General features: G+C 58.2%; 281 protein-coding genes, 9 tRNA genes and 3 rRNA genes. 138 read left to right on the top strand and 155 right to left on the bottom strand.

Translation table 11 applies throughout. The features are described 5' to 3' along the window. Positions 1 to 706: 706 nt before the first annotated feature. Complete coding sequence (locus RBT76_04800; GenBank protein MDX9857084.1) at positions 707 to 1,915, bottom strand: acetate kinase; 1,209 nt, start codon at positions 1,913 to 1,915, stop codon at positions 707 to 709. Further along, a complete protein-coding gene (locus tag RBT76_04795; protein MDX9857083.1) occupies positions 1,912 to 2,817 on the bottom strand; it encodes a 3-hydroxyacyl-CoA dehydrogenase NAD-binding domain-containing protein in 906 nt (301 codons plus the stop codon). The genes RBT76_04800 and RBT76_04795 overlap by 4 nt, the downstream gene beginning before the upstream one ends. A 244-nt stretch (positions 2,818 to 3,061) precedes the next feature. On the opposite strand from RBT76_04795, the gene RBT76_04790 reads away from it, so the two are divergent. From RBT76_04790 to RBT76_04730, 13 genes are all read left to right on the top strand, one after another. Continuing rightward, positions 3,062 to 3,763 carry a hypothetical protein gene (locus tag RBT76_04790; GenBank protein ID MDX9857082.1) on the top strand — a complete coding sequence of 234 codons (702 nt, stop codon included), beginning with the start codon at positions 3,062 to 3,064 and terminating at the stop codon, positions 3,761 to 3,763. Between the two features lie 101 nt (positions 3,764 to 3,864). Next, positions 3,865 to 4,842, top strand: a complete 978-nt coding sequence (locus RBT76_04785; GenBank protein ID MDX9857081.1) for a hypothetical protein — start codon at positions 3,865 to 3,867, stop codon at positions 4,840 to 4,842. 120 nt (positions 4,843 to 4,962) lie between these two features. Beyond that, positions 4,963 to 5,550 carry a peptidylprolyl isomerase gene (locus RBT76_04780; protein ID MDX9857080.1) on the top strand — a complete coding sequence of 196 codons (588 nt, stop codon included), beginning with the start codon at positions 4,963 to 4,965 and terminating at the stop codon, positions 5,548 to 5,550. Between the two features lie 47 nt (positions 5,551 to 5,597). Next, on the top strand, positions 5,598 to 6,764 hold the full coding sequence (dxr, locus tag RBT76_04775) for a 1-deoxy-D-xylulose-5-phosphate reductoisomerase (GenBank protein ID MDX9857079.1): 1,167 nt from the start codon (positions 5,598 to 5,600) through the stop codon (positions 6,762 to 6,764). Further along, entirely contained in the window at positions 6,761 to 7,816 is a 1,056-nt protein-coding gene (gene rseP, locus RBT76_04770) for an RIP metalloprotease RseP (GenBank protein ID MDX9857078.1), read from the top strand. Before dxr ends, rseP begins: the two co-directional genes overlap by 4 nt. A 91-nt stretch (positions 7,817 to 7,907) precedes the next feature. Then, complete coding sequence (lepB, locus tag RBT76_04765) at positions 7,908 to 8,639, top strand: signal peptidase I (GenBank protein ID MDX9857077.1); 732 nt, start codon at positions 7,908 to 7,910, stop codon at positions 8,637 to 8,639. 100 nt (positions 8,640 to 8,739) lie between these two features. Then, complete coding sequence (locus RBT76_04760) at positions 8,740 to 9,468, top strand: DUF1573 domain-containing protein (protein MDX9857076.1); 729 nt, start codon at positions 8,740 to 8,742, stop codon at positions 9,466 to 9,468. Positions 9,469 to 9,517: 49 nt separating this feature from the next. Beyond that, entirely contained in the window at positions 9,518 to 10,177 is a 660-nt protein-coding gene (locus RBT76_04755) for an ABC transporter ATP-binding protein (protein MDX9857075.1), read from the top strand. After that, complete coding sequence (locus RBT76_04750) at positions 10,146 to 10,829, top strand: heme exporter protein CcmB (protein ID MDX9857074.1); 684 nt, start codon at positions 10,146 to 10,148, stop codon at positions 10,827 to 10,829. Before RBT76_04755 ends, RBT76_04750 begins: the two co-directional genes overlap by 32 nt. 79 nt (positions 10,830 to 10,908) lie before the next feature. Further along, on the top strand, positions 10,909 to 11,562 hold the full coding sequence (gene ccsA, locus RBT76_04745; GenBank protein MDX9857073.1) for a cytochrome c biogenesis protein CcsA: 654 nt from the start codon (positions 10,909 to 10,911) through the stop codon (positions 11,560 to 11,562). Between the two features lie 111 nt (positions 11,563 to 11,673). Then, the gene (locus RBT76_04740) at positions 11,674 to 12,120 is read left to right on the top strand and encodes a cytochrome c maturation protein CcmE (GenBank protein ID MDX9857072.1); all 447 of its coding nucleotides are present in this window, start codon (positions 11,674 to 11,676) and stop codon (positions 12,118 to 12,120) included. 197 nt (positions 12,121 to 12,317) lie between these two features. Further along, positions 12,318 to 12,719, top strand: coding sequence for a hypothetical protein (locus RBT76_04735; protein MDX9857071.1), 402 nt, complete (start codon positions 12,318 to 12,320; stop codon positions 12,717 to 12,719). A gap of 141 nt (positions 12,720 to 12,860) precedes the next feature. Beyond that, a complete protein-coding gene (locus RBT76_04730) occupies positions 12,861 to 13,280 on the top strand; it encodes a hypothetical protein (protein MDX9857070.1) in 420 nt (139 codons plus the stop codon). Between the two features lie 51 nt (positions 13,281 to 13,331). Here the strand turns inward: RBT76_04730 and RBT76_04725 are convergent, their stop codons facing one another. Beyond that, entirely contained in the window at positions 13,332 to 15,359 is a 2,028-nt protein-coding gene (locus RBT76_04725) for a S9 family peptidase (GenBank protein ID MDX9857069.1), read from the bottom strand. 293 nt (positions 15,360 to 15,652) lie between these two features. Between RBT76_04725 and RBT76_04720 the strand changes: the two genes are divergently transcribed. Together RBT76_04720 and RBT76_04715 are read left to right on the top strand one after the other, a co-directional pair. Then, a complete protein-coding gene (locus RBT76_04720) occupies positions 15,653 to 17,947 on the top strand; it encodes a thiamine pyrophosphate-dependent enzyme (GenBank protein ID MDX9857068.1) in 2,295 nt (764 codons plus the stop codon). A 393-nt stretch (positions 17,948 to 18,340) separates the two neighbouring features. Continuing rightward, positions 18,341 to 20,632 (top strand): thiamine pyrophosphate-dependent enzyme, encoded by a 2,292-nt coding sequence (locus RBT76_04715; GenBank protein MDX9857067.1) that lies wholly within the window; start codon positions 18,341 to 18,343, stop codon positions 20,630 to 20,632. 53 nt (positions 20,633 to 20,685) lie between these two features. Here the strand turns inward: RBT76_04715 and RBT76_04710 are convergent, their stop codons facing one another. Beyond that, positions 20,686 to 22,251 (bottom strand): oligosaccharide flippase family protein, encoded by a 1,566-nt coding sequence (locus RBT76_04710; protein ID MDX9857066.1) that lies wholly within the window; start codon positions 22,249 to 22,251, stop codon positions 20,686 to 20,688. A 50-nt stretch (positions 22,252 to 22,301) separates the two neighbouring features. On the opposite strand from RBT76_04710, the gene RBT76_04705 reads away from it, so the two are divergent. The 17 genes from RBT76_04705 (at position 22,302) to RBT76_04625 (ending at position 47,053) form a co-directional block, all read left to right on the top strand. Continuing rightward, entirely contained in the window at positions 22,302 to 23,501 is a 1,200-nt protein-coding gene (locus RBT76_04705; protein ID MDX9857065.1) for a hypothetical protein, read from the top strand. A 261-nt stretch (positions 23,502 to 23,762) separates the two neighbouring features. Next, positions 23,763 to 23,960: a hypothetical protein gene (locus RBT76_04700; GenBank protein ID MDX9857064.1), complete on the top strand. Its 198-nt coding sequence runs from the start codon at positions 23,763 to 23,765 to the stop codon at positions 23,958 to 23,960. Positions 23,961 to 24,034: 74 nt separating this feature from the next. After that, entirely contained in the window at positions 24,035 to 25,921 is a 1,887-nt protein-coding gene (locus tag RBT76_04695; protein ID MDX9857063.1) for a tetratricopeptide repeat protein, read from the top strand. A 41-nt stretch (positions 25,922 to 25,962) separates the two neighbouring features. After that, complete coding sequence (locus tag RBT76_04690) at positions 25,963 to 26,943, top strand: hypothetical protein (GenBank protein ID MDX9857062.1); 981 nt, start codon at positions 25,963 to 25,965, stop codon at positions 26,941 to 26,943. Between the two features lie 32 nt (positions 26,944 to 26,975). Next, a complete protein-coding gene (locus tag RBT76_04685; protein ID MDX9857061.1) occupies positions 26,976 to 27,734 on the top strand; it encodes a MotA/TolQ/ExbB proton channel family protein in 759 nt (252 codons plus the stop codon). Between the two features lie 3 nt (positions 27,735 to 27,737). Next, entirely contained in the window at positions 27,738 to 28,208 is a 471-nt protein-coding gene (locus RBT76_04680; GenBank protein ID MDX9857060.1) for a biopolymer transporter ExbD, read from the top strand. A 41-nt stretch (positions 28,209 to 28,249) separates the two neighbouring features. Then, positions 28,250 to 28,906: a biopolymer transporter ExbD gene (locus RBT76_04675; protein ID MDX9857059.1), complete on the top strand. Its 657-nt coding sequence runs from the start codon at positions 28,250 to 28,252 to the stop codon at positions 28,904 to 28,906. Positions 28,907 to 29,027: 121 nt separating this feature from the next. After that, on the top strand, positions 29,028 to 29,771 hold the full coding sequence (locus RBT76_04670) for an energy transducer TonB (GenBank protein ID MDX9857058.1): 744 nt from the start codon (positions 29,028 to 29,030) through the stop codon (positions 29,769 to 29,771). A 221-nt stretch (positions 29,772 to 29,992) separates the two neighbouring features. Then, positions 29,993 to 30,226: a hypothetical protein gene (locus tag RBT76_04665; GenBank protein ID MDX9857057.1), complete on the top strand. Its 234-nt coding sequence runs from the start codon at positions 29,993 to 29,995 to the stop codon at positions 30,224 to 30,226. Positions 30,227 to 30,273: 47 nt separating this feature from the next. Further along, the gene (locus RBT76_04660) at positions 30,274 to 32,979 is read left to right on the top strand and encodes a DEAD/DEAH box helicase (GenBank protein MDX9857056.1); all 2,706 of its coding nucleotides are present in this window, start codon (positions 30,274 to 30,276) and stop codon (positions 32,977 to 32,979) included. 204 nt (positions 32,980 to 33,183) lie between these two features. Continuing rightward, on the top strand, positions 33,184 to 35,667 hold the full coding sequence (gene lon / locus RBT76_04655; protein MDX9857055.1) for an endopeptidase La: 2,484 nt from the start codon (positions 33,184 to 33,186) through the stop codon (positions 35,665 to 35,667). 309 nt (positions 35,668 to 35,976) lie between these two features. Further along, positions 35,977 to 38,328 carry a hypothetical protein gene (locus tag RBT76_04650; GenBank protein ID MDX9857054.1) on the top strand — a complete coding sequence of 784 codons (2,352 nt, stop codon included), beginning with the start codon at positions 35,977 to 35,979 and terminating at the stop codon, positions 38,326 to 38,328. 193 nt (positions 38,329 to 38,521) lie between these two features. Continuing rightward, the gene (gene miaB / locus RBT76_04645) at positions 38,522 to 39,841 is read left to right on the top strand and encodes a tRNA (N6-isopentenyl adenosine(37)-C2)-methylthiotransferase MiaB (GenBank protein MDX9857053.1); all 1,320 of its coding nucleotides are present in this window, start codon (positions 38,522 to 38,524) and stop codon (positions 39,839 to 39,841) included. Then, positions 39,841 to 42,783, top strand: coding sequence for a response regulator (locus RBT76_04640; GenBank protein MDX9857052.1), 2,943 nt, complete (start codon positions 39,841 to 39,843; stop codon positions 42,781 to 42,783). The genes miaB and RBT76_04640 overlap by 1 nt, the downstream gene beginning before the upstream one ends. A gap of 86 nt (positions 42,784 to 42,869) precedes the next feature. Next, positions 42,870 to 44,201, top strand: a complete 1,332-nt coding sequence (locus RBT76_04635; protein MDX9857051.1) for an HDOD domain-containing protein — start codon at positions 42,870 to 42,872, stop codon at positions 44,199 to 44,201. Between the two features lie 44 nt (positions 44,202 to 44,245). Further along, positions 44,246 to 45,448 carry a chorismate synthase gene (gene aroC, locus RBT76_04630; GenBank protein ID MDX9857050.1) on the top strand — a complete coding sequence of 401 codons (1,203 nt, stop codon included), beginning with the start codon at positions 44,246 to 44,248 and terminating at the stop codon, positions 45,446 to 45,448. Positions 45,449 to 45,556: 108 nt separating this feature from the next. Next, a complete protein-coding gene (locus RBT76_04625) occupies positions 45,557 to 47,053 on the top strand; it encodes a leucyl aminopeptidase (GenBank protein MDX9857049.1) in 1,497 nt (498 codons plus the stop codon). 93 nt (positions 47,054 to 47,146) lie between these two features. Here RBT76_04625 and RBT76_04620 read toward each other — a convergent pair whose 3' ends face one another. The 5 genes from RBT76_04620 to RBT76_04600 all read right to left on the bottom strand — a co-directional run bounded on the left by RBT76_04620 (position 47,147) and on the right by RBT76_04600 (position 54,041). Then, positions 47,147 to 48,175, bottom strand: coding sequence for a hypothetical protein (locus RBT76_04620; protein MDX9857048.1), 1,029 nt, complete (start codon positions 48,173 to 48,175; stop codon positions 47,147 to 47,149). Positions 48,176 to 48,269: 94 nt separating this feature from the next. Further along, positions 48,270 to 49,121, bottom strand: coding sequence for a hypothetical protein (locus RBT76_04615; GenBank protein MDX9857047.1), 852 nt, complete (start codon positions 49,119 to 49,121; stop codon positions 48,270 to 48,272). 147 nt (positions 49,122 to 49,268) lie between these two features. Beyond that, the gene (gene nifJ / locus RBT76_04610; protein MDX9857046.1) at positions 49,269 to 52,892 is read right to left on the bottom strand and encodes a pyruvate:ferredoxin (flavodoxin) oxidoreductase; all 3,624 of its coding nucleotides are present in this window, start codon (positions 52,890 to 52,892) and stop codon (positions 49,269 to 49,271) included. Positions 52,893 to 52,946: 54 nt separating this feature from the next. Beyond that, the gene (gene dcd / locus RBT76_04605; protein MDX9857045.1) at positions 52,947 to 53,501 is read right to left on the bottom strand and encodes a dCTP deaminase; all 555 of its coding nucleotides are present in this window, start codon (positions 53,499 to 53,501) and stop codon (positions 52,947 to 52,949) included. 99 nt (positions 53,502 to 53,600) lie between these two features. Beyond that, complete coding sequence (locus RBT76_04600; GenBank protein MDX9857044.1) at positions 53,601 to 54,041, bottom strand: Rrf2 family transcriptional regulator; 441 nt, start codon at positions 54,039 to 54,041, stop codon at positions 53,601 to 53,603. Between the two features lie 267 nt (positions 54,042 to 54,308). Between RBT76_04600 and cobO the strand changes: the two genes are divergently transcribed. The 11 genes from cobO to RBT76_04545 all read left to right on the top strand — a co-directional run bounded on the left by cobO (position 54,309) and on the right by RBT76_04545 (position 67,749). Beyond that, the gene (gene cobO, locus RBT76_04595) at positions 54,309 to 54,848 is read left to right on the top strand and encodes a cob(I)yrinic acid a,c-diamide adenosyltransferase (GenBank protein ID MDX9857043.1); all 540 of its coding nucleotides are present in this window, start codon (positions 54,309 to 54,311) and stop codon (positions 54,846 to 54,848) included. Positions 54,849 to 54,952: 104 nt separating this feature from the next. Beyond that, entirely contained in the window at positions 54,953 to 55,909 is a 957-nt protein-coding gene (gene trxB / locus RBT76_04590) for a thioredoxin-disulfide reductase (protein ID MDX9857042.1), read from the top strand. Between the two features lie 193 nt (positions 55,910 to 56,102). Continuing rightward, entirely contained in the window at positions 56,103 to 58,118 is a 2,016-nt protein-coding gene (locus tag RBT76_04585) for a sodium-translocating pyrophosphatase (protein MDX9857041.1), read from the top strand. A gap of 168 nt (positions 58,119 to 58,286) precedes the next feature. Further along, a complete protein-coding gene (locus tag RBT76_04580) occupies positions 58,287 to 58,997 on the top strand; it encodes a YIP1 family protein (GenBank protein MDX9857040.1) in 711 nt (236 codons plus the stop codon). 25 nt (positions 58,998 to 59,022) lie between these two features. Then, positions 59,023 to 60,342 carry a TolC family protein gene (locus RBT76_04575; protein ID MDX9857039.1) on the top strand — a complete coding sequence of 440 codons (1,320 nt, stop codon included), beginning with the start codon at positions 59,023 to 59,025 and terminating at the stop codon, positions 60,340 to 60,342. Positions 60,343 to 60,366: 24 nt separating this feature from the next. Beyond that, positions 60,367 to 61,668 (top strand): efflux RND transporter periplasmic adaptor subunit, encoded by a 1,302-nt coding sequence (locus tag RBT76_04570; GenBank protein MDX9857038.1) that lies wholly within the window; start codon positions 60,367 to 60,369, stop codon positions 61,666 to 61,668. Positions 61,669 to 61,670: 2 nt separating this feature from the next. Further along, positions 61,671 to 62,378: an ABC transporter ATP-binding protein gene (locus RBT76_04565; protein MDX9857037.1), complete on the top strand. Its 708-nt coding sequence runs from the start codon at positions 61,671 to 61,673 to the stop codon at positions 62,376 to 62,378. Between the two features lie 12 nt (positions 62,379 to 62,390). Further along, the gene (locus tag RBT76_04560) at positions 62,391 to 63,602 is read left to right on the top strand and encodes an ABC transporter permease (GenBank protein ID MDX9857036.1); all 1,212 of its coding nucleotides are present in this window, start codon (positions 62,391 to 62,393) and stop codon (positions 63,600 to 63,602) included. A 5-nt stretch (positions 63,603 to 63,607) separates the two neighbouring features. Then, complete coding sequence (locus RBT76_04555) at positions 63,608 to 64,858, top strand: ABC transporter permease (protein MDX9857035.1); 1,251 nt, start codon at positions 63,608 to 63,610, stop codon at positions 64,856 to 64,858. A gap of 97 nt (positions 64,859 to 64,955) precedes the next feature. Further along, entirely contained in the window at positions 64,956 to 66,302 is a 1,347-nt protein-coding gene (locus RBT76_04550) for a GWxTD domain-containing protein (protein MDX9857034.1), read from the top strand. Between the two features lie 7 nt (positions 66,303 to 66,309). After that, positions 66,310 to 67,749: a GWxTD domain-containing protein gene (locus tag RBT76_04545; protein MDX9857033.1), complete on the top strand. Its 1,440-nt coding sequence runs from the start codon at positions 66,310 to 66,312 to the stop codon at positions 67,747 to 67,749. Between the two features lie 67 nt (positions 67,750 to 67,816). On the opposite strand, the gene RBT76_04540 is transcribed toward RBT76_04545, so the two are convergent. The 3 genes from RBT76_04540 to RBT76_04530 all read right to left on the bottom strand — a co-directional run bounded on the left by RBT76_04540 (position 67,817) and on the right by RBT76_04530 (position 69,358). Then, entirely contained in the window at positions 67,817 to 68,272 is a 456-nt protein-coding gene (locus tag RBT76_04540; protein ID MDX9857032.1) for a hypothetical protein, read from the bottom strand. Positions 68,273 to 68,368: 96 nt separating this feature from the next. Then, positions 68,369 to 68,569: a hypothetical protein gene (locus RBT76_04535; protein MDX9857031.1), complete on the bottom strand. Its 201-nt coding sequence runs from the start codon at positions 68,567 to 68,569 to the stop codon at positions 68,369 to 68,371. A gap of 66 nt (positions 68,570 to 68,635) precedes the next feature. Then, entirely contained in the window at positions 68,636 to 69,358 is a 723-nt protein-coding gene (locus RBT76_04530) for a DUF1573 domain-containing protein (protein MDX9857030.1), read from the bottom strand. A 178-nt stretch (positions 69,359 to 69,536) separates the two neighbouring features. Here RBT76_04530 and RBT76_04525 point away from each other — a divergent pair, with 178 nt between their 5' ends. The 6 genes from RBT76_04525 (at position 69,537) to RBT76_04500 (ending at position 75,037) form a co-directional block, all read left to right on the top strand. After that, entirely contained in the window at positions 69,537 to 70,493 is a 957-nt protein-coding gene (locus RBT76_04525) for an ABC transporter ATP-binding protein (GenBank protein MDX9857029.1), read from the top strand. Next, entirely contained in the window at positions 70,490 to 71,287 is a 798-nt protein-coding gene (locus RBT76_04520; GenBank protein MDX9857028.1) for an ABC transporter permease subunit, read from the top strand. The genes RBT76_04525 and RBT76_04520 overlap by 4 nt, the downstream gene beginning before the upstream one ends. A 39-nt stretch (positions 71,288 to 71,326) precedes the next feature. Continuing rightward, the gene (locus RBT76_04515) at positions 71,327 to 71,845 is read left to right on the top strand and encodes a ferritin family protein (protein MDX9857027.1); all 519 of its coding nucleotides are present in this window, start codon (positions 71,327 to 71,329) and stop codon (positions 71,843 to 71,845) included. 142 nt (positions 71,846 to 71,987) lie between these two features. Next, on the top strand, positions 71,988 to 73,355 hold the full coding sequence (locus RBT76_04510) for a dipeptidase (protein MDX9857026.1): 1,368 nt from the start codon (positions 71,988 to 71,990) through the stop codon (positions 73,353 to 73,355). Next, on the top strand, positions 73,355 to 74,140 hold the full coding sequence (locus RBT76_04505) for an SDR family oxidoreductase (GenBank protein MDX9857025.1): 786 nt from the start codon (positions 73,355 to 73,357) through the stop codon (positions 74,138 to 74,140). Before RBT76_04510 ends, RBT76_04505 begins: the two co-directional genes overlap by 1 nt. Positions 74,141 to 74,146: 6 nt before the next feature. After that, the gene (locus tag RBT76_04500; protein MDX9857024.1) at positions 74,147 to 75,037 is read left to right on the top strand and encodes an EamA family transporter; all 891 of its coding nucleotides are present in this window, start codon (positions 74,147 to 74,149) and stop codon (positions 75,035 to 75,037) included. 7 nt (positions 75,038 to 75,044) lie between these two features. On the opposite strand, the gene RBT76_04495 is transcribed toward RBT76_04500, so the two are convergent. The 3 genes from RBT76_04495 to RBT76_04485 all read right to left on the bottom strand — a co-directional run bounded on the left by RBT76_04495 (position 75,045) and on the right by RBT76_04485 (position 77,406). Next, positions 75,045 to 75,584: a hypothetical protein gene (locus RBT76_04495; protein ID MDX9857023.1), complete on the bottom strand. Its 540-nt coding sequence runs from the start codon at positions 75,582 to 75,584 to the stop codon at positions 75,045 to 75,047. A gap of 117 nt (positions 75,585 to 75,701) precedes the next feature. Then, positions 75,702 to 76,229: a ferritin family protein gene (locus tag RBT76_04490; GenBank protein ID MDX9857022.1), complete on the bottom strand. Its 528-nt coding sequence runs from the start codon at positions 76,227 to 76,229 to the stop codon at positions 75,702 to 75,704. 37 nt (positions 76,230 to 76,266) lie between these two features. Then, positions 76,267 to 77,406, bottom strand: a complete 1,140-nt coding sequence (locus RBT76_04485) for an aminopeptidase (GenBank protein MDX9857021.1) — start codon at positions 77,404 to 77,406, stop codon at positions 76,267 to 76,269. Positions 77,407 to 77,551: 145 nt separating this feature from the next. Between RBT76_04485 and RBT76_04480 the strand changes: the two genes are divergently transcribed. Then, positions 77,552 to 78,307: a DUF72 domain-containing protein gene (locus RBT76_04480; protein ID MDX9857020.1), complete on the top strand. Its 756-nt coding sequence runs from the start codon at positions 77,552 to 77,554 to the stop codon at positions 78,305 to 78,307. 254 nt (positions 78,308 to 78,561) lie between these two features. After that, the gene (locus RBT76_04475; GenBank protein MDX9857019.1) at positions 78,562 to 79,053 is read left to right on the top strand and encodes a chemotaxis protein CheW; all 492 of its coding nucleotides are present in this window, start codon (positions 78,562 to 78,564) and stop codon (positions 79,051 to 79,053) included. An 81-nt stretch (positions 79,054 to 79,134) separates the two neighbouring features. Here the strand turns inward: RBT76_04475 and RBT76_04470 are convergent, their stop codons facing one another. Further along, complete coding sequence (locus RBT76_04470) at positions 79,135 to 79,575, bottom strand: hypothetical protein (GenBank protein ID MDX9857018.1); 441 nt, start codon at positions 79,573 to 79,575, stop codon at positions 79,135 to 79,137. 655 nt (positions 79,576 to 80,230) lie between these two features. Between RBT76_04470 and RBT76_04465 the strand changes: the two genes are divergently transcribed. Genes RBT76_04465 through RBT76_04455 form a run of 3 tightly spaced genes read left to right on the top strand, consistent with a single transcriptional unit; the run spans position 80,231 to position 83,153 of the window. Then, positions 80,231 to 80,590 (top strand): VOC family protein, encoded by a 360-nt coding sequence (locus RBT76_04465; GenBank protein ID MDX9857017.1) that lies wholly within the window; start codon positions 80,231 to 80,233, stop codon positions 80,588 to 80,590. Between the two features lie 51 nt (positions 80,591 to 80,641). Then, positions 80,642 to 81,856, top strand: coding sequence for a hypothetical protein (locus RBT76_04460; GenBank protein MDX9857016.1), 1,215 nt, complete (start codon positions 80,642 to 80,644; stop codon positions 81,854 to 81,856). Positions 81,857 to 81,908: 52 nt separating this feature from the next. Then, positions 81,909 to 83,153, top strand: coding sequence for an MFS transporter (locus tag RBT76_04455; protein ID MDX9857015.1), 1,245 nt, complete (start codon positions 81,909 to 81,911; stop codon positions 83,151 to 83,153). On the opposite strand, the gene RBT76_04450 is transcribed toward RBT76_04455, so the two are convergent. The 7 genes from RBT76_04450 to RBT76_04420 form a co-directional block, all read right to left on the bottom strand. Further along, a complete protein-coding gene (locus RBT76_04450) occupies positions 83,136 to 85,775 on the bottom strand; it encodes a hypothetical protein (protein ID MDX9857014.1) in 2,640 nt (879 codons plus the stop codon). The genes RBT76_04455 and RBT76_04450 overlap by 18 nt on opposite strands. Positions 85,776 to 85,848: 73 nt before the next feature. Continuing rightward, entirely contained in the window at positions 85,849 to 88,521 is a 2,673-nt protein-coding gene (locus RBT76_04445; protein ID MDX9857013.1) for a hypothetical protein, read from the bottom strand. A 392-nt stretch (positions 88,522 to 88,913) separates the two neighbouring features. Beyond that, complete coding sequence (locus tag RBT76_04440; protein MDX9857012.1) at positions 88,914 to 91,586, bottom strand: hypothetical protein; 2,673 nt, start codon at positions 91,584 to 91,586, stop codon at positions 88,914 to 88,916. 188 nt (positions 91,587 to 91,774) lie between these two features. Further along, positions 91,775 to 94,435, bottom strand: a complete 2,661-nt coding sequence (locus tag RBT76_04435; GenBank protein MDX9857011.1) for a hypothetical protein — start codon at positions 94,433 to 94,435, stop codon at positions 91,775 to 91,777. A gap of 111 nt (positions 94,436 to 94,546) precedes the next feature. Beyond that, the gene (locus RBT76_04430) at positions 94,547 to 95,467 is read right to left on the bottom strand and encodes a hypothetical protein (GenBank protein ID MDX9857010.1); all 921 of its coding nucleotides are present in this window, start codon (positions 95,465 to 95,467) and stop codon (positions 94,547 to 94,549) included. Positions 95,468 to 95,681: 214 nt separating this feature from the next. Next, the gene (locus RBT76_04425) at positions 95,682 to 97,826 is read right to left on the bottom strand and encodes a pitrilysin family protein (GenBank protein MDX9857009.1); all 2,145 of its coding nucleotides are present in this window, start codon (positions 97,824 to 97,826) and stop codon (positions 95,682 to 95,684) included. 14 nt (positions 97,827 to 97,840) lie between these two features. Continuing rightward, positions 97,841 to 99,346, bottom strand: coding sequence for a pitrilysin family protein (locus RBT76_04420; protein MDX9857008.1), 1,506 nt, complete (start codon positions 99,344 to 99,346; stop codon positions 97,841 to 97,843). 294 nt (positions 99,347 to 99,640) lie between these two features. Here RBT76_04420 and RBT76_04415 point away from each other — a divergent pair, with 294 nt between their 5' ends. Further along, positions 99,641 to 101,596, top strand: a complete 1,956-nt coding sequence (locus tag RBT76_04415; protein MDX9857007.1) for a von Willebrand factor type A domain-containing protein — start codon at positions 99,641 to 99,643, stop codon at positions 101,594 to 101,596. Between the two features lie 81 nt (positions 101,597 to 101,677). On the opposite strand, the gene glgP is transcribed toward RBT76_04415, so the two are convergent. After that, a complete protein-coding gene (gene glgP, locus RBT76_04410) occupies positions 101,678 to 104,239 on the bottom strand; it encodes an alpha-glucan family phosphorylase (GenBank protein MDX9857006.1) in 2,562 nt (853 codons plus the stop codon). A gap of 231 nt (positions 104,240 to 104,470) precedes the next feature. Between glgP and RBT76_04405 the strand changes: the two genes are divergently transcribed. Further along, positions 104,471 to 105,649, top strand: coding sequence for an ATP-dependent 6-phosphofructokinase (locus RBT76_04405; protein ID MDX9857005.1), 1,179 nt, complete (start codon positions 104,471 to 104,473; stop codon positions 105,647 to 105,649). 38 nt (positions 105,650 to 105,687) lie between these two features. Next, on the top strand, positions 105,688 to 106,572 hold the full coding sequence (locus RBT76_04400) for a TIGR00730 family Rossman fold protein (protein ID MDX9857004.1): 885 nt from the start codon (positions 105,688 to 105,690) through the stop codon (positions 106,570 to 106,572). Between the two features lie 108 nt (positions 106,573 to 106,680). Here RBT76_04400 and RBT76_04395 read toward each other — a convergent pair whose 3' ends face one another. Together RBT76_04395 and RBT76_04390 are read right to left on the bottom strand one after the other, a co-directional pair. After that, positions 106,681 to 109,392: a zinc-dependent metalloprotease gene (locus RBT76_04395; protein MDX9857003.1), complete on the bottom strand. Its 2,712-nt coding sequence runs from the start codon at positions 109,390 to 109,392 to the stop codon at positions 106,681 to 106,683. Between the two features lie 95 nt (positions 109,393 to 109,487). Further along, positions 109,488 to 109,979, bottom strand: coding sequence for a DUF2250 domain-containing protein (locus RBT76_04390; protein ID MDX9857002.1), 492 nt, complete (start codon positions 109,977 to 109,979; stop codon positions 109,488 to 109,490). A 130-nt stretch (positions 109,980 to 110,109) separates the two neighbouring features. Here RBT76_04390 and RBT76_04385 point away from each other — a divergent pair, with 130 nt between their 5' ends. Beyond that, on the top strand, positions 110,110 to 111,285 hold the full coding sequence (locus RBT76_04385) for a DUF819 family protein (GenBank protein ID MDX9857001.1): 1,176 nt from the start codon (positions 110,110 to 110,112) through the stop codon (positions 111,283 to 111,285). On the opposite strand, the gene RBT76_04380 is transcribed toward RBT76_04385, so the two are convergent. Both RBT76_04380 and RBT76_04375 read right to left on the bottom strand, forming a co-directional pair. Then, on the bottom strand, positions 111,282 to 111,950 hold the full coding sequence (locus tag RBT76_04380) for a protein-L-isoaspartate(D-aspartate) O-methyltransferase (GenBank protein ID MDX9857000.1): 669 nt from the start codon (positions 111,948 to 111,950) through the stop codon (positions 111,282 to 111,284). The genes RBT76_04385 and RBT76_04380 overlap by 4 nt on opposite strands. A 103-nt stretch (positions 111,951 to 112,053) precedes the next feature. Then, entirely contained in the window at positions 112,054 to 115,779 is a 3,726-nt protein-coding gene (locus RBT76_04375) for a S8 family serine peptidase (protein ID MDX9856999.1), read from the bottom strand. Positions 115,780 to 115,872: 93 nt separating this feature from the next. On the opposite strand from RBT76_04375, the gene RBT76_04370 reads away from it, so the two are divergent. Continuing rightward, complete coding sequence (locus tag RBT76_04370) at positions 115,873 to 116,472, top strand: EVE domain-containing protein (protein ID MDX9856998.1); 600 nt, start codon at positions 115,873 to 115,875, stop codon at positions 116,470 to 116,472. A gap of 20 nt (positions 116,473 to 116,492) precedes the next feature. Here the strand turns inward: RBT76_04370 and RBT76_04365 are convergent, their stop codons facing one another. From RBT76_04365 to RBT76_04330, 8 genes are all read right to left on the bottom strand, one after another. Next, a complete protein-coding gene (locus RBT76_04365) occupies positions 116,493 to 119,063 on the bottom strand; it encodes a FlgD immunoglobulin-like domain containing protein (protein MDX9856997.1) in 2,571 nt (856 codons plus the stop codon). Positions 119,064 to 119,074: 11 nt separating this feature from the next. Then, entirely contained in the window at positions 119,075 to 121,228 is a 2,154-nt protein-coding gene (locus tag RBT76_04360; GenBank protein ID MDX9856996.1) for a T9SS type A sorting domain-containing protein, read from the bottom strand. Then, positions 121,225 to 124,911 (bottom strand): S8 family serine peptidase, encoded by a 3,687-nt coding sequence (locus tag RBT76_04355; protein MDX9856995.1) that lies wholly within the window; start codon positions 124,909 to 124,911, stop codon positions 121,225 to 121,227. Before RBT76_04355 ends, RBT76_04360 begins: the two co-directional genes overlap by 4 nt. 75 nt (positions 124,912 to 124,986) lie before the next feature. Continuing rightward, entirely contained in the window at positions 124,987 to 125,895 is a 909-nt protein-coding gene (locus RBT76_04350; GenBank protein MDX9856994.1) for a homocysteine S-methyltransferase family protein, read from the bottom strand. An 82-nt stretch (positions 125,896 to 125,977) separates the two neighbouring features. Continuing rightward, entirely contained in the window at positions 125,978 to 127,855 is a 1,878-nt protein-coding gene (locus tag RBT76_04345; GenBank protein ID MDX9856993.1) for a PKD domain-containing protein, read from the bottom strand. Positions 127,856 to 128,227: 372 nt separating this feature from the next. Then, positions 128,228 to 129,742: a NapC/NirT family cytochrome c gene (locus RBT76_04340; protein MDX9856992.1), complete on the bottom strand. Its 1,515-nt coding sequence runs from the start codon at positions 129,740 to 129,742 to the stop codon at positions 128,228 to 128,230. Between the two features lie 124 nt (positions 129,743 to 129,866). Then, positions 129,867 to 132,587 carry a hypothetical protein gene (locus tag RBT76_04335; protein MDX9856991.1) on the bottom strand — a complete coding sequence of 907 codons (2,721 nt, stop codon included), beginning with the start codon at positions 132,585 to 132,587 and terminating at the stop codon, positions 129,867 to 129,869. A gap of 139 nt (positions 132,588 to 132,726) precedes the next feature. Then, the gene (locus tag RBT76_04330; protein ID MDX9856990.1) at positions 132,727 to 134,784 is read right to left on the bottom strand and encodes a cytochrome b/b6 domain-containing protein; all 2,058 of its coding nucleotides are present in this window, start codon (positions 134,782 to 134,784) and stop codon (positions 132,727 to 132,729) included. Between the two features lie 387 nt (positions 134,785 to 135,171). Between RBT76_04330 and RBT76_04325 the strand changes: the two genes are divergently transcribed. Together RBT76_04325 and RBT76_04320 are read left to right on the top strand one after the other, a co-directional pair. Beyond that, entirely contained in the window at positions 135,172 to 136,287 is a 1,116-nt protein-coding gene (locus RBT76_04325; GenBank protein MDX9856989.1) for a dipeptidase, read from the top strand. Between the two features lie 7 nt (positions 136,288 to 136,294). Further along, the gene (locus tag RBT76_04320) at positions 136,295 to 136,693 is read left to right on the top strand and encodes a VOC family protein (GenBank protein MDX9856988.1); all 399 of its coding nucleotides are present in this window, start codon (positions 136,295 to 136,297) and stop codon (positions 136,691 to 136,693) included. A gap of 361 nt (positions 136,694 to 137,054) precedes the next feature. Here the strand turns inward: RBT76_04320 and RBT76_04315 are convergent, their stop codons facing one another. Both RBT76_04315 and RBT76_04310 read right to left on the bottom strand, forming a co-directional pair. Next, complete coding sequence (locus tag RBT76_04315) at positions 137,055 to 137,480, bottom strand: hypothetical protein (protein MDX9856987.1); 426 nt, start codon at positions 137,478 to 137,480, stop codon at positions 137,055 to 137,057. A 318-nt stretch (positions 137,481 to 137,798) separates the two neighbouring features. Then, complete coding sequence (locus RBT76_04310) at positions 137,799 to 139,457, bottom strand: methyl-accepting chemotaxis protein (protein MDX9856986.1); 1,659 nt, start codon at positions 139,455 to 139,457, stop codon at positions 137,799 to 137,801. A 312-nt stretch (positions 139,458 to 139,769) separates the two neighbouring features. On the opposite strand from RBT76_04310, the gene RBT76_04305 reads away from it, so the two are divergent. From RBT76_04305 to RBT76_04285, 5 genes are all read left to right on the top strand, one after another. Then, positions 139,770 to 140,312 (top strand): YfiR family protein, encoded by a 543-nt coding sequence (locus tag RBT76_04305; GenBank protein MDX9856985.1) that lies wholly within the window; start codon positions 139,770 to 139,772, stop codon positions 140,310 to 140,312. A 200-nt stretch (positions 140,313 to 140,512) separates the two neighbouring features. After that, entirely contained in the window at positions 140,513 to 141,034 is a 522-nt protein-coding gene (locus tag RBT76_04300; protein MDX9856984.1) for a GNAT family N-acetyltransferase, read from the top strand. A 120-nt stretch (positions 141,035 to 141,154) separates the two neighbouring features. Then, entirely contained in the window at positions 141,155 to 141,520 is a 366-nt protein-coding gene (locus tag RBT76_04295) for a PilZ domain-containing protein (GenBank protein MDX9856983.1), read from the top strand. A gap of 164 nt (positions 141,521 to 141,684) precedes the next feature. Then, positions 141,685 to 143,799, top strand: a complete 2,115-nt coding sequence (locus tag RBT76_04290) for a DUF4388 domain-containing protein (GenBank protein ID MDX9856982.1) — start codon at positions 141,685 to 141,687, stop codon at positions 143,797 to 143,799. 134 nt (positions 143,800 to 143,933) lie between these two features. After that, entirely contained in the window at positions 143,934 to 144,311 is a 378-nt protein-coding gene (locus RBT76_04285; protein MDX9856981.1) for a hypothetical protein, read from the top strand. A 117-nt stretch (positions 144,312 to 144,428) separates the two neighbouring features. On the opposite strand, the gene RBT76_04280 is transcribed toward RBT76_04285, so the two are convergent. The 7 genes from RBT76_04280 to RBT76_04250 form a co-directional block, all read right to left on the bottom strand. Continuing rightward, positions 144,429 to 145,037, bottom strand: coding sequence for a PEP-CTERM sorting domain-containing protein (locus RBT76_04280; protein ID MDX9856980.1), 609 nt, complete (start codon positions 145,035 to 145,037; stop codon positions 144,429 to 144,431). A gap of 285 nt (positions 145,038 to 145,322) precedes the next feature. Beyond that, positions 145,323 to 145,396 (bottom strand) — tRNA-His (locus tag RBT76_04275). Between the two features lie 123 nt (positions 145,397 to 145,519). Beyond that, the gene (locus RBT76_04270) at positions 145,520 to 145,708 is read right to left on the bottom strand and encodes a hypothetical protein (GenBank protein MDX9856979.1); all 189 of its coding nucleotides are present in this window, start codon (positions 145,706 to 145,708) and stop codon (positions 145,520 to 145,522) included. A 307-nt stretch (positions 145,709 to 146,015) separates the two neighbouring features. After that, positions 146,016 to 147,689, bottom strand: a complete 1,674-nt coding sequence (locus tag RBT76_04265) for a C25 family cysteine peptidase (GenBank protein ID MDX9856978.1) — start codon at positions 147,687 to 147,689, stop codon at positions 146,016 to 146,018. A 20-nt stretch (positions 147,690 to 147,709) separates the two neighbouring features. Continuing rightward, positions 147,710 to 148,780: a hypothetical protein gene (locus tag RBT76_04260; GenBank protein ID MDX9856977.1), complete on the bottom strand. Its 1,071-nt coding sequence runs from the start codon at positions 148,778 to 148,780 to the stop codon at positions 147,710 to 147,712. Then, complete coding sequence (locus tag RBT76_04255) at positions 148,777 to 150,966, bottom strand: hypothetical protein (protein ID MDX9856976.1); 2,190 nt, start codon at positions 150,964 to 150,966, stop codon at positions 148,777 to 148,779. The genes RBT76_04260 and RBT76_04255 overlap by 4 nt, the downstream gene beginning before the upstream one ends. A 188-nt stretch (positions 150,967 to 151,154) precedes the next feature. Continuing rightward, positions 151,155 to 151,490 carry a hypothetical protein gene (locus RBT76_04250; protein ID MDX9856975.1) on the bottom strand — a complete coding sequence of 112 codons (336 nt, stop codon included), beginning with the start codon at positions 151,488 to 151,490 and terminating at the stop codon, positions 151,155 to 151,157. Between the two features lie 782 nt (positions 151,491 to 152,272). On the opposite strand from RBT76_04250, the gene RBT76_04245 reads away from it, so the two are divergent. The 5 genes from RBT76_04245 to rrf all read left to right on the top strand — a co-directional run bounded on the left by RBT76_04245 (position 152,273) and on the right by rrf (position 157,547). Beyond that, positions 152,273 to 153,824, top strand: a 16S ribosomal RNA gene (locus RBT76_04245). 157 nt (positions 153,825 to 153,981) lie between these two features. After that, a tRNA-Ile gene (locus RBT76_04240) sits at positions 153,982 to 154,058 on the top strand. Between the two features lie 14 nt (positions 154,059 to 154,072). Next, positions 154,073 to 154,145, top strand: a tRNA-Ala gene (locus RBT76_04235). Between the two features lie 162 nt (positions 154,146 to 154,307). Beyond that, a 23S ribosomal RNA gene (locus tag RBT76_04230) occupies positions 154,308 to 157,320 on the top strand. A 110-nt stretch (positions 157,321 to 157,430) separates the two neighbouring features. Continuing rightward, a 5S ribosomal RNA gene (rrf, locus tag RBT76_04225) occupies positions 157,431 to 157,547 on the top strand. The 16S, 23S and 5S rRNA genes sit together here with 2 tRNA genes alongside, the layout of an rRNA operon. Positions 157,548 to 157,607: 60 nt before the next feature. On the opposite strand, the gene RBT76_04220 is transcribed toward rrf, so the two are convergent. After that, positions 157,608 to 158,804 (bottom strand): IPT/TIG domain-containing protein, encoded by a 1,197-nt coding sequence (locus RBT76_04220; protein MDX9856974.1) that lies wholly within the window; start codon positions 158,802 to 158,804, stop codon positions 157,608 to 157,610. Between the two features lie 144 nt (positions 158,805 to 158,948). On the opposite strand from RBT76_04220, the gene RBT76_04215 reads away from it, so the two are divergent. Further along, positions 158,949 to 160,751 carry a cation:proton antiporter gene (locus tag RBT76_04215; protein ID MDX9856973.1) on the top strand — a complete coding sequence of 601 codons (1,803 nt, stop codon included), beginning with the start codon at positions 158,949 to 158,951 and terminating at the stop codon, positions 160,749 to 160,751. A 6-nt stretch (positions 160,752 to 160,757) separates the two neighbouring features. On the opposite strand, the gene RBT76_04210 is transcribed toward RBT76_04215, so the two are convergent. Further along, positions 160,758 to 161,372: a YiiX family permuted papain-like enzyme gene (locus tag RBT76_04210; GenBank protein MDX9856972.1), complete on the bottom strand. Its 615-nt coding sequence runs from the start codon at positions 161,370 to 161,372 to the stop codon at positions 160,758 to 160,760. Positions 161,373 to 161,513: 141 nt separating this feature from the next. On the opposite strand from RBT76_04210, the gene rlmB reads away from it, so the two are divergent. The 5 genes from rlmB (at position 161,514) to lexA (ending at position 166,744) form a co-directional block, all read left to right on the top strand. Beyond that, positions 161,514 to 162,098 carry a 23S rRNA (guanosine(2251)-2'-O)-methyltransferase RlmB gene (gene rlmB, locus RBT76_04205; GenBank protein ID MDX9856971.1) on the top strand — a complete coding sequence of 195 codons (585 nt, stop codon included), beginning with the start codon at positions 161,514 to 161,516 and terminating at the stop codon, positions 162,096 to 162,098. Positions 162,099 to 162,183: 85 nt separating this feature from the next. Further along, a complete protein-coding gene (locus tag RBT76_04200; protein ID MDX9856970.1) occupies positions 162,184 to 162,780 on the top strand; it encodes a YceI family protein in 597 nt (198 codons plus the stop codon). 375 nt (positions 162,781 to 163,155) lie between these two features. Beyond that, positions 163,156 to 163,653: a metal-dependent transcriptional regulator gene (locus tag RBT76_04195; protein ID MDX9856969.1), complete on the top strand. Its 498-nt coding sequence runs from the start codon at positions 163,156 to 163,158 to the stop codon at positions 163,651 to 163,653. Positions 163,654 to 163,874: 221 nt separating this feature from the next. Beyond that, a complete protein-coding gene (gene fusA / locus RBT76_04190; GenBank protein ID MDX9856968.1) occupies positions 163,875 to 165,956 on the top strand; it encodes an elongation factor G in 2,082 nt (693 codons plus the stop codon). Between the two features lie 170 nt (positions 165,957 to 166,126). Beyond that, the gene (lexA, locus tag RBT76_04185; protein ID MDX9856967.1) at positions 166,127 to 166,744 is read left to right on the top strand and encodes a transcriptional repressor LexA; all 618 of its coding nucleotides are present in this window, start codon (positions 166,127 to 166,129) and stop codon (positions 166,742 to 166,744) included. Positions 166,745 to 166,772: 28 nt separating this feature from the next. On the opposite strand, the gene RBT76_04180 is transcribed toward lexA, so the two are convergent. Beyond that, positions 166,773 to 167,060: a hypothetical protein gene (locus tag RBT76_04180; protein MDX9856966.1), complete on the bottom strand. Its 288-nt coding sequence runs from the start codon at positions 167,058 to 167,060 to the stop codon at positions 166,773 to 166,775. Positions 167,061 to 167,514: 454 nt separating this feature from the next. On the opposite strand from RBT76_04180, the gene RBT76_04175 reads away from it, so the two are divergent. Further along, positions 167,515 to 167,587: transfer RNA gene (locus RBT76_04175), tRNA-Thr, on the top strand. 81 nt (positions 167,588 to 167,668) lie between these two features. Here RBT76_04175 and RBT76_04170 read toward each other — a convergent pair. After that, on the bottom strand, positions 167,669 to 168,469 hold the full coding sequence (locus RBT76_04170) for a hypothetical protein (GenBank protein MDX9856965.1): 801 nt from the start codon (positions 168,467 to 168,469) through the stop codon (positions 167,669 to 167,671). Positions 168,470 to 168,672: 203 nt separating this feature from the next. Continuing rightward, the gene (locus RBT76_04165; GenBank protein MDX9856964.1) at positions 168,673 to 169,878 is read right to left on the bottom strand and encodes a 6-phosphofructokinase; all 1,206 of its coding nucleotides are present in this window, start codon (positions 169,876 to 169,878) and stop codon (positions 168,673 to 168,675) included. Between the two features lie 366 nt (positions 169,879 to 170,244). Between RBT76_04165 and ccsA (RBT76_04160) the strand changes: the two genes are divergently transcribed. From ccsA (RBT76_04160) to RBT76_04145, 4 genes are all read left to right on the top strand, one after another. Next, entirely contained in the window at positions 170,245 to 172,632 is a 2,388-nt protein-coding gene (ccsA, locus tag RBT76_04160; protein ID MDX9856963.1) for a cytochrome c biogenesis protein CcsA, read from the top strand. A 183-nt stretch (positions 172,633 to 172,815) separates the two neighbouring features. Beyond that, positions 172,816 to 173,562, top strand: a complete 747-nt coding sequence (locus RBT76_04155) for an ATP-binding cassette domain-containing protein (protein MDX9856962.1) — start codon at positions 172,816 to 172,818, stop codon at positions 173,560 to 173,562. Continuing rightward, positions 173,559 to 176,228, top strand: coding sequence for a Gldg family protein (locus RBT76_04150; GenBank protein ID MDX9856961.1), 2,670 nt, complete (start codon positions 173,559 to 173,561; stop codon positions 176,226 to 176,228). Before RBT76_04155 ends, RBT76_04150 begins: the two co-directional genes overlap by 4 nt. A gap of 3 nt (positions 176,229 to 176,231) precedes the next feature. Continuing rightward, entirely contained in the window at positions 176,232 to 177,590 is a 1,359-nt protein-coding gene (locus RBT76_04145) for a DUF4340 domain-containing protein (GenBank protein MDX9856960.1), read from the top strand. Between the two features lie 219 nt (positions 177,591 to 177,809). On the opposite strand, the gene RBT76_04140 is transcribed toward RBT76_04145, so the two are convergent. After that, positions 177,810 to 180,356 (bottom strand): glycosyl hydrolase, encoded by a 2,547-nt coding sequence (locus RBT76_04140; GenBank protein ID MDX9856959.1) that lies wholly within the window; start codon positions 180,354 to 180,356, stop codon positions 177,810 to 177,812. 245 nt (positions 180,357 to 180,601) lie between these two features. On the opposite strand from RBT76_04140, the gene RBT76_04135 reads away from it, so the two are divergent. Continuing rightward, entirely contained in the window at positions 180,602 to 181,852 is a 1,251-nt protein-coding gene (locus RBT76_04135; protein ID MDX9856958.1) for a dicarboxylate/amino acid:cation symporter, read from the top strand. A gap of 11 nt (positions 181,853 to 181,863) precedes the next feature. Here the strand turns inward: RBT76_04135 and RBT76_04130 are convergent, their stop codons facing one another. Further along, on the bottom strand, positions 181,864 to 182,334 hold the full coding sequence (locus RBT76_04130; protein ID MDX9856957.1) for a hypothetical protein: 471 nt from the start codon (positions 182,332 to 182,334) through the stop codon (positions 181,864 to 181,866). A gap of 241 nt (positions 182,335 to 182,575) precedes the next feature. On the opposite strand from RBT76_04130, the gene RBT76_04125 reads away from it, so the two are divergent. The 4 genes from RBT76_04125 to RBT76_04110 all read left to right on the top strand — a co-directional run bounded on the left by RBT76_04125 (position 182,576) and on the right by RBT76_04110 (position 187,486). Next, the gene (locus tag RBT76_04125; protein MDX9856956.1) at positions 182,576 to 183,034 is read left to right on the top strand and encodes a CoA-binding protein; all 459 of its coding nucleotides are present in this window, start codon (positions 182,576 to 182,578) and stop codon (positions 183,032 to 183,034) included. Next, positions 183,034 to 184,287 carry a GNAT family N-acetyltransferase gene (locus RBT76_04120; protein MDX9856955.1) on the top strand — a complete coding sequence of 418 codons (1,254 nt, stop codon included), beginning with the start codon at positions 183,034 to 183,036 and terminating at the stop codon, positions 184,285 to 184,287. Before RBT76_04125 ends, RBT76_04120 begins: the two co-directional genes overlap by 1 nt. A 19-nt stretch (positions 184,288 to 184,306) precedes the next feature. After that, entirely contained in the window at positions 184,307 to 185,545 is a 1,239-nt protein-coding gene (locus tag RBT76_04115) for an NAD(P)/FAD-dependent oxidoreductase (protein ID MDX9856954.1), read from the top strand. A gap of 204 nt (positions 185,546 to 185,749) precedes the next feature. Then, complete coding sequence (locus RBT76_04110; GenBank protein ID MDX9856953.1) at positions 185,750 to 187,486, top strand: hypothetical protein; 1,737 nt, start codon at positions 185,750 to 185,752, stop codon at positions 187,484 to 187,486. A gap of 124 nt (positions 187,487 to 187,610) precedes the next feature. Here the strand turns inward: RBT76_04110 and RBT76_04105 are convergent. Further along, positions 187,611 to 187,682, bottom strand: a tRNA-Arg gene (locus tag RBT76_04105). Positions 187,683 to 187,910: 228 nt separating this feature from the next. Here RBT76_04105 and RBT76_04100 point away from each other — a divergent pair. The 13 genes from RBT76_04100 (at position 187,911) to leuS (ending at position 204,233) form a co-directional block, all read left to right on the top strand. Further along, the gene (locus tag RBT76_04100; protein MDX9856952.1) at positions 187,911 to 189,629 is read left to right on the top strand and encodes a proline--tRNA ligase; all 1,719 of its coding nucleotides are present in this window, start codon (positions 187,911 to 187,913) and stop codon (positions 189,627 to 189,629) included. Between the two features lie 86 nt (positions 189,630 to 189,715). Further along, on the top strand, positions 189,716 to 190,168 hold the full coding sequence (locus RBT76_04095; protein MDX9856951.1) for a hypothetical protein: 453 nt from the start codon (positions 189,716 to 189,718) through the stop codon (positions 190,166 to 190,168). A gap of 15 nt (positions 190,169 to 190,183) precedes the next feature. Beyond that, positions 190,184 to 191,644 carry a transcription termination factor NusA gene (gene nusA / locus RBT76_04090; GenBank protein MDX9856950.1) on the top strand — a complete coding sequence of 487 codons (1,461 nt, stop codon included), beginning with the start codon at positions 190,184 to 190,186 and terminating at the stop codon, positions 191,642 to 191,644. A gap of 61 nt (positions 191,645 to 191,705) precedes the next feature. Further along, entirely contained in the window at positions 191,706 to 193,958 is a 2,253-nt protein-coding gene (gene infB / locus RBT76_04085; GenBank protein MDX9856949.1) for a translation initiation factor IF-2, read from the top strand. Positions 193,959 to 193,975: 17 nt separating this feature from the next. After that, positions 193,976 to 194,344: a 30S ribosome-binding factor RbfA gene (rbfA, locus tag RBT76_04080; protein MDX9856948.1), complete on the top strand. Its 369-nt coding sequence runs from the start codon at positions 193,976 to 193,978 to the stop codon at positions 194,342 to 194,344. Then, on the top strand, positions 194,316 to 195,326 hold the full coding sequence (locus RBT76_04075) for a bifunctional oligoribonuclease/PAP phosphatase NrnA (protein MDX9856947.1): 1,011 nt from the start codon (positions 194,316 to 194,318) through the stop codon (positions 195,324 to 195,326). The genes rbfA and RBT76_04075 overlap by 29 nt, the downstream gene beginning before the upstream one ends. After that, on the top strand, positions 195,316 to 196,263 hold the full coding sequence (gene truB, locus RBT76_04070) for a tRNA pseudouridine(55) synthase TruB (protein MDX9856946.1): 948 nt from the start codon (positions 195,316 to 195,318) through the stop codon (positions 196,261 to 196,263). Before RBT76_04075 ends, truB begins: the two co-directional genes overlap by 11 nt. Continuing rightward, positions 196,260 to 197,213: a bifunctional riboflavin kinase/FAD synthetase gene (locus RBT76_04065; GenBank protein MDX9856945.1), complete on the top strand. Its 954-nt coding sequence runs from the start codon at positions 196,260 to 196,262 to the stop codon at positions 197,211 to 197,213. Before truB ends, RBT76_04065 begins: the two co-directional genes overlap by 4 nt. Next, the gene (gene rpsO / locus RBT76_04060; protein MDX9856944.1) at positions 197,204 to 197,473 is read left to right on the top strand and encodes a 30S ribosomal protein S15; all 270 of its coding nucleotides are present in this window, start codon (positions 197,204 to 197,206) and stop codon (positions 197,471 to 197,473) included. The genes RBT76_04065 and rpsO overlap by 10 nt, the downstream gene beginning before the upstream one ends. A 12-nt stretch (positions 197,474 to 197,485) precedes the next feature. Beyond that, positions 197,486 to 199,594: a polyribonucleotide nucleotidyltransferase gene (gene pnp / locus RBT76_04055; protein ID MDX9856943.1), complete on the top strand. Its 2,109-nt coding sequence runs from the start codon at positions 197,486 to 197,488 to the stop codon at positions 199,592 to 199,594. A gap of 26 nt (positions 199,595 to 199,620) precedes the next feature. Then, entirely contained in the window at positions 199,621 to 200,895 is a 1,275-nt protein-coding gene (locus tag RBT76_04050; protein MDX9856942.1) for a pitrilysin family protein, read from the top strand. Next, positions 200,885 to 201,634: a polysaccharide deacetylase family protein gene (locus RBT76_04045; GenBank protein ID MDX9856941.1), complete on the top strand. Its 750-nt coding sequence runs from the start codon at positions 200,885 to 200,887 to the stop codon at positions 201,632 to 201,634. Before RBT76_04050 ends, RBT76_04045 begins: the two co-directional genes overlap by 11 nt. A gap of 103 nt (positions 201,635 to 201,737) precedes the next feature. Continuing rightward, positions 201,738 to 204,233 (top strand): leucine--tRNA ligase, encoded by a 2,496-nt coding sequence (leuS, locus tag RBT76_04040; protein MDX9856940.1) that lies wholly within the window; start codon positions 201,738 to 201,740, stop codon positions 204,231 to 204,233. 349 nt (positions 204,234 to 204,582) lie between these two features. On the opposite strand, the gene RBT76_04035 is transcribed toward leuS, so the two are convergent. The 8 genes from RBT76_04035 to RBT76_04000 all read right to left on the bottom strand — a co-directional run bounded on the left by RBT76_04035 (position 204,583) and on the right by RBT76_04000 (position 211,745). Continuing rightward, a complete protein-coding gene (locus tag RBT76_04035; GenBank protein ID MDX9856939.1) occupies positions 204,583 to 205,503 on the bottom strand; it encodes a serine hydrolase in 921 nt (306 codons plus the stop codon). 51 nt (positions 205,504 to 205,554) lie between these two features. Next, positions 205,555 to 206,874: an ABC transporter permease gene (locus RBT76_04030; protein ID MDX9856938.1), complete on the bottom strand. Its 1,320-nt coding sequence runs from the start codon at positions 206,872 to 206,874 to the stop codon at positions 205,555 to 205,557. Next, positions 206,867 to 207,802 (bottom strand): ATP-binding cassette domain-containing protein, encoded by a 936-nt coding sequence (locus tag RBT76_04025; protein ID MDX9856937.1) that lies wholly within the window; start codon positions 207,800 to 207,802, stop codon positions 206,867 to 206,869. The genes RBT76_04030 and RBT76_04025 overlap by 8 nt, the downstream gene beginning before the upstream one ends. Before the next feature lie 67 nt (positions 207,803 to 207,869). Beyond that, the gene (locus tag RBT76_04020) at positions 207,870 to 208,643 is read right to left on the bottom strand and encodes a DUF72 domain-containing protein (GenBank protein MDX9856936.1); all 774 of its coding nucleotides are present in this window, start codon (positions 208,641 to 208,643) and stop codon (positions 207,870 to 207,872) included. A gap of 243 nt (positions 208,644 to 208,886) precedes the next feature. Then, positions 208,887 to 209,501 carry a hypothetical protein gene (locus RBT76_04015; protein MDX9856935.1) on the bottom strand — a complete coding sequence of 205 codons (615 nt, stop codon included), beginning with the start codon at positions 209,499 to 209,501 and terminating at the stop codon, positions 208,887 to 208,889. Next, positions 209,501 to 210,313, bottom strand: coding sequence for a hypothetical protein (locus RBT76_04010; protein ID MDX9856934.1), 813 nt, complete (start codon positions 210,311 to 210,313; stop codon positions 209,501 to 209,503). Before RBT76_04010 ends, RBT76_04015 begins: the two co-directional genes overlap by 1 nt. After that, complete coding sequence (locus tag RBT76_04005; GenBank protein MDX9856933.1) at positions 210,310 to 210,975, bottom strand: hypothetical protein; 666 nt, start codon at positions 210,973 to 210,975, stop codon at positions 210,310 to 210,312. The genes RBT76_04010 and RBT76_04005 overlap by 4 nt, the downstream gene beginning before the upstream one ends. Then, positions 210,933 to 211,745 (bottom strand): hypothetical protein, encoded by an 813-nt coding sequence (locus tag RBT76_04000; GenBank protein ID MDX9856932.1) that lies wholly within the window; start codon positions 211,743 to 211,745, stop codon positions 210,933 to 210,935. The genes RBT76_04005 and RBT76_04000 overlap by 43 nt, the downstream gene beginning before the upstream one ends. 123 nt (positions 211,746 to 211,868) lie before the next feature. Here RBT76_04000 and RBT76_03995 point away from each other — a divergent pair, with 123 nt between their 5' ends. From RBT76_03995 to RBT76_03980, 4 genes are all read left to right on the top strand, one after another. Beyond that, positions 211,869 to 213,098: an extracellular solute-binding protein gene (locus tag RBT76_03995; GenBank protein ID MDX9856931.1), complete on the top strand. Its 1,230-nt coding sequence runs from the start codon at positions 211,869 to 211,871 to the stop codon at positions 213,096 to 213,098. Beyond that, on the top strand, positions 213,095 to 213,967 hold the full coding sequence (locus RBT76_03990) for a sugar ABC transporter permease (GenBank protein MDX9856930.1): 873 nt from the start codon (positions 213,095 to 213,097) through the stop codon (positions 213,965 to 213,967). The genes RBT76_03995 and RBT76_03990 overlap by 4 nt, the downstream gene beginning before the upstream one ends. Then, positions 213,961 to 214,788, top strand: coding sequence for a carbohydrate ABC transporter permease (locus tag RBT76_03985; protein ID MDX9856929.1), 828 nt, complete (start codon positions 213,961 to 213,963; stop codon positions 214,786 to 214,788). Before RBT76_03990 ends, RBT76_03985 begins: the two co-directional genes overlap by 7 nt. A 136-nt stretch (positions 214,789 to 214,924) precedes the next feature. Further along, positions 214,925 to 215,524 (top strand): OmpA family protein, encoded by a 600-nt coding sequence (locus tag RBT76_03980; protein ID MDX9856928.1) that lies wholly within the window; start codon positions 214,925 to 214,927, stop codon positions 215,522 to 215,524. 110 nt (positions 215,525 to 215,634) lie between these two features. Here RBT76_03980 and RBT76_03975 read toward each other — a convergent pair whose 3' ends face one another. The 3 genes from RBT76_03975 to tyrS all read right to left on the bottom strand — a co-directional run bounded on the left by RBT76_03975 (position 215,635) and on the right by tyrS (position 220,318). Then, positions 215,635 to 217,338 carry an Ig-like domain-containing protein gene (locus tag RBT76_03975; protein MDX9856927.1) on the bottom strand — a complete coding sequence of 568 codons (1,704 nt, stop codon included), beginning with the start codon at positions 217,336 to 217,338 and terminating at the stop codon, positions 215,635 to 215,637. After that, a complete protein-coding gene (locus RBT76_03970; GenBank protein ID MDX9856926.1) occupies positions 217,335 to 218,987 on the bottom strand; it encodes a tetratricopeptide repeat protein in 1,653 nt (550 codons plus the stop codon). The genes RBT76_03975 and RBT76_03970 overlap by 4 nt, the downstream gene beginning before the upstream one ends. Positions 218,988 to 219,058: 71 nt before the next feature. Beyond that, complete coding sequence (gene tyrS, locus RBT76_03965) at positions 219,059 to 220,318, bottom strand: tyrosine--tRNA ligase (protein ID MDX9856925.1); 1,260 nt, start codon at positions 220,316 to 220,318, stop codon at positions 219,059 to 219,061. Between the two features lie 178 nt (positions 220,319 to 220,496). Here tyrS and RBT76_03960 point away from each other — a divergent pair, with 178 nt between their 5' ends. From RBT76_03960 to RBT76_03930, 7 genes are all read left to right on the top strand, one after another. Beyond that, positions 220,497 to 222,659: a PBP1A family penicillin-binding protein gene (locus tag RBT76_03960; protein ID MDX9856924.1), complete on the top strand. Its 2,163-nt coding sequence runs from the start codon at positions 220,497 to 220,499 to the stop codon at positions 222,657 to 222,659. Between the two features lie 122 nt (positions 222,660 to 222,781). Next, positions 222,782 to 222,865 (top strand) — tRNA-Leu (locus RBT76_03955). Between the two features lie 166 nt (positions 222,866 to 223,031). Next, the gene (locus RBT76_03950; protein ID MDX9856923.1) at positions 223,032 to 223,451 is read left to right on the top strand and encodes a hypothetical protein; all 420 of its coding nucleotides are present in this window, start codon (positions 223,032 to 223,034) and stop codon (positions 223,449 to 223,451) included. Continuing rightward, the gene (locus RBT76_03945) at positions 223,451 to 224,626 is read left to right on the top strand and encodes a hypothetical protein (GenBank protein MDX9856922.1); all 1,176 of its coding nucleotides are present in this window, start codon (positions 223,451 to 223,453) and stop codon (positions 224,624 to 224,626) included. Before RBT76_03950 ends, RBT76_03945 begins: the two co-directional genes overlap by 1 nt. A 96-nt stretch (positions 224,627 to 224,722) precedes the next feature. Continuing rightward, a complete protein-coding gene (locus RBT76_03940) occupies positions 224,723 to 225,274 on the top strand; it encodes a hypothetical protein (GenBank protein ID MDX9856921.1) in 552 nt (183 codons plus the stop codon). A gap of 60 nt (positions 225,275 to 225,334) precedes the next feature. After that, complete coding sequence (locus RBT76_03935; protein ID MDX9856920.1) at positions 225,335 to 226,132, top strand: PKD domain-containing protein; 798 nt, start codon at positions 225,335 to 225,337, stop codon at positions 226,130 to 226,132. A 278-nt stretch (positions 226,133 to 226,410) separates the two neighbouring features. Next, positions 226,411 to 229,104 (top strand): MopE-related protein, encoded by a 2,694-nt coding sequence (locus RBT76_03930; GenBank protein ID MDX9856919.1) that lies wholly within the window; start codon positions 226,411 to 226,413, stop codon positions 229,102 to 229,104. Positions 229,105 to 229,272: 168 nt separating this feature from the next. On the opposite strand, the gene pepF is transcribed toward RBT76_03930, so the two are convergent. Next, positions 229,273 to 231,177, bottom strand: coding sequence for an oligoendopeptidase F (pepF, locus tag RBT76_03925; GenBank protein MDX9856918.1), 1,905 nt, complete (start codon positions 231,175 to 231,177; stop codon positions 229,273 to 229,275). A gap of 264 nt (positions 231,178 to 231,441) precedes the next feature. Between pepF and ettA the strand changes: the two genes are divergently transcribed. The 4 genes from ettA (at position 231,442) to RBT76_03905 (ending at position 239,783) form a co-directional block, all read left to right on the top strand. Next, on the top strand, positions 231,442 to 233,118 hold the full coding sequence (gene ettA, locus RBT76_03920) for an energy-dependent translational throttle protein EttA (protein ID MDX9856917.1): 1,677 nt from the start codon (positions 231,442 to 231,444) through the stop codon (positions 233,116 to 233,118). 248 nt (positions 233,119 to 233,366) lie between these two features. Further along, positions 233,367 to 235,556, top strand: a complete 2,190-nt coding sequence (locus tag RBT76_03915) for a M20/M25/M40 family metallo-hydrolase (protein ID MDX9856916.1) — start codon at positions 233,367 to 233,369, stop codon at positions 235,554 to 235,556. A gap of 174 nt (positions 235,557 to 235,730) precedes the next feature. Beyond that, positions 235,731 to 237,962: a lectin like domain-containing protein gene (locus RBT76_03910; GenBank protein ID MDX9856915.1), complete on the top strand. Its 2,232-nt coding sequence runs from the start codon at positions 235,731 to 235,733 to the stop codon at positions 237,960 to 237,962. Positions 237,963 to 238,295: 333 nt separating this feature from the next. Then, on the top strand, positions 238,296 to 239,783 hold the full coding sequence (locus tag RBT76_03905) for a hypothetical protein (GenBank protein ID MDX9856914.1): 1,488 nt from the start codon (positions 238,296 to 238,298) through the stop codon (positions 239,781 to 239,783). Positions 239,784 to 239,884: 101 nt separating this feature from the next. Here RBT76_03905 and RBT76_03900 read toward each other — a convergent pair whose 3' ends face one another. Continuing rightward, positions 239,885 to 241,354, bottom strand: a complete 1,470-nt coding sequence (locus tag RBT76_03900; GenBank protein MDX9856913.1) for a DEAD/DEAH box helicase — start codon at positions 241,352 to 241,354, stop codon at positions 239,885 to 239,887. Positions 241,355 to 241,597: 243 nt separating this feature from the next. On the opposite strand from RBT76_03900, the gene RBT76_03895 reads away from it, so the two are divergent. From RBT76_03895 to RBT76_03885, 3 genes are all read left to right on the top strand, one after another. Beyond that, entirely contained in the window at positions 241,598 to 243,745 is a 2,148-nt protein-coding gene (locus RBT76_03895; GenBank protein ID MDX9856912.1) for a Tex family protein, read from the top strand. A gap of 369 nt (positions 243,746 to 244,114) precedes the next feature. Continuing rightward, positions 244,115 to 248,161 carry a right-handed parallel beta-helix repeat-containing protein gene (locus RBT76_03890; GenBank protein MDX9856911.1) on the top strand — a complete coding sequence of 1,349 codons (4,047 nt, stop codon included), beginning with the start codon at positions 244,115 to 244,117 and terminating at the stop codon, positions 248,159 to 248,161. Between the two features lie 555 nt (positions 248,162 to 248,716). Next, complete coding sequence (locus RBT76_03885; protein ID MDX9856910.1) at positions 248,717 to 256,516, top strand: LamG-like jellyroll fold domain-containing protein; 7,800 nt, start codon at positions 248,717 to 248,719, stop codon at positions 256,514 to 256,516. A gap of 98 nt (positions 256,517 to 256,614) precedes the next feature. Here RBT76_03885 and RBT76_03880 read toward each other — a convergent pair whose 3' ends face one another. From RBT76_03880 to RBT76_03845, 8 genes are all read right to left on the bottom strand, one after another. Next, positions 256,615 to 257,103, bottom strand: a complete 489-nt coding sequence (locus tag RBT76_03880) for a response regulator (GenBank protein MDX9856909.1) — start codon at positions 257,101 to 257,103, stop codon at positions 256,615 to 256,617. A gap of 16 nt (positions 257,104 to 257,119) precedes the next feature. Next, positions 257,120 to 259,153 (bottom strand): SLC13 family permease, encoded by a 2,034-nt coding sequence (locus tag RBT76_03875; protein ID MDX9856908.1) that lies wholly within the window; start codon positions 259,151 to 259,153, stop codon positions 257,120 to 257,122. Between the two features lie 24 nt (positions 259,154 to 259,177). Beyond that, positions 259,178 to 259,729, bottom strand: a complete 552-nt coding sequence (locus RBT76_03870) for a CBS domain-containing protein (protein ID MDX9856907.1) — start codon at positions 259,727 to 259,729, stop codon at positions 259,178 to 259,180. Between the two features lie 85 nt (positions 259,730 to 259,814). Then, the gene (locus tag RBT76_03865; protein MDX9856906.1) at positions 259,815 to 261,560 is read right to left on the bottom strand and encodes an ATP-binding protein; all 1,746 of its coding nucleotides are present in this window, start codon (positions 261,558 to 261,560) and stop codon (positions 259,815 to 259,817) included. Between the two features lie 463 nt (positions 261,561 to 262,023). Next, positions 262,024 to 266,355: a PAS domain S-box protein gene (locus RBT76_03860; protein ID MDX9856905.1), complete on the bottom strand. Its 4,332-nt coding sequence runs from the start codon at positions 266,353 to 266,355 to the stop codon at positions 262,024 to 262,026. 285 nt (positions 266,356 to 266,640) lie between these two features. After that, positions 266,641 to 269,136: a prolyl oligopeptidase family serine peptidase gene (locus RBT76_03855; protein MDX9856904.1), complete on the bottom strand. Its 2,496-nt coding sequence runs from the start codon at positions 269,134 to 269,136 to the stop codon at positions 266,641 to 266,643. A gap of 145 nt (positions 269,137 to 269,281) precedes the next feature. Continuing rightward, complete coding sequence (locus RBT76_03850) at positions 269,282 to 271,138, bottom strand: agmatine deiminase family protein (GenBank protein MDX9856903.1); 1,857 nt, start codon at positions 271,136 to 271,138, stop codon at positions 269,282 to 269,284. 136 nt (positions 271,139 to 271,274) lie between these two features. Further along, positions 271,275 to 275,267 carry a PAS domain S-box protein gene (locus tag RBT76_03845; protein ID MDX9856902.1) on the bottom strand — a complete coding sequence of 1,331 codons (3,993 nt, stop codon included), beginning with the start codon at positions 275,265 to 275,267 and terminating at the stop codon, positions 271,275 to 271,277. A gap of 562 nt (positions 275,268 to 275,829) precedes the next feature. Between RBT76_03845 and RBT76_03840 the strand changes: the two genes are divergently transcribed. From RBT76_03840 to RBT76_03830, 3 genes are all read left to right on the top strand, one after another. Next, positions 275,830 to 279,684, top strand: coding sequence for a C25 family cysteine peptidase (locus RBT76_03840; protein ID MDX9856901.1), 3,855 nt, complete (start codon positions 275,830 to 275,832; stop codon positions 279,682 to 279,684). A gap of 298 nt (positions 279,685 to 279,982) precedes the next feature. Continuing rightward, positions 279,983 to 284,026 carry a dockerin type I repeat-containing protein gene (locus RBT76_03835; GenBank protein MDX9856900.1) on the top strand — a complete coding sequence of 1,348 codons (4,044 nt, stop codon included), beginning with the start codon at positions 279,983 to 279,985 and terminating at the stop codon, positions 284,024 to 284,026. Between the two features lie 385 nt (positions 284,027 to 284,411). After that, entirely contained in the window at positions 284,412 to 288,149 is a 3,738-nt protein-coding gene (locus RBT76_03830; protein ID MDX9856899.1) for a C25 family cysteine peptidase, read from the top strand. Positions 288,150 to 288,230: 81 nt separating this feature from the next. Here RBT76_03830 and RBT76_03825 read toward each other — a convergent pair whose 3' ends face one another. Both RBT76_03825 and RBT76_03820 read right to left on the bottom strand, forming a co-directional pair. Continuing rightward, positions 288,231 to 289,334, bottom strand: a complete 1,104-nt coding sequence (locus tag RBT76_03825; GenBank protein MDX9856898.1) for a tRNA-dihydrouridine synthase — start codon at positions 289,332 to 289,334, stop codon at positions 288,231 to 288,233. A 99-nt stretch (positions 289,335 to 289,433) separates the two neighbouring features. Continuing rightward, positions 289,434 to 291,326 carry an aspartyl protease family protein gene (locus tag RBT76_03820; GenBank protein MDX9856897.1) on the bottom strand — a complete coding sequence of 631 codons (1,893 nt, stop codon included), beginning with the start codon at positions 291,324 to 291,326 and terminating at the stop codon, positions 289,434 to 289,436. Positions 291,327 to 291,549: 223 nt separating this feature from the next. Here RBT76_03820 and RBT76_03815 point away from each other — a divergent pair, with 223 nt between their 5' ends. From RBT76_03815 to RBT76_03785, 7 genes are all read left to right on the top strand, one after another. Continuing rightward, entirely contained in the window at positions 291,550 to 292,128 is a 579-nt protein-coding gene (locus RBT76_03815; protein MDX9856896.1) for a hypothetical protein, read from the top strand. 160 nt (positions 292,129 to 292,288) lie between these two features. Continuing rightward, the gene (locus RBT76_03810) at positions 292,289 to 293,737 is read left to right on the top strand and encodes a hypothetical protein (protein ID MDX9856895.1); all 1,449 of its coding nucleotides are present in this window, start codon (positions 292,289 to 292,291) and stop codon (positions 293,735 to 293,737) included. 166 nt (positions 293,738 to 293,903) lie between these two features. Further along, the gene (locus tag RBT76_03805; GenBank protein MDX9856894.1) at positions 293,904 to 297,245 is read left to right on the top strand and encodes a FlgD immunoglobulin-like domain containing protein; all 3,342 of its coding nucleotides are present in this window, start codon (positions 293,904 to 293,906) and stop codon (positions 297,243 to 297,245) included. Between the two features lie 206 nt (positions 297,246 to 297,451). Then, positions 297,452 to 297,799, top strand: a complete 348-nt coding sequence (gene yedF / locus RBT76_03800; protein MDX9856893.1) for a sulfurtransferase-like selenium metabolism protein YedF — start codon at positions 297,452 to 297,454, stop codon at positions 297,797 to 297,799. Positions 297,800 to 297,812: 13 nt separating this feature from the next. Beyond that, entirely contained in the window at positions 297,813 to 298,703 is an 891-nt protein-coding gene (locus RBT76_03795) for an ABC transporter ATP-binding protein (protein MDX9856892.1), read from the top strand. Further along, a complete protein-coding gene (locus RBT76_03790) occupies positions 298,703 to 300,028 on the top strand; it encodes an ABC transporter permease (GenBank protein MDX9856891.1) in 1,326 nt (441 codons plus the stop codon). The genes RBT76_03795 and RBT76_03790 overlap by 1 nt, the downstream gene beginning before the upstream one ends. 158 nt (positions 300,029 to 300,186) lie before the next feature. Next, entirely contained in the window at positions 300,187 to 300,705 is a 519-nt protein-coding gene (locus tag RBT76_03785; GenBank protein ID MDX9856890.1) for a hypothetical protein, read from the top strand. 18 nt (positions 300,706 to 300,723) lie between these two features. On the opposite strand, the gene RBT76_03780 is transcribed toward RBT76_03785, so the two are convergent. The 4 genes from RBT76_03780 to RBT76_03765 all read right to left on the bottom strand — a co-directional run bounded on the left by RBT76_03780 (position 300,724) and on the right by RBT76_03765 (position 306,669). Beyond that, complete coding sequence (locus RBT76_03780) at positions 300,724 to 301,110, bottom strand: acyl-CoA thioesterase (protein MDX9856889.1); 387 nt, start codon at positions 301,108 to 301,110, stop codon at positions 300,724 to 300,726. 80 nt (positions 301,111 to 301,190) lie between these two features. Continuing rightward, entirely contained in the window at positions 301,191 to 304,301 is a 3,111-nt protein-coding gene (locus RBT76_03775; GenBank protein MDX9856888.1) for an error-prone DNA polymerase, read from the bottom strand. A gap of 123 nt (positions 304,302 to 304,424) precedes the next feature. After that, entirely contained in the window at positions 304,425 to 305,966 is a 1,542-nt protein-coding gene (locus RBT76_03770; protein ID MDX9856887.1) for a hypothetical protein, read from the bottom strand. Next, positions 305,953 to 306,669, bottom strand: a complete 717-nt coding sequence (locus RBT76_03765; GenBank protein ID MDX9856886.1) for a hypothetical protein — start codon at positions 306,667 to 306,669, stop codon at positions 305,953 to 305,955. Before RBT76_03765 ends, RBT76_03770 begins: the two co-directional genes overlap by 14 nt. Positions 306,670 to 307,652: 983 nt before the next feature. Here RBT76_03765 and RBT76_03760 point away from each other — a divergent pair. After that, the gene (locus RBT76_03760; GenBank protein MDX9856885.1) at positions 307,653 to 308,429 is read left to right on the top strand and encodes a hypothetical protein; all 777 of its coding nucleotides are present in this window, start codon (positions 307,653 to 307,655) and stop codon (positions 308,427 to 308,429) included. A gap of 400 nt (positions 308,430 to 308,829) precedes the next feature. Here RBT76_03760 and RBT76_03755 read toward each other — a convergent pair whose 3' ends face one another. From RBT76_03755 to RBT76_03565, 39 genes are all read right to left on the bottom strand, one after another. Further along, positions 308,830 to 309,294: a prepilin-type N-terminal cleavage/methylation domain-containing protein gene (locus RBT76_03755; protein ID MDX9856884.1), complete on the bottom strand. Its 465-nt coding sequence runs from the start codon at positions 309,292 to 309,294 to the stop codon at positions 308,830 to 308,832. Between the two features lie 4 nt (positions 309,295 to 309,298). After that, the gene (locus tag RBT76_03750) at positions 309,299 to 310,735 is read right to left on the bottom strand and encodes a hypothetical protein (GenBank protein MDX9856883.1); all 1,437 of its coding nucleotides are present in this window, start codon (positions 310,733 to 310,735) and stop codon (positions 309,299 to 309,301) included. After that, positions 310,707 to 311,870, bottom strand: a complete 1,164-nt coding sequence (locus tag RBT76_03745) for an SPFH domain-containing protein (protein MDX9856882.1) — start codon at positions 311,868 to 311,870, stop codon at positions 310,707 to 310,709. Before RBT76_03745 ends, RBT76_03750 begins: the two co-directional genes overlap by 29 nt. A gap of 247 nt (positions 311,871 to 312,117) precedes the next feature. Further along, positions 312,118 to 313,494 carry a dockerin type I domain-containing protein gene (locus RBT76_03740; GenBank protein ID MDX9856881.1) on the bottom strand — a complete coding sequence of 459 codons (1,377 nt, stop codon included), beginning with the start codon at positions 313,492 to 313,494 and terminating at the stop codon, positions 312,118 to 312,120. 112 nt (positions 313,495 to 313,606) lie between these two features. Further along, positions 313,607 to 313,870 carry a hypothetical protein gene (locus RBT76_03735; protein ID MDX9856880.1) on the bottom strand — a complete coding sequence of 88 codons (264 nt, stop codon included), beginning with the start codon at positions 313,868 to 313,870 and terminating at the stop codon, positions 313,607 to 313,609. After that, the gene (locus RBT76_03730) at positions 313,860 to 315,806 is read right to left on the bottom strand and encodes an N-acetylmuramoyl-L-alanine amidase (protein ID MDX9856879.1); all 1,947 of its coding nucleotides are present in this window, start codon (positions 315,804 to 315,806) and stop codon (positions 313,860 to 313,862) included. The genes RBT76_03735 and RBT76_03730 overlap by 11 nt, the downstream gene beginning before the upstream one ends. Next, positions 315,784 to 316,815: an enolase C-terminal domain-like protein gene (locus RBT76_03725; protein ID MDX9856878.1), complete on the bottom strand. Its 1,032-nt coding sequence runs from the start codon at positions 316,813 to 316,815 to the stop codon at positions 315,784 to 315,786. Before RBT76_03725 ends, RBT76_03730 begins: the two co-directional genes overlap by 23 nt. Further along, on the bottom strand, positions 316,812 to 317,555 hold the full coding sequence (locus tag RBT76_03720) for a C40 family peptidase (protein ID MDX9856877.1): 744 nt from the start codon (positions 317,553 to 317,555) through the stop codon (positions 316,812 to 316,814). Before RBT76_03720 ends, RBT76_03725 begins: the two co-directional genes overlap by 4 nt. A gap of 142 nt (positions 317,556 to 317,697) precedes the next feature. After that, positions 317,698 to 318,867, bottom strand: coding sequence for a pyridoxal phosphate-dependent aminotransferase (locus tag RBT76_03715; protein ID MDX9856876.1), 1,170 nt, complete (start codon positions 318,865 to 318,867; stop codon positions 317,698 to 317,700). A 16-nt stretch (positions 318,868 to 318,883) separates the two neighbouring features. Continuing rightward, complete coding sequence (locus RBT76_03710; protein MDX9856875.1) at positions 318,884 to 320,896, bottom strand: transketolase; 2,013 nt, start codon at positions 320,894 to 320,896, stop codon at positions 318,884 to 318,886. A gap of 66 nt (positions 320,897 to 320,962) precedes the next feature. Beyond that, the gene (coaE, locus tag RBT76_03705) at positions 320,963 to 321,553 is read right to left on the bottom strand and encodes a dephospho-CoA kinase (protein ID MDX9856874.1); all 591 of its coding nucleotides are present in this window, start codon (positions 321,551 to 321,553) and stop codon (positions 320,963 to 320,965) included. 96 nt (positions 321,554 to 321,649) lie between these two features. Next, positions 321,650 to 322,291 (bottom strand): hypothetical protein, encoded by a 642-nt coding sequence (locus tag RBT76_03700; GenBank protein MDX9856873.1) that lies wholly within the window; start codon positions 322,289 to 322,291, stop codon positions 321,650 to 321,652. A 78-nt stretch (positions 322,292 to 322,369) separates the two neighbouring features. Further along, positions 322,370 to 323,053 carry a hypothetical protein gene (locus RBT76_03695; GenBank protein MDX9856872.1) on the bottom strand — a complete coding sequence of 228 codons (684 nt, stop codon included), beginning with the start codon at positions 323,051 to 323,053 and terminating at the stop codon, positions 322,370 to 322,372. Positions 323,054 to 323,081: 28 nt separating this feature from the next. Further along, entirely contained in the window at positions 323,082 to 325,799 is a 2,718-nt protein-coding gene (gene polA, locus RBT76_03690) for a DNA polymerase I (GenBank protein MDX9856871.1), read from the bottom strand. Next, on the bottom strand, positions 325,796 to 326,407 hold the full coding sequence (gene nadD / locus RBT76_03685) for a nicotinate (nicotinamide) nucleotide adenylyltransferase (protein ID MDX9856870.1): 612 nt from the start codon (positions 326,405 to 326,407) through the stop codon (positions 325,796 to 325,798). The genes polA and nadD overlap by 4 nt, the downstream gene beginning before the upstream one ends. After that, positions 326,394 to 327,323, bottom strand: coding sequence for an outer membrane protein assembly factor BamD (bamD, locus tag RBT76_03680; GenBank protein ID MDX9856869.1), 930 nt, complete (start codon positions 327,321 to 327,323; stop codon positions 326,394 to 326,396). Before bamD ends, nadD begins: the two co-directional genes overlap by 14 nt. After that, positions 327,320 to 327,964 (bottom strand): lytic transglycosylase domain-containing protein, encoded by a 645-nt coding sequence (locus RBT76_03675; GenBank protein MDX9856868.1) that lies wholly within the window; start codon positions 327,962 to 327,964, stop codon positions 327,320 to 327,322. Before RBT76_03675 ends, bamD begins: the two co-directional genes overlap by 4 nt. Continuing rightward, positions 327,951 to 329,297 (bottom strand): 30S ribosomal protein S12 methylthiotransferase RimO, encoded by a 1,347-nt coding sequence (rimO, locus tag RBT76_03670; GenBank protein MDX9856867.1) that lies wholly within the window; start codon positions 329,295 to 329,297, stop codon positions 327,951 to 327,953. The genes RBT76_03675 and rimO overlap by 14 nt, the downstream gene beginning before the upstream one ends. Before the next feature lies 1 nt (position 329,298). Beyond that, complete coding sequence (locus RBT76_03665; protein MDX9856866.1) at positions 329,299 to 329,922, bottom strand: outer membrane lipoprotein carrier protein LolA; 624 nt, start codon at positions 329,920 to 329,922, stop codon at positions 329,299 to 329,301. Positions 329,923 to 329,945: 23 nt separating this feature from the next. Next, on the bottom strand, positions 329,946 to 332,261 hold the full coding sequence (locus tag RBT76_03660; protein MDX9856865.1) for a DNA translocase FtsK 4TM domain-containing protein: 2,316 nt from the start codon (positions 332,259 to 332,261) through the stop codon (positions 329,946 to 329,948). Positions 332,262 to 332,365: 104 nt separating this feature from the next. Beyond that, complete coding sequence (locus tag RBT76_03655) at positions 332,366 to 332,641, bottom strand: HU family DNA-binding protein (protein ID MDX9856864.1); 276 nt, start codon at positions 332,639 to 332,641, stop codon at positions 332,366 to 332,368. 166 nt (positions 332,642 to 332,807) lie between these two features. After that, on the bottom strand, positions 332,808 to 336,302 hold the full coding sequence (locus tag RBT76_03650; protein MDX9856863.1) for a putative LPS assembly protein LptD: 3,495 nt from the start codon (positions 336,300 to 336,302) through the stop codon (positions 332,808 to 332,810). Next, positions 336,295 to 337,485, bottom strand: a complete 1,191-nt coding sequence (locus RBT76_03645; protein MDX9856862.1) for an alanine--tRNA ligase-related protein — start codon at positions 337,483 to 337,485, stop codon at positions 336,295 to 336,297. Before RBT76_03645 ends, RBT76_03650 begins: the two co-directional genes overlap by 8 nt. Beyond that, positions 337,478 to 338,374 (bottom strand): hypothetical protein, encoded by an 897-nt coding sequence (locus tag RBT76_03640; protein MDX9856861.1) that lies wholly within the window; start codon positions 338,372 to 338,374, stop codon positions 337,478 to 337,480. The genes RBT76_03645 and RBT76_03640 overlap by 8 nt, the downstream gene beginning before the upstream one ends. Positions 338,375 to 338,376: 2 nt before the next feature. After that, positions 338,377 to 340,161, bottom strand: a complete 1,785-nt coding sequence (locus tag RBT76_03635) for a M1 family aminopeptidase (GenBank protein ID MDX9856860.1) — start codon at positions 340,159 to 340,161, stop codon at positions 338,377 to 338,379. Beyond that, entirely contained in the window at positions 340,142 to 340,909 is a 768-nt protein-coding gene (locus tag RBT76_03630; GenBank protein MDX9856859.1) for a fumarylacetoacetate hydrolase family protein, read from the bottom strand. Before RBT76_03630 ends, RBT76_03635 begins: the two co-directional genes overlap by 20 nt. Beyond that, positions 340,906 to 341,838: a histone deacetylase gene (locus tag RBT76_03625; protein MDX9856858.1), complete on the bottom strand. Its 933-nt coding sequence runs from the start codon at positions 341,836 to 341,838 to the stop codon at positions 340,906 to 340,908. The genes RBT76_03630 and RBT76_03625 overlap by 4 nt, the downstream gene beginning before the upstream one ends. Before the next feature lie 43 nt (positions 341,839 to 341,881). Then, positions 341,882 to 343,249, bottom strand: a complete 1,368-nt coding sequence (locus RBT76_03620; protein ID MDX9856857.1) for an MATE family efflux transporter — start codon at positions 343,247 to 343,249, stop codon at positions 341,882 to 341,884. A 99-nt stretch (positions 343,250 to 343,348) separates the two neighbouring features. After that, complete coding sequence (locus tag RBT76_03615; GenBank protein MDX9856856.1) at positions 343,349 to 344,929, bottom strand: M3 family metallopeptidase; 1,581 nt, start codon at positions 344,927 to 344,929, stop codon at positions 343,349 to 343,351. Then, positions 344,929 to 345,372: a type II 3-dehydroquinate dehydratase gene (gene aroQ, locus RBT76_03610; GenBank protein MDX9856855.1), complete on the bottom strand. Its 444-nt coding sequence runs from the start codon at positions 345,370 to 345,372 to the stop codon at positions 344,929 to 344,931. The genes RBT76_03615 and aroQ overlap by 1 nt, the downstream gene beginning before the upstream one ends. Beyond that, complete coding sequence (gene aroB / locus RBT76_03605; GenBank protein ID MDX9856854.1) at positions 345,308 to 346,483, bottom strand: 3-dehydroquinate synthase; 1,176 nt, start codon at positions 346,481 to 346,483, stop codon at positions 345,308 to 345,310. Before aroB ends, aroQ begins: the two co-directional genes overlap by 65 nt. Beyond that, the gene (locus tag RBT76_03600; protein MDX9856853.1) at positions 346,464 to 347,021 is read right to left on the bottom strand and encodes a shikimate kinase; all 558 of its coding nucleotides are present in this window, start codon (positions 347,019 to 347,021) and stop codon (positions 346,464 to 346,466) included. The genes aroB and RBT76_03600 overlap by 20 nt, the downstream gene beginning before the upstream one ends. 39 nt (positions 347,022 to 347,060) lie before the next feature. Then, positions 347,061 to 347,900, bottom strand: a complete 840-nt coding sequence (locus RBT76_03595; GenBank protein MDX9856852.1) for a shikimate dehydrogenase — start codon at positions 347,898 to 347,900, stop codon at positions 347,061 to 347,063. After that, complete coding sequence (gene aroA, locus RBT76_03590) at positions 347,897 to 349,240, bottom strand: 3-phosphoshikimate 1-carboxyvinyltransferase (protein MDX9856851.1); 1,344 nt, start codon at positions 349,238 to 349,240, stop codon at positions 347,897 to 347,899. Before aroA ends, RBT76_03595 begins: the two co-directional genes overlap by 4 nt. Further along, positions 349,237 to 350,253, bottom strand: a complete 1,017-nt coding sequence (aroF, locus tag RBT76_03585) for a 3-deoxy-7-phosphoheptulonate synthase (protein MDX9856850.1) — start codon at positions 350,251 to 350,253, stop codon at positions 349,237 to 349,239. Before aroF ends, aroA begins: the two co-directional genes overlap by 4 nt. Before the next feature lie 3 nt (positions 350,254 to 350,256). Next, positions 350,257 to 352,071, bottom strand: coding sequence for an arginine--tRNA ligase (argS, locus tag RBT76_03580; GenBank protein ID MDX9856849.1), 1,815 nt, complete (start codon positions 352,069 to 352,071; stop codon positions 350,257 to 350,259). Between the two features lie 162 nt (positions 352,072 to 352,233). Continuing rightward, entirely contained in the window at positions 352,234 to 353,565 is a 1,332-nt protein-coding gene (locus tag RBT76_03575; GenBank protein ID MDX9856848.1) for an MFS transporter, read from the bottom strand. Positions 353,566 to 353,569: 4 nt separating this feature from the next. Then, positions 353,570 to 354,412, bottom strand: coding sequence for a diaminopimelate epimerase (gene dapF, locus RBT76_03570; protein ID MDX9856847.1), 843 nt, complete (start codon positions 354,410 to 354,412; stop codon positions 353,570 to 353,572). An 86-nt stretch (positions 354,413 to 354,498) separates the two neighbouring features. Next, positions 354,499 to 355,710 (bottom strand): PLP-dependent aminotransferase family protein, encoded by a 1,212-nt coding sequence (locus RBT76_03565; GenBank protein ID MDX9856846.1) that lies wholly within the window; start codon positions 355,708 to 355,710, stop codon positions 354,499 to 354,501. A 266-nt stretch (positions 355,711 to 355,976) separates the two neighbouring features. On the opposite strand from RBT76_03565, the gene RBT76_03560 reads away from it, so the two are divergent. Both RBT76_03560 and RBT76_03555 read left to right on the top strand, forming a co-directional pair. Continuing rightward, the gene (locus RBT76_03560) at positions 355,977 to 356,375 is read left to right on the top strand and encodes a hypothetical protein (protein ID MDX9856845.1); all 399 of its coding nucleotides are present in this window, start codon (positions 355,977 to 355,979) and stop codon (positions 356,373 to 356,375) included. A 963-nt stretch (positions 356,376 to 357,338) separates the two neighbouring features. Further along, positions 357,339 to 359,996, top strand: a complete 2,658-nt coding sequence (locus RBT76_03555; GenBank protein ID MDX9856844.1) for a hypothetical protein — start codon at positions 357,339 to 357,341, stop codon at positions 359,994 to 359,996. Between the two features lie 507 nt (positions 359,997 to 360,503). Here the strand turns inward: RBT76_03555 and RBT76_03550 are convergent. The 14 genes from RBT76_03550 to RBT76_03485 form a co-directional block, all read right to left on the bottom strand. Continuing rightward, positions 360,504 to 360,938: an FAD-binding protein gene (locus RBT76_03550; GenBank protein ID MDX9856843.1), complete on the bottom strand. Its 435-nt coding sequence runs from the start codon at positions 360,936 to 360,938 to the stop codon at positions 360,504 to 360,506. A 174-nt stretch (positions 360,939 to 361,112) separates the two neighbouring features. Further along, entirely contained in the window at positions 361,113 to 362,303 is a 1,191-nt protein-coding gene (locus tag RBT76_03545) for a cohesin domain-containing protein (GenBank protein MDX9856842.1), read from the bottom strand. Between the two features lie 236 nt (positions 362,304 to 362,539). Continuing rightward, positions 362,540 to 362,956, bottom strand: coding sequence for a bacteriohemerythrin (locus RBT76_03540; protein MDX9856841.1), 417 nt, complete (start codon positions 362,954 to 362,956; stop codon positions 362,540 to 362,542). A 130-nt stretch (positions 362,957 to 363,086) separates the two neighbouring features. Beyond that, positions 363,087 to 365,363, bottom strand: a complete 2,277-nt coding sequence (locus tag RBT76_03535) for an ATP-binding protein (GenBank protein MDX9856840.1) — start codon at positions 365,361 to 365,363, stop codon at positions 363,087 to 363,089. A gap of 59 nt (positions 365,364 to 365,422) precedes the next feature. Next, positions 365,423 to 365,495, bottom strand: a tRNA-Phe gene (locus tag RBT76_03530). Between the two features lie 66 nt (positions 365,496 to 365,561). Beyond that, positions 365,562 to 365,936, bottom strand: coding sequence for a hypothetical protein (locus RBT76_03525; GenBank protein ID MDX9856839.1), 375 nt, complete (start codon positions 365,934 to 365,936; stop codon positions 365,562 to 365,564). 18 nt (positions 365,937 to 365,954) lie between these two features. Continuing rightward, positions 365,955 to 366,926 (bottom strand): ROK family protein, encoded by a 972-nt coding sequence (locus RBT76_03520; protein ID MDX9856838.1) that lies wholly within the window; start codon positions 366,924 to 366,926, stop codon positions 365,955 to 365,957. Positions 366,927 to 367,055: 129 nt separating this feature from the next. Then, positions 367,056 to 368,588: a hypothetical protein gene (locus RBT76_03515; GenBank protein ID MDX9856837.1), complete on the bottom strand. Its 1,533-nt coding sequence runs from the start codon at positions 368,586 to 368,588 to the stop codon at positions 367,056 to 367,058. Between the two features lie 5 nt (positions 368,589 to 368,593). After that, positions 368,594 to 369,355: a class I SAM-dependent methyltransferase gene (locus RBT76_03510; protein MDX9856836.1), complete on the bottom strand. Its 762-nt coding sequence runs from the start codon at positions 369,353 to 369,355 to the stop codon at positions 368,594 to 368,596. A gap of 8 nt (positions 369,356 to 369,363) precedes the next feature. Beyond that, the gene (gene hisS, locus RBT76_03505) at positions 369,364 to 370,806 is read right to left on the bottom strand and encodes a histidine--tRNA ligase (GenBank protein MDX9856835.1); all 1,443 of its coding nucleotides are present in this window, start codon (positions 370,804 to 370,806) and stop codon (positions 369,364 to 369,366) included. A 19-nt stretch (positions 370,807 to 370,825) separates the two neighbouring features. Further along, complete coding sequence (locus RBT76_03500; protein ID MDX9856834.1) at positions 370,826 to 372,193, bottom strand: MmgE/PrpD family protein; 1,368 nt, start codon at positions 372,191 to 372,193, stop codon at positions 370,826 to 370,828. An 89-nt stretch (positions 372,194 to 372,282) separates the two neighbouring features. Next, complete coding sequence (locus RBT76_03495) at positions 372,283 to 373,443, bottom strand: transglutaminase-like domain-containing protein (protein MDX9856833.1); 1,161 nt, start codon at positions 373,441 to 373,443, stop codon at positions 372,283 to 372,285. 22 nt (positions 373,444 to 373,465) lie between these two features. Next, entirely contained in the window at positions 373,466 to 375,436 is a 1,971-nt protein-coding gene (gene lysF / locus RBT76_03490) for a homoaconitase (protein MDX9856832.1), read from the bottom strand. A 54-nt stretch (positions 375,437 to 375,490) separates the two neighbouring features. After that, positions 375,491 to 376,024 (bottom strand): HD domain-containing protein, encoded by a 534-nt coding sequence (locus tag RBT76_03485; GenBank protein MDX9856831.1) that lies wholly within the window; start codon positions 376,022 to 376,024, stop codon positions 375,491 to 375,493. Positions 376,025 to 376,229: 205 nt separating this feature from the next. Between RBT76_03485 and RBT76_03480 the strand changes: the two genes are divergently transcribed. Next, complete coding sequence (locus RBT76_03480) at positions 376,230 to 377,180, top strand: Gfo/Idh/MocA family oxidoreductase (protein MDX9856830.1); 951 nt, start codon at positions 376,230 to 376,232, stop codon at positions 377,178 to 377,180. 75 nt (positions 377,181 to 377,255) lie between these two features. Here the strand turns inward: RBT76_03480 and RBT76_03475 are convergent, their stop codons facing one another. Continuing rightward, the gene (locus RBT76_03475) at positions 377,256 to 378,674 is read right to left on the bottom strand and encodes a Glu/Leu/Phe/Val dehydrogenase (GenBank protein ID MDX9856829.1); all 1,419 of its coding nucleotides are present in this window, start codon (positions 378,672 to 378,674) and stop codon (positions 377,256 to 377,258) included. A gap of 303 nt (positions 378,675 to 378,977) precedes the next feature. On the opposite strand from RBT76_03475, the gene RBT76_03470 reads away from it, so the two are divergent. Both RBT76_03470 and RBT76_03465 read left to right on the top strand, forming a co-directional pair. Next, a complete protein-coding gene (locus RBT76_03470; GenBank protein ID MDX9856828.1) occupies positions 378,978 to 380,243 on the top strand; it encodes a Glu/Leu/Phe/Val dehydrogenase in 1,266 nt (421 codons plus the stop codon). A 135-nt stretch (positions 380,244 to 380,378) separates the two neighbouring features. Next, positions 380,379 to 381,743 carry an FAD-binding oxidoreductase gene (locus tag RBT76_03465; protein ID MDX9856827.1) on the top strand — a complete coding sequence of 455 codons (1,365 nt, stop codon included), beginning with the start codon at positions 380,379 to 380,381 and terminating at the stop codon, positions 381,741 to 381,743. A gap of 63 nt (positions 381,744 to 381,806) precedes the next feature. On the opposite strand, the gene RBT76_03460 is transcribed toward RBT76_03465, so the two are convergent. Beyond that, positions 381,807 to 383,669: a C1 family peptidase gene (locus RBT76_03460; protein ID MDX9856826.1), complete on the bottom strand. Its 1,863-nt coding sequence runs from the start codon at positions 383,667 to 383,669 to the stop codon at positions 381,807 to 381,809. 261 nt (positions 383,670 to 383,930) lie between these two features. Here RBT76_03460 and RBT76_03455 point away from each other — a divergent pair, with 261 nt between their 5' ends. Next, positions 383,931 to 384,464, top strand: a complete 534-nt coding sequence (locus RBT76_03455; GenBank protein ID MDX9856825.1) for a hypothetical protein — start codon at positions 383,931 to 383,933, stop codon at positions 384,462 to 384,464. Positions 384,465 to 384,512: 48 nt separating this feature from the next. Here the strand turns inward: RBT76_03455 and RBT76_03450 are convergent. Further along, a tRNA-Leu gene (locus tag RBT76_03450) sits at positions 384,513 to 384,597 on the bottom strand. A gap of 552 nt (positions 384,598 to 385,149) precedes the next feature. On the opposite strand from RBT76_03450, the gene RBT76_03445 reads away from it, so the two are divergent. Then, on the top strand, positions 385,150 to 385,965 hold the full coding sequence (locus RBT76_03445; protein ID MDX9856824.1) for a phospholipase A: 816 nt from the start codon (positions 385,150 to 385,152) through the stop codon (positions 385,963 to 385,965). A 134-nt stretch (positions 385,966 to 386,099) separates the two neighbouring features. Here RBT76_03445 and RBT76_03440 read toward each other — a convergent pair whose 3' ends face one another. The 10 genes from RBT76_03440 to RBT76_03395 form a co-directional block, all read right to left on the bottom strand. Further along, on the bottom strand, positions 386,100 to 386,585 hold the full coding sequence (locus tag RBT76_03440; GenBank protein MDX9856823.1) for a DUF1579 domain-containing protein: 486 nt from the start codon (positions 386,583 to 386,585) through the stop codon (positions 386,100 to 386,102). 113 nt (positions 386,586 to 386,698) lie between these two features. Next, complete coding sequence (locus RBT76_03435) at positions 386,699 to 387,115, bottom strand: DoxX family protein (protein MDX9856822.1); 417 nt, start codon at positions 387,113 to 387,115, stop codon at positions 386,699 to 386,701. Positions 387,116 to 387,223: 108 nt separating this feature from the next. Beyond that, positions 387,224 to 388,144, bottom strand: coding sequence for an SRPBCC domain-containing protein (locus RBT76_03430; GenBank protein MDX9856821.1), 921 nt, complete (start codon positions 388,142 to 388,144; stop codon positions 387,224 to 387,226). 37 nt (positions 388,145 to 388,181) lie between these two features. Then, positions 388,182 to 388,712 (bottom strand): SRPBCC domain-containing protein, encoded by a 531-nt coding sequence (locus RBT76_03425; protein ID MDX9856820.1) that lies wholly within the window; start codon positions 388,710 to 388,712, stop codon positions 388,182 to 388,184. Further along, complete coding sequence (locus RBT76_03420; protein ID MDX9856819.1) at positions 388,684 to 389,106, bottom strand: metalloregulator ArsR/SmtB family transcription factor; 423 nt, start codon at positions 389,104 to 389,106, stop codon at positions 388,684 to 388,686. Before RBT76_03420 ends, RBT76_03425 begins: the two co-directional genes overlap by 29 nt. A 141-nt stretch (positions 389,107 to 389,247) precedes the next feature. Further along, positions 389,248 to 390,009 (bottom strand): fibrobacter succinogenes major paralogous domain-containing protein, encoded by a 762-nt coding sequence (locus tag RBT76_03415; protein ID MDX9856818.1) that lies wholly within the window; start codon positions 390,007 to 390,009, stop codon positions 389,248 to 389,250. 243 nt (positions 390,010 to 390,252) lie between these two features. Continuing rightward, positions 390,253 to 391,653 carry an amidohydrolase family protein gene (locus tag RBT76_03410; protein ID MDX9856817.1) on the bottom strand — a complete coding sequence of 467 codons (1,401 nt, stop codon included), beginning with the start codon at positions 391,651 to 391,653 and terminating at the stop codon, positions 390,253 to 390,255. A 37-nt stretch (positions 391,654 to 391,690) separates the two neighbouring features. Beyond that, entirely contained in the window at positions 391,691 to 392,440 is a 750-nt protein-coding gene (locus tag RBT76_03405; protein ID MDX9856816.1) for a hypothetical protein, read from the bottom strand. Between the two features lie 142 nt (positions 392,441 to 392,582). Then, on the bottom strand, positions 392,583 to 393,779 hold the full coding sequence (locus RBT76_03400; protein MDX9856815.1) for a sodium:proton antiporter: 1,197 nt from the start codon (positions 393,777 to 393,779) through the stop codon (positions 392,583 to 392,585). A gap of 201 nt (positions 393,780 to 393,980) precedes the next feature. After that, a complete protein-coding gene (locus tag RBT76_03395; protein ID MDX9856814.1) occupies positions 393,981 to 395,129 on the bottom strand; it encodes a 3-oxoacyl-[acyl-carrier-protein] synthase III C-terminal domain-containing protein in 1,149 nt (382 codons plus the stop codon). A 196-nt stretch (positions 395,130 to 395,325) separates the two neighbouring features. Here RBT76_03395 and RBT76_03390 point away from each other — a divergent pair, with 196 nt between their 5' ends. Next, the gene (locus RBT76_03390; GenBank protein ID MDX9856813.1) at positions 395,326 to 395,637 is read left to right on the top strand and encodes an MGMT family protein; all 312 of its coding nucleotides are present in this window, start codon (positions 395,326 to 395,328) and stop codon (positions 395,635 to 395,637) included. A gap of 12 nt (positions 395,638 to 395,649) precedes the next feature. Here RBT76_03390 and RBT76_03385 read toward each other — a convergent pair whose 3' ends face one another. Beyond that, on the bottom strand, positions 395,650 to 396,024 hold the full coding sequence (locus tag RBT76_03385; GenBank protein MDX9856812.1) for a hypothetical protein: 375 nt from the start codon (positions 396,022 to 396,024) through the stop codon (positions 395,650 to 395,652). Positions 396,025 to 396,584: 560 nt separating this feature from the next. On the opposite strand from RBT76_03385, the gene RBT76_03380 reads away from it, so the two are divergent. Further along, entirely contained in the window at positions 396,585 to 397,502 is a 918-nt protein-coding gene (locus tag RBT76_03380) for a YihY/virulence factor BrkB family protein (GenBank protein MDX9856811.1), read from the top strand. Positions 397,503 to 397,631: 129 nt separating this feature from the next. On the opposite strand, the gene RBT76_03375 is transcribed toward RBT76_03380, so the two are convergent. From RBT76_03375 to RBT76_03340, 8 genes are all read right to left on the bottom strand, one after another. Then, entirely contained in the window at positions 397,632 to 398,168 is a 537-nt protein-coding gene (locus tag RBT76_03375) for a MarR family winged helix-turn-helix transcriptional regulator (GenBank protein MDX9856810.1), read from the bottom strand. A 234-nt stretch (positions 398,169 to 398,402) separates the two neighbouring features. Then, positions 398,403 to 399,830: a dihydrolipoyl dehydrogenase gene (gene lpdA / locus RBT76_03370; GenBank protein MDX9856809.1), complete on the bottom strand. Its 1,428-nt coding sequence runs from the start codon at positions 399,828 to 399,830 to the stop codon at positions 398,403 to 398,405. Between the two features lie 24 nt (positions 399,831 to 399,854). After that, a complete protein-coding gene (locus RBT76_03365; protein ID MDX9856808.1) occupies positions 399,855 to 401,264 on the bottom strand; it encodes a 2-oxo acid dehydrogenase subunit E2 in 1,410 nt (469 codons plus the stop codon). Positions 401,265 to 401,280: 16 nt separating this feature from the next. Next, positions 401,281 to 403,962 carry a pyruvate dehydrogenase (acetyl-transferring), homodimeric type gene (aceE, locus tag RBT76_03360; protein ID MDX9856807.1) on the bottom strand — a complete coding sequence of 894 codons (2,682 nt, stop codon included), beginning with the start codon at positions 403,960 to 403,962 and terminating at the stop codon, positions 401,281 to 401,283. 196 nt (positions 403,963 to 404,158) lie between these two features. Next, positions 404,159 to 405,532 (bottom strand): MATE family efflux transporter, encoded by a 1,374-nt coding sequence (locus RBT76_03355; protein ID MDX9856806.1) that lies wholly within the window; start codon positions 405,530 to 405,532, stop codon positions 404,159 to 404,161. Between the two features lie 108 nt (positions 405,533 to 405,640). After that, positions 405,641 to 406,882: a glycosyltransferase family 4 protein gene (locus tag RBT76_03350; protein MDX9856805.1), complete on the bottom strand. Its 1,242-nt coding sequence runs from the start codon at positions 406,880 to 406,882 to the stop codon at positions 405,641 to 405,643. Then, complete coding sequence (locus tag RBT76_03345) at positions 406,879 to 407,982, bottom strand: NAD(P)-dependent oxidoreductase (protein MDX9856804.1); 1,104 nt, start codon at positions 407,980 to 407,982, stop codon at positions 406,879 to 406,881. Before RBT76_03345 ends, RBT76_03350 begins: the two co-directional genes overlap by 4 nt. 421 nt (positions 407,983 to 408,403) lie before the next feature. After that, positions 408,404 to 408,488: transfer RNA gene (locus tag RBT76_03340), tRNA-Tyr, on the bottom strand. Between the last annotated feature and the right edge of the window lie 206 nt (positions 408,489 to 408,694).

Raw genomic sequence — 408,694 nt, 5'->3', positions numbered from 1 at the left:
TACACGCACACGGTGCTGACATCGGATAGGCGGCGACAATGTCAGCACCGGTCGCTCGGCAGTCCAGTGCAGTTTGACCGGTGCGTCAATCGCGACCGGAGCTGACCTACAAGCCCGGCACTCGACGGAACAGCCGATGTCGTTGCGTCGCATGCTAGATCGACGGAGAAGATCGACATGTGACGCGGCATCACCAACTCACCATCAAAAACGCAAAAAGTCATTGTAGGTCAGCTCCGTGTGCAGATGCAGAAACAGAAACGATTCAATGCCGAATATACACGCACACGGTGCTGACATCGGATAGGCTGTTCCCAACGGGGGTATCGCGTTGATTGGGCGGATCTTGCGGTGTAACGGCCGGAAGAACATCGGTAGATTTTCGGTCGATTCGTTGGCATGGCTGTTGGCTCCTTTGTCCGGTATAGGGGCCGGCGCCATTTTTACCGGCGAAAGTGTAGGGAAAATGGGTGGGCGGGAGAGGCGGTGAGCGGCGTGGTGCAGGGGACGTACACCACGCGCGCTGGTCGGGCGGCACCTGTCGTCCGCCGTCGGCGGACTAGCACGTCACGCAACAACAAAGTGGCGTCAGGCGGGTCGCCTGACGCCACTGAATGTCCTGGTCGTTGGTGCACGGGGATGTACACCATGCACGCTGATAGTGGGAGCAGATCGGCGGGTTCGAAGACGAGCCCGCCGTGTAAGTCTACTTTTTCGCTGCCTTGACGATCCGTTCGGAGTCGCGGGCGATCACCAGTTCCTCATTCGTCGGGATCACCAACGTGTGCACGCGCGCATCGGGGGCCGAGATATCAACTTCCTTGCGAATGGCCGTGTTGTTCTTCTTGGCGTCGATTTTAACGCCGAGGAACTCGAGTCCGTCGGTCGTGAGCTTGCGTACAACCGGGGCGTTTTCGCCGATACCGGCCGTAAACACCAGCGCGTCGAGTCCGCCCATCGCGGCGGCATAGGCCCCGATGTATTTCTTGAGCCGGTAGCAGTAGACGTTCAGCGCCAGCGACGCGCCTTCGTGCCCTTCGCGTGCCCGCTCGATAATGTCGGCCATATCGGACGAGACACCGGAGATGCCGGCCAGGCCGGAGTGTTTGTTGAGCAGAGTGTTGCCTTCGTTAAGCGTCAGCTCTTCGCGGGCCATGATATGCATGATAATGGCCGGGTCGAGATCGCCCGACCGCGTACCCATCAGCAACCCCTCGAGCGGTGTAAAGCCCATCGTGGTGTCGACGGACCTGCCCATGTCGATCGCCGCGGCGGAATTGCCGCTGCCCAGATGGCAGGTAACCACTTTCAATTCGGTGAGCGGTTTGCCGAGCATCTTGGTCGTGCGCTCGCTGACGTACTTGTGGGACGTTCCGTGGAAGCCGTAGCGACGGATCCCATAGCGTTTATAGAACACGTACGGTATCCCGTAGATGTAGGCATGCGGCGGCATGGTGGAGTGGAAAGCCGTGTCAAACACCGCCACCTGCGGTATGCCCGGCAGCGTCTGTTCGCAGGCCTTAATGCCACGGATATTGTGCGGGTTGTGCAGCGGCGCAAGCTCGATCAAGTGCCGGAGGGTTGTCATCAGTTCTTCGGTGATGAGCGCCGAGTCCTGGAACTCTTCACCGCCGTGCACGACGCGATGCCCGACACCGTCGATTTCGCTCTTTTCCTTGATGACGCCGTGGTTTTTCGACAACAGGAGCGAGACGACGTACTGAATGGCGGCGATGTGATCGAGGATTTCCGCCGACACGGTGATTTCCGGCTTGTCATGCGGTTTGTGCGTGATGACCGAGGCAGTCATTCCGATTCGCGAGACCATGCCCTTGGCGAGGGCGACTTCGGTCTTCGTATCGATAAACTGGTATTTGACCGATGACGATCCGCAGTTGATAACGAGGATATTCATTTGACTATGCCTCCTGCGACCGCGGTTGCGCTTTCGACACGGTTGCCGTCCTCGTCGTAGCGGAAGAACCCGCGACCGGTCTTGACGCCCAGGTGCCCGGCGCGGACGAGTTTGCGCAGCATGGGGCAAGCGTTGTATTTGTGTTCCGAGAGTTCCCTGAGCAGGTTGTCCATCCAGGTCATGACGACATCGAGGCCCATCTGGTCGGCGAGTGCGAGCGGCCCGACGTTAAAGCCAAAGCCGAGTTTCATGGCCTCGTCGATGTCTTCCGCCGACGCGACGCCCTCCATCAGCACGTGCATCGCTTCGTTCATGAACGGCACGATGATGCGGGTGGTGACGTAGCCGGGGTACTCATTGACGGTGATCCATTTCTTATCCAGCGACTCGGCAAATTCCACGGCGCGACGAAACGTCTCCTCGTCGGTGCGCAGACCCTTGATGATCTCGACGAGCGGAATGCGCGATACCGGATTGAGGAAGTGCATGCCGATAACCTTGCGAGGCCGCTTGGTGAAACTGGCGATTTCTGAAATCGAGAGAGTGCTGGTGTTGGTGACGAGGATGGTATCCTCGGGGCAGATGTCGTCGAGTTCCTGCAGCAGCTCGCGTTTCAGTTTGAGGTCTTCGGGGATCGCCTCGAAGACGATCTCGGCGTCCTCGGCCTCGGACAGATCCGCCGAGGGGTGGATGCGCGCGAGGATGGCTTTCTTGTCGGACTCGGTGAGTCCCCAGCGACCGATCTCGCGGTCGATCGACTCGGCAATTCCCTTAACACCGCGGTGGGCGAGCTTGGTGGTTTTGTCCACCAGGATGACCTCGCTTCCCTTGCTGGCTATGGCTTCAGCCAGGCCCTGGCCCATGAGGCCTGCGCCGACTATAACTATTTCTCTACCAGGCATATCGCTCCTCTCGTAGTCTCGTTTTGCCGCGCGAATTGTCGGCAAACTTGCCGACATTATAGTCATTCTATCGGGATCGGCAAGCGAATTTGCACTGACAAAGATCGAATTGTTGGGTGCAGTGTAGGCGCGAGACCCGATTCGCTGTATAATGGAACAGAGCAGGCCAAGGCGTTGCCGTCGTTGACTTTGACCTGCATGCGCGATATATAGGTGTACGAGAAGCTAACTGCGTGGAGACAGTATGAAAAGGATTACACGAACCGTCGCGCTGATCGCAGCGGCGGTAACCGGTCTGGCCGCGACGGCCGACGCGATTGTCCGGGTCAGTCCGCGGTGGACGTTTTCGGAATTTCATTTCAGTATGGGGTCGCCCCACGGGGACTACGAGGGGCTGCCCGTGATCGGCGATTTCGGCGTCTACCAGGATGATTTCGATCGAACTCGGGCGTTCGAGTTTCCCTCGGACGATCTGTACAAGACGGCGTGGTCGATCGGACTTAACCTGGGACAGGTCCGCGACGGCCACATTGCGTATTCGTTCGGATTTCGTTACACCAAGCACGAATTGAAACCGTCACCGTGGTACATGCCCGACGGTTATGGGATCGTTCTTAATGATGATCCGGAGCTGCACCAGTTCGATCTCGAACTCAACCTGAACTTCTTCCTTGCCGACGTCAACAGCGCGGCGCTGGCGCCGTATGTCGGCATGGGATTCAAGGGGGGGATTACCAATGCGGACTTCACGCTGTCCGAGGACGATCAGGACGCGAATCTCGCGCTGGCGGTCAATTTCGGCGTCGATGTGCGTTTGAGTGAACCGACCAACAAAGGGTATTGGGCGATCAGTTCGGTCAACTCCTACGATTTCGTGTCGAACAACGACCGGCCGAAATACCTGAATATCGGCGGGGCGCTGAAATACTACTTCAAAGGCTGGTAACGATCCGCTATCTTCACGATCGGCAGGCCGGGTGAACCGTCACCGCCTGCCGATCGTTATGGATACAAACCAGCAATCTTCACACGCGAGAGATGCTCTGCATGAACATGTTTTCGTTCCGGTCGTACCTCCGCATGCTGGCAGGTATGGCCGCACTGCCGCTGCTGATGGCCGGCTGTGGCGGCGATGATGACGACGATAACGGCGGGGGGGACACCCGGCCGATTATCGAGCTCCATATGAGCGAGGAGGTCAGGACGTCGAGGGCGCTGCCCGCGCCGGTGTCTGCGGACGCCAAGACGGTCGGGCTGGTTGCCCCCAACGGCCTTTACTTCACGACCGTGATGGGGACCGACTCGCTCAACAAGGAAATCGCCGTCGTGTACAGCGACTCCACCGACACGCACGTGAACGGCGGGTACGTACGGTTTGAGATCGTCGAAGGTGACGGGCACTTGTCGGCGGACTCGAATATCACCGACGCCGACGGTCGGACGACGATTTCATATACGATGGACGGGGCAATGCCGTATGCGGTCATTCGTGCGATATCCGATGCCGATGACACGCTGAAGCCGAATATCATCATCCGCGGCAACGTGCTGCGCTACGGCGCCGACGGTCAGGGACAACATATACGGTTTACCGACACGTTGAGTTCGGTCCTGAGTCTCAACGGACTTTCGGAAAGCATCGATGTCGATCCCTTCCAATATCTGCACTATGTCGTCTATGAGGATGCTCAGCAGGTGGTCGTCATAATGGGGGATACCAACCAGAATAATATCGCGGACCAGTACGAGGGGGTGGTCGGGGTGATACTGACCGACGGGTACGGCGAGAAGTTTCCGGAGGGGGTCGGAGTGCGCTCGACGTACGACCAGATGGTGGCGGCGTACGGATTGCCGGACTCGACGGGTTTTGATTCGACCCCACCGGCGGCGGATATCTATTTCTACTGGAGTCGCGGTCTGACGTTCTACGTGCTGGCAGCGTCGGGTTCGTCATCGAACTCGCTGACGGGGCCCTCGCGGGCGCAGCCGGAGGCTGTCGGGTACCGCCCGTTTATTCGTCGATAGCCCATCAGGACCTCAACGGAGCCTGCGTTGTTGAATGATTGACAGCGCGTGCGTTTGTGTCTATATAATTGTCCTGACAGGTATTGCGATAACCCACGGTGCCATTGGCGAAGGACAGATATGAAAAAGCTTTTACTCACCCTCACATTGGGAGCGGCTATGATGGCGCATTCCGGATGCGGACCGGAGACCGAGACCCCGATACGCAACAAAGAGAATCATTTCGTTACGCTGGAGACCAGCATGGGTAATCTCACGCTGGAGTTGTACCGCGATGTGGCTCCGGCGCATGCCGATTCGTTTCTTGCTCGCACGAACGAGGGTTTCTACGACGGTACGGTGTTCCATCGTATTATCAAAGGCTTCATGATTCAGGGCGGCGACCCCACCGGGACCGGCGCCGGCGATGCGGGGTATCGGCTGAATGCGGAGTTTTCGGACCTGAAGCATGAGCGGGGGATTCTGTCGATGGCGCGGGGGCCGCACCCCAACTCCGCCTCATGTCAGTTTTTCATATGTTTTGCGAATGCGCCGCATCTTGACGGCCAGTATACCGTGTTCGGTCGCGTGGTGAACGGGAGCGAAGCGCTGAACAAGCTGGAGCAGACGCCGGTGGGGCCATCACGCGGGGGCGAAAACTCGGCGCCGGTGGAAGAGGTGACGCTGATCAAGGCCTATGAATCCACGGCGGACGGGAAGGCGCTCTGAGCGGGTCGCTGGCTCGCTCTTGCTGCCTCGGTCCGGTAGGATAGTCGATGCCGCCGCGTATTCTCGTCATACTTGGCTCGACCGGTTCGATCGGGCGATCGACGCTGGAAGTCGTCGAGGCACATCCCGGGGCGTTTGAAATCCGGGCGCTGGCGACCTACGGTAACGTGGAGTTGCTGGCGGAGCAATACCGGCGGTTTCGGCCGAGATACCTGTGCGTGGTTGACGGTACGCGGCGGTCGGCGCTCGAGACGCTGCTGAAAGACGAGCCGGTGGAGATTCTGGCCGGCGAATCGGACCTGGTGGAGCTGGCGGGACTTCGGGGGCCGGAAATGGTGGTCAACGCGGTGGTGGGAGCCGCGGGACTTCGGGCGTCGCTTCGCGCCGTCGAAGAGGGCCGGGACCTTGCCCTGGCGAACAAAGAATCGCTGGTGGCCGGGGGGCCGCTTTTCGCGCCGATCGTAAAAAAGACCGGCGCGCGGATCCTTCCGATAGATTCGGAACATTCGGCGATCTGGCAGGTTCTTCAGTGCGGGCGCAAGGAGGAGATCAGGAGGATTTTGCTGACAGCCTCCGGCGGCCCGTTTCGAACGCTTGCAGCCGACCGATTTGAGGCGGTTACGGTGGAGCAGGCGCTGAATCATCCGACCTGGCGGATGGGCGCGAAGATCACGGTCGACTCGGCCACGCTGGCCAATAAGGGGTTGGAGGTTATCGAAGCCGTTCAACTTTTCGAGGTTCCGGCGGATAAAATCAAAGTTGTGGTTCATCCCCAGTCGATAATACACTCAATGGTGGAGTTTGTGGATTCTTCGGTTATCGCGCAACTATCCGAGCCGGACATGCGTTTGCCTATTACGTATGCATTATTCTGGCCCGAGCGGGCCGAGTCGGCGTACGGCAGGATAGACTGGAGCAGGATGCAATCACTGACGTTCGAAGAGCCGGATCTGGAGAGGTTTCCGGCCCTGGGTTTGGCTTTTGATGCTGCCGAGCGGGGAGGAACAGCCCCCGCGGCTTTTAATGCGGCGAACGAGGCCGCCGTAGCGGCATTCCTGGAACACCGCATCCGGTTTACGGACATACCGCTGACGATCGCCCGGGTAATCGAACGTGCCGAGTCGGTCGCCGCACCGACGTTGCCCGACATTCTCGCGGCGGACCATGAGGCACGCACGCTGGCACTGCAGACCATGGAGAGCCTTACAGTATGATTACGACCATCCTCGCATTCGTCTTCACGCTCGGCGTGCTGATTTTCATTCACGAACTTGGCCACTTTCTGGTCGCCAAGTGGGTGGGAATCGGCGTGGAACGGTTTTCGGTGGGATTCCCACCTTATATTGTCAACTGGCGGCGGGGGGGCACCGCATACAGTATCGGACTGATCCCACTCGGCGGATTCGTGAAGATGAGAGGGGAGAACCCCGACGACGAGTCATCGGGGGCCGACGACGAGTTTATGTCCAAGTCGGTTGGGCAGCGGGCGGCCGTGATATTTGCGGGTCCGTTCATGAACTATGCCCTCGCCGTGTTTTTGATGATCGGTATTCTGTATTTCGGGGGGCGTCCGGTCTACGACGATGAGCGAAGCGTGGTGGGGACGCTGGCGGAGGGCGGTCCGGCCGAACAGGCCGGCCTGCAGGTGGGCGATCAGATCGTGGCGGTCGACGGCCAGGCGGTCACCTCGTTCGAATCCATGCGCCAGTTGATCAATGCACGAGTCCAGGCGCCGGTTGATGTAACCTGGGTGCGCGGCGTCGACACCATGACGGCATCGGTGACGACCACCGTGGGCGAACAGCCCCGGGCCGATGGCGGCATCGATACGGTCGGCATGATCGGCATCTCGCAGCAGGTGCTCGCCTACGAGAATTACGGGATCGTTGAGTCAGTGGAGCGGGGATTTGTAGCCGCCCACACGATGGTGTACAAGACGGTCGAGTTCGTCTACCTGCTCATTTCGGGGCAGGTGTCCAGCAAGATGATCGGCGGGCCGCTGTTTATCGCCAAGCAGGCGGGCCGGGAAGCCGAACAGGGAGCCTCGCGCCTGTTTCTGTTCATGGCCCTGTTGTCGGTGAATCTGGCGGTGTTAAACGTGCTGCCGATCCCGGTGCTCGACGGCGGTCATCTTGTCTTCCTCGCGATCGAGGCCGTCAAGGGCAAGCCGCTGTCCGTGCGGGCGCGCGGATTGGCGCAACAAATCGGATTGATTGTGCTGTTGTCTTTGATCATCTTTGTCACGTACAACGATATCATGCGGTGATATCAGGACCTGAAACAAGACCGGTCGAATGGCGTACAAACAGACAGGGAAGACTGTTTCGCCCGGGAGCGGGCGAGAAAACGAGGAATCGATGACGGCAAAAAAGCAGGATACGGTCGGCAGCATCTGGGATAACATAAAGCAGATATTCATTGCCGTTGTCCTGGCCTTGATAATTAAAACGTCGATTGTCGAAGCCTACAAGATCCCGACGGCGTCGATGGAAGACACGCTGTTGATCGGGGATTTTCTGCTCGCGAACAAGTTCGTATACGGCGCGCAGCTGCCGCTGGTTGGCTGGCGTCTGCCGGCGTTCTCCCAGCCGGAGCGGGGCGACGTGGTTATTTTCCTTTTCCCCGGTGACGGCGTCACCAAGTATATCAAGCGTTGTGTCGGCGTGCCGGGCGACACCATCCTGGTTCGCGACAAGGTGCTGTACGTCAACGGCGAGCCGTACCCGAATCCGCCGGAGGCGAAGTTTATCGATACCACCGTTGCCGGTGAGCAGATCATCCATCCGCGCCGGATGGGCGGGCAGAACAGCCGCGATAATTTCGGACCATACGTGGTTCCCCGGGACAGCTACTTCATGATGGGGGACAACCGCGACAATTCGTACGACTCACGGTACTGGCGAGCCGTGCCCAAAGAGCTCATTTTGGGGCAGGCAATGGTGATCCACTGGTCCTGGGACGAGAGCAGGCACCCGTCGCCGGAGGTGACGGTTACCGATCCTCTGTCGGTGCCGCGACTGTTCGTATTCAACGCCATCCATTTCTTCGAGAAAGTTCGCTGGAACAAGCTCTTTACCGTGGTGAGATAATACAACTGGAGAGGCCAACCGATTCAGCCGATTGGTGTATAAGCGATACCAATGCGGCTCAGCAGACGTGCCGCGTGGAGAACATTCCGGAGGATTCAGCATGCGTATCAGATTCTTTCTTTCGACAGTGTTACTGGTAGTCGCAGGGTCGACGGTGATTGCCGGCCCGAAGGTGGCGGTTCCCGAGTCGGAATTCGATTTCGGCAAAGTAGTGCAGAACGCGACCGTATCACACACCTTCTGGATCAAATCGGCAGGCGACGACACGCTCCGCATCACCCGGATCGTACCCGGGTGCGGCTGTACGAAAGCGCCGGTGACGGACTCGGTTCTCGCCCCCGGCGACAGCACGAGGCTCGAGATCGTTTTTTCCACGAAGAGCTTCCGCGGACTGGTGGCCAAGCAGCCGTTTTTTGAGACTAACGCGGGGACGGAGCGGAACTATCTGAAGATTATCGCCGACTTGAGTGTCGACGCCGAGAAGATGCGGCCGCTGGTCCTCAGTCCGGCCGTGGTCGACGTCTCTCAGTTTACCGAGGCGCCGCGCCGCAGAGCCAAATTCCAGATCACCAATCATGACGACAAGGATTACGATCTGAGGCTGGTCGATCACGCCTTCAATAACTTCGATATCGAGCTGCCCAAGCGGATCAAGGCCGGTGAAACGGTCGACGCCACCGTGGTGGTCAAGGAAGCGTTGGTCGGCGAGGCGTTCGAGCAGTCGATTACGTTTGAGCTGAATGACGCCAACAGCACGCGTTACACGGTGCCGATCAAGCGTCTTGTCCGCATCAAGCCGGAGCTGTCGCAGTCGACATCGGGTCGCTGACAGCGCAGACAACAGACTTATGGACCTCTCCAGTCGGGGAGGTCTTTTTTTGGCTTTTGTTTGGGTTGCCGATAGGTTATACATTGCCACCATGTATCGTTTGACCGCAACCGACCTGACCAAACGATTCGGCTCCCGCAAGGTATTTTCCGGCGTCTCGTTCGAGGTGACGACCGGCCAGGCGCTTGCGATCGTGGGTCCGAACGGATCCGGTAAATCCACGCTTGTCATGACGCTGTTGGGCGAAGTGCGCCCCACCCGGGGAAGCGCCGTATTCGCCGACGATGCCGGGATCCTGACGGAAACGGCCATCCAGCGGACGACCTCGCTGGTCTCTCCGTATCTCAACCTGTACGACAGCCTGAGCGGCGAGGAGAATCTGGTGTTTTTCTCGCAGGTGGAGGGGGCGCATACCACCGGTAAACAAATCAACGCGCTTCTGGAGCGAGTGGGGCTGGCGGGCCGAGGGTCGGATCTCGTGCACACGTACTCATCGGGGATGAAGCAGCGACTGAAATACGCGCTGGCGCTCATGAACGAACCGGCATTTTTGTTTCTGGACGAGCCGACGTCGAACCTCGACGACGACGGCAAGCGGATCGTATACGACATAATCGAGGAATACACGTCCAGGGCGATTGTCGTCATCGCAACCAACGAGACGGAGGACCAGCGGTTTGCCAGTCAGTTCTGCCGGCTTGACGGCTAAGACGGTTGCGGTGTACGCGAAGGATCTGCGAGTCGAACTTCGCAATCGATACGCGACCAGTATCGTGCTGATGTTTGCGATCACGACGCTGGCGATGATCTCGTTTTCGGTCGGTCAGGCGAGCCTGGGGCCGCGGCTGCTGGCCGCGCTGTTCTGGATTGTCGTCTTTTTTTCGGCGATGGCGGGGTTGTCGGCGGTGTTCGTCCGTGAGGAGGAGTCCGGCACCGCCCTCGCGCTTCGCCTGAAAACCGATCCGACCGCCGTGTATCTCGGCAAGCTATTGTTCAATCTCACGCTGCTTTCGCTGGTCACCGCGGTCGTAACGCCGCTGTTTTTCGTTTTGACCGATGCGACCGCCGACCATATCGGGGCCTTCGTGGTCATTCTCGTGCTGGGCGTGATCGGCCTGTGCGCGGCCACGACGCTGATCGGCGCGATCATCGCGAAGGCGGCCGTCAAGGGAGCGCTGTTTTCGGTCCTGTCGTTTCCGATCTTGATCACGCTGCTGTTGATGCTGGTGGCGGCCAGCGCCCGGGTGCTCGACGGCCAGTCGTTCGGGGCGATATTCGTGGAACTTCAGGGGCTGTTCGCCTATTCTGTGGTGATGATTACTGCGTCGCTTCTGCTCTTTCGATTTGTCTGGCGGGAGTGACCGGCGTATAATGGAACATTGATCCAATTTGTCGGCGTGAAAAGTATCGACCGGTATCACGAAGGACAGCAGGCGCACTATGATATGGCAGTGGGTGTTTTTTCTGGCAATGGCCGCGATGATCGTGGTGTCGTTTTTGACCGTGGCCCCGCAACAGCAGATCGGTGAATCCAGCAGGATATTCTATTATCACATTCCGCAGGCGTGGCTGGCGATCGTGGCGTTTGCCACCTCGATGGTTTATTCGATCTGTTACCTGCGTCGGCGCGACGCCGGGCTCGATGACCGGGCGGCGATCGCTAACGCGCTGGGGCTGCTGTTCGCAATACTGGCGACGGTGACGGGGGCGATATTCGCAAAAGTCACCTGGGGGACCTACTGGAACTGGGATCCCCGGCAGACATCGATATTCGTGCTCCTGCTGATTTACGGGGCGTATTTTTCGCTGCGGGGGGCGGTCAACGGCGAGGAGCGCCGGGCGGCGATGTCGGCGGTCTACTCGATTTTCGCGTTTCCCCCGGCTGTTTTTTTGATGTTTGTTTTTCCCCGCCTGACACCATCGCTGCACCCGTCGGACACGGTGCTGGACAAGAATCTAAAGTTCTCAATGACGACCGATGTTGCCTCGATTTTGTTTGGATCTTTAATTCTGTTTACCGTATTATATATATGGATGTTTAAACTCGCGGCCCGGGTTTATGCGTTAGAACGGGCGCGACGGGAGGTCGACTGACATGGACGGAAATTATGTGGCCCTGATCGTCACGCTGGTCGTGTGGCTGGGCCTGTTTTTGTTTCTTCGGGCGCTGCACAAGCGGGTCCGGAGACTGGAGGAGACAAGCAAGTGAAAGCCAAATACATCATCGGGGCCCTGATTATTGTCGTTTTCGTGGTCTGGGGAACCTCGGCGTTTCTGACAACCACGGTGCAGTACGTGCCGATCGAGCAGGCGGCGGTCGCCAGCCGGACGGTGCAGGTGATGGGTAAGATCGACTTTGACAAGGTCAAATACGACACCGATAAGTCCTGCCTGGAATTCGCCATTTATGATGCCGAGGCCGCGACACCGCAGGCGGCGCAATCGCACCTCCAGGTTGTGTACTACGGCGTGGTGCCGGGGAATTTCGACCAGGCCACCTCGGTGGTGCTCAAGGGAAAAAGCGGGGCTGACGGCACGTTTATAGCCGAGCAGATGCTGGTGAAGTGTCCGTCGAAGTACCAGGGCGAGGGGGGAGAATATCAGGACATGAAAAAGCACGATGAGGCGGTAGGCGCCTCTACCGGCGCTTGACGCTCATAGTTCTTCTATCTGTACGACGCGATTTCGACACGGTCGGCGGGTGTTTCGCCGGCCGTTTCGTTTGGGGTTCCTCCGGGTCCGGCGGGGCTAGTTTTGAGTTGCCTCCATAAAGAGGATAATGTAGATTATCTTTCGTTCGGCATTTGACTGTCTTGCCCCTGAAAAATTGAAACCACGAGAGCGGATCGATGTGCGGCTGGAGTCTGGAATTTTCTATCGATGTTGAGCACGACCGGCGGCTGGTGCGGGCACGGATATATGGGATATGGAAAGGGGCCCATGCCGACAGTTACCACCACGAGTTCGAGGAGAAGGCGCAGGGGTTGTTCGACAAGCCGTGGGCCAAGCTGGTGGACCTTACGGCTTGGAAGACGTCGTATCCGGATACGGTTCAGCGGATCGCCGCGCACATGCAATGGTGTCACGAACACAACAACGTGTTGTCGATTTATGTCGTAAACAATCCCAGCACGTTTCGTATGCTGAAGGAGATGATTACGCGGGGAGGAACCAGTCAGGCGGCTCAGGTGGTGAAGACCATCGCGGAGGCGGATGAGTACCTGGCGAAACACTGGCAGCCCGAACCGTGAGGGCTTCCCCTGTTGGGGGGCAGTTTATTGAGCTTGTCCGGGGCGTTGAAAACACCTATGTTGCTACGGCACCCGAAGTGTCGGATCCCCGGAGCACCATAACATACGAAATCACATTATCAGTACGAGGCGGTTTCGCACATGGCTGGATGGAGCCTTCACTACTCGTTTGTGGTCGATGAGTCAAACGCAGTCATATATGAGAAGATTCACGGCGTATGGCAGGCGAAGACTGCGCGGTCGTACCACGACGATTTCATGAAGGAAGTCGAGCCGCTGACCGCGAATCCGTGGGCAAAGCTTGTTGATCTGACCAACTGGAAGACGTCGTACCCGGAGGTGATCGATATCATCGGCAACCATCTGGCATGGTGCATGAGCAACAACCTCGGGTTGTCGATCAACGTGCTGAACAACCCCAGCACGTTTCGGCAGCTGCTGAAGATGTTCACGACGGGGGCCACGCGCGACATTTCGCACACGTTCCGCACCTCGGTGGAAGCCGAGCAGTTCCTGCGCGAGAACTGGATACAGCCCCGACTCGACCGGGCGCAGAAATGACAAAGTCCGCCGGGGGCGGACTTTGCGATGTCGTGCTGATTCCGGTACGCGCTATTTCCGTTTCATATACCGATCAAACCATCGGGCGATCCATTCAAGCCGCGCGACACGCCGGTCGGGCCGCCCGTGACGCGACAGGCCGTGGGGTTCTTCGGGGAAGCGCACCATCTCCACGGTTTTGCCCATCACTTTCAGCGTGACAAACATCTGTTCAGCCTGCTCGATCGGGCAGCGCAGGTCTTGTTCGCTGTGTATGATCAGCACCGGCGTCTTCACGTTTTTGGAATAGACGAGCGGCGAGCAGCGTTCGTAATTCTCGAAATTGGTCCACGGATGTCCGTTGAACTCACGTTCCAGTTCCCACCCGATATCCGACGATCCGTACATCGAGCGAAGGTTGACGACCGACCGCTGGGTGACGGCGGCACGGAAGCGGTGCGTGTGCCCGATCATCCAGTTCGTCATGTAGCCGCCGTACGATCCTCCGGTGACGCCGATTCGTTTGGGGTCGACAAAGGACTGCCGTTCGAGCCAGTCGGCGGCGGCCATGCAGTCTTTGTAGTCGAGATCGCCCCAGCCGCCGGCGATGGCGTCGGCCCATGTTTCGCCTCGTCCGGATCCGCCGCGCGGATTGGTGTAGAAGACGACGTATCCTCTAGCGGCGAGGTACTGCATTTCGTGGAAGAACGTAAATGCGTACTGGGCCCGGGGACCGCCGTGGATCTGAAGGATCGCCGGGTACTTCCGTCCGCGTTTGAAATCCGGCGGGGTTACCAGAAAGCCCTGCACCTCAATACCGTCGAACGACTTGAACATCAACTCGCGAACCCTGCCGAGGCGGCGGTTGGTGCGGATAATGCGGTTGAGATCGGTGAGACGGCGGGCCTTCTTCTCGCCGCCGTACTCGGTCGGGCACACGATGATCTCGCCGGGGGTGGTCAGGTCCGAGAAGACGCACGCGGCTGTTCGGCATGAGCCGTCGATCGAGAACCCCTTGATATGACATTGGCCGCGATAAACGCGAGTTGGTTTACCGCCGCTGCGGGGGACATAAAACAGGTTGGTTACACCCGTATCGGAGGCGGTGAAGTAGATTCGCCTGCCGTCGCGGGACCACGCGGGCGCGCTCCCCTCGCCGAATTCTCCCATGTCCGATATGGACTGATCGATGGTCATGCGATCCCATGTCGGCATGAGATCGCGCGCTTTCGGCGTGCCGGAACCCCCCACAATCCAGACGTGGATGTTTGTGACGCCCCAGGCGTCATGGGGATTGTCGTGCCCCATGTAGGCGATCAGTTTGCCGTCGGGCGAAAAGCGCGGTGAGAAGACCGGGCCGGGCGGAGTGGGGACTCGCCGTTCCTTACCGCCTCCGAACGGAATGACAAACAGGTCCTGTCGGAGACTGTCGATATCCGGGTTCTTGGAGCGGTTGGAGACGAACGCGATCAGCCGTCCATCGGGGGAGACGCACGGGTCGACGTTTTCGCGCTTTCCGCGGGTCACCTGGCGCAGCGCGGCATCCTCCAGCCGGAGCGAGTAGACCTGAAACCGATCCTTCGGCAGGAACCCCTGACCGTCCGCCTTGTAATTAAGCCGGGTGATATGCCGGAACACGGGCGGTTTCTTTTTCTCATCGTCCTCCGCGACAAAGTGAGAGTCGTTGTACCGGAGGGCGAACACCAGGTGTGTGCTGTCCGGAGTGAACTGCATCGACATGATTGCGCCGTCGATTTCGAGCACCAGTCGTTCCGCGCCGCCGGCCGCCGGCATAATGTAGATCCCGGTCTTTTTGTCGCGAGTCGAGACAAACGCGATCGACTCGCCGTCGGGCGACCAGACAACCGAGCGGTCATTGTGGTCGCCGAAGGTGTACTGCCGCGATTCGCCGGCCGCGATGTCGTGGACATGAATATTGGAGTAGTAGGCCTTTTTCTTCTGATCCATGCGCTCTACCGGATAGGCGATCTTACGCTCGTCGGGCGAAATGCGGACGGCGGTCGGCAGGCGCAATGCGAAGAGGTCGTCGGCCGAGATGACGGGTTTTCGTGAACCGGCGCGGCGGGTCTGCTTTTTCATGAGCGTGTCCTTCCACGTGACTCGATCTGCTTGTCTACCGGGCAAGGTACACCGGCCCCAGAACACTCTCAAGCCCTTTGTGGCGGCGTCAAAATCGCCCCACGATGTCTCCGATTTGGCTTGCCTTCGGGTCCGGAATCGCCCTTATTGTGCGGCGGGCCGCAGGCTCTCGCGCGCGGCAAAAAACGCGCAACACCGGGAGCTTTTGGCCGTTCCGGCTGTTGTAGGCAGCAGACCGCAGGCAGGCAGAAAGATAAGTTTAGTGTTCAGATAGATCTCAAGGAGGTTTCCCGTTGGAGGTCGTTGCCCTCATCGACAAGGTTCGCAAGTACGACGGCAAGCGCCCGTCGAAACTCAAAGACAACCAGGCGCTGGAGGCATACTCCGGCAAGACCCCGGCCCAGCTCCGGGCCATGATGAAAACCATGCTGACGGCCCGCCGTGTCGAGCGCGAGGAGAAGCTGCTCCTGCGCAAGGGCTACAATCGATTTTTCATCGGGTGCGGCGGGAAGGAACTGGCCGACGTCTGTTTTGCAGAGGAGCTTCGTCCGACCGATCCATTTGTCGGTTACTATCGCAACAAGGCGTTCGACATACATCGGGGTTCGACGCTGTGGGACAAGATGCTGGAAGCGATCGGTGATCCCCGTGCGATCAACAAAGGGCAGCAGATTCCGGCGCACCCGGGCTATCCGCACCTGTCGATAATCACGCAATCATCGCCGACCGGCGGCCACGCGCTTGAAGCGGCGGGCATCGCCGAGGCGACCGTACACCCGGTGCCTGTCTCCCAGCAGTCGTGGATCCCCGGCGGACGATACCCGGCCGATTCGGTGACCCTCTGTTGCATCGGCGAGGGCTCGTCGTCGGAGTCGGAATTCGCCCGCGCCGTGTTTAACACGGTGTTTTTCAAGGCGCCGTGCATTTTTGGCATCTACAACTGCGGCTGGGCCATTTCCGTCTCGGTCGCCGAGCAGTTCCCCGGCGGTGACCCGACCAGTCCCTTTCGCGGGTACGAGCAGTTCGGCCTGAAGATCATGCAGGTCGACGGGACGGACGTCAAGGAAATGCTCAAGGCCGCCCGCGACGCGGTCACCTACGCGCGCGAACACAAGCGCCCGGTGCTCATGAATATCCGGGTTACGCGCGAAGGGTCGCACTCGGGGTCCGACGACCAGTCATTTTACATGGATCCGGTCGAACAGGACTGGCACACCTATAACGACTGCATTCTCAAGACCGCTAATGCGTTCATCGAAGACGGTATCATGACCCCCGAAGAGATCGGCCAGATGTGGGACGACCTCGATACGGCGGTTTCTACCGAATCGGCGAAGGCAGTGGAGACGTTCCAGCCCAAGACAACCGAGATGATCAAGGATCTCGTGTACACGTATGACTTCGAGCAGGTCAAAAAGACCTGGAAGCGGTACCGGGACGCCTATCAGGGCGACCGCAAGGCCCGCTACAAAGAGTGGCACGAGAAGGGGTATTTTACATCGCCCGATCTTCCCGAAGATGTCGGACCGATGACGATGCGGTTCGCGATCAACTACACGCTGTTCGATCTGTTTGAGTTGTCGAGCGACGTGCTGCTGTTCGGCGAAGACGTCGCCGACTTCTCGGGGCATATGGTGGAAGAGAAGGAAAAGCAGCTCTCCCTGAAGGGTAAGGGCGGCGTGTTCCTGGTCAGCAAGAATCTCCAGCGGGAGTTCGGCAACAGCCGGTGTTTCAACACGCCGCTGGATGAAGCCGGAATCCTCGGGCGAGCCGCCGGGCATGTCTATCAGGGCAGACGCATCGTCCCTGAGATTCAGTTCCTCGATTATATGTCGCCTGCGTACCAGATACTCAAAGACCGAATCTGCACGACCTATCAGCGTTCCGGCGGCGTATACACGATGCCGATGACCATCCGTACGACCTACGGCGGATACAAGCAGGGGGCGGGAGCGTTCTGGCACTCGGAAGGGAATCTGGGGACGTGGATGAACATCCCGGGGCTGCTGATCGCGGTACCCTCGAACGCGTACGACGCGGCGGGATTATTGAAGACGGCCTGGGCCTCGGATGATCCGGTGCTGTTCTGCGAGTCGGTAGCGCTGTACAATCGTCGGGACTGGGAGGGCGTTCCGATGGAGACGCCGATTCCGGGGATCGACGAGCTGATCCCGTTTGGGGTGGCGAAGACGTACTACGAGGAGCACCGAGACGTGGGGATCATCACGTACGGGGCGACCTTCCAGATGGCTCGTCGCGCGGCGGAGGTTCTGCGGGAGAACGGAATCCATGTCCGGGTGGTAGACCTTCGGACGCTGAAGCCGATGGATGAGGAAGCGATCCTGCGGACGGCCGCGGAGTGCGGGAAGGTGCTGGTGGTGACGGAGGACCGTTTTCCGGGTGGGGCGGCGGCGACGATCGCGTCGGTGATCACGTCGGGTTCGGGTCTGTTCCATCTGGAGGCGCCGGTGAAGCTGGTGACGGCGATCGATGCGCGGGTGGCGTACGGGATGGACGGCGATGCGGCCTGTCTGCCGACCGTGGAGAAGATTGTCGCGGCGGTCCAGGAGCTTCACGAGAACTATTAGCCGGTTGAACACCGGATTGACGGAGAATGGGAAATGTGGCGGCGCCGGCTGAAGGGCCGGTGCCGTCTTGTTAGCGGCCTGGGGTAGTTTTCGGGGCAGGCGACACGGTGTGACGTCCGGGCAGCGAATTTGCAGCTACTCCCCATCGGACAATGCAGTAGACGGCGGAACTTGCGCTTAGCACGCACTAAACGCGCACGGACCCGGCACGAGCCGTCAGCTTTTGTGCACGGATATGCATTATAGCTCCACGTTGTCCAATTTGGTCGGCGGGTGCCGCCGCCGAACGACGTCACTCACGGAAAAATAACGGTTCGGGCTGAACGGGCGTGCGGGCAGCCGTGCATGACCGACCGGGGACGGAAGTCCGCCGGGGCACAAGGGAGTATTCGGTTGGAAGTCTCCACCATCATCAACGAACTTCGAAACGCGACTCCGCGGGCCGGGGCGGCGGTCTCGGCCGACGGCATCCGGGCTGAGTATTCCAACAGGACTATAGACCAGATTCGGGCAATAGTCCGTGACATGCTCAGGTCACGGCGTGTGGAGCAGGAAGAGAAGCTGCTTCTGCGCAAGGGGCACAACCGGTTTTTCATCGGCGCTAACGGTAAGGAACTTGTGGATGTCGTCCTCGCCCACGCGCTGAGACCGACCGATCCGTTTGTCGGATACTATCGGAACAAGGCCTTCGAGCTCGCTCGCGGCGTGTCATCGCTGGAGAAGCTCTATCAGGCGCTTGGGGACGCTCGGTCATTGAACAAGGGGCAGTTGCAGGGACATGTCGGCTATCCGGATTTGCACATACTGCCGCAGGTCTCATGCACCGGCGCGCACGCGCTGGAGGCGGCGGGTGTTGCCGAGGCGCTGCGCCACCCGGTAGCGGTGTCCCGTCAGTCGCACAAGCCCGGCGGAGCGTGGCCGGCCGATGCGGTCGTGGTCTGTTCGATGGGCGAAGGAGCGACCTCGGAAGCCGAGTTCGGACGGTCCGTGTTCAACGCCGTCTTTTTCAAATCTCCGGTCATCTTCGCCATTTACAATTGTGGGTGGGCGATTTCCGTTTCGGCCTCCGAGCAGTTCGTCAATGGCGACATGACTGTGCCCTATCGCGGGTACGAGGCGCACGGGCTCAAGATCATACGGTTCGACGGCACTGATATCAAAAGCACGCTGGCCGGCGTGGATGAGGCGATTGCCTACGCGCGGTCCGGCGCGGGGCCGGTACTCTGCGATATCCGGGTGACCCGCGAGGGCTCTCATTCCGGCTCGGATGACCAGGGATGGTACATGGACCCCGTGCAGCGCGACTGGCATGCGTACAACGACCCGATGCTCAAGACGCTCCGGACCCTTATCGACGACGGTATACTCTCGCCGACCGAGCTGACGTCGATGTGGGACGAGCTTGATACTGAGGTTACGCACGCTTCGGAAGAGGCCACCCGGTCTTTCAACTTCAAGAACCGCGAGATGGTCGAGAGCCTCGTGTACACGTATGACTTCGAGCAGGTCAAAAAGACCTGGAAGCGGTACCGGGACGCCTATCAGGGCGACCGCAAGGCCCGCTACAAAGAGTGGCACGAGAAGGGCTATTTTACGTCGCCCGATCTTCCCGAAGATGTCGGCCCGATGACGATGCGGTTCGCGATCAACTACACGCTGTTCGATCTGTTTGAGTTGTCGAGCGACGTGCTGCTGTTCGGCGAGGATGTCGCCGACTTCTCAGGACACATGATCGAAGAAAAAGAAAAACAGCTTTCTTTGAAGGGGAAGGGCGGCGTGTTCCTGGTCAGCAAAAATCTCCAGCGGGAGTTCGGCAACAGCCGGTGTTTCAACACGCCGCTGGATGAAGCCGGAATCCTCGGGCGAGCCGCCGGGCATTGCCAGCAGGGGCGCCGGGTCATACCTGAGATACAGTTTCTCGATTACATGTCACCGGCGTACCAGGTGTTGAAGGATCGGATTGCCACGATCAATCAGCGGTCGGGCGGACTTTTCAAACTGCCCATGGTTATCCGCACGACCTACGGCGGATACAAGCAGGGGGCGGGAGCGTTCTGGCACTCGGAAGGGAATCTGGGGACGTGGATGAATATCCCGGGGCTGCTGATCGCGGTACCCTCGAACGCGTACGACGCGGCGGGATTGTTGAAGACGGCCTGGGCCTCGGATGATCCGGTGCTGTTCTGCGAGTCGGTAGCGCTGTATAATCGTCGGGACTGGGAGGGCGTTCCGATGGAGACGCCGATTCCGGGGATCGACGAGCTGATCCCGTTTGGGGTGGCGAAGACGTACTACGAGGAGCACCGAGACGTGGGGATCATCACGTATGGGGCGACCTTCCAGATGGCTCGTCGCGCGGCGGAGGTTCTGCGGGAGAACGGAATCCATGTCCGGGTGGTAGACCTTCGGACGCTGAAGCCGATGGACGAGGAAGCGATCCTGCGGACGGCCGCGGAGTGCGGGAAGGTGCTGGTGGTGACGGAGGACCGTTTTCCGGGTGGGGCGGCGGCGACGATCGCGTCGGTGATCACGTCGGGTTCAGGTCTGTTCCATCTGGAGGCGCCGGTGAAGCTGGTGACGGCGATCGATGCGCGGGTGGCGTACGGGATGGACGGGGATGCGGCCTGTCTGCCGACCGTGGAGAAGATTGTTGCAGCGGTCAAAGAACTGCACGAAGAGTATTAGATGTTCGACAACGTACGACAGTCCGCCGCCGGGGAACGCCCCCGGCGGTTTTTTTATGATCGCTTGCGGAAGGTCAGCCACGAACGCAGACGCAGGCGGTCTTCCGGCTCGAGGACAATCAGGAAAAAGCCGGCGCACGCAAGCACAGTGCAGACGAGGATATTAGCCGACAGCGAGAGCCAGTCGGTCTCGGGCCACACTTTCAAGCACACGTGAGCGGTCGGCCCGGTGATGGCGGCGGCCAGTCCTCCGGGTACCAGCGTTGAGTGCCAGATTGTCCTGATCCGGAGCTTCAAAGCCCGCGCCATAAGAACGGGGTAGAGCGTGAGCGACAGCAGCGCCTGGGGAAAGGCCGAGGCGCTGGCCATGAGAATAACCGAGCGTTTGACGGTGTCGACGGCCGCGCCACCGTCGCCGACGACTTCCGCGCCGAAAAACAGGGCGAGTGCCGTGCCGAGTTTGAGAACGATTTCAAGCACGAGTATCCACAGCAGATAGCCGTGTTTTTCGATACCAAACAGAACGGCGTTGCCGACGATCTGCGGCAGGAACACGGTGCCGCTGATGGCCAGGATGAACATCACGAAAAACGAGTCGTGAAACTCCGGGGCCAGCCAGAGCGTGACGAAGCGACCGGCATATGCAAGAATGCCCACGCAGAGGAAAACGCCGAGATAAGCGACATAGGTCAGGGAGCGGAGGTAGACCTGCCGGACCTTTTCGAGTGAATCGGTTGCTTCGACATGGGCGATGAGCGGGGTCAACGGTCCGCCGAGGGCGTTGACGAGGTGCCGCACGTACAGCATCAGCTGGGCCCCGGGAGCATAAACGCCGACGGCGGCGGTCGACGCCAGCAGGCCGAGCAGGATCGAGTCGGAGTTAAACAGGATCATCCAGGCGACGGCCACGCCGAAGGAGACGCGGGAGTAGCGGAAGAGCGCCCGGACCGTTTCGCCGGTCACGAACCGCCGCCCTATTTGCACCTCGGGATGCAGTCGTTTCAGCCAGAACACACCGACCAGGTTGCGCGCGAGGCTGAAGGCGATCATGGTGACCGCGAGCGCAACCAATCCGTAGCCGTATGTCAGCAGGAGAACATAAACCAGGGTTTTGCCGATCTCCTCGGCGACTTCTAGGGTCTTCGCGATGTCGAAGCGATGAATCGCGCCGAGGGAGCCGCCGAACGGAAAAAGGACAAATCGAAGAGCGACAAAGACTCCGATAAGAAACAGGGCGGTCTGTCCCTCGTTGAGCAGGGACGGATCGGTCAATTCAAAGAGAGGAAAGACGTACCGGGCGGTCACGGCCGATGCCATGAGCGTGACAAGGGCGATGGCAGCGTAGACGACAGTGGCACTGTTCAGGACGCGATTGAACGATTCATAGTCGTCCAGTCCGAGATAGCGGGGTAAAAAGCGGGAGAGGGCGCGCTCGAGCCCGACGTCAAACAGAAAGAAGTAGTTGACGATCTGGAATACGAGAATCCACACTCCGTAGCGCGCGTCTCCGAGCACGACCGTGATATAGGGCACGAAGAAGAAGGCGATGACGATGCGTATGACAAAGCCGGCCCACGAGGAGAAGACGTTGGTCAGCAGTCGTCCGGTCGGACCAGCCATCGAAAAAACCCTTTGTCAGAGATTTCCGGTCAGTATACTTTTGAACGAGTATGTCAGCAACCCTTAACTTCATGACTCTTCATAGCGCGCGTATCGTCCGACTCCTGACAGTGATCGCGTTTGTCCCGTTATTGGCGGCGACCCCGTCGGTTGTTTCCGCACGGCCGTCGTATCTGGGATTTGAGCCGGCCTATCCCCGACAGGCGCCGCGCGTAGAGGGCCGGTTTGCGTGGTATCGTCTCGATACGGATTCGGTCCGGATTATGACGCTCGGGGTTTCCGCCGACGGCCGCCATGTCGCGGTCCAGATGCCGTCAGGCGGCAACCCGCGTGATATCGAACTGGTGACCGCCCTGTTTCAGTATATGAAGGGCATGGTGTTCGAACCGGCGCGTCACGACGGCGTCCCGGTGGAGTCCCGCCTTCCGGTGCTCGTCCGCTTCCGCGCCGGAGGCGTGGTGCCGGATGTTCAGTTCACCATCGATTGGGAGCGACGTGTCACCGACTACGACCTGTACCGGCTGGCGCTGGAGATCAACGGCATCGAGCCGCCGCGACTTCGTCGGTTCCCTCCGCTTCTGTCCGCCGTGCGGCGGGCGGACTCACTGGCGCAGTACCCCTACTCGCTGGTGCGGCTCGATATTGACACGACGGGTCGCGCGACTCTTGTCGAAATCGTCCGCACGACGCATCAGGGTTACGAACATCAAACCGTCACCGCATGCAACTGGGCCGACTTCGAGCCGGCACGGGTCGACGGCGCGCCGACACCGGCGCCGGTCTATCTGCTGCTCTCGTACTTCCCGGAGCAGTCTTATCCGACGCCTGCCTGGACAGCGCCCCCATCCGACTCGGTCATCATTCAAACGCGCCTCTCAGTCAGCGTGCGTGCCGACACGCTCGGTTTGCTTGCGAAACCGGTTCCACGAAACGTGTTCTCCGAGAAATTCACGCTGACGGAAGTGCCCGGCGCGTCGTTCTCCAGTGCCGGCATCTGGGCAGAGGTGGACACGCTGGGCAACGCCCGGGGACTTCGCGTGGGCAGTACGTATGAGGCAACTATCAGTCGCTTCCGAACGCTGCTGGAACAGCTTCGTTTTTATCCGGCGATCGCGATGGACGGGCGACCGATCCGCTATGTGGGGCCGCTGGAGGCGCGGTTCGTAGGTAGTGGGGATGTACGAATTCGGTTTCTGTGGCAGTATTGGGAAAACCCGGAGTTGTTCGATTATCTTGTTTATTATCAATAGGTTACAGGATGTGCTATCGGGCTGTTCCGGGCTGTCGGCGCATTAACTGCGTCACTTAAAGGCGGGGATTGGACCCTGCCTGACCAAGCGGGCTGTAAGTACTTTGTATGCAATAACTTGGATGGGTAGTGTGCGAACACCAGGAGACAGGCACGGGCATTGATTTGATCAACGGGTAGAACGGTGAAGCCCCACTGAGAGCGGTCTCCCGCAACGGGAAGATGTTCTCGCTCACGGTGTATAAGGAGAGGTAAAGACACTATGCTACCCAAGGTGACTCGGATGCTGAATGTGTTTGCAGTGATCATGCTGATGATAACGGTGGGATACCTTGCCGTGACCTTTTCTCACCTGCTGTCATCGACCGTAAAACTGGCGATGGTCGCGGCTGCCGCCGGTTACGGGCTGGGTTACTGCCGGATAGCCGCAACTGTAAGTGCCCAAAAGCCTAGCGAGTGAGACAGATATTTGCTTGACATCAGGTCTCTATCTCGTATTTTCGTTTGTCTTTTGGGAGAAGTATGAGGGATAAAGTGTTAAAACGTAGAATCTACAGCCTTCTTTTGTGCGCCGCGCTGGTGCTGAGCGGCACCGGGCTTCAGGCCGACTCGGTGGGAAGTGAGTTCAAGGTAAGCGCGGCGGTGCAAAATGCGCTGAATGCCGGCGACACTACCCTGGCGATCGATTTGCTCAACAAAGACATCGCCGCCGATCCAAACTACCACACGAATTACTTCTCCCTTGGATATCTGTTGTATCAGCGCGGGGATTATGACCGGGCTGCGATTCAGTTCCAGCGTGCCCTTGAGAAAAAGGACAAACACTGGGAGTCGCTGCTTCTGCTGACGTACTGTCAGATCCAGCAGGAAAAGTATGACGAGGCCCTCACCAACGCCGAAAACGGCCTCAAGCGCGATCGCAATAACAAGGGCCGGTGGGAAAACGTGATGGGGATGGCGCTGATGGGTCTCGAACGGTACGCGGATGCGGATGCGGCGTTTCGTCGTGCGCTGGTCGTCGATGACAACAACGCCGAGTACCACATCAATCTCGGCGACGCCAACTTCCGCCAGGGGATTCCATCGCTTGCGGTGGTCGAGTACGAGCGGGCGCTGCAGCTCGATACGGCCGGCAAGGAAGTCTACTTCCATTGGGCCGAAGCCTGCCTGGACATGAAAGACTACAATTGTGCGATCGAGAAGCTTCGGATCGTCCTGACGAAGGACTCGACGTATGCGCCGGCGTGGAACCGCGCTGGGCACATCTACTTCCGCGCCGCCCGGTCGAGCCGGACGCGCCAGGAACGCACGGACCGGTTCCGTGATGCGATCGGGTCCTACAAGAAATATTTCGAACTGGCGAACGTGGCCCCTGACTCGTCGACCGTCCGTCCGTATTTCGAAACGGCCATGGCGTATTCCGAGATTTACGGGTTTGAGGACGCGGTGGAGTATTTCGACAAGGTGCTGGCTATCCCGTACGAGCCGAGAGACATTTACTTCTACTACGGCAAGGCCCTGTGGGGCGTAAAGGAGTACGATCGGGCCGCGGAGATGCTGCAGAAGCAGCTCGACTGGCAGGCCCAGCAAACAGGGGACTACCGGCCGACGTTTGCCGAGGCGGAGCTGAACCAGTTGATGGGCGACAGCTACTACTATCGGAGGCCCAATGATTTCTCGACCGCGCTGACCTGGTACAAAAAGTCGCTTTCGGAGCTCTCCGATCAGAAGAGAATCATATATAACGTAGCGGTGGCAAACCACCAGCTCAAGCGGTACCGTGAGGCGCTTCAGTTTTACGACCAGCGGATAGCGCTCGGCATGGATTCAGCCAGTTCCGGCGTCTACAAAAATGCCGGGTCGTGCGCGCTGAATGTCGCCAACGAGGAGGCTACGGGCGAAGACGACCTGATGGAGGAAGAGATGGGGGTGGCCGCCGAGCCGGACACCATCAATTACTACGAGAAGGCGGCTGGATATTTCGTCGCCTATCTCGAGTACGAGCCCAATGACGAGCGGATTCTCGAATTGGCGGGAACCACGGTCCTGTACCAGCTGGCCGACTGCAACCGCGGTGTCGCCCTGTTTGAGCGGCTTTTGTCCGTGAATCCGAAAAACTGCGTGGCGAAGCGATCGCTGGGCTTCGCGTACTTCGGCGGGTTATGCACCAAGAACTACAACAAGGCGATCGCGTATCTGACGGATGCGTATGAATGTCAGATCGCCACGGGCGGCAGCGCCTGTTCCGACGTTACACTGGCGCTGTATATCGCGCAGGCGTATCACCTGCGTGCGGCCGAAGTGACCAGGGAAAAAGCAGACTACAAAAACGCGTTTGAATGGTACGGCAAGGTGCTCAAATGTGAGCCGGGTAATGCGGACGCCCAGAAGGGCCAAAACGACACCCAGTTCGAGTTCTAGCCGGCCGCATACACTGACGGTCTATCTGTCCAGGAGTCTCAATGGCGGACAAAGAGAAGAAGTCGGATTCTCAGCAACCCTCACAGTCGAAAGGCGAATCGTCGGGAGCGTTCAAGCGAATCGACGAATCGCAGCGGTTCCGGTATATCGGGTTTGAAGTCTTCCCGGGCAAGCCCAAGGATCTCTTCAAATCGGATGCCGAGCGTCAGAAGTGGGTCGAACGCCTGCAGGCGCGCCGCCAGAAAGGCGAGTCGTCCCGCGAACACAACACGCTGCTCGAGGAGCGCGTGTCGTTCGGTGAACGGATCGTCTTGGCGCTCGCCTGTCTGGTCGTGATCGGGTCGCTGTTCCTTCCCTGGTACTCGGCGTACACGGAGACCACAGTCGAGACGAAGCCGACTGCCGAAGCTGCGCCGACATCGGCGCCGCCGCCTGCGGCGAGTGAACTCGTTGACAGCCTTGAAGGCGTTATCGATTCGGTTGCGCTGGCGCAAACCGGGGCGGGTGATTCGGCGGCGGCTGCGACCCAGTCGGACGCCACGCAGAGCCCGATCGGCGGCGAGGAGGTCATTCACAGCGCCGTCGCCCGCAAGAAAGTGGTGAAGGAAGTCTCGTCCCTGAACTGGTTCGGATCCCTGGCCGCGCTCGGATCGATCGGCGGGTACGTGTTCTCATCGGGCCTGCTGGCCATATCGGGCGTGCTGATGCTGTTGTATCAACTGATGGCGATAGCGCTGCCGCTGTTCACCCTGTACCTGCTGTTTGGTTCGAAGGAACGCGGCGACCAGTTGGCGCTCAAGTTGAAACGCACGCTGAAACTCAACTGGGTGCCGGTGATTCTCTTCGTGCTGGTGTTCGTGTTGTCATTCTTCGGCGCCCAATACTCGTTCGACGCGCCATCGATGTTCGACAGTCTCGGCACTTCGTACGGGATAGGCGCTCTGGCAAACGCTCTTTCGTGGGGCGTATTCGTCTCACTGGCGATGTTCGTCATGGTTGCGGCAAAAAGTATCGAGATATAGTGATTGCTCAGGTAACTGGAGGTTAATCTCAGGTGGTTAAACAGACACTCTTTGTAACTCTGAACGCCATCATAGCGTTCGGTATTGGATTCGGTCTCTGGTACGGCGTCTTCCGGACCTCGGAAAACCCGATTGTTCATTCCATTTATCAGGGCGGTCCGCTGGTCGTGCTGCTCATCATGATTCTGGTTATGTTGTTGGTGTTCGTGATCGAGCGGTACATATCGCTGTACGGCAACGCCAAGGGCAAGAGCTCCGTGCAGGTGTTTTTCAAAAAGCTGATCACGCTGCTGCAGCAGGATGATTTCGACGGCGCGCTGGCGGCCTGCGACAAGCAGCGCGGGACCACGGCGAACGTGCTGCGGGCCGGTATCGAGCGGTACCGCCAGGTCAAGGGCGATCACTCGATCGACGCTGAGAAGCGCATCCAGTTGACCCAGTCGGCTATCGAAGAAGCCAACGCGCTGGAGGGACCGCTTCTCGAGCGCAACCTGATCGCCCTGTCGACGATTGCATCGATCGCCACCATGGTCGGCCTGCTCGGGACGACGATCGGCATGATTCGCGCGTTTGCCGCGACAGGTAATGTCGAGGGCGGCGTGATCGACGCACAGCAGCTTGCGGTCGGTATTTCTGAAGCATTGGTGAATACGGCGGGCGGTCTGCTGTCCGGTATCCTGGGCATTTTCTTCTACAACTTCTTCGTGAATAAGGTCGACGCGTTCAACTATACCACCGATGAGGCGACCTTCGAAGTGATGCAGCTGCTGAAAGAGAAAGAAGGAAAGTAAGCGATGTCGATCAAAAAGAAACGGCGCGTAGCCATCCGTATCGACATGACGCCGATGGTGGATATCGCCTTTCTGCTGCTGATCTTCTATATGGCGACCACGCAGTTCAAACCACCGGAGGCGCGGGCGGTCGATCTGCCGCAATCGCACTCGCAGATCGAACTGCCGGACAAGGACGTTATTTACGTGACTGTAACCAAACTCGACTCGATCTACGTCGATTATGTGGAGAAGGTCGAGATAGATATCGACGGTCAGAAGGTGCAGACGAGCGCGCGAATCGTGCGCACGGCCAACCCGGAGACGGTGGCGTCGGAAATCATCCGCGTCCGTACACGCAACCCGCGGGCGCTGGTGGTGATCAAGGCCGACGAGAGCGCCAGTTTCGGCGTGATGCAGGATGTGATGAAACAGATGCAGGAAAACTACATGGAGCGTTTCCTGATCATCACCGATCACGAGGCCGAGGTGTAGTGCATGCAGACAGTCCTGTTTGAAAGGAGAGTGATGACGGTATGGCCGGCGAAGTAGTAGAACGGGCTGCAAAAGGCGGTAAAAAGGGCCTTCGGCGGCCGAAACGCCGTATCTCCATCCGTATCGACATGACGCCGATGGTGGATATCGCTTTTCTGCTGTTGATTTTCTATATGGTGTCGACCGTGTTTTCCATGCCCCAGGCAATGGAGATTAACCTGCCGCGCGCCGAGGACGTGGAGCAGGAGGTCGAGGTCAAGGAATCCAACCTGCTGACTGTCCGTGTCGATCCCGAGGGCCGCTACTGGTGGCACCTGAAGACGGCGACGCCTGAGAACCTCCCGATGCTGATCCCGTCGAATCCGGAAGCTCCGGATACGCTGGGTTATGTGTTCTGGCCGGACAGCCTTCGGAATATCCTTGTTAGCGAGAACAGGGCGAACCCCCGGCTGAATACGTTGCTTCTGATTCATCGCGAAGCCGACTATGCGGATATGGTGAACCTGCTGGACGAGATCGACTTGATCGAACGTTCGTTCAACAAGTTTACGGCAGACCAGCTGGGCGTAAAGGTTGAGGACCTGACCGCCGAGCAGGGCAAGTTTTCGTACCGCTATGCCATCGGCGAGTGGGAGGACCGCGACGACAGAATTCTGGAATTTGCCGTGCGCGGCGCGCAGGAACGGGGAGAGCTGTAACCACCGGCTGGAACCGGCCCGCGCCAGGCGTCAGCAGATTCTTCAAGTCGGGAAGAAACGACCGAGCCTGTTGGTATGTTATAATAGTAGAAGCGGCACAGTTGAGACGAGGTAAACGGTAATGGCCAACCATACATACAATGCCCTGTATTCGCCGTACGGAGCGTACGAGCTGAAAGCAAAGTACCAGCGCAATTTTGGGCTGGGAACGCTGGCGACGCTCGCGTTTGTGCTGGCGATCCTGGGGACGGCGTGGCTGATCGCCAATATCGGCAAAGACGAAGAGGTCATTTTCGCCGCGCCGACCGTGATCAAAACGGTGGCTGATCTCGGTCCGCCGCCGGCGATCGCCAAAAAGCCGCCGCAGATTCAGGTAAGCCAGCCCAACGTTGCGGCCCCCCGTGTCGGTATTCCGACCCCGGTGGCGGACGAAGAAGTGATCGATGAGGACGTGGTGCTGGCGACCCGCGAGGAGATGGCGGAGATTATCGCCCCCGACGTGATTTCCGGGGCGGTCGGCGACGGTGATATCGTGGTCGACATTCAGGAAGAAGACTATCTGCCGGCCCCATCGGAGTTCGTCCCCGTGGAGATTATCCCGGACATGATCTACCAGGAGAAGCCCGAGTACCCGAGGCTTGCGAAGCAGGCCGGCATCGAAGGTAGGGTCTGGGTGAAGGTGCTGGTCGACAAGAACGGCAACGCGCGTGATGCTCTGGTGGCGAAGTCATCCGGGACGGCGTCGCTGGACGAGGCTGCTGTTGCCGCAGCCAAGAAATGCCGGTTTAAACCCGGTATTCAAAACGGGCAGCCGGTGGCCTGTTGGGTGACATTTGACTACGATTTCAAGCTGACCGGCGGATGATCCTCGATACTGTGCCGCTTTAGAGTTTGGCGGTGGCGCGGAAGGGCACTCTTCCGCGCCACTTTTTTTGTGTCGGATCTTCATTGTGGGACAGGCACTTGGGGCGTCAGGCGCGACAGGCGGTGCTTGCCGCTCTTTTTTTGCTTGACAGGGGCACAAATGTGCAGTATTCTTGACTCGCCACCGATAAAATCACCAGTACACCCAGAGGAGAAGCGGATATGGCACACCTAGACGGGGAAAGTTATCTGTCGTTTGATACGCGCGGCTACCAGGGCCCGGGGGCGGAGCTGGCCGCGTTTGATGAGGCGGCCTTTATCCAGGTCGGCCGACGTCGGTTCGATGAATGCTGTTATCCCAACGCCGGTACGTGTCCGGACTGCACGGGGGCCATGATTCGGCTGGGCACCTGCTTTAGTTGCCCGTCGTGCGGCTATCAGTCATGTGGCGGCTGAGCGGGATGTGAAAGTGAAACAGGTTTACAGGTGACGAGGACGGTTTCATGCAGATACGTGATCTCGAAAGAGAGGGGATACCCCGCCGGGTCATTGACCTGTGGCGGACGGATCAGGGGGAGTCACTGCTGCCGGTGCAGAGCAGGGCGGTACGGGCCGGGCTGCTGGCGGGACGGACGGGGAGTTCGGTCGGGCAGGTTGACGGCGTTCCCGGCAATCTGATTATCACCGCCCCGACATCGTCGGGGAAATCCTTCTGTGCCGAAATGGCTGTCGTGACGTGTTTGACCGAGCGCCGCCGCGCGGTCTGGCTGGTTCCGCTCAAGTCGCTCGCCGAGCAAATCGGGCGGCATCTGGATCGTCGCTACGCTCCGTTGGGCATTCGTTCACTTCTGGTTACCGGCGATCATCCGGAGCACGACAAACCCTTTGCCGAGGGTGATTACCAGATCGCCGTAGCCATTTACGAAAAGCTGGATCTGCTCGCGACCGTGGAGATGGACCGTCTGGCGGGGATAGGGCTGTGTGTGGTCGATGAACTGCAGATGTTGGCTGAGCCGGGCCGGGGCGCGGTCCTGGAGCGTCTTTTGACCAAGCTCCGGGCCGGAGCCTATCGGCCGAGGCTCCTGGGGCTGTCGGCATCGATCAGCGATCATGCCGCCCGGCAGCTGGCCGACTGGCTGGGCGCTTCTCTCGTTCAGGAGAATGCACGGCCGGTTGATTTGTATCGCGGTGTGGCTGCCGACGGTTCGTTCCGATACCGCAGTTTCAATTCGGGGGCTGACGGAACCGAGCCCTTTCTGGAAAGGGAGCCGGGACAGGACCAGATCGAGTCGTTTGTGGACCAGTTGCGCCGGGAGCCCGGGTCAACCCTCGTGTTTCTGAAGTCCCGGCAGGACACGATGACGCTGGCATTCCGGCTTGCGGCGGCGGTTAACTGGCCGCCGGCCACCTCGGCAGTGGCGGAACTCGAGCGTGATGAACCTTCGTTTCTGAGCCGGTCCCTGATTCAGTCGCTTCGGCGCGGGGTCGCGTTTCACAATGCCGATCTCACCCCACGGCAACGGGAGGTGGTTGAGAATGCCTTTTTGCAGAAAAAGGTTAGGGTAGTATTCTCAACCACTACGTTAGCCATGGGGGTCAATCTTCCGGCGGACACGGTATACCTGGAGACAGTGAAGTACGCATCGGGCGTCTACGACGGTCGGCCGGCGCTGGTGCCGATTTCACGGGCGGAGTTCGACAACATGACCGGGCGGGCCGGGCGGCTCGGATACGCGGCCGCGGAGGTGGGCCGGGCGATCGTGCTGGCCGATTCGGAGTTCGACCGGGAGATTCTCTGGGAGAACTATATCGTACCGCCGCAGGCGGACTGCCTGTGTTCGCAGTTGGGCGGGATGGCGCCGACCGACTGGGCGCTCAACCTGATCGTCTCCCGTCTTGCGACCACCGAAAGCGAACTCGGCGCAGTCTATCGTCACACGCTTCGGGGCTACCTCGATCCGGAGTGCATGCCGAACTGGGGTGGAGCCGTGACTGCTCTGGCGGATGCAGGGCTGATCGGGCCCGACGGCGCGCCCGGCCGGTATATCCCGACCGCCGTGGGCAGGGCGTTGGCCGGAACGGGATTGAGCGTCTCCGATGGTCTGGGGTATCTCCGGCGCCTTGAGGCGGGTTATCCGGACACGGTGTTTGGGTGGACCGCTCTGGCGTTGTCCGGTCGCGACTGGCGCCGCCCGCCGGGGATGCTGTCACGGGCCGAACTGGCGAGTCAGGCGCCGCTGAAGGCGCTGTACCAGCGTTTCGACTATGCCGCTTCCGAAGCCGCCTGTTTGCTTCCGGAGAGGCATCAGCATGAACCTCTCTCGTACCAGCAGGCGGCGGCCCTGAAAGCGTTGCTGGTGCTTGATGAGTGGAGCCGGCTCGTGCCCGCGCGGCGGCTCGAAGAGCGTTACCAGATCCATCTCGGGCAGATTATGAATCTGGGCGAGACCACGGCTCATCTGGTAATGGCGCTGGCCTCGCTGGTGGCCGCGAGTGATCGAAGCGCCGCCGTAATCGAGAAACTCCGCGCGCATGCGTTTAGTCTTCGGTACGGTCTGCCTTCGTCGATGGAGAGTCTCCATTCGCGGCTGGGGCATCTGCTGAGCCGGGCGGAACTCGCCGCCCTGAGAAATCTCGGGGTCGAAACAATCGGCGATCTCGCCGGCCTCGGTGAGACTGATCTTCGGGAGGCAATCAAGGATATGGGTAACCTTAAGGTAATCAAGTCACAAGCGCAGAAATATAAAGAGGAGGTTGATATGAAACCGATCGTGTTTGAATCCAGTCCGGTGGTTATGGGTGAGCCTGAGGTCATTGAGGTTGACGGCAGCCAGGATCGGGAACGCTTTGTCATTCGAATCAACGGTCGGCCGGTGCGGTTGACCGGGAAGTCATTCAAGTATTTTGCGAAGTTGGCCTGGTCCCGGCAGAATGCGGAGTCCGGCTGGATGTACAAGGAAGACATCGAGGCGGGCTTCAATCAGGCGCGGTATCTGTACCGGATGAAAAACGAGGTCAGCGCCGGGCTGGGATCCGACTGGCCGGTGGTCGAGAACAATCGACTGGGGTACTATCGTCTCGATGTTGATCCGTCGAAAATCCGATTCAATCGGAACGCCCTGCGCCAGCACCCGGACTGGGAGGTTCGCTCTCTGTTCGAGGTGTCGTCGGACAGCTCCGATAGTACGTCCGCCGGCTTGACGCATTAACGAAGCGCACCCGGGGGAGGCCGCCGGATCGAAATCGGACAATCACGGCAACCGGGCAACTGATCCGGCGGTCGAAACCGCCTTTTCAGCAGTCTGCGGCTGTCGTCGACAGGATATCGGGAAGCGGACGGCACTATCGGTTGTTTTAATGTATGGACAGAACGTCCAAACAGCCGATATAGTAGTAGATACGTCGACGACACTATGCTGATACCGAGCCACAACCGAACATCGGGCCTTAAAACCGGCCCGGAAAGCAGCTGCCCGGTCCTTCCGCTGATGACCGGTGTGTTGTTTCCCGGAACCGTTCTGACCATCCAGATCGGGCGGTCCGACAATCTGACTCTCGTCAAAGATCTCCTCGAATCAAAACGCGAGTTCGCGGCTGCCTATGCGCGCTCCGAGGTCGAGACGGCGACCGATATGCCGATGCACGAGATCGGCGTGTTTGCCCTCATCCGGGACTGCAGCGACGGGCCGGGGGGGAGCAAGATCGTCACGCTGGAGGGGCGGCAGCGGGCGTTTCTCAAGGACGTGGAGCGGACCACGCCGTACCTGACGGCGGTCGTACAGATGATCGAACCGCCTGCGTTTCTGGAGAAAGAGATCAGGCAGCGGGTGGAAGAGGTGATCGCGGTTGTCAGCAAGATCACCCATCTTGACCCGACCTATTCGCCGGAGTTGTCGAATGTCGTCCGGATGAACGTCGAAGAACCTTCGATGCTGGCTGACCGGGTGGCCTCGGCGTTCCACTTCTCGCTGGCCGCAAAACAGGAAATTCTTGAATCGGTGGCGCTCGATCTGCGGTACGAACGGCTGTTGTACCATTTGAACACGGAACTGGCGCGGGTCACGACCCTTCTCAATATCAACGAAAATGTCAAGCAGCGGATCAAGGAGGAGCAGCAGCGCTATTTCCTCCGGCAGCAGCTGCATGAGATCAAGCGGCAGCTCGGGGAGGATTTCGCCGAAGAGCGCGAGGCGGCGAGGTTCCGCCAGGTCGTCAAGGATTCGCCGAACCTTCCTCCGGAAGTGATTTCGCGTGCGACGATCGAGATAGACCGGCTGGGGCAGTTGTCGCCGGCGTCGGCGGAGTACGGCGTTACCCGCAACTACCTCGACTGGCTGCTCAACCTGCCGTGGAACATCACTCGCCCGAGTAAGATCGACATGACCGATGTCGAGCGCGTGCTGACCTCGGATTATTACGGCCCGGTCAGCCTCAAAGAGCAGATTATGCAGCGGCTGTCGGTGCGGAAACTGCTCGGGGGCAACGACGAGGGACCGACCCTGTGCCTCGTGGGCGCGCCCGGGACCGGGAAAGCTTCGCTTGCGAAAGCGATCGCAAAGGCGCTCGGCAAAGAGTTCATCCGCATTTCGGTCGGCGGGATCGACGACGTGGCGGAGCTTCGGGGTCACCCCCGGACCTTCCTCGGCGCGTATCCGGGTCGCATCGTCCGGACGCTTCGCGAGGCAAGCACGTGCGATCCACTGGTGCTGATCGAAGATATCGACTATTTCAATCTCGAGAACGACGCCACGGTGAACATGGCGCTGCTCGAGGTGATCGACTCGCGGCGCAATGCGCGGTTCCTCGATCATTACATCGGCGTGCCGATGGATCTCAGCCGTGTGTTCTTCATCTGCTCGGTTCGCTCGTACGAGGAGATCCCGGAGCAGTTTGTCCCGCGCTTGGAGATTCTCGACCTGCCCGGCTACATCGAGCGCGAGAAGATCGTAATCGCCAAGCGCTACATAATCCCCAAAGTGCTCAAGCGCCACGGCCTGTTGAAGTCCGAAGTCAAAGTCGCGGACAAGACGTTGTCGCGGATCATCACGGCGTACACGCAGGAGGCGGGACTGTTGGGGTTCTCGCAGCAGATCGAGAAAATCTGCCGCAAGGTGGCGCTGGAGAAGGCGGACGCCAAGCGTTCGTCATGGATGATCAACGAGAAAAATCTCGAATCATATCTGGGTACGCCGCAGTTTATCCCCGAGAAGGCGGAGAACATGCCGGAGATCGGGATCGCCACCGGACTGGCGTGGACGGGGTCGGGCGGTGAGTTGATGTTTATCGAGGCGCTGAAGATGAAGGGGGAGGGGCAGATCATTACGACCGGGTCGCTCGGGGAGGTAATGCGCGAGTCAATTATCGCCGCGCATTCCTATGTTCGGTCGAAAGCTGACACGCTCGGGATCGATTTCAGCGATTTCAGCGAGTTTGACATCCACGTGCACTTTCCGTCGGGGGCCATACCCAAGGACGGGCCCTCGGCCGGCGTCACGGTTTCACTGGTAATCGCTTCGGTGATGTCGGAGCGGCCGATCCGCAACGACATGGCCATGACCGGCGAGGTGACCCTTCGCGGGCGGGTTCTGCCGGTGGGGGGGATCAAGGAGAAAGTCTCGGCGGCCTACCGTGCGGGGATATTGCATGTCGCCATGCCCAAGGAGAATGCGAAAGATATCAAGGACTTACCCCGCGAGATTCTCCGCAAGACCCGTTTCTATTATATCGAACGAGTCGACGAGTTGTTCGAATTGTGCCTTCTCGATTTTACGCCATCGAGTTTCACGCTCGAGAAGATATTCGCCGAGGAAATAGAGCGGGCAAAACGCCGCAAAAAGAAGACGTCGGCGCGCCGGACGCCGGCGGCGGCAGCCAAGTCCAAACGTCGATCAAAATAGTCCGTTTCCGACCGTCACACTCCACTGCCTTCGACCGCCTTTCGCTCCAGCCATTAACAGCTTGACACATCCCGACACACGCGATATTATACGCGTGGGTACTGTTCCAGCGGTTCCAGCGACTTACACCACATTGTCCGATTAGTAACGACGATTCTAACTCGTGACCATCGCTCGGTGAGTGTTCGATACGAAACACGTCAATAAAACAGAGACGAATACACCGTGTGACCGTGGGTACGGAGCGGTCGCATGCGTTTCCCGCGAAGAAACAATCGGTAAGGTCAGTCATACGGCATGGAGGCAAGGATGAGAATGAGGTTATCCACAATTGCCGTCTGCGTGATGCTGCTGGCGGGGGCATCGGTGCAGGCGCAGTTTCAGCAGAGTCCGTTGGATCTCGGCGCCGCCGACACGCTGGATATGGTGGTGTCGGTATCGCCCGATGCGACGACCAACAAGTTGAAAGCGCAGTTTGATCTGTGGGCGTTTAACGACAGCAACACGGTGGCGGGAGCCACGGTCGGATTCGGGTGGGAGAACGACAATATGCTGATGGACAGCGCGAAGGCGTCGGACCTGGTGCGAAACGCCTTTACGCTCGTGTTGACGGTGTACAAAAACAACAGTCTCGCTACCACCAATGCGGACCATCAGTTCAACCTCGCCGGTACGCGTTCGTTTGACAGCCCGGGTATTCTCCCTGCGGACACGCGCCGGTTATGGGCGTCGTATTATTTCACTCTTTCGAGTTGGAGTCTGTCCGACTCGATTGTAGTCGACACCAACACGTACGCGCAGGCGGTGACGTATCAGTTCGGCAATCCCGATGCCAGCAACTACAAGCCGTACTGGACGGGTCCGGAAGTGGTCCGAGACACCGCCGTACCGTCGAATTTGCTGCTGTCCGAGGATACGCTGTTTTTCACGGCCGAGGAGGGCGGGACATTTCCGCCGAACCAGACGTTTGATGTGACTTCGGACAACGCCCCGCTGGCTTTTACGCTGGTGGAGAATGCGGCCTGGATCATCAAGTCGCCGTCATCGGGGACGACGCCTCGGACAATCACCGTCTCGATCAATACGACCGCGCTTCCCGCAGGAGTGTATTTTGACTCGATTGCCGTGGAGTCGCCGTCGGCAGGCAACTCGCCTCAGTTTGTGTACGTGCAGCTTGATTTGCAGCAGCCGCCGCCGGTGCTTTTGGTCAGCCCGAATTCGTTCATCTTCAACGCGGTGGCGGGCGGGAACAATCCACCGACCCAGAACCTGACGATCACCAATACCGGTGGTTCGACGCTGGACTGGACAGCCACCAACAGCCAGCCGTGGCTGCAGGTGATACCGGGGGCGGGTACCGGCGACGCGGTGGCGCTTGTCTCGGTGGATATCACCGGGCTGACGTTTAATGACTATTTCGATACGATCGTGGTGAGTGATCCGGCGGCGACCAACAGCCCCCAGCTCATTCCGGTGCGTCTGACCGTGGGTTCCGATTTGCCGATTCTCGCGGCCGACTCGGCCTTCAACTACATTGTGGTTGATCTCCCCGAGGCGACACCCCCGCCGAGAGACTTCACGATCGTCAATGCCGGTGCGGGTTTGATGACGTTTGAGATCAGCAATACGTCCTCGCGTATTACCCTGTCGGACAGCGCCGGGACCGCCCCGTTTACGATTACGGCGAGCTTTGATGTGGTAGGCGAGGGAACCAACGGTCAAAACCTGTACGACACTATCTGGGTGACGTCGCCGGAGGCGATCAATTCGCCGTTCCCGATTGTGTTCCAGTTCCACTTCGTAGACATCCCGGCGCGGGTCGTGGCCAGCCCCGGTACGCTGACCTTCAATATCTACGAGTGCTTCACGGAGCTGTCGACCGATCCGTACGCTCAGAACATTTCAGTCATCAACGGCGGCGGCGATAACCCGCTTCGCGCGTTCCTCGTGTACGAGTCGGATCTGTTTACCGTTGATCGCGACACCCTGGTGGCGCCCGGAGTGTTCAAAGTTACGCCGAATATCCTGACGCTGCCGGTCGGCACGTATTACGACACGATTCTGGTCGGCGCGCAGAACGCTATCAACAGTCCGGACACCGTATTTATCGTGTACAATCACCTCGAAGGTACTGATACGCCGATTATCAGGGTGAGTCGCACGCTGGTTATCGAGCCGATCAAAATCGACGCCGGACCGGTGTCGATTACCGGGTTCGATGTGACCAACCAGATGCCGGGCTGTATGGACTGGACGCTTGAGGAAGACTGTCCCTGGGCATTTCCAAGCGACACGGCGGGCAGTGCGGGTGACAACGTGTCGCTCGTGATCGATCCGACCGGTTTCCCCCGGGGCGAATATCTGGATACCATCTACGTCTACTCGGACGAGGCGGCCAATTCGCCTCAGCTCGTTCGCCTGATCCTTCGGGTGTGGGACCGAAACGGCGATGTCAACTGGGACGGGGAACTCGATCTGTCGGATCTGGTCTATCTGGTGACTTATCTGTTCCTCAGCGGTCCCGGACCGATGCCGGAGTTTATTGTCGGCGACGTCAACTGCGATAATCTCGTCGACTTGTCGGATCTGATTTACCTGTCTTCGTATCTGTTCCTGAACGGCCCGGAACCGTGCGGGAACCCGTTCAAGGCACAGTCCTGACGTATCGGGACATAGTCGAACATTGCGACGCCGCTCCGACCGCTGGTCGGGGCGGCGTTTTCACATGCCGGTCAGCGAGAGGGCGCGGTCCGGCGGTGGGTCAGGCGTCCAGTTTTTGGTTGCATTTGGGTCGGAATCCGGTATCATATCGCCGTTGGTTGAGTCAGGCTGTACCTCTCGCCGAGATCATGTAATGCATAAAGAAAACAAGGTACGTACTTTTCATATATCGACTTACGGCTGTCAGATGAATCTGGCGGATTCCTCAACGTTGGCGTCGGCGCTGACCACACGCGGGTACCGCCGGGTGGCTGACGAGGCCGAGGCCGATCTGATCATTCTGAATACCTGTTCGGTTCGGGAGAAGGCCGAGGACCGCGTCTACGGACGGCTGGGCGAGATTTACAAGTTCAAGAAGCGTCGCCCGCATCTAAAAGTCGCCGTGGTCGGGTGCATGGCGCAGCGGCTCGGCCCCGATCTCCGAGAGCGCGTTCCCCACGTGGATTTTGTGCTTGGTACCGATCGGGTTTTTGAACTGCCCGATGTGCTGGAAGGCAAAGAGGGGACATCGGCCATCATGACCGCCTTCGGTCATGAGAACATGGACGCGATCGAGCCGATCAAGGAAACCCCCTGGTCGGGCTTCGTCACGATTTCACGCGGGTGCGACAACTACTGCACGTACTGTATTGTCCCGTTTGTCCGGGGCCGGGAGCGCGAACACTCCGCCGACTACATCGTGGACGCCGCCCGAAAGATGGCCGACGAGGGCGTCGTGGAACTGACGTTGCTCGGCCAGAACGTCAACAGCTACCGGTATGAGGACACGGACTTCCCGGATCTTCTCCGGCGGGTGGCGCGTGAGTCCGGCATTCCCCGCCTGCGCTATATGACGTCGCATCCCAAGGACCTCTCGAAGAAGCTTGTCGGGGTCATGGCCGAGGAGCCCGGGATCATGCCGCACATTCACCTTCCGCTGCAGTCCGGGAGCAACCGTATCCTGAATCGGATGGGCCGCATATACACGATCGAGCACTACTTGAAGATTATCGACTATATCCGGGCCACGTTGCCGTACGTGTCCATTACGACTGATCTCATCGTCGGGTTCCCGTCGGAAACGGAGCAGGAGTTCGAGCAGACGCTGGCGGCCGTTCGGCACGTTGGTTACGATTCGGCGTTTATGTTTCGCTATTCAATCAGACCCGGCACGACCGCCGCGCGGTACGCCGACGATGTTCCGGAGGAAGACAAAATCCGACGGCTGAACACGCTCATACAAATACAGCAGGAGATCTCGTACGAGCGGAATCAACGCGAGGTGGGTCAGGTACGGATGAGTCTGGTCGAAGGACACTCCCGTCGCAGCAGCGAGCATTTTCGGGCACGGACAGACGGCAACAAGACGGTGCTGTTTCGTGCCGGGCAGACCGCGCCGGGTTCGGTGGTCCCGATCCGCATTACGGCGGCGGACGCCTTCACGCTTCACGGTGAGATCGCCGAGGTGCATTAATGTCTGAGACGTTGTCCGCGCTGCTTGCGCCGGCTATCGCTCTTGTCGCAGTCGTGTTCGTCATGATACGACTGCGTTTCTTTGCTCCGGAGCATCCCGACGGGCGATATCTGTTCGTTATCGGCGGGTTGCTCGTGGTGATCGCCGCGGGCTGGCAGATGGTGAAGCTCAATTCGGAGTATCTCTCCTGGTTCGTGCCGCAGGCGTATGGTTATATCGACATCAGTCAGCTACTCGCCCTGGCGCTGGGCGTGCTGCTGATTGCCGCGGCGCTCGCGTTGTATCATGATTCATGGCAGTCTGAGCACGAAAGTGTGGCGACCCGCCAGGGCAAGCTGAGTGTGCTCGAACAACTCCAACAGGATGCCCGGCAGCCGTACCAGGTGGTCGATCTGCTGTCGATGGGGCTTCGTGAGATACTGCTTCACTGGCCGGAATGCGCCGGCGTTGTTTTTCTGGTGCATCGTGACCGCCGTCAGTTTGTCCTGATAGATTCGGCGCGTCTCGACAAGCAGGAGACGGCGCTCATGGAGCATCTCCCGCTTCGCCGGAATTCCGTCGCCGAATCGCTGCAGGACGGCCAGCCCGTTATCGGTGGATCGTTTTCCTTCACCGACCGCGGCGGCAAGGATGTCCCGTCCCGCTTCAATTCGTCGCTGGCGCTCCCGCTGGTATCGGGAATGGAAACGATGGGGGGGATATTGCTTCTGTCCGAAGAGAGCCGGTCTTTCACGAGAGAAGATATCAAGGTACTCGCCCCGGTCGCCGGATGGCTGGCTGAACGCGCCAAGTCGGCGCGGTTGGGCCGGGAGGTATCCACGATTCGCAGGCAGCTTGAAGAAGAAGGGAACACCGCGACCGACTTTGCAGGTCGAGTGGCGGCGACTGTCGCCGCGTTCGACAGTGATGACGCCATCGCCGTCTATTGCCGGGGGTTGGTCGGGTTCGGCGCAAGTGTGGCCGTGCACCTGTGCGGCATCCGCAACGGCGGCCTCGTGATTCATGGCGGTAGTGAAGCTATGCTCGATCTGTCCGAAAACTTCCGAACCGCGCTGGTCGGAGCCCTGGACAGGCGAAAGCCGCTGATTCTGAATCAGGAGGCGAGCGATGATACAGGGCAGGCGGTGATCGTGTCGTCGACACTCGTTTTTCCGCTGCCTGATGGAGATTCTCCCGACGCGCTCATGTTACGCAAGGACGCCCCTCCGTTTGTTGTCGATGACGCCGCGCTCAAGAGACTGGAGTTGTTTGCACGCATGGCCCGCACTGTTCTGGCACGAGCCGACGGGCGGCGACTCGATCTGACCCGTCGTATCGGATTCGACAAGGTGCTGCACCTGCTGACGACCGAAGAGCTGGAGTACGGGCCATCCGAAGCATTGATGTGGTTCGCTCGACAGGTAACCGATATAAGCCCGCAAAAGACACTCGCCCTGACATTCCGAAGAGACACTCGGGGGAGCATGCGGGCCGAGCAGGCAATCGGTTGCGAGCTCAGCCGATTCAAACTCGAGATAGCACCCGGCGAGGGCACGATCGGCCAATCGGTGGCCGAGGGCCGTCCGTCGTACGTCGTGGGCAAAAAGAGAGTCGGCGCCGAGTTTTCCGCGTATCGCTCCGAGGCGCAGGCGGCGCTGGCCGGGATTGCCGGCGAGCGGGGCCTGCCCGATCTGCTGGCCGTGTGCCCGATCCGCCGCTTTGGAGAAGCGCTTGGAGCTGTCGTCTTCTACTTCCACGGAGTACCGTCCGACCAGGTCAGCGAACTGCAGCGATTGCTCACCCTGGCGGCCGGGCTGTATTCGCTCCGTCTGAGCGTATCGGCGGTGCGGCAGCGTTCGCTCGAAAGCGAGGCTGAGCGAATCGGCCGTGGGGCGCCCGGAGATCTGGTCAATCGCATCAACAACGCCCTCTCCGCGATACTCGGCTCGGCGGAGCTCGCGGCCGCGCGGGACGACATTCCCGGCGAAGCGCGACGGCATATGAAAAGTGTAATCGGCGAGGTCGAGCAACTTGCCGCGCTGGTGCGGCGATCGCTGGGTTCGGTGGTCGAATCCACCCGGCAGCACGAGAGCGCGCATGCAGAGCAGGCCGGGTTGGCCGGCCAGATTACCCGCGTGCTCGATGAGGCCCGTATCTCCGGAAATGTATTTATGGCGGGCGGCAGGCCACGGGAGATTGATGTCCGTCTCGATGTTGCTGCATCATCGGTGGTAGCCGAGGGTGAGATTCGGGGTCTCTTCGAGGGCGCTATCAACCGATTTGCGGCGCTGACAAAAGACGAGGAGATCATCACGGTCGCGGCCTACCAGGCAGGCGAGTTCGTATACCTCGATCTATCGCGCCATCCCCGGAATTTCCCGCCCGTCCGTCAGGTTGCCGGATTCGGCGATTACCGTCCGGCCTCGGAGGCTCTGCGGGAACGGCCGGGGGATGTGTTTCTGGATCGCGTGAAGGACGAGCCGTGCTACTACGCCCATGACCGACACAGCGATACGCCTACGTTTCTGTCGTTCAAGTTTCCGGTGCACGGAAGCGGAAAAAACGCCCAGACACCGTCGCGACTGCCCGGCAAGGGCACCCTCGCGGTTCTGGCGATAGACGACGAAGCCATTATTCTTGATCTTGTCTCGGCCATGTGTCATTCGCTGGGTTACGAGGCGGTCACCGCAGGATCCGGCGAGGAAGGCCTGCGGCTGGCCCGATCCCGGCGGTTTGATGTCGTTTTGACCGATCTCGCCATGCCGGGGCTGTCCGGACTGGACGTAGCCCGTGAAATACACCGGCTCCATCCCGGCCTGCCGATTGTCCTGGTAACCGGCTGGCAAGCCTCTGTGGATCGACAGGAACTGACTGCAGCCGGGATATCTCATGTCCTCTCCAAGCCGTTTCGTATCGAGCAGCTGACCGAAATACTGCAAGCAGTTGCCACCCAAAAACGTTGATTTTCAACGAATTTGCCCTGCCTCGCCCGTAAGGCATTTCCGCCCGGTCGCCGATATAGGCGATAAGCGACAAGGACGGGGTGCATATGGACAAACTGACGATTCTTAACCAGATCCAGAGAAGCCAGGATCTGTTATCCATGCCGCAGGCTATTTCTGAGATCCTGGGAGAGATGGACAAACCGGAATTCTCGAACGAGGCACTTTCTCGAATCATTCTTAAGGACGCATCGCTGACGGCGCGAATTCTGCGGTTGGCGAACTCGCCGTTTTACCACCGGCTCAAAGACATCAAAAACGTCAGTCAGGCTATTCAGGTACTCGGCTCAACCACCGTCAAGTGCCTGGCCCTGTCGTCGTCCGTGCTCAATCCCGGTCATCTCGAGAAGACCTCGGGGGTAAACGTCAGATCTCTGTTCTCCTCGATACTGACGGTTGCGGCGGCGGCCGAGAAGATTGCCAAGGGCGTTGCCTACCGATCGCCCGACGTGGCCTTTGTCTCGGGGCTCTTGCACCACGTGGGCGTCCTGTTTTTCCTGCACCACTATCCGAAGGACTACCGGCGTATTATCGCCCGCGACGTCAAGGCGGTCACGCTGCTCGACGCGGAGAGAGAAGTGTTCGGGATCGATCATGCCGAGGTCGGCTGGCAGCTTTGCCGCCGCTGGCGCCTTCCCAACGAGATATCGGAAGCGGTCCGTGACCATCACGCGTACACCGGCGCGGCGAGCAGCGGCGTCTTGCAGAACAGCATTCGTCTGGCTGCGCTGCTGGCCGATGATACGGTCACGACGTTCGAGGCGGACCTGGAGCAACGGATCGCGCGAGTCAATGCGCTCTCCGAGGCGTTGCATCTGCCCAAGGAATCGATCGATACGATCTCATCATCGTTGATCGCCGAAACCGTTCGAATCGCCCAGTATCTCGATATCGACATCGGGTCGATCGAGGAAACCATCACGCGGGCCAACAAAGAGATCTGGCGCATGTATCTCATGGTGGAGAATCTGTTCAAGGAACGGCAGGAACTCTCGGCGAAACTGCTGAACGAAGAGCGCGCCAAAGGCGCCATCCTCTCCGAGAACATCGCGATCGCGACCATGTCGCACTACCTGAACAACGCCACGATGGCTGTCTATGGGCGTGCCCAGATCATGCGCAAGTGGCTCGAAACGGGAGCCAACGACAAGCTGATCGATAGAATGCCGGCGACACTCGACGTGATCGAGAAGTCGGTGCGCAAGATCAAGGCGGTTCTGCTCGAGATCAAGGAGATTTCGCCGATTGACGAGGTCAAGTTCTACGACATGTCGCAGGCGCTGAACCTCGACGAGCGGATTGCCGCGCGAATGGCAACCATCGACGATGAGTCGGGGCTGGTTCTGCCGGAAGAGGCCGCCGACGTCCACATGGGTTAACAGTCCGGCTTGCGTCCACGCCACCAATTCCGTACCATCGCATCATGATTACGTATTTGACGTCGGGCGAGTCCCACGGTCCCCAGCTGACGGCGATCATCGACGGCCTTCCGGCCGGACTGCGTATCGATCGCGACCGGCTCGCGTTTCAGATGGCGCGCCGCCAGAAAGGCTACGGGCGCGGCGGCCGGGTGAAAATCGAGTCGGACGAAGTTGATATCGTCTCCGGTCTGCGGCACGGGCTGACCCTGGGCAGCCCCGTCACAATCGTTATCCGCAATCGCGACTGGGAGAACTGGTCCGCGATCATGGACCCGTTCGAGCCGTTGCCCGAGACACTGCATCTTCGCGACGAGAAGCTGGCCCGTGAAACGACACGCCCGCGCCCCGGACACGCCGATTTGGCCGGTGGCGTCAAATACAATCACCATGACCTGCGTAACGTGCTGGAGAGGGCGTCCGCGCGAGAAACAGCCGCGCGTGTGGCCGTGGGTTCGCTGTGTCGCCAGTTGCTGGAGCACTTCGGCGTCGTCTTTGCCTCGCACGTGGTCCGGATCGGTTCGGTCAAACTCGATCGCGATGCGTATTCACTCGACGATCTCGCGAAGGTCGTTGAGCTCGCCGAGCAATCCGAAGTCCGGTGTCTCGTCCCGGCGATCGAGCAGCAGATGATTGAAGCTATCCGGGCGGCAAAGAAGAATCGTGATTCCCTCGGAGGCGTGGCGGAGATTATAGTCTCCGGTCTTCCGGTCGGACTCGGCGGATTCTCACAGGGGCGAGATCGGCTCGATTCACGGCTGCTGGGGGCGCTGGTTTCTATTCCGTCGGCCAAGGGGGCGGAAATCGGTCTGGGGTTCGATGCCGCCGCGCTGCCCGGTTCGGAAGTGCATGACGAGTTGTTCTACGATCACAAGGCTGACCCTCGCACAAAAAGATTCGTGCGCGTCACCAATCGCTCCGGTGGAATCGAAGGCGGTGTAACTACCGGCGAGCCGGTAATCCTGCGCGTTGCCGTAAAACCAATCTCGACTCTCAACAAGCCGCTGCGAACAGTCGACGTCGTGACCAAGGAGGCCGCCGAGGCGATGGTGGAACGGACCGACCACTGCGTCGTGCCGGCCGTCGCCGTCATCGGAGAAGCGGTGGTCGCGCTGGAACTTGCCGACGTTTTCCTGTCCAAGTTTGGGTCTGACAATCTCGAGGAAATCGAGCGCAACTACCGCGCTTTCCTCGATGCGCCGTACTAGACGGCATTCTCTCCTCCCGCCGGTTCACTCGTAAAACTGTTGCCCCTCCCGGCGCCATCCCGTACGTTACCCTGAGAGAAGTACTTCAGTTTCAGTAAAGGAGCGGCTGTGAAAATACAAGTGACGGCTGGAATACCCAAAGACGCGGCAGTCGATACGTTAGTCGTGTTCACTCCGGCATTTGATAAGGTCTCCCACAAATTGCTGCAGGCGATCGATGCCGGTACCGGCGATTCGATCAGTGCGCTGGTGAAGAATGAGGAATTTACGGGGAAGGCAGGGGAGACCATTACCCTGTACCGACCGTCGGGATTCGCCTGCGGCCGCGTGATTCTGGCCGGACTTGGCGCCGCGAAAGACATCACCGCGGACAGTTTCCGCCGCGCGATGGGCACGGTATCGCGGATGAAGGGTATGCGGTCGGTGAGCACGGCCGCCGCGTATCTCGAGAAGCACTATGCGGAACCCGCCATGACGGGCGCGTTGATCGAAGGGTATCTGCTGGGTGCGTTCAAGATGCTCGACTACAAAACCGGGAATACGAACAACAGCGAATCCAAACTCGCGTCGTTGACCGTGCTGGTCGACCAGGGTCCGGCGGTGAGAAAACTGCAGGCGGCTGCCGATCGAGGTCAGGTGATCGCCGAAGGACAGATCCTCGCGAGACGGCTCTCGGCTACGCCATCGAATGATCTGACGCCGAAAAAGTACACGGCCGAGGTCCAACGCGTGGCCAAAGAGTACGGATTTGGATGCCGGGTTCTGGACGAGAAAGCCATTGCCCGCGAGAAGATGGGCGGATTGCTGGCGGTCGCGAAGGGGTCGGCGGAACCTCCCCGGTTCCTCATCCTCGAATACAAAGGACGTACCGACCGTCAGAAACCGATCGTGCTGGTCGGCAAGGGAGTTACGTTTGATACCGGAGGGATCTCGCTCAAGCCGGCGGCGGACATGCACGAAATGAAGCAGGACATGACCGGCTCAGCCGTGGTGCTGGCTACGATTGCCACGGCTGCCCGGCTGGGTATTTCCCGCAACCTGGTCGGCTTGATTCCCATGACCGAGAACATGCCGTCGGGGACCGCCACAAAGCCGGGCGACATCATCACCATGCGAAAAGGCAAAACAGTCGAGATCATCAACACCGACGCCGAAGGGCGCCTCATTCTGGCGGATGCCCTCGACTATGCGAATCTCTTCAAACCGCAGGCCGTGATTGATATCGCCACACTCACCGGCGCCTCTTTGTTCATTCTCGGATATGCGGGCGCCCCGGTCGTCTGTAATACGTCCCGGTTGATGGAGATGATCCGGGGAGCCTCCGACGCAACCGCCGAACGAGTCTGGGAACTGCCGTTGTGGGACGACTACCGCGAGGCGATGAAATCCGAGATTGCAGATCTGGTCAATTCGGGCGGACGACCGGCGGGGACTTTGACTGCTTCGGCGTTTCTCGAAAACTTTATCGGTGACTGGCCCTGGGCGCATATCGATATCGCGTACATGGACCTCGAACCCAAAGGGACACCCTACACTCCCAAAGGCGCATCGGGCTTCGGGGTGCGTCTGCTGGTGGAACTGGTCGCCAATTGGAAGAAGCTGTGAGCCATCGCCGTGCGAGCGGCGGATGACCTTCCGAAATGAGAAAGGGCCGATCGCTGCACGCGGTCGGCCCTTTGATGTGATGATCTCGTTGTCCTACTTTTTCGGAGCCTTCGACCATGCCGGGGCGCTGTCGGAGCCGGGTACGGTGATGCGCCTGGCCTGATTTCCGGTAATGTCGCAAATCCAGATGGAACCATCGGTGGTGGCAAAGGTCAGCCATTTGGAATCAGGCGAGAAGCTCGGCGCCAGCGACCGGGGATAGACATTCACCGGCGGCGACCAGACGAGATAGTGCTCCTTCAGGTCGGGCGTGGTGATATAGATGCCGGCCTTGTTCATGTCGTTATAGACATACGCCAGCCACTTACCGTCGGGAGAAAACGACGGGGCAACTCGCTTGTTGTTCGCGGTCGATACCTTCCGGATGCTGTCGAGCGGCGCCATGAACCGCTCCTCGTTGAGCACCGCGATCCCCTGCGGTTTCAACTCGAAGAAGTGCACGAACGCGATATCGCCCGTCTTCGGATTCACCGTAGGGTTCATCAGGAACTCAGACATGTTCTGCCAGTCTTTGCGAAGCAGTTCCTGACTGCCTCCCTCGTCGTTCGAGACAACGATCTGGTAGTTCGGCATGGCGGCATTGACAAGGTTGGCGTTCATGTCCTTCGTAAAGATGATCCGTCCGTCGGGGAGCCACTCGGGGTCGCGGCTGCCGAGGTCGTCGGTAATCCGCATCCACCACATGGAATTGCCCGCGTCCAGTGAGTCGAGGTAGGCCATGAACAGATCGTAGACCTTGTGTTTGCCGCCGAGCATGTCGGGGCCCCTCAGGTCGACTTCACCGCTTCGCGTGAAAACGATTCGCCGGTTGTCCGGCGAGAAACTCAGCCGACCGTCGGCGTTGGAAACGTCGGTCACTTTCTGCTGGGCGGAGCCGTCGACTTTCATTACCCAGATGCTGCCGCTGCGGACAAACGCGATTCTGCCCGTCGGGTCGCCGATCGGTCCGACCTGCTCGGCACTCAGTCTCTGCTGCGCCGGCGCGGTTTGAGTCGATGCAATCAGCAGAAACAGAACAAGGGCAAAAAATCCCCGGAGCCGAGTGCTTCTCGTGATGCGCAATGTACCTCTCCGTTGCTTGGCGTAATGTGGATACGCCAAGATATCTGATTGATCTCGTCCGGTCAAGACCGGCCGGCGGACGTGCCGCCCGACGTTACCAGTTGAAGTACCGCTTCAACTCGACCTTGCCGCGGAATCCCGAAAGAGCAAGATCAACCCGACCGTCCTCGGTATTGTCGTAGGTCGCGATGATCTCCTCATCCTGAGCATTATACCATGAAACGTTGTTGAAGTTCAGGTAGAGGTAGCTCAGGTCGGCTCCGAGCGCCATGTTCCAGAAGTTGACCGGATAGTCGATACCCATGCCGAGCGAGAAACCCGGGGCGGTCCCCGTATAGGACTCGTTGCCCTGTACCGACGTCGAGGTCGAGAGATTCAGGTTCTGGTACTCCGGGAACAGATCCCATGAGACTCCATACAGGCCGCCGGAGACGTTGGCGCGGACCGCGACACCGGTCAGCAGGTTCTCTTTCGACGGCGGGTTCAAAAGGAAGTACTGGAATCCGGTATAAACGCCGTAGACCTTTACTTCGCTGACGAGCGTATTAACCGGGGTGGCGACGCCTCCCGGCGGGGTATAGGTGAAGTCGCCGGAGAGATTAGTGCCCTGTTTGAGCCAGTACTCGCCGCCGAGGTACCAGGCGAATTTCTTCTTGAAGACGACGCCGAAATCGGCGCCGAACGCAAAGGCCTGATCCAGCCAGGCGATCTCGCCGCCGTCAATCGAGGCCGACACGTTGATGGCGAAATCGTTGTAGTCGTTGTGGCGGTTGATCCGGTTGCCGCTGAAATGGATCGATGCCCAGCCGAGTTTCGTGATTTGGGCCTTTTCGGTCTTCTGGAGATACCGGTTGATGATATCCTGTTCGGTCTCCTGTGACAGAACGACCGGCGCTGCCAGCGCGAACGTCAGCACGGCGATCAAGACAGACTTACAGAAGCGCATATGTCCTCCTGGGAGATGTTTCTTGCCCTTGTTCTATAGGATTATCGGAACGAAAGGGGGGATGCTTGACGGGATTTTACGGGCAGCCGGAGCAAAAAAAACGGGGCGGGAAACCCGCCCCGTGTAAGGGTCGACAGAAGCCGAGCGTTACTCTTTCGAACTGAGTGTCGAGTAGTCCATCGTGGCCAATTGGCGATAGAGATTCCACCGCCGCTTGACGTCCTGCTGCCCGAGCTCCAGAAGCATTTTGGCCCGTTCCGGGTCTTTTGCTTTGAGGGTCCGGAAGCGGTTCTCGGAGTATACGTATTCGGCCAGCGGAATCGAGGGCTCCTTGCTGTCAAGAACAAGCGGGTTTTTGCCCTGTTCGATCAGGGCCGGGTTGTAACGATACAACAACCAGTGGCCGCTCTTGACCGCGAGGTCCTCGTGGTCCATGCCGTGGGCCATGTCAATTCCGTGGGCGATACAGTGGCCGTAGCAGATCAACAGCGAGGGACCGGGGTGGGCCTCCGCTTCGACCATGGCCTTGACCGCCTGGTTATGACTGGAGCCGATCGCGATCTGGGCGACGTAGACGTTGCCGTACGACATCATCATCAGACCGAGATCCTTCTTGCCGAGCGGCTTTCCGGCCGCGGCAAACTGCGCGGTGGATCCGCGCGGCGTTGCCTTGGACATCTGCCCGCCGGTGTTGGAATAGACCTCGGTGTCCAGTACCAGGATGTTGACGTCCATGCCGGACGCCAGGACGTGGTCGAGACCGCCGAACCCGATATCGTACGCCCAGCCGTCGCCGCCGATCACCCATACCGATTTGCGAACGAGGAAATCGGCGATGCTCTTGAGGGCCGCCACTTTCTCGCCGCCGTTCATGGTGTCGAGCTTCTGCTTCAGGACGTAGACGCGCTCGCGCTGCTTCTCGATTCCGGCCTGGTCGGTCTGGTCGGCATTCACGAGGTCATCGTACATCTCCGGGACCAGTTCTTTGACCAGTTCCCGCGCGTACTCCATGAGCTTGTCGGCGGTGAGGCGCATGCCGAACCCGAACTCGGCGTTATCCTCGAACAAAGAGTTGGACCAGGCCGGCCCGCGGCCGTCGGAACGCTGGCAATACGGAGTCGTGGGGAGGTTGCCGCCGTAGATCGAACTGCAGCCGGTGGCGTTGGCGCACAGGGCGCGATCCCCGAACAACTGCGTCATGAGCTTGATATACGGCGTCTCGCCGCAGCCCGCGCATGCGCCGGAGAATTCGAACAGCGGACGGACGAACTGCGAGCCCTTCGGCGTCGTCGGCTTGTAGATCGACGGATCGGTTTCCGGCAGATCTTCGACGAAGAAACGGAAGTTTTCGCGTTCCTGTTCGCGAATCGGAGCCTGCAGCGCCATGTTGATGGCCTTGAAGTCGGTCTTGTTGCCGTCGGCGTCCTTCTTGACCGCCGGGCAGGCGTTGACGCACACCTCGCAGCCGGTGCAATCCTCAGGGGCGACCTGCAGCGCGTAGTACATGCCTTCGTACTGCTTGGTCATCGCCTTGACGTACTTGAACGACGGCGGCAGTTTGGATATCCACTCTTCGGTGAAAATCTTCGGTCTGATAGCGGCATGCGGGCACACCAGAGAACAGATGTTGCACTGGATGCAGATGTCCGTCTCCCAGACCGGGATTTCGACCGCAATATTGCGCTTTTCCCACTTGGTCGTCGCCGTGGGATACGTGCCGTCATCCGGGAAGCTCGAAACCGGCAGGCCTTCACCCCGGCCGGCGATGATTTCCGCCGTGACCGACTTGACGAAGTCCGGAGCAAACTCCGGCACTATCGACGGCATCGTGGTCTTGCTGGTGATTTTCCTCGGGTAGTCGACACGGTGCAGCGCCGCCTGCGCGCCGTCGACCGCCGCGAAGTTCATGTTGACGACCTTGTCGCCCTTGGCGCCATACGTCTTGACGATGGCGTCCTTGATCGCCTTGATCGCGTCCTCTTTGGGCAGAATATCCGAGATGAGGAAGAAGGCGGTCTGCATGATCATGTTGATGCGGGCGCCGAGGCCGAGCTCCTTGCCCAGTGAAATCGCATCGATCACGTAGAACTTCGCTTCCCTGTCGAGGATCTGCTGTTGGACTTCCTTCGGCAGGCTGTCCCAGACCTTGTCCGGCGGCTCCATCGTATTGAGCAGGAAGGTGCCGCCTTTCACGAGCTTGCCGACCATGTCGTAGCGCTCGAGGAACGAGGCGTTGTGGCAGGCGACGAAGTTGGCGTTGCGAATCAGGTAGGGCTTCTGTATCGGGTTCTTGCCGAACCGAACATGCGATACCGTGACGGCGCCCGCCTTTTTCGAGTCGTAGACGAAATAGCCCTGGGCGAAAAAGTCCGTGTTTTCGCCGAGGATTTTGATCGAGTTCTTGTTGGCGCCCACGGTGCCGTCGGATCCGAGTCCGAAAAACAGCCCGCGGAAATTCTTGCCTTCGAGATCGAACGAGTAGTCGACCGACAGCGACGTATTCGTGACGTCGTCGGTGATGCCCACCGTAAAATGGTTTTTGGGGCGATCCGCGTTCAGGTTTTTGTAAATCGCAAGGACCATCGGCGGATTGAACTCGGCGGAGCCGAGGCCATACCGGCCGCCGACAATCACCGGGTGCTTGGTGAACGGAGCGGTGCCGTTCTCGAGCGCCTCGTTGATGGCCGACTGAACGTCGGTATACATCGGCTCACCGACCGCGCCGGCTTCTTTGGTGCGATCCATGACCGCAATCTTCTTTACGGTTGACGGCAGCGCTTTGACGAGCGCATTAACGTCAAACGGGCGGAACAGCCGGACTTTGATCAGACCGACCTTTTCGCCCTGAGCGACCAGGTGATCGACAGTCTCGTGGACCACCTCGGCGCCCGTGCCCAGCACGATCACCACGCGTTCAGCCTGCGGATGGCCGTAGTAGTCGAACAGATGGTACCGGCGACCGACCTGCTTGTAGAACTTGTCCATGGCCGCCTGGACGATTTTCGGCGCCGCGAGGTAATACTTGTTAACGGTCTCACGACCCTGGAAGAAGACGTCCGGGTTCTGCGACGTGCCTTTTATGGTCGGTCGATCCGGGGAGAGCGCCCGCTGCCGGTGACGCGCGATCAGCTCGTGCGGCAGCAACGCCCGCATATCGTCGAACGTTATTTCTTCGATTTTGGAGATCTCGTGCGACGTCCGGAAACCGTCGAAGAAGTGCACGAACGGCACCCGGCTCTCGAGAGCGGCGGCCTGGGCGATCAGGGCCATGTCCATGACCTCCTGAACGGAACCGGATGCGATCAGACCGAACCCGGTAGACCGGGTCGCCATGACGTCCGAATGATCGCCGAAAATGGACAGGGCGTGCGTGGCGACAGCGCGGGCCGAGACATGGAAGACGGTCGGCGTCACTTCGCCGGCAATCTTGAACATGTTCGGGATCATGAGCAAAAGTCCCTGAGACGCCGTGAACGTCGTCGTGAGCGCACCGGTGGTCAACGCGCCATGGACGGCGCCGGCGGCGCCACCCTCTGACTGCATTTCGACCACTTTGGGTATCGTGCCCCAGATATTACGCTTGCCCGCAGCCGACTTGGCGTCGGCAATCTCACCCATGTTCGACGAGGGCGTAATGGGATATATCGCTATGACTTCATTTGTCGCGTGCGCCACATGTGCCGCGGCGGTATTCCCGTCTATTGTGACCATACGACGGGAATTCTTTCGATCCGTAGTGGTGGCCGCGGGGTGCAGGGCTTCTTGCGGCATACTCCACCTCCCAACGAGTTGAGTCCTTCTGTTTCTCTGCCTGTATCGGCAATATTAGCCGGATTTGGACAGGGTAATCCTCTTCTGCCCCTGATACTTTCCTTTCTTGTCTCTATACGAGACTCGACACATTTCGTCAGCTTCGAGAAATATGATCTGCCCGATCCCCTCGTTGGCGTACACGCGAATGGGCCGCGGAGCGGTGTTGCCCAGCGATACGGTGGCGTACCCCTCCCATTCGGGTTCAAACGGGGTGACGTTGACGATCAAACCGCAGCGGGCGTACGTCGATTTCCCCTGACAGAGTACGAGGATGTTCCGGGGAATCTTGAAATACTCCCGGGATCGGGCGAGGATGAAGGAGTTCGCCGGTACCAGGACCGAGTCGGCGGTGACGTCCTCGAAAAGCTTCGAGGAGTCCTGCTTGGGGTCGATTTCCGCAGCCGCCTCCGGGCGGAAGATCTTGAACTCGTTGGAGAGGCTGAAGTCATAACCATACGACGACACGCCGAAACTGATGCCCGCCCGGACCTGGTCGCGGGAGAACGGGTCGATCAGCGCGTGTTTTTCGGCGGTGTCGATGATCCACCGATCCGATTTGACGGACATGTCGTTTGCTCCTCCAACGGTGCAATGCCAGACCACGAAGATAGTCTTTTGAGACGAGAACGCAAACGAAATATCCGTGCTACCGGACAGCGCTTCGCCTTACACTTCCTGAGGTACGGCCTTGGCTCTCTGCCATGCAACGAGGTCTGCCAGCGTATGCTGTTCGAAGACCTCGACCAGACGTCGCTCCGCCTCCAGAATCAGTTCCCGCAGCGCACAGAATTCGTCCCCCTTATTGTCGCCGCAATTGCGCTGATCTTCGGTGCACTTCATCAGGTGGTAGGGGCCCTGAATGGTCTCAAGAACGTCCTTCACCGAAATGTCACGGGGATCACGAGCGAGCGTGAAACCGCCGCGCACGCCCCGGTGGGACCGAATGATACCCGACTTGGACAGAGACTGGAAGATCTTGGCCAGGAACTTCTCCGGAATGTTCTGGGCCTCTGATATCTCGGAGAGCGGGACTACCTTGTTGGTGTCCTGTTCGGCAAGATACAGCACGCCAAACATGCCGTACTCTTCGGCTTTCGTGAACTGCATAACACCCTCCTGCGCCTCGCAGATGTGACACTCTTACAGGCACGAGGTAGAGAATGCGCCCGGAATCGGAACAACATCTACCTTTAAGTCTTTGCTTCGGCAGAATACTACTAAACATAGACCGAAAAGTCAATAAAAATGATGTTTCTTATACTCTAATTTCTTGTAAATTCTTGTTTTCCGTTGCGGCGTCATGTGAACTTTTGCGCCGCCCGTGCATTTAGTACTATTGTGATACGCTGATACAACAAAATGAGGACACCGCTCATGAAACAGGATTCAAAAGGCCTGCTGGTCGTTTACACCGGGGACGGCAAGGGGAAGACGACAGCGGCGCTCGGTATGTGCGTTCGGGCTGTCGGGTACGACTGGAGGATATGTGTCATACAGTTCATCAAGGGATCCTGGAAATACGGCGAACTGAAAGGCATTAAGCGACTTGAGCCAAATGTCGAACTGCACGTGATTGGAACCGGTTTTGTCGGTATCGTCGATGATGACAAGCCGATCGAGGAGCACCAGGACGCTGCCGGCAAAGGCGTTGCCCTGGCCCTGGAGAAGCTGCGCGCCGGATCATATCAGCTGATTGTCCTCGATGAACTCAATGTCGCCCTTGATCTCGGGCTGGTGACCGACGAAGACGTCCGGGCGATTCTGGAAGCCCGGTCCGATAAGCAGCACCTCGTCATTACCGGACGGAACGCGGCCGATTGGCTTATCGAGAAGGCCGATCTGGTCACCGAAATGACCGAAATCAAACACCCCTATCAGCAGGGTATCCTGGCGCAAAAGGGGATCGACTGGTAGGTAGTTGGTGATTATCGCTTGCCTTGGCCCATCAGGGAGCGATCTTTGGAACGACCGTACATAACGTGACAACATCGGTGAGAGAGACAGAAGGAAGCACGGAGATGGCTGACGAGAAGCATTATGACATCGTGATTGTGGGGGCCGGCCCCGGCGGACTGTGCGCCGGCCTGTACGCGGCCCGGGCCCGTCGAAAAGTAATCTGCCTCGAAAAATACCTCCCCGGGGGACAGATCGCCGTCACCGGCGAAGTCGAAGACTACCTCGGATTCGAGCATATTCAGGGAGCCGAGCTGGGCCAGAAATTCCGCGACCATGCGGTCAAATTCGGGCTGGAGATTGCCATGGAGGAGGTCGAAGAGGTGTATGTCGAGGGCGAGGACCGGGTGGCGCGTTGCGCCTCCGGAACGATCTACCGTGCCAGGGCCGTCATCCTTGCGACCGGCGGCGCTCCGGTCTATCTCGGCGTCCCCGGCGAAAGGGAGTACGCGGGACGGGGAGTCTCATATTGCGCCATCTGCGACGGCGCTTTCTTCAAAAACCAGGTGATTGCGGTCGTCGGAGGCGGCGATGCTGCTGTGGAAGAGGGCGCGTTTCTTACGAAATTCGCGTCCAGGGTAATCGTCATCCATCGTCGCGACCAGCTACGCGCCCAGAAGATCATCCAGCAACGGGCGTTCGATAATCCCAAAATGGAGTTCATGTGGGACACCGTGGTCGAGTCCATTCATGGCAGCGACAGGCAGGTGACACACCTGACAGTGAAAAACGTCAAAACCGGTGCGCATTCTGAAGTCAAATGCGGAGCTGTCTTCCCGTATATCGGGTTCCATCCCAACACCGGCTACGTTCGGGAAAAGCTCACGGTCGACAAGGACGGGTATATCATCACAGACTACAAAATGCAGACAAATGTCCCGGGGATATTTGCCGTGGGGGATGTCCGGCAGCAGTTTGTCCGCCAGGTGACGAATGCGGTCGGTGATGGTACAGTTGCTGCAGTGGCAGCTGAGAAATACATCGAGGAGCTGGAAGACAAGCACGCTCAGCGCGTGAAGTAAGCTCTTGCTTGGCAAGTACTAAACATCCGGCCCCGGTTTGTCCGGGGCCTTTTTGATTGTGGTGAAGCATGTCCATAATAGTGACAAATTTCACTTGCCTATTAAAGTTGGGAGGCGTATATTGGCACCCATTGTTTGGGAGCGGAGAATTGTAATTGCTTAACGCTTATAACTTTAACAGGAGTCGCGGTCAATGAACTGGGGCCTATTGTCAGCTGGAATAGGTGTGGTCGGGATCATTGTGACGCTCGGTTTGTTCGCGTGGATTAAGGGACGTCCAGCGGGCACCGACCAGATGCGTGAAATCGCTGACCAGATTCACCATGGCGCAATGGTGTTCCTCAAGAGGGAATACAGCATCCTGGTGGTATTCATCGTTGTCGTCTTTGCCCTCATGGCATGGAAGATTGGATGGCAGGACGGACTGGCGTTCCTCGGCGGAGCGGCGTGCTCCATGCTGGCCGGGTTCATCGGTATGCAGGCCGCTACTCGGGCCAACGTCCGGACAACCGCCGCGGCTAAGGACAAAGGCCAGCCGGCGGCACTTTCGGTCGCCTTTTCGGGCGGCGCTGTGATGGGAATGACGGTTGCCTCGCTCGGACTGATCGGTGTCGGTATCGTCTACTACTTCTTCGGGGATAACCCCGCCCACTCTGCGGTGATCAACGGCTTTGCCATGGGCGCGTCGTCGATCGCGCTCTTTGCGCGTGTCGGCGGCGGCATTTACACCAAGGCTGCCGATGTCGGCGCTGACCTTGTCGGCAAGGTCGAGGCCGGGATTCCGGAGGACGACCCGCGCAATCCGGCGGTGATTGCGGATAACGTCGGTGACAATGTCGGTGATACGGCCGGCATGGGCGCGGACCTGTTCGAGTCGTACGTGGGTTCAGTCATCGCGACCATCGCTATCGGCGCGACCGCGACAGCTGCCAATCTGGGACTGGATCCCACCGAAATGGTCACCGATGAAAAGCGCGGCCTGTTTATGGCCCTGCCGCTGCTGATCGTGACGTTTGGCGCGATTGCATCGATGCTGGGCGTGTTCTCGGTTCACCTGTTTGCGAAGATGAATCCGGCCGCGACGCTCCGTCTGGTAACCTATGTCGGCGCGGTCATCATGCTGATCGCATCGTACTTCATCATCACGAACTTTGATCTGTCGAACAACATTTTCTGGGCGATTCTCGCCGGCAACCTGGCGGGGATCGTGCTTGGACTGTTGACGGAATACTATACGTCGGCGAAACCGATTCGCAATATCGCCAAAGCCTCGGAGACAGGCGCCGCGACCAATATCATCGGCGGTCTGGCCGTCGGTATGGAGTCGGTGCTCCTGCCGGTGATCGTGATTGCAATTGCCATTTACACCGGCTTCCACTTCGCCGGACTGTACGGGATCGGTATCGCCGGTGTCGGCATGCTGGCGACTATCGGCGTGACTATGTCGGTTGACGCCTACGGTCCGATTGCGGACAATGCCGGTGGTATCTCGGAAATGGCCGGACTCGGCAAGGAAGTACGCGCGATCACCGACCGGTTGGATTCCCTCGGAAACACGACCGCCGCGATTGGAAAAGGCTTCGCGATCGGTTCAGCCGCGCTGACCGCTCTGGCTCTGTTCTCAGCGTATGCGTCGGCGGTGCAACTTGAGACGATCAATATCCTCGAACCCAACGTCGTCATCGGTTTCTTCATCGGCGGCGTGCTTCCCTTCCTGGTTGCGGCCCTGACCATGACCGCAGTCGGCAAGGCCGCCGGCGCCATGGTCGAAGAGGTGCGCCGGCAGTTCCGGGAAATCAAGGGATTGATGGAAGGCAAAGCCAAGCCGGATACGGGTCGTTGTGTTGATATCGCGACACGCGGCGCATTGCGCCAGATGATAGCTCCCGGTCTTTCGGCGGTGCTGGCCCCGATTATTGTCGGCTATGTGCTGGGCAAGACGGGCCTGGGCGGCATGCTGGCCGGGGCCACGATGTCGGGCGTTATGATGGCTCTCATGATGGCGAATGCCGGCGGAGCCTGGGACAACGCCAAGAAGTATATCGAGGCCGGGGCGCACGGCGGCAAGGGTTCCGACGCCCACAAGGCGGCGGTGGTCGGCGATACGGTCGGCGATCCGTTCAAGGACACCTCCGGACCGGCCATGAACATCCTGATCAAGCTAATGGCTATCGTTTCGCTCGTGGTTGGTGCGGCTCTGTTCGCATAAACGGCGAATCGGACACACAGACAAAAGCGGGACGGTGCATCCGCCGGCCCGCTTTTTCATTTGAATATACCGGTCGCACGATAGTACCTTAGAAGACTCTTTCAACAGCTCGCCGTGAAACTTTTGCTCGCAACTTACGTTTAGTCAACCCATAAGGGAGAGAGAACGATGGAACAATCGATGATGGCAGAGCCGGCGGCCCCGGCGGCGGCCCCGTCCGGTTTGTCGCTTCGCGGCCTCTGGGAAGTCTTCTACAAACCATCCGAGTTTTTCGCACACATCAAAAACCATCCGCGCGTGCTGATCCCGTGGATACTGGCCATTCTGGCGACCACCCTCACCGTGTATCTCGTGGCCGATTTCATGGTTGAGCTGCAGCGAGAAGCGCTCCTGAATCGCCCCAATGTCCGTCCGGAGATGGTACCGCCTGCCGAGCAAATGAAACCGTGGATGTATGTCGGCGTGGCCTTTTTCGCGCTATTGCCGCTGGTCACGGCGGCGATCGCCATGTTCTGGGGGAATTTCGTGTTTGGTGGGAGCGCGAAGTTTTCTCAGATTCTGTCCGTCATGCTCTACGGGTTCTGGGTATATATGGTGGGCGGCGTCATTCAGTCCTTAATGGCGGTGGCGAAAGGCAGCATCAAAGCGTCCCTGTCGCTGGCCGCACTGGTGCCCAATCGGCCGGTCGACGACATCGTGTACGTGGCGCTGTCCAAAATCAGTGTTTTTCAGATATGGGAATTAATCGTTGTCGGGATCGGATTGTCAGTAATATATGGGTTTTCCCGCAACAAAGGATACCTCGTGGCGGTCCTATCAGTCGGGCTGATGCCGCTGCTCAATATCGTGTCGGTGGCAATTCAGAAAGCGCTCAGCTGAGCATACCTCATTAGGAGTATCGTGAATGTCAACAAAAGCCCTCATCTCTATTGTTTCATTGGCCCTGCTGGTACTGACAGGAAGTGGTTCGGCATGGGCGCAGCAGGCAGCTTTGACGCTGGACGACTGCATCACCCTCGCGCTTGCCAACCGGGCCGCCATCATTCGGGCCCGTGGCGCCGAGCAGGTGGCGGCGGCCGGCAAGTTAAATGCGCTCGGGGCGTTCTTGCCCTCGGTCAGCGCGTCCTACAACTACTCCAAGGGCAAAGAGACGAATATCGAACCGGCCGATACCATCGGCGGTGAAGTGATCGACGAGCAGGACATCGGCCCGAGCAAGCGCTGGTCTATCTCCGGCGATATGGCGTTGTTCGATGTTTCCAGCTGGTTCAACTACGCTGCGGCGCGGGCGGACCATCAGCGCTCGAAGCTCGACGTCATGGCGTCCGAACAGGACATGATTCTCGCGGTCAAGATCGCGTATTACGCGTACCTCGCCTCCGAGGAAAACCTCGACGTGCAAAAGGAAGCGGTGAAGCGCGCGGAAGAACAACTGAAGCTGATCCAATCGCGGTTTGATCTCGGCTCGGCGTCGCTGTCCGACGTGCTCAAGCAAAAGGTGCAGTACGGCAATGACCGCCTGGGCCTCCTTCGCGCCGAGAACGGCGTCACCAACGCGCGGGCGGATCTGTCCTATACGATCGGGCTCGACCCCCTCAAGGACCACGCTTTTTCGTCGGACTATTCGGTGCGCGAGTATTCCGGCAGCCTCGATGAGGCAATTGCTTTCGGACTGGAGAATAATCCGACGCTCCGCTCCACTGAGAAGTCACTTGCGGCCGCGAGTGCAGACGTCAAATCCGCCTGGGCCGCGTACCTGCCGACGGTCGGCCTGTTTGCCGACTACCAGAAGTTCAACGGAACGCAGGCGTTTCCCGTCGCCTTCGACTACTCGTCGAATTCACTCACCTACGGCTTCGGGGTCCGGCTCAACATCTTCGACGGCTTCCTTCGCGAGCGGACATTGACGACGGCGAAGGTCTCGCGCAACAACGCTCGCGCCGACCTGGCGGACACCCGCAACGCGACCGTGACCAACATCAAGACCGCCTACCTCGATATCGAGCAGCTCAAGCAGCAGCAGTCGGTGTCGCAGGAAAATGTGGCGGCGGCCGAAGAAGATCTGAAAATCACGCAGGAGAAATACAACCTGGGAGCGGCCACGATCCTGGATCTGCTCGATGCGCAGGTGTCGTTGAAAACCGCGCAGGTGGGGCTCATTCAGGCGGAATTCGACCTCAACCTCGCGGTATCGCGGCTCGAAGCCGCTCTCGGCAAACGGTAAGCTGGGGCAAAAGGGACGGATAGAATGAAGAAGAAGACAATCCTCATCATCGTCGCGGTGGTTGTCGTCCTGGTGCTGGTAATACTCAATTTCACCAACTCCGGTGAGAGCGGTACCAGGGTGCGGGCCGCCGAGGTGACGAACCGCGACCTTGTTGAGATCGTGTCGGCGTCGGGGCGCATTCAGCCGCAGACCAAAGTCGACATCACCGCGCAGATAACCAATGAGATTATTGCGCTGAAAGTTCGCGAGGGCGACCGGGTGGAACGCGGCCAGCTGCTGGTCGTGCTCGATACGGTGCAGGTGAAGTCGGACGTCAACCAGGCGCGGTATTCGGTCAACGAAATCAATGCCCGCCTCGATGGCGCCAAGGCGTCGCTGGCGCAGGCCGACGAGGAATACCGGCGACAGCAGCGTCTGTTCGAGGCCGGTCTGACGTCGGAAACCGCCTACAAAAACGCGATGTACGCGTACCAGAACGCAAAAGCGTCGCATGAGGCCTTCCTTGCAAGCGCCATGCAGGCCGAATCCATGTACGAAAAGCAGCTCGACAATCTGAGCAAGTGTAAGATCACCGCGCCGATGTCGGGCGTGATTACGTTTCTGGACGTGGAAGTCGGCGAGATCGCTGCGGCGCAGACCGCCTTCACCGCCGGCAAGACGCTCATGACGATCTCGAACCTCGATGTATTCGAGGTCGAGGTGGAAGTCGACGAAACCGAGATCGCGAAAGTCGATCTCAGCCAGAGTGCGAAAATCGAAGTGGACGCCTTTCCGGATACGAGCTTCATCGGCCAGGTCGTGGAAATCGGCAACACCGCGATCACCGCGATGACCGGCAGCTCCGACCAGTCGACCAACTTCCGGGTAAAGGTCATTTTCGAGGAGTCGCAGGCCAAAGTGCGTCCGGGTATGTCAGCTACCGTCGACATCACGACGGCCGAGCGCAAAGAGGTCGCAAGCGTACCATTCTCGTCGATTGTCATGCGTTCGCTCAGCCTGGACTCTCTTGAAGCCGCGAGACGGCAGGCGTCCGAGGGCGACGAATCAACCCACGCCGTCCACGCCGCAGAGAGTATCGACAGCGCCGCCGATACGAGCCGGGCCGAGGAACGCAAGGACCTTAAAGGAGTATTCGTCATCCGTGAGGGCAGGGCGCGGTTCGTTCCGGTCGAGACCGGGATTGCCGACCAGCGTCATATCGAAGTGACCGATGGCCTGACCCCGGGCGATTCCGTTGTCGCCGGTCCCTACAGCGTGCTCAGGACGGTGAAAGACGGTGATCTCGTTATCGCGGAAAAAGACATGCCCGGCGGAGAAATGTAAACATGAGTCTCATCAGAACACATGACTTGTGGAAGACCTACCAGATGGGCTCGGAGAAAGTGCACGCGCTCCGTGGCGTCTCCATCGAGATAGACAAGGGCGAGTACGTGGCAATCATGGGACCGTCGGGATCGGGCAAATCGACCTTGATGAACCTGATTGGTTGCCTCGATACACCGACGAGCGGCGAATACGTCCTCAACGGCAAAAAGGTCTCCGAGATGGACGATAACGAGCTGGCGGCGATACGAAACCGCGAGATCGGATTCGTATTCCAGACCTTCAATCTGCTGCCGCGCGCGACCGCCCTGCACAATGTCGAACTGCCGCTCATCTACAACGGCACCGGGTCCGCGGGCAGAATCGAGAGGGCAAAACAGGCATTGACGCGGGTGGACCTTGCCGACCGCATGATGCACAAGCCCAGTGAATTGTCGGGCGGTCAGCGCCAGCGTGTTGCCATCGCCCGGGCGCTCGTCAACGATCCGTCCTTGATCCTCGCCGACGAGCCCACCGGCAACCTCGACAGCAAGACCTCCGAGGAGATCATGCGCGTATTCGATCACCTGCATTCGCAGGGGAACACCATCATCCTCGTCACGCACGAGGCGGAGATCGCTCGCCATGCTCACCGGGTCCTGTCTATCCGCGACGGGGTGATTGCCAGCGACGAGCGCATTGCTCAGTCTGAACGCAGTGGAGTTCATTAACCGATGGTCGGTTTGTCCATTTTACGGATCGCGTACGAGGCCCTGATCTCGAACAAGCTGCGGTCGGGGCTGACGCTGCTCGGCATCATTTTCGGCGTAACGTCGGTTATGACTATCATGTCGGCGCTCGAGGGAATGACCGGTGCGATCGAAGAGGAGCTCAATTCTCTCGGACCTTCGACATTCATGGTCGGGACGCTCATGATTGCGACGTCGCACGAAGAATTCATGGACAAGATCAAGCGCAAGCCGATCGAAATGGACGATTACGAGGCGATCGTCGCGCAGTGCGCGACGTGCGACAAGGTTTCACCCCGAACATATTCGAGCAGCGAGCTGAAATACGGCTCGGCCCGCATGCGCGATGTCGGGATTATGGGCGGAACTCACAACTTCATCGATATCGTTGACTTCAGCGTCGCGCAGGGCAGGTTCCATTCGTCGGAAGACGACTTCTACCGTCGACGGGTCGCATTTATCGGCGACGACGTACGCGAGGAGTTCTTTTCGGGTGTTGACCCGCTCGGGAAGGATATCAAGATCGACGGCATAAAGTACACCGTTATCGGTGTGGCCAAGGCCCAGGGGTCGGCATTCGGTGAAAGCCAGGACAAGTGGGTTATCATCCCACTCTCGACGTTTTATGGGCAGTACGGCCCGCGCCAGCGAGGGCTGAATCTCGTGGTCAAAGCCAATTCGGTGGAGAACCTCGAATACACGATGGACGAGGTTCGCATGGTGCTGCGTACGCGACGCAACGTACCGTACGATCAGCCCGATGATTTCGATATGCTGACGGCCGAGAGCGCGCTGGACATCTTCAACCAGCTGACGGCGATTTTCCGAATGTCGCTGATCGGCATTTCATCTATTTCGCTTGTTGTTGGCGGGATCGTCGTGATGAACATCATGATGGTCTCGGTTACCGAGCGACGACGGGAGATCGGCATTCGACGCTCTCTGGGAGCGCGCCGAAGCCATATCCTGCTGCAGTTTCTGTACGAGGCCCTGCTTCTAACGATGACGGGAGGCGTGATTGGGATCATTCTCGGGTTCATTATCGCCAAATCGCTGGTGGCGATGATCGACATGCAGATTTCTCCCTCGACGCTTGCTATTTGCGCCGGGCTGTTCATTTCCACCGGCACGGGGCTGATTTTCGGCATCTACCCGGCAATGAAAGCGTCGCGGCTCGATCCCGTGAAAGCGCTGAGCTACGAGTAATCCGTATGCTGATTACCTGGGTTGAAATCCGCGACGCGATACTGATGGCGCTTGATTCGCTTCGCTCAAATCTCTTCCGATCGATCATGACCATTGTCGGTGTGATGGTGGGCGTGGCCGCTGTTATCGGGATGGCGTCGGTCATTAATGGACTCGACGGAGCCGCAAAAGCAGAGGTTGACCGACGCGGCTCGAATATCATACGCGTCTCGAAATGGGCGCCGGATACGGACTTCGAAGATCTCACCGATGAAGAACGCAATCGCAAGCCCATGACGGTCGGCGAAGCCCGGATCATCATGGAGAGCTGTCCGTCGGTCGACGGTGTGGCGCCGCAGAATTACTACTTCAAACCCGGCGGCAATATCGCCAAATTCGGCAACAAGCAGGCGCAGAATCCCAATCTCATGGGCACGTGGCCGGATTACGTACAGGTGCGCGACCGAAACGTGGCCCATGGCCGGTTTCTCAGCGATGTGGACGAGCAGTTTCGCCTGATGGTCGCAGTGCTGGGACACGATGTCGCCCGCACGCTGTTTGAGGATTCACCGGCAGTCGGTAACGAAATCCGCGTTAACGGCAACCGGTTCGAAGTCATCGGCGTCCTCGAACGGCAGGAATCGAATTTCGGCGGCGGCTTCGAGAACCAGGTTATCATTATCCCCTTGTCGACGTTTGCCAAACTGCACCCGTGGGAAGAGGAACTCGGTCTCGACGTTCGCGCATCGACGTATGAATTGATCGACCAGGCGATGGAGGAAATCACCTCGGTCCTTCGGCAGTACCGAAAGGTGCCGTTCGGCGAAGAGAATAACTTCCATCTGTCGACACAAGAGCAGTTTAAAGAGCAGATCGAAAACATCACGAAGTACATCTATCTTGCCGGTTTGATCATCACCTCTGTCGGGTTGATGGTCGGCGGTATCGGGGTGATGAATATCATGCTCGTTTCGGTCACGGAGCGCACCCGCGAGATTGGCGTTCGCAAGGCAATTGGCGCCAAACGATCGAACATTATCCTGCAGTTTCTCACGGAGGCGATGACGCTCTCCGGCGCGGGGGGACTGGTGGGAATCGTGCTTGGGGTCCTGCTGGGTGTATTGATCAACGCACTCTTCGGCTTTCCACTCGCCGTATCGGTTTTCTGGATCGTGGTAGGATTTGTCGTGGCGGTTTCGGTCGGACTGGCATCCGGCGTATACCCGGCCGTCAAGGCGGCCTGGCTCGATCCAATCGAGGCGCTTCGCTACGAATAACGCCCTCACGAACCGCCATTTTCTTTTATATTGTCCCCGGCTATACGTCGTCTATTATTGGAACCGGCTCTGCGGTCGGGCCGTTACAAAGAATGCGATGAAACACGTTGTCATTACAGTACTTGCGCTGTTCGCGGCGGGATTGTCCGGCGGCTGCAAGATGCCGGCGCAGGAATCAATCGCGCCGCAGGTGAGCCAGAAAAAGGGCAATCTGGTGATGGAGGTTGACCACTCCACCTTCCGATCCCCGTCAAGCGACAGCATCCGTCTCGAAGTCTATTATAAAATCTACAATTTCGGGTTCAGCTACAAAGAAACGGAAGGACGGTACGTTGCGGACTACCGCCTGCTGATCACCGTAGAGAACGAAAACCGGGTGCAGGTCGGCCGGTGGCAGCGGGAGCGGACTATTTCCGTTCCGAATGAACAGAAAACGCGTTCGTTGATTGACTTCCGGACCAGCCTCACCAGTTTCGATCTTCTTCCGGGCACCTACCGGGTGAGTTGCTACCTCTCGGATCCAAACGGCGACGGCGAGAGCCGGGCGCAGTTCGAGGTGAAACTCCGTCAATACGACTATGCGGCGCCCCGACTTTCCAACGTGCTGTTCGCGCACTCGGTAACGGCGCAGAATGATGATGAGAATCTGTTCGATCGCGGTACCAACCTTCGCGTCGTGCCGTCCGTCTCCCGTGATTACGGCAGTGACACCGATGACAAGCTGCTCTATTACCTGGAGATCTACAAGGGGACCGACGAGTGGGACAAAGTCGTCGTGGAGACGAGAATCCGTCACGATCGGCTGGACGACATGGTGTACCGCGACACCTTGACCGCAGAACTCGATGCGCCGGTGAAGCGGCAGTTGCGCGAAATCTCTCTTGCCCAGTTCAAGCCCGGTCCCTATGCGCTGGAGATAAAACTCCTCGGGCGGAGGGACAAGTACCTCGATGACACGCGGGCCGAGTTCTACGTCCACTGGGATGAAGGGACCCTGATACAACACGACGCCAAGACGGCCATTCAGCAGCTTGAACTGATCACCTCCGGCGGCGAGCTTGACGCCATAAAATCGGCAACGACTCCCGACGAGCGGCAAAAGGCATATGACGAATTCTGGGCCAAAAACGACCCCACGCCGGGCACGCTGGAGAATGAGTGGCAGCGCGAGTTCAATCGCCGGGTCGCCTATGCCAACCGACATTTCGAGGCGATGCGTCGGGAGGGATGGCGGACAGACCGCGGCCGGATCTATATTCAGCGCGGCGAACCGGACCAGATCGACGACGTGCCGATGTCGCCCAATTACCCGCCGTACCAGATCTGGCACTATTATCGCGTAGAAGCGCTCTACCGGCGTTTCACGTTTATCGATGAAAACTTCGACGGAGATTACCGTCTGGTCTTTCCGTATGATGGTCTGGGCTTCCGCCCGGAGTTCTGAGGTGCGTATGCGCAGTCGTTACAGCACGTGGAATCTGATAATGGCTCTTGGAGTGCTTTACTGCGGGGCCGTTTCGTCCGCGGCGGGGCGGGGGGAGTTGTCTATCCAGGCCGGGCTGGCCGTGAGTAACAATCCCGCCTTCGACACCGTGGCTCTTGTCGAGTTTCCCTTCACCTTGAATCGGAGCGAGTTTCAGTTTTACCGACCGGACAGCACATCCCCCGACTGGTATGCGCGGATATTCGCGCAGGTGAACCTGATCAACCTCGACGGATTCGACATCGATTCCACCAACACATACTTCTCTGTCAGGGTTGCCAATCCCGACGATACCGTGAACGGCGACATCAAGCTGATGAACGAACTAAGCCTCCCGGTTAAACCGGGTGTCTATACGGCCCGCCTCACGGTGATAGATGCCGTCAGTAAACGGTCGAATTCCGTCTTTTACGATCGCGTGGTTGTGGAACCGGCCCCCGCCGCACTGGCGCTCGGAGGCGGCAGGCTGGCGTACCGCATTCGGCCCGCCGATACGACCCTGCCCGGCGTCAATCGACGGATGTTGAAAAACGGCCTTGAAGTGTTGACCAACCCGGTCGGGTTGGTCGATGCGCGAGATACCGCCCTGTTTGTTTACGCGGAGTTATACAACCTGACGATGGCCGACGCGCCGCAGGACCGCTATCGGGTGCAATTTCGCGTACTGGACAGCTCCGGCGTCGCCGTCCGCGAACTGGGCACTATTTCCCGATCAAAGCCCGGGCCGACCGCGGTCGTGGCCCAATCATTCGATATCACTGGCTGGCGGACAGGGTTCTATTCACTTGAGCTGGCCGCGACCGATCCGGCCTCACAGCGAGCCGATACACTCACGCTGCCGTTCCGAATCATGTCGACCTCCGAAGTTGCCACAATAATCGCGTCGAGAGCGTCGTCACCCGATCCGTACGACAGCCTCTCCCTGTCGCAAAAGCTCAACCTAGTGAAATACGAGCTGACGCCGGACCAGCGCCTGACGCTCGAGTCTCTCAGCGACAGCGGCAAAGAGAACTATCTTCGCCAGTATTGGCGCGACCGCGACGAAACACCGGCCACGACCGCAAACGAGGCTCGACTGGAGTTGATCCGGCGCTTCCACTACGCCAATGATCGGTTCTCCACCAATGAGATGCGTGACAACGGATGGTTGTCCGACCGCGGCCGTATCTACATCCGCTACGGCGAGCCCAGCGAGACTGTCTCCCGCTTTGCGCCGGTGGTCGGCTACCCCTACCTGGTCTGGTTCTACCGCAATATCCGGGAAGGGCTCGCGTTTGTGTTCGAAGACCAGCACGGTTACAGTGATTTCGAGCTCGTCCATTCCAACGCCGACGGTGAGATCTTCAACCAGATCTGGGACAGCCGCCTGAAAGAAGGCGCGTTTATCGAGATCAACCACGACATCTGATCTCGAATCAGAATAAAAAAGGCCGCCCGTGCTGCACAGGCGGCCCGAAATCAATCCATCTCGACGGTCAGTGTCCCTGCCCCTGATCTCCGTAGCCTTTTGCCGGCGTGGCCTGCAGACCGGGGGTCCGCATGGTGCGTTTCACCGGGACCGTAAAGCGCGAACCGGCCATATCCGAGACCTGGAACGTCAACGACTTCTCGAACGAGATCTTCGCTCCCTGCTCCGTCAGCCGGAGCGTTCCTTCGGCCGTCTGCCCGGCCTTGACGACCTTGGGCAGGTTGACCGTGAAATAGTCCTTCTTCGCAGCGATCAGCGAAACCTGCAGATCTTCTTCCGAGACATTGCTGATCGTAAACTTCACTTCGTCCCGCACGGTCTCACCGAACTGCGACAGATCGAGCTTATACGGCTTCACGATGACCGGGTAGGTGGAATCCGGACGGTCGATGATCGTGGAAATAATCCGCACGGTCTTGTCCGGCGGCCCTTCATTCGTCTGAATGCGAGGGGCCTTTTCCATCCGGCTGCGATACCGCTTCGTGTCGAAAATAATCTCTAACCGAGTGCTGTCACCGACAGCAAGTGCCTCTCTTTCAAGTGGCGCCTTGGTGCACCCTCAGCCGGGGACTATTCTGAGAATCCGCAGCGTATCATCGCCGGTCGAATACAACCAGAAGTCGTGGCTGATCGTGGCGTTCTGCGGCACATACCCGAAATTGAACGTGTTTTCGGGTATCTCGAGACGAGGCGCTGCCGTCAGCGACCCGGCTGCAAAAAGCAGCAGTAACGCTCCTGTGATCGCGAGAAGTATCCGCATAGGGCTCGCAGTCTCCCTTGTATTGGGTGCTGTTTCGTTTACCTGTTTTATATCGTCACTTCGTTGCTACCGTGAACTTGATGCTCCCGCAGAGCCCAGCAGGCGCTGACGGACCGGGATCGAAAAGCGCGCGGGATCAACGCCCCTGCTGTCGAACTGGAACGTGAGCGTCTCCTCGAAATTCTGATCGACCGACGCCGGCGAAACCCGAACATGGCCCGTCACCGACGCATTCGGTGCGAGCGTATCGGGGAAGGTCACTTCGAGGTGTTCGGTCGCCGGGCTCACCAGGTGGATAGCATACCCGAGGTCGCTTTTGTTCGTTATGGTGAAAGTGAGGGAGTCTCGCTTCACTCCGGCGATTTGTGCGAATTCGAATCGATACGGCTTAATCGATACAGGGGTCGCCGAGTCGGGCTCGGTCACGCACATCGCATAATAACGCAGACGGTAGGGATCGGGGGAGACGTTGGTGAAAATCCGTGGAAAGCGCCGGTCGAGCCCCTGCGCCCGTTCGGTTGTCCACGTGAACCGCATCGCCATGCTGTCCCCCGGGGCCAGCTTGCTTGTGGACAGGGGCAGCATGGCGCAATCACATCCCATCTTGATGTCGTCAATTCGCACCGTATCGGTTCCTACCGATTTGAACCAGAAATCGTGGTACACGGTCGCCCGGCCGATAACCGTTCCGAAATCGTACTCCTCGAAACTCACTTCCAGTGCAGGCTCAGCCATTACGGCGGAGACTGCGGCGACCAGACTCACCAGCAGATAGAACAGGGGTTTCATCTTTTCTAATATAACCGATAGTTCGGATTATGTTCCAGGAATTTATAACTTATTATCTCCGCAGCGATTAGTCAACCGGGCCGACGGTCTTTTTGCTTGTGTCCATACGCCGGCGGCTCTTAATTAAGCAATCTGGTTCGGGACGCCGAAAAGGGACTACAGGGGTACACGAAACCACATGAATATTGTCAGCCTTGACAACGTTGTCAAGATCTACCATACCGGTCTTCGCCGAGGCAATATCACCGCCTTGAACGAGGTGAGTCTGTCGATTGACCAGGGCGAGATTTTCGGATTGCTGGGTCCAAACGGCGCCGGAAAAACCACCCTCATGAAAGTGCTGCTCGGCATTACCCGGCAGACCTCGGGAGAGGTTCTGATTATGGGGTTGCCGCCGTCGAACGCCGAATCCCGAGAGAAGATCGGTTACCTGCCGGAAAACCACCGTTTCCCGAGCCATTTGACGGGCATGGGACTGATGCAGCTCGCCGGACGGATGTGCGGTATGGCGCAATCGGACATTGCCAGACGTGCCGACGAGTTGCTCAAGCTGGTCGGCATGGACAAGTGGGCCGACACGAAAATCCGAAAGTACTCGAAAGGGATGGCTCAACGGATCGGCCTGGCGCAAGCCCTGATCAACGACCCCGATCTGGTGTGTCTGGATGAACCTACCGACGGTGTTGACCCGGTCGGCAAGATAGAAATCCGCCAGGTGCTCCAGCGGGTGCGCGAACAGGGTAAATCGGTGCTGCTGAATTCCCATATGCTCTCGGAAGTGGAATCGGTTGCCGATCGCGTCGCCATCCTCTCCCGGGGCCGGGTCCGACGGATCGATTCGGTCAGCAGCCTGACCAGTCGTCAGCTCGAGTATGAAATCGAAGCGGATATCGGTGACCGGTTCCTGGACATCCCCGAGGAGATCGGCAAGCAGATCGCGGTAACGGCCACCGGCATGCGGGTAGAAGTGAAAAGTCGCGAGGGAATCACGCACATCATCGACATGCTTCGACAGCGCCGTATCAATATCTACGCGATCAAGCCCGTGCGGCTGTCGCTGGAACAGTCGTTTATCGAGCTGGTGCAGGATCAGGCCACGCCCGGCGGCGTGCAGTCGGGAGGAGGGGCGCAATGAACGGTATGATCCGCGATACGATTGTCGAGATGAAGGAACGAAAGCTCTTCTGGCTGTTCATCATCGTGACCGGCCTGGCCGTCCTGGCGATCGTCGGCCTGAAAGGCTGGGTCGAGCAGATGCGAATGCAGGAGGCGCCGCCCGAGGTGCAGCAGGCGTTTGGCACCATGGCAAACCAGATTCTGGTCGGGTGGACGTCGGGATTCCTGAGCATTCTCGTGTTTTTCTCCGTGCTCGGCACCGCCGGCCTGATCCCGAGCATGTTAAGCCGGGGCAGGGCGGAGTTCTACATGTCCAAGCCGATCTCTCGAAGCCGCCTGTTGCTCGGAAAGCTGTTTAGTGTCTGGTCGGTGTACGGCGGACTCGTCGCGGTCGCCGGCGTGCTGGTCATGGGGCTCATTGCCGCGCTGTACGGCATTTTTCAGGCGCGAGTCTTTTTCATCGTTTTGGAGGCGCTGATAGCCCTGTTCGTATGGCTGTCCATTACGGGATTCGTGGGAACTGTTTCGGGCTCCTTTGCGCTGGCAGTCACGACCACCTTTGCGCTCTGGCTCGCGCAGTACGGTCTGCACCTGAGGGAATACCTCGTTCGCCTGGTGGACAACAAGTTCGTCGAGATAGCGCTCGACATCTGCTATTACATACTGCCCAAACACTCCGAGAACGGCGATCTCTTTGTGGCCCTGGCGGTAGGCAGGCCGGTCCCGGACTGGCTGCCGTTGTGGAGTTCGCTGTTGTTTGCCGTTGCGATGTACGGGCTGTCGGTATGGGCATTCCGCCGCAAGGATTATTAGTCGAAGGAAAAACGACATTCGGGAAGGGTACTCAATTCGATGAGCAAAGAGCCATCTGACAGCGGAATTCTGGAGCCGCTGCGCATCGCGCTGCGGCTCGAACACGAAGGGAAGCAGTTCTTCTCCGAGGCTGCCATGCGATGTGAGGGGCAGCTCCCTCGCCGGACCTTTCAGTTTCTGGCGTCTGAGGAAGACAAGCACATCGAGCATATCGAGCAGTTTTATCAGTCCCTCGTTGACTCCGCCGACGCCGTACCGCCGGTAGTTGATGATGCAGCCACCGACGAACGATTTGAATCGCTCCGGCAGCAGCTTGACCGCCTGAGAGCGTCACTGTCACCGGACGCATCGGATCTCGAAGCATACCAGACGGCTTTGCAGTTCGAAAACGGGGCCGAGGCGTTTTACGCCGAGCAGGCGGAGAACGCGGACAAACCGGCGATACGGGAGTTCTACCGCTGGCTCATTCGCGAAGAAGAACGTCACGCCGAACTGCTCGAGTCCTGTATTCGGTTCGTCAAAGACCCGGCCGGCTGGTTTCGCAAGCAGGACGGTTAGATCGTTCCCTCAGCCGATCCATCCACTCCGGCCCACTACTGCAACAAATCCCTGTGCTCTTGACTTTACACGGGCGATCTCCACGTCTATATTCCACCAGTAGTAACGATGGTGTTTTTGATTCTGATAAGGAGATCGCGCCATGACGCCCGTTGAGTATCTCAAGAAAACAGAGAAAAAGAGGATGGCTGAGCTGTTTGAATTTCTCTCGTTTCCGTCGGTTTCCGCCAAATCTGAACACAAGAAGGACCTGGTCGACTGTGCACAGTGGCTGACCGGGCATCTGAAAGGTATCGGGTTCACCACCCGGCTGGTAAAGACCAAGGGACATCCGTTGGTGTACGCCGAGTACAAAGCGGGCAAAGACCTGCCGACCGTGATGTACTACGGCCACTACGACGTCCAGCCGCCCGAGCCGCTCGAGCTATGGAAAACCTCTGCCTTCAAACCGCAAATTCGCGGCGGCGCGATTTGCGCCCGGGGCGCATCCGATGACAAAGGGCAAACCTTTACGCACATCAAGGGACTCGAAGCCATTCTCAAGACCACCGGGACTTTGCCGGTGAATGTGAAAATGCTGATCGAGGGTGAAGAAGAGAGTCATTCGGTCAACCTCCCGGCGTTTATTCGAAAAGAGAAAAGCAAGCTCGGGGCGGACATCGTCGTCGTTTCCGACACCTCGCAGTTCTCGAAAGACCTCCCCGCGGTGACGTTTGGCCTTCGGGGGATCGCGGCGGCCGAGCTCTACGTGTATGGACCGAATCGCGACGTGCATTCCGGAACGTACGGCGGCACCATTGCCAATCCGATCAACATCCTCTGTCAGATAGTCGCGCAGTTGCACGACAAAAACGGGCGCGTGACGGTCCCGGGCTTCTATGCCGGCGTCAAGCCCGTGTCGAAATGGCTCAAGGCGCAGTACAAAAAACTCCCGAATCGGGAGAGGACCTTCATGAAGGAACTGGATATCACGGCCCTGCACGGCGAGAAGGGCTTTACGACCTACGAGCGGGCATGGGATAGACCGACCCTCGACGTAAACGGGATTAAAGGCGGCTACCAGGGCGAAGGCGCAAAGACGATTATCGCGTCGCACGCCTCGTGCAAAATAACCATGCGCCTGGTGCCGGGGCAGGATCCGGCGGATGTCTGCAACAAGCTCGAGAAACACCTGAAAAAACTGGCGCCGAAGTCGGTGCGGATCAAGGTCCACAAGGGCGGTGGTGCTCGGGCTGTCGTGGTGCCGACCGATGGACCGTGGCTCGATGCCGCTGCGCGGGCGATCGAAAAAGGATTCGGCAAGAAACCTGTCTTTATGAAAGAAGGCGGCTCCATCCCGATCGTCGTCGATTTCAAGCAGGTACTCGGCCTCGATACGCTGCTGATCGGATTCGGTCAAAACGACGACAATATCCATTCGCCGAACGAGCGGTTCCGCGTCGTCGACTTCGAACGTGGCTGCCGCACGGCGACCTATCTTCCGTATGAGCTCGCCGCGGTGAAGCGCTGATGGACCTTGCGCTGAACGGCAAGCTGGCGCTGGTGACGGGCGCGTCATCGGGCCTGGGGGCCGCCTGTGCGACCGCCCTGGCCGCCGAGGGTGTCCGTGTCATCGTCAACGCGCGCGACAAAAAACGGCTGAGTGCCGCCGCCGACACGATTGAGGCGGCGTGCGGCACTCGTCCCCAGATGGTCGTGGGAGACATCGCCACCGACAAAGGACTGGCCGCAATTGAGAAGGCCGTCGCCCGGCTGCCTGTCGACATACTTGTCTCCAACGGGGGAGGCCCCCCGGCCGGCCAGTTCCTCGATCACGACGCGGAAACGTGGGAAGGCGCCGGGAAACTCGTGCTGGAATCGGCAGCCGCCCTGACGCGAATGGTCCTGCCGGGAATGATAAAACGCGCCTGGGGCAGGTTGATCTATATCTCGTCGGTTGGTGTCCTTCAGCCGGTGGACGATCTCGTGCTGTCGAACGCCTATCGGGCCGCGGTGACCGGGATGTGCAAGACGATCTCGAACAACTACGCGCATCATCGGATCACCGCCAACTGTGTCTGTCCCGGATACACGGCGACCGAACGGCTCGTGAGTCTGGCGACAACCCGCGCCCACAGCAGCGGCAAGACCCGGGAAGACGTCATGGATGAGTTCGCCCGCATGATTCCCGCCGCGCGGGTCGGCCGTCCCGAGGAACTCGGCGCCCTCGTGGCCTTCCTCGCCAGTGACCGGGCGGCCTATATCACGGGCGCTTCGATCCCGGTCGACGGCGGTTTGCACCGTTCATTGTTATAGGCACCGATCGAGGAGCGTATCAACCCGCCGCCCACGCGAAACCACCTGCTGTCGGCCATCCTGATACAGCAGCTCATCGCCTCGCTCGTCTACCCGGTCGCGAAGGTCGGGCTGGCCGAGATGGAGGCGTTCACCCTTGCGTTCTTCCGCTTCACCATCGCCTCGGTGGTGTTGCTGGCAATCGTAAAGTCCAGACGCCACGATCTCGCTATCGAGCGCAAGGACTACCCACGAATCGTCCTGCTCGGCATCCTCATTATCCCGCTCAACCAGACGTTATTCCTGGTTGGGCAGGCGATGACCGCCGCCGGCCACGGCGCGTTTCTTTTCGCGACTACGCCGCTGTTCGTTTTCCTGCTGGCGCGCATTCACTTGAAAGAGCGCACCACCGTCCGGCGGCTGACCGGTATCGTGATGGGTCTGTTGGGAGTCGGGCTGATCATGTGGAGCGGGCTCCGGACCGCCGGTACGGAATATCTGCTCGGCGATTCGATCATCTTCGTCGCCGTCATCGCATGGGCGTATTATTCGATTCTGGGCAAAGACCTGGTGCGGAAATACGGCGCCCTGCGGATCACCGCCTATGCGCTCTCCAGCGGCGCGGCGCTGTACTTCCCGTTCGGTTTGTACCGTGCGATCGCCTTCGACTACAGCGGCGTCACCTACGCCGCCTGGCTGTCGGTCGGCTATCTGGCTGTCGGGCTATCGGTGATCGTCTATCTCATCTGGTATTGGCTGCTGAAGTACATGGATGCCTCCCGGGCGGCGGTGTTTCAGAACATCCAGCCGGTCGTAGCATCGATCACCGCATATTTCTTCCTGGGCGAACAGATCGGGGCCGCCTTTGTGATCGGCGGCCTCGTCGTGATGGCGGGAGTGGTGCTGTCGGAAACCTGAGCGGCGATCAGTCCGGACTCGTCTTATCCTTTCTCTGGAATGGCGGCTTAAACCTGCCCTCGCGGACGACATTCTTCCCATACGCTTCCAGCAGGTTGTCGAGAACCGCTTCCGGGTATTCTTCGTAGTGCTCGTCATTCACGGCTATCCGCGCTTCCCAGATAACCGGGTCCTCCTGCGATACCGCCCGCGCGATGTCCAGCATCTCAACGGAGACGATCGTCTTTGCGGTATCGATCGCCGTATTGCTCGCGACTTCGCGCCATTTCAGTTTGTCATCCCCGATATCGAGTCCTGAGCGGCTGGCCTCAGCACGCATCAGCGAGACAGACGTCTCTATTTCGACATGCCTCGTCACATTGAATGTGAGAATGCGCTTCGCCTCTGAAACGTCCTCCACTATCGACATCCCGCGAAAGGCCAGTCTCTCTCGCGCCATTTCCATCAGGGCTTCGTCATCGGGATCGGAGCCATTCGGAAGCGCCAGGATCACGGGCTCCTTGCCTGAAAATGAGTATTCGCCCCGGACGTGCGACGCGGTATGCATGTTCGGAGTAGATGCGCACGAGATCACACTGATAGTTACTAACCAAATGGACCCACGAACCAGCCGGCTGATCATAGAACCTCCCCAGTGTTGAGTGAAAAATCTGCAGTGGTCGCCTTACCACCCGCTCTTATCATGCCCTTCCCACGACATAAAATTGCGGTAGTCCTGGCTCTCCTGAAATCCCGACGGATCAGTCAGAAACGTCAGAATATTATCAATCAAATACACGTGCGTGCGCTCTTCGTCGGCGAGCAGATGCAACAGCGCCTTGCGCTTCGCATCCGTCTGGCGCTCCGCCTCGTCGCTGTACAACTGAACCGACTTTTCCTCGATCTCCCGCGCCTCGGTCCAGACCGCGCGCTCCGTGTCGCCCGGCAAGGTCGATTTCCCCTGCTCGGCCATCTCGCGAAAAAGCGACTTGGTCAGCGTCAACCCGCCCCGCGCCGTCTTCATCTCCGCGGCCGCATCGCTGACTTCACCTTCGCTCAGACGCTTGAATACGTGATAGTGCCGATGCTCCTCGTCGGCGAGCTGCTTGAAAATCTTCTGCAAACCGAGGTTTTTCGTCTTCTCTGCGCCGTCGAGATAAAACTGGCGCCCGTCGAGCTCCATCTGCATCGCAAACTCGAATATGTTGTCCATGACCATTCATCCTTCCGGTATCGTTGAGTGTGCCCGATCAATCCATGTCGCTCCGGCGAAGGTTCTCGCGCGAGAACTCGCGCTCGAGCTGGGGATCCGTGAACACACCGTCTTTGCGAATCAGTTTGTCGTCGAACCAGATCTCGCCGCCGCCGTAATCGGACCGCTGAATGAGGACAAGGTCCCAGTGGATGGCCGACTGATTGCCGTTGGGCGCTTCGTCGTAACACTGGCCGGGCGTGAAATGAAACGATCCCGCGATCTTCTCGTCGAACAGCGTGTCGCGCATGGGATGCAGGATAAACGGGTTGACGCCGATCGCGAACTCGCCGACATAGCGCGAGCCGCCATCGGTATCCAGAATCTTGTTCAACTTCGCGCTGTCGCCGGTACAGGTCGCCCTGACGATTTTGCCCTTCTCAAACGTAAACGAAATGTTGTTGTACAGGCTACCCTGGTACAGCGACGGGCAGTTGTAGGTGATGACGCCGTTGACCGAGTCGCGCACCGGAGCCGTGTACACCTCGCCGTCGGGGATATTACGAAGTCCGTCGCATTTGACACAGGGGATTCCCTTGATCGAGAATGTCAGGTCGGTCCCGGGCGCCTTGATATGAACTTTGTCCGTGGCCTCCATCAACGCGAACAGCTTGTCCTGAGCCTTTGACATCTTGGCGTAGTCGGCGCAGCACACATCGAAATAGAAATCCTCGAACGCTTCCTGCGACGTCTCCGCAAGCTGGGCCATCGCGTTGTTGGGGTAGCGAAGCACGACCCACCGGGTGCGCTTGACCCGCTCCTCGAGATGGACCGGCTTGTAAAATAGGGAGTTCTGCTTGTCGATCTGGCCCTGGTCGATATCCGCCATGTCAAACGGATTGTCGGAGCCGCGCAGGCCGATATAGGCGTCCGCCCGCTGCATAAGGGGCAGATGGAGGCCTGCCAGAGTCTTGAACTGGTCGTCACCGGCGGCCCGGACAAACTGGCGCAGCAGCGATTCATCGTTATAGTAGTAAAACGTCGTGGCGCCGCGCTCGGTGGCCAGTCGGATGACCTGCTTGCCCAGTTCCAGCGTTTCCTTACCCTTTATCTCGAGATACAACACGTCGCCCTTCTTGAGCCTGACCGAATAATCGAGTAACTGGCGGGCGAGTACTTCGTTGCGCTTGTCTTTCATGCCGACTCCAATCGCTTGATATTATCGTGCACTGCCGGCAAGATACACACAACACCCCGTAACCGCAACCGGGGGAGCCCGGAAAGGATACCGATTTAGCGAGATCGGGCGGAGAACATTCGTCCCCGCCCGGTGTTCTACGGGCGTGGAACACGGAAAAATCAGAATCGGAACCTCGGGCTTTTCCTACAAAGACTGGCTCGGGAACTTCTATCCGAACTTTTGCCCGGACCGGGATTTCCTGCGCTACTACTCGTCGCAGTTCAATACCGTGGAGATCGACTCCACGTTTTACCGGATTCCCGCCGCAGGCACCGTGCGCAAGTGGGCCGACACCACGCCGGAGGACTTCGTGTTTGCGGCAAAATTCCCGCGCACCGTCACCCACGAAGGTGAACCGGGTCAGCGGGTCGACGAGGCCGGACGGTTTATCGACGCGATTCGGGAACTGGGCTCAAAACTGGGACCGCTGCTGCTGCAGTTTCCCTATGGATTCAAGCCGGAGGAATTCGGCGTTCTTGAGTCGATTGTCTCCGCCATGCCGGAGGGTCTGGCCGTCAGTGTCGAACTTCGCAACAAAAAGTGGCTGACCGATCAACTGTACACCCTGCTGAAAGATCGCAATATCTCGCTTTGCCTTATCGATCATCCGTGGATGCCGCGCCTGACCGTCCGGACGGGCCCGTTTCAATACATCCGGTTGCTGGGGGACCGCAAAAAGATCGAGTCGGACTTCAGCTTCGTCCGGGATGAACGGGAGGATGATTTGCGTTCGTGGCGCGATGTCATACGCGGGGCGGCTCAGCAGGGAACCGACGTCTTCATCTACATCAACAACCATTACACGGGCCATTCCCCGACTACCGCCCGGCAGCTTGCCGGCCTCGTCAACGGGTCATAGACCCCGGTGTCCCCGTAACCTCCTTCAACCTGCTGCGGGACTTGGTCCTTGCGGCTCCCAACCGCGTCTAAAGAGTCCCGGCCGAATTCCGATAGAGTAAGAAGATACAGGGTGCGCACGTCTGCCCGCCTCGCCGGCGGTTTTGACGCGCAGTTGCCCGTGGGTGGCGATGGGCCTGCTATGCTTGGGCCACGCCCGGGAGAGGGACGGTGTCTGAATATGGAGAAACTTCACGCGGAGAGGTGGTTAAGAACATGAAAACCGATGTCCACAAGCAGGGCGAGAAGAAAAGTGACGGCTCCTCGGAGCTGCTCCAGCTGGTGTCATTCAATATCGGCTCCGAGGAGTTCGGCGTCGATATCCTCAAAGTTCAGGAAATCAACCGGATGGTTGATATCACCAAAGTGCCCCAGGCGCCGCACTATGTCGAGGGTGTGATAAACCTGCGCGGGAAAGTCATTCCGATCATCGACCTTCGCAAGCGTTTCTCTCTCGAAGTAAAGGCTCACGATAAGAACACCCGGATCGTGGTTGTCGATATCGGCGGGAACATCATGGGGATGATTGTGGACGCCGTTTCCGAAGTGCTGCGTCTGCCCAGCGACACGATCGAGCCGCCGCCCGAACTCGTGACCGGAATCAACTCGGAGTATATCAAGGGCGTCGCCAAGCTGGAAGACCGCCTGTTGATTTTCCTCGATTTGTCCAAAGTAATCGATGTCGGCGAGGTAGCCTCGCTTGTATAACAGTAGACGACCTCAGTGAGCGTCCATACGCTGTTAGTATGACAAAGGCCGGTCGCTTGACCGGCCTTTTTATATCTGCCCTCAGAATTTTGTCGTGATACGTGCCTGCACGGCGCCGGTCAGGCCCACCGGATCATCGGTCCCGATCCAATACCGGGGGTACTTCTTCATCTGAAGCTCAACCGCATCGAGCCCCCAGATATTGTAGAGCCATCCGCCGGGGAAATACCTGATTCCCCAGCCATACCACCAGCGGTTGCGCACCGGGCGGGCGGCAACTATGTCGTCCACCATTATGCGTTTTTTGATCAACCCGATACCGAATTTGATCTCAACCTCGTCTGCCCGCACAGTGACCACCATGCGATAGAACAGGGTGCAGAGAAACAGAAAAAACGCCCCCAGCACGATCAACTCCGGTCGCCCGCCCAGCGCGCCGATTACAATCAGCGGTCCGGCCACAAGGAGGGTCGGAGTCAGAAGCGCAATCCCGTACTGCGTGCGCCGGTAGTACTCCATCATGGCTTTCTGTTCGGGGCGGATACTCCGCCCTGCCTTCCTATCTGCCGCCCGTTATACAATTCCGGATCGTTGCCGCACCCCGCGACAAGCCCGCAGGAGCGGCGATCGCTTCATGCTCTCCAATCTACCGCTTGAACGGTGAGGTATTCAAGGTCTTTTCACCGACTTGATCGAACCACACCGCGCCATAAGCAAAATGTGATGGACCATCCGACTCCATGATTGTACCATGCGATACACCCTGTCGGCTCGGAAACGCTACCACATCGAAGGTGATAATTGAAGGATCTGCTTTAGAAAGGGCGGGACTGGAAGCAAGATCACTCACGGAGGGATGGTTTCTGATGACGGATGGTTACCTGCACCGCGATGTACTGGATGTTACAATCGCTCGGCCGGGGAGTCGGCGACAATCGCAACGTACTCGTTGCCGGTTTGCCGTCTTGCCGGGGAAAGGGAACAGATTGGAGCCTCTAAAAATGACAAAACAAAGCCATTTCCCCGTAACACGCTCAAACACACATTTGTACAACGACTTTTTTGATCTGGCGGTATATCGTGTCGCTTCATTTATGCCCGATAAACGCATTGCAGTACAATGCATTACGATTTCGTGTCGGTCGGTGTGACTCCATGGGTGAGGAAAGGAGCAACTATGAAACCCTGCCCTGTTTGCTGGATTGATTTTGGGGCGCCCGACCCGGTCGCGGCCGCCGGTTTCTTTGAAGAGCTGTTTGGCTGGAACTTCATCAAGGAATCGTCGCCGGAATACTACCAGTTTATGATCACGGATACCATTGGTGGAGGAATCTCACGCTCGGACAATGTGCCGGAGCGCTCTGCGGTCGTCGTTTACATCTGGGTCGACAGCATCGATGACACCGAGGCCGAACTTCAGAAACGCGGAGGCAAAGTCACCCTTCCGAAGACCGTCATCCACGAAGGCGCATGGTACGCGCAATTCAAGGACCCGTCGGGAAATCTCTTTGGGTTGTTTGAATCGGCTCCAAAATAGGGGAGACTGCCGCCCTCGCGGCTGCATTTGACATGTCCGGTGGCCTCACCTATGTTGCTGGACATGGAGAGATCACCGCAGATTCTCCCGGCCCGGCTGGAGTTCCTGTACACGAATATCGGGCGCGGGCACCCGTTTTATCTGGATGGCATCGCGGAGGCGTTGATTCGACGGGGGCAGATCAATCTGGTACGCCGCGAACGCGATGTTTTCGAGATTTCGCGCGGTGTGTCTCAGATCGCCTGGCGAACCGCCCGCCGCCTGTACCGCGCAGGCTCGTCCGGAGGGTTCGCCGGGTTCTTGTACCGTCGTCTGCGAAAGGATGCGGATTACAGTCGCAAGGGCCTGCTGTCATATATAATGGCCCGTGATCTTCGGCGGGAATATCTATCTCTCGCCGGCCCCGTGATCGTCGCTCACCCAAGCCTTGTGGGGTTTCTGGCGGGGCATCCGATGCTTTGCTATCAGCACGGTGAACTGGTCGCCCCTGCCGAGTCTCAGGTCGTGGGAGCGCAGATCGTGTTTGTTCCGACCGAAGAGGTGGCGCTCTCGTTTCTCGCCGCCGGGTACGACCGACAGTCAATCGTCGTCACCGGTCTGTGTATCGAGCCCGGTCTCGCGCGGCAGGCGGTCGATGCATTCGCTGCGCGCGTGATTCGATACGGCGGTTTGCAGCCGCTCACCGGAGCGTTCTTCTCGTCGGGGGCAGAGCCCTCTCAGCATGTGGATACGATCGCCGATGCCGCCCTGTCGGGGCTTCGTAACGGCCATCGTGTTATCGTATTTGCAAAGCGTGGGGGAAAGCTCGCGCGAGCGGCGCTTCACGCCATGCAGCAGTCCCGGCGTAACTTCGCCGTCGTCGACAAAAGCAACGTGTTTCAGATGGAGTTACCCTCCGCGACCATAATCGAGCACTCGAACCGGCGGGAGGAAAATGCACTGACCGCCCGGCTGTTTCCCACGCTGGACTATTTCGTCGCGCCGGCTCACGAACGCTCGAACTGGGCGGTGGGACTCGGGCTTCCAATGTTCATCGTGGAACCGTGTATCGGGCCGTACGCTCCGTTGAATCGCGACGAACTTCTGCGGCTGGGGGTCGCTGCCGTGATCGGAGGATCCGAAGCCGCTAAGACATTCGGTTCCCGGGTCAATGATCTGCGAGCATCAGGGCAACTGGAGACGATGGCGGCAGCCTGTTGGCGAGCTTTCCCGATTGACGGCTTCGACCGGATCGCGACTTTTCTGATCGATCGGTTTTCCGCCTGATAACCAAAAAATCGCTGGCGGCAGGTCGGGGCGTACTTTATTGTGGCAGATTATGTCGCACGTAGCGAGGCTGCGGACGTACCTGGCTCAGTTTGACCGTGGGCTGTGGATTCTCTCTTTGGGCTGGCTGATCGCCTCGCTCGGCTTCGCGGCGTCGATTCCATTCATCTCCATCTACTTCCACAACCGCCTCGGGATGTCGACCACCCAGATTGGTACTTTCTTCGCCGTCATGGCCATCGTCCGCGCGAGCTTCCAGGCCGCGGGCGGCGAGATCTCGGACCGCATCGGCCGCCGCCCGTTGCTGATCCAGATGCCGTTCTATCGGATCATCACCTTTGTCGCGCTGGCGCTGGCCGTGCAGTTCGAATGGGGCTTCTGGCCGATCGCCGTGATCTTGCTCTGTAATTTCATGACCGGGTCGATGTTCCTCACGGCGGTTATGGCGAGCGTTTCGGACATCGTCCCGTCCGACAAGCGGCTCGACGGGTACGCCATCAGCCGGTCGGCCGGCAACGCGGGCTGGGCAATCGGCCCGGCGATCGGCGGCTATCTCGCGGCGTCGTCCTATGCCGAGTTGTTCTACTTCTCGGCGGCAGTCACGCTTGTCGGTGGGCTTGTCTTTCTGAAGTACCTTCGCATTCCCGAGTCCGTCGCTCCGCGCGATCGCTTCCGGTTCGCCGATCTGGTGGCGCTGCGCAAAGATCCGTCGTTTGCCTGGCATGCCGCGCTGACGCTCTGCCTCTATCTTGTCGTGGCTCAGCTGGTGATGCCGTTGTCGGTGTACGCGGTCAGCATGGTCGGCCTTCACGAGTCAGACCTCGGACACCTGCTTGCGCTGAACGGGACGATGGTGGTGCTTTTGCAGTTGCCGGTGACGCGCCTGACGGACCGGTACCGACTCACGACCCTCCTGTCGATCGGGGCCGCATTGTATTTCGCGGGTTATGCCCTGATGGGCACGCTGGTCGGATTCTGGTGGTTTATGGGCCTGATTTTCGTCGTTACGATCGGCGAGCTGCTGATCTCACCGCCCACGATGACACTGACGTCGCGTCTCGCCCCCGAAGGTCGGACCGGTCGGTACATGGGCGTCTACGGATTCTTCGTTACGCTGGGGTGGTCGCTGGGACCGCTGTACGGTGGTGCGATCCTCGATGGATTCCAGCACGACTGGATACACGCGTGGTGGGTGATATCGTCACTGGCACTGGTGGCGGCGTTCGGATTCTGGTGGCTGGGCCGGCGGTTGCCGGCTCATGTCAACGAAGCCCAGGCGTCACTTAACAATCACTAGCTTACCCATCTGCGTACGATCCGCGGACTCCACCACCCAATAGTATATCGCTGAGACCACCGCCTGGGTATTGCGTGTGATCAAATCCCAGGTCGCATGCATCGACTCCGGACCTCCACCGGGGTAATTATGCGCAATCTCCCGAACCAGGTCTCCGTCCAGAGAGAAAATCGAAATGTTGCACACGCGCGGCAGATTCGCGAAATGGATCAACCGTGCCCGTTCCGGAGCCCGGCTGCGGTCACGGTTTTCGAACCCCAACCGCGAATACTCGCCGTCACCGACATACGGGTTGGGGTAGACGTATACGTCGAGACCGTACCTCTCAACGGTGTCGGCGGGCGTCTGTGGGTATTCACGGATCATGTTGTTGGTGGGATTGGTTTCGAGAGCCGGCAGGCCCGAAGCGGGGGAACCGTAATCGAACGCCGTTACCGCCACGTGATAAGGGATGGTCGGAAGGAGGTTCTCTATCACGTATTCGTATTCGTAGTACTTTGGAAGCGGATCACCGTAATCGAGTGTGACGTCGTCGTCGGTCCATGACGAGGTGTCGGTGTCCGGGGGAGGGGCATCGGGATAGACCTTTCGAATGCCGTCGGGGCGGGTGAGGTCGGACTGGTTGTAGTCCTGCCGGGTGAAGGAGTAGTACTCGCCTTCCCAGGCAAAGGGCCGTGCCTGCGTGTATGCCAGCGGGTCGAACGAGGGGTCATCGAACATCAGTCTTAGCGAGTCGATCGTAAACGGCACTTCATCGAGCACCCAGCCGGGTCTGCCGTCGGGCAGTTCACCGTACCGGTAGCGATTGTAGTCCTCGCGGTCGTAAGACTGGAGCAGCGTGAAACTGGTGAGCCGATCATCGAGGCCGACATAGACGCGATAACCTTCGAAGTCGATTTCACCGAGGAATACGTCCTTTGTCGTTTCGGATCGGTAGCCATTCCATCGGATCGTGAGTCTACCGCTTTCCGGGACCACACGCAGGCGCGGCGCGGGGGGTGGACCGGCCCCCGCGAAGTCCGGTACACCATCACCCTCATAGTAACTGGTGTCAGCCCGGGTGTATCGGTAAATCGTGTCAACGACCGGGTTGCCGCCCACGAACGTGGTATCGATATGATCGATCAGTGAGTCGAACGCACAGACCCGGAATTTACCTGCGTACCCGTCGCCGTCGGTATCACGGCCAGGGTTGTCGTACACCCACGACGCCCAGCGCGAGTTCAAGGCGAGGCTCGAAAAGTCCAGTGCCTCATAGAAGAACTGAGGGAAATCGGGATCAAACAGCCGTTCAAAGTCCTGGGGCTGGCGATGCAGGTTTTCACCCGCAACCCAGGCGAGAGAAATGGGCAGAGTCTGCCCGGGGTCTATAGTGAAGGGCCCGAAAGACAGCAGGTATCGCGTGTCGTATCCCCGTGCGTAGTCTTCGGCTTCCGGAGGAGGGGGGCGATACCCCTCGCCCTCGTGGTTCGTGGCCGTGGTGATCAGGTCGTAATCGAACTCCCGGTGGCTGAGCACGTAATACTTGTTGACGTCTCCCTCGGGTGTGCCAAGTCGGGAGGTGCCAAAATCGAAGTACGGATCACCCGGCGCGCTCAGCATCCGCGGGCCGAAGTCACGGCTGGGATCCGAGTAGTTGATGATCCACCAGTTGTAGGAATAGTCGAGCGAGTCCGACGGCGTTCTTACGACCCGCGCTCCGACAACGCCTCGCGGCGAGCGGTAGTCCCAGCTGGCGCCGTCGGGGTCGCCGTCGTTGTCAGCGGTGTATGCGACATTCACCGTATCGAGGAAACCGCAGCCTTCCGGAGCGGGGTGATCGCGCAGAAACCCGACGATATCGTCGTTCCACCCCTCGGGGCCGTTGCGCGAGACATGCCACACGTCACCGTCTATCCAGATCCCCATATAAACGCGATTGAGCCGTTGCTGACCGATATTGCGAATCTGGTAGTCGAACAGGATGAAGTCGTCAGCGTACTCATAGCTCCACGCCATGGACCGCTGCGTGACTTCAATCCCGAGCGGCCGGTGCGCGATGTTGGTAAGGGGATCGGCGGAAACCAGCGATGGGTCAGTTACCGTATCGGTATACCGGCACAAGATGTCTTCTTCGGAGTACGCGTTGGGATCGTAAAACTGGCTGTTGACGTCTATGGATTTGTAGTCGAACTCTCCGAAGGGGGGAGGATCGGGCCAGAATTCCTGCGTGACATAGAAGTCTTCAGTTCCCACCGAAACGAGCGTGTCCCGCCCCACGACGGCTCCGATCCAGAACGCACCCACCCAAAGATAGACATGATCGCTGTTTTTTGGATACACGCAGGAGGGGATCCGTTGACCTGTGAAGGGATCAGGGATATCCTGTCCGTAGGTACCGAAGGTGCCGTTGTTGGCAATCGCCAGCTGGATATTGCCCCTGTTGTGCGCCGTGTAGAGCACGACGGGTCGGGCAGTCGCGGCGTGTTCGAGATGTCGACTGATGGCTTCCTCACGCGAGAGTGGCGTATTCGACCGGGCCACAAGGTCGAGAGGAAGGCCGCACAGCAGGACTGATACGGCCAGAAAACTCGCGATCGTACATGGAGTACGACGTGACGGATATGATATAGTGCGCGCCATAGTGACCTTACCGAAAAGGCCGCCGATCAGATCGAGCTGTCGGCGGCCTTTCGATATTAGACACTCAGTGTGCTTACATGATGATGACGAGTTTGCCGATCTGAGTTTCGCCGTTGGGAACTTCGACCGTCCAGTAGTAGATGCCGGAAACCACCATCTGGGTGTTTCGGGTGATCATGTCCCACTCCTCATGCACGGCATTGGGATCACCCGGATCCATGTCGTGATCGATCTGGCGCACCAGATCGCCGTCCAGGGTGAAAATCTTGATCGTACATTTGGGCGGCAAGTTGGCGAAGTGTATCCGCCGCTCACGGTCCGGGATCGGCGTCGAGAAGCGACTGAACCGCCCCTCAAATCCTTCCGTCAGGTATTCGCCGTCAGCCCGGTAGGGGTTCGGCCACACATACACTTTCGCCCCCGCCTCCTGCACCCGCTGCACCGACTCCAGCGCATAGGTGTTTCTGGCGTTCACCGTCTTCGACGTCTCCAGCGCCGGCAGACCCGAGGCCGGGGACCCGTAGTCCGACGAGGTCACGTTCACATACCACGGCACCGTGGGCAGCAGATTGTCGATCGTAATCTCGTACTCGTAGTACTTGAAATACCCGTCCTCCGTCAGCAGAAACGCCAGACTGTCCGGCACCGAGTCCGGGCTGCTGATCCCGTAGTCGCCCGGGAACAGCTCTTCCCAGTTGTCGTATGCCTTCCGGATCGGTGTGTCCACCCCGAAGCGCGACCGGTTGAACCCCTGAGCCTCAAAGGCAAAGGCCGAATCGGCCGCTCCCCGGTACGGATTGGTCCGGGTGTAAACGGCCGGATCCCAGTCGGGATCGCCACCGCCGTAGATCGTCTGCAGCGAGTCCAGGGTATAGGGCACGTCGATCAGCTTGAACTCACGGGAAGTGTAATCGTAGACCAGCTTGTTGTAGTTCTCCCGGTCGTAGGAAGCCACCAGGGTGTAACTGGGCTCCCGGTCGTCGCGGGCGATGTAAACCTTGTAGCCCTCGAAATCCAGATCACGTGAGAAGACGTCGCGGGTGGTTTCGGATCGGCGGCCGTTGAACCGGACCGTGATGCTGCCGACCTGCGGGATCAGCCAGAGATCGGGTGCGGGAGGCGGAGAAGCGCCCCGGAAATCAGGCACGCCGTCGCCGGCATAGTAGGCCGTATCGCAGCCGTTCTGGTAAACGACGTTGGTGTCGATGTCGATGATCACGCCGTTGGTATCCCGGATGGTGTCGATATCGATGCCGATCGAGTCACCGCACACTTCGAGGAACTTGCCCGCATAGCCGTCGGTGTCGGTATCGACGCCGGGGTTGTCGTATACCCAGGAGGCCCAGCGGGAGTTGGTCGCGAGGTTATCGAAGTTGAGGTTCTCGTAATAGATCTCGGGATTATAGGCGTCACCCAGGTTGCGGATAGCATTCTGTGCATCCTGGTGGAAGGCGTCGCCTGCAACGTACGCGAAGGACACGGGTAACGTTTGACCGGGATCGATCGTAAACGGTCCGAACGACAGCAGGTAGCGGGTATCGTAACCGTTGGCGAACTCCTGTGCGAGGGCGACCGGTGGAGTGAGCCAGACCGGATCATTCGGAGGTATCCGGCCGGTGAAGATCTGATCGTAATCAAACTCACGGTTGCGAAGCACGTGGTATTTGTTGATGTCGCCTTCCGGCGTACCCGTTCCGCCGGTCGTGTAATTGCGGTACGTTTGGATCGCCTGAGGGCCGAAGTCCTGAGTCGGATCGCCGTTGCCGATCCACCAGTTGAATGACACGTCGAGCTCCTCGGCAGGCGTACGAACAATGCGGGTAGCTGTCACTGCCGGCACTGCCACCTGACCGAGATCATTGAGGTCGCCTGTGACGTCCGCGATCCATGCGATGTTGACCGTATCGATATACTCGACGTCGACGTTGCCGACACGAAGCGTCTCAAGACTGGTCTCGCGGAAACCGCAGATGTCGTCGGCAAACTCACCGCCGGCGCCAAAGTCACCGGGGGTGGTGCTGAGCTGATCGCCGCCCGGACCAACGTCAGCGTCAACGTACATTCCCATGTAGACTTTCGTCAGTCGTTGTACGCCGATGTTCCTGATCGAGTAATCAAACAGCACGAAATCATCGGCGTAGGGGTACGACCATGCGTAGGACCGCTGCGTAACTTCAATATTCAGCGGAATGTGGGGGCGACCGAAAAAATCGTTGTCAAGTCCGGATACGCCGGAGGTATAGGTGTCAGTGTACACGGCGATGAAGTCCTGTTCGGAGATAGCGCCCTCGTAATCCGGGGACTCAGGATCAATAATAGAACGCCGAATCATGTTACCGAACGGGGATTCATCGGGAAACATTTCGTTTGTCGTCTGCCAGCCGTCGGCGCCGACCGACACGAGCGTATCACGGCCGACGACAGCACCGATCCAGAACGCCCCCGAGAAGGAGTAGACGGTACCGGAGCGTTTTGGATACTCGCAGGCTGAAACGCGCGCTCCGGTGAAGCAGTCGGATTCCGTAATCAACGCGTCGCCTTCCGCAGCGAATATGCCATAGTTTGTCACGGAGAGAACGAGGCGGCCGACATTGTGATTGGTAGCGCAATAAGCGGGTGCGGCAAGTGAAATGTAAGGGTCATCGTTGGAGGGACCGTTCTCAACCAGCTTGGTCCGAGCCATTAGCGAGGCCGGCAATAGAACGACCAACACAAGAAGCCAGAACGTCGTTACCCGATTTCTCACTGTATCTTCCTTCTATCTCTATGGACTAGTAACTTTTCCCAAACCTAAAGCACGAAATATGCGGGTTACCGTTGTCCCTGTCAAGGCACAAATGCCTCAACGGATTAGCTCCACCGACGGGGGCCAATCTGTTGGCGCGCACATGGTTCTGTCACCCGAAAACCAGCGTCTACCATCGCGCCCGTCGGGCATACCTGTACTGTCTCATTCGATAGATTATAGACTGTGCTGCGGGGCGAATTGTCTAATGCGAAATGGTCTCCTTCTTGTGTCTCAGGATTCCCGCGGGGGAACTTGTTCAACCAGACAAGACGCCGTAGCACAGGGAGATAGGGAGGAAGGCGGGTGCGGCTGACGGCATTAAGCCGGCAGCCGCACGCACTGCGCAGACTTTACATGATGATGACGAGTTTGCCGATCTGAGTTTCGCCGTTGGGAACTTCGACCGTCCAGTAGTAGATGCCGGAAACCACCATCTGGGTGTTTCGGGTGATCATGTCCCACTCCTCATGCACGGCATTGGGATCACCCGGATCCATGTCGTGATCGATCTGGCGCACCAGATCGCCGTCCAGGGTGAAAATCTTGATCGTACATTTGGGCGGCAAGTTGGCGAAGTGTATCCGCCGCTCACGGTCCGGGATCGGCGTCGAGAAGCGACTGAACCGCCCCTCAAATCCTTCCGTCAGGTATTCGCCGTCAGCCCGGTAGGGGTTCGGCCACACATACACTTTCGCCCCCGCCTCCTGCACCCGCTGCACCGACTCCAGCGCATAGGTGTTTCTGGCGTTCACCGTCTTCGACGTCTCCAGCGCCGGCAGACCCGAGGCCGGGGACCCGTAGTCCGACGAGGTCACGTTCACATACCACGGCACCGTGGGCAGCAGATTGTCGATCGTAATCTCGTACTCGTAGTACTTGAAATACCCGTCCTCCGTCAGCAGAAACGCCAGACTGTCCGGCACCGAGTCCGGGCTGCTGATCCCGTAGTCGCCCGGGAACAGCTCTTCCCAGTTGTCGTATGCCTTCCGGATCGGTGTGTCCACCCCGAAGCGCGACCGGTTGAACCCCTGAGCCTCAAAGGCAAAGGCCGAATCGGCCGCTCCCCGGTACGGATTGGTCCGGGTGTAAACGGCCGGATCCCAGTCGGGATCGCCACCGCCGTAGATCGTCTGCAGCGAGTCCAGGGTATAGGGCACGTCGATCAGCTTGAACTCACGGGAAGTGTAATCGTAGACCAGCTTGTTGTAGTTCTCCCGGTCGTAGGAAGCCACCAGGGTGTAACTGGGCTCCCGGTCGTCGCGGGCGATGTAAACCTTGTAGCCCTCGAAATCCAGATCACGTGAGAAGACGTCGCGGGTGGTTTCGGATCGGCGGCCGTTGAACCGGACCGTGATGCTGCCGACCTGCGGGATCAGCCAGAGATCGGGTGCGGGAGGCGGAGAAGCGCCCCGGAAATCAGGCACGCCGTCGCCGGCATAGTAGGCCGTATCGCAGCCGTTCTGGTAAACGACGTTGGTGTCGATGTCGATGATCACGCCGTTGGTATCCCGGATGGTGTCGATATCGATGCCGATCGAGTCACCGCACACTTCGAGGAACTTGCCCGCATAGCCGTCGGTGTCGGTATCGACGCCGGGGTTGTCGTATACCCAGGAGGCCCAGCGGGAGTTGGTCGCGAGGTTATCGAAGTTGAGGTTCTCGTAATAGATCTCGGGATTATAGGCGTCACCCAGGTTGCGGATAGCATTCTGTGCATCCTGGTGGAAGGCGTCGCCTGCAACGTACGCGAAGGACACGGGTAACGTTTGACCGGGATCGATCGTAAACGGTCCGAACGACAGCAGGTAGCGGGTATCGTAACCGTTGGCGAACTCCTGTGCGAGGGCGACCGGTGGAGTGAGCCAGACCGGATCATTCGGAGGTATCCGGCCGGTGAAGATCTGATCGTAATCAAACTCACGGTTGCGAAGCACGTGGTATTTGTTGATGTCGCCTTCCGGCGTACCCGTTCCGCCGGTCGTGTAGTTGCGGTACGTATGGATCGCCTGAGGGCCGAAGTCCTGGGTGGCATCGCCGCTTCCGATCCACCAGTTGAATGACACGTCAAGTTCCTCGGCAGGCGTTCTGACGATTCGCGTCGCAGTCACGCCGGGTACCGGAACCTGACCGAGGTCGTCAAGATCGCCGCTGACGTCGGCAATCCACGCGATATTGACGGTGTCCACGTATTCAACGGGGACACTTCCAACCAGAAGGGTTTCGACATTGGTTTCGCGGAAGCCGCAGATGTCGTCCTGAAATTCGAGTGCGCCCGGCGACAGGTCTCCTTCGACGTCATCGACCTGTCCTGCCGGTCCGACGTCCGCATCGACATAAACGCCCATGTACACCTTCGTAAGCCGTTCACTGCCGATATTCCTGATCGAGTAGTCGAACAAGACGAAGTCATCGGCGTAGGGATACGACCATGCATAGGACCGCTGCGTGACCTCGATAAACAGGGGGATATGGGGCCTGCCAAAGAAGTCATTCGCGAGTCCGGAGACACCGGAGGTATAGGTGTCCGTATATACGGCGATGAAGTCCTGTTCGGAGATAGCGCCCTCGTACTCCGTTGCGAGCGGGTCGAGGATCGAACGACGGATCATGTCGCCGAACGGGGATTCATCGGGGAACATTTCTCGCGTGCGCTGCCAGCCGTCGGCACCGACCGACACAAGTGTGTCACGGCCGACGACAGCGCCGATCCAGAACGCCCCGGAATAAGAATACTGCGAGCCCGACCGTTTGGGATATTCACACGCGAGTACAGCGGACCCGGTGAAGCAGTCAGCGGTGGTGATGAGGGCGTCTTCTTCCGCAGCGAACACGCCGTAGTTCGTTACCGACAGAACGAGGCGACCGACACTGTGGTTGGTGGCGCAGTATGCGGGCGCCGCCATAACAATGTACGGATCATCGTGCGGGTAACCTCCTTCAATCAACTTCGTGCGCCCCAGTGAATTGCTCGATGCGAATGCCACCAGAGCGACAACACTGATAAATCCTAACCATTTTGACACGCTGCCCTCCCGGACAGAATTGCATGACCATACTGCAATCCGACCGAGCGAGAGCGTGCCCGCCGACATCCGCCGCTGGTCGGATACCTTACTTTCAACTTCCAAGCGATCGGGGCGCTGGGCGCCCCGAGTATCACCCACTTACCACATAGACCAGTTGCAGTCACGACCCGTGCAACGTTAAATCATCACATAATGATGACGATTTTGCCGATCTGAGTGCGGCCGTTCGGTTCTTCCACCGTGAAATAATATATGCCCGACACTACCATCTGGGTATTTCGGGTAATCAGGTCCCACTCATCGTGCATGGCGTTAGGATCGGACGGATCCATATCGTGTTCGAACTGCCGGACGAGGTCGCCGTCGAGTGTGAAGATACTGATCGTGCATTTCGGCGGCAGATTGGCGAAGTGAATCCGGCGTTCGCGATCAGGAATCGGCTGTGCGTACGGACTGAAGCGACCTTCGAAGCCCGTTTCGAGATATCCGGCATCCGCCCGATATGGATTCGGCCACACGTATACATCAAGCTCACCCGCCGTGCCGTTAGCCGAAGTCTCCAGCGCGTAGGCGTTTCTGGAATTGACGGTCTTTGACGTCTCGAGGGAAGGGAGACCTGACGCGGGTGATCCGTAATCCGCTGCGGTTACGTTTACGTAGTACGGCACGGTCGGTAGCAAATCATCGACAATAAACTCATACTCGTAGTACTTGAAGTAGCCGTCGTCGGTCAGCAGGAAACTCAGACTGTCGGGTACGGAATCGGGGACACTTATGCCATACGCGGCAGGGTCGAGATCCTCCCAGTCGTCATAAACCTTTCTGATGGGCGTGGTCACGCCGAACACCGACTGGTTGTATCCCTGCGCCTCAAAGGCGAAGGCGGAGTCGATGCCGAGGAAGTATGGCCGGGTGCGGGTGAAGGCGAGCGGATCCCAGTTTGGGTCACCCGCAGCGTACAACGTGCGCAGCGAGTCAAGCGTGAACGGTGAGTCAAACAGCTTGTATTCGTTGGCGGACGACTGATAAACGAATTTGTTGTAATTCTCGCGATCATAGGCGGCGAGCAGCATGTAGCTGGGTTCACGATCATCGCGGGCGAGGTACACCCGGTACCCTTCGAAATCGAGTTCACGGGAGAAGACGTCACGTGTCGTTTCCGACCGGCGACCGTTAAACCGGACGCGAATCCGGCCCAACTCCGGGATGAGCCAAACGTCAGGCGCGGGAGGCGGGGAGGCGCCCCTGAAGTCGGGCACCCCGTCGCCCTCGTAGTAGGCCGTGTCACACTGCGTGCCGACCACGCCGACCGTGTCGATCAGGGTGTCGCCACCGACCACTGATGTGTCGATGCTGTACCCGGTGGTGTCATCGCAGACGACCAGGAACTTGCCCAGATACCCATCCGTGTCCGTGTCGACTCCGGGATTATCGTACACCCAGGACGCCCAGCGGGAATTGGTCGACAATTCATCGAAATTGAGGTTGGCGTAATATATCTCGGGGTTGTAGGAGTCACCGAGGTTGACGTTGGCGTTGTTCGGCAAGACGTGAAAATTGTCTCCGGCCACATAAGCGAACGAAATCGGCAGAGTCTGCCCGGGGTCGATCGTGAATGGTCCGAACGAGAGGAGAAATCTCGTGTCATAGCCGTTTGCAAATTCCTGCGCCAGATCGACGGGGGGGACCAGCCAGGTCGGGTCGTTTGGACCGACGCGCCCGGTGAAAACCTGGTCGTAATCGAATTCGCGGTTCCTGAGGACATAGTACTTGTTTACGTCGCCCTCAGGCGTTCCCGTGCCGCCGGTCGTAAAGTTGCGATAGGTGGCGATGGCCTGGGGGCCGAAGTCCTGAGTCGCATCGCCCTGGCTGATCCACCAGTTGAAGGAAACATCGAGTTCTTCGGCCGGGGTGCGGACTATACGGCAGGACGTGACAGCGGGCAGCGGGGTTTGCCCGATGTCGTTAAGGTCGCCGCTGACATCGGCGATCCATGCGGTGTTGACCGTGTCGATATAGGGAACGTCGGTATTGCCGACGCGAAGGGTCTCAACGCTAGTTTCAAGGAATCCGCAGATGTCATCCTGGAATTCTGCTCCTGCGCCGAGATCGCCCGGCGTGGCATCGGCCAATCCGCCGCCGGGCGCGCAGTCCGCATCCACATAAATCCCCATGTACACTCGGGACAGCCGCTCGAAGCCGATATTGCGGAGCGAGTAGTCAAACAGCACGAAATCATCGGCGTACGGGTACGACCACGCGTAGGAGCGCTGGGTGACTTCGACATGGAGCGGGATGTGGGGACGTCCGAAAAAATCGTTGGACAGGCCAGCGACGCCCGAAGTGTACGTATCGGTGTATACGGCGATGAAATCCTGCTCGGAAACGGCACCCTCAAACTCGGCCGCTTCCGGGTCGATGATGGATCTCTTGCGCATATCGCCGAACGGAGACTGATCGGGAAACATCTCATGCGCGTTTTGCCACCCGTCGGCACCGACCGACACAAGAGTATCTCGTCCGACCACCGCTCCGATCCAGAAGGCGCCGGAGAATGCGTACTGGGTTCCGGACCGTTTGGGATACTCGCAGGCGAGAACCCGGTTGCCGGTAAAACAGTCGGCCGTCGTTATGAGAGCGTCATCTTCGGCCGCAAATACACCGTAGTTGGTGACAGAGAGGACCAGCTTACCTACCGTATGATTTGTCGCGCAATACGCCGGCGCGGCGGTTGCAGCGTAGGGATTGTCGTGGTTGTTGTCGGCGGGTCGCATGGTGCGCGCCGTCGCTTCCGCGGACAGGCCTATAACGAGCGCTGCCAGCAAGCCGAAAGACAATCGCGGCATGAGGTTGATTTCCTTCCGAGACTTAAGCCGAACCGGCATTCCACATCTGCCGACAGCTTCAAGATTCAGTATTCCGGGAGTTCTGTCAAGCGGCAATCGGGACGGAGCAGATCAATGGGTAAGCTGATTCCCGCCGAGGAACAGGTAATTCACGAGCTGGATCAGATCGGACAGATCGGTACCGCCGCTGGAGTCGGGATCACAGTAACCAAAATACACGCAACCCCCGCTTGTCTGGCCGAGGAACAGGAAATTGACAAGGCAGATCAGGTCGGACAGGTCAACAGAATTGTCGGCCGTGATATCACACTGCAGGGTTGGAATGAGGCTCACAGAACCGCCGATTGATACGACCACCGTGGTGTCAATCTGGCCGACCAGGCTGCTGTCATAGGCGATTGAATCGTACGGACTGATGGAGGGATCGACCTCGAACCACAGCGTGCAGCTGTCACCGAGCCAGTTTTGGCATGCCAGGTAGCTGGTGTCTACGATTGTGTCGGTTACCACGCCAATCAGTTGACCGCCAGTTGTAGAGAACTCCTGACGGCCGAACATCGTAATCGGGGCAATCAGTGGCAGGGAGGTATCGGGATTCGGGGGTGTATTCAGGGGAACGCGAACGACAATTCCTCCCGATTGCGGAGGTATAGCCGGAGGTCGGTTCTGGTCGGGGAAGAAATCGGCCGCTGCGGCCAGTCGCCAGAACACGCCGTTACTCAGCGAGTCTACCACCACGCAGTATTCCCATCCGGAGACGAGGGTGCCGACGGTGTCAAATGCGACACCACTGAAGTTGAACGTAACGAGGTCAGGTCGCTCTGATTTCAACTGCAGTCCGACGCCGGCTATGCTGTCTTCGAAATTGTACAGGCGTAAGGACAGGTAGTTATTCCGGCTTCCGGCGACGAAGCTCGTGTCGCCGACCGAAACGACCACTCGCGGAACCTGGGAGAATACGGTGGCAGTACTGCAGAGAAGCAGGACCGCGGAGTAAATCGCGGTGGGGACAAACCTGAACGCAGGCCGCATACGGCACCTTCCCGTGGTCAGTAATAGACGAACCCGTGCTTGAATACGCACGTGTCGTCAACACCTGGATCTGTTACCGTTAGCGAAGTCTCGATAAGTACCCTTTGCGGCTGCATTTCAAGATACTACATTTCCCGCCGGGGTCAATATCAATAAATAACCGGCCCCGCCGTCAGGCGGAGCCGGTTTGGATTCTTCGGACTGAGACTATCGCTTACATGGTCGGCTTAGTGAAGAGATCCGGGGAGACATCGGCATTCACCGTCATCTCCTGAATCTCCACGACGGCCATTTTCTGACCATCCATCATCCTGACGACCCTGCCGGGCAGTTTGATGCCGCCGGCCTCGGTCATCGTTTCAAATGTCTCGGTGATCGTTCCTTCCCCGCCCATCATTCCGGAGCCCCAATAGCTGCGACCGGCGACAGCTGTTGTCTGGGGGTCTATCGCCAGACGGCAGATGGGCTCACCCTGCATGTCGACCAGGGTAATCCATTCGACCGCTTTCTGGTCGAGCTGACCGGGACCTTCGTACACGGCCTGGAAGTATGGATCGGCTTTCAGATGAGAGAAGATCATGACGAGATCCCTCAGCTGATCCTCTTTCTCTTTGAGGATGTCCTCTTCGGTTTTGTCGCCGAGTTGGCCAGGGGCGATCGTCTTCCAACCCTTGGATCCGTCCCGAACGTCATACATCTTCTGGCCCATCATCGTGGCGACCGTGTATGATTTGTCGGGGAGAATGTCCGTGGACTCGATCGGAAAGGGGAAGTCACCCTGCGGCGTCGATATCACGACCTGAGCTTTGACGGACATCGTCTTCACCGCTGCAAACGCACTGGTGCCGCCGTGCGCAGCAGCGGCTTTCTCCAGGAGTTCGGCGCCTCTGGCCAGGTTTTCGGGGGTGATCGCGAGTTCCTTCTTTTCCTCGCCGGATGGGATCGTTATGTCGATTTCGGTAACCGGTCCCATGTTGAGGTCCTCGAGCGGGACTTCAAAATCGGCCTGATTTCCGACCACGAGCACCCGGAGTTTTTCGGGGTGCAGATTGCGCTTGGCGGCTTCAACCACCGCTTCGGCGGTCACCTGTTCGACCTTTTCTTTCTCCTGAACGAGGAAGTCTTCGGGGAGATTGTAGAAGTCATAATTCATGAGGCGGTTGACTACCTCGGCGCGATTATCGAAGTTGAAAACAAACGAATTGAGGTAGCCGTCCTTGCCCATGCGCATCTCGTCAGGAGTCGGCGGGTTCGTCTGCATTCCCTCGACCTGCTTGACGATTTCTCGGACCGCCTTGCCGGTGGTCTCGGACTTGGTCGACGCAAAGGCGACGAAAACGCCCGGGTACGAGATGTTTGCCGTATACGAGCCAAAGGTGGCGTAGGCGAGACCTTCTTTCGAGCGCACGTTGTTGAACATGCGACTGCCGAAGCTGCCGCCGAAGATGGCATTCATCACGATACGGTCGGCGTAGTCGGGGTCGGTGACCTTACCGCCGAGGTGTCCGACGAGGACGTTGCTCTGGTTGACGTCGGACTTTTCAGCGTAATAGACGTGCTGGTCGTATTCGTATGTGACTTCGGGCGGCGGCGGGACGGTGACATTGCCCTTTTCCCAGTCACCGAACCAGGTTTTTATTTTCTCTACGATCTCGGCTTTGTCGAAATCACCCCAGACGGCAATCTGGATATTCTCCGGGTGGAACCACTGCTGGTGGAAGGCCACCATATCCTCGCGATTCACGGCGTTGACAGTCATATATTCCGGGTGTCGGGCGTACACGGACTCCGGACCGTAAACCACTTTGCGGAATTCCCGCATTGCGATGGTCATGGGGTCATCGTTACGGCGGGAGATATTGGACCGCTGTCCGACTTTCGCCAGTTCTACTCTGTCTGCGTCAAAGGTCGGATTGCGCAGAATCTGGGCGAGGACTTCGAGCCCCAGATCAGTGTACTCGGAGAGGACATTGACGGAGGCGTTGCCGGAAAGGTTGTCGATCGACGTTTCCACGGATCCGCCGATGCCTTCGAGCATTTCGTCGATTTCATCGCCGGTCCACTTCGCCGTACCGCCGGTGCGGAGCACCTCACCGACCATCGATGCCATGCCGACCTTGTCGGCAGGTTCGAGATAGCCGCCGACATTGATCCGCACAGAGGCGCGGAAGACCGGCAGCATATGATCTTCAAGGACGTAGAGGCGCATGCCGTTGGGCAGGGTCACCTTGTCGACTTCCGGTACCACCAGCGGGTTGAGCTTGGGATACTTCAGCTTGTCGACGTCCTGAGCCTGCAGTGCGGCCCCGAGCAGAAGCGCCGCGACCGCAATGATCAATACAGAAGCTATTCGTTTCATTATCACGGCTCCCATCAGCTCTTGGCCGTGTTCATCATGACCACGACCCGGTTCTCTTCAGTCAAGTACTGGTTTGCGACGCGCTGAATGTCCTCAGCCGTCACGGCATTGATCTTGTCGAGTTGCCGGAACATCTCACGCCAGTCGCCGTAATACTGCTGCGCCTGGCACAACTGCATTGCGAAGCCGTTGTTGGAGGCGATGCTGTTGATGAAGGACGATTTGGCGCGGGCGCGCATCTTCTCGAGATCTGCCGGGGTCACCAGTTCTGACTTGGTCTTTTCGACAGCCGCGAAAATTTCCTGTTCGCATTCGAAATTGTCATGTCCCTGCGAGGGCATGGCGAACATGAGGCACATGGTTGCGTATTTGTCGCCCGGAAATCCGGAGAACGCCCCGATCTGAATGGCGATTTTCTTCTCCTTGACCATGGTTTCATACAGCACGGAAGTGCGACCCTGACCAAGATATTCCATGAGCATGTCAACCGCTGTGCGGTCCGGGTGCGTGATCTCCGGGATGTGCCATCCGGCCAAATAGACCGGCTGCGCCGGGTCTTCCATCACCATTCGGCGCTCGCCGATCTGCTCGGGTTCTACGGTGGCGATGCGTTCGGGGGCCGGGCGATAAGCGATACGGCCCCAGTACTTCTCGGCAAGTTTGATGACATCGTTGGGAACCACGTCGCCCACGACAGCGACTGTCAGGTTGGACGGCCCGTAGTACTTTTCGAAGAAGGCCTTTGCTTCCACGCGAGAGTAATTCATGATGTCGCTCATATGGCCGACACCCGGCACACCGTAGGGGTGAGCCTTGAAGGCCAGGCACAGGAATTCCTCGATCGCCTTGCCGATGGGGTTGGACTCGGTGCGCATCCGGCGTTCTTCGGCGACCACGTCGCGTTCCTTGTACATTTCGCGAAGGACCGGGTTGAGGAAGCGTTCTGATTCGAGCGCCATCCACAGTTCCACTTTGTTCGAAGGCAGGCTGAAGAAATAGGCGGTTTGGTCGTTGGATGTAAAGGCATTCAGCCCGACCCCGCCTTCGCGGTCAATCACGTTTCCGAATTCGTTGGGAATTACGAGTTCATAGGACGCCTCGCGGGCAGCGTTATACGCCTCCTCCAGCTCGGCCAGCCGGGTGGAATCGGCCAGACGACCTTTGTTGCGCTCGGCGCGTAACAGCATGAAAAGAGAATCCTCGACCGCAATAGCTTTCATTTCGGCCTTGATATCCCTGGTCCCCAGGGTTGTGGTTCCCTTGAAGGCCATATGCTCGAACATGTGGGCGAGGCCCGTGTAGCCCTTGGGGTCGTCAGCCGACCCGACATTTGCCCATGTGACAAAAGACGCGACCGGCGCCTCGTGGCGGGGCACGATCAGGATTTTCAACCCGTTGTCAAGCGTGTGTTCGACCACCTGGTTTTCAACCTCGGTGAACTCAAACGCGGTCGCCGACGGCGCTGCCGTCAGAGCAAGGGCAAACGCGGCTACCAACAGCCCGATTGCTTTCCGTTTCATTAGTTCCTCCATGCCTTTACTTGGTGTAGTGGTGGTATGTAGTTTCTGCGAATAAACCAGTCATTGGCGTAAGCGTCAAGCAGATAATCGGATAGGAGATTATGGACCAACCCGGGATCGCCCCCGCCACAGCCGTCAGCTTTTTACGATCGCACGATAAACCAATGATAGATCGGCCATTATGTATACGACGAAAGATGGCAGCGGTTGTGAAAAAATCCGGGAAGAGGCGGAACCCCGATTTGGTACTACAGGCAAGCAAGCCTGGCCCATTGAATCTTAAAGGAGGTCGCCATGAACCGCCCACGCTACAAAATCGCCGCCGGTTGCCTGTTGGCAATTCTGCTGGCCGTCGCCATGTCGTCGGCCGTGCGCGCCGGAACCGTTACCGGCCACGTCATCGACCGGAGCACCGGAAGTCCGGTGTCCGGCGCGGTAGTCTATTTATTCCCTCCCGGTGATTCCGTCGTTTCGAACGACCGGGGCGAGTTTACCTTTTCGAAGGTACCGGCGGGTCAATACATGGTTGAAGTATCACATTCAGAGTTCGAGCCCATGATGCTAAGCGGTCAGGAAGTAACGGGCGATCGGATATTGAGCTGCACGATACAATTGACCCGACGAATCGCCCCGCCGGCCGGGGAGGTCGTGGCCCGTCAGGAAATCAAGAAATCAATCGGTCTGCTCGACAGCATGGCGGATGCGATTTCCGGCCGAGAGGCCCCGGCAGTCAGCCAGGGGCTGACGGAGGAGTGGTCAAATGAACCCGGATCGGGCAAGAGCGTCGATCGGCGATCAAAGCCGGTGACGCCTGTGCCGACTCCGCCGAAGTACATTCCGCCTCACGAGTACGAATACGACGAGTATTACGGGCTGCCGCCGTTCGACATGAATTTCCAGAACTACGGCACGAACCGGTTTGTTGAAACCCGCCGTGACCCGTTGTCAACCTTCGCCGCCGACGTCGATGACGCCTCGTACGGCGTGGCCAGGCAGTACCTGCACGATGGGAATCAGCCGCCGCGTGACGCTATCCGTGTGGAGGAGTTCGTAAATCACTTCGACTACGACTACCCGGCCCCTTCGTACAGCAAGTTTCAGGTGATCTCGTCGACCATGATATCGCCCTTCGATGATTCCACGACCATTCTCGCGATCGGCATCAAGGGCCGCGAGATCGACCGCCGGGAGCGTAAGCCGCTCAACCTGACGTTTGTCATCGACGTCTCCGGCTCAATGGGATACGACAACAGGCTGGAGCTGGTGAAGTATGCGCTGCGTGAGCTTGTCGATCAGCTTGGTCGAAACGACCGGATCGGTATCGTCACGTACGGTAGCGGCGCGCGACGAGTACTCGAGCCGGTGAACGCATCGAACAAGCGGGAGATCCTGAGTCGCATTGAAAGCCTCCGCCCCGGAGGTTCGACCAACGCCGAGGCGGGTCTGCGCATGGGGTATGCGATGGCAGAACGCCAGTTCGTTTCCGGGCATAACAACCAGATCATTCTGTGCAGCGACGGTGTCGCCAATGTCGGACTTACCCACGCCGAGGATTTGATGGAGACCATCCAGGACCGGGCCCGGGAGGGCGTATCTTTGCATTCGTTCGGAGTGGGAATGGGCAACTACAATGACGTTCTTCTCGAGAAGCTGGCCAAGCAGGGGAACGGGAAGTACTCGTACATCAACAACCGGGAAGAGGCCTATCGGCTGATGGCTGTGGATTTTGTCAGCACGGTTGAAATACTGGCGCGCGACGTCAAAATCCAGATGCAGTTCGATCATCGGGCCGTTCGATCTTACAGGCTGCTCGGTTATGAAAACCGGGCCGTGGAGGACAATCGCTTCCGCGACAACGAACGTGACGGCGGTGAGATCGGGGCGGGTCACGAAGTCACCGCGGTGTACGAATTGGTCCTGAACGGACGCGGCCGCAAGGGCGCTGTCGGCACGCTCGCGCTGCGCTGGAAGGATGCGGACGGTCGGGAGATTTCCGAGTTGAACCAGCCGATTACCCTGGACAATCGCGCTGGTCGTGAGGAGTGCGCCCCGACTCTTCGTCTGGCGCTGACCGCCGCCAAATTCGCGGAGAAACTCAAAGAGACGCGGTATGTTCGCGATCTCAGTTATGCTGAACTGTACGAGTACGCGTCAGTATTGGCCGAGGAAAACCCGTCCGAACAGACTTTCGAACTGCTCGACCTTATCCAGACTGCCGGGGGCCTGAACTACTACCATACAAAGCGGTAACCCGGTGACGCGAGCGATCTCCAACGGAAAACGGCAGGAGAGAATCTCCTGCCGTTTCCTGTTTCTCCTCTGTCCGTACGCTTACCACCAGCTTATCAGTTTGGGCTTCCTGGTGTGCACGAGATGTTCATTTTTCGGGATGACGCGAGCAGTGAGCCCGAATCTGCCCGACTCGAGACACTCGACTTCGCCCTTATACACGTACGTTCCGGCCCCGGACGGCGAGGCGCCATCCAGACCTGCGCCTGTCGGCGCGTAGTTCTGCAGCTCATCCTGAGAGTTTATTCGTCCGGAGACGATTTCGACTCGGACGTCATCGGGTGTGATGGCGCCAAGATGCACGTGCATTTTGACAGGAATGCGTTGGCCGACGTACACGGTGGGGCCGAGTTCGGGCAGTTCGATATCGGAAATGTGTATGTCGTTCCAGCTCTGGCTGATTCGGCTTTCCCAGGCCGTTACTTCACGGCACAGGGCATACTTGTTGTCGCTCAACCGTCGTGCCGCGTCGATCGCGGGCACATAGAAGTGATTCGTATAGTCCATCAGCATGCGATGCGCGGAGAATCGCTGCCCGGCCATGTGAATCGAGCCCTTCATCTTGGCAACCCATTCTCGCGGCACCCCGTTGTCGTCACGGTCGTAGAACAGCGGAATCACCTCGCGCTCGAAAACGTTGTACATTGACTCAGCGTCCATACGATCCTGAGTCTCGACCGACTCATAGTCCTCCCCGTTTCCGATTTTGAACCCGACATCGTCGCTGAATCCTTCGTCCCACCAGCCGTCGAGCACCGAGACATTCAGCACGCCGTTGAGTGCGGCCTTCATTCCGGACGTTCCCGAGGCCTCCTGCGGGCGGCGGGGGTTATTCAGCCACACGTCGGCGCCTTGCACAAGGTACCGGCCGACGTTTATATCGTAGTCCTCAAGGAAGACGATTTTGTTACGGAAACGCTCGTCGGTAGCGTGCTGGATGATGTCCTTGATGATTTCTTTGCCGGGTGTGTCCAGAGGATGGGCCTTGCCGGACATAACGATTTGAACCGGGAAGTCATGATTATTGAGCATGGCGGCGAGACGCTCGATATCATAGAAGAGCAGATTGCCGCGCTTATAGGTACTGAAGCGCCGCGCGAACCCGATCGTGAGCGTCGCCGGGTTCAACAGCTGCTCCGCTTTTTGAATCTCGAGGTGGCTGGCGCCGCGCCGAATGAGTTGTTGATTGAGACGTTTGCGTGCGAAAAACACGAGCCGTTCGCGCCGACGATTGTGTATGCGCCACAGCTCGACATCGGGGATCGTATGTACCTTCTCCCATATCTCCGGCGAACCGGGCCGTTCGGTGAACTGCGGTCCGAAGTACGACTCGTATAGATCGCTCATGTCGTGGGAAATCCACGACGGATAGTGCACGCCGTTGGTAATCGACTTGATCGGGATCTCTTCCCTGGGGAGGTTCGGCCAGATGTTGTGCCACATGTCGCGCGAGACCGTGCCGTGCAGTTCGGAGACGCCGTTGCAAAACGCCGAAAACTTGAGGGCGGCAACCGTCATCCCGAACGCTTCACGTTCGTCTTCGGGGTTAACTCGGCCCATCGCCAGGAAGTCCTGCCAGCTGATACCGAGCTGTTCGACAATGCGGCCCAGGTATCGATGGACGAGGATGGGGTCAAATTGCTCGTTGCCGGCCGGCACTGGAGTGTGCGTGGTGAATACCGTGGTCGACCAGACGTACTCGGCGGCTTCCCGGAAAGACAGGCCTTCCTGCTGCATCAGATTGTGAAGTCTCTCGAGCGTCAGAAACCACGAGTGTCCTTCGTTCGAGTGATAGATCATGGGTTTGATGCCGAGCGCATTCAGGGCCTTGACGCCGCCAATGCCGAGGACGATTTCCTGGCGAATGCGCATGTTTTTGTCGCCACCGTAGAGCACCGACGTGATCTCGCGCGCCTTGGAAGAATTCTCGGGGATGTTGGTATCGAGCAGGTACAGCGGAATCTCACCGACCATGACTTTCCATATCTGGATCTGTACCGGGACGTCTTCCAGCTGAATCAGCACCCGCAGCGGTCGGTCCTGATCGTCCTTGACCAGGGCGACGGGCATGTGGTACCAGTCGTTTTCTTCGTAGCGTTCCTGCTGCCAGCCGTCCTTTGACAGCGTTTGACGGAAGTAGCCGTACCGGTACAGCAGGCCCGTGGCTACCATCGGCAGCCCCAAATCCGACGCCGTTTTCAGCGTGTCTCCCGACAGCACTCCCAGGCCGCCGGAATAGACGGGTAGACCGGTATCGAGACCGTATTCCAGCGAAAAGTAGGCGATGGGGCAGTTCTTATAACCGCCGTACTTGTAGCCGAACCACTTTTTGAGTCGGAGATAATTCTGGTATTTTTCGTAGACACGGTCGAGCGTGACTACAAACGCCTCATCGTCTGCGGCGCGCTGCAGCACGTGCTGCGGCAAGCGCGTCAACATTTCGACCGGGTTCTGATACGTTCGTTCCCACATATCGGAATCCAGCCGGATAAAGAGCTTGACCAGATCCCAGTTCCAGGAATACCACAGGTTGTTGGCCAGTTCCTGGAGCTTGGTGATACGCTCGGGGAGGCGGGGGAGCACGAGCAGTTGTTTAACGCGCATGGAGCATCCTGTTTCGTAATGTAGAGCAATCCGTCGTCTACACGGGCATACCCTGGATATATCGGCAGGATCGTGCGTAAGTTTATACGCGACAGCCTTTCAGGACCCGTTGTCGATGCGGCGCCGATCAACCTTTGGGGCACTTTGCCGATATGGATGTAACGGTACGCAGGGGCGTGCCCAACCGATTTATCCTTTTGCTGCCACTTTGAATGTAGTAAGTTCGGGACTATGGGAAAACAAAAAAAGCGTATCGGTGTATTGACCGGCGGCGGCGACTGCCCCGGATTAAATGCCGTCATTCGGGCGGTAGCGAAGACTGCCAACAACGAATGCGGGATGGAAGTGGTGGGGTTCTTCGACGGGTACGAGGGGCTCGTGCAGAACCGCTATGATAATCTCGATGACGAAGATGTGTCCGGTATTCTGACGCGTGGGGGGACGATCCTCGGCACGTCAAACCGGGCAGACCCGTTCAGATACCCCGTGCTGCAGGGCGAGGAATACGTGTATCTCGACCGCAGCAGTCAATGCGTGAGAAACTTCGACGCACTCGGGCTGAGCGCCCTGATCGCCATCGGAGGCGACGGCACGATGGCGGCCTCCGCAGGATTGATGGATCTGGGCATTCCCATCGTCGGTGTTCCGAAGACCATCGACAACGACCTGGAAGGAACCGAGGTCACGTTCGGTTTTGATACGGCGCTTCAGACGGCCACCGATGCCATTGACCGCATCCACACGACGGCGCAGTCGCACCACCGGGTGATGATAATCGAGGTGATGGGCCGGTACGCGGGCTGGTTGGCGTTAGGTTCAGGACTGGCCGGCGGCGGCGACATCATTTTGATTCCGGAATTTCCGTATGACATCGCAGCCGTGTGTGATCATATCAGGCTCCGGAATTCGCGCGGAAAGAAGTTCTCGATTGTCGTTGTCGGCGAGGGGGCCAAACCGGTCGGAGGCTCGATGACCGTCAGCAGGACGGTCGAGAACTCGCCGGACGCGATTCGTCTCGGCGGCGTATCGAATCGAATCGCGTCCCAGATCGAAGGTCTGATCGAAGTAGAGTCCCGCGTCACGATTCTGGGCCACCTGCTGCGAGGGGGATCACCGACCGCCCGCGACCGCATGCTTGCGACGGGTTTCGGGGTCGAAGCGGTTCGTATGGTCGATCGAGGCGAAGTCGGGCGGATGGTTGCGCTGCGCGACGGCAAAATGTCATCGGTGGCGATCTCCGAGGTTGCCGGCAAGACTCGAATCGTCACTCCCGACCACGACTGGGTCAGGGCGGCCCGTTCGATCGGCCTGAGTCTGGGCGTGCCGGACGGCGTCGACCTGAACGAATATGTCGCCTCGTATGGCGGCAAAAACACTAAAAAGGAGCATCGGACCACCGGGGCCGGCTGAACGGCCCGGGCGTCTGTTATCGCGATATCGCGGAATATATGAACAAGAAAGAACTCGCCAAAATGACCGCACGCCTGAAGCGGTCACAAGCGTACCGAATTGCCTATCGAGACCCTGACTTTCTCGATCATAGTTACGCCCGACCGATTCGGCTCCAGACCGAGTTGATGAAACCGGAGTATACCTTTCGACATCACAAGATTTATTCGACCATTGTGGTGTTCGGCGGTACACGCATCCAGGAGGAACGGAAGGCCGCTCGCCGGGTGGCGGCGATCGCCGGGAAACTGCAGAAGACGCCCGGCGACCGAGAGTTGAAAAAGCAATTGCGGATCGCGAAATCGATACTCGCGAAGTCGCCCTATTATGATGAAGCACGGCGGTTCGGCCAGATCGTGTCGACCGAGGGACAAAATCACAACGGCCGTGAGTTCGTTATCGTGACGGGGGGCGGACCGGGCATCATGGAGGCGGCCAACCGGGGCGCGCATGATGTCAGCGCGAAATCGATCGGGCTCAATATCACGCTGCCGCTGGAACAGGAACCGAACGCGTACATTACTCCTGAGTTGTGTCTTCAATTCCATTACTTTGCGATTCGCAAGATGCACTTCATGCTCCGGGCAAAGGCGCTGGTGGCGTTTCCGGGAGGGTTTGGTACCCTCGATGAGTTGTTTGAGGCTCTGACGCTGGTCCAGACGAAAAAGGTGCGTCCGTTGCCGATCGTGCTGTTCAGCGAGAAGTACTGGCGCGGCCTGATCAATATGAATTATCTCGTGGAGCAGGGGACAATCGACGAGGAAGATCTCAAGTTGTTCGTTTATTGTGATAAGGCCGAAGAGGCCTGGAAGTACATCAAGTACTTCTGGGAAGAGCAGGAGTCCAACGATCGTCAGAACGGGATATCCACGGCTACGTTTTGATTGCGCGTGAAGCGCGCTTACTCAGCCCAAGCTGACATCACCGGCATTCAACAAAGAAGGCCGGACCTGCGGGTCCGGCCTTTTGATTTTCGGAGACTATCTCAAGTCTCACGGGCGGGATATCATGCCGGTATAGTCGCGGCGCGCGTCTTTTGTCGAGGTAATCTGACGGAGCACCTCTTTGAAGTGTGCGCGCGACATATCATCGATTCGCGATGACTGGACTGCCGACCGTGCCGCCTGTTCGAGAATGTCGAGATCGTTGGCGGCAAGGGTGCGCGCGTCCATCGGGTACATGACCGTCGGGCCAAGGTAGATGTTCATGATATGGTTCAGATGCGCCATCTGCAGTTGGCGCCGGTAGCTATTGACGTTGGACGGTCCGGTCACTTCGCTCCAGATGGCCCTGCGAACGTCTGTGAACATGTCGTACATCGTATACACGTCGTCACCGGGATTCACGCGTTCGAGGTTGTTCAGCAAGCGACCGATCACCTCCGGGCTGTACAGCCGGCTGAGAGCGGTCTGCTGCACGTAGAGCACCCGTTGGTGGATTGGGAAGTCGGTCTGTGAGACGGAATACATGGACCAGGCGAAATCGGGCATCTGTTCGTACTGCAGCATGTTCAGCAGATCAGGCGGGAAGTCAAAGGCGTCCGCCGCGAAAATGTGGTCACGCAGGAAAGACATGGCACGACGCTGGTGGTCGGCCGACACCGGCACGAACGGCGGAAGCGCATTGTCATCACCGACCCGACTGCGGAAGCGATAGAGGCCGCCGATATACTTGGACGAAATGCGGGCCGCCTGGCTGTATGCGGACCACCCACGGTTAAACACGTTGTAGATGGTCGGGTAGCGGGCGCCCGTGACGGCGAACTTTGCGGTCGCATCGGCCCAGAGTTTCTTCGTCAACGACACCTGGTGCTCGCAGAACCGAAGGGGGTCGTTGCCGAGATCGAACAGGTTGCACATCGGGTCGGGCGACTTGATGCTGTATCCGAAGCCATCCTCATCGGTGCCGTACGCCAGCAACGGATCGCCGCTGCGGGCGGCGATTGCCTCCAGCTTCGGCAGTTCGGACTCGGGGGAGAGGTCGCCGAAGTCCGAATACGCATACTCCACGACCCATTCATCCCAGGGGCCCGGCACCGTGCTGTAGAAGTCCCCCTGATCGGTCATGTCGGCTCCTGCGACGTGGACCGACGGATAGTCCATGATGGTACCGAGGTTGCCGTGCCGGCTGGTGAACTCCCGGTTGTTGATCTGGTCGAAATTGTATACGCTTGACGCTTTGAAGTTATGGCGGAATCCAAGGGTGTGACCGACTTCGTGCGCCACCAGCTGAATGATGTACTGGCGGATATACTCTTTCTGCAGCGAGTCCTTGCCGACAAAGTCGCTCGGCAGGCTGGAGATGAGCGAATAGCCGAGGGCCGCATTCTCGAAGGATTCTCTTACGTAGTTACAGACGGGGCCGTTGTGCGAACCATCGCCGTGTGCCCAGTTTTCCAGCGCATCAAGGGGGTTTTCGCTGTCCACCTCACGACCGTCGAATGCCAGTGGCCGGATATACTGGCCGGCCGTATTGAACATGTGGCGGATGAAGTCGGCCGGGATACGGATGTCGGCGTCAAATATCTCGCCCGTAAACGGGTTTGCGCGGCTTGGACCGACCGCCGGGCCACTGCCGGGGACGATCCACCGCACGGTGCTGTACCGAATATCGGCCGGATCCCACGACGCCGTGTCCGGCATCTGCTTTGCGACGACAGCGTTCTTGTAGCCTATCTTTTCGAACGCGGGATTCCAGAATTCGATTCCTTCGGCCACCCACTGGCGGTAGTCCTCCGGCACCGTGTTTTCAACCCAGTAGACGATCGGCTGGACCGGTTCGGATAATTCGGCAGCCCTGTCTTTCTTCTTCAGGTTCCAGCGCTCGACATAGCGTACATACGGGGTCTCGGTCGCAGGGCTGGTGTAGTCCTGATACACGGTCATGAAGTGACCCATACGCTCGTCGCCGAAGCGGGGCTGGTAGTCGCTCTCCGGCAACGCGGAGAAAGAATAGCGGATCACCTGAAAAGCCGAATACGGATTCTGCATGGTATTGGCGTTCAGCGGTTGGCTGGAATTGTAGTGCAGCCGCACGTCAATCTCGCTGTTCAGCGGGAAACCCTGAATGGTCTCCACATAGCTGTTCTTCTTGTCGAAGGAGAAGCCGGTTTTGGCGATTTTGCCGGCGAAATACGAGAGGTTGGTAACGTCGGTCACGAAAAACTCAGACGGATCGATGAGAATGGCGCCCGTGGAGTCGTGCGGCTTCGACTTGATTGCGGCGGTTGCCAACAGGTGGTCTGAAATGCCGGCCTCGACCGCCCGAAACAGGGTCGATGTACTGTCGGCGCGAAGTCGGACGTTTTTTTCCAGAAACCGCACACTCTCGCCGACCTTAGTCAGATAGAAAGGGTAAGTCCGGTACATGCGCCCGTTGTCCGAGAACACACCTTCGGATTTCGACACCGTCTCGCCGCACAGGAATATCGCCCCGAACTGCTCAGGCGTTACCGACATCAAGACACTGTTATTGGTCGTGTCGCGGTAAAACGTAAACAGACCGTCGATTCTGACCATGTCCTTGATCACGGTTGCGTACGGTTTTGGTTCGTCGGGTTTCTTGGCGGCGGGTTGCGTTTTGGTCGGAGAGGACTTCTGCAGCCCGGTCAGTGTTCGCTTGAGGCTCCCCGCAGTGGCCGGAGACGGCGCCACGAGAAGGAGCACAAACACAGAGATCAAAATGCTGAACAGTCTGGTGCGCATGGGTTCCCTTTCTTCAGGCTATTCGTGTGATCGTGTCTTCATGTGTGAAACGTATGAGAGCTTCATTTGTTGCAATGCCGGGGAGGGAGCGTTTGTCATTGTTCGGAATGCTCGCGGTAGAATGAAAGGTAGGCCCGACCCCGGTCCGTAATTGCATAGTACGTGTGATTTCGGTGTTTGATCCACTTGTTGTTCACAAATCCCTTTTTGTACTGCACCATCGTCGGTTCCACTCGTTCGAGCAAACCGCGATCGCGAAGAGAACGATGTCGCGCGAACGCCGTGTCGCGATCGACCGATAGATGACGGGCCACCGCGAGCGAATAGTCGATACCGTACCGATCATGGTGCGCCAGAATCCGGAAGTCCACATCATCGAGGCCCGGGTAATCATCACCGGGTCGAAACGGTTCCGGCGCGAGGATGTCGGTCCACGACAGCGAAACGAGTCGTGCCTGATCGGCGTTCGCCAGGGCAGAGCACCCGGCTCGATGTACCTTGAGTACGTTTTCGCGGCTGTAGTAGCCGATCAATCGGTCCGGGGACGATGGTGAGCAGCACCGGGCCAAAACGTACTGTTCTTTCAATCTGGGTGGCGGGGTCACGCGAGAATATACACAGCGACGACGCCGAAGGAAAGCGGGCCGGGCCTTTCACGTTGATTTTTTATCCGATGGCAACTATACTGGCTCCACCGTTCGAACCCTAAGGAGCCCCATGGACGCTTTGATCTCATCACAAGCCGGGGTAATTGCTGCCCTGGCGGCCGTGACCTCGTTCTTCTTCCTGGTGGAGAAGAAAACCAAATGGAAGTTGTTCAACTATCTGCCGCCGCTGATTTTCATTTATGTCGTGCCGGTTATTCTCTCGAACACGGGAGTGATTCCGCAGCAGTCCCCGGTCTATGACTTTATGGGGGATCACGTCCTGCCGGTATTCCTCGTCATCATGTTACTTGAAGTCAATCTGCTGGCGACAGTCCGGGTGATGGGCAAGGGGCTGTTTGTCATGTTGCTGGGCACGCTGGGCGTCATAATCGGCGCCCCGATCGCGTATTTTGTCGTCCAGGGCGGCCTCGAACCGGAGATGTGGAAAGGCTTCGGGGCACTGGCGGGCAGCTGGATCGGAGGCACCGCGAACATGGCCGCGGTGGCGCGAAGTATCGATCTGAGCGACTCATCGCTGGCGTTTGGATACGGCGTGATTGCGGACAACATGGTGTATCTCATCTGGCTGCCGATTATGCTGGGATCGAAAAATCTGGCCGAAAGATTTCACCGTTTTACCCGAGTCGATCCGAGACGGCTCGAGGTGATGGAGGCGGCCGCAAAAGAACTGATACAGGATAAGGGCCCCATGGAAATGCGCCACATCCTGTACCTGTTGTTTCTCGGTTTCGCCGGAGCGGCAACTGCGGGATGGATCGCCGCACGGCTTCCCGTTATCGAGCCGTACTTCTCCACGAGCACCTACACGATATTTCTCGTCACCCTGATCGGCATCGGCCTTTCCTTCACACGGGCAAGCCGTATTCCCGGGTCACACGCGTTTGCGATGGCGCTCATCTATCTATTCGTGGCGCGCATGGGAGCGCGGGCCGACCTGTCAAATCTGTCGATGTCGGTGTTCTGGTTTCTGCTCGGCGCCTATATATGGATTTTCATTCACGGAGCGTTTCTGGTTTTTGCCGCGCGGATTTTCCGAGTCGATGTCCACACGGCCGCCATCTCTTCGGCTGCCAATATCGGCGGGGCCGCCTCCGCCCCGATTGTGGCCGGCTATCACAATCCCACTCTTGTTCCGGTATCGATCCTGATGGCTATGGTGGGTTATGCCGTAGGCAACTACGGCGCCTGGGTGGCAGCACAGCTATGCCGGTTGGTCGCGGGTTAGCATGAGTCGGGGCCGTCTTCGATCAGCGGGACAAATCGAACGGCGTACAAATACTGCTCTTCGACGCCGTGTTCCGTTTTTGTCAGCTTAACGAGTTGTTGGCCGTAGGTTGTTGCCAGGGGGGTCACCATTCGCCCGCCGATCCGCAGTTGACGGAGAAGGCTTTGGGGCAGCCGGGTGGCCGCTGCCGTGACAATTATGGCGTCAAACGGCGCCTCCTCGGGCCATCCACGCGAGCCGTCACCCCCCTTTATCCGAACATTCTGATAACCAAGGTCGGCGAGCCTTGCTATAGCCGGTTGAACGAAGTCGTCAATGCGCTCGATCGAGTAGACGAAACGTGCCAGCTCCGCAAGAACGGCTGTCTGGTAGCCGCACCCGGTTCCGATTTCCAGAACCCGATCCGACTGATCGAGGCACAAGTGCTCCGTCATGGACGCGACAATGTATGGTTGTGAAATTGTCTGCTGATGTCCGATCAACACCGGCGAATCCGCGTACGCTTCGTGTCGATATCGCTCCGGCAGGAACAGGTGTCTCGGTATTGATCGCATGGCTCTGAGAACACGGGCATCAGCGACGCCCCGGTCGACGATTTGACGGTCGACCATCTCCGCTCGCTCGGCCGCCAACCGAGCCTCGTCTTCCGCTTGTGATCGAATCACCTCAGGTTCCTTTCCTCCCTACGATACATGTGCCGTTTCAAGACGCAAAGAAAAAAGGCCGGTCAGGTGACCGGCCCTTATTATTGCGCCATTGGACTGGCGATCACAAACAACAGAGACCACCGCCTCCAAGGAACAGGAAGTTGGCCAGTGCGACAACGTCCGACAAGTCGGTATCACCCGAGCAGTTGACGTCGGCGGCACTAAAGTTGGTCGGGGGCGGTCCGCCCATGAACAGGAAATTGACCAGATAGATCAAATCGCTCAAATCCGGATCTCCGTCGCTCGCATTGACGTCGCCGCACACATACGTTTGGTAGGTGAACGTTTTTGCCGCGGAGTAGTCGGAATACCATCCCGCCGAATCAAACGCTTTCACCCGCCAGTAGTAGGTCTGTCCAAGTACCAGCTCGGATGACGGCAGCAGGAGACTGTCGGAGTACACGTATCCGGTGAATGTATTGAAGTCAGAGAAGTTCGAGGTCGTGGAGATATGTACATAGAAGTGGTCGGGCGAGCTCTCGACGCCGAGATCGGGCGCCAGCGTCCACGCAAACGAAACGGTGTCTCCCGACACGTACCCGCCGTTCGCGGGGCGCAGCGGAGTCGGTACGGGCGGGGCCTGGGTGTCAACGATGAACGTATTGTCCAGCGACGTATCTGACATATTGCCGGCCGAGTCGATCGCAAAGGCACGCCAGTACCATCTTCCATCCGCGAGCGGTGCGGATACCGGGTAATTCTGTCCTGCGACCGGGCCAAACGTCTCGAGAGCCTGCGTGAAGTTCGAATCCGCCGCGAGCTGGATCAGATTTACGACCGGCGAGGTATCCTCAGGGCCCTTAGTGGGAGATATTGAGTACCCAAACGAGAAAGTCGAGTTTTTGATGTATGAGTTGTTGGCCGGATACTGCGGAATCAGGTCGTTGGGCGGAATATTATCTACGACCAGAAGCCGTGAATGCCGCTGTAAAGACGAGGAGTCCGAACCGACAAACAGACGGACTGCCCAATAGTAGCCTCCGTCGGCTAACGAGTCACCCGCCGGAATAGAGAACGAGGTTGCTGTCAAGCCCGGATACTGCCGAACGATCGTCGTTATCAGGGAGTCCTCGGCGACATACAGCGTGTAGCTGTCGGCCGTGGCAGCCCACTCGAACGAGACTTTGCCATCCCGTAGATACGTCCTGTCATTCGGGGCCACGAGTGCGGGTGGGAAATAGGGGTTACACGTATATAGCGTGAAGCTGCTCTGCTCATTAACGCCACCCTCGGATGTAACGGCGACGTTGACCGGTGTCTGCGCCGCATCGGGTACCTCTGCCGGCACGGCAATGGCAAATGAAAGGTTGGCGCCTTCTCCCGGATCAAGAGGAGTCTGCCTGAACTCGGGTATGATGGTCCATCCGGAGTCGTTGGTCGGGGTCACGATCACAACATCGGTATCGTTGCCGGTGTTGGTAACCGTCATCAGAAACGTGACGGTATCTGGAGAGGCCGTGGTATCGGTCGGCGGTGGAACGAAATCGACCTCGTAGTATGCGCCTGCCTGCACCCGGGTCTCGCGCTCAGCCGTCACCTGTGCGCTGGTGAGGCTGACGGCGGTGCAGGTGATCAGGTCGTACTCTCCTGCGAGCGCCGCGGGCGGAACATTCGCGGTCAGGCTGAACTGGGCGGAGTCCCACGGTCCGAGAAGGACGACGGAGTCGGCGATACCGCCGGTCAACCATCCGTTAACTCCTCCGACCGATACCGATACGGAGTCGATATTGGCGCCGATGTTGGTCACATAGAAGTCGACCGGGGCGGCCTGCCCGGGCTGTTGTTCGACCAGCCCCAGATCGAATACTGCCAGAGCCGCAAGATTGCCGGGGGTATTGATGTCATCAGGGGTGAAGATGATGGAATACGACTGCGGGCCGTTCGGAATGTTGTATCCCGAAACACGCGCTTTCCACAAACCCGGAGTCGGGCTATTGATCTCGACCGTCTCGACATTATTGCGGCGGTCGATTCCCTGTGTGGCTGCCTGCGAAGGGTTCGCCGGATTCAGAACCCAGGGCAGTTCCTCGCCGCTGAACGGATCGATCAGGGCAAGGTCCAGATCGTTGATCAGGTGCTGCGTGGAATTCACGGTGCCGCCCGGATCGTCCCACACCAGCGTCACTTTGAGTTTGGTCGTGCCGCCCGGTACGGTGAGATCGTACAAGTGCGAGGCCCCGGTCGATATTTCGTTCTGCACATACGAACCTTCACCGAACCCGATCTTCTCGACCGCTGCCACACCATCGACCTTGCCGTGACCGAAGACAAAATCCGGGCCTACCGCACCCAGATCCTGCGCACTGTTGATGAGAATGCCTTTAACGGTGGACGAGAGCAAAGTGCCGGTACCAATCGTCTGGTCCCAGCGCTCGAGTATGAGCGCCATGGTCCCGGCAACGGCCGGACAGGACATCGAGGTACCACACATCGTGGTGTAGCCGTTTCCCGGGCGAGTGGAGGTGATGCCGCCGCCGGATTCACATCCGGGGCCGACAATATCGGGCTTCAGGCGACCGTCGTCGGTCGGTCCCCATGACGAAAACGACGTCATGCTGTTGTTGTTGGAGTTGATAGCGCCGACGGCGATTACGTTTTTGCTGGTCGGAAGCGGGGTTACGGTGTTATACGTCCATCCCAGCGAACCGCAGTATTGGCTCGATGATGAGCGCTGATTTCCGGCCGACCACGCGATCGCTATTGGTGCGCCTGATGCGCCGCGAACGATGTTATCGATCGTCCCGCACACGGAGAAGTAATTGCCCATCGTCGACTCGCAGGCACCCTGACTGGCCGGGTCTCCGACCCCGTAACCCCAGGAATTGGTGCCGATGCGGGCGTTGTAATTGGATATCACGTAGCTGTATTCATTTTGGGCCTCGGATGCGCTGTTCCACCAAAGGTGTGCCTTCAACGATGCGCTGGGCGCCATACCCCGGTACGTGCCGCCGCTCATGGTGCCGTTGCCCATCACCGTGCCGGCGACGTGCGTGGCGTGATCCGAGTCACCCGAGAAGTCCATCTTCTGGACGCGCCCGAGGAGGTCCGGATGCAGGTCATCCACCGAGCCGCCATCCCACTCACTCACGACAACGCCCGCTCCGGTGAGATTCCATGGTGGCGCCTGCAGTATCGAAGCGCCGATATTCGCCCGGGCTCCGTCATTGTGTTCCTCCGGATAGGGGTATGCCTGCTCGATCCACAACACCGCGTCGAGCTCTGACAAGCGGAAGTATGCCTGTTCGGGAAGAATCAGGTCGATCGAATTCATGGTCGGCTCGTGGCCGATAATCCGGGCGCCGTAGTCGGTGGTGAATCGCTGCATCCAGAGCCCGGCGTCCTCGTCCCGGTGAAGGACAACCACAAACTGCACCTGATCTCCGCCGCGACGTGCCCACTCGAAAATGCCGTATTCGGTTATCAGCGGGGAGACCTTCTGGCTGGGCTGAATCTGTCCGATCCACCGAATGCCGAACTCATCAACGAGTGACTGGTCGAGGGCCGTCTCAACTCGTGCCGTAAATGTCAGGTTGGGAACGTAGTCCAGCAGAATCACTCCACGACTCTGGAGCCGGTCTTTGTCGGAGTCGGTAAGCGGCTGCTCGAACTGCACGAAGACATGCTTGTTCTCAAACGATGTCGATGCAGTCGCCTGCCAGCGAAGCGGCGCGGGCGTGAATTCTCCGGACTGAAGCTTCACGGTGTAATCGAAGTCGGCAAATACCGAGCCGGCAACGAGCGCTACGGCTATTCCGACCAGACAAGCGGCACGAAGAGGTCTGAGCATCTGAGTCCCTTCCTAACTTGACACAGGCGGGTTACGGGTACGGCGGTATAATCGATCTAACTGGTCTCACACAATATATGCGAAAGCTGTACGTTGTCAACCGCCATCTCGTTGGAGCATTTGGCATTATATGAATTCTTGACTAACTTTGGCGGCGCGGGTATCATCCGCGGTGAGGCGTTGGGTCCTCGTCCACCGAAGGAGGCGATAAAAGGAATGGCGAAGAGATACTGGCTGTTGAAGTCAGAGCCCGACTGTTTCTCGATAGATCATCTTCGGGCTGCTCCAAACCAGACGGAGCACTGGGACGGCGTTCGTAATTATCAGGCTCGTAACACATTGCGAGACGACGTGAAAATGGGGGATGAGGCATTTTTCTATCATAGCAGCGCCGACCCCACCGGGATTGCGGGCATTTGTGTCGTCAGCCGAGCGGGCTATCCGGACCATACGGCGTGGGATCCGGAGTCTGAACACTTTGATCCGAAAGCGTCACCGGACAATCCTATCTGGTACATGGTCGATGTGACGTTGAAGAAAAGACTTTGCCGGGTTCTCCCCCTGTCCGTTGAGAAGCAGACCCCCGGCCTGGAAGACATGATGGTTGTTCAGCGGGGAAGTCGGCTATCGGTCCAGCCGGTGAAACCGGAGGAATGGAAGATTATTCTGAAGCTGATGAACGACTACGAGTAATCTCAGAATAAACATAGTTGCTACTTGAGAAGCAGCATCTTGCGAGTCACGGTGTTTTGATCGGACGATAGCCGGTAAAGATACACGCCCCCGGCTACTTGCGCGCCGTCGTCGTTACTCCCATCCCATTCGATCGAGTATTCACCAGCGGGCTGGTATGTCCGAACCAGCGTTTTCACCCGTTGCCCGAGTACATTGACAATCTCCAGTTCCACCGATGAAGCGAGCGGCAGGGTGTACCGGATGGTCGTCGAGGGATTGAACGGGTTTGGGAAGTTCTGGAACAACGCAAATGAGGCCGGCGCGAGTGTTTCCACATCGGCAAAGTCGGTTACCTCAGCAACTGCAACCGGGACCGCGAGGGCCGATGAGTTGCCCCGGACATCGGTCGCAATGGCCGTGAGTGAGTCACCCGGGTGAACATCGATTACGGAAGCCGAGAAGTTGCCCAGGTGGTCAGCGACGGCGCCGGCGACGTATCGTACGGCGGAAGTGCCGGCCTTGAGTACGCCCGAGGACGTTGCGTAGAAATCCACCGTTCCGCCTGGCGGTGCTGAATGGCCGCTGACCGATGCTATGGTGGCAGCAATCAACTGCGGTGGTGCGATTGACTCCTGAGCGCTGTCCGCTATGACGATTGAGGTTGAGTCGTTTGGTCCTATGACATTAAATCGTATCGTAGTAAATCGGGTGGTTCGATCCGCGATGTAGATTCCATGGTAGCTGTTTCGGGCGATCCGATTTTCAGACGTCACATCCGTGCCGCCGATAACGGTACCTTCCGCCCCGGCAAGGACAGCGATTCCGTGTCCATAATTGCGCAGTGCAGCGGTTCCGTCCGCCGTGGTTCCGATCCGGTTGCCGGCAATCCGATTGCCGACCGTTCCCGTTCCAAAGACATGTATGCCCCGTCCGAGCGTGGGCAGAAGCGTACCGAACCCGTTCCCCGAGATGACGTTTCCTTCGCCGGGGAAAGATCCACCGATGTTGTTGTAAGAAGCGCCTTGTCCAATTAGAACCCCGGCTTCCCGGTTGGGTACAGACCGCGCCCCGCTGGTATCGGTTCCGATGAAGTTCCCGAGGACGGCGTTTCCCGTTGTGCCCGGGTCAAGCAGCATGAGCCCGCTTCCGTAGGGGAAAATATCGCCCCAGTTGCCGGAGACAAGGTTGCGTTCGCCGATCGTACTACCGCCGATCGTGTTGCCTGTGGCGCTGCTACAGACGACGATGCCCGCGCCGTTCGGTACCGAGAACGTTCCTTCGGAATTGCACCCCACGAAGTTGCCGGCGACGGTATTGTCATGTGCCCCGGATAACATGATGCCGAACAACAACTGGCCAGAGACTACATTTCGCATGAGGGGACCGTTACCGCCGATCGTGTTCCGGGATGCACCGTCGGTGACCGTTATTCCGTGCCCTGAATCGAGACCGTTTCCTCGCGTTCTCCGTCCATCGATGTCAACCCCGACGTAATTCCCTGCGATCAGGTTCTGTCGCGCTTCCAATCCGGCAATGAGTACACCGTCACCACGATTAGATGAGATGAGATTGCGGTCTCCCGGTGACGAACCGCCCACGGTATTGTCCGATGCACCGAGAATCGCCACGCCGTCTCCTCGATTGCCGACCGAGACCAGACCGTTGATGTCGAGTCCGATATGGCATCCGTGTATTCTGTTCTGAGCGGTCGTGGGACCGGCAATAGTAACGCCGTTGCCGGAATTGCCGCCGACGAGGCAGCGTCTCGATTCGGAAGAACCACCGACGTGATTTCTTCGGGCGCCGCCGTCGATCCGGATACCGCCCCAGCCGTTGCCAGATGGCGACACGCCGTCGGCAAGTATTCCCACATGGCAGTTACTGACGACGGTGCCGTACGCGCCACCGGTGATCCACACACCGTACCGCGCGTTGTCGACAACTATCGTGCTGACGGTTCCGGTCGTATCGCCTATGTAGTTATTGCGGGCGCTGTCAGTGACGGTAATACCGATTTCATTTCCGTCCACCATCATCCCGTTGCCGTAGGATCCAATCAGGCACCCGATGATCTGGTTATCGGATGCGGTGGTGCCGGTGATTTTGACGGCAGCGGCGTCGTTTTTGTCCAGACCGTTCGCGGTGAACAGGACACGGTCGGAGGCGGAGAATCCTCCGATTCGGTTCCATGCACCCTCGATTCTCAATGCGTCGCCACGGGATCGACGGAACCAGAGACCGGTGACGACACAACTGTCCGCTCGGATCAACAGCGATGGCGCCTCGAAGATGTTATCGATTCCGTCTATGACGGGCAGGCCGCCGTCCCCGGCGATCACGGTGTAGTTGTCGGTGAGCGTGACTGGGCCGAGCAAAATGCGGATGGGCGAGGCGCCAATCGATACCTGAATCGTGTCAACGCCGGGCAGTGCGTTGGCTTCCTGGACGGCCGCCCTCAGGGTGCAGCCCGCCCCGCTTTCACAGATACCGTCACCGGGATGCTGATCCGGCTGGTCGACACCGGTCGTGACCGAGAAATCGGCCGAAGAGACCGAGCCCACAGGAAGCACCAGCAGCGAGAGAACTATGATACAATGAAAGGGGCGCATCGCTCACACGCTCATTTAACCAGGATCATCTTGCGGGATTCGCTGACATCGCGGGTGACCAGGCGGTAGAAGTACACTCCGCTCGCGACCGGAACCCCGCGCTCGTCCCGTCCGTCCCAGACAATCTGATAGTCTCCCGCCGGCCGGACATCATCGATCAGGACAGCCACCTGTTGCCCGAGGATATTGTATATCGATAGAGAGACATCAGTACGCGCGCCGAGAGAGAAACCGATAGTTGTGGACGGATTAAACGGGTTTGGGTAGTTCTGGTACAACTGCGCGATGCGAGGCAGCACCAAATCGTCGTCAATGACATCCGTAGGCGTGCCAAGGACTCTGAAGATATTCAGCGCGTGCCCGTCGCTGACAGCTGCCAGCCCGTGGTGAACGGAAATCAGGTTTCCGGGAAGTCCTCCCTCGTCGAGCAAGACGGGTTCCGAGCCACCAAGGTCGAATACGGACATACCGGACGGTCCGACTGTGTACATAAGCGAGCCGTCGATCGACGACTGCGTTACCGGCCGTGGGAGAAATATGGTCGTGTCGAGTTCAATCTGGCGCGGGTCGGATACGGCGTACACGAGCAAATCTCGTCCGGCGAAAGCAAACAGGCGGTTACCGAAAACGGTGATATGGGACGGCTGAACGCCAAACGAGATGCTGGAGCGATACTCGACCGTGAAATTGTTGAAGAGGCGGTAGACGCGAACACCGGTTTTGTTCGAGGCAACGAACAGGAGAGAGTCGAGGAAGGCAGCGCCAGTGATGCCATCCAGCGAATTCAGAATACCCCGTGAGGCCACGCCGGCGGAGTCGGAAATCGAGAAGAGTTCGATCCCATTGGATCCTACCGCGAATAATGCACCGAGCGTATCGATCGGTCGATTCGCCATGAAAATCTTACGAATGCCAGTCACCTGAGGAGAGACCGATCCCAGAAACGGCAGCGTATCGTTGGTGAGGTCGATCATGAAGATGCGGGTCAGATCGGCATACATCACAAACATCGTATCGCCGTTGAATTCCAGGCCCCCGATTCCCCGGAGGCCGGCGTAGAAGGTCGTGTCATAGACGGGTTCACCGTCGCCCGCCAATGTGTAAGATTCCAACGGGTTTTTCGCCCCGCCGGTGAAGAGTCTGCCGTCTCGTACAGAGAGAGCTGTAACCGGTCCCGGTCGTTCCAGTACGCTCTGGCCAACTGGATCGGCGATTCCTGCAGCGATCCGATACGTCGCGAGTCCGCCATCGCTTCCCGGAAGGATCAGCAGCGTTGAGTCGGAACGGCTGAACATCTCGCCATTCAGCGACGTGTCAGGCAGCTGCGCGAGCTGGGTCACGACGGGGATACGATCGTTGAGATCGAAAATCTCTATAGTCGGCGCGTTTCGATTGAATACGGCCACGAGGTCGTCGCTCGCGAAAACCCTCGACGCCGGGAAAAGCAGCGGCACGGTGTCGATCAGCGCCGGGGGCGAAAGTGAGACATCGGCAATCAACAACCGAGATCCTGTGACGGGTACAACGAGCAGCGAATCCGAGCGAACGAAGGATGTCGCCTGAAACGGGAGAAATAGATAGTCACGATACACCGGAACTCCGTCAGTCCGAATGTCGTGGCGGAGGATTCCGTTGTAATCATCGAGCGCATACAATTCGCTGCCGTAGGATTCGACCCGTGTATAGTGAATTCCCAGCATGCTTGAGTCCGCGAACTGAGGATTGTCGAACCCGGATAAGCGATACCGCCAAAGCCCGTCGAATCCTTTCGCGACGTACAGGTCCTGGTCAATCACAGCGAAGTCTTCGAACGGACCGGCCAGATCGGCCTCTCCCATGATTTCCAGCGACGGCAGTGCGTTCAGGTTAACGAAGTAGAGGATGTCGGCATCGGTTCGCACGACCAGTACCGAGTCGTACCGTTTGTGAGAAATCGGATATACCGGAAGGAAAAGCTGATTCACCTGTCGGTAGTAGCCGGTGCTGTCATTTCGCGTGAATACGGCGAGGCCGGACGGCGAAGAAGTAACGGCGAAGTTGTCGACCACCGAAACGGCGCTGAAGTTGTTCCACAAGAGCGTATGGTCCGGAGTTCCGGGAATTACCGCTGCAACCGGCGACCACAGCAACCCGAGTATCACTGTCAGGCACAGGCGGCGCATCATTTGACCAACACCATCTTTCTGGTCATTTCGAGTTCTCCCGCTTTCAGCCGATAGAGGTACACCCCCGATGCATACCCGGAACCGTCAAACAGTACGGCGTGGCGCCCGGCCGACAACGTTTCATCGACCAACGTAAGAAGCCGTTGCCCCAGAATATTGAAGACCTCGACTTTCGTTTCCGCTCGTGCGGGGAGTTCAAACTCGATTATGGTGGACGGATTGAACGGATTCGGGTAGTTCTGAGAAAGTTCAAACGTCAAAGGAACCGACGGCGGATTGTCTGAAGCATCGGTAGGGATATCGTTGATGCCCAGGACTCCGGAATTCACGGCATCAACATACAGTCGCCCTCGGTTTGCACCGTTCCGAGACGACGACGTGAAGTCCCAGACATACACCTGATTGTCGTCGCCGAACATCACCAGTTCCACCAACCCATCGCCATCGAGGTCCTCGACATACGGTGCATACGCCGTGGAGAACACCGTGCTCGGGCGATTAGGAGTGTCAATGGGCCAGCCGGGCACGAGCTCACCACGATTATCCACGATTATGAGCTTCTCATTGCCGGTGCCCGGAAGGATGTAGCCCCCTCTCATGACGACCTCAGGGGCTTCGTCGCCAAGCAGATCGGCGACGATCGGCGGACCCAGTGTCGATGGGAAGTAGAACGCTTCGCCGTACGGTCGTCCGCTCAACTGCGAATATGGCGTGCCGTCAGCACTGAAGATATAAAGACCCGCAATGTCAAACTCGAAAAACGTGCACAGGACCTCGGGGGTACCGTCCATGTCGAGATCGGCGACAGTCGGGATGTTCCCCAGCCACCCGCCGAGTTCAGGTATGGTGATCGGCCACCCGGGAAGATCCACGACACCGAGCGTTTTGGCCCAGATCGTACGGGATGAATTATCGCGATAGCCGGTGGTGATGATTTCCGGAAGGTCGTCGCCGTTCAGGTCGGCCATGATCGAGCCGTAGACGACGTTGGCGTCCATCGTCAATGGGCTCACCAAATCCCATGCGGTCTGGCCGGTCCGGGCATCAAACACGGCGTTTCCGGCATGGGGGAGGGAATTGGAGTAGGTCGCCACCACCTCCGGCAAATTATCGCCGTTGAGGTCGTGAGACACCACCGAATTGCCACCATAGAAAAACGAGACGCTCGGGCTTGGACCGAAGTCTGCGAACCACCCGTTCATCGAGTAGAAATGGGAATTACCCTCGAAATCGTATGCGAGTATTCGTCCTTGATTGTTGATAAAAGCGATTGCGCTGTCAGGCACGGCCCCGCCCAGTCGTACGACCGACGGCGTTGGGAACCCGAACGTGAGCTGTCCCGTCACGCAGTCTCGCGGCCAGCCGTCTACGTAGGCCCCGGTCCTGTCAAACACATGCAGGCCGTCGCCGCTGGTGCAGATGATATCGTCGTATCCATCGTGATTGACGTCATAGATTGCGGGAACACATCGGAGATCAACGCCGGGCAGGACGGGGAAGCCGTCCATCACCGTGCCATCGCTGTGGTAAACCAGCAAGCCGTACGAGGATGCCACGACGATTTCCAGCAGGCCGTCGCGATCGAGGTCGGCGCATACCGGACTTTGAGCGGCCCGGCCCGGCAGCTGCTGTGGCCAGCCGGAAGCGAAGGAGTTCAGGATAGTTATTCCGACGCTGTCGGACGATTCTTCCGGCCCGAAGAATCCTCGAACAATCACCGTGTAGTCGCCGGCCTCAATTCCGGAAAGGTTCCACGTGAACAATAGGCTGTCAAAGAATTCAGCGGAGGTTGAAAAGAGCGCGGTCGGTGGCTGGGACAGAGTCTCGTATTCCACGCGGAGCGAGTCATAGTCCGGGCCGAATGCGGAACCAATGATCGGGACGGCATACTGAAGCTCGGCTCCATTGACGGGGCTGTCGATAGCAAGGTTGTTGAAGCCGCTGTAAATGAAGGTAGCAATCGATTGTCTGCCGTTGTCGTCGGTGAGTCGCATGTTTATGAACCCGGAGACCTGCGCGCTTTCAAAGACGTGTGCAACGGAGTCGGGGGGAAGGAATGATCCGGAATCCAGTGGTTGCCAATCGATTGATCCGATACCGACCGAATAATCGAGGCGCCAGCCTCCAAGATAACCGGCCACCGATGCGATCCGGATGGCGACCGGACCGACATGACGAGTCCTGGGCCCCGGGTCGACGATCGCGATGCCGCCCTCATCGAGGAGATTATATGACCCCGCTATGTTGAGATATCCCCACCCCGACAGCGAATCAAATCCGATCAAGGTGTCGCCGGCGTCGAAGGGATCAACGAGATCGGTGGCGCCGAGTCGCAGAATGTCTTCGAGTTCGGACAGCGACAGGTCGGGTCGGTACGACCAGAGCAGGGCCGCGGCCCCGACCACGACCGGAGCGGCCATCGATGTACCGTCGGACAGGTAGTACCGTGAGTCCGACCCGATGATGCGAACACCGGGTTCGCCCTGTTCGGCGTACATGTCTGTTCCTGCCGCCCTGAGCGAGAGAATGTCTTCGCCCGGCGCGATTAGATCAAGGTGCTCACCGTAGGTAGAAAAGTAAGTTACCAGGCCGCGGGAGTTACCTGCGCCCACGGTGAACGAGCCCGGTGTGTTCGCAGGGTAGTAGAATTCCCGCCTGCCGGAATTGCCCGCTGCCGCTACGACCATGACACCATTCAGGCGGGCGTACGTAATGGCTTCCTCCAACAGCAGCGACTCGTATGGGGAACCCCAACTGAGATTGAGAACTTTAGCGCCGGCATTGACGGCATAGATTATGGCTGCCGCCCCGACGGCACTGGTCGCGTTAGGGAGGATTTTGACGGGGAGAATTTTGACCCACGGTGCGATACCCACTACGCCGCGACCGTCGTTATTCGCGGCGATGATCCCCGCGATGTGTGTGCCGTGACCGTGTTCGTCCGTTGGGTCGTTATCCGGGACTATATCCACGATCGTTGCTTCATCGCCGGACATGTCATATCCGAGCGTGTCATCCACCAAGCCGTTGTGATCGTCATCAAGTCCGTTTCCCGGAATCTCGCCGGGATTGCGCCACAATCGGCCACTCAACTCAGGATGGAGCAGGTCGGTCCCGGAATCGATCACACCCACGATAATGCTGCTCGAATCACCGGGCGGTGAAAGATAAAACGGAGCCAGGTGAATGTCCTTGCCGACAAGCCCCGATTTCACGGCGAGGGTGTCATCGCCAATCCCCGGAAGTCGGTCAATACCGAGATACGGCTGACCATAGTTGTACAGCCCCCACTGATTGGAGAAGAGACTGTCGGCGGGGAATTCAAATAATTCAAGATAATAGTCGGGCTCGACATGGGCGACCCGGTCGGCGCCGACGGCGGCGATGACATCGATAGCGCGCAGGGTGCTGTCCGGGCTTGCATAAATATAGTACCGGTCAACTTCAGGGGCGGCCGGCACGGCCGCGAGCGGCATCTCTGCGACTACTCGTTGAAAAAGCGTCTGGTTGTCAAGCGATGCCGCAACCGTGGCGGCGTTGACGCGGGGCTGGAGTTTCACGATGAATCTGCCCGGTACGGGGCCGGTGCGGGCCGTCGGTTGGCCGGCTGAATCGGCAGCGAATGCCAGCGCCGCCAAAACGGCCAGCACGGAGTGAATCACTGTTGTTGTTCGCCAGGTCATGTCAAATCGCCAACCGGAGGCATGGGAGGTTTCCTTTTATCACTATAGAACGATTCGGCCACACAAAATGTCCAGTCAAGGTCGTAGTTTTCCGATCGCGCCGCTCTGCAACGTCTGCATTTCGGCAATATACTCAGGAGTGGTGCCACAGCAACCACCTGCGACCAATATACGATATGATTGCAGGAGCGCCGCAAACTCGGTAACGAATTTCCCTGCATTGATCGGATAGCGGGCCGCCGCACCGGTCGAATCGGGAATGCCGGCCGACGGCGAGCAATACAGGGGACCGTCATAGTATTGTGTCAATGAGGCGAGGTCGGATCCAAACGACTCTGGTCCTGAACCGCAGTTGACCCCTAAAAGCGAGACTTGATAGGTACGGCACACCTCGACCACCTGGTCAAATGCAAGCGATGCCATTCCAGCACTGATAGAGACCCATGCGGGAACCCCCTTTCCATCGGGCAGACTTCGCAGGGCACTCAGAGCGTTTCTAACCTGGTCCATCGAGACAGCTGTCTCAATCAGAATGAGATCAACGCCCCCTGAGAGCAGGCTGCGAACTTGTTCTCCGTACGAAGCTTCTACGTCTTGTTGGACGGCGCCGTCGACAATGACAGGTCCGACCACGCCGGCCACCCAAACCTCGCCGTGCGACGCGTAACGGTCTCGAGCGTCGCATGCAATTCGGGCCGCTCGATGGTTAAGGTCGGGTGATGATCCGGCGAGCCCGAATCGGTCCAGCATCGGTGGGGAGCCGCAAAAGCTGTTGGAACGAATCAGTCGGGCACCCGCGCGAATATAGTCGGCATGAATACTCGTAACTGTCTCTGGCGCCGTGAGGTTCAGGATCTCGCAGCAGGGGTAACACCCTCGCCATCGCTCGTCATCGCGTTTTATGCGGTTAAGCAGCAAAGAACCCATCGCGCCGTCGGCAAGGACGGGTAACGGACCATTTGCTATACTCGAGTAGATGTCCATCGGCGCCCGGGAGGCTGCTGTGACTCGAAAAAAGAGGGCGGGCGCAATGAACGCCCCGCCCTCAGGCTTCCACGAAGGGAGACTACGGACAGATCGGGTCCGGGCCCCCGCTAAACAGATAATTCACAAGGTAAATGAGGTCCGACAGGTCAACGTCGCCCAGGCCGTTCACATTCGCCTGTCTGGTGTCGGTCGGGGCCGGTCCGCCCTGGAAAAGAAAATTCACCAGATATATGAGATCGGTTAGATCGGGTCCGATGGTGTCGTTGGTCACATCACCGGCCAAACAGGCATCCAGCGTCACAAATCCGTTATACAGCACCGGTTGGTACGATCCCTGTACGGTCGTGAACTGATAGACGTACGAGGTATAGGGCGCTATCGTTATCGGATTTGGGTTGCCGGTCGCACCGACGGGTATCCTGAAAAACAGACTGAGTATTGGACCGGCGCCCGGATCAAGCACTTCCTGATTGGCGGCCATGTCAAACAAGTAGGTGGCCCGTTTGGCAGCCGGGGCGTAGTTCACAAAGGTCTTCTGCGTCACGGAAGCCGTGCGGAGTCCGACCGTGCTCACCGAGTCAAACAGAAGGCTGTAATCTCCCGCCCACGAAAACGGAATCTGGATTGTCTGCAGCGGAACGTAGTTCACAGCTTCGATATCAATTCGGACCTGCTGCCCGGCGTTTCCAACCGCATCGACCACGCGAGTCGTGTCTGCGTAGGCGAAAATGATGTTTTTCTGCTGTGATGCATACACACCGTCGGTAGCGTTGATGGTTACCTCGACGGTGTAATTGCCGGGTGTGGTGTAGGTGTGATCGGGTGACTGCACGCCGGCAGAGCCGCCGTCACCGAAGTCCCAGTCCCACTCGTTGACGCTTTTGCCGGTAATGCCCTGGAAACTGGAGGTGAGGGGAACGGGGCCGAACGTGTTGGTTGCGGCGAACTTGACTCCTTCAACCCAGCTTGACAGTTCTGCATTTATCCAGCAGTGAATGCGCCCCGACTGTTGAGGCGAGAACTCCGTGATGCAGTAGTCCGGTCCGTATCCCATGAAGTTCTGCGGATCGGTCGGTCCCCACGACTGACCGGAGCAGACATCGGTTCCACCCGGGCCGTTGCATGCGTAGTTGGTGGGGGTCGGATCGGTATCGGAACAGAAATCGCCGGTGAAATCGCGGTCGCCCGCACCGACACGCTCGTAGCACTGGCCGCACTGGCTGACTTCGGAAACCCCGTGGTGCGTGTGCCAGAGACCGAGACAGTGGCCGATTTCGTGTGCAAGCACGGACTGTACGGACGAGAAATGACCCTGAGTCATGACGATCCCGCCCCGCACCGTGAGCGCGTCATTGTCCCAGGGAAATGTCCCGAATGAATACGACTCATTTACGTATGAAACGAAGATGTTCAGCTGCGAGTCCGGCTGGACCGCATACGCGGTCTTCATCGGGTCCATCTCGTTGTCATCGAGGAAGCGGTACGCGGAATTGTTCACGAACTGCCAGTCGTACTCAAACTGGATGCGATAGGGCAGATAGTCCTGATTGAGATGCGCCACCTGCGCCGCCACCATTTCCGGAGTTGTGGCGGCGTTCGTGCCGTCTGTATTCCTCACGATATGGAAGAAGAGCTTGATATAGGTAATCGGAACGCTCCCATCCGGAATCCACGAGTCGCGGAGACCGGGATCGTCACACGGGCCCTGCGGAGTGCAGGCCTGCGCGTCTTTGGTGGCATACTTTTGGTTGTAAATGATCTGCGTCCAGCAATGTTCAACCCCGCCGGGGGTGCCAAAGTAGCTGCCGGACTCGCTTAGGAGGTTCTGTTCGCTCGGCGGATTCTCATCGCCCCGCACGGCGCCGGCCGCAAGCAGAAGCCCGGCGGCCAGAATGAGAATCGAAGCAAGGCGAACGGGCGACATCTCAGGCGCGACGCGTGATACGATACGTCCCATCACTTCTTCCTTCCTGTTCCTATCAGATGTGTCTTACTCAGGCGGTAAGGTATCGCAAGTTCCCACTGCAGAATATACAATATTAGTCCATTTTTCAAAGAAGATTCGTTAATTGAAACACGTCGGCCGCCTCGCGGTTCTCGCTTCAACTTAGACAAATTGGACCACGCGGGTTAAAAGTCAAATTGTCGATTGGAATGAATTCGGATGAGGCCGGCCGCGCTACGCGTAACGCATTGTTTAAGTGTGTGTTACGAGCGTAAAGCGACGCGCTGCTCGAGGCGGGAACCCCTTGGCGCCATCGAATCAGTCGGACTAATGACACCCGGCAACACCGTCTCTATTGCCGGGTGCAAGAAAGACGAGTCAATATCAGTACCCCTGTTCGGGCGTGTGACAATCCGTACACTTCATGTCCTGCCACATGCCGTCGATATCCTCGGGGTGTTCGAAAAACAGCCCTGCGATATCGGTTTGCAGGCTGTCCGGTGACTCGGACGGGCCCTGCGCGATGATGAGATGGCAGGAATTGCAGTCACTGCTGATCGCATTGCCTTCAGCATCCTGCATTTCGGGATTGTGACAGCGGAAGCAACCGTCATTGACGAAGTGACTGAGGTGATTCTCGCGCTCCCGATAGTCTGTTTTCATTTCCGGGAAGAAATTGCTGTTGTATATATGCAGGATTCGCTCGGTTGCCTGTTCGACGACATCGGCATTGGCGGTCAGATAATCGGGATAGTTCTCCTCGTAATAGGACTGCAGATCGTCACGAATACGCCGCTGTGCCTCCTCGCGGGTGCCGTACTCGGCGTTGAGCACCTCCAGCCCGACCTGTCTGATGTACGGGATGTCCTTGGAAATCTGGTGCGTCGACAGGGCCAGGTTGAGTGACGTTGCGGGAGCGAGGAACTTGTGAGACGGGCGATTGTGGCAATCCATGCAGTCAAACGTCCGAACATCCGTTTCCGAGCTCGTGAAGTCCGGCAGGTCTGATCCCTGTTTGGTATAGATTACTGTGTCGCCTTCCTGACTTACCATTCGAACCCATCTGATATCCTGCCTCTTGGGGTCCGCCGCCACGTACTGGATTTCATTAGCCGTCACCATGTGCCAGTGGATGCCCTCCTTCACCCCGGTTCGTGGATTGCCGCCGCCGATCTTGAGCAGGAGGCTGATCGTCCACGGTGAATTGGTCTCATCAGTCTTGTAATAGGTACGGGTGACGAGCTTCTCACCGTAGAATTGCTGCGGCCAGTGGCAGTTCTCACAGGTCTCGCGGGAGGGTCGCAGATTGGCGACGGGCGTTTCGATCGGACGCGAGTAGGTGTTGAGCGCGGTGGCGAAGAGCTGCCGAATGCCGTCGACCTTCGATCGTACATAAAAAGACGCCCCCGGACCGATGTGGCACTCAACGCAGGGGACACGGGCGTGAGCGGAGTTATGATAGGTGACCGCCTGCGGTTCCATCACGGTGTGACAGGTCTCGCCGCAAAATGCCACGGAGTCGGTCGCTTCGTAAGCCTGCGTGCCGCTGTACACGACCAACAACAGCAATCCGGCACAGAGCGCGAGGAAGAGCCAGAGGTTGCGCATGTACACGGGATCGCTCGGGTCGATGGAGAGATTGAACCTGACTTTGCGCCCCTCACGGCGCGCCTGCCGCACCTGCTGGCGAATCGCCAGCATGAACATCAAAAAGCCGACAGTGATGACAAACGGCACACCGACCCACGTCACGAGGGCCCGATAGGGGTTTTCGTTACCGGCGGTAAAATCGAAAAAAAGCAAAATCAGAAACAGGAACCCGCCCGCGAGAAACAACGCGCCGCCAACGGCGGCCAGCGGGTGGCGAAATACGGTGCGCGTCTGTATCGGTTTTTCCACGCTGCCTCCTAATCAAGTGCTGCTTCTCGGACCGTCGGGGCTCCCGGGTGGACCGCCAAAGAGAACCGGGAGTCGATCAGTCGTCTCCCGGTCGTAATCCCGTCTGAGCCGTCGGGCACGCCAACTACCGATATCCGAACACCTCAGCATAGATAATCAGGAGAATGAGCGCAAGTCCAATAAAGAGCGCGATGGTCCCGAAAATCTTTAATCCCCTCACCACGTACGGCGGCAAGGGCTCCACGAGGTGTTTGCGGATTTGGCGTGAACGGATGAGTTCCCGGTATTCGCGAGGCCGATCATGCTTCAGCTCTTCGACCGGCATCCGTCCAGTGAAAATCACGGTATCCATGGGGAATTTGTCCGGACGGAAGTGTGTGTTGAAGAAGTGGACGGTGAAAATGAACGCCACCGCCAACAAAGCCTCGTCGGAGTGCACGATGGTCGCCACATTGATGATCCAGCCGGGCAGGAAGATAGTGAAAAACTCCGGGAACCACAGCAACAATCCGGTGGATCCGATAATGGTGACGCCCCAGAACACGGCGAAATAGTCGAATTTCTCCCAGTATGTCCAGCGTCCGTACTCCGGTCGTGGCCCCATCCCGATGAACCACTTGAGCGTGCCCTTCAAGTCGCGCCAGTCGTTGCGATTGGGCATCATCGATTCTTCACCCGTCAGGTAGGACAACCACGTTCGTCCCGACTTCTGCTTCTCGCGAATCAGATCGAACAGGTGAATGCCGAAATAGGCGAACGTGATTACCGCGCAGACGCGGTGGATGAAGCCTGCGGATTCGGCGCCGCCGAGCAACTCGGCTATCCATTGTGCCCACCCCAGATAGGAGAACTTAAGCGTCATTCCGGTGATCGCGAGGCCGAGGAAACTGATGACAACCATGATATGCAGCCGGCGATGGAGCGGCTTGAACCGCTGGTACTCCAGCTGTCCCCGCGTGGCCAGACGCAGCGCTTTGGCGACCTTCATCGCCTGGAATGACCGCGGCAACCACAGCAGCGTATGCGTCCCCGCAATGATCAGCGTACCCACCAGCAGGCTCGTCATGAACCAGAAGGTGTAGAACAGTATCGGATACTTGGTTCTGTCATGATGGGTGGCATGCGACAGGTACCCGGCGAACTGCAGGTGAGAGCCTTCGTGGCACTTCCCGCAGGTCTGGACCACATTCTGCCGAGACAGATGCGATGCCGGTTCTTCGGGGGGAAGGATATCATGCGCACCGTGGCAATCGTAGCACATGGCGGCCGCCGAGTAGCCGAGCTGCGATACTTTGCCATGAAAGGTCTGGAAGTAGCTTTCCGTAACGTCGGTATGGCAATCGCCGCATTGCTGCATGATCTCCAGGCGGAACCCCGACAGGTTTGACTCCGTGATATTGTGCGATTGATGACAGTCGGAGCAGATCGGCAACTTCTCGTCGGTGTCATTCACCAGCTTGGAGTGGATGCTCTTGCTGAACTGCTCGTAAATCCCATTGTGGCACTTGGCGCACGTTTGCGGGATGTTGTCGCGGTGAACAGTGGATTGCGGGTCACCCGGCGGCAATTCATGGTGCGCCGTGTGGCAGTCCGTGCACATGGCCGTAACCACGAGCCCGCTGGCCAGCAGACCGACACCGTGGGTCCCGTGCTTGTATTCTTCCACCACATTGCGGTTACCATCGGCATACCTCGCCGTTGCACGACCACCTTCACCGTGGCATTTCGAGCAGAGGTCCGGGACGTTGGTCGGGAACGTGGGGGACGAAGAAGCCTGCCGGTTCTGGATGCCGTGGGTTCCGTGGCACGTCTCACAGACGGGGGCGTCCGGATCGCCGCGCTCGGCCAGCTTGCCGTGAGTGCTTGTATTGTACGTTGCCACGACCTCGGAATGGCATATCGAGCAGTCTACCTTCGGGATCACTGTTGTACAGGGTCGGCTGCCGTGGCCGGGCGTTGCACCCGTATGACACTGGGCGCACTGGACCGACCGATGAATAGAGTGCTGAACCTCGCTGGTATCGACATACATCGAAACCCGTTCGCCATCGCGCGTCGCGAACAAATCCGTTTTGCCGTGGCAGGTCATGCACTCCCTGTCTGCGATGCCCTCATCGTAGTAAAGGCGCCGAATTTCGTGCGGTCGATGGCAGTCGACACACGCCGGCACTTTGTGCGGCTCTTTCTCCCACAACTCACCCCGTATGACTTTCGTGTGCACCTGCTCGATTCGTCCGTGACAGGCCTGACAGGTGGCGGCGACGTTGTTTCGATGTATGCTGGATGAAGCGTCGGTGTGCGGCAACACGTTGTGAGCGGTATGGCAGTCGCTGCACACCGCCGTCACGGTCAGGCCTTGCTGGTACAACCCCTCTCCGTGGATCGATTCAGAGTAATAGTGGAAGACCGAGTCGACTGGAATGTCGTACTTCCGCGTTACCTCGGTGCCCTCCTGGTGGCACGTCGCACACATGACGGGGATATTGAACTTCGTGACCTGTGAGGCGGGATGCTCCTTCGGCAAGACACTGTGCTTTCCGTGACAATCCCAGCACTGCGGGGCGAGGTCTTCTCCGGCCAGCGCCAGCCTGCCGTGCAGGCTCTTGTTGTACACGTCCGACACGTCGTCGTGGCACATCCCGCAATCGACATCGCCCACTTCCGGTTCATGCGGCAGTTCCACACCGGCCAGCTCCTGATGGCAGTCGACACACTCAAGCTCGCGGTGGACGGACTCTCCGAGCGCGTCGGGGTCGGTGTAGAGAGAGATCGTTACGCCGGCGCGCCGAGCCGTTAACCCCGGATCATCGTGGCACATCAGGCAGTCATCGTTACTCTGTCCCACCGACAAACATGGCAGAATAGAGATCAAAGTAACGGCCACAACGGCCCATAAGGTAATTGGCTTGTCAATTACCTGTTGTGCGCAGGTAGAAGGCGCTTTGCTGGCGTCGTGTCGTATCAATGCTGTCATACCCACCGCATTACTTGACGTTATCCGTACCTGGGTCGTCGCCGGCGGCTCCGGAGCCTGAAGGGCTTTCCATCACCGGATGTCGGGTCTCACCGTGAGATCGCCCGTCCAATGCCAGCAAAGAGGGGTCTTCCGGGTGTTCGCTTCGAAGCATATCGATCGGCATCTTGCCCGTGTACCAGGACGGATTCATCGGATACACCTTCGGATTGAAGACGGTCGAGTACATGTGCCACACGAGAATGGCTAACGTGGCCAGCCATGCCTCATAATAATGAATGACAAGCATGACGTCGAGCGCCCCTTTGGGGAACAGCATGACAACGAGATTATCGAACCACAGAGCGATGCCGGTTAACGCCATAACGATCGTACCCCAGACAAGAGCCCAGTATTCGGCCTTCTCGACATAGCTGAATCGGCCGAAATCAGGATGGTCTTTCCGGAAGCCGAGGTTGTACGTAACCATGTGCACGAACTGGGTAATGTCTTTCCAGGTGGGTAGCATGTCGCGGACGAACTGACGGCCCCGGTGCCCTGTGAGGTAAATCACGTGCCAGATAGTCGTCAACATGAACAGCACTGCAGCGACGCGATGAATGATACCACGGAGATCGGCGCCGCCCTCCCAGCCAAAAAGCCACTGGCTCCACCAGGCCTCGTAAAATCGGAGCGAAAATCCTGAAATGACCAGGACGATGAACGTCACCATGAGGAATGTGTGTTGCCAGACCTCGTTCGGTGTCATGCGGCGTATCTGAGGCAGCTTGTTCAGACCCCGGATCTGCTTAAGCAGGTCAATGAGCCAGTGTACGATCATCACGCCGATCACGACGACGATGATCACAATGTAGATGCTCTTGATGATATTGGCCAGATTGGTCTGCGAGACGCCCGGCTGTCCGTGAATCTGGGTTGCAGCCGCCATCTGTTCGGTGATACCGGCGTGACATTGCCCGCAGGTTTCCTTCAGATTCGACGGGTGGATTGACGATGTCGAGTCGGTATGGGGGAGAATCCGATGGGCTCCGTGACAGGAAGCGCAGTTCGCCACCGTCAGGTCACCGGCGCGGCTCTTCAACCCGTGATAGCTGTCCACCCAACTCTGGACCCGGCCTACCGGGGTGCCGTACTTTTCATTTAAACGGGCCGATTCGTGGCACGGCGCACAGGTTGCCTCCGCGACTCGTGTCGGACTGACACGGGACTCCGGGTTGTCCGGCGATATAATGCCATGCTCGCCGTGGCAGTCGGTGCACACGGGGGCGTCCGTCTCGCCGCGCTTCACGAGTTTGCCGTGGATCCCCTCCCAGAAGTCCATCTCGACATTATGATGACACCGGCCACAGGTCGACGGAATATTGAAGTGATTGATTGATGACTCCGGATGATCCGGTGAATAAATTCTGTGGGCCGTGCCGCCGGTCGAATGGCAGTCGTTGCAGGTCGCAGCGAAGTAGACCCCGCCCAATGAAGCCGTTCCGTGAACCGAGGATTTGTACAAATCCACCGCCCGCCCGAACAGAATCTCGTGCTTCTCGGTCAGGTCGATGTCTTCGTGGCAGGATCCACAGGTGGCCGGAAGGTTCATCGGGTTGACACGCGACTGCTTGTTCGAAGAGGGGAGAATGTCGTGTTTGCCGTGGCAATCAGCGCAGTCGGGAATATCCTCGCCGCCGGGGAATGTCAGTCGGCCGTGACGATGGTATTCACCGGCCGCGTCATCATGACAGTCGCCACAGGCAACTCTGGGCAATTCCTCGGCGTGGGGGAGTTCCGTGATGCCGGAGTGACAGTCTATGCACGCCATGCCCTCGTGAGTGGAGCCGTTGTGGGCTTCCATGACCGAAGGCTCGCTTTCAATGACGGCCCCCTCGTGACACATGAGGCAGTTTTCGGAATTGCCGGGATCTTCCTCCTGGGCCAATACGGGTCCGCCAAAGGCAAGGAGGATGGCTGCCAGAAGCAGGACAGCGGTCAGTCCCGCTGACTGGCATCGAAGAAGAACTCCCGTTGAGCGGCCGTCGAACGACGATCCACGGAATTGAAGCAAGGTGGGTTCGTGCACGCTTTGTCTCCCAACAAAAGTGTCCGTCTTCCGGTCCTTGATGCCCGGGACGACGACGCGTTATCTGTCAATCTGGACACGAAGATACACGTGGCACTATCTTCGCGCAAGTGAATTTTTTCACTTTATGGGCCAATTAGAGCTATTTCCTCATCTTTGGAATAGGTCGGTACATGCCCGCCGGGACTTAAGTGAAATCAATGCATACAAGCGTCATACAGCCGGCACCCGACGGCCGTAAGAGGACTCCCCCCAATCCTGTAGACTCTGGGTTTTTTCTTGAATTGGCCGGTAAAATACGTTAGGAATAACTAACTTACGGACTCGCCCGCGGCCGGACACAGGACTCCGCCGGAGGTCCCGTTCGAGCGAACAGGAGATCGATAAATGCAGGGGAATCCGATTCCCGTTTTTGACGGCCACAGCGACTCGCTGCTCGAGTGGTTCTTTGAGGGCGAAAGGGATATGTCGGCCTTCCTGGAGGGCCAGGGTTCAAAGCACATGGACATCGTCCGCGCCCGGGCGGCAGGAATGGTCGGCGGCTTATGCGCTATTTGCACGCCGCCGAGCTGGGGAGGACACGAGTCCTCGCGTGACAGGGCGATTCGGCGAGCGGGCGGATACGAGGTACCGCTGCCGGCGCCTCTGGATCCGGAGTACGCCGCAGAATTCGGCCTGGTTGCGGTGGAGGCGATGCACGCTCTCGAGCGGAAAGCTCACGGCAGACTGAGAGTTGTCCGCACTTCCGCAGATTTGGATCGCCTCGCGACTGACGAGACGTTTTGGATCATCATCCATCTTGAGGGGGCCGAGCCGGTCTGCGAGGACCTCTCTAACCTGCAGCGATTGTATGACTTGGGGGTGAGATCGATCGGTCCGGTGTGGAGCCGGCCCAACGTTTTCGGCCACGGAGTTCCATTCAAGTTCCCGTCCTCTCCGGACACGGGCCCAGGTCTGACAAAGGCAGGGCGGAGGCTGGTGGAAGCGTGTCAGCGACTCGGGATTCTCGTCGACCTAAGCCACATCACGAAAAGGGGCTTTGATGATGTGGCGGCGCAGAGCGTTCAGTCGCTGGTCGTATCTCATGCCGGGGCTCATGCTTTGTGCCGGTCTGCGAGGAATCTGACTGATCAGCAGTTGGACACGATCGGCCGAACCGGCGGGCTGGTCGGCGTGACCTTTCATGTCGCCGACCTCCGGGAAGACGGGGCGCTGAACCCGGACACGCCGATTGACCGCATCGTAGATCACATTGCCCACATAGCCTCCCGGATCGGGATCGAACACGTTGCGCTCGGCTCGGATTTCGATGGCGCCACGATTCCATCGCAGTTGTGCGACGCAAGCGGATTGCCGATATTATTAGGGAGACTGAAGGAGCGCGGTTTTGACGACGACAGCTGCCGCAAGATCGCAATCGAGAACTGGATTCGCGTATTGAAGGCGGTTCTGGGTGGGACTGGAGCACGAAGGGAAGAGGGCGGGGAGGCTGATCGGCGGTAAGCAGTCGATTGCCGGGCGTATCCATCATATAGAGCTGTACGTAAGCGACCTCGATCGCAGTCAGGAATTCTGGCGGTGGCTTCTGTTGCGACTTGGATATACGCTATACCAACAATGGGAGCACGGGTTCAGCTACCGGCTCGGAGATTCCTACCTCGTTTTTGTTCAGGCCGAAGAAGAGCATCTCCAGCCGGCGTATCATCGATGTCGCGTTGGGCTCAACCACATCGCCCTGTATGTTGACTCCCGGAAGGCAGTGGACGAACTGACCAATCAGCTTCGAGGGCGGGGTGCCACGATTCTCTACGAAGACCTGCACCCTTACGCCGGCGGACCCGAACATTACGCCGTCTATTTCGAAGATCCTGATCGAATCAAAGTGGAGCTGGTGGCGCCCGATAGGTAGGGTTCCCCGGCAGGCGGACCGCCCGTTTACTCCACATCCTCTGATACAACGTGATTCCCGGCGCAGAAACGATTGACCGCAGCCTTCTGTTCATGGCTGGAAAATCGCTTCGTGACGTTAGGAAGTAATGCAAATAGCCATGGTATCCAATCTGAACAAACACAGCAGGTGTGTTTTCGTCGGCGTCGGAACCCACTGTCTGTTTGCCCGGACCCACTCCGATCGCGTTTGCCGGCGATGCGTTCGGGGGGCAGGATATCGAAGGCGCCTTTCTCTCGGGGATGGCCGCCGCGGATCGTATCGCTGACATAGTGGGCGCATGATGCGACTGACCAGTATCGGACAACTCAGGCTCGGATATCTAATGCACGGGTTGGCGCTGGACCTGAAATTCCAATAGAAGGGTGTCCGTCCATGCCGCGATTAGACGCCGTGTGTACTCGTTGAGTGAATCAACCGGACATGATCCCAAGCCAAATTTCTTCCACGTCGCCGCAGGGCTGAGTCTCTCATCTTCGGCCTTGGGCGGTCGTGCAGTACGAATCTGTACATAGCGTTCCAGTTGCATCAGGGCACCGAAGAAGTTGTGTGGAAGGATACTGTCCGGCTGGGTATCTGCCGAGTAGCCGTCTATCCAAACGCTTACATACCCTGCATTCAACAGGAATGCGGAACGAGTGATCGCCAGTCCAGCCGGGTCAAAGCGCGAGGTCAAATGGGCGGTTACGTCGGACGTCGAGGCATCGGCCGTCCGTCCCTCTATATGGCTGGACACATAAATGTGCATCGAGTCCAACCCGACTAGCGAGCGCCTGTCACGATTGACGCGTCCATCACGCACATCGGACCTGATTCTACTATCCGAACACCCCGTTGCCGTGATCAACAACGCAAGGCCGGCTGGCATTGCGATCCTTCTCATTGATTTCTCTCCGCGTAACATCAGTTAAGTTCGCGTAGGTGGAAGATAACAGGTACGGAGAGTGATGGTTGCTAGAAGTTGGTTGGTTCAGCAGATGAGAAGAATGCTGATAGGGATCCGAAAAATCAGAGGGCGACGGCTTTCTGAAGAGCCATCGCCCGAAAACATTATCGCAAAAAGATCTCAGGAGTTGGCGACTTTAAATCGTGCTACCATTTGTTGCAGACTCTCGGCCTGACGGTGGAGTTGTTCTGCTGCCGCTGCGGACTGGTCCGCGCCGGAACTGGTATCGCGGGCGATATTGGCCACACTCTGAACGTTTTTGGAGATCTCTTCGGCCGTGCTGGACTGTTCCTGGGCGGCCTCAGCGATGTGTCTGATCATATCCATGACCCGCTGGGAAATTGCCACGATTTCGGTCAGGCTGTCACCGGCCTGATCCACGAGTTCGCGCCCTTTGCCGACTTCAGAGATGCCGACCTCCATCGATGATACCGCATCGGCGGTTTCGGCCTGTATCGTCTTGATCATCGAGGCGATTTCGCCGGTGGCGCGGCCGGTGCGCTCGGCAAGTTTTCGAACTTCGTCGGCCACGACCGCGAACCCCCGTCCTTGTTCTCCTGCGCGGGCCGCTTCGATAGCAGCATTCAGTGCCAGCAGATTTGTCTGGTCGGATATCTCATCGATGACGGAGACGATTTTTCCGATTTCGTCGGCCGACGTCGCCAGCTTGCGGATGGCGTCGGCCGAAGCGCTGACGACTGCGTTCACCTGTTGCATCTCCCGGATCGTCCGGCTGACGATCTCACCGCCCTGACGCGCGACCTCCGAGGCGTTTTCCGAGGCGCTGCTCGCTTCACCGGCGTTCTGTGACGATTCCATAATGGTCTGACTCATCTCCTCTATGGCGGCGGTGACCTGCGACATCTGATCTGTCTGTGTCTGTGCCCCCCGCGACATCTCTTCCGACGACGACGAGATCTGGTTTGCGGCGGTGACCAGCTGAGAGGCATTGTCCGCCAGCTGGCGTACCATTCCGGAGAGATTCATCGCCATGACCGAGAACGATGTCCCCAGCGCGTCCTGTTCCGACTTTGGCTTGACGCGCACGGTGAGATCGTTGTCAGCGATCCGTCGCGCCGCATCCGCCAACTCCCTCAGGTACTCCTGGGATGCTCGAAACGCCTCGGCCAGACCACCGATCTCATCTCGTCCGGTGTAAGTCACGTTGAAAGAGATGTCGCCCTGGGCGAGCGCCGAGCCGGCGCCCTGCAGCATCTTGATCGGCCGGGTGATCGTGCGCTGGAAGATGTACGCCATGAGCAGCCCTATGAGCGAGCCGACTATCGATACCACGATCATGAGTTTCAGTGTGAAACCGCTGCGCCGATGCAGATCATTCAAATCCGTCTGAATCCAGAGCCGGGCAATTTCCTTGCCGTTGCTTTCTATTCCCCTGGACACCGTGAGCGCGTGATCGGTCATCAAGGGTTTCTTACGCGCTTCGGCCGGCAACGAGGGCAGCGCCGCAAGGTCCTGGCCGAGATACGATGCAAAGGTTGTGTTGTCGGACAGGGTGAGGGCAGCCCACATGACATTCTGGTCACGTGAGAGTGCACCGAGTATCTCGTTGGCGCTTTCGGTATCGTCAAATTCTACCGCAGGGCGGCTATTCTCGGATACGATGTCAGCCAGCAGCCGGAATTCCTCCTTCAGACTGTCGGCAATGCTTTCCTTCTGGAAGTTGTAGTAAACCATCGATGTCAGGACGAGCAGTGCGGTAGTGGTTGTCACGATCCCCACCGCCAGGCGAAATCCGATAGACAGGTCTCTCAGGCGCATCAATGGTCCTCCCTCGCAGATAGAAGTAGCGAATCGGTTTTTACGCACGAGCTTGTATGTCTGTTATCGAACATTGCCGCTAACCCTTTAATAACCCCTCCCGTGATCATCCCGGCGGGTCCGTTCACGGGCCGGTGCCAGGAATGAACTGCGCAATTTACGGACAAACGGGCGCGCGATTTATGTCCGGGCGTTAATCACTGCCCGTCTCTTGTCGATGCCGTTGAAGTGGAACGGGACCGGACAAGGCGCCTGCCCGTAGAATTGACTGGTCTGCGCCCGTGGTCGCGGGCGCTGGAAGGGGAGTAAGCAATGCGACGTATGGTATCGATCGTGGGATTCGTGCTGTGCCTGATCTCAGTCAGTCAGGCGCAACCGGACGAACAGGCGGTCGCCGCGTATAAGGCTGCCCTGATGATCAAACTCGTGGAGTATGTGAGCTGGCCCGAAGGACAGGGACCGGCGGCCGGAGAGTCCATGGTCATCTCTGTGGTCGGTGACTCGAAGATCTTCGAGGAATTGCAGAAAATCGCCAACTTCTCGGCTCTGGAACCGAAGCCGAAAGTCCAACACCTCGCCGAAGACGGCGACTTTTCCGGAACTCACGTCATGTTTATCACTACGTCTGACGAGTCGACGCTTGCGACCATCCTCGGAAAGATCGAAAGCGAGTCGATTCTGACGGTCGGTGACGCAGAAGGATTCGGTCAGGCCGGTGTCATGGTGAACTTCATCCGCAACGTCGACGCGAAGGCGAAGGAGAAGTTCGAAGTCAACCTGCCCAAGGTCAAAGACGCGGATCTGAAGATCAGTTCGAAGTTTCTGAAACTGGCGCGCATTATCGAGGAGGGCTGACCGGCGGTCAAAGCCTATCCGGCTTTTAGAGCAGACGGAATTCGTCAGGCGGACCGGAGCGCCCGGAGGGGGCGCTTCGGTTTTTTTTCGAATTGTACTCGCGGGTTGCCAATACTTATCTTATAGCACATAGTGGCCTGTCGAACCCGCAGGCCGGTTGTCGGGTACAAGAGTCAACCCAATCAAGTACGAGGCAAACGGTGTCCGGAGATCTTCACAAGACCTCGGTGGTGGAGATAGTCGATTTCCGCCCAAAGCTGGCCCGATACTTTCGCGACCTGAACTACTCCTGGCTGGAACGATATTTCGAGATCGAGCCGTATGACCGGATCGTGTTGAACGATCCGTTGGGGCAGGTTATTCGGCTCGGTGGGTGTGTCCTGTTTGCCAGGTTCGAGGGTCAGATCGTCGGCACCTGTGCCCTGCTCAAGCACACGGAAAAGAAGTACGAGCTGACCAAGATGGCTGTGGACGAATCCTGTCAGGGGAGAGGGGTCGGCCGGAAGCTGGTCGAAGCGGCCTGCCAACGGGCGCGAGAACTCGGAGCGGAGAGCCTTGTGTTGGGAACCAGCAGGATCCTCGAGACCGCGAACCACCTGTATCTGTCGTGTGGCTTCGAGTACGTAGACTCTTCGGTTATTGGTCCTATCCCATACAAGCGCGAGACGGTCGTGATGGCTCGATCGCTGACCGGTCCTCTGCCCGGCGACCTCGTTCGATAAACCTCTCCCGGCTGGCGGCTTTATGCCCAATCATGGAGGCGCCGCTCAATTACGTGGTCTCAATGGCCGATAATCAGTATATGCAGATCAACTGCTGCAAAACGGGGTGGCCGCACTCACATGAAAGACCTCAGACGGAATGACCGACGCTGGACAAGCGACTATTACGTGCTTTTCGATCGGGAATCGGGGGAGGCCATAGGCCGTGTCCTGAACTTCTCTGAAAACGGGCTGCTCATCATGAGCGCGGAGCAGATACCGATCCCTCATCTCCTGCGCTGTCGGATGACCCTGCCGCGTCCCGTAGACGGGAGGTCTGAGGTACTGCTCGACGCCGAGAGTCGCTGGGGTCGTCACAATGAAAAAAGCGACTGGTTTGAAACAGGGCTGTTTATCGTTGCCATGCCCGCCGGCGACCGCGCGGTATATGAACGCCTGGTTCGCGAATCCCCCGAGACGAGGCCGGCGCCGCATCCACCACGGTGAAAGTCTTTCTCCGATGCTATTGTGCAAATCATGCGCAGTATCCGGGGGTAACCGCGGTTATGACCGTACCGGATCGACCGATACTAGTGTAGACGGGGCTCGCGCGGTTTGACCCTGTGAGGGTCCAGCGCCCCGCCGAACGCCAAAGAAGTGATGAAAGCGCTATGACTTCAGCCAACCATCGTCCTCGCCTCGATGAAATCCTGGCCGATAAGCAGCAGCTGTCGGACGAGCAAATTCGAATTGCCCTCAAGCACCAGAAGACATTCGGCGGGAAATTCGGCTCTCATCTGCTCCATCACGGTTTTGTCAGCGAGGGCGAGCTGGTGGCGGCACTCGAAAAACAACTCGAGTGCAAAGGCGTTCAACTCTCCGGACTGGATATCCCTCAACCTATAATCGCAATGCTGCCGGCGAGCGTGGCGTTTACCCGCAAGATCATTCCCTGTGCGTTCGACGAAAAAACCAACACACTGACGGTGGCCTGCGAGAATCCACGCGATGGGGCGCTGCTCGATGAACTGCACGCGCTCGTGCCCGGTCGCACGATCAGGCTCTGCGTGGCTGTCGAACTGTCTTTGAACCTTGCCATAAGCCGGTACTATGGCGGCGACCACGCCTCAGAATCGGGCTTCATCGGCGAGCACCGGGGCGCCTCACTGGCCGGCGGATACACCTACGAGCTGGCACGGCGAAATCCGGAGGAAGGAACCGTTTTGCTCGTCACCGGCGACACCAGCTACGCGTCGGTAATAAAGCTCCTGCTCGAACGGAGCACCTACAAGGTCCAGCACGCCGAGTCGGTGGAGAAAGCCCGCAAGCTCCTGGCCGGGGGTGACTACGCGATCGTTCTCGTGCACGACACGGGGAAGGGGGAGGGCGCCGATCTGCTCCAGCACCTCGGAGACCTGCAGCGCGCCCCGCGCCTGCGCTGCTTCGATACGATCGCCGACCTGATCCTCGAGAACGACACGGCCTTGTACCCCAATGATCCGCTCCATCATGATCTCGAACTGTTTACCTCACTTCTCACGATCAAGGACCGCCAGCCGACTTCGTACAGCGCGAAAACAACCCACTATGCCGACCGCCTTGCCGTCCGCCTGAATCTCAACGAGAGCCAGCGCCGAAGCCTCATCGAGGCGTGCCATCTGCTCGACCGCGCCAAGCTGTACAACATGGCGACCGGTCCGCGCAGCCTGCGAAGACTGCTCAGTCTCGCAACGAAGATCCTGCAGTCGGTCTACTACAAACCCGACGCCCTGGACATGCTCCGTTGCATGTACCTCGACCTGTCGGCATGGCAGCAAAGCGACCTGCCGGTGCAGGCGATCGGCGGAAACATTCTGACTATCGTTGACATGTTCCACGAGCAGGTCGTACCGAACCAGAGACTCACGCTGGAGCGGTTCGAGGCCATTCGCACCGCGCTTGAGGCTCACGTCGGCCGGCTGGTATTACCCGACGTGCTTGTCGCATTCGTTGCCCTGATCCGGGAAGAGGTGCTGAACTCGCCGATGTTTTCCCGGCTCGGGCAGATCATGATTTTCACCGATGATGCGACGGCAACCGAGCCGCTCGAACTGCGCCTCAGGGCGGAGTCATTTCGCACGATCAGCTGCGACCTGCGGGAGCTGTTCTTGCAGTTGTACCGGCGCAGCGTACCCGATGTTCTTGTTTTGTATCTTCAGGCGCACCCGCGCGAAATCATTTCACAAGTCAACGACCTGGTCCGCTTGGGGATTGACTTCAAGTCCGTACCCACGTTTTTGATCGCGCGGGGAAGTGTCATGCCGCACCTTACGTCGCTACTCGAGGAAGGCATAGAAGACATCATCGACAATGACTCCAGTCTGGATATGGTCGCCCTCAAGATCAAGAAGGCATGGAATCAGAAAGAAAGACTTCCCGAGCAGGACCGTGACGGCGAGAACGGTCATCTACAGTCCCGCGGCAGCCTCAATGACATGAACCTGATCGATCTGCTGCAGGCACTCGGGCCAAGCCGCAAGACCACCCGCATCACCGTCACTCCGGAATCGCCGAGCAGGGAGCGCCTGGAAATCTGTCTGGATCACGGCAATATCGTCTGGGCCAAGTTGGGTGCGCTCGAGGGCGCAGACGCCATTTATATCGGCATGACCTGGGAGCGCGGCAGCTGGTCGGTGGAGCCGATTCTCGACGGTAACGTGAGCCAGCCCAATAACTTCCTGTCCAACGAAGCGATCCTGATCGAGGGTTGCCGCCGCAAAGACGAAATCGCCCGGCACCTGTTCTGACCGTCCCGTGCCGGCGTTCCGCCGGAAAGTCATCACTTCTCCGATCAAAAATCCGGAACTTAGCGGCTCGGGCCTGCGTTCTCTAATGAGTAAAATGGATAATAAGGACACACAATGCCCATACTGGACGGGCCGTGTCCGGTCTCCAAGTCATCGAGTCGGCAATGAACTACGACGTGGACGAAGCACTGTACCACTATGACAACATCCAACTGATGCTGGACGGTCTGCCTCGCGAGCTGTGGTCGATATTCCTGCCGGAGGACGAGGACGACCTCCCGGACCTGGAATTCAACATCATTCATTTCCGCCGCCGGGAAGGCGAGCGCGAGCAGGTAATGGCGCTGCAGGGATTGTGCGACCTTCCCCTGCGCCCCAATCAGCCGATTCAGGAGGCCCGTCAGAAAGCCCGCTTGCAGGGACTTCGCAAAGGCCGCCTGTTCGACCAGTGGCAGGAACGGCGCCGGGAGGCGGGCCCCGATGATGTCTACCCCGGGGCCACCGGACGTTGAGCACGTGACCGCCAGTCATTCGCCACACCAGTACCGACAGCTGATTCCTCAAAAAAGCAGGCGGAACCATCCGTCTGGTTCCGCCGGTCACACTGCGGATCAGGAGCGACTCGGCCACTATCGCCGATGCTGCCGTCGTACTACGGCGAGCGACAACAACCCCAGGCCGACCAGTCCAAATGTGGCGGGCTCCGGTATGACGGCAGAGTTTCCGAATGAGATGTTGTCGTTGTACACGGCGTTTACTCCGTCGTCGCCGAATCCATAGAATCGGGCGAAGGCTACGTCCTGGGCGGCAGATCGCGCCGTCAGCGTGTACCACTGATCATCGAGCCCGAAAACCGTCCGGCTGACTACGATTTCCCCGGCCGCATTGTACAGTTCGAGTGTCAACGGATCATCGCCCTCGAAGAGCTGGAAGTCGACTGACACGAAGTCGACCGGTCCGGTAAACGTGGCCTGGATATACCCCCCGCCGTTACAATACGAATCGAGCACGATTGTGCCCGACGGTCCTCCGAAATAGCCCGATCGTATATCGCGTGAGCCGAATATGTCATATCCGGCAAACGTGATACCGAGCGCGGCATACTGGTCACTGACCAACGTTCCGTCGGAAAGATCATCAAAGTCGATAGTTGTCAGTGGAAATGCGACGATGTCCGAACCCGGGCCAACGAGGAGGATGATCATTCCGGCGATGAGTGCGCGCAGCGCGTGTTTCATCTTCGGTACCTCCCTGCGTCGAAGGCTGTCACATGATGTGCCCCCGTTCCGCGTGTGAACCGGGAAGAATGCAAGTTCGGTGCCGAAGTGCGAAGTGCTTGCAATGCAACACGCGTCGTATGGGGCCGAAGAAGCTGATTTCACGAAAGGATCATGCGGACGCACAGAATCGGCACCGTAATGCGATGCGGACGATTGCAGCCGGCTTAGTCAGGTGTGACACAACCGGACCGCTTCCGGTCGGATCCTGACGCGTCTGGTTGTTACGGAGACATTAAGAGAAAATACCGGGGGAGCGGCTCGAACGCTCGACCCCCAGATCCACAATCTGGTGCTCTAACCAACTGAGCTACCCCGGCATGGCGAGACCAAAAGTAACACAAAGATCGGGCAAGTCAAGATTGATTTGCCCCTGACACAAAACAGGCGGGTACGACCGCGGTCGACCCGCCTGGGTGTTTGTTCACGTTATCAGTTTAATATCAGCCGCAGGTTCCGGACGAGCAACTGCCGCTGTCGCAACCCGCGCCGACTCGTACGACGAATCCCGTACGACCCCCGATCGTAACATGATCGATCGAGATTTCGTCGAACTGCTTCAGGAACTCCTTCAGCCCGGCCTCAATATACGTCTCGATACCGTTGTGTTCGAGCTTTTCTAATCCATCCACTGACTCATCCAGAGCCAACCCCAAACTGGGGCCCCCTCAGCCCATGCCCTGGAAGTAAATGACAAGGTGGTTGCCCTTGCCTTTATCGGACGCCAGGAATGTCTTGAGCTCCTGGCTGGCCTTGTCGGAAACGTTTAGCATAGTAGTCCTCAAATTGCCGTCTTCGTCGATATCGGTCAATCTTTAGATGAAAATATACCCCTTTTGATTCAGAATAGCGATCAAAGAGTCTCAAATTCACCATAAATGGAATAGACGCCACCGGGACGGCGACGTCTATCGCTGTAAGATATTTGCAATTAAGGGGTTACTGGCAATCGTAAGGTACCTGACCACCCAGGAACAAATAATTCGTGAGGTAAATCTCGTCACTCAAATCAATGGAACCGTCGGCGTTGAGATCTGCTTCGTCAAAGCATTCAGGTGCGGCCCCGCCTTGCAAGAGGTAGTTGACAAGGAACATAAGGTCTGCTAGATCGCAGATATCCTGTTGGTCGCCGTTTACATTGCCCCGGACACCAAGACAGCAGGCGCCTACGAACACGGAATCGAGATGCATCAGGTAGCCGCTCTTCATCATGCCGATTGTCGCAAGTCCTTCATGTTCAAAGAGAACATCGCTGAAGGTAGCGATCCCGAGTCCATCGGTCTGCCTGGTTACATATACCGTGCTGTCCTGGGTCAGGCATACGGTTGCGCCAGCCACCGATTCGCCCGAGTCCGATATCACGGCCACGACAAAGGTCATCTGGCCGGGCGTAAGTGGAATCGAGAGCGAGCTGCGCAGTGTTTTTGGGACATCAGAGAACACGCTGAGCTGGGGATCTCCAAGCAGCATATAGGCGTGGTAGGCGAACCGACGGTAGTTGTCAAGCCAGGCATCTGAGGGTGTCAGCGCAGCTTTTGCCAGTGCGAACGCTTTGCCGATTTCGTACCCGTCCTCGAACATCAAGTCCATCATGTCGTAACAGAAATCCGGGTAGCTGGCGGCCAACCAGTCCAGATTGCTTGACCCGATGTAAGCAACGCCGCCGCCATTCGGGTTCAGCATAAAATGCCGGCCGATGGCAGCGGTTGAGGAGAGGCAGTTGTTGAGGCAGGTCGAGTTGAAAAACACGCTGTATTTCCCAGTGTTCATCATGGAGTCTGCCATAAACGGGAACTCAATGGCGTCTCGATGCCACGGGGTGGTAGTCCAGTGCGTGAGGAAGTTGCCCGCCCATTGAGCCTGGCTGTTGTTGACGATCAAGCCATACCCGGCGCTCAACTCCGTCTTCACGGTCTGTGACGCCTCTTCGAAGAGTCTTGTTCTGTTGAGATTCGCTGGGAGATGGGGGATGAGGGTGTCCAGAAAATATTCTGTTTCGACCGGGTGATAGAAGTCTTCGGACTTGTCTATCGACACGATCACGCGAGTTCCCATCAGAAGCACCTCATTCTGGTAGTTGGTGTCGGCCGGGCAGGACTGGTATTCGACCAGCTTCCGAATAACGGTCGCTGCCTGGGTGCTGTCCACACACGGGATGCGCGCGACGAAAATATCCGGCTCATAGTCCGTCTGGTCGCCGTATCCCGGGGGTTCTCCGAAAAGATCGTTGCCGTTAGCGTTCCAGTCGCCGTCCAGATTGGTATAGTACGTGTCACCGGCGGGATGCGCCCTGAGAGAATTAACGATCATGTGAGGGATAATGTCGATATCTCCGCCGAGGATAGCCCAGTCCGACTGGTGGTTGTTGTGGTAGTCACGCAGGCACTCTCTGATCTTCACTTGAAGGCTGTCCCCGGCGTACGATGTCTGGATGTATTCGACCGTGACGATATCGGCAGGGATGCCGAACAGCGACTTCCATTCTGAATAGTGCTCGAACGCAGGCTTCATCTCTTCGTTCGTGATGATTAGTAGTCGCCCGAGGGCGAGTACCTGAGCGTTCGACAGGCACACGGCTGCAAACAGCGCTACTATCACAAGTTTCGTTTTCATCTTGTCCTCCCTCTATTCCGTTAGAACCGCTTGGCGCCGGCGTTCTTGATAGAGTCAACTTTTCGCTTCTCTTCCTTGCGGGCCGCTTCATAGACCTCCATACTCTGGAAGGCAGTCGGGAGATATGAATCGGGGGGATGATCGCCGTAGTTGAAGAGATTCCCGATGAATCGCAGAGTGCTGTCGTTGTTGAAGACGAAGTCGAGCGGTATAACTTGCTGCTGCTCGGTCTCGACTGTCCTGAAAGTGAATGACAAGTACTGAGGTCCGTTCACGGCCAAAGGGACGAACCCAGTGCGAAATTCTTCCTCCTCACCTCTTGTGAGCGACTTCACCGCCGTTGTAGGTTCACCAAGTACGCTAATGCCTCGCCTCCGAAGTTCAATCCTGACCGAATCAGCGATGCTCTTGATTGCGTTGACACGGCAGGAGATGTACGAGGTGTCTCCAATTCGGGGGACAGGTGTAATAACGCACGCGAAACGCAATGCATCATAGGGCGGAGCATTTGATGCGGGGTATGGTTCAAAAGCGATACTGTCACCCTCAAAGAAGATGGCAGGGTAGTTGATGCCTTTGTAAGCTCGGGTTCCTTTTTGAGTGGTATCGGCTGGATTACCCAGGTAGAGAAGGTTGCCGTCAACGTCAAAGGTCCAGCTAACCCCAAGCGCCCCGAACCGTTGATCGATCAGGTGAATGGCGAAGGAGCTGTTTCCTGCCATTAGCGGTGTTATTTCGAACTCACCTTTAAATGGTTCGTTGGTGTAAATTGGTGCCGGCCAGACAAAGAGCGTATCTGAGACTTCCACCCGGTATTCTTCGAAGGCAATGTGCACCAGGGTGTCACGTTCGAGGGGGTTATCGCCAATGTAGTTGGCCACGGAGTTGAAGTAGATTTCGAATCGAACTCTCGTCTTCTTCAGCGGTTCCGGCAGACTCTCAAAATAGACCGTGCCGGAGATTATCCGAGGGGCGTATCTCAAACCAATCTGGTCGAAGGTGTGGAATTCTATGGTCTGGTTGATCTGCGCCTGCGATGCTGAGAATGTCAGTAGCGCCAGGCCGGTTATGGTAATAAGGAAGTATTTCATAGGTCACCATCGTTCTTCATGGTTTCAGTCGGCTCGCTCGGCTGTGACGAGAATTCGGTTGTCCGGTCCGCGCGACTGTTGTATGTGGCGCTGGTATCGATGTCGTATACTATACTTGATGCCTGGCAGAAATCGGAGTCTGTCGTCAGGTGATTGTCTCGAAAGATATTGCATATCTCAGTGCGCATTGGATCGAACACCAGCGAATCGGTGAACCACGGATTGGCCGGGTCGTGAAGCATTCTGTCCAGGAACGTGCGCAGCGCCCGCGTCTGTTGACCGCCAGTGCGGTAGTTGAAGATGCTCTTCATGATGACTTCGAGCATATACTGCGGACTGCGCACAAGGTCATCTTCGGCGATTGTTCGCGAAGCAGGCGTGGTCCGGTTGTCATATAAGTCGTACAGTATACTTGCCACGCAACCTTCGACGCTATCCGCCTCGTACGTCGTCGCAACATTTGAGTCCGTCCCCTGCCAGTACTGGTTCGTTTCCAGATGATGAGGGCCGGTCAGCCCCGTAGTTGATCGGAGCAATTCGTCCTTGGTGGATATCCCATGGACGAACTCCGAGAACCCCTCATCGAATGCGAAAACCGTATCGGTGACCGAATTCCGCCAGTGCGGCGAAGAACTGGGCGCCGGAGGCCGCACCACGTTGTTTTGTAGCATATACATGGCTTGATGCCCAAGCTCATGGCAGGCGATCTGATTAACATACTCCGACGCAGGCATTACGATCACTGGATTGAGGCCAGCCAACCCCCAACCACTGAGGGTGGCGGTCCCGGATGTATCCATGTAAACATCAACGAGACTTCGGAAATCCCAGCCCGCCAAACTGAACGGTTCAACCTGAGACAACAGGGAGTCGGTAGTGAAGAGGTCGCGAGTGATACGCAAGGCAGGATAGAGTGCGTCAGGGCTGACGAAAGTTGAGCTATCAATAAGGAGGGTGATTGTATGTTGTGCTGCGGTTGCAGTGGTGTTGGTGTTGAACGATCTGCGGAAGTACCCGCTCGTGCCATAGTTCTTGACAGGCAAGTACGGCGGTGGTTGTTCTGAAGAGATTCGAGCATATATATCGAAGTTTCCTGAGGCTATTTCAGCCGTGTAGTGTCCATTGGCATCTGTGGTGACCTGGGCGAGGACCGTGGTTGTCCAGCCGGGGCGCACGAACTCAAACTGAAACCCAGCGAGGTTCTGGTAGGTGGCAGTCAGTGGATCAAGTAATGATAACTGACCTTCTAGATGCACTGACCAAAGCAGCTGCAAAGGGGAAGAGCAGTTGTTCCACGGACCGCCCGAGGGAGAATGTGGTAGTTCCTGCGAGTCGTCAATGACGGCGAACACGTTCATAGCCCCTGATTGAGGACCATTGATTGTGAACGTTTCCGAGACTGTTTCGTATGGAGCAATATCATCCCAGACACGATTAGATCTATCGACTGACGAATAGCACGTGTGTGGCGTCCACTTGAGGTCAACGTCGAACCCATACTCGAACTTGGATCTTGCATACAAGCTATCCGGATTATTGTTTCGCCAGTTCACAGTAATGGTTGCTGAGTTCTGGGGGTATACTGTGCTGGTCGTCACGTTTGTAAGCTGGAGATCCCACTCGTAGGGCGTGTACGTGAGCGTAATGGTCACTCCCTGCACCCAACCGAATCCCTCGCATTGGTCAATAGCCGAAGGTCCCATTATCAGAACGAACTTGTCTTTGGAATCGTTGTGGAAGTACCCTTCCTCTGCTTCTCCGTAGGAGTGAGCATCTCCTCGGAGCACTATTGAGCCGGATTCGGGGTAAAGCCCGTTGGTTCTCACGTAGAAATCCCAATTGACGCTGTAATCCATTGGCTCGACCTTGACATCTATGTAACCATAATCTGCATAGAAGTAGTACACCAAAGTCGGCATTTGGGAAGGGCTGCAATCGACCCACTGGTTGATTATGTGCTGTCTGCTAAAGAGTGTCTGTCGTGGGCCGAGATACGTGGTAGAATCGCCTGGGATGTACAGCGGGTATTTCTGGGTCGAATCCGCATTGAATCCGTACGTGGCCAAATACTCCAGCCGGCTCATAGTTGTGTCTTCTGCCGCCGCAGTAAGGCTGGCTGAGGACAGGCAAGAGATCAGGCCGCAAAGCAAGAAAGCAAGCCGCCACTGAACGGGTTTTTCCAACATCAGGTACCTCCCCTGAACTGATTATTGTTTGTCTGATGGGGAAGATGGACAATGATGCTGAGGCTGGATGCCTCCCCCGCATTTCAATCATCGTGCGGTGAATCACCGCTCGCTCTTGTAAGCTAATGCCTTCTACCGCCGAGTGTCACGCGGAAAGTCTGTTGTTATTGCGTGCGATGCGGAAATACCTACCCGCAGTGCTCGCTTTTGTCGCCGCAGCTGGCGCAGCCGCCGGCGCCCTCAACTTTGATCGTAAACCCCGACCGGTCGTCCATCGTGATGTAGTCGATTCGGATCCCCTTGAACTGCGACAGAAACTCGCGAAGTTTCGGGTCGATATACGCTTCGATTCCGTTCGCTTCGATCCGCTCCAGTTCGTCGACTTTGGTGTCGACTGTCAGGCCCAGCGATGGTCCGGAACAGGCCATGCCCTGGAAGAAGATGATCAGGTGGTTGTCTTTGCCACGGTCGGATTCGAAGAACTTGTGAAGCTCTTCACAGGCCTTGTCAGATACTGCCAGCATACTCAATACACCCTCAGAGGTTGAAACTACTACCGCCCAATATATGGAGGATTCTGCGGGAACGACTTGACAAAAATCAAAAAACTCCGATCGCTCGACCCCGCTGACCGGGGCGACCCATATCGGTTCGGGGCGGGAGCCCATAATCGTGTCAATTATTGTCGGACGGCGGTGCCGGCAATCCGGGGCCGCGAACGGACACCAATGAGTCGCGGTCGATCACGAGGTTCCGGGCGGGGCGCGAAAAGCCAGTTTTTTTGAGGATATGAGACGGCTTGGCGTTGCCCGAAATGGGCTGCGGGTTGCGGTTTTTCAGGGGGCGGGGTATCGGGACTAATGAACTTGCAGACCGCGGTTTACAAAAATTTAACGAAAGGGCTTGACAAGGTTCGGCTAAAGTATTAGTCTTGTCGGCCGATTCAAAAGACGGCCATCGAATACGGGAACAACGCCATATCGACGGTTGTTTTAGTTGAGCCGGCAGGCGGCCCGGAAGGGTCGCACCGGATCACACCGGATTAAAAAGTCGAAAAAAAGGTCTTGACAGACCGACCGAGCCCCGGTATACTGGGCATCTGCCGACAGAAATGTCGCGCAGGTTTTTTTTCGACCGAACAAGTTCTTTGACAACTAAATAGCCATGCTAAAGACGGGCACATGCGACCGCTCGCATGTGGCGAGGTCTTTCGCAAAATCCTTTGATTTTGTGTATTCCGAGTGAATGTGTTCAACAAAAACGACACGTTCGTATTGATAGAGTCGACTTCAAACGATTCGAAATATTTACGGAGAGTTTGATCCTGGCTCAGAACGAACGCTGGCGGCGTGCTTAATACATGCAAGTCGAACGAGAAATTCCGGCTTCGGTTGGAAGAGTACAGTGGCGAACGGGTGAGTAACACGTGGATAACTTGCCCTTGGATCTGGGATAATCCCTCGAAAGGGGGTCTAATACCGGATAACATCTCCTGGCGGCATCGCCGGGAAATCAAAGGCGGAGCAATCTGCCGTCCAGGGATAGGTCCGCGGTCCATTAGCTTGTTGGCGGGGTAACGGCCCACCAAGGCGACGATGGATAGCCGGCCTGAGAGGGTGATCGGCCACACTGGGACTGAGATACGGCCCAGACTCCTACGGGAGGCAGCAGTAGGGAATATTGCGCAATGGACGAAAGTCTGACGCAGCAACGCCGCGTGGGTGATGAAGCTTCTTGGAGTGTAAAACCCTGTCAGAGGGGAAGAAACGTGTGAGGAGTAACTGCCTTGCGCCTGACGGTACCCTCAGAGGAAGTCCCGGCTAACTCCGTGCCAGCAGCCGCGGTAATACGGGGGGGACTAGCGTTGTTCGGATTCACTGGGCGTAAAGGGCGCGTAGGCGGACCCTCAAGTCGGGTGTGAAAACTGACGGCTCAACCGGCAGCTTGCATCCGATACTGTAGGTCTTGAGTACGGGAGAGGAAAGTGGAATTCCAGGTGTAGCGGTGGAATGCGTAGATATCTGGAAGAACACCAGTAGCGAAGGCGGCTTTCTGGACCGATACTGACGCTAAAGCGCGAAGGCTTGGGGAGCAAACAGGATTAGATACCCTGGTAGTCCAAGCGGTAAACGATGGGTACTAGGTGTCGGGGGTCTCGACCCCCCCGGTGCCGCAGCTAACGCACTAAGTACCCCGCCTGGGGAGTACGATCGCAAGATTGAAACTCAAAGGAATTGACGGGGGCCCGCACAAGCGGTGGAGTATGTGGTTCAATTCGAAGCAACGCGCAGAACCTTACCTGGGTTTGACATGCTTAGGACCGCCGGTGAAAGCCGGTTTTCCCTTCGGGGACCTTTGCACAGGTGCTGCATGGCTGTCGTCAGCTCGTGCCGTGAGGTGTTGGGTTAAGTCCCGCAACGAGCGCAACCCTCGTCCATAGTTGCCATCAGGTTATGCTGGGGACTCTATGGAGACTGCCGGTGACAAGCCGGAGGAAGGTGGGGATGACGTCAAGTCCTCATGGCCCTTACACCCAGGGCTACACACGTACTACAATGGCCGGTACAGAAGGTTGCAAGACCGCGAGGTGGAGCCAATCCTCAAAGCCGGCCTCAGTTCAGATTGGAGTCTGCAACTCGACTCCATGAAGTCGGAATCGCTAGTAATCGCTGATCAGCAGGCAGCGGTGAATACGTTCCCGGGCCTTGTACACACCGCCCGTCAAGCCACGGAAGTTGGGAGCACCCGAAGTCGCTTGCCTAACCGCAAGGACGGCGGCGCCGAAGGTGATACTGACGACTGGGGCTAAGTCGTAACAAGGTAGCCGTAGCGGAAGCTGTGGCTGGATCACCTCCTTTCTAAGGAGTACGGTGTGCACGCCGGTCTCACGGACCGGTATCGCATCCAGGTCGAGCCTCGAGACATGCATCTTGGGCGATTTCGTGTCGCCCGCTCTTTAGCTGGCTGTTTAGATATAAATGACGTTACTGCCGTAAGGCGGTGGCCTACGTGGAAGGGCCTATAGCTCAGTTGGTTAGAGCGCGCGCCTGATAAGCGCGAGGTCAATGGTTCAACTCCATTTAGGCCCACCATATCTGAGAATTTCGGGGATGTAGCTCAGTTGGGAGAGCGGTGGCTTTGCAAGCCACAGGTCACCGGTTCGATCCCGGTCATCTCCATGACAGCTATCGAACGCAAGTTCGCGTGTGATAGAGCCCGCCGGTGGCGGGCAACGGTTCTTTGACAACTACATAGTTTCTGCTGTAATAAACGGTTTGCGCATCTTCCAACAGGCTGCGCAGATTCGTTGCATCTATAGGTATGCTCTTAGGTGAGTTATCGATTAAGCTACTAAGGGCACGCGGTGGATGCCTTGGCACAGAGAGGCGATGAAGGACGTGGTAAGCTGCGATAAGCTCCGTGTAGCTGCAAACAAGCGTTGAAGCGGAGATGTCCGAATGGGGTAACCCGACCGGGGTCATGCCCGGCCATCATGCACTGAATACATAGGTGTATGAAGCGAACGCAGGGAACTGAAACATCTAAGTACCTGCAGGACCAGACAACAATAGTGATTCCCCCAGTAGCGGCGAGCGAACGGGGAAAAGCCTAAACCGGATTGCACGTCAAAGCCAGGCGGCGTTGTGCTTCCGGGGTCGTGGGAGTCGACCGGGTGGGCGCCTGATCACCCAGAGAGTTACAAACCGTATGTATAGGCGAAGGTTCTGGAAAGTTCCGCCAGAGCGGGTGATAGCCCCGTAACCGAAATGCATACGGCTCTCGTCGAATTTCCCAAGTAGGGCGGGACACGTGGAATCCTGTTCGAATCCGCCAGGACCATCTGGCAAGGCTAAATACTACTCTGTGACCGATAGTGAACTAGTACCGTGAGGGAAAGGTGAAAAGTACCCCTAGCGGGGAGTGAAATAGTACCTGAAACTGCGTGCTTACAAGCGGTCGGAGGAAAGTCGTATCTCCGGATACGTCTGACTGACGGCGTGCCTATTGAATAATGACCCGGCGAGTTACTCTTCTGTCGCAAGGTTAAGCGAAACACTCGCGCAACCGCAGCGAAAGCAAGTCTGAACAGGGCGATTGAGTGGCAGGAGGTAGACCCGAAACCAGGTGATCTATGCATGGCCAGGATGAAAGTCCGGTAACACGGACTGGAGGTCCGAACACACCAGTGTTGAAAAGCTGGGTGATGAGCTGTGCATAGGGGTGAAAGGCCAATCAAACTTGGAAATAGCTGGTTCTCCCCGAAATGCTTTTAGGAACAGCCTCGGGCATGAGTGTGGCGGAGGTAGAGCACTGAATGGGCTAGGGGCCCCACAAGGTTACCAACCCCAATCAAACTCCGAATGCCGTCACATGCTTCCCGGGAGTAAGGCAGTGTGGGATAAGCTTCATTGCCAAAAGGGAAACAACCCAGACCATCGGCTAAGGTCCCCAAGTCATGCTAAGTGGTAAAGGATGTGGATTTACTTAAACAGCTAGGATGTTGGCTTAGAAGCAGCCATCATTTAAAGAGTTCGTAACAGATCACTAGTCTAGTGAATCCGCGCCGATAATTCTTGGGACTATGCATGGCACCGAAGCCATGGGTTTGCACTTTGTGCAAGCGGTAGGGGAGCATTGTCTGGCGGTTGAAGGCGAGTCGTCAGGCTCGCTGGACACCAGACAAGAGATTATGTCGGGACGAGTAGCGATAAAGCAAGACTAGAAACTTGCTCACCGAAAGCCTAAGGTTTCCTGGGCAAGGTTAAACCTCCCAGGGTTAGTCGGATCCTAAGACGAGGTCGAAAGGCGTAGTCGATGGAAAACAGGCTAAAATTCCTGTACCTGTGGAGTCGCGTTTTAAGCTATGGGGTGACGCAGAAGTGAAAGGTCAGTCGGCGAATGGTTGTGCCGGTCTAAGCCCGTAGGCGGGAAGCGCAGGAAAATCCACGCTTCTAACGCCGAGAGGTGATGGCAGGGGACCTAGTCCCCAAGTGACCCTAATCAGGCTGCCAAGAAAAACCTCTATGCTAGTTACTCCGCAGTCCGTACCGCAATCCGCCACAGGTAGGCGAGGAGAGTATCCTCAGGTGCTCGGGTGAACTCATGTTAAGGAACTCGGCAAATTGACCCCGTAACTTCGGGACAAGGGGTGCCACTAGTAGGTGATGTACTTCTCGTATTGAGCCGAACGTGGCCGCAGAGAATCGATCGCGGTGACTGTTTACTAAAAACACATGTCTCTGCTAAGTCTCACAAGACGACGTATAGGGACTGATACCTGCCCGGTGCTGGAAGGTTAAAAGGAGATGTCAGCTCGCTTCGGCGGGCGAAGCGTTGAATTGAAGCCCCAGTAAACGGCGGCCGTAACTATAACGGTCCTAAGGTAGCGAAATTCCTTGTCGGGTAAGTTCCGACCTGCACGAATGGTATAACAACTGCGGTACTGTCTCAACATGAGGCCCGGTGAAACTGTAGCAGCGGTGAAGATGCCGTTTACCCGTATCGGGACGGAAAGACCCCGTGAACCTTTACTACAGCCTGACATTGGCGTTGGGTATTGTGTGTGTAGCATAGGTGGGAGGCTTTGAAGCTGGTCCGCTAGGATCGGTGGAGCCGCCGGTGAAATACCACCCTCATGCTATCGAACGTCTAACCTTGAGCCTTGAACCAGGCTCAGGAACAGTGTCAGGTGGGTAGTTTAACTGGGGCGGTTGCCTCCCAAACTGTAACGGAGGCGCGCAATGGTTCCCTCAAGCCGGGTGGTAATCGGCTGTAGAGTGTAAAGGCACAAGGGAGCTTAACTGCGAGACTGACGAGTCGAGCAGATGGGAAACCAGGTCTTAGTGATCCGGCGGTTGTGCATGGAAATGCCGTCGCTCAACGGATAAAAGGTACTCCGGGGATAACAGGCTGATCTCCTCTGAGAGTTCATATCGACGAGGGGGTTTGGCACCTCGATGTCGGCTCATCACATCCTGGGGCTGGAGAAGGTCCCAAGGGTTTGGCTGTTCGCCAATTAAAGTGGTACGTGAGCTGGGTTTAGAACGTCGCAAGACAGTTCGGTCCCTATCTGATACGGGCGCAGGAAACTTGAGAGGAGCTGACTCTAGTACGAGAGGACCGAGTTGGACCGACCGCTAGTGCACCTGTTGTGACGCCAGTTGCATCGCAGGGTAGCTACGTCGGGAAGGGATAAGTGCTGAAAGCATCTAAGTACCAAGCCCACCTCGAGATTAGGTTTCCCAGACGCAAGTCTCTGAAGGCTCCTGGAAGATGACCAGGTTGATAGGTCGCAGATGTACGCACAGTAATGTGTTCAGTCGAGCGATACTAATTGCCGTGCGGCTTAATCGTATAAATTACGATCAACGCTCTTCTAAGAGTAAGCCGTAGAACCGCGCGATCTGCGCGCCTGTTGGGCGATGCATGCCAAACCGCATCGCAGCAGAAACTATGATAGATATTCCGGTAGCGATAGTGACGGGGAAACACCTGTTCCCATTCCGAACACAGCAGTTAAGCCCGTTTACGTCGATGGTACTGCATGGGAGACTGTGTGGGAGAGTAGAACGCTGCCGGGTTTAAATAGAAAGCCCCGATCTCTCACGAGTCGGGGCTTTTTCATCGAATCCACTCCGGGCCTACGGCTGGGGCTGGCCGGTGGTCAGCCACCAGATCATGTAGCCGTTACCGAACCCGCCCGCCGCAATACACACCCGGTCGTCGCACGCAATTTTCGGCACCGTCGTCGGCACCGCGGGGAACTCGGCATGCCGGGCCCACTGCGGACCGCCGGTCGACCAGATCAGGCCGTCGTCGGTATGGACGAGAAAGATGTCGCCGGTCCAGCTCACGCCCAGGAAGTCGGCATTCGGGAAATCGCGCGGAGTAGCTTCGGAGAAATTCTGCGAGTCATACGAATACATCACCGCGCTCGGCTTGACGATCATCAACAGCTGGCCGGTCCAACAGGCCGCGCGAAGAGCCGGCGCGGTCAGATTGCAGAATTCGCCGGACCAATTGAGACCGTCGGTCGAGACCCAGATCTCCGGGCCGCCGGAATAAATGACGAAACGATCGGTGTGAACAAACACGGCCGGAGCGACCGTGTCGGGGAGGTCAACCTTCTGCCACGCGAGACCGTCGGCCGACGTAAGGACAAACCCGCCCTGCCGGGGCACTGCGACAGCGGCGTCGGCCGACGCTGCCAGCAGATAACCGCCGATCGACGATGTCGAGAAGTCTATGACCGTATCGACAAGACCCTCCGGTTGAAACGTCCGCACCTGCGAAACACCGTATGACGCGACAACCCGGTCACCGAAGGCGACTGCCGCATAGTGCGTCGTAGTACCGCGGCTCCTGTCGGCCCAGGCCCCGGCCGAACCGGCCATGGCCAGCCCGTCATCGCCGACAATTACGAAGTAATCCGCGAAGCGGACGATATCGTTGATGTGTCTCGTCGACGGTCCGGGGGAGACGTGCTGCCACCGGACCGTGAATACTTCACGCGCCGCGCTATTGGCTGACCCGTGTGTCAACACCGGCCGCGCCGTGGTAGCGCCGCCCGGAACCCGGAACCTGAGCAGAGAATCGCTGCTGAAGATCGGTGCGATAGAGCCGTAGCCGATGCGAAGCGACAGGGGGCCGGCCGTGGTCTCGAAGTCACGCCCGTATATTGTTACGGTATCGCCTACCTTACCCGATGTTGGGGTGATCGAGTCGAAAAGGCTGGCGCCGGTGTCGGGCCCGGTCGGCTCGTCATCATCGCCACACGCCAGCGATAACAGCACTGTCATCAAGCCGGCTATGAGAAGTGTGCGTAAGCGGATAAACATACGACCTCTCCGTGCATCGTGCGTGTTACAGGCAGTATACGAAAGCGGGCGGTATCTTCAAAGGGTATCTCGTTTTTATTGCTTCAGTGCGCTCACGCTGTACCTTGAGGGTAGAAGCGTACCGCAAGTGGGAATCAGGCATCCATGTCCGAACACATAATCATCGGTCTTGGCAGCATAATCGTGCTGGGCATTCTGGCCCAGTGGCTGGCCTGGCGTCTGCACCTGCCTGCCATTCTCTTGCTCCTGCTGACCGGGTTTTTCGCCGGACCTGTGTTTGGCCTGTTGCATCCCGACGAGTTGTTCGGCGACATACTTTTCCCGATTGTTTCCATGTCGGTAGCGGTCATTCTGTTCGAAGGTGGGCTCAGTCTTCATTTTCAGGAGGTTCGCAAGGTCGGCGCGGTGGTGACGAGCCTTATTACGATCGGCGCCCTGGTGACGTGGGTACTGTCCAGCTTTGCAGCGCACTTGATCGTGGGCTTGCCGCTGGGCCCGTCGCTGCTTATCGGTGCCGTCCTGGTGGTGACTGGGCCAACCGTCATCATTCCGCTTCTTCGTCAGGTGCGCCCGCTCGGGCGGATCGGATCGGTCGTCAAATGGGAAGGTATTGTCAACGACCCGATCGGAGCCATTATCGCCGTTATCGTGTTCGAGGTCATACTTGAAGGCGGTCTTCGCGAAGGTATCGGCATTGTCATCCCGGCGGTTTTGAAGGCCGTCTTTTTCGGGGGCGGACTCGGACTGTTCGGCGCCGCCATCATGGTACTGCTCCTGCGGCGTTATTGGGTTCCGGATTTCCTTCAAAACCCGATTTCCCTGGTACTGGTCCTGCTGGTTTTTATAGCTGCCAACGCCATCCAGACCGAATCCGGGCTGCTGGCCGTGACCGTTATGGGCATCGCACTGGCAAACCAGCGGTTCGTCTCTGTCAAGCACATCCTTGAGTTCAAAGAAAACCTCCGCGTGCTGCTGATAGCGGGACTGTTTGTTATCCTGTCGGCCCGGCTGCCGATTGCGGAACTGGCTCCCGGAAGTCTCGCCAACTGGGTATTTGTCGTGGTGCTGATTGTTCTCGTGCGACCGGTTTCCGTGGCGGCGGCGACCTTTCGTTCGAAGCTGTCGCGTGCTGAGAAACTGTTTGTAGGCTGGATGGCTCCGCGCGGGATCGTGGCAGCCGCCGTGACGTCAGTGTTCGTGCTGCGCCTCAGCGATGCCGGTCATCCGCAATTCGAGCCGCTGGTGCCGTTGATCTTTCAAGTCATCGTCGGCACGGTCGCCGTCTATGGTATCACGGCCGGCCCGGTTGCCCGGCGGCTGAAGATATCGCAGCCCGATCCTCAGGGAGTCCTGATCGCGGGGGCGCACGCCTGGGCACGCGAACTGGGCAAATTGCTCAATGACCTCGGTATTCAGGCGGCCCTGGTCGACTCAAACTGGAACAACGTGACCGCGGCGCGCAATCTGGGCCTGCGTGCGCATTACGGCAGTATTCTGGCTGAAGATGTCCTCAACGAACTCCAGCTTGATGGTATAGGTCGGCTCATTGCCGTGACGTCCAACGACGAAGTCAATTCGCTTGCCGCCCTGCATTTCGTGGAGTTGTTCGGACGATCCGAAGTCTATCAACTGCCGCCGAGCAGTACTGCCAGAAAAGACAGGCGCAACGAGCTGCCTCGCCACCTGCGCGGTCGTCTTCTCTTTACCAGCGAGGCGACCTATGCGGTTCTGTCGGGACGATTCCAGCGCGGAGCCGTGGTCAAACGAACATCCATCACCGACGAGTTTAATATGGATCGTCTGCGTTCGATATACGGCTCCACTGTGATTCCGTTGTTCATAGTTACATCTTCGGGCGTCCTGCAGATGTATACGCTTGACGGCAAACTGGCGCCGCGCCCGGGCGATACGCTCGTCAGCATAGTGGACCCCCGGCCCGAAGAGTAAGCGCCGTTACTTCCTGTACACGAGTTCTACCAAAGGTGAGTTGTAAAGGTCGGACGGCGCTACGACCATACGGTCCAGCGGTACTAAGTCGCCGTAGCGTTCGGCGAGTTTCTCTCGCACGACCGGATTGTCCAGCGAGTAATCACCGATCGGTCGGCGGGGACAGAGCTCAATGGCCGCCCCCTCGGAGTAGATCTTCCAAACCAGTTCCGAGCAGTAGAAGCGATCATCGCTCCACTCGAACAGCGCATCGTAGTCGCGTCCCATCACCGCTCGGCCATACGATTTCATGGCATCGATTGCCGCAGGGGAGAGCTGTTTGTCGCCATCCCGAAGCCGCATGACCACATAGTGGCTGTCAATGTCTCGACCGATCCACTCCGTCAGCGGCGTGATTGTGACCGGTTGCACCGCTTCCCAGACCATCGGCCGATCACCGTCGAAAAACACGACACCGCAGTGGCTGTACTCCGAGCCGGTGGCGATTTTAATCGCTTCGCTTTGCGAGGAGGCGAAGTCCTGGAAGAGAATGTCGCCGTCGCGCAGCGTGTGCCTGTCGACCGACGCGCAGGCCGACAGCACAAGTGCCGGCAGGACAAAGATCAGTATTTTGGCAGACATGGTTCATCCTCGACGAAGGTTTCCATCAATATACGGTTGTCGGAATCTTATTGTCATATGCAATTGCCTCCCGAAACTCCAGAAAGACGTTGCACCGGGGTTGCCGTCGGCATTCATTGGAGTAACACTAGAGGAGTCAAGATGCCAAAGAGATATGGAAATAGTCGTACCGGGCCGCGAGTCAATCCGCATGCCAACCTCTCCGCCGAGGTGGGAGCGCGATCCGAAGATGAACTGTTTGTCCTGCTCGAGAAGGTTGACCGGCCCCTGTTGCTGGTCCTTGACGGCATCACTGACCCCCACAACCTTGGCGCTTGCCTGAGGTCGGCCGATGGCGCGGGAGCGCATGCGGTCGTCATACCGAAAGATCGATCCGTATCGATGACCGCGACCGTCCGCACCGTGGCGTGTGGAGCTGCCGAGCACGTGCCCCTTATTCAGGTTACCAATCTGGCTCGATCGCTCCGTGAGTTGCGGCAGGCCGGCGTATGGCTGGTCGGCACCGTGATGGACGCAGAGCGCACAATCTATGAATGCGATCTTACCGGGCCGACTGCTCTGGTGATGGGATCGGAGGGGACCGGCATCCGGCGATTGACCCGTGAGTCCTGTGATTTTCTCGCCAGCCTGCCGATGCACGGCCGGGTTGAAAGCCTGAATGTCTCGGTGGCTGCCGGCATCTGCCTGTACGAGGCCGTCCGACAGAGAACGCACGTCGGACGATAGTCATCCCCTTGGGAACAAACGCTGGCGGGTGGCCGTTATCGAAGGATAATCCAATTGAAACCGCTGTTGAAACAGGAGAAGAAGTATGTTGAAACACGTTTTGCCTGCGATTGTCGGAACGGGCGTGATTGCCGCCTCAGCCGTCGCGGCCGACTGGAAGCTCGATGTGACACACTCGGAAGTCGGATTCACCGTGCGTCATATGGTGGTGTCGAAGGTCAACGGGCAGTTCACCGAATTTGATGGCGTGATAACCGGGTTTGACGGCACAACGCTCGAGGGCGGCGCGGTTACCTTTACCGCAAAGTCCGCTTCGATTAACACCGATAACGTCGACCGCGACAAACATCTGAAATCTCCGGACTTCTTTGCTGTCGAGGAACACCCGGAACTGAAGTTTGTGTCGACCAAAGTCGTGCCTGGCGAAGGAAATCGCTTCCAGCTCATGGGTGATCTTACCATCCGTGGCGTGACCAAGCCGGTGACCTTTGACTGTGAATTCAACGGCGTGGTTACCGACCCATGGGGCAACACGCGCGCGGGATTTTCGGCGACCGCTGATATCAACCGGCAGGACTTCGGTGTGTCGTGGAGCAAGAGCCTCGATGCCGGCGGGCTCGTCGTCAGCGATAACGTGCAGATCAATATCGAGATTGAGGCCGTTCAGGCCAAAGAAGGCTGAGGACAACCGGTCACTTTAGTCGAAGACCCGCCGCCGGCGGGTCTTTTTTTGTGATGCTTTGTGACAACCGTAACTTGTCTTCACGGTAACCCGAAGCATGAAATAGTTCTTACAAGCCCGTACCCCGACCAAATTCTCGATCTTGGATCATCCTAGCTTTGTGCTAGCCCTTGAAGGGATGAGGCAAGCCAATTGTAGTGCATTATGGCATAAGCAGATGAGAGCCGTCGTGGGGGACACCTGCGTGGTGCGAGATTCGAGCGTGGGCTCAAAGAAACACTTGACGCAACTTGGAGCTTGTTATATAATTCACAAGACAGTTAGTGACTATACATTGGTTTGAGCATTAAAGCATCCTGACGGTAGGTTACGACTATGGACGAAGTCTGGAAAAAATTCGACGAGGCCGAGTTAAGTCACAGCGGTGTTCATCACCTGATGGCCGTCCATGAGCTTCACAAGCAGCACGGTTACGCACGGGGTATCGACATCGCGCGCTATCTCGACATCACCCGGGGTTCGGTGTCTGTCACTCTCGGCAAGCTGAAAGCCAAAGGATACTTGACAGAGGATAACAACAAATTCTATCGGTTGACGGTCAAGGGGGTCGATGCTGTCAATTCTGTGTTGGACCGCCGCCGCACTATCGAACGCTTCTTTCGAACAGTGCTTTTGGTCGAGGGAGACCGGGCGCAGGAGGATGCGTGTAAGGTGGAACATCTGTTGAGTCCGCAAACGACCGGGAAGCTTCTCTCGTTCATGGAGTTTCTGCTTTCACCGCAGCCCGAGGCCAGCCGCTTTTTGTCTACTTATATGGAACGGAATGGACTGCCGACTGATCAGAGCGTTGCCGCGGCCAAATCCGCCAGCTGATTGTCGCTGCTTTTCCGCCGCATAGGCCACCGGGCACGGCGAGCATGGGCGATCACCGGTTTGACGCTGCCGTCGAATCCGTCAAGACCGTTGTGCTGCATATCTATCCGCCCAAAACCGATTGACAAGGCTACGTTGATAGTATATTCTTGAATTCTTGTCTTTTTGACCGATCCCGTCGGGATTCCCGATCGGGCTAACTACGCTATGGAGGTTCGCTGGTGAAGCAGTATACTACCGATAAGATTCGAAACGTCTGTCTGGCCGGTCAGCGCGGCTCCGGGAAAACGTCGGTCGCCGATTCAATCGCCTTTCACACCGGCATCAACAACCGAGTCGGACGGGTGGACGACGGCAGTTCTCTGCTGGATTACACTGAGGCCGAAATCGGCCGGAAAACGTCGGTGACCTCCAAGCTTCTCGCGTGCGAGTGGAATAACGCAAAGATCAACCTGCTCGATTGCCCGGGACACGCGGATTTTGTCGGTGAGCTGCTCTCTTCGGCCAAAGTTGCCGACGCTGTTGGATTTGTGCTTGATGCCACGGCCGGCGTTGAAGTGGGCACGGGTCTGCAGTGGAAGATGCTTGAGAAATACCATCTGGCCAGGTTCTTCTTCGTGAATAAGATAGAGAAGGAGAATGCTCACTGGAAACAGAACGTAGAGTCGGTCAACGCCGCGTTCGGTAAACAGGCCGTCGCAGTACAGATCCCTATCGGTGAAGCCGAGAAGTTCATTGGCCTGGTTGACCTGCTCCACATGAAGGCGTATACCTTCGAGGGCAACGAGCGCAAGGAGATTGATGTTCCGGCCGATCTGAAGGACGATGTTGCTGCCGCCCGCGAGGCGTTGGTCGAAGTGGCGGCGGAGTCGGATGACGCCCTCCTCGAGAAATTCTTTGAAAACGGCAACCTCTCCGAGGAAGAGGCGCTGATTGGTCTTCGCAAGGGCATACGCTCCGGCAAGCTCTATCCAATTCTTTTTGGCTCGGCTGCGGCCAACATTGGAATACGCGTTCTGCTTGACTTTATGGGCGAGTATCTTCCGTCTCCGGATCAGATGCCCGCGGCCAATGCTGTCAAGACGGGCAAAGATGACAGCGTCCAGGTTTCACCTGACCCGTCCGGCAAACATCTCGCGTTCGTATTTAAGGTCTTTTCCGAGGGCCACTTGGGGGACATGACGTTCATCAAGGCCGTCTCCGGGACCGTGTCGCAGGGACTGGAGCTGTACAATCAGCAGACATCCACAGCCGAACGAATCGGTCAGCTTTATACTTTTCAGGGGAAGAACCGGATTGAAGTCCCTGCGGTACCTGCCGGGGACATCGGCGTGCTCGTAAAGCTGAAAAATACTCACATTGGCAATTCTCTGACTGATAAGGACTTTGGCGTATCGGTAAAACCGCTGGTTTATCCTAATCCGATTATGGATGTAGCCGTCAAGTCCAAGAACAAAGGTGATGAAGAAAAAATTGCGACTGGTCTTTCCAAGTTGCACGAGGAAGACCCGACATTCAGACTCGTCCCTGATGCCGCCCTGCGCCAGCAGGTTCTCTGGGGACAGGGCTCGACCCATATCGAACTGTTGGTGGAGAAGCTCAAGAAGCGTTTTGGTGTCGACGTCGAGCTGATAAAGCCCAAAGTGCCGTATCGAGAAACGATCAAAGGCAAAACCGAACAGCAGTACAAGCACAAGAAACAGAGCGGCGGCCGCGGTCAGTACGGTGATGTCTATATCCGAATTGAACCGAATGAACGGGGCGCAGGATTCGAGTTCGCCGATGAAATCACCGGTGGTGTGATTCCGGGCAAATACATACCGGCCGTCGAGAAGGGTATTGTGGAGTCACTGGATCGGGGCGGACTGTGCGGTGCACCGGTCGTTGACGTCAAAGTGGCACTGTATTTCGGCTCCTATCACGATGTTGATTCATCGGATATGGCTTTCAAGATTGCCGGCTCGATGGCGTTCAAAGAGGGCTACCTGAAATGCAAACCGGTAATCCTTGAGCCGATCTACAACATTGAGATTCTGGTTCCCGAGGACTTCACCGGCGACGTCATGGGCGACCTTTCGTCGCGTCGGGGTAAAATCGCCGGTATGGATCCGGAGGGAAGATCTCAGCGGATTCGCGCCACGGTACCTCAGGCAGAGCTCTATCAGTATTCTGTGGACCTGCGTTCCATGACCCAGGGTCAGGGGTTCTATTCGATGGACTTCTCACATTACGAAGAGGTCCCGCACGAGGCTGCACAGAAGATAATCGCCGAGGCCCAGGCCGAAAAAGAGGCTGAGGGCTGACCATCGGCAGAATGATCTATGCGTCGCGGCGATCCGGCATCCGGATCGCCGCTTCTCTTTTGGATAAACGTGAACTCAGCAAGCGGACTTTTCCACAGATTTGTTATTGACAGGTGAACAGGTGGGCAGTAACCTGTAAGCAGGAAGGACGAAAACGCAAGGGAAGCCCAATGGTAAAAGCCAGGCTGACAGACAAGCAGCGCGCGATTTTCCAGTTCATTCAGGACCGCATCGTGTCCCGAGGACACGCGCCCACCATACGGGAAATCGGCGAGGCGTTTGGTATTCGATCCACGAACGGTGTCCGCACGCACATAAGCGCCCTCCTGAAAAAGGGATTACTGAAAAAGCAGGAGTTTATCTCGCGCGGGCTGGAACTGACCAGGCCATTGGCAGGGCAGGTGGGCCGGGTTCCGCTGGTAGGCTCGGTTCCCGCGGGATCGCCGATTGACGCGATCGAGAATATCGAAGGGGAAATCGCGGTAGACTTCACGTTCCTGCCGTCGGGCGATTCTTTCTCGCTGAAAGTCAAAGGCGACTCGATGAAAGACGCGGGTATTCTCGACGGCGACGTTGTCGTTGTCAAAAAGCAAGACACGGCGCAGAAAGGTGAAATCGTCGTGGCGCTGATAAACGGCGAAGCGACCGTCAAGCGCTACGTGCCGCAAAAGACCCGGGTAGTCCTCGAGCCGGCGAACGATTCCTTCGCCCCGATCATCGTGGAGAGGAGTTCGGGAGAGTTCCGAATCGCCGGCAAAGTGGTCGGGCTCCTGCGTCGATTGGGGTAGTGGACCCGCGTCACTGTGATCAGGTTAGTCAACGAAGCCGGCCGATACCGACGGCTTTGTCTATTAGTGCATCCATACTCGCAGCGAACTCCCAGTCGTAGTTGGGCGTCTTTCGGTACGCATCGAGTAGTTGCCAGAAGGCCAACAGGAGTTCCGGAGCCGATCGGATCAGGTGGCAATCGCCGCAGCCTCGAAAATCTTCCAGGTCTCTGTTCCACAGTACGCCGTCGCCATCGGCGACCTGGCACACAAGACGGTCGTCGGCTGCGAATATGCGGTCTTTGTCAATACGCCAAGGGGCTGGTGAGTGCTGCAAATTCTCCCTCCTATTTTTGAAGGCGCTGCCGGGTCGACTGGCGGTGCTGTTTCTTTACACCAAGTCAGGTCCGTGCGCGCCGTTGTTTGGGCCTCGGCGGTCAAGCCGTCTCGTTAACCGCATCGACCGCCATCGAAGCTGCGCGATCGTAAGGAACCGAAGCGTTTCTCAGCTGTAAAGATGCGAAACTGAAGCGTCAGTTCATGTCCTTTTGGAACTGGAATCCGAATAACCGGTTGTTGCTCTGGCCTGAAAGAAGAGCTGCTCGTTCTGCGCGTCAGCCGAATCGGCGGGGCAGAGGTTGAGGGCAATTCACGATTGGTTGCCGTACCCGTGTTCCTGCAAGTGACCACAGCGCAATCGCCCTAACTCCCCAAACAAAGGCCGATTGAATGTATATTTCCTTGACAGAGTGGAAGGCCGGCCGTACGTTTGCGCGGTACAATCACGAATAGCCACCGTAGCTCAGTTGGTAGAGCAGCTGATTCGTAATCAGCAGGTCCGCAGTTCGAGCCTGCGCGGTGGCTCTTTTTGCTTCCGGTAAGAATCCCCGGTCACCACGCCGCCCGCAAAATCACCGATCAGTCTACTTGTTTCGGAATCCAGACTCAGCCGCAGGACGGCAGGCAGGCAGCAGGGTTCGGCCCCCCCAGGAAGAGGAAATTGACCAGATAAATCAGGTCGGACAGGTCAATACTACACCCCTCATCGCCGTTGATGTTGGACGCGGCACCGCAAATTGGTTCGACTCCCCCGAGGAAGAGAAAGTTCACCAGGTAGATCAGGTCGGAGAGATCCACCGATCCTGCGCTGTCACCGTTGATGTTTCCGGTGAAGCCCGTGCAGCAACTCTGGCCCACGATACGTAGGATCCCGGACCGGAATTGGGGCGTAAACACCGTTCCCAAACTGTCCCGAAGTGCCGTTGTCCGGTAAATCAGGTCGAACTCGACGGTAACTGAGTCGATCGTAATGTCGTATGGGAAAAACGGGAGTATTTCATGAGAGAAGTGAATAGTCGCCAGAAGTCCGGTGCCGGGCTGCAGGAGCGGTTCATCCGAAGGGTAGCAGTAAAACGTTACGGCGCCGCTGGAGTCATCGATCGCCCAGCCTTTTACGAAATAGCCGGCCAGTCGGCCGTTTAGAAAGGAGGCGGAGTCAATCGCGACCAGCGTGTCTGACGCCTTGATGGTAACTTCCACTGCCGACAGCGCCTCATCGTTTGCGAGATGGATGCCCACCACCGACGAGATTCCGAACCCCACCGTGAGACTGTCCACGGAAACCGTGTCTGCAACGCCAGGGTCTTCGGCCTGCGCTTGAACTTCCTGCCCGGGCAGCAGACAGAGCAGGCCCAGAGTCAGGCACATTCCGAGGGCGTACCGTTGGTAACGGTGCAGACGCGACATCCGGCTTTTTACCTCATACGATCTTCCGTGCAGCACAAAGCAGTACTTTGAAGCAGAGCAGTAACTTTAAGGCTGCAAAAGCATTGGTGCCCCGCCGACGCGGCGTACCGACTTAATATACTGATCGGCGGCAAATTGACAAGCGCAAGAATTGGACAGCGCGCGGACAGTCAGTACGGCTGCCCGCGCACTCCGACCTCGAATCAATAAATGCGGTCTATCAACCCGGTGACTTCGACTCGACCCGGGGCGAACTCCTGGCGTACCCGTCCAAACGTAAACCCAAGCTGTTCGTACAGATTCACCATATCGAGATCGACATTGCGCTGCTTGATTGCGTCGGACACCTTCATATAGTGAATTTTGCCGTTCCTGAAGCCGGTTACCGTGACGCCGGAGAGGCCGTCCAAAAGAAGGAGTACGGCGCTTGCCCCTGCCTCCATGCCGAAGTTGGCATCATAAGCCGACGTAAATCCTGAGCGCACAATATGGCCGGGCGTCACCGACCGGACTTCGGGAATCTCGTAGTGCCCCTTGACGTACATCCCCTGACGGTGCATGAAGGACTTTATCTCATCGTCGGCCTTCAGCATCTTCTTGAGTTCCTGTACGACATATTTGCCGGCACCCGCGAGTTTCCGGTGTCCAAACGCGTCCGGTGGCACCGAGTCGTCGTAGATTTCCTTCCCCGAGGCGTTCTTCAGCCCCTCGGCAACGACGATTGTATACGTCCCCGCGTTGACGTCGCTCTCGATGACGCGCTTCATATAGACCTTCTTGAGGTGGCGGTAGAGCTCCTCGAAGTCCACCGGGAGTTCGGGAATCAGGATCGCATCGGCCTCGCCTGCGACTCCGCCACGGAATGCCGTATGACCGGCATATCGTCCGAATACTTCAAGCACCATGATCCGGTTATGACTCCGGCCGGTGGTCTTGAGGTCGCGGCAGATTTCCGCAATCCTGTTGATGGTTGAGTCGCCCCCTACTGAATACGGCTGCAGATCGAGATCCATGGTCTTCGGAGCGTGGACGCACTGAATGCCGTTTTTGTCCAGGTCAATGATCACGGATCCGGTATCGTCGCCACCGGAAATTACCAGTCCTCCGATGTCGAATTTCGCAAGACCCGTACGAATGCGGTTGTACTTGTCGGGGTCTTCGATCTTCGAGATCTTGACACGTGAGTGACCCGCCTCTGAGCCCGCGAGTCCGATGCTGAACGTATCGACCCGGGATGGGGTCAGGTCCACCAGCGTGTCCATGTCGACCAGGTTGTATAACCCGGCGTAACCGTTCGGGATAGCGAGTGTCTGGACGTCTTTGCGCGTTGCCATTTGCGCCGCGCCTTTCACCACGCCGTTTAAGCCACCACAGTCACCACCGCTGGTGATTATGCCGATGCGCTTTATCATAACGCTGCCTTTCCTCGTATGCTCGGGATATGCGGTCATTTGAACATGCCGCACATAATACTGCCTACGGTCGGTTTCGTCAACTGAGCCCGCAGCTTGCTTTTTTCTTTATCTCCCCGATCGGACTCACCGCCCGGCAGCGGTGCCAACTCGCATCGAGTGTGCATGTCGCGAAGTCAAATGGTTGACGCGCCCCGATGCGTGTCGATCGTGCGACGTCATGCCTGAACGATCGCCATTCCGATGCGCAGGGGGGACATACAACATCTATTTACTTGCCTTTCATTTCGGACCGTTACATACTGTTACCTCTGCCGGCTTGTTACGATGATCACAAGGGCCGCAGCAGTGAAGGAGTTGGAAATGTCGCTACAGGCCATCGGTGATTTGCTGATTTTGGTCGGTGTGGCCATGAATATAGTGTGCGGTATCAGCTTCTGGCTGCTCGGCCGGGGGCGACAGTCCTGGGAATCCCTGGCGATTCGATCCTATCACGTGTTCACTGCATCGGCCGTCCTTGCAAGCGCCCTCTTGTACTACCTGTTTTTCTCTCACAATTACGCATTCAAATATGTCTTCGAGTACTCGGAACGAGCGCAGCCGTTTTTATATGTCCTGTCCGCATTCTGGGGGGGCCAGGAAGGCACGTATCTGCTCTGGTTGTTGTTGCTCGCGTTGTTCGGTTACGTCATCATCCGGCGGGGTGGTCGCTACGCTGGACCGGCGATGGCTGTCTATTGCCTGATCAATCTTTTCTTTCTATTGATCATGACAAAGCTCTCGCCGTTTGCCTATTTGTCGTTTTATGCGCCGGATGGGGCCGGTCTCAACCCCCTGCTCCGTGACCCGTGGATGGTCGTGCATCCACCGATTATGTTTGTGGGATACGCGCTCGCGGCCATACCGTTTACTCTGGCGATCGCGGCGCTCGTGCGAAACGACTTTTCCGATTGGTTGCGGCTGGCTTTCCCATGGGTTGCGCTGACGGCCGTGATGCTCGGCGCGGGCAATATCCTGGGCGGGTTCTGGGCTTATAAGACGCTCGGGTGGGGAGGATACTGGGGCTGGGACCCGGTGGAAAACTCCTCGTTCGTGCCCTGGATGATCTCGCTGGCTCTCCTGCACGGTCTCATTATTGAACGGCGAACGGGTGCGCTGCGGCGGGTCAACCTGCTAATGGCGGCGCTGCTGTTTCTGCTGGTTGTCTACGGAACCTTTCTCACCCGCAGCGGCGTGTTGTCGGACTTCTCCGTCCACAGTTTTGTCGACCTGGGAGTTAATGTCTACCTGGTCGGATTCATGGCCCTCTTTTTTGTGCTGACCGTGACCGTGTTTCTCTGGCGTGTGGGCGGCATTCCCAGTCACCCACTGAACTACAACCCGCACGGCCGGGAGTTTTCGCTGTTTGCGGCCATGTCGTTGCTGTTCGCGACCGGTGCGGTGGTACTCTTCTGGAGCTCCCTGCCGGTACTCACCTCGCTTGTGGGCATGGAGCCACGGGCGGCGGAAATCGCTACGTACAACAATTTCGCTCTTCCGTTTGCCATCCTGTTCTCGCTTATCCTGATGTATTCGCCGTTTTCGACTTTCGTTGCCGAGACAATACCGGCTCGGCCACGATCGATCGGTATCGGTTTCGCGGTCGGCGCCGTGGTGGGTTTCGGCCTTTTCTACGCGGTACTCGGTGCGGGGTTGACCGTGGCCGTGCTTGTCACGATTGTGCTTGGCGGCATCGCCACCTACCTTGCCGCGCCGGTCGGCGCGGGCAAGTTGATCCCGGCGCTCACGGCGCTGGCTGTCGCCGTCCTTGCAATGGCCCTGACCGGCGTGACGGAGCCCCTTTACATCCTCTTTATCGCGACGGCCGCGATGGGGGTTGCCTCGAACCTTGTTATCGTGGCGCCAAGAATCATTCGAAACTGGCGGAGTACGGGTGGACATATTGCGCACACCGGCTTCACGATAATGCTGATCGGGATCCTTGCGTCATCGGCGTTCAGCACCAGTGAGAAAGTCATTATCCCGCTCAACGAGGCGCGCCAGGCGTTCGATGTCTCCATCACCTACGGCGGGATGGAGGGCGACGTCATGGAACCCCACAATCGTCTGATCCTGACGATGACCGATCAACAGCGTACGCAGCAGCTCAGCCCGGAGCTCTACTATTCTCGTCGTATGGACGGGCTGTTCAAGAAGCCCGCGATCGTGCGTACGACGCTCGAGGATCTCTACATGGCGCCGGAGCAGATTCTCGAAGCTAGTCGCGCCGCCGGTCTGACACTCACCAGAGACGAACCGAAGACCGTGGCCGAGTTCACATTCACATTTTTGGGGTTCTCCGTTTCCGATCACTCGGCGCAGGCCTCCATGGGGCTACGCGCCACCACGCTGGTTGAAGTAAGGCAGGGTGAGCGAATCGATACCATCGCCCCGGCCGTCATCCAGCGAATCGACGATGCCGGTCACAACCATCTCGTCGATGAGCCGGGACTGCTGCAGACCGCCGGCGGTGATACGATTCTGGTGACGATCGCCGGGTTGCAGGTCGATCGCGGCGAAATCGTACTCGATGTCCCGGGGCTGCTGGAGTCCGGCGAGCCGGAACGGCTGGTTCTTGATGTGTCCCGCAAGCCGCTCATCAACCTCGTATGGGCGGGCGCGATTCTGATACTGGTCGGCTGCTCGATTGTATTCGTCCGGCGGCTCACGGATTCTGCCGCGCCGGCCTCGGGAACTCCTCGCGCCCATTAGCACTATAATCTGCTGTACGTGAGTTCGGGCAACCCGCTTGACAAGCGAGTCCTGCGGGCATATGTTCGACCCGTTCCACATTTACCGTAATATCATGGCAGAAACAGAGGCCGCCGAGGCCGGAAGGTTGCGGGGGCGAACAAACATTCGAGGTACGCTGTGAGCCACGAAGATTACGAGGTGATGATTGAGGCACAATCGCTGTGCAAGTACTACGGCTCTTTTGTCGCGATTGAGGATATTTCGTTCTCGATTCCGCGCGGGCAGGTAGTCGCCTTTCTCGGCCCCAATGGCGCCGGCAAAACCACAACCATGAAAATCCTGACCGGCTATCTTGCCCCCAGCAGCGGGGCAGTGCGGATAGCCGGGCGGGATGTGCGGACGGACCGTCTTGCCGCGGCCCGCACTATCGGCTATTTGCCCGAGAACGGTCCGTTGTACGACGACATGACGCCGCGCGAGTTGCTCGCCTTCTTCGGAGAGGCGCGTGGGCTGACCGGGGCGCCGCTCGAGGACCGGATCCAAAAAGTCGCTGGACAGTGCGCGCTTGATCTGGTCTTCGACAAACCGATTGGCAAGCTCTCCCGCGGATACCGACAGCGGGCGGGGCTTGCCCAGGCCCTGCTGCACGACCCGGCCGTGCTGATTATGGATGAGCCGACCGCGGGGCTTGACCCCAACCAGATCCGCGATTTCCGGCGCGATATTCGCGAGCTCGGACGGGACAAAACGATTCTGATCTCGACGCACATCCTGCAGGAGGTCGATGCGGTCGCGGACAGAGTGCTGCTGGTACACAACGGACGACTGAAGTTCGACGGCAGCCCGGACCAGTTGAGATCATCCGGCTCGCTCGAAGAGACCTTCTATCGCATGACCGATTACGGCCGGGCCCCGGGAAGCGTCGCGGAAGAGGGGGGTGCGGCATGAGTATCAATCGCCAGTTCGTTCTCGCCGTCGCCAGGCGCGATTTCCGCAGTTGGTTCAGCAGCCCGACCGGGTATGTCTTTCTCACCCTGTTTATCTTCCTCAGCGCCGCAGCGGCATTCTGGCAGGAACGATTCTTTGCCAACAACCTGGCCAACCTCGACCAGCTCAACAGCTACTTCCCGTATATTCTCCTGTTTTTCATACCCGCGCTCACCATGGGCGTCTGGGCCGAAGAACGCAAACGGGGCACCGACGAACTGCTCTTGACTCTTCCGGGAACCGATCTTGAAGTCGTTCTCGGAAAGTATCTCGCGGTGGTCGGCGTGTATACCGGATCGTTATTGCTGTCGGCAAGCCATGTGTTTGTTCTGGGATGGCTGGGGTCGCCGGATCTCGGTTTGATGGTGGGCAACTACGTCGGATACTGGCTGCTGGGCTGCGCTTTGATCGCGGTCGGTATGGTGGCGTCGTTGCTGACGCGAAACTCGACCGTCGCCTTCGTGCTCGGCGCGGCGCTGTGTTCATTTCTCATTTTCGTCACCTCCCGCCAGTGGGTCGTCAACGAGTGGTTGCAGCAGCGGCTGGCGCCAATGGGCATCTTCGACTACTTCGGCGACTTCGCACGGGGCGTGATCTCCCTGTCGAGCGTCCTGTACTTCGTATCGCTTGCCGGCGTGATGCTCTACTTCAACGTATTGCTGTTGGGTCGCCGCCACTGGCCCCAGCAGAACGGCGGTGCCGGTTACTGGCGACACCAGTTGATTCGAGCGATTGCTGTCGTCGTGGCGGTCGTGAGCATCAACGTGATCCTCGACCGGATCAGTCCTCGCCTGGATGTAACAGCGGAGGGACTGCACTCGCTGTCCGATCAGACGGAGGAGTTGCTCGACGAGATACCCGGTGACCGGCCGGTCCTGATCCAGGCATTCATTTCGCCCGACGTGCCCCAGGCGTACGTCGAAACGCGGGCAAACCTGCTTGCAATGCTGCAGGAGATCGGCGCGATCGGCGCGGGCAGGGTGCAGGTCCTTATACATGATACGGAGCCGTATTCCGATGCCGCTCGCGACGCCCGGGAAAAGTTCGGTATCGTGCCGAGAGACATGGTTGTCGACGTCGGCAGCCGCACAAGCACACAGATGGTGTTTGCCGGGATAGCTTTCACCAGCGGCGCAGGCGAGGAGGTAATCCCGTTCTTCGACCGTGGTCTGCCGGTAGAATACGAACTCACTCGCTCCATTCGCACCGTCGCGCAGACCGCACGGAAGAAAGTCGGCGTCCTTCGCACCGGTGTCGATGTCTTCGGCGGCTTCGACTTCCAGACCATGCAGAACAAACCGGCATGGTCGATCGTCGAAGAACTTCGCAAGCAATACGAGGTCGTGCAGATTTCAGCCGATGCGCCGATTACCGAACAGCTCGATGGACTCCTGGTGATCCTGCCGTCCTCGCTGTCTCAAAAGCAAATGGACAACCTGCTGGCGTACACTCTGGAAGGTCACCCGGTGCTGTTGTTGGTGGACCCGATGCCGATGTCCGATATCGCGATGTCACCTGTCCTGCCTGCGGATGCCCAGAGAAACCCGTTCCAGCAAAATCAAGGACCGCCGCCGGAGCCGAAAGGCGATGTGGACAGCCTCCTCACGACGATTGGCGTCAAGTGGAACCCGGCGGAAATCGTCTGGGACAATTACAATCCGCACCCGGAACTGTCCCAGGCCCAGCCGGAGATTGTATTCGTCGGCGAGGGCAATCAGAGCGGCGAAGCGTTCAGTACGCAAACCGCCGCGACGTCAGGACTTCAGGAGGTAGTGCTGATATTTCCTGGGTATTTGTTCAATGCCATCGACTCGCCGCTCGAGTTTACGCCGCTGCTCCGTTCGGGGAGGATTTCCGGCAAATCACACTTCACTCAGCTCGTGCAGCGGGGCTTTTTCGGGATGCAGCTCAATCGAAACGTCCGGCGCACGGCAGCCGGAGAATCGTACATCCTGGCTGCGCAGATCCGTGGGACACTCCCGTCGTCCGACACAACTGGGGCATCATCACCCAAAAAAGTCAATGCGATCGTGATCGCCGATACCGACCTGATCGGCGAGCAGTTTTTCATGTTGCGTCAACAGGGCATTGCGGCGCTCAATTTCGACAACATCCCCTTTGTGCTGAACTGCATGGACGTACTCGTCGGGGATTCATCCTATATCGAATTGCGCAAGAAACGAGTGGTGCATCGTACTTTGACCGCGGTCGAAGACCAAACGCGTGGGTTTGTCCAGCGCCGTCTGGATGAAGAACAACAGGCCGAACGAGAGGCCCAGCAGGCCCTTAATGAGGCGCAGCAGCGACTCAACGAGCGGGTTGCTGAAGTTCAGACGCGTTCGGATCTCGATGACCAGACCAAGCAAATCATGATGCGAAACCTGCAGGAAGTGGAAAACCGCAGATTCGAGACGGTCAAAGCCGGCATCGAAGCGACTAAAGAGGCGCAAGTATTAGCCAGCAAAGAGCAGATGGAAGCATCGATTCGCGCCATCCAAAGCAGGATAAAGACACTCGCGGTCCTGCTGCCGCCGATTCCCGCGCTGGTACTCGGAACGGTGATCTTCATTCGCCGTCGCCGCCGGGAGATTGAAGGAGCGCGGACGGCGCGAAGGATGAGGAGTTAGGCAATGGACCAGACCCGGAAAACCGTCATCTACGCTGCGGTAGCGGTCGTGTTGGCTGTTATAGCCTGGATCGCATCGCCGTCACGCATTACTCCCGAGGCCTTCATGGATCAGGGCGAGCCATTCTTCGCCGACTTCACGGATCCGAACGCGGCCCAGAGCCTTGAGATTGTGAGCTTCGACAAGGAAACCGGCACGGCGCGGCCTTTCAAAGTGCATTTCAAGGATGGACGATGGACCATTCCATCCCACCACGACTATCCGGCCGACGCGCGCGACCGGCTTGCCAGGACCGCGGCGGGGATAATCGAACTCAAGAAAGACGACTTCCGCACCGACTCGCCGGCCGATTTTGATACGCTGGGGGTGATAGATCCGCTCGATGAGAGCAGCCCGTCGATCAACGGCCGGGGAACCCGCGTCACGGTGCGCGGGCAGAACGACGTGGTCCTCGCCGATCTCATTTTCGGTCGCGATGTTCCCGGACGGGCCGGAATGAAGTTCGTGCGGCAGCCGGACCAGAAACGGGTGTATGCCGTTCGTGCCGATGTCGACTTGAGCGGCCGCTTCAGCGATTGGATTAAGACCGATCTACTGGAAGTCACGCGGGGCAAAGTCAACCGCGTTGAGATCAATGACTATTCGATTAATGAGCGGACCCGGCGAGTGGAGGAACGAGATCGTATCACGCTGGAGCGGACCGATATCGGCGCCTGGAAAATCAATAACCTCGCAAGCGGCCGCGCGCTCGATACGATCGCCGTCGATCGACTGCTCGGTGCGCTCGACAGCCTCGCAATTGTCGGGGTGCGCCCCAAACCGGTAGGGCTGTCTCGTTCGTTGACGGCCTCTTCGTCTGAGCCGATCTCACAAGCCGACGTGCTGTCTTTGCAGAGCAAGGGGTTTTATCTCGGACAGGATGGCCAGTTACTTTCAAACGAGGGAGAGCTCAAGGTGCTCACCGACGACGGTGTAGCGTACACGCTCCGGTTCGGGGAAGTCCTGTTCGGCGCCGGTGACGCGCTTTCGGCCGGTGTGGACGGCGCAGAGGAGTCGTCCGGGAACGGGCAGGAGAGCCGCTATCTTTTTGTAACGACCACTTTCGATACAAAGGCGTTCGACGAGCCGCCCCGGCCGGCCAACGAAGAGTTCCGCACCAAACCCGACTCGCTGCTGAGTGACGATGATCGTCGCAACAAAGAGCTATCGACCGAACATGACCGGTGGAAAAGCCGGGTGGAGCGAGGGCGCAGGCTCTCCGAAGACCTGAACAACCGGTTCGCTGACTGGTACTATGTCATCTCCGCCGACAGCTTCGAGAAACTCAAGCTCGACCGGCAGGACCTGACCATGGCGAAATAGTAGATTCAAAGAGCCGCCGGGCCGTCAGGTTCGGCGGCAGCTCAGTGCAACCTGAGGCAGTATGGAATCTCAGTTGGGTGATCGGCGACTTGCCGAACTGACGCCGTTCACCGACGGAGAGCCCCGAGCGACCATCCTGCAATAACAAGAAAGAGTGGCCGACTGCGACCGCCGACCACTCGCGTACAATGACTCCTGCCAATCTCTCTGCAAATCGGCTTAGCAGCCCGCAATGCACGGCATCGGAGCCGGGCCTCCCATAAACAGGTAGTTTACGAGGAAGACCAGGTCGGACAAATCGATATCACAGTTCGAGTCCCCGTTGACATTGGCTGCTGCACTGCACGGTGGCAGTGGTCCGCCCTGGAAAAGCGCGTTGACCAGGTAGATGAGGTCGGAGAGATCTACTGTACCGGCGATATTATCGTTGACGTTACCCGATTGTCCCGTGCAGCATCCGCCCAGATCGATGGTGAACATCGACCTGCCATGGGTACCTGCCGCCAGCAGCCGAGTACCGGGGTCAAAGGCCAGATCGTGAACCGGAATTACCGGAAGCCCGGTACCGAGCGGCGCCCAGCTCGCACCTAGGTTGATTGTCGTAAACACTCCGTAGTCGGTACCGATGAAGAGCGTCAATGAGTCTTCCGGATCAGGGATAACGTCATTGATAGGAGAGTCAGGAAGCCCCGTACCGATGTCGGTCCAATTCGCACCATAGTTCTCGGTCCGGAATATGTGCGGCTGCGGTTCCCCGTCCCAGAAACCGGAAAAGGTGACGTAGGCGATGTTCGCGTGGTGCGGATCAACATTCACCCGTGTCACCCAGCGGTCTGGCAGACTGGCATCGAGTCTGGTCCACGTATTGCCTGCGCCGACATTCTGACTCACCCAGACGTTGCCGTCATCCGTTCCCACGTACACGACACTGCTGTTGGACGGCGCGACGGCAATCGTTGTAATGGTTCCGAAGTTGCCGCGCGGATGCGGACCGTTTGTCAGATCGCCGCTGATCTCGACAAACGTGCCGGCGCCGTCAATGCTGCGCAACAAATGGTTGGTGCCGTAGTAGATCACGAGGTTGTCATTCGGATCCATGGCGATCGGCGTACTCCAGTTGTGCCGGTAATTGTTGTAATTGATGGACGAAAGCGCCCAGCCCCAGTTGAAACCACCATCGGTGGACTTATACAGGTATCCGTTCTGGGCTTCGGCGTAAATCACGTCCGGGTCGGTCGGATCGACGATGACGTAGAATCCGTCGCCGCCCAGAATCCCGGTCCAATCATCTATGTTGCCGGTAAGCGTGCGCAGCGTACCGTTGTCCTGCGTTCCGCCGTAGAGACGGTTGGGATCACTTGGGTCGATCTCGATGGCGTAAAACTGCGTGCTCGGCTGATTGAGTCGAACCGCCCAGCTGTTACCGGCCGAGGTCGAATAATTGACGCCGCCATCACCGCCGGAGTATACGCGGTTTGGATTGTTCGGATCGATCCACACGGCGTGCTGATCCACGTGAATGTTGCCGGAGGTCCAGAACCACGTGGCCCCTCCGTCGTTGCTGCGCCAGATGTCAAGTCCGGTGGCAAATACAAGATCTGGATCCGACGGCGCCACCCGTACCTGCCCGAAATACCAGCCACCTGCCCACGAAGCGTTCAACGGTGCGGCAAGCAGGTCGCCGTCATTCACTCGCGTCCAGGTGGCCCCGTTGTTGACGCTTTTCCACAGGCTGACAAACTCGCCGCTTCGATTCGAAAACATGGCGTACACGACGTTTGAAGCCTGAGCCATCGTCAGTCCGATACGTCCAAGCGTATCCGAGGGCCCCGGGATGCCGCCTCCCGCCGGCGCCCAAGTGTCTCCGAAATTGGAGGATCGATAGACACCCGTATTCGGCCCGCCGAGAATCGTAGGCTGATCGATATACCGCACTTTGTCCCACATGGCGGCCAGCACCGTGCCGTCGTTGTGATTATAGACGATGTCTATACACGACGTGATATCGGAAATATAGAGTTTCTGTAGCCAGGTGGCGCCACCATCGTCGGAGCGATACACGCCACGAACGGGGTTCCCGTCGCCGAAATGTCGCCCGCCAGCGGCCACGAAGATGCGCTGCGAATTGGATGGATCCACGATGATCCTGCCGATGTGGCGTGATTCGGTCAGGCCGAGGTGGCTCCACGTCAACCCCGCATCGATTGACTTGTATATTCCCGTCCCCGGATAGTTGTCGGCCCCCTGGTTGGCCTCACCGGTCCCGACGTAGACAGTCGCCGGATCACTGGGATCGATAGCGATGGCGCCGATCGCCGGGCTGCCGACATCGTCGAAGATGGGCGACCAGGTCACACCTGAATCAGTTGATTTGAAAACGCCGCCCGCGGCTGAACCTGCGTATACGGTCGCGAGATCCGATGGATGGACGTCAATCGCCGTAATGCGCCCCGGAATATTGGTCGGTCCTGCCTGCTGCCAGGCGGATGACTCACTGGCCTTGAGCGCGAAAGCGGCGAGCGCCTGGCGGCTGAACTCGGTTGCGACCAATTGCTTCTCGACTGATAGGGTATCATGGGGCCAGGCTCGCTGGACGTGAAACCAGTCGCCGGGCCGTTTACCCGGTGGCTTCGGGGGGCGCTCGCCCTGGCTGAGATGATCCTTGATTGGATAGTCATCGGTGATATAACGCGGCCGGTCGTACTGAAGCCAGTAAATCCCCGCTGCCAGCACTATGACGCCCGAGAGCGCGACCAGTTTCTTCATGTGTGTCTCCCTGATCGTTATCAACAATAATCGACCGCGACCGTGGGTATGTTGAGTGTTTATCGACCGTCCGTGAGGGGAACAGGAAATGCTCACATCAATCTATGCGCGCTTTCCGGGCCTGTCAATGCAATAGTCCTGATCCGCGAGCCCAATCGCACCCGCGCGCAGTTTTATCGTTGTGAGCGCACCGTCCCATAGATATACTGCATCGTGAGATTCAGCTACAAAGGGCAGCTCTCCCTATGATGACTCGAAAATCAGGCAACATCGTTCTGGCCGGTATGATTGCCGCCGCCGTCCTTGGAGCGCTGGGTGGTTACTACCTGCCGGAATTCTTCAGCTCTATCGGTTTTCTCGGAACGATCTTCCTGAACGCCCTCAAGATGATAGTTGTACCGCTGATCGTTGCGTCCATGATCGTCGGCGTCACGTCGCTCGGCGACGTGCGCAAGCTCGGCAGAACCGCCGGATACACTTTCCTGTACTACTTGTCTACGACCGCACTGGCGGTGATCACCGGCCTGATTTTGGTGAATCTCCTCCAGCCGGGAGTAGGCGTCGAGCAATTGGGAACGGACGTGTCGGAGATCGTGGCCAAAGGACAGGGAAAAACGCTGCTTGATGTGCTTGTCAGTCTTATTCCCTCCAATATCGTGAAAGCGGCTGCCGACGGCGACATCCTTCCACTGATATTCTTCTCCCTCCTGTTTGGAGCGGTCCTGAGTTCGCTGGGGGAGAAGGGCAAGCCGGTTATCGAGTTCTTCGAGTCACTCAACCTGGCCATCATGAAGATGGTCACCCTTATCATATGGTTTGCCCCGATTGGCGTTCTGGCTATCATAGGGGAGATTGTCGCGCGCGAGCGCGGTTCGGTCGCAGACCTTCTCTCGCGGCTGGGGATGTACGTACTCACTGTGCTGCTCGGATTGATGATTCATGGTGCAATCACACTGCCGCTGCTGCTCCGGGTATTCGCAAAACGAAACGCCTTATCGTACGGCGCCAATATCGGCCAGGCGCTTGCCACCGCCTTCACGACGGCGTCTTCATCGGCAACTCTCCCGCTGACGATGGAACAGGTGGTCGACCGTAACAAGGTAGACAGCCGCGCCGCGTCTTTTGTCCTGCCGCTCGGGGCGACCATCAACATGGATGGGACGGCGATGTATGAAGCGGTGGCGGCGTTGTTTATCGCTCAAGTGTACGGAGTCGATCTCACGATCGGACAGCAAGTCGTGATCTTCTTCACAGCGACCCTCGCGTCAATCGGCGCGGCGGGGATACCCCATGCAGGTACCGTGATGATGGTGTTCGTGCTCTCGGCGGTGGACCTTCCGCTGGAGGGAATCGGCTTCATCTGGGCCATCGACTGGTTTCTCGACCGGTGTCGGACCACTGTCAATGTGTGGGGAGATGCTGTAGGCGCCGCGATAGTCGCAAATACGAGGGAGTTTTCCGGACGCGCGGACGAGCCGCTCGATCCTCATGTATAGGCATTCCGGCTTTACACCGCCGTACGTAAGCCCATGTCGAACCAGGCGCCCGTGTAGACGAGTGCGATGATGCCCTTGACGTCGGCCGGCCAGTGTAGACCCACCATATACATGTAGCATAACAGGGTCAATCCGAAAAAGACCTTCACAAGTCCGGTCGGGGTCGAATCGGCGATCATCCGGTAGACGCCGAAAAGCAGGAACAAAACAATCAGAGAGGGGGCGAAGTAGAGATTGACCCAGCGCCACAGATCGTCAGGCGTAGTGGTGACCTTCAGTGGACTCTGGCTCGGCAAGGTGTTCAGGTATACGACGTGCGCTATAGCGAAGAACACTGCCAGAGCGAGGAATAGCACACCATCGACGTTGTGCGACTGGAGCTCGCGAACGGCCGTCATCGCAAAGAACATCGCCGCGGCGGTGGTGCCGATCAGAACCAGGTACGCCGTCTGCCCGAATATGTCGACCAGTTGTTGCTCCATCGGTTTTCCCTTTCAACCGTACCTCCTGTAAATGGCATGCCGAAAATCAGGATGACGGGAGACGCCTGCAAGTCATTGTTATAAAGTTATATAGCTACGAGGCCCGGATTCCGGTCAAGTTTCCCCGTGCAAACCTATGCAAACGCTGTGACAGCTCACCACGATCCCGCGGAGCAACCAAAAGCGGTTGCACATGGAGTCCGTTCGTCTCTATTATGATGTCCAGAGGAAATCTTAGCCTGTGAAACCCGACCCCGCCATTGTCGCTTTTTCGACGCCGCAACGTGTCGCTGTCGTAGGAGTATCCCGGACCCGATGGAAGTTCGGTAATACGGTTTTTCGGGAATTGCTTCGGAGGGGGTACGACGCTGTCCCCGTCTCCATGAGTGACGTTCCGATTGAGGGGAAACGTGCCTTTCTGTCCCTATCTGTAATCCCGGATCCTCCTGAATCGGTCATTGTCGTGGTGAAACCGGAGCGGGTCGGCGGTTTAGTCGACGAAGCTGTTCGGACCGGGGTGCGCCGGATCTGGTTTCAGCAGGGTGCAGATTTCACCGAGGCCGCCGCGCTGGCAAAGGCCGCGGGGCTCGATGTTGTCACCGGCAAGTGCATCCTCATGTACGCGGAGCCGGTTGGCGGTATACACGCCGTTCACCGGTATCTCTCCAGGTTGTTTTCACGTCTACGGGGTGTCAGTTGATGTACTCGATCAGACCACTGGACGAGGCATCGTTTGACGATGCCGTCACATTGATGACTAACGCTTACCCAGGTATCGCCCGGGATGGCAGTGCGGGCCTCGAACGCGTGCGGCAGTATATGCGGGACGAACTGCTGGATCCGCGTGTGTCGTACTGCGGCTGTTATGATGACCGGCGACTGGTCGGGTTTATGCGATTGCACGATTTTCGCATCAACGTGAGGGGCACTTTGATAAGCGGGGGAGGAGTCGGCGGCGTGGCGGTTGACCTGACCCACAAGAAACGCGGTGTCGCCAAAGCAATGATGGAATACTATCTGCGACAGTACCGCTCGCGAGAAGCCTCGCTGGCCCTGTTATGGCCCTTTCGACCGGACTTCTATCACCAGATGGGATTTGGCTACGGAGCCAAAATGTACCGGTATCGCGTGACAGCGCAACAGCTACCTCCATCTGAAGAGCGATTCCGATGTCGATTCCTGAACGCCAACGATATCCCGCAGTTGCTGGGCTGCCACAATGCGATCGCCGCCGAACGGCACGGCATGGCCGAGGAAAACGAACATACGTTTTTCAAGACCTTTCGGCCGGAGCGCATGCACAAAGTCCTGGGCTATGAATTCGACGGTGTCCTCGAAGGCTACGCCGTGCTGGCCTTTACGAACTTTGACCCCGGCAACTTCATTAAGTATGACCTGAGAGTACACCACCTGTTGTACCTGACTCCCCGCGCCTTGAGCGGAATGTTGGGATTTCTTCACAGCCAATTCGATCAGGTGCGCCACGTGCTGATCGCATCACCGGATGACGCCTTTCATTATCTCTGTCAGGACCCCCGTGACAACAGCGATGTTTTGGAGCAGCCGGTGTTTCACCAGACCAACACCGCAGGTGTCGGTATCATGTTTCGCGTGATTGACTTCGATCGACTGTGCGGACAACTCCAACCCGTGGCATTTCCCGGGTCCGAGATCTCAGTCGGTATTATGCTGCGAGACACCTTCCTTCCGGAGAATGACGGTCGACGGGTTGTAGCGTTTCGGGGTGGACGTGCTGAATTGGTAGCCGTCGATTCACCGACGGTTGAGATAAACCTCCCGATAGCGGAATTCTCGTCCATGGTAATGGGCGCGGTGACTTTTGATAAGCTGTGTGAATACGGTATCGCGACGATCGACAAACCTGCACGAGTTGCCGATGTCACGCGCCTGTTTGCGACTGAGACTCCGCCGTTGTGCCTGACGTCTTTTTAGTGCTCGAAATCCAGGGCTTATGCACAAAGAAACGGATACACAGGCCGCCGCCGAAACGCTGCAACGTCCCCTCGATCGACTGCCCGATCGAGTGTTCGATGTTGTCGTGGTTGGCGCCGGCCCGGCAGGATCCATTACCTCCATCCACCTCGCTGCCGCCGGGCTCGAAGTGCTTCTCGTCGACCGCGATCGCTTTCCCCGAGAAAAAGTCTGCGGGGATTGTCTTCTCTTTGATGCCATTGATGCCCTCCGCCGCGCCGATCTGTTGGACGAAATAACTCGCCGGGGTCACCAGCCGCCGGTCGCGACAATTTACAGCCCGAGGCGATATCACTTCGATGTTCCCGGGACGTACTGGACTATTAAGAGAAGGACATTCGACGCTGTACTGGCCTTCGCCGCGGCACGGCGCGGAGTGCTGTTCGGTCATGCGGAAATCAACGAAGCCTCCGTAGATCGCGAGGGAATAGTCTGCCTGCACGTCACCGGGTGCGATCGCGTCATCCGTTCGAGACTTGCGGTCGTCGCCACCGGCGCACAAGTCCGACTGGCCGGCCGCACAGGCCTGGTTGCCCGTGAGGAACCCAGCGCAGTCGCCGTCCGCCGCTACGTACGGTCCCGATATCCCATCGACAGGATGATCCTCTCCTACGACCGCTCGCTGATCCCCGGGTATGCCTGGATCATACCGCTCGGCGACGGAGAATACAATGTCGGATGCGGATGCCAATTCGAGAAGGGAGAGTCGTACGGCAGCCTCAAGCGCGTGCTGGAGACGTTTCTGAAAGAGTTTCCCGAGAGCCGGCGGTTGATGGAGCAATCCGAGGAGGTATCCAGACTCGGTGGGGCCGCACTTCGCTGCGGACTTCAAGGTGCACGCCTGATCGACGCCACGAGTCGATTTGTGGCGGTCGGTGAAACCGCCGGGGCGACCTTTCCGTTCACCGGCGAGGGTATCGGGAAGGCCATGGAGACCGGCGAATTGGCGGCTGACGCCATCACACGGGCGCTCAGCTCCAGGGACTTTTCTCAACTTGAAGCCTATCCGAGGCGTGTCGCCGAAGAACTCCGCCCCAGATACCGAGGATACTTCTTCGCGGAGAAGTGGCTGTCACGCCCGTGGCTCAACGATTTCGTGTCCTGGCGCATTCAAAGCAGCCCGCTTTTGCAGCGGCGCTTCAAAGACTTTGTTTCGGATACGGGGGATCCCCGAAAGGTCTTCGCAGTCGCCACACTTGTTCGTTCATTCTTCCAGTAGTTTATCATCGAATTGATGTTTCACTTGCGGGTTGTGGCGTAACCGATTGGTAACCAACGCAAACAGATCGCGGCCCCTTGGGAGGCTCCGGGACGTCGCCGTAAGACACAGCGCCGGCGAAACTTATGCCGGCTCCGTACGTATTGACAGGGAATGAAAGTCTGAATTCCATCTGGGAGCATGGACCAAAGAAGGAGACCCTGAGTGCGCAACATAAACAGACTCGGGCTGATCATATTCGTCATTGCGGTGTGTGCCGCGGTATCGTCTGAGGCGGTCGAAATCGCCCGTCTCGACAAGCTCCAACCCGGAGACCTGGGAGCCACCGGGTTTGAGTTGACCAAAGACGCTTCGGTGACCATCGACGCCGTTGGAATGCGCCCGCGCGATGCTGATCAGTTGAGCGTGTACGCGTGGATTTTGAACACTGATACGCGGGAGCTCGTGTGGATTATGCAGCCCGGCGCTACTGACCGGGTGCGCGGCAGCCGGCAGCTTCGTCAGGTTAACGAAACTGAATCACTGCAGGCGGGCAAGTACGAGCTATACATGTACGCAGGTCGACACTGGAACTGGGGCGACAACTCGATAAACCTCAAAAACCTGTTTACGGAGATTTTCTCAGGCGAGTGGGACGAAGAGGACATCGAGGAACTGCGCGAATGTCACGTCACGATCTCTGCCGACGGTCTGTCGGCCGGTCAGGTCAAGTCGTTTACGCCCGATGGCGGCTTCCCCGACGCCTTAATCCGGCACACAAAACTGAGGGACTCCGAATACCTTCAAACCGCTTTCCGTCTCAATCGGGACATGAACATCCGCATCTATGCCCTCATTGAGTTCCCGAGCGGATACCGCGAGCCGGTTGATCAGGCCTGGATTATCAACAATAGCACCCGGGAACGGGTATGGGAAATCTCCCGATGGGATGCCGACTACGCCGGAGGCGGCAGGAAAAACCAGGTTTACGACGATGAGATCTCACTACCCAAAGGCGAATACACGCTGTATGCCGTGACCGACGATTCCCATTCATACGAAGAGTTCAATACTGCGCCCCCGTACGATCCTATCAACTGGGGCGTGACTCTGCTGCCGGGCCGCAATTCCGATCGGGCATCATTCGCGGTAATCGACCTCCCGGAGTCGCAGAAACCCATTATCGACTTCACCCGGGCACGCGATAACGACTTCATGGAGCAGCCGTTCCGCGTCAGCAAAACCACCGATGTCCACGTGTATGCCATCGGTGAGTGCGGCAGCGACAAACAGTTCGTGGATTATGGTGCGATCCAGGAGGCGGGAACCGGGCGCGTCGTCTGGGAAATGGACTATCGGAACACCACGCATGCCGGGGGTGCGGAGAAAAACCGGATGTTCGACGGCACCATTACCCTCGAGCCCGGTCTATATTACGCGTTCTATTCGACCGATGACTCGCATGCATTTGACGACTGGAACGCCTCAGCGCCGTATGACGCCCGCAGCTACGGGTTGGCGTTGTATCCGTCTCGCGAGGGAACCGCGTCGGCCATTACGCTGGTGACTGCCGACGAAGTGAGCGAGCAAAGTAATGTGCTGGCCCGCCTGACCCGTGTCCGTGACGGGGAACGGCTCCGGCAGCGCTTCACGCTAAAGAAAGATTCCTGGGTGCATATCTATGCTGTCGGTGAAGGGACGGGCGGTCGCATGTATGACTACGCGTATATCATCGACAGCAGTACCGGCCGGGACGTATGGGAAATGACCTGGCGAAAGACCGACCACGCCGGCGGCGCCAGCAAAAACCGCAGAGTGGACGACACGGTTCTATTGCCGAAAGGCGAATACGAAGTTATCTACGTCACTGATGACTCGCACTCGTTCAACAATTGGAATTCGGCGCCGCCCCGGGACCCCATGAACTGGGGTGTGACGATTACGCTGTCCGACAAACGATAAGAAATCCTCACTGTATCTTAGTATCCCTTCATTGACCAGGGGCCGACGGCAGCAATGCCGCCGGCCCTTTTGATCTCCGGGCCTGATTGACATCGATGTCGGGGTGATAACTGGCAATAGAAAATACCCCCGTCAGGAATCGAACCTGAATTTCCGGCTCCGGAGGCCGACGCGTTATCCGTTACACCACGGGGGCATTCAGAAGTGCCGAGCTGTAACGCTCAGGCGCTACAGTTTATACGGCGTGGGTGTGATCCGCAACTACAAAATGCAGCGGGTATCGGCGAGCATGCTCAGTTCCAGCGTAAACTTTTCCGTTGCTTTGAGATAATGATTAGGTATTTTAAAAATTCTCCGCGACATGGCAATTTCGGGCGCCGACTCGCGGATAGAAGTAACATATTGTCAGACAAGGATAAACAGCATGCGCTGGACCAGGACATACATCCCGACGCTGCGCGAAGCGCAATCCGATGCCGAGCTGGTATCTCATCAGCTGTTGCTGCGCGGTGGCTACATCCGAAAACTCGGCGCCGGTATCTATCTGTATCTGCCGTTGATGCAGCGTGTCATCGAGAAGTTCTCCACCATCGTCCGTGAAGAGATGAACCGCGCCGGCGGGCTGGAAATCACGATGTCCGTGCTGTGCCCGGCGTCGCTGTGGCAAAAATCCGGCCGGTATGACACCGTCGGTAAGGAGCAGATGCGGCTCAAGGACCGCCACGATCAGGACATGGTGCTGTGTGGAACGCACGAGGAAACGGTCACAAACCTGATCGCCGGCGAAGTGCGCTCGTACCGCCAGCTTCCGCTCAACCTGTACCAGATACAGGTAAAATTCCGTGATGAAATCCGCCCCCGCTTCGGTCTCATGCGCGGGCGTGAGTTCATTATGAAGGATGCCTACACGTTCGATGCCGACGAGGACTCGTTTGCCGTCACGTATCAGAAGATGGTGGACGCCTACTTCGCGGTATTCCGGCGGGCAGGCCTGGATGTCATCAAAGTCGAATCGGATACGGGCGTAATGGGCGGCAAAGCGGCCCATGAATTTATGCTGCTCGTAGATACGGACGCCGGCGAGGAAACGATTATCGTCAGCGAAGACGGCAAGTATGCAGCCAATGTCGAAAAAGCCGAGTTCCGAGATACCGCCATTATCGAGGTCGAGCCGGACTTGAAGACGGTGGAGGCGGTCGATACGCCGGGAGCCGCCACCATCGAGGAAGTGAGCGCCTTCCTCCGGATACGACCGACCAGACTCGTCAAAACGCTCATTTACATGGCCGATGGTAAGCCTGTCGCCGCCCTGGTAAGGGGAGACCGGGAGCTGAGCGAGGTCAAACTCAAGAACGCGATAAAGGCGAACGAGCTTGTTATGGCGTCGCCGGCAGAAATCGAATCAGCCACCGGCGCTCCGGTGGGGTTTGCCGGGCCGGTCGGACTTAAAAACGTCCCGATAATCGTCGATCGGCTGGTTGCCAACCTCCGCAATTTCGTCGTGGGTGCCAATCAAAACGAACGACACCTCATCAACGTCAATCTCGACCGGGACTTCGCGGCATCGACCCTCGCCGACATAACCGAAGCCCGCGAAGGGGATCTGGCCCCCTACCACGACTCGAAACTCATCGCCAAAAGCGGTATCGAAGTCGGCAACACGTTTATGCTCGGTACCAAGTACTCAGAGACGCTGGGCGCGACCTTCCTCGATGCGGAGGGCAAAGAACGTCCCTGCATCATGGGTTCCTACGGCATCGGGATAACCCGTACGCCGCAGGCCGCACTCGAGAAATATTACGACGAACGAGGTATTATCTGGCCCAAGAGCATCGCGCCGTACCTGGTTGAGGTCATTCCTATCAGCATGGACAACGAAAACCACGTCGCCGCCGCCCAAAAAGTCTATGATCAGTTGAACGATGCGGGAATTGACGTGTTATGGGATGATCGGGATGAACGACCGGGAGTGAAGTTCAACGATGCGGATCTGATCGGTATCCCGATTAGAATCACGATCGGCGATAAGTCTCTGAAGGATAACAAGGTAGAGATGAAAGCGCGCAGCGGCTCGGACGTGGCTCTGGTTCCGCTTTCGGACATCGTGCAGGCTGTCAGAGACCTGGCCGGGAAGCTGAACTGAAACATAAATAGGTTGCGCCCGAATAAGATAGCGTTTATAATTGCAGGTTACGCCGGGCATGGACCCGGCGTGGCGTATTGAGGTCGATGAATCGCGATCAGGAATTGAAAGACCGGATAGCGGATCTGGTCACGGCGCCGCTCGCCGCGGAACGCTGTGAACTGGCTGACATCGTGCTGTCGCGGTACAAAAGCAGCGTGACGCTGAAGCTGTTCGTGTACGGCAGCGATGGTGTGGATCTGGACCGGTGCGCCCGCCTCTCGCGGGCGGTCGGTGACCTGATCGACAATACCGACTGGTTTGAAAACGGGTACACGCTCGAGGTATCCTCGCCGGGGCTCGATCGCCCCCTGACGACGGAGCGGGACTTCCGCTTCCGGGTCGGGGAGACCGTTAGAGTGCTGTTCGCTGACCCGGCGCGCAAAAAAGTAACGGCCGAGATTGTCTCCGCCGGTGACGGCACGGTCACGTTTTCGGATGGAACCGAAACGCTGTCGGTTCCGCTTGCGGAGATCAAGAAGGCGACCATTGTCTTTTGACGAGGGAGTGCTTGGATGGCATTCGACATTTTGGATGCGATGACGCTGATCGCGCGGGAAAAGAACATCGATTTTGACGCCGTCGTGGAAACGCTGGAAGCGAGTCTGCTGGCCGCCGCCAAAAAGAAATACGAGTACACCGACAACATCTCGTTTAAGTACGAAAAGAAGTCGAACGAGTTGTTCATGATCGCCACGAAGAAAGTGGTGGACTCGGTATCCGATCCGACGATCGAAATTAAACTCGATGACGCCCGCGAAATAGACTCGACCGCGGAAATCGGCGACGAAATCGACATCTACCTCGACTACGAGTTCGAGTTCGGCCGCAACGCGATCGCTTCGGCCAAGCAGATCCTGATTCAGAAGATCCGCGATGTCGAGCATGAACGCATTTACGGCGAATTCATCTCCAAGGTCGGTACCCTCGTGTCGGGCATCGTGCAGCAGATCGACAAGGGAAATGTCATCGTGAATCTCGGCAGGGGCGAGGGCATTCTGCCGGTCAGGGAGCAAATCCCCCGTGAGAAATTCCGCCAGGGAGACCGGGTCAGAGCGTACATTCTGGATGTCCAGCAGTCGCCCCGAGGTCCGGTGATTCTGCTCTCGCGCGTCAATGACGAGTTCCTTCGCGCGCTATTCGCGCTGGAGGTTCCTGAAATCTATGAGCGCGTGATCGAGATAAAGGCGATCGCCCGCGAACCCGGCGAACGGGCCAAGGTGGCGGTGTATTCGTCCGACGAGCGCATCGACCCGGTGGGCGCCTGTGTGGGCATCAAGGGCGTCCGCGTGCAGAGTATCGTGCGCGAATTGAATAACGAACGAATCGACATCGTACCGTGGGCCTCCAATCCGGAGCTATTCGTAACGCGCGCGCTGGCCCCCGCCAAGGTCACCAATATCGACATGTTCGAGTTGGAGCAGAAAATGACCGTGGCGGTCGAAGACGAAAAACTCTCTCTTGCGATCGGCCGCAACGGTCAAAATGCGCGTCTGGCCTCGAAGCTCACCGGATGGAAAGTCAATATCATGTCCGAAACGGAGTACAGCGAGGCCAAGCGCCGCGAGGCCGAGATGCTGGTGCCGGTCGGTCAATTGGAGGGCGTGGGCGAGAAGATCCGCAATCGCCTTGTTGAGGCGGATATCAGTTCCGTACAGCGGCTGGCTGAAGCCTCGGCTGAGACGCTTACCAAGATCGAAGGGCTTGGCCAGAAGACCGCTGAGACGCTGATTGAGCGGGCCAAGGAGTACGTCCGCAAACTCGAGGCTGAGTATGATGCGGCACGGGCGGCCGAAAAAGCCACCGAGGAACCGTCCGACGATGAACAGCCGCTGAAGGTAGACGATGTGTTTACGTCGGATGACGAATATGTCACGGAAGAAGATGATGTTCCGGAAGCCGCCGCCGGTAATGAGGATGACGAGGATGACGAAGAGTCAACGGATGAACCAGAGGACGACAAGGAGTCTGCCTGAGTGAACCGCAGTCACGAACCGGCGTATACACCACACAGGCGACCATTCGAGGAGGTTACACGTGCCAGGCAAATCTAAACGCATCTACGAGCTGGCAAAGGAATACAAGATTTCCTCGAACGCTATGCTCACGATTCTCGAAGAGTTGAAGTTTGAGCCCAAGTCGCACATGTCCGTGGCGACCCCTGAGATGGTCGAGGCGGTGGAGAAAAAGTTCGCCGTCGAAAAACAGGAAGCCAAAAAGGACATGAAGCAGAAGATCCAGGCCAAGGCGAAAGTGCCTGCCGTCCAGGGCCAGGGCCCGGTTTCCGATGCGTCCGTGGTGACCAGCAGCGGCGGTATCAAGGTCAAGGACTCGACCGACAAGCTGTCAAGTGTGCTCCGGCGGATTGAGAAAAAGAAAAAGAAAAAAGAACGTCGCCGCAAAAAGGGGCGTCGAGAAGTCGACAAGGCCGAGGTCGCGCGTGCGTTTAAAGCTACAATGGCCGGCATCAGCGGCGGCAAGGCCCGCCGGAAATACCGTCGCGGCGGATCGGAATTCGACGAGGCCGACAACCACGACAGCAACGTCATCGAGATCAACGAGTACATGTCGGTTGCCGAGTTGGCAAAACTGATGGACGTAAAGCCGGTAGACGTTATCGGCAAACTCATGGGCATGGGCGCCATGGCCACAATCAATCAGCGCCTCGACATGGACACGATACAGATGGTGGCCAGCGAGTTCGGTTTCGAGACACGCGAGGTCGGCGACATCGGCGACGAGGCCCGCGAAGACGAACATGAAGATCAACTCGAATTGCGCGCCCCGGTCGTCACCGTCATGGGGCATGTCGACCACGGCAAGACATCGCTGCTCGACTACATCAGGCACACCAACGTAGTCGCCGGTGAAGCCGGCGCGATCACGCAGCATATCGGGGCGTACGAAGTGCACCACAATGACCAGCGCATCGTTTTCCTTGATACGCCCGGTCACGAGGCGTTCACCGCCATGCGGGCGCGCGGGACGCAGATTACGGATATCGTCATCCTGGTTGTCGCGGCCGACGAATCGGTGATGCCGCAGACGCTGGAAGCGATCGATCACGCGCGTGCTGCCAACGTCCCGATAATCGTCGCCATCAACAAAATCGACAAGCCTAACGCCAATCCGGACAACGTGCGCACCCAGTTGTCACAGCATAATCTGCTGGACGAGTCCTGGGGTGGCAAAACGATAATGGTCGAAGTCTCCGCCAAATCGGGGCAGGGCATCGACAGACTGCTCGATATGGTGTTGCTGCAGGCGGAGCTGTTGGAGCTGAAGGCCGATCCCGGCATTCGCGGGCAGGGCGTCATAGTCGACTCTCGACTCGAGCGTGGCCGCGGTCCGGTCGCCACCGTGCTCATCCAGCGCGGAACGTGCGCTATCGGAGATCCTATCGTCGCGGGCATGTACTCCGGCCGCATCCGGACGATGGTCAATGACCGCGAGGAGAAGATGGAGATAATCGGACCGTCGACTCCCGCACAGATTACGGGTCTCTCCGGCGTCCCTCAGGCAGGGGACAGCTTCCTCGTCGTGCATGACGATCAGGAGGCGCGCGAAATCACCCTGCGACGCAGCCAGATCAAGCGCGAATACGAACACCGCAGGCCGCAGGGTGCCGTTACCCTCGAGAAAGTCTTCGACCAGATTCGCGAAGGACAGATCAGGGAACTCCGGCTTATCATCAAGGGCGATGTCGACGGCTCGGTGGAAGTGTTGTCGGACACGCTTGGGAAGATCGCCACCGACGAAGTGAAGACTCATATCATACGAAGCGGGGTAGGGGCCGTTACGGAGTCCGATGTTCTTCTGGCGGCAGCGTCGGACGCCGTCATTATCGGATTCCAGGTCGCTCCGGATACGCGCGCACGCGAACTTGCAAGGACCGAGAAAGTTGATATCCGGCAATACTCGATCATCTATGAAGCGGAAAGCGATATTCGCAAGGCGCTGGAAGGCCTGTTGTCGCCGACAGTATCCGAGAATCTGGTCGGATCTGCCGAGGTGCGTAACACGTTTCGTGTCCCCAAGGTGGGGCTGATCGCGGGCTGCTACGTGAAGGAAGGCCGCATCAACCGCAAAGACAGAATCAAGCTGGTGCGCGACGGCAAGATCGTGTACAGCGGATCGATCGGTTCGCTCCGGCGCTTCAAGGATGACGCTCGCGAGGTCAAGGAAGGCTACGAGTGCGGTATCGGTATCGAGAACTTCCAGGATGTCAAACTCGGCGACGTGATCGAGGCGTATGAGCTGGTCGAAACGGCGCGCACGCTTCAGAGCTGACCCGGTACGGTACGGCGATGCGTCAGTATAAACGTTCCGACCGTCTCAGCGGCCAGATGTTGCGGGATATATCTCACCTGTTCGAGACGGACATGCAGCCCCCCATTTCCGGTATGCTGACCTTCACCCGCGTGGAACTGACCGACGACCTCCGCTATGCCAAGGTGTTCTACTCCTGCTTCGGCAGCGAGGCCGAACGCGAACAGCTGGCGGCGTATCTCCAGCAGGAAAGTCCGCACATCCGTGCAAGAATAGGACGACAACTGCGTATCCGCCACGTCCCGGAACTCCGGTTTGTGTTCGACAAGTCCATCGAGGGCAGCATCCGCATCGAACAGCTTCTTAATGAAATCAAGCGTGAACGAAAAGACGACGAATCTGACTGAGCGGCGATCAGAGACAATCGGGCGCATCAAAGCGCAGCTCGACTCCGCAAAGATCGTAATGGTCGTTTCTCACCTCGATCCGGACGGCGACGCGCTCGGCTCCCAGCTCGCGTTTGGCGAGTACCTCCGGACCATCGGCAAACAGGTCGTTTTGCTGCGGGATTCGGACATTCCGGAGAAATACCAGTTCCTTCCGTCGGTGGAGACCATCGTACCCACCGATTCCCTGTCGGTCGATCCGCCGATCGACACCGCCGTTATACTTGAGTGCCCGACACTCGAACGGGTCGGTAAGCCGCGGCGGCTGCTGAACTCGTCAGTGACCATAGTGAATATCGATCACCACCCGGACGCCCTGCCGTTAGGTGTTGTCAATTGGATCGAAACAGACATGTCGTCGGTTGGCGAGATGGTCTACGAGTATCTTCACGCCGTTGACGCGAGTATCTCGCCCAGCATGGCGACGTCGCTGTATACGGCCATTCTTACGGACACGGGGCGTTTTCGGTATCCGGCGACGACACGGCGCACGATGGAAATCGGCGGCGCGCTTATCGCGCTTGGCGCCGATCCAAGACGCATCACGGATCGCGTCTACTTCGACATGAAGCCCTCGACCATGATTCTCACGGGACGTGTCTTGAACAGTATCGAATTTCACTTCGACCAGCGTGTCTGTCTTCTGTATCTCACACAGGAGATGCTGAAAGAGTCCGGCGCGGACGTCTCACAGACGGAAGGGCTGGTCGACTACACGCTGTACAGTCACGGCGTGCTCGCCGGGGCGCTGCTAAAAGAAGTAGACGGGGGCGTGACAAAAGTATCGCTGCGGTCCAAGGACGGGATCAACGTCGCTGAAATTGCCTCGCAGTTCGGCGGCGGCGGACACTTCGCCGCGGCGGGATGTACCATAAACCAGCCCGTTTCCCGCGCCAGAGAGATGCTGCTGCAGTTGCTGAAGAAGGCGATCCATGGCCGGTGAGCGGTACCACGGGATTCTGCTGTTGCACAAACCGGTCGGCATGAGCAGCCACGACGCGATCTACGCCGTGCGGCGGGCAATCGATCAGAAGGGCGGCGGACATACCGGGACACTGGATCCGCTGGCCGAAGGGCTGCTCGTGATTTGTCTGGGCCGTGCAACAAAAGTTTCCCGCTACCTGAACGATATGGACAAAACGTATGAAGCCGTCATCCGCCTCGGCCTCTCTTCGCGAACCTATGATGCGGAAGGCGTCGATGACGCGGCCGTACCCGCCGATGTGTCGGGGATCGATACTGGTCTTCTCAGGGCGACACTTGATACGTTTGTCGGGACGGTACAGCAGACCGTTCCTCCCTTTTCTGCGGTCAAAATCGACGGTCGGCCGCTCTATAAAGAGGCCCGGAAGGGCAGGGCCGTCGCCGAACTGCCCGTACGAACGGTGATTATCGACGGGCTGGATCTGCTCGCCTGGGAACCGCCCGATTTGAGCATTGTAATGCGTTGCAGCAAGGGGACATACGTCAGGAGCCTGGCCGACGAACTGGGGCAACGGCTGGGGTGTGGAGCGTACCTGTCGGCACTGAAAAGAACCCGGGTTGGTGTATTCTCTCTTGACGAGTCTTTGACTTTGAATGATATTAATCAATTGCACTCTAACCGCGAGTTAGAAAAGCACTTACTGCCGCTGGAACGGGTGTTGCCGTTTGCGGCGATCGAGATTTCGGACGAACTTGCCGGACGCGTGGTCCAGGGTCCGCCCGTGCGGTATGGCGACGTGGTTCGGTTCGACGGCCGGTTTGCGGCCGGAGAAACGGTCGTCCTGAAAGATCGGGCCGGGACATGTCTCGCGGTTGGTCGCGCGCAGGTCGATTCGGACGCGTGCGACGGCCCGGCGGATGCAGAACTTTTTAGGTACGACAGAGTATTGAATTGACCACCAGCTTCATTCGCGGATTACACAATTACTCCCGCACGAACGAAAACGGGGCGGTGGCCACATTGGGAACCTTCGATGGCATTCATCGGGGCCACCAGGAGATACTCTGCCGGGTGCGTGATTGCGCTATGCGGCGCGCACTCGAGCCGGTGCTCGTCACCTTTCATCCGCATCCGAGAGTCGTTGTGACACCGCACGACCCGCCGATGCTTCTGACGACCATAGAGGAGAAGATCAAGTTCATACCGGATTTTCTCGATGGTCGAGTGCTGGTGCTGGAATTCAACGACGAGCTGAGGAGTTGGTCGGCAGAGGAATTTGTCAAACGCGTGCTGGTGGATACGGTCGGCGTCAGGCAGGTGATCGTCGGCTACGATCACCAGTTCGGACGGAATCGCACCGGGACGATTGACCTGCTGCGCACGCTGGGCGGGCAATACGGCTTTGAGGTCGATGTCGTACAGCCGGTTATCGTCGGCGGCGAAGCGGTTTCTTCCTCGCGCATACGTCGCGCGCTGGCCGAAGGTCAGTTCAGCGAAGCGGTGCGCCTGCTGGGACATGAATACGCGATCTACGGTACTGTCGAACGCGGGATCGGGCTGGGGCGCAAGCTCGGCTTCCCGACCGCCAACGTTCGCTATTCCAATCGCAAACTGCTGCCGACCGACGGAGTCTATGCATGTTGGGTGGAAGTGGGAAACGAGTCGTATTGCGGGATGATGTTTATCGGGCAGAACCACTTCAATCCCACGGCGCGCGTGACGGTCGAAGCGAATATTTTCGACTTCGACCGGGACATCTACGACGAAGAGATTATCGTGTACCCGTCTCGCTACGTCCGCGAGAATCGGAAGTACGATTCGACCGAGGCGCTGGTGCGCCAGATTGAGAACGACAAACAACGCGTACTGAACATACTATCTGAAGGAGAGAGAAAATGCCTTTGACAAAGGAGCAAAAGGCAGACATCGTCGACAAGCACAAGCTGCACGACAAAGACACCGGCTCGCCGGAGGTGCAGATCGCGCTGTTGACGGAGCGGATCGCGTATTTGACCGAACATCTTAAAGATCACTCGAAGGACTTTCACTCCCGGCACGGCTTGCTGAAGCTGGTCGGGCAGCGTCGACGCCTTCTCGACTACCTGGCCGATCGCGACATCGAGAGCTATCGCGACGTCATATCGAGACTCGGTTTGCGGCGGTAAGGAAACAATTGCATGGCGTATACAGTAGAGTTAGAAATCGGTGGCCGTACCCTGACCATCGAGAGCGGCAGAATGGCGAAGCAGGCGAACGGAGCCGTTACGGTTCGGCTCGCCGACTCGATGGTGATCTCCACCGTCTGTGCCGACACCGAACCGAAATCGGGATTCGACTTCTTCCCGTTGACGGTCGAGTATCGCGAGAAATCGTACGCTGCCGGTAAAATCCCGGGCGGATTTTTCAAGCGCGAAGGCCGCCCGTCGGAAAAGGAAATCCTGTCGGCTCGCATTATCGACCGACCCATTCGACCCCTGTTCCCGGATGACTTCCGGGGGGAAACACAGTGCATCAGCTTCGTCATCTCACACGATCAGCAGAATGATACCGACGTCCTCGCGCTGATCGGGACGGCGGCCGCCATTGCGATTTCGGACGTCCCGATTTCCAAGACGGTCGCGGGGCTGCGGGTCGGCCGCGTCGACGGGCAGTATGTCGTTTTCCCCACTGTCGACCAGCTCGAAGAGAGCGACCTGACTATCGTCATGGCCGGTTCGGCCGATGCGATCACGATGGTCGAGGGCGGCGGCCGGGAGGTCAGCGAGGAAGACCTGATCGGCGCGCTGATGTTCGGTCACGATCACATCAAGCTGATTGTTGAAAAAATCGAAGAACTCAAGCGCATGTGCGGCAAGGAGCAGTTCGAGTACACGCCGGTGGCCATCGAGAAACCGCTGGTCGACCGCGTGACTGAACTCGTGGGCACAAAATTCGACGATGCCAACCGAATCGTCGCCAAGGAAGATCGCCGCAAGCGCAAGAAAGAAATCGAAGCCGAAGTTCTGGAAGCCCTCGCCGAGGAATTCGAAGAGTGCGAGAGCGATATCAAAACCGTGCTGCACGATCTTGACAGCGCCTCCGCGCGAAACATGATCCTGACTGAAGAGCGCCGTATCGACGGCCGCGGTCCTGACGACATCCGCGAGATTACCTGTGAAGTCGGCGTGCTTCCGCGCGCCCATGGCTCTGCGCTTTTCACCCGTGGTCAGACGCAGGCGCTGGTGGCGGCGACGCTCGGTACCAAGTATGATGAACAGCGCCTGGACGAACTCGAAGGCGAGTCTACCAAGAGCTACATGCTCCACTACAACTTCCCGCCCTTCTCGACCGGCGAGACCAAGCCAATTCGCGGCACCTCGCGTCGTGAAATCGGCCACGGCAACCTCGCCGAGCGGGCGCTTGTCCCGGTGATCCCCAACGAGGAAGCCTTCCCGTATACGGTGCGGGTCGTCTCGGACATCATGGAGTCTAACGGGTCTTCGTCGATGGCCTCCGTGTGCGGAGGTTCGCTCGCGCTCATGGACGCGGGCGTGCCGATCAAGACTGCGGTCGCCGGTATCGCCATGGGATTGATCAAGTCCGACTCCAAAACGGTCGTGCTGACCGACATCCTCGGCGATGAAGATCACTTCGGTGACATGGACTTCAAGGTGGCCGGCACCAGCGAAGGAGTCAACGCCATCCAGATGGATATCAAGATCACCGGTCTGGATATCGACACCATGCGCATGGCGCTGGACAAAGCCCGCAGGGCCCGGCTGTTCATCCTCGACCGGATGAACGCAACGATTTCCAAGCATCGCGAGCAGCTGTCGCAGTTCGCGCCGCGTATCATCACCATAAAGATCAACCCCGCCAAGATCGGCGACGTGATCGGCCCCGGCGGCAAAGTCATCCGGGCGATTGTCGAGGAAACCGGCGCGAAGATCGATATTAACGATGATGGAACGGTGCTGATCGCGAGCGTCGACGGCGAAGCCGGACAGGCGGCCGTTGCGCGAATCAAGGCGCTCACCGAGGAAGCGGAAATCGACAAGGTGTATAACGGGATTGTACGCCGTATCACCGATTTCGGCGCTTTTGTTGAAATCCTTCCCGGAACCGATGGCCTGGTGCATATCTCCGAACTCGACACCCAACGCGTGAACAAGGTCGAAGACATCTGCCGGGTCGGTGACCGCATGGAAGTCAAGGTTATCAATATCGACCGTGACGGCAAAATCCGCCTGTCGCGCAAGGCGCTGCTGCAGGGCAATAGTCAGCCCAGCACCAGCCGGCGCGGCTGAGGGCTGCCGTCAGTATCGAGAGGGTAATGACGACCCGACGAACAACGCAGAGCGCATTCCATAAGACGACCCTTGCGAACGGCCTGCGGGTGATCACCGAGACCCTGCCGGCCGTTCGGTCTGTCTCACTTGGTGTGTGGATCGACGTCGGATCCCGAAATGAATCCGACATCGAAAACGGCGTCTCGCACCTGATTGAACATATGGTGTTCAAGGGGACGCGACGCCGCTCCGCGCGTCAGATTGCCTCGTCGCTCGAATCGCTCGGCGGAAGTTTGAACGGATGGACGTCGCGCGAGCAAACGTGCTATACCGCCCGCGTGCTTGACGAATACCTGCCGGAAGCCGTCGATGTCCTTGCCGACATAGCCTGCAATCCCAGCATGACCGCGCACAATCTGTCGCGCGAGAAGACGGTTATCATCGAGGAAATCAAGGAGTCGCTCGACAACCCGGTCGACAAGCTCTTCGACGAGTTTGCCCGCACCTACTGGGGCGCGCACCCGCTGGGCAACCCGATCATGGGAAGTGAAACAACCATCGGAAGCATGTCCCGCCGTCGAATGCTGGATTACTACCGACGCAATTACCAGGCTGGCTCCGTCGTACTCGCCGCCAGCGGCGCCGTGTCGCACCGAAAACTCGTCAACCTCGCCCGGGAGAAGTTCTCGTTCGTCCCCGGTGAGTCTCCGAAGGCACCCGACGCCAGGCGGGCCGCGCAGCGACAGGTCGATGTGATCCGTGACAAGGGCTCGCAGACGCACGTCTGCATCGGCTATACCGGCGTGCCGTACGGTTCTCTGGATCGCATGCCGATAACGGCGCTGGCCACTCACCTCGGTGGCGGAATGTCGTCAGTGTTGTTTCAGAAAATCCGGGAAGAACGCGGACTCGCGTACTCCGTCTACACATTCCACGACTTCTATCGAGACTCCGGCATACTGGGGACGTACCTCGCTACCGACGGACGGTACCTGAGCAAAGCCATGGAGATTATTCGTCGCGAGGTCGCCAAAGTGCGTCGGAACCGCCTCTCCAAAATGAGGCTCGATCAGGTCAAGGCGCAACTGAAGGGACAGATCATCCTCGGCATGGAGTCGACCTATAACCGGATGAGCCGGATCGCGCGACTTGAACTGATGTGCGGTCGATACGTTTCAATAAGGGATACGCTGAAAGCGATCGACGAAGTAACATCATCGGACATCCTCCGCGTTGCTGACAGGGTCTTCGACAATGGTAACATGGCCGTTACCGTGCTCGGTCCGGTCAAAAAAGACGTTTTGAAGGATGTTGTCTGAAAACGGGCCGATCGTCCTCGCATTCCACAAGGTGATGCCTCGATTCAGCTACGGCGTCACCAACTATGACCCCAGGCGAATGCACAAGCTCCTGAGCCGCCTCGCGGACCAGGAGTTTTCTCTTGCAAACGAATCCGTACAATGCTCCCGATCCGTTCGAGTGACCTTTGACGACGGGTATGCGCATCTCGCCGACATCGTGCCTTCGTTAATGGAGCGGTTCGGCTTCCGACCGGTTGTATTTGTGCCGACCGGATGGATCGGACGCCCAAATCGATGGGATTATAGTCATGTGGTCCACTCGGTACCGCACCTCACCGAGCATCAAATCACGGCATTACATAAATGTGGCGTCATGTTTGGCTCACACGGCCACAGCCACAGGGAATTGATCGGTCTCCCGGACGGCTGTCTGCGCGAGGAGTTGAGGTCTTCACGGAGGCGACTCGAGGACTTAACAGGGGAGAGGGTGACCCTCCTTTCATACCCATTCGGCCGGCACGACGAGCGCGTAAGAGATGCTGCCCGAACCGAAGGATACACGGCCGCGTACACAATGAAGCATCCGAGCGCTGTTGACCCGCCCCTTGCCCTCGGACGGGTTGCCGTGTACGGATTTGACACCATCAACGCCGTTGTGCGCCGCATGAGAGATTGCCGCATGGAACGGATTGAGGCGGCAGCGGCACATGCCCTCTCGGGCGGCACGGTCCTGCTCAACCGTCTGCGCGGCATCTGAATGCGATCCGGATGCCGGGGTAAACCCTTGCCTCGACTTTCCGATTTTGTTATTATGTGCGCCAATTGTTGGTATATACACGAGCGGGCACTGGGAGTCCCATATGGCCTCGGCCGAGAAAAAGCAACGCTACGACTTCAAACAGATTGAAAACAAATGGCAGCAGATATGGGCCGAATCCGATCTGTATCGCACCGCTGACATCCCGGACAAAAACAATAAGTTCTACATGCTTGTGATGTTCGCCTACCCGTCGGGCGATATCCACATGGGACACTTCCGCAATTACATCATCGGCGATGCCGTCGCGCGACAACAAATGATGCTCGGCAAGGACGTGCTGCATCCGTTCGGATGGGATGCGTTTGGTCTGCCCGCCGAACGGGCTGCCATCCAGCGCGGTATCCATCCGGAGAAGTGGACCCTGTCGAATATCGAGGTCTCTAAACGCACGCTCCAGAAGGTGGGGATCTCTTTCGATTGGAGCCGCGAAGTCGCCTCCTGCCTTCCCGACTACTACAAGTGGACTCAGTGGATGTTTATCCAGATGTTCAAGCGCGGACTTGCCGTGCGCAAGAGAAGCTGGGTCAACTGGGATCCCGTGGACAAGACCGTGCTCGCCAACGAGCAGGTGAAAAACGGCTATGCGGAGCGCTCGGGCGCGAAAGTCGAGAAAAAGGAGCTGGTCGGATGGTACTTCAAGATCACCGACTACGCGGACCAGCTGATCGATGACCTGGACAAACTGCCCGAATGGCCGGAAAACGTCAAAACGATGCAGCGCGAGTGGATCGGAAGGTCCCATGGCCTCGAGGTGGACTTCGTTATCGAGGAAACAGGGGAGAAGCTCCCGATCTTCACCACCCGCCCCGACACTATCTACGGCGTAACGTACATGGCCATCGCACCGGAGTCCGAACTGATCGATCGGCTCAATCTCGATAACAAACATGCCGCCATCGTTTCCGAGTATCGCCAGACGGCGCTCGCACGTTCGGAAATCGATCGGGCGTCGACAACCGGCGACAAGGACGGCGTGTTCACCGGGAAGTACGCGGTCAATCCCTTCACCAAAGACCGCGTCCAACTCTGGGTAGCTGATTACGTGCTGGCAGGATACGGTACGGGTGCGGTTATGGCCGTCCCTGCGCATGATACACGCGACTTTGCGTTCGCCCGAAAATACGACTTGCCGATTAAAGTTGTGATTCATCCGGACAAAGACACTGCATTGCATAGCAATGAGATGGCTGACGCCTTCACGGACTTCGGCATTATGGTGAATTCGGATCGGTTCGACGGTCTGGTCGGCGCAGAGGCTATTGCGGCCGTCTCGGATTACGCCGAGCAACATGGCCTGGGCCGCAAGGTTACGAACTACAAGTTGAAGGATTGGTCCATCTCCCGCCAGCGCTACTGGGGATGCCCGATTCCGATCATACACTGCCCGGCATGCGGACCCGTTGCCGTACCGGACGAGCAGTTACCGGTTACACTGCCGAAAGTAGATAACTACATGCCCAAGGGACGATCGCCCCTGGCTGATGTCCCGGAGTTTATGAATGTGACCTGCCCGGCGTGCGGCGGAAAAGCCGAGCGCGACCCGGACACCATGGATACGTTTGTCTGTTCATCCTGGTATTTCCTGCGGTACATAGACCCGCACAACGATACTGAGCCGTTCAGTCCAACCAAGGCCGAGGCCTGGATGCCTATTGACCTGTACGTAGGCGGCGTCACGCATGCAACCGGCCATCTGATTTATTTCCGATTCTTTACCAAGTTCCTGCGCGACATCGGCTGGCTCACGTTCGACGAACCCGCTACCCGGCTGTTCAACCACGGGATGGTAATGGACGCCCGGGGTGAAGTGATGTCCAAATCCAAAGGCAACGTGGTCTCGCCCATCACCGTAATGGAAGAGCGCGGAATTGATGTGACCCGTCTCGCGATGTTTTTCACCGCACCATCCGAGAAAGAAGTCATGTGGTCGGACGAGGGCATCACCGGCGTGGAGAAGTTCCTGTTAAATCGTCTTGTTCCGCTGGCGGATATGTATCGGGGGACCAACCCTGACTTAAAGCAACACTTTAAGATTGGCGACATGGTGGCAAATGACCGGGCCGTCTACGTCAAGCTCAACCAGACCGTCAAAAAGTGCTCGGAGTCATTCGAACGTCTCCAGTTTAATACCGCGATCGCGGCCCTCATGGAGCTGACACGGGATTTCGATTGTGCTCGAATTTCCGACGATCACCTAAACGACACGATCATCCTCAAATGTATCCAGTTGATCGCGCCACTTGCGCCGCACACCGCCGAGGAGCTCTGGTCCCGAACCGGAATGAACGAATCCGTATTCAAATCGGGCTGGCCTGGCTGGGATCCCGAGGCCATAATCGGAGACCTGATCGAAATCGCTGTTCAGGTGAATGGCAAGCTTCGCGACTCTATAAGTGTATCCGCCGACGTGAACCAGGAAGAAGTCGAGCGCGTGGCGTTGGCCAGCGATCGGGTCAAGGCACACCTTGAAGGCAAGCACATCATCAAGAAGATCTATGTCCCGGGCCGGCTGCTGAATGTGGTCGTAAAGGGATAAAGGCGGATTAATCGGAAATTGTCAGGTATCGGTCGTATCAGGCGGTATATAACGGACGGGATATTAACATAATATATATTATAGGACATTCTCAGGGGGCCGCATATCCCACACTCCGACGAACCACACTCTTCTGTATACCCTGTCGTAACAAACGGCTCTGTCTCAACCAGCCGAGGAATCTATTGGCGGCCACTAGACAAGCCAAATACTACACAAGAACTGCCGACCATGTCGACACTGGAGTTCTCTAAAGTCCGGGAAGTCTGCGGTCGGGCGGCCATGGAGCTTCTTCCCCACCGGACTGCGCGATTGTACGGAAATCGGCTGGGGGTGACTGCGCCGAGGATCAGCGGTCGGCGATTGGCGCCGACTCAGATCGTTCGATTTCGGCAAACGCCCAATCGGCAAGTTTTCGAGCCTGCTTGAACCGGAGCCGGTCGCCGGGTACGCCCAGGACCACTAACGTGAGTACGTCACCGTCGCCATCTTTCAGCATGGTGGTCAGGCAGTAGTCGGCGGCACGAATATAACCGGTTTTTCCCGACAGTACTTTATAAGGCGAGTGAATCATGAGGTTCGTGTTGGCCATCTGAAGAGCACGGCCGGATTTATTGACAACCCGTACCGTCTGGCTCCGTCGCTGGGACGTAATCTTCGCGATCATCTCATAATCACGGGCATAGTGCAGTATCTTGGCGACCTCGTGGGCGGTGGAAACATTCTCATCGCTCAGGCCGGTCGGTTCCACAAATGACGTGTGTTTGAGGCCGAGGCTCAAGGCTTTACGATTCATCTCCTGAGCAAACGCTTCAATTGAGCCGCAGCATGCGCGGGCCAGCGCTCTGGTGGCGCGATTATCGGAGTTCAGAAGCGCTGCGTACAGAAGATCCCTCAGCGTCAGCGTATACCCCACCCGGAGCCGCGATTTGGATGAACGGTACGCGTCCTCTTTGGTAATCGTCTCCGTAGTGTCCCAATTGACGCCCTTATCGATGAGCACCATGGCTGCAACCAGCTTCGAAATCGACGCTATCGGCCGCGGCTCATCAGCGCTTCTCGCACACAAAACTTCGCCGTTGGCATAATTGACCGCGATTGCGGCTTTGGCATTCAGGTACGGGGCATTGGTCCGAATATGATCGAAGTCAAACTGGTAAACCGGCCGCTGGTCCTGAAAGTGCGCCCGAAGCCCTGGCTTGTCCCCGCCTTCCACGAAGTACACCGTGTTGGCCGAGAAAAACACGAACGCAGCCAGCAACAGCAACACTTTGGGCAAACTCGCTCGTCGAATCATCGCTTCGGTAACTTCCCTGTCCGCCTATTTGTGACCGACCCACCGTACCAATTCCGGCAGAGTTGGACGCTTGCCGTACATCAGAATTCCAATCCTGAAAATCCGACCCGTCAGCCAGATCATACCGACTGTAGCGGCGACCACCAACAAAAATGATATCGTTGATTCCGCCACGATTCCCGAGAACAACGAATAGTCCGTCTGCGTCGGCGCTATGAACATGATCCTCATTATCATCATTGTCGGCGCAAAAAGCGGGATGTATGACAGCACCTGCGCCCAGGTGACATACGGGTCACGCACCACGCCGATACCCAGGATGACCGGCAGAATCAAAAACATGACGATCGGAAATATATAATTCTGTGATTCCTTTTCGGAATTGAGGATCGACCCGATCAAAGCGAAGATCGTGGAATACAACAGGTAACCGGAAATCATGAATAGCACGAAAAACACCACGATCACGGGATTAAAGACCATCCTCCCGATCGCGTCACTGATCGAAAGTGTCGCCGAGCCGCTCGCGGCCATCACCGCCGCCCCCAGGGCCACCCACACCAGCACCGTTGTCAACGCTGCAGCGCCGAGCCCCAGCACTTTTCCGAGCATCAACTGGAAGGGACTGACCGATGAAACCAGCACCTCCATGATTCGGCTGCTCTTTTCCTCGATAACGGATCGCATGAGGATACTGCCGTACGAAACGATCATCGCATAGATCAGCATGACGAAGATCAGAGCCGAGAAGTACTTCACCTCGAACGGAATAGACTCTCCCTGCGTATCTCGGATGGGAAGGTTAATCCGGTGGGTTAGCTTGAGAACGGAATCGACCGGCAGATTGACGTCGGAATCCTGCAGTCGGATCGACGACACAATATCCGTCAGCGTTCGCTCAAACCGGTTGATGGCCTGGAAGTCGTCCGAGTTCGTGATAAGCGTAAGATTGCTGTCGGAGATCTGTGGATCGGGACGAACCGCCAGGACATACTTGACGTCTTTGTCCTGAATCGCGGTCGACAAAGAGTCGATCAACTGCCGGTAGCGATCCTGCTCCGCGGCCGGCACCTCGAAGATGTGGACGAACCGGTAGGCCGGCAGGCTGTCTTTGCCGATTCGGTAATGATCCAGCGACTCCGCAAAACGCCGTCCGATCCCCTGGCCGCTCTGATCGACTACGACCATCGGCTCGGCTTCGGACTGCTCGGAACTCGCCAGCAGCCCGGGAAGCAGCATGAATGCCGCCATGATGGCCGGCGTTAGAAATATGCCGACGATGAAAGACTTCTTTTTGACGACCTGCGTATACTCGCGCTTGAAAATGACCCAGAACTTAGACATTTGCCGCCCCCTTCTCCTCCCCCAGCAGTCTCGTGCGGGTGACTTTCGCCGTATCGATGAAAATGTCGTACAATGACGGCTCCATGACCTCGAAACGACGAACGGCGACCTTGTCGACTATCTGCTTCAGGATCAGGCTGGGATCGGTTCCCTGGTTCAGCCGGAGCTCAATGTAGTTACTGAACTCGGTCATCGACGCTACCCCCGGAAGCGTACGTGCGAATGACCCGTCTCCGTCAATCTCCACCTGAATGGAGTTTTTGCCGAACCGCGATTTGACGTCAGCCATCTTGCCGTCGAGGACCTTCCTACCCGACGAAATCATACAGATATAATCGCACAGCTTTTCGGCCTGCTCCATGACATGCGTTGAAAAGAGGATCGTCTTGCCCGATCGTTTCAACTCAAGCAGTACGTCCTTCATCAGTTCCATGTTGATCGGATCGAGGCCGGAAAACAACTCGTCGAGAATAACAACGTCCGGATCATGGAGGATCGTCGTCAGAAACTGGAGTTTCTGCGCCATGCCCTTGGAGAGGTCTTCGACCTTACGTACCTTGTAATCGAGCAATTCCATGCGTGAAAGCCAGCGGTCGATGTGCGGCGTGACATCTGATGCCTTCTTGCCCTTCAGTTCCGCCATGTAAATCATGACGTCCTTGACGAGCATTTTCTTGTACAGCCCCCGTTCCTCCGGGAGATAGCCGACTCTATCCGTAAAACGGCTGTCGGCCTCTTTGTTCTCAAACAGAACCCGACCTGAGTCCGGGGCTATGATGTTCATGATCATGCGGATTGTCGTGGTCTTCCCGGCGCCGTTTGGGCCGATAATCCCATAGATAGCGCCCCGAGGCACCTCCAGCGACAAATCGTCGACCGCAACCTTGTCTCCGAACTCCTTGCGGACTTTGTCCAGTACCAGGTACATTCGATATTATCCTCCAACGAATGGCTAATCTTCACGTTCGACCCGCCACGGTCAACAAAAAAGCGGCCTAACCCTGCGCGATCATCTGCATGAACTCCGCCGCATTTGTAACCGCCTGACCGTCGTGGCAGTTGTTGAAATACACATACACGCGCTTCACTTTCCCGAGCAGCTTCTGGACCTTCATTTTCCACTCCCCGAGTTGCTCAGGCGTGTACAAATAGTCGTATCGCAGCGGCCCTCCCTTCCACCAGTGCTCGGCGTTTCGGCCGTGCAGCCTGATGTACCCCGTATCGGTCGTCGCAAAACAGTCCGGAGCCAGAAGCCCCGCGAGATCCGGTTCATCGACACATACGTAGCCGATCTGCTCGGCCCGTAGCCGGTCGTACATACCGCGATTCACCCAGCTCCGGTGGCGAAACTCGACAAACAGCGGATTCGGCGCGACCGCGTCGCGACAGCGCACAAGATGATCGAGCGCCGGTTGACTGTATCGAAATGCGAAAGGAAACTGCGCCAGCACGCCCGACAGCTTGCCCGATTCGACCATCGGCCTCAGGCAATCTTGGTACGCTGTTATGTCGTTCTCGAAATCTGTCCGTTTGTGCGTGAACGACTGCGGAGCCTTAACCATAAAATCAAAACCCTCGGGCGTCTTCTGGACGATCTTCCCCATCACCGCCGGATGCGGGATGCGGTAGTAAGTCGAGTTGATCTCAACCGTCGGAAAATGTTTGACATAATGGTCAAGCATCTTCCCTTTTTCGATCTCCTGAGGATAAAAGGGTCCCCGCCAGTCCTCGAAGCTGTAACCCGACGTTCCTACGCGTATTTGATCCATGTGTCAGGATGCCCTGAGATTAATACCCGTCGCACAGAGATATTACTCGGCATACGAAGCAGAATTCAATCAGTTGCAGTATAGCTGGAAAGACGGGCCGGTTTCAATCACTTTCTGACCTTCTGGAACCGGACATAACCGCACTTCGGACAGATCCACTTGCGCTGCTTGTGGTAGGTGCGCTTCAGCACCTCCATTGCCGATTTGCACCGTGGGCATGTCATTGCCGCCGTACCCGCGACCTCAGTTTATCACGCGAAGGAAGTCAGACAGCACAAATTCCATGCGGCCGATGAAGGTCGACATCCGCGACATGACCGTGTACCCGAACGTGGTCCCGAAGAATACCATCAGAAACCACGTGCCGAGCCGGGCCGTGCGACCCCACCAGCCCACATGCTCCCGGCTGAAGTAGAAGTATATGAGGGTACTGATGACCCCGATCAGGACCACGAGCATCGAGACATCGGGCACGCCGCCGGTTGTGATGACCGGGCCCACCGTTGCGGACAGCTGACGTAGTGTCCGGGCGTCCAGCATGGCAGGAATGGCCACGCCGGCGCCCGAGCCGATAAGCACGCCGATCGGGATCCTCGACAGCAGGGCGGTGCGTCGGTGCAGGCGACCGAACATCATAAGTCCTAATGCGAGCGGGATCAGCAGCCAGACCGCTCCCTCATTCAACAGGGGACGGAACAACAGCGACATCAGCGAATTTGTCCAGGTGATAACGAGGATGTAACCGATGGCGATTCCGATCAACAGGGACTCTGCCATCTTGTAAATCGGGTTGTCCCGATACAAAAAGGTCAGGATCGCCAGAGTCAGAAGTCCGGCAACGATAGTCCCGATATCCATCACCCGGCCCTCCGTTTGCGCATTCCGAGGAAAAACGCCACGTTGCCGATCAGGATCATCACGATGACGTACACGTGAGACGTCGTCTGCGCAAGCATTCCTCGCAGGCCGCTGCCCCCGCGATGAATGAGCTGTTCGTATTCCGCGGCGCCCCGGAGGCCGCCGATCATGGCATGAAGCTGTCCCGATGCCAGGTACGGGTCGTATGTGGTCACCATCGCCGCGGCGACTGCGGCCGACACGCGAACCCCATACTGATTGCCCGCGTATTCGATCCAGTGCGTGGTCAACGACCCGTCCGCGAGCGAAATCACCCCGTCGATCTGCGCGTAGTTCGTAATCCTGCGAAGAACCGGAAGTGAATCATAGGGCCTCCCCAGATAGTCCTCGGGGAACGTCTGTTTGATAGACTCACCCATTGACAGCATCGCCGCTATGTACTGCGGTTTGAAACCGAGGAAGACGTAATCCTCGCCGTATACTTTGCCGTACTCGCGTCCAACCTGTTCGAGCAGGCGATACCCGATACCGGTGCCTTCGGCAAGAAGCGCAACACCGACTATTCGGTGGCCGCGCGAAACGGCGTGGCGGATGATTGCCAGGGCCAGCGGACGCATCTCCGGCAGCGACGAGGCTTCCAGGTCGAACGACATCAAGAGCGTCGAACCCGGCGGAAGCGATTCGAGATAATCGTGCATGCGCCTGGAGTCGTCGGACACCGTCACGCCGAGATCCACCTGCAGCACCATGGAAACAAGCACCACCAGAAACAATCCGAGAAATACCCAATGGCGCGCTTCCAGCCTGCTCACTTGTCACCTCCCAGCCAGGTGCGTTCAATGCCGACCAGCACCCGAACGGACGTCGTCAGCGAACCCAGCCCGATGCCAATCAATATCGCCCGGCGGGCCGACATCGCCGGGGTGTTTCTCACCCACTCCGCCGCCTCGGGTATTTGGCTCCACAGAAGATCGCCGATCGCCGACCTGCTGACCAGCATCAATAACGCCGCGCCGAGCAGGATTGCCGCCTGCAGCGATCGCGCGCGGAATCCGCGGTAGGACGCCGAAGCAACGAAAAACGCCAAAAGTGAAAACACCGTGGCCTGCATCGGCACCTGCACGTTCTCGAACACCCACATAAAGGGACTCCCGCCCTTTATGCCCCAGACGGCGGCAAGCACCGGCATGAGGAATACGCCCGCGAGCGACACGATGCGGTACGGACGGTCTACCCCGCGCTCCACGCCGCGAAGATTGACCCGGACATAGGATATCGCCCCCACTATCAGACTGAACGCAAAAATGATCTGCCAGTAATCAAGCGTAACGGTCAGGTAGATGTCCCGTGCGACCGGGTGGTCGGAGAAGTAACACAAAAACGTCACCAGGCCGAATAAGCCGCACACGATCTGCGGAATGCGCCGGCGCATCAGAACCGCCACCACGTTGACGCCGGATCCAGAGTCGCCCACGCGACCGCCAGGACCAGTAGCACGATAATCAGAAGCTTCATCATGTCCTGCGCCCGAACCGAGGCCAAAATCGATTGATCCCCCGACAGATACCCGGACGCCGCAAAGAGCTCCTCCCCGATCAGCGTATAATCGCAGGCAACAATAAAGAAGGACAACTGAATGGTCGAATCGGTGCCGGCGATCTGGATCGCACCGACAGAGTTCCCTGTCTCCGCCATGATGAGCGACTCCGCCTCAAACGTGCCCAGCAGAAACACCGATGCCGGTTTCAGCCTTGCAACCATGCCCTCGACCGCCGCCGCGTAGCCGAATTGTGAAGACGAGACATAGGTTATGTCGTCTTCTACAAAGCGATCCGGGTAACCCTCGCGCACGTAGCTCTCCCGCGCGACCTCCTGGGCCACACTCATCAAGACTGGATCGTGGGTGGGATACACGAGCCGACAATCGTACCGGGCGGTTTTGGCCGCTACGTGACTGAGTATGTTCATGGAGGCAATCGTGGTCGGTCGCTGAATATCACCCCCCCAGCCCGGCGTAAACAGAACCGGCCGTGCCATCTCGGTCGCCCGGCCAATCGCCTCGTCGACCGCATCGAGACCGGCAATTTTACGTATCGCGAACGTATCACGGCTTCGACGGTGCAGGGTCGTGAACAGGACGATCCCGATCGCGACCACGGCGGCAATAAACACCGGCAGAGTGGTTTTGTCGAACCACGTGGCGCCGCCGCTGAGTATAATGATCTGTGAATAGAGTGCCGGCATTGTCAAAAGACAATGAGGGGCTGCATACGGACGCAACAAAAAGATTTTTGTTTGACGCACTCCACACGCCGGACTTTATTGGAGAATAACGCTATAAACGCACCCTGGACTATACGGATGACTATGAAATCTCGACTCTTCTGCTGCTTGACGATGGCGCTCGCACTGTCCTGTCTGGGCGCCCCTGCCTCGGCCGATACGACAATCGAGTGGTGGCAATTCTGGACCGACCCGGCTATCAAGCCGACTATCGATTCGATGGTACAGGAATTTGAACGACAGAATCCCGGAATAGATATCAAAGTGACCGATTTGACCTGGGCGAACGGTCATGAAAAAATCGTCATAGGCTTTGCCTCAGGACGGGGACCCGACATTGTCGAATTGGGCTCTGACTGGATCGCTCAGTTCGCGGCAAACGGCCAGATTGCGGACATTTCCGCAGATATCGCGACAGACTCATCCGGGTTCCAGGGGTGGGGAATGTCCACATATGATGGCAAAGTCTACGCCGTGCCGTGGATTCTGGGAACGCGAGTCCTGTTCGCGAATCGGGACCTGCTTACCATGGCCGGGTACGATTCCACATGGGTGCCCGTGTCGCTCCCTCACTTTTACGGCGCGGTTGCGAAAATCGATACCGTTGGCCGGCCGAATGGGATCTACGGATGGGGTTCGAATACGGCCGAAAAACATCGTCTCTACAAGAAGTTTCTGCCCTTTTTCTGGACCTATGGTGGCCAGGTCTTCACCGACGACGGCAGGTACTGCGTGGTCTCCTCCACGAAAGCGGTCGATGCCCTCAAAGACTACAAATGGATCAATGACGCCTACGGCTACGTGGCGGACCAGCGCGGAATCGAAGACGCATTTCTCGACGGCAAAATCGGATTCATCCTCTCCGGCGACTGGTTGCTCAAACGGATTGAACTGGAGAAGCGCAAAATCAATTTTGTCACCACTCTCTTCCCCGGGCCGGGATATCCCGGTCGCTCATTTATGGGCGGAGAATTTCTTGCCATCAACGCAAAATCCGAACACCGTGACCACGCATTGGCATTTGTTCGATTTGTAACCAGCCCCGCCAACCAGGTGCGATTCTGCAAGGCTAACAGATCGACCAACCCGTCAAGCGTACAGGCTCAGGCCGATCCGTACTTCCAGAATGACATCAACAAGCTGACCTTCATCAAGCAGATCCAGCTCGCCAAAAATCCCCCGGTCGATCCGAACTGGGTCTATATCGAAGACGAGATCGAGAGAGCCGTGGAAGACGCCTTGTTCGGTCGCGGCCTGCCGGCGACTGCGCTGTTGGAAGCTCAGAAGCGCATAACCGAACTAATCGAGCAATGAGATCACGTTCGCTCACCGCCGCGCTTTTTGCGTCTCCCTGGACGGTGAGTTTTGCTGTCTTCTGGGCTTTTCCCCTGCTCTATTCACTGTGGATGGGCTTCACCGACTACCAGTTGTTGAGTCCTCATCCGCCGCGATTTATCGGACTGGACAACTACCGAGCGTTGTTCTCCGACGCTGATTTCATTTCTTCGCTCAAGAACACGTTCATATTTGTCCTGGGGACTATCCCCGTCTCGACCATCGTCTCGCTCTGTCTGGCGTTGCTCGTCAACAGAGAATTCAAGGGACGTGGTTTCTTCCGTTCTGCGTACTTCATGCCCTGGGTGACCTCAATGGTCGTTGTGGCGCTCATCTTCACGAATCTGTTCGAGCGGGGCGGATATATCGCAATGCTGGCACGGATGGCCGGGCTCGAACCGCCGGTCAACGGTTTTCTCTATGATCGGTCGACAGCGCTGTATTCCATCATGGCCATGGATGTATGGATGGCGGCCGGTTACTATATGCTCATCTTTCTGGCCGGGCTCAAAGCTATTCCTGATGAGTTATATGAGGCTGCGGAGATTGCCGGCGCCTCGGCCTGGCGGCAGTTTGTCTCCATTACGCTGCCCATGCTGCGTCCGGTTGCCCTGTTCATCGTCGTCATCAATTCGATCAAATCATTTCAGGTCTTCGTGGAAATTTTTGTCATGACCAAGGGGAGATTCGACACGTCTACCGTGGTGTACTTCGTATACGAAACGGGGCTGCAAACACAATTCAAGTTTGGTTATGCCTCCGCGGCAGCGTATGTGTTGTTTCTTATCATCGGGGTCTTCTCCATACTCCAGTTCGTGTTGATGAGGAGAAAAGAGCCGGTATGGTGATTCGCCGTCCGCCGCTCATCGCCGCGCTGCATTACGCGGTTCTCGTCACGCTGCTGGTCGTCATGGTCGGGCCGCTCGTGTGGATGATCCGGGTCGCATTGCTCGATAAGGCGCTCTCAATTTCCGGCGAAGTCCTGTTCAGCGGCGCCGTGACGCTCCAAAACTTCGCCGATCTCTTTGCGGAAGGCAGCCTTGCCCGCTACCTGTTCAATTCGCTCTTCGTGGCTGCAGTCGTCACCGCCGGCAATGTATTGTTCTGCGTGATGGTTGGCTATGCGCTCGCACGGTTTCGGTTTTTGAGCTCGCGACTCACCTTTATGAGCATCGTCATCGTCATGATGATCCCCGTACACATTGTCATAATCCCACTGTACCTTATTTGCCTCAAGGGCGGTATATACGACACCTACTGGGCGTTGATCCTGCCGTTCCTCGTCAATCCCGTCGGGATATTCCTCGCCAGGCAGTACATCGAATCGATTCCGCCCTCCATGGAGGAAGCTGCGCGGGTGGACGGTGCCTCGGAGATGCGCATCCTGCTCTCCGTCGTGATGCCCCTCTGCAAACCAGTTATCGCCGTGCTGGCGGTGCTCGCCTTCATCACCAATTGGAACTCGTTTCTATTCCCCTTCATTCTCACGTCCGGTGACGAGCTGCGCACGCTCCCCGTCGCCCTCGCACTCATGCAGGGCCACCAGGCGGTTGACTGGCAGCACCTGATGGCCGGTTCGACCGTCGCTGTTTTACCGGTCATGGCGCTGTTTTTTGTGATGCAACGTCAGGTGGTTTCGGGTATAACAGCCGGAGGAATCAAACAGTAGTCGCGCGCGAATCGGGTGTAAGCGCAAGTGCGACAATAGAACAGTCGTTTTTAGCTTGCGTTGCTCGCAGCCGGTTGATAACATAACATATTAATCGGAAGGTTCAATACGGAAACTGGAGGAAGGACTGAACCACATGAAAACACTGATTGCCCTTTCGCTCGCCCTCATGTTGCTGGCGGTCGGTTGCGGTGTGAACAAGGACTATGTCAGCGAGCAGATCGCTCAGTCTGAAGCGCGCACCGGCTCCCGAATTAGCGAAGTCGCTCAGAAGGCCGATGCCAACGCTGCCGAAGTCGATCGCCTGAAGAGCCTCGCGGCGCAGCTCGAAGAAAAAGCCGACATGGCCATCAACAAGGCATCGGGTTTCGAAAACTATCAAATCATCTGGGAAGGCACCATCCACTTCGATTTTGACCAGTACGCCATCAACGATGTGGCTGCGGGCATTCTCGATGAAGCCGGCGCCAAGATGGAAGCCTATCCGGGCTCGGTGATCGAAATAGCCGGATTCACGGACAGAACCGGTTCCGCCCGCTATAACCTCGTGCTTGGTGAAATGCGGGCGATGGCCGCCAAAAAGCACCTCGCCGAGCGTTTTGGCATCTCGCTGTACCGCATGTTCACGGTGTCGTACGGCCAGGACAAGCCGGCCGCCATGCCCGACGAGAGAGATGCGCACTCCAAAAACCGTCGCGTCACCCTCACCGTCTGGGGCAATCTCGGCGCAAATTAGTTTGCAGCGATTTGATCGACTGTGAAGAAGGCGGGAATCGTTCCCGCCTTTCTTATGTCTTCCCGGTCTCCGTTCCGGCCAAACCGGCCCGGCGGTTCAGATTGCTCTGATCACTCGAATGTGAGTTCCACGCCCGCCGTCTCGAACCGTGCGCGAACCGCAATAGTGTCGGCCATCGACATCCGCGTCTCTGACATCCGATACGGCGCCAGCTCGCCGTTGGTCAGTTCCCCGTCAAGATTGGAGTCGAGAAATGCCGTAATCAGGTATTTCCCCGCCGGAAGGTCGATACGGAAGCTGCCGGTTCGGCTCGTCATCGAGTAAAATTCGGAACGGCCGACGAGGTTGAACCGAAGCACCGCGGGATCGGACTTCCGGTGCTCGGGAAGGATTTGAATCGTCCCGGCGATCGATCCCAGCGAGTCATCATCGAATATCCCGAATCGGTGAACCAGCAGGGAGTCCCCCAGCGGGTTGCCCGCAAGATCAACCAGGTCAAATTCCGTTGCGTTGAGCCGATAGGTCCGCCCGGCCGCGAGCTGCGCTGTAAACTGCAGTCGAAAGGGATCCCGCCACACGTAGCCCACCGGTACCGGGATGGAGTCGTCCTGCCACAGCGTAAATGTCTCGTCGGTGATCCTGTTACGATCGAGCGGCTCCGTGAACGTCATGCTCACGGCGGCATCACGAAGAAACACGGTCGGGTCTTCCGGGGTCGTTGTTTCGACCCGCGGCGGAATACGATCCTCGCGTGTTTCCACCAGCACACTGTCAAACCCAAGCGTCGGGCGATCGGCGCGCGTGGTCACGCGAAGGTTGTACGCGCCGGCCGCAAGCGGACCGAAGTACAGCGTGAGCGCGGTGACCTCCTTCTCTCCGGCCTCGAGTAGTCCGTTCGCCGGTATGGCACGGAGCGTGTCACCGACCGGGAGCAGCAACGCATTGCCCGGCTGCGCGGTGAGCAGCGACAACGGTTCCGGCTGGGCAAAACGAACTCGCACGAGCCCGTCCTCGGTATACAGCGACGAAATGATGCCGGCCCTGGTGGTATCCCGCCACGGCAGTGGTACTACTTTCTCATTCATGGGCAAGGTGATACCGCTCAGAAACGGCTGGAGGTCGCTGATCCCTACCGGCCGGTCCGGTACAGCGTAATTCTCGCGGCCCGGATTGAGGGCCTCGTCCCGGTTCTGGTCCTTCCATGCGACCAGTAGAAACGAATCGGAAGACAGATAGCTGAACGAGAAGTACCCTTCGGCGTTTGTTACGGCGGCATATCGGGGAACCAGCGAATCCAGCGCCGCGGTGTCTGCGAGCACGCTGCGCGGATACAGCCCGACCATGGCAGCGGCTACTCCTTTGTCCTTTTGGAGAACGTGACCGGAGATCCGGCCCGAATCAAGCAGTTGTCCCGTTGTGAACGCAATCGTAACCGTGCTGTCGAGTTTGTTACCGCGAAGGTCACCCACCGTAGGCGCCACCGACACGAGATAGGTCTGATCTGTTTTGAAACTATCCGCCAGCGTAACAATGATCCGGTCGGACTTCCATTGTACGTCAGGCGCGATTTCGGGACGGGGCGAGACAAAGACCGGCTGTCCGGTTGTGGGCCTGACAATCCGCTCCGAAAACACGATCGTAACACGATTGCCGGGAGGCACTCCACGCGCGCCGTTTGATGGCGTGGTCTCCAGAATGATGGGGGCTGTCTGATCGATCGGTCCACCCGGCGGCGCGCCGACTTCCGCGCACCCTGCATACAGCGACACCACCACAAACGCGAGGTATCGCGTCTTCCCGGCGCTCCGCTTCAACGACTCAGCTTCTCCCTTATCGCCTCGTTTTCGGGCTGCAGCTCCAACGCACGCTGCCACCACTGCCGGGCAGATTCTCTATCACCCGCCGCATGGTACGCGTCGCCCAGATGATCGAAAATGATCGGATCACTGCCCAGAGTCACCGCCTGGCTCAGGTATTCGACCGCCCGGTCATAGTCACCCAGACGATAATACACCCACCCATAGCTGTCCAGATACGCGGCATTTCTCGGCTCCTGCGCGACCGCCCTGGCAATAAGATCCCGGGCGTAATCCAGGCGAAGGCTGCGGTCGGCAAGCATGTACCCAAGGTAATTCAACGCCTGTGCGTTATCGGGGTCAACTTTCAGTAACGCTTCAAACGCCGCGGTAGCAGGGTCAACCTGATTGGACTGCTCGTAGGCTACCGCGAGCGCAAAGAAAAGCGCGGACCTGGCTTTGGGGTCTTTGATCGACTCGAGTCCGCGCCGATAGGTCACCACCGCATCGTCGGTCCGATCGAGCTTCCGGTACGCCAACCCCAGGTTGAGCCAGATGCCGGGAATCGTGTCGTTGCGTTCCGCGGCATTCGTGAAGTTCTCGACCGCCGAGGCATATTGCTCATCGCGCAAATCGATCTCGCCAAGATAGGAATAGTTGAACCAGGTGCGATCCCCCGACTCGATCAACGCCGTGAACACCGAGTCGGCTTGCGCGAGCGAATCAAGATCGAGATACAGCAATCCCAGCCGGCGCTTCGCATACGTATTGTCCGGCGCAAGCTGCGCCAGCCGTTCCGAATAGGTGAGCGCTGCGGGAAGGGAATCCTGCTCGATATAGTGCGAAACCAGCAGCATATGCACGAGTTCGTTTGACGGGTCGGCCTGGAGCGCCTTCAGGTAGTAATAGCGGGCCGTATCGGGTTGGCCGAGTTCGCCATAAATCTCGCCGAGCCCTGCCATCGACGGGACATTTGCCCGGCTCGAATCAAGCGCCACGGAGCGCAGATACGCCTCGCGTGCGGACTCCGGACGGCCCCGCTGCTGCTCGATCCGACCAAGTTCCTGGAGCGGTCGAAAGTTCTCGGGCACCAGACGCGCAAGGTTGCTGTACGCCCACGCCGCCGAATCGAGCTGCCCCCGTAGTCGATATGTCCCCGCCAGAAAATTGAATGCCGTGGCGTTGTTCGGATCGAGCTGCACGACATGGTGATACGCTATCATAACGGAATCGTTGTTCCGCAGCTCGTAGTATGCGGCCGCCGCCAGCTCCCACAACTCCGCCGTTTTCGGGAATGTCCGGTCGGCGACATCGATAGTCAGCTTCGGCTCTCCCAATCGATAAAGCACCCGTGCCAGTGAATAGCCTATCTCGTACGACTCCGGGAAATACTGCCACGCGTAGCGATAGAAGAGCGCGGCGCTGTCCAGACGGCCGACCTCCTCCCGAATAATCCCCTCCACATACAGCCAGTACGCCTGAGGGCTGATCGGTTCGTAGGGCCTTATCTGACCTGTATCCGCCGGTAGCGCAACCGCTTCCCCGGAATCTCGCCCGACTGCTGCGGCCCGTTCCTGGCCGGCCGTCACAGCTTGCTTGCCCGAGGAACATCCGCCCGCCACTGCCAGCAACACCACGACGGAGCAATATATAAACCAGCGCGTCATATCAATCCAATCGACCAAACCGTACAGATACTTGTACCCCTGTAATGCCCGTGGAACGCGAAAGTTGCAGGCTACTCATTGATAAGCCGGAGAAACCGTCGCTTGCCGACTTTAAGAACATGAGTACCGGTAACTGCAAACTCATGACTCTCGTCGGATATCCGGACGCCGTCGATGGAAACGCCTCCTCCCGCGATAAGCTTCCGGGCCTCCCCGTTCGATTTGCTCAATCCAGCTTTCGTCAGAAACCCGACAAGGTAAACAGACGATGGATCAAACCCGAGCTTCTGCAGTTCCCGTACCGTCATCTCAGGCATTTCGTCCGGAAGCTGTCCTTTGGAGAAGATCCTCTCGAATTCCGCACGAGCCTCGGCGCCACTGCCCTTTGGATGGTACATGTCCACCAGTCGTGTCGCCAGGCGCTTTTTCACTTCCATCGGATTCGTCGACGGATCATCGAGGCTCAAACGAATCTCTGCCAGCTCTTCAAGTGAAACATCACATGCAAGCTCGAAATAGCTGTATATCAACCTGTCAGGAATAGACATTGCTTTGCCGAATATCTCTCGCGGCGGCTCTTCGATCCCGATATAGTTCCCCAGGGACTTTGACATCTTCTTCGCCCCGTCCAGCCCCACGAGGATCGGCAGGGTAAGAATAACCTGGGGCTCAACCCCATAGGCCTCCTGTATGGTTCGTCCGGCCAGCAGGTTGAACGTCTGTTCGGTCGCACCCAGCTCGACATCTGCCCGGATCGCGACCGAATCATACGCCTGCATCAGCGGATAAAACAACTCGTGAACCGATATGGGATTACCGGCCTCCATTCGCCTTGAGAAATCGTCCCGTTCGAGCAGCCGGGCTACGGTAAACTTCCCCGCCAGCTGCATTACCTCGTGGAAGCTCATCTGTTTGAACCACTCGCCATTATAGCGAACTTCCGTTCTGGACTTGTCCACCACCCGGAAAAACTGCTCCTGATAGGTTTCCGCATTTTTCTGAATCTCATCGTAGCCGATCAGCGGACGAGTGGATGAGCGGTCCGAGGGATCACCGACAAGCGCCGTATAATCGCCAACAATCAGTACGACCTGATGCCCCAAATCCTGAAACAGCTTGAGTTTACGCAACCCCACCGTATGTCCCAGATGAATGTCGGGCGAGGTGGGGTCGAATCCTTGTTTGACGCGAAGCGGCGTGCCCGTGATTATCGAACGCCTCAGCTTGTTCTTGAATTCCTCTTCCGGAAGCGTGTCGACAGTTCCACGACTGATTTCGGCCCACTGCCGATCGAATTCTTTCTGCTGTCGGCTGTCAAGCGTCAGGTCCACGGTCATTTCCCTCGCATCATCTTTTTGTCACTATCGGCATATAACTTAGGAGGTTCATCGTCGCCCGCGCGCGGGCGAAAACTTGAGAATACCGCTGGAGGCGTCAAAAAGCAACGAGAGATAGCCTTCAGCCGCTTTTAAGTTGACTTGTTCCGGTTTTTCCGGGTAAATAAGCGCCATGCCGATTTTTCGAAAAGACAAACCGCCCCGCAAGTATGATCCCCGCAGGGTTCGCAACTCCCTGATCATCCTTGCTGCCCTGATTATCGTCTTCTTCGTCATCGTGGGCGCCCGGACATATCACATTTACCAGTCCGAGTTGCCGTCCTTTGAGCAGCTCCACAATATAGAACCGAATCTCAAAACCAAAATCTTCGGCCGCAATGGCGAGCTGTTAAAAGAATTCTATTCCGAAAACCGCGCCCTGACGCCCCTGTCCGAGATGCCCCGCCCGCTGATCGACATGTTGATCGCCACCGAAGACCGCGAGTTTTATGATCACTGGGGCATCAATATCCGCCGCGCCGCAATCGTCGCGATCAATAACCTCCTGAAGATGGAGATCGAAGCCGGCGCATCGACCATCACGCAGCAACTGTCACGCATGCTGTTTCTTACCCGTCAACAGACGCTCGAAAGAAAAATCAAGGAAGCCCTGACCGCGGTAAAACTGGAGCGAACCTATTCCAAAAACGAGATCATCGAGATGTATCTCAACCAGTATTACTTCAGCCGGGGGGCGTACGGGATCGCGGCGGCGGCCAATCTCTTTTTCAACAAACGACCGGCCGAAATGAACCTCAATGACTGCGCCATTGTCATCGGACTGCTCAAGGGGCCAAACATCAATTCACCCCTCAACAATCCCGACAAGGCGCTCAAGGCGCGAAACCGGGTTCTGCACTCCTACTACAGCAACGGTGGAATCTCCAAAGCGGTCTACGACTCGCTCAGGAATGAGCCGCTGGTGATCTCCTCGCCCGAAGAGGAAGCCGGAACGGCGCCATTCTTTACCGAGTGGATCCGGCAGCACATTCTCGAAAAGTACGGCGAGGACGTTCTGTACTCGGGCGGACTCAAAGTCTACACCACGCTCGACGCCGGTCTGCAGCAGGATGCCGAAGTCGCGCTCGAGAAGAAGCTGTCGGAAATCCAGCAGCGCATCGAGAGCCAGTACACGATGTCCAACACCGCGTACACCGAGACGTTGCCGGACACGGTTGACGCGTTCGGGGACCCCATACGGACGTACAAGAAAATTCAGGGGGCCTTTGTCGCGATCGATAACAGTAACGGCGACATCCTCGCCCTGATCGGCGGGCGCTCCTGGGCCGACACCAAGTACAATCGCGCCGTGCAGGGCACCGGCCGACCGGCCGGTTCGGCGTTCAAGCCCTTCATTTACACGGCCGCCATCGACAACGGCTTTCGGACGACTGAAATTATCGACGACAACCCCATCGTTCTCGACATCCCCGGAGCCAAACAGTGGCGCCCTCACAACTACGACGGCAAGTTCCTGGGACCGATCACTCTCCGGGACGGCATCAGGATGTCACGCAACCTGGTCGCGATCAGGCTCCTTCTTCGCATCAACCCCGAAGAACCGATCTTTTATGCCAAACGGATGGGTATCACGACCTCTCTTGATCCCGTGCCGTCGCTTGCACTTGGCGTCAGCGACGTCCGGCCCGTTGAACTGGTCTCGGCATACACGACATTCCCGAACCAGGGGATACATATCCCCTACCGCTTCATCTACAAGATCGTCGATCGATACGGCCGGGTTCTCGAAGACAATTCGGCCGTCCGCAAGGAAGAAGTCCTGTCGGCCCAGACTGCCTATATCATGGTCGATATGATGGAATCGGTCCTTGAATCCGGTACCGGGCGCGGCGCCCGGTGGCGCGGTTTCACCCGTCCTGCGGGCGGCAAGACGGGCACCTCACAGAGCTTCTGTGACAACTGGTTTGTTGGCTTCACACCGCAGATAACCGCAGGTGCCTGGGTCGGATTCGACGACCGCACGTCGATCGGTCGCAACCAGGATGGCGCCAAAAACGGCCTGCCCGTCTGGACCGAGTTTATGATGGCTGCTCACGACTCGTTGCCGATAATGGACTTCGAAGAGCCCGAGGGCCTCGTCCATCTCGACGTCTGCCTTGAGTCCGGCGAACTGGCCACCGACCGGTGTTTGAACGTCCGCAACGAAATCTTCACCGTGGACAACCAGCCAACCTCGACCTGCCACCTGCACCCCTCCAAAGGGCTGTATGTCCCTCGCCAGCGGGCCGAAGACCTTATCCCCGAAGACACCACCGACGAGCGCACGCATTTCTGAGCGCGGCAGTATACGCACTGCGCAGCACTCGCGTCACCCTCAGCCTGTCGAAGGATTACGCCGCAGATCAGTATTGACATCTCCCCCGTCCTGTTATAGTATTGTCAGCCTACCGATTGAATGCCGGAGTGGTGAAACTGGTAGACGCAGGGGACTCAAAATCCCCCGATGGCAACATCGTGTCGGTTCGAGTCCGACCTCCGGCATATCTTCGACCTCGCCCCCCACGCTCCCCCCTCCAAATAGTCGCCAAATCGCCCCATGTATCCAAAAAAACATTGGCAATACTTAATTTGTATGGTATACTTTAGACCATAGGCTGACTTGTCCATTATAGTATTGTACGGTACTCCGCGCGTTGGGATTGTGGGTATGAAATCAGTGATGCGTCTACTTCTGGCTCTTTGCCCGATACTTCTCTTCCTGTCGCTATCCCCTCCTATGCCGGCGTTCGCCGCCGACTCCGTATTTGTTGATCTCGACGGCGACGGATTTGATGACATGGCCGAAGACTCGGATAACGATGGCATCCCCGACCTCGCCGAAAAACGTCCACCACCCCAGATCATTGCGGTCGATAATCCCGGTGCGTCGTTTTTCGCTGGATTGACCGCCCAGGCGGTTGTCGAAGAACACCTGAGCGTCCTTCAGAGGTTTAAACTGCGGGAGTTCGCCGTTCGAGACATCAACAGCTGCCGGTCTGACCTTAATCGTGCCTTTGACGCCGACAGTGGTCCGGGGACCAACCTCAGCGGTGGTGGCAGCCGATGCGTTGGAGGGATCTGCTTCTGATGCGTACTGTTCTCTTCGTCGCATGCTTCGCTGCGCTGTTACTGGTGATGTGTGGCACCAGCTCGGCCGAACTTGGGCCTCTGGAGATCGAGATCGGATTATCCGGCGGAAACATCAGCAACCTCATCAAAGACTCCACCGACCGCGGAACGTCCTACTCTACTGCAAGTCTCGACGTGGGACTTCACCCCGCGTCTTTTGCTGAACTCCAGTTCATCGCCCAGCACACGATGTACGGTCAGATCGGAGACCTCGGAAACATCATGTACGGAATTGGCGGTACGCTCCTGCCACTCTCGGAGAAATCTCCGTTCCAACTCTATCTGACCGGCCACTATCGGGATCGCGAGTATCGCGAGGAAATGTCCGACATCACCTCGACGGAGTTCTCGAGCGGTGAATACGACGCGATGCTGACGGCCGCCTATCGCGTGAATGGCGCGACCCGCATTCGCACGGGGGTGTCGTACAGCTCCACCTCATATGGCCTCGACGACATCCGCGACCGGGTCACCAGCGATTTCTTCGCGGGGATCAACGCCGCGCTGCCGGGGCGGATTGCCCTCGATGTCGAAGGCGGTGTGACCCTCGGCAATCTTGATTATGTTCCTCGCCGTACTGGAGGGATTCGGCCCGACCGCTCGTACGAGGTCCTCGAAGAAGGTAATCTGAACACGCTGTATTTCTCGCCACGGCTGTCTCGGTCGGTTGGCGCCCGCACCGGCGTCTCAGTTACCTATGCCTACCGCGAATTCATCGAACAGCCCGACAGCGCCGTCGTGTACGGATACTCGACCAACATTCTCTCGCCATGGGCGTCGAGTTACGAAGGCAACGCCGTTTCCATCACTCTCAAGACGTATCTTGTACCGCGCCTGATCGTATCGGCCGGAGCCGGTTACTGGACGAAAGACTACCTGACGACGGTCGAAGGAGAGTGGCGCCCTGACCCCTTCATGGGGGGAATGGTTCGCATTATCTCGACATTGTTCGCCCGTGAGCGCCGCGACGATCAGCGGCGCGTCTTCGCCCAGGTGCAGTGGCCGATTGCAGCCCACAGCGGCTATATCATCGAGCCGTCGCTGCACCTGTCGCACACGTACAACTCCTCATCGATTGACGTGTACGACTACCGAGATTTTTCGATTTCGACCGGCGTAACCGTCCGACTGTAGTTGACGATAGTCTGGTCCGCGGACCTTGGCGGACCATGTGATCGATAGCAGAAAGTAGCGACACGTCCGTTTACCAGCTTCACAGGGAGACATTTCATGAAGCTACTGACAAAAAGCCGATGGTACGTTGCGTGCGCGCTGATCCTCGCGGTTGCCGGGATCGCCTATGGCGGCGACTTCAATGTGGTTCGCCAGGCACGCGTCTACGAGCAGGTCATTGCCGGCGAAAGCCCCTCATTTAATGAGGTAGGGCGAGCCGACTACACCGGCACCATTCGTGTCTACATCGTGGAACCGATCTCGCGCTGGTGGGATAGCGAAGGGAAACGTTACAGCTTTGGATTTCTCGACTGGGGTTTGGTCGAAGCGATAGTGGTTCCCGATAACGGCGTCTACAAACGAACCGTGGAGTGGAACGCCACGACCGCCGGATGGTCCGGGGTTGAGGAAGACAGTATCCAGGCGACCGTCGCGCTGTTCAACAGCGCCGGATACACAGCCGATGCGTATCCCGGCTACGGGTACTGGTTCACCGCCCACAACGCCGATGCTGCCGCTGCCGCTGAGCCCGGCGCCGTCGGCCGCAACTCCACTGACGGCGGCTTCACCCACACTGTATTTATTGAGCAGGGATCGGCAACCTGGTGACCGAGTTGCCCGGAAGCCAGCCGTGCGCTGGATTCAGTGTTTTTCCACGACAAGTACAATATGCACTACGTTTCAATGATCTGCGACAAGGTCTCCAAGGCCTATGATCGCATGGATCTGGATTACAATTTTGCGGGATACCCCTCCTGTTTCTTCGACGGCGGCGATGAAGTTGTCGTCGGCGGTCCGTCAAACGCCGACCCGATGCGCGCCGCCGTGCAGGCGTGCGGTGCAAGATCCGTCGTTCCGCTGGATATGATCGTCGCTACCGATTGGATCGCCAACTATCGAATGAAAGTCCGAATCAAAATCGGTAACGGTGTGCCCGCGAATGTCGCGCCCGACGATCCGGTCGCGCCGACCGGTCCGACCGCCTGCCCGCTCAACTCGGCGCAGAACTTCCAGGCGACGATCGCCGACTCGGACAACGATAGCCTGCTGGTCGATTGGGATTTCGGCGACGGAGGCACCACCGGCTGGACCGGACCGTTCGCACCCGGTACCGTCTCTCGGTCACATGCCTACCAGTTGGCCGGCGACTACCAGGTTCGGGTGCGCATCAATGACCGATTCGGCGAGATCTCGGACTGGTCCCCGGCCCTGAATGTCACGGCCGCCTGCTGTTTGGGTTCAACAGGAAACATCAATAACGACACCGGCGGCGCCGTGGATCTCTCGGATCTGATTTACCTCGTGAATTTCCTGTTCCTCGGAGGTACGGCGCCCCAGTGTGCGGCTGCCGCTAACGTAAACGGCGACACCTCATGTAATGTTGATTTGTCTGACCTGATCTACCTGGTCAACTTTTTATTCCTTGGCGGTTCGTCTCCGACCGCGTGCGCCCCCGCGTGCGAATAAAAGACGTATATCGCCGTTCATGACTCAGCCGGGAGGCTCCATAATGGGCCCCCCGGCTCTCTTTTTCCAAAGGCGACGAGTTCTGTCTTGACAATAAGGGTCAAACGGCCCTTATTGGGGGTGAAGGCAAGTGTCTCTCCCGGATTCTCTAACACGCATTTCGAAGCGACGAAAGCTGACTGCACAGTCTTCCATCGGGGCTCTTCCGTCGTATGCGTGTGTGGATTGTATAGCAGTCATTCGACCATATCCATAAACTTCTGTCAGGAGGCTATCTCATGAATCCACGCTTACGGGCACTAGGTGTGGTTCTGGTGCTTTCCCTTTGTTTGTCGCAACCGGCGGGTGCGACCATCCACAACATCAGCATCGGCAACTTCTTCTTCACGCCGTCCAACATCACCGTATCCTATGGCGACACGGTGCAGTGGACGCTGGTCGCGGGAGTTCACTCGACTACGTCCGACTTCACGTCGCGAAAATTCTGGGACTCGGGAGTGATGGGAACTGCCGGTATGTCCTACCAAATCGTGATAACTCCGCTCGATGGTCCAGGTCCGTTCCCCTACCACTGCAGCGTTCACCCGGCCATGGTGGATACAATCTTCGTGTTCACCCCGTATCCGAACAGCAATGTCAATCCGAACTTCGGCATCGGCCGGGATCAGAACAATGCGTCGGTAGCCATTAGCGAACTCGCCAACGGCGAAGTCTACTCGACCTTCAATGAGTTTATGGTCCCGGGAGCGAACGCCCCCACACAGGTAGGGTGGTCATGGTCTCCGACCGGCGGCGCCATCGGCACCTGGACCAATGGCATCAAGCCTCCTGACCCGGGATTCACGGAGGAGTGGAATCCCTGGATCACCGCAACCATCCCACCGGCAGGCGGGTACTTCATGGTCTCTTCACAGCGCAATGGTCCGCCGTGGGCGCCGGTTGCAAACGCAATCGTGGCCAATATCAGTCCGGGCGGCGGTGCAGGCTTTGTCCCCGGGGCGCCCTTCGCCTTTAACGTCCCCGGCGTCACATGGGTCGACTTTCCGGTAGTCGAAGCCGATGACATCGCGCTGGCCCCCGTCCCCGGCGAGACCCACCTTCTCTGGACCGAGTTCACCGACGCCACCGGCGGCGACGCCGACGGCAACGGCAATCCGTATGATGACCTCGGTGACGTGTGGACGCTCTGGACTACCTCCACCAACACGGTTGGCCCCGGTGCATCGCCGGTCTATCCGGGTTTTGCGCCCCTTACTCCGCTGTTCGGCCCGGTACCCGTGTATCCGAACTCCCCGGGTTCGCATCGCGGGGCGCTTGATGTGCTTGATACTCCCAACCCGCTGCTCGGACCGGGCGCAGTCTATGTCGCCATGCGAGACCTCATGGCCGGAGTCGTGCTTGTCGACGCCAACCCGGCCCCGGGACTCGGTGCGCCGTGGGGAGCACTCACCGGCGGCGCCGGGCCTATGGCCGTAGCTCCGGGCCCGCCGATTCCGCAGATAATTGCGCCGGGGATTGACGCCTGCAACCATGTGACCATCGCCACCCAGCTTCACCCGGTATGTCCGGGGGCCGTGTTCGTCGCATGGGATGACATGGTTACCGGCGATGCCGACATCTTTTTCTCGGCCAGCTTTGACGGCGGCCTCACCTGGTCGGTCGCCACACGGATCAATCAGGATCCCGCTGGAAACGGCCTCGACCAGTGGGCGCCTCACATGCGGGTGGATGCCAATACGGGCGAGATCATAGTAACCTACTATGACCGTCGTAATGACCCGGGCAATATCCTCACGCAGGTGTGGGCCTCCACATCTCCCGATTGCGGTGTCACCTGGGTCGACGCCATGGTATCACTCGGAGGAGGCTTCCCCCCGAATTCGCTGACACCGGGTTCGCTGGGACAAAAGTTCAGCGACTACCTCGGCACCGACTTTCATCTCGCGCAGGGTCCCGCGTTCGTTTGGAACGACGGCCGCAACTTTGCCGATCAGGACATCTTCTTCAGCGGCCTGAAGCGGGCTGACACCGATGCCGACGGTATTCCCGACGACGTCGACAACTGCCCGACCGTATTCAATCCTTCTCAGGCGAACGGTGACGGTGATCCGGCGGGGACCGCCTGCGACTGCGACGACACCAATCCCAACGTGTATCCCGGCGCCCCCGAGATTCCCAACGATGGCATCGATCAGGACTGCGACGGTGTCGATGCGGTGCTCTGCTATCAGGACGTCGACAGTGATACATTCGGAGATATGCTGGATCCGGGGACCATTAACCTCAACGGCACCTGCGGGCCCGGCTTCTCCGCCAACAATTTTGACTGCGACGACAACAACGCAGGGATCAATCCGGCCGCATTCGACATTCCGTTCGACGCCATCGATCAGGACTGCAACGGAGTCGACGCCGTGATGTGTTATGTTGATCTCGACCTGGACACCTACGGAGACATTCTCGATCCCGGGACATATAGCCCGGTCGGCGTATGCAACGTAGGTTTCGTAGTCAACAACACCGACTGCAACGACGCAACCGCCGCGATAAATCCGGGCGCCACCGACGTATGCAACGGGGTCGATGACAACTGCAACGGCGTCAGCGACGATCCGTTCCCGGATCCCGATGCCGACGGCTGGGGCTCGCCCTGCGACAATTGCCCGTTGAACTTCAATCCGCTGCAGGAAGACACCGATATAGATGGCATCGGTGACTCCTGTGATACCGGCGGCTGCTGTGTCTCTCCGACCGGCAACGTGAACAACGACGCGCTCAGCGCGATCGACCTGTCCGATCTGATCTATCTGGTCAACTACCTGTTCCTCGGCGGACCCGCCCCGGTCTGCCCGGGCGAAGCTAACGTCAACGGTGACGCCGCCTGTGCCATTGATCTGTCCGATCTCATCGCACTCGTCAACTATCTCTTCCTCGGCGGCGCCGCTCCGGCGGCCTGTGTCCCCGGTTGTTGACGAAGCAGCAGACTTCGTGATTCGGCGGGGGCGGACCACACGGTTCGCCCCCGCTGTCTTGTCCGCCTCGCCGTTATCTCCCGTGCTTTTGCTCTACAAAACAAAAGGGCCGGCTGAACCTGCAGCCGGCCCCAATCCTCTGTGCGAGGATTCCCGGGAAGGGGTCTGTCAGATCTTCTGCAACTCCGCTTCGAATCTCGATACCAGTTCGTCCAGCTGCGCAACCACCGCCTGGATCGTCTCCGGCTTCGCAAGATTGGCCCCGGCCGCCTGCAGTTGGTTCATCGGATAGTCGTTCCCTCCCGATCGAAGCAATGTCAGGTACCGTTTGATCGCCGCGTTGCGCGTGGCTTCGTCTTCGGACCGGATGTCATTCATCAACTGGGCCGAGGAAGCAAAACAGGTGGCGTATTTGTAGACATAGTACGGCGAGCCGTAAAAATGCGAAATGCGGGTCCACGTGGAACCGTACAGATCATCAAGTTCCACCGCATCGCCGTAATACTCCTGCAGCAACGAGAAATACAACTGCCGAAGCGCCTCGGCGGTTACCGGTCGCCCCTCCTCAACCATCCGATGCGCCTGCCACTCGAAATCCGCGAACATGACCTGGGTATAAAACGTCCCCATGATATTTTCAATCGAGTGCTGAAGCAGCGCCACCCGTTCCTTCGGATCGTCGGTGCGCTCCATCATGTAATCGAGGAACAGCGCCTCATTGAGAGTCGAGGCCACCTCTGCAACGAAAATCGTATAGCTGGCGGTGGCAAACGGCTGCGTCTCGTCCGACAACTGCGTGTGCATGCAGTGGCCGACCTCGTGTGCGACCGTGAAGACGTCTTCCAGCGTGCCGTTGAAGTTCAGCAAAAGATACGGGTGCACCCCGTAGACGCCTGCCGAGTAAGCTCCGCTGGACTTGCCTTCGTTTTCATACACGTCCACCCACCGGTCCGTGAACACCCGCCGCATCTTGCTCTGATACTCCTCACCCAGCGGCTCGACCGACGCAATGATATGCTCGGTGATATCGTCGTACTTGTACGTCTTGTCGATATCGACAATCGGGATTGACCCGTCGTAGAGATGGTACGTGTCCAGCCCGAGCCTGTCTTTCCGCAATTTCATATACCGGCGTACGGGTTCCGTTCCTGCCTTGACCGTGCTTAACAGCGTCTCAAAGACTTCGTGCGGGACGTTGTCGCCGAACAGCGCCGCGTCAAGCGTCGACCCGTAGTTGCGCGCCTGCGCCAACGCCCAGTCGCGCTGAAGGATTCCGTTGTATATCGATGCGTACGTATTCACGTTCGTGTGATAGACGCTGTAATGAGCCTCAAATGCCTTGCGCCGGTCTTCCTGGTTGCGATTCGTGGCCAGAATATTGTAGTAGTTGCCGGGCGTAACCCGAACCGTGGAACCGTCCGAAAGCGTAATTTCGGGAAAGTCGATATCCGAAGTCGACAACTCATCGTGGATGGCACCGGGTATGCCGTTGAACTGGCTGAAGTACGAGAGCAGTTTCTCCTGCTCGGGAGTCAGCACGTGCTCCTGTGACCGATACAGGTCTTCAATACTGAACGCGTACGGCGCGAGCTCCGGCGATTTGTTCAACCATCCCTTCATCGTGTCCCACGGAATCGAAAGCAGTTCGGGGTTGAACCACGAGGTCGCCGAGTTGAACTTGGCGAGCAAAATCTGCACTTCCTGCAATTTGGCCGATACTTCGTTGTTACGCGTGTCCGTGTCGCGCATCAACTGGGGATAGCGGTACACCTTGTACAGAAGCATGCCAAGCTGGTCACCCAGCCGATACGCTTTGAGCACCCGGTCGGGACCCTGCGCCAGCGTTCCCTCAAGCGCCGTGTACTGATCCATCAGGGTCTCCAACTCGGCCATCCCTGCCCGCCAGGCGTCCCAGTCGGCATAGATGTCGCTGAAATTCCATTTGTACTTGTCCGGAATAGAATCGCGATCGAGCCCGAACGGCCCGGCAACCGCGACCGATGACATTAGCCCTGCCACACACGCAGCTAGTAGCAGTGAGCGGACGAATGATGCTTTGCGAACAATACGCATAACAAACCTTCCTCTTGTTGCAGATCTACCAATCCCGGGATGCGGCACGCCAGGTCGTCGCCCGCACGAATACTGTCCGTATGTACGCTCCGCACACCGTGTTGGTTTCACCCGATCCTCCTAACCGCTTCAAATGCTGACAGGCCTGACGCAGATTCTGCTTGTCGCGTTCACCAAAAGATTCGTTATTCCGACCGGACATCCGGTAACCACCGACCACGTTCAACGAAATCGCTTTACGAATTGTGAAAGGGTGCTGCGCGCATGACGGACAAGTTCATTTTCACCATGTTGCGGCTCAATAAGTTCTACGGCCAGAAACAGGTTCTTCGTGACATCAGCCTCAGCTTCTACCCCGGCGCCAAAATCGGTATCGTCGGCGAAAACGGCGCCGGCAAGTCAACCGTGCTGCGCATTATGGCGGGAATCGATGATGAATTCCAGGGGCACGCCGTCATCACCCCCGGATATCGGGCCGGCATGGTCAAGCAGGATCCTGATCTGGACCCCACCCTCACTGTCCGTCAGTCCATTGAACAGGCGTTCGCGCAAACAAAAAGTTTGCTCGACGAATACAACGAGATCACGACCAAAATGGCCGAGCCGATGTCCGACGATGAAATGCAGGCCGCCATGGATCGCATGGGGGAATTACAGGACAAACTCGACGCGGCCAACGCCTGGGAACTCGACCGTACCCTGCAGATTGCGTCCGATGCCCTCTGCCTCCCGGACGACGATCAACCGATTTCCACGCTGTCGGGCGGTGAAAAACGCCGTGTCGCGCTCTGCAAGATCCTGCTCGAGCGCCCCGACCTGCTTCTACTTGATGAGCCGACTAACCATCTCGACGCCGAAACCGTCGAATGGCTCGAAGAACAACTTCGCGATTATCCCGGTACCGTCATCGTTGTCACCCATGACCGGTACTTCCTCGACAATATCACGCGGTGGATTCTCGAACTCGAGGGCGGCCACGGCATACCGTGGGAAGGCAATTACAGCTCCTGGCTGGAGCAGAAACTCGCGGTTTTGACCCAACAGGAAAAAGGTGACGGTCCTCGCGGACGACTGCTCTCCCGCGAACTGGCGTTTATAAAAATGTCCAACAAGGACCGCCACGAACTTACGCGGGCCCGCATGGGCGACTACGAAAAACTCGTCGCCAAAGAATCGGCAAGCAAGGACGCGGCCGCCGTCATCCAGATCGCGCCCGGGCCGGAACTTGGACAACAGGTAATCGAGTTCGACGGCGTGTCGAAGTCGTTCGGCGATACTCCCCTCTTCACCGACGTCTCTTTCAAGATTCCTCGTTCCGCCGTCGTGGGATTGATCGGTCCGAACGGCACCGGCAAAACCACGATGCTTCGGCTTATCACCGGACAGGAGCAGCCGGATGCCGGCAAAGTGACACTTGGCTCAACGGTCAAACTAGCCTACGTCGATCAGGAACGGCAGTCCCTCAACGTGTCGCGCCCCTTGATCGAGGAAATCGGCGAGGGCCTGGAAGAACTGCCCTTCGGCAAGCGGACCATCCCTATTCGGCAGTACATGTCTCAATTCGGATTCCGTGGTCCGGATCAGCAGAAAACCGTTGGACAACTTTCCGGCGGCGAGATGAACCGCTGCAACCTCGCCAAAATCCTGAAAGTCGGCGGGAATGTGCTTCTTCTGGACGAGCCCACCAATGACCTCGATGTGAACACCCTGCGAATGCTCGAAGAAGCAATTCTTAACTTCCCCGGCTGTGTACTGGTTATCAGCCACGACCGGTTCTTCCTTGACCGCATCTGCACCCATTTGCTGGTGTTTGAAGGCGCCGGAACAGTGCGCTGGTACGATGGAAACTTCGGCCAGTACGAAGCGTGGCGCGCGAAGGAACTCGGCGCCGGTTTGTATGAAAACAGGCGCAACCGGTATCGCAAGCTGGTGACCCGCTAGACGTTCTCACCAGCCCCCAAACAGCATTTCGACAACGGCAGTCGGACGATATCGCCGGCCGAAACTCAACGTCCCCTCCCTTTTGTGTTGGCAAAATGGGGCAAAATGGCTATATTTTACCCAATTGCACGGACAGCAAGGGCGGTACGTCTTCTCTCTATCGGGCAGACGCGTGTACCGGACGGTGTCCTCACCACCGAAAGTCCGCGGCAGACAGTATGTAGAATCTGTATCAGGAGGGTCTATCGGTGAAACAGTTCATTGTTCTGGTCTTCTGCCTCGCGACACTTGTTCCCGCCGTATCGGCTGATGAAATCTACCGCGTGATCGTCGCCAGTGAAACCGACGCCAAGGACCTTGTCGCTGCCGGTGTCCAGCCGCTTTTGCGACTCAACGACGGTTACCTGGTTCTCGCCGACTCAGACGCTGCTCAGGCTCTGCTTGCCGGTGGACTTGAGGCCCGGCGAGTTGCCGTTGATGTTACACTGGAAGAACTGGCGCTGGATATGAGAATGGACCGCGCCAACACCGGCCGTTATCCGCTGATCTATGACGAGGACGGCATCCGGCTGTATCGGGTAAACCTGAATGACCCGCAGTACCGAGGCCAATTCGTTGAACTGCGGGCGCTCGATCCTGCAGAGGTCAGAATCGAGTATCTCGACTCCAATCCGTACGCCTCGCTGCCCGCTCTCAAATCGCCCCGTTCGATGACTCTGTCGCTGGATTCCCTGATAGCACGTATCTCGCTTGATACGATCCAGGCCCAGCTCAACTATCTCCAGACTCTCTATCGGGTTGCGGGATCGTCCGGGTACACCACCGCACGCAACTGGGCGTACAATAAGTTCTCCTCCTATGGGTACGATTCACTGTTCGTCCAGCCCTTTGTCTCCAGCATCTACGGGACGCCCACCAACTGCTACAATGTAGTCGCAACCAAAGTCGGAGCCTCCTTTCCCAATCACTACGTGATTGTGGGCGGGCACCTCGATGCGGTCCCCGGTTCGCCCGGCGCTGACGACAACGGCACCGGTTCAATCGCGGTGCTTGAAATCGCCCGTGCGCTGGCCGACGTACCCACCGAAATGACCATGGTGTTCGTCCTTTTCGACGCCGAAGAATGGGGCTTGTATGGTGCCAAGTACTATGCTGACCAGGCGGCGCTGCGCGGTGACACGATCGTGTACATGCTGAATATGGATATGATCGGACATTACCAGAATTCAAATCAGGCTAATCTCTTCCATGGCGCCGTCACCGATTTCTCTGAACTGTGGATGGGCCTGGCCGATTCGCTTGTGGGAATCACCGGTGAACTTGCCGGCGTCTCCGCCTCTTCCGACCATTATCCGTTTCAGCAGAAGGGCTGGGAAGTCACGTTCGTCCACGAGTACAACTTCTCGACGGTCTATCACTCGCCTCAGGACAGCACCACCTATGTCAATTTCGATTACTTTCATCGAATGACACAGGCCAGCGCGGCAACCGCCTATTACGTCAGTGAGCAGGCCGGCTGGACCTCCTTCAGCGCTGATACTACTGTGGGATGGGTGCCCTTCACCGTCAATTTCACGGGCAATACACAATTTAACGCTCTGTCGTGGGCATGGTCATTTGGCGACGGCGACTCCGCCTTCGTCCAGACTCCGTCGCACGAGTATACAGAGTCGGGGCTGCACACTGTGTCGATGCAGATCAGCACCGGCGATGCAACCCGAGAGCTGATCAAGCCGAACTATATCGTGGCGCTCGCCGACTCGATGGTCGGGCCACAGACGCAAAACGCGGTCGCCGGCACTCGAGTTGTCGTGGACGTTCGCGGACGTAATACCGTACCCGTCAACTACCTTGAGGTCCCTGTGGAATATACGGGTACGCTCGGCGCCGTCTTCGATTCCGCCACCACTGTTGGGACGCGTGCTTCACATATGCAGCCTCCCGTCTGGCTCCATTGGGATCCCGCCCGGTTCCGCAAAACCGTCATGGTTCAGTCCGTCGATGCCAATCCGGCCTCCTTCCTCCCGCCCGGCGACGGGCTCCTGATTCGTCTCCACTTCACCGTCCCCGGTGATGCCCAGCTGGGAGAAAGCACGTTCGTCAATCTCGGCGGGTACACCACCCACCTGCCGGTGTTTCACTGGAAGGACCTCGTGTACAATCCGAAGACAATGGGTACCGTTCTGTCGACTGGAAACTGCTGCATTGGATTCACCGGCAACACCGACAACGACACCGAAGGCACTGTCGACCTCGGAGATCTCATGTACCTGGTGAATCACATCTTCCTCGGTGGAGCCGCTCCGGTCTGCCCGGCTGCAGCAAATGTCAACGGGGACAGCGAGTGCGGTGTGGACCTTTCCGATCTAATCTATCTGGTGAATTTCCTGTTTCTGGGTGGTCCTGAACCGGCGGCGTGCAACCCCGCCTGCGAATAGCGTTCCACCCAGCCAAAGCGCCTTCCGCGGGGCTGCCGATTCATCGGCAGTCCCGCTCGTATTTTTTGCGCCGTCCCTCGAAGACTTCAATCTCGTCTTGGAAAATTGCCGACAAAGCCTATATTATTGACAACTTGATCCATTTGGCGATTGTGCGTCGCAAAGGAGTCCTGCATGAAGCGTCTACGCTGCTTTGTAATTGTTACTGCGCTCGTTTGGCTGGCCGCGGCTGCCACCTTTACTCAGACGCCACCCAGCACTTTTGACCTCCGCAACTACAGTGGGCACAACTACGTAACCTCGGTGAAATCGCAGTCGGGCGGCACCTGCTGGACCCACGGGGCAATGTCCGCGATGGAAGGCAACCTGCTGATGACCGGGCTGTGGGCAGCCAACGGAGAGTCCGGCGAGCCCAATCTTGCCGAATACCACCTCGACTGGTGGAACGGTTTCAACGACCACAATAACGATGACATCGACCCGCCCGATGGCGCCGGCCTGACCGTCCATCAGGGCGGTGACTACCGGGTCACCTCGGCTTACCTCAGCCGTGGCGAAGGGGCGGTACGAGATATCGACGGCCAGAGCTACTCGACGCCGCCGGACCGCACCAAACCCAGCTACCACTATTACTATCCGAGAGACATCGAGTGGTACACCCTTGGCCCCAACCTCGAGCGTATCAATCTGATCAAGCAGAAAATTATGGATGAAGGCGTCATGGGCACGTGTATGTGCTACGATGACGCTTTCATTAACGGCAGCTACGTCCACTACCAGCCGCCGAGCAGTTCGCTCGACCCGAACCACGCCGTCGCGATCATCGGCTGGGATGACTCCAAAATCACGCAGGCGCCCCAACCCGGCGCATGGCTCTGCAAGAACAGTTGGGGCTCCTGGTGGGGACTCAGCGGCTACTTCTGGATCTCGTACTACGACAAACACGCCGCCCGCCACCCGGAAATGGGTGCCATCTCCTTCCAGGATGTGGAACCCTTCGCCTGGGACAAAGTCTACTACCATGATTACCACGGCTGGCGCGACACCCGGACCGACGCCGTTGAGGCGTTTAACGCCTTCACCGCCGATGGCGGTGAGCTGCTGCAGGCCGTTAGTTTCTTCACGGCCGTCGACAGCGTAGACTACGTCGTCACGATATATGATCGTTTTGAAGGCGGCGAACTGATGGACGTGCTTGCCACGACATCCGGCATGATCGAATTCACCGGCTTTCACACCATCGACCTCGATCCACCGGTCGGCCTCACTGGCGGTGATGAGTTCTACATCTATGTTTCCCTCTCGGACGGCGGTCATGCGTTCGACCGAACGTCCGATGTTCCCGTCCTCCTGGGAGCCAAGTACCGCACACTTGTTGAATCATCAGCCCAGTCCGGGCAAAGCTACTTTCGTTCGGGCGGCACCTGGCTCGATCTGACAACATTTAACAGCACCGCCAATTTCTGTATCAAAGGTCTGGCCAAAGAGGTCTGCCGGATGGAGGGCTCCAATTGCTTCGGACCGGTCCCGCTGACGGTGCAGTTTACCGGATCGAGCTCGGAGACCGCACTCTCCTGGACGTGGGACTTCGGCGATGGCCAGGGCTCGGACGAGCAGTCGCCGTCGCACACATATACCGAGGCCGGAGCGTATGACGTTCGAATGACAGTCGAAATCCCCGGCTATACCGTGTCGGACTTCGGGCCGGACATGGTCATGGCATTTGCGGACACCGTCTACGCAACCGAGACACTCGGCCATCCCGGTATGTCGGTACGCGTCGATGTATGCGTCTGCAACCATGTCCCGTTGCAGTCGCTTACGCTTCCGGTCAGCTGGGCGGGCGAACTCAACCTCCAGTTCGACTCGTCGCGCACCACCGGCCTGCGCACCGAATCCTTCGTCTACCACCAGTGGATTCATTACGACGGCGGCAATAAGCGAGGCACCTACTTCATCGATCCCACCCAGAATCCCGGTGCGCCGACATTGCCCCCCGGCGACGGGCCCGTTCTGAGTATCTTCTTCACCGTACCGACATCGGCCCTTCCGGGTACCAGCCCCATTTCCGTGAATGGGTATCTGTCTCACTTGCCCTCACTGGTAACCGAAATGGGCAGCTTCACGCCGGACCTCGTGGCAGGATCGATCACGTATCAGGTCGGCTGTTGCGTCGGTATCACGGGCAATGTCAACGGTGATATGGAAGAGTTGGTTGATCTGTCGGATCTCATCTACCTCGTCAATCGACTCTTCCTTGGTGGCCCGGATGCCCCGTGCCCTCCTGAGGCGAACGTAAACGGCGACACCGAATGTAATATCGACCTCTCCGACCTGGTCTATCTGGTCAACAACCTGTTCCTGGGTGGTCCGGCTCCCATGCCGTGCGATCCGAATTGTGAATAGGATCAGGTCAACAATTGACGCTCAGCGCGGGGGATCGGCATTGCAAGCCGATCCCCCGCTTTCTATTCGGCCCGCGGACTGCCATGCTCCCGCCTCGATCACTCGACTTGTTCCCCTAATGCAGGCTCCTTGACAAACAAGGACAAAGCAGTATATTAAATTACTGAGGTTAAGGACGAGGGGCATTCACACAGCGATTGCAGAGCGCATATCTCCGTGATGGAGAGCCTCCGCGAGTTCACCCCATGGAGAACTTCCCTGCTTCGGTGATGACGACGACACCAGTAGCTTGGTTCCTTTCCCGTTCTTTCACGTCTCGCAGAGGAGGTTTGTATGACAAGGGCGCGACTCTGGACCGTATGCATCGGGCTCGTGGTGTTCGTGTTGGCGGCGTGGGCGGTGGCCGATCTGGCGACCGCTGAACGATCTCTCAACGCAGAGTCCACGTTCTCGATCGAAAAACCACCGCCAACCGGCGAACTGACGCCGCCCGATCCACAGGTTACGAAGCAGGGCGGCGACAACGTCGCGACGGCCGTCGTGATTCCGTCACTTCCATTCTCCAGCTCTGGAACCACCACCGGTTACACCAACGACTATGACGAAGTGTGTCCGTACACCGGCTCGACGGCCCCTGATGTTGTGTACTCGTACACGCCGACCGCAAACGAGTGGATCGACGTGTCCCTCTGTCAGTCATTGTACGACACCAAGATGTACATCTATGAAAATGCCGTCATCCCCGGATCGCCTCACGCCTGTAACGACGATGCCTGCGGCAGTGACGGCTACAAATCCGAGTTGGTCGGTGTACCGGTGACAGGAGGCAACACCTACTATATTGTTATTGACGCTTATGGCACTGCCAGTGGAACCTATTTCCTCGATGTAGTGGTGGGTGAGCCGCCGCCCGACTACTGCCCGGTCGACACGACCATCTTCGGGCAGTCTACCCACACTCCGGACTATTCCGGATGGTCGGCCGGAGTGAGCGACGTTGGATTCACCGATGGCCCGCTGCTTCGGTATGACTACTTCGAGGGTCTCACGACCGACATCGCCGCCGTTCACTTCTGGGCGATAAGTGCCTACAACCCCGGCTCCGGCTGGTCGGAATGCGATGAAACACCTCGCGACCTGCAAATCGTATTCTACCAGGATGACGCGGGCGAACCCGGCACACCGGTTGCCACGTTTGATGTCTCGGTGGCCGGGATCCCGACTGCCTTCCTCTTCTCCGGGTTCACTCTCGATGAATACCGCGTCGAACTGACCAGCCCGGTGGCACTGAGCGAAGGCTGGCTTTCCATACAGGGGACGGATGCCGCCACCTGCTGGTTCCTCTGGATGAGCGGATATGGCATCGACAACCAACATTACCTGCTGGATGCCACGTCCGTCCTCGGTCCGGAAGCGGGCGACTTGTCTTTCTGTCTGCTTGGCCAGATAGGTGAGCCGACCGGCGCCTGCTGTTACCTCGATGGGTCCTGTGCGGAATTGACGGCAACCGAATGCGGCCAGTCCGGCGGGACGTATCAGGGCGACGGCACCTCCTGCACACCGAACCCGTGCCCCCAGTATTGCTGCGTCGGCAACACCGGTAATATCAACGACGATATCGCCGGCGATGTCGATCTCTCCGACCTGATCTACATGGTCGATTGGCTGTTCAACAGCGGTCCTGCGCCGGCATGCCTCGCAGCCGCCAATACTAACGGCGATGCCGCCTGCGACGCCGACCTGTCGGACCTGATCCATCTGGTGAACTATCTCTTCCTGCAGGGAGCGGCTCCCATGCCGTGTGACCCGAACTGCGAATAAACCGCAGCATCATTGATAGCATACACAAAGGGCGAGTCTTATGACTCGCCCTTTCTTCTTGCTGATCGGGTCAGGATATCTTTACGGCGCGCTTCTGAAGCCTACTCCCGAGTCTTGCCCCGCCGCCGCCGCGGTCGCCGCGCCCGTTTGGCTCCTTCTCCCTCCTCACCACGCGCCTCACTCACCGGTGAGGGCGGCTCCTCGGGAGGAGACGGCGGCGCGTGCAATGATCGCTGGTAGAAATCATCCAGCATCATCGCCAACAGATTCTGCCCCTCGTCGCTTTCGTGAAGGAACCGCGTCAGCGGCAGAAAGCGCTGCATTCGTTCGGTCTGGAGCTTGTCGCGGTCACGCAGACGCGACTCGAGCAAAGCGGTCAGCCGCTCCGATACCACGCGGGCCACATCGTCGTCCGTCGGCATCGGACGCTGCTGCAAGTCGATCGAAAACCGCCGTCCGATACGCATGAGTTCGGATTGCTCCTGCCCCGACACCAGCGTAATCGCCTCGCCGGTCGCGCCGGCACGACCTGTCCGCCCCGCACGATGAATATAAGCCTCGGGATCCTCCGGCGGTTCGTATTGAATCACGTGGGACAATTCATGTATATCGATGCCCCGGGCCGCCAGGTCGGTCGCCACCAGAAAGCGAAGCTGCCCTTTGCGAAGTCGCTCGAGCAGTTTCTCGCGGGAACGCTGCTTCAAGTCGGCCGACAGCTCGTCGGCGTCATAACCAAACCGCTGAAGTACGGTACCGACATAGTGAACCTGGGCCTTGGTATTGCAGAAAATAATCGCCGACGCCGGGTTGATCATTTCGATTATCCGGACGAGACACCGGTCCTTCTCCATCGCCGGCGCCACATAATACGCATGTTCGGTTTCTGCTACATGCACGTGGTCACGGCTCAGGCTCAGCAACTCCGGCTTGTTGAGGAATTGCCCCGCCAGACGAAGCACCTGTGTCGGAAAGGTCGCCGAAAACATGTATCCGTTGAGCGAGGCGCGTTCCGGCAGAAACTCCTGAATGCGTTTCATATCAGGGTAAAAGCCCATCGACAACATGCGGTCGGCTTCATCGAAGACAAGCATCTTCAGACCGTTTAGCGAGAGCGTCCGGCGAATCAGGTGATCCAGGATACGGCCGGGCGTACCGACAACGATTTGTGCACCCTCCTGAAACGACTTCAACTGCGGACCGTACCCGACGCCGCCGTATACCGATGCAATCCTTACCCCGCTGTCTCCGGCCAGCGTCTTCGCATCCGTCGCCACCTGGAGAGCAAGTTCTCTGGTCGGAACCAGAACCAGTGCCTGCGTCGCAATACTGGCTATGTCTATTCGTTCCAGAATGGGGAGGACAAACGCCCCGGTCTTTCCGCTGCCCGTGCGCGACTGGCACATCAGGTCGCGCCGACGCAATAGGTATGGAATGGCCCGCGCCTGCACCGGCATCAGTTCCTTCCATCCGGCTCGGGCGGCGGCCTCCCGGAGCCGCCCCGGCAGGTCAGCGAGACTTACTTCGGGCAATCTGTCTTTTGGTTCGATAATCGGGCTTCCGTCTTGTGTCACAATGAAATGCGCCCCTCAGCGAGTGGTTTCACTTTTCCTGTCCGCGGTGTGCGGCTCACGAGACGGCCCGCCGTATCGACACATGTCTTCTGCCGCCTCGCTCTTCTCCTTACCTGAAATGCAATAATACGGCCCTGTCGTCCCGCCGTACAGCGCAAAATTCGCCTTCGCGCTACTGACAGTTGCAACGTTCGCTTTTTTTCGTATTTTGTGCCCGTCGAATCTCCCGTAACTGAGGACTATATGGAAGTCGTCTTTGCCGAACGCATCGCCTCGGAGCTCGCAATCACCCCCAGGCAGGTCTCCGCGGTCATCCACCTTCTTGATGACCAGGCGTCAGTCCCGTTCATCGCTCGGTACCGCAAGGAGATGACGGGCAGCCTCGATGAGGTCGCCATTACCGCCATACGCGACCGCATTCACCAGCTCCGCGAGCTGGAGAAACGCCGTATCGCTATTTTTGAATCTCTGGAAGAACGTAACCTCCTGACAGACGAGCTTCGCGGCTCGCTGGCAGCCGCGGCAACCATGGCCGAACTCGAGGATCTCTACCTGCCCTACCGCCCGAAACGCAGGACCCGCGCGACAATAGCCCGCGAAAAAGGCCTGGAACCCCTGGCCGAGATGATCTTCGGACAGGATGGTGTCGATCCGTTTGATGCTGCGGCAATGTTTGTCGATTCATCAAAAGGTATCGCAACCGCCGATGAAGCCCTTGCCGGTGCACGCGACATCATCGCCGAATGGGTGAACGAAGACGTTGAGGCCCGTAGCAAGCTGCGGGACCTGTTCTCGGCCGAAAGCGTGATCTTCTCCCACGTGCTTTCGGGAAAAGAGACCGATGGTGTCAAATACTCCGATTACTTCGACTGGCAGGAGCCGGTCGCAACCGCCCCTTCTCACAGAATTCTCGCAATGCGCCGAGGCGAGACCGAGGGCTTCCTGAGTCTGAAAATCGCGCCACCCGAAGAAAAAGCTCTCTCGATTCTGGAAAAGATGTTTGTGACCGGGAGCGGCCCCGATTCTGAGCAGGTTCGAGTCGCCGTGGCCGACGGCTACAAGCGGCTGCTCGCCCCCTCTATGGAGACGGAAACGCGGGCAACCGCTAAGGCTCGCGCCGATCAGGAGGCTATCCGAATTTTCGCCGAAAACCTCCGGCAGCTGCTGATGACCTCGCCGCTCGGTCGAAAGCGCGTGCTCGCCATTGACCCGGGCTTCAGAACCGGCTGCAAGGTGGTCTGCCTTGACCGCCAGGGAAAACTCGAACACCACACCACCGTGTTTCCGCACTCCGGCGATACAGCCCGACGTGAAGCCGCGGTCGATATCAAGGCCCTCTGCGAACGATTCAAAATCAACGTCATCGCCGTCGGCAACGGAACGGCCAGCCGTGAAACCTTGACCTTCCTGAAGGAGGCCGGGCTCCCCGATCACGTAGCGGTTGAGATGGTAAACGAATCGGGAGCGTCGATTTACTCCGCGTCCGAGGTCGCGCGACGAGAATTCCCGGATCATGATGTCACCGTTCGCGGCGCCGTATCAATCGGCCGACGATTGCTTGATCCGCTGGCCGAGCTGGTAAAAATCGACCCCAAGTCGATCGGTGTCGGCCAGTACCAGCATGATGTCGATCAGGGGCTGCTGCGAGTCGGACTCGATGATACCGTCATGAGTTGTGTAAACTCGGTCGGGGTCGAGGTCAATACGGCGAGCTCCGAGTTGCTCACCTATGTCTCCGGCCTGGGCCCCTCCCTCGCTACACAAATCGTTGCGTACCGAGAAGAGAATGGCCCTTTTACTTCCCGGGGCGAACTCAAAAAAGTCCCGCGCCTCGGCCCGAAAGCATTCGAACAAGCCGCCGGCTTTCTTCGGATTCGTGACAGCTCCCACCCGCTCGACCGCAGCGCAGTTCATCCGGAAAGCTATGCCGTCGTAGAACGAATGGCCGCCGACCTCGGCTGCACGATCTCCCGCCTGATGGAAGATGAATCGCTTAGGAAGAAGATTGAACTCAGAAAATACGTAACCGAATCAATCGGCATCCCCACACTTCAGGATATCCTGGCGGAACTCGACCGGCCGGGTCGCGATCCGAGGGCCGCCTATGAATCATTCAGCTTTGATGAATCGGTTACCTCGCTGCAGGACCTCAAGGTCGGAATGTCGTTACCGGGCATTGTGACAAACGTGACTGCATTCGGAGCCTTTGTCGATATAGGCGTCCATCAGGACGGTCTGGTCCACATCAGTGAACTCGCCGACCGATATGTCAAAGACCCCAACGAAGTCGTCCGGCCACAACAGAAAGTCACTGTCACCGTGATAGCTATCGATCTGGATCGAAACCGGATCGGCTTATCGATGAGAAAGAAACGTCAGGACGTTCCCTAATTCATTCATCCACGGATAGTTACGAAGCAGACTGCAAGCTTTACTATATAGCGCCGCTGGCTCCGGCCTCCCGCGTCTGGCGTACGCGGAGGGTGACTCCCCAGGGACACCTGCGTTGAGATGCCATGAATCAGGGGGACTGTCTCATATGCGGCCGCCGGCAACCACTTGCCGTGTCGGATTGTTATACTAGTAAGCCGTCGCAACGTAAGATCAATCTAAGAGCGAATCCCGCGACGTCCGATTACTATAATTGACGGCAGAATCTTTAGTATTTGACACTGGTGTAAGCGGTCGACTAATTACCCCTGCCTCGATTACCTGTTGGGCGCACCGGTTCTCCGGAACACCAGTGGCATAGGGATTTGCATGGTAATTTGCTCACGGTTTGGGCTGTTTGTCGCTTCTATATTAATGCTCGCCGGCGGGGCCTCAGCAACCGTACTCAACGTTCCCGGCGAGTATGCGACCATTCAGGCGGCTGTCGATGCTGCACTGCCCGGAGATACGATCCTGCTTGCCTCCGGCACCTTTACCGGTTCCGGCAATCTGGCCGTGGACTTCGACGGAAAATCGCTCGTACTCACTTCCCAGTTTGGAGCCGACTCCACCCGAATCGACTGCCAGCGATCGGGCCTGAGAGCGCTCTATCTCCACTCGGGAGAAGACTCCACCACCACCATCTCGGGCATCACCTTTCGAAACGGCGACGCCTACACCGGTATGGTGCACCTGCAGGGCGTCTCCCCTCGCTTCTACAACTGCGTCTTTGAAGATTATTATCTGGACGGACAGGGCACAGCAGTCTTGGTCGATAATGCCTCGCCCTCGTTTGTCGACTGTCGATTTGCCGACAACGTAGTTGGGTGCTCTGCCTGCAAAACCCCCGAAGAAACCGACAAGCTGCCGATTTATGTCGCCGGGGCACTGAAAATTCGCAACGGCTCCGATGTCACTGTCAGCCGATGCGAGTTCAGCAACAACTTGTCGGATGCCGAAGGTCTCGGCGGCGCCGTCTCCGTCCAGCAGTCAACCGTTACTATCGACAGCACCTCCTTCACCAACAACATTGCCAGCGACGGTGGTGTCGGCGGGCCCACCCCGTACGGTGGCGCGATAGCCGCGTATCGGTCCGTCCTCGCCGTGCTCAGATGTCAGTTCGTGGCCAATTCCGCAACCTCGGCCGGCGGCGCCATTTACGTCGATGACTCCTCGTCCCTGACGGTCCTGTCGAGTCGATTCGAGAACAATTCGGTAGAAAACTTCTACCGGGGCGGCGCCCTATTCGCCGATTCTTCCGTCGTGACCGTAGACAGCACCGTGTTTCTGAGAAATCAGGCAACCCACGGTGGCGCAGTCTACCTTGTGCGCTCTGCGGTCGCCCTCGGTCACTCTCTGCTTGCCCATAACACCGCACGGGATATGACATTCGACGAGGCTGCGCGCGGCGGCGCCCTGTTTGCCTCAGCCTCCGATCTGACCCTGGATCACGTGACTCTCAGCCACAACCGCGCAGACACTTCCGGTTTTGGAGAGCCCGGTCTTGGCGGCGGGCTATACGTGGCCACCAGCTCGATCGGGATTGTCGCCAGTGTTATCTCATTCAGTTTATCCGGCGCCGGCATTTTTGTCGCTGATTCTTCGAGCACTCCCGCGCTCACGTGCAGCAACATATACGGCAATGAGGGAGGAGATTGGATCGACTTATTGCTGCCGCAGCTCGGTGCAGACGGGAACTTCTCGGCAAATCCGTATTACTGCAACGCCGCTGGTGACGAGTTCACGCTCTATGATATCTCACCATGCGCCGATTCACTCAGCCCCTGCAGCACGATCATCGGTGCCTACCCCGTTGCGTGCCTGAACGAAACCCCTGTGATCACGTCACCCGATTCCGTAATCGCCTTCGAAGGTGAGAACTTCTCTTACAGAACTGCCTTCGAGGATTCCTTTGCGCCGGACACGGTCATTTCATATGATCTTCTCCCCTCATGGCTCACCGTCTCAGCCGACAGTGTATTCGGCTCCCCAATCGCTGGCCAATCGGATACGTCGCTGGTGACTCGCGTGTCCGACGGCTATCTCAGTGATACACTTCTGATATTCATTCGAGTAGTCGCAACAAACGACCCGCCGCAACTCAACCAGATTACCCCGAGGCAGGTCGCTGAAGGTGATTCTCTCACCTTTACGGTTCAGGCGTCCGACCCGGACAGTACGATCCCGACCCTGTCGGCGGATTCGCTCCCTTACGGCGCGGTTTTCACCGACCAGCTGGACGGAACCGGCAGATTTCGATGGGCGCCCGACTTCTGGCAGGCGGGTGAGTACGAAGTGTACTTCGTTGCGGGCGACGACTCCAGCGCTTCCGACACCATGATTACCGCGATAACCGTCGAGAATCGCAACGCCGCCCCGGTGATTTTGCCGATCACCGACACGAGCACCTTCGAAGGAAACCTCCTACTCCTGTCCGTCATTGCACGGGATCCCGATAGTACCGCTCCTGACCTGTTTGCCGATTTGCTCCCGCCGGGGGCGACTTTCACAATCGACTCGCTCGGATTCGGTGCATTCGAATGGCTGCCGGGCTACGATGATCAGGGAGCGCATGAAGTCGTACTCATAGCAGTCGATGATTCTCTCGTTGCCGATACGCTGGCGTTTCTGATCACCGTGCTGAACATCAATCGTCCGCCGATTCTCGAGGCGCCTGATTCCGTCACCGCAAGCGAAGGCCAGCCGTTGGCAATCGTGATTTCTGCAATCGACCCCGATGGCGTAATCCCGGCGATTGTCGTTGATTCGCTCCCTGACGGATCGTCCTTTGCAGACAGCGGCAACGGAACGGCGGCCGTACACTGGACTCCGGAATACAACCAGCACGGCGAGTATCATCTGGGCGTTCGAGCGCTCGATGATTCCCTCGCCACAGATACACTGACGATCGCTGTTGTCGTTGCCGACGTAGATATCCCTCCTGAGATCGACTCAATCTCCGCGTTGTCGGCCTTTGAGGGTGACACTTCAGCGTTACGCGTCACCGCTATCGATCGAGACGGTATCCCGCCATCGCTCCGCGCCGAGAATCTCCCCGCTGACGCTCAATTCGTGGACAGTGGCGCCGGTATCGGCGGCTTGGAGTGGATCATACCGTACGGCGATACGGGTCAGCATGCGATTACCATAGTCGCAGAGGACGAGCAATCGGCAGATACCGGGCTGGTTGTTATATCGGTTAGCGCCCGACGGCCGGAGATTCGTCGAATTCTGATCGATGGACTGGACAGTAACCTGCACGTTGTCGATGAAACCCCGCTCGTTGAGTGGATGTTCTTTGACACCGCCGGTCATCCGCAGGTTTTTGTCGAAGTGGAGTTCGGTGAGGACGCCGATTGGGCAGTCGCAGAGCTTTGGAACCCGGACTCACTGCAAATCACGGATTCCCTCATTGTGTACGCCGGCGAACCACTGGTCGACGGCAACGTCTACTTCCTCCGCCTGAGAGCGAACAACGGATACTCGTGGTCGCGCTGGCACGAAATGCCCTTCCGCGTCAACTCACTACCACTCCCCCCACCGCTCCGCTTTCCGCGAAACGGACAAATCGTTGAAACGCTGTCACCGACTCTGTTCGTTCTTCAGGCAATCGATTTCGAAAACGACCCGCTATACTACGATTTCGAGGTGAGCACCGACAGCCTGCTCAACGACGTTATAGCCTCCGTTGCCGCGGTAGATGGGTTTCCTGACTCGACCGGATGGAGTGTCACACCGCCGCTCGGCGATGACCGGCCGTATTGGTGGCGATCACGCGCATTCGACGGATACGAGTACGGCGAATGGGCCGAGCCGGATTGGTTCGTGGTAAACGGCGGCCCGACCGCCCCCGGTTCATTTGGTTGCGTCGCCCCACCGTCAAGCGCAACTCCGTTCAATATTATCTATGAAATGCTGCCGACCTTCGATTGGCATCCCTCCCTCGATACCGACCCGGATGACACGGTCTCGTATTCGCTTCTGATAGCACGCGATTCCGTCAGCGACGTTGTTGCCCGAATGGATTCAATTCGCGACACGTCGTACACGCTGACCGACTCTCTCCGGTTCGGCCACCGCTACTGGTGGTTTGTCGAAGCAACCGATCTGTCGGACCTGACAACCGCCTCGACAGACACCCTGCAGTTCTGGACATGGATGCTGGGCGACGTTACCCACGATCACGCCGCCGATCTTGCCGACCTGATTTTCCTCATTAACGGACTCTTCCTTGGCGGAGCTCAACCGGACCCGCTTTTCACAGGCGACGTCAACGGTGATTGCCAGGTTGATCTCTCCGACTTGATCTACTTGGTGAATCTTCTCTTCCTCGGCGGTCCGGACCTGCGCGTCGGCTGCTCTGCTCCTGAACCATAGTCTCTTTCGGCCTCCTCACTATGCTCGCCCGCGTAAGCCGACGTCAGTAGAGCACACTCTCTTCGGCAAACCATCTGCCGACGATTGCAGTCAATTTCTGTCGCAGTTAATGCGACATTGGGTGTCGCGTTGGCCTAACTAATAGGATTCTCATGGACTTGCTCAGAATACTCCTTGACGAATGGAGTGCGTTGTCCATATTACAGGTAAAGTGGGCGACAAGGACTCCGTCACTATCGGGCTAGGTCCAATGGTAATCCAGAACGGCAGCGTCACGCTCGACTGCATGCGCGACTTTCCCCTATTCTGCCGCATCCGATGCGACTCGGTACATGTCACGTCCCACAGAAGCGATTAGAGGTAGAAATCACTTAACAGGGGGTGACGTCGGCACCTGGTTGCTATCGACGTGTTGCGTCTCGGCAGTACGATGGGGGCAGTACCATTCCGGCTCTGCGGGGCAGATACACCACAGATGACTCCCTCTCTCGGCTGTCGCGTCATCCTCTGCTAACCTCATCATTATCAACCGTACATGCAATTGCGGGGGCGCAAATGAAGGCAAGAAGAGTGGAAGACACACCGGATCGTCACGTGTCCGTGGCGACCCTGGTACTCACATGCCTGGCTTTGGTCACTTTGGTGACCGCTGGCTGGGCTCAACCGGCGCCGGTCCGAATAATGCCGCTGGGGGACTCCATTACGGACGGAGCCGTTGGCAGCTCAGACGACACCGGTTATCGCAGGTCGCTGTACCTGCAACTCACTAACGCCGGCTACTGGGTGGACTTCGTCGGGTCGCAAATCGGGGGCATACCTCTCGATTTCGACCGCGACCACGAGGGCCACGGCGGCTGGCACGCCAACCAGATTCGGGACTATGTCTACGGCTGGCTGGTACAGAATCCCGCCGACATAGTCCTGCTCCACATCGGCACCAACGACATTTCGCATGGCGATGCCAATCCGCAGGAAGTCGCGCAGATCCTCGACGAAATCGACCGTTACGAATCGACCTACGGGGTCTCCATCAAGGTGATACTAGCTGCCATCATCTCGCGCGACGGCGGCTATGATCCCGAAACTGCCGATTTTAATGCCGGGGTACTGGCTATTGCGCAGGATCGGATCGCCGCCGGCGACGATATCGCGATTGTCGACATGTTCGAGGCGTTGACATATCCGGCAGACCTCGCCGATGCCGTTCATCCGAACGATGTCGGGTACGGCAAAATGGGCAACGTCTGGTTCACCGCACTTGACTCCGTCCTCGGCACCAGTTCGTGGGCTCCCAACGACGTTGGAGTCACGGACCTGGCCGTGACCGCAACCTCGGCGTTTGAACTCGACGACGACGATCTCATCTTCACCTACACGCTTGACGGCGAAGCGGTGGTGGGAGCCACATCATGGTTCCGCAACGGTTCGCCGCTTGCCGCGATGATCTTCCCCTTCGAAGGTGGAGACACCAACGCGCTGCACGATGTTTCCGGCAACGGCCGGACGCTGACGCCGGTGCGCAGTCCCGTATGGTCCGGCACCATCGGCCACGACGGCACCGGGGCTTTTCAATTCAACAATGACGCGTACCTGTCTGCGGGCGAATACTTCCCGGTCAACGCGTCGTATAGTGCTACGATGTGGATCAACAGACAGGCCAGTGATTGGAACAACATCTTCTGCGGCGATGTGAGCGCGGGCGGACATGTTATTCGTTGTCCCGCTTCGCTTGGCAACGTCCTTATAGCCGGTCACAACAGCAACTGGACGGTCGTTCAGGACGCAACCGCACTCAGCGAAGACACCTGGTACTTCGTTGCCCTCACCTACGACTACTCCACCGGTGAGATGATTCTTTACAGAGATGGAAGCGAGGTCGACCGCGGAACCGCTCCGGCCTGTACTGACGCTACGATCCAGATCGGCGCGTATCAGGGCGGCTCAGAGTTCGAGGGTGTTATCGATGATGTCCGGCTGTACAACTTTGTCCTCTCGCCCGACCAGATAAGCACACTCTTCTCTGACGGCGAAAACCGTATCGATGCCGCCGAGACGTCCATCACCGACCAGTGGTTTGCGCGCGTCACCGCGTTCTCGGACACCTCTCAGGGAGCGCCGGCGTTTTCCAATACGGTGACGATAAAGTCCGTCTACCTCAGCGATGTCCTCATAAGTGCGACATCGCCGGAAAACGGCGACGATGACGATCTCTTTGCCACATACACGCTGCAAGGGGGCGCCACCACCGCGTCCGTGGCATGGCTGAAGGACGACCTCCCAACCATGTCCCTGTATCTCCCGTTCGAGGGCGGCAGCGCGAACGCCTTGAATGACTACTCCGGTAAGTCGGTTACAGTCAGCGCTGTCGGAGATCCTGCCTGGACGGCAACCGGCGGTCACGATGGTTTCGGAGCCATGGACTTCGATGGCAACGACCACCTGATCGCGGGTGAAAACTTCCCGGTCAATTCATCGTATACCAAAACCGCCTGGGTCTACCGCACGGGAACCTTAAACAACAACATCATTTCCGGCGACCTTGGTGCAGGCGGACATGCCTTCTGGGCTCCTACCAGCACCTCGCACGCACTGTCGGCCGGTCACAATTCACATTGGACCACCGTACAGGACAGCGAACCGCTGGCCCTGGACACATGGTACTTCGTCGCAGTCAGCTACGATATCGCGACAAGAATGATGGTCCTGTACAAGAACGGCGCCGTTGTTGACACCGCCACCGTCCCCGTGGCTGACAGTGTCGTCACGGACAATACGATAACGGTTGGCGCCTTCGGACCCGGCCATTGGTGGACGGGTACCATTGACGATCCTCGCGTGTACAATTTCGCCCTCTCTCCCGAGCAGATCGCGACCCTGTACACCCCGGGCGGTACTGATACTCTGCGCTACACCGAAACCGAGATCGGCGACGACTGGGCAGCCTGGGTAACGCCGTTCTCCAGCACGGAAGCCGGTGCGTCCGTCAAGTCAAATACCATCACGATATATGGCCCTACCGAGCCTGCCGTTACCGACGTAACGGTCGCCGCATCAACTCCGAACAACTTCACCGATGACGATCTTACCTGCACGTACACGCTGGGCGGCGACGCAATCACCGCCGCGACGTCGTGGTCTCGCAACGGCAGCCCGATCATGCGCGCGTACTTCCCCTTTGAAGGTGGCCAAACCGCGTCACTGGCCGACTACTCCGGAAACGGCCTCTCACTTACCGTATCAGGCGACGCGACATGGAATGCCACGGGCGGCGTTGACGGATTCGGCTGTTACGATTTTGACGGCAACGACTGGCTTTCCGCCGGCCCGAACTTCCCCACCAACTCGTCGTACACGAAATTCGCGTGGGTGTATCGCACAGCCGCGGGCGTCGGCAACTACGGAAATATCATCTCCGGCGGCGCCACCACCGGCTCCCATGCCTTCTGGGCCCCCAGCAACAACGGTTATCATCTGTCCGGTGGTCACAATTCCACGTGGACTACGGTGTACGATCCGGACTCACTGGATCTCAACACCTGGACCTGTGTTGCGATGACCTTCGACTATGCCACCAATCTGATGATCCTGTACCGGGATGGTATTGAAGTCAGTAGAGGCAATCCGACGACTCCCGATGTAACCAATACCCAGCTGAATATCGGCATCTACGGCGCCATCTTCCCCTGGCACGGCTCCATGGATGAAGTGCGCGTGTATACCACTGCGCTGACTCCGGAACAGGTGCTCTCGCTGTATCAGCAGGGACGTGATGTTATCAAACACACCGAGACTGAAATCGACGATGAATGGCAGGCAACCGTCACTCCGTTTTCAGCGACTGCGGTCGGAACCGCCGTCACGTCGAATGTCTTGACAATCAACCCATACCTGCCCGAGGTATCCGATGTTGTCCTGTCCGCCAGCACCCCGGGTTCCTATGATGACGACGATTTGACGGTCGCGTATACGCTTTCCGATGGTGCCGACGGCGCTGCAACCGCCTGGTATGTTAACAGCACGCCGATGTTGAGCCTGTATCTGCCGTTTGAAGGCGGGGCGTCCAATGCGTTGGCGGACCTGTCCGGTAACGCACTCACCGTCACTGCTCTCGGGACAACTCCGGCATGGAATGGCACCGCGGGACACGACAGCTCCGGCGCCCTCGTTTTCGACGGCACGGGCTACCTGTCCGCAGGTCAGACCTTCCCGACCCTGTCGTCGTATACCAAAACGGCCTGGGTCTATCGCACTGACGCGGGCGGGGCACAGTGTGGTAACATCATCTCAGGCGACTACCCGACCGCCGGCAGCCACGCGTTCTGGGCGCCCAGCGGCGTGAGCCACACTCTGCGGGCGGGCCATAACGGCGCCTGGATTGCTACGGCGACCGTCGCCGACAATGTCCCGCTGGCCCTTGAAACCTGGTACTTCGTCGCAGTCACGTTCGACTATACGTCCGGCCTCATGTCACTGTACAAAGACGGTGTGCTCATTGACACCGGTACCGTCGCTGTGAAGGATGTGATCGACTCGACTCTCCAGGTCGGCGCATACGGCAATGTCGCCCCCTGGTTCGGGCGTATCGACGACGCCCGAGTATATGACTTCGCGCTCTCTGACGACCAGATTCAGGCTATGTACTCCACCGGACAGGATGTCATCATGGCATCGGAAACCGAAATTGGCGATCAGTGGTACGCCGATGTCACCCCGGTTGCGGCAACCGGCCTCGGAACGACTGTCTCCTCGAACACCCTGACGATCAATGAAATCCCGTCCGTGGAGATCGCCAATCTCGTGTTGAGCAGCTCGTCCGGAAACGACTTCACCGAAGACGACCTCACGGTCACCTATGACCTTGTTGACGCTGCGACATCAGCGGCCACGGCATGGTATCTGGATGGTACCCCGCTCATGACTGTGTTCTATCCATTCGAAAGCGGGACCTCCGCGTTGAACGACTACTCGGGCAACGCTCATAATGCCACGCCGGTGGGCGATCCGGCCTTCAACGCCACCACCGGACATGACGGCAACGGAGCCGTGGAATTCGACGGTGACGACTATCTCGTCGCCGGCGAAGTATTCCCTGTAGTGTCGTCATATACCAAGTCGGCGTGGGTTTATCGGACCGGGGCGGGCCAGAACATCATGTCCGGCAATGTCGGCCCCAACGGCCACGCGTTCTGGGCGCCGACCGCATACTCGCACCGTCTGTCGGCAGGTAATAACGGCGACTGGCAGGTAGTCCAGGACACCGATCCTCTCGCGCTCGACACCTGGTACTTCGTGGCCGTCACCTACGATCAGTCGACCCGTCTCATGACCCTGTACAAAGACGGCGTTGTGATTGATACGGGTACGGCGGCCTCGGCCGACGTGACCGACTCGACGCTCCAGGTCGGAGCCTATAACGGCCAGTACCAGTGGATTGGAACAATCGACGATGCCCGCATCTACAACCGGGCTCTGACCGCAGACCAGATTGCCGCCATGTTTGCCGCCGGAGGCGAAAACGTCATCATGGCTTCGGAGACCGAACACTTCGACGTCTGGTCCGCGCACGTCACGCCGTTCTCTGCGTCCGAAGCCGGCGACACCTACATCTCGAACAACCTGACCATTCTCGAGCAGATTGAGCTGGCCGATCTCACCGTCGCGGCATCGTCGCCGTACGCCTATGTCAGCGACTCCTTGTTCTGCTCGTATACGTTGGTGGCCGACGCCGTCACGGCCGCGACCGCCTGGTACCTCAACGGCTCACCAACTGTGACCGCACTGTACCCGTTTGAGGGCAGCACGACCTCAACAGCAGACCTCTCCGGCAACGACAACGACCTGACCGTGGTCGGCACGCTGCCATGGAGCCAGAATGCGGGCCATGACGGGTTCGGTGCCTACCAGTTCGGCGGAAGCGGATGGCTCAGTAACCCAACTGCCTTCCCCACGCAGTCTTCCTATACGAAGATGGCCTGGGTCTACCGAACGGACAACGGAGGCGCGAACGCGGGTAACATCATTTCCGGAACCAATCCGAATCCCGGCAGCCACGCATTCTGGGCGCCCAGCAACCAGTCGTTCCGTCTGTGTGCTGGACACAACGGCGCCTGGACCACCGTCATGGATCCGAACCCGTTGGAACTCGCCACGTGGTACCATGTCGCGTTGACCTTCGACTACACAACCGGCATGCTGAGGCTGTACAAAAACGGCGTGGAAGTTGATACCGCCACGGCCACTGTCTTTGATGTCACCGACCCGGTACTCTTGGTCGGCGTGTACGGAACCGTCTTCCCGTGGTTTGGTGTAATCGACGATGCCCGAGTGTATGACTTCGTCGTGACCCCGGACCAGATCTCCGCCATATACGGCTCCGGACCGGACCTTATTGTGCCGTCCGAAACGGAAGTCGGCGACGTATGGGAAGCGCACGTCACGCCGTTCTCGGCCGCCGGAATGGGAGAGGCGTCTGTCTCCAACACCGTCACCATTAATCCTCTCCCGGTAGTCGAACTGACCGACATCCAACTGATCGCCACGTCACCGGAAGCGCTGATCACCGATGACCTTATCTGCTCGTTCACGTTGGTTGCCGATGCAACCACGTCTGCCACGGCGTTCTACAAAAACGGCCTGCCCACCATGGCATTCTACCTGCCGATGGAAGGCGGACCCGACAACGCTCTGACAGACTACTCCGGCAGCGGAGCGACGGTGACGACAGTCGGTGCACCGGCCTGGAGTAGTTCAGCGGGCCACGATGGGTTTGGTGCCTTCCAGTTCGACGGAACGTCATGGTTGAGCGGCGGGTTGTCGTTCCCGACCGGCTCGTCCTACACCAAAACCGCGTGGGTGTATCGGACCGATGCCGGAAGCGCCAATAACGGAAACATCATCTCCGGCAACCTGCCCAACGCCGGCAGCCATGCCTTCTGGGCTCCGGGCGTCAACAGTTATCGTCTCGCGGGCGGTCACAACGGCGCCTGGTTTACCGTGCAGGATACCGAACCACTCGCCCTCAACACGTGGTATTTTGTCGCCCTGACATTCGACTATGCGACCGGCGACATGGTCCTGTACAAGAATGGTGTTCAAGTGTCGAGGGCCGTATCATCCGTTGTGGATGTTACCGACGCACTACTGCAGATCGGGGCGTACGGAGGCACGTTCGCGTGGGTCGGCACTATCGACGACCCGTGCGTATACAACTACTCGCTGACGCCGGAACAGATTGCCTCGCTGTACTCGGCCGGCCGTAATACCATTAAGTACACGGAAACCCGTGCGTACGACACGTGGGAAGCGTATGTCACTCCGTTTAACGACGTCGCCGCCGGAACCACGTGCGTATCCAATGCCGTCGTCGTTCAGCCGCTGCCGGAAGCGCTGCTGAGCCTCGGTCCTGACGGACAGCTCAATCGCTGCGATGGCATCGACACGGTCTGGCTGCAGATGGACTACGACACCGTCGTCGTCCGGTCCGGGCTGTTCACGATCGGCGTGCAGGCCGGCTACCTCCAGCCCGTTGCCGCCGTGCCGGGCCCCGCACTCGACAGCATCGGCGCCGGCAACTACTCACTGACATCGACCGCCTACGCCGACTCTATCGTCGTGCAGTTCGACATCAACAGCGGCCAGTTGGGACTGACGCCCGTGACAATCTTCGGAATTGTCGTCAATTGCGTCGGCGAGGCGGCCTCGACCGAAATCGAAATCGTCCACAGCGCTCTCATGAATACCATCATGGATCCGGTGCCGCATAGAATCGCAGGGTGCTGCATGCGCATCGACTGCACCAGGCCCACGCTGGCAGTCTTCTCACCGCCTTCGGGACAGACGTACACGGACCTGCTGCCGACCATAACGTTCCATCTGATTGACGACATCGACCTCGGGTACGGGTTCTACCGACTCGATGGCTGTACCGGGCCGTGGCAACCGATGTGGGTATTCAACCTCGTGGGCGACAACGTTGCGATCGGCTGGCCCACACCGACCGTGGAGCCGGGCGCTCACGACCTGTACTTCAAGATCACGGACGAAGCCGGTAACGCCTGCGCCGACAGTTGCAGCTACGTCTGGCAGTTCACGTGGGCGCCGCCGAGCTGCTGCACCGATCCGACCGGCAACGTAAACGACGATCCGCAGGATCAAATCGATCTGTCGGATCTCGTCTTCCTCGTAAATCACCTGTTCCTGGGAGGACCCGCACCGGCGTGTCGCGGCGAGTCAAACATCAACGGAGATCCGGCGTGTGAGGTTGATCTGACTGACCTCATCTACTTTGTCAATCACCTCTTCCTCGGCGGACCCGCGCCCCGCCCGTGCGTTCAGGCCTGCGATCTGCTGAAATAGTCTGTGCCGAATCCGTGACGCTCGCTTCGGCGTTCGTCACAACAGAAAGGGCGGGACATCAGTCCCGCCCTGTTTTTTTGATCCGTGCCCTCGGGCTCTTACCGGTCTTCGTCGTCGAGTTCCCGCATCGCGCGCAGGATACCCAATGCGCTGGAACCCGTTGCAAGCCCGGCCAGTTTTTCCATCCTGGCCATATCCGATTGGAATTTCTTCTTGAGTCGCGCTTCATAGGCCTGACGCAGTACTTCGATGAGATCGTCGAACTCATACGGCTTCGGCAGATAACTGAACGCCCCGAGCTTTGTGCACTCCACTGCGGAGTCCACGGAGCCGTGCCCGGTCAGAATCACCACTTCGAGAAACTTGTGCTCCCGCTTCAGAATTTCGAGAACCTGCTTGCCGTCCATGCCGGGCATCTTCAGGTCAAGCAGCGCGAGATCGAATTTCTGGCTTTCTGCGACTTGGACTGCCTCACGCCCGCTGGTCGCCGTAGTGACGTCCAGCCCGCGCAACTTCAGCCGCTGTGCAATCGACTCCAGAAACTTCACCTCGTCGTCGACAATGAGCAGTTTGATCGCATCCGGCATTATTTTACACTCCTTCTCAAAAGCCGATCCAGCGCCAGTAACCGTAAAATGTCCACAGCCACAACACCGCGAATGACAGCACCAGGACCACCGCCCCGTGCCTGATGAAGTCCCCCAGTGTCACCAGTTGCTCTCCCGTATACGGATCCTTCGCCAGGGCATAGCATATTGCGTTGTTCGGCGTGCCGATGATCAAGGTATGTGCAAACGACGACGCAAATGCCGTCGCCAGTCCCACCATGAGCGGACTGCTGCCGGCTATTTTCGCCATTGGAATCGTTATCGGGCCGATCGCCGACACCGTGGCGCCGTCGCTCATGAAATTGGTTGCGATTCCCGTGAACAAACTGGCCGCCATCGCGAGCCCCTCACCCGTGCGCAGAAAAATCGGTAGGATTGATACGAACGAGTCGGCCAGATAGAGCGCCGCTCCCGTAATCGCCAACCCTTTGCCCATGGCGGTCGCGGCCGCGTACAGCGCCACGACATCCCACGGAATGCTCGCTATATCGCGCCAGCGCAACACCCGAAAGATATTGAGTGCGACAATCGCCAGTACCACCGGGCCGCCCATGCCGTATATGTCGCTCGCCAGCACCCATAAGGCGATCAATACCACCAGCACCGTGGCTGTAACGTATTCTTTGCCGTTCATGGGACCGATTTTCTCAGAGGCCTGACGCACCATCGTCGACACATCGAGATTCTTCACCTGGAGCTTCTTCCTGAACACGAGATAGAAGTACGTCGCGATCACCAGGGCCATCACCGGCACAAACGGTAATCCGTACATGACCCACTGCCCGAACGTCGGCGCCAGACCATAGTCGCCCAGGATACTCATCATCACCGCGTTGCGGCCTCCCGCAGCCGGCGAACCGGGACCTCCCGAGTTCGCGACATACGTCATCGAAAGCACGAACATGACCGCCAGTGCCCGGTCCTTTCGGATCCCCGCCGTTTTGACCGCCGTCGTGTACACCACCATGAACAGGGGCATCAGGAATGCAATCAGCGCATGCTCCGACACGAATGAGCAGGCCATCCCAAGCAGCGGCAAAAAGAGAAACAGTAACTTGGGCAGGTTTCTGGCCGGACCAAGCATCAAGAGCCCGATCCGTCGATCCAGGCCGGTCTTGCTGATCGCCGATGAGATTGCCAGCACACCGAAAATGAATATCACCGAATCCTTCGCAAACGATTGCGCGATGTAGTCGGGAGGCATGACTCCGCCGAAGTACATGGCTAATGCCACGATGAGCGCCGATATCCCGACCGGCACCGCTCCGCTCGCCCAGAACAGCGCCGCCACCACCAGCACCGCAAGCATGATCTTTGCCTTGGTTGCCGTCTCCTCCGGCGTCAGAGGCACCGATACTCTTTTGCCGTCGGCCTCGTACGACACCTTCGCGACTTTTCCCTCCTTGCTGTACGCATCGGCTATAGTCTGCCCCTCCGTCATCGAACGGTAGCTGGCATATCCGAAATTGGCGTCGGTCATCTCTCCAGTCTTGGGCGCCGACAACAACGCCAGCATCCGATCCGGCGTCGGCATGAACGTGATCGCGCAGAACAGCACAATACCCAGACCGATTATCAGCGGGCGGGAATTGTGCGAACCCACCAGCCATTTCCAGAACGACCCCTTCTCTACATGCACGATCTCGTGGCGCGCCATCGCATGCACCTTGTCTTCCCGCGCGCGGTCGACCATCTTGAGCAGATCGTCGAGGTCGTAAGGCTTGCGAAGGTACGAGTAGGCCTCCAGCCGACCCGTTTCCATCGCCGATTCCAGCGTCGACTGACCGGTCAGGATGATTACCTGCAGCTCCGGACGGAAACTCTTCATCTCCTTGAGCGCTTGTTCACCGCTCATCCCCGGCATCGTCCGGTCAAGCAAAACGACGTCGATATCGCCGTCCGCACGAATGCGCTTGACGGCGTCCTCTCCGTTATCAACTTCCGAGGTCTCATACCCCCGAAGGTTCATGCGGCGGGCAAGCGACGTGCGGAACTTCTCCTCGTCGTCTACCAAAAGTACTTTCGCCATAGCATTCTCCCAGGTGTACCGTCGTCATGCGCGGGATTGCGCCTTCATCTGCCGGGCAACCTCATCGAAGAGGTCCGACAGTCGAATTAACCCCGTGACCCGACCACCCCGCGTCACCAGCAGCGACAACTGCTGCCACATGACTAACTGGTGCAGCGCCTCGCTGAGCGTGGCGCTCTCGTCTATACCCTCCCGAACTGCGTGCATCACCTCACGCACCGGAATAACCGCCCCCCGCTGACATATGTCGCTGAACGTGTCTTCGAAATACCGAAAGTGATCCCGCATGGTCGACACGAGAGTGTCGCTCACCCCGGCCCGCGCCAGCGTGTCCAGATCACCCAGCATGTTGTACTTGGGCTCGAGACCCTTGAGGAAACCCAGCTGCCCGATCTTGCCCACGATAGCTCCCGACGCATCCGCCACCAGCACCGCACGGTGCGGCTGACGACCCGCCGGAAGGCGCTCTTGTGCCCGATCCAGAGCCTTCACCGCATCAAGAAGCGTGGCAGTGTCGGGGACCACCGCATAGTCGTCGAGCGGTACCATGAGTTCGCGCACTATCGTCTTGTTCATACTGCCGCATCCCTGTATGTGTCTCGTGCCTGAGCCGTTCTCTGACTATCTGCTGTTAACGATACGAATCACAGCTTCCGTCCTGCTATCGAAGGGGCAGCACCACCGTGAACGTGCTTCCCCGACCGGGCTGACTTTCCACCTGAATCTCTCCCCCCAGATTCTTGATTATTCCGTAGCTCACCGACAACCCCAGTCCCGTACCCTTCCCCACGTCCTTCGTCGTATAGAACGGGACGAAGATCTTCTCCATCTGCTCCGGCGATATGCCTTTGCCGTTGTCCGCAATTGATATGAACAGACGTCTCCCCACCACCTGGGTCGCAATGTCGATTACGCCGCCACGCCCCCCCGTGGCATCGATACCGTTATTAACGATATTCAACACCACCTGCTGCAACTGGTTGCCGTCCGTCATTATCACGGTGCTGTCCGAAGTATACCGCCGCCGGATCTCCACATTCGACACCGCAACCTCCGGCCCCAGCAAGCCGTCAATTACTCCGTCGATGAGCGTGTGAATGTTGTGCTGCCGAAGGTCCATGTCCGACTTGCGAACGAACCCGAGCAGCTTGTGGGTGATATCGCGACACCGAAACACGAGCTCCTGTATTGACTTCAGGTGTTCCCGCTGTTCATCCGCAGACATCGATTGGCCGTACGATGGATCTGACAGGTCCAGTACCAGACCGGCCTCTTCGTTGATCGATGCCAGCGGGTTGTTTATCTCATGGGCGATCCCGGCCGCGAGCTCACCGACCGACGCCAGCTTGGCCGCATGCTCGAGCTGGGCGCGTGTCCGGTCGCTCTCCATCTGCAGGTCGACCTGCCGACGGGCGCGGATGACGATGATAAAAAAGCCCACCAGGATCATGCCCGCGGCGATACCGATAATCCGAAGCCGGTACCCCGCCAGAAGGCCATCCGTTTCATCCGTCACATCCTGCACCAGCAGCGCCCAGTCCGCGCTGCGAAGCCAGGAATACGCCAGGGGCTTCGTCGCTCCGCCCAAATCGGTGCGCAGGAATCCCAGCGCAGGAAGCCGGGGCGGCGTGACTCCGCTTGGCTGCAGCGGTGAGCCAATCCTCGGTGCGACAAGCTGGAAATCTCCCGCCGCATTGACAATCGACGTAAACACGTCCTGGCCATCGCCAAATGAACTGATATACTCGTATATCCGCTCAGGATCAAGCGTCGCCCGATAAGCGACAAACTGCCCCCCGACCACCCGACTCACCGCCATCGTGAAATGCGGCCGATTGCGAAATCCAAGATAAATGTCGGTAATGACAAAACCGGTGTCCGTATCGTGTAATGTCTGGTACCACGGCTCAGACCGATAATTGCGCATTTCGAGCGACGGGTACGGGCCCGCATACGCCGACTGGATACCGCTCGATTCAAAATAACCGAAATCAACGAACGCGTCGCTGTACCGCTTCAGCTTTAGAAGATTCCCCTCCATCGACTCTGAGGTCGGAGGGAAAACCAGGCGCGGATCATCTACCACGTTCGACAGATTCACCAGTCGTTCCGACAAAAACAGATCCAGCGTCTTGGCCTGGCTCTCGGCTATCGCTTGCAGATGAAGGCGATTGCTCTCCGATACTATGGCATCATACTGAAAATAAAAATATGCAGCCAGTAGAACAACCGGCCCGAGATATAACAGGAGTAAACGGACGGTGATTCTGCGTCTCAACTCCCGGTAATGCTGCCCGTCAAACGGCAGGAATTCCGGTAGAATAACCGTCCTCTTTCTCATAAACACCGTTTTGGCCATCCCGCCGCTGGTTACCGGCAAGCGAAGCCGACCATGGGGCAGCAGCATTGAATCAAGTCACCAGTCGAAGAATTCTGGATTAAAAGATATAACTATCCATGTTGTGGTGTCAATACAATCCCGCCTGAATCAACCCGAAATCGAACTCAAGCTGTTTGGCGCATAATCGCTTAGGAGGTCAAGTGCAACAAGAGGAAGAGGGTGGCCTTAAGCGGTAAAAAAAAACTCGTCAAGGAGCCCTGCGGTATCGGGGGCACATCCACCACCAGGGCTGCCTTGACGTAGGGGCATAGGGGGCATCCGGATCAGTGATCCGGACAGGCATGCTGTCATACGAACATGCCTTTATGTACCTGCCGGGAATACGGGGCATGCACCCGACAGGTGCTTTTCGGGGGCGATGCTGTCGAGCGAAGTACGCGGTGCCGATTCGCCCCCACATCTTGATACCAATCAAACCGATTTGAGAGTCACAGTCAATGCGACTATATTACGTATATCAATACGTATACTAGTGGAGCTTTAGGAAGGTACTTAGGTCGACATCTTTCGATGTGATTTCCAACTTGCGGCGAATGCGCTCACGATGCTTGTGGACGGTCAACAACGACAGGTTCAGACTCTCTGAAATCTCCTTCGATGACAATCCCCGCTTAATCATGCCACATATCTCCGATTCCCGGGCGGTCAAACGTGCAAATCGTGCCTTAAACTCGTCTATGTCCTTATTTATTATGGCCTTAACATTTCTCTCTAAACGGTCGATCTCCACTGCTCCCCGGCTATCCGATATCTCGCGCAACCTCTGAAGAACCGGTTCAATCGTATCCTCCAACGCCTTAAACGTCTGCGTCCGAAAATCCTTTCGCTCCATCTCAATATGTTCGAGTACCTGTTTCAGAGTAATGTTCTTCTCGAGAAGAGCGGCGCGTTCAGTTTCGAGTTCGTCTGTCGTCTTGCGAAGTAACGCCTCCGCTTCCTTTCGTTCGGTAATATCGCGCCCCACAGCCACGATCGCGGTGACCCGATGCTCGCGGTCCAGAATCGCCTTGTCTGCCCACGCGAACCAGCGCCAGCCCTCCTTCGTCCTGGCCAACTGCTCGACATAGCATTCGTATGGTGGCCGGTACAGATCCTCCATGGCCCTTCGAGTCGCCTCATGATGATCGGCATGCACAAGCGGCCAGAATGTCGTCCCGACAAGGTCCTCGGCGGCCATGCCAAACGTCCGGCAATAGGACGGACTCACAAACGTGAACCGACCTTCCGTGTCGACCCTCACCACCAGGTCCGTTTGGTTTTCGACCAGCAGTCGGTATTTCTCCTCCGATTCCCGTAACACCTCGTCAGCACGCTTTCGTTCGGTGATATCGCGCACCACCATCTGAACAGCAGGACGCCCCTTGTAGGTCAGTGGGGCGGCAATTACTTCGGCCATTACCTGTTGCCCATCCCGTCGCACGAGCGTCCCCTCTATCGCATGCGCAGTTATGCGATCGGCCACCAGGTCGTCAAAACGCGTGAGCAGGTCCGCCTGAAAGTCCGGGTGGACGAGATCGAGCGGATCCAGGTTTGCCAGATCTTCAGCGGCTTCCGCCCCGACAAAATGCACAGCAGCCCGGTTGGCGAACACGATCCGCCTGTCGGCAATTACGAAAATCCCGTCCGGTGACAGCTCGGTGAGCGTCCTGAACCGCTCTTCGCTCTCGCGCAGCGCATCCTCGGCCTCCCGCCGCTTGGTCACATCACGCCCCACCGATTGATATCCGACCACGGCCCCGGCCTCGTCCAGAACGGCCCGGTCGTTCCACAACTGCCATCGGACCTCCCCCCCGGGCAGAACAATCCGCCGCTCCTGTGAAACACCGTGAGCCTCCGAACCGCACCGTGTCAGCCCGTCCCGTATGGCGGCGCGTTCCTCCGCCGGAAACAGGTCTGTCAGGTCGGTACCTATAAGCTCTTCGCGCGTGCGATTGAACTGCCGGCAAAATGCGTCATTGACGAATGTCAGCACTCCGTCCGGTCGCAAACGGCAGATGAACTCCGTTTGCATCTCTACCACTGCCCGATACTCCGCCTCCCGAATGCGAAGAGCCTGTTCAGCTCGGACAAGATCCGTGATGTCATGCATCGTACCGATCAGCTCCACCGGCCGGCCGTCATCATCTATCCGCACCTCCGCCCGCCCATGCAGGAATCGGGTAGAACCGTCAGGCCGTACCACGCGGTGTCGCAGATCGTACCGCTGTCCTGATTGCATCGATTGGCGAATCGCGGACTCCACCTGGTCCCGATCGTCGGGATGCACGAACGTCAGGAAAGCGCTGAGCGACGGCGGAACCGATCCCGGTTCGATACCCACTATCCGATATACCTCGTCCGTACAGGTCGCCGCGTCGCCGCCTACCGGTAGTCGCCAGCTCCCGACGTGCGCAATACGCTGCGCCTCCTCGAGGGACTGTTCGCTCTCTCGCAGCGCCCGGTGCGCGAGCCGGCTCTCCGTAACGTCACGAGCAATCACGGCTATCTTGCCTACCTCGCCCCGGCGGTCCAGCACAGGATACAGAATATGGTCGAACCACCGCCCGTGACTCTCGTCCTCGAATCGCACCGGCTTGCGCGACTCAACCACTTTCTGGAGCTGGTCCAGTCGGAAGCGGCTGACGTCCGAGGGAAACAACTCCCATGCACTCTTGCCCATAATCTCGCTTATCGTCATTCCGAAACGACGCGCCAGTTGTTCGTTGGAGTCGATGATGTGCCCCTCGGTCGTGAGCAGCACAACCACGTCGTCGGTCGGCGCGTTAATGAGCGCACGGGCCGTCCGCTCGCTTTCCCTCAACGCCGCGTCGGCTTTGCGACGTTCTGTGATGTCCCGAATAATCGCCAGCACGGCGCGCCGCCCTTCGTACGGTATCGCCGCCGAGTTGAACTCCACATGCAGACTCTCGCCCGCCACCGTCACCAGGACCGTTTCGTACTGCTGCGGCACGTCCTTGCCCGCCATCCGCGCCGCATACATCTGCGCAACCTTTGATATCTCGCTGGAATGGATATACTCCGTATAGTGCGTGCCAATCAACTCGCGCTCGTCCAGCCCCACCATATCGGCCAGACGACGATTGGCGTAGACTATCCGGTTCTCGTGCACGATACAGATGCCGTCGCTCGCCCGCTCGACCACGCTCCGGTACTTCTCTTCGCTCTCGCGCAGTGCGTTCTCCGCCTGCTTGAAACGAGTCACGTCACTCTGCGTTCCGATCATCCGGACCGCATCGCCGTGCTCGTCCCGTACGATCGCCCCGCGCATGAGGATCCAACGAAGACTGCCGTCCCGATGATGCATCCGGTGCTCAACCTCATACTGGTCCGCATCCCCTTTGAGATATCGACGCACCGACGTCACCAGGGAGCTTCGGTCATCCGGATGAACATGGTTCAGCCAGGCATCCAGGGTGTTCGAAATCTCCTCGTCCGCGAACCCCAGCAGGCTCTTGATGTGCGGATCGACAAACAGGTGGTCCGTCTGAAGATCCCAGTCCCATACACCGACGTTCCCCCCTCGCGCCGCCAGCTCGTACCTCCGGTGTCGCTCCTCCAACTCGCGGGCCAGCTCCTTCTGATCAGTGATGTCCCTGATCGTCCCGACAATGAACCGGCGCCCGGACTCGGGCTCCCGAAGGATGGACTTCTTGGTGGAGATCGTGCGCGTGACGCCCTTGAACGTGATTTCTTCCTCGTTGACGCTGGTTTTGCCGGTGCGAAGCACCAGCGCGTCGTACGCCCAGAACACGTCCGCCTGCTCGCGCGGAAAGATCTCGTAATCGCTTTTCCCGATTAGCTCCTCACGGGGACGGCCCATCAGCTCGCACATGACGTCGTTGAGAATCACCCAGCGGTGGTTTTCGTCCTTCACGAACACCGGGTCGTCCAGCCCGTTGATTACGTTTATCAGAAATTCCCGGGAATCCTCCAGACGAACTTCCGCAAGCGCGTGAGAAAACGCGTTCAGCAGATGATCCACCCTCTGGAACCGCTCCTCGGGTCTCTTCTCGAGCGCCCGCGCAACAACATCGCCGACCTGCTCCGGGAGTCCCGCACGAAGGTCCGTCACCGGGACCGGATCGTTCTCGAGGATCGCCCGCACCGTGGCGCGTCGCGACTCCGAACGAAACGGATGTGTCCCGGTCAGCGTCTCGTACATGATGACGCCGAGCGCGAAAATGTCGCTGCGATAGTCCTGCCGCCCCCCCTCCAACTGCTCCGGAGCGGCATATTCGTAGGCCCGCGAGCTGCCCCCGCGATCATCAAACACCCCGTCGAACGGTCCGCCAAACGCGAACCCCGTCAGGATTGCCCGGTGCTGCGGATCCAGCCCCACATTGGACGGTCGCAACTGGAGGTGGGCTACGCCGATATCGTGTGCGGTCTGAAGCCCGCGCCCGGCCTGCATCAGGATATCCCCCAACTCCACTATTGGATGCCGGCGCGCGTCCGCAACCAAATCGGCAAGCGTAAATCCGGACACACACTCAAAAACCGCAAACGGCCTTGAATCAACGATCGCCAGTTCGTGGACCGCCACAATGTGCGGACTGCGAACCGAACCTGTCTTTCGTACATCCTGTCGAAATTGTTCAACCCGGTCGGGATTCTGCCAGTGTGGTGACGGGAGGAATCTGAGACACACGCGGCGGTTCAATTCCAGATCTTCCGCCATGAACGCCGCCTGCTCGTAGTCATCTTCCAGCGGCTGCAACAACCGGTAATGAGATACCGTCTCCCCCACTGCCGGAAGCTCACCGGAGCGCGATTGCTCGGAATGCTGGTGCTCTACCGCCAATGTCTGTACCCCTGCGGGCCGACGAATCTCTGACTCGCACGGCCGACTGATTGCCGTTGAAGCCTCCCGGGAAGCAGACATAGCGGGAGATGCAGGTGATGATTCGTGCTGAATCTGCCCCAGAATCACCTGGTATACCGTCCCGAGATCCTCGACGGGTATGACTTTATACCATGTGTCTGATTCACGATACCATATATCCGACAAACGCGCAAGGAAAACGAAACTGCGGGAGAAGATGCCCTTCCCCCGCAGTTTTCATTCGCCGGAATGTGTGCCCGCAGACTACCTGGCCTCAACCGGCACGTCTACTTCGCGTGTGACTGACATCGGCTCCGCGTTTTTGACATACCGATCGAGCCACTCGGACGTTTCCCACAAAACATGCATCACCGACTCGCGGGCGCGGTATCCGTGACTCTCATGAGGCAGCATAACCAGCCGAACCGTGGCCCCGAGCCCCTTCAGGGCGCCGTAGAAACGCTCGCTCTGCATCGGGAATGTCCCCGAGTTGTTGTCCGCCTCGCCGTGAATCAGAAGAATCGGCTCGTTGATCTTGTCGGCCTGCATGAACGGTGACATCGTATTGTAAATCTCCGGCGCTTCCCAGTACGTCCGTTCTTCCGACTGGAAACCAAACGGTGTCAGCGTGCGGTTGTATGCGCCGCTGCGGGCGATCCCGGCCCGGAATATGTCCGAGTGCGCCAGCAGATTCGCCGTCATGAACGCGCCGTACGAATGCCCGCCGACTGCGATCCGGTCCGGATCGGCCACGCCCCGCCGCACCATCTCGTCTGCCGCCGCCTGCGCGCTCGATACCAGCTGCTCGACATAGCTGTCATTTGGTTCTTCGTCCCCCTCGCCGACAATCGGCATGCCCGGATCGTCGAGTACGGCATAGCCCCGGACCAGCCAGAGAAGCGGCGATGACCAGGAGACGCGAATGAACCGATACGGTGAATCCGTTACCTGCCCCGCCGCATCAGCGCTCTTGTACTCCTGAGGATAGGCCCACATCAACATCGGCAGCGCGCCGTCCTTCGCCGGGTCATACCCCGGCGGCGTATACAGCGTCGCGGTCAGGTGCACCCCATCGGCGCGCTGGTATCGAACCTGCTCCTTGCGTACGTCGGCAAGCTGTGGCGTCGGGTGCGGGAAATCCGTCTTCTGGGTCAGCTCGTCATTCACCAGGTCGCGGACGAAATAATTCGGCGGCTCCGTTACGGATTCCCTGCGCGTCAACAGCAACCGACTCTCCGCATCCAGAAGCGTCACCACCGACTCATAATACGGCGCCTCCGACCGGAACAGCCGCGTGGTCGTGAGCGTCGTCAGATCGAGCGCGTCCAGGAATGGCCGGTCCCCTTCGGGCGACGCGCCGCTGCCCGACAGAAAAATCGTGTTCCCGTTATTCGCGGTCATCAGCACGTACGTCCCGTACCGGGTGCGCGTCGTCAGCGGACTGCCGGGGTCATTGTAGCGATCTTCCCACGAACGATCCTGAAGCAACACCGCCTCGGCGGCTGGATCCCCCGGAAGTATACGCCATGTCTTTATCTTGCGGTTGGACCACCACCAGCCCGATACGATCGCCAGCTCGTCATTGCCCCACGTGATACTCGAATAGCGAACATCCGGTACCGTGAACAGTACCACAGGGTCGCCCGTGAACGGGGCCGACAGCATGAATATCCGATCCCGTGCATCTGCTTCGACACCCGCGTCGCCGCCATCGAGCGCTTCGGCCCAATACAGCGTCGCGTCCGCGTCGGCCCGCCAGTCGATCGACCGCCGACCGCTCCGTACCGATCCGAACGCCAGCGGTATCTGGTCCGCCAGCGGCTGATCCGCCACCTCGTACACCTCGTTGCCGTTTCGATCCCACACCACCGACCGCAACGGGAACTGGTCCGCCGGAACCGTGTAGGAGTACGGACGGTGCATCGTCTCCACCAGGAGGAAGTTGCCGTCCGGCGATGGAAGAACGGCGGCGTGGACACCCTCCCCGCCGATATCCGTTACCCCTCCATCCGCCCCCACCCGGACAATCTGCGAGGTCGCATAGTAATCAAAGAGCGCCTCATCATATTCGTTTTCGAGCAGATCCTGATACGTGCGAGCTGCCGCCACCCGCCCCAGGTTTTCCTGGATTACCGGTCCCGCCGGTACCAGCGGCTCCGCCGGTGGCTCACCACGACCCTCCGGGACCGTGCGCGCGATGATCGTCTCGTTGTCCGACAGCCATGAGAACGGACTGCCGTCAATCGCGTTCAGCGGACGATCCATCAGCCGTCGTGCAGCCGCTGCCTCGACCTCCACCACCCACAACTCGATATGACGCTCGAGGGTCAACGCGAATGCCACCTTGCTCCCGTCGGGCGACCAGGTGATGCTCGTGATACGGGGAGATTCCGGAAGTCCGGTGACTGGAAACTCCGCCCCGTCGGACATGCGTTTGAACGACAGGGCCGACGCAAACCACGCCCGGCTCGGTCCGTTGGTCCGCGGGTTGATACGAAGACCGGCAAGCCGAAGCTCCGGCTGGGCCACCTCTTCCAGAGGCGGCAGACCCGGCCACGACGCCAACAGCATCCACTCACGGTCGGGGCTGATGTACACCGACGGCGTCCACGGCGCGTCGATTAACGCCGCTATCTCCTCAGGCGGCATCCGGTACCCCGGCGTCACCGAATCCGTCTGAGCGATGCCGCCACTCACGATGATCAAAACAAGAATCGTGGTAATGCCCGGTTTCGCCAGGCACGCACTCCATCCGCTCATTCCCTGCCTCCTCTCGACTTGTCACTATACATACATGTACGATAATTTCTCGTCACGGTTGTATATGGTATGTCGCACGGAATGACCGGACAAGCGAAAAGCCTGCCTCGCGTGGACGCACTACCGACAGGGCGACGGCCGCTGATCAGAGCCCGCAGGTTGCCGGCGGTCCGCCCATGAACAGCAGGTTGACCAGGTAGATAAGATCCGACAAGTCCACTCCCCCGACCCCGTCCACGTTCGACGCCGTCGCCGAATTCGGCGCCGGACCCGACAGGAACAGATAGTTGACCAGGTATATCAAATCGGAAAGATCAGGACCGATGGCATCGTCGTTCACATCTCCGCAGAGGATCACATCCAGCGCCACTGTCTGAGCTGCGCTGTTGTATGCATCACTGACAACTACATCAAACGAACCCGTCGATGTCATCCCCATCGGCACCGTGCCTGTAAGGCTGTCTCCCGACGGCGACAACCACGCTGGGTAGTTCGCATACGTGATCGTATGAGAGGAATCTTCACCGTCGACAATATCCGGACAGAACGCAATAGTGGTTCCGCCGGTACACAGAATGCTCGAATCCGCCACTATCGTCGGTGTGATATTGACGGAAAAGCGGTGCGCCCCCGGCGCTCCGATATATGGGTGGGTCTCCATCCGGCCGGACAGGTCGGCCGCCTGAACGTAGTAAGAGACCTCCGCCCCTGAAGCCTGCGGTGGAAGAGTCCCGTCAAACCAGTCCGTCTCCGTCCCGGCGCTGAGCAACGCGCTTTCCCACTCCCCTTCTCCGACCCGATACACTACCTTCAGCGAGTCGCCAATCAGCGCCGCTCCGGAACACGCATGAATCAGCGCGCTGATCTCATACCCGGCAAGCGAGTCCGCGACACGAACCAGCGGCACGTGGTGTACGCGCAGCATGTATCGATCCGGGACCCCCATCGTCCGGCAGTGAACGGCGTCGTCATCGTACCAGGATCCCGTAAAACCGATCACCTCATATCCGGGCATCGCGTCGCGGTACGTCTGTAACGCGATATTGTCGTATCCGGAACCGAATATCGGCACCAGCACTTTGTCGTTCAGAATAATCGAATTGGTATAAGCGGTGCCGTACGGACAATACACCCGTACGATCGTGTACGGCTGCCCCCATGCGGATACCTGCTGGGAGAGGTACTCGGCACGGTCATTCAGCAACTCATAGCTGTAATCGCCCACCGGAACATCCTTCACCATTATGGTGGTCGGACTCAGAAACTTCGCCCAGCAATCGATATGGTGAATGCCGCCGCTCTCAATATAGTCCAGCACCGTATAGTCGTTGCCCAGGTACGCGAGCATGATCGAATCAACCTGCGCGGGCGTCTTGCCGGAATTCTCGTTGTAGACCAGCCGCGTCGACATCGAACGGCCCAGTCCGTCGGACATGTGGTTGCCGCCCGTGTGAATCAGGTCCATCCCGTACACCGGAATACCCCACTGACTGCCGAGTATGCCGGGAATCAGGTCGTCAAGCGGACGCGGTCGGTTGTAGATGTGGTCCACGATACCCAGCGCTTCATCCGAGAATATGAACCATGGTCCATAGTCGCGGGTCCATATCGAATTTGTCGATGCAATCAGGAACTGCGTGTTGGCCATCACCACCCCCCCGCTCTGGTATGCGCTCGTTGCCGAGGCCTGCTCGCTCGAGTTGGCGACGATAGTCGTAACCATCAGGTCCTCCGACATCTCGCGAACCAGCGCAACCGATATCCCGAGAGGCCAGCGAATAATCACCCCCTCCGAGGGTTCCCACTCCGCCGGATTCCGCAGCACGCCGGTCGGCGCCTTCGTCACCGTATGATTCTTGCCGATTTCGTGCAGACGCCCCTTTTCCTCCTCCGTCAACCCGATCGGCAGTAACGTTTCGGTAGAGTCCGCCTGAACCGCCTTCGGCGATGCCAGCAGACAAACAAGCAGTACAAGCCCCAGGACCAACGGACTCTTGCGCATACAGAACTCCCGGCTGATAGTGACTGGAGAATCGGCAAGTCGCCCGACGCCCGGCGATGTCTACTCCATTATGGATAAGATACGCGATTACCGAATTTCGGCAATGGAAGATTGATAACGCGATATACGAGGGCAGTTAATTCGCGCGGGACCGGACACGTTCGGACCCGAGTACCACCGTCACGGCCTGAACCAGCTCCCCGGGCCGGTACGGCTTGGTCACCATGGCCGCAAAACCGACCTCCCCGTATCGGGACAGTATGGGATCGTTGGAATATCCGCTGCACACGATAGCGCGAACACCCGGGTCAATCGTCTGCAGGTGCTCAAGTGTCTCGCGCCCGCCCATTCCGCCGGGAACCGTCAGGTCCAGAATCACGACATCGTAGGGTACTCCCGAGCTGCGCGCCGCCTCGAATAGTTCTATAGCTTCCCGCCCGTGCGCTGCGCAGTCTATCTCGAATCCGGCTTTGGACAAAACCCTGGTCGCAAGATCACGAATGTACCCCTCGTCATCCATCAGTAGGATCCGCCCCGACCCGACCGCCGGTAACTCCTCACCCTGCGGGTCCGGTGTTGCGTTCACGCCGCAGGCGGGCAGGTAAACCGTGAACGTCGTGCCCGTTCCCTGAATCGAAGACACGTCGATATGCCCCCCGTGCTTCTTAACGATCGAATACGATGACGCCAGTCCCAGTCCGCTGCCGGTTTGTTTTGTCGTGAAGTATGGGTCGAATATCCGTGCAAGTAGACGCTCCGGGATTCCCAACCCCTCGTCCGCAACAGAAATCTCCACATAGGCTCCGTCGCCGAGCGCAGGATGGCTGTGCGGCTTTATCAGGCGGTTGCACGCACGGACCGTAATCGTCCCCCCCTCCGGCATGGCCTGCACGGCGTTGATCGTAAGGTTGTGTATCACCTGGCTTATCTGGCCGGCGTCCGCGTCGATGCACTTCAAATCCTCGGCAATCGAAATCTCCGCCCGGACATTAGATCCCCGCAACGCGAACGTCACCGATTCCCGGAGTACGGGTTCCACCGAGATCACTTTCTTCACCGGTTCTCCGCCTTTGGAAAACGTGAGCAGTTGCTGTGTCAAATCCCGGGCCCGCATCGCCGCCCGCTCCGCGACCTCAAGTCCCTGGTCCGTTTCCGTGTCCAGTTTTTCCGAAAGACGGGCGATCGAGATATTGCCCAGAATACCCGTCAGAAGGTTATTGAAGTCATGCGCAAGCCCTCCCGCCAGAATGCCCAGCGACTCGAGCTTCTGAGACCGAAGTTGCTCCCGCTCGTAGGCCTTCTCCATCGAGATATCGATCACGACTCCGCGCGTGCCGACCGGCACGCCGTTGCGAACTATCCGGCTGGAGCGGACACTGATGGGAAATTTGACGCCGTCCTTTCGCACCCCCGTGTATTCGACTACGCCATGCTCTCCCGTCCGCAACAGTTGCTGATGGCTGGCCAACGCGCGTTCCCGTTCCTCCGGCACAATCACATCCAGTATGCTCAGGCCCCGGCTGTAATCCCTGGTTTCGAAACCGAAATACTGGGTCGCCTTCTGATTCGCATAGGTGATACGCCCCTCTGCATCGCTCTCGAAAACCGCCTCGGGCAGCATCTCGGCGATCTCCCGGAACTTCGTTTCGCTCTCCCGAAGCTCCTGTTCGGCCCGGTGCCGCTCGATTCGCGCGCCGATTATGCCCGCCGCAGACCTGAGCGCATCCAGTTCCGTCCGGCTCCACTGTCTCCGCTGGCGGCAGTCATCGAACCCCATGAACCCCCACCATCGATTCGCCGCAAAGATCGGAACGATCGCGACCGACTGGATATCCTGGTCGACGAACACGGACCGGATGGGGTCGTCGAATGAATCGGTCTCGCCGAATATCGCATCGTTATTGCCGAGCGTCGCAATCCAGTAGTCGATTCCCGTCTCTGTGTACGACAGCCGCTGCATCTCAGGATTGTTGATCTGCGGCTCGATCCCCTCGTCCGCCCACTCTGCAATCTGCGAACAGGTTAGGTCGTACCGCGTGTCACGGTCGTTGCGAAACACATAGACGCGGCTCACCTCCGCCGCCTGTCCGATCACCCGCAATACCTCGTCAAGAGCCCCCTTGATATCCTCGCTCCTCAGCAACACGTCGGCCACCGTCGCAACCGCCGACAACACCCGGTCGCGTTTCGCCAAAACGGCCTGGGCCGCTGTCTCCCTGGTGATATCACGCGTTATCGTCAAATTGTGCCGAAGCCCGGCAATCATGAAGCTTCGGGCGCACATGTTGCCCGTGATGATCCGACCGTCCTTCATCCGGAATTGCGCCACGAGGTTGTCCATGTACCCGCGCTCGCTCAGCGCATCGACCAGCCGCACGCGGTCCGCACGATCCACCCAGATGTCCATATCGAGCGACGTTACCCCGACAATATCCTCGCGCCGATAGCCCGTGATCCGCTCGAACCCCTCATTGATGTCCACGTACATGCCGTCGGACTCGCGGTTGATCGCGATCGCGTCCGGGCTGGTTTGAAACGCCGCCCGAAATCTCTCTTCGGACTCCCGAAGCGCCTGCTCCGCAATCTTCCGGTCGGTGATGTCGATGAGAAACCCTTCAATGCCGATCTGTCGTCCGTTCGCGACTACCGGATTGCCGGAAAACAAATGATAGCCGATCGATCCGTCCTTGCACAACCGCGCACACTCGCACTGAAAGCCGTTCTCCGAGGACAACATCGATTCGATATCCACCGGGGCAAGATGACTGTCGATCGCCGGCGTCGTGATCTCGAACGGACGTCCGATCACCTCGCCCGGCGACAAGTACTTGTGCATCCGCAGCCACGCAAGGTTCACATAGCCGTAACGCCCTTCCAGGTCGACAAAGAAATACCCGGCCTCGGCAGCCTCCACAATGTTCCGGAACCGCGCAATACTTTCGTGCAGCGCCTCCTCCGCGTACTTCCGGTCCGTGATATCCTCGGCGATTCCGGCGCTCCGAACAACCTCGCCGTCTTTGCCGTGCACGTGAAACGTACGTATCCATATCCAGCGCGTCGTTCCGTCACTGCGAACGACCCGAACCTCCGTATCGACCGGCACGCCCCGTTCCCATTCCCGCTCGTGGGCCATGCGAAGCAGGTCGCGGTCGGCCGGGTGTATGCCCTCCAGAAACGACAAATGATCTTCATACAACGACAGGCAGGTTCGCCCGAAAATGCGCTCGTACGCCGGACTGACATACAACATCTCACGCTCGGTGCGCAGCCAGAACAGCTCGTTGATCGTCGAAGCTAACTGCTGGAAGCGCAGTTCGCTCTCCCGCAGCTCGTCCTCCATCTGGCGACGCTCCGTGATGTCGTGCATGATGCAGATCGTCCGGTCGACCGAACCGTCCTCGTTGTAGAGGATCCGTCCGTTGAACAGCAGGGAGAGCACCAACCCGTCGCTTCGTACCAGATCGTATTCGACTCCGGTGGCGAATCCCGCCTTCTTGAATCGCGAAAACGACTCGTGGAACCGGGCCCGATGAGGCTCCGTCATGAAGTCTGCCAGCGACCGCCCGATGACTTCCTCGCGACGGAAACCCAGAGTCTCGAGCCACGCGGCGTTGACTTCAAGTATGCGACCGTCCGAATCCAGCGACTGGTATCCTACCGGTGCCGCGTCAAGCATCGACCGCATCCGGTGCGCCTCGGTGGCGCTCCTGTCGACCCGGGATGAATGCTCCGACGAAGATCGCAACACAAGGTAACTTGGCGTCCACGCGCCTTCCGCTCCCGAAGGCAAAAGCAATTGGGCCTGCACTGCAATCCAGTTCCCCTCGCCTGCCGCGATACGAGTCGGTATAAAGCCGCGCCCCCCGGACAACAGCACACCCGCCGCATCAACCACGGCATCAGCAACCCAGGTCGACGCTATTTCCGTCCCTGCTCCACCCGAAGGAACCAGTATCTCACGGGCCGCGGCGTTGACAGAAACGATACGAATCGTCCCGGCACCCGCCTCGTAAGCGTCGGCGGCCGGTCGCCCATCCGATGACCTGTTTTCATTCGACCACCGGAGCAATACCGGCCGCAAACCCGAAAGGTCCAGTTCCAGCACGGCCACCGGCAGTAGCTCGATCATCTGACGCTCAGGACTCGTTGTATTGTTCGAATCTTGCATCCGACCCGTCGCGTATCACATTCATTCCACTGAGCAGTCCCCGACCACATGACCAAGCAGCCAGCACTCACCAGCCCTGCCCGGCAGAGGTCGTCTTCCCCCTGTTTCACCAGGGGATTGCCTCCCTTATTTCATCGACATCTACGCGCTCCCCCTTAAGCCTCTATTGTATTGAATCTCAGCGCATTAGATGCCCGGCGGGAGTACGAGCCTCCGGCGCTGGCTCTTCTTCAGATTTGCGACATGGTATTGATAAGACCCCGACGAAGAATCACGGGTCGATTACTCGATTTTAGTTGACGGCGGGGGATTGACAAAGTACTCCATATTCTGTATATTTTTGAAGCGTCGGAAGTTATTCGACATTACCACATTCGTCTTCAGGCTGATCGCGGGAGATAGCAGGTGCCACGCCGCAAGACAACCGCTCTCATAGCAGGTCACGCTGCAGAACATCTCTTACTCCCCGGAAAGATAACACATGATTGTAACCCTTAGCGACTTAAGGAAATCGGAGGTCATTGTGGCAAAAAGGGCTATTGGTCTGGGTCTGCTTCTTGTTGCCTGCCTGCTCTGGGTCGGTGTCGGACACGCCACCACTACACTGCAAGTCAGCGATGCCGAGAACGCCATGACCCTCCTCTCGCAAGACAATTCCGGCCTCACTGTCAGAGTTGACGTCGGCTCACTCATGTTCGAAGAAGTCGTCACCCAGCAGGGCGTTTACACGCTTCTCTCGGGTGCCGGACTCGCCCGGTCACAGCGCATCGGCGAGCCCTCCCTGCCGACGGCCAATCGACTGATCTCTATCCCGTTCGGCTGCGAGTTGTCCGCAGAAGTCATCGCCAGTGATTTCGAGGAATACTCGCTCACCGATCTCGGATTGACCTATCCGCTCATGCCGGTCCAGCCGTCGGTGTCGAAGTCGGAGGATCCGATGTCGATACCGTTCGAAATCAATACGGCCATGTACCAGCAGCCCGGATACTACTCCCTCCCGCTGGTCAACACTGAAATCAAGGGCGTCATGCGGTCCGTCCGCCTCGCCCTCGTCTCCGTCGCCCCGATCGAATACGACCCTGTCAACGCCCGCATCCGCGTGTACAACAAGGTCACCGTCCGGGTTGCGTTCAATAACCCCGACTGGGCGGAAACGGAAGCCAACTTTCGCAAAGGATATTCGCCCTACTTTGAACCGGCCCTTTATCGCGTCATGAATTACACCGAGCAGGCCTCCACGTACAAGGACGACCTTGTCGAATATCCGGTGAAGTACCTGATCGTCTCGGATCGGATGTTTGAAGCGCAGCTTCAGCCGTTTATCGAATGGAAAACGGAAAAGGGCTTTGAGGTCATCACCGCCTATACCGACGTCATCGGAACCTCCAGTACGGCCATAAAGTCATATATCCAGGGGCTGTACAATGCCGGGACGCCGGCTGACCCGGCGCCGTCGTTTGTTCTGTTCGTCGGCGACGCCCAGCAGATTCCGCCGTTCTCCGGTTCGACCGGGTCACACGTCACCGACCTCCGGTTCTGCGAGTTCACCGGCGACATCTTCCCCGAGATCTACTACGGCCGCTTCTCGGCGCAGAACACCACCCAACTGCAGCCCCAGATCGATAAGACGCTGGAGTACGAACGCTACGAGATGCCCGATCCGTCCTATCTCGAATTCGTCACCCTCGTCTCCGGTGTTGACGGCACCTACGCCGCCACGCACGGCAACGGCCAGCTCAACTACGGCACGACCCTGTATTTCAACGCGCTGCACGGCATCACGCCGCACGTCTGGCTGTATCCGGCGTCGGACCAGTCCGGCGCGGCCGCCGCAATTATTCAGTCCATTAACGACGGCGCAGGGCTGTACAACTACACCGCCCACTGCTCGCACTCAGGGCATGCCGACCCGCCGTTCAACACATCCGATATCCCCGGCCTGACCAACTGGCATCAGTACCTGCTCGGCATCGGTAACTGCTGTGAGTCGAACACGTTTGGAACCGATTACTCCACCCCGTGCTTCGGTGAGGCGTTCCTGCAGATCTCCGAACGCGGCGGTATCGGCTACATCGGCGGCTCCAATTCCACGTACTGGTACGAAGATTACTACTGGGGCGTCGGCTACGGCCCGGTTGTGGCCGCCGGCCCAACCTATGAGCAGACCACGCTGGGCGCCTACGACGGTCTCTTCCACGACCACGGCGAACCCGTCAACTTCCACTACGTCACCAATGATGCCATCGTTTTTGCCGGCAACATGGCCGTCAGCGAGTCGGGTTCCAGCCGGGAAGACTATTACTGGGAAATCTATCACCTCATGGGTGATCCCTCCGTGATGACCTACCTCGGCATCCCGGCCGTCAACAACGTGACCCACGATGCTGCCGTGGTGCTCGCCACGACCAGCCTCACCATTTCAGCTGATCCCGGATCATACGTCGGCATCACCTTCAACGGCGAACTGCAGGGTTCCGGATACATCGGCACGTCGGGAACGACTACCATTGACCTCGCCGGATTCGCCGCCCCGGGCGTCGCCAACGTGGTCGTAACCGCCCAGAATCGCGAGCCGTACTTCGGCGCCATTCAGGTGATTACCCCCTCCGGCCCGTATGTCATTTTCGACGACGCGTCCGTCAATGATGCCTCCGGCAACGACAACGGACTCGTGGACGCCGGCGAAGCGATCCTCATGGGTGTTCAGCTGATTAACGTTGGTCCCGATGACGCCTACGACGTCAACGCGACCATCAGCACCACCGACCCGTACGTCACCATCACCGATAATGCCGAGTCGTACGGCACGATCATCGGCGATAATGGCACGGCCTACGTCGCCGACGGCTTCGCATTCACGGTGTCGTCAACCTGCCCGGATAAATACCAGATCGCCTTCGATATCGAGGTGACCGGGACCGCCCGTGACACATGGACCGGCTCGTTCCGTGTCCCCGTCCACGCGCCCGAAATCGGTATTGTCTCGGTTGCCATCGACGACGCGGGTAACGACAATGGCATCATCGACCCCGGAGAGACGGCTTCCATTACCGTTACTATCGAAAACAGCGGTACCGGCCAGGCCATCAATACCTCCGGCATGCTGTTCGTCGCCGACCCCTTTGTCAGCATCAGCGACAACTACGGCTACTACGGACTGGTGGACTCTGTGAACGGCATGGCGATCAACTCCGGCGACCCGTTCGAAGTGTCTGTCGACGCCGGGTGCCCGATGGGTTATGGCGTTACCGTGTCGCTCGACATCAGCGCCGACAACGGCTTCACGAAAGCTCTGTCATTCGACATCACCGTCGGTGACCGGGTCGTCTTCTTCTTCGATGATTTCTCGTACGATCAGGGCTGGACCGGCCTTGGCGGCTCCGCCGAGTGGCAGATGGGTCCGGTGGGCGGAATCGGCGGCGATCCGGCCAGTGACTATTCCGGAACCTCCGATAATGCCGTCCTCGGAAACGATCTCAATGGCGACGGCCAGTATGAGAACTACATCTCGCCAACGCAGTGGGTCACCTCACCGGTTATCGACTGCAGCAATATGAGCGGCGTGCTGTTCAAGTTCTATCGCTGGCTCGGTGTCGAACGGAGCCAGTACGACCACGTATACCTGTCCGTGTTTGACGGCACCGACTGGGTGCAGCTCTATGCAAACCCGGACAATTCGTTCACCGATGGCAACTGGACAGAAGAGAATTATGACGTAGGGGCCTACGCCGACCACAACCCCGATTTCCAGATCCGCTTCGGTATGGGCACAACCGACGTGTCCCTAACCTATTGCGGCTGGAACATTGACGACATCGAGTTGAAAGGCTACGGAACTGCGGCCACCCCGGTGTGCGACATCCCCGACGATGAACTTCATGTCATGCTGCAGCCCGGGTCGGCGACGACCGAGTACATCACCGTGAGAAACGCCGGTGACGGCGCTCTCCGCATCACCTTCGCCTCGGCCTATACCTGGCTCTCCTGCTCCGGCGACCAGCTGGTCATTGCTGCCGGCGACAGCGTTGAGTTCCCGGTTCAGGTCAACTGCGGTGGCATGTCTCAGGGCGTACACACCGGCAGCCTAACCTACACTTCAAACGATGGCGGCCATCCGACCGGTGTGATTCCGGTAACCTTAACCGTCGCCTGTTGCGTCGGCTTGACAGGTAATGTCAACAATGACGCCCAGGATGAAGTCGACCTGTCCGATCTCATCTACTTCGTCAACTACCTGTTCTCCAGCGGAGCCCCGATTCCCTGCCCCGCGGAAGCCAATGTTGACGGCGACCTCGATGGACAGACCGACCTCTCGGATCTCATCTACCTCGTGAACTTCCTGTTTAATTCGGGTCCGCTGCCACAACCGTGTCAGTAACTCGCGATTGAACATCGATTTCTCTTCGAAGGCCATCTCCTCCCGGAGATGGCCTTCTTCTTTCATTTTCATATGACTCACACGGAAGTCGCGCCCCATTCCGGGCTCATCATCAAACACGTCTTGACACTCGCTGGCGGCGCGTCTATATTCATAATAGACTATTCACTCAACTTTCACACTATTTGGCACACGCATCGGGGATGCCGGGGCTCGGCTGCGGGAGCCGAATGCGTCTCCTGGGGCATGCGCCGAATCGTACACGTCCGAACAACGTTCTATCACACAAGGAGACGCCATGTTGAAGTGGTATCATTCCGCTTTTCTTTTCATGGCCATCGTTCTCCTGATCGGATTGCCGGTGATCCCCGAGCAATCGCAACCGACACCGCCGACTTCATCCGGGACTCCCCCTTCCGCTCAGCCAGACCGAGGCGAAAAGGAATTCTACTTCAAAGCCGGGTATCCGGACTACTGTCCCTCGGGCACACCCGACTTCAGCCAGGTACAGGACTTCTCGCAACCGCCGGACGGCAGCGTCGACGCCGGCTATTGCGGTCCCGTCGCTCTGGCCAACTGCCTCTGGTGGTTCGATTCAAAGTTCGAACCACTTCCGGTCGTGCCGCCCGGAATCAGCGATAACTACCCACTCGTAACCCCTTACGCCCAGTGGGATGACCATGATCCATTAAACGTTCAACCGCTCGTGGCCGCTATGGCGACCACGCTGAATACCAATCTTCTCGCACCCGGAACGAATATCGTCGATTTTGACGCCGGCGTCCGTGACTGGCTGGCATCCAGAGGACTCCTTGACGACTACGACGTCAATCTCTATTCGTGCGGCGCCTTCACCTGGGACTTCCTTGCCGGCGAAGTGCGGCGCAGCCAGGATGTCATTCTCCTCATTGGCTTCTATCTGGCGCCCGGCGGCAACCCCCAGGAATGCTGCCGGCTGGGCGGCCATTACGTGACCGTTGCCGGCGTTGACTCCGTCGAAGCGCTCATCGCCGTCTCCGATCCGTACCTCGACCTCGCCAGTCCGCCGCCACCCTCGCACAACGACGCCGCGGTCGTCTCGCATGACATATACTCCATAGCCGTCATGGACCCGACCCTCTGCGAGACGGTTGCAGGATGCCTTTTCCTCCCCGACTACCCGGCCGATCCCTTCGCCTACGAGTTCGTCGATCAGAATGGAGGAACCACCTGCCCGCCCGGTATTCCGGGGCCGATCTTCGCCGTCATTGAGTACGCCGAAATCATCTGCCCGAGGGAGACACCGGACACCTGGTATTGGAAACCCGACACCACTTACGCGCTGACCGGCATGCCGGACTTCCCGAGTCAGCTCCCCTGCCACAGCGGACCCACCGCCGTCACGAACTGCCTCTGGTGGTACGGAGCGATGGGCTACTACCCCTTTGTCAACGCGATCGAGCTCAAGGACGAGCTGTTCACCTATTTCCATTCGGACACCGTCTTTGACCCCTGGGGCGGCACCGATGTCCACGTCATGGAAGACGGCCTCACCCGGTTCTTCTGGGATCCGGACCCCAAGTGGCAATTCTACGAAACCACGTACCGGATGCCGGACTTCTTCGTGATGGCCGAATCGCTCATGGTCTGTCAGGACATCATCCTGCTGATCGGAAACTGGTGGTTCGACGGTGAGCAGTGGTGGCGCGACGGCGGCCGGTATGTCACCATGGCCGGTGTCGATATGACCACAATGATGGTCGCCGTATCCGATCCCGAAACCGATAACGCCGAAGCCGGCGGCGCGGGACGGGTCCGTCCGCCCTCGCACGCCGGTATCGTGCACGACCCTCGCGATCCCACTCACTGGTACCCGGTCACACCCGGAAGCTACGACTACCCGGTGTCGCATGATGCGTACCCGGTCATGCTCGATTCACCGTCGCCCGGCGGCACCTGGTGGCTGCCCGGATTCCCACGCGGCTTCTCACCGACCGGCGCCAATTGCCCGGCCGAGTTCCAGAGCGTCACCCTCGCCAATCCCGACCCGACCATGTACCCGTACCACGCCGAAGTTGAATACGCGGTCATGATCTGTCCGGGCGAACCGCAGGCGCCCGAAGAACCGTGTGAGTACTACAAACCGCCGTATCTCGACTACGCACCGCAGGGAATGCCCGACTTCGACCAGAAACAGGCCATGTGGCAGGACGAGTTCGGCGTGTGGTCGCACGACGGACCCGCCGCCGTGGCGAACTGCCTCTGGTGGTTTGATTCCAGGTTCGAACCTTCCCCGATCGATCCTCGGCCGTTCTTCCCCGGCCCGGGCAACCCGCCCCCGAATGACAACTACCCGCTGGTGCAGGCCTTTGGCCCGTTTGACGATCACGATACCACCAACGTCATTCCATTCATTAACGATCTGGCCATGCGTATGGGCACGAATGTCCACGGGTCCGGCACCCCGCCGAACTACCTCGTCGACGCCGTCAGGCAGATCTTCGTTGAGCGCGGTCTCGATCCTTACTTCAAGGATACCCTGGTGCCGCTGCCGACCTATGAGTTCATCCGCGATCAGGTCCTCGACTGTCAGGACGTAATCCTCCTGCTGGCGTTTTATGAGGAAACCGCCGCCATACCCATGCCGATCGGCTGGCACTGGGTCACCGTGGCCGGCGTCTGTACGACGAAGACCCAGATCTGTATCTCCGACCCGTTCCTCGACGCTCTCGAGGGTGAGCCGCCCGTAGGATCGGCTCACGGCGGCGGCGTCCACAATGACGCCAACAACATCAGCGGCCCGCACGGTCAGATCCAGCACGATCCCTACATGCTCACGTCGATGATGCTTCCCGGATTCCTCGTGCCTGTCGAAGTAGTGAACTATCCGACTCCACCGGAGCTCGTTACCAACTTCCTGGGCATGAACGCGTGGGAGGACTGGGCTCCCTACGACGGTGGACCCGTGATTACGATCATCAGTCAGGCGTTCGTAATCTGTCCGACAGAGCCTCAACAGGACACGTGCGAATACTACAAGGCTCCGTACGAGGATTATGCCCCGTTCGGGATGCCGGACTTCGATCAGAAACAGAACGCCTGGACCGGCGGTCCGCTCGGCGGATGGTCCTTCTGCGGTCCGGTGGCGCTTGCCAACTGCTTCTGGTGGTTCGATTCGAAATTCGAACCCACCCCGGTTGTGCCGCCGACCATCAACGACAACTACCCGCTCGTCACTCCGTACGGGCCGTGGGACGACCACGATCCGTCGAATGTCATTCCCTTCGTTGATTCGCTGGCCCGCTATACCAACTGCCCGCCGGGAGGGATTGGAACCTTCATCCTCGATCTCTTCACCGGCCTGCAGGCATGGCTGTCCAGCGTCGGCCTCGCGGGGGACTACACCAGCGTCCTTGTCCCCGCGCCTCCGTTTGAACTGATCCGCGACGAAGTGATGCGGTCACAGGATGTTATCCTCCTGCTCGGTTTCTACGAGTTCGAGCCGACCGGTTCGGGCTGCGTACGACACGGTGGCCATTATGTCACCGTCGCCGGCGTCTGCCCCGAAGAGTTCCGCATCTGCATCTCCGATCCGTACTTCGACGCCAACGAAGGGGAACCGCCCGCCGGCTCCGCGCACGGCTCGGCCGTGCACAACGACGCCGCCCTCATCTCCGGTCCGCACGGTCAGATCCAGCACGATGCCTACAACCTCGCCGTTCAGCAGGTCTGTCCGCAGTATCCCCCGATCGTCGAACTCATCGACTATCCGGACCTCTGGACGGACGTCGTCAACTTCTTCCAGCTCAATCCGGCAGAATGGAGCGGTCCACCCATTCCCTATGCGGGAGGTGAAATCCGCACTCTCATCGATTACGCCGTCATCATCTGCCCGCTCGACACCTGCGCCGGTCAATACCCCGGCGACGTCGACAACAACGGCGTCATCGACAGCGACGACATCGACTATCTTGCGTCGTTTATCGACTCAGGCGGTCCCGCGCCAACCGTCCCGGCGAACGCCGATCCCGATGGCGACTGCGATATCGATTACACCGACATCGCGTTCCTCGATTCATACATCAACGGTACCGGCAGCGCGCCGGTCCAATGCACCTGCGTCAATCCCCCGGTCACCTGCTGCCGCGACGAAACGGGCAACATCAACGACTCAGGAGCGGCGATTGATCTCTCCGACCTGATTTACCTCGTCAACTACCTGTTCCTCGGCGGGCCGGCTCCGTGGTGTCCGGAGGAAGCGAACATCAACGGCGATCTCGCCGGAGCAGTCGATCTGTCGGATCTCATCGCACTCGTCAATTATCTTTTCCTCGGTGGAGTTCCACCGGCACACTGCTTGTAACCGGTTGTTGAGCCTCGTGCTCGACAGCGCCAGAGAGGCCGCCCTGAGGGGCGGCCTCTTTTATAACTCGCAACCAATCGGACAGTTAGACGAAATCCGCGAAGCTTTACATCGGTCACTTCCGCGTCTCCCCCGCCTCCGCCTTCGGCGATTCCTCAGCATAGCCTCCCTCCACCCGCCGTTTCACCAAAACAAACATCAGGTATCACACACCATTTGGTCCTGTTTTTTCCCGCTCCACCCTCTTTTTTTATTGGGAAACAGTCTCCGTACATTATATTAAAAGGACAAATCGATACACAATACTACCTTAGCGATTGGCGGCTCTCGTGTATCCACAGATCGAAGAGCAACAGTTTTCAATTCCACACAAGAAAGGCCCTGTATGCGGATCAGTGTGCTAACGGCTGCTTTCCTGGTTCTATTCGCTGCCTCGTTCGTTTCCGCGGAACGAATTGAGCTGGGCACTGGGGGCGACGATGTTGAGGTCATCGTCCAACAATCAAACGACTCGCGTACCGTCGTTCGGTTTGAGGTGAACGCGTTTGATCGCACGGGGGCGACCATAGACGGCGCGACCTGGAACCTGATCGATCTTCCCGGGGAGGGGGAAACCAGAATCGAAGGGGCGCCTTCTCTGCCGCGCATCAGTCGCAGCATTATCATCGCCGACCAGGGATCGGTCGCCGTTCGCGTCACCGACGCTGAATTCGTCGACTTCCCTAACACTCCGGTCGCTCCCTCCAAGGGTGACCTGCTGCGAACGGTGAATCCCTCCGATGTCCCCTACGTCTTTGGGCCGGAGTACTCCAAGCCCGGATTCTACCCCCAGGAACTTGCATCGACGCGTGAACCGTATATCCTCCGGGATTATCGTGGGACGGTGATTGATCTGCAGCCGTTCCAATACGACCCGGATACCAAAACGCTTCGCGTCTACACGTCCGTGACCGTCGAGGTGGAAACCGAAGGCAGTGGCGGCGCAAATCCGCTGTACGATCGCAAATCGGCCGCGGCCGTCCCGGATTTCGACCTGCTCTACTCCCGGCACTTCCTCAACTTCAGCAGTGAGCAGAAATACACGCCCGTCATGGAGTCGGGCGACATGCTGATTATCGCCTACGACTCGTACGCGGCTGCCATGGCGCCGCTCGTCGACTGGAAGACGCAGAAGGGTATCAAGACCACTCTCGTGAACGTCTCTTCCATAGGCAACACCAGCACCGCGATCGATGCGTTCATCCAGAATTTCTATGACACCACCAACCTCGCCTGGGTGATCCTCGTCGGCGACCACAACCACGTCGCCACACCCCAGGTCTCCGGCGGCGCCTCCGACCCGTCGTACGCCAAAGTGGCGGGGACCGATGACTACCCGGATATCTTCATCGGACGGTTCTCTGCCGAGTCCGTGGCCGATGTCGAGACTCAGGTCGAACGTACGGTCGACTATGAAACCGACCCGCTGATCGGTGACTGGCTCCATCGCGGAACCGGGGTCGCCTCGACCGAAGGCCCGGGGCACTTCAACGAGTACGACAACGAGCATATGGGCTTTATCCGCGACGACCTGCTCGCGTTTACGTATACCGAAGTTGACGGCCTCTACGGCTATGCCGCGTCCGCAACCGACGTCGCAAATGCACTGAACGCCGGCCGAAGCATCGTCAACTACTGCGGTCACGGCTCCACGTCCGCGTGGTCGACCACCGGCTTCAGCAATACGGACGTCAACGATCTCGTCAATACCGCCATGCTCCCCTTTATCATCAGTGTCGCCTGCGTCAACGGTGAGTTTGACGGCTACACTTGCTTTGCTGAAGCGTGGATGCGCGCCACTGACGGTTCCGGCGATCCGACCGGTGCCGTCGCCGTCTACATGTCGTCCATCAACCAGACGTGGGATCCGCCCATGGACGCCCAGGACGAAATAAACGACCTGCTCGTCGCTGAGGCGAAAACTACCTTCGGCGGCATCTGCTTCAATGGTTCGTGCAAGATGATAGACGTTAACGGCAGCGGTGGCGTGTCCATGTACGACACCTGGCACATCTTCGGTGACCCGTCCGTGCAGCTGCGGACTGACCTTCCTGCCGCGCTTACCGTCACCCACGACCCGGTGATGCTTATCAGCGATACCGAGTTCCAGGTTACCGTTGGCGGCGAGGAAGGCGCGCTGTGCGCCGTCTCCTATAACGGCGTCCTGTTCGGATCGGCGTTCACCGATGCGTCCGGCGTCGCGGTTATCCCGTTCGCCGATGCGCTCCCGGTCGGACAGTCTATGACCCTGACCGTCACCGCGTTCAACGCGCTTCCGTATGTCGCCGGCGTCACCGTCATTACCCCCAGTGGCCCGTATGTCGTGTTTGACGGCCGGACGATCAACGACCAGCTTGGCAACGCCAACGGCCTTATCGATATCGGTGAAGACATCCTGATGGGCGTCCAGCTCATCAACGTCGGACCCGACGATGCCATCGACGTCGTCGCCAACATCACCAGCGCCGATCCGTATGTGACCATCACCGACGGCTCCGAGAGCTACGGAACCGTGACCGGAGACAACGGCACCGCTTATGTCGCCGACGGATTCGCGTTTACCGTCGCTGCCGATGCACCGGACAAGCACAACATCTCGTTCGACCTCGAAGTCACCGGCACCGCCCGCGATACGTGGACCGGAACCTTCCGCGTCCCGGTGCACGCCCCGGTTATCGGATTCGTCTCCGTCTCCGTTAATGACGCGTCCGGCAATCAGAACGGGATCCTCGACCCGGGTGAAACCGCCGATCTGGTCGTGAACATCCAGAATACCGGCACCGGTCGAGCTGTCGCCACCGAAGGGTACCTCTACGCGAACGACAGCTACGTTACGGGAGACGACACCTGGTCGGTCTTCGGCCTCGTCGACTCGATTAACGGCGCGGCCAACAACTCGGCCGACGTCTTCACCGTCACCGCCGACCCCACCTGTCCGCTCGGACATCCCGCGACCATGGAGATCGACATTCAGGCCGAGGGTGGTTACTCCGCGACCCTGCAGTGCGAGATTGTGGTCGGCGACCGCGTCGTCATCTTCTCGGATGATTTCTCCTATGATCAGGGCTGGACTGGGCTCGGCGGCTCCGCCGAATGGCAAATCGGTCCGCCTGCGGGTGCCAACGGCGACCCGGCCAGCGACCACTCGCCCAGCACCGACAATCAGGTGCTCGGCAACGACCTGACCAGTCAGGGACAGTATGAAAACTACATCGGATCCACCCAGTGGGTGACGTCGCCCGTCATAGATTGCTCGGCAATGACCGGCACCATCATGACGTTCTATCGCTGGCTGGGTATCGAACGTGCGACATACGACCACGCCTACTTCGAAGTGTTTGACGGCTCCGGCTGGGTCCGGTTGTACGAAAATCCCGATGTCTCCTTCACCGATCCGTCATGGCAGGAACAGAATTTCGATGTCTCCGCGTATGCCGACGGCAACGCCCTGTTCCAGCTCCGGTTCGGCATGGGTACAACCGATGTCTCCGTTAGGTACTGCGGCTGGAATATCGATGACATCGAGATCAAGGCGTACGGCACCGCGGCTCACCCGATCTGCCAGTTCGCCGAAAACGAGGTGACCATGACCGTGGCTCCCGGCGAACAGGAAGTGCACAACCTCGTCGTGCGCAACCTGGGTGACGCCGTCCTCAGAGTCACGTTCACCTCGAACGAGATATGGTTGTCGTGTTCCACCTCGGCTCAGTTGATCGACCCGGCGGACAGCCTCCTGTTCCCGGTAACCTTCAACTGCGCGGGAATGGAAAAGGCCCAATACGAGGGCTCCCTGCTGTATACCACCAACGACAACATGCACCTCACCGGCAGTATCCCGGTCCACTTGACCGTCAGTTGCTGCGTGGGCTTGACCGGCAATATCAATGCCGATCCGTCCGATGAGACCGACCTGTCGGATCTCCTCTACTTCGTGAATTTCCTCTTCACGAGCGGACCCGCCCCCACGTGCGCTCCCGAGGCCAACGTGACCGGCGATCCGGAAGGGAACGTGGATCTGACCGATTTGATCTACCTGGTCAACTACCTGTTTAACGCAGGACCCGAGCCGGTGCCCTGCCAGTAAGGTTCTTGAACTCTGCCGAATAGCAAACGGCCGGGTCGCACCTCGCGACCCGGCCGTTTCACTATCTTAGATCCCGACCGCTTACGTGGTCACAAAGAACCGCGCGGCGTACGGCTTCATGAGTACGGGAATGTCGAGCCCGTATACCTCCTCGGTCGTGCTCGCCGACTTGCGGATACTGCCCTCGCGCCCGTCCCGAACTTTCGCAGCCCAGTCGGCGTCCAGCAGCAAACCCCTGCCGATCGCAACCATATCGATACCATCATCGAGCACGCGCTGAGCCTGTTCGGGCCGCTGTATTCCACCCACGCCGATAACCGGCACTTCGGCCGGCAACGACTCGCGAATCAACTTCGTCGGATGTGTATGGTTCGGATAGTCCCCGCGAACCCCCACCCCGTAATCCCAACTCGAAACATGAACGATGTCGACCCCGAGCGGAACCAGCGCCTTCAATAGCTTGATCGCGTCATACGTCGAATATCCATCGGGGTCCGGTTCCTCCGGAGACACTCGAAAAGACACGGGGTACTCGTCGCCCACCGCCTGTCGCACGGCCTTCACGACTTCCGATGCAAAACGGACCCGATTCACCCAGGTCCCCGCCCCCCACTCATCGTCGCGCTTGTTTGTGAATGGCGAGAAGAACTGCTGAAACAAATAGGTGTTTGCGCCGTGAAGTTCAATCCCGCTGAAGCCCGCGGCTTTTGCACGGGCAGCGGCTCCTGCGAACGACTCAATGAGATTCTCTATCTCAGCGCCGGTTAAGGCCCGGGGAAGCTCCGAGGTCCCCCGCCGATTATGCACCGCCGATGGCGCCACGGGCTGCGCTCCGCAGAGTTGCTGCCTCGCGGCGTTTCCCCCGTGGTGAATCTGCAGGAAGGATGCCGCCCCCGTACGATTAATAGACTCCGCACATCGAGCCAGCGACCCCCGCAGCTCGTCACGATCGCAACCCACCTGTCGTTCGAATGAGTGCCCCGATTTATGACAGTAACAGGCCGGGGTCATCACCAGCCCGATGCCTGATCGCCCCCGTCTGGCAAGGTATGCGATCTCCTGGTCCGAGAACGAACCGTCCACCTCCCCCGCCGTGGTCGTCATGGGTGCCATGACCAGTCGATTGTCAAGACGGAGTTTCCGGCCAACTTGAAGCGGTTCAAACAGCGCCGGCCAGTGTGCCATACATCAAGGATACGGCTATCCGTGATCACTCGCAAGCGATAGCTCCATCGACCTGCCCAATCAGTGCGCTGAATCGCCTCCGCGAAACGACGCCCGCCGCTACAGACGCTCGAATGGGTCGAATCGCTTGAACGTGACTTTCTTTTTCTCGCCGTTCCGCTGCACTTCCACCGCGACCTTCGACCCCGGCTCTCCCTGAAACGCCTCGCGTGTTCCCACCAGTCCTCCATATTCGGCGACCGGGCGTCCGCCCACCGACAGAATAACGTCGCCCGCAGCCAAACCCGCCTCATCGGCCGACGTCCCCTTCATCACGTGATGTATGGCTATTCGACCGCTGTCGTCGAGCGACAACTGCAGGCCCGTGAGCAAACGTGGAGGCAACTGCTTGCCGAAATCGCCGCCCTTCTCTACGATCAGGCGCTGATTCTGGTAATCGAGGTACAATGTGAAATGCCGAAGCAGCGTATTGCCGATATTGCCGGTCTGCTCGCCGCCCGCCAGCGCCCCGGCATTGGACTCTGTGGAAAACGACATGATACGCTCCGGCACCGTAAGGCCCGCGAAACTGACCGAATCCACCTGAATGTGACGCGTATCGAATCCCCCGCCGGCACCGAACGCCACCCCGTCGATACCGGCTCGATCCAGATATCCACGCTTTTTTGCGAACGGATAATTAAAACTGGTGCCCGTTGCACCCAAATCCAGACTCCACACTCCCTCCGTCGTACCGTCGACCGTCAGCGGAACCAAAAAGATGTTTTGCTTGGACAGGGGCGCATCGAGTACCACACCGTCTCCGTAGTACTCAAAGGCCTTCGGATCATAAAACGACACCTCCCTCGCCGCATAATCCACTTTTGTTATGACCCGGGAGAGAAAGTCGTATCCAAGAATCCCTGCCACTTTGAACCCCAGCAGCTTGCCGATCACACCGTCGATATCGATGATTGCCACGCGCTGCGATGCGAACTGCACCCCCGGAAGCGAAAATGCCGGCATTCGGCCGAACGAAACATCGACTACATTCCCCGCTCCCTGCCCCTTGATGTCCCCCTCACGCTCGATCCCGTGCCGCTCCGCGTACGCCCTGTCGATCACCGTCGACCCGGCCCCGGAATCGAGAATCCACAGCCCCGTGTCTCCATCGACAACGACCGGGAGATAAATGTGATTCTCGATATACTCGAACGGAACCCGCTCCGCCGATACACCGTTGGCAAACACAAAATCACGAACGTCGACATCAGGCGGCTCGAACAGCTCCGCCGGTACCGGAATGTCCTGCTCGATCCGTGTGAAAACGACCTTCTGCGTCATCCCGGGAGGATTCGTTGTCGTGGTCTGTACGAACGGCCGTACGAAATCGCCCACCGCCCGGTAGTCCGACAGAAGAGTCGTCGTGGTGTCGTCCGGTGTGATCGTCACCGTCTTCAGTATGTAGTGCGTCGCCTTGTCATAGTAGTCGAGCCGGACCGACTGGTTCACGGCGTTCGTCGTCCGAAGTACATAACACGCCGCCGCACCCACATCCTCCGTGCCCACCAGCTCGATGTCAAACCACGGCGAAGCAGGATTGAGTTCTTCGAACTCCGCCCGAAGGCTGTCTATCAGGCGCTCCCGCAGCGTCACGGAGTCGCGCCGAAGCTGAAGTTTGCTGTTGTGATCCACAACCCACCGAAACGATCCGTTATCTCCGTCCACCTGCCGCATTGAACCCAGGTCAACCTCCGTGCGATACTTCAGCAGGTCGGAACTCCAGCGGGTGAATGTGCCCTTTAACCCCGTACCTATCAAATCGATCGATCCTTCCATGTACACCGTCTTGACCGCCCTCAGACGCTCGACTCCGCCCATCGCCTGGTAGTGTCTCCGAAGAATGTCATACGGGTCCTCATCACGCGACTGGGCTTGCGGCGCGGGAGCAGTCAACAGAATAATGGCCGCAGAAACTGCAGCCGCGAAGCGAATCGATAATTGGTAGGCCATCTCCAACTGGTCCTTTCACGTTTACCAAAACTACATAGCTTACAGCCACATATACGTCTACACCGTCCAAAAGTGTCACCCCTCACGCGTGCGGCGTAAAGTTTGCGCCCCCCGTTTTGACTGGTCAAAAAAGTTGCATCGATGTCAAATCTATACTACCGTTGGTCGGTTTTGCAACTGGAAGCGCCAGACTTCCGTGCATGACATCGACAACGGAGGTGCAATGACAGCATCACGGATAGCCGTCTTGCTGGTGGTTGGACTATGCCTGTGTGGACAGCAGGCACTGTCCGCCTGCGTCACCCTGTCTTGGACTGCGACAGGTGACGATGGCGCCGTCGGTACGGCGTCTTTCTATGATATTAGGTTCTCCCGCTCGGCCATCACGGCCGAAAACTGGTCGTCGGCCACACCGGCTCGGGTTATCCCGAACCCCAAACCGGCCGGCGCCCGGGAAGAGTGGCTCGTATCCGGTCTCGAACCCGGTGTGCGGTACTATTTCGCCATCAGAGCGGCCGATGAGTACCGAAACTGGTCGGACATCTCAAACGTCATCTCCAGACGTGCCCCTATGCAGGTATGCAGCGGTGTCGTCGGAAATGTCGACTGCGATCCGTTCGATGACGTTGATCTCAGCGATGTCGTCCGCCTTGCGGGCTATCTGTTTCTGAATGGACAGATTTGCTGCCCCGAGGAAGCGAATATCGACGGCGATGTCCTCGGCCGCGTAGATCTCAGTGATCTGTTGCGGCTGGTTCAGCATCTCTTCACGCCCCCCTATCAACTGCCCGCCTGCCTGTAATCAGCTGGCTGGAAAACGCGGGTCTGTGGACGGCGGCCGGTTATGACCGGCCGCCGACTTTGCTGACTCATCCGTCCAATCGCTGTTCAACCCTTGACAAACACACAGCACGGACTATCTTTCTACTGTCCCCTGCAATCATTCAAAGGGAGGATCTTCCATGCGTTCCTATCCGCTTGCATTAATGTGTCTCCTGCTTCTGGTTGGCGCCGCGCTTGCCCAGGACTTTTCATCCGCCAATCAACCCCTTGCAGGACCAACACTTAGCGGCAGTATCTCGAACTCCCGGACGAACGGTATTTCCACATCGATGGGTGACGAAATCACCGAACGCGGCGACTGCAATCTCGATGGCATCCCGTGGACGATTGGCGATGCCGTTTACTTCTCCACCTTGTTCGCCGACCCCCAGGGTGCCGGTATCACCTGCGGCGACCTCAATCTGGACGGTGTCCCCAATCATATCTCCGATCTGGTCTACATGCAACTCGCCTCGCTCGGCTTGATCGACCCACAGTCGACCCAGCCTGATACGTCGGAGTACGTACTCACCTTGTGGGACTACCTGTACGAAGGCCGCGTTGGCATTGGGGGCGCCGATTCCGCCTGCGCCGTCTTTCTCGTCTTCTACGGCGATATCCCTATCACATCCGGACAACCCCTCGCCGAGCTGAACTCGTGGACTGATGGTGAGTACACCTACGTGCTTGGCCTCCCCGACGTCGACTACGCAGCTTCAACCCTCGATCGAAGACCGCTCGTCGACGGTACGTTGCTGTACCACACGGGTGGATGGTTGGTTTCAGCGCAGGCGTCGACGTGTGAAGGTATTCTGCTGCCGGTGGATGTAGAATCGTCGCGCGGCGACTGCAACCGCGACGGAGTCCCGTGGTCGATTGCCGACGTCGTAAGCTTCGGCAACTACTTCAATTCGACTGGCGTCCTCAATGGGTGTGGCGATCCCAATCAGGATGGGCAGGCAGATCAGGTGTCCGACTACGTGTACGTATTGCTCTGCATGTTGAATCTGGTAGATCCATCTCAAGAGCCCGCACCGACCTCTGACCAAGCTCCAGCCATCACGTATGATAATCAACTCGGCTCCATCCACATCGAGAACACCGACTCGATTGGCGCTCTCTGTTTCGTGTTTTCCGGCGACGTTGAAATTACCGCCGGGCCGTCCGGCGCCGAGTTCATCCGAGCCACCGATGGCCAAACGACGCTTGTCTTTGAACTTCCCACTTTTGATGCACAGTCTCCGGTGTTTCAGCCGATAAGCGATGGTGAGCTATTCACGTATTCGGGCGGAAGTCTCCAATCCGTTCAGGCCTCCAACCGCGACGGCGCGCGGATGCCGGTGCAGTTCCTTTCCTCCAACTGCTGTACCGGACTCACGGGCAACGTCAACGGGGATCCCCTGGATTCGTCCGACCTCTCCGACCTCATCTTCTTGGTCAATTACCTCTTTCTCGGGGGTCAGGGACCCGTGTGCCCGGACGAAGCGAACGTCGATGGTGACAGCCAATCGGCAATCGATTTATCCGACCTGATTTACCTGGTTGGATTCCTGTTTCAGGGCGGTCCGGAACCGGCCCCCTGTCCATAAGCTACCACGACCTCGCAACTGAGATCGGCCCGGCGGATATCTACCCCACCGGGCCGCAACTACTTGGCGAACGGCCACAACAACCCTCGCTCACCCGGGTTGACAAACGGGGACATTGAGGTATATTTATAGGTCATCATAAACACTCTAGCGGGGGAGAATCGCCATGCAGATTCTCAAAGTCCTCCTTTTTTCAGCCGCGCTATCGCCAGTGTTAGCGATAGCCAACCCTCCCGAGCCGCCCATTTTTACCGGTTGCCCAACCGAAGTGACCGGTAACCACTGTGACTCGTTGCTGTACTCGGTTGTTGCCATCGATCCCAACAGCTCTCAGCCCGGCTACAGCCGAAATGTCCGCTACCACTTGGTCTCCGGCCCCGGCACAGTCGACTTCAAAACAGGCCTCTGGCTCTGGCATCCGGAACCACTCGATGTTTATCACAATTACCAGGTTGAAATCGCGGCCTCCGCCAACGACACCATGACTACCGGCGACCAGAACTGCCGGTTCACCGTCCGCGCATTGGACCAGCCTCCTGTTTGGAACGATCGAGGCTGGCAAATGTACGAAATCGACCAGGACGAAGAGCTGGTCGTCCAACTCGAGGCGTACGACCCCGACGAGTGCGACGATGTCGGCTTCTTCGTGTACCAGTTCCTCCCCGAACCGACAGGCGCATGGTCCCTGGACAGCCTGACTGGAAAGTTTCGGTTTGCCCCCGTGCACGCCGACCGGCTTACCCGCTTCCACGTCTCCATAGCCGTCTCCTTTCGGCAGGGTAGCGCTTCAATCGTTTACAATCTGGTAATCGACGTCGGTCCTGTGGCCGCCCAGATCCTGCCGATCGTTCGAATCGATACGATTTCCGGCATCCGACCGGGAGAAACCTTCGACCTGCCGGTGTGGCTCGAAAGGACTGACCGCGACTTCAATGCCGGTCGATTCCACATCGCCTACGATTCCAGATTCTTCGAACTCAACGAAGTCCGAACCGGCCAATTCCTCACCGACTGCGGGTGGAACGAGGTCGAATGGCAGGATGTCACCTTCACCGATCACTATCCCGGATTCCTGAATATGCAGGGAGTGCAAATCACACTCGATGCCGGCGATGAAGGCTCCGCTCTCTGCTACCGACCCGACTCCCTGCACGCCGAACTGTTTGTCCTCAATTTCACGACTGCCAACGACACGTCGCTGCACACCCGAGGACTACCCGTCCGGTTCTATTTCAGCGGTTGTTACGACGACTACCTCATCGACAACGATACGGAATACAAGTGCATCGCCGACCGGGTTCGCTATGTCAACGGCAACTATCTGCCGCTGCCGGACGAACTTCCGTCCTTCTCCGGAATCCCGCTTGATTGCTTCGCCAACCCGTACGCACAACGGACCACCACCTACATACACGGTGTAGTCAGTTTCGCTGACACGATTCAGCCGGACCTGGATGGCGACTGCGACGGTGATGGAGATCATCTTGATCCCGCGGATATCGTATGCTTTAAGCACATATTGGGCTACTCTAATATCCACATCGCTGAGTTTGTCCACACGATACGAACTCGAGCCGGTGAAATTCCGGAAATGACTCCTTTCGATTCAACTCTCGGCCCCAATGTAACAGTCTTCCATGACACCGTCGCCAATACCATATCCATCAGTGGCGCTGACTCGATCTCTGCTTTGTACATCATGCTCATCCGAGGTTCGACCATTTCGTATGTCCAAAACGAGCACGCCCTCGCCGAATCCACTCCGAGCCTGTTCACCCATATCGCCATCTCCGCCCCACTGGGTGCAGTAACTCCCCTCGAGTTCCCGACATTTCGAGACGGCATCCTCCTGGCGTACACCGGACGCGATGAACTAGTTGACGTCGAGGCGTCAACTCGCGACGGTCGCAGAATGCCCGTCCGCATCATCCAACAGCCCGCTCCATATCGCGTGGTCATCCAGGCCAACTCCGGATACGGCGGGGACGGCCATGCGCCGGACGAGATTCCCAATGTCGACGTCTATCTGGAAAATGCACCCGCTCCTATCGGCGGCTTCAGCTTCCTGCTGGCCTATGATAGATCGAGAATCTCGCTGTATGGCGGCCTCGGCCTGGAACACCAAACATCTCCCCTGTATGCCGACTGCGGATGGGAGTACTTCACCTTTCGACAGCACGCGAACTCGAACTGCGAACCGAACTGTCCCTCCGGCCTCCTGACCGTAGTCGGACTCGCCGAGACCAACAACGGCCCCTACCACCCCGACACATGCAACCTCGCGGAAACCGAATCGCAACTTCTCTTCACGATGCCTTTCCTGCACGGCGGTTCGGCGACTTACGTTCCTGAGTGGGTGCCCATTGACTTCTATTGGACTGACTGCGCCGACAACGCACTATCCAGCATAGCGGGCGACACCCTCTTTGTCTCTCATACAGTAAAACGGCTCCAATCTCACCCGCTTCCCGATACCGCCAACGATCCGTACTGGGTGAACGTGACCGATGAAACGACCGGCTTCCCCACCTACACAGGTGTCCAGCAGGAATGCTTCGGCGAATTCGGTCCCGATGTCATCTATCCCGTGAAGGCCGTCGAGTTAGTCGGCGGTGGCGTTCTGCTCAACGACGGCGATCTGTCACGAGGGGACCTGAACCTCGACGGTATCCCGTACACAATTGCCGATGCTGTCATGTTCTCGCGCTATCTCCTCTACGGCGACACGGTCTTCCTGTCGATTCCCGGCGTTCAGTTCCCGCTTGAGGCCGCCAGGTACGCCTCCGATATCAATGCCGACGGCGACCCGTTCACCATCGAAGACTTCGTCTGCTTGATTCGGGTGATCTATGGAGATGCCGTCCCGTATCCTCCGCAGGATCCCGCCCCCCATCCGGTCACTTTCACCCTCAGCGAGTACGGCTATCTGTCCTACGAAGGTGAGTATGATCTGGGCGCCGTCCGGATCGTCTACGAGGGCGACTGCGCACCAGGCTCACTGCTCGACCAGATGGAAATGCAGTACTACACCAGTGGCGACTCCACGGTCGTCCTGCTGTACAGTTTCGACGGTGAGTACATTGAGGCCAACCACGGCCACTTCATGGACCTTCTGCCCGGTGGCTGTGCGGCCATCCGCTCGATAGTAGCAGCCGATTACTGGGGACGCGCCGTCCAGTGCATCTACGACACCCCCGCCGACGTCGGCGACGAAACCGAAAACCTTCCCGACCACTTCGCCCTTGAGCAGAACTACCCGAACCCCTTCAATCCTGCAACCACTATAGAATTCGCCCTTCCGGTGGCCGCCGATACTCGCATCACGATCTACAACATCCAGGGCCGGATCGTACGCACACTCGCCGACACCCACTTGCCCGCCGGCTATCACGCGGTCGTCTGGAATGGCCTCGACAACTACGGTAACACCGTCGCCAGCGGCGTCTACCTGTATCGCATCGATGCCGCCGGGTTCGCCGCCTCTCGCAAAATGCTGCTCCTGAAATAACGACGCGCTTCCCATCACTGATACAAAAGGCCGGGCCGCCCCGGCCTTTTTCGCGGCTCCCGTGCCTTTGCGCTTGATACCAATACAGCATACACGTATGTTCTCCCAATGTGCGTATCGGGCCCCGGTGCCTTTGACTGAAACATATCGCTCGACCGACCGTATTCAATCACAGGTCCGTGTCAAATCGTGGGAGAGTTGCACGAATGACCCTTGACAAAGACTTACTGCTTATCCTGAAGTCCTCCGGCATCGGAGACGGTGAAATCGATCTCGGCAACAAGCTAATGCGTTCGTTCCTGTCCATGCTGGTTGAGATGGGCCAGATTCCCGCTCGTATTATTTGCATGAACTCCGGCGTCTTTCTCACCACCGTGGACTCCCCTGTCGAAGACATCCTGAAAACGATGGAGGCCAAAGGAACCCTGATACTCTCATGCGGTACCTGCCTCGATTACTTCAATCGCCGTGACAAGCTCGTGGTCGGACAACCGTCAAACATGCGCGAGACCGTTGAATCCATGCTGCACTTCAGGAAAGTCATCACACCGTGAGGTCGTAACGTAGATGATTAGAGTTACCGGGCTCCGCAAGCAGTTCCCTGGCCTGATCGCCGTCGACGACGTCTCCTTTGATATCCCCGCCGGCGAAACTTTCGGCCTGCTCGGACCGAACGGCGCCGGCAAAACCACTACCATCGGCATGATCGTCGGCGTCCTCAAGCCCGATCACGGTACCGTCACCATCGACGGCGTCGATGACTCCACGAAGCCGACCGTCCGAAAAAGCATCGGCAACTCGCCGCAGGCCCTCGCCCTGTACGATGACCTCACCGCCGTCGAGAACCTTCGCTTCTTCGGCCGCCTCTACGGACTATCCGGCCGAGTGCTGAGCGAGCGGGTCACCGCCATCCTCGATCTCGTCGGCCTGACCGAACGCCGCCTCGACCGCGTGAAAACATTCTCCGGCGGAATGCAGCGACGGCTCAACCTCGGCTGCGCGCTCGTCCACGACCCGCCTATCCTGCTGCTCGACGAACCCACTGTCGGCGTCGATCCGCAGTCCCGAAACCTGATCTTCGAAAAGATTGAGGAACTCAAAAAACAGGGCCGTACGATCGTATACACGACCCACTACATGGAAGAAGCTCAGCGGCTCTGTGACCGGGTCGCCATCATCGACCACGGCAGGATTCTCGCCCTCGACACCGTCCGTGAACTGATCGCCCGCCACGGCGGCAAAGCCGTTGTCGCCGCCGACCTGAACACTATTCCCGATGACCGGTCCCTCCTCCCCGCGCCGTTGGACGGCGACCATCTCCGCTTCGAGACGAACTACCCCATGGAAGACATCGCGCGACTCGCCCGCTCGGGTCTGGACTTCCGCACGCTCGCCGTCGACCAGCCCGACCTCGAAAGCGTCTTTCTGAACCTCACCGGACGGAGGCTCCGCGACTGATGTCTCAAATCCTCGCCATCGCGATCAAAGACCTCCGCCTGCTCCTGCGTGACTACGGCGGCATGTTCTTCGTGCTCGTCTTCCCGTTGATTATGGCCCTGCTCTTCGGCGCCATCTTCGGCGGCTCGGGCGGAGGCGGGGCACGCTCGATGAAAATCGGTATCCCCGACCAACCGCGTGCCGCGGAGAAATCGTTTTACGATGAGTTGGCGAAATCGGACGTTCTCGATATCACCGTGCTGCCCGCTGACTCCGGAAGATCGCTCGTTTCCGCCGGCAAACTGATCGCCTTCGTCGGATACACCGACACGTCGTCTACTCAATTCAGCATCTTCTCCCCCTCGCGACCATCCATCGAGGTATGGATTGATCCGAGCCGCAAGGCGGAGTCCGGCTACCTCAACGGCCTCATCAGTCAGGCGTATTTCTCGATCGTCCAGCGTCGCATGATGGATATCCCCGCCATGCAGAACGCACTGGCCGACCAGATACGGCTGTTTGATACCGCCTCCGGTATACCGCCCGACGATCGTGCGCAGATTGGTTCGATGCTGAACCGATTTAACGATTTTCTCGGATCGATCGCGGCCCTTGATTCTACCGACTCTACCGACTCCCGAGGTTCGGATACAGCTGCCTCCGGCTCCTCAGACTCCTCTGACGACTTTTCGCCCTTCCGGCCTCCTGATATTCAGTTCACTGAAGCCGTAGTGACCAGCCTGGAACCTCGTACCAGTTGGGAGATAACGTTTCCCCAGTCCGTGCAATGGGGACTCCTCGGAGTCGTGGCCGCATTTGCGATGTCGCTGGTTGTGGAACACACCCGGGGTACCTACCTGAGACTAAGACTTGCCCCCATCAGCAGAGCGCAGATCCTCGCCGGCAAAGGCCTCGCCTGCTACATCGCGTCGGTGAGCATCTGTGCCCTGTTGATGCTGGTCGGCATTCTCGTATTCGGCGTGCGCGTCGCTTGGCCGCTGGGGCTGGCAGTCGCTATCCTCTCCGCCGGAGTTTGCTTTACCGGCATCATGATGCTTATCTCCGTCATGGGCAGGACCGAACAGGCCGTCGGCGGCGCCGGATGGGCCATTCTCCTCATCATGGCGATGACCGGCGGCGGCATGGTGCCGCTTATCGCGATGCCCCGGTGGATGCTCTCGATCGGCGCCTTCAGCCCCGTCCGGTGGAGCGTGACGGCCCTCGAAGGCGCTATCTGGCGCGGTTTCACCGCCGCTCAGATGGTCACCCCCGTCGCCATCCTGCTCGGCACCGGCGTTGCCTGTTTCGCGCTCGGCGTCTTCATTTTGGCCCGCCGTGATCGATGAGTCGCCCCCACATACGCACCGCAACGAATGCATTTTGTTGACACCCCGTTTCAACTCGCTATCTTTGTCCTGGGTTCGGGATCAACACGGGAAACGTCGCCACCCAACCGGTTCGCGACAGCTCCCGGACGGGTGCACAGGATGTGGTTGGTACGGACATGTTCACGGAATTCTGGCCGATAATTCTTCGCATCGTATCCGTCCTCGCCGGCTGCGCCGCCGGTCTGATGATCGGTGGTCTGATCTACTTCGTCTTCTTCGAAGACAGCGTCATCTCTTGCAGCAATGATACCTGCCTGCGCTCCGGCAAGGTCATGACCGCCGCGGCGATCCTGTTCTTCCTCGCCTCCGTGTACATCCTTCATCTGAACATCATCTCACCGATCGTTGTCTCCCTGACTGCAATGGCGATTACCCGCATCTTGTGGGCGCTCGGCGATGGACTGATCGAAGCCGGCCGTATTTACGAAGCACTCACGGCCCTTGCGTCCGACGATCGCCCCGTTCGCGATTTTCTCCACCGCGCCCGTGACTACCGCCAGGTTCAGGACTTGCGCAAGGTCGCCCGGCGTATGTTTGTCCCCGGCTCCCCGCAATTACGTTCGCTCGAAAAGGTGATCTCCGAGGAAATCGAAACGCCGCCCGGCGATCACCCCTCAGACGCCCCGTCGTCCTGAGCGCCTTGCCCCGCGCTCTTATCCGCTTATCGATATCGGCCGACGCTGCTCGTCGATCGCAACCATCGTAAACGTCCCCTTGATCGCGCTCTCCCGACCATCCGAGAACATCTCTTCCATGTACAACTCGACTTCCACTTTTATGCTGGTCCTGCCGACCCCAACCACTCGCCCGATCATCTCGACAATCGTCCCGGCCGGGATCGGCTTCGTGAAGTCGGTGCGGTCCATGGAAACGGTCACGACATCGCGACGGCAAAACCGCGTGGCGGTGATGAACGCGACTTCGTCCATCCAGCCGAGCGCCTGCCCCCCGAACAGCGTATCGTAGTGGTTCGTCGTGTTCGGGAAGATCGCCTTGCAGACGTGGGTGACTGAGCCGGCCATTCGTTGTTCACGTGTCATTGTATCTTCTCCGGGTATGTTCTTGACGGGTGTTGCCGAATGTAGGCAGGACGGGTCGATGATGCAAGTCCGATGCGGCGCTATCGGAAATCGCGCGACTTGACCTGCACCGCCCGGCTCTCGAACTCGAGCGGGTAAAGCCGGTGAGCGATGATATTGATCACGCCGTCTTTCTTCTCCAGCGTCCCCTGGACCAGCAGGGCGCGCGAGAAAATAATGATCCGGCGAAAACGCTTCATGATCGCCGGCTTGACCACGATATTGGCAAAACCGGTCTCATCCTCGAGCGTGATGAATATGAACCCCTTCGCGGTAACGGGACGCTGACGGATCACCACCACCCCCGCCACGATCGCCGACGAGTAATTGGACAACCCGTTGAGCTCCCCAGCCGCAAACACGCGCTTCCGACGCAGCCGGTCGCGGATCAACGTCATCGGGTGCGGCCCGTTCGACAGGTTCATCCCCTTGAAATCCGCCGCCAGCCGCTCCAGCGTCTCCATCGGCGATAACTTCCGCTCCCCCTCCTCCATGAATGACATCTGCAGCTCGTCGGCCGACCGGTTGATCAACGCCAGCACCCTCCACAACGCCTGTCGACGACTCGTACCAAAACAGTCGAATCCACCGATCATGGCGATCTGTTCGAGTGCGTCGCGATCCAGTTTCGTCCGAAAGACAAAATCGTCGATTGTATGAAACGGCCCGCCCGCCAACGCCTCTTCGATCGCGCCCTGCGCCGACGGCCCGAGCGATTTGACATACCGAAATCCGAGCCGCACCGCGCCGTTCTCGATCCTACAATCCCACTCGCTGCGCGACACGTCAACCCCCAGAATCTCCACCCCGCGACGCTGCGCTTCGTAGACCACGGTCGACGGCGTGTAAAACCCCATCGGCTGCGCGTTGAGCAGCGCACAGTAAAACTCCGCCGGAAAATACACCTTCAGGTATGCCGAAACATAGACCAGCAGCGCGAACGATGCGGCGTGCGACTCGGTGAATCCAAAATCCGCAAACGCCGCCAGCTGGTTGAATATCTTCCACGCCGATTCCTCGTCGATCCCCCGCGCCACCATCCCCGCAATCAACCGCGTCGAAAGCTCCTCCATACGCTCCCGGGAACGCTTGTGCCCCATGGCGCGACGAAGCTCGTCCGCCTCGCTCGGCGTAAATCCCGCCGCCGCGACCGCCACCTGCATCCCCTGCTCCTGGAACAACGGCACCCCCAGCGTACGCTGCAGGATTCGCTTCAACCGAGGATGCGGATACGTCACCGGCTCCTCGCCGTTGCGACGGCGAAGATACGGGTGAACCATATCCCCCTGGATCGGCCCCGGCCGAATCAGCGCAACCTCCACCACCAGATCGTAAAACCGACGAGGCTTGTGGCGCGGCAGCGTGTTCATCTGCGCCCGAGACTCAACCTGGAATACCCCCACCGTGTCCGCCGTACACAATAAATCGTATACCCGAGGATCGTCGTACGTCAGCCTGGCCGGATCGATACCTATCCCGTGATGCCGCTCGATCAACCGAAACGCAATATCCATCAACGACAACATCCCCAGACCGAGCAGATCGATCTTCACCAGCCCCATGTCCTGCGCGTCATCCTTATCCCACTGGATTACGCTCCGGTCGGGCATCGTCGCGTTTTCAACCGGCACGATCTGCGACAACGGCGTCTTGGTGATTAACATCCCCCCCACATGAATCCCCAAATGACGCGGGAACCTGCGAATCTGCGCGCACAGATCGAGCAGCAACTGCACCCGACGGTCGTTGACATTGATCGTGGCCTCCTGCAAACGCTCCGCCATCTCCTCCCCGCGCGAGTAGGAATCCAGATGCTTGGCCAGCCGATCCACCTCCGACGGCGAAAAACCAAGCGCCTTGCCCACGTCGCGAATCGCCGAACGCCCCCGATACGTTATCACCTCGCACACCATCGACGCGTGTCGACGACCGTATTTGGCGTACACATACTGGATCACTTCCTCCCGACGGTTGTTGGCGATATCGATATCGATATCGGGAGGCTCGCGACGGTGCTCCGAAAGAAACCGCTCGAACAATAACTCCAATCGGATCGGATCAACCGCCGTTATCCCGAGACAATAACACACCGCCGAATTCGCCGCCGATCCCCGCCCCTGACTCAAAATACCGCTGTCACGACAAAACCGCGCGATATCCCAGACAATCAGAAAATACCCCGAAAAGTCGAGCTTCCTGATTATCCGAAGCTCATGCTGCAACTGGCGAACTACCTTGTCCCCCAACCGCCCGTACCGACTGCGCGCCCCCGCATACGTCAACTTGCGAAGATAGCTGAATGTCGTCTCTCCCGACGGAACCTCGAAATCCGGCAACACCGGATGTATCCGGTCCATCGAAAATTCACAACGCTCGGCAATCCGAACCGTGTTCGCGATCGCCTCGGGATACCGCGCCAGCTGCCGAACTACCGCCTCCGGCGGCTTCAAATACCGCTCCGCATTTGGATATAAAACCTCCCCCGCCTCGTCGAGCGTCGTGTGATGTTTGATACATGCCAGCACATCGGCCAGCCGACGACCGTCGGCCGTCGCGTAATGGACGTTATTCGTGGCAACCGGCGGTATCCCCAGCGATTCGCCGAGCTCGACCAGCTTCGCACACAAAAACTCGTGCACCGGCAGATTGTGATGCTGTAACTCGAAATAAAACCGCCCCTCGCCAAACAGGTCCCGATAATATTTCGCCCGCTTTGCCGCCTCATCCTCCCGACCGCAAACCAGCAGCGAGGGTACTTCACCCTGCACACACCCGGACAACGCAATCAACCCCCCATGGTACCGCTCGAGCATCTCATACGACACGCTGGCTTCCCCCTTCTTCCCCGCCAGCTGGGCCTCGGAAAGCATCTGCGAAAGATTGCCGTATCCTTGTTGGGTCTCGACCAGCACAACCAGATGATGCCCGTTGTCAAGCGTCAGCTCCGCCCCGATGATCGCCTTTACGCCGGCCGCCTGTGCCGCCTTGTGAAATCGCACCGCACCATACAGCCCGTTGTGATCGGTAAGCGCCAGCGCGGCATAGCCCAGATCGGCCGCCCGGACAATCAACGTCTCCGGATGATCGGCGCCGTCAAGAAAAGAAAAATTGGAATGACAGTGCAATTCGATATACGATGACACTCCGGCCATTACTTCTCATACTACCTCCTCCCCGCCTATATCATCCCGAACTCGTGCACGCCCCAGCCCCCCTCACCCTGAGCCCGCCGAGACGGGTCGAAGGGTGACAGATCAACATAACCCCACACCCCTTCAATCAAACGCCCCCTGCACAAACCACTCCCCCGACTGCTCCCCGCTCCCCTGCACAAACACCAGATAACTCCGCCCTCCCTGCGCATCATCAAGCGTAACCTCGTAGTACTGACGCTCAAACGGACTGTCCCACCAATTTCCGGACAACCGCCAGGGACCGTCAAACCGCACAACCCCGTACGTGCGACGGTTGAGAGTCAGGCGAACCGGCCGCTCGCCTTCACTCACCACCCGGACCAACTGCGGCGGCTGGAAAAGACGAAGCCCCGCCGGGGAACGGCCTGCGTACGGCACAAACGGCGCCGGACTAACCGTACGCTCGACCGAGGGTGACCGCCGCGTATCATCGCCATAAGGCGCCAGCACGAACATCTTTTCGGGCAGCGGGGAATACTGCCGCCGAAAACAATACGCCCGCTCCACACCGGGCGGCAGTGTGACCGACTGGCGTTTGCTCCGCGGTCGACCGCCGGCCAGGCGGGATAAATCAAGCTGCTCCCCAACCACCGTCACCGCATTCGGCACGTGCACTCGTATCCCTATGACGCCGGCCCCAAACCGGATCGATGATAGAGCCTGCTTCAACTGCCGGAGAAACGGTCGAGCCGACAAACCGGGCGACTCCAGCGCCAGCGATACCGTCTGCCGCTGCTTATCCTCGCACACCAGTTCGACCTCCAGGCAGGCACACCCGCGACTGACCGTCCGAAGCCTCCGCAGTACGATATCCAGCAACGGCTCGATTTCGGCAAGCAAAGCCGGGATCGTCTCGACCGGATACAACAGCGACTTGTCGGCCTCGATCGCCTCGGTCGGCTGTTCCGGCGCAAACAGATCGTCACTGACCCCGTGCGACAACCGCGCCAGCGTCATCCCGTCGGCCTCGAACCGACCGATCAACTCGTTCGACCCAAACGAAGCCACCTGGCCGATCGTGCGGATCCCGAGCAGGCGAAGTTTCTCGATTGTGTCGTCGCTGATCGGAAGGCGCGTAATCGGCAGCGGCCGCAAAAACTCCTGCTCGGTGCCGTCGGGAACAACCACTATCGGCTCCTCCTGCCCGCCCGCAACCGCCGCCGCAACCGTCGCCACCGATGTATTGCTCGCCACCCCGACCGTGGCCGGCAACCCAAGCCCGGCCAGCAGGTCACACACCGCCCGGGCAAAACGGTGCTCGCTCCGATACAAAAGCATCATCCCCCCGACCTCGAGATAATACCTCCCCGGACATTCCTCCTCGACAAACGGCGTCAGGGCCTGCAAACGGTTCATCAAACGACTGGACCCCACCATCTCCCGCTCCCGGTCGTATGGGACCGACAGGAGATTGTCCACCCGAAGCCGCCCCTGGGCGACTGTCTGCCCCGACCGAATACCTCCCGCCAATGCGATATCATTCGCTGCGATTATCTCCGAGGCCTCCTCTCCGCCGTCAGCCACGACCACCGGCCGGGCGCGATACTGCGGATTATCGCAAAGAAACAGCGCCACCGGAAAAGCCGGGACAACCAGGGCCGCTATGCGCTCAGTGCGGTTCAAGCACCACCTCCACCGCCTGACCCGGTTTGCAAAGTCGGCTTTTGACCACCTGCACAGCCACCCGGGCCGAATCAATTCGATCAACCGAAAGCCGCAGCGATGCCATACTGGCAGGAATAATCTCGGCGGCACGATCGGTCAGAAAAATCACCAGCCCGCGAGCCCGAACCGTCTTGCGCCGAAGCCGGTGCAACAGGGTTATGGGAAGCTCCCGGGTGGTCCCGACCAGATCACACACCGCAATTGTTACCTCCCGATGCTTGAGCAGCAGCTCAGCGGCGCGAATCCCCCCCGCTAGACTGTCCGGCTTGACAACCAGCAGATGAGCCGGATCAAGCCCCCCATATTCTGCGGCCGGACCAAAAAAACAATTGCAAAAATCGATATAAGCTGCTTTTCCGTAACTTCTTACCATGCCTGATATCAAGCGAAACATTAATCCCGTCTTGCCCGAACAACTCCCCCCGGTGATCTCGATAAACTGCCCGTACGGGACCCCCCCCAACACAAACAGACGATCAAACGACTCTATCCCCGAAACAAACACCCGCCGTTCGAACTGCTCGTGCCCGCACACCGCCTCCGGCCAGCGCCCGGCAATCTCCTGCCGAACAACTGCCGCAGGAGCTTTTTGCTCGGCCCGGGCGATCAGACTGTCGAAAAATCGCTCGGTGACGGGGCTGTACGAGTGGTCCGGTTTCATATCTTCCCTTATTACTAATTCGTGGTTGGCGTACGTCCCCGTGCGCCGACGACCCTGTCTTTCATCTCGATTCGTGGTTGGCGTACGTCCTCGTGCGCCGACGACCCCTCCCGATTCGTGGTTGGCGTACGTCCTCGTGCGCCGACGACCCTGTCTTTCATCTCGATCAATACTGCCCACACGTGCAGTATCTATAATACAAAAAATCCCCCAACCGGCAATCACATAAATCGGTCCCCGTAGCAGATCCGCCTTCGAACCCGCCATCATGACGCTGATGAATATCCGCCCCCACTCCTGACCCGCCAAGTACCGTACAACCGTCCCGGGTCGGATGTTAATCGGCACTGCACCTTTCACGACCCCTCGAAACGTAGAATTCGGACGAACCGGTTCTGCCACCCCGGATCCTCCTTCTCGAGCTTGTTTAGGCATTCACCATGTCCGGTTGAGCACAACAACGAAAGCCCCGCTCGGTATCACAAACACACCCACGACAATTCAATTCTGCGCGAAAACGCTGCGCGAATCCGCGAGACACAAACCTCCTGTCATATCACAGCTTCACGCTGCTGCGCGAAAAACCGTGAGTGAACTGCGCGAATTCGCGCAGCCAGCCCCCCACAAACACTCAGCCGGGCAACTCACTACTTCTCGCACAACCTGCTGTCACCGAGTGCGATATCCGGCTGTCACATGACCTGCACGCGGTTCGGCATCGAAGTTGTATACCACGGCGGTGCAGTAAGTACACCCGAGAGGGTGAGGTGAGAATCGAGATCGGGAGGTGTCCGGGCGGATTCGGTTGTCTTCACGGTATGGCGGTGGCTGGCCCGCCAGGACACACTCTCCCGATCCTCGAAACAAACAAATCGACCCTCACGCAGACCGAATGAATCATCACGGTAGAGGCGCGACTTCAGATCGGGGGAACTGCATCTATCGTGTGACGCAGACGCCCCCTCGCGGGTGGGGAGGTCCCAATGAAATGCCTTATCACCACAGCGCTCTCTCTGGCGCTGGCATGTAGTCCAATCTCGTTCCCGCTAGCCGATCAATCCGGCGAGAAGAATGCCGAGAAACCAATGATGCTCACACCCAACTCCAACACGGGCGTGTCACAGGTCAGGATTGCTCCGGATACGGAACAACTGAAGATCGATTTTGTGTACCACGACGCCGAAGGCCGTCAACATCCCGCGTGGCTCGGGATAGATGCCAACGGTTTCGCCGTCGCCCTGTCCGATCATTCCGGACGCGACCGAATCTCTTTCGCCGCAAGCGGGGCAGCCGAAGACCGTGTCGACGCCGGCGTCGCAATCGGCAACGATCGTTTGACAGTGGTCGGTCCGCCTGATGAGAAGGCTGGGCTGACTGTTGTTTCCCTATGGCAGCGTTATCGAGTGTCGGTGACATTCGCGAGCAGAGCCGAAGCCGACTCGGCTATCTCGATCCTTCGAGCAACCCCGGACTATGCTGCTCGGGCTCGCCTGTCCGGGCGCGATCGCGAGGTGTACGCAAAGGCTGACAGACTCCGTACACTCGGCCGCCTATGGACGGACCGCCTGACCGGTCTCGGATTGCTCAATAAAGAATCGTTTGGGTCGCCGGAGAAAGCCTGGACGGTGTGGCAACGGTTGTGCACCATGGTCAGCCCCGCGAAAGTCGAAGACCTGGCAGCGCAGCGGAACATGTCCGCGATCATTGATGCCATCAAAACGGCGGTACAATCGATCGGCAATGATGAACCCGGCAGCTAGGCGCTACTCATTCAGGACCACGAACAAGCGAAACGGAAGTCCCTGTAGGGCGGTTCCGTCTTCGAAACCGCCAATCTTCGCAGGGAAGGTCCCGCTTCGGACCTGCCACACCTCGGCCGCCCCACTCAATCCCCCGCACTTTCCCTACACTTTCGATGGATAAAACGGCGCGCCCCCTATAGTAAAAGGAGGAAGCGATGCTGCACGTATCCGACAATACCGAAAATCTACCCGGGAACCGTAAGTCGTTACCCCAACCGCCGACGGGAGGGGAGGGGAAATGAGGCCCCCTAAAAATGACAAAACAAAGCCATTTCGCCGTAACGCATACTCTATCAAACTTGTACGACGACTTTCTTGCTTTTGGAGGAATTCCGGCAAAGACTTCAGCAAGCGGACGTCAGAACAGATTCTCGTTGATCTGGCGTTCCGGCGTTAGCCACGCCGATGAAATCACGGTCGACGTGTTTGCCCAGAACTGACCGGTAGCCGGGTTATATACCCAGCCGCCCCGCTCCCCTCCAATCTGCCCGGGATACTCACCCGCCACCACTGAATCAGCCGCATGAATCTGAAATGGATTTGGCGGAAACGCCCCCCGCATCACCAAATCGGAATGAGTCAGCGAGTCGATATCGGGGTACGATCCCACCCCGCTCAGTAATACCTGCCGGGCATAATAAAGCGAAATCCCCTCGCGCACCGCGCTCAGGCTCCCTTTGCAGGCAGACACCCGGGCGTCGACCGAAAGATCACGATACCGGGGCAGCGCCGCTCCCGCGAGCACCCCGACAATGACAATCAGGATCACCAACTCGATCAGCGTGTACCCACGCGCCCCACCGTTCACAGCCCTGCGTTTCATACCCTCATACCACGAGATTCTTCTCGAATGTTACGGCATTCAGTACCGAGTCGACGAAGAAGTATGCCTCTTCATGAAACGCGAGATACACGATCTGGGCCGACGACGGCTTGAATCGTATGTCACCGATATCCACATGCGGTGCTTTCCCCACGCGCGCGCGATAGATCATGATCTCCGCGTGCACGATTGCCTCCGACGGCCCCAGGGTGACCGGGCGGAACCGCTGGTGATAGGTGTAGATCAATTCGGTGTCGATCTGGTTGATCGCTGCCGACATCCGCTGCGTCAGTCGGTACGCGGCCTCGAAATTCGGCAGTCGAAAAGCCGGTACCACCAATCGATTCGAACGATACACGCCGCCGAACATGCGCGCTACATCCGCGCTGTCCTCCGCCGCCAGCTCGAACGACCAGAACGGAAACAACGGATCGGTGCTGCTTGCCGGCGGCTCCACCCAGCGAATCGCCTCGACATCGAGACCACGGGCGTCGACAAGATTCACCGTGTGGCAGTTGTTGCACACGTATACGTGCGACCGACCCCGAGGCAGATCCTCGCCGCACGAGTGGCAGCGATGCAACGTTACGCGCAGCTCGCCCAGTTCGATTCCCGGCGGACGGTCCTTGTCGAGTGCCGTCGATATCCCCGACCGTTCGTCGCGAAAAAACTGCACCCTGCCGGTCAGCCCGTCGACCAAAAAGCGGTAGTACCGAGGCGATTCCATTTCCACCGATACGTACGGGTAGAAGATCAGCGAAAACTGCGGGTGAAGCAGATCGGTCCGGTTCTTGCCGAAATCCCCCTGAAAGGTAACGCTCAACTGGTTGATCGCACGCTCCGCGTTCTCCCGCGCTTTTTCACGACTCATCTCGATCGGCAGCGAAACGTAGGCCTCATCCATTTGATCGCGCGCGTACGGCGCCAGGCTGATATACTCCGCGCGCAAACCGATCGTGTAGGGTATGTCCTCGAGAAACGGCCCGGCTGCGATTGTCGTCAAAAACGGCGTCAGCGCGACCTCGGTGCGTCGCACCTCCGTCGTCTGCTCCGTCTCGCCCGTCTCGCCGTAGTCCCCGGCGACCGCCGTCCGTCGCTCGATACGATTGCGCACTTTCAACAGGGCCCCGTCGATCTTCCAGTACGGATAGTAAAAATACCGCATGAACAGGTCCGGGCCGGTTAGCGGCAGGTCGTGCTCCTTGAGGTACCGGTCGATCGAAAAACGCGCCTGGCGGGCGTCCGTCTTTGGATTCACCATGTACGCCGCCGGCACGTCAGGCATCTCGATTTTCAGATGCGAGCCGCAATAGTGACAAATCAGCACGAACAGGCTGTCGCCGAGCTTGAGCTTGCTGCCGCACCCGGGACACGTGACGCCGATATAGAATCCGGCCTGTTCGGCCGCTCGGCTAACGGGATTGCTCAGGCCGGTCTGCATCCGCCTCACCGTTGTTCGGCTTCGTCACGATCGGGTTGCCGCACTCCCCGCAGAACTTCGACCCCGCGATCAACTCCGCGGCGCAATGCGGACACTTCATCGCGGCATCCAGCTTGTAACCGCACTCCAGACAGAATTTGGATTCGGTCGGCAGTTCGTGACCGCAGGAGGGACACTGGTTCTGCCGCACCATGGCGTGGCCGCAGCGGTAGCAGAATCGCGACTGCTCCGGCGTGTCGGCATGACACTTGGGGCATGTCACCGTGGCCACCGGAGCCGTGCGCAGATCGGTCTGTTCCGGGGCGAATACTTTCGACATCATCCCCGGCATCAGCATCCCGATCCCCGCCCCCATCCCGAGTCCCGCGCCGGCGCTGGCGGTTCCCGATTGTGCGCCCAGGCCCTTGGCCATCTGGAATTTCAAGAACGCGTCGAGATCCCCGACCGCCTGCATCCCCGAACGCTGATCGATCAAACTCGCGACATCCTCGGGCGGCGTTATCGACGAAATATAAAAATCGACCAGCTCGAGACCGTACTTGTCGAACTCAACCTTCACGATCCCCTTGAACTCCGCCGCCAGCTCGGTATAGATCTTCGGCAGGTCCAAAATCGTGTCCAGCTTCTCGCCGAGCAGGTCGTTCAGACGCGCGATTATGACGTCGCGAAGGTAGCTCTGAATGTCGGCCGTCGTATAGCGCGCCTGGCGACCGACGATCGAGTTCAGAAACAGAATCGGCTCGGCGATCCGCATCGTAAATGCGCCGTGCCCGCGAAGCCTGATCAGGCCGAGCGTGCTGTCATGAAACGTAACCGGGTGCTTGGTCCCCCACTTCAAGTCCGTAAAGACCTTGAGATTCGTGAAGTAGACCTCGGCCCGAAACGGAGAATTGAACCCGAACGGAAACGAAAGCAAACGAGTCAGGATCGGAAGGTTCAGGGTCGATAGCATATGACGACCCGTCGCGAACGAATCGGCGGCGTGACCGTCCTTGAAAAATATCGCCATCTGGCTGTCGCGGACAATAAGCTGCGCGCCCCATTTGATGTCCGCCGATCCCTCCTGCGGGATTCGGTAGATCATCTCCTCTCCGGTGGGGTCCATCCATTCCAGAACCTCAATCAAAAGACCCATATGGTCCTCCCGTGCTTGTTTGCAGGCATACGTCTCCCTATGCTCTCATATTCGACAAAATGCCCGACCTTCTTGACCTGTGCAAAGTTGGGACAGGCGGCGATAGTCCGGCAAGATCTATGGGACGTTGAGAGTACAGGGATAACTCGGCGAATGCGGCAAGATCAGAATGTACGACAAATGAACTGAAAAGCCCGCGCCGAAAAACCTCCGACGCGGGCTCGAGTCATCCAACAAAATAGACTGCTCACGGGCAGTCGGCGCAGGGGGCCGCCCCGCCCATGAAGAGGTAGTTGACCAGACCGATCAGGTCGGACAAATCAACATTACTATCGCAATTGACATCGCCGGAAAGCAGTGGCACGGGCTCTACACCACCCATAAACATGTAGTTGGTGATCCAGATCAGGTCGGAAAGGTCGATATTGCCGTTGTGGTTGGCGTCACCGCAGACCGGATCCGTGTACAGATACACGAAGAACCCGATCGTATCGGCGACCGCACCACACTTCCCTTCGACCACTTCGTTCACCCAGTAGGTCGCCGTATCGTCGATACTGCCGAGGAACGTGAACACGCCTGTCTCCGGATCGATTGTCGCGGGAGGCTCAGGGTCCTGAGAACTGACGTAGTAGCGATAGGTATTGTATTCTGGATCGGGATCGTCGAGTTCGAACGAGATTTCAAGAGGTTCGCCAACGCTCGCGATATAAGTGGTCTGCTGGAAATGGACAAACTCGGGTTTCGTGTCCGCCTCTCCGACGTGTATGATGTACGGATGGAGATTCGTGAAGTAGGAGGTCACCGGTTCACCGCAAACGGCGAAGTTGATACCTATGTACATTTGGAAGGTCTGCCCGGCATCCTCCGGAGCCGGCGTATACTCCCACTGCACCCCGTACAGGTCAGCTCGAGTTATCTGTCCCGGCCCATATACGGCCGCCACAACGCTATCGAATTCCAACAAGACGTTGACATGCGGCCACCACCACCCGGTCTTTGTGCAGCCGGGTCCCGCAATCCACATTTCTCCACCAGGGTTGGGTTCAAGGATGATCGGAGCCGTATTTGGCAGCCACGCAATCCGGTACTCAGGCGGTCCGGAGAACGCCATCTGGCTGCCTTCATAGTTGGCGTTGTAGTGCCAGAAATGAGACAACGTATCATAGGCGGTAGAATCGAACCAGATTCGGCGCTCAGGCTCTGAATTCTCAAACGGTGCGAACGAGACCCATAAATTACAGAGCTTTATTGGGTCTTCCGAGGGCTGGATTCCAGCGCCAAACCACAGCGGTTGCCCGAATTCAAGCAAAAGATAGGTTATGGAATCCTCCTGAAGCACGAAAATCTCGGAGTACCCGAACATCGAATCGACGTCATAGCTCCACGAGGGATCCACATCAATCGAAGGGATATCGGAGGATTTGTGGAGCGCCATAACCACACACAACTCCCAGACGGTGTCGTTCGGGTTTTGTATATAGATATCCTGAGTGAAGTAGTTGGCCGGCACGTCCCCGCCGGGCAAGTAGCCGCATTGCTCATCGAGGATAATCTCAACCTGTGAGAATACAGGAATGGCACAGAAAAGCACCGTGGCCAGAACAAATGAAATCTTCCGCATGGGGCATCCCTCCCGCTTATAGGTGTGACCAGACGTAACCTACAGGAAAGATACCGTCGTGGATTGTGTTGTCAATGATTTTATCGGAAAGCTGGGCGGCGCCGAAACGAACTCACACGAAAAATACTATCAACGCCGACAAACACACGATCGCCGTTGCCACATAACCCATTGTCCGACCGTTCCCCACGATCAACGCCAGCGCCGAATACAGAAGCGCAATCCCCAGCCGCGCCGTCGTCCGCTGCAACGCGGCGATCCCCACCGCTTCCGCCAGAAAGAGCAGCCCCCCTAGTATCAGCGCTCCATACAGCAACCACACCGGCTGTTTCTTCTTCTTGCCGGTTCCCGATGCAGGCACGGTCTTAACGGTCATGCACATACTCCTTGAGGAAGTCATCTATCCCCGCGGCAATCGCGCGCGCCACTTCTATCCGAAACGACTCTGTCTTCAACATCGCCTCCTGCTCCGGCAGGATCATAAAGGCGCATTCGACAAGCACCGCAGGATACTGTGTCGGTCGATTGACCGCAAGATTTCCATGATAAAAACCGTGATCGGGCAATCCCGTCGCATCAACCATGCGCCGGTGAATTGCGCGCCCCAGCGCCAAAGAGTGCGGGTGATAATAGTATGTCGATGTTCCGTGGTTGACGAACGGATTCACGCCGTCAGGCAGTGCGTTGTTATGTATGGATACGAACAGGTCGGCGTCGGCCAGCTTGGCGATTGCCGGCCGGTCATACAGCGCCACATGACTGGCGTCGCTGCGCGTCATGATGACCTCCGCGCCGCGATGCTCGAGCAGCTCTTCCAGAACCAGCGCGATGCCGAGATTCGCTTCGGCCTCCGTAAGTCCGGTCGGACCTACCGACCCGGGATCGGCGGAATGCCCCGGATCGATCACGATCCGTTTACCCTCGACAGACGGCAAGTCCTCCGGCGCCCGGTTTATCTGCAGGTAGAAACGCGTTCCTTCATAATACGTGTCGTATCCCCAGATCGGCCGCGAGGTCGTCACGACCGCTTCGTAGCAGCCCGGCTCCGGCTGATTCCACGTGATATGCTCGATCAGGGAATCCCTGGTGTCGTACCGGATCCAATCCGTGTCACTGGTCACGCCGAACAAGCGAACTCGAATCCGTGTCGCGCTTTCTTCGAATACCTGGAACACATGTTGGCCGGACAACGCAATCTCGACCCGTGCGTGATCTTCCTGCGCGTAGGTCCGAATAACCCTGACATATGACTTCGGCGGCAATATCCCCGGCGGCCGCCGTTCCACTGAAGTCTTGGCCGCCCACGCATACTGTGTTTCCGACAGCTGAAGTCGGTACCAGTCGCCTTCGGCTCCCACCGCCAGGGCCTCCACGCCGGCCGGCTGAAATATGGAGAAATAGCCGCGCCGGGGCTCGTGCCGAATGATCTGAACCGAGTCCACAAACCGCACCGTGAACGGAAAATCAGGGTCGTTCATAGACACCCGATACGCGCTTCGTCGCGAAACGAGCGGACGCAGCCCGAAAAACGTCGAGTCGCCGATCGTGCCCGTGATCGCTCCGCCCGTAAGCAGACGCATCGTCCGCAATGCGTCCTCCGATAGCCCCAGACGATACATGATGGGTGAATCGACTACGCGCGCACTCTCCGGCACCGTAAGAAACCCCCAGTAGATTCCCCGCATGAGAAGTGAGTCGGGAATCGCACCTGCTCCAAAGACCGACTCCCCCCAATACGCCTGGGGCCGTGGCTCCCCCTCGCTCATCGGCACGGAATCCGCCACCCCCGAAATCGAAAACCACGCGCTCAGCCCCGGCGTCCCGCGGAACGACACCGCAAGCATGTCGCCCCCGCGCAAAGACAAATCTCCCTGCGGCGGCTGGAAATCACCAAGGATCTGAACGGAATCATGTCGAAGCGGCGGTAGCGGCTGCGGAATGATCACGCTGACCGATCCACTCGCCACCGGAAACGACGCACCTGCGGGTTCGGCCCGCTCACCGTGCAAAGGATACGCATCCACCGTGAACGTTAAGTCGCCCGGCATCACCGGCACAAACGCGATCCACCCGCCGTCTCGATGGACCGGAAACGCGCTGCCCCCGTTGACCGTGACATAATACTCATCAAGTTCCCCGGATAGCCCTTCGGGAAGGTGACCGAGGACAAACGTCGAGTCTACCGCCCCGACCGTCTGCCCCGGCTTGGGATAAATGATCGTGATCCCGGGATTTGTCTGCGATGCGGCCGTGACACCCAGCCACACCAGCGCCGCTGCAAGCGGCAGCCTATTCCTGAATGTACTTCTCAACGACATCCCGTTTCAGCTTCGGCCCGCCGATAATCTCGCGATCCACCGCGATCGAGTCCTTGTCGTAGCTGATTCCGGAGGCGATATCTTCATCCAGCAACTGTGGACCGTCAAGATCATAATAATCGCCCAGAGACGACATGTAGATCGACTGGGCTATCCCGACCGACGATTCCACCATGCACCCGAGCATGACTTTCTTCTTCTCCTCGCGTGCCTTCGTGGCGATTTTGATCGCCTCGATCACCCCGCCGGATTTAACCATCTTGATATTCACGCCGTCGACATACTCGGAGAACGAATGATAGTCGTCCACGGTGCACAGGCCTTCGTCGATAAGCAGCTCGATATCCTCATTCTTGCCTTTGAGATGGGGCCACTCGCGAACGTTTTCCGGACCGGTCGGCTGTTCGATGACACGAACCCCGCTCATCGCGAGGCCGTGGATCATTTCTTCAGCCTGCTCCAGCGTCCACGCGCCGTTGGCATCCACCCGGATCTCCTTACCGCCCACTTCCTTCAAGAGAAGTATGATTTCGGCGTCGTGGGGAGACCCGAGCTTGAGCTTGATAATCGGATGCTCGGTATGCGCGATTTCACTCTTCACCTGCTCGGGGGAATCAATACCGATCGTGATCGAGTTGCGTATACCCACCGGTGATCCCACTCCGAGAATCTCCCATGGATATCGATTGGTCTCCCCCGATATGTAATTGAGCGTCATCGCGATCAACGCCGAACGTGCGGCCGGGTGAACGTCCAGTTCGTTCAATTCCTCGAGCGTGTGCTGGTCGACTACCTTTTTCGCCGTCAGGAAACCGACGCCTCTCCGGATATCGTCCTGGATATCCTCTATCGATGGCCCGTAGTACACCGAACCCGATGCTTCTCCGCTGTACCGGTTATTCAGTACCGTTATCAGGTTCGTCTTGACGGCCGCCTGCCCTTTCGAAATAACGAACTTCTTCTTCAGCGGAAGAGATACCTTCACGGTGTCGATTCTTATCATACGATTCTCCTCGCTTCCCGATACGTCCGGTCCAGATCGATTCGGTAATCGGCGTCATCGGGCGACAGCGACTGCTCCCTCACGCCCTGGCCCGCCAGGGAAGAATGAATCAAGCGCCCTCGCCCAGCCGCAAAACCGACATGGCGATCGAAAAACAGTAAATCGCCGGTGCGCACTTCGGCTCGCTCGACATGACGCCCCGCGCCGATCTGGTCCGCGGTATCCCGAGGCACGCTGATTCCGAACCTCGCGCAGATCGTATGAACCAGCCCCGAGCAATCGAATCCCGGGGTGCTGACACCACCCCACAGATACGGTGCCCCGAGGAAGCGGCGGGCCTCACGTACCAGCGCGGCGCCTGTCGGTACTCTGTCTCTTTTACCGTTGATCGGCGCAATTTGAGCCTGCTTGATCGCATATCGGGTACCGTCGGGCGTCGCAATCATTACCATACTGCCCGCCACCCCCTTAAGCGCAACTATCGTCCCATAGTAGACGATGTGGGGTGGCCCCGCGATTGTCCCATCGACCTCGTGGAGACGTGCCTGCAGCGCCCGGACAACGGCCAACCGCCCTGTCCTCGCCGCGCTGAACTGCGACCGATTGATTACTGCCAGTCCCCCCTGATGTGCCCACCCCCGGTATCCGATGGGATCTTCGACCAACACGTAAGCCCCGGACTCCTCGAGCACTCGAACCGGGGATCCAAAAAGCGTCTGGTGAACGCGCTCAGAATGCATGTCCGGACTGCGTCTGAGGTCGAGAATATTCGCTGAGACAAAACCGAATCTCATGTCGGTACGGTAGCGTGCCGCACGACGTCAATCAATCAAAAAAAAGGCCGGGCGAACCGCCCGGCCCGAACTCCGCTCCGCTTGACCATCAGACCTTGACTGCTGCCAGTGTCTTTTTGATGCGGCGGAGCGCCTCTTCGATGTTTTCGATCGAGTTTGCGTACGAGAATCGAACGTAGCCCTCCCCGTACTGACCGAACGCCGTTCCCGACAAACAGGCCACGCCCGCTTGCTCCAGCATGACTTCGGCGAATTCCTTTGAACTCAGGCCGGTACCGGTGATGTTCGGAAACACGTAAAAGGCTCCCTGCGGCTTCAGACACGTAATGCCGTCGATCGCGTTGAGGCCGTCCACAATTACTTCGCGGCGACGACGGAACTGCTCGATCATTTGGTCCACGCCGTCCTGGGGCCCCGTCAGTGCCTCCACCATCGCGTACTGGGAAAACGTCGCGGTGGACGAGAAGTTGTTGATCGCGAATGTGAAGAAATAGTCGGCCAGCTGCTTCGGCATGATCCCGTATCCCAGTCGCCAGCCGGTCATCGCGTACGTCTTCGACATCCCGTCTACCGCAATTGTCCTCTCCAGTGCGCCCGGAACCGACAGTATCGACTTGAACTCGCCTTCGTACACGAGCCGCGAATATATCTCGTCCGTCACGATCCACAAATCATGTTTCTTCGCCAGTGCGAACACCCCCTCGAGATCGGATTCCGTCAACACGCCGCCCGTGGGATTACCCGGTGAATTCAGGATTATCACCCTCGTCCGGGGTGTAATGAGTGCCCTGACCTCGTCGAGGTTGAAACGGAAATCGTGTTCCTCGCGCAGCGGAACCGGCACGGGCTCAGCCCCCAAAAAACGCGTAACCGATCGATACGTGGGATAGCCGGGGTTGGGAACTATCACCTCGTCGCCTTCCTCCACAAGAGCCATAATCGCTGCGAAAATGACCGGCTTACAGCCCGGCATGACGATTACGTTTTCGGCGGAGACGTTGACTTTACGGGTCCGCCGCACCTCATCGGCGATCGCCTCGCGCGCCTCGGGAATACCGCCCGACGGCGCATAGTGCGTGTGCCCGTTTCGGAGAGCCTTGTAGGCGGCTTCCGTGATATTTGCCGGCGTATCGAAATCCGGCTCACCGATCTGGAGATGGATTATCGACTTCCCCTCACGCTCCATCTGCTTGGCCCGAGCCAGTACCGCAAACGCCCCCTCCGATTCGAGCCGCCGGATTCGCTCACTGTATTTCATCTCTTCGTGTCCTTCGCTATATTCCGAGTAGTTCTTGTGCTTTGGCTGCGATATGTTCGGCGGCCAAACCGAACTTCCGAATCAACTGCCACGGTTCTCCGGACTCTCCGAATACATCCGGTATACCGATCATCGCAAACGGCAGCCTCCTTCCCCCCGGCGCGATATCGCACGCGATGATCCCGGCAATGCGGTTGCCAAGCCCGCCGACCTGGTGCTCCTCCGCCGTTAACATCGCCCCGGTCTCCCGGGCCGCGCTCAGTATGGCCTCTGTGTCGATGGGCTTGACGGTGTGAACATTGAGCACGCGCGTTTCGATATCGTGCTCGCGCTTCAGGATCCAGGCCGCACGTAACGACTCGGCGACTTCCGGACCGCACGACACGATTGTCAAATGCTCGTTTTCGTTGACATAATCCGATGCGACACGGACCTCGAACGCATCGACAAACCGCGCAGTTTCCCGGCGGAGTCGATACACGTTTGCCTCTCCGAACCTGAACGGAGTATCCGGCGTCGATATGACAGGTGTCGCTTCACGGGCAAAGCGAATGTATTTCGGACCGACAACGTCGAAAAGCAGTGCCCGGGTCATCTTCTCGGTCTCGATCGAATCGCACGGAACGCCCATATGCATGTTGGGAAGTCCCGCTATCTGAAACATCGACTCAAGCTCCTGGTGCGTGGCTCCGTCCGGACCGACCGAAATGCCGCCGTGGGCCCCTGCGACCAACACGTTGAAATTGCCGTAACAGACCGATACGCGGAGCTGGTCCAGATTTCGCGCCGATGCAAACACCCCGTACGTACCGAACACCGGGATCCTCCCTTCTTTAGCCAGACCGGCCGCTATCGTTGTCGCATTCTGCTCCGCCACACCGACCGAGATGAACCGATCCTTCCGTTCGGGGTGCCGTTTGAAAAAATCGGATATGGTGATCGAGTCGGAAATGTCCGCCCCGATACAAACCACCCGCGCGTCGTCGCCGTACTTGTCGAGAGCCCGCCCAAACCCCTTCCGCGTAGGATCCATTTCGACCGACATCGTCCCCGGGGCGTTCCACCAATAATCTCGTGAGAAACGCGGCATTGACGATGCCAGCGCCGCCTCGCTCCTTTCACGATGAGCGGACCCCTGGGCCAGCAATGACTCTACATCGAACGCGCCCGACAGCTTCAATTCCGAAAGCACCCTCTCCAGTTCCGCCCGATTCGGTGGCTTGCCGTGCCAGCTGACGACATTCTCCATAAAGGAAACACCGCGCCCCTTGTTGGTGTGACAAATCAATGCGACTGGCCGGCCCGATCTGTTGTCGTTTCTCGCTTGTTCAAGGCTCGATACGATGTCTTCCATGTCATGCCCATCGACCTCCCTCACGTCCCAGCCGAAAGAACGGTACTTGTCGGGCAGCGGATCGATATTCATCACATCCTTCACCTCGCCATCGATTTGCAGCCGATTCTTGTCGACTATCACAATCAGGTTGTCGAGCTTGTGATGTGCGGCCGCCATCGCCGCTTCCCAAATCGACCCTTCCTGCTGCTCGCCGTCGGAACAAATCACAAACACCCGATAATCCGCCCCGTCGAGTTTCGCCGCCAGCGCCACGCCCACCCCCACTGAAAATCCCTGACCGAGCGAGCCCGAGGAAATCTCCACTCCCGGAAGGTCGCGCCAGTGAGGGTGACCCTGTAACGGCGAGCCAAGCATTCTCAAAGTCATCAATTGACCTTCATCGAAATAACCGGCCACGGCGAGCGAGGTGTACAGCGCCGGCGCCTTGTGGCCCGCCGACCAGATAATGCGGTCGCGCTCCTGCCAGAACGGATTCTGAGGGTCGTGCCTCGCCACCTTGAGGTAGAGTGCGGCGCAGACGTCCATTATCCCCAGTGTGCCGCCGGAGTGGCCCGATCCCGCGGAGCACAGGGCTATTTCATTCAATCCGCGCATGTAATTGGCGCGTTCCTTGAGCTCGCTTAGCGAGTAGTCGCGCCGGACAGAATTAGTCGCAGCATCAACTAGTGCCATCTTTCTTCACCCATACACCCATGCGTTCGTTCGATGGAAGTAATAAGCTGGATTTCGAGTCGCCTGTCAAACCCTTTCGGATACATACGCTTGCCAGAACCGACGAAGCTTGCGCCTGAGGTCTGATGGTGTCCCGTTGTTCAGAATCACCCGGTCGGCCCGGGTTCGAAATTCGGCATACGGAAGCTGAGCACGCTGGCGCGCCTTGGCATCACCCGGCTGTATCCCCCGCGCCTGCAGGCGCTTGAGCCGGGTTTCCAACCCCGCATGGATAACCAGCGTAACATCGACCTCCCGGTCCATCCCCCAGTACAAAAGCAGGGCCGCATCAATTACCACCGGACCCCGCTTCTGCTCCTCCCGAATTCGAGACCGTAAACGCCGAAGCAGGTGCGGATGTACTATCATGTTGAGTTTGTCTCTCGAGGCCCCGGTAGCAAACGCGCGAACCGCCAGCTTCTTTCGAATTAGCCGACCCCGCGAATCAACAACATCCTTCCCGAATACCCGGGCCAGACGGCGGCGAAGCTCCGCCGATTGCTCCACGACCTCTCTGCCAATCAAATCGGCGTCAATGACACGGGCGCCGAACGACGCCAGTATCCTGGCCGCGGTAGACTTGCCCGAACCGATCTGACCGGTTAACCCGATTACCATGGCTGAAAGGTAGCGAAAAAAAAACGCCCGGACAAGCCGCCCCGCTTGCCGCAAAATCCCCCCGACATTCGGCGTCGACAGGCTGACCGGGACTGACTACTTCGACGGAACAGCGAATGAATACGTCAATCCCAACGACAGATAGGTCGGGTTGCGGTCCCAGTGGTAGTTGAATGTGATATCAGGCAGACCCGAGTCGAATACACCGGATGTGCCTGCAAACGACGTATAGAAAAAGTGGGTGACTTCAGCGTACAGCGATACGGACCCCGTAAGATGAACCTTGTTGCCGAGCGTCGCTCCAAACGAATACGCGTTCGCTCTTGTCGGCGCCGCGTTGAGGCGGGAAACCGGCGCTCCCTCCATTCCCAGCGGTCGAACGGTCGCAGCAGGCGAACCCGCACCCGTAGAAAACGACCCGAGAAAGGCGATATACGGTCGCCACAATTCGGAGAAATTCAGCTCGGAATAGGGCGCCACCGACAACCAGAATCCAAAGTCCGCGTCCGAATAATCCGCGTCTTCAGGGAAATACCGGTCCCTGGTGAACCCGACCGTCGTACGAAGCGCAAATCCCCTGGAAAAGAAGAAATCGCCGGTCACGGACGCGCCCATCGCCGAGCCCGCATGACCGCTGCCCAGGTTTACGACCGTCGCCGGAGAAATGTCGATTCGGTGGACTCCCGCCGTTGCCGACACGGCCAGCAGGCTGACTACAATCACAAACGCTGTTCTCATTGCATAGTCTCTCTCATACTCGTCTCCGCAATCCTGCCTTCAATACGACAGCCGCCGCCCGCTTGTTTCCGTCCCTCGTTATCTCAACTCACGCCGCAACTGGACAACTATAGCGGTCGGATTCAGCATCGCATCGGGCACGCCGGCCGACGGCGTCCATGACTCATGGTCCGGCGGCGGAGAACCATAGGTCACGACCTCTTGTGAAATCGTCACGCTGTTCTGCTCGTGCCGGATGGCGAGGTCGAAGAAAACCCCCGATGTCAACCGGATCGCCATCCCGGCCCCGATAACGAAGCCGGTCTCATTTTTGCTCGCCCGCCCCCACTTGTTTTCGAAGGAGTAATGCCGAATGCCGATCCCGCACAGCGCGTACGGTGAAAGCACCTCCTGCCGGCTCTCCAACCTGGCCAGCGCCTCCCCCATAGACGACGATCCCGAACCGGCCGTCCAGCTTCCATCGAAATCGGTCTTCTCAACTCCCACCCCTGCCTGCAGGGCAAAGCCGGGTTTCAGGCGGTACAGAAGCGCCCCCCCAACCGAATAGTCCCGCTCGATCGCAAACGATTCATCGGTCCGTCCCGCGTATGAGACCGCAATTTCGAACCAGCGCGACGGTCCTCCCCGGTCGCTCTCTCGATCGCCGCCGACGACTTCTACGTCGCCACGCCAATCGTCAGCAACATCACCACTATCCTGCGCCCAGCCGCCCGATGTCAGGCAGAGCAGGATCATCAGCACCGCACAGCCTGAAGACCTCATAAATACCTCCCCGGGGCTATGTGTCCCGTTACTTGCAGTCCAGCCAGTTCTCACCGATCCCGATATCGGCCACCAGCGGGACCTTCAACTTCGCTGCCTTTTCCATACCGGCCCGGACGATCTTCGTTACCTCGTCCAGCTCACTTCTATGGACGTCGAAAACGAGTTCGTCGTGCACCTGTAATACCATTTTGGACTTCATGCCGGCCGTTTTTTCAAAGATTTTCAGCATCGCGATCTTGATTATGTCCGCCGCCGTTCCCTGTATCGGTGTATTAATCGCCACGCGCTCGGCAAACTGGCGGACCGCCGGCTTCTTGTCATTGATATCTGCGACATACCGCCGCCGATTATACAGGGTCGTCACGTAGCCGTTCTTGCGGGCGAACTCCCGGGTAGATTCCATGTAGTCGGCAATACCCGGATATCGCTTGAAATACGTGTCGATAAACCGCTTTGCCTCGTCCACTCCCATATCGGTCTGCTGGCTGAGACCGTACGCCGTCACCCCGTAAATCACCGCAAAATTCGCGGTCTTGGCTACACGCCGCATCTGCGACGTCACCGACTCAAACGGCACTCCAAAAACCTCCGCCGCCGTGCGCATATGAATATCCTCGCCGGCCCGGAACGCGGCAATAAGCCCCTCATCCCCGGAGTAATGAGCGAGAATGCGCAACTCCACCTGCGAATAGTCCGCCGATAGCAACACGTGATCACCATCGCGCGGTACGAACGCCCGACGGATCTCCCGCCCCTCATCCGTCCGGATCGGAATATTCTGCAGGTTCGGATCGGTCGATGACAATCGGCCGGTCGCCGCGATCGTCTGGTTAAACGACGTATGCACCCGCCCGGTCTTCTCGGATATGAGCTTCGGAAGAGCGTCGATATAGGTGTTCTTCAACTTCGTCAACTGGCGATAATCAAGAATCAACTTCGGAAATTCGTGCAGATGCGCCAACTCTTCGAGCACTCTCACGTCGGTCGAATATCCCGTCTTCTTGGCGGTCTTCCCTTTCTTCGGAAGATTCAGCTTCTCAAACAGAATGTGAGACAGCTGCTGCGTCGAATTGATATTGAACGGCCCGCCCGCAATTCGATAGATATCCTTTTTGATCGTCTCGAGCTTGCCATCCATCTCGCGCGACAGCTCGCCGAGAAACTCCCGGTCAACCTTGATACCTGCGCGCTCCATGTCGGCCAGCACGGGTATAAGCGGCAACTCAATCGTATAGTACAGCCTCTGAACGTCCAGCTCCTCTATCTTCGGAGCCAGTACGCCGCGCAGCCGATACGTATAATCCGCATCCTCAGCCGCGTAAAAAGCGGCCTTCTCAACCGGCACCGTGGCAAACGACTTCTGCGACTTCCCTGTCCCGATCAAATCAGTGATCGGCTGCATCTGGTAGTTGAAATGCTGGAGCGCTAGAAAGTCCAGCCCATGCTGCCGCGCCGTCGGATTGAGCACGTATGACGCCAGCATGGTGTCAAACGACACCGGCGAGATTGTGACGCCGTGCTCGCGGAGAACCTCATAGTCATATTTGATATTCTGGCCGAACTTCTGAACCTTGGGGTTTTCGAGCAACTCTCGAAGCACCGCCATCGCCTCGTCGTACGGCACGTTGTCCGACCCTTCCGCCGTGTGCCGTAATGGCACGTAATACGCCTCGCCGGCTTTGCCACACAGCGAAACACCAACCAGCCCGGCCGAAAACGGATCCAGCGACGTCGTTTCCGTATCGACCGCTATCTCCTTGCGCTCGCTCAGCGCCGATACCACCTCCCGCAACCGGCCAATCGACGTCACCGCCACGTATGCCTGCGTCGGACCGACCGGCTCCGTGCGCACACCCGCATCGGACGACGGGAACAGCTCCTTGACGATACTGGTGAATTCGAGTTCGACAAATAACTTCTTACACGCTTCGAAGTCGGCGCCGCGCGCTTTCATGTCGTCGTACTCGAACCCGATCGGAGCGTCGGTCTTGATCGTCACCAGCTCACGAGATAAACGGGCCAGTTCCTCATTCGCGGCAATCTTCTCTCGCACCCCTTTCGCCTTGATCTTGTCCACCCCCGCAAGGACCCCATCCAATGATCCGAACTGCTCGAGCAATGCGTCAGCCGTCTTAGGACCGACTCCCGGTACGCCCGGCACATTGTCTGAACTGTCCCCCATCAAGGCCAGTTTGTCGATCACCAGGTCCGGCGCAACTCCGAACTTCTCTTTAACCTCCTCCGGTCCGTACAACTCGGCGGCCTCAGCTGCTTTCCGCGGATTGTAGATTCGCACCGCGTCGGTTACGAGCTGAAAGTAATCCTTGTCACCGGTGACACACCAGACATGCATCCCCTTCTTCTCGGCATCCTTCGCAATCGTCCCGATAATGTCATCGGCCTCATATCCGTCGAGCAGGTATGATGCGATATTCAATGCCGCGACAGCCTGGTGTATGCGCGGAAGCTGGTCCACCAGTTCATCCGGCATTTTCGCGCGCGTCGATTTGTATTCCGGATATCGCTCATGACGAAACGTCGGTTCCTTGGTGTCGAACACAACTGCAACGTAGTCCGGCTTCTCTTCGCGAAGAATCTTGAAGACCGAGTTCACGAAACCGAACGTCGCCGACGTGTTCTCTCCTTTCGAATTGATCAGCGGATTCCTGATAAACGCGAAGTACGCCCGGTAGAACACGGCGGAGCCGTCGATAAGGTAGAGCGTTTTCCCCGAGAGGTTCATGACATGTACAGCCTTCGTTCGAAAATGAATGCGGCGACCGCGTCCGGAACCAGGCCTTTCAACCGATCCGGTCCCGCGCCGGCCTTGACCAGCGCCCGGATCTCGCTCCCCGATACCGCAACTTCCGCCGTCGACACCAGTTCCACTTCGGCGTCTACTCCGATCGCGGATTCATCCATCGTATACCCGGGGCGCGCGCCAGCTACGATGCGCACCTCGCGCGCCAACTCCTCAGGCCTGAACCAGTTGCGAAAATCATGAATATTGTCGGCGCCGATTAGGAACGAGAAGTCGACCCGCGGATTGCGTCGCTTCAGTTCGCGCACCACATACAACGAGTAACCGGGACCATCAAGCTCCCGCTCGATATCACTTACAATAAACGATGGATCACCGCCTGTCGCAAGGCCCATCATCGTCACACGATCGTCATACGACGCCTCACAAAGCTGTGGCTTGTGCGGCGGCCGATACGACGGCACCAGCATGATCCCATCGAGATTCTTCAGCCGTCGAAGATCGGCTGCCAGTGCAAGGTGACCGTTGTGGATAGGATCGAATCGCCCCCCGAAAATGCCCCACGCACCGCGCAGATCAGGACTGCTCATGAGAGTGCAGTGCAGGTTCGCCGGCGGGCAGCTGCTCGAGATACCGCTGCGCTTTCTCGACTCGCTCGTCGCCGGGAAACGCCTCGATGAAGGCGCGAAGCTTCGCGGCAGCCGACGCCTGATCACCCTTGTCGAACGCCTGCTCCGCGTCGCGAAACGCAGCGGTAGCTACCAGCGGACGGGCCTCCGACGCCAGCTCGTGATCGGGGAACACCGCGACAAAATTCTCGAAGCCCAGCTTCGCCGATGAAAAATTCTTTCGCTCGTAATCGCATTTGGCGATATAAAACACCGCGCGCGGCCCATATTCCGTGTCGGTATAGTCATCGACCACCTGCTGAAAGTAGATCTTGGCAGCGTCCAGCGCCCGTATCCGATAGTACAACACCGCTGCCGAATAGAGTTTGTTCGCCAGCGTGTTTCGCCCCTCGCGGATGTACTCTTGTACCTGCGGCACAAGCTCGGATTCCGGATGGTCAACAATGAAATCCTCCATCTGCTTGACCGCCTCTTTCCGGTCCGTCTGGTCCAGACCGTGATGGTCCGGCGCCGACTCATACAAACAAACCGCCGTCATAAACTGCGCGTGCGTCGCATACACCGAAAGCGGATAGTTCTGAATAAGCCGGTTGAACTCCACCGATGCCAGCTTGTAGTCCTTGTTGCCCAGATATGATAAGGCCAGATAGTACTGCGCCGTGTCGACTACCGACTCGCCGGGGAAATTGAATACTATCGCCTGGAAGTACTCGATCGCGTAAAGATACTTGCCCCCGTTGTAGCGCTCCAATCCTTCGGCATACAATTCGCGCACCGACAGGTTCGTCAGTGACTTCCGCCCGCCGCACCCGGTAATCACCACAATCGATACCGTCAGCAGCAAGAGTGTGAACAAAACCAGGGCACGGTGTCTCACGCGGCGTAGTTCTCCTTGAGCATTTTGTACGTCTCCAGAACCTTGTTCAAATACGTCTTCGGCAACGGTCGGTTCTGTCTCAGGATACTGCGCACCCGGGTCTCGCCCATGTTGTACGCGACCAGCGCATCCCGGATGTTGCCGAATTTCAGAATCTGCTCGAATAAATGCTGGGTCCCCACCTTGATGTTGGTCTCCGGTTGGAACAGCGTTGCTTCCCCCTGCCACTCTATGCCCGTGCGGCCGGCCAGTTCCTCGCCGACAAACGGCATCACCTGCATCAGCCCGCTGGCCCCCACCGGTGACCGCTGCCCCTTGCGGAACGACGACTCCGTCAGTATGATCGCCACGATAAACATCGGATCATAATCATACCTGTCGCTCTCACTGTAAATCACATTCGTCAGCCGCCGCACCTCGTCCTCGGTGAAACCGATCTGGAAGTCGTCGATCGCCTTGAATATCTGGAGCTTCTCCTGCAGTTCGTTTATGCGGGATTGCTGTTCCCGAATCTGCCGCTCGAGCTCGAACTTCTCCATCACCATGTAAACGAGCAGCCCGGACTGCACGAGATAGATCACGACCAGAAGAAACGCGATCGGCCGTGACAAAAAGATCCCCAGCTTCTCAAACTGAATCATGACCCTCGTCTCTCACTGCATGGCCCACCAGATCGTACCCGTCAACGGCGTCGACGACCACCGTGCGTATACGGCCCGCCTCCAGCCCCTCGCCGCTCACGAAAACCTCCTGGTCGATTTCCGGACAGTCGCCGGTTGTTCGCCCGATTCCACGACCGTCGGCCCTCACGGTGTCAATGATAACCGACCGACTCTGCCCTATCAAGGAGTTATTTATCTCGAATGCGATCTCGCGCTGCAGATTCATCAGCCTGTCCATTCTCTCGACCTTCGTCGCTTCTGATACCTGCCGTCCGAAACGCTCCGCCGGCGTACCCTCCTCCGGTGAATACGGGAAAACACCCATGCGGTCAAACCGATAGCGCTCGACAAAATCGTACAGCTCGTCGAACTGCGCCTCGGTCTCCCCCGGAAACCCCACGATAAACGTGGTCCGTATTACGGCGTCGTCGCTGGTCGCTCGGATCCGATCGATCAGGTGCTCGACGTGTGTCCGTTCCACCCGGCGCCGCATGGCGGTCAGTATATCCGTATTTACGTGTTGAAGCGGAAGGTCAAAATAGTTGAGCGTTTTGTTCGGCGCCGCCATGTAGTCAATAAGCGCATCATCGAGAGCCGCAGGATACAAGTACATCAGACGAATCCACTCGATCCCCTCCACCAGTTCCAGCTCCCGCAAAAGGTCAACAATACCCGGCCGCCCCGGCAAATCGTAACCGTAACACGTCGCTTCCTGCGATACCAGGATCAGCTCCTTCTTCCCGTTCTGCGCAAGAAACCGGGCTTCGGTGAGGATCGACTGTATCGGCCTGCTCCGAAACCGCCCCCTCATCCCCGGAATCGCACAGTATGTACAACCGCGGTCGCACCCGTCGGAAATCTTGAGATACGAGTACGGATACGCGTCGGCGATGAACCGGTGCTTCCAGCTGATGTAGCCCAGCTTTCGCGTTTCCAGCTTGACCGTGCGCTCCGGTCGATGCCCGTTGCCACCGCCCACCGCCCGCGCGATCGAGTCGAGCGCTCCATGTCCGAACGCGCCGTCCAGTTCCGGCATCTCCTTGAGCATCTCGTCGCCGTAGCGCTGCGTCAAACAGCCGGCCGCCAGCAACTGCCTCACCCGCCCGCTTTTCTTGAGCTCAGCCAGCCGAAGTATTTCCGTGATCGACTCCTCTTTCGCGGCCGTGATAAAACCGCAGGTGTTGACGATCACCGAATCCGCCTCCTCCGGCGTGCCGACCGGCTGGTGCCCGTCATCGATCAGTCGAGCCGCGATATAGTCCGCGTCGACATCGTTTTTGGGACAGCCGAGTTTGTGTACGAAAAACTTCATCCTAATTGAGTCTGATAACGTCCACGGAATCCGGGAAATCCGGCTCAAATCGCCCCGGAGTACACTCCGGCGACGGCACGATACTGAGAAATACGATCCGATTCAACTCCCCGTTGACATCGAGGTACTCGATCCGGTCAATCGCCGACGTGTCCGTCCGCATGAACAACACCAGCGAATCGGGCAACCCGACAACATCTACCGACGTGCGAATCAGCCTGTAGACGGAATCCGGATGAATAATAACCGTTTTGAAAAAATCGTCAAGCCGGATAACAAAGGATATCTCCGTCGATCTGTCTACCCCGCCCGACAGCGCCTCCACCGTGACCTGCCGGTGCCGCACCGAATAGCTGTACAACGAGTCGCCGGTTGACAAATACTCATCGTCGCCGACCACTATCCGATACCGCCCGTCGCGCGCGATATCAGCACTCCCACGCGCCGTGTCTACCTGGTCGAAAATGTCCGACTCTATGATGGAAAGAAACTCGATGCGCGTGCAGGATCCCGCCGCAAGCGCTTCCTTGGCCGAGTCAAACCGGTCCCCGGCCTGCGCCCCAAGCGCCGTCCAACCGACCACGCACAACGCATGCACACCCCTTGCGATACCTGTCTTGCTCATACCTGCTTATACACGTCGTCAGCTTAGTTGTTGTCGGACTCTGAGGATGAAACAGCGGTGGGGCTTCCCGCAAACAGCGCGTCGACATACGCCTTGTCCACGACTACCTCGCGGGCCTTGGACCCGTCAAACGAGGAGACGATTCCCGCCTGCTCCAGCTTATCGATCAGGCGCGCTGCCCGCTGGTACCCGATCCCAAGGCGGCGCTGCAGTAGTGAAACCGAACCCTGCTTGTGACGGACAACGACCTCACAGGCCTCACGGAACAGCGGGTCGCCAAGATCAACCTCCGACTCCGACGACTCCGAGGTCGACTGGCTGATCCCGGACAACGCCATCATCTCCAGCCCCTGCTCCCTGATGAATGCCACGATCCGCTCGGTCTCATCGCTCGAAATCCACGCTCCGTGGACCCGCAGCGTCTCCGGCTGCCCGCTCGCGAGATACAGCATATCCCCCGACCCAAGAAGCTTCTCCGCCCCGTTTGCATCGATAATCGTCCGGCTGTCCACCTTTGATGACACCTGGAAGGCGATTCGCGCAGGAAAATTCGCCTTGATAAGACCGGTAATGACGTCCACCGACGGCCGCTGTGTGGCCAGTATCAGGTGTATCCCCACCGCGCGCGCCATCTGCGCGAGGCGTGTGATCAGCACCTCCGTCTTCGTCGAGGTCGACGCCATCATCAAATCCGCCAGCTCGTCGACAAAAACGATAATGTACGGAAGCTTATCTTCCTGCTGCTTCTGCTTCTTGTTGAAATCCTCGATATTGCGAACCGATGCCTCCGCCAGCCGCCGGTAACGGCTTTCCATCTCCCGGACCAGGTCCGTCAGCACACGTTCCGCCTGGTTGGGCTTGGTCACTACCGGCCGCCCGAGGTGCGGTATGCCGCTGTACACCGACAGCTCCAGCATCTTGGGATCGATGAATATGAAGCGCACCTGAAGCGGGTGAAGTCGATATATCAGCGACGTTATCAGCACATTCATACAAACCGACTTGCCCGACCCCGTCGCCCCCGCAATCAACAGATGCGGCATCTTCGCCAAATCGGCGATAAATGGCTTTCCCGAAATCGTCTTGCCCAGCGCCAACGGCAGGATCAGCTTCGGATCTCGGTATCGGTCCGACGCTATGATATCGCGAAGATACACCGACTGGGGTGACCGGTTGGGAATCTCCACCCCGACCGCGGCTTTCCCGGGAATCGGCGCCACGATACGAATCCGCTTGGCCCGTAACGCCAGCGCAAGGTCATCGGATAGGTTTACGATCTGGTTTACTTTAATGCCAATCCCCGGCTTAAACTCATACCGGGTGATAACCGGCCCGGGAAACGACTCAATCTCTCCCTCAATGCCAACGCCGAACGTCTCAAGCGTCTCCTTCAGCATCCGAGCCGTCAGCGTAGTCTCTTCCGCATTGACCGATAAAGACTTTACCGGATTCTCCTGAAGTAAATCTTCGCCCGGATACGTGTACTTGACCGACTTCACCTGCACCTGCTCGGCCGTCTTCTTCAGCGTCGTGCGGCGCGGCGCAGGCGGGTCGCTTTCAATCGCCGGCTCTGCCACAGACTCCGAATTGTCCGCCCCCAGATCATCGATACCGGCCCCCCGGCGTCCGGCGCGCCCTTCATTCTCTTCGTCCTTTGCCCCATCGTCCTCAGTGCCGTCGGCCTCCCTCCCCAGGCTTGGCATCAACGAGCCTGCCCACGATACGGCGCGTCCGAAAGCCCCTGCGACCGCCTTAAACGTCCCCGCCCCCGGAAGCTGAATCCGAACCGCGAGCAGAGGCGTGATCGACGTGTACATCCAGATGAGAAGCAGCACTACCCCGGCCAGAACAAGATACGAGCCCGTCCCCCCCACTACTTTGACCGAGAGCTCCGTCAGTTTTTCTCCGACATACCCGCCTACCGTCGGAGCTTCAGTAGAGAGTGTCCGGGCCGTCACGAGGTGAACGTTGTAAATCATCGAGGTGCACAGGGAAATCACGAAAAGCAGGAATCCATTAACCTGCAGGCGAACCGCCAGGTCGGCAGAAAACAGCCGGAGAGCCAGCACGAGCATCGAAAGCGGCACAAAATAACTCAACCAGCCCAGCAGTGTAGTCAACAGGAACGCAAGGTACGCCCCCATCATACCGCCCTGGTTGCGGTACTGGAGCTCAAACGGGTTGAGATGGCTGTCGACCTCCCCCGCTATCCGTGCGTCGTCGATAGACCTGTGAGTTACCAAAGAAACGAGAATGAGCAGGCTGAGCAGAAACAGAATTCCCCCCAACAGCTTTTTCCGGCGCGACAGCGCCCCGCTCTTTTTGGACTTCCGTGCCATAAGGCCTTACATGGTCGAGAAATCACCCCCGAAACGCAATTAAAAACCCGGAAAAAAAAGAGAGGCAGGGGCCAGCCCCTGCCTCGTCAATACCAGACCCCGCCCTACTTGCGCACGGCGTCTTTCAGGTTCTTGCCTGCCTTGAAAACCGGGACCTGCATGGCCGGGATGTCAATCGTTGCCCCGGTCTGCGGGTTGCGGCCCGTGCGCGCCTTACGCGCCGATACCGCAAACGTCCCGAATCCGGAAAAACTGACCTTCTGCCCGCTCTTCAACTGGCTGGTCACCCCGTCCATGAAGGCTTCAAGTGCCTGAGTTGCCTGCTTCTTGCTGATGCCCGACTGCTCGGCCATCAGGGCGATCATATCTTCTTTCGTCATGGGTTATCCCCCACTCTTTCTGTATGAAGGTTATAGGTTACAACTGGACTTCTGTAGCGTTAACGTGCGGAAAAACCGCCTCTGGCTCCCCACTGTCAACTAAAAAGCAGGTCGCATTGCCGAAAAACGTTGATTTGACGGCCTTTTGCCGTTGCCCGAAACGTCCTCAACGAAACTGCTGAAAGTACGAACTGGACAGCGGACTTTCCGAATTCTCGATCTTAATTGACGGCAGCGCAGTCACATACAGCCGGAACCCGTATCCCCGGTTGGACCCGACCGGTACCCAGAAAAACGTCCCCGTCCAACAATGCAGATTCTTGACGATACTCACCTGGCTGTTGACTGTCCGCGACCGCCCAAAGTCGTAGTAGTGTGAGTAATCCACCGCCGTCGTCGGCGTCAGGTTGAAACGAAGATTGAACCGAAGAAACGCTTGCTTGTTGTAGTTGCCGCCGTGATACCCCGACTCCGAAAACGTATAGGCCACCGACAGATTCCATCCCCGCGATCCCCCCACCGACCCTGCCGCCGGCGACGGCGCCAGCTGCGATGCCGAATCTGCACCTGCCGGCAGCGCCGAACGCTCCGGGGGATCAAACAGCGAAGATTGCCCTGCCAGCGTCATTGAAGCGCTGAAATCAAACGACTGCAGGTACGGAGAGAAGAAGTCCAGGTCGTCGGTACCCGGCCTGTACAGCGAGTGGCGAAGATTCCCGTAGAAATTGATATTGGGCAGCACCGATGATTGGAAGCTCGTGCTCAGATCCGAGAACGGGCGTTCAGGTCTCTCGATATTATAGCTGAACCCGTGCGTGATCGATACCAGTTCGAGATTACGTTCCGCTTCCCCGCTTGCGACTTTGGCCTGGTACAGGTGGTTCACGCTGAACGAAAGCACCGAACTGGTGGACGCACTTCCCGCTCCCCCGCCCGCATAGCTTCGCACCTTCGGATGGAGATTCACTTCCGGCGTGTACGAATACGTCAGCCCGGGGCTGATCACCTGCCGAAGACCCATCAGCCCCGCCACGTTGGGGTACACCGTCCCGTACACCTTGGTATTCATGTTTGCAGAGAAGCTGTATTGGTAGGTGCGATACTGCGCGGCATCGAGCCCCGCCGCCCGAAGCTGATCCGTCTCGTACAAATTAAACCACGTTTCACGATAGTTGATGCTCGGGTTGAAAATAACATGCGACAGCAGCCTCTGCGGTGCGCTGACCGATATGGTGTGGTTCATTCGGCTGTACTGCTTGCGGCTTCGGTAAGACAACGTATCCTGCGACAGCAGGGTGGAATCAACGCCGCCGGGTGTCACGGTCGTGTCAATCACGATCGTCGTGTCGTCTACCACCGTTGTGTCGAAAACCGTATCCGGGGGAGTCACGACCACGTCATACACCGGGTTTTTGATCGAGTCGACCGTTATACGGCTCGAGTAGTTGACAAAGTCCGGGCGATACGTCACGACAATCTCATTATACCACGACCGCTGTAGCTGGCCGGAGGCGTCTTTCATTCCCTGGCCGAAAGGGTTCCATGACGGCAGTGTCACGCTCGCCGTCGGAAGCTGGTCCACCCGCGACTCTTCATCGAGATCGACATCGTGCGATGCCTTACCGGATATCGAAACGCGCGGGCCGAACCGCTTGGTGAAATTGACCTCCGAACGCGTATTGCGATTCAGGCGGTCTTCCAGATCGGTTGAAAAGTCGTTGTAATACGTCGCGTCGGACTGGTACTCGCCGCTCGCGGCGATTCTAAACGACGGCGAGATCTCGTGGTTGTGCGCTCCCTTCAGCGCCCACCGCGTGCGATTGAATTCCTGCGTCGTACTGCGTGAATAGTCGGTCTCCCTCGCGTAATTCAACGTCGCATTCCCGTTGAACATATATCGCTTGTTCCACGTCAGCTTGCTGAACAGATTGATTGTTCGGTCGCGCTCGAAATAGTCTATTGCCCCCTGCCAGTCCCAGTATTCCGACGCCGCCCAGTAGTACCCGACATTCCGTACATATCGCTCGCCCCGCTCGAAATTGCCGAACGTAAACGGCAGAAATCCCGAGTGCCTCCCCTTCTTCAGCGGAAAGACGTAATACGGCAGCGCGAGAAGCGGAAGCCGCCCCAGATAGAAAACGACCGGCCGCGCGATCAGCTTGTCGTCCTCCATCAGTTTCATGTTCTTGGAGTAGAAATGAAAGTGAGGCTCCTCCGCGTCACACGTCGTATACCGCCCGTCCTCCACATAAAAAACGTCTTTCGTCGACCGGAACACACGATTGCCATAATAAAAACCCGTCTCGTAGTCGGACTTGGACCGGACGATCCGCCCCTTTTCGGTATCGATTGAGTATTCCAGGAAGTCCCCGAAGATCTCCTCCTCGCCGTCTTTCAAAATCACCGGTATAGGGTTTGGCTGCAGCGTGGCAATCAGGCTGTACGCATCACGAACGGAGTCGGACACGACATCGGCCGAGTACGCCCGAATCACCCGCTGATCGGTGAAGAAATCGATCTGGTGAGCGTCGAGTGTGACGTCGCCCGAGGTCACGTGCGAGGTATGCAGCAGCGTGATGACGGAGTCGTCGAGATTGTACCGAATGTACGAAGCGTTGTAATCTATCGTGTCGGTCGCCGTCGATGTGCTCGAATCGGTCTGGACGATCGTGCTGCTGAGATATGACCCCACCGCACCGCCGATCACCTCCACCCTGCTCAACCGTTCGTTTTTTGTGGTGAAGTAGATCGTATCGCCCGATACGCTGTTCTCGGTGAGCTCCGGCTTGCCTCGCGCCGACGGGTAATACCACGAATACGCCTGCCCCCAGCAGGTCACCTTGTCGATCTCTCCGCCCGCGAAGTCGATAATCAACCGTCGCCCGGTGAGAATCGACTGGTCGAATAGCGAGCTGTCGTCGGACAGCGGCTCCTTGAAATCTCCCCGCGCGGAGTCTACCACGTCGATCTGTCGCAGCACGTTCGCGAACATGTCGAACGAAATAAGCGACCCCGAAATGACCGACTCCCGCCGGCGGGCCACCGGCGTATCAAAGAGATCGAGCACCATCTCCCGGCGGTCGAAAATGGCGCACCCCGAGGTGGTGCTCATATCCTGCGCCGTAATCGACACCTCGCCGCTGGCCTGCGCCGTCTGCGTACGCGTGTCATAATCTATCCGGTCGGCTACCACCTCGATCATTGCCGCCGTGTCCGGGTAGTTGAGCAGCATGGTCGGGCGTTCTTCCATCCGATAGTAATCACCCTCACGATCGAAATAGGCGTGCCGACCCGTCGCAAACAACGAGTCCCGAAGCGACCACAACTCCACATACGAACCCCGTGCGAGCGCTTCGCGCGTCGACAGATTGTACGAAACCGAATCGGCCACCAAATGGTAATCCTGCTCGTCGATTATGACGTTGCCGCGCAGCTTGACGCTGTGCCCCTTGCGCCATACTGCCGAATCACAATAGATGACCCCCGTACCCGTCTCGAATATGACGTTTCCTGAAACATAGTGCGTTTCCGGATTGAATACGATTTCGAGATGGTCGGCATGCTGCAGGAAAAAACGCGATGACTGCCCGTGCACCGCTCCCGCCAGTACGACCACCAGAGCGACAAGCAACAGCCCGTATACCCGGCGCCCATCACCCATTCTCGAGGGCCTCCAGAAATGCCGCCCGGCATTTCTCCAACGTCGCTGAATCCACGCCTCCGATCTGAGCGGCCGATACTCCGCCGCCGCCGCGAAGACCCGTCTTGGCACAGATCGCCTGCGCCAGCCGGCCCGCGTGCCGACCCGAATGCTCTCCCACCGCAAGCACCATCCGCCCGTCGACAACCAACGCGACTACGCCGCCGATCTCGCCGGCAACTTCGCCGGCCAATGCCGACGCCAATGAGCTGTCTACATCGACAATCTCTTCCACCACAATCGGCGTCTCCGCGTGCATGAACTGCCGCGATACGAGCTCGGCGGCTTTCACCGGCAACAACTGCCGCTGCAAAAGCGTGAGGCGGCGTTTCAAGTCCCGGTTCTCCGTCAGCAGTTTCTCCGTGTTGGACGGCAGATCGGAAACTCCGCAGGTCATCATCCCGGATACCTTCTCCGTCACATCGAATCGCCGCCGATAATCGGCCAACGCCTGAACCCCGGCCAGAAACCTGACAAGCACGTGACCGCGCAGCTTCTCCGTGCCGACCAACTTGACTATTCCCACTTCCGCGGTCGTCCCGCAATGCGTACCGCCGCACGCGGACCAGTCAAGATCGCCGACTCGTATAACGCGAATCACGCCGCTGCGCTCCGGCGCCTTTCGCAAGGGAAGCTCCGATGCCTGCGCGTCCGAGACCATCATGATCTCGATCGTCTCGTTGGCGCGGACCAGGCGATTCACTTCCTGCTCCACGCGGTCACGGTCCTCCGCCGAAATCGACGGTGTATCAAGCTCGACCGCACCATAGTCTTCACCAAGATGGACGGAAACCGTCGCATAACCGAACATCCGCTCGAACAGCGCGCTTATCATGTGCTGTGCGGTATGCTGCTGGCGATGCCGCCAGCGCCGCTCGACGTCAATCCGACCCGTCACGATACCGCCCGTCTCGCCGACCGACTCCCGCAAAATGTGGCGTATTTCCCCGGTTTCACTCTCCACCACGTCCACCACCGCCTCCCCGTTGATCTCACCGCGATCGGCCATTTGTCCACCGGATTCGGGATAAAACGCCGTGCGATCCAACTCCACCCAGACCCGGCCCCCCTCAGTCCCGCACGCCGTGATCGTCGCGTCGAACTCGGCCAGCGCCGGATCCGTATAATACAGGCGTTCAGTCAAGGCTCAACTCCATCTGCGCCGAAGCGAACAGGTCCGGATACGTGACACGGAACAGCCGGCCGATCGTAGCCGTGAACAACAGCGACTGCCCGGTCCGAACAAACGCACTGATCTGAAACAACACCGCCTCCAACAGCACTCCACCGAGCCCCGGCAGGCCACCGGTAACACCCAGCGATCCGGCCTCCATCGCCAACCACACGATCACAAACGGGACGAAAAACAACAGATAATATCCATACATTCTTACACCGCGCGAACGAACAAAGTCGACTGCCCCGGACACGAGAGCCCCAAAGGGCTCACCGGGACAGGCCGCCCGTCGATACCGTAGCGCCTCCGAAAACACCACCCCCAAAAGCACGAACGCCCCGACAATCACGAGCCGCAGCCCCGACGACGCCAGATACTCGCTGCCAAAATATCCGAAAAGCCGGCCCGGAACAACCGCCGAAACCGCATGCCCGACAAACACGAGCACCAGGTACACCGGTAACATCACTCCGCTGATGGCGAGATGACTGAAAAACCCTGCCCCTGAGTCGCGCCAGAATCCCTCTCGCCGGTCGTCCGCCCCCTTCAGGTAGACCGCATACAGCCCCCCGTTGAGAAATTGACGGATCAGAAATCCTGCAACGACAAACGACCCCAGAGTCACCAGAAACGCCACCGCCGCTCCGTCCCGGGCCGCAATCATTTCTACGATCACATCCAGCGACCACGACTGCTCGATCAGCGTCCCCGCCCGGGAATGCTCCAGCCCGTAGCCGAACACCAGCCACACCGGCGCCGTGAACAGAAGCGAGAGAATCAGTTTGACCGCGTACAACGCCGGCCACAGTCGTCCGTGCTCTCGAAAATTGGCCCAACCCGCCGCAACCGTCGCCATATTCACCAACCCCAGACATACGAAAACAGGGACTCGACCAAAAACGTCAACCCGGACCAGAGCCGCAATCCGCCGAAATTCTCGCGCGAAATCGACAGCGAGTTGTTCGTCAGGTCCCGGTCTATCACGATAGCCGTGTCCGGATCAATGACCGCCCGTTGCACATACTGATCGCCTCGCTCGATAATCACCTCGTGTCTGCCCGGCTGGGACGATACCACCGTGTCAACCATGGATCCATCATCCATCACCAGCTGCATCCGCACCTGCGACCTGAGCGGATGATGCACGGCGTACTCCACCCTGCTCCGTAGCAACGGCGCCGGGGACAACCCGCTGTCCGCAAGGACCTGGGCTGCTGGTTCTACAGCAATCTCCAGTATCGCGTAGTCAGGTTCAACCATCACTCCGATCACCCGCTCGGCCAGCCCGGTATCCGCCGAAGGCATGTACCGTTCGGCCATGCGAAAAAAATCCTCCGGTGTCGGCCGCGCATATGCATGTGCCCCCGCATACTCCCGCCAGAATGACCGCTCCCCCTCCTCCCCCATCAGACCTGTCAGCGTCGCCATCACCTGACTGCCCTTCCAGTAAACGGACCCGAAATAGGTGTCCCGCTTATAGGCCGACGACGCGAGGTCGATGCGCGCGTAGTCGAACACCGCCTTCGATTGCATCCGAAGTACCGTCCGGTAATCGCCTTGCACCCCGAAGTAATCCACGAGATCTCCCCTCTCGCCGCCAATCGCCTCGTTAATCCTCATCGCGAAATACTGCGTGACCGATTCATCGAGCCACGGATGACTCGCCTGGTTGCTCGCCACGATCCCGTAAAACCACTGGTGAATCACCTCGTGAATCACCGTGACGCGCGGCCAGCCGGTCACGACCCCGCCGGAAAACGACGGGATCCAGATCATACGCGGCAGTTCGAGCGCACCCGAAAAATCGAACGCCCCAACTACGACCACGAATTCCTCAAATGGATACTGCATCACTTCGCGGGACATATACTCCAGCGTATAGTCGACCCAGCCGGCGATCGAGTCCACCGCAAACGCATCCTCGGACCGATAGTATATCCTGCGACTGGTCCCGGCCACACGTGACGAGTCCTCTCGATATCCGCTTGAGAAATAGAGCGGAATATCACAAGAACTGTCCATCTCGATTGCAGCCACAGTAGTTCCACCCATCGATGATTTCGAAACGACGCCCGGCGCAATCAACTGAAGAGTATCAGGGTACGTAATCTCGGCCCGGTAGTTGAACAGATCACCGACGGGCTCCCCCAGCCCGCCCGCATAGTCTTCGATCAACCACCCCCGGGCCGACCGAGGCGCAGGCACCGGCAGCCAGCACTCCAGCCGAAAGCGGTCGGAATCACGCCCCAACCGGAGTCCCCCGAACGGAATCCCCACCCGGAAAACCACTCGAAGCCGTACCGTTTCCCGCCTGTCTTCCCGACGCAGCACAACCGAAAGTCCCGCCGGATGATACTCCATCAGGTGCGAATACTCGTGCCCTTCCACCATCAGGCTGTCGATGCTGATCCCGCACGCCGTCGAAGATGCCGAATCCCCGCTCCCGCCGCAGGCCAGGTTCGCATATAGACGCAAGTGGAGGATACTGTCGCCGGCCGGCAATTCAACCCGGTCGGCGTACATAACGCCCGTCACTCGGCTGCTGTCGACATCGAGCGTTGCCGTTACCGCGAGATTCTCGAATGCTGCGGCTGACCCGCATACCAGCAGCGCCGTAAGCACGCTATGCCATACTGTTTTCAAGGCTTCCCAGCCCCTCCACACGCACCACAATCGTGTCGCCCGATTTCATGGGAGCTATGCCCGACGGCGTCCCGGTCGAGATAATGTCGCCGGGCATCAGCGTCATGATCGAGGAAATGTACGAAACCAAAAACGGTACGTTGAAGATCATCTGCGATGTCCGCCCCGACTGCTTGACCTCCCCGTTGTGGATCCCCTCAACGAGCACGTCGCCATAGTCGAAACCCTCCACGATCCACGGTCCGATCGGACAAAACGTGTCGAACCCTTTCGCACGGGACCACTGACCGTCTGGCTTCTGGAGGTCCCGCGCCGTCACGTCATTAACGCACGTGCAACCGAATATGTAATCATCGGCGTCCGCTTCCGCGACATCCTTCGCCCGCCGGCCGATTACTACTCCCAGCTCCGCTTCGTAATCCACTCGCTGTGAAACCGTGGGGTGCACGATTCTCTCGGCATGCGCTATGATCGCCGACGGTGGTTTGAGAAAAATCAGTGGTCGCTCCGGTGCCTCGTCCGCGGAATACGACGCTTTCACATGCGCGTGATAGTTCAATCCGATACACACGATCTTGCTCGGTTCGACCGGAGCAAGAAGCCGCACGTCCCCTGTACGGACTCTCTCAGAGGTCTCGCGACCACCGTCCCACGGTGCCGCATCCAGGTGTACAATCTGATCGTTCTCGATTCGGCCGTACGCCGCAGCGTCCGAGCCGTGCTGGAAACGCACGATTCGACTCTTCATTGTTGCTGTAGTCCTCTCACGTATGATAAAATGCTGTCGCGCATCGCGACCGGATTGTAACCGCCCTCCACATAGGAAATCAGCCTGCCCGCGCACCGTGTTCCGGCACACCCCGCCAGGAGCGAGCCAAGATGATTGTATGTTTCCTCGATAAACTCGAGTCCCGCCAACGGGTCGTCGCGGTGCCCGTCAAAGCCCGCCGACACCAAAATCACATCGGGCCGGAACTGCTCGAGAAGGGGACAGACCTGCGTCTCGTACAGCGATCGTGCCTCGGAATCACCCGCCCCGGCCCGAAGCGGAAAATTGCGCGTGTACCCCTCTCCCCGGCCCCGGCCCGCCTCCTCCGCGCAACCCGTACCAGGGTAGAATGGAAACTGATGGCTGGAGATGTACATCACGTCGGGCTCTTCGTAAAAAATCTCCTGCGTCCCGTTGCCGTGATGAACATCAAAATCCACGATTGCGACTCGCTCGGCATGGCAGTGATCGATCGCGTATCGCGCCGCCACCGCCACCTGGTTGATAAGACAGAAACCCATCGCGCGCGCCGTCTCGGCGTGATGTCCGGGTGGCCGGGCGATCACCATGGACTTCCTGGGTCCGCCGCCGAACGCCGCGTCGACAGCGCTCAACAGGGCGTCCGAGGCTTCGAGTGCTGCAGACCATGACCCCGGCTGCACATAGGTGTCGGCGTCGTAATCCCCTCCACCCTGCTCGGCAAAACGCCGAAGCCGCTGCAGGAAATCGGAGCCGTGCACCGCATCGATCACCGAAGTCTCATGCGGTGTGATAGAAAGCGGAAGCAACTCCTCCTGTCGCCGCAGTGAGTCGGCCGCCGGCTGCAATCGTTCGACCGACTCGGGATGGCCGAACGGCGCAGGGTGCCGCTGGCCATTGAGCGCGACAATAAGTCCAATGGGCTCCATTGTAGCAAATTAACGGGGCGCGTTCGAGAGGGTCAACAAGGATTCAGACCGCCTTGGTCTTCCACTTGCCCCGCGTGAACCAGTACGCCAGTACGAGTGATTTCACCGAAGTTGTAATCGTCAGCGTCCACCACACGCCGTTCACTCCCCAGTCCAGCGTAAAGGCGAGGTAATAGGCCAGCGGAATTCGGGCGACCGCCCCCGGTATCATCACTACCATGGGCGGCACCGTATCACCGGCCCCGGCAAACGCCCCCTCGAGGACGATTTCCAATGCCATCGTAAACTGCGAAAGACCCAGGATAAACAGGTAATCGGCGGCCATCAGCCTGACCTGCTCGTTGTCGGAAAAGATGGAAACTATCTGATACGGGATCGTCAAAAAGAGTACCGATATGGACAGCGTCAGCGCGATCGCCAGCCCCGTCGCCATCCACGCCGAGCGCGCCGCGCGATCCGGGCGACCCGCTCCAAGATTCTGGCCGACCATTGCCGATGCCGCTACCGAAAAACCGAAACAGGTCAAATACGAGAACGACTCCATACGGTTGCCGATCCCCATCGCTGCGCCGGCCTCTTCCCCAAATTCATGCACGATCGCGATCAGAAACCAGTAGACGACAACAAACGTAACCTGCTGTGTCGATATCGGCGCTCCGATCCGCATGATTCTCCCGAGCGCTGCGAAATCCGGCCGCCTTGGAAACGGAGCGCTGACCCGATATCCCAGCCGCCCGCGGAGCATCTGCGAACCGATGACCGCCACCGCAACACCGACCGCCACGAATGTCGCAATCGCCGCACCCGCAACCCCCAGCTCCGGAAACGGGCCGATTCCGAGAATCAGCAGCGGATCAAGCACCATGTTCACCACAATGGCCACAACCGCAACTTTCATGGGTGTCCGCGTGTCGCCGGAAGATCGAAATATCGCGTAGTGCGTCTCAACGAGGGCGAACAGCACCGTCGTCAGGAAGAAGATGCGAAGATAGGGAATCGCGTGGACCAGCGTATTATCACTGGTCTTCATCATGCGAAGCAACGGCGGGGTAGCCGCAAATCCGACCGCCGTAATGACCAGTCCGAGAACCACCGCCAGCCAGAGCCCCTGGCGAATGTAGAACCGTACCCGGTCATAGTCGCCCGCCCCCACCGACCGGGAGACCAGCGCCGTCAGTCCGATACTGATGATCGAAAGAAATCCAAACACCGTCCACTGCACGACCATCGAGGACGTAATCGCGTCTTGAGCCGTCGCCCCGAGCCTTCCCACCCAGAAAAAATCCGTGACCGTAAGCGCGAACTCCATGAGCATGCCGGCGACTACCGGCACCGCCAGAGAAAAAACCGTCCGGACGATCGGACCCGACGTGATCTGCTTCGAGTAGGGAGTTCTGTCCACCGTTTCCATACCAACCCACCGACATTCCAGTGGACGGCATGGTACGCCGCCGGCATGCACGTTTCAAGTGATTTTAACGCCGAGCGGCGCCAATTTCCGCAATGCCGGCTACAATCCGAGGTACGCGATGTAATAGGCGGGATTGAGCGCCTCGCCCGTCCCTCGCTTCACCAGTTCCGGCCACGCATAAAGGCGCCCGAACCGGAAGTAATTCTGTATCAAAAACGACCGCGTGTCACGGTTGTCGATTACGCTGCCGTTGACTCTCTCGATATAGTTCCAGGTCTGGGCTGCGATCAGACGGCCCACCAGACGATCCCGATGCCTCCCCGGCCACAGCGCGAAATCAGTCTCCGCCGCCCACGGTGCAATCTCTTCGTGCCGGGGCATGAGCAGGTGCTTCTCGTAGAGCTCCCAGAAAAGCTTGTTCAAGTCGCGTGATCCGTCGCCGTACGCCTCCATCTCAAAATACTGCCAGAGCAGAAGAAATCGTAACTCAATGAGTGCAAGATCGCGGCGGGCCGAAACGAAATCCGCGGTCACCTGCTCCGGAAGAGCCGCAAACTCAGACAGCCACCGTGGATCGTCTGCGATCATGCGAAAGAAAGCCCCGATTGACTGCCCGAACGCCCCCTGCAGCGGCCTGCTGAACAGCGCCTGCTCCTGGTGAATGTGACAACCGTACATCGCCTGACCGAGTGACGCGAGCAGCATCTTCAGATTACTGTGCCCCCCCGTTATCGATCCGGCTATCCGAAGGTCATGCGGCGGCCTCACCGGGTAGTAATCGAACTCGACCGGCGCGAGAGTCGTATCTCTGAAAGCGTAATAGATCGGCAACTCATCCGCATCGACCCCGATAGAATCGAACGTCGCCTTCGCCAGCGGAACTATCGTATCCGAAATCAGCCGAATATCGATCCCCGCCAGCACGTCACGATAGGCATACTCCAAATCCCACGGCTCGACGACATCAACCCTGAGCCGCGTCTTCAGTCTGGTCAGCAGCGACTGGTAAGCCTCACGCGTACCGGAATCCACCCTCTGCAGCAACGACCGATATTCATCGAGCGAATACGCGCGCGAACTCATGATCATGCTGAAAAAGCTGTTGAATCCTTCTCGACGGGCCTGCTGATTCCGCAGCCGGAACAGCCTCGCCATCGGGTCAGCCAGGTCCTGCCCCGACCGAAGAAGCCGCCACGCCTGTTCCCGGCGTGAACGGTCCGGATCGGCCGCCACCACCGCCTCGAGTTCCGTCTTGGCGTAGTCTTCACCCTCGAACAGATAACCTGTCTGCGTCCCCGTCATCGTGCGCAGCGAGTCCAGCAGTCCGGAAACCGGCTGATGGCCGTCGACCACATAGCGCATCGACAAATCTTCGATAATGCGGGCTTTCCGTCGAGCCTCCTCGTCGTACGTCCCGCTTTCGATCTTCTGAATCATCGGCCGGATCGCCGCATCGGCGAGCGTGTAACCGAACAACTCCTCGAAAAACCCCAGCGAATCGGCGCTCCCGCCCACCGCCCGGTCCCACCGCTCCATCGTCAGCCGGTACTCGAGCCACTTCAGCTTTCCTTCGAGAGTCCCAAGAAGCTCCGTTTCCTGCGCCACGGCGGTCATGCTGGTACCGAAGGCGATACAGAACACTATCGCCGCGACTCCCCGGATCATCATCAAACGATTCATTATGATTCACCCCCCGGAAGATCGGCGAAATAGGAGAGTGCCATGGCATATCCATAATAGCCGAAACCCGAAATCTGTCCCACACACACCGGTGTCAGTACCGAACGATGCCGAAACTCCTCGCGCGACGCGACATTTGTCATGTGAACTTCCGCCGTTGGCACGCCCACGGCGCTGATCGCGTCCCGAAGGGCATAACTGTAATGACTGAGTGCTCCCGCATTCAAAATCATGCCCGACGCGCCCGGCCCCTCGGCCTGTATGAAATCGATCAGCGCTCCCTCATGGTTCGACTGAAAGAACCGCAACTCGACTTTGAGGTCGTCGGCAAGCGACGACAGCCGCTTGTTTAATTCCTCGACAGCCGTCGTGCCGTACTTATCGGGTTCGCGTGTTCCGACCATATTGAGATTCGGTCCGTTCACCACGAGTACTCGCGGCATGAGATCCTCCTGTGTGATCGTAGTATCGTATCGCTGCTTGCAGCGCGCGGCGCGCCTCGGCGGAGTTGACGGCATCGGCAAATAACGGCCGACCCGGGGCCGAAAGCAACACAAAACGAAGTCGCCCGCCTCGCCGCTTCTTGTCCCATGTCATACCCTCCCACACGGCCTCCGCCTCGAGCCGCCTGTACGGTATACGTCGGATATACTGCTCGAGAATTGAGCAGTATCGACTCAGCTTCCGTTCCGATGATACGCCTGCCCGAACCGACAACTCACACGCCGCCAAAAGGCCCACGAGCACCGCCTCGCCGTGAAGAAGCCGCCCGTAACCCGCCGCCCGCTCTATTCCATGCGCAAACGTATGCCCCAGATTGAGCAACATGCGGCGGCCCTGCTCCGTCTCGTCCGCCCCGACGACAGTCGCCTTGCAGCGTACCGACTGTTCGATCACCCCCGTTAATGCCCGAGGGATCTCCAGCCACTCCCCTGGTTCGCGCTGCTCCAGACGCGTCAACATCGTCCCCCCCGTCAATCCCGCATACTTGACTATTTCCCCCATACCCGCCACGCGCTCGCGTGCCGGAAGTGTGTGCAGGTGAAACGTATCACACACGACAAACGACGGCTGCCAGAAGGCTCCCACCAGATTTTTGCCCCGAGGATGATTGACACCGGTCTTGCCGCCGATCGCCGCATCGACCATCCCGAGCAACGTCGTGGAGATCACGCCCCAGCGGACCCCCCGTAAAACCGTCGAGGCCGCGTATCCAACCACGTCGGACAACACCCCGCCCCCGCACGCCAGAATGAAGTCGTTCCGCGATACCTGCTCGGCCAGAAGATAATCATGCACCCGACCCACCGTGCGCACCGTTTTCGTCCGTTCGCCTCCGGGCAGGGCCATAACCGACGCCTTCCGCGCAAACGGACCAAGACACCGCATCACTTCCCCGCCGTGAAGAGCATACACCTGCGCGTCGAAGAACACGAACACTCGGCCCACTCCCCCTGCCTGTTTCTCGAGCAGTGACTCAAGCCGTCCCGTTACGCCCGGTCCAATCACCACCGGGTACGCACGCGTGCCGAGATCAACGCGCACAGTTGGCATGTATTTCCTCCACTATCCGCATCAATTCTTCCAGACTCTCCCGCACCGACCGGGCCGTCACCGACAAACGGTAATCTGCCCGTTCGTATGCAGCCCGCCGCGCCGCCAGCATTCCGCTGATCCGAGAAAGTAGCTCGCTTTTTGCACCGCGTCCATCCGCGACGCTTGCAAGGAGCGGGCGGTCGGTCGCATGTCGCAAACGGCGATACAACTCCCGAACCGAACAACTCAAATACACAACCGGTCCGGCCTCACACACCACCCGTCGATTCCTCTCCTCGACAAACGCCCCCCCGCCAAGCGCCACTACTTTGGGCGACACCGTCGTGCGGTATAAATTCCTGATTACTTCCCACTCGAGCTGACGAAACCTGCGCTCGCGACCCTGCCGAAGTATCTCCGGAATCGCCCTTCCGGCCCGCTGTGCAACCAGCACGTCGGTATCGAAAAACGGCGCCCGCTTCTTCCGTGCGAGCAGCGCGCCAAGCGTGCTCTTTCCGCAACCCGAAAACCCCACCAGCGTGATTGTCACCCGCATCGACATTCTCTGACCAACTTCCCGAAAGGACCACGAGAATCAGAACACCCGCGCATGGATCGTTTCGGCCGATACCGCCAGCCCCGTCCATATCTCGAACGCCCGGACCGCCTGGCCGACAAGCATCATCGTGCCGTCGATCGCGATCACATTCGCGTCGCGGGCCGCCGCAAGCGCCCGGTTGTCGTGATTGTAGTTGAGATCATAATACACCCCCACCTGCCGCCAGTCAAACGTAGCGCCGACCGGAATCTGATCCGGTGAGTTGAACCCGCCCATCGGCGTGCAGTTGACCAGAATCGATACATCACCCGCTGCCGACCCTTTGAACGAGTCCAAAGCCGCCGTTCCCACCGTCACGCCCGGGGCAGTCTTCTGCAGCCATCGCGCAAAATCCGCCATGCCTGATTCGTCGCGGCCCACGACAGTAATCTGATTTGTCCCAAACGTCGTTACCAGACTGAACGCCACCGCGCGAGCGGACCCTCCATACCCCATAATGGCCGCGTGTCCGCCTTCAATCCTGTCCCGCACCCCGAGCAAAGCCAGCCCAAACCCGTAGCAATCCGTATTGTGCCCGGTCAGCCTGCCCGATGAGTCTATTGCAACACAATTGACCGCTCCCACGATCTGAACCGTACGGCTGCACTCGTCCAGCAGTGGCGCCACACACTCCTTGTACGGAATCGTAACCGAAAAGCCCGCATATCCCCCCTGTCGCAGCGAACGAATCGACGACTCCAGCTCAGACTCCTCGACATCCACGAGTTCAAAACTCCCCCCAACGCCGCAGGCATCGAAAACGGCGCGGAAGATGTCCGGAGACTTGGAGTAAGAAATTGTGCGGCCGACCAAAGCAAGGCGAATCGGCGCAGTCATGACGTCACGGTCCCAAGCAGCTCAAAAAACGACGGGCACGATACGGCGACACACGAGTCGTCGTCAAGTGTTGATGGTCCTACCGCCACCGTCGATGCAATCGCGAACGCCATCGCGATTCGGTGATCGCCATACGTGCCAAAATCGGCGCCGCCGAGCTCGGTCCTGCCTTCTATCGCCAGACCGTCATCGAGAAGACCGCACGAAACGCCCATCAACCCGAGGTTGTCCGCCATAGCCTGCAACCGATCGGTTTCCTTCACCCGAAGCTCGGCCGCATCGCGAATGATTGTCGTCCCTTCGGCGTGGGCGCCGATCAACGCGACCAACGGTATCTCGTCAATCAGACCGACCACCGTATCCCCGGCCACACGCCGGGGTTTGAGGGTTCCGCCGGTCACCGTAACCGCGCCACGTGGCTCACCGGAAACGACCGTGCGATCGCTCACGCTGACGCCACAGCCGACATGCTTGAGGTGGTCCAGAAATGCTGTCCTGCTGGGATTCAGCCCCACCCCGTGTACCGTCACCGTGCCCCCCGAAATCGCCGCTAACGTGAAAAAGAACGCGGCCGTCGAAAAATCCCCTGGAATATCGATCTCCCCCCCGTCGATCCGGGCGCTCGACGGCAGGATAATCTCGCGCTTGTGGTCGGCCGGCATGACTCGCACCCGCTTCCGGGGATCCGTGGGATCATCCTGCACGATCGGCTTGATCTCCCTCACCTGTATACCGGCCTGCAAATGCTGCAACATCAACTCCGTGTGGTCGCGGCTTGGAATCATCTCTCGGATCGTCACCGAGCATCCCGCCGACAAACCCGCAAGCAGAACCGATGACTTGACCTGCGCCGATGGTACCGGCAGCGTGTACTCAAACGGCAGAAGCTTCCGCCCACGGACGGTCATCGGCAAATGCCCTTCGCTGTCGATCACCTCGGCGCCCATGGCGCGGAGCGGATCGACAACGCGCTTCATCGGTCGTCGGGACAGAGACTCGTCTCCCGCGATGATGACGCTGATCTCTCTCCCCGCTGCGATGCCTGCCACCAGCCGTGCCGTCGTCCCCGAATTGCCGCAATCCACGATCGCTTCCGGCAAAATCGAAGTCCGTGCGGGAGGCGTCAGTACGACAGCCCCGTCCCGCTCGACAACCTCCACACCAAACTGCTTCGCCACGGAGAGCGCCGTGCGACTATCGAGACCGTCGGGGAAATTCTTCGCCGTTATGGGACCGGAACTGAGAATCGAAACCAACGCGGCTCGCTGTGCGATCGACTTGTCGCCCGGGACGCGCAATTCGCCGCCGATCTTCTTCGCTGGATTCAATCGCCTCATCATAGCAGTTCTTTGTTGAGGGCGACCGACATCCGGCGCAATTCCACCATCAACGTACGGAAGTCATCCGGCGTCAGCGCCTGCGGGCCGTCCGACAACGCCAGCTCCGGCTGATGATGTACCTCGATAAGCAGCCCGTGCGCGCCCACCGCCATGGCGGCCCGCGACAACGGCGCTACTTTGTAACGCTGTTCCGAGGCGTGCGATGGGTCCGCCAGAATCGGAAGGTGGCTGGCGCGCCGGATATCCACGATTGACGACAGATCCAGCATGTTGCCGGTGCGGTTTGCGACTATCCGAAGGCCCCGCTCGCACAAAATCACATTCGGGTTGCCGGCTGCGAGTATGTACTCCGCCGCCAGCAAAAACTCGTTTACAGTCGCCGCCATTCCGCGCTTGAGCATAACCGGCTTCCCAAGCGCCCCCGCCTTCCTCAATAACGAGTAGTTCTGCATGTTCCGTGATCCGATCTGGATGATGTCGGCCGTCGCCGCGACCAGCTCGATCGTCTCGGTATCCATCGCCTCCGTCACGATCCGCAGCTTGAACTGCTCGCGCACTTCGCGAAGAATCTCCAGCCCCTTCTCTCCGAGACCCTGGAAACTGTACGGCGACGTGCGAGGCTTGAACGCCCCCCCCCGGAATATCCGCACCCCTTCCTTCGCGACAATCTCCGCAATCGTCATCGCCTGGTCCCGGCTCTCTATCGAGCACGGGCCGGCCAGCACCGGGAACTTGTCCCCGCCGATCGACACGCCGTCGACCTCGACTATTGTATCTTCAGCCTTCGTTGCACGACTCGCCAGCGTAAACTGCTCGCCAAACCGAATGACTTCGCTCACCCCGTCCAGCGCGCGAAGCCGCTCGATCGACGTGTCACCGTTATAACCCGTTATGCCGAATGCCAGCCGGTGTGGATCGGTGAGCGTCTGTGCCGACAGCCCCATCCGGTCTATCTCGTCGCGCACGCGCTGTATCATCTCCGGCGTCGCCGCTTTGTCCATCACCACCAACATCGCCTACATCTCCTCGGGAGCCTGCAACCCAAGCAGGTGAAGTCCTTCCTTCAACACGGTTTGTACCGCTGTAACCAGCGCCGCCCGGGCAGTGGTTCCCTGCCCATCCTCGTCATCGAGAATCCGCACGATACGCCCGCTTTCGTCCCGCCGCTGGTATACCTTATTGTACGACGAGGCGAGTTTCAACAAGTATGTAGTGATCACAAACGGCTCGTACGTGCGGGCGGCATCCGCAACGGCCGCCGGAAAATCGGCGAGCAGTTCGATCACCCGCTGCTCCTCGTCACTGCCGAGCAGGCTGTAATCAATCTGATCCGGTACTTCCTTGCCGTACTTGCGCAGCAACGAGCACAAACGCGCATGCGTGTACTGGAGATACGGCCCGGTTTCCCCCTCAAAGTTCAGCACTTCATCCCAGTTGAAATCGATATCGCGCTGCCGACGGGCCGACAGCTGCCCGAATATGACTGCACCCGTACCGATCATCTGCGCCGTCCGGTCAATCTCCGCCAGTTCGGGGTTCTTCTCCCGAATCCGCTCCCGAGCCAGCGACACCGCCTGGGCGATAACATCATCGAGAAAGACGAGGTTGCCGCGCCGGGTCGACATCGACCGCCCGTCAAATCGGACCCACCCAAACTCGATATGATGCACCCGACCGGTCATGCGGTCCTCCGACGGCATACCCTCGGCATCCTCCAGCAATGCGATCACCTTTAATGCCTGCCTGAAATGATCAGCCTGCGCGGCCCCAACGACATACAACGATTCGTGAAAGTGATACTTCTCCCACCGCCAGATCAACCCGGCCAGGTCCCGCGTCATATATAACGTCGCACCGTCGGCCTTCTTCAGCAGTGCCGGCGGCAATCCGTACGGCTCCAAATCAACGATCAACGCCCCCTGTGACATTCTGGTGAGCCCGGCCCGCTCGAGTCGTGCGATCACCCCTTCCATCTTGTCGTTGAAAAACGACTCCCCGATCACGAGATCGAACTCGATCCCCAGACTGCTGTAGACTCTGTTGAACTCCGCAAACGAGATCTTCTTGAACTCCTCCCAGAGCCGCACCGCTTCCGCGTCGCCTTCCTCCAGCGCCCGGAATGCCTGGCGGGCATCCTCGTTGAGCGACTCATTCGCCCCCGCCTCCTCATGAAATCGCACATAAAGGTCAAGGAGGTTTCTGACCGAGTCTCCTGCCAGCGTCTCAGCGGTGCCCCACCTCCGGTACGCCACGATCATCTTCCCGAACTGGGTACCCCAGTCCCCCGGATAGTTGATCCCGACGACCTCGTAACCCTGCTTCCTGTAAATGCGACGAAGCGAGTTCCCGATCACCGTCGTCCGAAGGTGCCCTATGCCGAACGGCTTGGCGATATTCGGCGAGGAATACTCCACCAGTTGCGTTTTGCCCGCGCCGATCGAACTGCCCCCGTACGACCTCCCCGCAGAAAGAATGTCACCTATCGTCTCCGCCGCCAGCCTCGTCTGGTCGATCCGGGCGTTGATATATCCACCGACCCCCTCGCACGTAATCGCCTTCACCCCGGCCTCTGCCAACAGCCGGTTGGCGGCCCCAGACACGACCGACGATACCTCGTCCGGCTTCTGCCGTAGCACTTTCAGAAACTTGAATATCGGCAGGGCGAAACGGCCCATCGACGCATCCCGCGGCTTCTCCAGCGCCTCGTACAGGAAGTCCTCCGAAAACATCTGCTCGGGACCGGTGGCCGCGTATGCTTCCGGGTAGGTTTCCCGAAAAGCGCGCGCCAGTACATCCGAGAAATGCGCCCTGTATTTATCCCTTGTCTCCATAGCCGTGTTCATATGCTGTTTAATCGTTTCTTGCCGGGCTTGGAATATCAGCCAATCCCCTGCCCGATGCAACTCCAACTTTCGGGAGGCTGCCGTCACCAAATCGAACCCTCGCATGCCGGAAGGTGCGCTCAACTTACCCTTTGGACCGCCAGGCGCCCGTCAGGCGCGCGTCGGGTCGATAATCTGCCAACCCGAGGAGCCGCTGTTTCGCCGCTCGGAACGCTTGAAAAACAGAAAGAGCGCCAATGTGGAGATGACATAAGCCACGACTGTAACGTTGAGCGAAACCGTGTACCCCTGGTGCTCGATGATCGAACCCCCGATTGCCGTCGAGATCATCCACGACGACGTCCATGCCACCATGAGCAGCGAATTGACAAAGGAGTGCTCCTCCGTGCTCGACAATTCCATGGAGAGGTTGTTGAACATCGGCGTGCCCAGATTCATGAGCCCCCCGCGGATTACATACGAGACAAACGCCGCCGTCAGGTTGTGTGTGTACGCCAGCACGAGCAAAAACGGTATCGAAAGCAGCTGCGTGACCACAACCGTCCGCACCAGGCCGAGCTTCTTGGCTATCAACGGCCCCGCCAGCGTACCGATAAACATCGATGTCATCACGGCGAAATAGTACGCTCCGATCGTGTCCGCATTAAGCCCGAACCGGTCTCGAAAATAGAGATTCAAAAACGGGATCGACAGCCCCGCCCCCATGCCGACCAGGCAGTTTACCACGAATACCTTGGCGTAAAACGGCCAGCGGGCGCGAAGCTGCGCCCTGCTTACTCCCGGTCGCTTTTCCTCGGGCGATGGCCTCGCGGAGCGTATCATCGCAAACGGCGCCAGCGACAACATGCTCAGCCCGATCCCGAAATAAAGCGTGTATCGGTAACCGAGCACCGCGTCGCCCGTCAGGTCGGTCATCCAGATTACGAGTTGACCCGACCCGACCGATCCCAGCATCCCCGCCAGTATCCACATTGCGAAGGAAAACGAAAACAAGTGCGTCCGCTCCTTCGATGATGAATTGCGCATGAAAAACGGGCCGCTGGACACGCGAAAAATCGAAAATGCCATCCCCGACAGCACCCCGAAAAACACGATCTGCCCAAACTCCGTCACCGTGGACAACGCGACACTGAGCGCGCCGAAAATCAGAACTGCGACTATCAGCACCGGTTTCAGCCGCACCCGGCTCAGAAACAAACCCGCCGGTATCGCCATCACCGTCATGCCGATCGACCGCGAGGAATTGACGAGGCCGATTTCCCCCTCCCCGAATCCGAACTCCTTGAGGTACAAATTCAGCAGCAGCATGAATATGTGGAAATTGATCGCGGTCAGGCACAGACCGGCCAGATACAAACGGGCATTCCGCGAAAACAATCGAACGGTGGCCACATAGTCGGCCGCCGACCGATACACCCGGCCGACCACCGAGACCGGCCCCTCGGGCGGACTCGACGATTCTCTGATCTGCCGCACACTCATGGCATCATCGTACGGCGCACGACCCGCTGCCGATAAACTGCACCGGTCCGGTCAACTCCACCACGTCGTCTTCTGTTCGCCATCGCACCCAAAGCGACCCCGGACGAAACACGACCTCACATTCCCGTTCCGCCAGCCCCAGCATGACCATCGCGCAAACCGCCGCCGCCGCCCCCGTCCCCGATGACCCCGTCGCACCGGCGCCGCGCTCCCACTCCGCCACCTCTATTCTCCGCCGACTCACGGGGCGCACGAACTCCACGTTTGTACCGTTGGGAAACAGGGCGGAATGTTCGATCTCACTGCCGAGCGTCATCCAATCGAACTCGAAATCCTTCACAACCAGCACGGCGTGCGGATTGCCGACCGACAAACACGTCATCGGCAGCGCCTGCGGCCCGATCTTCAGCGGCGCGTTTATCACGTACGGGGTCCTGGACCGCACCGGCACCCGCTCTGCCGCAAACTCCGGACATCCCAGTTCGGCGGTGGCCACCAGCCCCTCCCGCGTCCGCTTCCCCAGCGTAACCCGGTCGATACTCGTCGCCGTCTCGAACGTGAAGTCCCTCCGCCCCGTCGCCTGCGACCAGAGATGCACGGCCGCGATCCGCAGCCCGTTGCCGGACTTCTCCGCCCACGAACCGTCGGCATTGTAAATGTCAATCCGCCGGTCCGCCTTGGACGATTTCGAAAGCAGCACCACCCCGTCGGCGCCTATCCCCCGCCTCCGATTGCAGACCGAGCGCGCCATCGTGGCATTCGCCGCTTTGGTGCCCCGCCGAACGGCCTCAACCACCGCGAAATCGTTCTCGAGAGCGTGGTACTTGTGAAAGGTGATCGTTCGCATTCCCGCAATTAAACCTCATCGTTCCGGTCGGCAACAGAAAAGCCCGCCGATCAGCGGGCTTTGTATTCTGATCCCTCCGCCAGCTCTCAATCCATTACTTCGTGGAACAGACGCGCCAGCCGCTTGGTCCCTTCTACGATATCGTCCTTTGAGGCGGTCGAGAAGTTCAACCGAAGCGTGTTTTCTCCCTCGCCATGCGGGAAAAACGGCTGACCGTAAACGTACGCAACCTTCTGCTCCACCGCCTTCGGGAACAATACCTTCGCGGAGAGCCGCTCCGGCAGCCGAACCCACAAAAACAACCCGCCGTCCGGCCGCGTCCACGTTATGCCTTTGGGGAACGTCTCCTCCATCGTCCGGACCATGACATCCCGCTTCTCACGATAACAGACCTTGATCTTCTCTATATGCGGCTCCAACAGACCCTGCCTGAGGAACTCATAAACCACATACTGACCGAACGTACTGGTATGCAGGTCCGCGCACTGCTTCACTTTCTCGAACTGAGTCAAGATCCATTTGGGACCATTCATCCAGCCGATCCGAAGACCCGGTGTCAGCGTCTTCGAGAACGTGCGAAGAGTGATGACTTCGTCGCCGCCGAGCGACTTGAGCGACGGCAGGTTTTTGCCGGCAAACCGGATATCCCCGTACGGATTGTCGTCAACCACCGGAATGTTGTACCGCGCCGCCAGTTCGCACAGCCGAATCCGACGGTCCTCGGACATCGTGATCCCGGTTGGGTTCTGGAAATTCGATACCGTATAGATAAGCTTGGGATTGTACTGCTTTATGCGATCCTCGATCTTGTCGACAACCATCCCCTTGTCGTCCATCTCGATCGTGACATACCGCGCCTGGTAGTAGTTGAACGCCTGCAACGCCCCCACGTAAGTCGGGTTTTCCGTCAGGACATAGTCCCCCGGATCCAGAAACGCCCGCGCAATAAGCTCGATCCCCTGCTGGGAGCCCGATGTCACCAGCAGATTCTCCGGCGTCGTTGGCGTCCCGGCCTCAGTCGCCCGTTCAGCCAACAGCCGGGTCAGCTCAGGCACGCCGCGCGTGAGCGTGTACTGCACAGCCTTGGCGCCAAAATTGTCGAGAACGTCGACCGCCACTTTTTTCAGCAGATCGATCGGAAAAAGCTCGGCCGCCGGCAATCCGCCCGCGAACGAGATAACCCCCGGCTGTGAAGAAAACTTGAGAATTTCACGAATAATCGAAGCTTCGAGGTAATGTACGTGCGGCGCGATTGGCCACTTGTTCGGTTGCACGCGCTCAGTCATCCATCCCAGCATCAGGTTGTCCTTTCTGTTGACGCCGGGACCGTCATCGGACCGCCGGCGACACTCGATCTCACTGTAACAGCACGAAGTCTTGTCATTTTGACGACACGCCGCAGCCGTGCCATTCCCGCCCGCCGCGGCGGGGGAATCCAACTTCAGCCGGGAATATAGCGGCCAAGTCCCTCGCAGACAACCGAAATCCGTCCCCGGCCGCACCCGCCAAAACCTTGACATAAATGGCCGGTGCATATTATCCTGATTGTATGCCGTGCCACGATGTGTCCGAAAATATCCGCTTGGTGCTCGACCAGAACGATCGCGTCACCTACTATGCGATCGCCAAGGATTCCTGCAGCGGCGCCGTCGGAAAGCCGTCCCTTCTCAAAAAGTGGATTAAAAACCGGCGGGCCGATGACATCCTCTCCGCCACACCGGACGATCTCCTGCCGCATTTCCCCACGCGCTCACAGACCTGGCAGTTTCTGTATGCAAAACACCTGTTTGCCGTCCAGAAGACATTACAGGCGGCTCTGGGACATACGACCGGCCGCCCGACCGACTACTGCGCCGTCCATTCGGTCACGTCATCACCCGATGGCATCGAAATCATCGCACGGCTTAACATCGACCTCATGACCGAGGAAATCAAAGCCTGCGGCAACTGCGGCTGCGGGTGAGGCCCCCCGACTGGTCATCATACCGAGTAGCCCACCCGTCCCGGGTGGGATGTCATCCGAGTAGCCCACCCGTCCCGGGTGGGATGTCAACGGAGCGGCCCGCGTATGGCTCGTCCGCCTTCGAACCCGCCGACTTCCCACCGTGCGTGGCTCCCGTCCCCCTGCACCACGAACCCTCACGACTGTTGCGCCGTGTAGGTCAGCTCCGGTCGTGATCGCCCTTCCCGTCACGTCAATCGGTGCATCGCGAGCGACCGGTGCTGACGTTGCCTTTCTCTCCATACCGAGTAGCCCACCCGTCCCCAGTGGGATGTCAACCGAGTAGCCCACCCGTCCCGGGTGGGATGTCAACGGAGCGGCCCGCGTACGGCTCGTCCGCCTTCTTCCCCCCAACCTCCCACGCGTGCGTGCCGTCCATCCCCGGATACTCGTACTTCACAAACGTTTGGGGAAAGTTTTGTCGGGGCCGCTTTTTTATGCCCGCGATTCCGAATCCCATTTGTAAAACTCATTGTGTAGGGCCCCCGTTGACTAATGCGGCCCATATTCCCTCTTGAATTTATTGAAGATTTCAGTATCTTACAAACAAGATTAATACACCTAGAGTGTTAAACTCCGTTTTCGGAATATGCATAATTCGGTTAATGGAGTCCTAATTCCTACTTATCCGTGTTGATGCCCCACGCAGTGGGCCTGATTTGCGCGGCCTTGATGGCTGGCTTTTGAGCCATCGACATCTATATCAGAAGGTGGATGATGTACAATAAGTGGATCATTGCCGTTATAATAATCTCGGCAGCGGCCGTTTGGTTGCTCTTGCCGTCTTGTTCCAAAAAGCAATCTGGGCCAACTGGGCCGGGATCCGAACCTGCAACAATTCAAGTCAGTCCCACTCACGGCGTTCCGGGTTCTCCCTTGGAGATTACGGGTTACAAGATTACCCCCGGCGATACGACAGTGACTATGCACGTTGGCGGTTATCTTACTCCATTTGTAGTAAATGGCGATTCGATCGTCGCCCTGGTGCCACTTTTCCTTGAGGAAGGGGGGTTGTGGCCGAAGATACCTTCCGGTGCTCAGGACGTTTTCATCATCAAGGGTGCCGACACCGTAGCCCAGGCACTGGGGGCACTGACTATCGATACATTGCCTCATGCCGACGGCACTATGGATTCGATCGCGCAGGACCTGCAGATTATCAGCAGTTCACTCGGGGAGGTCCTCAATTCTCTCGCACAACTTCCGGGTCAGGATGAACGGCTTGAGGGGTATCGGCTGGCGATATCGTTTATGCTGGACTCCCTGATATCAGGGGTGGATAGTTCGATCCAGTCGATCCTGTCCGGTTCGTCATCGTGGACAGCTCAAGAGGATTCAGCCTTGGCTCTTCAAGATGCAGTCATGGCATCATGTGGCGCTTTGGACTACTACAATGAGTTTGCCAATTCCGTAGGCAAGTTTTCCCAGAAGATATCTAGTACTAAGAGCAGCATTTTTTGCCGGGATGGCGGTCCGGATATGGATCTGGCCTGCCAAATGCAGATATACACGATCCTGGAAGACTATAAAAACTTAGTCGTGAAGCCGACAGCACAAACTTATGCCGAGTCAGTGAAGATTGGAGCTGACCTGATCGCGATCAGCGGAATCGCCGCGCTTCCGATTCTAGTCATCAATTCGATCATGTCTGTCTGGGAATTCGTTTACGGAACTTTGGCGCCAAGTCTGTTTCCGGCGGAGATTACGGCTTTCACCCTCACCCTTGAATCTGACACGATCGGCGTAGGGGAACCGACCTACAGTACGATAGCGATCTCGGCCAGAAACATACCGTCCACCATTAAGGCGACCCAGATCCTGGATGTGCTGATTGACGCCCTTGCTGCGAAGGGAGTTCCTCAGGGTCTTGTTACCGAGTTTCGTGAAATCCTCAAAGAAACCATCAAATTTGCACTCGACCTGTATCGCAAGTGTCTTGTGGCGTATAATGATTCGCAGGGTGGGGCGATCTTCATTGACCCGGAAGCCGATCTGCCGGAGATGACTTGGGGCCCCGTCACCATTAACCATTCTGATCTGGTCGAGCTGTTCAGTATCGAGCCCACCATTCTCAAACCGGATACGTCAATACTTGAATGGATAGGTATGGAAAAAGGTGAAGGGGCAATTCAGGCTCGAGGGCGTACAGCCGGCGAGCAGGCGAAAGTTCTGATTGACCACGCTCTTTGCGCTATTTGCGTCTATTCCGGAGGAGCGTTCGGCAATGCTTCACCTGGGACCGAGACTAAGACCGTCGTTGTGGGGAATCCGGCCACACTTCATGTACAGATCACAGGACTCCCCGGTGGAACTGACGGCAGTGTTTTTGTGGATGGGCCGAGCGGCTATTCCTCTGGAAAAATCACTCAAAGCACCGTGTTATCGCCGCTTGAATCGGGGAGCTACCATATCTACTCCTTTGCTGTATTGGATGCTGACAATTATGAGTATGTCCCGAAACCGGTTGATACCACCATCACACTTGATGATGAAGACGATGTGACGATTGATATCGAATACACGGCGAAGTACGGAAGTATTTTGGTAACAGTGTCGGGCCTCCCCGAAGGCATTGAAGCTGATATCGATTTGACCGGGGATGGAGTATTCACGCACATTGTCACGGATACCCTGATCGACTCCTTATTGGCCGGAACCTATACTGTCGTTGCCCGAGATGTCGACGACGGTACCGGCAACTTGTTGAGCGCTGATCCCGCCTCACAGACCGTGGAAGTGATCGGCAGACAAACATCGACGGCCGCGGTGAACTACGGTGGATCTATTACAATGACCGTTCACGTCGGCAACCCATATGAGTTAATTACACCACGGGGCCAGGGACCGTACACCAAGTTGGCCGAGGCTCGCTATTCTGTAGATGGTATTCAGGTAGAATCTAAACAAGATTACTATACCTACGTCTTGCATGGTCCAAGTGGCGAACCAGCCTATACGTGCACCGGCGGTGATTCGCTCGGCGGGGGCAACCACTTGGGAACAATCACGGCGTCTGCTGTAACCACTGAGGCTGCGGCTGAGTGCGAGTTATCATTTAATCCTCTTGATGATAAGTCCATGACGATAGACTTCTCCGGATACACCCGGGCAGATGTAACTGGACATGGCTACGCTTCAGGCACCGCTGCCCTGCGATTTGAAACTTGGGCCTGGGTTGTCCTTGAGATAGACAACAAGACTAGTCAAAGCTATGGCCTATGGTATGCGTACGATTTCACTGCGACATCAGAATATACTTACCAGGGTCAAATTACCGGCTACTCCGCACGTTTTGATCTGGGCAGTAAGGTTGTGAGCAGTTGCGATGTGCTTGGAATCCTGGAACATCCGACAATAGACTACTCCCGCCTGTTTCGACTGGACGGAGAATATAATGCGACGACGAATCTGAACGATGAAAATCAATTCAGGTCAATCCCTCCGGGCAAGACTTTCGTGCAGTTGTTTACCGGAATATATTGTGCAAGCACTTCAAAGGCTTCGGAGCCAAATCCCAATGACCCTCCGCACAGACAGTCGGCGACCTTCAGCGGGAGTATCAAACTGGAATTGCGACAGTAGAGAGTCTTAACAAATACCCAGCCGTGTCCACTTTCTGCTGAAACGGTACACTCGGAATGACTCGCACATCGTCTCTCCATCGTTAGTCCGTGCGTGGCTCCCGTCCTCGTGCACCACGCGACCCACACTTTCCCTACCACCTCGATGGAAAAAATGCCCGGCCCCCCTTAGTAAACACTCCACTCACACGGAGCGCAAAAATGATGGCACTTCAGTATCGCGACCGGTTGCCAAAAGTCCGCTCAAAAAGCGGTTATTCCCCTGCCCGAAATCATGATCGGGGAAAGGAAAAGAATGGGGTCCCCATAAAAATAGCAAAACAAACCCATTTCCGCATAACGCGCAGAGCGCCACACTTGTACAACGAAAAAGTTGCTTGCACCGTTTGTGTGACGACGGTCTGTCTTCAGACCTGCCGTCACCTTCATCCTGGGAGCCGAAGACATAAAGAAACTGTGCGGTCAGACGACCCGTCCGAGAGCACGGTTGAATCGGATGCAAACTCGCTTACCGAAGCGTCCCCACGTAGTGTGCCGTAAGCTGACGCTCGCGAATCCGTGGGTCGGTGCAATCCGCAAGAAGCATCGGAGCAACCCGGCCATCCGCTTCGTTGACGAACTGGTTGCCCTCGATATCGACGAGATTGGCGCCCCATCCACGGAACTTCTCCGTGATAAGAATGCCTTCCGCCTGCTCCGGGAAGACAATCCCCGTGGGGTGGTACTGGACCGTATGAAGAAAACAAACCGGTACGCCCGCACGGTACCCGAGCACGATGCCGTCGGCGGTCGCACCGTGGTGGTTTGTAGTCATGAAACCCTGGATATGCAGCCGCCCGCATCCGCCGGTCGCCATGACGACCGCCTTCGCCCTGATCAGTCTGCGGCAGAACCCTGGGATATCGGACCGACTCGTATAGGCGGGTGTTCTGAATTCACTCACAAGTCGACGACTCTACGATCGACATGTGAGTATCACTGCCCCGACCGGACTGCAAGGGCCTTGCCATTTGTTTCGCGAGAGTTTCAAACTCCCTGCGACAAACATCATGAAAAAAGGGCCGCTGTGTGCGGCCCCTGCATCATTGTGGCATTCTGCGAAAGAACCGGAAGCCTGCTACATACACTGCTCCATACACGGCGCCGGTGTCGCGCCTCCGGTAAACAGGTAGCTGACCAGACTAATGAGATCGGTTAAATCAACGGCGCAGCCGGGATCACCATTGATGTTGACCGACGCCGGACACACCGGTGGGACGCCGCCGAGAAACAGGTAATTGACGAACCCGATCAGGTCAGACAGATCGGTAGTTCCGTCGCTGTTGTAATCGCCGGTCGTCTCACAACATAGCGCCTCGAATTCGATCAACGTGTTGTGGAAAATGATCTCCCGCCTCGGAGCGAGAGTGTCGGAGCTCAGGCAGAAGTCATGCACCCCCCCGCCGTCCTGCCCGGTGATATCTGAGCCATCATAGTCGTATACCTGGCTTGAAACAGCAAGGTACTCCGGCGTCTCAAAAGCCGTCCCCTGCCAGTCCAGGACGGCCAGGGAATTGTCGCCGCACGGCCCCCAGCGAAACTGGAATGGTTTGGAAAACGATGTCTCCGGATCGGTGATCTGGAAGCGAAGCTCCACAAGAACGGCCGAACTCCAATTGCTCAGGTCGGCGGTACCGGAGCCGCTTTCCCAGGGGTAACCGACTATGCGGACCTCGCGCCTCGTTGCCCCCCCGAAAACCTCCTGGTATCCGACGACCTGCCAGTCGACCAGATACGGCGATCCGGGAACGACATCGAGCAACTCTATTCCTGCCGGATCCCAGCGGATATTGAACTGGTATCCGTTCACCTCTTTGGCCTGCTGGTTCAGCCGCACGAGCACCCGAAAGTCATCGGACACGGATTGACTCCACTTCTCTATCGAAACGGTGAAGTTAGCGTCCATTCCCCGGCTTACGGTCGAAGACAGCAGCCTCGACGAGGCGACATTCAGCGTACACGGCTGGGCGTTGCCGAGCATGATCTGGCACATCTTGACCATATCAGGCACCGTCAGAGTCGAACCATCGCAATTGACGTCCGACTCGGCGATCACCGCCTCGATCGAGAGCGGCGGGAATACCCCGAGACCCAAAGCGAAGTAGCTGTAGTAGTAGGCCAGGTCGGCGATGCTGTTGTCGATGCTGTCGAGATTCATATCACCGGCAACATTGATCTGTGCCTCCGAAACTCCCCCGATTGCCAACAGAGAGACTACTGCCGATGCGATCATCAAGAATACTCGGCGCCAACGTCGGTTCCTCTCCATACGCGCTTCCTCCCATGTGAGGTAACTGTTGCAGACGTAGTCACGCGTCGCGGCGAACACGTGACGGGGACGTTAGCAGTTCAACTCAGAGTTTCTCCGGGCCTTCTGTGTAACGGTGCAAGTAACGAAATGAGGTATATGCGAGTGGTTCGTCCACGATGCCGTTCATTGACAATATACGTTTGTGGTACGCACGGTCAAGGACTTTCAGGCTGTATGACGAGGAACTGAAGCGCTTACTTCAGGATTGCTGCCGGCACCTTCATAATTGCTCGGGCCATCGCCACATCCTCGCACGCGATGTGATCCAGCAGCCACCAGCGCAGATACTCCAGCAGGTACCCGGCTTCAACCTCTTCCCCCATCCCCCACTTCACGAGCTGATCGCTGATCCATTCCGCAAAGGCCGCGTGAAACGCGCTATGATGCTCGTGCATCGAGGGAGCGAATTGACACATAAGGCTTTCTTCTTCACGGAAGTGGAAGATAGTGTAGTCAACAAGAGACCGAATCACACCGCCAACCGCTTCGCGGTCGTGCCCGGCCTCAATCGACTCGTGCAGCTGGTTTATCAGCCGGACCAGACCCTGATGCTGCTGATCCATGTCAGGGATGTATGTATTGTAGGAATCGTTCCAGTCGATGAAAGCCATGGCACGCTCCTGATGCCGAAATGGTTCAGTGTCAATTCTACAGTGGGTATCGGCTGTCGGACACGCCAGGTTTAGGCCGTCGGAACTCTTCACGTATTAGCCGGCCCAGCCAGCCGCCCGGCGAAGCCGTTCAGGATTCAGCCGGAAGCGCTATTTCTGCCCTGACACCGCCTTCAGGGCGATTCTCAATAGCGACACTACCGCCGTGAAGCGTAGCGATCTGGCGGACAATACACAGCCCAAGACCGGTGCCTTGGGATGGTTTTGTCGAGAAGAACGGGTCAAAGACACGAGCTATGATCTCGAGATCGATTCCCGGTCCACTATCCTCGACAGCAATTCGGCAGTGGCTCTCAGAATGGCTCCAGCCGATCGACAGAGTCGGGTCCTTAGTCCCGCCCAACGCATCGAGGCTGTTGCCAACCAGGTTGCTCACGGCCAGTACTAGCTGCGCCTCGTCCGCCTCCACTGTTACCGCACTATCTCCGTGCGTTTTTACTTTCACGCCGGACGATTCTATTTTCGCACCGTGCAACTGCAATACCTGTTCCACAATGCGCTCGATCCGAACGAGGGAAGGTGCGTGCCCTGAGTCAAGAGTAGTATACCTGGATATCCACGTCGTGACATCGACCGCCCGGACGACCGATCGCTCGATATCCGCCACAAACTCGCCGATCCCCGGCCCGAGTTGTTCCTTCTTCAAGCGAGAAAGCAGTCCGCGTGCCGGGAAAAGAGCGTTCCGGATCTCGTGTGCTAATCCACCCGCAATGTCTTTCGCCTGCCGATACTTCTCAGCGGCGACTATCTGTTCCTGCGCTTCGCGCAGGGCACGGTGAGCCGCCTCCAGCTCTTCTTTCTGTGTCGATATCGTATCCAGATTGCGGCGCGTCCGTATGCGGTAGTAATTCACGATTACTAGTCCTACACCCAGGCTGAGTAAGACGGCAATCAAATAGTTTCGATACCTATTGAAGAGAATCACGAGATAGTCCCCAAACGACCGCGCCCGCAGAGACACTATCGAGCCATGTCGACGCGGGAAAGCGACTATTAGCGTTGCGGAATCACTGCTTTCATCCGGTTGTTGTATAAGAGCGACATAAGCGGCCATCGGCAGAACGGCAAGCGGGTCGAACGACTCGCTGACCAGTAGAGAACTTCCCCGCTGATCTTTGAGAACGCCTGTTTCGCGATATCCCTGCAACGTAGGCCCTCGGCCGGCAAAGCCGCTCAGCGATGATGGACCGGACCCCGCAACGGGAGAGAGAAGGCTGTCGTAAACCCGGATATGGCCCGAGTTTGTGATGACGCACAGTTCCTCACAACCGCCCCCGATATAATCCGATGTCCACATGTCCTGCAATTCCATGTCTATTGCCGCCTGAATCCTCACGTCGCCGATAGGAGAAATCAGTGACACTCGCGGACTGGTGGACTCCTCCTCAGACAATGACATAGTGTCCGTCGGCTGAAGGGTGTGATAGAGGTAAGCACGATCGGATTCCTTATCCCATGCCAGCAGCCCGGGTTCGGGATACCTCGCAACGATCTTTCGACATCTCTCATGGCCATCGGAGTCAAGCGCGACATAGTAGGAGAACATGTCAGAAAAGCCGTCGACGGTATAGCCCTGACCCGGGGAGATCGTGACGAACCGTACTCGCGGTTCTTCGGAAAACACGTGCAGCGATTGGTCGTTAATGGCAGCAGCCAGCCCATACCGCCAACGTACCCGACCCGATTTCGAGTCTACACACACAAGCTCGCGCGGCGTTCCATACCGCCCTGCCGAGATACCGATCATAAGCTCGTCGTATCCATCACGATCGAGATCTGCAACTGCCAGAATCGGCATCTTGGCAATCCACGGCTCGCCTAGTCGGTTTGCACCGACGACAACGGGGTACTCCTCGTACAATTGCAGGTCAGGGACATACCGATAAACGAATCCCGTATCGTTTCTGACCCCGGTCCCACACGCAGTTGGTGCAATCGAATCGGGAACCGTTAGAGTGGCGACATCAGACAGGAGCAGTCGGACAGGTTGCTCATCGGCAATAGTCCACTCCGGCCAGTTCCGCACCAGCACCATGGACGGATCTCCCTGGATCCCGGATCCGTTAAATGCTATGATTAGTCGCTGCTGAACGGAATCATAGCCGGGGGGCGGAAACGTCAGTATCGGATGAAACACCACGCCGCGGTCGTCAAGCAGTTCGCTCCGGTGCAGGATTTCGGTATCAAATACCAGGAAGAGAGGATCATCATCGATGTCTATGTCACGCGTTGCGGCTTCGGCGCAAGCACCGAAAAGCGCGAATGTCGCAGTCAACGAAATCAACGCCAACCACGTGCTGCAGCGATAACGGGCGATACCGAAGCGGGATATCGACGATGATTCCAATGAATTCCCTCCCACCACCCGCGTTTCAGGGGACTGCGCAGGCGTGGCCAACAAAAAAGTGGCGCCCCCCAGAATCGAACTGGGGACACACGGATTTTCAGTCCGTTGCTCTACCAACTGAGCTAGGGCGCCAACTTCGATAACCGCACAATGGAAACGCTAATTTAGCCGGATTTCACTGGAAGTCAATCGAAAAAACTACTGCCGACCGGTCACATGCTGCCTGGTTGCCGGCGACATCAACAACACCATCACCGCCATGGCCGTCGCGAGCAGTACCCAGTTCAGAACCTGGGCGAGGTTGACCGCCGACCCCAGAATCATCAGTCCCGTGATCACCACCATGCCGGTCCAGCCCCATCGCTTCTGGTCACGAAAAGCCGTCGCAATCGCGACTATCACTACCCCGACCAGCAGAAAAACGATCCAGCTTAACAGACCGTCATAGGTGTGGTCGAGAAAGCCGAGAATGATCTTCACTCCGCCGTACAGAATAAACATCGCGGCAATCACGTAACCATACCACTTGGTGATTTCAAACGCGATCGGCCCGCGCGCGCTATGATCGGACATACTTCATCCCTCTACAGTTTACCGGAGAGAATCCCCGAGTATTGCGGCGCCAATGAAGCCGGCGTCGTTGCCCAGTGTCGCCTTGGAGACACGCAACTCGCGGGTCGCGCTGTCGAAGGCCCGTTTGCGTATACCGGCGGAAACCGCTTCGACGAAGCCTGCGCCGCCATCGGCAATCCCTCCCCCCACTATTACGATCTCAGGATTGAGAAGGTTCACAATTCCGGCCAATCCCACGGCAAGAAGATCCGCAGTCTCGGTGATGATCTCCGATGCTACCTCGTCCCCTTTACGGGCGGCCGCAAACAACCGCTTGATATTGAGACTCTCCAACGAACCCTGCAGAATCTCCTCGAATACGGGTGTCAACCCGTGCGCCAGACGTGCGCGGGCACGGGCCAGTATCGCTGCGGAACAACAATAGGACTCGATACAGCCGTTCATATCTCCATGACACCGGGGACCATCAAACTTGATGGACATATGTCCAAGTTCACCGGCCGAGTAACCCGCGCCGCGCCAGAGTTGGCCATTGAGGATGAGCCCGCCGCCCACACCAGTTCCGATGGCAACGCACACCACGGACTTGAATCCGACCGCGGCCCCGAACCGAGCTTCGGCCATGGCCATGGCATTTACGTCGTTATCGACCCAGACCGGAAGGTTCAATCGATCGGTCAGAGTACGTCCGATTTCAGTACCCTGCCAGCCGGCGATGTTCGGACTCGGGCCGATGACTTTTCCGGTACGAACATCGACCGCCCCGGGTGTCCCGACCCCCAGCCACCGAACGTCATATTCATCCTCCGCCGCAAAAAGCAACAGTCGTTCGGCGATGTTCGTAACGAGATGCATGAGGGCCTCAGGACCCTTTTCCGCGACGGTCGGGCGCTGCTCGCGAAAAATGACCTTTCCGTCGGGGTCAACGAGACCGTATTTGATATTCGTTGCGCCGATGTCGATACCGGCGAAGGCACGTTTGTGAGCCATCTTCCCTGCGGTGTTCTCCCAATCTGTCATGCCCAATCAGAGAGCCGTAATCGAGCCATAATACCGGGGTGACCAATCTGTGTCAATGTTTTACAAACGGCTGGAGCCCGCACTCGGCCACACCTCTCCTTACCGTGGCTTTCCGGCCGTACGTAACACCAAAGCAACAATCATGAGCAAAACAACGGCACCTGCCGAGAGCAGACTGACGAGCTCAGGTGTCGCATCGTTGTGGTGCACAAGCGCAGGCAAAAACCGCATTATGCCATTTACCGCAACAAGCGCAGCGACCACACTCACGAAATAGCGACGCGATTCCCAGAAGGAGGCGGCGAGCATCGCGGCCGATGTCGTATGGAACAGGACCAGGAAAGTTCGTTCAAGCGTCTCCCAACCGAACAGCTCGCCTCCGACATATCCCAGCCGGTAGATTGCTTCCAAAATGCCGAAGGCAGCGCCCAGAATCGCCCCGGCCACAATGAGAGTTTCGCGATCGCGGCTCAGCCACCGGGCCATCACAAGGATCCCCCCGAGCTTCAGCAATTCCTGTGTCACCGCTCCGGCGAGCGCGGGGACCAAAGCGCGGCCGTACGACAGCACGTGCGTCGCCTGACCGTGCGAAACCAACTGCTCTGCCAACCATTTTTGAAGCGGAACTTGTGTAATCAAGCTCACTGCAAAGGCTGCCGCGCCGGTTACGATCGCCCCCGACCACTGTAAGGGGCGCGGAATACGTCGGGCGAAAAACAGAACACCTAACGCACCGACAACGAGAAATGCGATCCAATGCAGGGTGTGCGAGGTGGCCGTCTGCCAGCCCCGTTCGCCGGCCTGTTCCTTGAGAACCTGGGTTCGAGTGTCCAGATCGAGATAGACCCTGATTCGCTGAGGCACAAAGTCGACACGGGCAAGTCGACGGTCCGGAGTGAAATAGCAGTCGAACGGCTGCGGAGCCTCAAGATGAATCACAAACACGGAATCGAACTTCCCCTTGTAAAGCTCCTTGTGCACGAACTCGCTGACCTCACCGGATACGACAAACGAAGTCATCGCCTGCGGTTGGTACAAGGTATCGACAAAACTCTCTCCGACCGCGATTCGCTGACGAGCAAGAAAGATCTCCAACTGATCAACAAGGTTGTATTCCCATGCGTATCTGTCGGGCGGAAACGTCACCGTTCGTTCAACCTTTTCTGAGCCGCGCGTGAAAAAGCCTCTCAGGGCGCTGTCCACATACTCCATGGAAAGTCGCTCCGATAGAGAGTCGCTGGTGATGACAACATTGTCCCCTCGATAGTAGCCGGCTGGAGAAACGTAACTCTCTCCCTGCACACCCGCCGTATGAGGTGATCCGGTCAGAGCGAAATCGACTGACAATCGTCTCTCAATTACGAGGGCGTCATCACCGTCGATGGTCCTATGCCTGGTCACGGTTGAAAAGAGACGCCCCATGTCCTTGGCCTGGTGGGTGAAGGTCCACATGCGAAGGCTCCCGGCCGGGCGGAACTCCTCGAGATGCCTCACCGGCTCCAGCACGCGCTGCGCGTGGACGCCTCCGGCTACCGCCAACACCATCAAAAAGCCCGACAGCCGGGCCATCCAACGAAAGATCGTTCGATTCGTGATCGTGACTCTCCTTTTGTCCGGGGAAATGCAGTCCATACGTATTACCGGCGGGCCAGAATCACCAGGTCCCGCGAGGTTTTCGTGAAGCGCTTCTGAAAAGTCAGCTCGCCATACGCTTCTATGTTTTTGAACCCCGACCTGCGAATCGCTGTCAGCATTTCGTCGGGACTGTAGTTGTCGAATTCGTGAACGAATGGTTCAGTTACGGGAGGTTTGGCATTCAGGTCAATGCGGACCACATGTATTGCCAGCTTTTTGCCCCGGCGCTGAGAATAACGCGCGTAAACGATACCCTGATTCTCCGTCGCTCGGATCGGCAGTAACGTGCCTTCTTCGACTGCCAGGTAGTTGAGCATCTGAAGGACCAATGTTCCTCGGTCGCTGAGCACGCGATAGAAGCCCCTGAGACTTGCCATAAGGCCCGACCGCGTGGAAACTCCCGTAATCGCATTGGCGAGGCACACCACGGTGTCAAAAGAGCTGTCCATAGCTTTGGGGAGGCGCTCGAACTTCCCCCAGCGAAAAGACATCGGAAGCACCGAGTTTGCATACTTCTGCCGCGCGACCGCAATCATCGGTCGCGAGTGATCGAGGCCAACCGACGGAATTCCCCGGCGGGCGAAAAGCGCGGTTGTAAGACCCGTTGCACACCCCGCATCAAGAACGCGGGTGGGGTAACATCGCTCGATAATCGCGTCCACCTCGCGGGCGTGATTGACCTCGCGCTGCGCGGCATTGGTCATCCAATCGTATTCGTGGGCGTACTTCTCGAACGCCGATGCTGATTTCCTGCGTGTTGCCATCGTGATTGTCAGCCGCGCCTTCTCATCCGCTGTTTCAGATAGGAAACCAGATTGCCGCGTGGAATCGTCTCTTGAAAGCCTTCCGCTCTCAGCCACTCTTCCCGATCGGACACATCGGTCGCCACTCGAGCCCCGGCCGCCATGTTCTTCACCGTCACCTCGCCTCGATCAAATTCGTTCGAACCGGCAATCACGGCGAACGGGATGCCAACCCGATCACCATACTTGATTTGCTTGGTGAGGTTCTTTGTTTCGCCTACAAATATCTCCGAGGCGATTCCCGCGTTCCGTAGCTCTCCGAGGATTTCGAGATAACTGGAAAGGCGGTCCGGATCCATGACCGTCACTAAAACATCGGCCGTGGCGCTCTGCAGGGGTAGCGTCTGCAACTGCAGTAGCGCCGCCAACAGCCGGTCCACACCGACCGAAGATCCAACAGCAGGCAGAGATTGGCTCGAGAACCGCTCCACCAGGTTATCATACCGTCCGCCGGAGAACACCGATCCATATTCGGGGAGGTCCAGCAAGGTCGTCTCAAAGACCGGACCGGTGTAATAGCCCAGGCCTCTCACCACGGTCATATCGATTTGCGTCTTTGTCTTGTCGATGCCCAGCGCCGTCAGGTGAGAATCGATCTGTCTCAGCTCCGAAATACCCTCATCCGAAATGGAGACATCTCCCAGCAACTTGTGGACGCGGTCGAGCGGATCTCCTTTCTGATGCTGGGCCACATCAAGAAAGGCCTCCAAGCGAGTGATCTGCGCCGACGCAAGACCCAATCCGGGGATACGGTCGCCCGAGCTGTCTATACGACCCGGACCAAGCTCGAGCAACACGGCATCCTTTCCTTGTTTCTCCAATTTGTCGATCACGCGCATCACATCGGGTCCCCGATCGACTTCGACTCCAGCCCACTCGATCAGGCCGTTCAGAATCTTGCGGTTGGAATATCGGACGACAAAATGCTCGATATCAAGGTGCTGGAAAGTCGTCACCATGGCCGCGATAATCTCGGCATCGGCAAGCAGGTTGAGCGTACCGACGATATCAATGTCGAACTGCATGAATTCACGAAATCTGCCGGGACCCGGTTTGTCGACCCGCCAGACGTTGCCGTACTGGTAACGACGAAACGGTGTCTGCAGGTGAGGCTGAGAGGCCACGTATCGTGCGAGCGAAACCGTGAACTCATACCGTAATGCCATGTCAACGTCATCGGGGCCGCGAAAACCGAATAGTTCGGCGAGGCTGTCGCTGGAGTAATGCGGACCCAGCAGGGTCTCCGCGAATTCCAGCGAGGCGGTTTGCAGCGGCAAGAAACCCATTCGCTCGAAATTCTCGCGGAGCTTGGCCAGCATGCGTTCCCGCGCAAGCTGTTCGGCGGGCGGATAGTCCCGAAATCCCTTGAGAAGCTGCGGCTGAACCCGCTTTGGCTTTTCCTTTTTTGCCATTGCCGTTATCGCGGCGCGGTTACGCCACCAGCCCTTTCATGAAGTCTCGCGCAGACACCTTCTCGCACCCGAAAATGTGCGCTTTCATGGAAGCCTGACGCGTGGCGTCAAGTAATCGGCCCGACAACGCATTGAACTTGGCGTCCAGGTCCTCCTCCGTCATCGGCTCCCGAGGGTCGCCCTTCGGATATTCCAGGTACGCTTCGAACCGCTTTCCGTCAATTGTCTGGACGACCACACGCGAGGGTTGCTTCGCCGGAAACATCTTCTCAAACTCAGTAGACGCGTCCCCTTTGATTTTGTCGATCACCTGCCAGATGCGCGGATCTTTCAGTTTTTCTTCGCTGAACGAATTAGTCGTTATCTGGTGGTCAACCAGAGCGGCGGCGATGCAGTACGGCAGCGAGTGGTCAGCTGTCTCGCGCGTCTTGGGACGATACTTGTGCGGATCAAACAGGATGTCGCACGCACGCGCGATTGTCGTAATCGTTACCTGTTCAATCTGGTCGAATGAGATGTTGTTTTCTCTGACAACCTTGAGCGTTGCGCTGATGTGCGTGTGTGTGAGGGCTTCGGTGGGAAATGCCTTCATACTGCACTCGAGAATCTTGAACCGCGATCCCAGATCCCCCACCAACTTGGCAACATTCCAGCCGTCGCCGAAGCAGTCCATGAATCCCTCTTTGCCTTCAAAGACTTCCGCGGTACCGGAATACCCGCGCTGTGCCATCAACGCGGCAAACACGCCCGCCTGCGTCGCCATCGGATCAACCGTGTTCTTCATCATCGTCAGATGGCCGGCAGTTGGACAACCGATCGTGTGGTTGTGGCACCCGTTGATGCCGATCGCGTTGACCATTTGATCGACCGACAGGCCGAGAATTTTGCCCGCGACTATTGGCGAAACGAACTGCGTGAGCGTAGCGTGATGCCACTTGCGTTCGCGCACGCCCGGCACCGCAAACTCGCACAAGCGCATTTCGAATTCGTACGCCAGCACGATGGCTGCGATTACATCCTTCATGGAGGCGCCGACGCGCTCCGCAACCGACAACGCCGCCGGGATGATATCGGAAGGATGCGACGGGTCTTCTTTCCAGTAGATGTCATTGAAGTCGAGCGCCCGGATCATGAGCGAATTCACCAGCGTTGCGTTCACCGCCGGAATCTTGTCACCAAACCCGATCAGAGTCGACTCGGCCGCCCCGCCCATTTGCATGTAAATGTCCCGAAGGATATTGACGTCTTTCGTATGATATCCGCCGAACGCGCAACCGACCGAATCGTACAGATACCGCTTTACTTCGTGGACTACGTTGTCCGGCAGATCGTCGTATCTCAAACGAACTGCAAACTCGGCTATTTGCTGTGAGATGGGAGTTGCCATGAACTTTGTCACTCTCGCACTATATTTGGTTCGTAATTCACACAGTTACGCAGCGGGTTCGAAAACGGACCCTCCCGCACTCTCTGTCCCTACGGTGTCGTCCAGAAGGACTCATTGTCATTGGTGTAAAAGTCTACCAACTGCCTGCCGTCCTTGAGGGTGGTATCCGAGATTCCGGCACGGCTGCTGTCGTATCCCACCGGATTCAGATAGACCCAGGCACACGTATCTTTCGACTCGTATCCGAACTCACTTGCTACCGGACAGAAGAACCGGAACAGGTTCTTGCTCATGTAAGTAATGTATCCGCGTCTGTCCTTCGGCTCGCCGTTCCAGTTGATGTCGTCGGGAAGCAGCAGCATCTCGCCGCCAATCAACTTCGCCCGGACTTCCTCGATGCTCAGCAGGTTGCTGTCCTCATCCATGAAATACGCGTCAAATGTCGGATCCACATACAACCACTTCCTGAGCGAATCCGAATAGACCATGTTGATCACATGGCAATCCGGGTCTTCCTTGTCGTACGGCATACATGTGACATGACGCGACCGAAATCCTTCCGCAAGAAGAACCTCATTGAGCAACGTCGCCAGCATTCGGCAATTGGCCCCCTTGCTCTCGCGTTGACACGTCGCGATGATATTCAGCGCGTTCCTGGGCCGAGGGTCGGCGGGATCCTCGGAACCATCATGCCGAACCTTCGTATGCGCCCAGTGCAGAAGATTCCGGATACGCGAAAACTCGCCCCCGTCGCCGGCCACCGAGTCCAGATTGTACGTTGTCCGCAGTTCGGTCAGGTCGTCGTCCGCGGCCGACGCGTATGTGAAATGAAATCCATCGGCAGGCGGCTCAGATGAAAAAGCCGCATACTGCCTGAGCAGGTCGAGATACTTCTCCGCGTTCCGCCGAGCCTGATTGAAATATAAAACGGTGATGTACTTCGAAGAGTCTCCGTTGACCAGCTTGACGTACTGCGCGTTTGTGTCCGGCGTCAGCGTCACCGTGTCGATCGTCGTGTAGATCAAAAGGTCGACCGCCAGTTCATTGTTGATCGTATCGTACGGATCGACATCCGAGTATGCAAAGCCGCCCGAATACCGGTCGATACTATAGTAGACCGAATCGTTCCCGACATGCACCGTGCCGCTCACCTTCACGTCGTCGGAACGGCCGCACCCGCCCACGGCCACAAGACCGAACGCCGCGAGCAGGAGCCACCCCAGCGTGATCCCGTTCCTGCATTTCTGCATACGCTCTATCGCTCCCAACAATCTACAGGTGCTTCTTCACCCAGCTCTCCAGACCGCCGCTCAGCACCAACTCCTGCGCAGCCGCCCCGACCGGGCTGATCGGGTACTCCTTGTCGTCGGTCTTGAGCGTTGCCTGCGTGAAATCCAGTGTGGCGCAAATACCTGTTTTAACCGTCAGCCTGTCGGTTCCAAAACGCGCTTTCAGATCATCCACCAGCTCCGGCGCCTCGATCGCAAGAAAGCCGTTGTTGAGCGCATTGCGCTTGTACGTCTCACTGAACGATCCGGCGAGTACCAGGCGGACTCCCCGATACTTGAGAGCTGTAGCGGCCTGCTCGCGCGATGATCCGGTGCCGAAATTGAACCCCCCCACCAGGATATCACCCGCTGCGACCATCTTACCAAATTGCGGGTCGTAGTTCTCCATCACCACACCGGCCTGTTGTTCCGGCGTGAAGTCGTCATTGTAAGTGTACTTGCCGGGATAGATGCCGTCGGTATTCAAGTTGTCCTGATGACAAAAGATGAGCTCACCGTCAACCGCGGCCGGGAATCCGCTGAGAATCCTGGTTGGTCCGCTGTCCGCAGTCCGGCGGACGCTTGCCTTGAGTCCGGCCCTGACTTGAATGGTATCCTCGATCCCCGGCATATCGATAATACCTGCAACAGCAGATGCGGCAACTACCGCAGGCGATGCAAGGTACGCTTGCGCACTACGCGACCCCATCCGTCCCTTGAAGTTTCGGTTTGTCGCCGAAATCCCTATCTCGCCGTCTTCCAAGAGACCGACTCCCAGCCCGATACACGGTCCGCAGCCCGGCGGCAATTCCCGGGCACCGGCCGCAAGCAACGTCTGCCAGTGACCATGCTCCTCCGCCTTCTTCTGGACTTCAGATGATGCTGCGGCGACATAAAATTCGACGCCGTCGGCCACTTTCTTCCCTTTGACCACGGCAGCCGCGGCGGCAAGATCTTCAAAACGGCTGTTTACGCACGACACGAGGTAAGCCTTGTTGATTTTCACCCGCCGTTTGCGGATCTCCGGAATCGAGATCATCGTTTTCACGTGATCCGGACCCGATACGTGAGGCGATACAGAGCCCAGGTCCAGGGTGAGTTCCTTCGCATAATAGGCGTCCGGGTCAGCTTGCAGTCGTTGCGACTCCAATTCGCTTATCCTCGCCTCGGTCAGCCTCGGGTGTGACCCGCGACCATCTGCATCCGACGGCACTCCGGAAGGCCCTCGCCCGCGCACATAAGCGGCTCGTTCGCGCAGCCAGGCGATGGTAACACTGTCAATAGGGAAAATCCCGGCGAGGGCACCCCATTCTGTGGTCATGTTCGCAATCGTCAAACGATCGTTGAGACTCAAGGAACTAACCCCGTCGCCGGTAAACTCTACCGCATGGTTGAGTACTTCATCCTTGTTGAAGAAACCGCAAAGACAGATAATAACATCTTTGCCGGTCGCTCCTTCTCTCAGTCGTCCGCTCAGTGTCACCCTGGCGACCGGTGGAACCTGCCACCAGGTGCGGCCCGTGGCCCAGATCGCGGCGGCATCGGTCCTGACTACTGGCGTACCGAGACAAGCCAACCCGCCGTACATATTCGAATGGCTGTCCGAGGCGACCACCAGCGTACCCGGCCAGGCGTAGCCCTCTTCACACATGATCTGATGACCGATACCGCGACCCGCCGGATAAAAGTCGATCCCGTGCCTCTTCGCAAACGCCTCGATCTTTCCGTACTTCTCGAGGTTCTTCTCAGACTTATCCTGCACATTGTGATCGAGTGTAAAAACGACCTGCCGCGGGTTCCGAACTTTCGTCGCGCCGATCGATGTGAACTTCGGGATCACCGCTCCTGAATTATCGTGGGTCATAACAAAGGCCGGCGAGATCGACAGATAGTCGCCGGCGAAGACCTGCTGCCCGGGTTCCAGATCCCTGGCAAACCTGTTCGCAATCTTCTCAACGAGATTTTGTGGACGCACGACACGCCTCCGGATAAGTATTTCGTTGACCGGTGAAAATCAGTATCCCGGTACTCACTTCACCAGGTCGAAGTCGATGAAGTCACAGTGGTGGAAAATGATCGACTCGGCCAGCCGCTTCTCGCCCGTACCTTCCTTGGAATGGGTGGCGATAATATGCATCACCTCCGAGGGCAGCCCATGCTTGAATGCGAGCCCAACCCCGGAAAACGGATGACGAATGTGTTTGCCGTAGTCCGATTTCACCGGCTTGCCGTCGACGATCTCGAATTCCATCAGTTTACCGACATCCGCCAACAGCGCCCCCGCTATCAGATAGTCGCGGTTGACCGGGGCCTTGTTTTTGCCGTGACTTTCATCAAGCACCTCGTCAACGGCTATACACATCTTACAGACAGCACGAACGTGGTCAATAAAGGTGATTTGCACATTATCGGCCAGCAGGGTGAAAGGGATCCCTCGCAAAAGCTCCTCGGTCCAGCCCCGGAAAGCAATCGCTTCCTCCCAGCACGCGGCGGTTTTGGACCGGAGATCGGCATTGCCGATTTGTTTCAGTTCGGGCAACAGGCGAAGGACAAGCTCGTTCATATCTGCCTCATGTGACGACGTTTTTCGATGTATTGGAGCGCAAAATAGGGCTCGGCCCCGGCAGGGTCAACGCCTTTTTGGTCGACCGCCCGTTCCTAGACGTTGCCGCATTTTGCGTTAGCATTTTGGATGCAATCCCCTATAATAGGGCAGTCAGTACCAGTCAGTTCCGTGCACCCTAAGGGAGAATGGACAGCAAAGGGTTATGTCGAAGAATTTTGCAATCACGGGTGTGGGCGGCTATGTCGCGCCGCGCCATCTCAAGGCCATTCAGGATACAGGCAACGTGCTCGTCGCCGCCGTGGACCCCAATGATTCCGTCGGCATTCTCGATCGTTACTTCGAAAACGTCAAATTCTTCACCGAATTCGAACGGTTCGACCGCCACGTTGAGAAACTGCGCCGCGGCGATCCGGCCGGACGAGTTAATTATGTCTCCATTTGCTCACCCAACTACCTGCACGATGCCCACGTTCGATTTGCACTTCGGGTCGGCGCTGACGCGATTTGCGAGAAACCGCTGGTCCTTAATCCGTGGAACATCGACGCCCTGCAGGAACTGGAACAGGAATCTGGACGCCGCGTCTTCACCGTGCTTCAGCTTCGGGTTCACCCGGCCTTGATAGCCCTCAAGGAGAAACTGGCCCGGGAAAAGCGCACCCAAAAACACGATGTAGTCCTTACGTACATCACGTCGCGCGGCTGGTGGTATCTCGTCTCGTGGAAAGGTCAGGTGGAACGGTCCGGCGGCCTTGCCACGAATATCGGAGTCCACTTTTACGATCTGCTCATCTGGCTGTTTGGCGCCGTACAGCACAGCGAAGTTCACTACAACGACCCCCGTAAGACCGCCGGGTTCATCGAACTGGAGAACGCCACCGTACGATGGTATCTGTCCATCGACCGTCAAGACCTCCCTTCGGGAATTGTCAGCAATGGCCAAACCACCTATCGGTCGATCACCATCGACGGTGACGAAGTTGAATTCTCGGGCGGCTTCACTGATTTGCACACTGAGGTCTATCGACAGGTTCTGGCCGGCAGAGGCTTCGGCCTCGAACATGCGAGGCCGTCAATCAACCTCGTACACGACATCCGGGAAGCCGCACCGATTGGATTAACTGATCGGTCCCACGACTTCCTCAAAAAACTGTAGGTCCACAAACCTTAGAGCTTCACCGGGAGTCAGGCGACGCCGGCGCATATGTCCCATCTGGCTGAACCCGGCCGATCAGGGGAATATGCCCAGTTGCATGTACGAAATTGCGATCTTGTCGATGGCATTGACAAATGCGGCCGTGCGAAGGTCGTGAATGTTGTTCTTACTTAAGCGAATTTCACGAATCGCGTCGTACGCATTATACATTGTCTCCTCCAGACCCGAATTGACGAGGTCTATTTCGTCGGCGCCGTGAATGGCCTTTGCACGTTCCTCTCGGCTCAGCTTCCGGCCGGTAGCCGCTTCAACCACCTCTACCATCCGAGCATGAGTACTCTCCTCAAACCGCTTGCTCAACCGCCCGAAGCGAACGTGGCTGAGGTTCTTGAGCCACTCGAAGTACGACACAGTCACACCACCGGCATTCAGATATGCGTCGGGAATGATCAGGACTCCCTTGGCCAACAGAATCTCCTCCGCGCCGGCCGTGAGAGGTCCGTTTGCGGCCTCGGCGACGATTCTCGCTTTTACGTTCGGGGCGTTTCGCTCCGTGATCTGTCGCTCGAGTGCGGCCGGCAGGAGTATATCACACGCGATTTCCAGCGCGTCCGTGTTGCACTTCAGATTCGAGGCTCCGTTGAATCCAAGGATCTTGCCGGTCTCCCTGCGGTACTGCCATACCGCATGTACGTCAAGCCCCTCGGGATTGTGGATGGCCCCGTCGTACTCCGCTATCGCAATGATCTTGGCTCCTGCCTCCTGAAGGAAGCGCGCAGCATGATAACCGACATTCCCCAGTCCCTGTACCACGACTGTTTTGCCTTCCAACCCGGGCTCCAGACCGATCTTCTTCATGTCCTCCGCATAACTGCAGGCACGCCGTAGACCGTAGAAAACACCGCGGCCGGTTGCTTCGGCTCGACCATGGATCCCGCCCTGCGCGATCGGTTTTCCTGTAACACATGCTGCCGCATCGATTTGCCCCGGGTTGAGCGCGGAATACGTGTCGGCGATCCATGCCATTTCGCTCTCCCCTGTCCCGTAATCAGGCGCCGGAACATCGATCCCCGGGCCGATGAAGTTCTTCTTCGTCAATTCGGCAGTGTAACGGCGCGTAATCCGCTCTAACTGGTCTTTCGAGTACCTCCGCGGCTCCATACGCACCCCGCCTTTTGCTCCGCCGAACGGTACGTCTACAATAGCGCACTTGAACGTCATAAGTGCCGCCAGCGCTTTGACTTCGTCGGCGTTAACCATCTCGCTGAAGCGGATACCACCCTTGACGGGGAGCTTGTGGTGGCTGTGTTCAACACGAAACGCCTGCATTATTTCGATAGTACCGTCATCTTTTTTGAGCGGGAATTTGAACTCGTAGATGCTGTTGCAGTATTTGATCTGATCGATCAACCCGGGGTGGTGGTCCGTGTGCCCGGCAGCCTTGTCGAAAAAGGCCATCACCGTTTCGAAAAAAGACAATTGATCCTGTGCCATAAGCTCCTTATCGGGATGGTTGTGGTCGAACAGTGCCCCGGCGGCCCGACCGAACATAGACGCCTCCTGTCCGCCTTTTGAGTCAAAATAAGGCGAAAGGAGCCGAGAGACAAGTTTTTCGCACTCCCCTGGCAACCTCGATCGCTGCAGGCGAGCAAGAGACGGAATCCACAATAAATCTATGGCGAATTTCGGTATTCCCCTGTAATTTCACACCGCGCAAACGCATTGAAAAGGAGTATGCAGGTGCCAACGAAACGTCAAGTTGTCAGACCCCGCCGCGAGAGCAAGCCGAAGCCGCTGATAAACGGCCCGCTTTCGGCCTTTGACAACGCCCTCGCCCAGTTCGACCGTGCCGCGAAAGTTATCAAGCTCACGCCGGACCAGATTGCAGTCGTCCGTGAACCGAGGCGAATCACCGAAGTGAAATTGCCGGTTCGCATGGACGACGGTTCGGTTAAAGTCTTCAAGGGATACCGAGTGCAGCATAGTATCGCGCGCGGTCCAGCCAAGGGGGGGGTTCGTTTTCATCCCGATGTCAATCTCGACGAAGTCAAGGCACTGGCGTTCTGGATGACCTTCAAATGCGCTGTGGTTGGAATACCGATGGGTGGCGGCAAGGGAGGTGTGATTGTAGACCCGTCAAGGCTCAGCATCGGAGAACTCGAGCGCTTGTCCCGCCGCTATTTTGCCGAGCTGGTCGACTTGTTCGGACCGGACCGCGATGTTCCTGCGCCTGACGTAAACACCAATCCGCAGATCATGGCCTGGTTTATGGATACGTATTCCATGCACTATCGCGGTGACTTCCTGCCCGCCGTTGTCACCGGTAAGCCCCTCGAGCTCGGCGGTTCGGCCGGACGGGCGTCGGCCACGGCTCAAGGGATGGTATTCTGTGTCCTGCAGGCGGCGCAGCATCTTAAGATGGATCTGAAAAAGGTCAGGGTCGCCATCCAGGGATTTGGCAACGCCGGCTCATTTGCGGCAAAGCTGCTGCGCGAACAGGGCTGCACAATTCAGGCGGTATCTGATATCGATGGAGCGTTTTTCGCGAAAGACGGCATCGATCCCGACCACGCCATTGACTACATTGCGGCACACCGAACCCTGAAAGGGTACGAAAAGACGGCCCGCGTCGAGAAGCTTGACGATCCTGTGAAATTGCTGGAGTTGCCCGTCGATATTCTGATCCCGGCGGCGCTGGAAAACCAGATAACGAAAAGCAACGCGGCACGTATAAAAGCACCGCTCATCGCCGAGTGTGCCAACGGCCCGTGTACACCCGAAGCGGATGACATCCTGGAAAAGAAAGGTACGTTCATCATTCCGGACATCCTGTGCAACGCGGGGGGCGTCGGCGTATCCTACCTGGAGTGGGTCCAGAATCGAATGGGCTATTACTGGACCAACGAACGGGTCCTCGAAGACCTCAAGCAGATGATGGAGCGTGCTTTTGGCGATGTTCTCGCAACATCGCTGCACTATAAGGTTCCCATGAGAACCGCCGCGTTTATCGTCGCCATCCAGAAAGTGGTACGCGCGTCAGAGCTCCGCGGCCTGTACGCGTAGACTCAGAGTTCAGACCGGCTCTGCAGAAAGCCGGGTTGGCTTGATCAATCCGGCTTTTTCACTTCTTTTCGTGCGATCAAATCCTATATTCCTGCAAGTTGCTGCAACGGCCGATTGTGAACTCGAGGGCGGATTATGACGATTGTCGAACATCTGACAGCATTGCTTCCGTCCGGTCAGGTATCTACACAGATAGACCAACTCCGAATTGCCGCGCGTGATGAATCCTCAATCGACGCGGTGATGCCGAAGGCGCTGGTGTGGGCCCAATCCACCGAGCAGGTTCAGAAAGTCGTACAGCTCTGTATCCGCGAACGGGTACCGATAACCACCCGGGGAGCCGGTTCGGCTCTGGAAGGATCTACGATTCCGTCGGCGGAAGGGATCGTATTGGACGTAAGCCGCATGACGGACATTCGTAATTACTGGCCCGAGGATCTGCAGGTTGAAGTCGAGCCTGGACTTATTTACGATCATCTCAACGAGCGGCTCAAGCGCGACGGTTTGTTTTTCCCGCCGTCGCCCGGAGGATCGGGGGACCTTGCGACCATCGGAGGCATGGTGTCTACCAACGCCAGCGGCATCTACTCCGTGAAATACGGCGGTACCCGCGATTACATCCTTGCTCTGGAGGTTGTGACCGGTACCGGTGAACTGGTGAAATTGGGTAACCGTGCCGTCAAGCGCTCCAGCGGCTACAATCTTGTGGAGTTGATGGTCGGTTCCGAGGGGACGCTCGGCGTCATCACCTCCGTAACACTCAAATTAGCGGGTATCCCTGAGGACCGACTGCAGTCGGCATTTCGTTTCCCTGACGAGGTATCGGCGGCTCGGGCCGTATCCGAGATGCGCCGGTATGGGCTGGATATCGCAGCCATCGAGTTTCTGGACCGACGCTTGATGGAGGCGCTGAACAGGCTCAAGGGATATGGACTTGACGAAGTCCCCGCATTGTTCCTGGAATTCCATGGCCCCAGGCCGGTCCTCGAAAGCAACAGCGAACTCGCGGAAAGCATTTGCGTCGAGTTAGGCGGCACCCCGCTCATTTTGGATGAGGGACATCGGCCGTGGGAGATTCGTCACTGGGCCACCGATGCCATCAAGCATCGCAAACCCGGCTACAGCATTATCCGCAACGATGTCGCTTTCCCGATCTCGAAGCTTCCCGAGATGGTCGAATACTGCCATCGTCTGGGTGACGAAGCCGGGATAATGATATTCACGTTTGGACATGTCGGGATGGGACTCCTGCATGCCCTCATGCTGGCCGACCCGAACAACCAAAACGAGTGGCGAATGGCACTGGATATCAATAACCGGATCATAGAGCACACCATCGCTCTGGGCGGTACTATCTCGGGTGAGCACGGCATCGGCCTCGGTCACAAGGATGTATTCGGGCAGGAGCACGGAAGAGCGGTGGAGCTGATGCGAAAGATAAAGCGTCAGTTTGACCCGCACGGCATCATGAATCCGGGGAAAATCTTCGATTTGAACTGAAACGCGGGACGAACCGTGCGATTCGTCCCGCGCTCGTAAACCCTTTCGAACTATCCCGTCATCTTACGGACATGCCGGGTTGCACAGCGCGGGCGCCGGCCCGCCGTTAAACAGGTTGTTCACCAGATAAGTCAGATCGGTCAGGTCTACCTGGCACGAGGAGTCGCCGTCGATATTGGCCTCTCCCTCACAGCTTGGCGCGGGGCCGCCGAGAAACAGGTAATTTACCAGATAAATCAAATCCGACAGGTCGGTAGCGCCGGAGATGTCACCATTGACATTACCGGCCGTCCCCTCGCAGCATCCCGCCATTGCCACCGATGCGATCATACCGATGGGGTTATATTCTATCAGCGGCCATGTAAAACATGGCAGTCGGGTGCCGTAGCCATCGACATCTATCGTGGCCCACTGGTCGGACCGCGCCGCAGCGGGCACGGTAAAGTACAACTTCGCGATTGTCCCGTTGCCGATGGGAAGGTCAGGCGCCGGGCTGGAACCTGACGCCTGGAGCAGGATCGCAACTCGCCGGTGAGCCGGATCCCAGTGGTAGTAGGTTTTGTTCGCAAAGTAGTCCGTGCGGCAGCCGGCGGTGGAAAACGAGTCAAAGCGGATGTTCATATCGCCCAGGTATTCTATGGGCAGTTGAATCTGCTGCAGCGGAACGTGGTTGTTGGCGCGTACCGGAATCACCACCTGCACGCCGGCCGCCGCCTCTATCGTGTCGGGGATAACGAGTGAGTCGGCCAGCGCGATTATGTAGTTGGGCTTCTGCTTGGTGCGCGTGTCGGATGTCGATTTCACTTCGGCTGTGACCGTAAACATCCCCGGCTCGTTGTACGTGTATGCAGGGTTCTGTATCAGAGCCGAGCCGCCGTCTCCGAAATCCCACGACCAGCTGATGACGTCGGTCAACGTAGTCACTGCGCTGAAGTTGACTTCAAACGGAACCCACCCCGAGGTCGGGCTCCCGGATATCGAGAGGCCGCCCTTGTAATCGACATAGGTAGCATTGAAACCGACCAGAGAGCAGTTGTACGGGATGCGCATATAGCCGCTCTCTCCCCACCACGTCCCCCAGGAATTACGAAGAAACCAGACGCCGTTCGTGCCCTGGTTGTCGTCCCAGCCGACAAGAACTACGGCGTGGTTGATATCTCCATTCTCGCAGCCGTTGAATATGCCTCCTCCGTATCCCTGGAAGGCGTCGTTCACACTGACCCCGATCGAGATGGGACCGTATTCCATGATAGCCAGCTTCATTTGCTCGACGCTGGGCATGCCGAACGGCTGGCCGACATATCCCCAATCTGCAATGGTGTACTCATGGGGATAGGGACAATTGCAGGGGGCATCCCACTCAACATACGGAAAGTACGCTTCGAGAACGGCCCCGACGCCACCGCACGGGTCAGGGTGATCCTTATGCATGGAATGCACCCACCAACCGCCATCGCACCCGTATCCAAAATCATTGCAGCTGACGAGCCACTGCTCGGAGAGGTTGACTGTCTCCCCGTCAAAGATCTTGATATTGCATTCGAGCGCGCCGGCTGACCCAAACGCCCAGCACGAACCACAGCCGCCCTGATTACGGATCGGTGTAACACCTCCAAGCGTCCGCCAGTCGAAGGTTGCAGGGATGTCGCGCTTGACGGCCGACATATCGTTGAACTTGGCTCCTTCCCGCCAGTTGGCCGGCTCCTTCAATCCGCACAACTGGTCCAGACTGTATTCGCAGGCGGGGTTCATTTTCACCTCGAAGGTCCACCCTTCGGCTCGTCCGCGTTCCTGGAGACGCGCAATGTCGTCCTCAGTCAGTTGAGCGTATACCGGCCCAGCCAACAATGTAACTAATGCCACAACGGCAGCTGCCGTGACGGTCGCCTGCCAACGGCACAGGCGGCGCGGATCGCCCTGACGCATATCGTGTCCTTTCAATCGCCGGTGAGGGTAACAGCGGTAGAAATGGTGAAGTGTTTGTCCTGTAATAGATTCCCGTCGCAGAACACGCATCACCCGGTTATCTTCTGTGGTTTGGTACCTATCCTTCCTAATATACCAAAACTGACTATCTTGTCCACAAAAAACAGCGACCGCACCGTCTCCGTTCGGCAGGCATTTCGATACGGCGTATCCGCGCGATCGCAGGTCGTGCCGATAAGAATACAAACGAAAGGAGTCTACATGCGTCCGTTTGTACTTCTGGCGACTGCGGTCGTGTTCGCCGTGCTCAGCGGCTGTGGCGGTGCCGCTGATGATCGTACGGAGCTCACCGCGATCGGTCTGGAATCGTTGGACGGCATTTATATAATCGATGATACCGACAGTTCCGAAAACATCGTGTCGTTGGTCCCCGCAGGTACGGATATCGGACCTTCTCTTCGCCTCGATTCTCGCCGGCCGCTGCGCCTTCGTATCGGCGCCGTCGGAGACATAGATGTCGAAAACGCCCAGCTCGTCTACGAGGCGTCACTGCGCTCCGAAGCGCTTCAGGGACAGGCATACCTCGAGATGTGGTGCTGGTTCTCGGACAGAGGCGAGTACTTCTCCCGCGGGTTGGACAACCCGGTGTCCGGCACGTCGGACTGGGCCGCCCACAGCACGCCGTTCTACCTTAAAGCGGGAGAAAACCCGGATAGCGTATTTCTCAATGTTGTCGTCGACGGCGTGGGTACGGTCTGGGTCGCGGGGCCGCGCCTTCTCCGGATGCCGCTCTGAGATGCGTCTGAGAAGGATGGGCGACGCGCGAGGAGGATTCTAAATACATGCCGGAGGCCGGACTCGAACCGGCACGGGCCATCGGCCCAAGGGATTTTAAGTCCCTGGTGTCTACCTGTTCCACCACTCCGGCGTGCATCGCGCCTGTGTATTGAGTACCATCAAGTTAGCCCAATCGCTGGCGCCTGGCAAGAAAGAATCCTGAACCGATCCATAGGTCGGCCGTAAGCGTCGACAGATCAACTTTTTCACCGTACAAGCTTCGTTTGCATTCAGTTACAGCGAAATGGGTTTGTTTTGTCGTTTTTAGGGGGTCCCCATTTCTTCTCTTCTCCCATTACACCGGACGGGTCGGAAGAAGTGCGATACATCCAAACGTGCGTCGCATAGGTGGCGCGTCCGAGTTCCGTTTGCGTAGTGTCCATTTCGTGGCTCCACGTGGTCAATCGAGTTTCCCCGGCAAGCTGAGGGCGACCTCTCGTTCAATCGAAGACTCTCTATACTAATGCGCGTACCGCCATTTTTTCCGTCGAATCTGCAGCGAAATTGAAAGGCTTTCGGTCCTGCCGCTATGGGAAGGCGTGAAGATCTCCGGGTTCAAATCTTGACAAACCAATCCACCAAGACGCATGGTGAGTTAATCACCAACGACTTTCTTTGGCCGGTGGAACGGGAGGAACTGCTCATGCGAATACGTGCTCTATTATCGATCGGAATCTTGCTGTCGGCGATATGTGCGTTCCTTTGCCCGGTCGCGGCCGGGCAGACGCCGGAACCGGAATACCAGATCACTGAGGTTTCATCGGGGCTCTCATTACACAAAGCGATGTTTATGCTGCCGGTGACCTATTCCGATGAGTATCGGGATGAGCAGGTCGAAGCCGTATTTCAGATGAGCGCAAAGTATCGAATATTCGGTACCCGGTTCTTTTTTGCCTACACGCAGATATCGTTCTGGCAGGCGTACGACCACTTTAATTCAGCGCCTTTTCGCGAGACCAACTACAATCCCGAGATTTTCTACCGGAGCAAAACCAGCCCATTCGGGTCCGGCCGGGTCGGGGCGGATATCGGCTTTGAGCATGAGTCGAACGGGCAGCGCCCGCCTGTGTCGCGAAGTTGGAATCTGCTGTATGTCAGCCCGTACTATCAGCATGCCCTCTATTTGATCCATCTCAAGCTCCGCTATCGCATCCCGGAGGACGACAAAGAGACGCCCGATGCGTCAGTCGGCGATGACAATCCCGATATCACCGACTATCTCGGCTACAGCGATCTCAATTTCTACTGGAATCTGCTGGGCGCCCACCGCGTCCATTTCATGGTCAGGGGTAGTCTCGCCACCGGCAAGGGCGGGGTGGTGTTCACCTACAGCATGCCGATACCGAAGGGCCGGGGCAGTTATTTCGGACTGCGGTTGTCGCATGGATATGGTGACAGCCTGGTCGACTACAACCGTTCAATGACGCGGATCGGTCTCGGCGTGATGTTCGTGCGATAGACTCACCCGACGGAGTTGAATCCGCGGGGCTTCTTTCACAAACACAGAACCAGGTGTGCAATCCCTGTCCGAATAGCAGAACAGCCTGCGGGCCCGAATCCGGGACCGCAGGCACTAAAAGCGCGTGTCGGCAGCTATTTGAGTCGGCGCTGGGTCATGGTCATGAGTTCGCTCCACTTTCCGTCTTTGTCGAGCATGATACCGGTCAGCGTGCGCTCATCGTTGCTTCTGAGTTCAATCACATCTTTGAATTTCGTCGTGTGGCCGGGGTTGTCGAAGGCGGGCCCTGAGGAGTGAAGCGTCAGCACCTTCTCCGAGCTGTCGAGTTCGCCGTCGTATATCCACAGATGCGGCATCATGGAGCCGACCCATGTTCCCACGAATCGTTTCTTTGCGGCGTCGAATCCGAGCGTGATGATCGTGGTGACATTTCCGCAGCCGGGCATATCGCCGGAGCTTTCGCCGACAATCCACACCCCGTCGAGTGATCGTACGGTTTCGGTCCAGGTGACGAGTTCGGGTTTTTTGCCCGGCTCGATTGTCGCCATGTGTTCGCACTGCCAGGTACCGACCAACTGCTGCAGCCAGCGGTGTTCTTTCTGAGTTTCGACTTTCATCATCGCGAGTTACTCCGATACAATGAGTCATGGTTGGCGCCCGGATTTTCTGCGAGTCGTAGCATGTAAGCCGGCGGATACGGCATGTCGCATGCGGCGTCCTGCACCGGAATCCGTCACCCGGCCCGGTTATCCCGCTTTCGGTTGGACAGCCACGAATCGATGCTCCATTCGCCGGCCCCCCGGGCCGCCATATACAGGAATATGAAGCAGAACAACACGGCGGGAATTCCCTGGTTTACCGCCGGCCACGCGCCGTTCGGAGCGTGGAACTGCCAGTAAGCGACCGCCATCTCGCCGGACAGGATGAAGGCAACCGGCCGGGTGAACAGGCCGAACATGATGGCGATCCCGCCGAGGAACTCCATCCATCCGCCGATCCCTATCTGGGAGAAAAACGGCGGCGTGCCGCCCTGGCCGTCAATACCTCCGAACCAGCCCAGAACTTTGGTGGTGCCCGCCTGAAAGTACAGCAGTCCGGACACGACCCGCAATAACACGTATGTCACATTCTGCGCGAAAGAGAAGTTCATGAATGCTCTCCAATCACGAGGGTGAGATTTCTTCTATCGAAACCAGATGACAGCGGCGCCCGCTCTGTATCAGGAACCGCACCGCAAACCGTCGCATAACGAGCACAGTCATTTGGACGACAGAAACGCGCTGAGGCGTTGGAAACACTCCGACCAGCCGCCGCGGTGCGAATTGCGGGACTCGACGGATGCGAATGTCGCCTGACGAAAGGTCATCTCCGTCTGACCGTTCACGTCCTCGAAAGAAACGGAGACAATGGTCTCATGGCCGCGGGCACCACCCGCTTCATCCCATGCAAACGTGAACACAAGACGGTGCGGCGCGACAACCTCGCGGTAGACGCCGCTCATCCATCGGTCTTCACCTTCCGGACTACGGATACCGGCGCGGTATGTTCCGCCGGTGACAGGATCGAGTCTGCAGGAAGTGGTGGTGAATCCATGCGGGCCGAGCCATTTCGCCATCCGCTCCGGTTCAGTCCAGGCACTGAAGATCAGGTCGCGAGGCGCCGAGAACGTGCGCCGGATTTCGAGCGCCGGCTTTGCATCGCTGCCGTACATGAGGGCGGCGTGCTCAGAGAGACGTTGCAGCGTATGCTCAAGTCCCTCGACGGCGCCATATGTGGCGACATGGTCTTTCACCTCGGGCGAGGCGAAGACCATCCGAAACGTCATCCGGGTGCGGCCGTCGAGGTCGTCAAAGGTGACGGTGGACTTGAAGACAACGCCGCTGTCGGCGCCGACGCCTTCGTGGTCGTAGACGATACGTTCGGGCGAGATCACCTCACGATACGTCACTTTGTTTTCATAGTCCCGGCCGTCGGGCCCGTGCATGGTGAAGCGCCAGACGCCGCCCGGACGCATGTCCATCGAATGCGTGGTGGTACGGAATCCCCGAGGGCCCCACCAGTGCGTGATGTGCCGGGGGTCGGACCACGCGCTGAACACAAGGTCGCGCGGGGCGTCGATTACGCGTGCATTGACAATCTCGCGGTCGGATGTATCAATCGTCGAAGTGTTATGTGACATCGTGGTACTCCATTTCGTGCGAATCATGGTGAAGACTCTATGCCGATGCTATTTTCTTAACATAGGCCTCGAGCATATCGAGCGTACCGGTCCAGCCCTGCTTCATTGAAGTCTTTCCGTCGAGGAAGGTCTTGCGTTCGATTTCGGTGGCGTTGAAAGGTCTCCATTCGACGGTGACGGTGGTCTGGCCGTGGTGTTCTTCGAAGGTGATGCGACTGAACATTTCCCTCGGCCAGGCGGGCGCCATGGGATGGATGGTGACGCCTCCTTCGGGATCGGAGAACGACGAGATGAATTCGAGGAGTCGGGGCTTGTCGATCGTCCGATAGACAAAGCGTCCCCACATGTCGCTGCCGTCGGGAGCAGCCAGGCAGTAATGGAACTTGCCTCCGGGCCGCAGGTCCACGGTGGCGGATTTGACGGCAAATCCTTTCGGCCCCCACCAGTGCAGCAGGTGGTGTGGGCTGGTCCAGAGGTCGAACATGGTATCCCGCGAGACGTCAAACGTGCGCGAGATGGTGAAGAGGTCGGCATCGCGTTCAGTGACCTGGTCGTTTTTTCCGGGCATGGGTTTCCCCTTTGCGTGTGGTACGTGAGATTGAAGGTTTCCGGTTGGCGGCACGACGGCGTTTCCGGGGCGACGCCTGCAGGACCCGCAGATATTCATCGAGTCGGTCGAAGCTCTCTTCCCAGAATCGTCGGTAGTGGTCCACCCAGTCGGCGACGTCCTTGAGGGGCCGTGCCCGGAGCCGACAGGGTCGCCACTGGGCGTCGCGTCCGCGTTCGATCAGTCCCGCCCGTTCGAGCACCTTGAGGTGTTTGGAGATGCCCGGCTGGCTGATGGTAAAGGGCCGGGCGAGTTGCTGGACGGTGGCCTCGCCCGCGGTGAGTCGGGAGAGGATGGCGCGGCGGGTCGGATCGGCGAGAGCCGCAAAAGTGGCGCTGAGTTGGTCGGTGGTCATGGTGTTAGTAACCTATGAGTTATATAACTGGCGTGTTATATACAGCGGCGGCCGGCGGCTGTCAAGGACAAAATGGATCGACATTCAAAAAAAGGCCGGCGTGGGCGCGCCGGCCATGAATGTCGGGGTATTCGTTGGGGATCAGTCAGGGTCTTTAATACACCGCAGCGACAGCCCTCCCTGCCAGGGCCAGGCTTGATTCCGAAAGGTTGTCTCGGCGTAGCCCATGCCGCGCAGATAGTTGGAGACGAGGGGCGGAGGGATTGCCTGTGTCGTGGTCCAGAAAAACGCGATTTCGCCGCGATTGGTGAAAACACCCGCCGGGGGGCGGACTCCAGCGGGCAGGGCCGAGAAGCCGCTTTCATTGGTTGCGCCAAGATTCGGGCTGTTCCAATGAGTGGTGCCGGTTGCTTTGGTCTTTCCTCCGGCGTTTGTCGCGCCCAGGAAGTCTTGAAGTACCTGCCACTCCGAGTCGCTGGGCACGTGCCACCCCTCGGGGGCGATAGTGCGCGGATCGTGAACGGCGAATCCGTTGTAGAGGAACCCATACGTGGCGGTCAGCGACGGATTGTTTTCCACGTGGCAGTAGCCGCCGATATTGCCCCACATCCAGAGCGAGTCATCGGCGATTTCCGGAATCGGGTCGCCGTTACGATACTTGGTAACTTTCAGGTTTTCGGCCATCCACCACTGGTCGCCGATCTTGACTGTCAGGTATGTATTGCCGTCGATATCGGTCACCGTACCGGTGACCAGGTTAGGGTTGTTTGGAGTGGAGGACGACGAGGAGGTCGGGTTGTTTTCGTCGGATGAGCATCCGACAAGGCACAACGTGATGAGTCCGATGGACGCAAAGGCATGGCACACTGAGCGCCAGGCGTGATGATTCAGCGAGTGTCTCACGGTTGTTTCCTCCTGGTTTCGCGGTTGCGGCTTGTGATGATTTTGCGCGCGAGACAGGCGTTTAAGAAAACAACCCGACTTCACCGGACCCGCAGCACGGGGGCCGATGTGCACGGTTCTAATATGGGTCAGAAACTGTCACGAGTCAAGACTAAATCGACCCTAACAATCCATGCGCGAGCAGCACGACGGGATTGGAGTGTCGTCCTGCCATCAATCTCACGGTTGATAGAAGTCTCGGAGCTATTGTGCCGTCACCCCCGGCGCCACGACCATGCCGCGCTGGATGACCATATCGATCGCGCGCAGATTGCGAATGTCCTCGAGGGGATTATGCTCCAGTACAATTAATGTAGCGTCGCTGCCGACGGCAATCGATCCGACGCGATTCTCGATGCCCAGCCAGCGGGCGGGGTAGGTCGTGGCGCCCCGGAGAATTTCTGCGGCGCTCACGCCGCATTCGGACATGCGGATCATCTCGCCGATGGTGGCATCGGGATCATCGCCGTCCTGGCCGACCAGCATCCTGACGCCTTTCGCCGCGAACTCGCGCATGCAGAGCCGGCCGACCGAATCGACTTTGGCGATCATCGTTTTGAGCATCGCGACCATCATATCCGGCGGCTCGCCTTCGCCCTGATACTCAGAGCGGGCGATGTCGCGTGCGGTGGCATCGATGTCGGAAAACACCGACAGAGTCGGGCACAGATACGCCTCGTGCGCTATCATCGAGTCGGCGAGCTGTCGAAGGCGGTCGAGCGAAACTGACGCGACGCCCATCGGGGCGATTCTTACTTCACAGGCGAACCGCTCCTCGCGTCCGGCGCGTACGGCGACCAGGGAGTCGTGTTGGGGGCGAAGACTGTCGCTGAGAATCGCCGGCCAGGCCGCTTTGGCGTGCTCGATGCTGGTCACCCCGAAGGCGAGCGCGGAGTCGACCGGCACCCAATGAAAGAGCGGGGTGCCGGGATCGTGCACGACGCGCAGCCCCAGCGAATCGGCTGCTTTTTTCAGGTATCGATAGAGGGCCGGTTCGATGGTATTGAACGTTTTGACACAGCAGCCCCCGTGGGAGGCGATTTCCGACAGGATCGAGTCTACGGCCGGGGGTGAGTCAATCGCGACCGTGAATCCGGGATACTCGGTATTGACTTCAGCCCACGTCAATGGGCTCTGCTCCAGCATCGGACCGGTGAAAAAGATCTCCGGTCCCGGCAGATCCCCTGAGTCGACGCGGTGACTGAGCGTGCTGAGGACGTCGAGCGGCCCGCCTACATCGCGCACGTACAGCACTCCATTTGCAACGAAGCGACTGAGGGCCGACCGCAGGCTATCCTCGCCGTGCCCGGTGCGGTGAACCAGATGCGTGTGGCAATCAAACAGCCCCGGGATTGCATATTTGCCGGAGCAGTCGATTACGACAACATCGGGTGACTGTACGATTGAATCACCGATCTCGACGATACGCCCGTTTTGGATCAGGACATCGGTCGGGGCGGACGTCACTCCCGAGGCAGGATGGATACAGGAGACGTGCCGAAGTACTATCGTGCCGGGAGGACCAGCGCCACGATCGACTTCCCCGGCAGGCGCACTACCACAGCACACCGCCAGAACAAACGCGAAAAGACACGTGCGTACCATACCCTCTCCCTCACGTGTCGGCGGCGCGGATCGGCAGCTATTTGTCGCCACCGAGCAGCGAACCGCCGGCGTCTTTGAGCTTGTCTATGGCGCTTTCTTTGGCCTCGTCGAGTTTCTGCTGGACCTGTTCTTTGATGGGCTGTCCGAATCCGCCGGGCAGTTCGGACTTCGCCTTGTCCAGGGCGCGTGCGACGACGGCGCGCATAACGGTGGCGCTGATCTGACCGATCGTAGCGCCGCCATCGGTTCCGATATTGCTGATTTCGAAATTGTCGAGCGTGAACGACTTCTCGAATTGCTTCTTCCCCATCAACTCGAGCGAGGCGGCGACCGTCACGTCTCTCAGGGCCACCTTGTCGACGCGGAACTTGCGGTCGCTGTCGGCTGACGCGCCGAAGTCGACGGACCGGATGTGTGACAGGATGGCGTTATAATTGCCTTTGTCGTTGCTCTGTTCGAGCGTCAGCGTCACCCCTTCGAGGATGACCGAATCGATGGTCACTTCCTTGTCGAGCACGGTCCCGGCCGCGACATCAAGTACGCAGTGCGAGATCACGAAGATGTTCTCGGCCTGGAATCCTTCCGGGTTGCGCACCTCGTAGGAGTTCAACTCGAGACTGCCGGCGCCCAGCGACAACGATGCGGCCCCCAGCGAGACTTCACTTCCAAGGCCGTACTCGCTGCCCGCCTCGATTCCTCTGGCGACGAGAATGTTGCGTGTGAAGTAGGCCGCAACGATCCCGATCACAACCAGCACGAGTATGAAAAGGATAGCCTTTTTTATCACGAGAAACCTCCTGGGTTCATAGTGACTGTCGAACGAATCCTGTCGCGATAGTTCGACGAGTTGGATGTAGCTACCGGAATCTACGGTCGCGTTTGACTCGCGGCAAGAGGAGATTCCGGTGAGGGCGTCGGTCGGGGGAAAATCACCGATGCAGCGGAAACGCGGCCGGCACACCGGCGAGCAACCGTTTGACGATGAGAATAAAGATCCCCGTAAGCAGGAGGTTGAGCGCCAGCGACAGTGCGGCAATGGTCACCATGTCACCGCCGATGCCGTAGCCAAGCGAGATGATTAGCACGCCGGCGCCCACTTCGCCACGAGGCCACATGCCGATACAGATCGCCAGTCGCTCGCGCCAGTGCGCCTCGCGCCGGTACACAAACAGCGGGAACATCTTGCCGAGGTTGGCAAGCAGCGTAAGCAATATCACATGAAGGGCTATCATCGACCACGTCATGGACCCTTCGCCCGAGAGTATGATGGCAGGCATGGACAACCCCACCAGAACCATGAAGGCGCCAGATACAATGGTCGAGACGCGTTGTTCCTCGGGGCTTTCCGGTCCTTCCTGATGACCGTCGCGGATGTCGTCGGCATGCGGATCCTGCCCGGTCGGGCGGGCCATCATGCAGCCAAGCACAAACGCCGGCAGGAGTACCTCGATGTGTACCGGTACCACGTCATCGATAATCAACGAGCCCTTGTAGATCAGTTCAGATACGATCGTAATAGCCCCGGCGTATCCCAGCACCCATGGCCAGGTGACCGGAATGCGCGTTTTGTGCATGTACTTCCAGGCCAGCCACAGCATGATGACCATGAAGATGATCACGACCCCGAGCTGCCAGCGCAAGCCTACGATAAGCATCTTGAGGGGGATCATGAGCAGCACAGTGTCCAGATCATCGAAGATGGCGAGAATGCGCACCTTACGGAAATACCACGTCGCCGACAATCCGGCAGCAGCCAGCATGGAAAACAGAACACCGGCCGAGGTGGGGGCGGCAAATCGACTGGCCAGCAGACTCTCGGTCCACGCGTCGAAACTCCCCCAGTCGCTCGGCGGACTGAGGACGAAGACAAAATAGAGCGCGCAGAATATCCACGGGAAGGCGGCTGCGGTCGCGGCGATCCCGTAGTCCGCGCCGTATCCTCGCAGGTTGCGGCGATCGATTTCGAACTCATAGCCGACGTGGATCATAATGAAGCCGAGCAGGAACATGGTCAACAGCCGTATGATCTCCCGCACGCTTCCTTCGGATTCGCCGAGGGAAGATGTATACTGCGAAGCGATAAGTCCGAGGATCAGAAGTATTGAAAAGAGAAGTACCTTCTTCATCGATCTGCCTGACCAGTGACGTGGGCGTCACTTCTTCGGGTTGACATCTTTCAGTGATGCTCCGGAGCACTCATGCTGCCGGCGGCAGATGAAAAAGTACGTGCCCGGATTGCCCCCACGGTTCCCGCAGGGACGGTCATAAACGTCGAATTCAAGAACGCGAGTCCGGCCACCGGAGTTCCGGGACCCCTGACTCTGTCATTATATGGACGCGCTGACTACAATCGGGTGCTTAATCTCGCCCATCGCGCTGGCCGCCGACAGACCGCCGCCAAACGCGAACCAGATAAACCGCACACCGACCTTCAGATACTCCGGGTGCAGTGTGACAGCCAGCGGAATGGAAGCCGAAGTCGTATTGCCGAACATCCCCCCCGCATCGACAACCGCTCCACGGAAGCCTTTGGTTTTCCACTGGTTCGCAATATCCTGATTCATCATCAGGTTGGCTTCATGGAAGGTGGCGGTATCGAGCATGTCGATGCTCCAGCCGCATTTTTCGAGGGCGGCGTCGATGCCGGGCCCACCCACCAGCGGCACCATCAGTTCTTTGACCATGGCGCCATCCATGGTGAGCCGATCCTGATAATCATCGAGATCCTTCATCGACGTGATGGGCCGCACCGATCCGCCCGCCGGCGTGATAATGACGTCGCCGTCGCGCCCACTGGCCCAACTCCAGAAGCGTTCTCCGCCGAACCAGTCCTGATCCTTCGGTACCGCAGTACACCAGGTGGCCGTTCCGGCATCGCCGAGTACGGTGGCAAACGCTCGATCCCGCCAGTTGATAGTCCCGCTCATTTTGTCGGCGCCGATAACGAGTACGTTTTTGGCGGCGCCGGTGGAGATCAGCATATAGGCGCTGCGGAGCGCAGTCACCCAGGTACTGCAGGCGAGCGAGCAGTCGACCGCAAAGAATTCACGCGGTTTGTCGCCGATCACGGAGGGGATTCCGAGGCGGTCCTGCAGCAGCGCGGCATCGGGCGGCGAGTTCAGATATGACGGCGTCACGGTGCCGAAGACAATGCCATCAACCTCTGACGGCTTCAGGCCCGTCTTGTCCAGCAACAGCAGCGCGGCGCGAGCGGCCAGATCGATCGTGCCCTCGCCGTCGGCAGCAAAACGGCGCTCCTTGAAACCGATAAACCGCTGGATCCACCGATCGCTGGTTTTGAAGAGCTTTTCCTGCTTCCGATCGAGCGGGTCATGACCGTTGAGACGATGTTCGGCATTGAGGCGCATGCGCTCCTTGCGGAGGCGTGCGGCTATTCGCGTGTTGGAGATCCGGTGGCGTGGCGCATATGCTGCAATTCCCCCGATTCGCATACCAAAAGGTGCTGATGAACTCATCCGCGGTTTCCCATGTTATTGAGTACCGATGCCGACGGGAAGCTCGTGCGAGCGACCCTGAAGGACGAACTTGAACTGGTGGTCATATCAGGCTCATGATATCTGAGTTTGAGGGTTCGGTCAAGCTGGTTTCTTAAGTTGTTGACACCGAGTAAGCGGGCAGAGAGATTGTGGGTGCGTCACATGGAGTCTTCGCTTGTACGATCTATTCACAAGGAAGGTAATCGAGGTTCTCGGCCGTATTCCACGCGGAAGGGTCGCAACTTACGGACAAGTGGCGGCGTTGGCGGGCAATCCGAGGGCTGCACGACAGGTGGTTCGAGTCCTGCATTCGTGCTCGCGATCCCACAACCTGCCGTGGCACCGCGTGATCAACGCCCGGGGAAGGATTTCGCTGCCGCCCGGAGACGGCTATGAACTGCAGCGTGCGATGCTTGGCGACGAAGGGGTCGCGTTCGGCATCGGGGACCGGATCGACCTGAACAAATACGGCTGGGACGGCACCTGATGTCCGGTCCGGTCAGACGGTGACTGGTTCGGGTCGATGTTTCTGCTGCACATATTGCCGGTTGAGGATATGCAGGCAGAGCAGGTGGTTGACCAGGGCATCCTTGCGAACGAGTGAAACGTCGTTTGTATCACGTTTGTAGTCGTTCATGAACGCCCGAAGCCGCTTGCGGTCAAACAGACCGGCGGCGTCTATGGCGTCGTCGTTCATGTGAGTGTCGAGCAGCGCATCCGGCGCCCGCCGCTTGGACTCATCGGTGCGTCCCGGGGGCGCCATGAAGGCGAACTTTTCCCGGTGATCAAGGAGCGCCGGTCGAGACTCCATGGCGTTGGCCATGTCGACCCGATCGCCGCCCCAGATGAGTATCTGGCACTGCCGTGCCGGCACTCAGGAAAACGCGTCGTGCGATCGTGGTCGCGGTCAGCGGCCCCTCATTGACAACGGCCAGGAGACAGACGAGTGGCGGGGAGGTTATCTTAAACTGCGATTTGAGCTTACGCCAGTGAACGTCGATGGCCCGCGTGATCCTTCGAAGCGACTGGAAAATCTGCAGGTCCCGTCGTGTGCTTATGAGAGCGGGCGTACACTGCCCGGGCGCCGCCACCGGCGCTGTGTCCGCTCGGGGAGTCCGCGGCCAGCCCGGCTTTCGATGAGATCACGGTTTTGCCGTCATAATCAGTGAATCTGCGGCTGAAATATCATTCTCATAACAACCATTTGTACTATAATCATTTGTGTGGAGTTGACTATTCGGGCAAACAAGTCAGGCAGAAGGTGTAACAGAAACGCCGGCAGGACCTTCCGGCGGGACACCGCAACCGCTGCGATCTCGCCAAATCGCTCGGCCGATAACACGACCGGTGCTCGCTTTTCGGCATCTCTGCGGGCAACTTCTTTGTAGCGATACTACCCGACACGCGTATATTCGATCCAATGCGGAGATTCACATGAAACGGTTGCCGATTCTGACAGTTGTGTTGGGTCTTCTCAAGAAATTCGCAGACTCGGTGCGTTACTACGTGCACGGTCTGTATAACCGGCTGTACGAACATCACATCTTCCTGAATGCCGGTGGTCTTGCCTTCTCGCTGTTTGTCTGCATCCTTCCTCTCGTGTTGATCCTGTTCTCCGGGCTGGGTATGGTGCTGGAGAGGCCGACTATCGTCCAGGAGATCAACTCGTATATCGACAGGGTGATTCCGTATCCCGAGTACGCTGATTTCATCAAGGGGTTGATAGCCGCCCGTGTCCGTGAATTTACGCTGTACAAGAACATCGCGGGGCTTTTGGGGCTGGTCGGGATACTTTTCGCGGCAAGCGGTTTGTTCAGCTCCATGCGAACCGTTCTGAACAAGATATTCCAGGCAGGCGATACGGGCACGATCCTTCGAGGGAAAGCCAAGGATCTGTTGCTCGTCTTTATCGTGCTCGGGTTTTTCGTGCTATCGATCGCCCTTCTACCGCTGCTCGATGTCGCGATGCGTGTCGCGCAACAGGTGACCGGTCCGGAGTGGCTGGACCTCGCGATGGTGCAGCGGGTCGTTATTCGGGTGGTGTCGTTCGCCGCGATATTTCTGGCGTATGCAGCGCTCTATTTCGCGGTCCCGCAAAAGCGTCTCTCCACACGAACGGTCGCGGTAAGCGCATTTGCGGCCGCGGTTCTGTGGGAAATAGCCAAGCAGTTGTTCGGAATTTACATAGAGCACGGCGCGACGCTGAAGCAGGTGTACGGAACCTATGCGCTTCTGGTGGCGGTCGCGTTCTGGATTTATTACACGTCGATGGTGTTCATTATCGGAGCCGAGATAGGGCAGCTCGCGGCGGAGCGCGCCGCGCGTGCGGGCGACACCCGCTCCACCTCGTGATTTCCCGTGCGCTTCCTGCGAGGTGGCACGCGACTCGGCGGCGGCTTCTTGGGCGGTTCCTTGTCTTCTGCTTCGGTCTGCTGCGACATGCGGTATATCTGTCCTTCACGCATGGATTGTCCCTTCCATTCACTGTCTCTGTAATTCGATCGAATCGATGTGTGCCGTGAGGCGCAGCAGCGATTGACGAATGGCCGCCCGTTCCGTCTGGGGGAGTCGACGGAGTAGTTCCGTCATCTCCCGTTCGAGGCCGGGAGCGTTTTGTTTCACGGCTGCCTTGCCGCTATCGGTGGCGGTAACATTTATCAGACGCCGGTCGCGTGTGTCCCGATCTCGTCGGACAAACCCGCGCGTTTCCAATTCGTCGAGCAGGCCGACAATGGTACTGGCGCTCATGCGAGCGCGACGAGCAAGCGCCGTGGCGGTGACCGAACCATCGGCGACAACCACGCGCAGGCAGATCATCTGCGGCAGGGTCAGACCGTCGTGCGACCGAATCCGAGCCGAGCAGCGTTCCAGGGCCTGGATCAGCCGCCGGGCAGTCTGGAACAGTTCGAGTTCAGACGAACTGTCATCCGGTGCCGTTTCATGATGCCGGTCGCGAAAGGTCACCACCGGCGATCCGGCGGGCCGGTTAGTTTCGGGACGATCGACGGGTTCACCCATAGAATTACTCCTCACGGCCCCGGATGTCGGTGTTCGATTGACTCGATCTGTCTGAAGTTGTCCAAACGTGTTTGCGCATGCCCATACTAAATCAACGAACGAACCCGGGCAGAGTTTCACGGGAGAATGAGGCAGTCACGACCAAGCCGGAGATGAGATCGCCGATCGGGTTGGGTGGCGAAGACGATTCCGGCACGCTCGTGTCGCGGTGCGGGGTACGTCGGCACGGCCGCTCTACGCACGTTTCGGCCGATAGTAGTCGGTGGCGTGGCCGTAAATCAAATCGGCGGCACCCATGATAGTCTCAGAAAGGGTCGGGTGGGGATGGATAGTCAATCCGAGATCAGACGCCAGCGCTCCCATCTCGATGGCAAGGACCGCTTCGGCGATCAGCTCTCCGGCGCCGGCGCCGGCGATGCCGACTCCGAGCACGCGATCGGTATTGGCATCAACAACGATTTTGGTGACGCCGTCGTTGCGACCAAGCGTGGTAGCCCGTCCCGAGGCCGCCCACGGGAAGCGGGAGACCTTGACGTCGATACCCTTTTGTTTCGCTTCGTGTTCCATGAGCCCGCACCAGGCGATTTCGGGATCGGTGAACACGACCGCGGGAATCGCACGCGGATCGTAGTTCACGTGTTTTCCGGCGATCACTTCGGCAACAACCCTTCCCTCATGGGACGCCTTGTGGGCGAGCATCGGCTCGCCGGCGATGTCGCCGATCGCGAAGATTGCGGGATCATCGGTCTGCCGCCGCTCATTGACTATCACGAAGCCACGCTGGTCGGTCCGGACTTTGGTATTTTCGAGACCGAGGTCACCGGAATTGGGTTTGCGGCCGACGGACATCAGGACCTTCTCGTAGACAGCGGATTCCTTTTCCAGCTTGTCACCACGGAAGGTTGCTCTGATTCCGTTTTTCTGTTCTTTCATCTCCGCAACGGTCGAGTTGAGCATGATGCTCTCGAACGATGACTTCAACCGCTTTGAAAGGATGCTTACCAGGTCCTTATCGGCTCCCGGCAGCAGCGACGGGGTCATCTCTACGACAGATACTTTGGAACCGAGAGCGGCGTAGACGGTGCCGAGTTCGAGGCCGATGTACCCTCCCCCGACCACCAGCAGCGTTCGGGGAACGGATTTGATATCCAGCGCGGAAGTGGAGTCGAGGATACGATCGGATTCCGGCGCAAGATTCGGAATGACCGCAGGTCGCGAGCCGGTAGCAAGAATGCAGTACCGGGTGGTCAGCCGCCTGCGAGCGCCGTCGGCGGCTTTTATCTCGAGTGTTGTGCTGCTGACAAAGCGCGCTTTCCCCCTGATGTGGGTGACTTTGCGGGCCCGCGCCAACTGCCCAAGACCGCCGGTCAGCTTGCCGACGACGCCGTCTTTCCAGGATCGCAGCTTGTCAAGATCGATCTCGACCTCGCCGAATTTCAAACCCCACGATTCCGCCTCGCGGGTTTCCGCGATCAGCTTTGCGACATGGAGCAGCGCTTTCGAGGGGATGCATCCCCGGTAAAGACACACGCCGCCGGGATTCTCTTCGGGGTCAACCAGGGTAACATCGAGGCCGAGGTCAGCGGCCATAAACGCCGCGGCATATCCGCCGGGGCCGCCGCCGATTACGGCAACGTGAGTCGAATCTTTTTGGTCAACCATCAAATCACCAACTCTCAACACACGTCAGTCTTCGAAAAGCACGAGGAGGGGGTGTTCGAGCGCCTGCACCACCCAGTTGAGGAACCGGGCGGCATCGGCGCCGTCAATGAGCCTATGGTCGTATGACAGCGAGAGAGGAAGGATTGTGCGCGGCTTCAATTCTCCGTCGATATACGTCGGCTGCACGGACGAGCGGCTGACACCGAGAATCGCCACCTGCGGCCAGTAGACGATCGGCGTGAAGTCTACGCCTCCGATGGAACCCTGGTTGGAGATCGTAAACGTCCCCCCTTCCAGTTCCTCCGGCTTGATCTTTTTGTTCCTGGTGCGGTCCGCGATATCGGTCAACTCTGCCGACAGCTCTATGATGCTTTTCCGATCGACATCCCGGATCACGGGGACGAGCAGACCTCGGTCGGTATCGACAGCCATGCCGAGATGGCAGTAGTCCTTGTAGATGATTTCCTGATTTGCCGGATCGATGGACGCGTTGAATTTCGGGTACTTCCTGAGCGCGGCGGCGATCACTTTCAGCAAGATGGCCGTGACGGTGAGCTTCCCGCCGGCCTTTTCGGCCGCTTTGGCGTATTTCCGGCGGAAGTCCTCGACTTCGCTGATGTCTGCGCGATCGAACTGCGTGACGTGCGGGATCACGTTCCAGGCATAGCCGGTGCTGTCGGCCGTGATCGAGCGAACGCGCGACATCGGCTCGCGACGAATATCTCCCCACTTGCTGAAATCGGGAAGCGCACGACCTTCGCGAGCCGATTCTCCGAATCCGCCCGGTTCAGTGGCAGGATGACCGGTAACGATTTTCTTCACATGCGCCTTGACATCTTCTACAGTGATTCGTCCACCCGGTCCGGTGCCCCGAACTTCGTTGATATCGGCGCCCAGTTCGCGGGCTAACCGTCGAACCGACGGCGATGCCGGCGCGGCGTGGCCGCTTTCAGCCGGCTCAGGCAACTCTTCAGACTGACGCCGTTCAGGCGTTTCCTCCCCGCTGTCTTCAGTAGTTTCATCTGAATCCGGCGATGCTGAGGCGATTGGCCTTGCGCTCTCCTTCTCGATGCCTTTGGGGGCCGGGCGCGACTTCGGCGCAGCAGTTTCGGATTCGACCGTCGCTGCTCGGTCCTGAGAAACGGGCGGCTTCTCCGGTTCAGGTTGAGGTTGTTTTTGTGGCGAAGCGGACTCGGAGTCGGTCTCAATACGAACGATCACCTGACCGATCCTGACCTCGTCCCCGTTCTTCACGCTGATTTCCGTGACCGTTCCCTTTGCGGTTGACGGGATTTCCACGACGGCCTTGTCGGTTTCGAACTCGATGAGCGGTTGATCGATATCGACCGTGTCCCCGGTTGAGACCAACACTCCGACAACTTTGCCGGACTCGATCTTCTCGCCTATTTCCGGAATCGTGATTTCCTGTATCATAGTCTGTTCCTCGACTTCATTCAAACAGAGGATTGGCCTTTTCGGGGTTGATATCCATCTTCCTCATGGCCTTTGTGACGACCTCGTTTTTGACCTTGTTCTGATGAGCCAGCGTGTGCAGCGCGGCAAGCGTGATGTAGCGGTGGTCGACCTCGAAGAAGTCGCGAAGTGATTCCCGCGACTCCGAGCGGCCATAGCCGTCGGTACCGAGGATCGTATACGGCCCGGGGATCCACCGCGCAATCGCGCTGGGCAGCATTTTGAGGTAATCGGACGCCGACACGAAGACGCCCTGTTCCTTTTCCAGAATTCGCTGTACGTACGGGACCCGGTGCGTCTGGTCATGGTTAAACATGTTCCAACGCTCGGTGTCAACGGCATCGACATACAACTCTTTGTAGCTCGTCGCGCTCCAAACGTCGGCCGACACGCCGTACTCAGATTCCAGCAGCTCCTGCGCCTTGAGAGCTTCGTTGAGGATCGTACCGCTGCCGAGCAGGTGCGCCTTCGCCCCGCCTGCTTTCATCGAAGACTTGCGGAATTTGTAAAGCCCTTTGAGGACCCCTTCCTCCTCGACGCCTTTCGGTATGGCGGGCTGAATATACGGCTCGTTCATCACGGTGATGTAGTACATGATTTCCTGCCCCTGTTCGTACATTCTCTTCAGCCCTTCCTTCACGATGATGGCGAGTTCGAAGGCATACGCCGGATCGTAGGCGTGCAATGTGGGGAGTTTGTACGCGAGCAAATGACTGTGGCCATCCTGATGCTGCAGTCCCTCGCCGGCCAGGGTGGTGCGCCCCGACGTGCCGCCAACGAGAAATCCCTTCGCACGGGCATCACCGGCCAGCCAGATGAGGTCACCGATTCTCTGGAATCCGAACATCGAATAAAAGATGAAAAACGGAATCATGTTGATGCCGTGAGTGGCATGAGCGGTGCCGGCGGCGACAAACGACGACATCGAGCCCGCCTCGGTAATTCCTTCTTCGAGGATCTGCCCGTCTTTCGCTTCCTTATAATAGAGCAGGCTTTCTTTGTCGACCGGTTCGTAAATCTGTCCGACATGCGAATAGATTCCGACCTTACGGAAAAGCGACTCCATCCCGAACGTGCGGGCTTCATCGGGGACAATCGGCACGATGTGCGGACCAAAGGTCTTGTCCGAAAGTAGCTTGGACAGCAGATGGACCATCACCATAGTGGTAGCGACTTCGCGGTCTTTGGTGCCGTGCAGGAATTCGTCGAAGACGTCCTGCGGCGGCACGGTGACGGGGGGCGCCACCACGATTCTTTTCGGCACGTGCCCGCCGAGCTCGTCGCGACGCGCTTTCAGGTAACGCATTTCCTCGCTGTCTTCCGGGGGACGATAAAACGGCGCGCCGGCGATGTCATCGTCCGAAATCGGAATCCCAAAGCGGCTGCGGAACTCCCTGAGTTCCTGCTCATTCATTTTTTTCTGCTGATGCGTGACGTTTCGTCCCTCGCCCGCTTCGCCGAGGCCATATCCCTTGATCGTTTTGGCGAGGATTACCGTCGGCGCTCCCGTATGCTCGACCGCCGCTTTGTACGCGGCATACACCTTCTGGGGATCGTGGCCGCCGCGACGCATCTTCACCAGTTGCTCGTCGGAGTAGCGCTTGACCATCTCAATCAATCGCGGATCTCGCGCGAAGAAGTCCCTGCGGATATAGTCACCGTCGGACACCGAATATTTCTGATACTGACCGTCCGGCGTCTCTTCCATGACTTTCACGAGTACGCCGTCGGTATCCATCTTCAGCAGCGGGTCCCAGTCCGAGCCCCAGATTACTTTGATAACATTCCATCCGGCGCCTCGGAATGCGGCCTCCAGTTCCTGGATGATCTTGCCGTTGCCCCGCACCGGACCGTCGAGTCTCTGCAGATTGCAGTTGATCACGAAAATGAGATTGTCAAGCTTTTCGCGGGACGCCAGCGTAATCGCCCCGAGTGACTCCGGCTCATCCAGCTCACCGTCGCCGAGAAACGCCCAAATCTTCTGATCGGCCGTGTCGGCAAGACCCCGATCGTGGAGATACCGGTTGAATCGAGCCTGATAGATGGCGGTGATGGGGGCGAGCCCCATGGAAACAGTCGGGAACTGCCAGAATTCCGGCATCAGGCGCGGATGCGGGTACGAGGACAGCCCGCCGCCCGGTTTCAACTCACGGCGGAAGTTCTCGAGATGCTTCTCGGTGATCCGTCCTTCGAGATACGCGCGCGCATACACGCCGGGGGCCGCATGGCCCTGAAAGTAAATCAAATCACCCGGATGCTGTTCGGTTCGTCCACGGAAGAAATGATTGAAGCCGACCTCGTAGAGTGTCGCGCAGGATGCATACGTGGAGATATGGCCGCCGATCCCGCTGGATTCGCGGTTGGCACGGACCACCATCACCATCGCATTCCATCGAATGATGCTTTTTATGCGGCGTTCGATCTCACGGCTGCCCGGAAACGCAGGCTGGCGCTCCACCGGGATGGTGTTGATATACGGCGTATTGGCCGTGAAGTGAATCTGGATGCCCTGCTGCTGCGCGCGCAGCTGCAGACGACGCAGCAGCTCGCGGACGCGATCGGGGCCCTGGTTTTCATAGACGTAGTCTAGCGATTCGATCCACTCACGATTTTCGTATTCGATTTCGTGCGCTCGTTTCTTCGCCTCGTGCTCGGTCATGTATTTCACCTTTGCAGCAGATCCGGGCATACGTCGCGCCCGGCCGTTGAACCGTAACGACCCAAAAGTCGGTGGGCTCCATTCTATTTCATATGTTATATCGTAACAAGCTCTTTCTACTCTTGTTCGGCAATAATAGACCTAAAATGAATCCACTTGATCCGTGTTAGGCCCGACGAAGAGAACCGACCCCCGCCTACACCGAGACGGTAAGCCATTTTCCCCGGCGGTAATACAAGTAGAAAAGCATTGAGGTGACCACGCCGGAGCAGGTCAGCACGACCCAGATGGCAGTCTGGTCAAAACCGAACACATTGGTGACGAGCAATGACGGTATGACCTGGAGCCCCCAGGCGTGGATGGATATCAGTACCATGACCGGCGAGTTGAGCCCGACACCGGAATGGATATGCTCGAGCATAATGAAGATTCCGAAGAACGGGTAACTGAGGGCGAATATCCTCAGTATCTCCACGCCGTGCTCGACTGTCTCTCCGGAGTCGAAGAACAGGCTGACGTACTGGCGTGCAAAGAGAAACGTGAGCAGGCCGATGACGGTCATGATACTGATCGCAAGCAGGAGCGCCTGATCGGCGGTCTTTTTCGCCCGATCGAGCTTACCCCCGCCGATGTTATGACCTATCAGCGAGGACAACCCGAGCCCGATTCCAACGAGAATCATGATGCCGAACGAAAACCACTGGGTCGCGACGCCGTAGGCGGCAACGACCGGGGTTCCGTACGCGGCGACAATGGGGGTAAGCAGCAGACGCGATCCGGACCACGACAGCTCGCCCAGCCACGCGGGTATGCCGATACGTACGATCTTCCATGCGCTGGCTATCCCCAGCGGAGCCGCCCCGGCGATGCGCAGCCGTACGTTGGTAAGGCGGGTGGCAAAAAGACCGACACCCACGGTGAGCGTCAGCGTAAACGACAGGACCGAGGCCACCGCCGCGCCCTTTATTCCCATGGCCGGCAAACCGAGATAGCCGAATATGAACAGCGGATCCAGTACAAGGTTGAGGAAGTTGGAACCAAGCATGAGTCCCATCGCGAGGTTCGGGTTCGCAACGCCCCGCAGCGCCGTGAAAACCGAATACGCGGTATACATAACCGGCAGCCCTATCAGCATCACCCGGCCATACACAATCCCCAGCGCCAGCGTTTCGCCCTCTGCACCGAGCAGCTTCAGCATGGTCGGAAGAATAAACCACCCTGCGACCGCAAGCGGAACACCGAGCCCGAATTTGAGGAGAAACGTCTCTTTAATGGCCTTTTCGGTCTGCGTGTAATTGCGTTCGCCGTACCGCCGGGATATCACGGCAACGGAACCCGTTCCCACCAGGTGGTTGAACGAAAACAGCAACCACATCATGTTCGCGAAGAACGTGATGGCGGCGACGCCTGCCTCCCCCTCGTTGAGCTTGGAAACCCAGAACATGTCGGTCATGGCATAGATGTGCTGGGATAGAAATCCAAACATGGAAGGGAGGCCCATCTTAAGAATGGAGCCGATGACAGACCCCTCGGTGAAGTCCGCCGGTTGTCGTTTCAGTGCGGTTTCCATAGTGCGAACGCAGGCTCTGCAAACATAGCAGCAGGCTCTTTGCGAGTAAAGCAGATTAAACGAAGCCGGAGGCGCTTTGTTTCGAAAGGAATGCAGACCCGGAACCCGTCAGGAGACGCGGACCGCCCGCGACGGTGTCGACGGCGTTTCCTCGGATTGCGGGATCGTTTCCTGTGGCGGGAGTGCCCGCTGCCTGCGCATACCGGTCATCGACTCGACCGTGTCTATCACAAGACTGCGGAACTCCCGCTGAAAGCGTTCCACGGAGAACTGAAGGGCGTGGTTTCTGATGATGGCCGGCTCGAAGGCGATCCCGAGGCGGTCGAATTCCCGCACGGCATCGACCAGGCTCGCAACCGTCTGTTCTTCGAAGAAGACACCCGTCTGCCCGTGAACCACCGTCTCGGTGGCTCCACCACGTCCGAAAGCGATGACCGGTGTCCCACAGGCTTGCGCTTCCACCGGGATGATCCCGAAATCTTCAGTGGCGGCAAACACAAAGGCCCGCGCGCGCTGCATGTAATCACGGAGGACTTCGAATGGCTGGTATCCGAGGATTCTGACATTAGGTCCGGCCTTGGCGGCGATTTTTGCCATGTCCGGTCCGTCGCCGATGACCACGAGCTTTCGGTCGGGCAGCGAAGCAAAGGCTTCGACGATCAGGTCTATTTTCTTGTAGGGTACCAGGCGCGAGGCGGCGAGAAAGTAGTCGTCCTTTTGCTCACGCAACGAAAACGATGCAACATCCACCGGCGGATAGATGACGTCGGCTTCCCGACGGTACGCCTTGGCAATGCGGCGAGCGATAAATCCGGAGTTGCCGACAAAGCGATCGACGCCGTTAGCGGCGCGCGCATCCCAGGTGCGGATACGGTGTAACAGCAGCTTCGCGACCCAGCCCCTGAGCCCGCGATCAAGCCCTGACTCGCGGAGATACTGGTGGGTCAGATCCCAGGCGTAGCGGATCGGCGACTGAACGTACGAGATATGAATCTGATCCGGACCGGTGATGACGCCTTTGGCTACCGCATGGTTGTTGGAGATGACGAGATCGTAGCCGGTCAGGTCGAACTGCTCGACAGCGAGCGGCATAAGCGGCAGGTAACTGCGGTAGTGTTTTCGCGCGCCGGGCAACCGCTGGATGAACGATGTCGTCACGGGTTTATGACTGATGAACCCGCGCAGTTCCTCAGGCAGGAAGTCAACCTGTGCGAAGAGGTCAGCCTGCGGAAAGATGGCGAGCAATTGCTCGACCACCCGTTCCGCACCGGAATAGTTGATGAGCCACTCGTGCACGATCGCGACTTTGAGATCGTCGAGAGGCGGCAGTTTCCTGATTGGATATCTCATCGTCCTGCCACCGATTCTTTTTCAGTCATGCGTGAGTGACGCCGCGCGGTCACGGGGACCTCGGAGTCGGCTGACTCGACCCCGCGACGCAGGCGCAGGCGGCGTTTGGATTCCGGGTCGACTGCCGGGGCATAGCCGAAGTCCTCGGGGGCGACCGTCAGCCAGTGACGCAGAGACTCCGCAAATGAGTATCTGAACGTGTACCCCATCTCCATAAGCGTCTGGGGAACGATGTGGGTAGGCGTGGCGGCCTTGCGAACGGGCACCGGATGGATGGGGTTACGGAATCCAATCATTTTCTGGATCGCCGATGCGATCGGCAAGAGCAGCCATAATGGGATTGATACCGTTATCGCACGACTGCCGAGAAACCGCTTCGTTTCGGCCACGATATGCGCCAGTGGCTGGGTGGGAGTCTCTACATAGTTGTAGACTAGAAAATCGTGCGGGCTGTCCATCACGAAGTCGATGCTGTCGAGAAAACCATAAATATAGCCGTAGGATTTGTGAATGGACGATGATCCCGGGAATGCGAAATAGCCGCGCTTGACGGCGTTGATCATCCGCAGAATGTTGCCCGGGTCGCCGGGTCCATAGAGCACGCCCGGGCGGCTGATCAGAAGCCGCCGGCCGGGACGCCGCTGACGCCATATGTCGTGGATCAGTTCAGCCGGGTACTTGGATCCGCCGTACGGGGTCGACGGTTGAATCGGCCGGCGTTCATCGGTCGGTCCCGTGGTCGGGCCGTAGACCGAAATACTGCTCGTGAAGTAAATGTTATTGCAGCCGCACGCCTCGGCGTACATGCACACATTGTGAGCCCCGGCGAGGTTGGTATCAAAGTACTCCTCGCGGGTGTGACCCGGCTCGCGATGAATCGCCGCGAGATTGAATATCCATTCGGGACGGTCCGCGACCAAATCCAACGGAATGGGCTTGCGTACGTCGACCCGGGAGAATGAGATTCCCGGCAGTCCGGTCAGACTCGACGGCTGGATGTCGGCAAGCTGGATGTGATTGAACCGTCCGGTCTCAAGAAGATGCCGCGCCAGATGGGTGCCGACAAAGCCGGATCCACCAAAGATGATACAACTCTTCATGGTTTGCCCCCGCGTGATGTCAGATGATCTGCGGCCTCGATCTCAACTGACTTGATGACCGCCGGCCTGAGTCTCGTGCTTGTACTGCCGGGAGACTGCGTAAGACATGTTGACTGATCGGTTGTGGCCCTTCCCCTGGACCTGATTGATTGATGGTTGCTTCCGTGCAACTCAACACTCCGTTGTTAAGCCTGACCGAATCGATCACACAGCCGTGTGAGATCATGCCAGTACTTCATTGTTCTTCCCTAAAATGTATGTCGGCGGTTCGGCGCAATGATTTAGAGGCTTGCGTAGAAATAGGATGAAATTTGTCGCTTCCGACTGGTCGCGGTTCAGGCTGTGTGGAGTGCAGGCCCACCGGTCACACGTGAGCACACCGGTGATGGGTTCGATGTGGTGTGGGTGTTGGGGCCGGAAATGGTGGTGGGGGAAGGATTCGAACCTTCGAAGGCTTCGCCGTCAGATTTACAGTCTGATCCCTTTGACCGCTCGGGAACCCCACCAACGCGGAGATATATCGCGCCTGAGAGCCGGGGGCCTTCAGGCGAGCCCCTAATGTAGTTGATAAGGAGAAAAAATCAATGAAAAAAACCTGCCAACATCTTGAACCTGTTCATTATACGATTAAGCCTGCAGACTCGGTTGCCGGGCTTCGAGCAGAACATCACGTGAGCAGCGTAACCTTCAACGCAACAGAGACTTACTGTAA

It is taken from the genome of Candidatus Zixiibacteriota bacterium (genome assembly GCA_034003725.1).
In the GTDB taxonomy this organism is placed as follows: Bacteria; Zixibacteria; MSB-5A5; order GN15; family FEB-12; genus WJMS01.
Note: the sequence above shows the minus strand (reverse complement) of the source record. Positions and strands in the feature narration are given on the sequence as shown.

Bases quoted from the DNA above. Each gene is read 5' to 3' on its own strand.
- RBT76_04405 (MDX9857005.1), top strand. From the start codon at position 104,471: ATGGGAAAACAAAAAAAGCGTATCGGTGTATTGACCGGCGGCGGCGAC.
- ccsA (MDX9857073.1), top strand. From the start codon at position 10,909: ATGATATGGCAGTGGGTGTTTTTTCTGGCAATGGCCGCGATGATCGTG.
- RBT76_03885 (MDX9856910.1), top strand. From the start codon at position 248,717: ATGAAGGCAAGAAGAGTGGAAGACACACCGGATCGTCACGTGTCCGTG.
- RBT76_03945 (MDX9856922.1), top strand. From the start codon at position 223,451: ATGCGTACTGTTCTCTTCGTCGCATGCTTCGCTGCGCTGTTACTGGTG.
- RBT76_04640 (MDX9857052.1), top strand. From the start codon at position 39,841: ATGTCTGAGACGTTGTCCGCGCTGCTTGCGCCGGCTATCGCTCTTGTC.
- RBT76_04535 (MDX9857031.1), bottom strand. From the start codon at position 68,569: ATGCGGATACTTCTCGCGATCACAGGAGCGTTACTGCTGCTTTTTGCA.
- RBT76_03980 (MDX9856928.1), top strand. From the start codon at position 214,925: ATGAAAACACTGATTGCCCTTTCGCTCGCCCTCATGTTGCTGGCGGTC.
- RBT76_04195 (MDX9856969.1), top strand. From the start codon at position 163,156: ATGGACGAAGTCTGGAAAAAATTCGACGAGGCCGAGTTAAGTCACAGC.
- dxr (MDX9857079.1), top strand. From the start codon at position 5,598: ATGCCGCCGCGTATTCTCGTCATACTTGGCTCGACCGGTTCGATCGGG.
- ccsA (MDX9856963.1), top strand. From the start codon at position 170,245: ATGTCGCTACAGGCCATCGGTGATTTGCTGATTTTGGTCGGTGTGGCC.
- rpsO (MDX9856944.1), top strand. From the start codon at position 197,204: ATGCCTTTGACAAAGGAGCAAAAGGCAGACATCGTCGACAAGCACAAG.
- dcd (MDX9857045.1), bottom strand. From the start codon at position 53,501: ATGTCCGTCAAATCGGATCGGTGGATCATCGACACCGCCGAAAAACAC.
- RBT76_04485 (MDX9857021.1), bottom strand. From the start codon at position 77,406: ATGAAAGACAAGCGCAACGAAGTACTCGCCCGCCAGTTACTCGATTAT.
- RBT76_03890 (MDX9856911.1), top strand. From the start codon at position 244,115: ATGGTAATTTGCTCACGGTTTGGGCTGTTTGTCGCTTCTATATTAATG.
- RBT76_04730 (MDX9857070.1), top strand. From the start codon at position 12,861: ATGGCTGGATGGAGCCTTCACTACTCGTTTGTGGTCGATGAGTCAAAC.
- RBT76_04435 (MDX9857011.1), bottom strand. From the start codon at position 94,435: ATGCCGCGATTGTCTTTCGGCTTGCTGGCAGCGCTCGTTATAGGCCTG.
- RBT76_04505 (MDX9857025.1), top strand. From the start codon at position 73,355: ATGGACCTTGCGCTGAACGGCAAGCTGGCGCTGGTGACGGGCGCGTCA.
- RBT76_03410 (MDX9856817.1), bottom strand. From the start codon at position 391,653: ATGGTACGCACGTGTCTTTTCGCGTTTGTTCTGGCGGTGTGCTGTGGT.
- RBT76_04385 (MDX9857001.1), top strand. From the start codon at position 110,110: ATGGACGCTTTGATCTCATCACAAGCCGGGGTAATTGCTGCCCTGGCG.
- RBT76_03375 (MDX9856810.1), bottom strand. From the start codon at position 398,168: ATGGGTGAACCCGTCGATCGTCCCGAAACTAACCGGCCCGCCGGATCG.
- RBT76_04790 (MDX9857082.1), top strand. From the start codon at position 3,062: ATGAAAAGGATTACACGAACCGTCGCGCTGATCGCAGCGGCGGTAACC.
- RBT76_04045 (MDX9856941.1), top strand. From the start codon at position 200,885: ATGTTGTCTGAAAACGGGCCGATCGTCCTCGCATTCCACAAGGTGATG.
- RBT76_03865 (MDX9856906.1), bottom strand. From the start codon at position 261,560: ATGCTGCTGCCCCATGGTCGGCTTCGCTTGCCGGTAACCAGCGGCGGG.
- RBT76_03485 (MDX9856831.1), bottom strand. From the start codon at position 376,024: ATGAACGAGCTTGTCCTTCGCCTGTTGCCCGAACTGAAACAAATCGGC.
- RBT76_04570 (MDX9857038.1), top strand. From the start codon at position 60,367: ATGAAGAAGAAGACAATCCTCATCATCGTCGCGGTGGTTGTCGTCCTG.
- RBT76_03855 (MDX9856904.1), bottom strand. From the start codon at position 269,136: ATGAGCGGATGGAGTGCGTGCCTGGCGAAACCGGGCATTACCACGATT.
- RBT76_03425 (MDX9856820.1), bottom strand. From the start codon at position 388,712: ATGCCCGGAAAAAACGACCAGGTCACTGAACGCGATGCCGACCTCTTC.
- RBT76_03725 (MDX9856878.1), bottom strand. From the start codon at position 316,815: ATGATAAGAATCGACACCGTGAAGGTATCTCTTCCGCTGAAGAAGAAG.
- RBT76_03660 (MDX9856865.1), bottom strand. From the start codon at position 332,261: ATGGCACGGAAGTCCAAAAAGAGCGGGGCGCTGTCGCGCCGGAAAAAG.
- RBT76_04800 (MDX9857084.1), bottom strand. From the start codon at position 1,915: ATGAATATCCTCGTTATCAACTGCGGATCGTCATCGGTCAAATACCAG.
- RBT76_04015 (MDX9856935.1), bottom strand. From the start codon at position 209,501: ATGGATATCGGGACTATCGTTGCCGGACTTCTGACTCTGGCGATCCTG.
- RBT76_03480 (MDX9856830.1), top strand. From the start codon at position 376,230: ATGTCGAAGAATTTTGCAATCACGGGTGTGGGCGGCTATGTCGCGCCG.
- RBT76_04140 (MDX9856959.1), bottom strand. From the start codon at position 180,356: ATGAAGAAACTGGTCGCGCTCTCGGGCGTCATAGTGCTGGCAGCGGGG.
- RBT76_03430 (MDX9856821.1), bottom strand. From the start codon at position 388,144: ATGTCACATAACACTTCGACGATTGATACATCCGACCGCGAGATTGTC.
- RBT76_03520 (MDX9856838.1), bottom strand. From the start codon at position 366,926: ATGGCTCACAAACGTGCCTTCGCCGGTATCGACATCGGCGCAACGAAT.
- RBT76_04145 (MDX9856960.1), top strand. From the start codon at position 176,232: ATGGACCAGACCCGGAAAACCGTCATCTACGCTGCGGTAGCGGTCGTG.
- RBT76_04365 (MDX9856997.1), bottom strand. From the start codon at position 119,063: ATGCGCCCCTTTCATTGTATCATAGTTCTCTCGCTGCTGGTGCTTCCT.
- rbfA (MDX9856948.1), top strand. From the start codon at position 193,976: ATGCGTCAGTATAAACGTTCCGACCGTCTCAGCGGCCAGATGTTGCGG.
- RBT76_04760 (MDX9857076.1), top strand. From the start codon at position 8,740: ATGCGTATCAGATTCTTTCTTTCGACAGTGTTACTGGTAGTCGCAGGG.
- RBT76_04795 (MDX9857083.1), bottom strand. From the start codon at position 2,817: ATGCCTGGTAGAGAAATAGTTATAGTCGGCGCAGGCCTCATGGGCCAG.
- RBT76_03995 (MDX9856931.1), top strand. From the start codon at position 211,869: ATGAAATCTCGACTCTTCTGCTGCTTGACGATGGCGCTCGCACTGTCC.
- aroA (MDX9856851.1), bottom strand. From the start codon at position 349,240: ATGATGAGGCGATTGAATCCAGCGAAGAAGATCGGCGGCGAATTGCGC.
- RBT76_03850 (MDX9856903.1), bottom strand. From the start codon at position 271,138: ATGCGCAAGAGTCCGTTGGTCCTGGGGCTTGTACTGCTTGTTTGTCTG.
- RBT76_03475 (MDX9856829.1), bottom strand. From the start codon at position 378,674: ATGGCACAGGATCAATTGTCTTTTTTCGAAACGGTGATGGCCTTTTTC.
- RBT76_04665 (MDX9857057.1), top strand. From the start codon at position 29,993: ATGGCACACCTAGACGGGGAAAGTTATCTGTCGTTTGATACGCGCGGC.
- RBT76_04675 (MDX9857059.1), top strand. From the start codon at position 28,250: ATGGCCGGCGAAGTAGTAGAACGGGCTGCAAAAGGCGGTAAAAAGGGC.
- RBT76_03700 (MDX9856873.1), bottom strand. From the start codon at position 322,291: ATGAGAACAGCGTTTGTGATTGTAGTCAGCCTGCTGGCCGTGTCGGCA.
- RBT76_03695 (MDX9856872.1), bottom strand. From the start codon at position 323,053: ATGAGGTCTTCAGGCTGTGCGGTGCTGATGATCCTGCTCTGCCTGACA.
- RBT76_04600 (MDX9857044.1), bottom strand. From the start codon at position 54,041: ATGCAGTTCACGAAAGCCGAAGAGTACGGCATGTTTGGCGTGCTGTAT.
- RBT76_03880 (MDX9856909.1), bottom strand. From the start codon at position 257,103: ATGCCGGATGCGATCAAACTGCTCATTGTCGACGACGAGGTGAAGTTT.
- aroC (MDX9857050.1), top strand. From the start codon at position 44,246: ATGATTACGTATTTGACGTCGGGCGAGTCCCACGGTCCCCAGCTGACG.
- RBT76_04450 (MDX9857014.1), bottom strand. From the start codon at position 85,775: ATGGCGCGCACTATATCATATCCGTCACGTCGTACTCCATGTACGATC.
- RBT76_03715 (MDX9856876.1), bottom strand. From the start codon at position 318,867: ATGAAATACAGTGAGCGAATCCGGCGGCTCGAATCGGAGGGGGCGTTT.
- RBT76_04550 (MDX9857034.1), top strand. From the start codon at position 64,956: ATGAAACACGTTGTCATTACAGTACTTGCGCTGTTCGCGGCGGGATTG.
- RBT76_03440 (MDX9856823.1), bottom strand. From the start codon at position 386,585: ATGATGAAAGTCGAAACTCAGAAAGAACACCGCTGGCTGCAGCAGTTG.
- RBT76_04780 (MDX9857080.1), top strand. From the start codon at position 4,963: ATGAAAAAGCTTTTACTCACCCTCACATTGGGAGCGGCTATGATGGCG.
- RBT76_04305 (MDX9856985.1), top strand. From the start codon at position 139,770: ATGCGACGTATGGTATCGATCGTGGGATTCGTGCTGTGCCTGATCTCA.
- truB (MDX9856946.1), top strand. From the start codon at position 195,316: ATGGCCGGTGAGCGGTACCACGGGATTCTGCTGTTGCACAAACCGGTC.
- RBT76_03830 (MDX9856899.1), top strand. From the start codon at position 284,412: ATGCGGATCAGTGTGCTAACGGCTGCTTTCCTGGTTCTATTCGCTGCC.
- RBT76_03870 (MDX9856907.1), bottom strand. From the start codon at position 259,729: ATGAACAAGACGATAGTGCGCGAACTCATGGTACCGCTCGACGACTAT.
- RBT76_04000 (MDX9856932.1), bottom strand. From the start codon at position 211,745: ATGCCGGCACTCTATTCACAGATCATTATACTCAGCGGCGGCGCCACG.
- RBT76_04430 (MDX9857010.1), bottom strand. From the start codon at position 95,467: ATGCGGCCTGCGTTCAGGTTTGTCCCCACCGCGATTTACTCCGCGGTC.
- RBT76_03735 (MDX9856880.1), bottom strand. From the start codon at position 313,870: ATGACCGTTAAGACCGTGCCTGCATCGGGAACCGGCAAGAAGAAGAAA.
- RBT76_04400 (MDX9857004.1), top strand. From the start codon at position 105,688: ATGAACAAGAAAGAACTCGCCAAAATGACCGCACGCCTGAAGCGGTCA.
- RBT76_04345 (MDX9856993.1), bottom strand. From the start codon at position 127,855: ATGGGACGTATCGTATCACGCGTCGCGCCTGAGATGTCGCCCGTTCGC.
- RBT76_03750 (MDX9856883.1), bottom strand. From the start codon at position 310,735: ATGCAGACCGGCCTGAGCAATCCCGTTAGCCGAGCGGCCGAACAGGCC.
- RBT76_03785 (MDX9856890.1), top strand. From the start codon at position 300,187: ATGTTCACGGAATTCTGGCCGATAATTCTTCGCATCGTATCCGTCCTC.
- RBT76_04460 (MDX9857016.1), top strand. From the start codon at position 80,642: ATGTTGCTGGACATGGAGAGATCACCGCAGATTCTCCCGGCCCGGCTG.
- RBT76_04210 (MDX9856972.1), bottom strand. From the start codon at position 161,372: ATGTCTGCCAAAATACTGATCTTTGTCCTGCCGGCACTTGTGCTGTCG.
- RBT76_03990 (MDX9856930.1), top strand. From the start codon at position 213,095: ATGAGATCACGTTCGCTCACCGCCGCGCTTTTTGCGTCTCCCTGGACG.
- RBT76_03345 (MDX9856804.1), bottom strand. From the start codon at position 407,982: ATGAAGAGTTGTATCATCTTTGGTGGATCCGGCTTTGTCGGCACCCAT.
- polA (MDX9856871.1), bottom strand. From the start codon at position 325,799: ATGAACCTCTCGGGGAAAACGCTCTACCTTATCGACGGCTCCGCCGTG.
- RBT76_04315 (MDX9856987.1), bottom strand. From the start codon at position 137,480: ATGCACATTTATGTGTCCAGCCATATAGAGGGACGGACGGCCGATGCC.
- RBT76_03435 (MDX9856822.1), bottom strand. From the start codon at position 387,115: ATGAACTTCTCTTTCGCGCAGAATGTGACATACGTGTTATTGCGGGTC.
- RBT76_03960 (MDX9856924.1), top strand. From the start codon at position 220,497: ATGCCGATTTTTCGAAAAGACAAACCGCCCCGCAAGTATGATCCCCGC.
- RBT76_03765 (MDX9856886.1), bottom strand. From the start codon at position 306,669: ATGAAACCGGACCACTCGTACAGCCCCGTCACCGAGCGATTTTTCGAC.
- RBT76_04455 (MDX9857015.1), top strand. From the start codon at position 81,909: ATGTCGCACGTAGCGAGGCTGCGGACGTACCTGGCTCAGTTTGACCGT.
- RBT76_04470 (MDX9857018.1), bottom strand. From the start codon at position 79,575: ATGATGGAGTACTACCGGCGCACGCAGTACGGGATTGCGCTTCTGACT.
- RBT76_04355 (MDX9856995.1), bottom strand. From the start codon at position 124,911: ATGACCTGGCGAACAACAACAGTGATTCACTCCGTGCTGGCCGTTTTG.
- RBT76_04520 (MDX9857028.1), top strand. From the start codon at position 70,490: ATGAACGGTATGATCCGCGATACGATTGTCGAGATGAAGGAACGAAAG.
- RBT76_04360 (MDX9856996.1), bottom strand. From the start codon at position 121,228: ATGATGCGCCGCCTGTGCCTGACAGTGATACTCGGGTTGCTGTGGTCG.
- RBT76_03545 (MDX9856842.1), bottom strand. From the start codon at position 362,303: ATGGAGAGGAACCGACGTTGGCGCCGAGTATTCTTGATGATCGCATCG.
- nifJ (MDX9857046.1), bottom strand. From the start codon at position 52,892: ATGCCGCAAGAAGCCCTGCACCCCGCGGCCACCACTACGGATCGAAAG.
- RBT76_03395 (MDX9856814.1), bottom strand. From the start codon at position 395,129: ATGAGTTCATCAGCACCTTTTGGTATGCGAATCGGGGGAATTGCAGCA.
- RBT76_04575 (MDX9857039.1), top strand. From the start codon at position 59,023: ATGTCAACAAAAGCCCTCATCTCTATTGTTTCATTGGCCCTGCTGGTA.
- RBT76_04710 (MDX9857066.1), bottom strand. From the start codon at position 22,251: ATGGCTGGTCCGACCGGACGACTGCTGACCAACGTCTTCTCCTCGTGG.
- RBT76_03740 (MDX9856881.1), bottom strand. From the start codon at position 313,494: ATGCGGAAGATTTCATTTGTTCTGGCCACGGTGCTTTTCTGTGCCATT.
- RBT76_03565 (MDX9856846.1), bottom strand. From the start codon at position 355,710: ATGCTGGGATGGATGACTGAGCGCGTGCAACCGAACAAGTGGCCAATC.
- RBT76_04120 (MDX9856955.1), top strand. From the start codon at position 183,034: ATGTACTCGATCAGACCACTGGACGAGGCATCGTTTGACGATGCCGTC.
- RBT76_04200 (MDX9856970.1), top strand. From the start codon at position 162,184: ATGTTGAAACACGTTTTGCCTGCGATTGTCGGAACGGGCGTGATTGCC.
- RBT76_04690 (MDX9857062.1), top strand. From the start codon at position 25,963: ATGGCGGACAAAGAGAAGAAGTCGGATTCTCAGCAACCCTCACAGTCG.
- RBT76_04565 (MDX9857037.1), top strand. From the start codon at position 61,671: ATGAGTCTCATCAGAACACATGACTTGTGGAAGACCTACCAGATGGGC.
- RBT76_03460 (MDX9856826.1), bottom strand. From the start codon at position 383,669: ATGCGTCAGGGCGATCCGCGCCGCCTGTGCCGTTGGCAGGCGACCGTC.
- RBT76_04020 (MDX9856936.1), bottom strand. From the start codon at position 208,643: ATGGATCAAATACGCGTAGGAACGTCGGGTTACAGCTTCGAGGACTGG.
- RBT76_04705 (MDX9857065.1), top strand. From the start codon at position 22,302: ATGTCAGCAACCCTTAACTTCATGACTCTTCATAGCGCGCGTATCGTC.
- RBT76_04290 (MDX9856982.1), top strand. From the start codon at position 141,685: ATGACTTCAGCCAACCATCGTCCTCGCCTCGATGAAATCCTGGCCGAT.
- RBT76_03495 (MDX9856833.1), bottom strand. From the start codon at position 373,443: ATGCAGAAATGCAGGAACGGGATCACGCTGGGGTGGCTCCTGCTCGCG.
- RBT76_03755 (MDX9856884.1), bottom strand. From the start codon at position 309,294: ATGAAACGCAGGGCTGTGAACGGTGGGGCGCGTGGGTACACGCTGATC.
- RBT76_03350 (MDX9856805.1), bottom strand. From the start codon at position 406,882: ATGAGATATCCAATCAGGAAACTGCCGCCTCTCGACGATCTCAAAGTC.
- RBT76_04650 (MDX9857054.1), top strand. From the start codon at position 35,977: ATGAGAATGAGGTTATCCACAATTGCCGTCTGCGTGATGCTGCTGGCG.
- RBT76_04325 (MDX9856989.1), top strand. From the start codon at position 135,172: ATGCAGGGGAATCCGATTCCCGTTTTTGACGGCCACAGCGACTCGCTG.
- RBT76_04295 (MDX9856983.1), top strand. From the start codon at position 141,155: ATGAAAGACCTCAGACGGAATGACCGACGCTGGACAAGCGACTATTAC.
- RBT76_03625 (MDX9856858.1), bottom strand. From the start codon at position 341,838: ATGGAGCCCATTGGACTTATTGTCGCGCTCAATGGCCAGCGGCACCCT.
- RBT76_03895 (MDX9856912.1), top strand. From the start codon at position 241,598: ATGGAAGTCGTCTTTGCCGAACGCATCGCCTCGGAGCTCGCAATCACC.
- RBT76_04025 (MDX9856937.1), bottom strand. From the start codon at position 207,802: ATGTACCTGGTACTGGACAAAGTCCGCAAGGAGTTCGGAGACAAGGTT.
- RBT76_04150 (MDX9856961.1), top strand. From the start codon at position 173,559: ATGAGTATCAATCGCCAGTTCGTTCTCGCCGTCGCCAGGCGCGATTTC.
- RBT76_03905 (MDX9856914.1), top strand. From the start codon at position 238,296: ATGACAAGGGCGCGACTCTGGACCGTATGCATCGGGCTCGTGGTGTTC.
- RBT76_04350 (MDX9856994.1), bottom strand. From the start codon at position 125,895: ATGGACATCTACTCGAGTATAGCAAATGGTCCGTTACCCGTCCTTGCC.
- yedF (MDX9856893.1), top strand. From the start codon at position 297,452: ATGACCCTTGACAAAGACTTACTGCTTATCCTGAAGTCCTCCGGCATC.
- RBT76_04420 (MDX9857008.1), bottom strand. From the start codon at position 99,346: ATGAAACGGAAAGCAATCGGGCTGTTGGTAGCCGCGTTTGCCCTTGCT.
- RBT76_03445 (MDX9856824.1), top strand. From the start codon at position 385,150: ATGCGAATACGTGCTCTATTATCGATCGGAATCTTGCTGTCGGCGATA.
- RBT76_03455 (MDX9856825.1), top strand. From the start codon at position 383,931: ATGCGTCCGTTTGTACTTCTGGCGACTGCGGTCGTGTTCGCCGTGCTC.
- aroQ (MDX9856855.1), bottom strand. From the start codon at position 345,372: ATGCCGCGAGTACTCGTGGTGAACGGACCGAATCTCAATATGGTCGGA.
- RBT76_03950 (MDX9856923.1), top strand. From the start codon at position 223,032: ATGAAATCAGTGATGCGTCTACTTCTGGCTCTTTGCCCGATACTTCTC.
- argS (MDX9856849.1), bottom strand. From the start codon at position 352,071: ATGGAGACAAGGGATAAATACAGGGCGCATTTCTCGGATGTACTGGCG.
- RBT76_03790 (MDX9856891.1), top strand. From the start codon at position 298,703: ATGTCTCAAATCCTCGCCATCGCGATCAAAGACCTCCGCCTGCTCCTG.
- RBT76_04215 (MDX9856973.1), top strand. From the start codon at position 158,949: ATGTCCGAACACATAATCATCGGTCTTGGCAGCATAATCGTGCTGGGC.
- leuS (MDX9856940.1), top strand. From the start codon at position 201,738: ATGGCCTCGGCCGAGAAAAAGCAACGCTACGACTTCAAACAGATTGAA.
- RBT76_04250 (MDX9856975.1), bottom strand. From the start codon at position 151,490: ATGCTGGCAGTATCTGACAAGGCCTGTGAAGAGCTTCACAAGTTCTTC.
- RBT76_04680 (MDX9857060.1), top strand. From the start codon at position 27,738: ATGTCGATCAAAAAGAAACGGCGCGTAGCCATCCGTATCGACATGACG.
- RBT76_04050 (MDX9856942.1), top strand. From the start codon at position 199,621: ATGACGACCCGACGAACAACGCAGAGCGCATTCCATAAGACGACCCTT.
- RBT76_04395 (MDX9857003.1), bottom strand. From the start codon at position 109,392: ATGCGCACCAGACTGTTCAGCATTTTGATCTCTGTGTTTGTGCTCCTT.
- RBT76_03575 (MDX9856848.1), bottom strand. From the start codon at position 353,565: ATGAGTGTGCGGCAGATCAGAGAATCGTCGAGTCCGCCCGAGGGGCCG.
- RBT76_03825 (MDX9856898.1), bottom strand. From the start codon at position 289,334: ATGGCACACTGGCCGGCGCTGTTTGAACCGCTTCAAGTTGGCCGGAAA.
- RBT76_03835 (MDX9856900.1), top strand. From the start codon at position 279,983: ATGTTGAAGTGGTATCATTCCGCTTTTCTTTTCATGGCCATCGTTCTC.
- RBT76_04030 (MDX9856938.1), bottom strand. From the start codon at position 206,874: ATGTCTAAGTTCTGGGTCATTTTCAAGCGCGAGTATACGCAGGTCGTC.
- RBT76_04785 (MDX9857081.1), top strand. From the start codon at position 3,865: ATGAACATGTTTTCGTTCCGGTCGTACCTCCGCATGCTGGCAGGTATG.
- RBT76_03985 (MDX9856929.1), top strand. From the start codon at position 213,961: ATGGTGATTCGCCGTCCGCCGCTCATCGCCGCGCTGCATTACGCGGTT.
- nadD (MDX9856870.1), bottom strand. From the start codon at position 326,407: ATGAGCAGTCCTGATCTGCGCGGTGCGTGGGGCATTTTCGGGGGGCGA.
- RBT76_03540 (MDX9856841.1), bottom strand. From the start codon at position 362,956: ATGGCTTTCATCGACTGGAACGATTCCTACAATACATACATCCCTGAC.
- RBT76_03745 (MDX9856882.1), bottom strand. From the start codon at position 311,870: ATGGGTCTTTTGATTGAGGTTCTGGAATGGATGGACCCCACCGGAGAG.
- RBT76_03805 (MDX9856894.1), top strand. From the start codon at position 293,904: ATGCAGATTCTCAAAGTCCTCCTTTTTTCAGCCGCGCTATCGCCAGTG.
- miaB (MDX9857053.1), top strand. From the start codon at position 38,522: ATGCATAAAGAAAACAAGGTACGTACTTTTCATATATCGACTTACGGC.
- RBT76_04255 (MDX9856976.1), bottom strand. From the start codon at position 150,966: ATGTTGGAAAAACCCGTTCAGTGGCGGCTTGCTTTCTTGCTTTGCGGC.
- RBT76_04670 (MDX9857058.1), top strand. From the start codon at position 29,028: ATGGCCAACCATACATACAATGCCCTGTATTCGCCGTACGGAGCGTAC.
- RBT76_04310 (MDX9856986.1), bottom strand. From the start codon at position 139,457: ATGCGCCTGAGAGACCTGTCTATCGGATTTCGCCTGGCGGTGGGGATC.
- coaE (MDX9856874.1), bottom strand. From the start codon at position 321,553: ATGGTAATCGGGTTAACCGGTCAGATCGGTTCGGGCAAGTCTACCGCG.
- glgP (MDX9857006.1), bottom strand. From the start codon at position 104,239: ATGCGCGTTAAACAACTGCTCGTGCTCCCCCGCCTCCCCGAGCGTATC.
- RBT76_04515 (MDX9857027.1), top strand. From the start codon at position 71,327: ATGAGCAAAGAGCCATCTGACAGCGGAATTCTGGAGCCGCTGCGCATC.
- aroB (MDX9856854.1), bottom strand. From the start codon at position 346,483: ATGCCAACTGTGCGCGTTGATCTCGGCACGCGTGCGTACCCGGTGGTG.
- cobO (MDX9857043.1), top strand. From the start codon at position 54,309: ATGAAACAGGATTCAAAAGGCCTGCTGGTCGTTTACACCGGGGACGGC.
- RBT76_04580 (MDX9857040.1), top strand. From the start codon at position 58,287: ATGGAACAATCGATGATGGCAGAGCCGGCGGCCCCGGCGGCGGCCCCG.
- dapF (MDX9856847.1), bottom strand. From the start codon at position 354,412: ATGCGAACGATCACCTTTCACAAGTACCACGCTCTCGAGAACGATTTC.
- RBT76_04220 (MDX9856974.1), bottom strand. From the start codon at position 158,804: ATGTTTATCCGCTTACGCACACTTCTCATAGCCGGCTTGATGACAGTG.
- RBT76_04100 (MDX9856952.1), top strand. From the start codon at position 187,911: ATGCGCTGGACCAGGACATACATCCCGACGCTGCGCGAAGCGCAATCC.
- RBT76_03600 (MDX9856853.1), bottom strand. From the start codon at position 347,021: ATGCGGGTGACAATCACGCTGGTGGGGTTTTCGGGTTGCGGAAAGAGC.
- RBT76_04615 (MDX9857047.1), bottom strand. From the start codon at position 49,121: ATGCGCTTCTGTAAGTCTGTCTTGATCGCCGTGCTGACGTTCGCGCTG.
- RBT76_04495 (MDX9857023.1), bottom strand. From the start codon at position 75,584: ATGCATACCGCGTCGCACGTCCGGGGCGAATACTCATTTTCAGGCAAG.
- lepB (MDX9857077.1), top strand. From the start codon at position 7,908: ATGACGGCAAAAAAGCAGGATACGGTCGGCAGCATCTGGGATAACATA.
- RBT76_04260 (MDX9856977.1), bottom strand. From the start codon at position 148,780: ATGAAATACTTCCTTATTACCATAACCGGCCTGGCGCTACTGACATTC.
- hisS (MDX9856835.1), bottom strand. From the start codon at position 370,806: ATGGCAAAAAAGGAAAAGCCAAAGCGGGTTCAGCCGCAGCTTCTCAAG.
- RBT76_03380 (MDX9856811.1), top strand. From the start codon at position 396,585: ATGAAACGGTTGCCGATTCTGACAGTTGTGTTGGGTCTTCTCAAGAAA.
- RBT76_03710 (MDX9856875.1), bottom strand. From the start codon at position 320,896: ATGGCACTAGTTGATGCTGCGACTAATTCTGTCCGGCGCGACTACTCG.
- nusA (MDX9856950.1), top strand. From the start codon at position 190,184: ATGGCATTCGACATTTTGGATGCGATGACGCTGATCGCGCGGGAAAAG.
- RBT76_03510 (MDX9856836.1), bottom strand. From the start codon at position 369,355: ATGGCAACACGCAGGAAATCAGCATCGGCGTTCGAGAAGTACGCCCAC.
- RBT76_03910 (MDX9856915.1), top strand. From the start codon at position 235,731: ATGAAGCGTCTACGCTGCTTTGTAATTGTTACTGCGCTCGTTTGGCTG.
- RBT76_03810 (MDX9856895.1), top strand. From the start codon at position 292,289: ATGCGTTCCTATCCGCTTGCATTAATGTGTCTCCTGCTTCTGGTTGGC.
- RBT76_04425 (MDX9857009.1), bottom strand. From the start codon at position 97,826: ATGAAACGAATAGCTTCTGTATTGATCATTGCGGTCGCGGCGCTTCTG.
- RBT76_03525 (MDX9856839.1), bottom strand. From the start codon at position 365,936: ATGTCCGATCATAGCGCGCGCGGGCCGATCGCGTTTGAAATCACCAAG.
- RBT76_04155 (MDX9856962.1), top strand. From the start codon at position 172,816: ATGATTGAGGCACAATCGCTGTGCAAGTACTACGGCTCTTTTGTCGCG.
- lexA (MDX9856967.1), top strand. From the start codon at position 166,127: ATGGTAAAAGCCAGGCTGACAGACAAGCAGCGCGCGATTTTCCAGTTC.
- RBT76_03935 (MDX9856920.1), top strand. From the start codon at position 225,335: ATGCACTACGTTTCAATGATCTGCGACAAGGTCTCCAAGGCCTATGAT.
- RBT76_03630 (MDX9856859.1), bottom strand. From the start codon at position 340,909: ATGAAGAGTCGAATCGTGCGTTTCCAGCACGGCTCGGACGCTGCGGCG.
- RBT76_03815 (MDX9856896.1), top strand. From the start codon at position 291,550: ATGACAGCATCACGGATAGCCGTCTTGCTGGTGGTTGGACTATGCCTG.
- ettA (MDX9856917.1), top strand. From the start codon at position 231,442: ATGACGGACAAGTTCATTTTCACCATGTTGCGGCTCAATAAGTTCTAC.
- RBT76_04510 (MDX9857026.1), top strand. From the start codon at position 71,988: ATGACGCCCGTTGAGTATCTCAAGAAAACAGAGAAAAAGAGGATGGCT.
- RBT76_03940 (MDX9856921.1), top strand. From the start codon at position 224,723: ATGAAGCTACTGACAAAAAGCCGATGGTACGTTGCGTGCGCGCTGATC.
- RBT76_03555 (MDX9856844.1), top strand. From the start codon at position 357,339: ATGCACGTTGGCGGTTATCTTACTCCATTTGTAGTAAATGGCGATTCG.
- rimO (MDX9856867.1), bottom strand. From the start codon at position 329,297: ATGAAGTTTTTCGTACACAAACTCGGCTGTCCCAAAAACGATGTCGAC.
- RBT76_04530 (MDX9857030.1), bottom strand. From the start codon at position 69,358: ATGAAACCCCTGTTCTATCTGCTGGTGAGTCTGGTCGCCGCAGTCTCC.
- RBT76_04130 (MDX9856957.1), bottom strand. From the start codon at position 182,334: ATGGAGCAACAACTGGTCGACATATTCGGGCAGACGGCGTACCTGGTT.
- RBT76_04135 (MDX9856958.1), top strand. From the start codon at position 180,602: ATGATGACTCGAAAATCAGGCAACATCGTTCTGGCCGGTATGATTGCC.
- lpdA (MDX9856809.1), bottom strand. From the start codon at position 399,830: ATGGTTGACCAAAAAGATTCGACTCACGTTGCCGTAATCGGCGGCGGC.
- RBT76_03930 (MDX9856919.1), top strand. From the start codon at position 226,411: ATGAATCCACGCTTACGGGCACTAGGTGTGGTTCTGGTGCTTTCCCTT.
- RBT76_04465 (MDX9857017.1), top strand. From the start codon at position 80,231: ATGAAACCCTGCCCTGTTTGCTGGATTGATTTTGGGGCGCCCGACCCG.
- trxB (MDX9857042.1), top strand. From the start codon at position 54,953: ATGGCTGACGAGAAGCATTATGACATCGTGATTGTGGGGGCCGGCCCC.
- RBT76_03675 (MDX9856868.1), bottom strand. From the start codon at position 327,964: ATGATTCAGTTTGAGAAGCTGGGGATCTTTTTGTCACGGCCGATCGCG.
- RBT76_04095 (MDX9856951.1), top strand. From the start codon at position 189,716: ATGAATCGCGATCAGGAATTGAAAGACCGGATAGCGGATCTGGTCACG.
- RBT76_04660 (MDX9857056.1), top strand. From the start codon at position 30,274: ATGCAGATACGTGATCTCGAAAGAGAGGGGATACCCCGCCGGGTCATT.
- RBT76_04475 (MDX9857019.1), top strand. From the start codon at position 78,562: ATGAAAACCGATGTCCACAAGCAGGGCGAGAAGAAAAGTGACGGCTCC.
- RBT76_04540 (MDX9857032.1), bottom strand. From the start codon at position 68,272: ATGGAAAAGGCCCCTCGCATTCAGACGAATGAAGGGCCGCCGGACAAG.
- RBT76_03465 (MDX9856827.1), top strand. From the start codon at position 380,379: ATGACGATTGTCGAACATCTGACAGCATTGCTTCCGTCCGGTCAGGTA.
- RBT76_04635 (MDX9857051.1), top strand. From the start codon at position 42,870: ATGGACAAACTGACGATTCTTAACCAGATCCAGAGAAGCCAGGATCTG.
- rseP (MDX9857078.1), top strand. From the start codon at position 6,761: ATGATTACGACCATCCTCGCATTCGTCTTCACGCTCGGCGTGCTGATT.
- RBT76_04170 (MDX9856965.1), bottom strand. From the start codon at position 168,469: ATGTCGCGTCTGCACCGTTACCAACGGTACGCCCTCGGAATGTGCCTG.
- RBT76_04555 (MDX9857035.1), top strand. From the start codon at position 63,608: ATGCTGATTACCTGGGTTGAAATCCGCGACGCGATACTGATGGCGCTT.
- RBT76_04585 (MDX9857041.1), top strand. From the start codon at position 56,103: ATGAACTGGGGCCTATTGTCAGCTGGAATAGGTGTGGTCGGGATCATT.
- RBT76_03970 (MDX9856926.1), bottom strand. From the start codon at position 218,987: ATGACGCGCTGGTTTATATATTGCTCCGTCGTGGTGTTGCTGGCAGTG.
- RBT76_03875 (MDX9856908.1), bottom strand. From the start codon at position 259,153: ATGGCGAAAGTACTTTTGGTAGACGACGAGGAGAAGTTCCGCACGTCG.
- RBT76_03655 (MDX9856864.1), bottom strand. From the start codon at position 332,641: ATGACGAAAGAAGATATGATCGCCCTGATGGCCGAGCAGTCGGGCATC.
- RBT76_03640 (MDX9856861.1), bottom strand. From the start codon at position 338,374: ATGGCGACGGTTGCGGCGGGTTGGGCCAATTTTCGAGAGCACGGACGA.
- RBT76_03365 (MDX9856808.1), bottom strand. From the start codon at position 401,264: ATGATACAGGAAATCACGATTCCGGAAATAGGCGAGAAGATCGAGTCC.
- aceE (MDX9856807.1), bottom strand. From the start codon at position 403,962: ATGACCGAGCACGAGGCGAAGAAACGAGCGCACGAAATCGAATACGAA.
- RBT76_04265 (MDX9856978.1), bottom strand. From the start codon at position 147,689: ATGAAAACGAAACTTGTGATAGTAGCGCTGTTTGCAGCCGTGTGCCTG.
- RBT76_03400 (MDX9856815.1), bottom strand. From the start codon at position 393,779: ATGAAGAAGGTACTTCTCTTTTCAATACTTCTGATCCTCGGACTTATC.
- RBT76_04735 (MDX9857071.1), top strand. From the start codon at position 12,318: ATGTGCGGCTGGAGTCTGGAATTTTCTATCGATGTTGAGCACGACCGG.
- aroF (MDX9856850.1), bottom strand. From the start codon at position 350,253: ATGTTGGTGGTGATGGACAAAGCGGCGACGCCGGAGATGATACAGCGC.
- pnp (MDX9856943.1), top strand. From the start codon at position 197,486: ATGGCGTATACAGTAGAGTTAGAAATCGGTGGCCGTACCCTGACCATC.
- pepF (MDX9856918.1), bottom strand. From the start codon at position 231,177: ATGCGTATTGTTCGCAAAGCATCATTCGTCCGCTCACTGCTACTAGCT.
- RBT76_04700 (MDX9857064.1), top strand. From the start codon at position 23,763: ATGCTACCCAAGGTGACTCGGATGCTGAATGTGTTTGCAGTGATCATG.
- rlmB (MDX9856971.1), top strand. From the start codon at position 161,514: ATGCCAAAGAGATATGGAAATAGTCGTACCGGGCCGCGAGTCAATCCG.
- RBT76_03515 (MDX9856837.1), bottom strand. From the start codon at position 368,588: ATGGACTGCATTTCCCCGGACAAAAGGAGAGTCACGATCACGAATCGA.
- RBT76_03355 (MDX9856806.1), bottom strand. From the start codon at position 405,532: ATGGAAACCGCACTGAAACGACAACCGGCGGACTTCACCGAGGGGTCT.
- RBT76_04490 (MDX9857022.1), bottom strand. From the start codon at position 76,229: ATGGACAACATATTCGAGTTTGCGATGCAGATGGAGCTCGACGGGCGC.
- RBT76_04525 (MDX9857029.1), top strand. From the start codon at position 69,537: ATGAATATTGTCAGCCTTGACAACGTTGTCAAGATCTACCATACCGGT.
- RBT76_03420 (MDX9856819.1), bottom strand. From the start codon at position 389,106: ATGACCACCGACCAACTCAGCGCCACTTTTGCGGCTCTCGCCGATCCG.
- RBT76_04375 (MDX9856999.1), bottom strand. From the start codon at position 115,779: ATGCTCAGACCTCTTCGTGCCGCTTGTCTGGTCGGAATAGCCGTAGCG.
- RBT76_03795 (MDX9856892.1), top strand. From the start codon at position 297,813: ATGATTAGAGTTACCGGGCTCCGCAAGCAGTTCCCTGGCCTGATCGCC.
- RBT76_03780 (MDX9856889.1), bottom strand. From the start codon at position 301,110: ATGACACGTGAACAACGAATGGCCGGCTCAGTCACCCACGTCTGCAAG.
- RBT76_04545 (MDX9857033.1), top strand. From the start codon at position 66,310: ATGCGCAGTCGTTACAGCACGTGGAATCTGATAATGGCTCTTGGAGTG.
- RBT76_03620 (MDX9856857.1), bottom strand. From the start codon at position 343,249: ATGGAAACGGTGGACAGAACTCCCTACTCGAAGCAGATCACGTCGGGT.
- RBT76_03650 (MDX9856863.1), bottom strand. From the start codon at position 336,302: ATGGGTGATGGGCGCCGGGTATACGGGCTGTTGCTTGTCGCTCTGGTG.
- lon (MDX9857055.1), top strand. From the start codon at position 33,184: ATGCTGATACCGAGCCACAACCGAACATCGGGCCTTAAAACCGGCCCG.
- RBT76_04280 (MDX9856980.1), bottom strand. From the start codon at position 145,037: ATGAAACACGCGCTGCGCGCACTCATCGCCGGAATGATCATCCTCCTC.
- RBT76_03665 (MDX9856866.1), bottom strand. From the start codon at position 329,922: ATGAGCAAGACAGGTATCGCAAGGGGTGTGCATGCGTTGTGCGTGGTC.
- RBT76_04415 (MDX9857007.1), top strand. From the start codon at position 99,641: ATGAACCGCCCACGCTACAAAATCGCCGCCGGTTGCCTGTTGGCAATT.
- RBT76_03615 (MDX9856856.1), bottom strand. From the start codon at position 344,929: ATGAATCGTTTGATGATGATCCGGGGAGTCGCGGCGATAGTGTTCTGT.
- RBT76_03720 (MDX9856877.1), bottom strand. From the start codon at position 317,555: ATGCATTCTGAGCGCGTTCACCAGACGCTTTTTGGATCCCCGGTTCGA.
- RBT76_03760 (MDX9856885.1), top strand. From the start codon at position 307,653: ATGAAATGCCTTATCACCACAGCGCTCTCTCTGGCGCTGGCATGTAGT.
- RBT76_03500 (MDX9856834.1), bottom strand. From the start codon at position 372,193: ATGGCAACTCCCATCTCACAGCAAATAGCCGAGTTTGCAGTTCGTTTG.
- RBT76_04115 (MDX9856954.1), top strand. From the start codon at position 184,307: ATGCACAAAGAAACGGATACACAGGCCGCCGCCGAAACGCTGCAACGT.
- RBT76_03775 (MDX9856888.1), bottom strand. From the start codon at position 304,301: ATGGCCGGAGTGTCATCGTATATCGAATTGCACTGTCATTCCAATTTT.
- RBT76_03820 (MDX9856897.1), bottom strand. From the start codon at position 291,326: ATGGCCTACCAATTATCGATTCGCTTCGCGGCTGCAGTTTCTGCGGCC.
- RBT76_03845 (MDX9856902.1), bottom strand. From the start codon at position 275,267: ATGATCGAGCTACTGCCGGTGGCCGTGCTGGAACTGGACCTTTCGGGT.
- RBT76_03595 (MDX9856852.1), bottom strand. From the start codon at position 347,900: ATGACTGCGCCGATTCGCCTTGCTTTGGTCGGCCGCACAATTTCTTAC.
- RBT76_04725 (MDX9857069.1), bottom strand. From the start codon at position 15,359: ATGAAAAAGCAGACCCGCCGCGCCGGTTCACGAAAACCCGTCATCTCG.